421 protein-coding genes, 6 tRNA genes, 3 pseudogenes and 1 riboswitch (2 of these 431 running past the window's edge) are annotated in these 454,030 nt (G+C 71.6%); of the genes and pseudogenes, 180 read left to right on the top strand and 250 right to left on the bottom strand.

What is annotated here, in order from left to right:
- From ACTFTM_RS03665 to ACTFTM_RS03620, 10 genes are all read right to left on the bottom strand, one after another.
- A protein-coding gene (locus tag ACTFTM_RS03665) for a glycoside hydrolase family 65 protein (RefSeq protein ID WP_449564451.1) crosses the window boundary here: on the bottom strand, nucleotides 1-498 show its beginning. Its footprint begins 1,878 nt before the window's first position; 498 of the gene's 2,376 nt are visible here — the first part of the coding sequence; the start codon lies at nucleotides 496-498; its stop codon lies beyond the left edge, outside the window.
- Entirely contained in the window at nucleotides 495-1,280 is a 786-nt protein-coding gene (locus ACTFTM_RS03660; RefSeq protein ID WP_449564450.1) for an HAD family hydrolase, read from the bottom strand. Before ACTFTM_RS03660 ends, ACTFTM_RS03665 begins: the two co-directional genes overlap by 4 nt.
- A 61-nt stretch (nucleotides 1,281-1,341) precedes the next feature.
- A complete protein-coding gene (locus tag ACTFTM_RS03655) occupies nucleotides 1,342-1,806 on the bottom strand; it encodes a DUF4442 domain-containing protein (protein WP_449564449.1) in 465 nt (154 codons plus the stop codon).
- A gap of 111 nt (nucleotides 1,807-1,917) precedes the next feature.
- Complete coding sequence (locus ACTFTM_RS03650; RefSeq protein WP_449564448.1) at nucleotides 1,918-2,964, bottom strand: hypothetical protein; 1,047 nt, start codon at nucleotides 2,962-2,964, stop codon at nucleotides 1,918-1,920.
- 92 nt (nucleotides 2,965-3,056) lie between these two features.
- A complete protein-coding gene (locus tag ACTFTM_RS03645; RefSeq protein ID WP_449564447.1) occupies nucleotides 3,057-4,358 on the bottom strand; it encodes an ABC transporter ATP-binding protein in 1,302 nt (433 codons plus the stop codon).
- A gap of 131 nt (nucleotides 4,359-4,489) precedes the next feature.
- Nucleotides 4,490-6,700: a bifunctional glycosyltransferase/CDP-glycerol:glycerophosphate glycerophosphotransferase gene (locus ACTFTM_RS03640; RefSeq protein WP_449564446.1), complete on the bottom strand. Its 2,211-nt coding sequence runs from the start codon at nucleotides 6,698-6,700 to the stop codon at nucleotides 4,490-4,492.
- A 15-nt stretch (nucleotides 6,701-6,715) separates the two neighbouring features.
- Entirely contained in the window at nucleotides 6,716-8,755 is a 2,040-nt protein-coding gene (locus ACTFTM_RS03635) for a DUF5941 domain-containing protein (protein WP_449564445.1), read from the bottom strand.
- Entirely contained in the window at nucleotides 8,752-9,498 is a 747-nt protein-coding gene (locus ACTFTM_RS03630) for an ABC transporter ATP-binding protein (protein WP_449564444.1), read from the bottom strand. Before ACTFTM_RS03630 ends, ACTFTM_RS03635 begins: the two co-directional genes overlap by 4 nt.
- A 1-nt stretch (nucleotide 9,499) precedes the next feature.
- Complete coding sequence (locus tag ACTFTM_RS03625; protein WP_449564443.1) at nucleotides 9,500-10,327, bottom strand: ABC transporter permease; 828 nt, start codon at nucleotides 10,325-10,327, stop codon at nucleotides 9,500-9,502.
- A 72-nt stretch (nucleotides 10,328-10,399) separates the two neighbouring features.
- On the bottom strand, nucleotides 10,400-11,770 hold the full coding sequence (locus tag ACTFTM_RS03620) for an L-serine ammonia-lyase (RefSeq protein ID WP_449564442.1): 1,371 nt from the start codon (nucleotides 11,768-11,770) through the stop codon (nucleotides 10,400-10,402).
- Nucleotides 11,771-12,415: 645 nt separating this feature from the next.
- Between ACTFTM_RS03620 and ACTFTM_RS03615 the strand changes: the two genes are divergently transcribed.
- Nucleotides 12,416-12,625: a PspC domain-containing protein gene (locus tag ACTFTM_RS03615; protein ID WP_355049178.1), complete on the top strand. Its 210-nt coding sequence runs from the start codon at nucleotides 12,416-12,418 to the stop codon at nucleotides 12,623-12,625.
- 393 nt (nucleotides 12,626-13,018) lie between these two features.
- Here the strand turns inward: ACTFTM_RS03615 and ACTFTM_RS03610 are convergent, their stop codons facing one another.
- The 7 genes from ACTFTM_RS03610 to pdxH all read right to left on the bottom strand — a co-directional run bounded on the left by ACTFTM_RS03610 (nucleotide 13,019) and on the right by pdxH (nucleotide 19,111).
- Nucleotides 13,019-13,819, bottom strand: coding sequence for a DUF4230 domain-containing protein (locus ACTFTM_RS03610; protein WP_449564441.1), 801 nt, complete (start codon nucleotides 13,817-13,819; stop codon nucleotides 13,019-13,021).
- Between the two features lie 99 nt (nucleotides 13,820-13,918).
- Entirely contained in the window at nucleotides 13,919-15,079 is a 1,161-nt protein-coding gene (locus ACTFTM_RS03605) for an acyl-CoA dehydrogenase family protein (protein ID WP_449564440.1), read from the bottom strand.
- Nucleotides 15,080-15,143: 64 nt separating this feature from the next.
- Nucleotides 15,144-15,449 (bottom strand): type II toxin-antitoxin system VapB family antitoxin, encoded by a 306-nt coding sequence (locus ACTFTM_RS03600; protein WP_007454850.1) that lies wholly within the window; start codon nucleotides 15,447-15,449, stop codon nucleotides 15,144-15,146.
- Nucleotides 15,450-15,636: 187 nt separating this feature from the next.
- Nucleotides 15,637-16,239, bottom strand: a complete 603-nt coding sequence (locus tag ACTFTM_RS03595; protein ID WP_449564439.1) for a nitroreductase family protein — start codon at nucleotides 16,237-16,239, stop codon at nucleotides 15,637-15,639.
- Nucleotides 16,239-17,168, bottom strand: a complete 930-nt coding sequence (locus ACTFTM_RS03590) for an aldose 1-epimerase family protein (RefSeq protein ID WP_449564438.1) — start codon at nucleotides 17,166-17,168, stop codon at nucleotides 16,239-16,241. Before ACTFTM_RS03590 ends, ACTFTM_RS03595 begins: the two co-directional genes overlap by 1 nt.
- An 18-nt stretch (nucleotides 17,169-17,186) precedes the next feature.
- Nucleotides 17,187-18,485, bottom strand: coding sequence for an MFS transporter (locus tag ACTFTM_RS03585; protein ID WP_449564437.1), 1,299 nt, complete (start codon nucleotides 18,483-18,485; stop codon nucleotides 17,187-17,189).
- Entirely contained in the window at nucleotides 18,482-19,111 is a 630-nt protein-coding gene (pdxH, locus tag ACTFTM_RS03580; RefSeq protein WP_449566530.1) for a pyridoxamine 5'-phosphate oxidase, read from the bottom strand. Before pdxH ends, ACTFTM_RS03585 begins: the two co-directional genes overlap by 4 nt.
- 280 nt (nucleotides 19,112-19,391) lie before the next feature.
- Here pdxH and ACTFTM_RS03575 point away from each other — a divergent pair, with 280 nt between their 5' ends.
- The 3 genes from ACTFTM_RS03575 (at nucleotide 19,392) to sepH (ending at nucleotide 23,122) form a co-directional block, all read left to right on the top strand.
- Nucleotides 19,392-20,498 (top strand): citrate synthase 2, encoded by a 1,107-nt coding sequence (locus ACTFTM_RS03575; protein WP_145786027.1) that lies wholly within the window; start codon nucleotides 19,392-19,394, stop codon nucleotides 20,496-20,498.
- 228 nt (nucleotides 20,499-20,726) lie between these two features.
- The gene (gene serC, locus ACTFTM_RS03570; protein ID WP_449564436.1) at nucleotides 20,727-21,854 is read left to right on the top strand and encodes a phosphoserine transaminase; all 1,128 of its coding nucleotides are present in this window, start codon (nucleotides 20,727-20,729) and stop codon (nucleotides 21,852-21,854) included.
- Between the two features lie 185 nt (nucleotides 21,855-22,039).
- The gene (gene sepH, locus ACTFTM_RS03565) at nucleotides 22,040-23,122 is read left to right on the top strand and encodes a septation protein SepH (protein WP_449564435.1); all 1,083 of its coding nucleotides are present in this window, start codon (nucleotides 22,040-22,042) and stop codon (nucleotides 23,120-23,122) included.
- 95 nt (nucleotides 23,123-23,217) lie between these two features.
- On the opposite strand, the gene thpR is transcribed toward sepH, so the two are convergent.
- From thpR to ACTFTM_RS03540, 5 genes are all read right to left on the bottom strand, one after another.
- The gene (gene thpR, locus ACTFTM_RS03560; protein WP_449564434.1) at nucleotides 23,218-23,799 is read right to left on the bottom strand and encodes an RNA 2',3'-cyclic phosphodiesterase; all 582 of its coding nucleotides are present in this window, start codon (nucleotides 23,797-23,799) and stop codon (nucleotides 23,218-23,220) included.
- A gap of 13 nt (nucleotides 23,800-23,812) precedes the next feature.
- Nucleotides 23,813-24,322 (bottom strand): hypothetical protein, encoded by a 510-nt coding sequence (locus ACTFTM_RS03555; RefSeq protein WP_449564433.1) that lies wholly within the window; start codon nucleotides 24,320-24,322, stop codon nucleotides 23,813-23,815.
- 122 nt (nucleotides 24,323-24,444) lie between these two features.
- Complete coding sequence (locus tag ACTFTM_RS03550) at nucleotides 24,445-25,728, bottom strand: MFS transporter (RefSeq protein ID WP_449564432.1); 1,284 nt, start codon at nucleotides 25,726-25,728, stop codon at nucleotides 24,445-24,447.
- 73 nt (nucleotides 25,729-25,801) lie between these two features.
- A complete protein-coding gene (locus tag ACTFTM_RS03545) occupies nucleotides 25,802-26,251 on the bottom strand; it encodes a MarR family winged helix-turn-helix transcriptional regulator (RefSeq protein ID WP_396800347.1) in 450 nt (149 codons plus the stop codon).
- A gap of 117 nt (nucleotides 26,252-26,368) precedes the next feature.
- The gene (locus tag ACTFTM_RS03540) at nucleotides 26,369-27,847 is read right to left on the bottom strand and encodes an NCS2 family permease (RefSeq protein ID WP_449564431.1); all 1,479 of its coding nucleotides are present in this window, start codon (nucleotides 27,845-27,847) and stop codon (nucleotides 26,369-26,371) included.
- Nucleotides 27,848-27,935: 88 nt separating this feature from the next.
- On the opposite strand from ACTFTM_RS03540, the gene ACTFTM_RS03535 reads away from it, so the two are divergent.
- On the top strand, nucleotides 27,936-28,181 hold the full coding sequence (locus tag ACTFTM_RS03535) for a DUF2530 domain-containing protein (protein ID WP_433536734.1): 246 nt from the start codon (nucleotides 27,936-27,938) through the stop codon (nucleotides 28,179-28,181).
- A gap of 30 nt (nucleotides 28,182-28,211) precedes the next feature.
- Here the strand turns inward: ACTFTM_RS03535 and ACTFTM_RS03530 are convergent, their stop codons facing one another.
- Complete coding sequence (locus tag ACTFTM_RS03530) at nucleotides 28,212-29,051, bottom strand: DUF3027 domain-containing protein (RefSeq protein WP_449564430.1); 840 nt, start codon at nucleotides 29,049-29,051, stop codon at nucleotides 28,212-28,214.
- 89 nt (nucleotides 29,052-29,140) lie between these two features.
- Here ACTFTM_RS03530 and ACTFTM_RS03525 point away from each other — a divergent pair, with 89 nt between their 5' ends.
- Together ACTFTM_RS03525 and ACTFTM_RS03520 are read left to right on the top strand one after the other, a co-directional pair.
- Nucleotides 29,141-30,754, top strand: coding sequence for an MFS transporter (locus ACTFTM_RS03525; protein ID WP_449564429.1), 1,614 nt, complete (start codon nucleotides 29,141-29,143; stop codon nucleotides 30,752-30,754).
- Complete coding sequence (locus ACTFTM_RS03520; protein ID WP_449564428.1) at nucleotides 30,751-31,401, top strand: futalosine hydrolase; 651 nt, start codon at nucleotides 30,751-30,753, stop codon at nucleotides 31,399-31,401. The genes ACTFTM_RS03525 and ACTFTM_RS03520 overlap by 4 nt, the downstream gene beginning before the upstream one ends.
- A gap of 69 nt (nucleotides 31,402-31,470) precedes the next feature.
- On the opposite strand, the gene ACTFTM_RS03515 is transcribed toward ACTFTM_RS03520, so the two are convergent.
- Nucleotides 31,471-32,352: a helix-turn-helix domain-containing protein gene (locus tag ACTFTM_RS03515; protein WP_449564427.1), complete on the bottom strand. Its 882-nt coding sequence runs from the start codon at nucleotides 32,350-32,352 to the stop codon at nucleotides 31,471-31,473.
- Nucleotides 32,353-32,815: 463 nt separating this feature from the next.
- Here ACTFTM_RS03515 and ACTFTM_RS03510 point away from each other — a divergent pair, with 463 nt between their 5' ends.
- Nucleotides 32,816-33,664 carry a 1,4-dihydroxy-6-naphthoate synthase gene (locus tag ACTFTM_RS03510; protein WP_449564426.1) on the top strand — a complete coding sequence of 283 codons (849 nt, stop codon included), beginning with the start codon at nucleotides 32,816-32,818 and terminating at the stop codon, nucleotides 33,662-33,664.
- Here the strand turns inward: ACTFTM_RS03510 and ACTFTM_RS03505 are convergent.
- Nucleotides 33,625-34,011, bottom strand: a complete 387-nt coding sequence (locus ACTFTM_RS03505) for a cold-shock protein (RefSeq protein WP_088986676.1) — start codon at nucleotides 34,009-34,011, stop codon at nucleotides 33,625-33,627. The genes ACTFTM_RS03510 and ACTFTM_RS03505 overlap by 40 nt on opposite strands.
- Nucleotides 34,012-34,038: 27 nt before the next feature.
- Nucleotides 34,039-34,662 carry an HAD family hydrolase gene (locus ACTFTM_RS03500; RefSeq protein WP_449564425.1) on the bottom strand — a complete coding sequence of 208 codons (624 nt, stop codon included), beginning with the start codon at nucleotides 34,660-34,662 and terminating at the stop codon, nucleotides 34,039-34,041.
- Between the two features lie 84 nt (nucleotides 34,663-34,746).
- On the opposite strand from ACTFTM_RS03500, the gene ACTFTM_RS03495 reads away from it, so the two are divergent.
- Complete coding sequence (locus ACTFTM_RS03495) at nucleotides 34,747-37,230, top strand: helicase-associated domain-containing protein (RefSeq protein ID WP_449564424.1); 2,484 nt, start codon at nucleotides 34,747-34,749, stop codon at nucleotides 37,228-37,230.
- A 26-nt stretch (nucleotides 37,231-37,256) separates the two neighbouring features.
- On the opposite strand, the gene ACTFTM_RS03490 is transcribed toward ACTFTM_RS03495, so the two are convergent.
- Nucleotides 37,257-37,493 (bottom strand): hypothetical protein, encoded by a 237-nt coding sequence (locus tag ACTFTM_RS03490; protein ID WP_449564423.1) that lies wholly within the window; start codon nucleotides 37,491-37,493, stop codon nucleotides 37,257-37,259.
- Between the two features lie 97 nt (nucleotides 37,494-37,590).
- Complete coding sequence (locus ACTFTM_RS03485) at nucleotides 37,591-38,460, bottom strand: L,D-transpeptidase family protein (protein WP_449564422.1); 870 nt, start codon at nucleotides 38,458-38,460, stop codon at nucleotides 37,591-37,593.
- Between the two features lie 169 nt (nucleotides 38,461-38,629).
- Here ACTFTM_RS03485 and ACTFTM_RS03480 point away from each other — a divergent pair, with 169 nt between their 5' ends.
- Nucleotides 38,630-40,309, top strand: coding sequence for a DNA repair helicase XPB (locus ACTFTM_RS03480; protein ID WP_449564421.1), 1,680 nt, complete (start codon nucleotides 38,630-38,632; stop codon nucleotides 40,307-40,309).
- Nucleotides 40,310-40,357: 48 nt separating this feature from the next.
- On the opposite strand, the gene ACTFTM_RS03475 is transcribed toward ACTFTM_RS03480, so the two are convergent.
- Complete coding sequence (locus ACTFTM_RS03475) at nucleotides 40,358-43,264, bottom strand: hypothetical protein (RefSeq protein WP_449564420.1); 2,907 nt, start codon at nucleotides 43,262-43,264, stop codon at nucleotides 40,358-40,360.
- Nucleotides 43,265-43,509: 245 nt separating this feature from the next.
- Entirely contained in the window at nucleotides 43,510-44,082 is a 573-nt protein-coding gene (locus tag ACTFTM_RS03470; protein ID WP_449564419.1) for a TetR/AcrR family transcriptional regulator, read from the bottom strand.
- A gap of 87 nt (nucleotides 44,083-44,169) precedes the next feature.
- On the opposite strand from ACTFTM_RS03470, the gene ACTFTM_RS03465 reads away from it, so the two are divergent.
- Nucleotides 44,170-44,538 carry a DUF4267 domain-containing protein gene (locus ACTFTM_RS03465; RefSeq protein WP_449564418.1) on the top strand — a complete coding sequence of 123 codons (369 nt, stop codon included), beginning with the start codon at nucleotides 44,170-44,172 and terminating at the stop codon, nucleotides 44,536-44,538.
- A gap of 117 nt (nucleotides 44,539-44,655) precedes the next feature.
- Here the strand turns inward: ACTFTM_RS03465 and ACTFTM_RS03460 are convergent, their stop codons facing one another.
- The 7 genes from ACTFTM_RS03460 to ACTFTM_RS03430 all read right to left on the bottom strand — a co-directional run bounded on the left by ACTFTM_RS03460 (nucleotide 44,656) and on the right by ACTFTM_RS03430 (nucleotide 57,617).
- Nucleotides 44,656-45,351, bottom strand: a complete 696-nt coding sequence (locus ACTFTM_RS03460) for a hypothetical protein (protein WP_449564417.1) — start codon at nucleotides 45,349-45,351, stop codon at nucleotides 44,656-44,658.
- 310 nt (nucleotides 45,352-45,661) lie between these two features.
- Complete coding sequence (locus ACTFTM_RS03455) at nucleotides 45,662-46,354, bottom strand: Imm52 family immunity protein (protein ID WP_449564416.1); 693 nt, start codon at nucleotides 46,352-46,354, stop codon at nucleotides 45,662-45,664.
- Nucleotides 46,355-46,369: 15 nt separating this feature from the next.
- On the bottom strand, nucleotides 46,370-50,710 hold the full coding sequence (locus tag ACTFTM_RS03450; RefSeq protein ID WP_449564415.1) for a polymorphic toxin-type HINT domain-containing protein: 4,341 nt from the start codon (nucleotides 50,708-50,710) through the stop codon (nucleotides 46,370-46,372).
- Nucleotides 50,711-51,117: 407 nt separating this feature from the next.
- Entirely contained in the window at nucleotides 51,118-56,103 is a 4,986-nt protein-coding gene (locus ACTFTM_RS03445; protein ID WP_449564414.1) for a carbohydrate-binding protein, read from the bottom strand.
- A 93-nt stretch (nucleotides 56,104-56,196) separates the two neighbouring features.
- Nucleotides 56,197-56,910: a hypothetical protein gene (locus tag ACTFTM_RS03440; RefSeq protein WP_449564413.1), complete on the bottom strand. Its 714-nt coding sequence runs from the start codon at nucleotides 56,908-56,910 to the stop codon at nucleotides 56,197-56,199.
- Nucleotides 56,911-57,057: 147 nt separating this feature from the next.
- Entirely contained in the window at nucleotides 57,058-57,402 is a 345-nt protein-coding gene (locus ACTFTM_RS03435) for a type II toxin-antitoxin system HicB family antitoxin (RefSeq protein ID WP_449564412.1), read from the bottom strand.
- The gene (locus ACTFTM_RS03430; protein WP_449564411.1) at nucleotides 57,402-57,617 is read right to left on the bottom strand and encodes a toxin HicA; all 216 of its coding nucleotides are present in this window, start codon (nucleotides 57,615-57,617) and stop codon (nucleotides 57,402-57,404) included. The genes ACTFTM_RS03435 and ACTFTM_RS03430 overlap by 1 nt, the downstream gene beginning before the upstream one ends.
- Before the next feature lie 97 nt (nucleotides 57,618-57,714).
- Here ACTFTM_RS03430 and ACTFTM_RS03425 point away from each other — a divergent pair.
- Nucleotides 57,715-57,908 (top strand): annotated as a pseudogene (locus tag ACTFTM_RS03425) (DNA repair helicase XPB); the annotation flags it as partial.
- A 513-nt stretch (nucleotides 57,909-58,421) separates the two neighbouring features.
- On the opposite strand, the gene ACTFTM_RS03420 reads toward ACTFTM_RS03425, so the two are convergent.
- Both ACTFTM_RS03420 and ACTFTM_RS03415 read right to left on the bottom strand, forming a co-directional pair.
- Entirely contained in the window at nucleotides 58,422-59,615 is a 1,194-nt protein-coding gene (locus ACTFTM_RS03420; protein WP_449564410.1) for a hypothetical protein, read from the bottom strand.
- A 255-nt stretch (nucleotides 59,616-59,870) separates the two neighbouring features.
- The gene (locus ACTFTM_RS03415) at nucleotides 59,871-60,098 is read right to left on the bottom strand and encodes a winged helix-turn-helix domain-containing protein (RefSeq protein WP_449564409.1); all 228 of its coding nucleotides are present in this window, start codon (nucleotides 60,096-60,098) and stop codon (nucleotides 59,871-59,873) included.
- 446 nt (nucleotides 60,099-60,544) lie between these two features.
- Between ACTFTM_RS03415 and ACTFTM_RS03410 the strand changes: the two genes are divergently transcribed.
- Nucleotides 60,545-60,820 carry a hypothetical protein gene (locus tag ACTFTM_RS03410; protein ID WP_449564408.1) on the top strand — a complete coding sequence of 92 codons (276 nt, stop codon included), beginning with the start codon at nucleotides 60,545-60,547 and terminating at the stop codon, nucleotides 60,818-60,820.
- An 80-nt stretch (nucleotides 60,821-60,900) separates the two neighbouring features.
- Here the strand turns inward: ACTFTM_RS03410 and ACTFTM_RS03405 are convergent, their stop codons facing one another.
- Complete coding sequence (locus ACTFTM_RS03405; RefSeq protein ID WP_449564407.1) at nucleotides 60,901-61,854, bottom strand: zinc metalloprotease; 954 nt, start codon at nucleotides 61,852-61,854, stop codon at nucleotides 60,901-60,903.
- Between the two features lie 218 nt (nucleotides 61,855-62,072).
- Here ACTFTM_RS03405 and ACTFTM_RS03400 point away from each other — a divergent pair, with 218 nt between their 5' ends.
- Nucleotides 62,073-62,735, top strand: a complete 663-nt coding sequence (locus ACTFTM_RS03400) for a tetratricopeptide repeat protein (protein ID WP_449564406.1) — start codon at nucleotides 62,073-62,075, stop codon at nucleotides 62,733-62,735.
- A gap of 5 nt (nucleotides 62,736-62,740) precedes the next feature.
- On the opposite strand, the gene ACTFTM_RS03395 is transcribed toward ACTFTM_RS03400, so the two are convergent.
- The gene (locus ACTFTM_RS03395; RefSeq protein ID WP_449564405.1) at nucleotides 62,741-63,493 is read right to left on the bottom strand and encodes a TIGR03089 family protein; all 753 of its coding nucleotides are present in this window, start codon (nucleotides 63,491-63,493) and stop codon (nucleotides 62,741-62,743) included.
- 145 nt (nucleotides 63,494-63,638) lie between these two features.
- Here ACTFTM_RS03395 and ACTFTM_RS03390 point away from each other — a divergent pair, with 145 nt between their 5' ends.
- Entirely contained in the window at nucleotides 63,639-64,823 is a 1,185-nt protein-coding gene (locus tag ACTFTM_RS03390; RefSeq protein ID WP_449564404.1) for a hypothetical protein, read from the top strand.
- On the opposite strand, the gene ACTFTM_RS03385 is transcribed toward ACTFTM_RS03390, so the two are convergent.
- From ACTFTM_RS03385 to ACTFTM_RS03375, 3 genes are all read right to left on the bottom strand, one after another.
- Nucleotides 64,807-65,691 carry a hypothetical protein gene (locus ACTFTM_RS03385; protein ID WP_449564403.1) on the bottom strand — a complete coding sequence of 295 codons (885 nt, stop codon included), beginning with the start codon at nucleotides 65,689-65,691 and terminating at the stop codon, nucleotides 64,807-64,809. The genes ACTFTM_RS03390 and ACTFTM_RS03385 overlap by 17 nt on opposite strands.
- A gap of 5 nt (nucleotides 65,692-65,696) precedes the next feature.
- Nucleotides 65,697-66,215, bottom strand: a complete 519-nt coding sequence (locus ACTFTM_RS03380) for a SigE family RNA polymerase sigma factor (RefSeq protein WP_449564402.1) — start codon at nucleotides 66,213-66,215, stop codon at nucleotides 65,697-65,699.
- Nucleotides 66,216-66,276: 61 nt separating this feature from the next.
- Entirely contained in the window at nucleotides 66,277-66,648 is a 372-nt protein-coding gene (locus ACTFTM_RS03375) for a MerR family transcriptional regulator (protein ID WP_449564401.1), read from the bottom strand.
- A 58-nt stretch (nucleotides 66,649-66,706) separates the two neighbouring features.
- Here ACTFTM_RS03375 and ACTFTM_RS03370 point away from each other — a divergent pair, with 58 nt between their 5' ends.
- Nucleotides 66,707-67,621 (top strand): NAD(P)-dependent oxidoreductase, encoded by a 915-nt coding sequence (locus ACTFTM_RS03370; RefSeq protein WP_449564400.1) that lies wholly within the window; start codon nucleotides 66,707-66,709, stop codon nucleotides 67,619-67,621.
- A 124-nt stretch (nucleotides 67,622-67,745) separates the two neighbouring features.
- On the opposite strand, the gene ligD (ACTFTM_RS03365) is transcribed toward ACTFTM_RS03370, so the two are convergent.
- The gene (ligD, locus tag ACTFTM_RS03365; RefSeq protein WP_449564399.1) at nucleotides 67,746-68,663 is read right to left on the bottom strand and encodes a non-homologous end-joining DNA ligase; all 918 of its coding nucleotides are present in this window, start codon (nucleotides 68,661-68,663) and stop codon (nucleotides 67,746-67,748) included.
- On the bottom strand, nucleotides 68,653-69,594 hold the full coding sequence (gene ligD, locus ACTFTM_RS03360) for a non-homologous end-joining DNA ligase (RefSeq protein ID WP_449564398.1): 942 nt from the start codon (nucleotides 69,592-69,594) through the stop codon (nucleotides 68,653-68,655). The genes ligD (ACTFTM_RS03365) and ligD (ACTFTM_RS03360) overlap by 11 nt, the downstream gene beginning before the upstream one ends.
- A gap of 85 nt (nucleotides 69,595-69,679) precedes the next feature.
- Here ligD (ACTFTM_RS03360) and ku point away from each other — a divergent pair, with 85 nt between their 5' ends.
- The 6 genes from ku (at nucleotide 69,680) to ACTFTM_RS03330 (ending at nucleotide 75,012) form a co-directional block, all read left to right on the top strand.
- The gene (gene ku / locus ACTFTM_RS03355) at nucleotides 69,680-70,702 is read left to right on the top strand and encodes a non-homologous end joining protein Ku (protein WP_449564397.1); all 1,023 of its coding nucleotides are present in this window, start codon (nucleotides 69,680-69,682) and stop codon (nucleotides 70,700-70,702) included.
- Nucleotides 70,703-70,773: 71 nt separating this feature from the next.
- Nucleotides 70,774-71,412 carry a DUF4241 domain-containing protein gene (locus tag ACTFTM_RS03350; RefSeq protein ID WP_449564396.1) on the top strand — a complete coding sequence of 213 codons (639 nt, stop codon included), beginning with the start codon at nucleotides 70,774-70,776 and terminating at the stop codon, nucleotides 71,410-71,412.
- A gap of 101 nt (nucleotides 71,413-71,513) precedes the next feature.
- Entirely contained in the window at nucleotides 71,514-72,227 is a 714-nt protein-coding gene (locus ACTFTM_RS03345) for an FKBP-type peptidyl-prolyl cis-trans isomerase (RefSeq protein WP_449566529.1), read from the top strand.
- Between the two features lie 190 nt (nucleotides 72,228-72,417).
- Nucleotides 72,418-73,242, top strand: a complete 825-nt coding sequence (locus ACTFTM_RS03340; RefSeq protein WP_449566528.1) for an SCO6745 family protein — start codon at nucleotides 72,418-72,420, stop codon at nucleotides 73,240-73,242.
- A gap of 32 nt (nucleotides 73,243-73,274) precedes the next feature.
- The gene (locus ACTFTM_RS03335) at nucleotides 73,275-73,928 is read left to right on the top strand and encodes an HAD family hydrolase (protein WP_449564395.1); all 654 of its coding nucleotides are present in this window, start codon (nucleotides 73,275-73,277) and stop codon (nucleotides 73,926-73,928) included.
- A 73-nt stretch (nucleotides 73,929-74,001) separates the two neighbouring features.
- Entirely contained in the window at nucleotides 74,002-75,012 is a 1,011-nt protein-coding gene (locus tag ACTFTM_RS03330; RefSeq protein ID WP_449564394.1) for an NADPH:quinone reductase, read from the top strand.
- 186 nt (nucleotides 75,013-75,198) lie between these two features.
- On the opposite strand, the gene ACTFTM_RS03325 is transcribed toward ACTFTM_RS03330, so the two are convergent.
- Nucleotides 75,199-76,833 (bottom strand): fatty acid--CoA ligase, encoded by a 1,635-nt coding sequence (locus ACTFTM_RS03325; protein WP_449566527.1) that lies wholly within the window; start codon nucleotides 76,831-76,833, stop codon nucleotides 75,199-75,201.
- A 71-nt stretch (nucleotides 76,834-76,904) separates the two neighbouring features.
- On the opposite strand from ACTFTM_RS03325, the gene ACTFTM_RS03320 reads away from it, so the two are divergent.
- The gene (locus ACTFTM_RS03320) at nucleotides 76,905-77,396 is read left to right on the top strand and encodes an NUDIX domain-containing protein (RefSeq protein ID WP_449564393.1); all 492 of its coding nucleotides are present in this window, start codon (nucleotides 76,905-76,907) and stop codon (nucleotides 77,394-77,396) included.
- Nucleotides 77,397-77,561: 165 nt separating this feature from the next.
- On the opposite strand, the gene ACTFTM_RS03315 is transcribed toward ACTFTM_RS03320, so the two are convergent.
- Entirely contained in the window at nucleotides 77,562-79,238 is a 1,677-nt protein-coding gene (locus ACTFTM_RS03315) for an MDR family MFS transporter (RefSeq protein WP_449564392.1), read from the bottom strand.
- Between the two features lie 131 nt (nucleotides 79,239-79,369).
- Entirely contained in the window at nucleotides 79,370-79,912 is a 543-nt protein-coding gene (locus ACTFTM_RS03310) for a type 1 glutamine amidotransferase domain-containing protein (RefSeq protein WP_449564391.1), read from the bottom strand.
- A gap of 125 nt (nucleotides 79,913-80,037) precedes the next feature.
- On the opposite strand from ACTFTM_RS03310, the gene rfaE2 reads away from it, so the two are divergent.
- Entirely contained in the window at nucleotides 80,038-81,831 is a 1,794-nt protein-coding gene (rfaE2, locus tag ACTFTM_RS03305) for a D-glycero-beta-D-manno-heptose 1-phosphate adenylyltransferase (RefSeq protein ID WP_449564390.1), read from the top strand.
- On the top strand, nucleotides 81,828-82,703 hold the full coding sequence (locus ACTFTM_RS03300; protein WP_449564389.1) for a glycosyltransferase: 876 nt from the start codon (nucleotides 81,828-81,830) through the stop codon (nucleotides 82,701-82,703). Before rfaE2 ends, ACTFTM_RS03300 begins: the two co-directional genes overlap by 4 nt.
- Here ACTFTM_RS03300 and ACTFTM_RS03295 read toward each other — a convergent pair.
- From ACTFTM_RS03295 to ACTFTM_RS03285, 3 genes are read right to left on the bottom strand one after another with little or no spacing between them, the layout of a single operon-like run.
- Complete coding sequence (locus ACTFTM_RS03295) at nucleotides 82,693-83,799, bottom strand: glycosyltransferase family 9 protein (RefSeq protein WP_449564388.1); 1,107 nt, start codon at nucleotides 83,797-83,799, stop codon at nucleotides 82,693-82,695. The genes ACTFTM_RS03300 and ACTFTM_RS03295 overlap by 11 nt on opposite strands.
- Before the next feature lie 8 nt (nucleotides 83,800-83,807).
- A complete protein-coding gene (locus tag ACTFTM_RS03290) occupies nucleotides 83,808-84,356 on the bottom strand; it encodes an Hsp20/alpha crystallin family protein (protein ID WP_449564387.1) in 549 nt (182 codons plus the stop codon).
- Nucleotides 84,353-84,853 carry a DUF2231 domain-containing protein gene (locus ACTFTM_RS03285; RefSeq protein WP_449564386.1) on the bottom strand — a complete coding sequence of 167 codons (501 nt, stop codon included), beginning with the start codon at nucleotides 84,851-84,853 and terminating at the stop codon, nucleotides 84,353-84,355. Before ACTFTM_RS03285 ends, ACTFTM_RS03290 begins: the two co-directional genes overlap by 4 nt.
- A gap of 165 nt (nucleotides 84,854-85,018) precedes the next feature.
- Here ACTFTM_RS03285 and ACTFTM_RS03280 point away from each other — a divergent pair, with 165 nt between their 5' ends.
- Nucleotides 85,019-85,636, top strand: a complete 618-nt coding sequence (locus ACTFTM_RS03280; RefSeq protein WP_449564385.1) for a pyridoxamine 5'-phosphate oxidase family protein — start codon at nucleotides 85,019-85,021, stop codon at nucleotides 85,634-85,636.
- 25 nt (nucleotides 85,637-85,661) lie between these two features.
- Here the strand turns inward: ACTFTM_RS03280 and ACTFTM_RS03275 are convergent, their stop codons facing one another.
- Complete coding sequence (locus ACTFTM_RS03275; RefSeq protein WP_449564384.1) at nucleotides 85,662-86,426, bottom strand: SGNH/GDSL hydrolase family protein; 765 nt, start codon at nucleotides 86,424-86,426, stop codon at nucleotides 85,662-85,664.
- Between the two features lie 278 nt (nucleotides 86,427-86,704).
- On the opposite strand from ACTFTM_RS03275, the gene ACTFTM_RS03270 reads away from it, so the two are divergent.
- The 8 genes from ACTFTM_RS03270 (at nucleotide 86,705) to ACTFTM_RS03235 (ending at nucleotide 96,214) form a co-directional block, all read left to right on the top strand.
- On the top strand, nucleotides 86,705-87,349 hold the full coding sequence (locus ACTFTM_RS03270; RefSeq protein WP_449564383.1) for a class I SAM-dependent methyltransferase: 645 nt from the start codon (nucleotides 86,705-86,707) through the stop codon (nucleotides 87,347-87,349).
- A 92-nt stretch (nucleotides 87,350-87,441) separates the two neighbouring features.
- On the top strand, nucleotides 87,442-88,299 hold the full coding sequence (locus tag ACTFTM_RS03265) for a patatin-like phospholipase family protein (RefSeq protein WP_449564382.1): 858 nt from the start codon (nucleotides 87,442-87,444) through the stop codon (nucleotides 88,297-88,299).
- A gap of 96 nt (nucleotides 88,300-88,395) precedes the next feature.
- Complete coding sequence (locus ACTFTM_RS03260; RefSeq protein ID WP_449564381.1) at nucleotides 88,396-88,650, top strand: hypothetical protein; 255 nt, start codon at nucleotides 88,396-88,398, stop codon at nucleotides 88,648-88,650.
- The gene (gene eccD / locus ACTFTM_RS03255; RefSeq protein ID WP_449564380.1) at nucleotides 88,647-89,975 is read left to right on the top strand and encodes a type VII secretion integral membrane protein EccD; all 1,329 of its coding nucleotides are present in this window, start codon (nucleotides 88,647-88,649) and stop codon (nucleotides 89,973-89,975) included. The genes ACTFTM_RS03260 and eccD overlap by 4 nt, the downstream gene beginning before the upstream one ends.
- A 13-nt stretch (nucleotides 89,976-89,988) precedes the next feature.
- Nucleotides 89,989-90,927, top strand: a complete 939-nt coding sequence (locus ACTFTM_RS03250; RefSeq protein ID WP_449564379.1) for a MinD/ParA family ATP-binding protein — start codon at nucleotides 89,989-89,991, stop codon at nucleotides 90,925-90,927.
- Between the two features lie 12 nt (nucleotides 90,928-90,939).
- A complete protein-coding gene (gene eccCa / locus ACTFTM_RS03245; protein ID WP_449564378.1) occupies nucleotides 90,940-94,896 on the top strand; it encodes a type VII secretion protein EccCa in 3,957 nt (1,318 codons plus the stop codon).
- Entirely contained in the window at nucleotides 94,896-95,255 is a 360-nt protein-coding gene (locus tag ACTFTM_RS03240) for a hypothetical protein (RefSeq protein ID WP_449564377.1), read from the top strand. The genes eccCa and ACTFTM_RS03240 overlap by 1 nt, the downstream gene beginning before the upstream one ends.
- Complete coding sequence (locus tag ACTFTM_RS03235) at nucleotides 95,252-96,214, top strand: DUF6177 family protein (protein ID WP_449564376.1); 963 nt, start codon at nucleotides 95,252-95,254, stop codon at nucleotides 96,212-96,214. Before ACTFTM_RS03240 ends, ACTFTM_RS03235 begins: the two co-directional genes overlap by 4 nt.
- Before the next feature lie 5 nt (nucleotides 96,215-96,219).
- On the opposite strand, the gene ACTFTM_RS03230 is transcribed toward ACTFTM_RS03235, so the two are convergent.
- The 12 genes from ACTFTM_RS03230 to ACTFTM_RS03175 all read right to left on the bottom strand — a co-directional run bounded on the left by ACTFTM_RS03230 (nucleotide 96,220) and on the right by ACTFTM_RS03175 (nucleotide 104,721).
- Nucleotides 96,220-96,801, bottom strand: coding sequence for a dihydrofolate reductase family protein (locus tag ACTFTM_RS03230; RefSeq protein ID WP_449564375.1), 582 nt, complete (start codon nucleotides 96,799-96,801; stop codon nucleotides 96,220-96,222).
- A gap of 64 nt (nucleotides 96,802-96,865) precedes the next feature.
- Nucleotides 96,866-97,705 carry a helix-turn-helix domain-containing protein gene (locus ACTFTM_RS03225; protein WP_449564374.1) on the bottom strand — a complete coding sequence of 280 codons (840 nt, stop codon included), beginning with the start codon at nucleotides 97,703-97,705 and terminating at the stop codon, nucleotides 96,866-96,868.
- Nucleotides 97,706-97,740: 35 nt separating this feature from the next.
- A complete protein-coding gene (locus ACTFTM_RS03220) occupies nucleotides 97,741-98,067 on the bottom strand; it encodes a hypothetical protein (protein ID WP_449564373.1) in 327 nt (108 codons plus the stop codon).
- A gap of 48 nt (nucleotides 98,068-98,115) precedes the next feature.
- The gene (locus tag ACTFTM_RS03215; protein ID WP_449564372.1) at nucleotides 98,116-98,412 is read right to left on the bottom strand and encodes a hypothetical protein; all 297 of its coding nucleotides are present in this window, start codon (nucleotides 98,410-98,412) and stop codon (nucleotides 98,116-98,118) included.
- A gap of 92 nt (nucleotides 98,413-98,504) precedes the next feature.
- Nucleotides 98,505-99,200 (bottom strand): hypothetical protein, encoded by a 696-nt coding sequence (locus ACTFTM_RS03210; RefSeq protein WP_449564371.1) that lies wholly within the window; start codon nucleotides 99,198-99,200, stop codon nucleotides 98,505-98,507.
- 266 nt (nucleotides 99,201-99,466) lie between these two features.
- Complete coding sequence (locus tag ACTFTM_RS03205) at nucleotides 99,467-100,159, bottom strand: hypothetical protein (RefSeq protein WP_449564370.1); 693 nt, start codon at nucleotides 100,157-100,159, stop codon at nucleotides 99,467-99,469.
- 182 nt (nucleotides 100,160-100,341) lie between these two features.
- Entirely contained in the window at nucleotides 100,342-100,638 is a 297-nt protein-coding gene (locus ACTFTM_RS03200; protein WP_449564369.1) for a hypothetical protein, read from the bottom strand.
- Nucleotides 100,639-100,680: 42 nt separating this feature from the next.
- Nucleotides 100,681-102,672 carry a hypothetical protein gene (locus tag ACTFTM_RS03195; protein ID WP_449564368.1) on the bottom strand — a complete coding sequence of 664 codons (1,992 nt, stop codon included), beginning with the start codon at nucleotides 102,670-102,672 and terminating at the stop codon, nucleotides 100,681-100,683.
- Nucleotides 102,669-103,028, bottom strand: a complete 360-nt coding sequence (locus ACTFTM_RS03190) for a DUF6507 family protein (RefSeq protein ID WP_449564367.1) — start codon at nucleotides 103,026-103,028, stop codon at nucleotides 102,669-102,671. Before ACTFTM_RS03190 ends, ACTFTM_RS03195 begins: the two co-directional genes overlap by 4 nt.
- A gap of 38 nt (nucleotides 103,029-103,066) precedes the next feature.
- Complete coding sequence (locus ACTFTM_RS03185) at nucleotides 103,067-103,369, bottom strand: pore-forming ESAT-6 family protein (protein ID WP_449564366.1); 303 nt, start codon at nucleotides 103,367-103,369, stop codon at nucleotides 103,067-103,069.
- Nucleotides 103,370-103,386: 17 nt separating this feature from the next.
- The gene (locus tag ACTFTM_RS03180) at nucleotides 103,387-103,722 is read right to left on the bottom strand and encodes a hypothetical protein (protein ID WP_449564365.1); all 336 of its coding nucleotides are present in this window, start codon (nucleotides 103,720-103,722) and stop codon (nucleotides 103,387-103,389) included.
- Nucleotides 103,723-104,379: 657 nt separating this feature from the next.
- Nucleotides 104,380-104,721 carry a hypothetical protein gene (locus tag ACTFTM_RS03175; RefSeq protein WP_449564364.1) on the bottom strand — a complete coding sequence of 114 codons (342 nt, stop codon included), beginning with the start codon at nucleotides 104,719-104,721 and terminating at the stop codon, nucleotides 104,380-104,382.
- Between the two features lie 764 nt (nucleotides 104,722-105,485).
- On the opposite strand from ACTFTM_RS03175, the gene ACTFTM_RS03170 reads away from it, so the two are divergent.
- Nucleotides 105,486-105,926: a hypothetical protein gene (locus ACTFTM_RS03170; RefSeq protein WP_449564363.1), complete on the top strand. Its 441-nt coding sequence runs from the start codon at nucleotides 105,486-105,488 to the stop codon at nucleotides 105,924-105,926.
- A 146-nt stretch (nucleotides 105,927-106,072) separates the two neighbouring features.
- Here the strand turns inward: ACTFTM_RS03170 and ACTFTM_RS03165 are convergent.
- Nucleotides 106,073-106,149 (bottom strand) — tRNA-Thr (locus ACTFTM_RS03165).
- 145 nt (nucleotides 106,150-106,294) lie between these two features.
- Between ACTFTM_RS03165 and ACTFTM_RS03160 the strand changes: the two genes are divergently transcribed.
- Nucleotides 106,295-108,031 carry a metallophosphoesterase family protein gene (locus ACTFTM_RS03160; protein WP_449564362.1) on the top strand — a complete coding sequence of 579 codons (1,737 nt, stop codon included), beginning with the start codon at nucleotides 106,295-106,297 and terminating at the stop codon, nucleotides 108,029-108,031.
- A 105-nt stretch (nucleotides 108,032-108,136) separates the two neighbouring features.
- Here the strand turns inward: ACTFTM_RS03160 and ACTFTM_RS03155 are convergent, their stop codons facing one another.
- The 6 genes from ACTFTM_RS03155 to tmk form a co-directional block, all read right to left on the bottom strand.
- Complete coding sequence (locus ACTFTM_RS03155) at nucleotides 108,137-108,976, bottom strand: PSP1 domain-containing protein (protein ID WP_422737898.1); 840 nt, start codon at nucleotides 108,974-108,976, stop codon at nucleotides 108,137-108,139.
- Between the two features lie 420 nt (nucleotides 108,977-109,396).
- Nucleotides 109,397-110,077 carry a hypothetical protein gene (locus tag ACTFTM_RS03150; RefSeq protein ID WP_449564361.1) on the bottom strand — a complete coding sequence of 227 codons (681 nt, stop codon included), beginning with the start codon at nucleotides 110,075-110,077 and terminating at the stop codon, nucleotides 109,397-109,399.
- On the bottom strand, nucleotides 110,077-110,382 hold the full coding sequence (locus ACTFTM_RS03145; RefSeq protein WP_449564360.1) for a hypothetical protein: 306 nt from the start codon (nucleotides 110,380-110,382) through the stop codon (nucleotides 110,077-110,079). Before ACTFTM_RS03145 ends, ACTFTM_RS03150 begins: the two co-directional genes overlap by 1 nt.
- A 1-nt stretch (nucleotide 110,383) precedes the next feature.
- Nucleotides 110,384-110,713 (bottom strand): YbaB/EbfC family nucleoid-associated protein, encoded by a 330-nt coding sequence (locus tag ACTFTM_RS03140; RefSeq protein ID WP_355049259.1) that lies wholly within the window; start codon nucleotides 110,711-110,713, stop codon nucleotides 110,384-110,386.
- Between the two features lie 122 nt (nucleotides 110,714-110,835).
- Entirely contained in the window at nucleotides 110,836-112,092 is a 1,257-nt protein-coding gene (locus ACTFTM_RS03135) for a DNA polymerase III subunit delta' (RefSeq protein ID WP_449564359.1), read from the bottom strand.
- Nucleotides 112,092-114,182 carry a dTMP kinase gene (tmk, locus tag ACTFTM_RS03130; protein ID WP_449566526.1) on the bottom strand — a complete coding sequence of 697 codons (2,091 nt, stop codon included), beginning with the start codon at nucleotides 114,180-114,182 and terminating at the stop codon, nucleotides 112,092-112,094. The genes ACTFTM_RS03135 and tmk overlap by 1 nt, the downstream gene beginning before the upstream one ends.
- A gap of 323 nt (nucleotides 114,183-114,505) precedes the next feature.
- Between tmk and ACTFTM_RS03125 the strand changes: the two genes are divergently transcribed.
- A complete protein-coding gene (locus ACTFTM_RS03125; RefSeq protein WP_449566525.1) occupies nucleotides 114,506-115,705 on the top strand; it encodes an amino acid deaminase/aldolase in 1,200 nt (399 codons plus the stop codon).
- A gap of 30 nt (nucleotides 115,706-115,735) precedes the next feature.
- Here the strand turns inward: ACTFTM_RS03125 and ACTFTM_RS03120 are convergent, their stop codons facing one another.
- A complete protein-coding gene (locus ACTFTM_RS03120) occupies nucleotides 115,736-116,326 on the bottom strand; it encodes a TetR family transcriptional regulator (RefSeq protein ID WP_449566524.1) in 591 nt (196 codons plus the stop codon).
- Between the two features lie 226 nt (nucleotides 116,327-116,552).
- Here ACTFTM_RS03120 and ACTFTM_RS03115 point away from each other — a divergent pair, with 226 nt between their 5' ends.
- The gene (locus ACTFTM_RS03115; protein ID WP_449564358.1) at nucleotides 116,553-117,869 is read left to right on the top strand and encodes a D-arabinono-1,4-lactone oxidase; all 1,317 of its coding nucleotides are present in this window, start codon (nucleotides 116,553-116,555) and stop codon (nucleotides 117,867-117,869) included.
- Between the two features lie 19 nt (nucleotides 117,870-117,888).
- Here the strand turns inward: ACTFTM_RS03115 and ACTFTM_RS03110 are convergent, their stop codons facing one another.
- The 8 genes from ACTFTM_RS03110 to ACTFTM_RS03075 form a co-directional block, all read right to left on the bottom strand.
- Nucleotides 117,889-118,191 carry an antibiotic biosynthesis monooxygenase family protein gene (locus ACTFTM_RS03110; RefSeq protein ID WP_449564357.1) on the bottom strand — a complete coding sequence of 101 codons (303 nt, stop codon included), beginning with the start codon at nucleotides 118,189-118,191 and terminating at the stop codon, nucleotides 117,889-117,891.
- Nucleotides 118,192-118,337: 146 nt separating this feature from the next.
- Nucleotides 118,338-119,552: a CapA family protein gene (locus ACTFTM_RS03105; RefSeq protein WP_449564356.1), complete on the bottom strand. Its 1,215-nt coding sequence runs from the start codon at nucleotides 119,550-119,552 to the stop codon at nucleotides 118,338-118,340.
- Nucleotides 119,553-119,630: 78 nt separating this feature from the next.
- On the bottom strand, nucleotides 119,631-122,486 hold the full coding sequence (gene topA / locus ACTFTM_RS03100; protein ID WP_449564355.1) for a type I DNA topoisomerase: 2,856 nt from the start codon (nucleotides 122,484-122,486) through the stop codon (nucleotides 119,631-119,633).
- Between the two features lie 448 nt (nucleotides 122,487-122,934).
- Complete coding sequence (locus tag ACTFTM_RS03095) at nucleotides 122,935-123,672, bottom strand: hypothetical protein (RefSeq protein WP_449564354.1); 738 nt, start codon at nucleotides 123,670-123,672, stop codon at nucleotides 122,935-122,937.
- The gene (locus ACTFTM_RS03090; protein ID WP_449564353.1) at nucleotides 123,663-124,205 is read right to left on the bottom strand and encodes a hypothetical protein; all 543 of its coding nucleotides are present in this window, start codon (nucleotides 124,203-124,205) and stop codon (nucleotides 123,663-123,665) included. Before ACTFTM_RS03090 ends, ACTFTM_RS03095 begins: the two co-directional genes overlap by 10 nt.
- A 101-nt stretch (nucleotides 124,206-124,306) precedes the next feature.
- Nucleotides 124,307-126,655: a sodium-translocating pyrophosphatase gene (locus tag ACTFTM_RS03085; RefSeq protein WP_449564352.1), complete on the bottom strand. Its 2,349-nt coding sequence runs from the start codon at nucleotides 126,653-126,655 to the stop codon at nucleotides 124,307-124,309.
- A gap of 322 nt (nucleotides 126,656-126,977) precedes the next feature.
- Entirely contained in the window at nucleotides 126,978-127,412 is a 435-nt protein-coding gene (locus tag ACTFTM_RS03080; protein WP_234584146.1) for an ATP-binding protein, read from the bottom strand.
- Nucleotides 127,412-127,768: an STAS domain-containing protein gene (locus ACTFTM_RS03075; protein WP_449564351.1), complete on the bottom strand. Its 357-nt coding sequence runs from the start codon at nucleotides 127,766-127,768 to the stop codon at nucleotides 127,412-127,414. Before ACTFTM_RS03075 ends, ACTFTM_RS03080 begins: the two co-directional genes overlap by 1 nt.
- Nucleotides 127,769-127,900: 132 nt before the next feature.
- Here ACTFTM_RS03075 and ACTFTM_RS03070 point away from each other — a divergent pair, with 132 nt between their 5' ends.
- The 3 genes from ACTFTM_RS03070 to ACTFTM_RS03060 all read left to right on the top strand — a co-directional run bounded on the left by ACTFTM_RS03070 (nucleotide 127,901) and on the right by ACTFTM_RS03060 (nucleotide 131,282).
- Nucleotides 127,901-130,243, top strand: coding sequence for a DEAD/DEAH box helicase (locus ACTFTM_RS03070; RefSeq protein ID WP_449564350.1), 2,343 nt, complete (start codon nucleotides 127,901-127,903; stop codon nucleotides 130,241-130,243).
- Between the two features lie 99 nt (nucleotides 130,244-130,342).
- Nucleotides 130,343-130,546: a hypothetical protein gene (locus ACTFTM_RS03065; protein ID WP_449564349.1), complete on the top strand. Its 204-nt coding sequence runs from the start codon at nucleotides 130,343-130,345 to the stop codon at nucleotides 130,544-130,546.
- 157 nt (nucleotides 130,547-130,703) lie between these two features.
- A complete protein-coding gene (locus ACTFTM_RS03060; RefSeq protein ID WP_449564348.1) occupies nucleotides 130,704-131,282 on the top strand; it encodes a hypothetical protein in 579 nt (192 codons plus the stop codon).
- Nucleotides 131,283-131,546: 264 nt separating this feature from the next.
- Here ACTFTM_RS03060 and ACTFTM_RS03055 read toward each other — a convergent pair whose 3' ends face one another.
- From ACTFTM_RS03055 to ACTFTM_RS03020, 8 genes are all read right to left on the bottom strand, one after another.
- Complete coding sequence (locus ACTFTM_RS03055) at nucleotides 131,547-132,008, bottom strand: Rv3654c family TadE-like protein (protein ID WP_449564347.1); 462 nt, start codon at nucleotides 132,006-132,008, stop codon at nucleotides 131,547-131,549.
- A complete protein-coding gene (locus ACTFTM_RS03050; RefSeq protein ID WP_449566523.1) occupies nucleotides 132,008-132,358 on the bottom strand; it encodes a TadE family type IV pilus minor pilin in 351 nt (116 codons plus the stop codon). Before ACTFTM_RS03050 ends, ACTFTM_RS03055 begins: the two co-directional genes overlap by 1 nt.
- A 77-nt stretch (nucleotides 132,359-132,435) precedes the next feature.
- The gene (locus ACTFTM_RS03045) at nucleotides 132,436-132,603 is read right to left on the bottom strand and encodes a DUF4244 domain-containing protein (protein WP_109818247.1); all 168 of its coding nucleotides are present in this window, start codon (nucleotides 132,601-132,603) and stop codon (nucleotides 132,436-132,438) included.
- Between the two features lie 22 nt (nucleotides 132,604-132,625).
- Complete coding sequence (locus ACTFTM_RS03040; protein ID WP_449564346.1) at nucleotides 132,626-133,264, bottom strand: type II secretion system F family protein; 639 nt, start codon at nucleotides 133,262-133,264, stop codon at nucleotides 132,626-132,628.
- Nucleotides 133,264-134,580, bottom strand: a complete 1,317-nt coding sequence (locus ACTFTM_RS03035; RefSeq protein WP_449564345.1) for a hypothetical protein — start codon at nucleotides 134,578-134,580, stop codon at nucleotides 133,264-133,266. The genes ACTFTM_RS03040 and ACTFTM_RS03035 overlap by 1 nt, the downstream gene beginning before the upstream one ends.
- A complete protein-coding gene (locus ACTFTM_RS03030) occupies nucleotides 134,577-135,788 on the bottom strand; it encodes a TadA family conjugal transfer-associated ATPase (RefSeq protein ID WP_449564344.1) in 1,212 nt (403 codons plus the stop codon). Before ACTFTM_RS03030 ends, ACTFTM_RS03035 begins: the two co-directional genes overlap by 4 nt.
- A complete protein-coding gene (gene ssd, locus ACTFTM_RS03025) occupies nucleotides 135,785-136,885 on the bottom strand; it encodes a septum site-determining protein Ssd (protein ID WP_449564343.1) in 1,101 nt (366 codons plus the stop codon). Before ssd ends, ACTFTM_RS03030 begins: the two co-directional genes overlap by 4 nt.
- Before the next feature lie 222 nt (nucleotides 136,886-137,107).
- On the bottom strand, nucleotides 137,108-137,554 hold the full coding sequence (locus ACTFTM_RS03020; protein ID WP_449564342.1) for a hypothetical protein: 447 nt from the start codon (nucleotides 137,552-137,554) through the stop codon (nucleotides 137,108-137,110).
- A gap of 516 nt (nucleotides 137,555-138,070) precedes the next feature.
- On the opposite strand from ACTFTM_RS03020, the gene ACTFTM_RS03015 reads away from it, so the two are divergent.
- The 4 genes from ACTFTM_RS03015 to ACTFTM_RS03000 all read left to right on the top strand — a co-directional run bounded on the left by ACTFTM_RS03015 (nucleotide 138,071) and on the right by ACTFTM_RS03000 (nucleotide 141,892).
- Nucleotides 138,071-138,874, top strand: a complete 804-nt coding sequence (locus ACTFTM_RS03015; protein ID WP_357123615.1) for an HAD family hydrolase — start codon at nucleotides 138,071-138,073, stop codon at nucleotides 138,872-138,874.
- A 230-nt stretch (nucleotides 138,875-139,104) separates the two neighbouring features.
- On the top strand, nucleotides 139,105-140,004 hold the full coding sequence (locus ACTFTM_RS03010) for a hypothetical protein (RefSeq protein WP_449564341.1): 900 nt from the start codon (nucleotides 139,105-139,107) through the stop codon (nucleotides 140,002-140,004).
- Complete coding sequence (locus tag ACTFTM_RS03005; RefSeq protein ID WP_449564340.1) at nucleotides 140,001-141,365, top strand: methyltransferase; 1,365 nt, start codon at nucleotides 140,001-140,003, stop codon at nucleotides 141,363-141,365. Before ACTFTM_RS03010 ends, ACTFTM_RS03005 begins: the two co-directional genes overlap by 4 nt.
- Nucleotides 141,260-141,892 (top strand): TetR/AcrR family transcriptional regulator, encoded by a 633-nt coding sequence (locus ACTFTM_RS03000; RefSeq protein WP_449564339.1) that lies wholly within the window; start codon nucleotides 141,260-141,262, stop codon nucleotides 141,890-141,892. The genes ACTFTM_RS03005 and ACTFTM_RS03000 overlap by 106 nt, the downstream gene beginning before the upstream one ends.
- Before the next feature lie 8 nt (nucleotides 141,893-141,900).
- Here the strand turns inward: ACTFTM_RS03000 and ACTFTM_RS02995 are convergent, their stop codons facing one another.
- Nucleotides 141,901-142,647 (bottom strand): oxidoreductase, encoded by a 747-nt coding sequence (locus ACTFTM_RS02995; protein WP_449564338.1) that lies wholly within the window; start codon nucleotides 142,645-142,647, stop codon nucleotides 141,901-141,903.
- A gap of 236 nt (nucleotides 142,648-142,883) precedes the next feature.
- On the opposite strand from ACTFTM_RS02995, the gene acs reads away from it, so the two are divergent.
- From acs to ACTFTM_RS02970, 5 genes are all read left to right on the top strand, one after another.
- Nucleotides 142,884-144,848: an acetate--CoA ligase gene (gene acs / locus ACTFTM_RS02990; protein WP_449564337.1), complete on the top strand. Its 1,965-nt coding sequence runs from the start codon at nucleotides 142,884-142,886 to the stop codon at nucleotides 144,846-144,848.
- A 242-nt stretch (nucleotides 144,849-145,090) separates the two neighbouring features.
- Entirely contained in the window at nucleotides 145,091-147,883 is a 2,793-nt protein-coding gene (locus tag ACTFTM_RS02985) for an immune inhibitor A domain-containing protein (RefSeq protein ID WP_449564336.1), read from the top strand.
- 333 nt (nucleotides 147,884-148,216) lie between these two features.
- Nucleotides 148,217-150,652 (top strand): immune inhibitor A domain-containing protein, encoded by a 2,436-nt coding sequence (locus ACTFTM_RS02980; RefSeq protein ID WP_449566522.1) that lies wholly within the window; start codon nucleotides 148,217-148,219, stop codon nucleotides 150,650-150,652.
- Nucleotides 150,653-150,758: 106 nt separating this feature from the next.
- Nucleotides 150,759-151,256, top strand: coding sequence for a hypothetical protein (locus tag ACTFTM_RS02975; protein WP_449564335.1), 498 nt, complete (start codon nucleotides 150,759-150,761; stop codon nucleotides 151,254-151,256).
- 64 nt (nucleotides 151,257-151,320) lie between these two features.
- Nucleotides 151,321-152,253, top strand: a complete 933-nt coding sequence (locus ACTFTM_RS02970) for an alpha/beta fold hydrolase (protein WP_449564334.1) — start codon at nucleotides 151,321-151,323, stop codon at nucleotides 152,251-152,253.
- A gap of 4 nt (nucleotides 152,254-152,257) precedes the next feature.
- Here ACTFTM_RS02970 and ACTFTM_RS02965 read toward each other — a convergent pair whose 3' ends face one another.
- Nucleotides 152,258-152,623 (bottom strand): hypothetical protein, encoded by a 366-nt coding sequence (locus ACTFTM_RS02965; protein ID WP_074316084.1) that lies wholly within the window; start codon nucleotides 152,621-152,623, stop codon nucleotides 152,258-152,260.
- Nucleotides 152,620-155,415: an SseB family protein gene (locus ACTFTM_RS02960; protein WP_449564333.1), complete on the bottom strand. Its 2,796-nt coding sequence runs from the start codon at nucleotides 155,413-155,415 to the stop codon at nucleotides 152,620-152,622. The genes ACTFTM_RS02965 and ACTFTM_RS02960 overlap by 4 nt, the downstream gene beginning before the upstream one ends.
- Nucleotides 155,416-155,567: 152 nt before the next feature.
- Between ACTFTM_RS02960 and mycP the strand changes: the two genes are divergently transcribed.
- Nucleotides 155,568-156,785: a type VII secretion-associated serine protease mycosin gene (mycP, locus tag ACTFTM_RS02955; protein ID WP_449564332.1), complete on the top strand. Its 1,218-nt coding sequence runs from the start codon at nucleotides 155,568-155,570 to the stop codon at nucleotides 156,783-156,785.
- 85 nt (nucleotides 156,786-156,870) lie between these two features.
- Here the strand turns inward: mycP and ACTFTM_RS02950 are convergent, their stop codons facing one another.
- On the bottom strand, nucleotides 156,871-157,164 hold the full coding sequence (locus ACTFTM_RS02950; RefSeq protein ID WP_396800471.1) for a WXG100 family type VII secretion target: 294 nt from the start codon (nucleotides 157,162-157,164) through the stop codon (nucleotides 156,871-156,873).
- A gap of 20 nt (nucleotides 157,165-157,184) precedes the next feature.
- Nucleotides 157,185-157,505, bottom strand: coding sequence for a WXG100 family type VII secretion target (locus tag ACTFTM_RS02945; RefSeq protein WP_449564331.1), 321 nt, complete (start codon nucleotides 157,503-157,505; stop codon nucleotides 157,185-157,187).
- Nucleotides 157,506-157,794: 289 nt separating this feature from the next.
- On the opposite strand from ACTFTM_RS02945, the gene eccE reads away from it, so the two are divergent.
- The 4 genes from eccE to rarD all read left to right on the top strand — a co-directional run bounded on the left by eccE (nucleotide 157,795) and on the right by rarD (nucleotide 161,761).
- Entirely contained in the window at nucleotides 157,795-159,753 is a 1,959-nt protein-coding gene (gene eccE, locus ACTFTM_RS02940; RefSeq protein ID WP_449564330.1) for a type VII secretion protein EccE, read from the top strand.
- An 83-nt stretch (nucleotides 159,754-159,836) separates the two neighbouring features.
- A complete protein-coding gene (locus ACTFTM_RS02935; RefSeq protein ID WP_422737863.1) occupies nucleotides 159,837-160,223 on the top strand; it encodes a phage holin family protein in 387 nt (128 codons plus the stop codon).
- Nucleotides 160,224-160,334: 111 nt separating this feature from the next.
- Entirely contained in the window at nucleotides 160,335-160,811 is a 477-nt protein-coding gene (locus ACTFTM_RS02930) for a GNAT family N-acetyltransferase (RefSeq protein WP_449564329.1), read from the top strand.
- Between the two features lie 17 nt (nucleotides 160,812-160,828).
- Nucleotides 160,829-161,761 (top strand): EamA family transporter RarD, encoded by a 933-nt coding sequence (rarD, locus tag ACTFTM_RS02925; RefSeq protein ID WP_449564328.1) that lies wholly within the window; start codon nucleotides 160,829-160,831, stop codon nucleotides 161,759-161,761.
- Nucleotides 161,762-161,835: 74 nt separating this feature from the next.
- Here rarD and ACTFTM_RS02920 read toward each other — a convergent pair whose 3' ends face one another.
- Both ACTFTM_RS02920 and ACTFTM_RS02915 read right to left on the bottom strand, forming a co-directional pair.
- Nucleotides 161,836-162,558 (bottom strand): anti-sigma factor family protein, encoded by a 723-nt coding sequence (locus tag ACTFTM_RS02920; protein ID WP_449564327.1) that lies wholly within the window; start codon nucleotides 162,556-162,558, stop codon nucleotides 161,836-161,838.
- Nucleotides 162,555-163,070, bottom strand: a complete 516-nt coding sequence (locus ACTFTM_RS02915; protein WP_449566521.1) for a sigma-70 family RNA polymerase sigma factor — start codon at nucleotides 163,068-163,070, stop codon at nucleotides 162,555-162,557. Before ACTFTM_RS02915 ends, ACTFTM_RS02920 begins: the two co-directional genes overlap by 4 nt.
- A gap of 215 nt (nucleotides 163,071-163,285) precedes the next feature.
- Here ACTFTM_RS02915 and ACTFTM_RS02910 point away from each other — a divergent pair, with 215 nt between their 5' ends.
- Complete coding sequence (locus ACTFTM_RS02910; RefSeq protein WP_449564326.1) at nucleotides 163,286-165,412, top strand: PhoX family protein; 2,127 nt, start codon at nucleotides 163,286-163,288, stop codon at nucleotides 165,410-165,412.
- A gap of 84 nt (nucleotides 165,413-165,496) precedes the next feature.
- Here ACTFTM_RS02910 and ACTFTM_RS02905 read toward each other — a convergent pair whose 3' ends face one another.
- On the bottom strand, nucleotides 165,497-166,279 hold the full coding sequence (locus tag ACTFTM_RS02905) for an IclR family transcriptional regulator (protein ID WP_422737858.1): 783 nt from the start codon (nucleotides 166,277-166,279) through the stop codon (nucleotides 165,497-165,499).
- 154 nt (nucleotides 166,280-166,433) lie between these two features.
- On the opposite strand from ACTFTM_RS02905, the gene ACTFTM_RS02900 reads away from it, so the two are divergent.
- Nucleotides 166,434-167,609: an MFS transporter gene (locus ACTFTM_RS02900; protein ID WP_449564325.1), complete on the top strand. Its 1,176-nt coding sequence runs from the start codon at nucleotides 166,434-166,436 to the stop codon at nucleotides 167,607-167,609.
- Between the two features lie 118 nt (nucleotides 167,610-167,727).
- Here the strand turns inward: ACTFTM_RS02900 and ACTFTM_RS02895 are convergent, their stop codons facing one another.
- The 25 genes from ACTFTM_RS02895 to paaA all read right to left on the bottom strand — a co-directional run bounded on the left by ACTFTM_RS02895 (nucleotide 167,728) and on the right by paaA (nucleotide 194,723).
- Entirely contained in the window at nucleotides 167,728-168,813 is a 1,086-nt protein-coding gene (locus ACTFTM_RS02895; RefSeq protein ID WP_449564324.1) for a polyprenyl synthetase family protein, read from the bottom strand.
- Nucleotides 168,814-168,903: 90 nt separating this feature from the next.
- Nucleotides 168,904-170,457, bottom strand: a complete 1,554-nt coding sequence (gene nuoN, locus ACTFTM_RS02890) for an NADH-quinone oxidoreductase subunit NuoN (protein ID WP_449564323.1) — start codon at nucleotides 170,455-170,457, stop codon at nucleotides 168,904-168,906.
- Between the two features lie 52 nt (nucleotides 170,458-170,509).
- Entirely contained in the window at nucleotides 170,510-172,045 is a 1,536-nt protein-coding gene (locus tag ACTFTM_RS02885) for an NADH-quinone oxidoreductase subunit M (RefSeq protein WP_449564322.1), read from the bottom strand.
- 64 nt (nucleotides 172,046-172,109) lie between these two features.
- Nucleotides 172,110-174,035 carry an NADH-quinone oxidoreductase subunit L gene (gene nuoL, locus ACTFTM_RS02880; RefSeq protein WP_449564321.1) on the bottom strand — a complete coding sequence of 642 codons (1,926 nt, stop codon included), beginning with the start codon at nucleotides 174,033-174,035 and terminating at the stop codon, nucleotides 172,110-172,112.
- Between the two features lie 12 nt (nucleotides 174,036-174,047).
- Complete coding sequence (gene nuoK / locus ACTFTM_RS02875; RefSeq protein ID WP_449564320.1) at nucleotides 174,048-174,365, bottom strand: NADH-quinone oxidoreductase subunit NuoK; 318 nt, start codon at nucleotides 174,363-174,365, stop codon at nucleotides 174,048-174,050.
- Nucleotides 174,365-175,135, bottom strand: a complete 771-nt coding sequence (locus ACTFTM_RS02870) for an NADH-quinone oxidoreductase subunit J (protein WP_449564319.1) — start codon at nucleotides 175,133-175,135, stop codon at nucleotides 174,365-174,367. Before ACTFTM_RS02870 ends, nuoK begins: the two co-directional genes overlap by 1 nt.
- A complete protein-coding gene (nuoI, locus tag ACTFTM_RS02865; RefSeq protein ID WP_449564318.1) occupies nucleotides 175,132-175,773 on the bottom strand; it encodes an NADH-quinone oxidoreductase subunit NuoI in 642 nt (213 codons plus the stop codon). Before nuoI ends, ACTFTM_RS02870 begins: the two co-directional genes overlap by 4 nt.
- Nucleotide 175,774: 1 nt before the next feature.
- Entirely contained in the window at nucleotides 175,775-177,127 is a 1,353-nt protein-coding gene (gene nuoH / locus ACTFTM_RS02860) for an NADH-quinone oxidoreductase subunit NuoH (protein WP_449564317.1), read from the bottom strand.
- Nucleotides 177,124-179,655: an NADH-quinone oxidoreductase subunit G gene (locus tag ACTFTM_RS02855; RefSeq protein WP_449564316.1), complete on the bottom strand. Its 2,532-nt coding sequence runs from the start codon at nucleotides 179,653-179,655 to the stop codon at nucleotides 177,124-177,126. Before ACTFTM_RS02855 ends, nuoH begins: the two co-directional genes overlap by 4 nt.
- A complete protein-coding gene (gene nuoF, locus ACTFTM_RS02850) occupies nucleotides 179,655-180,971 on the bottom strand; it encodes an NADH-quinone oxidoreductase subunit NuoF (RefSeq protein ID WP_449564315.1) in 1,317 nt (438 codons plus the stop codon). Before nuoF ends, ACTFTM_RS02855 begins: the two co-directional genes overlap by 1 nt.
- Nucleotides 180,968-182,176 carry an NADH-quinone oxidoreductase subunit NuoE gene (gene nuoE / locus ACTFTM_RS02845; protein ID WP_449564314.1) on the bottom strand — a complete coding sequence of 403 codons (1,209 nt, stop codon included), beginning with the start codon at nucleotides 182,174-182,176 and terminating at the stop codon, nucleotides 180,968-180,970. The genes nuoF and nuoE overlap by 4 nt, the downstream gene beginning before the upstream one ends.
- Before the next feature lie 52 nt (nucleotides 182,177-182,228).
- On the bottom strand, nucleotides 182,229-183,554 hold the full coding sequence (locus tag ACTFTM_RS02840; RefSeq protein WP_421474112.1) for an NADH-quinone oxidoreductase subunit D: 1,326 nt from the start codon (nucleotides 183,552-183,554) through the stop codon (nucleotides 182,229-182,231).
- Entirely contained in the window at nucleotides 183,551-184,288 is a 738-nt protein-coding gene (locus ACTFTM_RS02835) for an NADH-quinone oxidoreductase subunit C (RefSeq protein ID WP_449564313.1), read from the bottom strand. Before ACTFTM_RS02835 ends, ACTFTM_RS02840 begins: the two co-directional genes overlap by 4 nt.
- Nucleotides 184,285-184,962 carry a NuoB/complex I 20 kDa subunit family protein gene (locus ACTFTM_RS02830; RefSeq protein ID WP_007454590.1) on the bottom strand — a complete coding sequence of 226 codons (678 nt, stop codon included), beginning with the start codon at nucleotides 184,960-184,962 and terminating at the stop codon, nucleotides 184,285-184,287. Before ACTFTM_RS02830 ends, ACTFTM_RS02835 begins: the two co-directional genes overlap by 4 nt.
- A gap of 14 nt (nucleotides 184,963-184,976) precedes the next feature.
- Nucleotides 184,977-185,342 (bottom strand): NADH-quinone oxidoreductase subunit A, encoded by a 366-nt coding sequence (locus ACTFTM_RS02825; RefSeq protein WP_007454588.1) that lies wholly within the window; start codon nucleotides 185,340-185,342, stop codon nucleotides 184,977-184,979.
- A 135-nt stretch (nucleotides 185,343-185,477) separates the two neighbouring features.
- Entirely contained in the window at nucleotides 185,478-186,755 is a 1,278-nt protein-coding gene (locus ACTFTM_RS02820; RefSeq protein WP_449564312.1) for a geranylgeranyl reductase family protein, read from the bottom strand.
- Between the two features lie 139 nt (nucleotides 186,756-186,894).
- Entirely contained in the window at nucleotides 186,895-187,119 is a 225-nt protein-coding gene (locus tag ACTFTM_RS02815; RefSeq protein WP_449564311.1) for a hypothetical protein, read from the bottom strand.
- An 89-nt stretch (nucleotides 187,120-187,208) separates the two neighbouring features.
- Nucleotides 187,209-187,919, bottom strand: coding sequence for a demethylmenaquinone methyltransferase (locus ACTFTM_RS02810; RefSeq protein WP_449564310.1), 711 nt, complete (start codon nucleotides 187,917-187,919; stop codon nucleotides 187,209-187,211).
- A 122-nt stretch (nucleotides 187,920-188,041) separates the two neighbouring features.
- The gene (locus tag ACTFTM_RS02805; RefSeq protein WP_449564309.1) at nucleotides 188,042-189,304 is read right to left on the bottom strand and encodes a cell wall anchor protein; all 1,263 of its coding nucleotides are present in this window, start codon (nucleotides 189,302-189,304) and stop codon (nucleotides 188,042-188,044) included.
- A gap of 360 nt (nucleotides 189,305-189,664) precedes the next feature.
- Complete coding sequence (gene mqnC / locus ACTFTM_RS02800; protein WP_449564308.1) at nucleotides 189,665-190,855, bottom strand: cyclic dehypoxanthinyl futalosine synthase; 1,191 nt, start codon at nucleotides 190,853-190,855, stop codon at nucleotides 189,665-189,667.
- Between the two features lie 93 nt (nucleotides 190,856-190,948).
- Nucleotides 190,949-192,058: a 1,2-phenylacetyl-CoA epoxidase subunit PaaE gene (gene paaE, locus ACTFTM_RS02795; RefSeq protein ID WP_449564307.1), complete on the bottom strand. Its 1,110-nt coding sequence runs from the start codon at nucleotides 192,056-192,058 to the stop codon at nucleotides 190,949-190,951.
- A complete protein-coding gene (paaD, locus tag ACTFTM_RS02790) occupies nucleotides 192,055-192,561 on the bottom strand; it encodes a 1,2-phenylacetyl-CoA epoxidase subunit PaaD (protein ID WP_449564306.1) in 507 nt (168 codons plus the stop codon). Before paaD ends, paaE begins: the two co-directional genes overlap by 4 nt.
- Nucleotides 192,558-193,283: a 1,2-phenylacetyl-CoA epoxidase subunit PaaC gene (paaC, locus tag ACTFTM_RS02785; RefSeq protein ID WP_449564305.1), complete on the bottom strand. Its 726-nt coding sequence runs from the start codon at nucleotides 193,281-193,283 to the stop codon at nucleotides 192,558-192,560. The genes paaD and paaC overlap by 4 nt, the downstream gene beginning before the upstream one ends.
- 76 nt (nucleotides 193,284-193,359) lie before the next feature.
- Nucleotides 193,360-193,647 (bottom strand): 1,2-phenylacetyl-CoA epoxidase subunit PaaB, encoded by a 288-nt coding sequence (gene paaB / locus ACTFTM_RS02780; protein ID WP_266248073.1) that lies wholly within the window; start codon nucleotides 193,645-193,647, stop codon nucleotides 193,360-193,362.
- The gene (gene paaA, locus ACTFTM_RS02775; protein ID WP_449564304.1) at nucleotides 193,644-194,723 is read right to left on the bottom strand and encodes a 1,2-phenylacetyl-CoA epoxidase subunit PaaA; all 1,080 of its coding nucleotides are present in this window, start codon (nucleotides 194,721-194,723) and stop codon (nucleotides 193,644-193,646) included. Before paaA ends, paaB begins: the two co-directional genes overlap by 4 nt.
- A gap of 371 nt (nucleotides 194,724-195,094) precedes the next feature.
- On the opposite strand from paaA, the gene ACTFTM_RS02770 reads away from it, so the two are divergent.
- Both ACTFTM_RS02770 and ACTFTM_RS02765 read left to right on the top strand, forming a co-directional pair.
- Nucleotides 195,095-196,090, top strand: a complete 996-nt coding sequence (locus ACTFTM_RS02770) for a hypothetical protein (RefSeq protein ID WP_449564303.1) — start codon at nucleotides 195,095-195,097, stop codon at nucleotides 196,088-196,090.
- The gene (locus ACTFTM_RS02765; protein ID WP_449564302.1) at nucleotides 196,090-197,046 is read left to right on the top strand and encodes a hypothetical protein; all 957 of its coding nucleotides are present in this window, start codon (nucleotides 196,090-196,092) and stop codon (nucleotides 197,044-197,046) included. The genes ACTFTM_RS02770 and ACTFTM_RS02765 overlap by 1 nt, the downstream gene beginning before the upstream one ends.
- A gap of 277 nt (nucleotides 197,047-197,323) precedes the next feature.
- On the opposite strand, the gene ACTFTM_RS02760 is transcribed toward ACTFTM_RS02765, so the two are convergent.
- On the bottom strand, nucleotides 197,324-198,175 hold the full coding sequence (locus tag ACTFTM_RS02760; RefSeq protein WP_449564301.1) for a menaquinone biosynthetic enzyme MqnA/MqnD family protein: 852 nt from the start codon (nucleotides 198,173-198,175) through the stop codon (nucleotides 197,324-197,326).
- A gap of 185 nt (nucleotides 198,176-198,360) precedes the next feature.
- Here ACTFTM_RS02760 and ACTFTM_RS02755 point away from each other — a divergent pair, with 185 nt between their 5' ends.
- The 7 genes from ACTFTM_RS02755 (at nucleotide 198,361) to ACTFTM_RS02725 (ending at nucleotide 206,153) form a co-directional block, all read left to right on the top strand.
- The gene (locus ACTFTM_RS02755; RefSeq protein WP_449564300.1) at nucleotides 198,361-199,611 is read left to right on the top strand and encodes a DUF222 domain-containing protein; all 1,251 of its coding nucleotides are present in this window, start codon (nucleotides 198,361-198,363) and stop codon (nucleotides 199,609-199,611) included.
- Nucleotides 199,612-200,140: 529 nt separating this feature from the next.
- Complete coding sequence (locus ACTFTM_RS02750) at nucleotides 200,141-202,480, top strand: HelD family protein (RefSeq protein WP_449566520.1); 2,340 nt, start codon at nucleotides 200,141-200,143, stop codon at nucleotides 202,478-202,480.
- A 183-nt stretch (nucleotides 202,481-202,663) separates the two neighbouring features.
- Entirely contained in the window at nucleotides 202,664-203,305 is a 642-nt protein-coding gene (locus ACTFTM_RS02745; protein WP_449564299.1) for a transporter, read from the top strand.
- Entirely contained in the window at nucleotides 203,302-203,628 is a 327-nt protein-coding gene (locus tag ACTFTM_RS02740; protein WP_449564298.1) for a transcriptional regulator, read from the top strand. The genes ACTFTM_RS02745 and ACTFTM_RS02740 overlap by 4 nt, the downstream gene beginning before the upstream one ends.
- A complete protein-coding gene (locus ACTFTM_RS02735; RefSeq protein WP_449564297.1) occupies nucleotides 203,625-204,545 on the top strand; it encodes an ABC transporter ATP-binding protein in 921 nt (306 codons plus the stop codon). The genes ACTFTM_RS02740 and ACTFTM_RS02735 overlap by 4 nt, the downstream gene beginning before the upstream one ends.
- Nucleotides 204,546-204,556: 11 nt before the next feature.
- A complete protein-coding gene (locus tag ACTFTM_RS02730) occupies nucleotides 204,557-205,294 on the top strand; it encodes an ABC transporter permease (RefSeq protein ID WP_449564296.1) in 738 nt (245 codons plus the stop codon).
- 94 nt (nucleotides 205,295-205,388) lie between these two features.
- The gene (locus ACTFTM_RS02725; RefSeq protein ID WP_449564295.1) at nucleotides 205,389-206,153 is read left to right on the top strand and encodes a VOC family protein; all 765 of its coding nucleotides are present in this window, start codon (nucleotides 205,389-205,391) and stop codon (nucleotides 206,151-206,153) included.
- A 25-nt stretch (nucleotides 206,154-206,178) separates the two neighbouring features.
- Here the strand turns inward: ACTFTM_RS02725 and ACTFTM_RS02720 are convergent, their stop codons facing one another.
- The 4 genes from ACTFTM_RS02720 to ACTFTM_RS02705 form a co-directional block, all read right to left on the bottom strand.
- The gene (locus tag ACTFTM_RS02720; RefSeq protein ID WP_449564294.1) at nucleotides 206,179-206,967 is read right to left on the bottom strand and encodes an ABC transporter ATP-binding protein; all 789 of its coding nucleotides are present in this window, start codon (nucleotides 206,965-206,967) and stop codon (nucleotides 206,179-206,181) included.
- A complete protein-coding gene (locus ACTFTM_RS02715; RefSeq protein WP_449564293.1) occupies nucleotides 206,964-208,061 on the bottom strand; it encodes a FecCD family ABC transporter permease in 1,098 nt (365 codons plus the stop codon). Before ACTFTM_RS02715 ends, ACTFTM_RS02720 begins: the two co-directional genes overlap by 4 nt.
- Nucleotides 208,062-208,092: 31 nt before the next feature.
- Nucleotides 208,093-209,022, bottom strand: coding sequence for an ABC transporter substrate-binding protein (locus ACTFTM_RS02710; protein ID WP_449564292.1), 930 nt, complete (start codon nucleotides 209,020-209,022; stop codon nucleotides 208,093-208,095).
- Nucleotides 209,023-209,107: 85 nt separating this feature from the next.
- Nucleotides 209,108-209,248: riboswitch (cobalamin riboswitch) on the bottom strand.
- Between the two features lie 37 nt (nucleotides 209,249-209,285).
- A complete protein-coding gene (locus ACTFTM_RS02705; RefSeq protein ID WP_449564291.1) occupies nucleotides 209,286-211,163 on the bottom strand; it encodes a M14 family zinc carboxypeptidase in 1,878 nt (625 codons plus the stop codon).
- Between the two features lie 213 nt (nucleotides 211,164-211,376).
- Here ACTFTM_RS02705 and ACTFTM_RS02700 point away from each other — a divergent pair, with 213 nt between their 5' ends.
- On the top strand, nucleotides 211,377-212,714 hold the full coding sequence (locus ACTFTM_RS02700) for a C39 family peptidase (protein ID WP_449564290.1): 1,338 nt from the start codon (nucleotides 211,377-211,379) through the stop codon (nucleotides 212,712-212,714).
- Between the two features lie 102 nt (nucleotides 212,715-212,816).
- Here ACTFTM_RS02700 and ACTFTM_RS02695 read toward each other — a convergent pair whose 3' ends face one another.
- The 4 genes from ACTFTM_RS02695 to mqnE all read right to left on the bottom strand — a co-directional run bounded on the left by ACTFTM_RS02695 (nucleotide 212,817) and on the right by mqnE (nucleotide 215,326).
- Nucleotides 212,817-213,296, bottom strand: coding sequence for a hypothetical protein (locus ACTFTM_RS02695; protein WP_449564289.1), 480 nt, complete (start codon nucleotides 213,294-213,296; stop codon nucleotides 212,817-212,819).
- Between the two features lie 78 nt (nucleotides 213,297-213,374).
- A complete protein-coding gene (locus ACTFTM_RS02690; RefSeq protein WP_449564288.1) occupies nucleotides 213,375-213,656 on the bottom strand; it encodes a DUF4229 domain-containing protein in 282 nt (93 codons plus the stop codon).
- Between the two features lie 39 nt (nucleotides 213,657-213,695).
- Nucleotides 213,696-214,133, bottom strand: a complete 438-nt coding sequence (locus ACTFTM_RS02685; RefSeq protein ID WP_449564287.1) for a hypothetical protein — start codon at nucleotides 214,131-214,133, stop codon at nucleotides 213,696-213,698.
- A 23-nt stretch (nucleotides 214,134-214,156) separates the two neighbouring features.
- Nucleotides 214,157-215,326, bottom strand: a complete 1,170-nt coding sequence (gene mqnE, locus ACTFTM_RS02680; RefSeq protein WP_449564286.1) for an aminofutalosine synthase MqnE — start codon at nucleotides 215,324-215,326, stop codon at nucleotides 214,157-214,159.
- Between the two features lie 237 nt (nucleotides 215,327-215,563).
- Here mqnE and ACTFTM_RS02675 point away from each other — a divergent pair, with 237 nt between their 5' ends.
- The 4 genes from ACTFTM_RS02675 (at nucleotide 215,564) to ACTFTM_RS02660 (ending at nucleotide 221,800) form a co-directional block, all read left to right on the top strand.
- Nucleotides 215,564-217,120 carry a C40 family peptidase gene (locus ACTFTM_RS02675; protein WP_449564285.1) on the top strand — a complete coding sequence of 519 codons (1,557 nt, stop codon included), beginning with the start codon at nucleotides 215,564-215,566 and terminating at the stop codon, nucleotides 217,118-217,120.
- 112 nt (nucleotides 217,121-217,232) lie between these two features.
- Nucleotides 217,233-218,837: a hypothetical protein gene (locus tag ACTFTM_RS02670; RefSeq protein WP_449564284.1), complete on the top strand. Its 1,605-nt coding sequence runs from the start codon at nucleotides 217,233-217,235 to the stop codon at nucleotides 218,835-218,837.
- Between the two features lie 293 nt (nucleotides 218,838-219,130).
- The gene (locus ACTFTM_RS02665; protein ID WP_449566519.1) at nucleotides 219,131-221,071 is read left to right on the top strand and encodes a DEAD/DEAH box helicase; all 1,941 of its coding nucleotides are present in this window, start codon (nucleotides 219,131-219,133) and stop codon (nucleotides 221,069-221,071) included.
- A gap of 108 nt (nucleotides 221,072-221,179) precedes the next feature.
- Nucleotides 221,180-221,800, top strand: coding sequence for a putative glycolipid-binding domain-containing protein (locus ACTFTM_RS02660; RefSeq protein WP_449566518.1), 621 nt, complete (start codon nucleotides 221,180-221,182; stop codon nucleotides 221,798-221,800).
- A gap of 25 nt (nucleotides 221,801-221,825) precedes the next feature.
- Here ACTFTM_RS02660 and cds1 read toward each other — a convergent pair whose 3' ends face one another.
- From cds1 to ACTFTM_RS02645, 3 genes are read right to left on the bottom strand one after another with little or no spacing between them, the layout of a single operon-like run.
- Entirely contained in the window at nucleotides 221,826-222,917 is a 1,092-nt protein-coding gene (gene cds1, locus ACTFTM_RS02655; protein WP_449564283.1) for an L-cysteine desulfhydrase Cds1, read from the bottom strand.
- A gap of 48 nt (nucleotides 222,918-222,965) precedes the next feature.
- Nucleotides 222,966-223,790, bottom strand: a complete 825-nt coding sequence (locus ACTFTM_RS02650; RefSeq protein WP_449564282.1) for an SDR family NAD(P)-dependent oxidoreductase — start codon at nucleotides 223,788-223,790, stop codon at nucleotides 222,966-222,968.
- A 54-nt stretch (nucleotides 223,791-223,844) separates the two neighbouring features.
- Nucleotides 223,845-224,303: an Lrp/AsnC family transcriptional regulator gene (locus ACTFTM_RS02645; RefSeq protein WP_435204368.1), complete on the bottom strand. Its 459-nt coding sequence runs from the start codon at nucleotides 224,301-224,303 to the stop codon at nucleotides 223,845-223,847.
- A gap of 269 nt (nucleotides 224,304-224,572) precedes the next feature.
- On the opposite strand from ACTFTM_RS02645, the gene ACTFTM_RS02640 reads away from it, so the two are divergent.
- Nucleotides 224,573-224,839, top strand: coding sequence for a BldC family transcriptional regulator (locus ACTFTM_RS02640; RefSeq protein WP_007454516.1), 267 nt, complete (start codon nucleotides 224,573-224,575; stop codon nucleotides 224,837-224,839).
- Nucleotides 224,840-224,913: 74 nt separating this feature from the next.
- Here the strand turns inward: ACTFTM_RS02640 and ACTFTM_RS02635 are convergent, their stop codons facing one another.
- Nucleotides 224,914-225,543, bottom strand: coding sequence for a UbiX family flavin prenyltransferase (locus tag ACTFTM_RS02635; protein ID WP_449564281.1), 630 nt, complete (start codon nucleotides 225,541-225,543; stop codon nucleotides 224,914-224,916).
- 158 nt (nucleotides 225,544-225,701) lie between these two features.
- Between ACTFTM_RS02635 and ACTFTM_RS02630 the strand changes: the two genes are divergently transcribed.
- Nucleotides 225,702-226,670, top strand: coding sequence for a terpene synthase family protein (locus tag ACTFTM_RS02630; protein ID WP_449564280.1), 969 nt, complete (start codon nucleotides 225,702-225,704; stop codon nucleotides 226,668-226,670).
- A 3-nt stretch (nucleotides 226,671-226,673) separates the two neighbouring features.
- On the opposite strand, the gene mqnP is transcribed toward ACTFTM_RS02630, so the two are convergent.
- Together mqnP and ACTFTM_RS02620 are read right to left on the bottom strand one after the other, a co-directional pair.
- On the bottom strand, nucleotides 226,674-227,585 hold the full coding sequence (mqnP, locus tag ACTFTM_RS02625) for a menaquinone biosynthesis prenyltransferase MqnP (protein WP_449564279.1): 912 nt from the start codon (nucleotides 227,583-227,585) through the stop codon (nucleotides 226,674-226,676).
- A complete protein-coding gene (locus ACTFTM_RS02620) occupies nucleotides 227,585-229,042 on the bottom strand; it encodes a menaquinone biosynthesis decarboxylase (protein WP_449564278.1) in 1,458 nt (485 codons plus the stop codon). The genes mqnP and ACTFTM_RS02620 overlap by 1 nt, the downstream gene beginning before the upstream one ends.
- A 283-nt stretch (nucleotides 229,043-229,325) precedes the next feature.
- Between ACTFTM_RS02620 and ACTFTM_RS02615 the strand changes: the two genes are divergently transcribed.
- Nucleotides 229,326-230,144 carry an alpha/beta fold hydrolase gene (locus ACTFTM_RS02615; protein WP_449564277.1) on the top strand — a complete coding sequence of 273 codons (819 nt, stop codon included), beginning with the start codon at nucleotides 229,326-229,328 and terminating at the stop codon, nucleotides 230,142-230,144.
- A gap of 15 nt (nucleotides 230,145-230,159) precedes the next feature.
- On the opposite strand, the gene ACTFTM_RS02610 is transcribed toward ACTFTM_RS02615, so the two are convergent.
- The 3 genes from ACTFTM_RS02610 to ACTFTM_RS02600 all read right to left on the bottom strand — a co-directional run bounded on the left by ACTFTM_RS02610 (nucleotide 230,160) and on the right by ACTFTM_RS02600 (nucleotide 231,813).
- Nucleotides 230,160-230,348 (bottom strand): DUF397 domain-containing protein, encoded by a 189-nt coding sequence (locus ACTFTM_RS02610; RefSeq protein WP_449564276.1) that lies wholly within the window; start codon nucleotides 230,346-230,348, stop codon nucleotides 230,160-230,162.
- Nucleotides 230,339-231,118: a helix-turn-helix domain-containing protein gene (locus tag ACTFTM_RS02605; protein ID WP_449566517.1), complete on the bottom strand. Its 780-nt coding sequence runs from the start codon at nucleotides 231,116-231,118 to the stop codon at nucleotides 230,339-230,341. Before ACTFTM_RS02605 ends, ACTFTM_RS02610 begins: the two co-directional genes overlap by 10 nt.
- A 140-nt stretch (nucleotides 231,119-231,258) precedes the next feature.
- Complete coding sequence (locus tag ACTFTM_RS02600) at nucleotides 231,259-231,813, bottom strand: carboxymuconolactone decarboxylase family protein (protein ID WP_449564275.1); 555 nt, start codon at nucleotides 231,811-231,813, stop codon at nucleotides 231,259-231,261.
- A 59-nt stretch (nucleotides 231,814-231,872) separates the two neighbouring features.
- Here ACTFTM_RS02600 and ACTFTM_RS02595 point away from each other — a divergent pair, with 59 nt between their 5' ends.
- Complete coding sequence (locus tag ACTFTM_RS02595) at nucleotides 231,873-232,349, top strand: MarR family winged helix-turn-helix transcriptional regulator (RefSeq protein ID WP_449564274.1); 477 nt, start codon at nucleotides 231,873-231,875, stop codon at nucleotides 232,347-232,349.
- A gap of 176 nt (nucleotides 232,350-232,525) precedes the next feature.
- On the top strand, nucleotides 232,526-232,714 hold the full coding sequence (locus ACTFTM_RS02590) for a hypothetical protein (RefSeq protein WP_449564273.1): 189 nt from the start codon (nucleotides 232,526-232,528) through the stop codon (nucleotides 232,712-232,714).
- Between the two features lie 55 nt (nucleotides 232,715-232,769).
- Here the strand turns inward: ACTFTM_RS02590 and ACTFTM_RS02585 are convergent, their stop codons facing one another.
- The 7 genes from ACTFTM_RS02585 to hemL all read right to left on the bottom strand — a co-directional run bounded on the left by ACTFTM_RS02585 (nucleotide 232,770) and on the right by hemL (nucleotide 240,318).
- Nucleotides 232,770-234,251: an AAA family ATPase gene (locus ACTFTM_RS02585; protein ID WP_449564272.1), complete on the bottom strand. Its 1,482-nt coding sequence runs from the start codon at nucleotides 234,249-234,251 to the stop codon at nucleotides 232,770-232,772.
- 68 nt (nucleotides 234,252-234,319) lie between these two features.
- Complete coding sequence (gene ccsB / locus ACTFTM_RS02580; protein ID WP_449564271.1) at nucleotides 234,320-235,312, bottom strand: c-type cytochrome biogenesis protein CcsB; 993 nt, start codon at nucleotides 235,310-235,312, stop codon at nucleotides 234,320-234,322.
- Complete coding sequence (gene resB / locus ACTFTM_RS02575) at nucleotides 235,312-236,937, bottom strand: cytochrome c biogenesis protein ResB (RefSeq protein WP_449564270.1); 1,626 nt, start codon at nucleotides 236,935-236,937, stop codon at nucleotides 235,312-235,314. The genes ccsB and resB overlap by 1 nt, the downstream gene beginning before the upstream one ends.
- Nucleotides 236,934-237,758, bottom strand: coding sequence for a cytochrome c biogenesis CcdA family protein (locus tag ACTFTM_RS02570; protein ID WP_449564269.1), 825 nt, complete (start codon nucleotides 237,756-237,758; stop codon nucleotides 236,934-236,936). The genes resB and ACTFTM_RS02570 overlap by 4 nt, the downstream gene beginning before the upstream one ends.
- Nucleotides 237,758-238,327, bottom strand: a complete 570-nt coding sequence (locus ACTFTM_RS02565; RefSeq protein WP_449564268.1) for a TlpA family protein disulfide reductase — start codon at nucleotides 238,325-238,327, stop codon at nucleotides 237,758-237,760. Before ACTFTM_RS02565 ends, ACTFTM_RS02570 begins: the two co-directional genes overlap by 1 nt.
- Nucleotides 238,327-238,974: a histidine phosphatase family protein gene (locus ACTFTM_RS02560; RefSeq protein WP_449564267.1), complete on the bottom strand. Its 648-nt coding sequence runs from the start codon at nucleotides 238,972-238,974 to the stop codon at nucleotides 238,327-238,329. The genes ACTFTM_RS02565 and ACTFTM_RS02560 overlap by 1 nt, the downstream gene beginning before the upstream one ends.
- Nucleotides 238,975-238,980: 6 nt before the next feature.
- Entirely contained in the window at nucleotides 238,981-240,318 is a 1,338-nt protein-coding gene (gene hemL, locus ACTFTM_RS02555; protein ID WP_449564266.1) for a glutamate-1-semialdehyde 2,1-aminomutase, read from the bottom strand.
- A gap of 188 nt (nucleotides 240,319-240,506) precedes the next feature.
- Between hemL and ACTFTM_RS02550 the strand changes: the two genes are divergently transcribed.
- Nucleotides 240,507-240,842, top strand: a complete 336-nt coding sequence (locus ACTFTM_RS02550) for an STAS domain-containing protein (protein ID WP_449564265.1) — start codon at nucleotides 240,507-240,509, stop codon at nucleotides 240,840-240,842.
- Nucleotides 240,843-240,976: 134 nt separating this feature from the next.
- Here the strand turns inward: ACTFTM_RS02550 and ACTFTM_RS02545 are convergent, their stop codons facing one another.
- Together ACTFTM_RS02545 and ACTFTM_RS02540 are read right to left on the bottom strand one after the other, a co-directional pair.
- Nucleotides 240,977-242,590 carry an ABC transporter permease gene (locus tag ACTFTM_RS02545; protein WP_449564264.1) on the bottom strand — a complete coding sequence of 538 codons (1,614 nt, stop codon included), beginning with the start codon at nucleotides 242,588-242,590 and terminating at the stop codon, nucleotides 240,977-240,979.
- On the bottom strand, nucleotides 242,587-243,483 hold the full coding sequence (locus ACTFTM_RS02540; RefSeq protein WP_449564263.1) for an ABC transporter ATP-binding protein: 897 nt from the start codon (nucleotides 243,481-243,483) through the stop codon (nucleotides 242,587-242,589). The genes ACTFTM_RS02545 and ACTFTM_RS02540 overlap by 4 nt, the downstream gene beginning before the upstream one ends.
- A gap of 93 nt (nucleotides 243,484-243,576) precedes the next feature.
- On the opposite strand from ACTFTM_RS02540, the gene ACTFTM_RS02535 reads away from it, so the two are divergent.
- The gene (locus ACTFTM_RS02535) at nucleotides 243,577-244,089 is read left to right on the top strand and encodes a GbsR/MarR family transcriptional regulator (protein WP_449564262.1); all 513 of its coding nucleotides are present in this window, start codon (nucleotides 243,577-243,579) and stop codon (nucleotides 244,087-244,089) included.
- On the opposite strand, the gene ACTFTM_RS02530 is transcribed toward ACTFTM_RS02535, so the two are convergent.
- Together ACTFTM_RS02530 and ACTFTM_RS02525 are read right to left on the bottom strand one after the other, a co-directional pair.
- Nucleotides 244,081-244,635 carry a response regulator gene (locus ACTFTM_RS02530; protein ID WP_449564261.1) on the bottom strand — a complete coding sequence of 185 codons (555 nt, stop codon included), beginning with the start codon at nucleotides 244,633-244,635 and terminating at the stop codon, nucleotides 244,081-244,083. The two genes, ACTFTM_RS02535 and ACTFTM_RS02530, sit on opposite strands and share 9 nt — an antisense overlap.
- A complete protein-coding gene (locus ACTFTM_RS02525; RefSeq protein ID WP_449564260.1) occupies nucleotides 244,632-248,999 on the bottom strand; it encodes a HAMP domain-containing protein in 4,368 nt (1,455 codons plus the stop codon). The genes ACTFTM_RS02530 and ACTFTM_RS02525 overlap by 4 nt, the downstream gene beginning before the upstream one ends.
- A 253-nt stretch (nucleotides 249,000-249,252) precedes the next feature.
- Between ACTFTM_RS02525 and ACTFTM_RS02520 the strand changes: the two genes are divergently transcribed.
- Nucleotides 249,253-251,322, top strand: coding sequence for a SpoIIE family protein phosphatase (locus ACTFTM_RS02520; protein ID WP_449564259.1), 2,070 nt, complete (start codon nucleotides 249,253-249,255; stop codon nucleotides 251,320-251,322).
- 106 nt (nucleotides 251,323-251,428) lie between these two features.
- Here the strand turns inward: ACTFTM_RS02520 and ACTFTM_RS02515 are convergent, their stop codons facing one another.
- The gene (locus ACTFTM_RS02515) at nucleotides 251,429-252,787 is read right to left on the bottom strand and encodes an FAD-binding oxidoreductase (protein WP_449564258.1); all 1,359 of its coding nucleotides are present in this window, start codon (nucleotides 252,785-252,787) and stop codon (nucleotides 251,429-251,431) included.
- 96 nt (nucleotides 252,788-252,883) lie between these two features.
- Here ACTFTM_RS02515 and ACTFTM_RS02510 point away from each other — a divergent pair, with 96 nt between their 5' ends.
- Complete coding sequence (locus tag ACTFTM_RS02510) at nucleotides 252,884-254,980, top strand: S9 family peptidase (protein WP_449564257.1); 2,097 nt, start codon at nucleotides 252,884-252,886, stop codon at nucleotides 254,978-254,980.
- A 50-nt stretch (nucleotides 254,981-255,030) separates the two neighbouring features.
- Here the strand turns inward: ACTFTM_RS02510 and ACTFTM_RS02505 are convergent, their stop codons facing one another.
- The 9 genes from ACTFTM_RS02505 to ACTFTM_RS02465 all read right to left on the bottom strand — a co-directional run bounded on the left by ACTFTM_RS02505 (nucleotide 255,031) and on the right by ACTFTM_RS02465 (nucleotide 263,555).
- Nucleotides 255,031-256,557 (bottom strand): FtsX-like permease family protein, encoded by a 1,527-nt coding sequence (locus ACTFTM_RS02505; protein WP_449564256.1) that lies wholly within the window; start codon nucleotides 256,555-256,557, stop codon nucleotides 255,031-255,033.
- Entirely contained in the window at nucleotides 256,554-257,255 is a 702-nt protein-coding gene (locus ACTFTM_RS02500) for an ABC transporter ATP-binding protein (RefSeq protein WP_449564255.1), read from the bottom strand. Before ACTFTM_RS02500 ends, ACTFTM_RS02505 begins: the two co-directional genes overlap by 4 nt.
- Nucleotides 257,252-257,788 carry a PadR family transcriptional regulator gene (locus tag ACTFTM_RS02495; RefSeq protein ID WP_449564254.1) on the bottom strand — a complete coding sequence of 179 codons (537 nt, stop codon included), beginning with the start codon at nucleotides 257,786-257,788 and terminating at the stop codon, nucleotides 257,252-257,254. The genes ACTFTM_RS02500 and ACTFTM_RS02495 overlap by 4 nt, the downstream gene beginning before the upstream one ends.
- Nucleotides 257,789-257,966: 178 nt before the next feature.
- Nucleotides 257,967-259,505, bottom strand: a complete 1,539-nt coding sequence (locus tag ACTFTM_RS02490; protein ID WP_449564253.1) for a SpoIIE family protein phosphatase — start codon at nucleotides 259,503-259,505, stop codon at nucleotides 257,967-257,969.
- 2 nt (nucleotides 259,506-259,507) lie between these two features.
- Nucleotides 259,508-260,869, bottom strand: a complete 1,362-nt coding sequence (locus ACTFTM_RS02485) for a sensor histidine kinase (RefSeq protein ID WP_449564252.1) — start codon at nucleotides 260,867-260,869, stop codon at nucleotides 259,508-259,510.
- On the bottom strand, nucleotides 260,859-261,872 hold the full coding sequence (locus ACTFTM_RS02480; RefSeq protein WP_449564251.1) for a SpoIIE family protein phosphatase: 1,014 nt from the start codon (nucleotides 261,870-261,872) through the stop codon (nucleotides 260,859-260,861). Before ACTFTM_RS02480 ends, ACTFTM_RS02485 begins: the two co-directional genes overlap by 11 nt.
- Complete coding sequence (locus ACTFTM_RS02475) at nucleotides 261,869-262,288, bottom strand: anti-sigma regulatory factor (protein ID WP_449564250.1); 420 nt, start codon at nucleotides 262,286-262,288, stop codon at nucleotides 261,869-261,871. Before ACTFTM_RS02475 ends, ACTFTM_RS02480 begins: the two co-directional genes overlap by 4 nt.
- The gene (locus tag ACTFTM_RS02470) at nucleotides 262,285-262,695 is read right to left on the bottom strand and encodes an STAS domain-containing protein (RefSeq protein WP_449564249.1); all 411 of its coding nucleotides are present in this window, start codon (nucleotides 262,693-262,695) and stop codon (nucleotides 262,285-262,287) included. Before ACTFTM_RS02470 ends, ACTFTM_RS02475 begins: the two co-directional genes overlap by 4 nt.
- On the bottom strand, nucleotides 262,695-263,555 hold the full coding sequence (locus tag ACTFTM_RS02465) for an STAS domain-containing protein (RefSeq protein WP_449564248.1): 861 nt from the start codon (nucleotides 263,553-263,555) through the stop codon (nucleotides 262,695-262,697). Before ACTFTM_RS02465 ends, ACTFTM_RS02470 begins: the two co-directional genes overlap by 1 nt.
- A gap of 166 nt (nucleotides 263,556-263,721) precedes the next feature.
- On the opposite strand from ACTFTM_RS02465, the gene ACTFTM_RS02460 reads away from it, so the two are divergent.
- Nucleotides 263,722-264,078, top strand: a complete 357-nt coding sequence (locus ACTFTM_RS02460) for an STAS domain-containing protein (protein ID WP_007454464.1) — start codon at nucleotides 263,722-263,724, stop codon at nucleotides 264,076-264,078.
- Nucleotides 264,079-264,091: 13 nt separating this feature from the next.
- On the opposite strand, the gene ACTFTM_RS02455 is transcribed toward ACTFTM_RS02460, so the two are convergent.
- Complete coding sequence (locus ACTFTM_RS02455) at nucleotides 264,092-265,357, bottom strand: MFS transporter (RefSeq protein WP_449564247.1); 1,266 nt, start codon at nucleotides 265,355-265,357, stop codon at nucleotides 264,092-264,094.
- Nucleotides 265,358-265,407: 50 nt separating this feature from the next.
- Here ACTFTM_RS02455 and ACTFTM_RS02450 point away from each other — a divergent pair, with 50 nt between their 5' ends.
- The 4 genes from ACTFTM_RS02450 to ACTFTM_RS02435 all read left to right on the top strand — a co-directional run bounded on the left by ACTFTM_RS02450 (nucleotide 265,408) and on the right by ACTFTM_RS02435 (nucleotide 267,505).
- Nucleotides 265,408-266,103 (top strand): FadR/GntR family transcriptional regulator, encoded by a 696-nt coding sequence (locus ACTFTM_RS02450; protein WP_449564246.1) that lies wholly within the window; start codon nucleotides 265,408-265,410, stop codon nucleotides 266,101-266,103.
- A gap of 39 nt (nucleotides 266,104-266,142) precedes the next feature.
- Complete coding sequence (gene mscL / locus ACTFTM_RS02445) at nucleotides 266,143-266,616, top strand: large conductance mechanosensitive channel protein MscL (protein ID WP_422737782.1); 474 nt, start codon at nucleotides 266,143-266,145, stop codon at nucleotides 266,614-266,616.
- A gap of 81 nt (nucleotides 266,617-266,697) precedes the next feature.
- Complete coding sequence (locus ACTFTM_RS02440; RefSeq protein ID WP_355048337.1) at nucleotides 266,698-266,949, top strand: hypothetical protein; 252 nt, start codon at nucleotides 266,698-266,700, stop codon at nucleotides 266,947-266,949.
- A 187-nt stretch (nucleotides 266,950-267,136) separates the two neighbouring features.
- Complete coding sequence (locus ACTFTM_RS02435; protein ID WP_421474041.1) at nucleotides 267,137-267,505, top strand: hypothetical protein; 369 nt, start codon at nucleotides 267,137-267,139, stop codon at nucleotides 267,503-267,505.
- Between the two features lie 85 nt (nucleotides 267,506-267,590).
- Here ACTFTM_RS02435 and ACTFTM_RS02430 read toward each other — a convergent pair whose 3' ends face one another.
- Nucleotides 267,591-268,805 carry a benzoate/H(+) symporter BenE family transporter gene (locus ACTFTM_RS02430; protein WP_449564245.1) on the bottom strand — a complete coding sequence of 405 codons (1,215 nt, stop codon included), beginning with the start codon at nucleotides 268,803-268,805 and terminating at the stop codon, nucleotides 267,591-267,593.
- Between the two features lie 57 nt (nucleotides 268,806-268,862).
- Here ACTFTM_RS02430 and ACTFTM_RS02425 point away from each other — a divergent pair, with 57 nt between their 5' ends.
- Complete coding sequence (locus ACTFTM_RS02425; protein WP_449564244.1) at nucleotides 268,863-269,423, top strand: helix-turn-helix domain-containing protein; 561 nt, start codon at nucleotides 268,863-268,865, stop codon at nucleotides 269,421-269,423.
- A gap of 7 nt (nucleotides 269,424-269,430) precedes the next feature.
- Here the strand turns inward: ACTFTM_RS02425 and ACTFTM_RS02420 are convergent, their stop codons facing one another.
- The gene (locus ACTFTM_RS02420) at nucleotides 269,431-270,453 is read right to left on the bottom strand and encodes a LuxR C-terminal-related transcriptional regulator (protein ID WP_449564243.1); all 1,023 of its coding nucleotides are present in this window, start codon (nucleotides 270,451-270,453) and stop codon (nucleotides 269,431-269,433) included.
- Nucleotides 270,454-270,515: 62 nt separating this feature from the next.
- On the opposite strand from ACTFTM_RS02420, the gene ACTFTM_RS02415 reads away from it, so the two are divergent.
- The 7 genes from ACTFTM_RS02415 (at nucleotide 270,516) to ACTFTM_RS02385 (ending at nucleotide 276,515) form a co-directional block, all read left to right on the top strand.
- Nucleotides 270,516-271,235 carry a PP2C family protein-serine/threonine phosphatase gene (locus ACTFTM_RS02415; protein WP_433536549.1) on the top strand — a complete coding sequence of 240 codons (720 nt, stop codon included), beginning with the start codon at nucleotides 270,516-270,518 and terminating at the stop codon, nucleotides 271,233-271,235.
- Between the two features lie 103 nt (nucleotides 271,236-271,338).
- The gene (locus tag ACTFTM_RS02410; RefSeq protein WP_449564242.1) at nucleotides 271,339-271,677 is read left to right on the top strand and encodes a PadR family transcriptional regulator; all 339 of its coding nucleotides are present in this window, start codon (nucleotides 271,339-271,341) and stop codon (nucleotides 271,675-271,677) included.
- Complete coding sequence (locus ACTFTM_RS02405) at nucleotides 271,674-272,519, top strand: ATP-binding cassette domain-containing protein (protein ID WP_449564241.1); 846 nt, start codon at nucleotides 271,674-271,676, stop codon at nucleotides 272,517-272,519. Before ACTFTM_RS02410 ends, ACTFTM_RS02405 begins: the two co-directional genes overlap by 4 nt.
- A complete protein-coding gene (locus ACTFTM_RS02400) occupies nucleotides 272,516-273,208 on the top strand; it encodes an ABC transporter permease (protein ID WP_449564240.1) in 693 nt (230 codons plus the stop codon). The genes ACTFTM_RS02405 and ACTFTM_RS02400 overlap by 4 nt, the downstream gene beginning before the upstream one ends.
- Before the next feature lie 54 nt (nucleotides 273,209-273,262).
- Nucleotides 273,263-274,453 (top strand): GNAT family N-acetyltransferase, encoded by a 1,191-nt coding sequence (locus ACTFTM_RS02395; protein WP_449564239.1) that lies wholly within the window; start codon nucleotides 273,263-273,265, stop codon nucleotides 274,451-274,453.
- 42 nt (nucleotides 274,454-274,495) lie between these two features.
- Nucleotides 274,496-275,245 (top strand): ZIP family metal transporter, encoded by a 750-nt coding sequence (locus tag ACTFTM_RS02390; RefSeq protein WP_449564238.1) that lies wholly within the window; start codon nucleotides 274,496-274,498, stop codon nucleotides 275,243-275,245.
- Between the two features lie 109 nt (nucleotides 275,246-275,354).
- Nucleotides 275,355-276,515, top strand: coding sequence for a hypothetical protein (locus tag ACTFTM_RS02385; protein WP_449566516.1), 1,161 nt, complete (start codon nucleotides 275,355-275,357; stop codon nucleotides 276,513-276,515).
- Nucleotides 276,516-276,571: 56 nt separating this feature from the next.
- Here ACTFTM_RS02385 and ACTFTM_RS02380 read toward each other — a convergent pair whose 3' ends face one another.
- Nucleotides 276,572-277,654 carry an NAD-dependent epimerase/dehydratase family protein gene (locus tag ACTFTM_RS02380; RefSeq protein ID WP_449564237.1) on the bottom strand — a complete coding sequence of 361 codons (1,083 nt, stop codon included), beginning with the start codon at nucleotides 277,652-277,654 and terminating at the stop codon, nucleotides 276,572-276,574.
- A gap of 128 nt (nucleotides 277,655-277,782) precedes the next feature.
- Nucleotides 277,783-278,085: a hypothetical protein gene (locus ACTFTM_RS02375; RefSeq protein WP_449564236.1), complete on the bottom strand. Its 303-nt coding sequence runs from the start codon at nucleotides 278,083-278,085 to the stop codon at nucleotides 277,783-277,785.
- Between the two features lie 254 nt (nucleotides 278,086-278,339).
- Between ACTFTM_RS02375 and ACTFTM_RS02370 the strand changes: the two genes are divergently transcribed.
- The 3 genes from ACTFTM_RS02370 (at nucleotide 278,340) to ACTFTM_RS02360 (ending at nucleotide 279,037) form a co-directional block, all read left to right on the top strand.
- Nucleotides 278,340-278,411, top strand: a tRNA-Lys gene (locus ACTFTM_RS02370).
- 96 nt (nucleotides 278,412-278,507) lie between these two features.
- Entirely contained in the window at nucleotides 278,508-278,783 is a 276-nt protein-coding gene (locus tag ACTFTM_RS02365) for a type II toxin-antitoxin system Phd/YefM family antitoxin (RefSeq protein WP_449564235.1), read from the top strand.
- Nucleotides 278,780-279,037 (top strand): Txe/YoeB family addiction module toxin, encoded by a 258-nt coding sequence (locus ACTFTM_RS02360; protein ID WP_449564234.1) that lies wholly within the window; start codon nucleotides 278,780-278,782, stop codon nucleotides 279,035-279,037. The genes ACTFTM_RS02365 and ACTFTM_RS02360 overlap by 4 nt, the downstream gene beginning before the upstream one ends.
- Before the next feature lie 299 nt (nucleotides 279,038-279,336).
- Here ACTFTM_RS02360 and ACTFTM_RS02355 read toward each other — a convergent pair whose 3' ends face one another.
- From ACTFTM_RS02355 to ACTFTM_RS02335, 5 genes are read right to left on the bottom strand one after another with little or no spacing between them, the layout of a single operon-like run.
- Complete coding sequence (locus tag ACTFTM_RS02355; RefSeq protein WP_449564233.1) at nucleotides 279,337-279,909, bottom strand: hypothetical protein; 573 nt, start codon at nucleotides 279,907-279,909, stop codon at nucleotides 279,337-279,339.
- Nucleotides 279,906-281,228 carry a hypothetical protein gene (locus ACTFTM_RS02350; RefSeq protein ID WP_449564232.1) on the bottom strand — a complete coding sequence of 441 codons (1,323 nt, stop codon included), beginning with the start codon at nucleotides 281,226-281,228 and terminating at the stop codon, nucleotides 279,906-279,908. Before ACTFTM_RS02350 ends, ACTFTM_RS02355 begins: the two co-directional genes overlap by 4 nt.
- Entirely contained in the window at nucleotides 281,225-282,022 is a 798-nt protein-coding gene (locus ACTFTM_RS02345; protein ID WP_449564231.1) for an ATP-binding cassette domain-containing protein, read from the bottom strand. Before ACTFTM_RS02345 ends, ACTFTM_RS02350 begins: the two co-directional genes overlap by 4 nt.
- Before the next feature lie 11 nt (nucleotides 282,023-282,033).
- Nucleotides 282,034-282,840: a zf-HC2 domain-containing protein gene (locus tag ACTFTM_RS02340; protein ID WP_449564230.1), complete on the bottom strand. Its 807-nt coding sequence runs from the start codon at nucleotides 282,838-282,840 to the stop codon at nucleotides 282,034-282,036.
- Complete coding sequence (locus ACTFTM_RS02335; RefSeq protein WP_449564229.1) at nucleotides 282,837-283,388, bottom strand: RNA polymerase sigma factor; 552 nt, start codon at nucleotides 283,386-283,388, stop codon at nucleotides 282,837-282,839. Before ACTFTM_RS02335 ends, ACTFTM_RS02340 begins: the two co-directional genes overlap by 4 nt.
- A 375-nt stretch (nucleotides 283,389-283,763) precedes the next feature.
- Between ACTFTM_RS02335 and ACTFTM_RS02330 the strand changes: the two genes are divergently transcribed.
- The 3 genes from ACTFTM_RS02330 to ACTFTM_RS02320 all read left to right on the top strand — a co-directional run bounded on the left by ACTFTM_RS02330 (nucleotide 283,764) and on the right by ACTFTM_RS02320 (nucleotide 288,424).
- On the top strand, nucleotides 283,764-284,534 hold the full coding sequence (locus ACTFTM_RS02330; protein WP_449564228.1) for an IclR family transcriptional regulator: 771 nt from the start codon (nucleotides 283,764-283,766) through the stop codon (nucleotides 284,532-284,534).
- 441 nt (nucleotides 284,535-284,975) lie between these two features.
- The gene (locus ACTFTM_RS02325) at nucleotides 284,976-286,406 is read left to right on the top strand and encodes an extracellular solute-binding protein (RefSeq protein ID WP_449564227.1); all 1,431 of its coding nucleotides are present in this window, start codon (nucleotides 284,976-284,978) and stop codon (nucleotides 286,404-286,406) included.
- A gap of 101 nt (nucleotides 286,407-286,507) precedes the next feature.
- A complete protein-coding gene (locus ACTFTM_RS02320) occupies nucleotides 286,508-288,424 on the top strand; it encodes an ABC transporter permease (protein WP_449564226.1) in 1,917 nt (638 codons plus the stop codon).
- Between the two features lie 65 nt (nucleotides 288,425-288,489).
- Here the strand turns inward: ACTFTM_RS02320 and ACTFTM_RS02315 are convergent, their stop codons facing one another.
- The 3 genes from ACTFTM_RS02315 to ACTFTM_RS02305 all read right to left on the bottom strand — a co-directional run bounded on the left by ACTFTM_RS02315 (nucleotide 288,490) and on the right by ACTFTM_RS02305 (nucleotide 291,916).
- The gene (locus tag ACTFTM_RS02315) at nucleotides 288,490-289,683 is read right to left on the bottom strand and encodes an epoxide hydrolase family protein (RefSeq protein WP_449564225.1); all 1,194 of its coding nucleotides are present in this window, start codon (nucleotides 289,681-289,683) and stop codon (nucleotides 288,490-288,492) included.
- 41 nt (nucleotides 289,684-289,724) lie between these two features.
- Entirely contained in the window at nucleotides 289,725-290,618 is an 894-nt protein-coding gene (locus tag ACTFTM_RS02310; RefSeq protein ID WP_449564224.1) for a CDP-diacylglycerol diphosphatase, read from the bottom strand.
- Nucleotides 290,619-290,755: 137 nt separating this feature from the next.
- Nucleotides 290,756-291,916 (bottom strand): low temperature requirement protein A, encoded by a 1,161-nt coding sequence (locus ACTFTM_RS02305; RefSeq protein ID WP_449564223.1) that lies wholly within the window; start codon nucleotides 291,914-291,916, stop codon nucleotides 290,756-290,758.
- A 128-nt stretch (nucleotides 291,917-292,044) separates the two neighbouring features.
- On the opposite strand from ACTFTM_RS02305, the gene ACTFTM_RS02300 reads away from it, so the two are divergent.
- The gene (locus tag ACTFTM_RS02300) at nucleotides 292,045-292,515 is read left to right on the top strand and encodes a hypothetical protein (RefSeq protein ID WP_449564222.1); all 471 of its coding nucleotides are present in this window, start codon (nucleotides 292,045-292,047) and stop codon (nucleotides 292,513-292,515) included.
- Nucleotides 292,516-292,526: 11 nt separating this feature from the next.
- Here the strand turns inward: ACTFTM_RS02300 and ACTFTM_RS02295 are convergent, their stop codons facing one another.
- Complete coding sequence (locus tag ACTFTM_RS02295) at nucleotides 292,527-294,926, bottom strand: glycoside hydrolase family 65 protein (RefSeq protein WP_449564221.1); 2,400 nt, start codon at nucleotides 294,924-294,926, stop codon at nucleotides 292,527-292,529.
- Nucleotides 294,927-295,063: 137 nt separating this feature from the next.
- Here ACTFTM_RS02295 and ACTFTM_RS02290 point away from each other — a divergent pair, with 137 nt between their 5' ends.
- Nucleotides 295,064-295,690 carry a phosphatase PAP2 family protein gene (locus ACTFTM_RS02290; RefSeq protein ID WP_449564220.1) on the top strand — a complete coding sequence of 209 codons (627 nt, stop codon included), beginning with the start codon at nucleotides 295,064-295,066 and terminating at the stop codon, nucleotides 295,688-295,690.
- Nucleotides 295,691-295,708: 18 nt separating this feature from the next.
- On the opposite strand, the gene ACTFTM_RS02285 is transcribed toward ACTFTM_RS02290, so the two are convergent.
- Complete coding sequence (locus tag ACTFTM_RS02285) at nucleotides 295,709-296,458, bottom strand: prepilin peptidase (protein WP_449566515.1); 750 nt, start codon at nucleotides 296,456-296,458, stop codon at nucleotides 295,709-295,711.
- A gap of 689 nt (nucleotides 296,459-297,147) precedes the next feature.
- Here ACTFTM_RS02285 and ACTFTM_RS02280 point away from each other — a divergent pair.
- The 12 genes from ACTFTM_RS02280 to ACTFTM_RS02225 are packed head-to-tail and all read left to right on the top strand — an operon-like array spanning nucleotide 297,148 to nucleotide 306,342.
- The gene (locus ACTFTM_RS02280; protein WP_449566514.1) at nucleotides 297,148-297,657 is read left to right on the top strand and encodes a hypothetical protein; all 510 of its coding nucleotides are present in this window, start codon (nucleotides 297,148-297,150) and stop codon (nucleotides 297,655-297,657) included.
- A 32-nt stretch (nucleotides 297,658-297,689) separates the two neighbouring features.
- Nucleotides 297,690-298,565: a hypothetical protein gene (locus ACTFTM_RS02275; protein ID WP_449566513.1), complete on the top strand. Its 876-nt coding sequence runs from the start codon at nucleotides 297,690-297,692 to the stop codon at nucleotides 298,563-298,565.
- Nucleotides 298,566-298,611: 46 nt separating this feature from the next.
- Nucleotides 298,612-299,271, top strand: coding sequence for an SAF domain-containing protein (locus ACTFTM_RS02270; protein WP_449564219.1), 660 nt, complete (start codon nucleotides 298,612-298,614; stop codon nucleotides 299,269-299,271).
- A gap of 2 nt (nucleotides 299,272-299,273) precedes the next feature.
- Nucleotides 299,274-300,074 carry a ParA family protein gene (locus ACTFTM_RS02265; protein WP_449564218.1) on the top strand — a complete coding sequence of 267 codons (801 nt, stop codon included), beginning with the start codon at nucleotides 299,274-299,276 and terminating at the stop codon, nucleotides 300,072-300,074.
- Complete coding sequence (locus ACTFTM_RS02260; protein WP_449564217.1) at nucleotides 300,064-301,605, top strand: ATPase, T2SS/T4P/T4SS family; 1,542 nt, start codon at nucleotides 300,064-300,066, stop codon at nucleotides 301,603-301,605. The genes ACTFTM_RS02265 and ACTFTM_RS02260 overlap by 11 nt, the downstream gene beginning before the upstream one ends.
- 4 nt (nucleotides 301,606-301,609) lie before the next feature.
- Complete coding sequence (locus ACTFTM_RS02255) at nucleotides 301,610-302,512, top strand: type II secretion system F family protein (RefSeq protein WP_449564216.1); 903 nt, start codon at nucleotides 301,610-301,612, stop codon at nucleotides 302,510-302,512.
- A 37-nt stretch (nucleotides 302,513-302,549) separates the two neighbouring features.
- Entirely contained in the window at nucleotides 302,550-303,419 is an 870-nt protein-coding gene (locus ACTFTM_RS02250; protein ID WP_449566512.1) for a type II secretion system F family protein, read from the top strand.
- A 26-nt stretch (nucleotides 303,420-303,445) separates the two neighbouring features.
- Complete coding sequence (locus tag ACTFTM_RS02245) at nucleotides 303,446-303,649, top strand: hypothetical protein (RefSeq protein ID WP_449564215.1); 204 nt, start codon at nucleotides 303,446-303,448, stop codon at nucleotides 303,647-303,649.
- 5 nt (nucleotides 303,650-303,654) lie between these two features.
- Nucleotides 303,655-304,101 (top strand): TadE family protein, encoded by a 447-nt coding sequence (locus ACTFTM_RS02240; protein WP_449564214.1) that lies wholly within the window; start codon nucleotides 303,655-303,657, stop codon nucleotides 304,099-304,101.
- Nucleotides 304,098-304,565 carry a TadE/TadG family type IV pilus assembly protein gene (locus tag ACTFTM_RS02235; RefSeq protein ID WP_449564213.1) on the top strand — a complete coding sequence of 156 codons (468 nt, stop codon included), beginning with the start codon at nucleotides 304,098-304,100 and terminating at the stop codon, nucleotides 304,563-304,565. Before ACTFTM_RS02240 ends, ACTFTM_RS02235 begins: the two co-directional genes overlap by 4 nt.
- Nucleotides 304,562-305,002, top strand: a complete 441-nt coding sequence (locus ACTFTM_RS02230) for a pilus assembly protein TadG-related protein (protein WP_449564212.1) — start codon at nucleotides 304,562-304,564, stop codon at nucleotides 305,000-305,002. Before ACTFTM_RS02235 ends, ACTFTM_RS02230 begins: the two co-directional genes overlap by 4 nt.
- Nucleotides 305,003-305,016: 14 nt before the next feature.
- Nucleotides 305,017-306,342 (top strand): LysM peptidoglycan-binding domain-containing protein, encoded by a 1,326-nt coding sequence (locus tag ACTFTM_RS02225; RefSeq protein ID WP_449564211.1) that lies wholly within the window; start codon nucleotides 305,017-305,019, stop codon nucleotides 306,340-306,342.
- A 332-nt stretch (nucleotides 306,343-306,674) separates the two neighbouring features.
- Here the strand turns inward: ACTFTM_RS02225 and ACTFTM_RS02220 are convergent, their stop codons facing one another.
- Nucleotides 306,675-307,529 carry a Rieske 2Fe-2S domain-containing protein gene (locus ACTFTM_RS02220; protein ID WP_449564210.1) on the bottom strand — a complete coding sequence of 285 codons (855 nt, stop codon included), beginning with the start codon at nucleotides 307,527-307,529 and terminating at the stop codon, nucleotides 306,675-306,677.
- Between the two features lie 184 nt (nucleotides 307,530-307,713).
- Between ACTFTM_RS02220 and ACTFTM_RS02215 the strand changes: the two genes are divergently transcribed.
- A complete protein-coding gene (locus ACTFTM_RS02215; RefSeq protein ID WP_449564209.1) occupies nucleotides 307,714-308,514 on the top strand; it encodes a crotonase/enoyl-CoA hydratase family protein in 801 nt (266 codons plus the stop codon).
- A gap of 1 nt (nucleotide 308,515) precedes the next feature.
- Here the strand turns inward: ACTFTM_RS02215 and ACTFTM_RS02210 are convergent, their stop codons facing one another.
- The 9 genes and pseudogenes from ACTFTM_RS02210 to ACTFTM_RS02170 all read right to left on the bottom strand — a co-directional run.
- Nucleotides 308,516-312,220, bottom strand: coding sequence for a discoidin domain-containing protein (locus ACTFTM_RS02210; protein ID WP_449564208.1), 3,705 nt, complete (start codon nucleotides 312,218-312,220; stop codon nucleotides 308,516-308,518).
- A 188-nt stretch (nucleotides 312,221-312,408) separates the two neighbouring features.
- Nucleotides 312,409-315,300 carry a discoidin domain-containing protein gene (locus ACTFTM_RS02205; RefSeq protein WP_449564207.1) on the bottom strand — a complete coding sequence of 964 codons (2,892 nt, stop codon included), beginning with the start codon at nucleotides 315,298-315,300 and terminating at the stop codon, nucleotides 312,409-312,411.
- A gap of 141 nt (nucleotides 315,301-315,441) precedes the next feature.
- On the bottom strand, nucleotides 315,442-317,103 hold the full coding sequence (locus tag ACTFTM_RS02200; RefSeq protein WP_449564206.1) for a glycoside hydrolase family 13 protein: 1,662 nt from the start codon (nucleotides 317,101-317,103) through the stop codon (nucleotides 315,442-315,444).
- A gap of 98 nt (nucleotides 317,104-317,201) precedes the next feature.
- Nucleotides 317,202-318,089 carry a carbohydrate ABC transporter permease gene (locus tag ACTFTM_RS02195; RefSeq protein WP_449564205.1) on the bottom strand — a complete coding sequence of 296 codons (888 nt, stop codon included), beginning with the start codon at nucleotides 318,087-318,089 and terminating at the stop codon, nucleotides 317,202-317,204.
- 11 nt (nucleotides 318,090-318,100) lie between these two features.
- A complete protein-coding gene (locus tag ACTFTM_RS02190) occupies nucleotides 318,101-319,057 on the bottom strand; it encodes a carbohydrate ABC transporter permease (protein WP_449564204.1) in 957 nt (318 codons plus the stop codon).
- 82 nt (nucleotides 319,058-319,139) lie between these two features.
- Nucleotides 319,140-320,519 (bottom strand): ABC transporter substrate-binding protein, encoded by a 1,380-nt coding sequence (locus ACTFTM_RS02185; RefSeq protein WP_449564203.1) that lies wholly within the window; start codon nucleotides 320,517-320,519, stop codon nucleotides 319,140-319,142.
- Nucleotides 320,520-320,809: 290 nt separating this feature from the next.
- Nucleotides 320,810-321,814 (bottom strand): LacI family DNA-binding transcriptional regulator, encoded by a 1,005-nt coding sequence (locus ACTFTM_RS02180; protein WP_449564202.1) that lies wholly within the window; start codon nucleotides 321,812-321,814, stop codon nucleotides 320,810-320,812.
- Between the two features lie 114 nt (nucleotides 321,815-321,928).
- A pseudogene (locus tag ACTFTM_RS02175) lies at nucleotides 321,929-322,306 on the bottom strand (NAD(P)/FAD-dependent oxidoreductase); the annotation flags it as partial.
- A gap of 113 nt (nucleotides 322,307-322,419) precedes the next feature.
- Nucleotides 322,420-323,440: pseudogene (locus ACTFTM_RS02170) on the bottom strand (dihydrolipoyl dehydrogenase family protein); the annotation flags it as partial.
- Between the two features lie 54 nt (nucleotides 323,441-323,494).
- On the opposite strand from ACTFTM_RS02170, the gene ACTFTM_RS02165 reads away from it, so the two are divergent.
- On the top strand, nucleotides 323,495-324,571 hold the full coding sequence (locus ACTFTM_RS02165; RefSeq protein WP_449564201.1) for a serine hydrolase domain-containing protein: 1,077 nt from the start codon (nucleotides 323,495-323,497) through the stop codon (nucleotides 324,569-324,571).
- Here ACTFTM_RS02165 and ACTFTM_RS02160 read toward each other — a convergent pair whose 3' ends face one another.
- Both ACTFTM_RS02160 and ACTFTM_RS02155 read right to left on the bottom strand, forming a co-directional pair.
- Complete coding sequence (locus tag ACTFTM_RS02160) at nucleotides 324,572-325,897, bottom strand: cryptochrome/photolyase family protein (protein ID WP_449564200.1); 1,326 nt, start codon at nucleotides 325,895-325,897, stop codon at nucleotides 324,572-324,574.
- Nucleotides 325,894-326,817, bottom strand: a complete 924-nt coding sequence (locus ACTFTM_RS02155; RefSeq protein ID WP_449564199.1) for a phytoene/squalene synthase family protein — start codon at nucleotides 326,815-326,817, stop codon at nucleotides 325,894-325,896. The genes ACTFTM_RS02160 and ACTFTM_RS02155 overlap by 4 nt, the downstream gene beginning before the upstream one ends.
- Before the next feature lie 64 nt (nucleotides 326,818-326,881).
- On the opposite strand from ACTFTM_RS02155, the gene ACTFTM_RS02150 reads away from it, so the two are divergent.
- The 8 genes from ACTFTM_RS02150 to ACTFTM_RS02115 all read left to right on the top strand — a co-directional run bounded on the left by ACTFTM_RS02150 (nucleotide 326,882) and on the right by ACTFTM_RS02115 (nucleotide 332,460).
- Nucleotides 326,882-328,024, top strand: coding sequence for a polyprenyl synthetase family protein (locus ACTFTM_RS02150; protein WP_449564198.1), 1,143 nt, complete (start codon nucleotides 326,882-326,884; stop codon nucleotides 328,022-328,024).
- A 28-nt stretch (nucleotides 328,025-328,052) separates the two neighbouring features.
- Entirely contained in the window at nucleotides 328,053-329,534 is a 1,482-nt protein-coding gene (gene crtI / locus ACTFTM_RS02145) for a phytoene desaturase family protein (RefSeq protein ID WP_449564197.1), read from the top strand.
- Entirely contained in the window at nucleotides 329,531-330,151 is a 621-nt protein-coding gene (gene idi, locus ACTFTM_RS02140; RefSeq protein WP_449564196.1) for an isopentenyl-diphosphate Delta-isomerase, read from the top strand. Before crtI ends, idi begins: the two co-directional genes overlap by 4 nt.
- Nucleotides 330,141-331,085, top strand: a complete 945-nt coding sequence (locus ACTFTM_RS02135; protein WP_449564195.1) for a MerR family transcriptional regulator — start codon at nucleotides 330,141-330,143, stop codon at nucleotides 331,083-331,085. The genes idi and ACTFTM_RS02135 overlap by 11 nt, the downstream gene beginning before the upstream one ends.
- Before the next feature lie 75 nt (nucleotides 331,086-331,160).
- Nucleotides 331,161-331,955: a polysaccharide deacetylase family protein gene (locus ACTFTM_RS02130; RefSeq protein WP_449564194.1), complete on the top strand. Its 795-nt coding sequence runs from the start codon at nucleotides 331,161-331,163 to the stop codon at nucleotides 331,953-331,955.
- A 154-nt stretch (nucleotides 331,956-332,109) separates the two neighbouring features.
- Nucleotides 332,110-332,182, top strand: a tRNA-Glu gene (locus tag ACTFTM_RS02125).
- A 31-nt stretch (nucleotides 332,183-332,213) separates the two neighbouring features.
- Nucleotides 332,214-332,287, top strand: a tRNA-Asp gene (locus ACTFTM_RS02120).
- A gap of 99 nt (nucleotides 332,288-332,386) precedes the next feature.
- Nucleotides 332,387-332,460: transfer RNA gene (locus ACTFTM_RS02115), tRNA-Phe, on the top strand.
- Nucleotides 332,461-332,643: 183 nt separating this feature from the next.
- On the opposite strand, the gene ACTFTM_RS02110 is transcribed toward ACTFTM_RS02115, so the two are convergent.
- Nucleotides 332,644-333,759 carry a hypothetical protein gene (locus ACTFTM_RS02110; protein ID WP_449564193.1) on the bottom strand — a complete coding sequence of 372 codons (1,116 nt, stop codon included), beginning with the start codon at nucleotides 333,757-333,759 and terminating at the stop codon, nucleotides 332,644-332,646.
- A 165-nt stretch (nucleotides 333,760-333,924) separates the two neighbouring features.
- On the opposite strand from ACTFTM_RS02110, the gene ACTFTM_RS02105 reads away from it, so the two are divergent.
- Entirely contained in the window at nucleotides 333,925-334,446 is a 522-nt protein-coding gene (locus ACTFTM_RS02105; protein WP_449564192.1) for an SRPBCC family protein, read from the top strand.
- Nucleotides 334,447-334,452: 6 nt separating this feature from the next.
- On the opposite strand, the gene ACTFTM_RS02100 is transcribed toward ACTFTM_RS02105, so the two are convergent.
- On the bottom strand, nucleotides 334,453-335,157 hold the full coding sequence (locus ACTFTM_RS02100; protein WP_449564191.1) for a DUF2786 domain-containing protein: 705 nt from the start codon (nucleotides 335,155-335,157) through the stop codon (nucleotides 334,453-334,455).
- A 128-nt stretch (nucleotides 335,158-335,285) separates the two neighbouring features.
- On the opposite strand from ACTFTM_RS02100, the gene ACTFTM_RS02095 reads away from it, so the two are divergent.
- Entirely contained in the window at nucleotides 335,286-335,735 is a 450-nt protein-coding gene (locus ACTFTM_RS02095; RefSeq protein WP_449564190.1) for a hypothetical protein, read from the top strand.
- A 41-nt stretch (nucleotides 335,736-335,776) separates the two neighbouring features.
- Here ACTFTM_RS02095 and ACTFTM_RS02090 read toward each other — a convergent pair whose 3' ends face one another.
- Nucleotides 335,777-336,166, bottom strand: coding sequence for a hypothetical protein (locus ACTFTM_RS02090; RefSeq protein WP_449564189.1), 390 nt, complete (start codon nucleotides 336,164-336,166; stop codon nucleotides 335,777-335,779).
- A 155-nt stretch (nucleotides 336,167-336,321) separates the two neighbouring features.
- Here ACTFTM_RS02090 and ACTFTM_RS02085 point away from each other — a divergent pair, with 155 nt between their 5' ends.
- Nucleotides 336,322-337,665 carry an ABC transporter substrate-binding protein gene (locus ACTFTM_RS02085; protein ID WP_449564188.1) on the top strand — a complete coding sequence of 448 codons (1,344 nt, stop codon included), beginning with the start codon at nucleotides 336,322-336,324 and terminating at the stop codon, nucleotides 337,663-337,665.
- A gap of 67 nt (nucleotides 337,666-337,732) precedes the next feature.
- Here the strand turns inward: ACTFTM_RS02085 and ACTFTM_RS02080 are convergent, their stop codons facing one another.
- Both ACTFTM_RS02080 and ACTFTM_RS02075 read right to left on the bottom strand, forming a co-directional pair.
- Nucleotides 337,733-338,476, bottom strand: a complete 744-nt coding sequence (locus ACTFTM_RS02080; protein WP_449564187.1) for an enoyl-CoA hydratase/isomerase family protein — start codon at nucleotides 338,474-338,476, stop codon at nucleotides 337,733-337,735.
- A complete protein-coding gene (locus ACTFTM_RS02075; RefSeq protein ID WP_449564186.1) occupies nucleotides 338,473-339,330 on the bottom strand; it encodes a 3-hydroxyacyl-CoA dehydrogenase family protein in 858 nt (285 codons plus the stop codon). The genes ACTFTM_RS02080 and ACTFTM_RS02075 overlap by 4 nt, the downstream gene beginning before the upstream one ends.
- Before the next feature lie 177 nt (nucleotides 339,331-339,507).
- On the opposite strand from ACTFTM_RS02075, the gene ACTFTM_RS02070 reads away from it, so the two are divergent.
- Nucleotides 339,508-339,798: a hypothetical protein gene (locus ACTFTM_RS02070; protein WP_433536473.1), complete on the top strand. Its 291-nt coding sequence runs from the start codon at nucleotides 339,508-339,510 to the stop codon at nucleotides 339,796-339,798.
- Nucleotides 339,799-339,843: 45 nt separating this feature from the next.
- Here the strand turns inward: ACTFTM_RS02070 and ACTFTM_RS02065 are convergent, their stop codons facing one another.
- Nucleotides 339,844-340,623: a class I SAM-dependent methyltransferase gene (locus tag ACTFTM_RS02065; protein WP_449564185.1), complete on the bottom strand. Its 780-nt coding sequence runs from the start codon at nucleotides 340,621-340,623 to the stop codon at nucleotides 339,844-339,846.
- A 53-nt stretch (nucleotides 340,624-340,676) separates the two neighbouring features.
- On the opposite strand from ACTFTM_RS02065, the gene ACTFTM_RS02060 reads away from it, so the two are divergent.
- On the top strand, nucleotides 340,677-341,072 hold the full coding sequence (locus tag ACTFTM_RS02060; protein WP_449564184.1) for a PPOX class F420-dependent oxidoreductase: 396 nt from the start codon (nucleotides 340,677-340,679) through the stop codon (nucleotides 341,070-341,072).
- 91 nt (nucleotides 341,073-341,163) lie between these two features.
- On the opposite strand, the gene ACTFTM_RS02055 is transcribed toward ACTFTM_RS02060, so the two are convergent.
- The gene (locus ACTFTM_RS02055; RefSeq protein WP_007073996.1) at nucleotides 341,164-341,373 is read right to left on the bottom strand and encodes a BldC family transcriptional regulator; all 210 of its coding nucleotides are present in this window, start codon (nucleotides 341,371-341,373) and stop codon (nucleotides 341,164-341,166) included.
- A 251-nt stretch (nucleotides 341,374-341,624) separates the two neighbouring features.
- The gene (locus ACTFTM_RS02050; protein ID WP_449564183.1) at nucleotides 341,625-342,464 is read right to left on the bottom strand and encodes a hypothetical protein; all 840 of its coding nucleotides are present in this window, start codon (nucleotides 342,462-342,464) and stop codon (nucleotides 341,625-341,627) included.
- A gap of 193 nt (nucleotides 342,465-342,657) precedes the next feature.
- On the opposite strand from ACTFTM_RS02050, the gene ACTFTM_RS02045 reads away from it, so the two are divergent.
- Nucleotides 342,658-343,740: a Glu/Leu/Phe/Val family dehydrogenase gene (locus ACTFTM_RS02045; protein ID WP_449564182.1), complete on the top strand. Its 1,083-nt coding sequence runs from the start codon at nucleotides 342,658-342,660 to the stop codon at nucleotides 343,738-343,740.
- A gap of 303 nt (nucleotides 343,741-344,043) precedes the next feature.
- Nucleotides 344,044-344,259 carry a DUF3073 domain-containing protein gene (locus tag ACTFTM_RS02040; RefSeq protein WP_007454329.1) on the top strand — a complete coding sequence of 72 codons (216 nt, stop codon included), beginning with the start codon at nucleotides 344,044-344,046 and terminating at the stop codon, nucleotides 344,257-344,259.
- A 142-nt stretch (nucleotides 344,260-344,401) separates the two neighbouring features.
- Here the strand turns inward: ACTFTM_RS02040 and amcA are convergent, their stop codons facing one another.
- The 5 genes from amcA to ACTFTM_RS02015 form a co-directional block, all read right to left on the bottom strand.
- Nucleotides 344,402-344,638 carry a multiple cyclophane-containing RiPP AmcA gene (amcA, locus tag ACTFTM_RS02035; protein ID WP_449564181.1) on the bottom strand — a complete coding sequence of 79 codons (237 nt, stop codon included), beginning with the start codon at nucleotides 344,636-344,638 and terminating at the stop codon, nucleotides 344,402-344,404.
- Nucleotides 344,607-345,710, bottom strand: a complete 1,104-nt coding sequence (gene amcB / locus ACTFTM_RS02030; RefSeq protein WP_449566511.1) for a cyclophane-forming radical SAM peptide maturase AmcB — start codon at nucleotides 345,708-345,710, stop codon at nucleotides 344,607-344,609. Before amcB ends, amcA begins: the two co-directional genes overlap by 32 nt.
- A gap of 126 nt (nucleotides 345,711-345,836) precedes the next feature.
- The gene (gene purM, locus ACTFTM_RS02025; RefSeq protein ID WP_449564180.1) at nucleotides 345,837-346,991 is read right to left on the bottom strand and encodes a phosphoribosylformylglycinamidine cyclo-ligase; all 1,155 of its coding nucleotides are present in this window, start codon (nucleotides 346,989-346,991) and stop codon (nucleotides 345,837-345,839) included.
- Nucleotides 346,992-347,053: 62 nt separating this feature from the next.
- Nucleotides 347,054-348,592: an amidophosphoribosyltransferase gene (gene purF / locus ACTFTM_RS02020; RefSeq protein ID WP_433536467.1), complete on the bottom strand. Its 1,539-nt coding sequence runs from the start codon at nucleotides 348,590-348,592 to the stop codon at nucleotides 347,054-347,056.
- Nucleotides 348,593-348,759: 167 nt separating this feature from the next.
- Entirely contained in the window at nucleotides 348,760-349,113 is a 354-nt protein-coding gene (locus ACTFTM_RS02015; RefSeq protein WP_449564179.1) for a sterol carrier family protein, read from the bottom strand.
- Between the two features lie 160 nt (nucleotides 349,114-349,273).
- On the opposite strand from ACTFTM_RS02015, the gene ACTFTM_RS02010 reads away from it, so the two are divergent.
- On the top strand, nucleotides 349,274-351,292 hold the full coding sequence (locus ACTFTM_RS02010) for a hypothetical protein (protein ID WP_449564178.1): 2,019 nt from the start codon (nucleotides 349,274-349,276) through the stop codon (nucleotides 351,290-351,292).
- Nucleotides 351,293-351,480: 188 nt separating this feature from the next.
- On the opposite strand, the gene ACTFTM_RS02005 is transcribed toward ACTFTM_RS02010, so the two are convergent.
- From ACTFTM_RS02005 to purS, 4 genes are read right to left on the bottom strand one after another with little or no spacing between them, the layout of a single operon-like run.
- Nucleotides 351,481-352,236 (bottom strand): 2-phosphosulfolactate phosphatase, encoded by a 756-nt coding sequence (locus tag ACTFTM_RS02005; protein WP_449566510.1) that lies wholly within the window; start codon nucleotides 352,234-352,236, stop codon nucleotides 351,481-351,483.
- A gap of 4 nt (nucleotides 352,237-352,240) precedes the next feature.
- On the bottom strand, nucleotides 352,241-354,937 hold the full coding sequence (gene purL, locus ACTFTM_RS02000) for a phosphoribosylformylglycinamidine synthase subunit PurL (RefSeq protein ID WP_449564177.1): 2,697 nt from the start codon (nucleotides 354,935-354,937) through the stop codon (nucleotides 352,241-352,243).
- Between the two features lie 55 nt (nucleotides 354,938-354,992).
- Nucleotides 354,993-355,676 carry a phosphoribosylformylglycinamidine synthase subunit PurQ gene (gene purQ, locus ACTFTM_RS01995; protein ID WP_449564176.1) on the bottom strand — a complete coding sequence of 228 codons (684 nt, stop codon included), beginning with the start codon at nucleotides 355,674-355,676 and terminating at the stop codon, nucleotides 354,993-354,995.
- Nucleotides 355,673-355,936, bottom strand: a complete 264-nt coding sequence (gene purS / locus ACTFTM_RS01990) for a phosphoribosylformylglycinamidine synthase subunit PurS (RefSeq protein ID WP_007454310.1) — start codon at nucleotides 355,934-355,936, stop codon at nucleotides 355,673-355,675. Before purS ends, purQ begins: the two co-directional genes overlap by 4 nt.
- Before the next feature lie 355 nt (nucleotides 355,937-356,291).
- Between purS and ACTFTM_RS01985 the strand changes: the two genes are divergently transcribed.
- Nucleotides 356,292-356,975 carry a S1 family peptidase gene (locus ACTFTM_RS01985; protein WP_449564175.1) on the top strand — a complete coding sequence of 228 codons (684 nt, stop codon included), beginning with the start codon at nucleotides 356,292-356,294 and terminating at the stop codon, nucleotides 356,973-356,975.
- A gap of 23 nt (nucleotides 356,976-356,998) precedes the next feature.
- Entirely contained in the window at nucleotides 356,999-357,562 is a 564-nt protein-coding gene (locus tag ACTFTM_RS01980) for a YbjQ family protein (RefSeq protein ID WP_449564174.1), read from the top strand.
- Nucleotides 357,563-357,690: 128 nt separating this feature from the next.
- Here the strand turns inward: ACTFTM_RS01980 and purB are convergent, their stop codons facing one another.
- The 4 genes from purB to ACTFTM_RS01960 all read right to left on the bottom strand — a co-directional run bounded on the left by purB (nucleotide 357,691) and on the right by ACTFTM_RS01960 (nucleotide 364,342).
- Nucleotides 357,691-359,115 (bottom strand): adenylosuccinate lyase, encoded by a 1,425-nt coding sequence (gene purB / locus ACTFTM_RS01975; protein ID WP_355048416.1) that lies wholly within the window; start codon nucleotides 359,113-359,115, stop codon nucleotides 357,691-357,693.
- 60 nt (nucleotides 359,116-359,175) lie between these two features.
- Nucleotides 359,176-361,500, bottom strand: a complete 2,325-nt coding sequence (locus ACTFTM_RS01970) for a hypothetical protein (protein ID WP_449564173.1) — start codon at nucleotides 361,498-361,500, stop codon at nucleotides 359,176-359,178.
- Nucleotides 361,501-361,564: 64 nt separating this feature from the next.
- On the bottom strand, nucleotides 361,565-362,578 hold the full coding sequence (locus ACTFTM_RS01965) for a glycosyltransferase family 2 protein (RefSeq protein ID WP_449564172.1): 1,014 nt from the start codon (nucleotides 362,576-362,578) through the stop codon (nucleotides 361,565-361,567).
- 471 nt (nucleotides 362,579-363,049) lie between these two features.
- Nucleotides 363,050-364,342 (bottom strand): acetyl-CoA C-acetyltransferase, encoded by a 1,293-nt coding sequence (locus ACTFTM_RS01960; RefSeq protein ID WP_449564171.1) that lies wholly within the window; start codon nucleotides 364,340-364,342, stop codon nucleotides 363,050-363,052.
- Between the two features lie 54 nt (nucleotides 364,343-364,396).
- Here ACTFTM_RS01960 and ACTFTM_RS01955 point away from each other — a divergent pair, with 54 nt between their 5' ends.
- The 6 genes from ACTFTM_RS01955 (at nucleotide 364,397) to ACTFTM_RS01930 (ending at nucleotide 370,861) form a co-directional block, all read left to right on the top strand.
- Nucleotides 364,397-365,779, top strand: a complete 1,383-nt coding sequence (locus ACTFTM_RS01955) for a 3-oxoacyl-ACP reductase (RefSeq protein WP_449564170.1) — start codon at nucleotides 364,397-364,399, stop codon at nucleotides 365,777-365,779.
- Nucleotides 365,779-366,822: a MaoC/PaaZ C-terminal domain-containing protein gene (locus ACTFTM_RS01950; protein WP_449564169.1), complete on the top strand. Its 1,044-nt coding sequence runs from the start codon at nucleotides 365,779-365,781 to the stop codon at nucleotides 366,820-366,822. The genes ACTFTM_RS01955 and ACTFTM_RS01950 overlap by 1 nt, the downstream gene beginning before the upstream one ends.
- Before the next feature lie 92 nt (nucleotides 366,823-366,914).
- Entirely contained in the window at nucleotides 366,915-367,670 is a 756-nt protein-coding gene (locus ACTFTM_RS01945; protein WP_449564168.1) for an NUDIX hydrolase, read from the top strand.
- Complete coding sequence (locus tag ACTFTM_RS01940; RefSeq protein WP_449564167.1) at nucleotides 367,667-368,632, top strand: serine/threonine protein kinase; 966 nt, start codon at nucleotides 367,667-367,669, stop codon at nucleotides 368,630-368,632. The genes ACTFTM_RS01945 and ACTFTM_RS01940 overlap by 4 nt, the downstream gene beginning before the upstream one ends.
- Nucleotides 368,633-368,642: 10 nt before the next feature.
- Nucleotides 368,643-369,602, top strand: a complete 960-nt coding sequence (locus ACTFTM_RS01935; RefSeq protein WP_449564166.1) for a hypothetical protein — start codon at nucleotides 368,643-368,645, stop codon at nucleotides 369,600-369,602.
- Nucleotides 369,599-370,861 carry an adenylosuccinate synthetase gene (locus ACTFTM_RS01930; protein ID WP_449564165.1) on the top strand — a complete coding sequence of 421 codons (1,263 nt, stop codon included), beginning with the start codon at nucleotides 369,599-369,601 and terminating at the stop codon, nucleotides 370,859-370,861. The genes ACTFTM_RS01935 and ACTFTM_RS01930 overlap by 4 nt, the downstream gene beginning before the upstream one ends.
- Nucleotides 370,862-370,872: 11 nt before the next feature.
- Here ACTFTM_RS01930 and ACTFTM_RS01925 read toward each other — a convergent pair whose 3' ends face one another.
- Nucleotides 370,873-371,367 (bottom strand): Lrp/AsnC family transcriptional regulator, encoded by a 495-nt coding sequence (locus ACTFTM_RS01925; protein ID WP_449564164.1) that lies wholly within the window; start codon nucleotides 371,365-371,367, stop codon nucleotides 370,873-370,875.
- Between the two features lie 110 nt (nucleotides 371,368-371,477).
- Between ACTFTM_RS01925 and ACTFTM_RS01920 the strand changes: the two genes are divergently transcribed.
- Entirely contained in the window at nucleotides 371,478-372,407 is a 930-nt protein-coding gene (locus tag ACTFTM_RS01920; protein WP_449564163.1) for an SMP-30/gluconolactonase/LRE family protein, read from the top strand.
- Between the two features lie 246 nt (nucleotides 372,408-372,653).
- Nucleotides 372,654-373,274 (top strand): DedA family protein, encoded by a 621-nt coding sequence (locus tag ACTFTM_RS01915; RefSeq protein ID WP_449564162.1) that lies wholly within the window; start codon nucleotides 372,654-372,656, stop codon nucleotides 373,272-373,274.
- A 23-nt stretch (nucleotides 373,275-373,297) separates the two neighbouring features.
- Here ACTFTM_RS01915 and ACTFTM_RS01910 read toward each other — a convergent pair whose 3' ends face one another.
- Nucleotides 373,298-373,939, bottom strand: a complete 642-nt coding sequence (locus tag ACTFTM_RS01910) for a response regulator (RefSeq protein WP_449564161.1) — start codon at nucleotides 373,937-373,939, stop codon at nucleotides 373,298-373,300.
- Entirely contained in the window at nucleotides 373,936-375,087 is a 1,152-nt protein-coding gene (locus ACTFTM_RS01905) for a sensor histidine kinase (protein ID WP_449564160.1), read from the bottom strand. Before ACTFTM_RS01905 ends, ACTFTM_RS01910 begins: the two co-directional genes overlap by 4 nt.
- A gap of 170 nt (nucleotides 375,088-375,257) precedes the next feature.
- Between ACTFTM_RS01905 and ACTFTM_RS01900 the strand changes: the two genes are divergently transcribed.
- A complete protein-coding gene (locus tag ACTFTM_RS01900) occupies nucleotides 375,258-375,884 on the top strand; it encodes a DedA family protein (protein ID WP_449564159.1) in 627 nt (208 codons plus the stop codon).
- A gap of 11 nt (nucleotides 375,885-375,895) precedes the next feature.
- Here ACTFTM_RS01900 and ACTFTM_RS01895 read toward each other — a convergent pair whose 3' ends face one another.
- The gene (locus tag ACTFTM_RS01895; protein ID WP_449564158.1) at nucleotides 375,896-376,534 is read right to left on the bottom strand and encodes a TetR/AcrR family transcriptional regulator; all 639 of its coding nucleotides are present in this window, start codon (nucleotides 376,532-376,534) and stop codon (nucleotides 375,896-375,898) included.
- Between the two features lie 68 nt (nucleotides 376,535-376,602).
- Between ACTFTM_RS01895 and ACTFTM_RS01890 the strand changes: the two genes are divergently transcribed.
- The 3 genes from ACTFTM_RS01890 (at nucleotide 376,603) to ACTFTM_RS01880 (ending at nucleotide 380,083) form a co-directional block, all read left to right on the top strand.
- On the top strand, nucleotides 376,603-377,055 hold the full coding sequence (locus ACTFTM_RS01890) for an SCP2 sterol-binding domain-containing protein (RefSeq protein ID WP_449564157.1): 453 nt from the start codon (nucleotides 376,603-376,605) through the stop codon (nucleotides 377,053-377,055).
- Nucleotide 377,056: 1 nt separating this feature from the next.
- Nucleotides 377,057-378,271 carry an acyl-CoA dehydrogenase family protein gene (locus ACTFTM_RS01885; protein ID WP_449564156.1) on the top strand — a complete coding sequence of 405 codons (1,215 nt, stop codon included), beginning with the start codon at nucleotides 377,057-377,059 and terminating at the stop codon, nucleotides 378,269-378,271.
- 249 nt (nucleotides 378,272-378,520) lie between these two features.
- Complete coding sequence (locus ACTFTM_RS01880; RefSeq protein WP_449564155.1) at nucleotides 378,521-380,083, top strand: AMP-binding protein; 1,563 nt, start codon at nucleotides 378,521-378,523, stop codon at nucleotides 380,081-380,083.
- A 5-nt stretch (nucleotides 380,084-380,088) separates the two neighbouring features.
- Here the strand turns inward: ACTFTM_RS01880 and ACTFTM_RS01875 are convergent, their stop codons facing one another.
- Nucleotides 380,089-380,730, bottom strand: coding sequence for a response regulator (locus tag ACTFTM_RS01875; RefSeq protein WP_449564154.1), 642 nt, complete (start codon nucleotides 380,728-380,730; stop codon nucleotides 380,089-380,091).
- Nucleotides 380,727-381,872 (bottom strand): sensor histidine kinase, encoded by a 1,146-nt coding sequence (locus tag ACTFTM_RS01870; protein WP_449564153.1) that lies wholly within the window; start codon nucleotides 381,870-381,872, stop codon nucleotides 380,727-380,729. Before ACTFTM_RS01870 ends, ACTFTM_RS01875 begins: the two co-directional genes overlap by 4 nt.
- 145 nt (nucleotides 381,873-382,017) lie before the next feature.
- Here ACTFTM_RS01870 and ACTFTM_RS01865 point away from each other — a divergent pair, with 145 nt between their 5' ends.
- Nucleotides 382,018-383,085 (top strand): DUF418 domain-containing protein, encoded by a 1,068-nt coding sequence (locus ACTFTM_RS01865; protein ID WP_449564152.1) that lies wholly within the window; start codon nucleotides 382,018-382,020, stop codon nucleotides 383,083-383,085.
- A gap of 207 nt (nucleotides 383,086-383,292) precedes the next feature.
- Here the strand turns inward: ACTFTM_RS01865 and purD are convergent, their stop codons facing one another.
- The 3 genes from purD to ACTFTM_RS01850 all read right to left on the bottom strand — a co-directional run bounded on the left by purD (nucleotide 383,293) and on the right by ACTFTM_RS01850 (nucleotide 387,095).
- Nucleotides 383,293-384,543 (bottom strand): phosphoribosylamine--glycine ligase, encoded by a 1,251-nt coding sequence (gene purD, locus ACTFTM_RS01860; RefSeq protein WP_449564151.1) that lies wholly within the window; start codon nucleotides 384,541-384,543, stop codon nucleotides 383,293-383,295.
- A 133-nt stretch (nucleotides 384,544-384,676) separates the two neighbouring features.
- Nucleotides 384,677-385,606, bottom strand: coding sequence for a type IV toxin-antitoxin system AbiEi family antitoxin domain-containing protein (locus ACTFTM_RS01855; protein ID WP_449564150.1), 930 nt, complete (start codon nucleotides 385,604-385,606; stop codon nucleotides 384,677-384,679).
- Between the two features lie 199 nt (nucleotides 385,607-385,805).
- Nucleotides 385,806-387,095, bottom strand: coding sequence for an adenylosuccinate synthase (locus tag ACTFTM_RS01850; protein ID WP_449564149.1), 1,290 nt, complete (start codon nucleotides 387,093-387,095; stop codon nucleotides 385,806-385,808).
- A 124-nt stretch (nucleotides 387,096-387,219) separates the two neighbouring features.
- Between ACTFTM_RS01850 and ACTFTM_RS01845 the strand changes: the two genes are divergently transcribed.
- Nucleotides 387,220-388,245, top strand: coding sequence for a diacylglycerol kinase family protein (locus ACTFTM_RS01845; RefSeq protein ID WP_449564148.1), 1,026 nt, complete (start codon nucleotides 387,220-387,222; stop codon nucleotides 388,243-388,245).
- 71 nt (nucleotides 388,246-388,316) lie between these two features.
- Entirely contained in the window at nucleotides 388,317-390,584 is a 2,268-nt protein-coding gene (locus tag ACTFTM_RS01840) for a chromosome partitioning protein (protein ID WP_449564147.1), read from the top strand.
- Between the two features lie 45 nt (nucleotides 390,585-390,629).
- Here ACTFTM_RS01840 and ACTFTM_RS01835 read toward each other — a convergent pair whose 3' ends face one another.
- Complete coding sequence (locus ACTFTM_RS01835) at nucleotides 390,630-391,058, bottom strand: DUF3151 domain-containing protein (RefSeq protein ID WP_449564146.1); 429 nt, start codon at nucleotides 391,056-391,058, stop codon at nucleotides 390,630-390,632.
- A 248-nt stretch (nucleotides 391,059-391,306) separates the two neighbouring features.
- Here ACTFTM_RS01835 and ACTFTM_RS01830 point away from each other — a divergent pair, with 248 nt between their 5' ends.
- The gene (locus ACTFTM_RS01830) at nucleotides 391,307-392,500 is read left to right on the top strand and encodes an LOG family protein (protein WP_449564145.1); all 1,194 of its coding nucleotides are present in this window, start codon (nucleotides 391,307-391,309) and stop codon (nucleotides 392,498-392,500) included.
- 51 nt (nucleotides 392,501-392,551) lie between these two features.
- On the opposite strand, the gene fbaA is transcribed toward ACTFTM_RS01830, so the two are convergent.
- Together fbaA and ACTFTM_RS01820 are read right to left on the bottom strand one after the other, a co-directional pair.
- A complete protein-coding gene (gene fbaA / locus ACTFTM_RS01825; protein ID WP_124771129.1) occupies nucleotides 392,552-393,577 on the bottom strand; it encodes a class II fructose-bisphosphate aldolase in 1,026 nt (341 codons plus the stop codon).
- Between the two features lie 136 nt (nucleotides 393,578-393,713).
- Nucleotides 393,714-394,097 (bottom strand): phage holin family protein, encoded by a 384-nt coding sequence (locus ACTFTM_RS01820; RefSeq protein WP_449564144.1) that lies wholly within the window; start codon nucleotides 394,095-394,097, stop codon nucleotides 393,714-393,716.
- Between the two features lie 122 nt (nucleotides 394,098-394,219).
- On the opposite strand from ACTFTM_RS01820, the gene ACTFTM_RS01815 reads away from it, so the two are divergent.
- Both ACTFTM_RS01815 and ACTFTM_RS01810 read left to right on the top strand, forming a co-directional pair.
- Complete coding sequence (locus ACTFTM_RS01815; protein WP_449564143.1) at nucleotides 394,220-394,432, top strand: hypothetical protein; 213 nt, start codon at nucleotides 394,220-394,222, stop codon at nucleotides 394,430-394,432.
- A 143-nt stretch (nucleotides 394,433-394,575) separates the two neighbouring features.
- Nucleotides 394,576-396,132, top strand: a complete 1,557-nt coding sequence (locus tag ACTFTM_RS01810) for an LPXTG cell wall anchor domain-containing protein (RefSeq protein WP_449564142.1) — start codon at nucleotides 394,576-394,578, stop codon at nucleotides 396,130-396,132.
- Nucleotides 396,133-396,204: 72 nt separating this feature from the next.
- Here the strand turns inward: ACTFTM_RS01810 and ACTFTM_RS01805 are convergent, their stop codons facing one another.
- A complete protein-coding gene (locus ACTFTM_RS01805; protein WP_449564141.1) occupies nucleotides 396,205-397,269 on the bottom strand; it encodes an LCP family protein in 1,065 nt (354 codons plus the stop codon).
- On the bottom strand, nucleotides 397,266-397,751 hold the full coding sequence (locus ACTFTM_RS01800; protein ID WP_422737672.1) for a SigE family RNA polymerase sigma factor: 486 nt from the start codon (nucleotides 397,749-397,751) through the stop codon (nucleotides 397,266-397,268). Before ACTFTM_RS01800 ends, ACTFTM_RS01805 begins: the two co-directional genes overlap by 4 nt.
- A gap of 181 nt (nucleotides 397,752-397,932) precedes the next feature.
- On the opposite strand from ACTFTM_RS01800, the gene ACTFTM_RS01795 reads away from it, so the two are divergent.
- The 3 genes from ACTFTM_RS01795 (at nucleotide 397,933) to ACTFTM_RS01785 (ending at nucleotide 402,101) form a co-directional block, all read left to right on the top strand.
- Nucleotides 397,933-399,498: an LPXTG cell wall anchor domain-containing protein gene (locus ACTFTM_RS01795; RefSeq protein ID WP_449564140.1), complete on the top strand. Its 1,566-nt coding sequence runs from the start codon at nucleotides 397,933-397,935 to the stop codon at nucleotides 399,496-399,498.
- Nucleotides 399,499-399,591: 93 nt separating this feature from the next.
- Nucleotides 399,592-401,145, top strand: coding sequence for an LPXTG cell wall anchor domain-containing protein (locus ACTFTM_RS01790; protein WP_449564139.1), 1,554 nt, complete (start codon nucleotides 399,592-399,594; stop codon nucleotides 401,143-401,145).
- Between the two features lie 140 nt (nucleotides 401,146-401,285).
- Nucleotides 401,286-402,101, top strand: coding sequence for a DedA family protein (locus tag ACTFTM_RS01785; RefSeq protein WP_449564138.1), 816 nt, complete (start codon nucleotides 401,286-401,288; stop codon nucleotides 402,099-402,101).
- A gap of 171 nt (nucleotides 402,102-402,272) precedes the next feature.
- Here ACTFTM_RS01785 and ACTFTM_RS01780 read toward each other — a convergent pair whose 3' ends face one another.
- The 9 genes from ACTFTM_RS01780 to ACTFTM_RS01740 form a co-directional block, all read right to left on the bottom strand.
- Nucleotides 402,273-402,650, bottom strand: coding sequence for an ArsR/SmtB family transcription factor (locus ACTFTM_RS01780; protein ID WP_007454255.1), 378 nt, complete (start codon nucleotides 402,648-402,650; stop codon nucleotides 402,273-402,275).
- A 57-nt stretch (nucleotides 402,651-402,707) separates the two neighbouring features.
- Entirely contained in the window at nucleotides 402,708-403,247 is a 540-nt protein-coding gene (pyrE, locus tag ACTFTM_RS01775; protein ID WP_449564137.1) for an orotate phosphoribosyltransferase, read from the bottom strand.
- A 168-nt stretch (nucleotides 403,248-403,415) separates the two neighbouring features.
- Complete coding sequence (locus tag ACTFTM_RS01770) at nucleotides 403,416-404,225, bottom strand: SDR family NAD(P)-dependent oxidoreductase (RefSeq protein WP_449564136.1); 810 nt, start codon at nucleotides 404,223-404,225, stop codon at nucleotides 403,416-403,418.
- Between the two features lie 9 nt (nucleotides 404,226-404,234).
- A complete protein-coding gene (locus ACTFTM_RS01765) occupies nucleotides 404,235-404,891 on the bottom strand; it encodes a hypothetical protein (RefSeq protein WP_449564135.1) in 657 nt (218 codons plus the stop codon).
- Between the two features lie 72 nt (nucleotides 404,892-404,963).
- On the bottom strand, nucleotides 404,964-405,830 hold the full coding sequence (locus ACTFTM_RS01760; protein ID WP_449564134.1) for a hypothetical protein: 867 nt from the start codon (nucleotides 405,828-405,830) through the stop codon (nucleotides 404,964-404,966).
- A gap of 90 nt (nucleotides 405,831-405,920) precedes the next feature.
- Complete coding sequence (locus ACTFTM_RS01755; RefSeq protein ID WP_449564133.1) at nucleotides 405,921-406,499, bottom strand: DUF4178 domain-containing protein; 579 nt, start codon at nucleotides 406,497-406,499, stop codon at nucleotides 405,921-405,923.
- A 137-nt stretch (nucleotides 406,500-406,636) separates the two neighbouring features.
- Nucleotides 406,637-407,014 (bottom strand): hypothetical protein, encoded by a 378-nt coding sequence (locus ACTFTM_RS01750; RefSeq protein ID WP_449564132.1) that lies wholly within the window; start codon nucleotides 407,012-407,014, stop codon nucleotides 406,637-406,639.
- A gap of 102 nt (nucleotides 407,015-407,116) precedes the next feature.
- The gene (gene clpB / locus ACTFTM_RS01745; RefSeq protein ID WP_449564131.1) at nucleotides 407,117-409,714 is read right to left on the bottom strand and encodes an ATP-dependent chaperone ClpB; all 2,598 of its coding nucleotides are present in this window, start codon (nucleotides 409,712-409,714) and stop codon (nucleotides 407,117-407,119) included.
- 85 nt (nucleotides 409,715-409,799) lie between these two features.
- Nucleotides 409,800-410,444 carry a TetR/AcrR family transcriptional regulator gene (locus ACTFTM_RS01740; RefSeq protein WP_449564130.1) on the bottom strand — a complete coding sequence of 215 codons (645 nt, stop codon included), beginning with the start codon at nucleotides 410,442-410,444 and terminating at the stop codon, nucleotides 409,800-409,802.
- Between the two features lie 85 nt (nucleotides 410,445-410,529).
- Between ACTFTM_RS01740 and ACTFTM_RS01735 the strand changes: the two genes are divergently transcribed.
- The 4 genes from ACTFTM_RS01735 (at nucleotide 410,530) to ACTFTM_RS01720 (ending at nucleotide 414,153) form a co-directional block, all read left to right on the top strand.
- The gene (locus tag ACTFTM_RS01735; RefSeq protein WP_449564129.1) at nucleotides 410,530-411,666 is read left to right on the top strand and encodes an epoxide hydrolase family protein; all 1,137 of its coding nucleotides are present in this window, start codon (nucleotides 410,530-410,532) and stop codon (nucleotides 411,664-411,666) included.
- 134 nt (nucleotides 411,667-411,800) lie between these two features.
- Nucleotides 411,801-412,301, top strand: a complete 501-nt coding sequence (locus tag ACTFTM_RS01730) for a cation:proton antiporter regulatory subunit (protein ID WP_355048462.1) — start codon at nucleotides 411,801-411,803, stop codon at nucleotides 412,299-412,301.
- Nucleotides 412,302-412,306: 5 nt separating this feature from the next.
- Nucleotides 412,307-413,512, top strand: a complete 1,206-nt coding sequence (locus ACTFTM_RS01725; protein WP_449564128.1) for a cation:proton antiporter — start codon at nucleotides 412,307-412,309, stop codon at nucleotides 413,510-413,512.
- Nucleotides 413,513-413,721: 209 nt separating this feature from the next.
- Nucleotides 413,722-414,153, top strand: a complete 432-nt coding sequence (locus tag ACTFTM_RS01720; protein WP_355048464.1) for a hypothetical protein — start codon at nucleotides 413,722-413,724, stop codon at nucleotides 414,151-414,153.
- 605 nt (nucleotides 414,154-414,758) lie between these two features.
- Here ACTFTM_RS01720 and ACTFTM_RS01715 read toward each other — a convergent pair.
- From ACTFTM_RS01715 to dnaK, 5 genes are all read right to left on the bottom strand, one after another.
- The gene (locus ACTFTM_RS01715; RefSeq protein ID WP_449564127.1) at nucleotides 414,759-414,950 is read right to left on the bottom strand and encodes a hypothetical protein; all 192 of its coding nucleotides are present in this window, start codon (nucleotides 414,948-414,950) and stop codon (nucleotides 414,759-414,761) included.
- Nucleotides 414,951-415,079: 129 nt separating this feature from the next.
- Nucleotides 415,080-415,520 carry a heat shock protein transcriptional repressor HspR gene (locus ACTFTM_RS01710; protein ID WP_007454237.1) on the bottom strand — a complete coding sequence of 147 codons (441 nt, stop codon included), beginning with the start codon at nucleotides 415,518-415,520 and terminating at the stop codon, nucleotides 415,080-415,082.
- 30 nt (nucleotides 415,521-415,550) lie between these two features.
- On the bottom strand, nucleotides 415,551-416,738 hold the full coding sequence (dnaJ, locus tag ACTFTM_RS01705) for a molecular chaperone DnaJ (RefSeq protein ID WP_449564126.1): 1,188 nt from the start codon (nucleotides 416,736-416,738) through the stop codon (nucleotides 415,551-415,553).
- A gap of 85 nt (nucleotides 416,739-416,823) precedes the next feature.
- Complete coding sequence (gene grpE / locus ACTFTM_RS01700; protein WP_449564125.1) at nucleotides 416,824-417,582, bottom strand: nucleotide exchange factor GrpE; 759 nt, start codon at nucleotides 417,580-417,582, stop codon at nucleotides 416,824-416,826.
- A 47-nt stretch (nucleotides 417,583-417,629) separates the two neighbouring features.
- Entirely contained in the window at nucleotides 417,630-419,498 is a 1,869-nt protein-coding gene (dnaK, locus tag ACTFTM_RS01695) for a molecular chaperone DnaK (RefSeq protein WP_449564124.1), read from the bottom strand.
- A 220-nt stretch (nucleotides 419,499-419,718) separates the two neighbouring features.
- Here dnaK and ACTFTM_RS01690 point away from each other — a divergent pair, with 220 nt between their 5' ends.
- From ACTFTM_RS01690 to ACTFTM_RS01680, 3 genes are read left to right on the top strand one after another with little or no spacing between them, the layout of a single operon-like run.
- Complete coding sequence (locus ACTFTM_RS01690; RefSeq protein ID WP_449564123.1) at nucleotides 419,719-421,557, top strand: ABC transporter; 1,839 nt, start codon at nucleotides 419,719-419,721, stop codon at nucleotides 421,555-421,557.
- Entirely contained in the window at nucleotides 421,554-423,239 is a 1,686-nt protein-coding gene (locus ACTFTM_RS01685) for a GTPase (RefSeq protein ID WP_449564122.1), read from the top strand. The genes ACTFTM_RS01690 and ACTFTM_RS01685 overlap by 4 nt, the downstream gene beginning before the upstream one ends.
- Nucleotides 423,240-423,277: 38 nt before the next feature.
- Nucleotides 423,278-424,501, top strand: coding sequence for a hypothetical protein (locus tag ACTFTM_RS01680; RefSeq protein ID WP_449564121.1), 1,224 nt, complete (start codon nucleotides 423,278-423,280; stop codon nucleotides 424,499-424,501).
- A 130-nt stretch (nucleotides 424,502-424,631) separates the two neighbouring features.
- Here the strand turns inward: ACTFTM_RS01680 and ACTFTM_RS01675 are convergent, their stop codons facing one another.
- Entirely contained in the window at nucleotides 424,632-425,255 is a 624-nt protein-coding gene (locus ACTFTM_RS01675; protein ID WP_449564120.1) for a phosphoesterase PA-phosphatase, read from the bottom strand.
- Nucleotides 425,256-425,609: 354 nt separating this feature from the next.
- On the opposite strand from ACTFTM_RS01675, the gene ACTFTM_RS01670 reads away from it, so the two are divergent.
- From ACTFTM_RS01670 to ACTFTM_RS01635, 8 genes are all read left to right on the top strand, one after another.
- Nucleotides 425,610-426,170, top strand: a complete 561-nt coding sequence (locus ACTFTM_RS01670; protein ID WP_449564119.1) for a hypothetical protein — start codon at nucleotides 425,610-425,612, stop codon at nucleotides 426,168-426,170.
- 18 nt (nucleotides 426,171-426,188) lie between these two features.
- Entirely contained in the window at nucleotides 426,189-426,395 is a 207-nt protein-coding gene (locus tag ACTFTM_RS01665) for a hypothetical protein (RefSeq protein ID WP_449564118.1), read from the top strand.
- A gap of 599 nt (nucleotides 426,396-426,994) precedes the next feature.
- Complete coding sequence (gene pdhA / locus ACTFTM_RS01660) at nucleotides 426,995-428,170, top strand: pyruvate dehydrogenase (acetyl-transferring) E1 component subunit alpha (protein ID WP_449564117.1); 1,176 nt, start codon at nucleotides 426,995-426,997, stop codon at nucleotides 428,168-428,170.
- Nucleotides 428,170-429,159 (top strand): alpha-ketoacid dehydrogenase subunit beta, encoded by a 990-nt coding sequence (locus ACTFTM_RS01655; protein ID WP_449564116.1) that lies wholly within the window; start codon nucleotides 428,170-428,172, stop codon nucleotides 429,157-429,159. Before pdhA ends, ACTFTM_RS01655 begins: the two co-directional genes overlap by 1 nt.
- A 5-nt stretch (nucleotides 429,160-429,164) precedes the next feature.
- The gene (locus ACTFTM_RS01650) at nucleotides 429,165-430,679 is read left to right on the top strand and encodes a dihydrolipoamide acetyltransferase family protein (RefSeq protein WP_449566509.1); all 1,515 of its coding nucleotides are present in this window, start codon (nucleotides 429,165-429,167) and stop codon (nucleotides 430,677-430,679) included.
- Between the two features lie 219 nt (nucleotides 430,680-430,898).
- On the top strand, nucleotides 430,899-431,039 hold the full coding sequence (locus ACTFTM_RS01645; protein WP_357129538.1) for a hypothetical protein: 141 nt from the start codon (nucleotides 430,899-430,901) through the stop codon (nucleotides 431,037-431,039).
- Between the two features lie 365 nt (nucleotides 431,040-431,404).
- Nucleotides 431,405-433,987, top strand: coding sequence for an LppU/SCO3897 family protein (locus tag ACTFTM_RS01640; protein WP_449564115.1), 2,583 nt, complete (start codon nucleotides 431,405-431,407; stop codon nucleotides 433,985-433,987).
- A gap of 196 nt (nucleotides 433,988-434,183) precedes the next feature.
- Nucleotides 434,184-436,022, top strand: coding sequence for an NHL domain-containing thioredoxin family protein (locus ACTFTM_RS01635; protein WP_449564114.1), 1,839 nt, complete (start codon nucleotides 434,184-434,186; stop codon nucleotides 436,020-436,022).
- Nucleotides 436,023-436,066: 44 nt separating this feature from the next.
- Here the strand turns inward: ACTFTM_RS01635 and ACTFTM_RS01630 are convergent, their stop codons facing one another.
- Genes ACTFTM_RS01630 through ACTFTM_RS01620 form a run of 3 tightly spaced genes read right to left on the bottom strand, consistent with a single transcriptional unit; the run spans nucleotide 436,067 to nucleotide 438,364 of the window.
- On the bottom strand, nucleotides 436,067-436,816 hold the full coding sequence (locus ACTFTM_RS01630; protein WP_425730136.1) for a LamB/YcsF family protein: 750 nt from the start codon (nucleotides 436,814-436,816) through the stop codon (nucleotides 436,067-436,069).
- Entirely contained in the window at nucleotides 436,800-437,663 is an 864-nt protein-coding gene (locus tag ACTFTM_RS01625) for a 5-oxoprolinase subunit C family protein (protein ID WP_449564113.1), read from the bottom strand. Before ACTFTM_RS01625 ends, ACTFTM_RS01630 begins: the two co-directional genes overlap by 17 nt.
- Nucleotides 437,660-438,364 (bottom strand): 5-oxoprolinase subunit B family protein, encoded by a 705-nt coding sequence (locus ACTFTM_RS01620; RefSeq protein ID WP_449564112.1) that lies wholly within the window; start codon nucleotides 438,362-438,364, stop codon nucleotides 437,660-437,662. Before ACTFTM_RS01620 ends, ACTFTM_RS01625 begins: the two co-directional genes overlap by 4 nt.
- 172 nt (nucleotides 438,365-438,536) lie before the next feature.
- Here ACTFTM_RS01620 and trhA point away from each other — a divergent pair, with 172 nt between their 5' ends.
- Nucleotides 438,537-439,214, top strand: coding sequence for a PAQR family membrane homeostasis protein TrhA (gene trhA, locus ACTFTM_RS01615; protein ID WP_449564111.1), 678 nt, complete (start codon nucleotides 438,537-438,539; stop codon nucleotides 439,212-439,214).
- Nucleotides 439,215-439,283: 69 nt separating this feature from the next.
- On the opposite strand, the gene ACTFTM_RS01610 is transcribed toward trhA, so the two are convergent.
- Nucleotides 439,284-439,571, bottom strand: coding sequence for a DUF6458 family protein (locus ACTFTM_RS01610; RefSeq protein WP_449564110.1), 288 nt, complete (start codon nucleotides 439,569-439,571; stop codon nucleotides 439,284-439,286).
- A gap of 114 nt (nucleotides 439,572-439,685) precedes the next feature.
- On the opposite strand from ACTFTM_RS01610, the gene ACTFTM_RS01605 reads away from it, so the two are divergent.
- Nucleotides 439,686-440,225, top strand: coding sequence for a SixA phosphatase family protein (locus ACTFTM_RS01605; RefSeq protein WP_449564109.1), 540 nt, complete (start codon nucleotides 439,686-439,688; stop codon nucleotides 440,223-440,225).
- A 46-nt stretch (nucleotides 440,226-440,271) separates the two neighbouring features.
- Here the strand turns inward: ACTFTM_RS01605 and ACTFTM_RS01600 are convergent, their stop codons facing one another.
- The 4 genes from ACTFTM_RS01600 to ACTFTM_RS01585 all read right to left on the bottom strand — a co-directional run bounded on the left by ACTFTM_RS01600 (nucleotide 440,272) and on the right by ACTFTM_RS01585 (nucleotide 444,622).
- Nucleotides 440,272-440,541, bottom strand: a complete 270-nt coding sequence (locus ACTFTM_RS01600; protein ID WP_007454197.1) for a DUF6458 family protein — start codon at nucleotides 440,539-440,541, stop codon at nucleotides 440,272-440,274.
- 229 nt (nucleotides 440,542-440,770) lie between these two features.
- Nucleotides 440,771-442,627, bottom strand: a complete 1,857-nt coding sequence (locus tag ACTFTM_RS01595) for an acyl-CoA dehydrogenase (RefSeq protein WP_449564108.1) — start codon at nucleotides 442,625-442,627, stop codon at nucleotides 440,771-440,773.
- A 127-nt stretch (nucleotides 442,628-442,754) separates the two neighbouring features.
- Nucleotides 442,755-443,882, bottom strand: coding sequence for a PP2C family protein-serine/threonine phosphatase (locus ACTFTM_RS01590; RefSeq protein WP_449564107.1), 1,128 nt, complete (start codon nucleotides 443,880-443,882; stop codon nucleotides 442,755-442,757).
- A gap of 101 nt (nucleotides 443,883-443,983) precedes the next feature.
- Entirely contained in the window at nucleotides 443,984-444,622 is a 639-nt protein-coding gene (locus ACTFTM_RS01585; RefSeq protein ID WP_449564106.1) for a septal ring lytic transglycosylase RlpA family protein, read from the bottom strand.
- A 187-nt stretch (nucleotides 444,623-444,809) separates the two neighbouring features.
- Between ACTFTM_RS01585 and ACTFTM_RS01580 the strand changes: the two genes are divergently transcribed.
- From ACTFTM_RS01580 to ACTFTM_RS01570, 3 genes are read left to right on the top strand one after another with little or no spacing between them, the layout of a single operon-like run.
- Entirely contained in the window at nucleotides 444,810-445,361 is a 552-nt protein-coding gene (locus ACTFTM_RS01580; protein WP_449564105.1) for a phosphoribosyltransferase family protein, read from the top strand.
- 33 nt (nucleotides 445,362-445,394) lie between these two features.
- The gene (locus tag ACTFTM_RS01575; protein ID WP_449564104.1) at nucleotides 445,395-446,462 is read left to right on the top strand and encodes a questin oxidase family protein; all 1,068 of its coding nucleotides are present in this window, start codon (nucleotides 445,395-445,397) and stop codon (nucleotides 446,460-446,462) included.
- Between the two features lie 59 nt (nucleotides 446,463-446,521).
- Nucleotides 446,522-446,953: an ASCH domain-containing protein gene (locus tag ACTFTM_RS01570; RefSeq protein ID WP_449564103.1), complete on the top strand. Its 432-nt coding sequence runs from the start codon at nucleotides 446,522-446,524 to the stop codon at nucleotides 446,951-446,953.
- Nucleotides 446,954-446,960: 7 nt separating this feature from the next.
- On the opposite strand, the gene ACTFTM_RS01565 is transcribed toward ACTFTM_RS01570, so the two are convergent.
- Nucleotides 446,961-447,842, bottom strand: coding sequence for an LLM class flavin-dependent oxidoreductase (locus tag ACTFTM_RS01565; protein ID WP_449564102.1), 882 nt, complete (start codon nucleotides 447,840-447,842; stop codon nucleotides 446,961-446,963).
- Nucleotides 447,843-447,971: 129 nt separating this feature from the next.
- Here ACTFTM_RS01565 and ACTFTM_RS01560 point away from each other — a divergent pair, with 129 nt between their 5' ends.
- Both ACTFTM_RS01560 and ACTFTM_RS01555 read left to right on the top strand, forming a co-directional pair.
- Nucleotides 447,972-448,676, top strand: coding sequence for a dihydrofolate reductase family protein (locus ACTFTM_RS01560; protein ID WP_449564101.1), 705 nt, complete (start codon nucleotides 447,972-447,974; stop codon nucleotides 448,674-448,676).
- Between the two features lie 17 nt (nucleotides 448,677-448,693).
- Nucleotides 448,694-449,338, top strand: a complete 645-nt coding sequence (locus tag ACTFTM_RS01555; RefSeq protein ID WP_449564100.1) for a dihydrofolate reductase family protein — start codon at nucleotides 448,694-448,696, stop codon at nucleotides 449,336-449,338.
- A gap of 199 nt (nucleotides 449,339-449,537) precedes the next feature.
- On the opposite strand, the gene ACTFTM_RS01550 is transcribed toward ACTFTM_RS01555, so the two are convergent.
- The gene (locus ACTFTM_RS01550; RefSeq protein ID WP_449564099.1) at nucleotides 449,538-449,684 is read right to left on the bottom strand and encodes a hypothetical protein; all 147 of its coding nucleotides are present in this window, start codon (nucleotides 449,682-449,684) and stop codon (nucleotides 449,538-449,540) included.
- A 312-nt stretch (nucleotides 449,685-449,996) separates the two neighbouring features.
- Here ACTFTM_RS01550 and ACTFTM_RS01545 point away from each other — a divergent pair, with 312 nt between their 5' ends.
- The 3 genes from ACTFTM_RS01545 (at nucleotide 449,997) to ACTFTM_RS01535 (ending at nucleotide 452,486) form a co-directional block, all read left to right on the top strand.
- Nucleotides 449,997-450,515, top strand: a complete 519-nt coding sequence (locus tag ACTFTM_RS01545) for a 2'-5' RNA ligase family protein (protein ID WP_449564098.1) — start codon at nucleotides 449,997-449,999, stop codon at nucleotides 450,513-450,515.
- 81 nt (nucleotides 450,516-450,596) lie between these two features.
- The gene (locus ACTFTM_RS01540; RefSeq protein ID WP_449564097.1) at nucleotides 450,597-451,637 is read left to right on the top strand and encodes a hypothetical protein; all 1,041 of its coding nucleotides are present in this window, start codon (nucleotides 450,597-450,599) and stop codon (nucleotides 451,635-451,637) included.
- Between the two features lie 69 nt (nucleotides 451,638-451,706).
- The gene (locus ACTFTM_RS01535; protein ID WP_449564096.1) at nucleotides 451,707-452,486 is read left to right on the top strand and encodes a cellulose binding domain-containing protein; all 780 of its coding nucleotides are present in this window, start codon (nucleotides 451,707-451,709) and stop codon (nucleotides 452,484-452,486) included.
- 124 nt (nucleotides 452,487-452,610) lie between these two features.
- Here the strand turns inward: ACTFTM_RS01535 and ACTFTM_RS01530 are convergent.
- Nucleotides 452,611-452,684 (bottom strand) — tRNA-Gly (locus ACTFTM_RS01530).
- A gap of 192 nt (nucleotides 452,685-452,876) precedes the next feature.
- Between ACTFTM_RS01530 and ACTFTM_RS01525 the strand changes: the two genes are divergently transcribed.
- Entirely contained in the window at nucleotides 452,877-453,863 is a 987-nt protein-coding gene (locus tag ACTFTM_RS01525; RefSeq protein WP_449564095.1) for a zinc metalloprotease, read from the top strand.
- A 71-nt stretch (nucleotides 453,864-453,934) separates the two neighbouring features.
- On the opposite strand, the gene ACTFTM_RS01520 is transcribed toward ACTFTM_RS01525, so the two are convergent.
- Nucleotides 453,935-454,030 carry the end of a pyridoxamine 5'-phosphate oxidase family protein gene (locus ACTFTM_RS01520; protein ID WP_449564094.1) on the bottom strand. Its footprint extends 453 nt past the window's final position, so 96 of the gene's 549 nt are visible here — the last part of the coding sequence; its start codon lies off the right edge, out of view; the stop codon is at nucleotides 453,935-453,937.

The following is a 454,030-nucleotide window of genomic DNA, read 5'->3' as shown; positions in this document are numbered from 1 at the left end:
CAACCGCAGCGGGCCGTCGACGGCCTCCACCTCGTAGCTGATCGCGGCGACCGACCGCTGGGTGAACGACACCAGCCGGGTGCTGCGGACCTTGACCTCGCGGCCGGCCGGGGAGCGCCAGTGCAGCTCCCGGTGCAGGGTGCCGGCCCGCATGTCGAGGATCCGCTCGTGGGACAGCAGCTCGCCGTAGCGCACGTCGAGCGGTTCGTCGTCGACGAGCAGCCGAATCAGCTTGCCGTTGGTGACGTTGACGATGGTCTGCCCCGACTCGGGGAAGCCGTAGCCGGCCTCCGCGTACGGCAGCGGGCGTAGCTCGTAGAACGAGTTGAGGTAGGTGCCGGGCAGACCGTGCGGCTCGCCCTCGTCGAGGTTGCCGCGCAGGCCGACGTGCCCGTTGGAGAGCGCGAAGACCGATTCCGACTGGGCCAGCACGTCCATGTCCAGGCGGGTCTCCCGGATGTGCCACGGCTCGACGGGATAGGCCCGTTCCCGGATCAACTGCGACCCCGATCGTCGGTGGGGTGGGGTGCCGGCGCGTCGCCGGCGTCGAGCAGGTCCGCGAGGTCCTTCACCACGATGTCCGCGCCGTGGGCCAGCAGCTCGTCCGCCTGCCCCACCCGGTCGACACCGATCACGTACCCGAAGCCGCCGGCCCTTCCGGCGGCCACCCCGGAGAGCGCGTCCTCGAAGACGGCGGCCTGCGCCGGGTCGACGCCCAGGACCCTGGCGCCGGCCAGGAAGGTGTCGGGGTGGGGCTTGCCTTGCAGCTTCTGCTCCCGGGCCACGAGCCCGTCGACCCGCGCCTCCAGCAGGTCCGCCAGCCCCGCCGCTGCGACCACCTCGCGCCCGTTGGCGCTCGCGGTGACCACCGCCCGACGCAGTCCGGCGGCGGTCGCCGCACGCAGGTACCGCACCGAGCCCGGGTACACCTCGACGCCGGAGGTACGCAGACGGTCCAGCAGGAGGACGTTCTTGCGGTTGCCGATGCCGTTGACCGTGTCGGCGTCCGGCGGATCGTCCGGGCCGCCCTCGGGGAGCACGATGCCCCGGGACGCGAGGAACGATCGGACGCCGTCGGCACGGGGTCGGCCGTCGACGTAGCGGTTGTAGTCGGGGCCGGGATCGAACGGTTGGAAGGGTGTCCCGGTTGCCGTGGCGCGCTTGTGCAGGAACTCGTCGAACGTCTCGGTCCAGGCGGCGTTGTGCACCCGGGCGGTCTGCGTCAGCACACCGTCCAGATCGAAGAGACAGGCGGTCACATGAGCAGGTAGGCCCAGCACGGTACGAATCTAACCACCCGGCCGGGTGCGCAAACCCGTTTTAGGCCGCCGCCGGGCCGGCTCAGTTCGGCCGCAGGGTCCAGATCACCGTCATGGCCGAGGTGGGCGTGCCGTCCTCCGTGGCGATCTCCACCTCGATGGGGAATTCGGGCCGCTCACCAGACTCCAGCTCCGCGACCACCTCCGGCGCCGGACGTCCCAGCCGCGCGGTCGCCAGCACCGCCCCCAGGGCCAGCTTGCGGTAGGCGATGTCGGCTCGGACGGCGAGTGGCACGGCCCGGTCGAGCAACTGCCCGAACGCGGCGAACACGACCGCACCGGAGGCCGTCTCGCCGAGCGTGAACATCGCCCCGGCGTGCGGGCCGCCGACGTGGTTGTGGGTGGCCGGCGAGTCGGGAAGCCGGACGACGGCCCGCACCCCGCCGTCCGCCTCGGGCGCCACCTCGACGAATTCGATGCCGAGCGTGCGGGCGAACGGCACCGCTTGCAGGATGCCGGCCGCCACCTGGCGGGAGTCGATGGTCATGACCCGACGCTACTTCTCGGTAACCAGGCCGGCAACCAGGGTTTTCCCCGACTAGGGCGTGTGTCGAAGCCCCTGGCCGGCCTGCGGCGGGCAGGGGCTTCGACACACGCCCTAAAGGTTGGCGATCGTGCGCAGGATCTCCGCGTAGAAGTTGCCGTCGATGCTGCGGAAGAGAGAGAAATCCTGACCCGGGTCGCCGAAGAACGGGCGCAGCGTCCACGCCAACTGGGTGCCGACGAAGCCGAAGAGCAGGATCCAGATGTAGAGCAGCGTCATGCTCGCCGGGCGCTGGGTGGGCTCGCCGCGCCGGACGGGCGGGGTCGCCCACGGACGCTGCACCGGGTAACCCGGCGGCAGCATGCCGGGCGGCAACGCGACGCCGGGCTGCTGCCCACCCCACTGCGCCGGAACCGCCGCCGGGGCCGGCGCGGTGGTCGTGGTGGCCGGTGCGCTCGCGCCGTCGGGCGCGGCACCGTTCGCCGCCGACGCGACAGCCGCGCCGGCCGGAACCGCGACCGGCTCGGCGGCGGCCGCCGTCGCAGGAGCCGCCGTGCCGCCGACGGGCACGGCGACCGGGGCGTTGACCTGGGCCGGAGCCTGGACCGCCGCCGGGGCGGCGACCTGGGCCGGGGTGTTGGCCGAGGCCGTCGCCGGGGCCAGCAGGCCGTGGTCGTTCAGGACCTGCATGCCGCCGGTCAGGAAACGCAGCCCGACCAGCGCCGACAGGGTCAGGATCGCGACGTTGAGCAGCTTGAAGAAGCCGTAGTCGGGCGCGGTGATCAGGAAGAAGAGACTGATCGGCGCGAACGCCACCGCGAGCATCGAGGTCACGGTGATCGCCACCATCACCAGCGCCAACGACTGACGTACCGAGAGCCGGGCACCGAACACCAGGTTGAACAGGTAGAGCGTGGGCAGGCAGATGGCCAGCGTCACCAGGAACAGCAGTGGCAGCTTCAGCGCCGACGTCAACGCCATCAGCGGGCTGTGGAACGCGCCGAGCACCGCCCCGTAACAGGCCAGGGCGATGGCGGAGCTGGCCAGCATCCGCCCGGTCAGGGCGTTGAGGTCGCCCTCGGCCACGATCTGCTGCCAGATGCCCTGGCGGTCCCGCAGGATGCGCTCGATGACGAGCGGACTGGGACGGTCACCCGACACGGGCGCACCCCTCTCGATCAGGCACGAAATGGACTAGGTGGGCAGACGGTAGGGCACCGGACGGATGACCGCCACCCCGCTCCGGCGTGGCGTCACCGCCACCCCACGTCGATACGTGCGCCGCGCTCGTCGAAGAAGTGCAGCGCGTCCATCCGCACCGAGACGGCGAGCGGGTGTCCGGCCGTGACGGCCGGGTACGGCGCGAGTCGGACCGCCAGCTCGGCCGGGCGGCGGTGGTGCCGACCCGGGTCGGGCAGGACGCTCGTCGTCCGCGCACTGCCGCTCGGCGCCTCCTCGGGCTCCACCGGCTTGCCGGTGAGCCGCTGCATCACCGCGCCGAACCGGCGCAGGCCCCGCTGGCCCACCGGCGGCGGGTCGAGGGGCGCGCCCATCTCGTCCACCATGATCGCGGTCGCCCCGATGTCGAGGAACGCCAGCGACTCGTGCCCGTGGTGCTCCAGGTAACGGATCCGGCCGCGCAGCACGTCACCGGGGCTGTCCGGGGCGACCGGGGTGAGTGCCTCGGCCCGCATCCCGACCACGATCCGCTCGCCGTGGTAGTGCGCCACGGCCCGGCTGCGGATGTCGTTCCAGGGCAGGTAGAGCGACTGTTCGCCGAGGTTGAGCGCGATGTACCGGTCGAGGTGGACGTAGACCGACGCCTCCAGCAGGTTCATCCGGGGGCTGCCCAGGAAAGCGGCCACGTAGAGCGTCGCCGGTCGGCCGTACACCTGGGTGGGTGTGCCCACGTCCTGGAGCACGCCGCGGCGCATGATGGCCACCCGGTCCGCCATGGTCAGCGCCTCGGCCTGGTCGTGGGTCACGTAGACCGTCGTGACGCCCAGCTCGCGGGTCAGCCCGGAGATCTCCGCCCGCAGCTCGGCGCGCAGCCCGCTGTCCAGGTTCGACAGCGGCTCGTCCATCAGGAACAGCCCGGGCCGCCGGACGATCGCGCGGCCCATGGCGACCCGCTGGCGCTGGCCGCCGGAGAGCTGGCCGGGCTTGCGGCCGAGCACGTCGCTGATGCCGAGCGCGCTCGCCACGTCGGTGACCCGCTCGCCCCGTGGTTCCGGTTCGACCCCGGCCAGCCGCAGCGGAAAGGCGATGTTGTCGCCGACGGTCATGTGCGGGTAGAGCGCGAAGTCCTGGAAGACCATGGCGATCTTGCGATCGCGTGGCGGCAGGTCGTTCGCGAGCTCCCCGTCGAGCAGCACCGCCCCCTGCGTCGGGTCCTCCAGGCCGGCGATCATGCGCAGCACTGTGGACTTGCCGCAGCCCGACGGGCCCAGCAACACCATGAACTCGCCGTCGTTCACATCGAGATTTATGCTGTCGACGGCGAGTGTGCCGTCCTTGAAAACCTTTGTCACATCTTTCAGTGCGACGGTGCTCACCGTCAGTCCCCCACGTCTCTCGGCCGAACTCCTGATGACTGTGACCAGGATCATTCGTCCCGCACATCGGGTAAACGTCTCATGTTCGGCTTATGACGCCACCATTACACGGCGTACGGACGACCGAGCAGTCAGCAGCCCTCCGGCTGGTCAGCCATCTCGCCGAGGAACACCCGGCGCACCACCCGCTCGGCCGCCCGCCCGTCGTCCAGCCCGCAGAAACGACTACGGAAGCGCTCGCGGGCCTTGCCAGCCGCGTCCGAGCGGACCGCGTCGGTGCGGAACAGATCGAGCAGGTCGGCGAACGTGGCGGCGACCGCACCCGGTGGCTCCGCCGTGACGTCGAAGTAGACACCCCGGGCCAGGCGGTACGCCTCCCAGTCCGGTGTGTAGAGCACGATGGGCCGGTCCAGAACCGCGTAGTCGAACATCGCGGAGGAGTAGTCCGTGACCAGCACGTCGGCGACCAGGTAGAGGTCCTCCACCCGCTGATAGCCGCTGACGTCGCGTACCCGGTGGAACTCCGACGGACGGCCGGGCCGGCGTTCCCGGTCGTGGAAGTAGTGGCTGCGCATCAGCAGCCGCCCCGAGTCGCCCAGCGCGTCGACGAACTGGTCCGGGTCGAACGGCGGCCGGTAACCGGGCAGGTGTTCGCGGTGCGTCGGGGCGTACAGCACCACCTGCTCGTCCGGGGCGAGGCCGAACTCGGCCCGCAGCCGGCGCACCTCCTCGGGACCGGCGGTGACCAGCCGGTCGTTGCGCGGGTAACCCACCTCCAGCGTGGTGTACGTGGCCGGGTAGGCCCGGTCCCACATCTGGGTGGAGAAGCTGTTGGCGCTGACGCTGTAGTCCCAGCGGTCCACCCGACGCAACAGGCCGGCGAAGTCCATCCGGCCCGCGCCGATCGGGAAGCGCTGCTGGTCCAGTCCCATCACCTTGACCGGTGTGCCGTGATGGGTCTGCACGTGCACCTGCTCCGGCCGCTTACGGACGAAGTCCGGGTAGTTCACGTTGTTGACCAGCCACCGGGCCCGGGCCAGCACCCGGTAGTAGGCCGGCGTGCCGGCGACCACGTACTCCACCCCGTCCGGTACGGCGTCCACCCGGTCGCGGCGCACGATCCACACCCCGCGCACCTCGGGCGCCAGCCGGCGGGCGGCCTCGTAGATCGCCGCCGGGTTGCAGGAGTACCCCCGGAACCAGTACGCGGCGTACACCGCGAGCGTCGGGTCCACGGGCCGGCGCAGCTCCGCCCGGTAGTACTCGCGCAGCAGGCCGTCGCGGGTCAGCCGGGCGCCGCGCCGGGCCACCGGACCGACCCGACGCCGGGCGGTACGCGCCTGCCGCCGGGCCGTGTCGCGGGCCCGGCTGGCGGCCCGCAGTGCGCTGAACGTCCGCCACCGGCCACTCGCGACCAGCCGGTGCTTCACCCCCTCGACGCCCTCCGGCACGGGGTACCCCCCGACCGGCAGCCACCGCGCGTAGTCCGCGGTGATCTGCGCGAAGAACGCCGGCCGCAGCTCGGGGGCGATGCGTTGACCATTGCCCAGCACGGTGAGGTAGTGCCAGATCATCCGTTCGAAGACCGCCGGCCGCAGCGCGTCCACAGCCGGTGACCAGGCGTCCAGCAGGTGGAAGACCCGGTGCCACTGGGCGAAGACCTCGAAGTGCCGGTCCCCCCGGGTCTTGGTGATCGCGCCGGCACGGCGCTGCCGGTAGTTCACGCACACCCGATCAAGTACGCCGATCCGGTGCGCCGCCATCAGCACCGGGTAGCTGAACGAGACGTCCTCGTACCAACCGGCCGCGAAGCGCAGGCCCAGGTTGACCAGGAACTCCCGGCGGACCAGCCGGTTCCAGGCGGTGTGCAGCAGCCGCATGGCCTCCGGCCGCTCCCTGAGCGCGAACGTCTGCGGACCGGGCGACTCCGGGAACACCTCGGCCATCGCGCTGCGGGTGGCGGTGTTGTTCCAGTGTGTCCGTACGTGGTCCACCAGCAGCACGTCCGGCCGGGTCGCCCGCAGGCGCTCGGCCACCTCCGACAGGCAGTCCGGCGCCAGCCAGTCGTCCCCGTCGACGAACCACACGTACTCGCCGACGGCCCGGTCCAGCCCGATGTTGCGGGCTGGACCGAGACCGACGTTCTCCGACAGCCGCACGGCCCGGACCCGCTGGTCACGCGCCGCGTACTCGTCGATGATCTCGCCGCTGGCGTCGGGTGAGCAGTCGTCGACCGCGATCAGTTCGAGGTCGGTCTCCGGCTGGCCCAGGATCGAGTCCAGGCACTCGCGCAGATAACCCTGCACCCGGAAGGCCGGCACCACGAAGCTGATCAGGGTCACCGGCCGTCCCTTTCGTCAGCGCGGCGCGACACCTCCCGCGCCCACCGGCGCGGCCGACGCCCGCGCGCGGGTCGGCCGGACGAACCAGGCCAGGACGACGCTCACCACGAAAACCACGAGAAGGTACGCACCGAGTGTAGCCATGCCGATACTCACGACGCCGGCAATCGCCAGGAGGGCGAGCAGCACCGATCGTCCGTCCCAGCCCAGCGTGGCGGCGTGCAGCGGGGGTGCCGCCTGCCGCTTCTCCAGCCGGGCGGTCAGGTCGTAGTGGTGCACGGTGAGCACGAAGACGTACCCGAAGATCAGCCATCCCGGCGCGCCACCGACCACACCGACCGCGATCGCGAACAGGTACTCGGCGGCCCGCAACGCGGCCGGCACCAGCCAGTCCAGTGGGCCGTTGTGCGCGGCCCCGGCGCCCAGGCCGCCGGCCAGCAGCACCAGCAACGCCACCGGCACCGCCCAGCGCAGCCCGTCCGGCGCGTCGGTCAGCAGGGCGGCGACCAGCAGCGCCGCCGGACCGAGCGCGGCGATCACCGCCAGGGTCAGCGGCCCCATCGGGCGGACCACCGGCAGCCGACGGGCCAACGGACCGTCGTCGCGGTGCAGGGTGGCGTCGACCGTGTCCAGCACCGGCACCCACATCCAGCGAGCCCGCAGCGTCCGCAGGGCGCCGGTGTACGCGAACGCCAGCCCGCCCCACACCAGCACCGCGATCAGGCTGACCAGCGGGTTGAACAGCGCCACCGTCAGCGCGATCAGCGCCCACCGCTCCCCGATCGGGAAGACGACGGTCCGCTTCAGCCAGTACGACACCGAGCCGGTGTCCGCCTGCACCCGGGTGGACGCGGCGTTGAGCCGGTCACCGATCCCGCCGCTGGCACCCGTCGTCGTACGCGGTCGGCGGGCCGCCTCGTCGTGCAGCACCCCGTACCAGGTGTCGGTCATGTGCCGGACGGTCTGCAACGTCATCGCGGCGATGGCGAGGGCCCAGCCATTGCCGAGCCCGGCGTGGCTCACCCCGAAGCCCAACCCGGCGTAGACCAGGTACTCCTTGGCCCGGTCGGCCATCGTGTCCAGCCAGCCACCCCAGGCGCTGAAGTGCCGGGTGTAGCGGGCCAGCTGGCCGTCCACGCAGTCCAACACGAAGCCGAGGTAGAGCAGCACAGCGCCGCTGACCAGCGCGAGTCGCCCGCCGACCCCGAACAGCACCGCGGCGGCCAGCGCGAAGAGCACCGAGATCACCGTCACCCCGGTCGGGGTGAGCCGCAGCCGGGCCGCCAACCGCACCACGTACGGAGACCAGGTGCTGACGAAGTACGTCGAGAAGAAGTCGTCCCTCTCCTTCACCGACAGCCGCAGCTCGGCCCGGTCCTCGTCGACGGCCGTCACCGCCGCCTCCGCGGCGACCAGGGCAGCGGCGTCCGCGACCCGGTGCGCCACGAGCAGACGTACCCGCTGGGCGAAGATCAGGGTGCCGAGGGCCGCGAGACCCGCGACGAGCCGGTCCACGGCGGACCCGGGGTGGTCGTGGCCGGTGTCTCCGGCCGCCGGCAGCGGCGCGACGTCGCCGGCCGGGCCCACCGGGGCGGTGACGGGACGCGCGCCGACGGCGGCGGCCCGGGCGGCGGCGGCGAGGGTCGGCAGGTCGTCCACGCCGACCCGGAGCGCGCCGCCGAACACGCCGGTGGCGTCGCCGTCGAGAGCGTCCAGCGGGCCGGCGTCGACGACCTGGCCGCGCTCCTCACGCACGGCCGTCCGTCCGGGCACCGGCGGGTCGCCCAGCACCAGCGCCACGGTCGGTCCCACCGGGCTGGTGGCGAGGTGCCGCAGCACGGCGGTGTGCGCCACCAGGTCGGTGCCGGTGACCAGCAGCGGACCGTCGGCGGTGTCCGCCAGCGTGGCCAGTTCGTCCAGGGTGGCGGCGAAGCGCACCTCCGCCGCCCCGGCCCGGCGTAGCTGGTCGGCGAGCCGATCGGCCAGCGGCTCGCCGCTGGAGGTGGTGAGGCCCGCCGCGGATGTTCCGGCGGCGAGCACGATCGCGTGCGTCACCGCGGGACCGCGGCGTGGTACGCGTCGAGCGCCTCGGCGATGGTGCCGTCGAGCGTCAACCGGCCCGCGTCGAGGTACAACCCCCGACGACAGAACCGGGTCAGGTCCTTTTCGTTGTGTGACACCAGCACGAGCGTGCGCCCCTCCCCGAGCAGACGATCAATCGTCGCGTAACACTTCTTGCGGAACTCCGCGTCCCCGACCGCGGTCACCTCGTCCATCAGCAGGATCGGGTGCGGCAGGTGCGAGATGATCGCGAAGCCCAGCCGCACCTTCATTCCCGACGAGTAGTGCCGCACCGACGTGTCGATGGCCCGTTCCACCTGCTCGCCGGCGAACTCGACGATCTCGTCGAAGTGCCGCTTCAGGTAGCTCGTCGACAGCCCGTGCAGCCCACCGACCAGGTGCAGGTTCTCCCGGCCGGTCAGGTCGTTGGAGAAACCGGCGGACAACTCCAGCAGCGGCGCCACCGCGCCGCGCACCCGGATCTCGCCCTCGTCCGGGATGAGCACCCCGGCGATCAGCCGCAGCAGCGTGCTCTTGCCGGTGCCGTTACGGCCGATCACCCCGACCGTCTCACCCGGCTCGACGGCGAACGACACGTCGCGCAGCGGCCAGAACTGGCCGGGCAGGGCGCCGCGCCCACCCCGGTGGATGAACAGCTCCCGCAGCCGTAGCTGGCGGCGACGGTTGCGGACGAACCGGATGCCCAGACCGTCCGCCTCGATGATCGGCGCGGCCACGTCACAGCTCCTTGAGCACGGCGGGCTCCAACCGGCGGAACGACCACCAGCCGGCGGCCAGCACCAGCAGGCTGCCGACGATCGTCGTGGCGAGCAGCCGGGCGTCCGGGAACTCGTCCGGGTACCAGATCGCGTGGTGCAGCTGGAAGATCCCGACCAGCGGGTTCAGCTCGTACACCACCTTCAGCCAGTGCGGCAGGCCGGACTCCCGGACCAGGCTGAGCGGATAGATGATCGGCGTGGCGTAGAAAAGCACCCGGATGATCAGCCGCATCAGCCGTTCCACGTCGCGCATCAGCACGTTCCACGCCGACAGCAGCAGGGCGAGCCCGATCAACAGGACGGCCTGCACGGCCACCGCCAGCGGCAGGGCGAGCAGCGACCAGCCGAGGTGGATCCGTCCGTGCGCCGCGTAGATCACCGCGATGGCGACCAGGATCGGCAGGCCGGCCGCGTACTCGGCGAACCGCCCGCTGACCCGTCCGATCGGGAAGACCTGTCGGGGCACGTTCATCGTGGTGATCAGCCGGGACTGACCGGTCAACGCGTTCGTCGCCTCGCTCAACGCCGAGCTGGTCCACATCCAGGCGAAGATGCCGGTGATCAGGAACAGCGGGTACGACCCGGCCGCCTCGCCGAGGTGCCGGCCGGTGTCGCGGGAGTAGAGCACGCCGAAGACGAACCAGTAGATCGCGCCCATGCCGAGCGGCTCGATCAGCGACCAGAAGTAGCCCAGCACCGACTGCTGGTACTTGACCGCCAGGTCCCGTCTCACCAGGATGCGCAGCGAGTTGCGGTGCGACCACAGGGCCGCGACGCCAGAGGTCACCGCCGCCTCCCGCCTCCTGCAAACGGACGCCAGGTTAGCAGTCGGTGAACGAATGCCCTGAATCGACCGGCTTCAGCACTCGATCACGTTGACGGCCAGACCGCCACGCGCCGTCTCCTTGTACTTGACCTTCATGTCGGCGCCCGTCTCCCGCATGGTCTTGATGACCTTGTCCAGCGAGACCGCGTGCACACCGTCGCCGCGCAGCGCCAGCCGGGCGGCCGTGATCGCCTTGATGCTAGCCACGGCGTTGCGCTCGATGCAGGGGATCTGCACCAGGCCACCCACCGGGTCACAGGTCAGCCCGAGGTTGTGCTCCATCCCGATCTCCGCCGCGTTCTCCACCTGCTCGGGGGTGCCGCCGAGCGCCTCGGCCAGCCCCGCCGCCGCCATCGAACACGCCGAACCGACCTCACCCTGGCAGCCGACCTCGGCCCCGGAGATCGACGCGTTCTCCTTGAACAGCACCCCGATCGCTCCGGCCGCCAGCAGGAACCGCACCACCCCGTCCTCGTCGGCGCCCTCGACGAACCGGCTGTAGTAGTGCAGCACCGCCGGGATGATTCCCGCCGCGCCGTTCGTCGGCGCGGTCACCACCCGACCCCCGGCCGCGTTCTCCTCGTTCACCGCCAGCGCGAACAGCGTCACCCAGTCCATCGCGTGCAGCGGGTCGGCCGTCCCGGCGTCCGCCTCCAGGCCGCGCCGCAGCTCCGCCGCGCGCCGCCGGACCTTCAAACCCCCCGGGAGTACGCCGTCCCGCTCGCAACCACGCTGCACGCACTCCCGCATCACCCGCCAGATCTCCAGCAGGCCCGCCCGGATCTCCGCCTCGCTGCGCCACGACCGCTCGTTGGCCAGCATCACCTCGCTGATCGACAGCCCGGTGGAGGTGGTGACGTCGAGAAGCTGCGCACCGGTCAGGAACGGGTACCGCACCCGCGTCGTGTCCGGCTTGATCTTGTCCGCGCCCGCCGCCGCCTCATCCACCACGAAACCGCCACCGACGGAGTAATAGGTGCGAGCCCTGATCTGCTCGCCGGCCGCGTCGAAGGCCGCGAAAGTCATCCCGTTCGGGTGGTACGGCAGCGACCGGCGGCGGTGCAGCGTCAGATCCCGATCCGGGTCGAAGTCGATCTCGTGCGCGTCGAGCAGGCTGATCCGCCGCTCGGCACGGATGCGCTCGACGCGAGGACCCACGGTGTCCGTGTCGACCGTCTCCGGGGACTCGCCAGCCAGCCCCAGTAGCACCGCCGGCCCGCTGCCGTGCCCGTGCCCGGTGGCGCCCAACGACCCGAACAGCTCCGCCTGCACCCGCGCGGTGTCGGCGAGCAGTCCGTCGGCCTTGAGCCCGGCCACGAACGTCCTAGCGGCCCGCATCGGCCCCACGGTGTGCGAGCTGGACGGCCCGATGCCGACGCTGAAGAGGTCGAAAACACTGATCATGGCTGCGCTTCCTCGGCGTTCCCCCGTCGTACGGGTTCCGCCCGGTCGTGGCCACCGGTCGGCGGCCCCGCTCGTGGCCGCCCGGTCGGGTGGCCGCCGGTCACCCGGGGTGTGGGTGCCCGACCTGTCAGCCTACCTGCCCTGCTCACCCCTTACCCGAGCACCACAGCCCGGCCACCGGACCGCCGGCCGCCTCTCCTGTGTGCGGGCCGCCCGCATGATCGCGTCCGCGCGCGTGAGCGCCCGGCCCGCATGATCGCGCCCGCCCACATGATCGCGCTCGAACCTTGTTGTAGTGGCCTTGGACGCGGCCGGAAGCCACTACATCCAGGATCGAGCACGACCTTGGCGCGGGGCGCGGGGCGCTTGGCGCGGGGCGCGGGGGGCGGGGGGCGGGGCGCGGGCGGGGGGCGCTTGGCGCGGAGTGTGGGTGTGGAGCGCGGGCGGGGCGGGGCGGGGGGCGCTTGGCGCGGAGTGTGAGTGTGGAGCGCGGGCGGGGCGCGGGGGCGTCGAGCGAGGACCGCACGGGTAAGTACCTACGGGTCCACGGGTCGCCGATCCTCCTCGGGACCGAGGGCGGGGCGGCCGCCCCTTTCTACCGTGGATTGCAGACGCGGCGCACCGCCGCAGAGTGGGAGTACGACGATGAGTCGCAAACTGGTTCGGCCCCGCCAGGGGCGCATGCTCGCCGGTGTCTGCGCCGGTCTCGGTCAGCGGTTCGGCATGTCCGCCGGGATGGTCCGGCTGCTGTTCCTGCTGTCGCTGCTGCTGCCCGGCACGCAGGTGGTCGTCTACCTGATCCTCTGGATCCTCATGCCCAACGAGGACCGCTACCTGGCCTCGACCGGCCACTGACCCACCACCTGACCCGGCGTTGGCCAGCCGTAGTCAGTCACAACTTCGGGGATCCTGCTGCTTCCCGACCGTCGGAGGCAGCAGGATCCCCGAACTTGCGCAGATCTTGCCAGCACATCGCTCGCCCGGCCCTTGATCCACTCCACATCGCCGATGTGGCGCTTTCTGGGGGCGGTGATACCCCGAGATCGGCGATGTGGAGTGGACCATCCCGTTCGACGGCGCGGCAGACCGGGCAGCGGAGGCGGGCGAGGCAGCGACGGCCCGGCAGACCGGGCAGCGAGGGCGGACGGGCGACGGCCCGGCGGACGGGGCAGCGCCCGCCTCGATCGTCGTCGGGGCGGGCGCTGCGTACGACCGAAGCGCCGGGGCGCTGCGACCGAAGCGCCGAGGTCAGGGGGCCGTGTACGTGACCGTCACCTGCTGGTAGCCCAGCGAGCGCAGCAGCCCCTCCAGCATCTTGCGGGTGTTGGCCTCGGCGCGGGCGGAGAGCCCGCTGTCCCGGGCGGCGGCGGTGATCCGCTCCTCGGCCAGCTGGTAGATCTGCTGCTGCCGGTTGGGGTCGTTGCCGACCAGGTCACCGAGCCTGTTGAGCAGGCCGCGCTGCTCGGCGAAGACGTAGCTCTTCTCCATGTCGAGGTTGGTCTCCCCGAGCTGCGGGGCGGGCAACTTGATCTCGACGGACTTGCCGTCGGCGGACTGCACGATGGCGCCCTCACCGATCTTGGTGAAGTCGACGTATGCCTCGACGCTGCCGGCCCCGACGAACAGCGTGCGCTCGTTGAGCAGGAAGTCCGGGACGTTGCGCCGATCGTTCTGGGTGTCGACCACGACCTGGAAGTTGCCTTCGGCCGCCACGTAGCGGCTCAGATCCTGGATCGACTTCAGCAGCGGCGGCTGACTGCGGTCGGTCTGCTCCTTGGCGAACGGGTTACGGAAATCCGGCAGGAAGCCGGTCGCCTGCACGCCGAGCAGCACCACCACGGCCAGCGCGGCGGCGCCGAGCAGCAGGAGCAGCCCGCGGGCCGCACCCCCGCCCCCACCCCCGCCGGTGCCGGGACCATCGGTGCCGGGACCATCGGTGCCGCCCGGAGTCGGGTCGGGTGTCGCGGCCGAGCGCTCCCTGAGGTCGTCGCCGGTCGGGTAACCGGGGAACTCCCTCGTGGGCTCGTTGATGTCAGCGTCGCGAGCCATCACACTCACCGTCCTCGTCAGACACGTCGTCTGTCAATGACGGTACGGCCCCCGTACGACAGCCGCGCGGCGAGCGGCCGGAATGCGTAAACGGGCAGGTCAGGCGAAGGCGGAGAGCCCGGTGAGCCGCTGGCCGACGATCAGCTGGTGGATCTCCGAGGTGCCCTCGTACGTCAGGACGCTCTCCAGGTTGTTCGCGTGCCGCAGTACCGGGTACTCGCCGGAGACGCCGTTGGCGCCGAGGATGGTGCGGCACTGCCGGGCGATGGCCAGGGCCTCCCGCACGTTGTTCAGCTTGCCCACGCTCACCTGGTCGGGGCGGAGCCGGCCGGCGTCGGCGAGCCGGCCGAGGTGCAGCGCGAGCAGTTGCGCCTTGACCAGCTCGACGGCCATGTCGGCGAGCTTGGCCTGGGTGATCTGGAAGCCGGCGATCGGCCGACCGAACTGGGTGCGCGTGGTGGCGTACGCCAGGGTGGTTTCCAGGCAGTCGCGCGCCACGCCGACGGCGCCCCAGACGATGCCGTGCCGGGCCTCGGTCAGGCAGCTCAGCGGGGCCTTGAGCCCGACGGCCTCGGGCAGTTGGGCGTCGGCCGGAAGCCGGACGTCGTCGAGCACGATCTCACCGGTCAGCGACGCGCGCAGCGACATCTTGCGGCGAATCTCGCGCGCCGTGACGCCGGGCGTGTCCATGGGTACGGCGAAACCGCGCACCCCGTCGTCGGTACGCGCCCAGATCACGGCCACGTCGGCGATCGGAGCGTTGGTGATCCACATCTTGCCGCCGGTGAGCACCCAGTCGTCGCCGTCGCGGCGGGCGCGGGTGGCCATGGACGCCGGGTCGGAGCCGTGGTCGGACTCGGTGAGGCCGAAGCAGCCGATCGCCTCGCCGGTGGCCATCCGGGGCAGCCAGCGCTGCTTCTGCTCCTCGCTGCCGTAGCGCCAGATGGCGTACATCGCCAGCGAGCCCTGCACCGAGACCAGCGAGCGGACACCGGAGTCGCCGGCCTCCAACTCCTGGCAGGCCAGCCCGTAGGCGACGGCGGACGCGCCCGCGCAGCCGTACCCGCTCAGGTGCATGCCGAGCAGGCCGAGCTTGCCGAACTCCCGGGCCAGCTCGCGGGCCGGCACGCGGCCCTCCTCGTACCAGTCGGCGACGTGCGGGCGGACCCGGTCGTCGACGAGCCGGCGGACGACATCGCGGATCTGCCGCTCCTCCTCGGTGAGCGACGGATCCAGGTCGAGCAGATCGAGGGCAGTCATGCCGTCACCTTAGTGAAGCCTCAGCCTGCGCCGCTCACTCGATGACCCCCGCTCATGCGGCCGCTCACTCGATCGGCTCGGAGAGCACCAGCACCCGGGCGTGGATCTGGTTGCGCTGTTGCAGCGCGGCGCGCAGCGCGCGGTGCAGCCCGTCCTCCAGGTAGAGGCCCCCGTTCCACTGCACGACGTGCGGGAAGAGGTCGCCGTAGAAGGTCGAATCCTCGGCGAGGAGCTTGTCGAGCGCCAACTCGCGCTTGGTGGTGATCAACTGATCCAGGCGCAGCGGACGGGGCGGAATCTCCGCCCACTGCTTGAGCGTCAGATTGTGCTCCGGGTAGGGACGCCCGTCCCGGACCGCTCTGAAGATCACGACGGCACGCTCCCCTCCCCGTGACCGGGCCGACCGGCGGCGCCGAGCCGGGCCGCGGCGGGCACCGCGCGGCGCGGCACCGATGACCGTGCCAGCCTAGCGGCCCGACGCACGCGGCGTTCTGCTCCCTGATGCCAGTTTCGCTATCGCTCGTCCGATCCTCAACCCGACGAACGGGACGTCGCGCTCAGCTCCACCGGCCGCGCCGCACCACTTCGTCCACTCCACGGCGGCCACGACGCAACGATGGTGACCGATGGTCCGGTGCTCGGTAACCGATTGTGACGGCACCGATGGGCTGGTACTCCTCCGGCACACCGAAGCTTTCCCGGTACGCGGCCAACCGCTGGGGCGGGATGCCGAAGAAACACGCCCCCAACCCCTCGTCCACGGCGGTGAGCAGCATGAGCAGCGCGGCGAAGCCTGTGTCGACGTACCAGTAGGGCACCGGCCAGCGGTCTCCCGACCGGTCGGTCCAGCCCTTGTCGGGCTCCGCGTACCGCGTCAGGTAGGCCGACTCGTTGGCGTGCGGCACCACGATGAGCGGCGCGCGGCGCATCCCCGCCAGCCAGCGCTCCCGTCCTCCACCGTCCGGCGTGGTGGCCGCCCAGAACCGCTCCCGGTCGGCCGGCTCCTCCAACACCAGGAAACCCCAGCCCTGGGCGAAGCCGGCCGACGGGGCGCGTACGGCGTGGTCGAGCAGCCGGTCCACCACGTCGGGCGGGACCTGACGGTCCGGGTCGTAGTTGCGGACCATCCGGCGACGGCGGACGACCTCGGCGAACTCCATCAGGCCCCGGGACGGATGCCCCAGGCACCCCGCCAGGTCGTGCCGGGCTTGAGCGCGAGCACGTCCCTGCCCGACCGGAACGCGTCCGGCGGGCAGGTCATCGGCTCGATCGCCACCGACCGGCGGTGCCGCTCGCCGGTGAGCGCGTCACCGGTGAAGACCTGCCACCAGCCGAACTCGGCGTCCGCCCAGATGGTCACCCCGGACGAGGAGTCCGGCGCCGCCAGGCTCACCGAGGAGCCGCCGTCGGCGTCGCGGATGACCTCGCCGAAGCACAGGTCCAGCTCGGCGTCGCCGATCCGACGCGGGCTGGTCCAGTCGTACTCGGTGCCGGCCACCGGCGTCGCGCCGACCGGGAGCAGCCGGCCGTCCACCATGATCCGGGTACGCGTCGGCAGCCGCATGACCAGGTCGTCCACGGCGACACCCGGCAGCTGCAGGTACGGGTGCACGGAGAAGCCGAACGGGGCCACCTCGGCGCCGACGTTCGTCACCTCGTGCTCGGCCCGCAGACCGTCCGCGCTGACGCTCCACCGGCTGACCAGCCGCAGCGGCCACTCGTAGCCAGGCTGCGGCGGCAGGTCGTAGCCGAGGGTCACCGCGTCCGTGGACTGCTCCAACAGCCGCCACGGCACCCAGTTGACCAGCCCGTGGATGGCGACGTGCCGCTCCGGCTCGGTCAGCGCGAGCTGGTGCGTGCGGTCGCCGTACGCGTAGCGCCCGTCCCGGATCCGGTTCGGCCAGGGGGCGAGCACCTGTCCGGCGCAGCCGGGGCAGACCTCGTCGACGCCGTACCCGTCGAGCAGGTCGACGCCGTCGTGCCGGTACGTCCGCAGCCCGCCGCCCACCTCGACGATGACGGCCTCGTGGCCCGCGGCGGCGATGGTCCACTGCGCGCCGGAGAAGGGGCGCTGGTCGGGGCTTTCCATGCCGGCGACCCTAACCGGTCACGGCCGGTCGCCGCTCGACGCCGTCGTGGCGCGGTAGCGCAGCAGCGCCGGGAAGGCGACCGCGAGCACCACCACGAGCACGGCCGAGGCGAGTCCGCCGGCGACCCAGGCGACCCCGCCGCCGAACCCGGCCGCCATGGTGCCGGCCCGCAGGTCGCCGAGGCGTGGCCCACCGGCCACCACCACCGTGTTGACGCCCTGGAGTCGTCCACGCATCCGGTCGGGCGCGTACACCAGCAGCATGGACTGGCGCAGGACGGCGCTGACCAGGTCGGCGGCGCCGGCCACGGCGAGCAGCAGGACCATCAGCCAGAGCTGCTGGGCCAACCCGGCGGCGGCGATCGCGAGGCCCCAGCCGACCACCGCGACGACCAGGCCGACGCCCTGCCGCCGCAGCCGACCGATCCAGCCGGAGGTCAGCCCGCCGATCATCGAGCCGATCGCGATGGCGCTGTAGAGCAGGCCGACCGTGCCGCCCCCGCCGAACCGCTCGTTGGCGATCTCCGGGAACAGGGCCCTCGGCATGGCCAGGATCATCGCGATCAGGTCCACGCCGAACGAGAGCAGCAGGACGGGCGTGGTGGCCAGGTACCGGAAGCCGTCGATGACGCTGGCCAGGCCGGCACGGCGGACCTGACCGTCGGCGGTCGGTTCGGGCGGCAGCGCCGGCAGGCGCAGCGCCGCCCAGAGCATCGCGGTGAACAGCACCGCGTCCAGCCCGTACGCGATCGGCAGCACCACCCGCGTGTCCGACGAGGCGGCGAGGATGAGGCCGGCGGCGAGCGGTCCGGCGACCGACGCGGCGGTGAAGGTCGTGTAGTTGAGGGTGCTGGCGGCGGGGACGAGGTCGTCCGGAACCAGCCGGGGCAGCATGGCGCTGCGGGCCGGCGAGGTGATCGCGAACGCCACCGACTGCACGGCCATCAACACCAGCAGCAGCACCGGGCTGCCCACGTCCAGCAGCGCCTGGACCAGCAGTCCGAGGGTGGATGCCCAGAGCAACAATGAGCCGCCGAGCAGCACGGCACGGCGGTCGCGGGCGTCGGCGACCGCGCCACCCCAGAGCCCGAAGATCAGCAGGGGTACGAACGCGGCCACACCCAGCAGACCGACCCAGAACGAGTCCCGGGTGAGGGCGTACATCTCGACCGGGACCGCGACGGCGGTGAACTGGAAGCCGAACATCGCCACGGTGTTGCCGAGCCACAACCGCCGGTACGCCGGTACGCGCAGCGGGCGGACGTCGATCGCCCAGCGGCGCGCTCCGCGCTGCCGGGCCTCCTGCACACCGGTCACGGCGCCAGCCGCTCGACGATCCAGTCGCCCTCGTCGACGCGACGAAAGCGCAGGCGGTCGTGCAGCCGACCGGACCGGCCCTGCCAGAACTCCACCGAGTCCGGCCGGACGCGCAGGCCGCCCCAGTGCGGTGGAGGCGGGATGGTGCTCGCGTCGGCGTACCGCTCGGCCACCTCCCGGTAGCTCTCCTCCAACGTCGCCCGGTCCGGCACCACCGACGACTGCGGGCTGGCCCACGCGCCCACCTGCGAGCCGCGCGGCCGGCTGGCGAAGTACGACTCGGTCACCGCCGGATCGACCGGGGCGATCGACCCGGAGACCACCACCTGCCGCTGCATCGGAAACCACGGAAAGACCAGGCTGGCGTACGGGTTGCCGGCCGCCTCGACACCCTTGCGGGACAGGTGGTTGGTGAAGAAGACGAAGCCGTCCGGGTCGTACCCCTTGAGCAGCACCGTCCGCCCACTCGGCCGGCCGGTGGCGTCGGCCGTGCCCACCACCATGGCGTTGGGCTCGGGTAGCCCGTGGGCCACCGCGTCGGCGAACCACCTGTCGAACTGGGTGTGCCAGTCGGCGGCCAGGTCGGCCTCGGTCAGGCCCAGGTCCGCGGCGTACTCGTTACGCATCGCGGCCGGGCCAGGTGTGTTGCCCGTCACTTTTCTACTCCTCTTCGGCGCTCCGGCCGGCGCTCTTCCACGCTGGCCAGCCCGCTTCGCCCAGTCTCACCGACCGACGCGGAGAATGCGCGCCCTCAGATGTCGCGTGCAGCACAGTCGCACTGGGTCGCGTATTCCGTTACACAGCAGGCAAGATGTTCCGAACACATCCCTGAGGGTCGCCTAAGGCGCTCGGCCGACCGGGCCGGATCAGCTGATCGGGCGTACCGACCAGATCCAGGAGAGCGACATGGCCGACTTCAAACCCGGTCTGGAGGGCGTCGTCGCCTTCGAGACTGAGATCGCCGAACCCGACCGCGAGGGTGGCGCGCTGCGCTATCGCGGGGTCGACATCGAGGATCTTATCGGCCAGGTCTCGTTCGGCAACGTCTGGGCGCTGCTCGTCGACGGCCGGTTCGGGCCGGGCCTGCCGCCGGCGGAGCCGTTCCCGGTGCCGGTGCACTCCGGCGACATCCGGGTCGACGTGCAGTCGGCGGTCGCCATGCTGGCCCCCTACTGGGGTCTCAACCAGCTACTGGACATCTCCGACGAGCAGGCCCGCGAGGACCTGGCCCGGGTGTCGGTGACCGCGCTGTCCTTCGTCGCCCAGTCCGCCCGCGGTCTCGGCCTGCCGGCGGTGCCGCAGAAGGAGATCGACAAGGCGCAGACCATCGTCGAGCGGTTCATGAAGCGCTGGCGCGGCGAGCCGGACCCGCGGCACGTCAAGGCCGTCGACGCGTACTTCATCTCGGCCGCCGAGCACGGCCTGAACGCCTCGACCTTCACCGCGCGCATCGTCGCCTCCACCGGCGCGGACGCGGCGGCCTGCATCTCGTCGGGCATCGGCGCCCTCTCCGGCCCGCTGCACGGTGGCGCGCCCTCGCGCGTGCTCAGCATGCTGGAGGCGGTGGAGCGCAGCGGCGACGCCGAGGGGTACGTCAAGGGTGTCCTCGACCGCGGTGAGCGGCTGATGGGCTTCGGTCACCGCGTCTACCGTGCCGAGGACCCGCGCGCCCGCGTGCTCCGGCGCACCGCCAAGGAGCTGGGCGCGCCGCGCTTCGAGATCGCCGAGGCCCTGGAGAAGGCGGCCCTCGCGGAGCTTCAGGCCCGCCGTCCGGACCGGGTGCTCGCCACGAACGTCGAGTTCTGGTCGGCCGTGGTGCTGGACTTCGCCGAGGTGCCGGCGCACATGTTCACGTCGATGTTCACCTGCGCGCGGATGGGCGGCTGGAGCGCGCACATCCTGGAGCAGAAGCGCCTTCAGCGGCTGGTCCGGCCGTCCGCCCGCTACGTGGGGCCGGAAACCCGCAAGCCGTCCGACGTCGAGGGCTGGGGCGCCATCCCGCACGGCGTCTGAGCTGCTCATCGGGGCCCCGGTCCGACGTACGACGTCGGGCCGGGGCCCCTGTGCGTGGTGGCCCGCCGGGGGACGGCGGTGTGGCGGCCCGCCCGGGCAGGGCGGTGTGGCGAAGGACTCAGACCGCCCGTCGGGACCCCGGCCGTCGCCGCCAGCCCCGGGTGCGAGGATGAGGGCCGGCAGTGTCGCCGGGCCCGCCCTCGCCCTTGCGGAAGGATCTTCAGAACCGTGGCTGACGCACCGATCATCCGGATTCCCGACGAGATCAAGCCCGCCGACGGCCGTTTCGGCTGCGGCCCGTCCAAGGTCCGTCCGGCGGCCGTGTCCGCGCTCGCCGAGGTGGCGACCAGCTACCTGGGTACGTCGCACCGGCAGAAGACGGTCCGCGACCAGGTGGCCCGGCTGCGCTCCGGCATCGCCGAGTTCTTCTCGCTGCCCGAGGGCTACGAGGTCGTGATCGGCAACGGCGGCACCACCGCGTTCTGGGAGGTCGCCACCTTCGGCCTGGTCCGTGACCGGGCCCAGTTCGCCAGCTTCGGCGAGTTCGGCGCCAAGTTCGCCAAGTCGATCAAGGACGCCCCGTTCCTGGGCGAGCCGACGGTCCGCAAGGCCGACGCGGGCAGCGCCCCGAGCCTGGTCGCCGAGGCCGGCGTGGACGTGTACGCGACCCCGCAGAACGAGACCTCGACCGGCGTGGCCGTGCCGATCAGCCGGGTGGCCGGCGCGGACGAGGGTTCGCTGCTCCTGGTCGACGCCACCTCCGGCGCGGGTGGCCTCGAGGTCAACGTCGGCGAGACCGACGTCTACTACTTCGCGCCGCAGAAGTGCTTCGGCTCCGACGGCGGCCTCTGGCTGGCCCTGATGTCGCCGGCCGCGCTGGACCGGGCCGCCGAGATCAAGGCGTCCGGCCGTTACATCCCGGCCTTCCTGGACCTGGTGACCGCGATCGACAACTCGCGGCTGGAGCAGACGTACAACACGCCGGCGCTGGCCACCATCTTCCTGGCCGCCGAGCAGACCGACTGGATGAACGCGCAGGGCGGCCTTGCGTGGGCGGCGAAGCGCACGGCGGAGAGCGCCGCCACGGTGTACGGCTGGGCCGAGCGGTCCACGGTGGCCACCCCGTTCGTCACCGACCCGGCGCTGCGGTCCAACGTGGTCGCCACCATCGACTTCGCCGACGGGGTGGACGCCACCGCGATCGCCAAGGCGCTGCGCGCGAACGGCATCGTCGACACCGAGCCGTACCGAAAGCTCGGCCGCAACCAGCTGCGGGTGGCGCTGTTCCCGGCCGTCGAGCCGGCCGACGTCGAGGCGCTGACCGCGTCCATTGACTACGTGGTCGAGCGCCTCTGAAGTTCGTCACGGTGGGTGTCCGTCGAAGCCTCGATGGACACCCACCGTGATCGTTGCCGCAGCTCAGTCACGACATGCGGGGTGTCGCTTCCCCCACCCTGAGACAGATGCGCGTACGGTGGTCCGAGACGCCTGGGTGGCCGACTCGTGGCGTGCGGCCAGCGAAGCGGGACGGAGGCAACGTTATGCGCCCAGTACGCTTCGTCGCCCTCTCCGAGGACGGCCATGCTCTGGTTCTCGCCGACGAGGTCGGGCGGCTGCTCGCCCTCCCTATCGACGAGCGGATCGCCGGCGCGCTGCACGCGGAGCCCGGCGCACCGCCGCTCGCGGTGGCGCCGACCGCCGCCGATCCCGTCCCGTCCCTGTCTCCTCGGGACATCCAGGCCCGCATCCGTTCCGGTGAGTCGGCCGAGGACGTCGCCCGGATCGCCGGCGTGCCGGTCGACCGGGTCCTGCGCTACGCCGGGCCGGTGTTGCAGGAGCGGGCCATGCTCGCCCAGCACGCCCGCCGCACCCGGCTCAAGGGCGCGGAGAAGCCCACCCCGCTGGCCGAGGTGGTCAACGGTCGACTGAGCCAGCACGGCATCGACACCGAGAAGATTTCCTGGGACGCGTACCGGCGCGACGACGGCACCTGGCGGATCATCGCCACCTGGCCGTCGGGCAAGGCCACCGCCCAGGCCATCTGGGATCTCGACAAGACCCGGCAGGCGGTCACCCCGCACGACGACATGGCGCAGTACCTGTGCGCCGAGCGGCCCACGCCCATCCTCGGCCAGGAGCCGGCGCCGGAGCGGAGCGGCCACGGCCTGCCCGGTCCGTCGCGTGGTGAGCCGAGCCGTGGCGGGCACGGGCTGCCGGCGGCGTCCGAGCACCCGCGCCCGGGCCGCGACCCGATCCGGGCCGGCCGGGATGCTCTGCTCGCCTCGCTGGACCGTCCACTCGGGGCCTCGTCGGGTCGCGGGCTCGAACCGCGTACCCCTGCTGCTCTTGCCGGGCCGGACGCGCCCCGGCAGCGGCCGGTCGGCGGCGGCGCTGCGGCGCTGCTCGGCGGTGGGCAGGGGTCGGCCTTCGACGACGACTCGGACGCGCCCAAGGAGGTCCCGGCCGTGCCGTCGCTGGCGGTGCTGCGGCCCCGGCGGACGGGTACGGCCGCGGCGGCAGCCGGTGGCGAGACCGCCGAGGCCGGCGGCAAGCCGCGCAAGCGCCTGCCGAGCTGGGACGACGTGCTCTTCGGTAGCGGTCCGGCCGCCCGCGAGTCCTCCTGACGCAGGCACTGCTTGATCGACTCGGGTTCTCGGAAACCGCGCTGTCGGCGCGTGTCGGACACCCCCGCATTCCGGAACCCGAGTCGATCGACGGGTCAGAGCGGCCAGGCGGCGAGCCGCTCGTGACGCGGGCGTCCCGACCCGAGGTGGCTACGCATCAGCAGCAGCTCGGTCGCCGGCCACTCCGGTCCCTGATACTCGTCAAGCACAACCCGGTCGGCCTCGACATCAGCCTCGTCCACGCGGTCACCGGGCCGGGCCACGGTCAGGTGCGGCCGGAAGGGCTTGTCGTCGTACGGCAAACCGGCCACGCGCAGGCGCTCTCGCACGAGCCGGGTCAGGCCGTGCAGCGCCGCGACATCGCCCTGGGCGTCCACCCAGAGCACCGTGCGTCGACCGTCGCCGAACATGCCACCGCCGCCGAGACGCAGCCGGGGCGGGCCGTCGAGGCCGTCGCCGAACGAGTCGGCGGCGAGCCCGAGCGCACTCTCCACGTCGACCAGCCGCGCGGCCTCGACGTCACCGAGGAACGCCAGGGTGAGGTGCAGATCCGCCGGATCGACGAGCCGTACCCGGGCACCGGCGGCGGCCGCCGCGGCGAGCCGCAGCCGCGCGATCTGCGCGCCGAGGTGGCCGACCGCCTCGACGGGCGGACAGACCGCCACGAAGAGCCGCACGTCGACGAGCCGTTCAGCGGTGCCGTTGCCGGTGTCCGGCTCGGGCAGCCGGCAGGGCCAGGCCGGCGGCGTGCAGCACGCCCTCGACGCGTACCCGCTCGATCTCCTGGTCGACGCCGGTCAGCTCGGCCAGGTGCTCGGTGATGCCGAGGGCACGGCAGGCCAGCCGGAGCCGGTCGTCGTACGCCTGGACCACCGCGCCGTGCCAGACCATCGGCCGGCCGATGCCGCCGAGTCGCTGACCGCCGAGGCGGCGCAGGTCGGCGGCGAGCTGTTCCAGGGGACGACGGTCGGCGCGGTCGAACTCGCTGAGGTCGATGTCGCGGGTCAGCGCGTCGGCTTCGACGGCCCGGTCGAGGCGGGCGATCGTACGTCGCTCCCGCCGACGCTCACGCCACTCGGCCCAGCCGCAGACCACCCGGTCGAGAATCTCGTCGTAGCAGAAGAGCAGGGCGAACACCGCCGGGATGCTGGCCACGGCGAGGAACGCCAGGGCTAGCATCAGCGCGCGTCCGACTCCCACATATCGACGCTAAGCCCCGTCGTGCCGCCTCGCCAGCGATTTGGCCGCATCCGCGCTATCCGTCGATCGGGACTCGCCCTCGGGCCCCCGAGCCGGGTCGGCGGGGGCCCCGAGCGTACGGGTCAGCAGTCGGTGGAGGTGACGTAGAAGCGGGGCATGGGCAGCACGCGGAAGCGCAGTCGCGCACCGGAGCGGCGCAGTTGCCAGGTGAGCGCGATCAACGCGGTGGCCAGCGAGATCAGCCCGCCCATCCAGATGCTCGCGCCGGCGCCGAAGCGCTCGGCCACCCAGCCGATCAGCGGCGCGCCGACCGGGTTGGTACCCAGGAACACCAGCACCCACAGGGCCATCACCCGTCCCCGGAACGCGGCGTCCACGCCGAGCTGGACACGCTGGTTCGCGGCCTGGGCGAAGAAGACCATGAAGAAGCCCGTGGGCACCAGCAGCGCCACGACCAGCCAGTACGTCGACGCGAAGCCGACCAGAGTGCCGAAGCTGGCACAGCCGATCGCGGCGCCGAGCACCAGCCACACCGACGGGCGGCTCCGCCGGCCGGTACCGCTGAGCGCGCCGCCCAACGCGCCGACGGCGAGAGCGGTGCTGAACAGGCCGAAGGAGGCGGCACCGGTGTTGAACACCGTCTTGGCCAGCGCGGCCAGGGTGAGCTGGAAGTTGAACAGCGACATGCCGATCACCGACATCACCGCCATCGGCAGCAGCAGGTCCGGCCGCCGCCACACGTACCGCAGCCCGTCGACGACCTTGGCGGACGCCCGCTCGTCGCGGGGTGGGAGCGCGTCGCGCTGTAGGTCGGCGGTCCGCATCCGTACGACGTTGACCAGCGGCGCGATGGAGCTGACGGCGGTGAACAGGAAGACCGGCCCCACGTCGAAGGCGGCGATCGCCAGACCGGCGACTGCCGGACCGACGATCCGGGCGGAGTTGAACACGGCGGCGTTCAGCGACAGCGCGTTGGGCAGCAGCGGGGTGCCGACCAGCTCGGAGACGAACGCCTGGCGGACCGGCGTCTCCACGGCGTTGGCCGTGCCGAGCAGCGCGGCGAAGGCGAAGACGTGCCAGAGCTGTACCAGGTCGGTGAGGACCAGCAGCGACATGACGAGCGCCAGCACGCTCCAGAAGGCGTTGGCGGCGAACAGCAGGAACCGCTTGTCGTACCGGTCGGCGAGGCGGCCGGAGAAGAGGGTGAGCAGCAGCACCGGCGTGAACTGACAGGCGGTGACCACGCCGAGCGCGGTGGCCGAGTTGTCGGAGAGCTCGAGGACGAGCCAGTCCTGGGCGATGAACATCATCCAGACGCCGATCAGTTTGATCAGTTGCCCGGATGCGAAAAGGCGGTAGTTGCGGACCTGTAGGGACTGGAACATCGTGCTCAGCTTCGCCTGCACTCTCGGTGCGCCTCCTCAAGGACGTACGCGTCATCGACAGGTGACGGCACGGCCCGGTGGCGCGGGCGCGGGCTCAGGCGCGAGCGAGCTGCTGGAGAATCTCGGCGGCCCTGTGCAGGGTCTCCCGTTGGTCCTCGTCGAGCGCGGCCAGCCGGTGGGCCAGCCATTCGTCGCGGGCCCGCTCGAACTGGTCGAGCACGGCCTGCCCTCCTTCGGTCGCCGCGAGGATGACCTGTCGGCCGTCGGTCGGGTGGGGGGTCCGCCGCACGAGGCCACGGTCCTCCAACTTCGCGACGATCTTGGTCATCGTCGGTGGCTGCACCCGTTCGATCTCGGCCAGTTCCCGGGGTGTCATCCCGCCCGCCAGCCGCAGGCTGGTGAGCGCGGAGACCTGGGTGACCGTGAGGTCGCCGACCGGCCGGGCCCGTCGGACCCGCCGGTTGAGTCGGGTGATCGCATCTCGCAACTGGGGAGCCAGCTGCGCCGGTGGCACGCGTTCCGCCGTCACCGTCCGCTCCGTCACGTTAGTTAGCTTAACTAATGAGCCTGGCTAACGACATCCGTTATGACCAGGCTCACGAGGATGTTTGTGCTGTTCCGGGCGGGGAATCACCCTCGACCCCCGCCCGGACGACGCCTGTCAGAGCACCAGCGACTCGATGGGCCCGCGCAGGAAGTACAGCACGAAGAGGGCGGCCACCCCGTACAGCAGCGGGTGGATCTCCCGGGCCTTACCGCGGGCCAGCTTGACCACCACGAAGGTGATCAGACCGGCGCCGATCCCATTCGAGATCGAGTAGGTGAACGGCATCAGCACGATGGTGAGGAACGCGGGGATGGCGATCTCGTAGTCCGACCAGTCGATCGTCCGTACCGCGGTCATCATCAGGAAACCGACCACCACCAGCGCCGTCGATGCCGCCTCGAACGGCACGATCACCACCAGCGGCGCCAGGAACATCGCCAGCAGGAAGAGGGCGCCGGTGACCAGGTTGGCCACGCCGGTCCGGGCACCCTCCGCGACACCGGCAGCACTCTCGATGTACGACGTGTTGCTCGACGTGCTGGCCGCACCGCCGGCCGCCGCCGCGATCGAGTCGACGAGCAGGATCTCCTTGGCCTTCGGCGGGGTGCCCTTCTCGTCGAGCAGGCCACCCTCCTGGCCGACCGCCACCATCGTGCCCATCGTGTCGAAGAAGTCCGTGATGAGCAGCGTGAAGATGAACATCAGGACGACGACCCAGCCGGCCCGGCCCCACGAGTCGAGCACGTTGAACTTGCCGAGCAGCGACAGGTCCGGCACGTCGACGACCGTCTTGGGCAGCTCCGGCACGTTCAGTGCCCAGCCCTTCGGGTTGGGCTTGCCGTCGACGAACGACGGGCCGATGTTGCCGATCGCCTCCACGATCACCGCCAGCACGGTGGACGCGAGGATGCCGATCAGGATCGCGCCCCGCACCCGACGGACCACCAGTACCAGCGTGAGCAGCAGGCCCACCACGAAGACCAGCAGCGGCCAGCTCACCAGCTTGCCGCCGACGCCCAGGCCGACCGGGACGGTGGTGTTGGCGGCGTCCGGGAGCCGCCGGACGAAGCCGGCGTCCACCAGGCCGATAATGGTCAGGAAGAGGCCGATGCCGACGCCGATCGCCGTCTTCATCTGCGTGGGCACCGACCGGAACACCGCGGTACGCAGTCCGGTCAGCACCAGCACCGCGATGATCACACCTTCGATCACCACGAGGCCCATCGCGTCGGCCCAGGTCATCTCGGGAGCGATCTCGTACGCCACCAGGGCGTTGACGCCCAGACCGGCGGCGAGCGCCAACGGGAACCGGCCCACGACGCCCATCAGGATGGTCATCAGGCCGGCGACCAGCGCGGTCGCGGCGGCCAGTGCCGGAATCGGGAGCGTCTTGTTGTCACCGTCGACGGCGCCGCCGAGGATCAGCGGGTTGAGCACGACGATGTACGCCATCGTGAAGAAGGTCGCCAGGCCACCTCGTACCTCACGGCTCACCGTCGAGCCACGGGCGGAGATCTCGAAGAACCGGTCGAAGCCGTTACGCGGTTGGGCGGGATTGGGAGGTGTGTCGTTCCCGGGCGGCGCTACTGCCATGAGGACCTCACAGGTGATCTTCCGGTTGTCGCGCGCATCGTCCCAGATCGCTGGCGGGCAGGGGAAGTGGATCGCGTACGCTGGCCCAATGCCGAACGACCAGCCACCGCGCCCCGCGCCGCTGGACCCGCCGATGGTGCCGTTCGCCGTCGCCGGTCTGATCGCGTGGGCGGTCGTCGGACTGGTGCTGCTGGTGTTCTTCCGGGGCTGGCTCACCGAGCACCACCACGAGAACTGGCTCTGGACCTGCCTGGCCGGCTTCCTGTGGGGCTTCCCCGGCCTCGCCGTCATGCTGCGTCACGACGCCAACCGACGTCGTCGCCGGGCGAGCTGAGCACACCGGCGCGCCGCCGGTACGAACCCCTCAGGGGTGCCCGTACGGCTCCGCCGGCTCCCCCGCCTCGACCGAACCCGGCGCACGGCTGACCGACATGGCCTCCACCGCGCTGTCGTCGTACACCGTCGGAAGGTCCTCGACCGCGGTCTCGGCGGCCTCGATCAGCGTCTCGGAGTGCGCGCCGCAGCCATGGTCGGCGCTGACCACCCGGCCGTCATCGGGTGCGTAGAAGTTGCCGCACGCGCCGAACGCCTGCCGCATCGCCCCGGCCAACGGGAGGTAGAAGCCGCAGGTGCCGCAGCGGGCGGCGGCCGGGGCGGCGGTGGAGATGGCCGCGTCCGGGCCGTGGTCACCGTCGTACCAGCGCTGCGCCGCGTCGGCCCGACCCTCCCGGGAGAGCACCCGGGCCCGACCGAGACCCAACTCCCAGGCCGTCTCCTCGACCGCCGGATCGTCGGAGAGCAGGTAGCCGGGGGCCAGCCGCTCGTCTTCCGGAGCGGTCGGCAGCAGGTCACCCGGGCCGAGGTCGCCGGGCTTGAGCCGCTCCTGCCAGGGCAGCCAGCCGGGCGCGAGCAGCGCGTCCGGGCCGGGCAGCAGCACCGTCTCGCAGATGGTCACCGTACGGCTGCGCGGGACGCGGGTGACGGTGACCGCCCACCGCCATCCGCGGTAGCCGGCGAGGCGGCACTCGAAGTAGTGGGTGACCAGCCGTTCACCCTCGGCCACGACCTGGAGGTGGTCGCCGACGTCGTCGGCGTCCACCTCGGTGATGCCAGCGCGGGCCACCTCGACGGCGGCGGCGCAGACCTGGTCGAGACGGGCGGCACGGGTGGAGGCGGGCCTGGTCACCTCACCATTGTTCCCCATGCTCCCCGCAGGGGTGACAGGGACTCCCGGGGAACCTTTCGCCGCGACTGATGCGGCACACCTGCGTCGGATGGGCGAGGATGGTGCACATGCCGCCGTACTCCCACTCCGGGCGATCCCTCCTCGGGCGGACCGTCGGCACCGGCATTCGGGCCATCCGTCTGCTCCTGCGTGGTTCGGTGGGCAGCGGCCGCTGGGTGACCCGCCGGGCCGGTCATGCCCGGGCGCGGGGCGCGGGCGGTGAGGTCGGCATGGTCCGGCTGTTCGATCTGCACGCCGTCTCCTGTGCCGGCGACACTCTGATCGCCATCGGCCTGGCCGGGACGATCTTCTTCAACGTGCCTCTGGGTGAGGCCCGCAGCAAGGTCGCGCTGTACCTGCTGGTGACGATGGTCCCGTTCGCGATGCTCGCACCCGTGGTGGGGCCGCTGCTGGACCACTTCCGGCACGGTCGGCGGTACGCGCTGGCCGCCACCATGCTCGGCCGGGCGTTCCTGGCCTGGCTGATCTCCGACTACATCCACGGCTTCGGGCTCTATCCGGCCGCGTTCGGTGTGCTCGCGCTGTCGCGCGCCTACGGCGTGGCCCGCTCGGCGGCGGTACCCCGGCTGTTGCCGGAGGGGCTGGGGCTCTCCCAGGTGGGTGCCCGGGCCAGCGTGTACGGCACGGTGGCGGGAGCGTTGGTGGCCCCGATCGGGTTGGCCGCCTTCTGGTTCGGGCCGCAGTGGCCGCTGCGCGTCGCGTCGGTGATCTTCCTGATCGGCATGGTGATCTCGCTGCGGCTGCCTCCGAAGGCGGACTCGGAGCCACCCGAGCGCGTCCCCCGCGCGCTGCGCGCCCTGGGCCGCCGCCAGGACCGACCGCTGGGCCGGGGCCGACCTGCCGGACGGCTGGTGATCGCCACCCTGATCGGCGCCGCGACCCTGCGTGCCGTGTACGGCTTCCTGCTGCTCTTCCTCGCCTTCGCCATCAAGAAGGGCGACCTGACCACCGGGGTGTTCGGGCGGGACCTGGGCGCCGAGTGGGCGCTGGGGTTGGTCGGCGGCGCCCTGGCCGTCGGCAGCTTCCTGGCGACCGCCGTCGGCACCCGCTTGCGCATCCATCGGCCGACCGCCATCCAGTCCAGCAGCATGATCATCGTGGCGGGGGTGGCGGTGCTCGCCGTCATCCAGTTCTCGCTGCTGATGGTGGCCCTGCTCTGCCTGGTCACCGCGCTGGTCAGCGGAGTGGCCAAACTCGCCGTGGACGCCTCGATCCAGGAGCGCATCCCGGAGCGGCTGCGGGCCAGCTCCTTCGCGCACTCCGAAACGGTGCTCATGCTCGCCTTCGTCGCCGGCGGCGGACTCGGGCTGGTGCCGTTCGCCGGCCGGACCGGCATCGCGGTCGCCGCCGGGGTCGGCATCGTGGCCGCCGTACGCGGTGTGCTGGTCGCTGCCCGTCTGCGCAACGAGAAGCTGGTCGGCCGACCGCTGGGTGACGACGAGCTGACCGAGGACGAGCCGACGGTGGAGCCCGAGAACGTCGAGCGGGAAAACATCGCGCCCACCTCGCCGGCGCCCCCTCAGGCCACATCGCAGCGGCACGACGAGGCGGGACTCGCGCCACCGGGCTACCACATCTACCGACCCTCGTCGTCGGTCGGCGGCCCGGGTGGGGGCGCGGACGATGAAACCCGCCGCGAGTCCCCCGGCTCGCTCTCGTGACCGGTCTGCTGGTGGTGACCGCGGTTCCGGCCGAGGCGGACGCGGTCCGCGCCGGACTGACCGCCGAGGCCGTCACGATCGCCCCGGTCGGGGTGGGCCCGGCCGTCGCGGGGGCCGCCACCGCACGTCTGCTGGCTCTGGCCGAGGCGGCCGGTCGCCCGTACCGTGGGGTGGTCAGCGCCGGCGTGGCCGGCGGCTTCACCGGACGCGCGGCCGTCGGCGACACCGTGCTCGGCACCGCGAGCATCGCCGCCGACCTGGGTGCCGACTCACCGGACGGCTTCATCGGCATCGAGGAGTTGGGCATGCCGCCCGCGCTGCTCGGCGGAGGCAGCGTCGTCCCGGCGGACCCCACCTTGCTGGCCTCGCTGCGGGCCGCCCTGCCCGCCGCCACGATCGGCCCGGTGCTCACGGTCAGCACCGTCACCGGCACCGCGGCCGGCACCGACGAACTGCGCCGGCGGCACCCGGAGGCGGTGGCCGAGGCCATGGAGGGGTACGGGGTGGCCGTCGCCGCCGCACAGGCCGCAGTGCCCTTCGTGGAGCTGCGCACCATCTCCAACCCCATCGGTCCGCGCGACCGTGACGCGTGGCGACTGCGCGAAGCGCTCACCGCCCTGACGAAGGCGGCTACGGCGCTGCGCTGACCCCCCGGCGCTGCGCTGACCCGGCGCTGCGCTTGCCCGCGCTGCGACGCTGCGCCTTCTCGTGCGACGTCAGCCGGCGGATCTTCGCTGGGGACTCAGACGGAGTGCGAACGGCCGGCGGGCCTCGACCTCGAAACCGCACGCGAGCAGCAGATCAATGCCAAAGCCCTCCGCCACCGCGACAGCGTCGTCGATCCCCACGGCCCGCATATCGTTGACCAGCGCCATCACCAGGCGACGCCCGAGCCCCAACCGCCGATGTCGTGCCTCGACGAGGACACCGTCGAGCACCACCTCCCGCTTCGGCATGCCGGGGTACCGCTGTCCGTACTCGAGATGCGGGCTCCGCTCGTGAGCGCGCAGCTCACCGACCAGCGCGCCATCGGGAAGCTCTGCCACGTACCGCCAGCAGGTGGCTGGCACATCGCCGCCGACGACCCGGCGTAGCCGGACCGTCCGTTGAACCTCCGCGCCCCACCGACGGTTGTCGCGGTAACGCCGGTTCAGCTCGTAGGCGGCCGGTGGCAGTGGTAGTGGATACCGTTTCGGCGGCAACCGGTACCACTCCGCCCACCAGGCGCCGGGCCAGTCCCGGGGCTCGTACACCGGCCACACGTCCAGATGTGCCGGGTACCGACGTCCCGCCTCGTCCCGCATGTCGTCGTGTGGCACCGACGCCGGTTCGCTGACATCCCCCGCCGGTGTGCCCAGGACCACCTGTCCACCCGCCGCCTTGACGAGACGCTCCACCGTCCGGAATCGGGGGTCGGTCGCCCTCCCGGACTCGATCCGCGCGAGCGTCGGCTGGGGTACTCCCGATCTCGCGGCGAGCTGCCGCTGACTGAGATCGGCCTGACGGCGCAGGGCTCGTAGGGCACGACCCAGATTCGTCGCTCCGCAGGCTTCGTCGGCGTCGGCGTCGGCTTCGGCGGGGTCACTCGCATCGGTCACAGGCCGATGGTCCCGAGTGCGCGGCGAGCTATCAACAGCCGGCCGGCGGCTGTGGACAACCCTGTGGAAAACCCTCCCGCGCGGTGGACGACGACCTCTGCACGGGCCCTTTGGAGCTGAATCGTCTGCGACATCAACACACACCCACCCCAGGTGTGGTTGCGAGATCCACTCAGGCGATTCGTTCACGACATCAGCTCCAAAGGATGCCCGAAGTAGGTGCCCGGTCGACCGGCCTGCCCCTCCGCCCACCGAAGCGGGCGTCGCCCCCGGACGACGGTTCGCCCAGCCAACAGCCGCCCAGCCAACGACTGCCCAGCCGACCACCGCCCCGCCGACCACCGCCCCACCGCCCCACCGCCCCACCGACCACCGTCCTGACGGTGACCGCCCGGGACGTCGCGGATCACAGTGCGAGGGTGGGCACAGGTCCCGGGGTGGACGCGGGGCTAACGTGAGGGGCGTGGCGCTCTCCCTGGCTATTTCGCCCTGCCCCAACGACACGTTCGTGTTCGACGCCCTGGTGCACGGGCGGGTGCCCGGCGCGCCGCCGGTCGAGGTGACGTACGCCGACGTGGACGTCACCAACACGGCGGCTGAGCGGGGCGCCTTCGACCTGGTGAAGGTGAGCTACGCGGCGCTGCCCTGGCTGCTCGACGACTACCACCTGCTGCCCTGCGGCGGCGCGCTCGGTCGCGGGTGCGGGCCGCTGGTGCTCACCCGGGGCGACCACGACGGCGACCCGGACCGCGCCGACCTGACCGGCGCCACGGTGGCGGTGCCGGGCGACCGGACAACGGCGTACCTGCTTTTCCGGCTCTGGTCGGCCGGACGGCCGCCGGCCCGGATCGAGGTGGTGCCGTTCCACGAGATCATGCCGGGCGTCGCAGCCGGCCGCTACGACGCGGGCCTGGTCATCCACGAGGCCCGGTTCACCTATTACCGGCACGGCCTGACCGCACTCGTCGACCTCGGCGAGTGGTGGGAGGCCGACACCGGCCTGCCCATTCCCCTCGGCGCGATCCTGGCCCGTCGCGGAGCGGTCGACCCGGAGGCCGCCGCCGGCTGGATCCGCGAGTCGGTCCGGCAGGCCTGGGCGGATCCGACCGTCAGCCGTGAGTACGTCCTCGCGCACGCCCAGGAGATGGAACTCGACGTGGTGGACCGGCACATCGGCCTCTACGTCAACGAGTTCACGGCCGACCTGGGCGAGGCCGGCTTCGCCGCGGTGACGGCGCTCCTCGACCGCGCCGCCACCGCCGGGCTGGTCCCTCAGACCTCCAGCTCGCGCGCGACCGCGTGGACCAGCTGAGCGATCTTCTGCGCGGTCTTCTTGTCCGGGTACCGGCCCCGGCGCAGGTCCGGCTGAACCTTCGCCTCCAGCACCTTGATCATGTCTTCGACGAGGCCGTGCAACTCCTCGGCCGGCCGGCGCCGCAGCTCCGCCATCGACGGCGGCGCGTCCAGCAGTTTCACGCCCATGGCCTGCGCGCCGCGACGACTGTCCACCACGCTGAAGTCGACCCGCTGACCACCCTTGAGGTCGGTGACGCCCGCCGGCAACGCGCCCTTGGGCAGGAACACGTCACCGCCCTCGTCGCTGGTGACGAAGCCGTATCCCTTGGCCGTGTCGTACCACTTCACTCGACCCGTAGGCACCTGAAAACCCCTGCTTCACTTGAGCCGCTACTGCTCCAAGGCTAGCTGGATCATGCCGTCCAGCGCCGCTGGGAATCCGGTGAGATCGTCCAGCACGACGCTCGCGCCCGCGTTGCGCAGCTCATCCGGGGAGCACGGGCCGGTCACCACGGCGATTCCGGGTACCCCGGCGACCCCCGCCGCCACCATGTCCGCGACATGATCGCCCACGTAGTGGGTCGCGCCGTACTCCCGCAGGGCGGTCGCCTTCTGCTCGGCGAAGAGGTCACCGGCCAGCTCGTCCACCACCAGGCCGAGATGGTCCAGGTGCAGCCGGGCCAGGCGGGCGATCTTCGAGGTGACGACCAGCACCCTTCCACCCCGGGCGCGGATCGCGTCGATGGCCTCCCGCGCGCCGGGCATCGGGACCGTCGGAGTGATCGCGTACGCCGGGTACAGCTCGCGGTAGAGCAGGACGGCCGATTCGACCTGCTCCGGCGGGAACCAGTGCGCGATCTCGGTGCGCAGCGGCGGGCCGAGGCGGGACACCGCCAGGTCGGCGTCCACCGGAACGCCCGTCCTCGCGGTCAGCGCCCGGTAGGCCGCGGCGATGCCGGGACGGGAGTCGACCAGGGTCATGTCGAGATCGAACCCGACGGTCAGTGCGGACATGCCCAGAAACGTACCCGGCGACCGTGGACCGGCCGTACGTCCGAGGGGCGCGACCGGCCCACCCCGGGCTAGCGTGGAAAGACGATGACCACCTCACTCGCCGACCACCTGCGGTCGCTGCCCGACGAGTCACTGGCCGCACTCCTGCAACTGCGGCCCGACCTCGTCGTGCCCGTGCCGGCCGACATCTCCGCTCTTGCCATCCGCGCCCAGTCCCGGGTGTCGGTGGCCCGCGCCCTGGACGGGCTGGACCAGTTCACCCTGCTCATCCTGGACGCCGGCCGCCTCACCCGGCACCCGGACGAGGGCACGACCGCCACCGACGCGATTCTCGCCATGGCGACCGCCGGGCCGCACCCGCCGGCGCCGACCGCCGTCCGGGCCGCCGTGGGCCGGCTGAGAGCGCTGTTCCTGCTGTACGGCCCCGAGCACGCCATGCACGTGGCAGCCGCCGTCGACGAGGTCTCCCCGTACCCCGCTGGACTTGGTCGACCCGCGGCGGACCTGGACGTTCGCGCGGCGGCTCTCTGCGCGGACCCGGCGAAGCTGCGCCGGACGCTGCTCGCCGCGCCCCCGTCGGCCCGGGCGATCCTGGACCGGCTGGCGGCCGGGCCGCCGGTCGGCAGCGTGCCCCCGGGCGCGTTGCAGGCGCCGGCGATCGGCGCGCAGGACGCCGCCCTCGCCGACCCGACGAACGGTGGCGCGCCCACCGGCTCACCGGTGCGCTGGCTGGTCGACAACCGGCTGCTGGTGACCGTGTCAGCCGGCTCGGCGACGGCCGGCGGCACCGTCGAGCTGCCCCGCGAGGTCGGCCTCCTGCTGCGGCGCGACAGCGGTCCGCTCGGGCCGTTGCAGACCGGTCCGCCGTCGGTGGCTGCCGCTCCCCGCGAGCCCAAGGCGGTCGACTCGGCCGGCGCGGGGCAGACGATGGAGGTGGTCCGGCACACCGAGGGACTGCTGGAACAGCTTGCCGCCGAGCCCGCCCCGGTGCTGCGCTCGGGTGGCATCGGTGTCCGCGACCTGCGCCGACTGGCACGTACCGGCGGCCTGGACGAGCCGACCACCGCGCTGCTGCTGGAGGTGGCGTACGCGGCGGGGCTCGCCGGTGAGATGGAGCTGCCCGGTTCGGCCACCGGTCGGTACGGGGCGGACCAGCAGGTGCTGCCGACCGGCGGGTACGAGGTGTGGCGGGCCGGATCGCTGGCCCAGCGGTGGGAGCACCTGGCCCGCGCCTGGATGACCATGACCCGGCAGGTCGGGTTGGTCGGGCGGCGTGACGACCGGGACCGGCCGATCACCGCGCTCTCCGCGGAGGCCGAGCGGGCCGGCGCGCCGGCCACCCGCCGGGCGGTGCTCGCGGTGCTCGCCGACCTGGAGCCGGCGACCGCGCCCACCCCGGAGGAGTTGCAGGCCCTGCTGGACTGGCGGACGCCACGGCGCAGCCGGGGTCGGGAGGCCGCCCACCGGGAGGTGCTGGCCGAGGCGGCGCAGCTCGGCATGACCGGGCTGGGGGCGCTCACCTCGTACGGGCGGTTGTTGTTGGGTGAGCTGACGTCGGCCGACGACTCCGACGGCGACCCGCTGGGCCTGCACGCGGACACCGAGAGTGGCGATCCATCCGGTGCGGCGCGGGCGTTGGACGCGCTGCTGCCCGCCCCGGTCGATTACTTCCTGGTGCAGGCCGACCTGACCGTGGTGGTGCCCGGGCCGCCCGAACCGGCGCTCGTCGCCGAGTTGGAGGCGACGACCGAACTCGAGTCGGCCGGCGGGGCGAGTGTGCACCGGGTCACCACGGCGAGCGTCCGGCGGGCGTTGGACGCCGGTTACACGGCCGACGACCTGCACGAGTTGTTCCGTCGACGGTCGCGTACCCCCGTGCCGCAGGGACTCAGCTACCTGGTGGACGACGTGGCTCGTAAGCACGGCGGGCTGCGGGCCGGGTCGGCCGGGGCGTACCTGCGCAGCGACGACGAGGCGCTGCTCACCGAGGTGCTGGCCGACCGGCGGCTGGAGTCGTTGACGCTGCGCCGGCTGGCGCCGACGGTGTTGACCACCCCGTACCAGGTCAACCGGATGCTCGTCACGCTGCGCGAAGCCGGGTACGCGCCGGTGCAGGAGGACGGCACGGGCAGCACGATGCTGACCCGGCCGCGGGTCCGGCGCGCTCCGGCGCGGGTGGCGGTGACCACCAGGACGCTGGACCCGCTGGCCACCCCGAAGCTGCCGATGCCCCGGCTGCTCGGGGTGGTGGAGCACATCCGGCGGGGTGAGGCGGCAGCGCGGGCGGCCCGTCGCGCCCCGGCGGTGGTCCGAGGTGGGGCTGCGGGGCTGGGCGGTGGCCCGGTGCCCGCGCACACGCACAGCGAGGCGCTGGCAGTGCTCCAACAGGCGGTACGGGACCGGGCGCTGGTCTGGGTCGGGTACGTGGACGCCCACGGGGCGACCGCGTCGCGGCTGGTGAAGCCGGTTTCGATCGGGGCCGGCTACCTGCGCGCCGAGGACGAGCGGACGGAGATGCTGCACACCTTCGCACTGCACCGGATCACGGCGGCGGTGCTGGCGGACTGAGGCAGCTCCGTTCCTCCCGCGGTCGGTCAGCGGCGGCTGCGCCGTACGGTGCCGACCACCGAGACGAGCAGCAGGAGGGCGAAGCCGGCCCCGGCCGCCTCGCCGACCGAGTCGACGAAGCCCTGGCGGAGCACCAACCACCCGAAGAGGAACCACCCGAAGAGCAGCGCCGCCGCGAAGGCGTACGCGAACACGGTCGCGCGGGACACCTCGTCGGGCGGCGCCTGCTCGTACTGCGCGGCCACTTCACGGTCGACCGTCATACCCAGCCTCCCCGCCCGGTCCGGCCCTGGACTCCCAGCGTGACACTCCTACGACAGGTGTGACAGGGGATAAAACCCGGAAATGGGGGCGTGTCGCTCAGGTGCCGGGGCGGCGACCGACCAGTACGACCCGGGTGCCGACCTTCCCCAGCTCCCACATCCGGACGGCGTCGGTGTGCAGGAGGTTGACGCAGCCGTGCGAGCCGATCGACTTGTCGTGCAGGTAGGTGGTGGTCTCGTGGAAGCCCATGCCCTGGGTGAAGTGCTGCCAGTAGGGCAGCCACACCTCGTACGGGTCGGACCACTCCTTCGGGTTGCGGTAGTTGACCGTGTAGGTGCCGGAGGGGGTGCGGTAGCCGGACATTCCGGTACGGGTCACGGTCGGCGCCATGACCACCTTGCCGCCCCGCATCGCCCAGACGGTCTGCCGGGTCAGGTCCACGCAGAACGTGGTGCCGGTGCCGGCCTCGCAGCGGGCCGTGTCGGTGGTGGCGAGGCGCCGGGCCACGTCGAGGGTGGTCGGTCCGGCGCGTCCCTCGACGGGGCGAATGCCGTACCTCTTCTGGAACTTCTTGATGGCGGCGCAGTCGGCGGCGGACTGCCGCCCGTCGACCGTGACGGCCCCGAACCCGCCGAGGCGGGCGAGGTACGTCTCCACGGCGCGCTGGTGCTGGCCCTGCGGGCAGCCGGCGACGGTGGTCGGGGTCGACGTGGGCTTCGGCTTCGGCGTGGTCTTCTTCGGCGGTGGTGCCACCGAGCGTGGGGCGGGCGACGCCGGTGCGGGCCGGCCGTGCTCGGCCGGCCCGGACGTGCCGCTCGCCCCCGATGCCTGCTCCGCCGCCGCGACCGGGGCGGCTCCCCCGCCACCACTCCCGCCGGACTGCGGATCGAACGTGCACGCGCCGGTGCCGACCAGCACGACCACCACCAGGGCAAACAGCCGGGAAGTGCGCCGGACACGCCGCATGGCACCTCCCCTGGACAGTCGTCCCTTTCCTAGACGTTCGTAAGTGCCGTCCTGGTTGCATCCGGTGAGCATCTTTCTTTCGACGTTCTCCGCCGTGCAACACTGGATGGTCGGCCTGCGGCGGGTGAAGGAGCCGCGGCCCGACGCCAACCGAGGAGAGGACGCTGGCGTGAGTGGTGGACCCCTGATCGTGCAGTCGGACAAGACGCTGCTGCTGGAGATCGACCACCCCGACGCGCAGGCCTGCCGGATGGCGATCGCGCCCTTCGCCGAGTTGGAACGGTCCCCGGAGCACGTGCACACGTACCGGCTGACCCCGCTCGGGCTGTGGAACGCCCGCGCGGCGGGTCACGACGCCGAGGGCGTGGTCGATTCGCTGCTCAAGTACTCGCGCTACCCGGTGCCGCACGCGCTGCTGGTGGACGTGGCCGAGACGATGGACCGGTACGGCCGGCTCCAGCTCGCCAACGACCCGGCGCACGGCCTGGTGCTGCGGGCGCTCGACCGCCTGGTGCTGATCGAGGTGGCCAAGAGCAAGAAGCTCGCCGGCATGCTCGGCGACAAGATCGACGACGACACGATCCGGGTGCACCCGTCCGAGCGCGGCCGGCTCAAGCAGGCGCTGCTCAAGCTGGGCTGGCCGGCGGAGGACCTGGCCGGCTACGTCGACGGCGAGGCGCACCCGATCGAGCTGGCCGAGGCCGGCAAGGACGGACGCAAGCCGTGGACGCTGCGGTCGTACCAGCGGGAGGCCGTCGAGGCGTTCTGGGCCGGCGGGTCGGGCGTTGTCGTGCTGCCCTGCGGCGCGGGCAAGACCCTGGTCGGCGCGGCGGCGATGGCCGAGGCGAAGGCGACGACGCTGATCCTGGTCACCAACACCGTCGCCGGCCGGCAGTGGAAGCGCGAGCTGATCGCCCGCACGTCGCTGACCGAGGAGGAGATCGGCGAGTACTCGGGCGAGCGCAAGGAGATCCGCCCGGTCACCATCGCCACGTACCAGGTGCTCACCTCCCGAAAGGGCGGCGCGTTCACTCACCTGGACCTGTTCGGCGCCCGCGACTGGGGCCTGGTCGTCTACGACGAGGTGCACCTGCTGCCCGCGCCGATCTTCCGCTTCACGGCGGACCTCCAGGCCCGCCGCCGGCTGGGCCTGACGGCCACTCTGGTACGCGAGGACGGCCGCGAGGGCGACGTGTTCAGCCTGATCGGGCCGAAGCGGTACGACGCCCCGTGGAAGGACATCGAGTCGCAGGGCTGGATCGCCCCGGCGGAGTGTGTCGAGGTGCGGGTGACGCTCACCGACGCGGAGCGGATGTCGTACGCGACGGCGGAGGCCGAGGAGCGCTACCGGATGGCGGCGACCGCGCGCACCAAGCTGCCCGTGGTCAAGGCCCTGGTCGACCGGCATCCCAACGACCAGGTGCTGGTGATCGGCGCGTACATCGACCAGTTGCACCAGATCGGCGAGTACCTGGACGCCCCGATCGTGCAGGGCTCCACCACGAACAAGGAGCGCGAGCGGCTGTTCGACGCGTTCCGCACCGGTGAGCTACGGACGCTGGTGATCTCCAAGGTCGGGAACTTCTCCATCGACCTGCCCGAGGCGGCGGTGGCGATCCAGGTGTCGGGCACGTTCGGCTCGCGCCAGGAGGAGGCCCAGCGGCTGGGTCGGGTGCTGCGTCCGAAGGCCGACGGCCGGCAGGCGCACTTCTACACCGTGGTCTCCCGGGACACGATCGACACCGAGTACGCGGCGCACCGGCAGCGCTTCCTCGCCGAGCAGGGGTACGCGTACACGATCGTGGACGCGGACGACGTGCTCGGCCCGTCCCTGCCGTCCTTCGACTGAGCGCGGTGGGTCGCCCCGCCCGGGGCGACCCACCGCGTCAGGGCCGGATCAGGAGAAGTCGACCAGGAAGTAGTAGTTGGTCGGGTCGGACCACACCCCGTCGGCCGTACGCCCGCGCACCCTCATGGTCTGCGAACTGGTCGAGGTGGGCGTGTAGGTGACGGTGGCGACCCCGGCGGCGTTCGCCGCCACCGTCGCCGGCTCCCCGTTGTCGACCGTGTACTCGAACTCCACCACGCCCGGGCTGCCCTGGGTGAAGGTGAAGTCGCCCGGCTCGCCGACGCCACCGGACCACTGGCTCTCCGGGTAGGTGGTCGACGACACCCGCGGTGCGGTGCCGACCAGGAACGGGTAGTCCGTCTGCGGCGTGTATTCGCCCGCCTCGGTGCGACCCCGCACCGAGAAGACGTTCGCGCCGTTGCGGTCCATCGTCACCAGGATGTCGGTGACCAGCGACTCGGGCGTCTTCGGCACGCTCTGCCAGGCGCCGCCGTTGAGCTGGTACTCGAAGGTCGTCACCTCGTCGATCTCGGTGTAGACACCGAACCTGCCGACCGCGCCGATACCGCCACGCGGGGTGTACTCGTCGTACGCGCTGCTCACGTTCACCCGCGGATCGCGTACCCGGAAGTAGTACCGCCGTTCGGCGCTGGCCGTGCCGTCCGCTGCCCGGCTGGTGACCGTCAGCAGGGTGTAGCCGGCGTGCACGGGCGCGATCTCGATGGTCGCCCTGCCGTCCGGTCCGGCGGCCACCACCTGCTCCTCGCCGCTGTACTCCAGCACGTAGCGGTACTCCACCACGTCCGAGCGGCCCGGATTGAAGGTGAAGCGACCTGGCTGGCCGGGCTGGCCGCCGTCGCCGTTCTCCGGGTATTCGCTGGACGTCACCACGGGGGCGTCACTGACGTCGAACGTGTAGGTCCGCGGCGGCGAGAACGATCCGTCGAGGAAGCGCGTGCGTACGGTCAGCGTGTTGCTGCCGGAGTGCTCGGGGGTGATCGTCGCCCGCCCCCAGCTGTACTCCGGGTCGACGGTCTGCTCGGGGCCGTCGTTGAGCCGGTAGACGTAGGCGTCCACGTCCGGCATCGCGGTGTCGAAGTTGAACTCGCCGGGGATGCCCACGCCGCCCCACGCGCCGTACTCGTAGTAGGTGCTGGAGGAGACGATCGGCTTGGTGTCGATGACGTTGAACTGGTACTGCTCGGCGTCCGAGACGGTGCCGTCGGCGCTGATGCTGCGCACGTTCAGCGTGTACCAGTTCGGCTCGGTGGGCGTCCAACGCAGCACCGCGGTGCCGTCCGCCGCCGCGTCGACGCGCTGGAACTCGTCGTAGAGGAACGCGTACTCGTACGCCACCACCCCGGTCCGGCCGGGACGGAAGGTGAAGCTACCCGGGCGGTCCACCACACCGTCGTGGTCCGGGAAGGCGAAGTCGGCCGACTCCACGACCGGGGTGTCACGGACCTGCACGTTCTCGGTGTATGCGCCGACCATCTCGGTGCCGACGTAGCTGCGCACCTGGACCCGGACGAGACCGGTCTGGGTGAACACCACCGGGACGACAGTGGTGCCGTCGGCGTCGGCCGGCACCCGGACCTCCGCCCCGTCGCCGACGCGGTAACCGAACTCGGTGACCCCCTCGACGTTGGTCGAGATCGCCAGTTCGCTCGGCAGACCGACACCGCCCATGGTCACCCGCACACCGGGTGCCGTGGACTTGACGAAGAAGTCGTACTCGACCACTTCGGAGGAGTTGGAGGCGCTGTCCACGCTGCGCACGCTCAGGTACTCGACGAACGAGGTGGGCGTGTATTCGAGGGTGACGTCCGCGCCCGGCTTCGGGGCGGCGATGTAGTTGTACGTCTCGCCGAAACGCCCCCAGTAGTAGCCCACCACGTCGGGTGACCCGTTCGCCTTGAAGGTGAACGTGCCCGGCACGCCCGAGCCGCCGTGCGGCACACCGTCGTCCGGGTAGGTGACGGAACTGACCAGGGGCTTGGCCGGCCGCTCGCCGTCCACCTTCACGAAGCACGGCTTCGCCCAGGAGGAGTAGTCGTGACCGTCGTAGGCGCGTGCGGTCCACTGGACAACGGTGCCGTGCGGGTACTGCCCCATGTCCCAGGTGGCCTTGGAGAGGGCGCCCGAGTAGCTCGATCCGGACAGCTCGGAGCGCTGGTCCTCATGGCCGACCGGCCAGGCGGCGAACTGTCCCTGGTAGTCATAGTCGTAGGGGTCCGCCTCCTCGCCCCGGACCATGAGGGTGTAGTTGCGCGCCCCCACGGGCTGCGGTTTGGCCTTCGTGCCGCAGGCCCACGACGGGAACTCGAGTCCGATCTGCGTCACCGTCGGCGCGTGGTTGGTCTCGGTGCGGACCGCTGGGAACGGCCGGAGCTTACGGCCGTGGGAGAGGTCGCCCTCGTAACCGTGCGGCACCCGGATCTCGACGGTGAGGGTCGCCGCGCCCTGCTTCGCCAACTTCTGTAGGGCGGGCGCGATGTCCCAGGCCAGGTAACCGGGGCAGGTCGATTCGCCGCCGGCCTGGACGGTGCCGAGCAGTTCGCGTCGACGCGGCGCCGAATCCCAGCTCGTGGTGGCCGTGATCGCATCGGTGCGCCACAGCTCGACCGGCTGCGCCGAGGCGCAGTCGGCCGCCGACCTCTCGGCGATGACCAGATCCGCCTTGTGGACGACGGTGCCGCTGAAGCGTGAGATGTCGAAGCTGAAGTAGGAACGGGACTTGTGCTTCTTGCCGTCCCCATCGGTCCACGCGCCGATCGGCGCGTCCCCGGACTGGTCGACGAACGACTTCTTCGGCAGTTGGGAATCCGTGTAGGCCCAACTGGACTTGCTGACGTCCCACTGCTGGTAAGCCTGAGCAGGTGCGGCGGTCACGCTGACCAGACCCGCACCGAGCACTATGCCGAGTGACCCGGCCAGCAATCTTCGTGCGCGCACGACGATGCCCCTCCCCCGTAGACGATGGCGTACATCGCCATCGAGGGGCCAGAGCATATCGGGGTACAGCGAACTTTCAGCTAGTCGATTCGGGTGGTCTGCGACCCGTCATCCAGCCGACGATCGCCGTTGCGACGCAACGATTTCGGCGCTCATCCGGCACGCGTCGACCACATCGGGCCGTGTGGACGACGGCGTGGTCGGGCTCGGCCGGTTGCGGGTGGCGAGCGACGACTTCCGCCGGATCACTGGGAGAAGCGGGCCACCAGCACCGCGAGCCGCCGGTCGTGGTCGGCGCGGCGGAGCCGGCCGCTACGCATCAGCGTGACCAGTCCGTGCAGCCCGCTCCAGAATGTCTCGGTGACCGCCTCCAGGTCGTCGTCACCGGCCGCGGGGCGCACCGCCTCGGCCAGTTCGGCGAAGCCCCGGGCCAGGTCGGTCGGGACGCCCTGGGTGGCGAACGGCAGGTCGACGGCGAGGGTGAACATCGCGTCGTAGAGGGCGGGTCGCCGCTCGGCGAAGGTGGTGTACGCCGCCGCGACGTCGGCGACGGCCTGCCGGGCGTCGGCCGCCGAGGCACGGGCCGAGGCCAGCGCGGTGGCCAGTTCGGCGAAGCCTTCGACGGCGACCGCCGCCATGATCGCGTCCTTGCCCTTGAAGTGGCTGTAGAGGACGGGCTGGCTGTATTCGATCTCGGCGGCGAGCCGCCGGGTGGTCACCGCGTCCCAGCCCTCCGCCAGGGCTAACTCCCGGGCCGCGGCGACGATGGCGCGTTCCCGTTCTGCCCGTTCACGCTCCCGGCGTGCTTGCGTCGACATGACGTCATCCTAGCATCGCTAGGGATTCTGCCGATGCTCTGCTAGCGTCGCTCATATACCTAGCGTCGCTAGCAATTGGAGCGGATCATGTTGTCACCCCTGGCCTACGGGCTCGCCGTCGTCCTCAGCCTCTTCGTCGCCTTCATCGGATTGCGATTCCTGCTGGTGCCGCAGGCCGCAGCCGCCGGATACGGCGTACCGGCCCGGCCGGGCGACACCGCCTACCTGACGGTCAAAGGGCTGAAGGACCTCACCTTCGGGCTGATCGGCCTCGCGCTGATCGCCTTCACGACGGCCGACGCGGTCGCGTGGTTCATGCTGGTCGTCGCGCTCGTCCCGCTGGGCGACACGCTCATCGTCCTGCGCAACGGCGGCACGAAGGCCGTAGCGTTCGGCATCCACTTCGCCACCGCCATGGTCGTCCTCCTTTCCGCCGCCCTCCTGTTCGCCCTGTAGCGCCCCACGACCGGCTTCCTGTGGTGATCAAGAGGTTTGCGTCAGATTTCGTCCGATCGATGACGCGAACCTCTTGATCACCAAGCCGATCGGGGGCCGGGGCTGGGCAGGGTGGGGTCAGGGCGTGGGGGGTGGGCAGCGGTCGGGGAGGGTGACCTCGCCGGGACGGTGGTCGAAGGTGTCCAGGGTGAACCACTCGTCCAGCTCGGGGTCGAAGAGGTTCTGCAGCCCGAACTGCAACACCTGCACCCATCGGCTCGGGTCGCGCTGGTCGACGTAGATGTCGCCGAGGGCGAGCGGGAACCGGAAGAACTCCCCCGGCACGGTCGAGCCCCCGACCACCCCCACCCGCCAGTGGTCCACGTGCCGGTCCTTCGCACCCTGGAGAATCTCCGGGCCGACGTATCGCGACGTCTTCAGCTTGTCGTTGAAAATCTGCCGGTTGAAGAACCCCGGCACCTTGCTGCACGCACGCGGCGGGAACAGCGGGATGTTCGGCCACTTGTAGGTGAGCGTGTAGAGCGTGTTCTCGTAGATCAGGTTCGTGAACCAGATCGGGTACTCCGGGCCGCCGGCGATCATCTGGCTGTTGCCGTCCCGGCCCTGCCAGCTGAACGGCACGTCGATGCCGAGGTCGCGCACGACGTACCGGCCGGTGCCGCGGAAGTCGGCGGGGAGCAGCGGCGGGCGCGGCTCGCGCGGCACGGGGGCCACGTCGCCGTCCGCGCGGGCCGCGCGGGGCAGCGGCGCGGCGGCCGGACCGGGCGCGACCACGCCAAGGGCGAACAGCCCGCCGGCCACCGCCGCAACCACAACCCGAGGTGTACGCCCCAACGCCATCGGCCCTCCGCCAGTGTCGACAGTGGCCGACGCCCGGCCGCGCCTGCCTCCGGCGAAGCGTAGGAGCAGGGCGAACGTGAGAACGGGCGGAACCGATGGCCTCCACCGGACGGGTGACGCACCCAGGCGCCCTGATCGACTCGGCTTCCCGGAAGTCGCGGTATCCCGGACCCGTTGATGCCCCGGTCTGCCAGAAGCCGAGTCAATCAACGCATAAGACGCCGGCCCGGGACCAGAATCAGTCCCGGGCCGGCGCTCAGGTCACTCGACGGAACTGGGCCGGTTAGCCTGCAACAGAGATGAAATCAGTAACAGCCGCAAGCTGCGCATCCGACACATGCAGAGGATCAGCTCCGGCCGTCAAGACGGCTCCATTCGAGAACCGTTCGACAGAGACCTCCGAATTTTCGACGGCCGACGTGCTGGCAACCCCTGAAATGTACGTCATCCAGCCACCAACCGGGCGCCCTGGGGTGCCGGCCTGAGTTGCTCGCATCGAATAGCTTGCAAACGTCGCCCAACGAGGGTTCCACGATTCGACTACTGCCCAGAAAACAGCACGGGCAACCGCCGGATCGTACAGCTCGGCCGAAGCGTCCGAGGGCGCAGGCAACTCCAACGTGAAGTAATTCATGATGGACGTCATCGCTGGACTTGCCCCGCACGTGGTGCTAAATGAAATCGGCACGGCGTTCTTGTTCCAGAGCGCAACATTGAAGCCGAGTTCATCAATGACGTCGCCGCCAACATCCGTCCGATTGCGACCGCCGATCAGCAGTTCCTTCAGAGCCTCACCGTTCGTCGCCACGGGCTTGCCGGAGGCGGCGGACTTGCTCTTGCCCTTACGAAACCAGGTAGCCAGGGCAGGGTGCACTGCACCAATCTGGCCCAAGCAACTAGCCAGCCGATCGGCGCACTCAGCGGCCGACTCGGTGCGCGGCCCCCAGTAGGCACCTACATAGAACAAGTCCGCCATGCCTCGAAGCTTTCTCTAGGGCGTGTGCACGAGGTTGATTCCGGAAATTCCCCGGTCAGCAAATAGGTTCCGCATAGCCGTAACGGCGTCAGCCTCAGCGACGAGCCACGTGATCGGCGTCCCCCCGGCAGCCTTGAGTTGGCGTTGCGCCTGACCCACGAGCCCATCGGCGCCATCGTACCAGGAGACGAATCGGCCATCCTTGGCGAACTTGGCGTATCCAAGCCCCTTGGCGTCAAGGAGAACTCCGTCCCGGAAGCCGTCAAACTTCACACCATTGACTTCGTAACCAAATCCGAACGGCACCCCGGTGACCCTTACCTGGTAGGCAGCGGCACTGGCCGACATACTCTCAGCGACAACCCCCCACGTTCCCGGGCCACCCTTCCCGGCCCAGCACGACGTGTTGTGCACGAGTACCGGGACGGTACCCGCGAGTACGTAGTAAGTCTCGTTGTCACTTACCGAAAGGTTGTACATATACCGGGGCAGGCTGAACCGCTCTACCTCTTCGACGCGGACAGCAGCACCGGAGGGCGTAGCCAACACGTCACCGGGTGAAAGGAGAGCAGCTTCGGTCCACCTGTGGGAGGTGGATACCCAGAACGGATGACCATCGGTCGTGTGAATCGTCTCGGACCGTCCGCCAACTCCCGAAACCAGCAGATCGGTCATAGCGACATCGAGGTTGCGATGGGTCGCGGTGACCGTGTCCGGAGCAACGCCACCGACCGCTGGGTCGGTCGAGAGGACATGGTCGCCCCTTGCGACGTCGACGATCGGTTTGTCGGAGCCGTCCGCCATGAGCACACGGGTCTCGGGGGTGAAGCTGTTGACGCACCCCTTCAGCTGAAGGATCATCCGCTCGATGGCGCTCTGGGACGCCCTCGCCGCAATTGCCTCACGCTCGAGGAATCCCGCGAATCGGACGGACTCAAGCCCGACCGCCGCCCCGCCGACGGCGGAGACGACGCCACCGGCACGTATGCCGTAGAGCGTCAAGAACACCGACGTGTCAAGCGCGCCGATGAGCGAGGGCGCGACGGCCGGCATCGTGGCGTCCAGGGCGACCTGGCAGACCGCAGCGCAGGAGATGGTGAGCTCCGGCAGCGCGGCCAGGCCGACGGCGGTCAGGATCCCGAGGCCGCTGGCCACGACTACCCAGTTCAGGTGGTACTTGTCCGCGATGTGCTGGATGCCCTCACCGAGCAGTTCCAACCCGGGCGTGTATCCGAGTGCCTTGACCTCCCAGCCGTCACCCGGCCCATTCGCGACGCAGGACGTGTAGCCCGCGCTGGTGTTCGGCTGGTAGTCGAACCGCACCTGCGGGTGCAGCTTCTCGCAGGTCGGGCCGTTCTTCCACTCCCGATAGAGCATTTTCGCGAAGTCGTCGACCGGGTTGGTGATGAGGTAGGAACACAGTCGATAGCCCGCCCGACTGTTCTCGAAGTCGGCCGCGCACTGCTCGTCCCGCTGCCGGACCGTTTCCTCGTACTCGCCCTTGGCCTTGTCGACGTACGTCCTGATCGCGGCATTCGCCGCGGCGATGGCGGCGTCGCGGTCCTTGCCCGCCTGGATGGCCGACGCCATGGCTTCAGCGGCGTAACGGTACGCCCGGGCAGCACTGGAAACCGCCTGCTGCTCCGAGAGCGTCGCCTGCGCAGCCGAGACCGCTGCGCTCTCCGCGGACGCGTTGGCGCTGGCCGCCGCCTGCTTGGCGGTCACCGCCGCCGCAGCGGCGCGGGCCGCGGAGGCCGCCGCGCTGTCCGCGGAAGCCTTCGCCTGCTGCGCGTACCCGCTCGCCAGATTCGCCGAGTTCGCCGCCTGTTGCGCGTACCCCGCCGCCTGCTGCGCATCGTGCCGCGCGGTGGCCGCGACGGCCTGCGCCTCCTGGGCATCCTGAAGGGCAGTGGTGGCGACGCGGAACGCCTGCTCCACCAGGGCGCTGACAACAGCGTCGTGCTTGGCCGAATCCTGGTCGGCCTGGGCTGCGGAGAACCGCCCAGTGGCCAGGAACTCGTGCGCGGCCGCCCTGGGGGCGTCCAGGGCGACCTGGGCGGCCGCCTTCAGCTCGGGCCCACTCGCCGGGTCGCTGAGGATCCGGTTGATGGCGATCCGGTCATCGACGACGAGGGCCTCGTACTGCCCACGGTCGATGATCTGACGGAGCTGAGCGCCGTCGTTGGAGTCGAGCGCCGCCTGGGCACGCTGGACTACGGTGCCGTGTCCCGCCGTGCGTGCCGCCGCCATGATCTGGTTGACCTTGATGCGGTCGTCGGTGAGTCGGCCCGGATAATCCTTGCTGTTCAGGAAGCGCGCCACATCGGCATCGGTGCCGGCCAACGCGGCCGTGGCCGCCTGGCGCAGCCCGGCAGTGTCGCCGTTGACGGCGATCGTCCCCGCCGTGATCCGGTCGTCCTGCCCGGCGGCCACCGCCAGGTCGGTCCGGACGAAGTTCATCGCCATGTCGTCGTCGCCGCTCAGGGCCTGCTTGGCCGCCTCACGGCTCCATGTTCCGCTCGACGCCAGCAGTGTCAGAGCAACCTTGCGAGCGTCCAGGACGGCGGTCGCGGCAGGGGTGGCAGGGTTGACGGCTTCGGCGATGAGTCGGTTCGTCTCCGCGCCGCGTTGTGCCGCCTGGTCCATGTCACGTCGGGCCTGCTCCTGCTGCTGAGCCTCGGCGGCGGTCGCGTCGATCGCCGCCTCGTCGGCCTGCTCGAAGGCGATCTGGATCCGGTCGGCGTCGGCGGTCCGCGCCTCGTCGTACACGGTCTTGGCCTGGTTGGCGGCGTCCGACGCGGCCAGGGCGGCCGCACTCGCGGCGTTGGCGTGCGCCGTGGCCTGCGCCGCCGCAACCGCGGCATCGCCGGCGTGGTCGGCCGCGTCGTTCGCGGCCCTGGCCGCCGCGCGAGCATTGTCGGCTGCCCGGCGGGCAGCATCACGGGACGCGTCGGCGGCGGTAGCGGCGGCGGCGGCGAACCTCACCGCGCTCTGCGCCGCCCGGGTGGCCCGGTCCGCGGCAGCCCGGGCCTTGGCTGCCGCAGCGCGCGCCTCGCTGGCATCCGCCCCCGCCTGGACGGCGTAGTCGCCACTCTCCAACGCGGCCGCCGCGGCCGCGTTCGCCGCCGTGCCGGCGTTCGCCGCCGCCTGCGCGGCAGTTCCCGCCTTGCGGGCGGCGGTGCCTGCCTGCTCGGCGGCGACAGCGGAGTCGGCGGCCTTGTCGGCGATGGCGTTCGCCGCCTCGGCCGCCCTACGCGCGTCCGCCGCCTTTGTCGCATCGGTCGCAGCGTTGGAGGCGGCTCGATAGGCGGCCGAAGCCGCCTTTCCGGCCATGGCAGCGGCCCAGGCGGCGCGGGCTGCGGCGTTGGATGCCTGCCGCGCCGCGTGCGCGGCGTCCTGGGCCGCCGAGACGGCAGTCCTGGCTGCGCGGGCCGCATTGCCGGCGGCAATGGCCGCCTGCTTCGCCGCCGCAGCGGCAGCGTTCGCGTCGTTCTTCGCGGCGGCCGTGGCCTGCGCCGCCGCCTGCGCCGACGCGCGTGCCTCCTCGGCCGCCCTGGCCGCCCGCTCGCCCGCTTCCTGCGCCGCGTCCGTCTCCCGCGCGGCCTGCTGGCCGGCGGCAGTGGCCGCGTTGACCAGATCACTGATCGTTGCCGTTTCCTCGTCCCGAGCTGTGGCCACGGCCCACTCGGAGTCGATGAACTGCGTCAGCGCGGTGGGGGTACCCAGGTCCAGAGCCCGCTGGGCCGCCGCCTTCACCTCCGGACCACCGGCCGCCATCAGCTGGTTGACCCGGAGCCGCTGATCCGTTTGCCAGGGAGTCCGCCAACCGGAGTCCAGGAACGTCCGGTAGGCGTCCTCCGTGCCCGCGTCCAGCGCCTTCTGGGCGGCAGCGCGCAACTGGGTGCCGCCGGTCGACATGATCTGGTTGACCCGGACCCGCTGGTCGATCTCCCACGGTTGGCGCCAGCCGGATTCCAGGAATGCACCCAGCGCGGCCGAGTCGGTCGAGTCGAGTGCCACCTGGGCGGCCGCGCGGACGGCTGGCCCGCCGGCCGCCATCATCTGGTTGACGCTGATCCGGTCGTCGACCCGTGCCCGTTGTGGCCACACCGTCTCAAGAAATGCGCAGACCTGGGAAGCGGACCCGAGCAGCGCCTTCTCGGCCTCCGGTCTGACGGCGGTACCGCTGTGTTCGAAGGCGAGGAGCACCTGGGCCCGGTCACAGGCCGGCTCGGCCGCAGCGGCCGGCCGCACCGGCAGGGGTGGCGCGCCGATGCTCGCCGCCACCAGGGCCACCACGGTCAGCGACCAGAGGGCTAACCGCCCGCTCGTCACGCGCGCTGTCTGGAGTCTCATCGCCTATGCCCCCGTTGCACAGTTCGGCCGGCCCCGAAATGTCGACCACGCCGGTTGTCACGTTGAGACGCACAGGTGTGCGCCCCGGTCAGCGCCGGACCGTCAACTGGGGCGGTCCGGACCGCAGCCACAGCCACGTTCGGCCAACTTAAGCAGAGTGATCGAATCCGTGCTGCCCCCGCCGACGCCGACGTTCCCGATCGGACGGAAGCGCCACGACGCAGACCACGCAGCCTGGGACGACGAAGCCCGGTTGCAGAGACGCTGTCGACCACCCGAACCCTCATGCCGAGGAGGGTTACGTCACCGACCGGGAACGCAACCCTCCTGGTCGAACGAGTCGGTCCGGACGAACAAGCCGGCCCGGGACCAGCATCGGTCCCGGGCCGGCGTTAACGCGGGGCTGACTACTTGATGAGCCTCCAGGGGCCGTTGGGGTCGCCCGGCTCCTGGCCGCGCGTCCACCACTTCGCCTCGTAGACGTGGCCCTTGAAGGACACCCGGTCGCCGGCGGTGTACACCTTGGTCAGCGTCCAGGCGGCCGGGCTGTTGTCCGGCGGGGTCGGAGCGATCTCCTCCCAGGAGCCGTTGCGGTCACCCGGCTTCTGGTTGCGGGTGTACCACTGGGCGCGCCACTTCCTGCCGTCGTACATGGCGACGTCGCCCGAGTTGAAGATCCGCGACGCGGTCCAGATCGCCGTACCGTCCTCGGTCATGGCGATTTCCTGCCACGCGCCGTTGGCGTCGGCGCCCGGCTTCTGGTTCTTCGTGTACCAGGAGGCCCGGAACACCCGGCCCTGGTAGGTCACCCGGTCGCCGTCGTTGTAGACCGTCGACGAACTCCATTCGGCGGGCAGGTTCACCGTCAGGGTTGCGCTGGCCTCGGCAGGGGTGAGGTGGTCGTCACCCGCGTACGACGCGGTCAGCGTGTGCTGTCCTCCGGCCAGGCCCACCGGCAGGGTGAAGGTCGCCGAGCCGTTGGTCAGCGTGGCCGAGCCGCGCACGGTCGTACCCTCGCGCAACTCCACCGCGCCGGTGACCGGCGTGCTGCCGGCCGCGACCGTGACGGTCACCGTCGCCGCCGCACCCCAGGCGGTCGGGGTGGTGGTGACGGTCATCGTCGGGACCCGCTTGGCGGTCGTGAACACCGCCGGCTGGGCCACCGCCTCGCCGCCGTCGGCGCTCTTCGCCGACACGATCCAGCCGTACGAGGTGCCCGGCAGGAGCTTGTCCCACGTCGTCGTGGCCACGTCGTTCGAGGTCACCTCGTCGGTGCCGATCGCGCCGGCCGGCACGTACGCGGCGAGCGAGTCAGTGCTGAACGACGTCTTGCGGGTGCTGAGGTCGACCGGCAGGGTCAGGTTGTCCTCCGCGCCGTTGTAGCGCGGCTTGGGCTGGCTGCCGTCCTGGCGGATGTCGTACTCGGTCGCGCCGAAATTCTTCAGGAACGGCGAGTACGTGTCGATGTGCATCTCGGCCCGGTCCACGTCGAACTGGAGCAGCCGCAGGAAGCTCGCCCCGAACTGCAACCGGTCGGTGGCCTTGTGGTCCGGCGTGCCGTCCCCGTTGACGTCGATGGTGCCGTCGGCGGCGACCTGGTTGGGCCACAGCTCGGCGGCGGCGACCGTGTAGAACTGGTAGTCGGCCAGCAGCTCGACGACGTCGTGGCTGACCGTCACGCCGATCTTCGACTTCAGGTTGGTCCCGACGCCGTGCTCGTGACCGGCGAGGACCAGGAAGACGTTCGGGTTGGTCTCGACGACCTGCTTGAACAGCGGCGAGCCGTCCGGAGCGGAGAAGTCCGCGCCGCGACCGTCGGGGTTGGCCGACGGCTTCAGGTAGTCGTGGGAGAGCAGGATCCCGTTGCGGTCCTTGTACCGCTTGAAGATCGAGTCGGCCCACTTGGCCTCGGCCGGCGTGACGCCGTACGACAGGCCGACCGCAACGAAGTCCAGGCCACCGGCGGAGAACAGCAGGTAGTTGTTCTGGTTGTCCTTGCCCGGAGTGAGGGAGCCGTCGGCGTTCGTCTTCTCGTCCCAGGCGTGGTACTCGGTGCCCTTCGGCCAGGCCTTCGCCGTTCCGTAGTACCGGTCGGCGCTGAAGGTGCGGCTGAACCGGGAGGTGGGGCCGGTCTCGGCACCCAGTTGGTCGTCGTGGTTGCCCGCGATGACCTGGTTGACGACACCGTTGTCGTCGAGGATCTTCTGGAAGCCCGAGGCGGTGGCGAGTTCCTTCTCCACCTGCTCGTGCAGGCCCGGCCGCTTCAGCGAACCGTCCGGGTTCTTCGCCAGCGGGTCGTAGTAGTCGTTCTCGATGACGTCACCGGTGTGCGCCGCGTACGCGATCTTGCGGCTGTCCGCGTTGTCGGCGATCCACTGCATCTGGTCGCGGTACGCGGCCGACCAGATCGCCTGCTCCTCGGCCGTCTCGACGTCGGTGGGCTCGGCGTTGCCGTCGAAGTCGTCGTACGTGCCGCCGGCCGCGCCCTCGGTGATGTACTGGGTGTCGGTGAAGTGCGCCAACGAGAAGTCGTACGACGCGGGGTCCTCGAAGCGGTCCTTGTCGTTCTGCGCCGTCGAGTCGCGCGGCGACAGGTCGTCGGCGAACGGGTCCTCGCCGGTGACCAGCACGTGCACCACACCGCCGTCGCGGTAGCCGCCCTCGACCGGCGCGGTCAGGACGGTGTCCTGCCCGGCCTTCCCACGGGAGCTGGTCAGCACGACCCACTTCCCGGTGGCCGGGTTCCACGCCCGCAGCGCCACGATCCGCGCCGGGTCGATGCTGCCCGACCAGCGCAGCGTCGGCTCCTGCTTGCTGGCGCCCAGCGGCAGGTCGTACCGCTGGAAGACCACCCCGCGGCCAGACGGGCTGTCGACGGTCGAGCCGTCGAGCGGACGCAGCGAGGCCACGTCCACGCCGCGGTCGTGCTGGACGTCGAGCGTGGTCGGCACGTCGGCCGCCTCGCCCTGGTAACCCTTGGTCGGCAGGACGACGTCGGCCTTGGTGAAGCTCGCGGTCAGACCGACGCCCTCGGTGCCGGGAATCCGGGCGGACAACTCGGCCGAGAGCGGGTCGGTGTTCCTGACCGTGGCGTTCAGCTCGGTCGGGACGTCCGGGATGCTCGCGCTACTGAACCGCACCTCGCGGGTGGCGGTGTTGCCGAGCGCGTCGGTCGCCGTCATCGCGATGACGTGTTCGCCGGCCGGCAGGCCGTGCCCGATCTGGTCGCCCTGCTTGACGGCCGCGCCGTCGAGCGTGAGGGTCGGCGTGCCGACCACGCCGCTGGCGTCCTTGACCGTGAGGTCGAGCGCCACGGTCGATGTCAGCCGCTGGCCGGCCGCCGGAACGCTGCTGGCGATCTCCGGGGCGGTGTTGTCGGTGGTGAACCGCCGCGTGGAGGTCTTGTCGCCGACGACCGCCTTGATGGTGTGGGCGCCGTCCGCGATCGTCGTGGTGTCCACGTCGGCGCGCTTGCCCAGCGCCGGCAGCGCCGAGCCGTCCTGGGCGGTGACGTCGAACAGGACCATCGTGGTGAGGACGCCGTTGAAGCTGCTGCCGCACGTGCCGTCACCGACGTACGTGGTCACGGGCGAGCCGGCCGGGTAGGTGGCCGAGCCGATGGTGACCGTCGTCTGCGCGACCGAGCGGGTCAACCGGGTGGCCTTCGCGCCGCTGGGCAGCAGCTCGAAGTCCCGCAGGGTGAAGTCGTCGTAGTTGTCGCAGCCGCCCGGCTTGGCGCTGCCGTGGTCGCTGCCCGCGACGAACTCCAGGGCGTTGACGCCCGGCACCAGCCACTCGTTCGGGAAGGTGAGGTCGGCGACCTCCTTCTCCCACATCCCGATCTCCAGCGGGATGCCGTTGACCAGCACCTTGTTGTCGTACCCGTTGTCGCTGCCGTTGCCGCCGACGAACGCCTTCAGGTGGGCGTCGCCGGCGGCGGCGAGGGTGTCGACGGTGCGTGTCGTCGGCGCGTCCGCGATGGCGAAGTGGAACTCGGCGTCCTTGTTCGCGCCGCAGGTGCCGTCGCCCAGCGCCAGGGACGCGGCGGTCGTCTCCGCCTTCGTCACGGTCGTGCCGCTGGTGGTGACGAGGTACGTGGTGCCGGGCGTCACCATGCCCGCGGTGCTCAGGGTGAGGGTGGTGGCCTCCCGGGTGAGCTTGAAGTCGTCGTGGTTGGCGCAGGTGGCGCCGTTGACCGTGCCGTTGTAGTCACCGGTGCGCACCTGTACGACGTTGTCGCCGAGGTGCAGGAACCGGTTCGGGAACGCCAGCTTCACGGCTTCCGCGCCGAGCGCGCCGTAGTCACCGCCGAGGTCGACCCGGTGGCCGTTGACCAGCGCGTAGTTCTGGTAACGCGCCTCGATCGAGTTGCCGGCCTCGACCGCGAGGCCGAGGGTGGCGGTGCCGGCGCCCAGCATCTCCGCGTTCTCCGCCGGCTTGTCGTCGATCGCGAGCGACTCGACGCGGTCCTTGCCGGCGGACGCCAGCGCGGCGATGACCGGCTGGATTCCGCGTACGCGGGCACCGTCACCGGGGGTGACCACCGCCGCGCCGGCCGGGGCGTTGTTGACGTCGACCGTCACGCTCGTCTTCGCGCCCGACAGGGCCGTCGCGCTGACCGTGTGCGTACCGTTGGTGAGCTTCGTGGTGTCGAGATCGGCACGCAGGCCGGACGTACTGCCGGGCGTGCCGGAGATGACAAAGGTCAGGTCCTGGTTGAGCAGCTTCGCCGAGCTGCCGCAGGTGCCGTCGCCGAAGTTGTAGCTGAACAGGTTCTGCTCGCCGTCGGCGACCACGCCGAGCAGGCTGAGGCTGATGCTGCTCAGCGCGTAGTCGTCGTAGTTGGGGCAGCGGCCACCCTCGCCGTTCGGCAGCTCCTGGTAGCCGACGGCGGTCTTGGTGGTGGTGTCGACCCAGTTCGCTCCGGCGTGCACCGAGACGGTGTTCGGGCCGGGCTTCAGCCAGTCGCCCGGGAAGTCGAGGGTGGCGACCCGCCCGCCCGGCACGTCCGGGAAGTAGATCCGGTCGGCCTCGGCCGTGTGACCGTTGACGGTGAGGTAGTTGCGGTAGCGGGCCTCGGTGCCGTTGCCACCCATCTCGAACGCGAAGTGGGCGGTGCCGGCGGTCTTGTCGGCGTCGATCTTGTCGCCGTCGACCGCGAGCGTGGTCACGGAGTCGTTCTCGGTGACCGGCTCGACGACGACGGGGAGCGTGCCCTCGACGTTCTGCCCGGCGCTCAGGTTGATCAGCGGCGTGGTGGCGCTGACCGGCACGGCCTCCGCTCCGGCCAGCGCCGGATGCAGGGTCGTCGCCGGTCCGGCGATGAGGACGAGCGCCATCGCGGACAACAGTCCGCGTGTTCGCTTCCGGCGCGCACGTTTGTCGTGCGTCATGGCGGGGTCTCTCCTTCGTTGGGTGCGAGGAACCGCCGATGCCGTGATGCCGACTGCGGCGGGCATAGGGGGCCGCCCTGGTGGCGGCCGGTCTCAGGACGACGGTCGGACGCGGGTGATCCGTCGGCGACGTACCTGGCGTCGCAGCAGCGACCCGACGGCCGCGACGAGCAGCAGGGGGCCGACGGCCATCGCAACCCGCCGGAGGGTGTTTTGGCCGTGGCCCGTCCCGCTGTCGGCAGCCGCTTGCGGTGGCGCGTCGCCGAGCAGCCAGTCGTGGGAGTACTCGTCAGTGCCGTACACCTGGCGTTTGCCCTCGGGCCCGGTCGCGACCGTGCGGTACGCGGGGTCGAGGTCGGTCAGCATCCGGATGTCGATACGGGCGACGCCGAGCGGGCCTGGGCAGGTGTAGTCGACGTCCACACCGGAGTCGCTCGTCTTTCCGACGACGCCGGCGCACGGCTGACCGGCGTTGGTGACGGTCATCTGCTTGAGCAGGTAGTCCGCAAACGGCTTAGATCCAGCGAGGATCGTCGCGTCCTTGTCCCGGGTGTCGACGGCACCGTCGAGCAGGACGCGGTCCTGCGGCAACAGGCCGAGGTGGACGCCGAGGAGGGTCAGCTCGTCGACGCCGCCTGGCTTCCACCTCAGGTGCACCACGTCGGGGCGGGTCGCGTCCGCCGCGATGGTCACGGTCTGCGGATAGCCGTACGGGTGGGCGTCGGCGGGTACCGCCGTGGCGAGCAGGGTGAGGGTGAACGCCGCCGAGATCACGACACGGCGGGGCCACCGAGCGGTTGCGGGCATGCCAGCGCTCCGGTCTACAGGTGCTGTGGCACGCCGGTGGGCGCGGCCGTTCAGTGACCCTGCCGGCCGTCGGCGAACTCGCCAGGCGAGCTTGATGAGAAACGGGCGCAGCGAGGATGAACAGTTAGTTGATCATCTGCGCTCTGCTCAGGCGGCGCTGAGCTTTCGTAGGACGTACTGGTTGAGGCTCATGCCGTCCTCGGCGGCGTGGATGGCCAGCTCGCGGTGCAGGCTCTCGCCGACGCGCAGGTTGAACTTGCCCGAGTAGCTGCGCTCGGCGAACGGCTGCGGCACCGCCTCGCCCTGCTCCCCCATGTCAACGATGACTTCACGCAGTAGGTCCTGGAGCCCCTGAAGAGCCTCGATCTGGGAAGGCGCCAGCCAGGAGAGGGACGGGAACTCCGCGCAGGTGGCGACGAACTCGCGATCCTGGACCGACCACGTAACGCGGTAGGTGTAGTGGGACACCTCAGGATGGGGATCGGTCTGCATCACATGGCCTCCTTCTTGTCGATCGCCTTGAGCACCTGCCGTACCTGGTACGCCTTGGCCTTCCCGTGGTCGTTCTGGATGTTGACGCGTGGGTCGCCCGGCCAGGGCATCTTGAACACCGCGTGGGAGGTGCCGGCCTGCCGCGGCTTCCCGAAGTAGTGTTCACACACCCCGTAGAGATCGTTGTAGGCGATGTTCTGCTGGTTCTTCCGCATCGCTTCAACGAGCTTGTCTATGGACGGCACAGGGTGATGGTACTACTGGCAGTACCACCGTCACAACGCTTCGCTCGATAAGGCTGAGGGCCACTCTGGTACTCGGGGCGACGTGTTCAGCCTGATCAGGCCGAAGCGGTACGACGCCCGTGGAAGGACATCGAGTCGCAGGGCTGGATCGCCCCGGCCGAGTGTGTCGAGGTGCGGATGACGCTCACCGACGCGGAGCGCATGTCGTACGCGACGGCGAAGGCCGAGGAGCGTTACCGGATGGCGGCGACCGCCCGCAGCCCGACACTTCCGCCCTTGGCTGCCTCTCGCACCGGGCCGCATCGCCGCCGAAACCTTTCCTCCGCGCTCCCCGGCGCGGACCTGCCGCCGCGACGCGGCGATGACCGGCCGTCGGCGACGTACCTGGCGTCGCAGCAACGACCCTACGGTCGCGACGAGCAACAGCGACGACGTTCGTCACGAGCCGCCGGATGACGCTCTGGCCGTGGCCCGTCCAGCCGGCAGCAGCGGGCGGTGGATCGCTCGCCGCAGGCACATCGCCGAGCACCCAGTCGCGGGACTACTCGTCAGGGGCGCATTTGATCAACTGCGCTCTCCTCAGGCGGCGCCGAGCTTCCGTAGGACGTACTGGTTGAGGCTCATGCCGTCCTCGGCAGCGCCGCCTAGACGTAGACGTTGAGACCGATCTCCGAAGACTGGTAGCGCGAGAGTCAAGCCAGAAGCCGTAGTCGCCAGTGACACGAATGAGCGAAGCCGACAATTTTCGCCTCTGCCGGGCACTGCGTCTCCGCCTTAATGATCGGCAAGCACCACTCGCTCTAGCTGCGTCCACTCTGGGCGGGGGGCTGTGATTGGGCGGACGACCGTGAGGAGCCGTCCGTCAAGACAGACATCGAAAAGTCCTTCGGCTCGCGCAAGCCTCTCTCTCATGTCTACGCGTCTTCCGGCTGGCGAAGCAAGCACTCCGAGCAGGACCTCGTGCCGTGCGTCGCCTAGTTGATCAGCAGATGCCCAGGTTCCCCTGACCGGGATGCCGGCCAGTGTCGCATCGGGTCCAGGCTCCGGGGCAGAGCTAAATAGGTTGTCTATCACTCTCGCCGCCTGTTCCTGGGAAGCATGTTCGAGCACGTCCAGTGGTAGCGGCGGGCCGGAGGCTTCGACTCCCGAGATCACCTCCCTTACGTACCTACCGTCTGGATCGTCTGGCGTTGACCGACGCGGGCTCGGAGGCTGCCGCTGCCACCTCGGCAGATCTTCCTCAAGGGGAAAACGCCACTCGGGTGCATCGACCAACTCCTCTACATCGGCACCGAAAGCTGACTCGCTCAGATCGGTGCCCCAGCGAGGATTGGCAGGAAGAAAGATGTCGACAGCCACTCCATTGGGGCCGATGTAAAGCCAGCTCATGAAGTAGGAATGATCGTTGTGGACGGCCGACCATTTAGCTAGCTCTCGGAGCCGATCCTTCTGCGTGCTTAGCGGCATCTTTGGAAGAATGTTTTTCGCGCCGCGATAGCGAGCCCGCGCCTCGCCGGCGACTGGACCTTGGGGTAGATGAAACAGCAGGTCGGGGCGCACACCCGTGGCACCATACTGCCAAAGCATCTGACGGGGCAGAGCATCGAAATTGTGCAGGTCGTGAGCACCATGCTCCCATGCGAAAATCGCCTCGCTCGCAGCGGTCAGCACTCCGAGCCCCGAGCACTCACTGACGAAGCTACGTATGTGGCGTGAACTCGCAGCAAACGCAAGCTGGTCCAGTTGTAGCGCGTTGCCAGGGGGAGCGCCAAGATAACTGAGCAGCAAGCGGACCTCGAGCTGCCTCGTTCGGTAGTCGAGCACCTTGCGTAAATCACAGGCTAGCGCGTTGATGTGAAGAAGACGCGCAAGACTCACCGCCAGATCGCCTTGTCCAACCACCGTGGCCACTACCTGGACATTACGCTCCAAACGGAACTGCCACACTCTGGCGCGTACCGTGCTCATGTGTGCCCTCCTCTCGTGACGTGGTTGGGCTCAAGCTAAGGCGGATTCCACTCTGTCGTTCTGCGGCGACCAACCGGGCTTCCCACCTTTCGCGCCAGCAGCAGAGGCATCGGCCGTGACGGGCGCAAGCGACAGTGGCAGCGGCCGGCCCCCTCGCGGCAGCGCGTGCGGGCCACCAAGGACCGCCTTGACACATGTACAGCAATTCTGAGATACGTCGCCAGGGCATCTCGTCGAGCGAGAATCACGGGCTGTTCAGCCCCGAGCGGACTCAGCAACGAAGACGCCCCGACCCGGACGACCTACCAACACGCCCCGCTCCCGCAGGACCGCCACCGCCCGGTGGATCGTCGACACCGACACGTCGTAGTGGTCGGACAGTTGTTGAGTAGACGGAATCTTCGACCCGGGCTGGAACTCGCCCACCTCGATCCGCCTCAACAGATCGTTGATCAACTCGTCCATCGTCGGCGGAATCGGCACGTGAAGGCCCCTTGCAGTCGGTTGGCCCTTCCAGTATCGAGCAACAGGTGAAAGAGCGGCAATAACTGACGCAGGAGAAGCAGGTGAGCAACGGCAGCTAGATTCGACAGATAAGAGAGCGTTGACAGAGGTGACAGGTATCGGTAGCGTCACTGTCGGTGATGCGGTGCTGCTGCGGTCGGTTGGCGCCTCTCGTACCGGTCTCGCATCGCCGCCGAGACCCCACCCTCCGCGCTCCCCCGGCGCGGCCCTGCTGCCGTACCGCCAATCGAGGCTGCGGTCGCAGGGTGGGGCGGTCTCCGCCGCTCGCAACCGGCGGAGGCCGCCCCCTCCACTTCGACGCGACCCGACGAAGGGCGGACCCCCATGCACGATCTGATCGGCCGGCTAATGAGCCGACGCGAGGAGAGCCCACCAGCCAGCCAGAACAAGCCCTACCGTCACCGATGACCGAGCGCTGGGTGATCCACCTGCCGGTCACCGCACCCGACCTGCTGCGGGCCCGGATTCTCGCCCGGACCGGCGCCCGCGTGCTGGCCCGGCTCACCGCCCGCGTCGAACCGGGCGGGGTGACCGTGTCGGCAGAGGACCAGCAGTGCGTACGCCATTGGGTTTTCTGCGATCAGCGACTACCCGGCGGCGGCCGGTGCGCCCTGCCTCCCGACCACACCGCGCCCTGCTCGCGACGCGCGCCCCGGCGCTACGCACCCTCCCGGAGATGATCAAGAGGTTTGCGTCACCGATCGGCATTCCGGTGACGCAAACCTCTTGATCAACGCGCTCAAGCTGCCAGGGGCCTGCGTCAGCCGGCGCCGCCTGCGCGGAACGCCACCCAGGCGTCGCTCATCCGGTCGGCCTGGCCGGCGGTGAACATGTCCATGCAGGAGTCCTGCGTGTAGTCCATGAAGTTGTGGATCGGGTCCAGCCCCGGTGCGGTGCAGGAGTCCGCGCCGACCGGGCAGTCGAACTGCGGGGCCGCCTCGCGCGGGGTGTCCGCGACGAAGTCGCCGGACGCGGAGCAGCCGTGCGCGAAGGTGTGCTCCAGCATCAGCCAGTGCCCGACCTCGTGGGTCAGCGTGTCACCGAGGGCGTACTTGCCGGCCGTGCCGCCGGGCATCGACTCGTCGAGCATCACCACGCCGTCGATGTAGTCGCGGCCGTTGTTGTAGCCCTTCGGGAAGTACGCCCAGCCGAGCAGCCCGCCGCCGATGTTGGCCGCGTACACGTTGAGGGTGCGGGAGTCGCCGGTGTAGAGCGCCTTCTTCATGTCGCGCTCGTTCTTGCCCGGCTCGACCGTGTACCAGGCGCTGTTCACCGTCCACGTCGTGTCGACGAGCGAGAACCGGAACGGCGTGTCGGAGGCGTCCGCAGCCGTGCGGCCCGCGTACGAGTCGTTCAGGACCGTCATCTGTGCCGCGATGAGGGTGTTCCACCGGGTCGTCTCGGCGGCGGTCAGTGGGTGGTTGGAGACCATGTGGAAGACCGTCGGCACGGTGACGCTGCCGTTGGGCAGGCGCGGCGCATCCTTGATCACGCCGTAGGCGTTGGCCTCGTTCTTCGAGTACAGCGCCGGCTCCTGGGCCGTCGCGCCCGCGGTGACCCGGGCGGCGCTCTGCTCGCCGGCGCACGCCGTGACGCCCGGCGAGGCGGTCACGGGGGCGGCGGTGGCCAGCGCCCCGGACGCGCCGCCGGACGCCAGGAACGTGGCGGCCGTGGCGCTGAGGACCGCCAGCCGGAAGGGGGATCTGCTCTGCATCGGTGCACCTTTCAGTGAGGGAGCGGTGCGATGTCGACGATGCCGTCGCTTCGGTATGAGAACACGCCGACGGCATCGGCAAAAGACCCTCTGAGCAGGGCAGATGCCGATGTGACGGAACCGGATCGGGCGGCGCTGATTGGGGTCGCCGCGCGCGCTTGTGGACCATTAGGCTGCTGATCCGGCACGCGGAGGCGATGCCAGGACGGGGGCGGCGAATGAACGCCGAAGATCGCATCGAACGGGCCCGGAAACTCTACGAACACGCCGTGTACAGCGGCGAGGTCCGCGTACTAGCCGACGCCGAACGGGACCTGGACGCGGTGGAGGCCGACACCGCGTTGGCTCGTGGGCGGATCCTGCACGCGCGGTATCTCGACGAACGCGCCCGGGGCGACACGTCGCCCGTCGAGGACCCGGCGGAACTGCCGTTGTTCGAGCGCGCGAGCGAGTTGTACCAGGCCCTCGCCGACACGCGCGGCCAGGCCGAGGCGCTGTTCTGGATCGGCTGCCTGCATCAGATCATCCGGCGCGACAACGAGACCGCGGTTCCGCATCTGGAGAGGTCCCGCCACCTGGCGGCGCAGGTCGGCGACAGGTCGACCGAGGCCGAGGCACTGCGTCACCTGGGCATCGCGGCGCACGTGGCCGGGCGACTGGATGAGGCGCGCGAGCGGCTGGAGGAGTCGTCACGGCTGCGCCGAGAGGTCGGGGCGCTGCGGGGCGTGGCCGCCAACATGGTCGGACTGGCCTACGTCGCCGCCGCCCAGGACCGCCACGCGGACGCGCTCGCGACCCTCGACGAGGCGTACGCCATCGCGCAGGCGCACGGCGCTCACGCCATCGCGCGGCAGATCGAAGAGGCGAGAACGCAGATCTAGGCAGGTCAGAGGACCCGGGTGACCTGCTCGGCGGCGACGATCGCGTCCCGCCGGGCCGGGTCGAGGTTGGCGCTGATGACCACTGACGCGCCCGCCGACAGCGGCGCGAGCAACCACTTCAGGGGCTGCTCGTGCTCGGCCGCGTCGACCAGCAGTCGGTCGCCGGCCCGCAGGTCGAGCATCCCGGCGACCTCCCGGGCGAGCGCGCCCCACTGCCCGTAGGTCGTGCCGTCCGCGCTCGCCGCATCCGACGGGTGGATGGCGGTGTGGTCGGGCGTGACGTCCGGGTGGCGAAGCACCTCGGCAGACCAGTCCAACCAGCCCAGCGGCACGTCCGCGAGCCGGCCCGGCCCGGTGCCGACCAGGTACCGGTGCGGCGCGTCCGGCACGTCCTCCAACCAGTCGTCCTGCCGTTCCGGCGTTACGAAAACCGCGTCGAACGGCCGGTCGCCGCCGGGCTCCAGCACCGGCAGGCCCGCCGTGGCGCGCGGCCGGAACGACACCGCCAGGCCGCACGCCCACGCGCCCAACAACACCGCGGCGGTACGCCAGTGCGGCGGCAGTAGCACCGCTACGCGGCTGCCGGGGCCGAGCCCGCAGCCGTCCCGCAGCAGGCTCGCGCTGCGCGCGGACCAGGCGCCGACCTGCTGGGCGGTGAGGTCGACGCGTTCACCGGTCGCCTCGTCGCGGTAGCTGAGCAGCGGGCTGTCGATGGCGGTGGGCGGGACCGGCAGGTCGGTCGTGGAGTGTGGCTGCATCCGCGTGCTCCCGGTGGTGACGACGTCCGCACCACCCTACGCAACGACTTTGGTCGCCGTCGTCATCGGCCGATGGCCGTGGCGGTTGGCCGGATGGCTCGCGCACGGTGACGGGCGACGCCCGCCGAGCAGCCGAGGAGCATCCGTGCCGCCCGAACCCGACCCCACCGACCGTCTCGCCGCGCCGCAGGCCCTTGAGGCCGCCAAGACCGACGGCCTGGTCGCGCCGCAAGACGCCCCCGACCCCGTCGATCGTTCCGCTGGGTCGCAGGCCACCCCGGGCCGCGCCGACCGTCTCCCGCTGCGCCGGCGGCTCGTGCCGGTGGTGGCGTTGCTGCTGCTCGCGCCCTGGGCGGCCGAGTGCTCGTGGGGCGGTTTCGCCATCGACGACTTCCTCCCAGTGATCATCGCTCTGGGCCCGATGTACGGCGGGGCGGCGATCCTGATCCGGGAGACCGCCCGACGCCTCGGCGCGGGATGGCCGACGATCGTGCTGCTCGCCGCCGCGTTCGGCGTCCTCCAGGCCGGTCTGGTGGACCAGTCGCTGTTCAACCCCGGCTACCTCGACGACACCCAGTACGCCGACACCCGCGCCGCCGCCGAGGCGTCACTCGTGCCGGGGCTCGGGTTCAGCCTCCGCCAGGCGTACGACTACGTGGGCAACCACATCCTGCTGACGATCTGCGCGCCGATCGTGTTCGTCGAGTCGTTCCTCGGCGCGCAGCGGCGGCATCGACCGTGGCTCGGGCGCCACGGACTGGCGGTGGCCGGGGTGCTCTACCTGCTCGGCAGCCTGCTGGTCTTCACCTCGCCCGAGGGTCGCAAGAACTTCCTGGCCAGCCCGCTGCAACTGGGCTTCGCCACGGCGGTCGTTCTCGCCCTCGTCGCGGCAGCCCTGCTGCCCCGCTGGGGTCGCCCCCGCCCACGTCGCGCCCGGTGGGTGCCGCACCCGCTCTGGGTCGGCCTGCTGGTCGTCGTCGCCCACCTCTTCACCGACCCGACGCCCGGCTGGCCCGGGGTGGCCGTCGCGCTGGCGCTCACCGCCGCGCTGGGAGCAGTCGTCGTCTACTGGTCGGCGGGCTCCGGCTGGGGACAGCGGCACGTGCTCGCGGCCGCCTCGGCGAACGTGGTCAGCGCCGCCGCGTTCGCGTACCTGGTGCCGCCGTACTCCCCGGCGAGCCCGGCGGCGGCCCTGGCCGGCGACGTCGCGGTGAGTGTCGTGACCCTGGCCCTGGTCGGCGGCGCGTGGTGGCGGCTGCGCCCTGCCACGTCCGGCCCGGCGTCCACAAGCGTGGACGCCGGGCCACCCGCTGTTACCTCGAGACCATGACGACGTCGGTCGGGCGTTCGACCGTCACCTCGACGCCGTAGTCGTACAGCGCGAGCGTCGAGGTGACCGTCCCCCGGTCCAGCCGGCCCTTCGCCGTCGACTCCCAGGTGACCGCGAGCGCCACCGTCGCGATCCGACCGTCGCGGTCCAGCGTGACGTCACCGGTCGTGCTGGTCGACCCGTCCCGGTCCGCCGTCGCGTACGTGAAGCGCAGTGTGCCGTCCGGGTTCTCGGTGACCATCGCGTTCGCGCTCCTCAGGGCAGCGAACAAAGCGGCCGGGTCGGGTTGGGCGGCGCCCAGCACGGCGTTCCCGTCGCCCTGCAACGAGAGGCGGTCGTACCTACCGGGGTACTGCCCGTAGCGGCCATACGTCTCGCCCGGGCCCTTGTCGGTCGGCAACTCGCCCTGCGGCCGTTCCGCGCCCTCGTACCGGGTGCCGTCGATCAGCAACTCGGTCTGAATCGAGTCGTCGTGCGGCACCCGGACGTAACCCGTGGCGGTCCTCGGGTCGAACGCGCCCTCGTACGTCAGCCCGCCCGGGCCCGAATTGGTGAGACGCATCCGGTAGCTGATGTTCTCGCTGGCGGTGGCCGCCGAGACCAGGCGCAGCGCCGGCGGGACCGGGCCCGGACGTGCGGCCTGGGCGGTGACGCCGGGACGCTCGGGTGGGGCGTTCGTCGTCACCGTGACCGCGGTGCCGACGCCCAACGCCAGCAGCGCACAGGTCGTACCGGCCAGGGCGGTCGCCCGGCGGCGGCGACCCCGCCGACCGCGCTCGATCAGCGCCGGCACGTCCGGGGCGGAATCCGGTTCGCCGTCCACGAGGTCGTGTAGTCCACGTACCAGACGGTCGTCGATGTCGTTCATGACTGTCACCTGCTCACCGAGTCGAAGGATCTGTTCAGGAGGTGTCGCAACGCGCCCAACGCCCGAGCGTTCTGGCTCTTGACGGTGCCCAGCGAGCAACCCAGCACCTGGGCGACCTCGCGCTCGCTCAGGTCCTCGTAGTGGCGCAGCACCACGACCGCGCGTTGCTTCGCCGGCAGCGCGAGCAGCGCCCGGCGCAGTACGTCGGCGTCGGGGTCGCTGCCGCCGCCCGGGACGGCCCGGTCGGGGACGTCCGCGACGAGGCTCTCGCGCCGGCGTCGCCGCCAGATCGAGGTGTGGTTGTTGACCAGCGCCCGGCGCAGGTAGGCGTGCGGGTCGTCGAGCCGGGACAGCCGCCGCCACCGCTCGTAAACCCGGACCAGGCTGTCCTGGAGCAACTCCTCGGCCCGCCACCGGTCGCCGCAGAGCAGCATGGCCAGCCGGATATGTCGCTCCCACGCCACCTCGACGAACGCGACGTAGGACCGGTCCGTCGCGGACAGAGGTTCCTGTTGGTCGGTCACGCCCCTACCACGCAGCGGACCCGTGGAAGGTTGTCACGGGCGCGTGGACGATTTCGGACCGTCAGTGGGTGGGCCGCCGGGTTGCCGGGCCGGCCTGGATGAGCCGGTCCAGGACAGCACGGGCGGCAGCGAGCCGATCCATGGACGCCGTGATGCGGGCGCGTTCCACCGCCAGCGCGTCGAGCAGTTCGGGGCAGGTGGGGGCCAGCACGGTCACGTCGTCGGGGATGCAGGGAAGGATCTCGGCGATCGCCGCGGTGTTCAGGCCGGCGGACAACAACAGTTGGATGTGCCGCACCGTGCCCACGGCCTGCGGGTCGTAGTGACGGTAGCCGCTGGCGAGACGGGCCGGTCGCAGCAGGCCCTGCTCCTCGTAGTAGCGCAGAGCGCGTGGGGTGGTGCCCGCTTCCCGCGCCAGTTCGCCGATCCGCACATCGACAGCAGATCAGGGCTTGACCTTGACGTCAACGTGAAGGTTTAGCGTCGGCGCTGTGACACATCCCAACCTGGACAGACAGTCTGCCACCGTCGCCGTGCTGGGGCTCGGCCCGATGGGCCGGGCGCTGGCGGCCGCGTCGCTCGCCGCCGGCCACCCCACCGTGCTCTGGAACCGCTCACCCGACAAGGCGACCGCGCTGGTGGCCCAGGGGGCGGTGCTCGCTCCGACGGTGGCCGACGCGGCGCAACGGGCATCGGTCGTCATCGCCTGCGTCATGAACTACCGAGCGGTACGCGCCATCCTGTCGGGGCTCGACCGCCCGCTGAGCGGACCGTTCGTCAACCTCAGCAGCGGGCACGCAGCCGAGGCACGGGAGATGGCGAGCTGGGCGGCGCAGCGGGGCGTCAGCTACCTCGACGGTGCGATCCTGACGCCCGCGCCGACCATCGGGACAGCGGCCGCGACAATCCTCTACAGCGGTCCCCGGGCCCTCTTCGACGAGAGCCTTCCCCGGTTGGAGAGCTTCGGTGGCACCAACGCCTACCTCGGGGCGGACGTCGGCACGGCGGCGGCGTACGAGATGGCGTTGCTCGACCTGTTCACCATGTCCGTCGGCGGGCTCGCGCACGCCTTCGCCCTGGCCATCACCGAAGGCATCGCCCCGACCGCGTTCGCCCGCTTCGCCCGAGGAATCGGTGGCCTGTTGCCGGACATGGCCGACCGGTTCGCCGAGCAACTCACGTCCGGGACCTTCGCCGCCGACATCTCCACCATCGCGTCGGCCGGCTCGGCGGTCGCCCACGTCCGGGACGCCGCGGCCGCACGCGGTGTCGACCCCGCGCCGCTACAGGCCGTGCAATCGATCATCGAACGGGCCGTCGCGGCGGGCCACGGAGGCGACAGCTACGCCAGGCTGGCCCAGTCGCTCGTACCGGTCGATGCGGCACAGGCGGCGGGCTCGCGCTGATGAGCGATATACCTCAGAGGTATGAATATGACTCTGAGGTATATCGCTCACGGGCGCATCCGCACCAGGGAAGGTGACCCACGGTCACCTTCGACCTCCGACTGCGCCACGGCAGCAGCCCGGGTCAGCCCTTGGCCGGCAGCTCCGGGCCGCCGTCGAGCAGCGGTTCGAGCAGGTCGCCGTACTCCTCGACCCGGTCCAGGACCTCGGCGGCGGTGAACTGGCGCACGGCCGGTCTCCGGCCTCGTGCGCCGGCCTCGACCTCGTCCCAGGTCAGCGGCGTCGACACCGACGGCGTCCGCTGGGCGCGCAGCGAGTACGGCGCGACGGTGGTCTTCGCCGCGTTGTTCTGACTCCAGTCGATGAAGACCTTCCCCGGGCGCAGGTTCTTCGCCATCTTCGAGACGATCAGCTTCGGGTGCGCCTTCTCCAACTCCTGCGCGATCCGACGCGCGTAGGCGGAGACGTCGTCGGCGGACTGGGTGCCGGCGATCGGGCAGCAGAGCTGCATGCCCTTCTTGCCGGACGTCTTCGGGTACGAGTCGATGCCGTCGTCGGCGAGCCGGTCTCGCATCAGCACCGCCACCGGGCAGCACTCGGCGAGCCCGGCCGGCGGTCCCGGGTCCAGGTCGACAACCATCATGTCCGGGTGCTCGTCGACCTTCCACTGCGGCGTGTGCAGTTCCAGCGCGGCGAGGTTGGCCAGCCACACCAGGGTGGGCAGGTCGTCGGCCACCACGTAGTCGATGGTCTCGCGGCCCTTCGTCGACCCGGGCGCGGGCAGCGTCTCGACGCGTACCCAGTCCGGGGTCGCGGCCGGTTTGTTCTTCTCGAAGAAGGACTTGTCGTCCACCCCGTTCGGGAAGCGGATGCGGGTGACCGGCCGGTCGGCCAGGTGCGGCAGCAGCACCGGCGAGATCCGCGTGTAGTAGTCGATCACCTCGCCCTTGGTGAAGCCGACGGCTGGATACAGGACCTTGTCCAGGTTGGACAGCTCCAGCGCGCGGCCCTCGACGTCCACCCGCAGCTTCTCAGCCGGCATCGTCGACCTCCTCCGGCGGCTTGTCCGGGCGCAACCGCAGCACCCGGGGGAAGCGCAGCCGACCGTCGGGGGTGCGCTGGCCGTACTTCACTTCCACCACCACCCGGGGTTCTACCCAGATGGCCCCCCGGGCATCCTCGCGCGGCACACCCGCCGCGAACGGGGACGCGCCGGAACGCAGCGGCTCCAGCTCGGCGAGGAGCTGTCGTTCGATGGCCGCGCCGATCCCGCCACCGACCCGACCCCGGTAGATCAGCCGACCGTCCGGGCCGGGCACCCCCACCAGCAGCCCGCCGATGCGACGCGCGCCCGGCCGCCAGCCCCCGATGACGAAGTCGCCGGTCACCTCCAGCTTGACCTTCACCCAGTCCGGGGAGCGCACCCCGGGGCGGTAGACGGCCCCCATCCGCTTGGCCATCACGCCCTCCAGGCCGTGCTCCCCGGCGGCCTCGTACGTCGCCGGGCCGTCGGCGAACACCGGTGGCACCGCCCACCGCGCGCCGCCGAGCGCGAGTGCGTCCAGGGCGTCCCGGCGCCGCTCGTACGACCAGCCGGTCAGGTCGTCGCCGTCGAGGCGCAGCAGGTCGAAGATCATGTACGTCACCGGCATGACCGCCGCCAGCCGGGCTGCCTTGGTGCGGTCCCGGACGTGCATCCGCTCGGCCAACGCCGTGAACGACGGCTGCCCACCCTCGCCCAGGAGCACCACCTCGCCGTCGAGCAGCGCGTCGCCGACCTGCTCGGACAGGGTGGCAAGTTCGGGGTACGCGGCGCTGATCTCCACGCCGGAGCGGGCATAGAGGTGTTGCGCACCGCCGGAGATGTCGGCGAGCGCCCGGACCCCGTCCCACTTGAACTCGTACGCCCAGCCGTCACCCGCCGGGAGCGGCCCGGTCATCGCGAGCATCGGCTTGAGCGGCGCGCCGGGCACGACCCGACTGTAGTAGCACGCCGAACACCTCGCGTGGAGTTCCTGCGGATGCGAGCATGGTCGATACCGGGGAAGGGAGCGCAGGATGCGTGCCATCTGGAAGGGAGCCGTGTCGTTCGGGCTCGTCTCGATCGGGGTGAAGCTCTACTCGGCGACCGAGGAGAAGGACATCCGGTTCCACCAGGTGCACCGCGAGGACGGCGGCCGCATCCGCTACAAGCGCACCTGCTCGGTCTGCGGCGAGGAGGTCACCTACGACGACATCGCCAAGGGCTACGACATCGGCGGCGGCGAAATGGTGATCCTCACCGACGAGGACTTCGCCGACCTGCCGCTGACCAGCTCCCGGGCGATCGACGTGCTGGAGTTCGTACCCGCCGAGCAGGTCGACCCGATCCTCTACAACAAGGCGTACTACCTGGAGCCGGAGGGCACGGCGACCAAGCCGTACGTGCTGCTGCGGGACGCGCTCCTCGACTCGGAGCGGGTGGCCATCGTCAAGGTCGCGCTGCGCCAGCGGGAGCAGTTGGCGACCCTGCGGGTCCGCGAGGGTGTCCTGCTGCTCAACACCATGCTCTGGCCGGACGAGATCCGTACCCCCGACTTCGGCTTCCTCGACGAGGACCTGAAGGTACGCCCGCCGGAGCTGGCGATGGCCAGCTCCCTGATCGACTCGATGACCGGCGAGTTCGAGCCGGACGTCTTCACCGACGACTACCGGGCCGCGTTGCAGGAGGTCATCGACGCCAAGGTGGAGGGTCGGGAGGTCGTGCAGCCGGAGGAGGTCGAGGAGGCGCCGGCCGCGGCGGTGGACCTGATGGCCGCGCTGAAGGCATCGGTGGACCGGGCCCGGGCGGCGCGCGGCGAACAGCCTGCCCGAGGTGGCGGCGGCGAGCCCACGCCCATCTCGTCGGCCCGCTCGGCGCAGAAGGCGGCCGAGAAGAAGGCCACCAAGGCGCCGGCGAAGAAGACCGCGACGAAGAAGACCGCCGAGAAGAAGGCGGCCGAGCCGGCGAAGAAGACCGCCGCCAAGAAGACCGCCGCGAAGAAGACCGAGCCGGCGAAGAAGACCACCGCGCGCAAGACCGCACCCCGCAAGAGCGCCTGAGGTACGCGGCACCGCCGGTGTCCGCTGGACCGGGTACGCTCCGCCGGCCGTCGGCCACCGGAGGAGCCCCCATGCCGTACACCCCTGACCTGGACCGGTTGTTGACGCCCGGGGCGCGCTTCACCGACGAACACGGCGCGTACGTCGTCGAGGCCCACCCGCTGGGGGACGTCGTGCTGCCGACCGGACGGGTGGTCGGGTGCGATCCGCTGGTCGTACCGGAGGCCGAGCCGTACACGGTGACCGTCGCGCCGGGGCGGTATCAGGCCCGCGCCTGGGTGGCCGTGGTGGTGCGGGAGGACGCCGAGGTGGACCGGCGGGTGGCCGCGCTGGAACTGGTGATCTGCGCCGAGCCGACGACCCGCTGGGAGCAGGCCGTCGTGGGCGACCAGGACGTCGCCGCGCTCGGCGACGGCGACTACTTCGGGTACGGCGTGGACGCCGGCGCCGGCACGCTGGCCGACCCGACCGCGCTCGCTGCGATGGAGAGCTGGGACGAGGAGCGGATCGAGGACGTCTTCATCCCCGCCGAGCTGCCCTCGTCGCCGGTTCCAGGGCTGATCGCGGCCGTCCTGGACGAGCCCACCGGCGCGAACATCGTCACCGTCTGCACGGGTTGGGGGGACGGCTGCTACGGCACCTGGATCGGGCGGACCGCCGACGGGAGGGTCACCTCGTTCGTGACCGACTTCATGGTGGTCCCGGAGTAACGTCCCGCGAACGACGTTTCCGGGCGATCCGAGACGTGCGGGGCGGGCACAGCGGGCCGCTGGGCGAGTACCGTGTGCGTCGGCTTTCCCCCCGGCACCGGGTGCCGGCCACACCTTCGCAGCAGGGAGTCGACGACGTGAGCGAGCGCACGCAGGAGAACCGGTCGGAGGGCCAGAGCCCGGCGACGAAGGCGGGGCGGCGGCTCGCCGCCCAGTTGGCGGCGCAGAAGGCGGCCGAGGCGAAGCGCCGCCGCCAGGCATGGGCCGGCGGGCTCGCCGGTGTCGCCGTGATGGCGCTGCTGATCGGCGGTTTCGTCTGGATCGACAGCAACCGGGACGACAAGCCCAGCACCGCCTCCGGCGCCAGCCCGTCCGCCTCCGCCCCGGCGCCGGACGCCCCCACCGCGCCGCCCGCGCCGCAGCTTCCCCCGGGCGCCGACCCGGCGTTGGGCAGCAAGCCGACGGTTAAGGCGGGCACGGGCGAGCTGAAGAAGCTCACGGTCACCCCGATGATCAAGGGCACCGGCCCGGCGGTCAAGAAGGGGCAGAACATCACCACCAACTACGTGGGCGTCTTCTACAAGGACGGCAAGGAGTTCGACTCGTCCTGGAACGCCGGCCAGCCGGCCACCTTCCCGATCGGCGTGGGCCAGGTCATCCCGGGCTGGGACCAGGGCCTGGTCGGCGTGACCGTGGGCAGCCGGGTGCAGCTCGACATCCCGGGCGAACTGGCGTACGGCAACGACGAGGCGAACGCCGGCGGCCGTCCGACCGGTCCGCTGCGCTTCGTGGTGGACGTGCTCGCCGCCCAGTGACCCGTCCGGATCGCCCCGGTTGTCGCCCTGGCGCGATGGCCTTGTTCACATGGGGCTTCCTGCCCGTCACCCTCCGGCAGTAGGTTCGGCGTCACCCCGGCCGGCCCGCCGTCCGGGGTGACCATGCGGACGCGGGACGGCGGAGGTGCACGTGACGGCGCTGGACGAGCTCGGACGTACCACCCGGGTGATGTGGACGTACTTCGAGCCGCTGCACGCGGTCACCTACTTCCACCCTCGGGCCCGTGCGGCGTACGAGGCGGTCGGGCTGCGCGGTTACTGGCGGGGCTACTTCGCCGGTCGGGCCGCGCCGCTGGGCGCCGCCGAGGCCCCTCCGGTCGTCGCCGCCTTCTTCAGCTTCGCGCCGCCGATGGTGAGCCGGGCCCTGCCGGCGGTGTGGCGGCTGGCCAACCCGCAGGAGGCGCTGCGCGCCCGGCTGACCGGCGCGGTGCAGGCACTGGCCGAGCTGACCTACGAGCTGCCCGAGGGGCACCTGGCCGAGGCCGCCGACCTGTTGGAGCGGGCCGCCTCGGCGGCGCAGACCGCCGGTCGGGTGCTCGGCGCGGCCAACGCGGCGCTGCCGGTCGGTGAGTACCCCCTCGCCCGGCTCTGGCAGGCCGCCACCACGCTGCGCGAGCTGCGCGGCGACGGACACATCGCCGCGCTGGTGGCTGCCGGCCTGGATCCGGTGGAGGTGCTGGCCTGGCGCGTCGCGGTGGACATGTCGGCCCAGAGCCTGCTCGGCCGGGGCTGGTCCGAGGAGCAGTGGCGGGCCGCCCGCGAGCGGCTGACGCGGCGCGGCTGGCTGGCCGGGGACGGCACCCCCACCGACGTCGGCCACGCCGCGTTCCAGGCGATCGAGGACGCCACCGACCGGGCCGCCGAGCATCCCTGGCAGGCGCTCGGCCCGGGCGACACCGACCGCCTTCGTGAGCTGCTGGAGCCGATGGCCCGGTCCTGCCACACGGTGATCCCGCCCGACAGCCCGATCGGGCTGCCCGCGCTGCCCGCCTGACCGTGGGTCCCTCCGTCGGGCAGGATGGGCCCGTGGTGGATGCGGTGGTCTTCGACCTGGACGGCGTGATCGTGGATTCCGAACCGGTGTGGGAGGAGGTCCGGCGGGCGTACGTGGCGGCACACGGTGGCACCTGGCAGCCCGACACCCAGCGCCGGTTGATGGGCATGAGCACCGGCGAGTGGGCCCACTACCTCAGCGGCGAGCTGGGTGTGCGGCGCACCGCCGCGCAGGTCGCCGACGAGGTGGTCCGGGAGATGACGCAGCGCTACCGGGAACACGTGCCGTTGATCGACGGCGCGGACGACGTGGTGCGCCGGTTGGCCGCGCGGTGGCCGCTCGGGTTGGCCAGCTCGTCGCCGACCCGGCTGATCGCCGCGGCGCTGGAGGCCACCGGCCTGACCGACGCGTTCGGCGCGACCCTGTCCACCGAGGAGACCGAGCGGGGCAAGCCGGCGCCGGACGTGTACCTGAGCGTCGCGCAGCGCCTGGGCGTCGACCCGGTCCGCTGCGCGGCCGTGGAGGATTCGTCGAACGGCGTACGGTCGGCCGCGGCGGCGGGGATGCGGGTGGTGGCGGTGCCGCACGCGTCGTACCCCCTCGATGCGGACGCCGCCGGGCTCGCGGCCGTGACGGTCGGGTCGATCGGTGAGTTGACCCCGGAGCTGGTGGACGGTTTGGCATGACGGGATCGGTGCGGGGTACCGCAGCAGACGGCACGCCGGGCGCGTGACGCGCCGGCCAGCGAGGGGATCACTGATGAAGGCCATCGTGTACGAGCGCACCGGCGACCCGTCGGTGCTGGAGCTGGTGGACCGGCCGGTCCCCGAGCCGGGCCCGGGCGAGGTGCTGGTCCGGATGGCGGTCTCCGGGGTGAACCCGACGGACTGGAAGTCGCGGCGGGCCTTCCCGCCGGACGGCTGGCAGATCCCGGGGCAGGACGGGGCGGGCGTCGTCGAGGCGGTCGGCGAGGGGGTCGACCGGGAGCTGATCGGCGAGCGGGTCTGGATCTGGGAGGCGGCCTGGCAGCGGCCGTGGGGCACCAGCGCGGAGTACACGCTGGTGCCGGCGCGTCAGGCGGTGCCGCTGGGCGACGCGTCGTTCGAGCTGGGGGCGAGCCTCGGCATTCCGTTCCTCACCGCGCACCGCTGCCTGACGGCCGGCGAGTTCATGCCGGACGCGCTGCGCGCCGGCGCGCTGGCCGACCACACCGTGCTGGTGCAGGGTGGCGCGGGCGCGGTGGGCAACGCGGCCATCCAGCTCGCCCGCTGGGCCGACGCCACGGTGATCGCCACGGTGAGCAGTGCGGAGAAGGCGCAGCTCGCGGCGTCGGCCGGCGCCTCCTACGTGGTCAACTATCGCGAGCAGGACGTGGTCGAGGAGGTCGGCAAGATCGCTCCCGACGGGGTCCACACGATCGTGGAGGTCGCCCCGGCGCAGAACGCGGCGATGGACGCGCAGATGATCCGCAACGGCGGCGCGGTCTGCGTGTACGCCGACAACGGCGGGACCGAGGTGACGCTCCCGATCCGACCGCTGTACGTGGTCAACGCCCGCTGGCAGTTCGTGCTGGTCTACACGGAGCCGAAGGCGGCCAAGGCGCAGGGAGTCGTCGACGTGGCGGCGGCGGCCAACCAGGGCGGCCTCCGGGTGGGCGCGGACGCCGGTCTGCCGCTGCACCGCTACCCGCTCGCCGACACCGCCGCGGCGCACCAGGCGGTCGAGGATTCGGCGGTCGGCAAGGTGCTGATCACCACCAGCGACGCCTGAAAAGGTCGTCGAGCACCCGATTTCCCCGTCACCGGGACAGAGGCGAACAATTTTCGCAACAATGACGGTGCGGGGTCACCCGCGTGGAGCGGGCGGCCCCGGCGCGGTGCGAACGCCGGGGCCGCCCTCTGGGGAGGAATGTCAGGAGTACTCCTCTGCCCATAGGCGACGGTGCACGGTCAAACGTTACGGTGCTGTCAGCTCCCGGACAGTCAGCTCGCCTTCGGCGTACCGCGAACGGACGACCTTCTTGTCGAACTTGCCCACGCTGGTCTTCGGCACCGTGTCGATGAACGCCCACCGCTCGGGCAACTGCCAGCGGGCCACCGAGCCGGCCAGGAAGTCCCGCAGCTCCTCGGCGGTCGCCGAGGCGCCCTCGCGGACCACCACGGTCGCCAGGGGCCGCTCGTCCCACCGCTCGTCCGGGACGCCCACCACGCACGCCTCCAACACTGCCGGGTGGGCCATCAGCGCGTTCTCCAGCTCGACCGAGGAGATCCACTCACCGCCGGACTTGATCACGTCCTTCGCGCGGTCGGTCAGCGTGATGTACCCGTCGGCGGACAGCGTGCCGACGTCACCCGTACGCAGCCACCCGTCGCGGAACTTCTCCTCCTCCGGGGCGTCGTCACCGACGTACCGGGCGGTCACCCACGGCCCCCGGACCTCCAGCTCGCCCACGGCCGTGCCGTCGGCGGGCAGCGGCTCGCCCGACGGGCCGACGATCCGCGCCTGCACCCCCGCCGGCACGCGGCCCTGCGTGTAGCGGTAGCGCCACGCCTCGTCGCCGGACACCCCGGCGGGCGGCCGCGAGACCGACCCCAACGGCGACATCTCGGTCATCCCCCAGGCGTGGATGACGTCGATCCCGTGCCGCTCGTCGAACGCGTGCATCAGCGCGGGCGGGCAGGCCGAACCACCGACGATCACCTCGGTGAGCGAGGAGGTGTCCACGTCGTGGCCGTCCAGGTAGGCCAACAGGTCGGTCCAGATGGTCGGCACCGCGCCGGCCAGGGTGGGCCGCTCGGCGGCGATCATCTCGGCGATCGGCGCGGCCTGGAGAAAACGGTCCGGCATGATCAGCGACGCGCCGGAGAGGAACGCCGCATACGGCAGGCCCCACGACATGGCGTGGAACATCGGCACGATGGCCAACTCCCGGTCGGTCGGCCCCAGACCGAAGCCCTCCGGCATGCAGACCTGCAACGAGTGCAGGTAGATGGACCGGTGCGAGTAGGCGACACCCTTCGGGTTGCCGGTCGTGCCGGACGTGTAGCAGAGGGCCGCGGCGTCGCGCTCGTTAACCTCCGGCCACTCGTACACGTCCGGACGGTCGGCGAGCAGCGCGTCCCAGTGGTGCACGGTGATCCGGTCGCCGGCCGCCGCGGTGATGGGGGTCGGATCGCCACCGCCGACCACCACCACGTGCCGCACCGTGTCCAGCTCGCCGATCACCCGGGCCAGCAGCGGGATGAGCGTGGTGTCGACAAGCACCACCCGGTCCTGGGCGTGGTTGGCGATGTAGACGACCTGGTCGGGAAACAGCCGGATGTTGAGCGTGTGCAGCACCGCGCCCATGCTGGGCACCGCGAAGTAGGCCACCAGATGCTCGTTGTTGTTCCACATGAAGGTGGCGGCACGCTCGTCGCCGGTCACCCCGCACTCGTCGCGCAGCGCGTGGGCCAGCCGGGCCGCCGCGCGACCCACCTCGGCGTACGTCATCCGGCGGGGCTCGGCGCCCGTCCAGGTGACCACCTCGGCGGTGCCGTGCACCCCTGCGCCGTGCTCGAGGATCCGGGAGACCTGCAGGGGAGCGTCCATCATCGTGCTACGCATGGGTAACAAGCTAGTGTCGGCGGTCACACGTTGGGAACCCCCGTAAATTGTCGCGGGTGAGCATCTCTTGGGCCGACTCGTACGTGGGGCAGTTGCGCGCGCTCGCCGGGGACCGGACGCTGATGTTCGTCGGCGCCCGTGCCGTCGTCAGCGACAACGCGGGGCGCATCCTGCTGATCCAACGCTCCGACAACGGCCAGTGGGCCATGCCCGCCGGGGCCATGGAGCTGGGCGAATCCATCGCCGACTGCGCGGTACGCGAGGTCCGCGAGGAGACCGGGCTGCGGGCGCTGCGGGTCTGCGCGTTCGCCCTCTACACCGGTCCGGACCGGACCAGCACCAACATGTACGGGCACACGTACCAGGTCTTCACCACGGCGTTCAAGGTGGAGGAGTGGGACGGTCAACTGGAACGGGTCACCGACGAGACCACCGACGCGGGCTTCTTCGCCCGTGACCGCTTCCCCGCCCCACTCTCCGCCTCGGTCATGGAGACCCTGGCCGACCTGGACGTCTTCGAGCAGACGAACCGGCTGATCCTCAAGTAGCGCGGGATCGCGGCGGCTGCGCCACGGGTCTGCGCGGCTCGGAGCGCGGCGGGTCGCGGATGCGCCAATGGGCGTGATGCCTGTGAGTCATCTAGATGACTCACAGGCATCACGCTCATTCGGGAGTTGCCCGCCGACGCGGAGAGAGTCCGGGCGACCGCGCGGTCAGATCATCGTCTGGGACTTGGCCTCCATGTCGGCGGCGGCCTCTTCCTTGGACTCACGCGTCAGCGGCTTGCCGCCCGGTGCCGGAGCCTCACCGCCGAGCGGATCGGCCCCACCCTTCGCGCCCTGCGGGCCGGTGCCCCGGAGCTCCTTGTTCGGCATCGCCAGGGTCACCAGCACCGCCAGGACGGCCACCAGCCCGGCGGTCAGGAAGACCATGTCCAACGCGTCGACGAAGGCGTTCTGGATCGCCGTCCGCACCGGCCCGGGCAACGCCATGATCGTCGCCGGGTCGTTGATCGAGATGTTCGTGCCACCGCTCGCCGCGACCGCCGACCGCTGCTCCGGCGGAAGCTGGGCGATCGCGCCCGGCAACCGGTCGGACAGGCCCCCGGCGAGCCGCGAGGAGAGCACCGCGCCGAGGATGGCCACCCCGAAGGAACCGCCAAGCGACCGGAAGAAGGTCGCCGACGAGGTGCCCGCGCCCAGGTCGCGTACGGAGACGGCGTTCTGCACCGCGAGGACAAGCGACTGCATGCACAGGCCCAGGCCGACGCCGATCACGACCATGAAGGCGAACGCGAGCCAGAGCGAGGTGCCCACCTTGAGCTGGGTGAACAGCAACATGCCGACCAGCAGAGTCGCCGACCCGGCGACCGGGAACCACTTGTAGCGGCCGATCCGACTCATCGCGCGGCCGGTGATGATGGAGGTGACGATGATGCCCGTCATCATCGGCAGCATCAGCAGACCGCTGCGGGTCGGCGAGGCGCCCTTGACGATCTGCAGGTACAGCGGGATGAAGATGATCGACCCGAACATCACCAGACCGAGGACGAAGCCAGCCGAGTTGGCCAGGGCGAACGTGGCGCTGCGGAACAACCGCAGGGGCAGGATCGGCTCGGCGACACGCGCCTCCTGGAGCACGAACAACACGGCGAGCACGGCACCGGCGACGAAGAGACCGATGATCACGCCGGAGCCCCACGCGTACTCGTTGCCACCCCAGCTCAGCGCGAGCAGCAGGCTGCTCACCCCGGCCACCAGCAGGCCGGCGCCGAGCCAGTCGATCGCGTGGTTCCGCCGCTCGAACGGGATCAGCCGCATCACGTGGTAGCAGACCACGATGGCCAGGATCGCCAGCGGCACGTTGATGTAGAAGATCCACCGCCAGTCGGTCTCGGCGAAGTAACCGCCGACCAGCGGCCCGGCCACCGACGCGATGCCGAACACCGCACCGAAGAGGCCCTGGTAACGGCCCCTCTCGCGGGGTGAGACCACGTCCGAGATGATCGTGAACGCCAGCGTCAACAGACCACCGGCGCCGAGCCCCTGGATACCGCGCGTGATGATCAACTGGGTCATGTCCTGTGACAACCCGGCCAGCAGCGACCCGAGCAGGAACGTGCCGATCGAGAAGAGGAAGACCGGGCGACGCCCGTACAGGTCGGCCATCTTGCCGTACAGCGGCGTCGACGCGGTCGAAGCGAGCAGGTACGCCGTGACCACCCACGAATAGTGGTTGATCCCGCCCAGTTCACCGACGATCGTCGGCAGGGCGGTACCGACGATGGTCTGGTCGAGGGCGGCCAGCAGCATGCCGGTCATCAGGCCCAGCATGAGGAGTCTGATCTGCTGGCGGTTCAACACCGGGGTAGCGGAGGCGTCGGCAGTCATGTGCCCTTCTATCCGCCACACCCCAGAACATGCACGAACCCGCCCACCTATGTCGCGGTGATCAAGAGGTTCGCGTCACGACACGCCGGTCAGATGACGCGAACCTCTTGAACACCGCGGAAAAGACGGGGTCAGGAGGTGGCGAAGGACTTGGTGATCTGGGCGCAGAAGGCCGGGAGGTCGTCCGGGTTTCTACTGCTAACGAGGTTGCCGTCCGTTACGCACTCCTCGTTGACCCAGGTCGCGCCGGCGTTGGTCAGGTCGGTGCGCAGGCTGGGCCACGAGGTGATCCGCCGGCCGCGGACCACGTCCGCCTCGATCAGCGTCCACGGGCCGTGGCAGATCACCCCGACCGGCTTGCCGGCCTCGAAGAACGCCTTCACGAACCGCACCGCGTCCGGGTCCGACCGCAGGAAGTCCGGGTTCGCCACCCCTCCGGGCAGCACCAGCGCGTCGTAGCCGGTGGCGTCCGCCTTGTCCGCGGTGACGTCCACGTCGTACGCCTTGGACTGGTCGAGGTGGTTGAAGGACTGGATGGAACCGGGCTTGAGCGAGACCAGCTCGGCCGTCGCGCCCGCATTCTCGACCGCCTCGCGCGGCTGGACGTACTCGACCTCCTCGACGCCGTCGGCGGCCAGGAAGGCGATCCTCTTACCCTGCAATGTCGCTGCCATCTCGGTACATCTCCTCTCCGGGGTACCTCAATGTCCTTCCCGAGCCCTACCGCCCGAAACACCCCACGGAGGGCGTCGCCGCGGGCCCAGGTTTGGCCGGGGGGCCGCTGGGGACCCGGGGAGGCATGGCAGGAGCAGCAGCGGAACAGCGCAGGCTCGCCACCGTCGTGGAGAGCTGGCTCGGGCGTCCGGTCCTGATCGTCGGTGACGCCATGCTGGACGAGTGGCGGTTCGCCGAGTCCGACCGGCTCTGCCGGGAGGCGCCCGCCCCGGTCCTGACCCTGCGTCGGCGGATCTCCGCCGCCGGTGGGGCCGCGAACACCGCCGTCAACGTCGCCACCCTCGGCGGTCGTGCCGTGCTGGTGGCCCCGGTCGGGGCCGACGTCGCGGGCGACGAACTGCACGACTGTCTGGACCGGGCCGGCGTCTGGGACCGTACCGTCAACCAGCCCGGCCGACCCACACCCGTGAAGCGTCGGATGCTGGCCGGCAACCAGATCCTGCTCCGGGAGGACTCGGGCGACCCGGACGACGCGCTCGACCCGGACGGCGTGACCCGGCTGCTCACGGCGTTGGGCTGCGCCACCGAGGAACTGCGCGCCGCCGCCGACGGCGAGGCGCCGACCCTGGTGGTCTGCGACTACGGCCTGGGGGCGCTGCCCGCGCCGGTCCGCGCGTGGCTGGTCGAGAACCGCGAACGGTACGCCACGGTCGCGCTGGACGCCCACGACCTCGCCGACTGGCGGGGGCTCGCGCCGACCGTGGTCACCCCGAGCTTCGCCGAGGCGACCCGGCTGCTGGCCCGCGCCGGTGGCGCGACCCGTACGACGGCCGGCACCGACCTGCACCTGGAACATCCCGACGTCGATCCGGCCGACGGGCCGTCCGAGCTGAGCGTCGGGGCCGCCCCGGGCGGCGCCCGCGCCGACGACCGTCCCGGCCCGGTCGGCGAGCCCACGCCCGGCGAGGGTCGGGTGGCCCTCACCGGCGACGGCCTCAGCGTCACCGGCACGGGCGTCACCGTGAACACCGAGGCCGGAGCGGGCGTGGACCGCGCCGTGCTGGCCGAGTCGCGCCTGGCGGAGTTGCACGCCCACACCGGTGCGGACGTGGTCGCGGTGACCCTGGACACCGACGGCGCGGTGGTCGGCGGGGCGGACGGCGAGCGGCGGCGCAGCCACAGCACCCCGGTCCCGGCGAGCCACGCCGTAGGAGCGGGAGACGCCTACCTGGCCGCCATGACCCTGGCCCTGGCCGCCGCCGCGCCACTGCCCACCGCCGCGCAGCTCGCCCAGCTCGCGGCCACCATCACGGTCTCCGACACCGGCACGTGCGTGTGTTTGCGCGACGACCTGCTCGCCGCGCTCGACATGCCGCCGGAGGCCACCGGGCATCCGGCCGTGGTCGGCACCGACGAGTTGGACGCGATCGTCGCCGAACACCGCGAGGCGGGCCGGTCGGTGGTGTTCACCAACGGCTGCTTCGACGTGCTGCACCCCGGGCACGTGCGCTACCTGGAGCAGGCCCGCGCCCTGGGCGACCTGCTCATCGTGGCCGTCAACTCGGACGGCAGCGTACGCCGGCTCAAGGGCCCGGACCGGCCGGTCAACCCGGTCGAGGACCGTGGCGCCCTGCTGGCCGCGCTGTCCTGCGTGGACCACGTGGTGGTCTTCGAGGAGGACTCGCCCGCCGCGCTGATCGAGGCGGTCCGGCCGGACGTGTACGTCAAGGGCGGGGACTACCCGCCCGAGCTGGTGCCGGAAGCGCCGCTGGTGCGGCGGCTCGGCGGTCAGGTGCGGACGCTCGGGTACGTGCCGGACCGCTCCACCTCCGCGATCATCGAGCGGATCAGGTCGCACGGTCAGGACCCGTCGTCCGTCTCCGATCCGTCGTTGAGCACCCGTACCCGGTCGTCGTGAACCGGCCCCTCGCTCTCGGCGCCCCGGCGGAGTTCCGCGTCGACCGGCTGGTCGACGTGCTGATCCCGACCCGTAACCGGCCCACCGAACTGGCGGTCACCCTGGCCGGGCTCGCCGCGCAGGAGGGGGTGCCCGGCTTCGGCGTGGTGGTCAGCGACCAGTCCGACTCGGAGCCGGCGTACGCCCACCCGGCAGCGGCCACCATGGTCCGCGCGCTGCGGCACGCCGGCCACCCGGTCCTGCTGACCCGTCGGCTGCCGCGCCGGGGGCTGGCCGAGCACCGCGCGTACCTGCTCGCCGCGTCGGCGGCCCGGTACGTGCTCAACCTCGACGACGACGTCTGGCTGGAGCCCGGGGCGCTGCGCCGGCTGGTCACCGCGATCGAGGAGCTGGGCTGCGGGTTCGTGGGCAACGGCGTGCACGGCCTGTCGTACGTCGACGACGTACGCCCGGACACGCACCGGCACTACGAGGAGTGGGCGGGACCACCCGCGCCGGAACGGATCCGCCCGGGAACCGTCGAGTGGGACCGCGCCCGGATCCACTCGGCGGCCAACCTGCTGCACGTCACCGCCACCGTGGGGCCGCCGCCGGGCGCGTGGCGGGCGTACAAGGTGTCCTGGATCGGCGGGTGTGTGCTGTACGACCGGGCCAAGCTCCTCGACTGCGGCGGGTTCGACTTCTGGCGTCGGGTGCAGGAGCGACACCAGGGTGAGGACGTGGCCGCCCAACTCGCGGTGCTGGCCCGCCACGGCGGGGCGGGCATCCTGCCCAGCGGCGCCTACCACCTGGAGACGCCCACCACGGTCACCGAGCGGGACGTGGAGGCGTGGGAGGTCGTCCTCGCCGACGAGGGCGCCTCTACGGGTTGAGCAGTTCGCGGGCCGCTTCGCGCACCTCGGCCACCGGCACGTCGGTGACGAACGAGTCGCGGTGCGGGCACTCGCCGTCGCCCGGTCGGTGCGGATAAATGCCGGGCGTGCAGTCCACCCCGCAGACCGGGCAGTGCACCATCCAGGAGGCGATCGGGCGGTGCCGGCCGCGCAGCGGGGTCGCCGTGTTGATCAGGTTGCCGACCCAGAAGATGCCCACCGTCGGCGTACCCACCGCGGCGGCCAGGTGCAGCGGACCGGTGTCGTTCGAGACGACGAGCGCGCAACCGGCGTAGCAGCCAGCCAGCCCGCCGAGGCTGAGCGTGCCGACCTGCGGCCGGACCGGCGCCCGGGACGCCGCGACCACCCGGTCCACCACCTCCCGCTCCGACGGCGTACCGGTCACCAGCACCTCGTAGCCGTCGTCGTGCAGGGCGTCCGCCACCTCGGCGAACCGCTCGGCCGGCCAGCGCCGCCGGGTGTCGCTGGCACCGGGATGCAACGCCACCCGAGGTCGGTCGGACGGACCGAGCACCCGCTCCGCTTCGCTCCGGTCCGCGTCGGTGACCGCCAGCGACGGCACGATCGTGGTGGCGGGAGCGCCCACCAGCGCCACCGTCTCCAGATAGCGGATCACCTCGTGCTGGTAGTACACGTAGCGGACCCACCGGTCCAGCGGCGGCGCGTCCTCGGCGCGCAGACCGACGGTCACCCGGGCGCCCAGGCGACTGACGAACGGGTTGGAGTTGGCGCCGCCACCGTGTACCTGCACCGCCAGGTCGAAGCCCTCGTCCCGGGCCGCCGCCACGAAGTCGTCAACCGTCGACGCCGACTCGTCCGCCTCCGGCTCGCGGATGCCCGGACCCGGCGGCACCACCAGCACCCGGTCCACCGGGCCGGGCCGGTCGCGCCAGAGCTTCGCGTGCCACGGCGCGCCGAGCAACACGATCTCCGCCGAGGGGTACGCGGCACGCAGCGCCTCCAACGCCGGTAGGACGAAGATGAAGTCGCCGAGGGCGTTGGCGCGCAGGACCGCGATCCGCCGCACGTCTTCGACTCGCCCGGCCGTCGGGCCGAGCAGGGACGGGGTGACCACCTGGCCCGCTACGGCCGGTCGATCTCGCCGGCGGCGTCCGGGTGGTGCAGCTCCCGGTCCGCGGCGGGGTCGGCCGGTACCGGCGTACCCCCGGACAGGCCGCCGGAGCGCGGCCCGGTGCGGCCGACGGTGATGGTGCGCGGCGCGGGCCGCGCCGCCCGGGGAAGGTGGACCCGCAGCAGCCCGTGGTCCATCACCGCGTCGATGCCCTCCGGGTCGACCCGTGACGGCAGGTCGACGCGATACTCGAAACCCCGTGTCTCGAAGCCACCGGGGATGCCCTGGTCGGCGTTGACCTCGGCCTCGGAGCGGGCCCGCACGCACAACTCGCGGTCGTCCAGCTCGACGGCGACCTCCTCCGGCGCGACGCCGGGCAGCCGCACGACGACCTGCCAGCCGTCCGCGGTCTCGGTCAGCTCGACGTCCGACGCCCCGGCCCGGCCGCCGACCAGCCGGCTCAGCTCGGCGCGCAGCGACTGCAACTCGCCCATCGGGTCCCAGCCCTGCTGCCGGCTACGCCATCCGCGGCCGAAACCACCGGACTGCTGCTCGCTCATCGCGCGTCTCCGATCCGCTGGGTCGTGGGTCGCAGTGAGCTGGGCGCGTTCAGATCGGCGTCGCGGTCGACGCCCACGCCGAGCCGGTCGACAAGCTCGCCACCGAGCCAGGCGCTGATGCCGAGGATCGCCACCGCGACCACCTCGATGGCGATCAGGGCGCCACCGGCGGCCCGCGAGTCCGCGTTCAGCCGGACCACCCACACGGCGGCGAAGAGCAGGACCACCGCGACGTTCGCGCCCGCGTGCAGCAGACCCACCCGCTTCGCACGGGTGCCGGTCGGGATGGCGAGCAGGTCGAACGAGCCGGCCGCCGCGGCCAGCAGGCCGCCGATCAGGCCGACGGTGATGTTCCAGTACGCGACCTCACCGAGGAAGTCGGGGCCGCCGACCGTGTCGATGATGTCGAAGAGCACCGCGGTGACCAGCAACGCGACCGGAAACATGACCAGCATCGGGTGGACCGGGTGACCCAGCACCTTGAGTCGGCTCTCCATCTCCCGGCCTCCACTGGTCGGCGTTCCTGCGGACGGTACGTGCGGCGGGCGTGTCGGGTGAGGCCGTACCCCCGGCGACCAGGGGCAAACCTCGATGGCCACGCGGGCCTAGGCTGGCGGTGGTGGCGCACCCGCCACCCTGGTCAACGGCTCAGGGGGGATCACGTGACGGTGGAGATCACCACGCACGAGGAACTACGCGAGCTGCTCGGGACACCGCACCCCCGGGCCGCCAACAAGGATCGCCCCCGCCTGCACGAGCGGGACCGGCAGTGGCTCGCCGCCGCGCCGTTCTGCCTGGTGGCGACCGCCGGCGCGGACGGCACCTGCGACGTCTCGCCCAAGGGCGACCCGGCCGGGTTCGCGCTGGTGCTCGACGACACGACCATCGCGTTGCCGGAACGGCCGGGCAACAAGCGCGCCGACGGCTACCAGAACATCCTGGACAACCCGCACGTCGGACTGCTCTTCCTGATCCCGGGCCGCACCGACACGCTCCGCATCAATGGGCGGGCGCGCCTCGTCCGCGACGCGCCCTGGTTCGACGACATGGTGGTCAAGGGGCACCGACCGGTACTGGCCGTGGTCGTGGAGATCGAGCAGATTTTCTACCACTGCGCGAAGGCGTTCCTGCGGTCCGCGCTGTGGCAGCCGGAGACCTGGCAGCCGGACGTCCTGCCGTCCCGCGCCCGCCTGATCAAGGAGGTCGAGGCGCCCGCCGAGAGCCTGGAGGACCTGGAGCGGCACTACGGCCCGGAGTACGCCACGAAGATCTACGTCTGAATCGGCTCCGCCGAACGGACACGCCTCACGAGTTGAGGTTCATCGTGGCGCAGGGGGTCCAGTCACCGACCGGAGAATTCGGCCGACGGCCCACCAACCCGCACGGCAGTGGCGCGAGCGGTACGCCCAGCCGTGGGGCGATGGTGTTGTACGCCAGCCGGCCCATCACGTCGTAACCACCCGGCGTGGGGTGCACCCCACACTGGTCCAGATAGCCCTCGGGAATGGACTGGTAGTCGATCCAGGTTGGGACGCGGTCACGGAACTCGTCGATGACCTGGATGCTTCGGTAGATCGCGTCGTTGACGACGGCTTCGCTCGCGGGGAGCCAGGCCGGGCTCGGGCCCGGTGGGGTCGTGCAGCCGGTCGTGCCGTGGCCGGCGCTGTACTGCACCCAGGCCGGGTACATGACGACGTCCGGGTCCATGTCCAGTGCGATGTCGAAGAGTGTCCGGTAGGTGCGCTCGAAAGCGGTGATCTGCGCCTCGGTGGCGGTCGACAGATTGTTGTTGGTCCCGCAGTTCACCAGGATCAGGTCGGGCTGGTGCGTGCTGACGAGGTCCGCCATCCGTGACGTCCAGTAGCCGCAGCTCGTACCCCCCACCGCTGCGACGGCGAAGGTGTGCGGGACACAGTTCTCGTTGAGCAGTCGCCCCAGCTCCGCGCGGTAGGCAGCGCTCACCGAGCCGGTCATCGTCGCGCCCTCGGTGATCGAGTCGCCAACGGTGAGAATCTTCATCGTCGGTCGCGCTGGCGTGGGGCAGGCGACCGCTGCGGCGTGAGCGGTCACGGGCGCTCCCCCGGGCGCGGACAGAACGGCCGCCACGAGAGCGAGTGCGACGGCGCCCAACAGCACCGGGCGGCGGCTCATCGACGCTCGCCCGACGCCGAACCCGCAGCGCGTCGCTCGCCGACCGCGGGGCGAGCGGGCAGGTCGGGGATTCGGCGAAGAGCAGGTTTGGCACTGCGACTGTCGTTCATGGCGCTGACCGTACGCTCAGCAACCTCCGGCGTTGGTGGAGCCCCCGGGAACCGGTCACGGTCACCGTCGGCCGATAACCTTCCCTGGTGGACGGAGACGAATGGCTGGCTGACACACGCATCTCGTACGACACGGTGGCGGTCAGCTACGCGGATCTCGTCCGCGACTTTCTGGCGAGCGCACCCTACGAGCGGGCGGTGTTGGCGCTGTTCGCCGAACTCGTTCGCGCCGGTGGTGGCGGTCCGGTCGCGGACGTGGGCTGCGGAACGGGTCGCATCACCGCTCATCTGCGCGAACTGGGTCTTGATGTGTTCGGCGTCGACCTGTCTCCCGGAATGCTGGCGGTGGCCCGCCGCGATCATCCCGGTCTGCGGTTCGAGGTCGGCTCCATGACCGACCTCGACCTGGCCGACGGTTCGGTGGCCGGCCTGATCGCCTGGTACTCGCTCATCCACATCCCGGACCGGCAGCTCGGTCAGGTCCTCGCGCACTTTCACCGGGTGGTACGACCGGGCGGCCCGCTGCTGGTCGGCTTCCACGTGGGTGACGAGACGACCCTCAAGACCGAGGGGTACGGCGGCCACCCGATGCGGGTGCACGTGCACCGCCGCCGGCCGGCGCGGATGTCGGCCTGGCTCCGCGACAGCGGCTTCGCGGTCGAGGCCGAGATGACGCTCACTTCACCGGAGAGCAAGCTGGGCGGAATCGTCTTCGGCCGCCGGGAGCCCTGAGCCGTCGCAGCCGTTGTCAGCCCTTCGCGGCTCCTGCTACCGTCAAACTGCGAACGTCGTTAGCAGTAATGCGTCGGGAGGATGGAGGAGCGATGGCGGACGACCAGCGCCCGGTCTGGGTGCTCGGTGGCGGCGGAGTCGCCGGCATCGCCTGGGAGGTCGGAGTCCTCGCCGGTCTCGCCGACGAGGGGTTGACCGTGGCCCCGGACGCGGTGCTCATCGGCACGAGCGCCGGTGCCGTGGTGGGCGCGCAGATCGCCAGCGGCACACCCCTTCCCGAGCTGTACGAGCGCCAGCGGCAGGGCGTGCCCCACGAAACCGCGCCCGCGCTGGGCCTGCTCGCCCTCCTGCGGCTCGCCCGCGCGCAGATGTTCGCCCGCAGCCCCGAACAGGCCGCCCGGCGCCTCGGCCGACTCGCCCTCGCGGCACGCATCGACGAGCCCTCGCGGCAGCGCCGGATCGCCGAGGCCCGCCTACCGGACCACGACTGGAAGGACGCCGACCTCCGCATCGCCGCCGTGGACGTCGAGTCCGGCGCCCTGCGCCTCTTCACCCGGCACGACGGCGTGCCCCTCGTGGACGCCGTAGCCGCGAGCTGCGCGATGCCGCAGTCCGCCGCTCCGGTGACGATCGACGGCCGCCGGTACATGGACGGTGGCATGCGATCCAGCCTCAACCTGGACCTCGCACCCGGTGACGGCCCGGTGATCGCCCTCGCGCCCAGCACCGCCGCCATCGGGCCGTGGGCCCGGATCGAGAAGCAGCGGGCCACTCTGGACGCGGGTCGCCGGGTCGAGCTGCTGTTGCGCGACACGGCGTCCAAGCGCGCGCAGGGGACAGCCGTGATGGATCCGTCCATCGTGCCGGCGCTCGTGGCCGCCGGGCGGGACCAGGGTCGGCACGAAGCGCCACGGGTGGCCGCCGCGCTCGGCGCGACCAGCCACCCGTAGGGTCGATCGCCATCGACGCGTCGCCGCGGCGGTCTCTCGCGGCAACGCGTGATCGCTTGTCTCGATCACATTAGCGCCGGTGGATAGACTCGAGCCGTGGCCCGGGAATTCGACACTCAGCTCATCGAGTCGGTCGCGGTTCGCCGCGCCCGCATGCGTGAGCTGCTGCTCTGGGGCCGGCAGCGTCGCGTCCGCGCCACCGGTGACGGGTTCCGGTGGCTACGCCTGGGCCTGGTACTCGCGGCGGTGGCGTGCGCCGTCTGTGTGGGCTGGTCCTTCCTGCAGAACGTCGTCGCCGAGCAGCAGCGGGCACGTAATCCGGCACCGGTTGCGCCGACGGGCCCGCGATGACCGGCCCGCAGGCCCTCGCGTCCGCCGGTCACCTCAGTCGGGTGACCCTGGCCGGACCACACCGCCGCATCGACCTCGTGTTGCCCGCCGACGAGCCACTCGGCCTGCTGCTGCCCGAGGTCGTCGCTCTCGTGGGCCACCCGCCGACGGACGATTCGCGGGGCTACCAGATCAGCACCCTCGACGGCACGGTGCTCGATCCCGGCGGCAGCCTGCGGCAGGCCGCCGTTCCCGACGGCGCCCTGCTACGGGTCGACCCGATCTCGGAGGCACCGCCGGCGGCGATCGTCCACGACGTCTCCGACGAGGTCGGCGACGATCTCACGCGCCGACGCGGCCGGTGGGGCGACGTCCCGCGGACGTGGACCGCCACCACCGCCTGCCTGGTGGCCGCCGCCACGGCGGCGCTGCTCTCCGGCCCACGACTCGGTCCCGCCGTGGTCAGCGTCGTCGGCGGCGTGATCGCCCTGTCCGGCCTCCTCGTCGCGATCGCGGGCAGACGGGCCGTCGGGGTAGCGGTGCTGCTCAGCGGCGCCGCGATGGTGACGACCGCCGTTCCCGCCTGGACCGACACCCGCGCCGGACACCTGGCGCTGTGGGCCCTGGTGATCGGCTGCACCGTCCTGGCTTTGGGCGCGGCGACGGGCAACGGTCGCGCCGGCATCCTCGGCGGCGGGACGACACTCGTCCTAGTCGCGGGCTGGAGCATTCCGCTGCTGTTCGGCGTCCCCGACGAGCGGACCGCGGCGGTGCTGGCGATCGCGTCGGTCGGCGTACTGGGACTGCTACCCCGGTTCGCGATGATCACGTCGGGCCTCACCCGTCTCGACGACCGACGCAGCAACGACGAGCCGGTGAGCCGCGTATCCGTACAGGCCGCCGTCGACTCCGCGCACCGGGGACTGGCGGTCGCGGCGATCGCGGCGGCGACCTCGGCGGCACTCGCCGGGCTCGTCCTCGCGGCGAGGCCAGGTCCGTGGCGACTGGTGCTCGCAGCCCTGGTGGCCGCCGCCCTGCTGCTGCGGATGCGCGCCTTCCCGCTGGCGGCCGAGGTGGTGGCGCTGGTGGCCGGCACGCTGACCGTCGTGGGAGGACTGTTGCTGTGCTGGATACGCCAGCGACCCGACACGTGGTGGGCAACCGCCGTGGCGGCCCTCGGTGTCTGCGCGGTGGCCCTGGCGATCCTGGCGTACCGGCCGCCGCCACACATCCTGGCGCGGGGCCGGCAGATCGCCGACCGCGTCGAGGCCCTGACCGTGATGGCGCTGGTGCCCGTCGCCGTAGGGGTGTTCGGGCTCTACTCACGACTACTCGACACCTTCTGACGGAGGCGGTGGCATGAGCGCTCCACCGGTGCCGCGCACCGCGCCGCCGGCCGGTCCCCCGGTGGCGGAGCCGGACGACGTGCCGATCGCGCGCCGACCCCCCTCCGGCGACTCCCCGCTACGGCGTACCTGGCGCAGCGCCAGCCGGATGTTCGCCAGCGGCCGGCAGACCCGGGAACTCGCCGACCTCGCCGCCGAGGTGCAGGCGCCCGTACACACCGGTCGACGCATCGCGGTGGCCTCCGTGCAGGGTGGCGCCGGGAAGTCCGTCGTCTCCGCGCTGCTGGCGTCGGTGTTCGCGGCCCGTCGCGCCGATCCGGTGCTCGCCGCGGACGCCGACCCGTACGAAGGCTCACTGACCTGGCGGCTCGGCGTGCCGAGCGACCCGTCGCTGCACCGACTGGCGCCCGGCCTGCTCGCGGCACGAGGTGGCGACCTCCGCGAACTCGGACCACTCCTTCCCCGCACCGGCACGGGCCTCTGGGTGCTGCCGGGCGGCACCACCAACCCGAACCTGTGCACCGCGGTCACCCGCGCGCTGTCGCGCCTCTTCGCCGTCACCGTCACCGACTGCCCACCCGGCCTGGAGGCCCGCACTCCGGCCGGGGTGATGGCCGACGCGCACGCCGTGGTGCTCGTCGCGGCAGCCACACCCGACGGTGTCCGGGGCACCTACCAGGCGCTGCGCCGGATCGTCGACGACGGGTACGGGGCCTGGCTGGAGCGGGTGGTCGTCGTGCTGAGCGCGGGCACCCCGCACGGCCGCTCGACGCTGAACCAGAGCGCGGCACGTGAGCTGATCGGGCAGACCGGCGTACCGGTGGTGGCGCTGCCCTACGACCGTCACCTGGCCGCCGGTGCGCTCATCACGCCGTCGCGGATCGGCGAGGCGACGCTCGTGGAGGTGACCCGCGCCGCCGCGTTGGCCCTGGCCCGCGCCCGGCAGACGTGACCGGAGGACCTCATGTCGACGCGTATGGTGCACCGCCCCGCCCGGATGGCCCGCCCGATGGCCGCGATGGACCCACTCGTGCTGGACCCGCCACCGCAACTGCCCGACGGCAGATCCGCGATGGGGCTTCAGGCGCTGCTGCCGATGGCCGGCGCCGGGGTGGCCATGAGCATGATGATGTTTCTGCGCGGCTCCGGATTCGCGGCCCTCGGCGCGGTGGTCATGGTGGCGGCGTTGGGCGCCGCCGGGGCGATGTACCTCACCCAGCTGGGCAAGGCCGGCCGACAGCGCCGCGCGCAGCGCGAGCGTTACCAGGACTATCTGGAGGAACTGCGCGACCAGCTGCGCGAGACCGAGCAACGCCTGCGCGAGGAGGCGAACCTCCTCGACCCGCCGGTGAACCGGCTGCTCGACGTGATCCGCAGCCCCGCCCGGCTGTGGGAGCGCCGACGCGCCGACTTCGACTTCCTGCACGTACGACTGGGTGTGGGCGCGCTGCCCGTACGGCCCATCGAGCTACGCGAACAGAGCACGCCCACCAATCCGCTCGATCCGTTCATGCGTCACGAGGCGCGCTCCCTGATCCGCCGCTTCGCCCTGACACCGGGGCTGCCGCTGCGGGCGAACCTCGACTGCGCCGGGGACGTCAGCGTGATCGCGCCGAACCACGCGGAGGCGGTCGCCGTCGCCAGGGCGATCCTCGTGCAGGTCGCGACGTTCCACGCGCCGGACGACGTGGCGCTGGCGATCATCACCACCCAGGAGCGGGCCCGGGACTGGCGGTGGGCACGGTGGCTGCCACACCTGCTCGACCGGACCTCGATCGGACCATCGGGCCCGACCCCGCTGCTGGTCACCACGGCACAGGCGCTCGTCGAACTGCTCCGCGACGACCTTGAGGAGCGGGCCACCGGCGCGCTCAAGTCGTTGCGCCACGGTGTCGGGCGCTCCGAGGCGAAGGCCCGCAAGCGTCTGCTGGTCATCGACGACGCGCACGGCGAACTGGCCCGCGTACTGGCCAGCCCCGACCCGACGGTCGGTCTGGCCAGTCTCGGCGTCACCGTGGTGCACCTGCTCGCCGACCGGCTGCACGAGCCCGGCGACGTCTCCCGCCGGATCACCATCGACGGCGACTCGGTCACCCTGGAAGATCTCACCGCGTCCCCGCTGATGACCGTACGGGGCACCCTCGACGAGGCGCCGGGCCCGCTCGTGGAGGGCCTGGCCCGCAGCGTCGCGCCCCTGCGGCTGTCCGCCGACTCCTACGACGACGGCACCGGCACCCCACCGGCCGACTTCCGGGAGCTGTTGGGTCTGTCCGACCCCACCGACCTGGATCTGGCCAGCCTCTGGCGGTCGCGCGGGGAGCGGGACTTCCTGCGGGTCCCGATCGGGGTCGACCCCGTGGGCCGTCCGGTGCTGCTCGACCTGAAGGAGCCCGCGCAGCTCGGCATGGGGCCGCATGGGCTGTGCGTCGGAGCGACCGGTTCGGGCAAGAGCGAACTGCTGCGCACGCTCGTGCTCGCCCTGGCGGCGAGTCACCCGCCCGAGCGGATGGCGATGGTCCTGGTGGACTACAAGGGCGGGGCCACCTTCGCGCCGTTCGGTGAGTTGCCGCACCTGGCCGGACTGATCACCAACCTGGCCGCCGACGCGGCGCTGGTGGAGCGGATGTACACGAGCCTGGACGGCGAGGTGCAGCGCCGTCAGCAGGTACTCGCCGACGCCGGCAAGCTCACCGACATCACCGAGTACCACCTGCTCCGCGCCCAGGGTGAGCACGCCCACCTGCCCCCACTGCCCCACCTCCTCGTGCTCATCGACGAGTTCGGTGAGCTGCTCGCCGCCAAGGCGGAGTTCATCGACCTGTTCCTGCGGATCGGTCGGATCGGCCGGTCCATCGGCGTGCACCTGCTGCTGTCCAGCCAGCGCGTCGAGCAGGGCAAGATGCGCGGGCTGGAGAACTACCTCGCCTACCGGATCGCCCTGCGTACGCTCACCGAGATCGAGTCGCGCACCGTCCTCGACAAGGTCGACGCGTTCCATCTGCCGCCGCTGCCCGGGAACGGCTACCTGAAGGTCGACGTGTCGATCTACCAGCAGTTCAAGGCCGCCTACGTGTCCGGCCCGCTCGACGACGGCGCGGATGCCGAACTCGCCCCGATCGTCGGGCCTTTGGCGAAGCCGATGCCGGTGTTCGGCACCGCGCGCACCGACGCCGACCCGAGCGTGCCCGACGAGCCGACGGCGACCCGCCGCACCACCGGACCGACCCTGCTGTCCACGGTGGTCGGGCAGCTCGCGGCGGGCGGCCAGCGCGTCCCGGCGATCTGGCTGCCACCCCTGCCGTCCCTGCTCACCCTCGACGAGGTGGGCGGCGGGGTGGAAACCACGCCGGATGGCGTACGTCTGGGCATCGGCCCGCTCCCCGGCGGTGGTCTGCCCGTTCCGCTGGGTCGACTCGACGACCCGGCCCGCCAGTGGCAGGGCCCCTGGGTGTTGAACCTCGCCGCGAGCGGCGGCAACCTGCTCGTCCTGGGCGGGCCCGGCAGCGGCAAGACGACGGCGCTGCGTACCCTCGCGCTCGGCCTCGCCACCAGCTACCGTCCCACCGACGTCGGGATCTACGGCATCGACCTGCTGGGAAACGGCCTGTCAGGGCTCGCGGAGCTGCCCCACGTCGGCGGCGTCGCCGGCCGCGAGGACCGTGAGCGCGTCCGCCGTGTCGTCGACGAGGTCCACGCGATGCTCACCGGGCGGCAACGCATCTTCAGCCGGCACCAGTTCGACACGGTCGACGACCTGCGCAACGCCGACGAAGACGTGCGTACCGAGGTCGGCTGCGTCGACGTGGTGTTGCTGATCGACGGGTACGGGCAGCTCAACGCCGAGTTCGAAGGTCTCGAAGCCAAGGTGCACGGCCTGCTCGCCAGGGGCGGTCGCTACGGCATCCACGTCATCGGCACGGCCCGGCGATGGAACGAGGTCCGCGCCGCCCAGCAGGTCGCCTTCGCCAACCGCGTCGAGCTGCGACTCACCGAGCCCGCCGAGTCGAGCATCGACGGCAGGCAGGCCCGAGCCGTACCACCGGACCAGCCCGGCCGGGCGCTGACCAGCGAGAAGCTGTTCGCGCAGGTGGCGCTACCGCGCCTGGACGGGGTCACCGACCCCGCGGTCGCCGGTCTGGTCGCGGCGGCCCGCTCGGTACGGGCGGCCTGGACGGGTCCGCTGCCGCCGCCGGTGCGGGTCCTGCCCGCCGTGCTTCCCGTGGCCGACCTGGCCGGCACCCCCTCCGGTCACGGGGTGGTTCCCTTCGGCCGCTACGAGCACGACTTCTCCCCCGCAGTCCTCGACCTCTTCGGCCGCGACCAGCACCTCCTCGTGCTCGGGGACCCCCGGACGGGGAAGACGAACCTGCTGCGGCTGGTCGCCGAGGAGCTGATGAGCCAGTACGACTCCGAGGAACTGGTCTTCGCCGTGTTCGACCCGCGCCGCGCTCTCGCCGACGTGGTACCCGACGCCTACTGCGGTGGGTACGCCACGAATCCTGCCCTCGCCCAGCAACTGTCCAGGGCCGTCACCGACGAGCTGACGAAACGGCAGTCGCCCGACGCGGCACGTACCCGGATCGTGCTCCTCATCGACGACTACGACATCCTGGCCGCGTCGGCCACACAGCCGCTCGGCGCACTGGTGCCGCACGTGGCGGCCGGCCGCGACACCGGGCTGCACGTCGTAATGGCCCGCCGGGTGGCCGGTGCCTCACGCGGCCTGTTCGAGCCGTTCCCGCTGGCCGTGCGGGAGGCCGGCTGCCTCAGCCTGCTCATGTCCGGCGACCGGACGGAGGGCCAACTGTTCTCGGGCGTGCGGCCCATGGTCCTGCCGACCGGCCGCGCGCAACTGATCCGCCCCGGCGACGGTCCCCGCATGGTGCAGACCGCGTTCAGCGGTGAGACGAAGGAGCACTGATGACGTTCGACACGGTGGCGTTGTGCCGCGCCGAGCCCGACGCGGCCGCGATGCTCGGCGCCCTCCTCGCGGCCGGCTCCGAGCTGAAGATGGACACCGTCGAGGCGGCCGGGCTGGTGCAGCTGTTCGACCCCGTCGACGGGCGGCTACTGCTGAGCGTCGAGGCCGCGCGCCTGGTCCGCGTACCCGGCGAGGCGCAGCGGCTGCTGGGCCTGGCACCCGCCGACGACGTACCCGAGCCGGTGTGGTGGGTGGAGAGCCGGACGCCGGACGCGGACCCGCGGGCCGCGGACGTGGCCCGTCGCTTCACCGCCGCGCTGGTCGAGATCACGGGAGGGCTGACATGGGAGAGCCGATGAACGGCACGACCGACACGATCACCGACCGGGCGGTCGTCCTGCACCAGGACCGCGCGGTGGTCGGCCTGGCGCCGTGGCTCGCGCAGGCCGCCGTCGACGCGGTACGCGACGGTCTGCTGCTCCAGGTCGTCACGCCGGCCGACGGCGTCATCACGTACCCGTTCGAGACGATGCTCGCCCAGGCGCGGGGACAGTGGATCGTGCGGACCGGAGCGGAGTACCGCGACGGGCTCACCGGGTTGCCGCTGCGCTGGGACGGTCACCGCTTCGCCAGCTTCGACGGCGCGCGGACCGCTGGCTCCCTGCCCACCGACACGCCGTGGACGGGCGGCCTGGAGATACAGATCGTTACCGTGCATCCCGCCACCGAGGCTCTGCGACTGGGCGCCAGCACCGAAGCCGCCGTACGCGCCCTCACCGGCGCGGAGCCGACCGGATGGGGCGTCGCGGAGCCGGTCACCGAGCCGTGGTCACGCCACGAACTCACCGCGTTCTGTCGAACGCGTGCGCCGGCGCCCACCAGCCTGACCATCGTCGGCGGCGAACGCGGATCGGCGACGCTCGGGGTCCTGACGGTCGAACGCGTGGACGTCGGCGTCCGCGAGCAGCTCCGGCTGGCCGGCCCGCCCCTGTCGGTCGTCGACGCGGCGACGCTCGAAGGGCTCGCCGAGAAGCTGGCCGGTACCGCCCGCAGCATGATCGTGACCGTTCATCCGGGCCGCTCCGGCGGGCTGCGGTCGAGCACGCCGAGCATGCCGGCGCTGCCGTGGGGCATCCTCGTCGGCCACCACGAGAACCCCGTCGAGTCCGAGCACGAGGTGGTCGTCGGTCGCCCCTTCGGGCGGGGCGCCCGACGCGCGTGGTGGTATCGACTGGACGGCGGTCCGGGTGCTCCGTACGAGACACTCGGCGCGGTACTGCGTCGCTACGGGCTGGACCTGGGTACGGGAGCCTCCTAGACCGGTCAGCGGCGCACCCGGTAGCGCAGGTGCAGCACCCGGTTGCCCTGGATAACGACGTCGGGATCCTCCAACAGGTGCTGCGCGTTCACCGACCCGAAGTAGCGCTTCCCGGAGCCGAGCACGACGGGTACGACGTCCATGCGCACCTCGTCGACCAGACCCGCGGCAAGCACCTGGCCACCGACGTCGCCAGCGGCGACCTCGACCACGCGGTCACCCGCAAGCTCCTGCGCCCTGGCCACGGCCGCCTGGACGCCGTCCACGAAGTCAAACGGCGATGCCGGATCCCAGCCCTCGGGCGCCGGCCGGTGCGTCACGACGACCACGTGGTCGATCCCGCTCGGAGGCTTGCCGTCCCAGCCGTCCGTCATGTCGAAGACGTGGCGGCCGACGACCGTCACCCCGATCTGGTCCCAGTACGGCCGGATGTAGTCGTACGACGTCTGCGAGACCCTCACCATGCCGCTGTCGTCCAGCGGGACGTCACCGCTGGACAACCAGTCGAAGAGCGGTCCGGGCTGGTCGTTGTCGTCCGCGACGAAGCCGTCCACCGACACCGAGCTGTACATGACCACCGTGCCCACGGGCTCTCCTCTGCTCTGGGATGCCTCAAATTAGCGTGTCGTGAGCTGGTGCTCTTGTAAGAAATCAATCGACCGGGAGCGGCCAGCCGTCCAGCACGTGACCGGGATGCTCACGCAGGAACCGTCGCCGGACCTCGACGTACCGGGTCGGTGTGAGCCCGGTGAACGCCCGGAACTCGTGGCCGAAATGTGCCTGGTCGAAGTAGCCTGCGCCGCTGGCGAGCAAGGCCCAGTCGACCGGTTCGGCGGGGTCGATCGACAGCACGGTGGCGGCGAAGCGGTAGCTGCGGGCCAGCCGCTTCGGCGTGACGCCGACGAGATCCTTGAACCGTTGCGCCAGGTGCGTGCTGCTCACGCCGGCCGAGGCCCGCAGGTCGTCGATGGCCACTGCCCCGCTGGTCGCAGCGATGACGCTGCTCGCATGGCGAACCAGCCCCAGACCGGTGGTCTCGCACAGCCGTCGCACGAGTTCCTCCTCGAGCAGCGTCAGCATCTGGTGCGGTCCGTCCGCCGAAGACAGCCGGTCACGCAGTTCGGCAGTGGCGGGCCGGCCCCACACCTGCTCCAACGTCACCGGCCGGTCACACAGCTCGACTGCGGGCATCGGCAGGAACGGTGCCAGCCCCCAGGGCTTGACGTGCACACCGACAGACCGCGTCCACACTGGGTAGCCGAACTCCACGGCGCGGGTGGGAGTGGTGACGACGCAGCCGTCGACGTACTCGGCCGTCTCGATCTCGACGCCGGCACGGATGCGAAAGGGTGCCCCGAGGTTGACGATGAGCAGCGCCGCCGGCATCGGCGGCAGCATCAGTCGGGCGTACGGCGACGAACCCTCCAGGTAGTAGAGGTCGTCGATCAGTGCGTCCAGCGGCGGTCGCGGCACCCTGGACACGTACTCCACGTCGACAGTATCGCCGACGCCCGCTGCAAGTCGGTTCAGTCGATCGATTCGAGAATCTCCTGAAGGCCCCTGACCAGGTACAGGGGGCGAAAGCCCAGCCTGTGCAACTTCGCGAACATCTCTCTCGCGGCCGGCTCGTCCACCTCACCTCGCTGGAAATCCCGGACCGTCAACGCGTACGGCATGTCCTCGAAAGGGATCCCCGCGTCGTCCTCCAGGTCGTGACCCGCTTTGAAGTCGAGCGCGAGATCCTCCGTCCTGCCCAGGTAATCGGCGTAGGGCTTGTCCGACGTTTCGAGGGAAACAGCCACCCGCTCACGGTCCTCGGTGGACCCGAAATAGATCTCCACGTAGTTCGGCATCAGTGCGTCATCCGCCAATCCGGTCTGCTTCGCTAGGCAGTGCCGGCCCTAGACACCTCCGCGCACGTAGTCCTCGATCGTGATGTCGCCGTATTCGTCCCCGCCGACCTCGCGGTAGCCCGCGATCTCCTCGAAGTCCTCGTCGTCGCTGAACCTGACGACCAGCTCGGAGCCGGCGGTGTCGGCGAGGAACTTCCAGAGCGCCTTCGTGAGCTGCGGATCTGCGGAGGTCAAGTGGTTGCCGATGGAGAATCCGATGACCGTCCCATTCTGCTCTCTCAGCCGCTTACCAAGGCCGATCATCAACTGGCGCGACGGACACACCAGATAGCTCGAAACACTCACGATCCTCCTCGCTGCGGTGAAGCTGGGACGATCATTTATCGATGCAGCACCCCGTCGAGCGCAAGCTGCCGCTTCGGCCCGAACGCCCCTTGCTAGATCGGCTCGTGTTGGCGGTCGATGAACGAGCTCACGCTCTCCGCCTCGGCACGGGTCTTCTCGTGGAGGCCCGGATCGTTGACCAAGCGGTCGAAGTAGCCCTTCTCGTCCGGGCCGCTCAGTTCGAGAATCGCCGGGATGGTGATGATCGTCAGGCGCCACTGCAGGCGAGGCGTGGCCTCCTTGAGCAGGTCGACCAGCCGGGCTCGTTCCGCATCGTCCAAGTGATCGGGCCCCACCCGGCGGAGCCAGCGGATCAGACTCTCCGCCGCCCCCTGCAGGATGAAGAAGACCCACGATCGACCGATGCTGTCGATCACCTCGTCGGGTGGCGTCGTCCACGTGACGCCGAAGACGTCCTCCGGGTCAAGGTAGGCCTCGGCCCACTCGCGAACCCGCTCGGGCGTGACGTCGGCGAGGGTCGGCATCGACTGCTTGAGCCGTGCGTACAGGATGAACCAGTAGTCGTCGAAAAACGCCTTCGGAAGTCCCCAGTCGGTCTCGTCGCCGTAACGGTCCCGGACGTCCACCAGGTACGCGAGGCACGTCTCCAACGCCCGTAGGGCTTCGACCGGCTGTGGTGGGCTGGGCGGCAGCTCGCGCGTCACCTTTCCACGCTCGACGGGATCCGCCAGCCGCCACGGAACTGGCACTGTGGCCAGCATTTCGGGGGCAACCCAGGGCGCGGTCACTAATCAACTCCGTAGGGCACCAAAACCTGTCTCGCTCAACTATCCCCGACGAAGCTTTCGATTTGGGCCCCATCCCCAGCCCAACGATGGCGGCTGAGCATTTTGCCCTGGTCGTCGAACTCAAGGCGGGCGGCGAGGTTGCCGTTACGATGCCACTCCTGGTGGACGCCGACAGCCGTGCCATATCGGGCGCTGCCCTCGGTCCTGCGTTCGCCGCTCGGGTAGAACTCGGTGGAGAGGCCGTCCTCCAGACAGCAACGATGGATCTAGGTTCGTGCGCGCTTACTGTCGATGAGCCACCGCTTACTTGCCGCCTCGGCACGCGTCTTCTCGTGCAGATCCGGATCATTCGCCAACTGGTCGAAATAGTCACGCTCATCCGACCCGCCGAGACTCAGAATCGCCGGAATGGTGTGGATCGTGTGACGCCACGGCAGGCGCCGCGTGGCCGCCTTGAAAAGGTCGAGCGCCCTGGCGCGCTCCACGACATCCAAATGATCCCGTGCGACCCACCCGAACCAACGGAGCAGATCCACGGTCAGACCATTGATGATGAAAGTCGCCCACATCTGCCCGACCGCCTCGATGAGCTCGTCCGGGGGCTCGGTCCACGTGGCCTCGAGGATCTCCGCCACGTCGCCCTCCTGCAGCCAGTCACGCACGTTCGTACGCGTCACGTCAGCAAGGGTCGGCAGCCGCCGCTTGATCCTCGCCTGCAGCAGGAACCAGTCGTCGTTCAAGAACGCCTCAGGCAGCCCCCAGGTCGGGTCCTCACCATAACGAGCGGCCGAGTTCACCTGGAAAGCCAGACACGCTTCCAGCGCCGTGAGCGCCAGCGCCCGCTGCTCAGGATCGGGCGGCAGATCCCTGATCGTGAGGTCACCTGGACCTGGATCCGCCACCTGCCACGAGGGAGGCAGGCTGGCCATCAGTTCGGGCGGTACCAAAGAATCGCTCACAGATGTCAGCTCCGCAGGGCCTGAGGAAGTCACGCAATGCCAACTGAGGGTGACAGGCCAAGGAAGGGTCCTCGTCTCTGTCAGACGCGAGGGCAACTGGCGGAGACGGAGGAAAAGACCAACTCGGGGGTCACCCGGTACCGCCCAGGGATCCAGTTGTGTTGGGCGACGCGTTGCCGACCCTACGCTTCTCCGCTCAGATAGTCCTCGAACGTCACATCGTCGTACTCATCCCCACCGATCTCGCGGTAACCCGCGATCTCCTCGAACTCCGGGTCATCACTGAACTTGACGACCAGTTGGGCACCGGCGGTCTCGGCGAGGAACTTCCAGATGACCTGCGTTAGCTGCGGGTCCTCCGAGGTCAGATGGCTACCGATGGAGAACCCGGTGACCGCGCCACTCTCGTCTCTGAGCCGCTTACCGAGCCCGATTATCACCTTGCGGGACGGACACACCAGATAGCTCGAGATGCTCACGTCATTCCTCTCCGTGTGGCGCGCGAGACGGTCGTCGGTCGGCTACGACCGGGGCGGCAGTTTGGTGCCCAAATTGTACTCACCCAGCACGTTGCCAGCGGGGTCCCGGAAAATGACTTCGACGTCGGCGTACTCGGCCAGGCGTTCCGGCGTACGGCTGCCCTGGAACTTGCGGATCCACGTCTCCACATCGGTGCCCGGCCGGACCTGCACCCAGACCTCACCCGAACCGTCGAGTTGTTGCAGAGCCGCGTGCTTGACCTCCTTGTTGAAGGAGTTGTACCCCCCGGCGATCGACTTGTTCTCGCGGCCGAGCACCGTATTGCCGTCCGCATCCACGAACTGAACGTCCCCACCCTGGACACCCTCGCCAGCGACGCGCGGGGTGGTACCCGGCGGACCTCCGCGCAGCACCGCCTCCGCGTTCTCACGGGACATGGGGAAGTCCTTGTTCGAGTCCCCGATCACGTCGTCGACGAGACGCTGCTGCGTCGCCGGGTCGAGCGAGTCAAACACGTCCTGCCCGGCACCGTCGCGCGGCGGGTCATTGCCCGGCGGATCGTTCCCCGGCGGGTCATTGCCCGGCGGGTCATTGCCCGGCGGATCGTTCCCCGGCGGGTCATTGCCCGGCGGATCGTTCCCCGGCGGGTCATTGCCCGGCGGATGCTGACCGGGGGGATCGGTGCCTGGAGGATTGTCGCCTGGCAGATCCCCATCGCCCGGGCGGTGCGTACCCGAGGGATTTCCGCCGGACTCATTGCCGCCGTGTGGACCACCCGGGCCGTTGCCACCGTCCATGTGCATCGCGTCGCCACCGCGGACGTTGGGCATCTCGACGTCGAAGCCACGCCCGATCGGAACATCGCCGGCGATCGCCGGAACCAACCCGAGCTGCGGAATCTTGATGTCGAACTTCTTGGCGAAGTTGATCGCGACCTCACCGACGGTGGGTAGCTTGTCGAGCCAGTTTCCGGTACGGACCAGCGCGGCGCTGATCCGAGCGGCGGTGGCGCTGCCTCGGATGGTGTTGACCGCCGCGCCCGCACCGCGCAGCCCGGAACCGGCACCCTTGGTGCCGATGACCGCCGAGACGATGTTGAAGGTGGCCATTCCGGCCGCCTTCGACTTGTCCTCGCCCCAGGTGTCGTACGCGATGATGCTCTTGCCCGCGTTGAGCAGGAGATTTCCCGCCTCGCGCTGCTCCATGAACGGCATGCCGACCGTCTGGTCGATCACGATCGTCACCGGGTTGACGTAGATCGAGACCGCCCACACGAACTTGCCGAGCCCCAGCCACGACTGGCCGGCGGTACCCCAACTCCACTCGCCCGTGGTGGGGTCCCGGCCGATCAGGCCGCCCAGGTCTTCGAGCATGGTGACGAAGCTTTCGCCGATGCCGACGAAGTACGCCCCCACGTCACCGAGGAAGCCACGGTCGTGCTCCTCGTTGCTGCCCCAGGGCAGGGCGCCGTCCTCGCCGGCGGCGGCGTTGAGCGTGTCGGCGGTGAAGCCGTACTCGCCGTCCTCGGCCTGGCCGTCGGCGTTGTCGGCCCGATACTGGCGGCCGCCGTACAGTGCGTTGATGGTGTTGGCGCACTTGCGCTGCGCCTCGAAGAACGCGGCCACCTGCGTGTTCACGGCGGTGATCAGGCCGTTGTGCTTGTCGACCTTGCCCTGATCCTCGCGCCAGTCCTCGTCGTCCTTGACCGAGCCGACGAACTCCTCCGCCTGGCTCTTCAGCGCGGCGAGTTGAGCCTTGATCTCCCTGACCTCGGTGGCATACGTGGCCAGCGCAGCCCCGACGGCCTGGATGTCCTCGCCCACCGAGGCTGACACCGTACGCACCGGGCCGGTGGCGGCGAAGAGCTGCGTCGCCTCCGGCGCCTCGTACACCGCTGCCAGTCCCTGCCAGGTGCTGTCGACCGCCTGGCCGGTGTTGGCGAAGTCGACGCCGGCCGTCTTGACCGTCTGGGCGTGGGTGGCCAGCGCGTCCATGTTGCCGGGGATCTGCGGGATCTCCCCCGGGTTAATCATCGGGGCACCGCCCCACGACCCGGCCCCGGCATCGTGGCCGACGGGTCGGGTGCCGCCGCCGCGCTACGCTGCGCGTTCGCCGCCATTTCCAGGTCACCTTCGACGTAGGCGTTCGTCGCCTGCGCCGCTGCCTGCATGCACGCCCCCGTGCGAGTGAACACGAACTCGAGATCCGTCCGAATCGACTCGACGAAGCCCTGAAGCGCCTGGCCCACGATCTCCGAACTGGACTCGGCGGCAGAACCCTCCAGCCCCGAGTTCAAGCTCGTCATCTGCCCCTCGAAAGGCATGGCCGCGGCATGTGTACGAGTCAGGACGTCGCGCACTCCACCGGGGGAGATATCCCACGCGCTCACGCTCGTGCTCCCTCGTCAACAACTCGTCGGATAGCGACTCAGCCGATCGACTGCACCGCAGAGCGGGCCCGGGACAGCGTGGTGTTCGCCGTCTCGTCGTTCTTCGTCATGGTGGTCTTGACCAGGTCGATGATCGTGCGGACCTCGCCCGCTGCCCGGTTCCACCGTTCCTCGACGGTCCGGTACTCCTCGGACACACCGTCGGCCTGGAAGTCGGCCATCGCCGCCGCGACGTCGGAGCTGCGCTGCGAGATCACCGCCTCGAGTCGGGCGATGATGCCGGCGAGGTCACCCTGCACCTGCTGCGACGTGCCGGTGTCGAAACTACGTCGGTCTGTCATGACTGTCACTCCCCGTGTCAGCGGCTGCTGGAGAACCTGGCGGCGTCGAAGTTCGCGGAGCCCTCGGACGACCTGGCGTTGTCCGACATCTCGGTGTCACCCTGACCGAACGCGGAGTCCATCCCACCCTGACCACCCAGAATCGCGCCCAGGGAGGAGTTCAGTTCGGCGGTGATCGAATCGGCATTGGCCTTGAACGAATCGAACGCCACCCGCCCCGCGCCGTTGAAGTTCCCCTGCAACGGCTCGGCTGCGGCGATCAACTGCTTGATCAGAGAGCCGAGATCATCGGATGACCCCTGTGTCTGCTTGGTCAGACTGCCGAGCGTCTGTGCCCCCATGTCGAACTTCATGCCACCACTCCCGCTCCTCGACCGAACGTCCGCCATCAATGCTACGAGATCGACGCCACATCATCCTCAGTAGATTTCACGCGATATGGCGGAGGCCGAGGGGTGCGGCGGCACGGTGGTGCAAATTCGCTGTGCCGGCCGCCGTGGCGGCGTGGGTGTGTTGACCGCGTCTGGCGCGTTCACCCCCGGGCACCTACCGAGGGCCCGCTACCAGCGGTGGCCCTGCCCGTGATCACCGCAGCGCTCTGCGGGAAGCGACGCCGGCCAACAATCAAGCGGTGGGGCTGCGGGCACCCTGAGGTGGTCGACGTACCGACGAACGACAGGGCTGAGGTCCAGCAGATCTCGCTTGTGCGGGACCAGCTCGAACCAGGCGACGTTCTCTGTCCAGTAGCGGTAGACGAAGTGCTCGGAACTCGGACGTCCGTCCGGAAGCTTGCCGGGGCCATCCTCAGCGGCTCGTCGTCGTCCCCAGGCTCCCAGCTCGAACGCCGGCCGCAACGGCTGCACCACCTGTTCACCGTTACATGGAGCTGCCAGCACCGGCAGCCCTTGGTCGTATCCGAAGCCCGGAACGCGCATGCATGAGGGGTCGTCGCTGCTTGGCTCGCGGGTCAAGGGCTGGTGCACCTGCGTGTCGACAGCGGCATCGTGCAGCTAAAGCAACGATTCCCCACCATGACCAAGCCTGCCCGCCGACAAATGCGAGACCGCTTCATAAGATGGCACCGGAGCGCCGTACTCCTTCAGATGATTCCCCGCCTGAATCAGCAGTTCAACCACTGGCACGCCCACGTCCGGGGTCAATCCTTCCTTCCGGACGACGTTCAGATATTCCCGCACTTCTGCCAACCCTTGGGCATCGGTATGCACGGACGGAAGAGCCATGCGAAGGATCATTGCCATGCGACCAAGGCCATCGCTGGCCACCCATGTCAAGAATTTCCTGATTTCGTTGACATGCTCATTCTTCTGACTCTCGGGAAGTTGGTGGGCCATGAGACACCTCCTGCATTTCTGCTGGGCGAAATCGGGGCAGGCTCAACGGAGATGCCAAGGATCACCTCAGCCGTCCGACAAGGCTACCCCAGAATCACCGCCTTCCATGTCCCATGGAGGCAGGGTCAGGTCACTTGAGTTCGGCGCCATCTCCGCGCCCAAACCAGGGCAATTGCCCAGGGTTAGCTGCGAACCGGTGCGCCGTGGCCTGACCCGCCGGAACACTGCGGGCCGTGGAAGACCTGACAGGAACGTCTGCGTCGGTGGATCGCCGACGCGACGTGAGAGCGGACCGTCGCTGCCACGCCGGTTGGGTGGGGGCAAGAGAGCAGGTGCCGACAACGCGGTGGCTCTACCGAACCTGTTCCTCCATAAGAACGCGCAATTCGTTTATCCAGACCATCCAGACCAGCGGAACAAGGTTTGGCCGTTCCTGCCGGCAGCGAGGATCGCGAGCGGCTGACGTCATCCTCGTCGCGAGATGGACGTCTATGCTCTGCCACCGCGACTCAGCTACCCATTGCGTGCTGGAGTAACCGGGGGCGCGCGATGGTGGGCAGCTATCGGAGGTCGGCACGCTCAAAGGACCCCGCACTATCCGAGCGCCTCTCACTGGTCGGACAGCACGGAGAGGCCCCGCACCGCAAAAAGCGTCGCGTTTGCAAGTCCGAACCATCGGGCAGCAAGTGGCAGTGGCCACCGTTGATGAGTCGCACCTGGTTGAGTTCCGTTGCTCCCCCCGCCGACGCCTTGTCGGACTGGTCGTGGCCCTGCTGGTCATCGCCGCGGTCGTCGCCGCCACCACCATGCTCGGCGACCAGCGGCCATGGTGGGGATTGCTGCTGTTCTACGGCCCCATCGCCATCGCCTCCGGGGCTGTGGCCCGCCGGAACCGCAGGCGCCAACCCCGCCTGCCCCTACGGCTAACTGATATGGCGCTGGAGGTGACCGTCCCTGACGGCAGCACACTGGCAATCGACCTGTCCAACATCGCCCGCGCGAGGGTTCATGGATGGTTGGAACCGCGCCTGACGGTGGAGCCGGTAGACCCCCAACGCACCCGGCCGCCGCTGAAAGCCAATCAGTGGTGGGGACCCGGGCGAACCAAGCCGTACGACTTGATCGTTCCGATCGACTGGATGAGCCCCGGCCGCGACGCCCTGCGTCGCGAGCTGGCCCAGCGGTTGCCTGCCCGGACCCAGTGACGATCCACGCTTCGCCTTGCCGACCCTCCGGCACGGCGGGAGGGGACGCTGTGGTCCGGTGAGTAGGTTGGCTGCTCGACCTAGCGGCGAGAGGCAAAAGGCCCAGGTCATGATCGGCGATCAAGCCGGTGACCTGGGCCTTTCTATGGAGCCGCCTGACGGAATCGAACCGTCGACCTACGCATTACGAGTGCGTCGCTCTAGCCGACTGAGCTAAGGCGGCAACGATCAGCAAGTGTACGGCACCCCACGACCCAGGGCCGAGCGGGATACCCCTCGACGGTCCCACCGCCGCCAAACGGACAAGCGCCGCCATCCGGCAAATTACCGGACAGCGCTGCACGGAGAGCGGTACTACGCTGCGGCGGGTGACTGACGAACGCGACGATCACCAGGCACCGGCGGACGAGCAACCCGACGGAGAGCCGGCTCCTCGCCGCCCACGCTCCATCGACCCGCTGGAACTGGGCTTCACCCCGCGCAAACCGGTGCCGTGGCTGGCGCCGTTCCTGTTGATCAGCACCGGCATCCGGACGTTGCTGGCCATCCTCTTCGGCGCGTACCTCGACAAACGCGAACTGCAGAACGCCTTCGGCGACGGCATCTTCCGCCAGGCCGGGCCGGACGGCGGGCTCTGGCTCGACTACGTGGCCGACCTCGGCGACGGCTTCCACGCCACCTACTCCGTCGCGTACCTGCTGGCGCAGCCGGAGCTGACCGTGGACGGGCACCGCCTGCCCCGCGCGCAGACCCTGGTGATGGGTGGCGACCAGGTCTACCCGTCGGCGGCCTACGCGGAGTACGAGAACCGCTGCAAGGGCCCCTATCAAGCCGCGTTGCCGGCGACACCGCCCGAGGGTCCCACGCTGTTCGCGGTGCCGGGCAACCATGACTGGTACGACGGACTGACCGCTTTCCTGCGCCTGTTCGTACGCTCCCGGGACCGCAACTTCGCCGGCTGGCGTACCGGGCAGTCGCGGTCGTACTTCGCGGTGGAGTTGCCGGCCGGCTGGTGGCTGCTGGGCGTGGACGATCAGTCCGGCTCGTACCTGGACGACCCGCAGTTGGCCTACTTCGACGAGGTGGCCCGGCGACTCACCCCCGAGTCGAAGGTGATCATCGCGACGCCGTCGCCGACGTGGGTCAAGGCCGCCGACGACCCGACGGCGTACGACTCGATCGACTACTTCGTGCGTACGATCATCGACCCGACCGGGGCTCGGGTGCGGCTGCTGCTGTCCGGGGACCTGCACCACTACGCCCGCTACGCCGGCACCGACCGGCAGTTGATCACCTGTGGCGGCGGTGGGGCGTACCTGTACCCCACGCACAAGCTGCCCGAGCGCATCGAGGTGCCACCACGCGACACGCTGGCCCGCCGGGCCAGCCGCACCCAGCCGTACGACCTGGTGGCCCGCTACCCGGACGTGGCCCGCTCGCGCCGGTACGGCTGGGGGATCTTCGGTCGACTGCCGTTCCGCAACCCGGGCTTCGCCACCCTGCTCGGCACCCTGCACACCCTGCTGATGCTGGCCATGGCGGGTGCGACGGCGAACTGGGCCGACAGCAGCGATCAGCGGCTGTTCAGCGTACCGCTGGTGTTGATGGTGCTCGTGACGGTGATCGCGGCGATCCTCTTCGCCAAGCCGCCGAGCGCAAGCGGCAAGCGGCACGCGCGGCACTGGCTCCTCGGCGTCGGCCACGGTGTGGCCCATGTGGCCCTCGCCGCCGGCGGGGCCTGGGTCTGGTTGGCGCTGCCGTTCTACTACTGGCCGTGGCCGCTGCCGGCGGTCGCCGCAGTGGTGGTGTACGGCCCGGTCATCGGACTGGTGGCCAGCCAACTGGTCGCGGCGTACCTGCTGGTGGCTGGCGCCTTCGGGGTGAACGTCAACGAACTGTTCGCCGGTCAGGGCATCGAGGATTCGAAGTCGTTCCTGCGGCTGCGCATCGACCCGGACGGCACGCTGACCGTGTACGCGATCGGCGTCGACCGGGTGTCCCGCGACTGGCAGGTCAACTCCGACCAGACCCCCACCGCAAGCTGGCTGACGCCCAAAACCCCCCTGAACCCCCACCTGACGGAACCCCCGGTGGTCCTCACCTGACGGATCATTAGTTGATCAAGAGGTTCGCGTCATTTAAGGCCCGGATTTTGACGCGAACCTCTTGATCAACAAGGGCTCGACGGGGGCCGACCCGGGGGCGGGGGGTTAGGGGGTGTAGTGCTGGTCGTGTGCTTGGCGGGGGGCGCACACGGAGGCGCGGGAGCAGGAGCAGCGGGAGCCGTCGGCGTCGAGACGTACGGTCACCGCGTCACGGGGGACGCTGTGGCCGACCACCCGACCACTGCCCTCGGGCGTCGTCACCCGACTGCCGACGGCGGGCGCGGTCTCCTGGAAGCGCTGGTACAGCGGGTGTTCGTACTTGAGGCAGCACATCAGCCGACCGCATGCGCCCGAGATGCGCAGCGGGTTCAATGGCAGGTCCTGGTCCTTGGCCATCCGGATGGTCACCGGCTCGAAGTCGGTGAGGAACGTCGCGCAGCACAGGTCACGACCACACGAGCCGATGCCGCCCTGGACCCGGGCCGAGTCGCGCGCCGAGAGCTGGCGCAGCTCGACCCGGCAGTGCAGGGTGGCGCCCAGGTCACGGACCAACGACCGGAAGTCCACCCGGTGCGGGGCGGTGAAGTAGACCGTGCTGCGCTCGCCGCCGCCGTCGGCGGAGCCGAGCACATGGTCGACGGCCACCACCTTCATCGGCAGGCCGTGCGCGCGGATGAGCCGCTTGGCCGCCACCTTCGCCTCGGCCTTACGACGGCGTAACGCCTCGTCACGGCGCAGGTCGTCGTCGCCGGCCAGCCCCACCAGCCGGGGGAAGCCGTCGGTCTCCTCGCTCACCCACTGGGCGGCCCAGACGCACTCGGCAACCTCGGGCCCGTCGTCGGTCGGCACGAGCACCCGGTCGCCCACCTGCGGCCGCAGGTCACCCGGGTCGAGGTAGTAGAGGCGCCCGTACCGGTTGAAGCTGACCGCGCAGAGCATGCCCATCCCCCCACCCTACGACGGATCACGGCGAAGAACGCTGTGGGCGATACCTCGATAGCCATTCATGACCGTCGACTCGACCGATTGCCGGGCCACCCGTCGTGCCGATGATCCTCGCCCGGACGGTTGAATCCGCGCCCGGGAAGGGGACAAACGCTGCCGGGCAGCGTTGAGTGGAGGCAGACCTGCGGGGGGTGCAGGGGGAAGACCACGGCGTCGCCGTGGGTGCCGAATCTGCTCTGGCGCCTGCGAGCGACGCCGTGGCCTGTCCACGAGCAACGCCACGACCGGGGCCCCATGCGACGCCGTGGCCGAGGCACGCGAACCAACACCACCACCCGCGCCCCGAGCAGTCCGCGAACCAACGCCACCACCGGCCCGGGCGACGCGCGATCCAGCGCCACGACCGGCCGCCGGATACGGCTACCAGCCGACCCGGGTGTGCTGGTCGTAGCGGGGGCGGCCCGGGGTCGGCGACCGCCAGGTGGACTCGGCCAGGCTCGGCGCCCACTGGCGCAGCAGCGTCTCGGCACCGTCGTACGCGACGCAGAGCACCGCCAGCACCCGCGCGGCGATCTCGGCCGCGTCGGCGACGCCCGGCCCGACCGGCGTCAGGCGGTTCGGTGGGCCGGAGGCGGTGGCGGCGACCACGGCCACCGCCTCGGTCGAACGCAGCACGTCGGCCAGCGTGCGGGCGAGGGCGAGACGGCTGCCGTCCACCCAGTCGGCGAGCGCGTCCGCGTACCCGGCGGTGGACTCCATCCGCCCGACCAGGCTCTCCGGGCCTTCGTCCAGGTGGCGCAGCAGCGCGGCACGTTCCTGCCCGTACGCCGAGGCGGCCGGCCCGGACCAGAGCACCGGGTCGGTGAGCGCGGCGCCGACATCGTCGTACCCCCGGACCAGCCGGCGCACGGCGTGCCCGGCGCTGGCGAGCGGCGCCGGGTGCAGGTCGAGGAAGCCCCGGACGGCGTCGCCCGGCAGCACCTGCATCCGGCGGAGCAGGGGCCACACCCGGTGCCCTTCGGGAACACCGGCCGCGAGCAACGCGTCCACCCGACGCAGCAGGTCGAGGCCGGGTTCGGCGAGCCGGTCCAGTGGGTCCATCACGGTTCTCCGGTGATCCGGCGGCGGGCCGCGCGGTCGACCTCGGCGTACCGGTCGGCGGCCTCGCGGACCGCCGCGGCGGCGGCGGCGAGGCGGCCGGCGGCGGCTCGCGCCTCGCGGGCGCGGTCGTCGGTGGCGGCGGCCCACTGCCGGTGCAGGGCGCGACCGATCTCGCCGGGGCGGCCCGGGGCGTCCGCGCCGAACGCGGCCTGGGGCGGATCGTTGGCGGTGACGGTGTGGGACAGGGTGGTGAGCGTGGCGCTCGCCTCGTCCAGCCGGGCGGAGAGCGCGCGCAGCGTGTCCATGTCAGGCCCCCGCGAGCGGTCGGTAGGCGGCGAACGTCTCGTTGTGCAGCTTCTCCCGGGCCCACTCGGCCGCGTCCGCCGCCGCGGTGACCGCGGCCTGCACCGAGCCGGCCACGTCGCGCGGGCTGCGGGCGTGCAGTGGCCCCAGGAACCGGACGTCGGTGATGCGCCCGGCGGCGGTGACCACCACCTCGACCAACCCGTCCGGCGAACGGACGGTGACCTCGACCGTCGACACGGCCTGGTCGAACTCGGCCTGCAACGACTCGATGCGGCGGTAGCGCCGCACCGCCTCCTCGATCCAGGCCTCGTCGATCTCCCCCCGCGGCATCGGCGACTCCTCCCGGACGGGTCCTCACTGAGCGTGCCGCCACCGTCACCACGGCACACCGGACCGTACCGCACAGCAATCGCACGTGTCGATGGCTGTGGACAACCGGCGGGAGCTGCGGGTCAGCCCTTCCAGAGGGCGAGCATCATCGCCTCCACGGCGATGCGCGGCTTGACGTTCGTGTCGATCGCCGCCCGGCAGGCGAGCACGGCCTCCAGCCGGCGCAGCGACCCCTCGGCGTCCCACTTCTGGGCCCCGGCGCCGGCGAGCGCGGCGGTGTCGGTGTGCACCGGGTCGACCGGTGCGCGCAGCGCCATGGTGAGCGCGTCACGGTAGAAACCGGCCAGGTCGACGAGCGCCCGGTCCAGCGCGTCGCGCTGGGCGCGGGTGGCCCGTGACTTCTGCCGCTTCTCCAGCTCCTTGAGCTGACCGGCGGCACCCCGGATCGCGCCGGCCGCGCCCCGGCCGGTGCCGCCCGCGCCGAGCGCCGTCTCCAGCGCCGACCGTTCGGCCGCGTCGGCCTCGGCCACCGACGCCTCGGCCTCCGCCTCCGCCGCCTCGATCAGCGCGGACGCCGCGTCGAACGCCGCGCCCACGCCGGTCAGCCGGCGCGGCACGGCGAGCACCGCCTCACGCCGCTTGCGGGCCTCCGGGTCGCGGGCCAGCCGGCGGGCCCGACCCACGTGCCCCTGCGCGGCCGCCGCCGCCCACTGCGCCACGTCGGGCGCGATGCCGTCCCGACGGACCAGCACCTCGGCCACCGCGGTGGCCGGCGGCTGCCGCAGGGGTACGACCCGACAGCGCGACCGGATGGTCACCGAGATGTCGTCCGGGTGGGTGGACGGGGCGCAGAGCAGGAAGACCGTCCGCGGTGGCGGCTCCTCGATGGCCTTGAGCAGCGCGTTGCCGGCCGCCTCGGTGAGCCGGTCGGCGTCCTCGATGACCACCACCTGCCAGCGCCCGCCGGACGGGGTGCTGGCCGCGCGGAGCACCAGCGCGCGCATCTCGCCGACCCCGATGGAGAGCCCCTCCGGCACCACCATCCGGACGTCGGCGTTGGTCCCGCCCATCGTGGTGTGGCAGCCGGGGCACTCGCCGCAACCCGTGCCGTACGCACACTGCAGGGCCGCGGCGAAGGCGCGCGCGGCGACCGAGCGGCCGGACCCGGGCGGCCCGGTGAAGATCCAGGCGTGGGTCATGCCGGTGGCCGGGTCGGGGGCGCCGGCGGCGGGCGCAGGAGCGGCCTCGTCGGCGGCGAGGAGCGCGGGTGCCCGGTCGGCCGCGCCGGCGCGCAGCACGGCGGCCGCCGCGGCGGCGGCCCGGCGCAGTTCGGTCACCGCCTCGTCCTGACCGACCAGGTCGGCGAAGACGTCCGGCATCAGGTCTTGTGCTCCATCGTCACCAGCTCCGCATCGGATAACTCGGGCTGCACCGAGGTGTCCGGACCCTGCGCCGGTCGGGGGTGCACGATGCCGCCGGGCTTGCCGAGCATCTCCTCGACGCGCCGGACCACCAGCTGGGTGATCTCGTCGGCCGGCCGGGACGCGTCGAGCACCAGGTAGCGCTTCGGGTCGGCGGCGGCGAGGTCGAGGAAGGCGTAGCGGACGCGCTCGTGGAAGGCGATCGACTCGGCTTCGAGCCGGTCGGCCGCACCGCTGCGCGTGGCGACCCGGGACAGGCCGGTACGCGGCTCGACGTCGAGCAGCACCACGAGGTCGGGCTTGAGGCCGCCGGTGGCCCAGGAGGAGAGCCAGGAGACCTCGTCGACCGGGAGCGTGCGCCCGGCGCCCTGGTACGCGAGCGACGAGTCGACGTACCGGTCGCTGATCACCACGTCGCCGCGGACCAGCGCGGGCCGGACCACGGAGGCCACGTGGTGCGCCCGGTCGGCGGCGTAGAGCAGAGCCTCGGCGCGGGGCGACGGCGCTTCGTCGCCGGAGGTGTCCAGCACCAGCGACCGGATCCGCCGCCCGACGGTCGTCGCCCCGGGCTCACGGGTGACCAGCACGTCGCGTCCGTCGGTACGCAGCCGCTCGGCGAGCGCGGCGAGTTGGGTGGACTTGCCGGCGCCCTCGCCGCCCTCGAACACCACGAACAGCCCGGCGGAGACGAACGGCTCCGCCGGCGTCAGCGGACGGCCACGGATCGAGCCCCAGAGGTCGGCGAGGACCGGGACGCCCTTCTTGTCGTCCATCTGGCCGAAGGCGCTGATGCCGGCGAAGATGCCGGCGGCCCCGGCCGCGAGCAGCAGCAGTCGGGTGGAGGACACGGAGATGCCGAGGTCGGCGATCTCCAGCTTGCGCGAGCCACCGACGCCGACCAGGACGCTGCTCAGCCCGATGGCCAGGATCAGCACCAGTCGGGTGCCGATCTGCACCACCGCGAACACCCGGCCGCGCACCTCGTCGGCCACCTCTCCGCCCAGCAGCGTGGTGCCGGCCAGGAAGGCCATGCCGGCGCCGGCGCCGACCAGCACCGCGCCGACGATCGCCATGGACAGGTGGATGGCGAAGGCGAGGGTCATCACGGCGGCGCTGGCCAGCACGATGCTCATGCCGAACCAGCGACGCCGGGACATGTCCTTGACGATCATCGGACCGAGCCCGATGCCGAGGGCCAGACCGGCGAACATGGCACCGAAGAGCAGCGAGAACGCGGCGTCGCCGGCGCCCAGTGAGTTGGCGAAGAACTTGGCCGTGCCGACCACGATGCCGCCGCCGGCGAACGCACCGAAGATGCCGAGCACCAGGCCACGGACGAGCGGGGTCTGGCCGATGAATTTCCAGCCCTCGGAGAACTGCCGGAACATGCTCTGCTCGGAACGCCCGGCCTCGCCGCGTTGCGCCTCGCTGATCTCCTTGATCCCGAACGCCACCACCAACGCGGTGGCGAGCCGGGAGAAGGCGTTGAACCAGAGGGCGAGTTGAGCCGGCTCGGCCCAGGAGGGTAGGTCGCCGCCCACCGCGCCTCTGACACCACGGTCGAGCACGGCGAGGCCGATGGCGGCGGCGATCGGGGTGAGGCCGTACGTGGTGATCAACGTGAGCTGGTTGGCCGCCTCCAGGCGGGCCCGTGGGATCAGGTTGGGGACCGCGGCCTCCTTGGCCGGGATCCAGAGCAGGGTGAGCGACTCGATCAGGAAGGTGGCGATCAGCGCCCAGCCGACCACCAGGCCGCCGGCGGCGCCGCTGAGGGCGTAGAGCGGGATGGAGGCGAAGAGCACGAAGCGCAGCAGGTCGCAGATGACCATCGTCCAGCGCCTGTCGAACCGGTCGGCGAAGACGCCGGCCACCGGGCCGAGCACCAGCGCGGGCAGCAGCCGGATCGCGGTGACCCCGCCGAACGCGGCGCCCTGGGCGGTGCTGCCCTGCACCTGCGAGGCGGCGAAGAGGGCGGTGGCGAGCAGGCCGAGCCAGTCGCCGAAGGAGGCCGCGCCGAGCACGATCCAGAGCCGGCGGAAGGGCCTGATGCGCAGTACCGAGCGAATCGCGGCGTAGCCGGACGCGTCGACCTGACCACCGCTGGACTGGTTGGCGGCGCTGCCCGACTGGTCACCCGCGCGCGACACGCCGGGCGACTCGCCGCTGTTCTGGCTTTCGATGGCCGTACCTCCACGTGCCGGCCCATCGCTGGGCACCCCCGGTGGAACACTCTAGACCCGGTGGGGGCCGCCCCACCGGCGACATTCTCCTGCTCGCTGAGCCTAGGCCGCCGACGGCGTCGACCGCAGCCCGGGACGTATGCGAGGGTATTTCGCATTCATCGTCGGACAGTTAGCGTGCACACGTGGCCATGGAAAGCGACAAACTGCGCGAGCGCCTGGACCGGGCGACCGCCCATCTCGACCCCCCGTACGCCGTGGTGGATCTCACCGCCTTCGACGCCAACGCGGCGGCCCTGGCCGACCGCGCCGCCGGCAAGCCGATCCGGCTCGCCAGCAAGTCGGTACGCAGCCGGGACCTGATCGACCGGGCGCTGCGCCGAGCCGGCTGGCACGGCGTCATGGCGTTCACCCTGCCCGAGGCGATCTGGCTGGTCCGGGCCGGCCTGAGCGACGACGTGCTGGTCGCCTACCCGACCGCCGACCGGGCGGCGCTCGCCGAACTGGCCGCCGACCCGACACTCGCCGCCGCGATCACCCTGATGATCGACGGCACCGGCCAGCTCGACTTCGTCGACGCCGTCCGCGCCCCGGGGCAACGCGCCGAGCTACGACTCTGCCTGGACCTGGACGCCTCCTGGCGACCGCTGCGGGGGGTGCACGTCGGCGTCCGCCGCTCACCGGTACACAGCGCCCGGGCGGCCGGCGCACTCGCCGCCACCGTCGCCGGCCGCGCCGGCTTCCGGCTGGTCGGGCTCATGTCGTACGAGGCGCAGATCGCCGGCCTGGGCGACGCGCCGCCGGGGCGGGCGCTGCTGGCCAGCGCGATCAGGCTGGCCCAGCGGGGCTCCTACCGCGAGTTGCTGGCCCGCCGTGGCGCCGCGGTGGCCGCGGTACGGGAGCACGCCGACCTGGAGTTCGTCAACGGCGGCGGCACCGGCAGTGTGGCCGCGACCAGCGCCGATCCCGCGGTCACCGAGGTCACCGCGGGATCGGGCCTGTACGGGCCGACGCTGTTCGACGCCTACCGCGCCTGGCGGCCCACCCCGGCGGCGTTCTTCGCCTGCGCTGTGGTCCGCCGGCCGACGCCGGAGTTGGCGACCGTGCTCGGCGGCGGTTGGATCGCCTCCGGCCAGGCCGCGGACAGCCGGCTGCCCCGACCGTGGCTGCCGGCCGGCCTGAAGCTCGTCGGCACCGAGGGCGCCGGCGAGGTGCAGACCCCTCTGTCCGGCGCGGCGGCGGCCACCCTGCGGGTCGGCGACCGGGTGTGGTTCCGGCACGCCAAGGCAGGCGAGCTGTGCGAACGGGTCAACGAGCTGCACCTCGTCGAGGGGGACGCGGTCGTGGCGACCGTGCCCACCTACCGGGGCGAGGGCCACGCGTTCCTCTAGGGCCTGGCCCTAGCGGCTCGCACCGCCAGGTCAGGCGGACCGGGCGGCCTCGGCGTGCTGCTCGCTCTCGCACCCGTCGACCTGGCGGTGCAGGTACTCCCGGATCAGCGCCTTCGCCTCGAGCAGGACCCGCTCGTCGCCGTCGGACTTCCGCCGGAACGCGAGCTTGATCAACGCGTCGGCCGCCTCCACGGCGATCTCCAGGACGAAGCGCAGCTTCGGCACGTCGGTCAGCCCGAAGCGCTCGGTGAGCACCCGCGCCAACTGGTCGGCGATGACGCCGTTGTTGTCACGCTGCTCGTCGAGCAGGTGCAGGTCGACCACGTCGCCGAAGTGCAGGGTACGGAAACCGGGGACGGTGCGGTGCATCGTGATGTACTCGTCGATGCCCGCGTCGACGCCGTCCCACCAGTGCGTCATCTCGTCGGACGCGAAGCGCTCGTCGAGCCGCTGCAGGTAGGACTCCATCGTGCGCAGGGTCAACGCCTGCACGATCGCCCGCTTGTCCGGGAAGAACTGGTAGACCGACCCGATCGCCACCTCGGCGCGCTCCGCGAGCAGGGTCGTGGTCAGCCCCTCGTACCCCACCTCGTCGACGAGTTCGGCGCAGGCGTCCAACATGCGCTGTACCCGCGCGACACTTCGACCCTGCACCGGTACGCGGCGCAGCGGCCCGGTCGTGGCGGCTGGTGTGGACACTCGGCGCCACCCCCCTTCGACGGATGAACATATCTCCACGTCACGAGTCCGTGACTACCGGTACAACGAGCGGACCGCAATTGCGGTATTTACCAGGGACAACGTTCCTGATATGAAGTCAGTTCATATTCATGAACGAGGAGCGCGCATGGTCGGCACCGCACCGCTCACCGCCGCATGGTCCAACTGGGCCGGCAACCAGCGTGGCAGCGCCACCGCCATCCTGCGGCCCGGCTCGCCGGACGAGGTAGCGGAAGCCGTCCGGGACGCCGCCGCCGCCGGAGGCCGCATCCGCGTCGCGGGCAGCGGCCACTCGTTCACCGCCGTCGCCCTCGCCGACGACCGGCGGATGGAGTTGTCCGAGCTGGAGACCGGCGTGAGCGTGGACGTCGCGCGCCGACTGGTCACCGTACCGGCGGGAATGCCCCTGCACACGCTCAACGGACTGCTCGCCCGGCACGGCCTCGCGCTGCCCAACCTGGGCGACATCGACGCGCAGACCATCGCCGGCGCCATCTCCACCGGCACCCACGGCACCGGCGCTGGCTACGGCTGCCTCTCCACCTTCGTCGAAGCCCTCACCCTGGTCACCGGAACGGGCGAGGTGCTGCGCTGCTCCGCGGACGAGCACCCCGACGTCTTCGCCGCCGCCCGGGTCTCGCTCGGCGCGCTCGGCGTCCTGGTCGAGGTGACCCTGCGCTGCGTGGACGCCTTCGTCCTGCACGCCCACGAACGCCCCGCCGCCCTCGACGACGTGCTGGACGACCTGCCCGCGCTCATCGGACGGCACGACCACGTCGAGTTCTACTGGTTCCCCTACACGTCCCGGGTCCAGGTCAAGGCCAACGACCGGGTGCCCGCCAACGACCGGCCACTGTCCCGTTGGCGGGGCTGGCTGGACGACGACTTCCTGTCCAACAGGGTCTTCGCCGGCGCCTGCCGCCTCGGTCGGGCCGTGCCCGCCCTGGCACCCGGCATCAGCGCCGTCTCCGCCCGCGCGCTCACCGAACGGCGGTATACCGGACGCTCCGACCGGGTGTTCTGCACCCCGCGCCGGGTCCGCTTCGTCGAAATGGAGTACGGCCTTCCCCGCGCGGCGCTGCCCGAGGCGCTCACCGCGCTGCGGCGCATCGTGGACGGACTCCCGTTCAAGATTCTCTTCCCGGTCGAGGTGCGCTTCACCGCCGCCGACGACATCTGGCTGTCCCACGGCTACGGCCGGGACAACGCGTACATCGCCGTACACCAGTACGTCGGCATGCCGTACGAGCCGTACTTCCAGGCTTTCGAGAAGGTCGCCGCCGCACTCGGTGGTCGCCCGCACTGGGGCAAGCTGCACTACCGGGACGCGGCGTCCCTCGCCGAGGCGTACCCCCGCTTCTCCGACTTCCAGGCGGTCCGCGACCGCCTGGACCCCCACCGCGTCTTCGCCAGCCCGCACCTGACCCACATCCTCGGCGCCTGACGGGACCGGCGTCCGCCCCTCAGACGTCGCCCACCGAATCGGTCGTGGTGCCCTCCTCGGAGCTGATCACCTCGTCGATCAGGGCGAAGAACGCCTGGATGCCGGGCCGGTTCCCGCCCCGACGCCGGGACTCGGCGAAGTCTTCGGGCGAGGCCCAGAAGACGATGTCCAGCCACTCCCCGGCATCGAGTCGGATCAGCCGTGCGCCGAGGAAGCCGGCACGGTCGGCCTGGAAGTCGCCAAGCATCGCGGGCCGGGCGGCCAGCAGGGCATCGGCGCGCTCCGGGGCCACACGAAAGCGGGTGATCTCAACGGTGGTCATCGTCCTCAATCCGTTCGGGTACGGGAATTCGGGTCCTGGACACCCAGCATCAGCCTGAGCCGGGTGAGCAGGACGTCGCGGTGGTGCAGAGCACCCCTGTTCGAGCCCGGGGGCGGTAGCTGCGACCGCGTCCTCGGCGGTGGCGCTCAACCGCCCGATGCCACCACCTGATCCGGGCCGGCGCCCAGTGCCCGGACGTAGCCGAGCACCCGCTGGTACGCCGCCCGATAGCCGCCCCGCAGACCTGGTGGGGTGCCCGGGTCGGCAAGCGCTGCGGTCAGGTCGACCAGCCGGAGGGCCGGCGCCAGATCGGTCCAGGTTGGCAGCGCCTCCATCCGGGTCACCGTCCAGCGCCCCGGAGCCGTCTCGGTGAAGGTCGCCCGGACCATCACACCCTCGCGGTTGTCGTCGATCGGCTCCTCGTGCCGGGCCAGTTCGTTGCCCATACCGAAGACCACCCACTTGTCGCCGAAGCGCTGGAACGGCTGCACCGCGTGGGCGTGATGGCCCAGGATGAGGTCCACGTCGGGCGAGGAGATCAACTGCTGGGCCCAGGCCCGCTGGTCGGCGTCCGGCAGGTGCTGATACTCCGTACCCCAGTGCAGGCTGAGCACGACGATGTCGGCACCGGCGGCCCGCGCCCTGTGAGCGGCGGCGAGGATCTCAGGCGGATCGATCAGGTTGGCCAGCCACGGCTTGCCCCGGGGGCGACTCAGCCCGTTGAAGTTCAGGCTGTACGCCAGGTGCGCGACGCGAACGTCGCCGACCTGGTAGATCCGGGGCCGGGCCGCTTCGGCGGCGCTGCGGGCACTGCCGGTGTGCCCCAGCCCGGCGGCGTCGAGTGCGCGGATTGTCCGGACCACCCCGTCGGCGCCCTGGTCGAGAGTGTGGTTGGACGCGGTTGAGCAGCCGTCGAACCCGGTGGCGCGCAGCCCGTCGAGAACCTGCGGGGGCGCGTTGAACGACGGATAGCCGGCGAACGGGCCGGCGGGATCGGCCAGTGGTGTCTCGAGGTGGCACAGCGCCAGGTCGGCGTCTCGGACCGCCGGGGCGACCCCGGCGAACATCGGGGCGAAGTCCATGCTTCCGGCGCGGGCACCGTCCCGGCGCGCCTGGTCGGTCACCGCTGGATGGATCAGAACGTCGCCCGCGGCGACGAGTCGTACGGTCCGCCGGTCGGCGGGCGTCCGGGTCGGCCCTGCGGCGACGGCCTGCGGTGACGCGTGCGACGCGATGGCGCCGGCTGGCGAGGGGTTGTCCGCGTCCGTCGTCCGGATGCCGATCGCGGCCACGGCGAGCAGCAGCGCGCCCGCCACAGCACCGACGAGAACGCGGGGGCGCGGGACAGGGACTGCGAACATTCCCTCACGTTAGGCAGTCCACGCCAGAACCCCGCCACTAAATCAGACATTTACCCCATTTGGGGCAACGGCTGGCTGTCACTCCTCGGCAGGACCGGTGGTGGCCTTCTTCGGAGCCGCCTTCTTCGCCGGGGCCGCCTTCCTGGCCGCCGTCGCCTTGGCAGTGGTGGTCTTCTTCGCGGCGGTGGACTTCGCCGCCGCAGCCGTCTTCTTCGTCGCCGTGGCCTTCTTGGCCGCCGTCGCCTTCTTCGCCGGGGCCTTCTTCGCCGCCGCCTTCTTGCGCGGCGCCGGGCCCTTGGCCCGCTTGTCGGCCAGCATCTCGGACGCTTCCTCGATGCTCAGCGCCTCCGGGGTCTGCCCGCGCCGCAGGGACGCGTTGACCTCTCCGTCGGTGACGTACGGACCAAAACGCCCATCCTTGATCACCAGCGGCTTCTCGGTCAGCGGGTCGACGCCCATCTCGCGCAGGGGCGGCGCGGCGGCCCGGCGACCCCGGGTCTTCGGAGCGGCAAGCAGGGCCAGCGCCTCGTCCAGGGTGACCGTGAACATCTGCTCTTCGGATTCGAGCGAACGGAACTCCTCGCCCCGCTTCACGTACGGCCCGTAGCGACCGTTGTTGGCGAACACCTCGACACCGTCGGGCGCGGTGCCCACCAGCCGGGGCAGGCTGAGCAGCCGCAGCGCCTCGTCGAGAGAGAGCGACTCCGGCGTCTGCGAGCGCAGCAGGGACGACTTGCGCTCGCCGCTGGAGACGTACGGGCCGAAGCGGCCGGACTTGAGCACGATCGGCTCGCCGGTGGCCGGGTCGTCGCCGAGCTTGCGCTCGCCGCTGCCGCCGAGGAACAGCTCGTGCACCTTCTCCGGGGTCAGCTCGTCCGGGGCAAGACCCTCGGGGATCGGCGCCCGGTCACCCTGAGGGCCGGCCTCCTCGCCCTCGGCCGGAGCGGCCGGCGTCTCGCCGGGGACCGCCCGCTGCAGGTACGGCCCGTACCGCCCGACCCGCACCACGACCTCGCGGCCGTCCTCGTCGGTGAAGAGCGGGATCGAGTTGACGCTGCGCGCGTCGATCTCGCTGAGGTTCTCGGTGACGAGCTTCTTCAGCCCACCGGAGCGGGCGATGTCCTGGTCACCGGCGCCGTTGGCGCTGCCGAAGTAGAACGCGGTGAGGAAGTCGACCGCGGCGTGGTCACCGCCGGCGATCTCGTCCAGCTCGTTCTCCATGCTGGCGGTGAAGTCGTAGTCGATGAGGCGGGGGTAGTGCCGCTCCATCAGGCCGATCACCGCGAAGGCCAGGAACGTGGGGATCATCGCCTGGCCGCGCTTGGTGACGTACCCCCGGTCCTGGATCGTCTGCATGATCGACGCGTAGGTGGACGGGCGGCCGATGCCCAGCTCCTCCAGGGCCTTGACCAGCGACGCCTCGGTGTAGCGAGACGGCGGCTGGGTGTGGTGCCCCTGCGCGGCCAGCTCGTCGGCAGTCAGCGGCTGGTCCTTGACCAGGGTGGGCAGCCGGCGCTCGGCGTCCTCGGCCTCGGCGTTCTCGTCGTCGCTGGACTCGACGTACGCGCGCAGGAAGCCCGGGTCGGTGATGGTCTTGCCGGTCGCGCCGAAGTCGGCCTCCTCCTGCGAGGTGGAGACCGCGCGGATGCGCACCGAGACGCTGGAGCCGACGGCGTCGGTCATCTGCGAGGCGATGGTGCGCCGCCAGATCAGCTCGTAGAGCTTGAACTCCTCGGCGGACAGCTCCTTGGCCACCTCGCCCGGGGTACGGAAGTTGTCCCCCGCCGGGCGGATCGCCTCGTGCGCCTCCTGCGCGTTCTTGACCTTGCCGGTGTAGCGGCGGGGCTCCGGCGGGACGCTGCGCTCGCCGTACAGCTCGACGATCTGCCGGCGGGCCGCCGAGATGGCGGTCTCCGACAGGTTCACCGAGTCGGTACGCATATAGGTGATGTAGCCGTTCTCGTACAGCCGCTGCGCGGTGCGCATCGTCTGCTGCGACGACAGGCGCAGCTTGCGGGCCGCCTCCTGTTGGAGGGTCGAGGTGATGAACGGCGCGTACGGACGACGGCGGTACGGCTTCTCCTCGACCCGGGTGACCGTGAACGGTCGCCCGTCGAGCCGGGCCGCCAGACCTCGGGCACCGCCCTCGTCGAGGTGGACGACGCCCGCGCCGGCCCGGACCTTGCCGGTGGTGGGCTCGAAGTCCTTACCGGTGGCGATCCGGTCGCCGTTGAGCGCGATCAGGGTGGCGTTGAAGGTGCGCGGTCCCTCGCCGGCGTTCGCCACGGCGAGGGTGGCCAGGATGTCCCAGTACTCGGCGGTGCGGAAGGCCATCCGCTGCCGCTCCCGCTCGACCACGATCCGGGTCGCCACGGACTGCACCCGGCCCGCCGAGAGCTTCGGCATGACCTTCTTCCACAGCACCGGGGAGACCTCGTAGCCGTAGAGACGGTCGAGGATGCGCCGGGCCTCCTGGGCGTCGACCAGGTCGCGGTCGATCTCGCGGGGGTTGGCGACGGCGGCCTGGATCGCCGGCTTGGTGATCTCGTGGAAGACCATCCGCTTGACCGGAACCTTGGGCTTGAGGGTTTCGACCAGGTGCCAGGCGATGGCCTCACCCTCGCGGTCCTCATCCGTCGCCAGGAAGATCTCGTCGACCTCCTTGGCCAGCTTCACCAGCTTGGTGATCTGCTGCCTGCGGTCGGCGGACACGACGTAGAGGGCGTGGAAGCCGTTGTCCACGTCCACGCCGAGGCGGGCCCAGGACTCGCCCTTGTACTTGGCCGGCACGTCGGCGGCGTTGCGCGGCAGGTCGCGGACGTGACCGAAGCTGGCCTCCACGACGTACCCCGGGCCGAGGTAGCCCGAGATCGTCTTGGCCTTCGCCGGTGACTCGACGATGACCAGACGGGTGGTTCCAGCGTTGCTCGGCACGTCTCTCCCCGACCTCACTCCTGCTCGTGGCCTGCTGGCGCCTACGACAGCGACCGCTCTCGACCCCGCCGTGGCACCGGCGGTCCGGATGTCCAACGTAACGCGCCGTCCGCGTTTCGGGTTTCGCGGGCGGCAATCCGCTGCGGCGCGGCGGTCGGCTCCCGCCCGCCGTGCTCGACACTGCCGGACGGCGCCACCGTACACCGTGGGTAGGGCTCGAAGCGGGTCACTGTGACGATCGCGGACCCCCAACCAGCCCGTCCAAGCCCAGCTGTCCAACACCTGACACCCCGCCCGACGCCACCCCCACGCCGCCCCCGCTCGCGTCGATCATGGGCTTGTGGTGGGCGTTTAGGCCCCGAAGGAGAAGTACGTCCACCACCACAACTCCATGATCGACGCCAATGAGCGCCGGGGCGGCGGCGGGGCGGGGGTCAGGGGCGGGGGGTCAGGGCCAGGCGTCGGGGGGTGCCGCCGGCGGTGGCGCGCCGACCAGTTCGGCCAGGCGGGCCAGGCGGCGGCGGCCGGTGATCCGGTACGCCGGTCCGCCCTCGTCGGGGCCGAGCAGCGTGCCGGCCAGACCGGCGGCGGCGAGAGCCGCGCCGACAACGTCCCAGGACGGCTGGTCACCCGCGCCGAGGCGCAACAGGAAGCCGCCCGGCGGCTCCGGGCTGCCGGCGGCGGCGAGCCACAGCCGCAGCCGCCGGCCGGTCAGGTGCAAGGCCGCCGGAGGACGCTTCGCCGAACCGTCCAGCCAGGCGACCGCGAGCGGTTTCAACAACCGGGTGTACGACGTCCGCACGGTGTGTCGCTGGTCCTCGGTCGGCTCCCAGCTCGCGGCCAGCCCGCGCAGGGCCAGCTCGGCGACGAGCACGTGCACGCGCCAGGCGGCGTCCACCCGTACCGCGAGACGGGCGGTGCCACCCATCCGGACGACCTCGCCGGGCCCGGCGAGCAGCCCGGCCAGGTCGGCGACCGCCGGTTCGGCGGCGTCCGCGCCGAAGAAGACGAGTTGCCGTCCCGCCTCGTCGGCGGCCCGGGGTGACCCGGGAAGGGCCGACTCGGACCGGTCGGGGCCGCCGCGCCGCCGGCTCGGACCCGCCGGCGGCGGGTCGGGCTCGGGTACGGGGAACAGCGCCGGCAGCGACTGCGCGGCCGGCGTGTCACCGATCCCGTTCAGCGACACTCGGGCACCTCGTCGAAGGCCTGTTTCAGCTCCTCGGAGTTGAGCTTGCTGGTGTCCAGCGCGCTGGCGTCGTACTCCTTGTTCAAGGTGTCCACGGCGGCCCGCACGCCGCCGTAGAAGGCGGACGGCTCGCCGGTGCCCAACCCCTCAATGGTGTCCCGGGCCCGGCCGTAGGCGTCCCGCATCTTCTCCAGCGACCCCCGGAAACCGGCGGAGATGGCCTCCCCGTTGTCGATCTCCGGGACGCCGGCCTGCTCGACCTTGCGGCGCGCGGTCTCGCTGGCCTGTTCCGCGCCACCGAAGAGCCGCACCAGGTTCTCCTTGGCCTGCGCCGGAGTGGTCTGCGCCGTCATCTGCTGATCCGTGCTGCTGGTCAACTTGCTGATCTCGGAGCGCCACGGGGTCAGCGCGCCGCAGACCGAGGCCGCCCAGGCACGTGGGCTGGGCCCGCCACCGCAGCCGGCGAGGACGACGACGAGCGTGGCCAGGACCACCGTGAGCTTTCCGGCGGCAGACGCCCGGCACGTACGCATGCGTTGCAGCGTACGACGTTCGGCCAGGTGTGGCACCGGTCCGGATGGCCGGGGTCCCCGCCCGACGGGTGCGTCGGACGGGGACCCCGGTGCCGCCGATGTCAGGCGTTGACGGTCTCCGGACGGTGGTCGGCGCTGCCCGCGCCGGTGTCGGAGTCGTCCATGGCGATGCCCTTGCGCTTGCTGAAGACCACCGACGCCACGATGATCAGCGTGGCGACCAGCGCGATGCCCACCCGCAGGCCGACGTTGCGGTCGTCGCCGACGCTGTACGCCACCACGGCGGGCGCGATCAGCAGCGAGACCAGGTTCATCACCTTGATCAGCGGGTTGATGGCCGGGCCGGCGGTGTCCTTGAACGGGTCACCCACGGTGTCGCCGATGACCGTCGCGGAGTGCGCCTCGGAGCCCTTGCCGCCGTACGCGCCGTCCTCGACAAGCTTCTTGGCGTTGTCCCAGGCGCCACCGGAGTTGGCCAGGAACACCGCCATCAGCGTGCCCGCGCCGATCGCACCGGCCAGGTACGCCGCCAGCGCGCCCGGCCCGAGGCCGAAGCCGACCGCGATCGGCGCCAGGATGGCGAGCAGACCGGGGGTCATCAGCTCGCGCTGCGCGTCCCGGGTGCAGATGTCGACGACCTTGCCGTACTCCGGGCGCTGGGTGCGATCCATGATGCCGGGCAGCTCACGGAACTGCCGGCGAACCTCCATGACGACCGCGCCCGCCGAGCGGGACACCGCGTTGATGGCCAGCCCGGAGAAGAGGAAGACGACCGCCGCACCGATGATCAACCCGACCAGGTTGCGCGGGTTGGCCACGTTCAGCGAGTTGAGGATCTCGGTCCCGACGTCGCCCACCCCGGCGTCCGCGTACGCGGTCCGCAGGGTGTCCGTGTACGAGCCGAACAGCGCGGTCGCGGCGAGGACCGCCGTGGCGATCGCGATGCCCTTGGTGATCGCCTTGGTGGTGTTGCCGACCGCGTCCAGCTCGGTGAGCGTCCGCGCGCCGTGCTCGTCGATGTCGCCGGACATCTCCGCGACACCCTGGGCGTTGTCGGAGATCGGCCCGAAGGTGTCCATGGCGACGATGACGCCGACGGTGGTGAGCAGGCCGGTGCCGGCCAACGCCACCGCGAACAGCGAGAGCGTGATGGAGCTGCCGCCGAGCAGGAACGCCCCGAAGACACCGGCGCCGATCAGCAGCGCCGAGTAGACCGCCGACTCCAGGCCGACGCTGATACCGGCGAGGATGACGGTGGCGGCACCGGTCTGCGAGCTCTTGCCGATGTCCTGCACGGGCCGCTTGTTGGTCTCGGTGAAGTAGCCGGTCAGCGCCTGGATCGCGGCGGCCAGCACGATGCCGATCACCACCGCGCCGATGGCCACCAGGCGCGGGTTGCGGTCGACGTCGCTGAGGCCACCCTCCAGGTCGGCGAAGGTTGCCGGCAGGTACGCGTACGCGGCGATCGCCACCAGCACCGCGGAGATCACGGCGGAGATGTAGAAGGCCCGGTTGATCGCGGTGAGACCGTTGCGGTCGGAGGCGCGCAACCGGGTGATGAAGACGCCGACGATGGCGACCAGCACACCGATCGTGGAGATGATCAGCGGGAAGACCAGACCGTCCTCGCCGAAGGCGGCCCGCCCCAGGATCAGCGCGGCCACCAACGTCACCGCGTACGACTCGAACAGGTCGGCGGCCATGCCGGCGCAGTCGCCCACGTTGTCGCCCACGTTGTCGGCGATGGTGGCGGCGTTGCGCGGGTCGTCCTCGGGGATGCCCTGCTCGACCTTGCCGACCAGGTCGGCGCCGACGTCGGCGGCCTTGGTGAAGATGCCACCGCCGACCCGCATGAACATCGCCAGCAGTGCGGCGCCGAAGCCGAAGCCCTCCAGCACCGTCGGCGCGTCACCCCGGTAGACCAGGACGACGAGCGCGGCGCCGAAGAGGCCGAGGCCGACGGTGAGGAAGCCGACCACACCGCCGGTCCGGAAGGCGATCTTCATGGCCGCCTCGCGGCCACCCTGTCGCTCCCGGGCGGCGGCGGCCACGCGCAGGTTCGCGCGGGTCGCCAGCCACATTCCGGCCCCACCGATGGACGCGCTGAACACGGCGCCCACCACGAAGAAGAGCGAGCGGCCGAGCTTCACGGCCATCTCGCTGCCGTCGGTGTCGTGCACCGGCAGCAGGAAGAGCAGCACCACGGCGACGACGACGAAGATCGCCAAGGTGCGGAACTGGCGGAGCAGGTAGGCCGAGGCGCCCTCCTGGACCGCCCCCGAGATCTCCTGCATGTTGGTGGTGCCCTTGCCGGCTGCCAGCACGGCCTTCGTCAAAGCGGCGGCGAAGACGAGCGCCACCAGCGCGATGACCGCGGCGATGACGACGTACGTGACATTGCTTCCGGTAAGGGAAAGCCCGCCGCCATCGGCGGCCAAGGTCTCGGACATCTGTGTCCTCCTGTTACCGAACACTCGCGTCGACGGGTGGAGACGCACCGGTCGACGCCTGGATGCGGACTCGCAAGCGCGCGCCAACCCACCCCAGCGGACCAGCGATGACCACCCATACCCGCTGGCTGCGGGTTGGATCACTTGCTGACAACCCGGGTACTGTAGCCCTCCACAGTGTTCGAGGTCACACGGAGGGGGCACCGTGTCTCGATGATCTTCGTCGCTGTGTTATGAAACGAAATCTGATATAGGGCCCGATCCATGACGACAAGGCCGCATCCCCGGTGGGGACACGGCCTTGTGAGCAGTCGTTTCGAAATCAGCGCCCGACGGGCCACACCATCCGCACCTCGGTGCCGATGCCCTCGTCGACCGGGCGCACCTGCAGGTCCTCGACGAAGCCCGCGAGCAGGGCGAACCCGACACCCGTGGTCAGCGCCTCGTCGGTCAGCGACTCGTTCGCCAGCTCGTCCGGCGGCAGCGCCGCCAGCCCGATACCGGCCTCGATCGGCGCCCGGTCCACGACCCGCACCGCGTACGTGCCGCCGTCGGACATCTCCACCAGCACCGGATCGGCCAGGCCGTACTGACGGTGCAGGGCGACCGCCCGGGTGCACGCCTCGCCGATGGCCAGGCGCACCTCGTCCAGCAGGTCCTCGCGGACACCGGCCCGCCGGGCGACGGCCACGCCGACCAGACGGGCGGTACGCACGTGCACCGGGGCCGGAGAGAAGGAGAGCCGGACCGTCGCCATCACGCGTTGGCGCCGCTCGGGCCCGCGCCGACCGCCGCCTCGACCGTGGCGTGCAGCGGGAACACCTGGTCCAGCGCCGTGATCCGGAAGATCTTGAGCAGCGGCTCCTTGTCACAGACCAGGGCGAACGAGCCGCCGGCCGTACGCAGCCGCTTGTGCGCGCCCACCAGCACGCCCAGACCGGTGGAGTCGAGGAAGTCCACCCGCCCCAGGTCCACGATCACGTGCCGGGCGCCGCCGTCGATCAGCTCGAGGAGACGTTCGCGGAGCCGGGGCGCGGTGTAGACGTCCACCTCACCGCCGACCTCGAGCACCGTGTGCTCGCCCACGGTGCGCGTCGCCAGCGACAGCTCCATCGGTCCTCCTCGCCAGAGCCGTAAACTCTCCTGGGCATCTAACCACTACCGCCGGGACACCCTGCGGTCACCGGCGGCGGCTTTCCCCTTACCCCCGGGCCCGGCTTTTCATCTCCGAACACCAGTGCGAGAGTGCAGGACGTGACTTCCTCCCCGCCGGTCGACCTGCTGCGCCGGCTGCGCGCCCGGGGCGCGGGCGATCCGGTCACCCACGTCGAGCGGGTGCCCGCCCGCGTCGGGGTGCCGGCACCGTGGCCGACATGGGCGCCGCCGGAGCTACCGGCGGCGTTCGCCCGCCGCGGCGTGGTCGCGCCCTGGCAGCACCAGGCCGAGGCCGCCACCCTGGCGTACGAGGGCGGCCACGTGATCGTCGCCACCGGCACCGCATCCGGCAAGTCGCTGGCGTACCAGCTCCCGGCGCTGGCCACGCTGCTCGCCGATCCCCGGGCCACCGTGCTCTACCTGGCGCCGACCAAGGCCCTCGCCGCCGACCAGCTGCGGGCCGTCGCCGGCCTGGAGCTGGAGGGGGTACGCCCCGCCTGCTACGACGGGGACACACCGCGCGCGGAACGGGAGTGGATCCGCCGACACTCCCGCTTCGTGCTGACCAACCCGGACATGCTGCACCACGGCATCCTTCCCGGCCACGCCCAGTGGTCCGGGTTCCTGCGCCGACTGGCGTACGTGGTGATCGACGAGTGCCACACCTATCGGGGTGTGTTCGGCTCGCACGTCGCGCACGTGCTGCGCCGGTTGCGCCGGCAGTGTGCGCGCTTCGGGGCCAGCCCGGTGTTCGTCCTCGCCTCGGCCACGTCCGGCGACCCGGCGACCGCCGCCGCGCGACTCACCGGCCTGCCGGTGACCGCTGTCACCGAGGACACCTCCCCGCGCGGCGGGGTGACCTTCGCGCTCTGGGAACCGCCGCTGCTGCCACCCGACTCGGGCTCCTCCTCTCCGGTCCCCCCGCAGGCGACAGGCGACCACGACGACCTCCGTCAGGTCCGCCGCTCGGCGCTGCGGGAGACGGCGGACCTGCTCGCCGACACGGTCGCCGAGGGGGTACGCACACTCGCGTTCGTCCGCTCCCGCAAGGGCGCCGAGGTGGTGGCCGCCAACGCGCGCCGGGCGCTCGACGACGCCGTGCCCGGGCTCGGCGACCGGGTGGCCGCCTACCGGGGCGGCTACCTGCGCGAGGAGCGGCGCGAGCTGGAACGGGCGCTGCTGCACGGCGACCTGCTCGGCCTGGCCTCCACAAACGCGCTGGAGCTGGGCGTGGACCTGGTGGGGCTGGACGCGGTGTTGATCTGCGGCTACCCGGGCACGCGGGCGTCGCTGTGGCAGCAGGCGGGCCGCGCCGGGCGTTCCGGCCAGGAGGCTCTCGCGGTGCTGGTGGCCCGGGACGACCCGCTCGACACCTACCTCGTACACCACCCGGAGGCGATCTTCGGCGCGCCGGTGGAGGCGACGGTGCTCGACCCGGCCAACCCGTACGTGCTGGCCCCACAGTTGGCCTGCGCGGCCGCCGAGGCGCCGCTGACCCCGGCCGACCTGGCGCTCTTCGGCGACGGGGCGAAGGAAGCCGTGGACGAGTTGGTGACGGCCGGCGCGCTGCGGCAGCGGCCCACCGGCTGGTACTGGCGGCACCGCGAGCGCCCCGAGGTGGACCTGCGCGGCGAGGGCGGCGCGCCGGTCTGCGTGGTGGAGTCGACCACCGGCCGGCTACTCGGCACGGTCGACGGTGGCTCGTCCCATTTCCTGCTGCACCCCGGCGCGGTCTACCTGCACCAGGGCGTCTCGTACGTGGTCGACGAACTGGACCTCGCCGACGGCTGCGCGCTCGTACACGTCGAGGAGCCGGACTGGTCCACCCACGCCCGGGACGTCACGGACCTGTCCGTGGTGTCGGTGCGCTCCTACGTCGACGCCGGGCCGGTCGGGATGTTCCTCGGCGAGGTGGACGTCACCAGCCAGGTGGTGTCGTACCAGCGACGCAGGATCGCCACCGGCGAGGTGATCGACACCCGGCCGCTGGACCTGCCCGCCCGGGAGCTGCGCACGGTGGCGGTGTGGTTCACGCTGTCCGAGCGGTCGCTGACGTCCGCCGGGGTGCAGCCGGCCGACGTGCCGGGCGGACTGCACGCCGCCGAGCACGCCGCGATCGGCCTGCTCCCGCTGATGGCGACGTGCGACCGGTGGGACATCGGTGGTCTCTCCACCGCCCTGCACCCGGACACCGAGGCGCCGACGGTCTTCGTCTACGACGGGCACCCGGGCGGCGCGGGCTTCGCGGAGCGCGCCTACGGGACGGCGTCGGCGTGGCTGCGGGCCACCCGCGACGCGATCGCGGAGTGCGGCTGCGAGACCGGCTGCCCGTCCTGCGTGCAGTCACCGAAGTGCGGCAACGGCAACAACCCGCTCTCGAAGCCGGACGCGATCCGGGTACTCGACGTGGTGCTGCGGAATCTGCCCTCCTGAGTCACCTTGCATGAATACCGGTCGCACTGGGCACAATGGTGTGGGAGCGCTTCCATCGATGTTTGTGTTGTAGTTCGCCCCCGTGCCCGAGGAGAAGTTGTGGCCGACACGATCGCTGAGACCGTCGACCTGCTCTACACCATCGACCAGGATCACCTCACCCTCGACCAGCAGATCGCGCTCGGAAGCGCGCTGGCCGCTCTCGCTCAGGCCGAACGGCTGGAGCAGATCAACGAGAGGCTGCGCGGCATCCACCAGGTGCTCAACACCTGGTCGTTGCGGTCGACCGTGGACGGTCGCTGAGTCTGCGCGTGACCGGTCCGGCCGGGCGGACCGGTCAGGCTGGACCGGCAGGGTGATCTGGTTGGGGTGGTCGACAGGGTGGGGCGGTCGCGGCACGGGCCGACGGCGGTTGCCGTGCTGTGCGAGACTCCGGCGCGACACCCTCTGAGGAGACCAGATGCAGCTCGACAACTTGCAGACCCTGACGCAGTTCCACATCCGCCAGCGGCTGCGGATGATGGTCAACCAGTACGAGGTCCGGGCGGTCGCCCCGGACGGCAGCGAGGGCGAACTCCTCGCGTTCGCGCAGCAGAAGCGGCTCGCTTTCAAGGAGCAGGTGACGATCTACACCGACGACTCCAAGCAGCAGCCCCTGCTCGGCTTCAAGGCCCGCCAGCGCATCGACCTCGGTGCCACGTACGACGTCACCGACGCGGCCGGCAACCCGATCGGCCTGTTCCGCAAGGACTTCGCCCAGTCCCTGCTCCGCTCCACCTGGCACGTCGAGCAGGCCGGCCTGCCGCAGGTGACGGGTCAGGAGCGCAGCTTGCCGGTGGCGCTGCTGCGCCGGTTCGTCGACTCGCTGTCCTGGCTGCCGTACCACTTCGACTTCCTCGCCGGCGGTCAGCCCGTCTTCTCGGTGGTCAAGAAGTGGGGCCTGCGCGACAAGTACGTCGTCGAGGTGCAGAACCCGCAGATCGACCGCCGCCTCGTCATCGCCATGGCCGTCGCCCTCGACGCGCTCCAGGCTCGCTGACGCACCCGACCGGTACCCACCGCTCGTTCCTCGGCCGCTGGACCGGGGCAGGGTTCACCACCCCGCCCCGGCCGGTCGGCTACGGCCCGGTTGCGGCCCGGTTGCGGCCGTTCGAAGCGGTGGCGCCCCCGGGAGCGGCAACGCCCAGATGAGGATGGCGTCCCCTCCCCACGGTCGGTGTGGTCCGTCCCTTTGGAGCTGATGTCGTCAACGCATCACCGTGACCGGCTCGACTCCACGGCGCTCGCCAGTTGGCCGAGCCGCTCACGCGCGCACCGGCCCGGCGCGGGCCGTCGACGCCGCGACCCGGGTCAGACCCGGAATCGGCGTGAACGCCACCTCGACGGTCACCAGCACGTCCAGGCCGTCGACGACGCAGTCGACCATCCTGCCGGCGTTGCGCTGGGCGATGTCCGCAGCGGACGCGCACGCCGCCGCAGCACCGTCGAGCGCGCGGGTGGCACCGGCGAGCGCGCCGAGATCAGCGGCCACCGCCGCCCGTTGGGCCGCCATCCCGGTCGCGGCGACGGCGGCCCCGAATGTCCCCACCAACACGAACACCAGCCCCAGCGCGAGTAGCAGGACAGTCGCGCCACCCCGCTCCACGTTCGCCCGGCCGTCAAGGTCCCGCTGGATGTCCGGTCCGCCGGTACGGAACTGACGGTGGCCCTGCCCGACGCCATTGCTGCCGCCGTTACCGCGCGCCCGTACCTTCGGCCAGCGCATCACCGGCTCACCTCTCGAACGCCGGGTTCCACGGCCGCGACGGCGGTGGCCACCACGGTGATCCGTGGTAGCCGGCCGCCGAGCGCACGGACGGGTGCTCGGACTGTCGCCCGCACCCGCTCACCGTCGATCGACACCGACACCTCTGTCCCCGGTGGCGCGGCCTGTTCCCCGTCCGCTTTGCTGGCATCCCGGGCGGTGGCGAGTGCGGCTTCGCGGGCGGTGTGCAGGCAGCTCGCCTGCGTGCTGACGGCGTTCACCGCAGTCAGGCCGGCGAGCAGAAGCAGGAGAAGCGCCGGCAGGCCGGCCGCCAGCTCGGCGGTGAAGGATCCCCGATCGCCGCCGACGATGGGGGCCCACCGGCCGCCGTCGGACGCGCGCCCCGGAGCGTCCCTGTTCCGCGTACGGTCGACCTGCCGGCGCCCGATCACTTGAGTGCCCGGTCGATGACCGCGGTCAGGGCGGACTGGACGTTGCCGGACGTCAGGACCTTCAACAGGATCCCGGCGAAGGCCACCGCGGCGAGTGTGCCGACGGCGTACTCGGCGGTGTTCATCCCGTCGTCACCGTGCAGCCGGGCGATGAGTTTGCGCATGGATCTTCCCTTCCTCGATGGGTCAGAGCACGTCGCCGAGAACGGCGACGATCACCGGCACCAGGCCGGCGAGAATGAACGCGGGCAGGAAACAGAGCCCCAGGGGCAGCACGATGAGGACGCCCGCCCGACGGGCCGACGCCTCGGCTGCGGTGGCCCGGTCGGCCCGCAGGTCGTCGGCGAGACGGGTCAGCGCACCGGCCAACGCCGCGCCGCTGTTGGCGGAGCGGAACGCCGCTGCGGCCATCCGCTCCGCCCCTGGCACACCGTCCAACGCCGACCACGCCTCCGCTGGGCCGCCGCCGAGGAGCAGCGTGCGGCCGACCCGGGCGAGTCGAGTGGCCAGCGGGCCGTCGAGGGCCTCGGCCACCGCCAGGACCGAGCGATCCACCGGCGCACCGGCCCGCATCGCCGCCGCCAGGAGATCGGCGGCGAGCGGCAGGTCGGCGGCCTCCCGAAGGCGCTGGTCGCGTACGGCGGGAGGCTCGATCCGCCGCAGTGACACGTCCAGCAGGACGGCGACCGGAACCGCGCCCAGCAACCCGGACCAGCCCCCGACAACCACCGCCACGGCGAGCCCGGCCAGACCAGCCGCGAGCCGGATCGCATCCGGACGGCGGCGTTTGCCGGTAGCCCGGCCGATGAGCAGCGCCGGGGGCATCAGGCGCCCCTCCCCGGCCCAGCGCCCAGCCGCTCAGCCCAGAACAAACCGACGATCTGCAGGCCGACGGCGAGAACCGCGCACACCCCACCGACCGTGTCGTGCAGGAGTACCGCCAGGGGATCGACCCCGATCCCGTAGCCGAGCCCGATCCCACCGATCGGCAGTGCCGCCAGCAACCAGGCCGTGGCGCGCGCGCCAGCCGCCTGTGCCGCTGCTGCGGCCAGCCCACGGTCGGTCGCACGCGCGTCCGCCTCGATCCGTTCGATCAACTCCGCCAGCGGCGCGCCGGTCCGATCCGCCAGCCGCACGGCGGCCGCGGTCAGCTCGCGAAGCCGGTCGACGCCGGCCACCGGGACTCCCGTGACGGAGGCGATCTCGAGGATCGGCGGCACGGGCAGACCCGCCCGCAGGTCCGCCGCCAGACCACAGAGCAGGTCCAGGGCGTGCCGTCGAACCAGCTCAGCCTGCCGGTTCGCCCTCCACCGCAAGAAAGCACGGGTGGCGAGCGTGCCGTAACCGGCCATCGCCACCCCGGCCACCGGCCCGGCGGACAGGACACCGACACCTGCTCCCGCCAGACCCACCAGGAGCAGCACACGACGCGGTGACCGTCGGGTGCGCACCGAGAGGGTCGCGAGCTGCCCACCGCCGCCTTCCGGGCCCACCGGCTCCGCGCGCAGCCCGCCGCCCGCGTGGCCGGCCGGGTCCGCAAGGAGCCCACCGCCCGCGTGGCCGGCCGGGTCCGCGAGCTGCCCGCCGCCCGCGTGGCCGGCCGAGTCCGCGCCTTCCAGGGCCGCCGGCTCCGCGCGCAGCCCGCCGCCCGCGTGGCCGGCCGAGTCCGCGAGCTGCCCGCCTTTCGCCTGGTGCGGGGAGTCGACGGCCTTGAGGGTCCCGGCCTCCGGCCCGGTGCTGGCGGCCGGGCGGCGCGAGTCCCGGCGGGCCGGCGGACGTGCCGGGCCGGACGGTCGGGTGGGCCCCATCGGTCCGCCGGTCGCTCTCGAGCGGCCCGGGCTGTCGTTCCGGTCCCGGGTGGACCAGGCGATCGCCGCCCGCCCGCTGCTGGGCGTCGCCTGCGCGAGCGCGCCCGGTGGGGCCGGAACCGGCACGTCGCCGAGTTCGTCGATCGGTCGGTCCTCCCCGCGAGCGAGTTCCCTGATCCACTCGACCAGGGCGTCGTCCGGGTCGACACCGATGGCACGTCGGGTCGGCGCCAGCACCCGACGCCGGCGGTCCCTGACGCTCTTCGTCCGCAGGACCACCAGGATCGCGATGGACAGCAGCAGCACCCCGACCAGCGCAATCGTGGCGTTCATGCCGGACCTGCCGATCCGGGCCACGGCTCGCTGAGGATCGGCGGGACCGCGACGCCCCGGTCCCGCAACAGCGCGCCGAAGGTACGGGCGGCCAGGCCGAGCCCTCGTCCACGTACCCAGGCGGGCACCACGGTGGCCAGGCGCTCCGGCCCTTCGGGAAGCAACAGACAGATCGATTCGAGGACGCGGCCCCGATCGCCACGCCGTACCTGAAGCAGAACCTGCAGCGCGGCGACCACCTGGGCGTGCAGCGCGGCGCGGGGCAGCCCGCCGAGCATGCCGAGCGCCTCCAGCCGGGCCGGCACGTCGGACGGGGTGTTGGCGTGCAGCGTGCCGGCACCGCCGTCATGGCCCGTGTTCAACGCGGCCAGGAGGTCGACCACCTCGGCGCCCCGGCACTCCCCGACGACCAGGCGGTCCGGGCGCATCCGCAGGGCCTGCCGGACCAGGTCTCCGAGGCTGACCACGCCCGTCCCCTCGACGTTTGCGGTACGAGCCTGGAGCCCGACCACGTGCGGATGCCCCGGTTGCAGCTCCGCCGCGTCCTCCACCAGGACGATCCGTTCGGTGGCCGGCACCAACCCGAGCAGGGTGTTGAGCAGTGTGGTCTTGCCCGAGCCCGTACCGCCGGTGACCAGGTACGCCAGCCGTGCCGCGACGACGGCGGCGAGCAGTGGTGCCACCGGTCGCGGCACCGTCCCCTGGCTCACCAGCTCGTCGAGGGTGTACGGGCGGTGCCGGAACGTCCGCAGGGACAGGTAGGGGCCCTCGGTGGCCACCGGAGGCAGTACGGCGTGCAGGCGGGTGCCGTCGGGCAGGCGGGCATCCGCGTACGGGGAGCCGTCGTCGAGCCGCCGACCCGCGCTGGCGATGAGTCGCTGCGCCAACCGGCGGACGTCGTCGACGGAGCCCACCGGGGTTGCCACCTGGTGCAGCCCAGCGCCCCGGTCCACCCAGACGCGTACGCCGTTGACCAGGACGTCGGTCACCTCTGGATCGGCCAACAGCGGGGCGAGCGGTCCGGCGCCGACGAGGTCGTCGTGCACCCGGTCGGCGATCCGCAGGACGGCGTTGTCACCCAGGACCGCGGCGGTGGGTTCGGCGCGTACGGCGGACACGATCGCCGCCGGGGTGACCGGGTCGGTGGCGGCGACGATCCGCTGCCGTACCCGGGCCGCGAAGGAGGCATCCTCCGGCCGGGCGCTCATGCCGCACCGCTCGTGGCGCCGGTGAGGTCCGCGACGATCCGCTGGCACAGGGCGGCGAGCGGGCCCTTGCCGGCCGCCGCCGGGGCCTCGCCGCGTTCGAGTCCACGGCAGAGCCCGGGCTCGGGGCGCAGCGTGCCCGCCAGCGGAAGTCCCAGCGCCCGTGCCACCTCGGTGGCGCGCAGTCGGCCCGGGGCGGGCCCGCGCACCACCACCGAGAGCGCGTCGCAGTGTGGTGCGGCCACCGCCACCACGCGGGCGGCGGCCGCGGTGGCACGCAACTCGGCCGGCACGACGACGAACGCCTGATCGGCGGCCTGCAACGCGACCACGGCAGCGTCGTCGAGCTGCCGGGGCAGGTCGATCACCACGAAGTCCCGGCCCCGGTGGGCGGCATCGACGGTTGCCGCCATTGCCGCGGCGGGCAGTGCCAGCATCTCGCCGCGGTCCCAGGAGAGCACCACCAGGTCACCCCGACTGGGCAGGGCCTGGACCAGCGCGGGGGCGTCCACCCGTCCGTCCGCGCCGGTCAGCGACGGCCAGCGCAGCCCCTCCAACTGCTCCCAGCCGAGGACGAGATCGAGGCCACCGCCGAGCGGATCGGCGTCGATGAGCAGGGTGCGCAGTCGGGCGCGCGCGGCGGTCACGGCGAGACCGCCGGCGAGCACGCTCGCCCCGGCACCACCTCGGCCACCGAAGAGCGCGACGACCCGCGCGTTCGGGCCGGCTGGCTGGTCGGGGCCGTGCTCGGCCAGCCGGTCCACGAGCCACGGCTCGGCGGCGGGCAGCGCGGCGACGTGTTCGGCGCCGATCAGCTCGGCGATCTGCCAGCCGGGGTCGATCTGGCCGGCCCTGCCGACGAGCACCAACCGGGGCCGTTTCGCCAGTCGGGCCCGCAGGCACGCCTGCGCCTGGTCGACGCCGAGCAGCACCAGCGGCGCGGAGGCCCAGCGGGTGCGTGCCGCGGCCGGGTCGGCGGCGAGTTCCACCTCGGTCCCGCCGGCCGCGGCAAGTCGGAGCAGGTCGTCGAGCAGGTCGCCGTCCCCCGTGACGACCAGTGGGAGCCGTCGGATCGGCGGGACGGAGGTACGGGGTGCCATCGCGGCCTCCAGCGGTCGGGATCGGATGCACCGCCGACCCTGCTCGCGAGGAAGCCCGCACGCCGCTCTCGACCCCGTCGCCTGTGGACAACTTCGGGGCCTGTGGACAACGCCCACCGAGACGGTTGATCTGCTACGCGCACTGGCGTTTGTGCAGCTAACGGCGCTGCCGCAAAAACACCGAAGGGCCGCTCCCGAGGGAGCGGCCCCAGAAATCGCCGGTCAGCCGACGCGGTCCGTCCAGGCGGTGTCGATGATCATCTGGTACGCGTTGAGCCGTATCGGCGTGAGCGTCAGCATCTCGTGGGCGAGCAGGCCGCCGGTGTTCGCGTCGAAGATCAGGAGGGACTGGGCGTCGTGTTCCCGGTCGTCGTAGGTGACCGCGACACCGGCCCGACCGGCGCGATCGGTCACCTGCCCCCGCCAGCGCAGGCCGGGCAGGTCGGCGAGGACCCACAGGATCTCCGCTCGAACGGCACGCGGTATGACGTACAGCCCGTAGAGCATGCCGACCGCCTTGCTCGCCGCCCCCGGCCCGTACTCAACCTTGAGCAGTTCCCGCAGTCGCGCCGGATCGGCCGGCGGCGGCGTCAGCTCCATCGGCGGCAGAGGGATCAGCGACTCGGACGAATCGGCCGGGCTCCCCTCCCCGCCCCGCCCGTCGATCATGAAGTCGTGGTGGGCGGAAAAGCACCCTTAAATCCCCAAACCCGGCACCACAACTCCATGATCGACAAGATCGGACGGTGGTTGACCGCGATCTTCCACTTCCTGTGGCGACATAAAGGGGCATCCCACGCATACCGACGACAGGAAGTGCGAGATCGGCGAGGCGAGGCGGGGCGGGAGCGCTCCACGCAAAGGGACGACCCCCGTCGGGGGGAGACGGGGGTCGTCAACGGTTCGGCTCCGGGGGGGTCGAGCCGAACCACTCAGCGGTCACGGGGGGTGCAACCGCCGAGGGTCTGTCTGTTTCGGGGATGTGAAAGCACGTCGTGCGGACAAGTCTGCCTGAGCGGACCCGTCACGTCGAGTGGTGTTCACTCCACTCAGCGCGAAAATCTCCTCGCTGAATGTGAGCACGGTCACGCTGAGCGGTGGTGGGGGCGCCCGTCCGCAGGTCCAAGGGGTGGCCTGACCCCGGGCACCCGCCGACGATAGACCATCCGGCTAGACTTTCGCGCCGTGGGCCGAAGTGCCGCTTTCTTCGATCTGGACAAGACCGTCATCGCCAAGTCGAGCGCCCTGGCGTTCGGTCGGCCGTTCTACCGGGACGGGCTGATCACTCGGCGTGACGTGGTCAAGTCGGCGTACGCGCAGCTGATGTTCCGGCTGGGCGGCACCGACGAGCAGACCATGGCCCGAACACGGGACTACCTGGCCGCCCTCTGCAAGGGCTGGCAGGTGGAACAGGTCCGCCAGATCGTCGCGGAAACACTCCACGAGCTGATCAACCCCTATGTGTACGCCGAAGCCGCCGCCCTGATCGAGGAGCACCAGGCGGCCGGGCGGGACGTGGTGCTGGTGTCGGCGTCCGGCGAGGAGATGGTCCGCCCGATCGGCGAGCTGCTCGGGGTGACCGACGTGATCGCCACCCGGATGACGGTGCGGGACGGCCGTTACAGCGGCGAGGTCGAGTTCTACGCGGCCGGCCCGAGCAAGGTCGAGGCGGTCACCGAGTTGGCCGCCGCCCGGGACTACGACCTGGCCGACTCGTACGCCTACTCCGACTCGTACAGCGACCGTCCGCTGCTGGAGTGCGTGGGGCACCCGAGCGTGGTCAACCCGGATCGGCAGCTACGCAAGCTGGCCTCGGAGAACGCCTGGCCGGTGCTGGAGTTCCGGCATCCGATTCCGCTGGGTCGCCGGTGGCGGGAACGGCCGGCCGTTCCGGTGGCGGCGGCCGCCCTGGGGGTCGGTGTGGGCGTGGCCATCGGCATCGCCTGGTACGGCCGGCACCGCCGCACCCGCGCTGCCGCCACGGCCTGACCAAGGCCCGTCCGGGTCGCGCACGACCTCCGACAGTCAGCCACGACGCCACCCTTGGTGGGCGTGGGCTCTTTCGGCGCTCATTCCTGAACCCGCCACGGTCGCCAGCAGCATCGTCGACAGTCGTCTATCCGACACATTCCATTGCCCCCGGTCCCACGCCGTATTGAGCGAACGCTCAAAAGAACGTACCCTGCGCTTGAGCGACCGCTCAAGATGGGGAGACTGGCATGAACGACGACGACACTGAACCGACACCGCACAGAACGAGGGCGCACTGGATCCTGGCCGGGTTGATCACCCTCTTCGGGGTGGTCGTCTTCGTCATGGTGGTGCGGCAGGGCCGGACCGACAGCGCGGTGCTCTTCGTGGCGCTCCCGGTGCTACTGGCCGCCGCCCTCGCGCTCGCACCCCGCCGGACGGCTCACGGCAGGGTTTTCGCAATCACCACGATGGCCCTCCTGATGGCGTCGGTGGCACTGCACGAGGGCGCGATCTGCGTTCTGCTGGCCGCCCCGCTGGTCTACGGGGTGGCGCACGGCACCACCGCGCTGATCCGCGCCCTGCGGGAAGCGAACCGCCCGTACGCCCTCGTGGCCGTACCCCTGCTGCTCCTGCCCGGCCTGGAGGGCAGCGGCATCGCTCCCCGGGTGGCTCCGGAGCAGACGGTCGAGGTGACCCGCGTCGTCGGGCTCCCGGCGGAACAGGTGGCCGAACGCCTCACCGCCGGCCCCCGCCCGACCGACGTCCGGTCGGTGCCCCTGCGGCTCCTGGGTGTGCCCACGCCCGGCCAGGTCACCGGCGACGGGCTCGACGTCGGCGACCGGTGGATGTTCGGCTATCACGGCAGCGCGCACGGCCCGGGGGGCCACCTGCTCGCCACGGTGGAGAGCGCCGCGCCGGGCCAGGTGGGCTTCGACTTCGTCGAGGACAGCTCCATCACCGCGCGCTGGTTCACCTGGCGGCACGCGGCCCTGAGCTGGCGGGCGCTCGACCCCGGGCACACCGAGATCCGGATCCGTGTCGACTACACACGGGGCCTGGACCCGTCCTGGTACTTCGGCCCGATCCAGCAGGCGCTGCTCGGCGCCGGAATGGGGCACCTTCTCGACATGCTGGCGCTCGAATGACCGCCGCCCGCTGGCTGAGCCTCGCCGTGCCGCTCACCGCCGTGCTGGCCGTCGGCGCTCGGGAGCGGGACCGGTCCGTCCGGGGCGCGGGACTGCTCGCGTTCCTGGCCGCCGGGATCGGCATCGCCGCGCTGCACGAGGTCGCCCGCCTCAACAACTGGTACGCCTTCGCTCCGGTCGACGGCGCGTACCGGGGAATGCCGGTGGACCTCTGGATCGGCTGGGCGGCCCTCTGGGGCCCGTTGCCGGTGCTGTTGCGCCGGACGCTGCCGCTGCCGGTCGCGCTGGGTCTGCTCCTCTGGATCGACGCGGTGGCGATGCCGGCGCTGCACCCGCTGGTCAGCCTCGGTCCGCACTGGCTCGCCGGAGAGGTCGTCGGCCTGCTCGGGGTGGCGCTGCCCGCTCAACTGCTCGGTCGCTTCTGCGCCGACCGCCGGCATCTGGGAGCACGGGCCCTCCTCCAGGTGGGAGTCTTCGCGGCCCTGCTGCTCTGGTTCGTCCCCACCCTGGCGTTCGAGGTCGGCGACGGGTCCTGGTCCGGGCTGATCGCGCTGGACCGCACCAGAATCCTGATCGTCGCGCAGGTGGCCCTGCTCATGGCCGTGCCGGCGCTGGCCGCCGTCGCGGAGTTCGCCGCCCGGGGTGGTGGCACGCCGTACCCGTGGGATCCGCCGCGCCGCCTGGTGACCACCGGCCCGTACGCGTACCTGGCCAACCCGATGCAGCTTGCCGCCGTGGCGCTGCTGCTGTTCACCGCGGCGGTCACCGGGAGCGTCGCCCTGGCACTGGCGGCGGTGTCGGCGACGGCGTTCGGCGCGTCGGTGGCCGGACCACACGAGCAACACGACCTGCGCACGCGCTACGGCGACTCCTGGCGGTCCTACCGGCGGCAGGTACGCGACTGGTGGCCCCGCTGGCGGCCGTACCCCTCGGAGCCGCCGGCCGTCCTCTGGCTGGACGACGATTGCGGACCCTGCGCGGCCACCTGGCGGATGGTGGCCCGGCGGCACCCGGTCGGCTTGCGGATCCGGGCGGCCCGGGAGCACGAGCGTGTGCTGTGGCGGGCGGAGTACGTGGGCGGCGACGGCCACACGGAACGGGGGGTGGCCGCCATCGCCCGCTCGTTCGAACACATCCATCTCGGCTGGGCTCTGGTCGGCTGGACGTTACGGCTGCCCGGGGCCACCTGGCTGGCTCAGCTGGTCACCGATGCGATGATCGCACCGCCGCACCCCGCCCGTCCGAGAGGAGAGCCATGTCCGACACCAAGCAGCGTCTCCTCGACGGCGCCATCGCCGCCATCCGGGAGCACGGCATCGCCGGCGTCTCGGCCCGTACCATCGCCGCCGCCGCCGGCGTGAACCAGGCTCTGGTCTTCTACCACTTCGGCACGGTGGACGACCTGCTCGCGGCGGCCTGCCGGGCCAGCACGGCCGAGCGGGTGAAGCACTGGTCGGCACGGCTGGCCTCGACCGGTTCGCTGCGCGAACTGCTCGCGGTCGGACGGGCGCTGCACGAGGAGGAACGCCAACTCGGCAACGTCAACTTCCTGGCACAGATGTTGGCGGGCGCACAGGCGGACCAGCGCATGGCCGCCCCGACCGCCGCAGCGCTCCAGCTCTGGGTGGACGAGATCGAGCAGGTCCTGCGGAGGCTGCTCGCCGGATCACCGTTCGCCGAGGTCGCCGACGTGCCCGGCCTGGCCCGTGCGGTCTCGGCCGCGTTCATCGGGCTGGAACTCTACGACGGGGTGGACCCGGCGGGCGCGGACCGGGCGATGGCCGCGCTCGACCAGCTCGCGCTCCTCATGGAGATCGTCGACGATCTCGGGCCCATCGCCCGCCGCGCGCTACAGGCCAAAGTCAACCGGGCGACGCGGCGGGACTGAACCACCGCTCACGCGGCGGCGAGAATGTCGTCGCCGATCGCGGTGAGCTGGTCGGCGCCCACCTCGACGGCTGCCATGTAGTGGCGCAGCCAGGAGCGCAGCCCGTCCGGGGTGCCGGTGGCGAAGGCGCCGGCCGCGCCGACGTACTCGGGCTCGCGTTCGGCGTGACCGACGTCCACGGCGAGCAGGCCGCGCGGGTCGAGGCCGCTGGACAGCAGCACCAGCCGGGCGGCGCCGCGCGCCACCACGCCGGACGGTCCGGCGAACGGGCGCAGGTTGAGCAGTTCTCCGTGTACGACGGCGGCCAGGACCAGCGGGGAGACCTTCGTCCCGCCGGCCACCAGACCGGCCAGCCCGTCGAGGCGTGCGGCGACCACCGGATCGGCGACCGGACGACCCAGCTCGGCCTCCGGCACGATGTCCCGGGCGGCGAGGACGTGCAGCCGGGCGAGAGCCTGCCGGGGCGCCTTCGGCCAGAGTTCGCTCAGGCCGGGCAGTGCCCCGGCGACCCGTAGCGCCCCCTGGAGCACCGGCTCGGTGACGGTGCCGGCCCGTACCTCCTCGCGCTCGTGGACGGCGCCTTCGAGCGCGGCGCTGGCCACCGCCGACCGCAGGCTGACCTCGGCCGCGACCTGCCCCCCGTTGCGGCGCAACGCGCGGTGCCCGAGCGCCTGGTCGAAGCGTTCGCGGGCCCGGTCGACGGCGGGGGCGATGTCGGCGAGCGCGAGCAGCGGGGCGAGCGGGTCGGTGGTCACCCCGCCACGCTAGCGATCCGATCGGTCCGGGCGGCCCACACCCGCCGGCAACGCGACCCGGACCACCCGGTCCACCCTGAGGCGGCACGGGGCACGAGAGAGGCCGGACGGGCCGTCGGGCGCGTGGCGGGGGCCGCTCGGCGCGATGAGGTGGGCAGCGGTCGCCGGCCGGGAGACCCGCGACTACCCTCGTGCCCATCGAGACGCAGGTCACCCAGAGGACGAGGAGTCACGGCATGAGCGAGGCATTGGCCAATCTGCTGAACGAGACGCGCCAGTTCCCCCCGCCGGCCGAACTCGCCGCGCACGCCAACGTCACCGTCGACGCGTACGCCGAGGCGCAGGCCGACCGGCTCGCCTTCTGGGCCAAGCAGGCCGACCGGCTGGCCTGGTCGAAGAAGTGGGACGAGGTGCTCGACTGGTCGAACCCGCCGTTCGCGAAGTGGTTCGTCGGTGGGCAGCTCAACGTGGCGTACAACTGTCTGGACCGGCACGTCGAGGCGGGCCGCGGCGACAAGGTGGCGATCCACTGGGAGGGCGAGCCGGGTGACACGCGGACCCTCACGTACGCCGACCTGCACGAGCTGACCTGCCGGGCGGCGAACGCGCTCACCGACCTGGGCGTGACCGCCGGCGACCGCGTGGCGATCTACCTGCCGATGATCCCGGAGGCGGCGGTGGCCATGCTGGCCTGCGCCCGCATCGGCGCGGCGCACAGCGTGGTGTTCGGCGGGTTCTCGGCCGACTCGTTGAGCAACCGCATCCAGGATGCGAGCGCCAAGGTGGTCATCACCGCCGACGGCGGTTACCGGCGGGGCAAGCCGTCGGCGTTGAAGCCGACCGTGGACGAGGCGGTGGCGAGCTGCCCGTCGGTGGAGCACGTGCTGGTCGTCCGCCGTACCGGCGAGGACGTGGCGTGGTCGGAGAAGGACCACTGGTGGCACGAGACGGTCGAGACGGCGTCCGCCGAGCACACGGCGCAGCCGTTCGACGCCGAGCACCCGCTGTTCATCCTCTACACCAGCGGCACCACGGCGCGGCCCAAGGGCATCCTGCACACCACCGGCGGCTACCTCACGCAGGCGTCGTACACGACGCACGCGGTCTTCGACCTGAAGCCGGAGACGGACGTCTACTGGTGCACCGCCGACATCGGCTGGGTCACCGGCCACTCCTACATCGTGTACGGCCCGCTCTCCAACGGCGCGACCCAGGTCATGTACGAGGGCACCCCGGACACGCCGCACAAGGGCCGGTTCTGGGAAATCGTCGACCGGTACAAGGTCAGCATCCTCTACACGGCGCCCACGCTGATCCGCACGATGATGAAGTGGGGCGAGGACATCCCGGCGGGCTTCGACCTGTCGTCGCTGCGGCTGCTGGGCAGCGTCGGCGAGCCGATCAACCCCGAGGCGTGGATGTGGTACAGGCAGCACGTCGGCCGGGGTGAGCTGCCCATCGTGGACACCTGGTGGCAGACGGAGACGGGCGCCATCATGATCTCGCCACTGCCCGGCGTGACGGCGACGAAGCCGGGTTCGGCGATGACCCCCCTGCCGGGCATCGTCGCCGACGTGGTGGACGACCAGGGCCAGTCGGTGCCCAACGGTGGCGGCGGCTACCTGGTGCTGCGCGAACCGTGGCCGTCGATGCTGCGCACGATCTGGGGCGACGACAACCGGTTCATCGAGACGTACTGGAGCCGGTTCGAGGGGATGTACTTCGCCGGCGACGGGGCGAAGAAGGACGACGACGGGCACATCTGGCTGCTCGGCCGGGTGGACGACGTGATGCTGGTGTCCGGGCACAACATCTCGACGACCGAGGTCGAGTCGGCGCTGGTGTCGCACCCGTCGGTGGCCGAGGCGGCCGTGGTCGGCGCGACGGACCCGACCACCGGCCAGGCGATCGTGGCGTTCGCCATCCCGCGCGGCAGCACGGACATCGCCGGTGCGGCGGGTGAGCAGCTCATCGCCGACCTGCGCAACCACGTCGCGAAGACGCTGGGGCCGATCGCCAAGCCGCGGCAGATCATGCTGGTGCCGGAGCTGCCGAAGACCCGCTCCGGCAAGATCATGCGCCGGCTGCTGCGGGACGTGGCCGAGAACCGTTCGCTCGGGGACGTCACCACCCTGCAGGACTCCTCGGTGATGGAGCTGATCTCCTCCGGCATGAGCGGGACGAAGTCCGACGAGGACTGACGACAGGCGTACCCCGACGGTGGGTGATGGTCCGCGCGGACCATCACCCACCGTCATCTTTTGTGGACTTGCCACCGTCCCGCATGACCATGCCGGACGGTTGGACGGATAACGCCTGCATCACGTTCCTGTTGTTCGGCTGGATTCTCATTTAGTTTCACGAAGGTCGGTTGGCCTCGACGCGACGCTGCGTGCCTGGAGTCTGCCGGCTTCCCTCGCCCATGCCCGAGAAACGGAGCGGCATGAACAGAAACTCCCATCCGGGGTCGCGCCGACGACTACTCGTCGCGCTGCCCGTCATCGCCCTCGCGGCCACGTCACTGACCGTGAGTGGCAGTGCGGCGGCACAGCCGTCCACCACCCCCCGGGCGGTGATCGGGGCTGACGAGTACTACATCAACTACGCCGAGCCCGAGGTGCAGCCGGACACCACCGGCCGCGAGGTCAAGGGCAAGAACGGCGTCTACACGCCGGCCGTCGACGACGCCCGCGCGTTCGACCAGAAGCACGCGCGGGGCAACCCGGTGACCGCGCGCCAGCTCGCGCAGATCGAGGCCAAGTCGATCAAGACGGGCAAGAGCCCGCGGCAGATCAAGCAGTCGCCCACCACGCAGACGGCGAAGCTGCTGACGCTGCTGGTGGAGTTCAACGACAAGGCGAACGACGACTTCACCAACGTGATGGTCCCGAAGACGGTGTTCGAGGACCGGACCTGCGTCCCCGGCACCGTGCAGAACGGGCCGAAGCACAACAAGATCCCGGACCCGTCGCGCCTCGCGCACGAGGACAACAACTCGATGTGGGTGCCGGACTTCTCGCCGTCGCACTACAACAAGATGCTGTACAGCAAGAAGGGCATTACCGAGCGGGTCCGCAAGGACCTCAAGGGCCCGGACGGCAAGAAGGGCATCGACATCTCCGGTCGCACGATGCACAACATGTACCTGGAGATGTCCAAGAACGCGTACACGGTCGACGGGCAGGCCAGCCCGTGGATCACCGTGCCGCACTCGGAGGGCTGGTACGCGGCCAACCGCTGCACCCAGGACGAGAACGGCAACTGGGTTCCCGGCCGGGAGCAGTCGATGAACGGCCACCCGGACAACCCGGCCGGCGCGGGCCGGCTGGCGACCGACGCCATCGCGGCGCTGGCCGCCAAGGACCCGACCTTCCCGTGGGCCGACTACGACAAGGAAGACCAGGCCGACCGCGACGGTGACGGCAACCTCTTCGAGCCGGACGGCGTGATCGACCACCTGGTGCTGGTGCACGCGGGTAAGGGCAAGTCGAGTGGCGGCGGCGACCAGGGCGTGTACGCCGTGTGGGCGCACTCCTCCTCGGTTCCGGGTGGTTACACCATTCCGGGCACCAGCCTGAAGGTGTCGAACTACATCGTGCAGCCCGAGGACGCCGGCGTCGGCGTCTTCGCCCACGAGTTCGGTCACGACCTCGGTCTGCCGGACCTCTACGACACCTCCGGCAACGCCGACTCCGACGTGGACTTCTGGGACCTGATGGCCTCCGGTTCACACTCCGGTGAGATCTTCCAGGCGCTGCCGACGCACATGGGCATCTGGGACAAGTGGGTGCTCGGCTGGGCCGACCCGCTGACCATCCGCCCCGGCTCCAACCCGCGTGAGGTCAAGCTCGGGCAGACCTCGCGTACGCCGATCGACGCCGAGGACGGCATCAAGGTCGACCTGCCGGACAAGGTGACCGTCCTGGCCACCCCGCACAGCGGCACCAAGATGTGGCACAGCAACAACGACCAGAGCTGGGCCGATGTCAAGCTGAGCCGTTCGGTCGACGTGCCCAACGCCGCGGACGCCAAGTTCTGGATGTGGAACAACTACATCATCGAGGAGGACTGGGACTTCGGCTTCCTCGAGCTGTCGACCGACGGTGGAACCACCTGGTCCGAGCAGAAGGTGTACGCCGAGGACGGCACGGTCGTCACGACGCCGGACAACTACGGCGACCCGAACGGCCGGATGAACGACTTCGGTGGCAAGAAGTACGGCCTGACCGGCAGCACCGAGGGTTGGCGTCACGACTACGTCGACCTGTCGGCGTACGCGGGTAAGACCGTCCAGGTGCGACTGCGCCTGGCCACCGATGAGGCGTTCGAGGAGCGCAACTGGTTCGTCGACGACTTCTCGGTGACCGGCGGCGGCGCCACCACGTGGAGCGACGACGTCGAGGGCGGCGCGAACGGCTGGGAGACCAGCGGCGGCACCTTCGTCGACACCACCGGCGCGGGCTGGAAGGTCTCCGGCGGCACCGAGGTGCACGCGCAGTACTACCTGGCCGAGTGGCGCAACTTCGACGGCTTCGACAAGGGCCTGAAGTACGCCTACGACACCATCTACTCGCACGAGGCGTGGAAGGTCGACCGGATCTCCTACAACGCCCCGGGCATGCTGGTGTGGTACCGGGACAGCGCGCTGGGCGACGTCAACCACGTCACCGGGCAGATGACCTCCCTGCCGAGCTACGGCGCCAAGGGTGGGCTGCTCATCGTCGACTCGCACTACCAGCCGTACCGGCGTACCGGCACGGCGGCCGAGAAGGACCCGTCGGTGACGGACAACCTGCCGAGCCGTCCGCAGTCGTCGAACGCGGCCTTCTCGCTCCAGAAGACGTACCCCTTCACGGAGTGCCTGGAGGCGGCGGGCGAGCCGTACAGCGCGTACTGCACGAAGTTCAAGGCGCAGGCTCCGGTGAAGGGCTTCACCGACGCCAAGGGCTGGTACCCGGGCATCGAGATCCGCGACGGTGCCGCGTACGCCCGGGACAACGACGCCTCCGTGGTCGTTCCGTCGCGTGGCAACGCGCCGTACACCACCCGGGTGACCAACCCGGACGGTAGCCCGGCGCCGGACTTCTACGGCGTGACCCTGGGCGGCGGCGCGATCGTGCTCGGCACGGGTAACCCGGCCGACGCGGGCGTGGAGAACGGCGTCTCGTTGACGATCCGTAAGGCCGCGAAGGACAACTCGTCCGCCACGATCTACGTCACCCCGGCGAAGAAGTGACGGTTTAACGGGTTCGGCAACTGATGGTGGGGCCGGTGGCGGGAACGCCACCGGCCCCACTGTCGTATCGCCTGATCTTATTGATCGAAACGTATCGCTGCGGACGTTGCCGGCCAGCCCGCCCCTCCTCGAGCGCAGATGAAGCGCGGGGGTGTGACGGTGAAAAGCGTTCCCAACAAAATCTTGCAACAAATCGACGCGCGCATCTTCCCACCCGTCCCAGCAGTGTCTATGTTCACCATTGGTCCCACTAGTGGGATCGATCTATCACCGGCCCGTACCCCCGTTGGGTCGGTTCCCTCACACCGGAGGTACCACGTGCGCAAAGTCGCAGTGGGTCTGCTCGGGCTTTCACTGACGGCGACGGGGCTGGCGTTCGGACCGTCCGCCAGTGCCGCGCCGCAGCCGAAATTGCCGACGGCCGCTCCGTCGGTCGCCGAGCCCGCCCTTGCCGACCACGACCTGCCGAACCCGCTGGAGGACAAGCGGCGAGCGCTGCGCCAGGAGGGCCTCAGCAAGGTCCTCACCGGCAAGGCCAAGGCACAGAAGGTCAACGGCAGCACGGTCGTCAAGGTCGGCAAGACCCAGGCCGACGGGGCCACCGCCCGCACCACCGGGGCGGGCACGGCCCAGACCGAGGACCAGTACGTCGAACTCTCCCGCGAGCGGACCGACAAGATCTTCGTGATCCTTGCCGAGTTCGGCAACGAGCGGCACCCGGACTACCCGGACAAGAACATCGACCCCGACACCGCGGGGCCGACCAAGTTCGACGGGCCGCTGCACAACCAGATCCCGGCGCCCAACCGGGCGGTGGACAACTCCACCGTCTGGCAGCCGGACTACAACGCCGACCACTACCGGCAGCTCTACTTCGGCACCAACCCCGGTGACGAGTCGCTGAAGCAGTACTACGAGGCCCAGTCCTCGGGTCGCTACAGCGTCGAGGGCGAGGTCACCGACTGGGTCAAGGTCAAGTACAACGAGGCCCGGTACGGCCGCTCGGACGACCCGATCGCCGACGACGACACCGCCAACCCGGCCAACGACCCGGCGGTCTGCGACAGCAACGTCTGCGACAACACCTGGGACCTGGTCCGCGACGCGGCCAACCAGTGGGTCGCCGACCAGAAGGCCGCCGGCCGTACCGACGAGGAAATCGCCGCCGACGTCAAGTCGATGGACGAGTACGACCGGTACGACTACGACGGTGACGGCAACTTCAACGAGCCGGACGGCTACATCGACCACTTCCAGATCGTCCACTCCGGCGGCGACCAGGCCGACGGCGACCCGATCCAGGGTGAGGACGCCATCTGGAGCCACCGCTGGTACGCGTACGCCTCGGACCAGGGCAACACCGGCCCGGAGGACTTCCCGGCCGGCGGCACCCAGATCGGCAACACCGGCGTCTGGATCGGCGACTACACCATCCAGCCGGAGAACGGTGGCCGGAGCGTCTTCTACCACGAGTACGGCCACGACCTCGGTCTGCCGGACGACTACAACGTCATCAACGGTGGCGACAACAACAACGAGCACTGGACCCTGATGGCCCAGAGCCGGCTCGGCGCCAAGAACGACGGCGGCATCGGCGAGCGCGGCGGCGACCTCGGCGCGTGGAACAAGCTCCAGCTCGGCTGGCTCGACTACGACACGCTCGGGCCGAACGAGAAGCGCGATGTGGTTCTCGGCCCGCAGGAGTACAACTCGCCGGAGGCGCAGGCCGCGGTGGTTAACCTGCCGCCGCGGGAGTACAGCTTCTCGAACGGTGCGCCGTTCGAGGGCAGCAAGCAGTTCTTCACGGGCAACGAGGACAACATCAACAGCACGATGACCCGGACGCTGGACCTCACCGGGAAATCGTCGGCCGCCCTGACCATGAAGGGCCGCTACAACATCGAGGCCGGCTTCGACTACCTGTTCTTCGAGGTGTCGGCCGACGGCGGCAAGACCTGGGCGACCCTGCCCGGCACCGTCAACGGCAACCCGCTGAAGGAGATCTCCCCCGGGCGTTTCGCCCTGGACGGCTCCAGCGGCGGCAAGTGGGTCGACGTCAACATCCCGATGAACTCGGCGGCGGGCAAGGTCGTGCAGTTCCGGCTGCGCTACCAGACCGACGGCGGCGTCTCCCGAGGTGGCTTCTACGGTGACGCGATCACCGTGACCGCCGACGGTCAGACCGTGTTCACCGACGGCGGCGAGAACGGCGCCAACGGCTGGACCTTCACCGGGTTGTTCGAGATCGCCTCGGCCACCTACACCAAGAAGTTCGCGAACTACTACATTGCCGGCACCCGGTCGTACACCTCGTACGACAAGTACCTCAAGACCGGCCCGTACTACTTCGGCTACCAGAACACCCGCCCGGACCTGGTCGACCACTACGCGTACCAGGAGGGTCTGCTGATCTCCTACTGGAACCTGCGGTGGGCGGACAACGACACGTTCGAGCACCCGGGTGAGGGTCGGAACCTGTACATCGACGCGCACCCGCGGCCGCTGTACAACCTGACCGGCGCCCCCTGGCGGGCCCGCGTCCAGGTCTACGACGCGCCGTTCAGCCTGAAGAAGGCCGACTCGTTCACGCTGCACATCAACAGCCAGGCCCAGTACGTCCGGGGCCAGGCCGCGCAGCCGCTGTTCGACGACACCCAGCAGTACTGGTACCCGGAGCTGCCGAACCACGGCGTCAAGCTCCCGGCTACCGGCCGGAAGATCCAGGTTCTGTCGCAGGACGGCATCAACACCACCGTCCGCTTCTTCTGATCCTCGGATCACGCGACACCGCACCACGCCGATGCCCGGGCAGGTCACCTGCCCGGGCATCGCCCGTTTCCGGGAACCTCGACCGGAGGCCGCACGTCCGACAACCGTGCGACCGCGAACCCGCACCACCCTGACCGGCCTCGGTCTGGCCACCCTGCTGGCGCTGACCGGCTGCGCCGGAACACCGAACGAGGGGGGCACCGTGTCCGCCGAGCAGATCCCGTCCGGCACTCCGGCGACCGGCGCGCAAGCGTCCTCCGCCGCACCGAAACCACCCACCGAACCGACGCCGTCGTCCCCCGCCGGCCGCCCGTCGCGCTCACGCGTCCCGCTTCCCACCCTGCGCCCGCCGACCGGCCCGCCGCGCAAGCCGACCGACGCCCGCCGGGCCAACGCCCTGGCCGGACGGATCAACCGGGGCGGCGACGGCCCCTGCTACGGCCTCGTCACCGACGACGGCCGGCAGTACGCGCTGCACGGCACCGGCAAGGGCACCTTCGCCGTCGGCACGACCGTCCGGGTGACCATCGGCCCCGCCGACCCGGCCGTCGACTGCGGCCCGGGCATCCCGGCCACCATCGTCGACATCCGGCCGGTCGGCTGACCGCCGGGGCCGGACACGGGCCGGCGAGACGGTCCCCTCCCGACAGGGTCCTAGGCTGTCAACCATGACCGACCAGCGCGGCGAAGCCGTCGACGAGTCCTGCGTCCTCACCGAGGGGCCGTGGACGCACCGTTTCGTCGGCGCCAACGGCAGCCGCTTCCACGTGGTCGAGGCCGGCACCGGGCCCATGGTGCTCTTCCTGCACGGCTTCCCCGAGCACTGGTGGGCCTGGCACCAGATGCTCCCCGCGGTCGCCGACGCCGGCTTCCGCGCGGTCGCCGTGGACCTGCGCGGCTACGGCGCGAGCGACAAACCACCCCGGGGGTACGACGGCTACACCCTCGCCGCCGACATCGCCGGCCTCATCCGGGCCCTCGGTGAACGCTCGGCGACACTCGTCGGCAGCGGCGTCGGCGGCATGGTCGCCTGGACGGTGGCGTCGTTCCACCCGACCCTGGTCCGCCGGCTGGTGGTCCTGGGCGCACCCCACCCGCTACGGCTGCGCGCCGCCATCTTCGCCGACCCACGCGGGCAGTTCGCCGCATCCACTCCGGCGTTGAAGTTCCAGCTCCCCCGCTACGAGCACGTGCTCACCAGGGACGGCGCGGCGGGCGTCGAAGAGATCCTGCGCCGCTGGGCCGGCCCACGCTGGGTCGCCAGCGCGGACTTCGAGGCGTACGCCGAACGATGTCGGGAGGCGATGCGCATCCCGCAGGCCGCCTTCTGCGCGCTGGAAGGCTACCGCTGGGCCTTCCGTTCCGTGCTGCGGCTGCACGGCTACCGATTCGTGCGCCTCATGCAGAAGCCACTGGTCACTCCGACTCTGCAACTGCACGGGGCGGCCGACGTCGCCGCCCTGCCACGGACCGCCCTCGGGTCGGGCCGGTACGTCGTCGCGCCGTACGAGTGGCGTCTGCTGGACGGGGTGGGGCACTTCCCGCACCTGGAAGCCCCCGAGCTGGTACTCGGCGAGATCCTGCGGTGGGCGAAGTCGTGACCCGTCAGACCCGCTGCTCACGGAGGTCGCTGACCTCGGCGGCCGGCGCCCAACCCTGGTAGACGCCGAAGTCGAACACCTCCAACCGCATCGCCTCGGCCACCGGCCAACGACCGCCCGTGTACTCGACACGCAGCCAGGCGTCGTGCTCGCCGAGCACGATGAACGGCTGCCCCTGCCACGTGCAGGTGGTCCGCACGTACGCCAGATCCTCGATCTCGCTCGCCGGCAGCACCCGCACGTAACGGCCCGCGCGGACCTCCTCGAAGCCCTCGCCCGGCTCGGGCTGGTAGAGGCGGATGTCGTCGCCGTCCGGGCTGGCCTGGTACTCCCGGCCCTGCCACCGGGCCACGTAACCGTCGCGCATCACTCCTCCGGAACCCGTCGCCAGGTGACCGCGTCCGTGTCGAGGACCGCGACCACCCGTTCGGTGCCGTCGTCGCCGATCCGCCAGAGCTGTGCACCGTGCGGGAGGCGGGCGCTGTCCACCTTGAACTCCGCCACCACGTCACTGCTCTCGCCCGGGGCGAAGCCGTTGCCCCGGAACGGCGGACGCTCGATGACCCAGCCCTCCATCGCACGCATCGCCGCCTCGTTCTGCCCACCGTACGGAATCCGGTAGAGGCTGGGCCGGTGCGCCGGCCACCGCAGCACGTAGATCTCCTCGGCGTCCCGCACGAACGGCGAACCGGGGTAGTTCAGGCCCAATGCGTCGTGCAGCTCGGCCGGCGTGGTCAGGTGGGCCAGCTCACCGGCCCGGTGCACGAAACCCGAGACCCGGTCGTACCCCCGTTCCAGGTAGTACGCGAGTTGGCTGGGCGCGATCGCCTTCTGCATGACGGTCGGGCGGGCCGGGTCGACCGCCGCCGGGGCGTACCGGGGACGGGCGGTGGGCTCCGCCTCGGCCGCCGGCTCCACCGGGTCGACCTCCAGATCGTCGCCGAGGCCCACCTCGGCCGCCCAGTTGGCCAACGCGACGATCTGGTCACCGGGCAACTTCGCGCCAACCGGGGTACCCGGGTTGACCGCGAACGACCAGTCCTCGTCGGGCCAGCGCCGGATCAGTTGGGCGAACTTCACCCGGACGGTGTCGACAGCGCCGTCGACGTGGTCGGCGAGGCGCTCCGGGGACGTGTAGACCACCACGTACGTCTCGCCGTCGAGGCGGGCGGTGCGCCAGACGAAGCCCGGGTCGCCGGGACGGCTGCCCCGCTTCGAGTCCGCCGCCGCCGGCAGCAGCACCCGGGCCAGCAGCAGAGTGGACAGGAACGTGTCCGTGCTCCCGGCCCCGGCAGCGCCGAGCAGGTCCTCCTCGACGGTGTTCGCCGGCTGGAACTGCGGCGACACCGGCTCGTCGACCGTCGGACGGTCGGCGGCATCCGCGATCTCCGCCTCCGCCTCGGCGGCGGGACGCGCCGGCTCGGATTCGTGACCTGCCGGGAATCGGAACGACCGGCCGGTGTCGCCGTCGGCACCGGAGTCAGCGTCGCCGGCCGGACGGGGGCCGCCCAGACCGACGTCGGTGGCCGGGCCGGGAACGCCCGGACCAGCCTCGGCGGCCGGGGCGACGACTGGTGGATCCAGCAGACCCGCTCCACTGCCCCAGACGGCCGAAGCAGCGGCAGGGTCGGGCGCGGACGGGCTGAACGGTGGCGGGGCGGTGGTGGTCGGGCCGGGTCGCCGCGTGGTGTCGAAGAAGGGGCCGACCTCGCCCGGGTCGAGGAGATCCCGGGACTCGATGATGGTGCCCTCGATGACGATGGGCGTGAACCCGCGGCGGGGGGCGGGCGGGCCGGAGACCGGTTCCGCGACCGTCGGCGGCAGTTCCTCCACCGGCTCGAAGCGCCGCCGTTCCGCGGGACGGTCACGCGGGATCGCCTGGGTCTCGTCCGCCGGGGATGTCGAGCCGGCGGTGTGGGTCGGCGGCGGCGCGCCGTTGACCGGACCGGGCGCCCGGAACGCGTGGGTGGGCTCCTCGGCCAACGGATCGGGCCGTCGCGGCGGCAGCGGCTGCGTGGCCTCGTCGTCGATCAGCGGCGCTCGTACCAGCCGGGCTGTGCCCGGGTCGGCGGGCGGCCACGACCCGCGGCCGGCGTCCGGCGTGGGCATCGCGAAAGCCTGGGTCGTGCTGTCGCCGCCCGGCGCGTCGGCGGGGCGGCGGCGCGGGAAGGGCTGGCTACCACGCCCGAACCGCGAGGGCGGTACGGCCCGGTCGCCCGTCCGACCGTCGACCGGAGGCGGTCCCGACTGCCGACCGGACGTCGGTTCGAAGAAGGAACGCCGACCGTCCTGGTTGGTGCCGTCACCGGCGGCCGAACCGCCGCCCGCACCGCCCGGCCGGATCGCGGACGGCCGACCGGCGCGTGGAATCGGCTGGTCGACGGGGGTGGTGTTGGTGCGGTCGGCACCGAGCGGCACGTACCGCGACGGGGCCGTACGGCTCGTCGCCGGCCCGACGCCGGCGCCCGGCCGGACGGGACGGGGCGGTTCGGTCGGCTGCCGTGGCCCGGCGGCGGGCACATCCTCCACGCCGGAGCGGCGCGGCAGGTCACCCAGACCGGGCGAGCGGGTGGAAACGCCCGAGGCGGGAGGCGGACTCACGGGGGGCGTCGCACCCCTCGGTTCAGGTCGTCCGGACGATGCCGGCTCGGAGACCGGCGGCGCAGGCGGTACGGACCCGGCGGTGGGTGGGGCATCCCGACCGGTCGTACCCGACCGGAACCGGGAAAGGGTCTCGGCCCGCTCAAGTCGGGCCCGGGCGCCCATGGCGCGGCCCGGCAGCCGGACATCACCTCGGGATAGCTGCGACACGAACCAGGACGGCAGGTACCCCTCGACGGGCAGCCCGGGGTTGACCGCGAGCCACCACTCGTGGTTGGGCCAGCCGAGAGCGAGATCGGTGAACGGGACACGGCGGTGGGTGCCCGCGTGCTCGCCGAGGCAGGCCCGTAACGCCGCGGCGGAGGTGAAGGCCAGCACGTGCGTCCGGCCACCCGTCGTCCACGTGCCCCAGCCGGCCGCCTGACCGGACGACGCCGGAGTGGAGACGGGCAACAGCAGATCGGTGCGGGACAGGAGGCGGAAGTACAGCTCCTGGTCGTTGGCGCGCAGCGCCTCCCGCATCGCCACCTCGGCCTCCGTGGCCGGCTCCCATTCGGTCACGGCCACCTCTCCTCCCGAGAACAGGCCACAGGTATCGCGTACAACCTACAAGGTGGCATCAAGATCACAATGGCTGGCCGGCGGCGGTCCGCCCCGGCGACGGCGAGGCGATAACATCCCGTTCCGGAGCCGACACGATACGGAGGCTGTCGATGTCCCGGTCGATTGCGCGCCCGGTCCTGGCCGGTCTGGCGGTCGCGCTGCTGACCGGCGCGACAGCTCCGGCCGTCGCCGCCGGCCCGCTCCGGAAGGCCCCGGCCTGCGCGACCCCACTGACGCCCGTTCGACCGGTCGAGGCCACACCCTGGCCCCAGCAGCGGTACGACCCCGCACGGCTCGCGCCGCTGACCACCGGCGCGGGGGTGACGGTCGCGGTGGTCGACTCCGGCGTCGACCGGGTACACCCCCAGTTGGTGGGGCGGGTGCTGGCCGGCACCGACCTGCTCGAACCGGGCGGGGACGGCGGCCGGGACTGCGCCGGACACGGCACCGGTGTGGCGAGCATCATCGCGGCGGCGCCACGGCCTGACGTCGCCTTCCACGGCCTGGCGCCGGCCGCCCGGATCCTGCCGGTACGCGTGAGTGAGCAGCAGGTGGTGCAGGGCCGCGAGTCGGGACGCACGGTCAGCGCCGGCGAGTTCGCCCGCGCCATCCGCTGGGCCGTCGACCACGACGCCGACGTGGTGAACCTCTCCGTGGTGCTGTACGCCGACGACCCGCAGGTCAGTTCCGCCGTCCGGTACGCCGTCGAGCGCGACGTGGTGCTGGTGGCCGCCGTGGGCAACCTGCACGACAGCGGTGACCCGCGCCCGTTCCCGGCCGCGTACGACGGGGTGCTCGGGGTGGGCGCGATCGGGGCGGACGGGACGCGGGCGGCGTTCTCCCAGACCGGCTCGTACGTCGATCTGGTCGCCCCGGGCAGCGAGGTGCTGGTCGCCGCGCCGGCGCAGGGCCATCAACGGGTGGAGGGCACCAGTTACGCCGCGCCGTTCGTGGCCGCCACCGCGGCGCTGCTGCGCGCGTACCGCCCCGAGCTGACAGCCGCCGAGGTGGTGGAGCGGATCGTCGCCACGGCCGATCCGGCGCCGGGCCCGGGACACGGCGGCGGGTACGGGGCCGGCGTGTTGAACCCCTACCGGGCAGTCACCGAGACCGGTGGCCGGCAAGGTGGTCCCCGATCGGCCGCCGCGCTCGCCGACGACCGGACCGATCGGGCGGCGCTGGCCCGCCAGTCGCGTCGAGCGACCGCCCGGGACCGGGCTCTGGTAGCCGGCGCGGTGATCGGCGTGACGGCGGTCGCCGTGGTGGTGCTGGCCCTCGTGCTGCCCCGTGGCGCGCGCCGACGATGGCGACCGGCCGAGCCGGCCTGACCCGACCGGGTCGCCGCCGTGGCCCTCGCCCGAGGGCGACCGGGGCACCGACGCGGTCATGGTCAGCGCTCCCGGCCCACCGACGTCACTGGAACAGCCCGGTGTTCTTCTTCTCGGTGTCGAGGTAGTCGGCAGCGGAGTCGTCCACCGCCAACTTGATGGCTCGCAGCATCGCCTGCAGATCCTGCGAGGCGGAGCGCCACCGCGCCTGGCGCTGCTCGTACGCCTGGCGGGCATCACCGGACCAGGCCGACACCAACGGCGCAGCGTCACGTTCGAGCTGGCCGAGCTGCGAGTCGAGCGTGTTCAGCGCCCGCTGAATGTCCGCGCCGGCCTGTTGCAGCGCGGCGAAGTTGACGACCAGCACACCGTTGTCCATCGGAACACCCTCCCGGCAGGTCAGAGCGGCAGCTGGATGCCGCCGCGGTTGGTGCCGGCCACCCGGCTGGCCGCCTCGTCGTCCGAGACGTCGTACTGGTGGCCGGCGGTGCGGATGGCACCGGCGGTCTCCCGCAGCGCGCGGTGCAACGCCGCCTGATCCTCTGCCCACTGTCGCTTGACCTGCTCGAACGACCGCCCGCCGGCGCCGCGCCAGGCCTGCTGCAACACCTCCAACTCGGCCAGCAGGCCGGTCAGCATGGACTGCAACGACTGGTCCACCTGCTCGAACTTCGTGGCGGTCTGCTTCATCACCGCCGCTTCTGCCTGGGTCTGGGACACCCGGACGTCACCTCGTCTCCTCGGTCGTGCCTGGCTGTCAATGCGCCCGCGGTGGGAGCGCACCGCTCGCGTGACCCGCTCGCCAAGCTCGGTCGCACACGGGTCAGCGATGAACTTCGTGGCTGACGGTAGCGGCCCGGTAGCGGTTCTGCTACCCCCGGGCTCTCCCCTGTGGACAACCACGGCAGCCATCGGTCGCCTACGATGTGCGGCAGCCCGGTCGCGGCGCGTGACGGGCATCCGGAGGCGGTCGGCCGCCGGGCACGTCCAGACTGGTCGAGGAGGCGTGATGCCGCCGATCACCACTTCAGGCGCGCAGCCGGCGAGCCACGCCGGGTGGGGCCCGAGCGCCGCCTCCCCGACGACCGGGCCGGATGGCTCCGCCGCCTCGCCGGTCGACACCGCACCGGACATCGGATCGACCACGGCCGGCGGCAGCGCGTCGAACACTCTCGGCGACGTGTCCGGGAACGGCGTACCCCGTCGACGAGCCACCGCGCGGTGGGCCGCGATCGGTCGGCTCGGCGCGGGCATGCGCGTGGGCCAACTGGTCACCGGGCAGGTCGCCGCCGCGGTCGTGATCGCCGCCCTCGGCCGGGGGGCTCCGGTCGTGATCGCCGCGCTGCTGGTGGCGGCACTTCTCGTGGCGGCCGTCTGCGTCCGGTTCCGGGGCCGGTGGCTCTTCGAGTGGCTGGGGGCCGCCGCCGGGCACGTGGCCCGGCGGCGCGGGTTGGACGAGCGGGCGGGTCCGGCCGAACTGCTCGACCTGGTCGCTCCCGGCGCCGTGGTCGGCTCGACCGAGCTGTCCAGTGGGCAGGCGGCGATCCTGGAGGACACCGGCGGCATGGTGGTGCTGCTGGAACTCGGAGACCCTGGCGACCTCCTCGGCGACGCGCCCCGGGCGATCCCCGCGCCGTCCACGCTGCTGCCGACGCCGGGCCCGGACGTGCCACCGGTACGGATCCAACTGCTCCTCAGCGGTACACCGGCCCCCGTTCCGACCGCGGGTGGCACGGTCGGAACCTCGTACCGCCAGCTCACCGACGGACGCCTCGTCGGGCGGGAGCGGGCGGTGCTGGCGGTCCGGGTGCTGCGGGCGGACGGCTGGCCACCGGAGGCGCTGCGCCGGGCGCTCGCCGGCACGACCCGCCGGATCATCCGTCGGCTCGGGCCACTGACCGCCCGGCCGCTCGGCGTGCCCGCAGCACTGCGTGTCCTGGGCGAACTGGCCCATCACGACGGCGAGCCGGTGCTCCCGACCTGGCCGTCGCTGCGCACCGGCGCCTTGGTCCAGGCCACGTTCCGGCTGGTCCGCTGGCCGCAGGCGGGTGGGGCGGCCGCACGGCGGCTGGTGCCCCGGCTGCTGACGCTGCCGGCGACCGCGACGACGGTGTCGCTCTGCGTGGGACCGGCCGCTGGTGTGGACGCCGCGGTGACCGAGCTGACGGTACGCCTCGCCGCCACGTCGACGGCCGAACTGACCGTGGCCGTCGACGCGCTGGGCCGCCTCGTCGACGGCACGGGCGGGGAACTGCGGCGACTCGACGGCGCACACCTGGACGGCCTGGCCGCCACGCTGCCGCTGGCGCTCATCTCGGCCGGACGTTCCGAGGCGGCGCTGGACGACTGGGAGCTGCCCTTGGGCGAGGCCGGGATGATGGTCGGCACCAACCGGCACGGTGGCGCGCTCACCGTACGGCTGTTCCGGCCGGAGGGCACGCGGGTGCTGTTGGTGGGCGGGGTACCGGCCGCTCAGCTCGTCGCGTTGCGGGCGATGGCCCTGGGAGCGCTGGTGGTGGTGCAGACCGCGCGACCGCGCGTCTGGGAACCGTTCGTACGGGGGGTGGGCGCCCCAGGCGGCACGATTCCGCTGATCCCGCCGGGTCGGCCCGTCGCCGATTCGGCCGGCAACGCGCTACGACCGTTGCTGCTGGTCGTCGATACCGGACCGGCGCCGGCCGACACCGAACCCGGCCCGGCATGGCGTGCGACCCTCGTGGTGCGTGACGAACTGACACCGGCCGACGTGGACACGTTGAGCCGCGCCGACCTGGCCGTGCTGCAACGACTGCGCCCAGCGGAGGCGGTACTGGCCGGGTCGGCGCTCGGCCTGGGCGACTCGGCCGGCTGGCTCACCCGCATGCGCGACGACATGGTGGCGGTGGTGAACCGCCGCGCGCTGCGGTGGGCGCTGCTCGCCCCGACTCCGATCGAGGCCCAGCTGATCGGCCGGCCGGCACGGGCCTGAGCCGGCCCCGCGCGAGGCGGGCCGACCCTTGATGGTCAACTGCCGGGTTACGCCCGTGGATGGTCCGTGGCACGATCCCCGCCATGGGTTTTCTGAAAGGGTTGCTGATTCGGCTGGCCACCACGGCACTGGCCTTCTGGTTGGCCACGCTGCTCATTCCAGGCATCGACCTGGAGTCGACCTCCGCCGTTCAGACGGTCACCACACTCATCCTGGTGGCGGCGATCTTCGGTGTCGTCAACGCGGTGCTCCAGCCGGTCATCAAGACCGTCGGCTGTGGCTTCTACCTGCTCACGCTCGGCCTCATCGCACTGGTGGTGAACGGGCTGCTGTTCCTGCTCACCAGTTGGATCGCCGACCAGGCCGGGCTGCCGTTCTCGGTGGACGGGTTCTGGCCGGCCGCCGTCCTCGGCGCCCTGTTCGTGAGCATCGTGACCTGGATCCTCGGGGCCGTCCTCGACCGGGACTGACCGACCACCGCCGTCCCGCCCCGCCCGGCCCCGTCGGGCGGGGCGGGGCGGTGACCAGAGTTCGGGAATTGGCCGGCTGGCGGCCCCCTCGGCTCGGTTAGCGTCGCCGACGTGTTCTCCCTGACCCGGCCCGACGGCCACCTGCTCAGCACCGATCCCACCCGACTCGACCTGGAGCGCGTGCACCACTGGTTGTCCACCGACGCGTACTGGGCGCTGGGGCGCGACCGGGAGAGCGTCGTGCGGGCGTTCGCGGGGTCGCTGCCGTTCGGCATCTACCGGACCGACGACGACAGCCAGGTCGCGGTGGCCCGCGTGGTCACCGACCGCGCCACCTTCGCCTGGCTCTGCGACGTGTACGTCGACCGGGCCGCGCGAGGGCTCGGCCTGGGCACATGGCTGGTGGGCGCGGTCCGCGACCACCTGGACGAGCTGGGCGTACGCCGGATCCTGCTGATCACCAACGACGCGCACGAGGTGTACGCGCGGGTGGGCTTCACCCCGTTGGCCGTTCCCGAGCGGTGGATGAACCTCGACCGGCGACCGCCGGTGACTCCTGTCACCGGAAAGGAACAAAACGGAGGTTAGCCCCTTACGGTGGAGGCGTGACGCCACTCCGCCTGGGATACCTCTACGGCATCGGCGCGTACCTGCTCTGGGGTTTCTTTCCGCTGTACTTCAAGCTGCTGCGGCCCACCGGCCCGCTGGAGATCCTGGCCCACCGGATCGTCTGGTCCGTGCTCTTCGTGGCCCTGCTGCTCGGTGCGCTGCGCAACATCGGCTTCCTGCGGACGCTGCTGCGCCGACGCGCGGCGCTCGCCGGGATCGTCGCCGCAGCGACGCTCATCGCCGTGAACTGGGGCACCTACATCTACGGCGTCAGCTCCGACCGGGTGGTGGAGACCGCGCTCGGCTACTTCATCAACCCCCTGGTGGTGGTGCTGCTCGGGGTGACGGTGCTGCGGGAGCGGCTACGGGCCGCGCAGTGGGTGGCGCTGGGCATCGGCGGGTCCGCCGTCGCGGTGCTCGCCGTCGACTACGGCCGGCTGCCCTGGCTGGCGCTGACCCTGGCGTTCAGCTTCGCCGGCTACGGCCTGATCAAGAAGCAGCTCGGGCTGCCCGCCACCGAAGGGCTCTTCGTCGAGTCTGCGGTGCTGGCGCTGCCCGCGCTGGGTTACCTGGCCTGGCTGTCCCGCCACGACGGACTGACCTTCGGGCACGTCTCGGCCGGGCACACCGCGCTGCTGGTGCTGGCCGGCGCGGCCACCGCGATTCCGCTACTGCTCTTCGCCGGGGCCGCCAACCGGCTGCCGCTGACCGGCCTCGGCATGATCCAGTACCTGGCGCCGGTCCTCCAGCTCGCCTGCGGTGTGCTGATCTTCCACGAGCCGATGCCGCCGGCCCGCGTCGCCGGCTTCGCGCTGGTCTGGCTCGCCCTGGTGGTCTTCACCGCCGACGCCATCCGCCAGGCCCGCCGCGCCCGCAGCACCCGCCCCATCGTGGTCGATCATGGAGTTGTGGTGCCCGCCGAACACTAGTTCGGGTGTTTTGTCACCCACCACAACTCCATGATCGACGGGGTGGGGGTGGGGCGGGGTGGGGTGGGGGTGGGTTACGGGACTGCGTAGGTGAGCAGGGGGGTGCCGTCGGCTCGTTGGAGTTCCACGCTGACCAGCTCCGCGTCGGTGAAGCGGGTCATGCCGGTGAACACCAGGTCGTCGCCCGGCGCGGCGAGCCACGAACCGATCTGTTCGCTGGCGCCGCTGGGCCCCTTCGCCACCAGACGGAACGGGTACGCCTTGCCGTAGCTCGTCCGCGCGTCGTACCCGCAGTGCATGGTGATCTCGGTGCCCCACTTGCTGCCGGTCAGGCCGATGTCGGCGTGCACCGGACCGGCGACCGCCACCGGCCGCATGGCGACCATCGACACCTGCGGGGTGGGGCGGGGGGTGCCCTGCGCCACCGGAGGGCCCGACGGGCTGACCGGTCGGGGCAGGAGCGTGGCCGTCCCGGCACCGACCACCAGGGCGAGCGCGGCGGCGGCCAGCGCCGTCAGGGCGTACCGACGACGGGTCCTGGCGCGCTCGCGGCGCCGGCGCGCCCGGGCCTCCTCGAGCAGCGCGGGCGCCCGGGGCGCGGTCGGCGGTGGCAGGAACTGTTCCAGGCCCGCCGGGTCGAGGCGGCCGAGCAGTCCCGGTAGGACGGCGATCTCGGCGACGGCGTCCCGACAGGAGGCGCAGCCGCCCAGGTGTCGCTCGTAGGCCGCCCGCTCGGCGGGGGCCAGGGCGCCCAGCACGTACGCGCCGTCGTCGTGCGCGAACTCGCACCGAGTCATCCCGTCACCCCCATCTCGGCCAGGACCAACCGTAGTGAGCGCAGCGCGTAGTGGGTGCGCGACTTGACGGTGCCCGGCGGCACCCCCAGCCGCGACGCCGCCTCCGCCACCGACCGCCCCTGGTAGAAGCACTCCACCAGGACTTCACGGTGGGTGGGGCTGAGCCGGTTCAACGCCTCGGCGACGGTCCACGCCTCCACGGCGCGCTCGGCCTCGTCGACGACCTCCGGCGGCTCGGGAATCTCGTCGGTGAACACCTCGCCGACCCGGGTGGAGCGTCGACGCCAGGCGTCGATGGCCAGGTTGCGGGCGGTCGTGAACAGCCAGGCCCGCACGGAGCCCCGTTGCGGGTCGAGGGACTCGGGGTGCCGCCAGGCCCGCAGCAGCGTCTCCTGCACCAGGTCCTCGGCCCGCTGTCGGTCGCCGTTGACGAGCCGCAGGGCGTGCGCGTACAGCGCCTCCGCGTGCTCGTCGTGCAGCGCCCGCAGCAGTTGGGCGTCATGGTCGCTGATGGCGGTCTCCTCACTTCCGGCGCGTGTCCGGCGGTGCGTCCGCCCGGGAATACGTGCGGTCACGCCGAACGGTTCAGCCCGAGGTCACACCGCTGGCGGCCGGGCAGCTGTTCACGCCTGGTTCACATCGCGGCCGACGACCGCTCACCGCGTCCTCCTAGCGTCCGGCTGGTACGCCGCCTGTCATGCCACCCACTTACCTGGAGGCCCCTGAAATGAGCGACCGTCCCCGGCTGCTCCCGCTGCTCAGCGGCAAGCGCCACGGCACCCGCGATGCCATGACCTGCCTGTACCGCTGCGGCAACGCCTGTGACCACCCCGTCCCGAACACGTCCGACAACGCGTACTTCGGTGACGTGGTCGACGCGGAGGTCTCCCGGCGCGGCGTGGTCCGGGCCGGCGCGGTCGGTGCCCTGGTGCTCGGTTTCGGTGGCGCGGCGGCCGGCGCGCTGGCCGGCGCGGCCCCCGCCGTCGCGGCCCCCGCCCTCCCGGAGGTGCCGGAGAACTTCGGCTTCGGCCGTCCCACCACCGGTGTCGGTAGCGGCGCGCTGACCTTCAAGCCGATCCCGCCGAACAAGCTGGACACCCTGGTCGTGCCGAACGGCTACGACCATGCCGTGGTGATCAAGTGGGGTGACCCGGTGCTGCCGGGTGCGCCGGCGTTCGACCTGCACCAGCAGAGCGCCGCAGCGCAGTCGAAGCAGTTCGGTTACAACAACGACTTCGTGGGCGTGCTGCCGCTGGACAAGCAGGGCAAGCGGGCGCTGCTCGTGGTCAACCACGAGTACACCAACGAGGACCTGATGTTCCCGGGCTTCCCCGGCCTGGACGGGCTCTCCGTGGAGCAGTTGCGCACCGCCATGGCCGCGCACGGCATGTCCGTGGTGGAGCTGGAGCGGGTCGGTGGCACCGGGCAGTGGAAGCCCGTGAGCAACGGCCGCCGGCCGTACAACCGGCGGGTCACCGCGCTGAGCACCAAGTTCGACCTGACCGGTCCCGCCGCCGGCTCGGCGTGGCTGAAGACCGCGGCCGACCCCAAGGGTCGTACGGTCGTCGGCACGCTGAACAACTGCTCCGGTGGCGTCACCCCGTGGGGGACTGTGCTCTCCGGCGAGGAGAACTTCAACCAGTACTTCGTGGGCGCGGACGCCGCCCCGGCCGACCTGAAGCCGAAACTCGACCGGTACGGCATCAGCACCGCCAGCCGCTACCCCAGCGGCAGCCGCAAGTGGGAACGCGCCGACGAGCGCTTCGACCTGGCCCGGCACCCCAACGAGGCGCACCGGTTCGGGTGGGTCGTCGAGATCGACCCGTTCGACCCGGAGAGCCGCCCGCGCAAGCACACCGCGATGGGCCGCTTCAAGCACGAGGGCGCCAACGTCATCGTCGCCAAGGACGGCCACGTGGTCGCGTACATGGGCGACGACGAGCGGTTCGACTACCTGTACAAGTTCGTGTCGGACAAGAAGTTCCTCAAGGGCAACTCCTGGGCCGCCCGCAAGCACAACCTCACCCTGCTGGAGTCCGGCACGCTCTACGTGGCGAAGCTCGACCAGACCAGCGCCGCAGAGATCGACGGCTCCGGCACGCTCCCCACCGACGGCGCGTTCAACGGCCGGGGACGCTGGATCAAGCTGGTCAGCGGCAACAGGTCGTTCGTCGACGGCATGACCGCCGCGGACGTGCTCACCTTCACCCGGCTCGCCGGCGACAAGGTCGGCGCGACCAAGATGGACCGTCCCGAGGACGTCGAGCCGAGCCTGCTCACCGGCAAGGTGTACGTGGCGTTGACCAACAACACCGACCGCGGCAAGGCCGGCAAGGCGGCGGCCGACGAGGCCAACCCGCGCAACGCCAACAAGCACGGGCAGATCCTGGAACTGGTCGAGGACCGCAACGACAACACCTCGGAGACCTTCGCGTGGTCGCTGCCGATCGTCTGCGGCGACCCGACCGACCCGTCGACCTTCTTCTCCGGGTACGACAAGACCAAGGTCTCCCCGATCTCCTGCCCGGACAACGTCGCCTTCGACGCCACCGGCAACCTGTGGATCTCCACTGACGGCAACGCGCTGGGCAGCAACGACGGCCTCTTCGCCACCGCCGTGGAGGGTCCGGAGAAGGGCCACCTCAAGCAGTTCCTGACCGTGCCGATCGGCGCGGAGACCTGCGGCCCGTTCATCACCGGTGACAACCGCTCGGTGTTCGTCGCGGTGCAGCACCCGGGCGAGATCACCGGCGCGTCGGTGGAGAACCCGGCCTCCAACTGGCCCGACGGCGACTACGCCAAGCCGGGCGTCGTGGTCACCTGGCGCCTCGACGGCGGCCCGGTGGGCAGCTGACGTTTCCCTGGCGGTTCGGCGCCGGACCGCCCCCGGAGGCCCTCTCCCAGCCCGGGAGAGGGCCTCTGGCGCGTCTCTCCGCGGTCAGTGGTCGGCGGCGATGCCGTCGGCGACCGTACGGGCCACGGTGAGCAGCTTCGCGCGTACGACGCGCGCGGAGGTCATCATCTCGCTCGCGGGCAGGGCGCAGGCGAGCACGACCCGACGTTCCATGTCCTTGTCGGGAGCGACGAGCACCGCCGCGCAGGCCACCCCCTGGCGGAACTGTCCCAACTCCAACTGCATCCCCCGGCGGTCACCGGCTGCCAGGTCGGCCTCGAACGCCTCGCTGGTCGTCAGCGTGGCACCGGTGAAGGGGCGCATGCCGTACTCGCGGAGATAGCGGAAGCGCTGCTCGGTGGTCAGGGTGGCGAGCAGGGACTTGCCGAGAGCGGTCGCGTGGGCCCCCTCGTCGAAGCCCGGGACGAGATCTTCGAGGTAGGGCGACCGGTGCCCCTCGGCCACCGCCGTGATGGCCACCTGGCCGCCGACGAAACGGCCCAGGAAGTGGCTGTAGCCGGTGTCGACGGCGGCACGTCGCAACGTCTCGCCGACCACCGGCGGCCCACGGAACGCCGTCACCAACTCGCGGTAACGGTCGGCCACCTCGAGGCCCACGATGTACGTGCCGTCCTCGCGACGGATCACGTAACCCTCGTACGCGAGGGTGCGAACGAGGTGGTAGGTGGTGGCCACGGTCAGCTCACACCGTCGGGCGATCTGCTTGACGGTCAGGCCCTTGGGGGCGCGACCGACCGACTCGAGCACCCGCAGTGCTCGGGACACGCTGCGGATCAGGTCCGAAGGTTCTGCCAAGGGGTCGCGCACAACCACCTCCGCCGCCGGGGACTTACACCATATGAAAAACAGGCCGCGTGCGAAATGCCTGTTCGGATCGAGGATGCCAGATCACCATCCACTCCTCGTACACCAGCGGTCACCAGGAGTTGCCTGAGCGTGACTCGCGTAGGTTTGCCACACGATGACCGACACCGCCCTCACCCCCGCCCGCGTTCGTACCCGCCCCATCCGGGCCAGCGCCGGTGCCGTGGTCACCACCGTGGCCTGCGTACTGCCCGTCTTCCTCCTCGGCGGCCTCGCCGTCCAGATGGGTACGGACCTCCGCTTCTCCCCCGCCGGGCTGGGTCTGGCCGTCTCCGTCTACTTCGGCGTGAGCGCGCTGGCCTCGGTGCCCTCCGGACGCCTCGTCGAGCGGTACGGGCCGGCGCTGGTGGCCCGCTGCGGCATCCTGCTCGCCGCCGGGTCGATGCTGGCGGTGGCGGCGCTCGCCCGCTCGTACGAGGTGCTGCTCGCCCTGCTGGCGCTCAGTGCCGCCGCGAACGCCCTCGGCCAACTGGCCAGCAACGCGGCGCTCGCCGAGCACGTCCCGCCGAGCAGGCAGGGGCTGTCGTTCGGCGTCAAGCAGGCGGCGATCCCGGTCTCGACCCTGCTGGCCGGCGCGGCGGTGCCCACCATCGCGCTGACCGCCGGCTGGCGCTGGGCGTTCGTGGTCGCGGCCGTCGCGGCGCTGACGACGCTGCCGGCCGTACCCCGGCAGGTGTCCGGTCGTGCCCGTCGGGCCGACGCGGCGCGCGGTGGCCGGGCCACGACGGCCCTAGTGGTGGTCGGCGCGGCGGCGACGTTGGCGGCGGGCGCGGCCAACGCGCTCGGCACCTTCCTGGTCGACTCGGCCGCCGCCCGGGGCCTCTCGCCGGCTCTCGCCGGCCTCACCCTGACTCTCGGCAGCGCGGTCTGTGTCGTGGCCCGGGTGGGTGCCGGCGGACTGGCCGACCGACGCGCCAACGGCCACGTCGCGCTCATCGCCGCGATGCTGGTGATCGGCGCGGTCGGGCTGGGCCTGCTCGCGGTGACCGGCCCGGTGCCGCTGGTGGCGGGGGTGGTGCTCGGGTTCGGTCTGGGCTGGGCGTGGCCCGGCCTCATGAACTTCGCAGTGGTCCGGCTGCACCCGCAGGCTCCGGCCGCCGCCACCTCGATCACGCAGACCGGGGTGTACGCGGGAGGCTGCCTCGGCCCACTGAGCCTCGGTCCACTCGCCGCCCACCTGGGCTACCCGGCGATGTGGGTCACGGCCTCGGTGGCGATGCTCCTGGCCGCCGCCCTCATGCTGACCGGCAGCCGCCTCCTGACAACCCCCTGACCCCGGCCCGGCCCCGCCCGCCCGGCCCCGCCCGGTGATCATGAAGTTATCGCTCAATCACACGGCGTGTCGAGGCGATAACTTCATGATCAACGCGGACCGACGGGCGTTGGGACGGTCAGCTGGTGCGGTCGGCGATGTAGTCGCAGAGCGACTCCAGGGCCTGGCGGGACGGGCTTGCCGGGAGCGGAGCCAGGCAGGCGCGGGCGTCCTCGGCGTAGCTGCGCACGGTCTCCCTGGCACGCTTGAGCGCCGGGCTCTCCCGCAGCAGCCCCAGGGCCTCGGCGTGCAGGGCGTCGTCGGTCAGCGGACCGGTCGCCAGGATCTCCCGCAGCCGCACCGAGGAGGCGTCGGAGTCGTCCGCCGCACGGGCGTAGAGCACCGGCAGCGTCGGGACGCCCTCGCGCAGGTCCGTACCGGGCGTCTTGCCCGACTGCACCGACTCGGACGCGATGTCGAGCAGGTCGTCGGAGAGCTGGAAGGCGACGCCGATCGTCTCGCCGTAACCGGCGAGGGCCTCGACGTGCTCCACCGGAGCGCCGGCGAACATACCGCCGAACCGGGCCGACGTGGCGATCAGGGAGCCGGTCTTCTCGGCGATCACGTTCAGGTAGTGGGCGACCGGGTCGTCATCGGCACGCGGCCCCACGGTCTCGGCGATCTGACCGTGCACCAACCTCGCGAACGTCCGCGCCTGCAACCGGACAGCCTCCGGGCCCAGGTCCGCCGCGATGTCCGCGGCGCGGGCGAAGAGGTAGTCGCCGACCAGGATGGCGACCGAGTTGGTCCACCGCGAGTTGGCGCTCGGCGCGCCCCGACGCACGGCCGCCTCGTCCATCACGTCGTCGTGGTACAGGGTGGCCAGGTGCGTGAGCTCCATCACCACGGCCGCCGGTACCACCCGCGCGCTCGTGGGATCGCCGAACTGGGCGCCGAGCGCCACCAGCAGCGGCCGGAACCGCTTGCCACCGGCGTCGAGAAGGTGCCGGGCCGCCTCGGAGACGAACGGGTCGGCGCTCGCCACACTGGCGCTCAGCTCGACCTCGACCGCTTCCAGCAAACCCAGCACGGATGCCTCGACGCGGGGATCGGCAAGATGAAGGCCGAGCGCGCCGAACTGACTCATGCTCGCCCGACCCCGGCGACCGCCGGAACCGGTGGCACCTGAACGCTCGCCAGCCGGAATCACCACACCATCAACCATGCCACACCCGTTCTACCTGCTCCGGCTCGGGGATACGCACCGGGGGCCGGCACGCTGTCGCGCGCCGGCCCCCGGTGGTCGAGCCACGTCTCACCGCACGAATTCGGCGGCTCCGGTAGCCAGGTCGAGCAGCGGGGCCGGGGCGACGCCCAGCGCCAGGGTGGCCACCACGCCGATCATCAGCGCGGCGGAGGTGAGCCCACCCGGCACGGTGACCGTCGGCGTGGACTCACCCGGCTCGGACAGCCACATCATCACCACGACCCGCAGGTACGGGAAGGCCAGCACCATGCTGGTCAGTACACCCGCGATGACGAGCCAGGCCTGACCCTCGTCCAACGCCGGGCCGAAGACCGCGAACTTGCTGGTGAAGCCGCTGGTCAACGGGATACCGGCGAACGCCAGCAGGATGAACGTGAACAGCCCGGCGAAGAACGGCGACCGACGGCCCAGACCCGCCCAGCGGGACAGGTGCGTGGCCTCACCGTCGGCGTCGCGTACCAGGGTCACCACCGCGAACGCGGCCAGCACCGAGAAGCCGTACGCGACGAGGTAGAACATCGTGCCGGACAACCCGTCCCGGCTCGGCGCCAGGACGCCCACCAGCAGGTAACCGGCGTTGGCGATCGACGAGTACGCCAGGAGTCGCTTGATGTCGGTCTGGGTGACCGCGAGCACCGCGCCGACCAGCATGGTCAGCACCGCCACCGCCCCGAGGACCGGGGTGAAGTCCCAGCCCCCGCCCTCGAACGCGACGTGGAAGACCCGCAGCAGCGCGCCGAAGGCGGCGACCTTGGTGCAGGCGGCCATGAAGCCGGTGACCGGGGTCGGCGCGCCCTGGTAGACGTCCGGCGTCCACACGTGGAACGGCGCCGCCGCGGCCTTGAAGAGCAGACCGATGGCGAGCAGCGCCATGCCGGCGAAGAGCAGGACCGGGCTGGCCGGCGACTCGCTCACCGCCGCGTTGACGGTCGCGAAGTCGACACCGGCGGAACGGCCCGGAACACCGGCGGTGAAGCCGTAGATCAGGGCCACACCGAACAGGAAGAACGCCGAGGCGTACGCGCCGAGCAGGAAGTACTTCATCGCCGCTTCCTGGCTCAGCAGCCGCCGGCGGCGGGCCAGCGCGCAGAGCAGGTACAGCGGGAGGGAGAAGACCTCCAGCGCGATGAACATGGTCAGCAGGTCGTTCGCCGCCACGAAGATCAGCATGCCGCCGATGGCGAACGTGATGAGCGGGTACACCTCGGTGAGGCCGTTGCGGCCCTCGGCCTGCTTCCGGTCGTCGGCCGACTCCGCCTTCACGGCGGCCTGGGCGACGAACGCGCCGCCCCGCTCGACGGAGCGGTCGCCGATCAGGAGCAGCGCCATGGCCGCCAGCACCAGGATCGCGCCCTGGAGGAACAGCGTCGGCCCGTCCACCGCGATGGCCTGACCGGCCGTGATGAGCCGGTCGTCGGCGTTGAGGACCACCATGGTCAGCGCGGCGAGCACGGCCAGCAGGGCCAGCGTCAACTGCACCAGGTGCCGCGCGCGCCGGGGCACGAACGCCTCGACCAGCACACCGAGCAACGCGGTGCTCAGCATGATCATGATCGGGGCGAGCGCCGCGTAGTCGAGCGACGGCAGTTTCAACTCGGTCACTGTGCCGACCTTTCGTTCACGACTGCGGGGCTCGCAAGCTCACTCCTCGCGCTCACCGGCGCGCCTCCTGGACGGTGCCGCCTACGGACGGCGCGGGGTCGCTCTTGCCGATGTCGTCCATGGTCGCCTGGACGGCCGGGTTGATCACGTCGGTGACCGGCTTGGGGTAGAAGCCGAGCAGCACGATCAGCGCGATCAGCGGGGCGACCACGACCTTCTCACGCAGGTTGAGGTCCCGGCGCATGCCGTCGACCTCGGTCAGCGCCGGGTTGAGGGTGCCCTGCGTGGTGCGCTGCACCATCCACAGCACGTACGCCGCCGCCAGGATGATGCCGAGCGTGGCGATGACCGCCACCGGCTTGTTCACCGTGAACGTGCCGATCAGCACCAGGAACTCGGAGATGAACGGCGCGGTTCCCGGCAGCGCGAGCGAGGCCAGACCGGCGAAGAACAGCACACCGGCGAGGACGGGGATCAGCTTGCCGGCGCCACCGAAGTCACTGATCAGCGCCGAGCCACGCCGGGTGACCAGCATGCCCACCACGAGGAAGAGCAGGCCGGTGGCCAGGCCGTGGTTGAGCATGTAGAGCACCGCGCCCGTGCCGGCCTGGGTGGTGAACGCGAAGATGCCCACCCCGATGAACCCGAAGTGCGCGATCGAGGTGTACGACACCAGCCGCTTGAGGTCGTTCTGACCGACCGCCAGCAGTGCCGCGTAGATGATGCCGATCACGCCCAACGCCAGCGCCCAGGGCGCGAACCACTTCGACGCCTCGGGGAACAGCGGCAGGCAGTAGCGCAGGATGCCGAACGTGCCGACCTTGTCCAGCACACCGACCAGCAGCGCGGCGGCGCCCGCCGGGGCGGCGCCACCGGCGTCCGGCAGCCAGGTGTGGAACGGGAAGAACGGTGCCTTGATGGCGAACGCGAGGAAGAAGCCGAGGAACAGCCACCGCTCGGTGCCGGTGCTGATGTCGACCTGCGACAGCGCCTGCCAGTCGAACGTCTTGCCACCGACCACCCAGAGGCCGATCACCGCGGCCAGCATGAACAGGCCGCCGACCAGCGAGTAGAGGAAGAACTTCACGGCCGCGTACTGCCGCTGGTGGCCGCCGTAGCTGCCGATGAGGAAGTACATCGGCACGAGCATGACCTCGAAGAACACGTAGAACAGGAAGACGTCGGCGGCGGCGAAGACGCCGATCATCGTGCTCTCGAGGATCAGCAGCAGCGCGAAGTAGACCGGGATGGACCGCTTCGACGACTCGGCGTCGTGCCAGGACGCCAGGATCACCAACGGCACCAGCACCGCGATCAGCATCAGCATCACCAGGGCGATGCCGTCGGCGGCGAAGGTGAAGCTGACGCCCCAGTTCGGGATCCAGGTGTACGACTCCCGGAACTGGAACCGGTCACCGCCGGCGTTGAAGCTGACCCACATCACCACCGAGAGCACCAGCACCAGCAGCGACCAGGCGAACGCCACCTGCTTGGCCAGCTCCGGCCGGTGGCGCGGCAGGAAGGCCACCACGAGAGCGCCCACCAGTGGCGCCACGGTGAGCACCGAGAGGAACGGGAAGTTGGACATTATGCGGCCTTACCTCCGTCGTGGATGCGTGGTCCGCCGGCGGGGGCGGGCGTATTCAGGTCGGTCACGCCAACCACCCCGCCTGCACCGCGAGGAACGCCGCCATCACCAGCAGCGCGCCGGCCAGGATCGAGGTGGCGTACGAGCGGACGAAGCCGGTCTGCATCCGCCGGAGCCGACCCGAACCACCGCCGACGGCGGCGGCGAGCCCGTTGACCAGACCGTCGATGCCCCGGTTGTCGAGGAAGACCAGCGCCCGGGTGAGGAAGATGCCCGGCTTCTCGAAGACCGCCTCGTTGACCGCGTCGGTGTAGAGGTTGCGTCGGGCGGCGGTGACCAGGATGCCGGCCGGCTGCGGCGCGGTGGCCGTACCGGCCCGGAACAGGAACCAGGCCAGGCCGGCGCCGAGCACGGTGACCAGCAGCGACAGCGTGGTGATCACGAGGTGCGAGAGGACCGGCTCGTGCTCCGCGTGCTCACCGCCCAGCCCGGCGGTGGTCGTCAGCCAGTCCGGCACCGAGGTGGAGAGCAGGAATCCGGCCCCGACCGAGCCGATCGCCAGCAGGATCAGCGGGATGGTCATCAGCTTCGGCGACTCGTGCGGGTGCTCGATGTCGTCGGTCCACCGCTTCGGACCGTGGAAGGTGAGCACGAACAGCCGCGTCATGTAGAAGGCGGTCAGCCCGGCGCCGAGCAGCGCGGCACCGCCGTACAGCCAGGCGGTCCAGTCCTCCCGCTCGAAGGCGGCCACGATGATCGGCTCCTTGGAGAAGAAGCCGGAGAACGGGAACATGCCGATGATGGCCAGCCAGCCCATCATGAACGTCAACCAGGTGACCTTCATGTACGACGACAGCCCACCGAAGCGGCGGATGTCCACCTGGTCCTTCATGCCGTGCATGACCGAGCCGGCGCCCAGGAACATGTTGGCCTTGAAGAAGCCGTGCGCCAGCAGGTGCACGATGGCCAGCGCGTACGCCCCGCCGCCGAGGCCGACGCCGAGGAACATGTAGCCGATCTGGCTCACCGTCGACCAGGCGAGGACCCGCTTGATGTCGTCCTTGGCCGCGCCGATGACGCAGCCCATCAGCAGGGTGAGCGCGCCGACGCTGACCACCACGAGCTGGAGCGTCGAGTTCGCGGAGAAGATGGGGTTGGACCGGGCGATCAGGTAGACGCCGGCGGTGACCATGGTGGCGGCGTGGATGAGCGCCGACACCGGGGTGGGGCCCTCCATCGCGTCCGGCAGCCACGCCTGCAACGGGAACTGGCCGGACTTGCCGGCCGCGCCGAGCAGCAGCAGCAGGCCGAGGACCAGCACCGTGGTGCCGGTCAGCGAGCCGACGCCGTTGAATACCTCGTCGTACTGGGTGGTGCCGAGGGTCGCGAACATGATGAAGATGCCGATGGCGAGGCCGGTGTCACCGACCCGGTTCATCAGGAACGCCTTCTTGCCGGCCGTGGCGGCGCTCGGCCGCCCGTACCAGAAGGAGATCAGCAGGTACGACGCCAGACCGACGCCCTCCCAGCCGAAGTAGAGCATCACGTAGTTGTTGCCGAGCACCAGCAGCAGCATGGCCGCGACGAACAGGTTGAAGTACGCGAAGAACCGGCGGCGACCCGCGTCGTGCGCCATGTACTCGACGGCGTACAGGTGGATCAGGAAGCCGACGCCGGTGATCAGGAGCACGAAGACGGCGGCCAGTGGATCGAACAGCAGGCCGAAGTCGACCCGCAGGTCACCCACGGCGATGAAGTCCCAGAGGCTCAGCTCGACCGACTTGTTCTCCAGGCCCCGGAGCTGGAAGAAGGACGCCAGCCCGAGCACGAACGCGGCGCCGATGGCCGCGACACCCAACCAGTGCCCCCAGCGGTCGGCCCGCCGGCCGAGCAGCAGCAGGATGGCCGCGCTGACCAGCGGGATCGCCACCAGCAGCCAGACGCCCCCGAGCAGCCCCGTGGCCTGGGCGTATTCCACAGTCTCTTCCACCGGTGGACCCCTTTAGTACTTCAGCAGGTTGGCGTCGTCGACACTCGCCGAGCGTCGCGTCCGGAAGATGGCCATGATGATCGCGAGGCCGACCACGACCTCGGCCGCCGCCACCACCATCACGAAGAACGCCATGATCTGGCCGTTGAGGTCACCGTTGATCCGGCTGAAGGTGACCAGCGTCAGGTTGGCCGCGTTGAGCATCAGCTCCACGCACATGAACAGCACGATCGCGTTGCGCCGGATCAGCACCCCGGCGGCGCCGATGGTGAACAGCACCGCGGCGAGGACGAGGTAGTAGTTCGGCTCGACCGAGAAGAACGATCCCATTACTTGTCCGTCCCCTTCAGCGAGGTCTCCTGCGCGGTCAGCTCCCGCACCGGCAGGATGTCCGGCGTGCTCCGCTCGGTGAGCCGGCCGTCCGGCAGTCGCGCCGGGGTGGCCACCGAGGAGGAGGTCGCGAAGACGCCGGGGCCCGGCTTGGGGCCCGGGTAGTTGCCCGGCGCGAAGCGGGCTCGCATGGTCGCCGGCTGGTCCATCTTGTCCTGCTTGCGCCGCTCGATGTGCGCGAGCACCATGGCGCCGACCGCCGCGGTGATCAGCAGCGCCGAGGTCAACTCGAACGCGAAGACGTACTTGGTGAAGAGCAGCCGGGCGATGCCCTGCACGTTGCCCTCGGCGTTGACCTGTTCGAGGCCGACCGTGGTGGTCCTGTCGAGCGCCCGGTAGACGCCGGTGCCGACCAGCGCGGCGAAGCCCACACCGAGCACGATCGCGGCGACCCGCTGACCGCGCAGCGTCTCGATCAGCGAGTCGGACGAGTCCCGGCCGACGAGCATCAGCACGAACAGGAACAGCATCATGATCGCGCCGGTGTAGACGATGATCTGCACCATGCCGATGAACGGACCGGACTGGAGCACGTAGAACACGCCCAGGCAGAGCATGGTCAGCACCAGCCACAGCGCCGAGTGCACGGCGTTGCGCGCGGCCACCATCCCGATCCCGCCGAGCAGCGCGAGCGGGGCGAGGATCCAGAAGGTGACCGCCTCGCCGTTGGAGACCGAGTTCGCCGCGGCGAGCACCGTAGACGTGGTCATGCGTTTTCTCCCTTGCCGGCCGCCGCGCGCTGGGCGGCCTGCTCGGCGCCCGGGAACGTCACGCCGGGGTGCTCCTCGACCTGGTAGCGGCCGGGGCCCATCGGCGACGTCTCGGCACCGGCGGACGTGCCCGGGTTGTCGAGCGCGCCGACGTAGTAGTCCTTCTCGCTGTCACCCAGCCGCATCGGGTGCGGCGGCTGCTCCATGCCCTCAAGCAGCGGGGCGAGCAACTGCTCCTTGGTGAAGATCAGGTCCTGCCGGTTGTCCCGGGCCAGCTCGTACTCGTTGCTCATGGTGAGCGAGCGGGTCGGGCAGGCCTCGATGCACAGCCCGCAGAAGATGCACCGCGCGTAGTTGATCTGGTAGGTGCTGGCGTACCGCTCACCCGGCGAGAAGCGCTGCTCGTCGGTGTTGTCGCCGCCCTCGACGAAGATCGCGTCCGCCGGGCAGGCCCAGGCGCACAGCTCGCAGCCGATGCACTTCTCCAGGCCGTCCGGGTGCCGGTTGAGGATGTGCCGCCCGTGGTAGCGCGGCGCCGACACCGGCGGCTTGAACGGGTAGTCGGTCGTGACGACCTTCCTGAACATGTGCGAGAAGGTGACACCGAAGCCCTTGAACGTTCCGGTGATCGCGCCCACGTCACACCTCCCTGGAGTCCGAGCCGGCGACGATGTTGGCCGGCTCCCGCTCGGCGACCACGCGCGTGATACGCGGGCTCGGTGGTACCTGTAGATCCATCGGCGGCAGCGGGAAGCTCCCGTACGGCCGGCTGTCGACCTGCTCCTGCGTCGTCGGCTTCGGCTGCGGCTTGCGGCTCGGCCAGAAGAGCGTGGCGATCAGCGCGATGCCGGCCGGGATGCCGACCGCGATCGCCTTGCCCTTCCAGTCCCAACCCTCGATGGACCGCAGGCCCGACAGGACCAGGATCCAGACCAGGTTGATCGGCAGCAGAACCTTCCAGCCGAAGCGCATGAACTGGTCGTAGCGCAGCCGGGGCAGCGTGCCGCGCAGCCACACGAAGACGAAGACCAGCGCGATCACCTTGCCGAAGAACCAGAGCATCGGCCACCAACCGGAGTTGGCGCCCTCCCACAGCGTGATCGGCCACGGTGCCCGCCAGCCGCCGAGGAACAGCGTGGTGGTGACCGCGGACATGGTCACCATCGCGACGTACTCGCTGAGCATGAAGAGCGCGAACTTCAGCGAGCTGTACTCGGTCATGAAGCCGGCGACCAGCTCGGACTCGGCCTCGGGCAGGTCGAACGGCGCCCGGTTGGTCTCGCCGACGGTGGCGATGAAGAAGATGACGAAGCTGGGCAGCAGCAGGATCGCGTACCAGCCCGGAGCCGGGATCTCGGTGCCGAAGATGGTCAGCCGGGTGGCGTCCCCCTGTGCGGCGACGATCCCGCTGGTGCTCATCGTGCCGGCGGTCATGAAGACCGCCACGATGCTCAGACCCATCGCGACCTCGTACGAGATCATCTGGGCGCTCGACCGGAGACCACCGAGCAGCGGGTACGTCGAGCCGGAGGCCCAGCCGCCCAGCACGATGCCGTAGACGCCCATCGACGAGCAGGCCAGCAGCAGGAGCACGGCCACCGGCACGTCGGTGACCTGCAACGGCGTGTGGTGGCCGAAGATGCTCACCATCGGACCGAACGGCACCACCGACAGCGCGGTGACCGCGCAGATCACCGAGATCGTCGGTGCGAAGAAGTAGACGACCTTGTCGGCCGCCTTCGGGAGGATGTCCTCCTTGAAGGCCATCTTCAGGCCGTCGGCGAGGGTCTGCAGCAGGCCGAGCGGGCCGACCTGGTTGGGGCCGGGCCGCACCTGCATGTAACCGACCACGCGGCGTTCGAACCAGACGCCGAGCAGGGTGGCCAGCAGACCGAACGCGAAGGCGAAGACAATCTTGCCGAGAACCAGCCACCACGGATCCCGACCGAAGTCGGCAAGCGTCGGGTCCTGAGCCAGGACGATTGAGTTCACTGGTTACCCCCAGTGTTGAGGAGCGGACCCGGCAGACCGGCCTCGTCGGCCGCCACCCGCCCGGCCGGAACGGCCACGCCCGGTGCGGGGACGGAGATCCGGACGACCGTGCCGGACGCCGCCCCGAGGCTGCGTCGCACGGTCGAACCGGGTGAGTTCGTCGGCAGCCAGACCACGCCGTCCGGCATCTCGGTGATCTCCGCCGGCAGGGTCAGCGCGCCCCGGTCGGTGCCGACCGTGACGGCGTCACCGTCGGCGACACCGAGCGCCTCGGCGGTGCCCTTGCCCAGCCGGACCACCGGCGGACGCGCGGTGCCGGCGAGGTTCTCGTCGCCCTCGGTCAGGGTGCCGTTGTCGACGAGCTGGTGCCAGGTGGCCAGCACGGCCTCCCCGGCGCCCGGGTGCGGGACCGTGCCCGGCGACACCGACGGCGCGGAGGGCCGGGTCGTCCGCGTGGCCGGCAGCGAGCCCAGCTCGCGGCGGACACTCGGGACGTCTGCGGTGCCGAGGCGGACGTCGAGGAGCGCGGCCAGGGCGTCGAGCACCCGCCCGTCGGTCATCGCGGCCGTGTTCAGCACCGCCTCGAACGGACGCAGCCGGCCCTCCCAGTCGAGGAAGCTGCCGGCCTTCTCGACCACCGGCGCGACCGGCAGCACCACGTCGGCCCGCCGGGTCACCGCGCTGGCACGCAGTTCCAGGCTGACCAGGAACGGCACGGCGTCCAGCGCGGCCTCGGCCAGTCGCGGGTCGGCCAGGTCGGCCGGGTCGACGCCGCCGACCACCAGCGCGCCGAGCTGTCCGTTGGCCGCCGCCGCCAGGATGCCGTCGGTGTCCCGACCGGCCTGGCTGGGGATCACCCCGGCCGGGATGTCCCACGCCTCGCCCAGCTCGGCCCGTGCGGCCGGCTCGTTGACCAGCCGACCACCGGGGAGCAGGTTGGGCAGGCAGCCCGCGTCGACCGCGCCGCGGTCACCCGCGCGCCGCGGCACCCAGGCCAACTTCGCGCCGGTACGCCGGGCCACGTCCGCCGCCGCGGAGAGCCCGCCCGGCACGGTGGCCAGCCGCTCGCCGACGATGAGGATCGCGCCGGGCGCGCTGAGCGCCTCGGTGACCGTGGCGTGCTCGGCGAGCACGCTCGCCTCCTCGCCCGGCACGACCCGGGCCAGCTTGGCGCCGAGCTTCTCCAGGCCGCGCGTGGCGAACGGGGCCAGCGCGTACACCGTCAGGGTCTTCTTGAGGTACGCCTTGCGCAGCCGCAGGAAGAGGATCGGGCACTCCTCCTCCGGCTCGAGGCCCACCAGCACCACGGCCGGCGCGTTCTCCACGTCGGTGTAGGTGACGTCGGTGACCCCGGCGACCGAGCTGGCCAGGAAGTCGGCCTCCTCGCGGGAGACCGGTCGGGCCCGGAAGTCGATGTCGTTGGTGTTCAGCGCGACCCGGGCGAACTTCGCGTACGCGTAGGCGTCCTCGACGGTCAGCCGACCGCCGGTGAGCACCGCAGTGCCCTGGCCGCCCTCGCGGGCCGCGTGCAGTCCCTCGGCGGCCCGGGTCAGCGCCTCACTCCAGGACGCCTCGCGCAGCTCACCGGTGCGCTCGTCGCGGACCAGCGGGTTGGTCAGGCGGTCGGCGGCGCGGGTGTACTGGAAGCCCCACCGACCCTTGTCGCAGTTCCACTCCTCGTTCACGGCGGGCTCGTCACCGGCGAGCCGGCGCAGCACCTTGCCGCGCCGCCAGTCGGTGCGCTGCCCGCAGCCGGCCGAGCAGTGCTCGCAGACGCTCGGGCTGGACACCAGGTCGAACGGGCGGGCCCGGAACCGGTACTGCGCGCCGGTCAGCGCCCCCACCGGGCAGATCTGCACGGTGTTGCCGGAGAAGTAGGAGTTGAACGGCACATCGCCGGCGCCGGTGCCGTCAGCGCTGCCGGCGTCGACCTCAGCCCCATACGCGTCGTCCCGGTAGATGTTGATTTCCTCGGCGGACGACCGGCCCATCAGGTCGATGAACTTGTCGCCGGCGATCTCCTCGGAGAAGCGGGTGCAGCGCTGGCAGAGCACGCAGCGCTCGCGGTCCAGCAGCACCTGGCTGCTGATCGCCATCGGCTTCTCGTACTCGCGCTTGTGCTCGTGGAAGCGCGAGTCGGTCCGGCCGGTGGACATCGCCTGGTTCTGGAGCGGGCACTCACCGCCCTTGTCGCACATCGGGCAGTCCAGCGGGTGGTTGAGGAGCAGCAGCTCCATCACCCCCTCCTGCGCCTTCTGCGCGACCGGAGAGGTGAGCTGGGTCCGGACGACCATGCCGTCGGCGACGGTCTGGGTGCAGGAGGCGACCGGCTTGCGCTGGCCCTCCACCTCGACCAGGCACTGCCGGCACGCGCCGGCCGGGGCCAGCAGCGGGTGGTCGCAGAACCGGGGGATCTCGGTCCCCATCTGTTCGGCGACCCGGATCAGTAGCGCCCCCTTCGGGGCGGTGACCTCGACGCCGTCGATGGTGAGGGTGACGGTCTCGGTCTGCTTGGCTACGTCGGTCATCAGTGCGCCCCTACCAGGGTCTTCTCCGACAGCATGGGAGCTTTACGACCCTCGATGTAGTCGAGGTAGTCCTGCTTGAAGTACTTCAGGGACGAGGTCACCGAGCTGGTCGCGCCGTCGCCCAGACCGCAGAACGAGCGGCCGAGGATGTTGTCGCAGGTGTCCAGCAGGGTGTCCAGGTCCTCGTGGGTGCCTTGACCTGCGAGGATCCGCCGGTAGACCCGGACCATCCAGTAGTTGCCCTCCCGGCACGGGGTGCACTTGCCGCACGACTCGTGGTGGTAGAACTCCAGCCACCGGTACGTCGCGTAGACCGGGCAGTCCTGGTCGGAGAAGATCTGCGTGGCCGTGGTGCCCAGGATCGAGCCGGCCGCCGCCACACCCTCGAAGTCCAGCGGCACGTCCAGGTGCTCGGCCGCGAGCAGCGGGGTCGACGACCCACCCGGGGTCCAGAACCGCAGGTTGTGACCGGGCTGCATGCCGCCGGCCAGTTCCAGCAGCTCCCGCAGCGTGACGCCCATCGAGCACTCGTACTGGCCCGGGTTGGCGACCCGCCCGGAGAGCGAGTAGATCATCGGCCCGGAGGACTTCTCGGTGCCCATCGTCTTCCACCAGTCGGCCCCACCGAGCACGATCGGCGGGACGCTGGCGATGGTGCCGACGTTGTTCACCACCGTCGGGCTGGCGTACAGGCCGTGGGTGGCCGGGAACGGCGGGCGCAGCCGGGGCTGCCCCCGGAACCCCTCCAGCGAGTCGAGCAGCGCCGTCTCCTCGCCGCAGATGTACGCCCCGGCGCCGGAGTGCACCACCAGCTCCAGGTCGAAGCCGCTGCGCAGGATGTTGCGGCCCAGGTAGCCCTTGTCGTACGCCTCCTGGACGGCGTTGCGCAGCCGCCGGGCGGCATGCACGGCCTCACCCCGGATGTAGATGTAGGCGCGGCTGGCCCGGATCGCGTACGACGCGATGATGACGCCCTCGACCAGCGCGTGCGGGTCGTGGGTCATCAGCGGCAGGTCCTTGCAGGTGCCCGGCTCGCCCTCGTCGGCGTTGACCACCAGGTAGTGCGGCTTGCCGTCGCCCTGCGGGATGAAGCCCCACTTGAGACCGGTGGGGAAGCCGGCGCCGCCACGGCCGCGCAGCCCGGAGTCCTTGATCAGTTGGATCAGGTCGTCCGGGTGGGCCTTGAGGGCCTTGCGCAGCGCGGCGTAGCCGTCGAGCTGCTCGTAGGTGCCGATCCGCCAGGCGTCCGGGGACAACCAGCGCTTGGTCAGCACCGGCGTCAGCTTGGCCAGCGTCTCCGGGCGGGGAGTGGTCACTTGTGGGCCCCCGTTTCGCTCGCGGCGGCGGGGTCCGTGCCATCCGCGTCCGCCGACGCTTCGGTGAGGTTGCGCTCCTGCGCGCCGGTGGAGTCACCGGCGGGCTTGCCGTCGCCGGCCGGGGCGTTGGCCGCCGCGCCGGCGGCCTGGGCCGCCTGCGCGTCGCGCGAGGCCGGCGGCGACGTCTGGGCCGGCGCCTTCGTGCCGGGCGCGTCCGGCACCGCCGCCTGGGCGTCGGGCTGCCGGGTCTCGGCGGTACGCACCTGCGGCGACTTGTCGTCCGGCGCCTTCACGTCCGGTGCGGTGCTGCCGGTGGCCGCCTCCGGTGCGACCCGCTCGGCGTTGCCGGGCGTACCCGTGGGGGTGGCCGCGCCATCGCCGCTGGTGACTTCAGTGGCGGGGGCCGCGGTCGGGGTGGCCGCGCCGTCGCCGCCCTTGACCGGCGCGGTCGTGGCCTCGACGGGCGCCGGCTTGGCGGCTTCCGCCTTCGCCTTCGCCTCGGCGGCTGCCTTGTCGGCCTCGGCCTTGCTGCGGATCGGGGTGTTCGGGTCGAAGCCCGGCACCGAGACGCCGTGCTCCTGCGCCAACCGCAGACCCCGCAGGGTCGGCTCGCCCGGTCCGCCGTCGGCGACCGCGCCGTCGCGCTCGTCGGCGAAACCGGCGAGCTGCACGGCCATCTCCTTCAGCGTGCACAGCCGCGCGCCACGCGTCGGCATCGGCCGGCCGCCCGCGCGCAGCTCGTCGACCACCCCGACGGCGGTGGACGGGTCCACGCCGTCGAAGAAGTCGTAGTTGACGGTCATCACCGGGCCGTAGTCACAGGCGGCCAGGCACTCGGCGTGCTCCAGCGTGATCGTGCCGTCGGCGGTCGTCTCGTCGTGCCCGACACCCAGGTGCTCGGAGAGCGTGTCGTAGACCTCCTGGCCGCCCAGCACGTTGCACATCGTGTTGGTGCAGACGCTGACCAGGAAGTCGCCGGTGGGCTTGCGCTTGTACATGGTGTAGAAGGTGGCGACCGCGCCGACCTGGGCCTTGTTCAGCCCGAGCACCTCGGCGCAGAACGTCACGCCGGCCGGAGAGACGTACCCCTCCTCGGCCTGGACCAGGTGCAGCAGCGGCAGCAGGGCCGAGCGGGACCGGTCCGCCGGGTAGCGGGCGATGATCTCGCGGGCCCGCTCGCGGGTCTGCTCAGTGAAAACGCTCATCAGCGTCGCCTTCCGTTCGCGACTGCGGGGCTCGCAAGCTCACTCCTCGCGCTCACCTGTCACACCCACCCATCACGGGATCCAGCGAGGCGCCGCCGGCGATCACGTCGGCGATCAGGCCACCCTCGGCCATCGCCGGGAGGGCCTGGAGGTTGACGAAGCTCGGCTCCCGGTAGTGCACCCGGTACGGCCGGGTGCCACCGTCGGAGACGGCGTGCACGCCCAGCTCGCCGCGCGGCGACTCGATGCCGACGTACACCTGGCCCGGCGGGACCCGGAAGCCCTCGGTGACCAGCTTGAAGTGGTGGATCAGCGACTCCATCGACTGACCCATGATCTTCGCGACGTGCTCCAGCGAGTTGCCCATGCCGTCGACGCCGATGGCGAGCTGCGCGGGCCACGCGATCTTGCGGTCGGCGACCATCACCGGGCCCGGCCGCAGTCGGTCCAACGCCTGCTCGACCAGCTTCATCGACTCACGGATCTCGGCGAGCCGGACCTGGTAGCGGCCCCAGACGTCGCCGTCCGGGTGGGTCGGCACGTCGAACTCGTACGTCTCGTAGCCGCAGTACGGCATGGTCTTGCGCAGGTCCCAGGCGAGCCCGGCCGACCGCAGCACCGGACCCGTGACGCCCAGCGCCACGCAGCCGGTCACGTCCAGCACCGCCACGCCCTTGGTCCGCTCGGTCCAGATGGGCTGGCCGGAGAGCAGGTCCTCGTACTCCTTGAGCTTCTTCGGCATCATCTTCAGGAACTCGCGGATCTTGCGGATCGCGTCGTCCGGCACGTCCTGCGCCACACCGCCCGGCCGGACGTACGCGTGGTTCATCCGCAGGCCGGTGATGGTCTCGAAGATGTCGAGGATGTACTCCCGCTCGCGGAAGCCGTACAGCATGATCGAGATGGCACCCAGCTCCATGCCGGTGGTGGCCAGCCAGACCAGGTGCGACGAGATCCGGTTGAGCTCCATCATCAGCACGCGGATGGTGGTGGCGCGCTCGGTGACGTCGTCGGTGATGCCGAGCAGCTTCTCCACCGCGAGGGCGTACGCCGTCTCGTTGAAGATCGGGGAGAGGTAGTCCATCCGCGTCACGAACGTCGAACCCTGGACCCAGTTGCGGTACTCGAGGTTCTTCTCGATGCCCGTGTGCAGGTAGCCGACGACCGAGCGGGCCTCGCGGACCGTCTCGCCCTCCAGTTCGAGGATCAGTCGCAGCACGCCGTGGGTTGACGGGTGCTGCGGACCCATGTTGACCACGATGCGCTCGTCGTTGATCGGGTCGGTGCCCGACACGACCGTGTCCCAGTCTCCACCCGTGACGGTGAAGACCCGGCCCTCGGTGGTCTCGCGTTCGGTCGCGTAGTTCGACGTGGTCACTGGTAGGACCTCCTACGGTCCGGCGGTGGAATTTCCGCGCCCTTGTACTCGACGGGCACGCCACCGAGCGGGTAGTCCTTGCGCTGCGGGTGGCCCTCCCAGTCGTCCGGCATGAGGATCCGGGTGAGGTTGGGGTGGCCGTCGAAGACGATGCCGAACATGTCGTACGCCTCCCGCTCCTGCCAGTCGGCCGTCGGGTAGACGGCGGTGACGCTGGGCAGGTGCGGAGAGTCGGACGGGACCGCGGCCTCCAGCCGGAGCCGGCGGCGGTAGGTCATCGAGGTGAGCTGGTAGACGACGTGCAGCCGGCGCTCGTCCGCGCCGAGGTAGTCCACCCCGGACACCGAGGAGCACAGCTCGAACCGCAGCGCGAGGTCGTCGCGCAGCACCTGGCAGACCTCGGCGATCCGCTCGGGGCGGATGTGCAGCGTCAACTCGCCCCGGTCGACGACCACCTTCTCGATGGCGTCGCCGAAGGCCGGGTAAGCCTCCTCCAGCGCGTCGCGGACCTCGTCGAAGTACCCGCCGTACGGCCGGGCGGCCTCCTCGATCGGCTGGCGCGGACGGACCAGGCCGCCGTAGCCGGACACGTCGCCCGTGCCCTGGTTGCCGAACATCCCGCGACCCGCCGGGCTGGCGGGCGGGTACTCGGCCGGGGCGGTCGCGCTGGCGCCGGGCGGCGTCACCGGCACCGGCACCCCGCCGTCGTTGGTCTTGTCCGTGGGAGACGTCATTTCGGGCCTGCCTGCGGGTGGAGATGATTCTGGGCGTTCATCCAGTTCTCGATCCGCAACTGCTCCTCGCGCCCCTCGCGGACCGCCTGGGTCCACTCGGCACGCCGGGCCTTGTCGTTGCGGTAGGAGGACGGCATCGAGCCGTACGGCACGACCGGGACGTCGCCGCGCTCCTGGCGGGCCGCCAGCATCTTGCGGCCGTTCGGGCCCAGCGGCTCGTACATGATCTTCTCGCGGAGCTTGAGGATCGCGTCGATGAGCATCTCCGGCCGGGGCGGGCAGCCGGGCAGGTACATGTCGACGGGTACGACGTGGTCGACGCCCTGCACGATGGCGTAGTTGTTGAACATGCCGCCGCTGCTGGCGCACACGCCCATCGAGAGCACCCAGCGGGGCTCGGCCATCTGGTCGTAGATCTGGCGCAGCACCGGCGCCATCTTCTGGCTGACCCGGCCCGCGACGATCATGAGGTCGGCCTGCCGGGGCGAGGCCCGGAAGACCTCCATGCCCCAGCGGCCCATGTCGTAGTGCGGACCACCGGCGGCCATCATCTCGATGGCGCAGCAGGCCAGGCCGAAGGTGGCGCCCCACACGGACGACTTCCGGGACCAGTTGACCAGCTTCTCCACCGAGGTGAGCAGGACGCCGGCGGGGAGCTTCTCCTCGATGCCCATCTGACGTTCCTTCCTCAGTCCCAGTCCAGGCCGCCGCGCCGCCACACGTAGGCGTACGCAACGAAGACCGCGACGATGAACAGGACCATCTCCACGAAGCCGAAGATCGGCAGAGCGTCGAACGAGACCGCCCAGGGGTAGAGGAAGATGATCTCGATGTCGAAGACGATGAAGAGCATCGCCGTCAGGTAGAACTTGATCGGGAACCGCCCACCGCCGACCGGCTGTGGGCTGGGCTCGATGCCGCACTCGTACGCCTCGAGTTTGGCCTTGTTGTAACGACGGGGACCGGCGAAGCGGGCGGCGCCGACGGAGAACAGCGAGAACGCCGCGGCGAGGGCGAACAGCCCGATGATCGGTGCGTAAGGCGAGAGCGACATCGTTTTCTCCTGCTCGTCCTTCCCTGCCGTCAGTGCTTGACGAAAATCACACTATTCACGTCCCTCGCGGTGGCTGCCGGCGGGGGTCGATCTTTGTCGGCGTCGAGGCTGTGACCAGCACCGATGCCGTCCTGTCTAGACCGCTGGCGCGGCCTTCGTCAGCGCATTGATGACCCGGTCCATCGCGTCCCCGCCTCGGGGGTCGGTCAGGTTGGCCAGCAACTTGAGGACGAATCGCATCAGCGTCGGGTGGGGCATGCCGTGCTTGGTGGCGATCCGCATGATCTCCGGACGGCCGATCAGTTTCACGAAGATGCCGCCGAGGCGGTAGTAGCCACCGAGGCGGGCCTTCAGCTCGTTCGGGTACGCCATCAGCGCCCGCTCCCGCTCCGGCCCGGCCGGACGCGCGAGCGCCTGCACCGCCACCTCGGCGGCCAGTTCGCCGGATTCCATGGCGTACGCGATGCCCTCGCCGTTGAACGGGTTGACCATGCCGCCGGAGTCGCCGACCAGCAGGACGCCACGGGTGTAGTGCGGCACCCGGTTGAAGCCCATCGGCAGGGCGGCGCCGAGGATCGGGCCGTCCGCGTTGGCCTCGTCGGTCATGCCCCACTCGGCGGGGGTGTTGGCCAGCCAGTCGGTGAGCAGCCGGCGGTAGTTGGTCTTGCCGAACGCGGACGACGAGTTGAGCACGCCGAGACCGACGTTGACCCGTCCGTCGCCCAGCCCGAAGATCCAGCCGTACCCGGGCAGCAGGTTGTCGCCGCTGTCCTTGCTGCGCAGCTCCAGCCACGACTCGAGGTAGTCGTCGTCGTGCTTGGCCGGCGAGTGGTAGTAGCGGCGGACGGCCACGCCGATCGGCCGGTCCTCCCGCTTGGTCAGTCCGAGCGCGAGCGGGAACCGGCCGGAGACGCCGTCGGCGGCCACGACCAGCGGAGCGTGGAAGGTGGCGGGCTCCTTGCCGGGACCCACCTCGGCCTGCACGCCGGTCACCCGGCCGTCGTCGTCGAGCACCGGACCCAGCACGTTCACCTGGGTACGCAGCTTCGCGCCGGCCGCCACCGCCCGCTGGGCGAGCAGGTCGTCGAAGTCCAGCCGGGTACGGACCAGCCCGTAGTTCGGGAAGCTCGCCAGCTCCGGCCAGTCCAGTTCCAGGCGTACGCCGCCGCCGATCACCCGCAGGCCCTTGTTGTGCAGCCAGCCGGCCTCGGGCGAGGTGTCCACGCCCATCCGGATGAGCTGACGCACCGCACGCGGGGTCAGTCCGTCACCGCAGACCTTCTCCCGGGGGAACTCGGTCTTCTCCAACACCAGGACCCGTACGCCGTGCCGGGCCAGGTGGTACGCAGTTGCCGATCCACCGGGACCGGCGCCAACGACGATGACATCGGCGTCGTGTTCCACCGCGGTCATTCGCGCCTCCTCCCGCACGCTCGTGAAATGCTTCACAAGCCAGACGGGACGAGTGTATGACCGGCGTCATACCTGCGCAGGATCAGGGGTACCTAACTCGCCGATGTGACAGCCGTCGACCGTCCACAGCAGCCGACTGTCAGGCCGGGCTGGGCGCGTCCAGCCCGGCGTCGACCCGGATCGCCTCCGGCAGATGCTCCCGCAGCGCGCCGCCCGCCGCCCGGTCGAGCGCGGCCAACACCTCGGCGACCACCTGTCGGACGTCCGCCGGATCCGCGCCGGCCAGCGCGCGCAACTGCGCGATGAGTTCGGCCGCGTCGTCGTCGGTGGCGGCCACCGGGCTCGCCGGGTTTGCTCCGGTCATGCCGACGAGCGTACGGGGCAAAGTGGACTAAAGTCGGATTTTCCTGAAACGCGCGACCTGCTCGCGTACCGTGCGCGGACTCCCGGTCGCTACTCGCGGACGGCCCGGTGCAGCGCGACCACGCCGCCGGTCAGGTTGCGCCACGCCACCCGACCCCAACCCGCCGCGGCCACCCGCCCGGCCAGCGCCGCCTGGTCCGGCCAGGCCCGCACCGACTCGGCCAGATAGACGTACGCGTCAGGGTTGCTCGACACCGCGCGGGCCACCACCGGCAACGACCGCATCAGGTACGACAGGTAGACCGTCCGGAAGACCGGATTGACCGGGGTGCTGAACTCGCACACCACCAGCCGGCCACCCGGACGGGTGACCCGGGCCAACTCGCGCAGCGCCGCGTCGGTGTCGTTGACGTTCCGCAGGGCGAAGGAGATGGTCACCGCGTCGAAGCTCGCGTCGGCGAACGGCAGCCGCAACGCGTCGCCGGCCAGCAACGGCACCTCGGGACGGACCCGCTTGCCGACCTGGAGCATGCCCAACGACAGGTCCGCACCCACCGCGTACGCCCCGGACTGGGCCAGTTCGCGGGTCGACACACCGGTGCCCGCTCCCACGTCCAGCACCCGCTCACCCGGCCGTAGACCGAGGGCCGCGCGGGTGGCCCGCCGCCAGGAGCGGTCCTGCCCGAAGGCGAGCACGGTGTTGGTCAGGTCGTAACGCTCGGCCACGCCGTCGAACATCGCGGCAACCTCGTGCGGTTGCTTGTCGAGACTGGCGCGCTGGCCCTGCGGGGAACGGCTCACCCCGTCCACTCTGCCAGCCCCGCGCGAGCCCTCGGCCGCTGGGTCCGCGTACCCCGGGCGACGTCGTCGGTACGCGAAAGGGCGGGGTGGTCGCCCACCCCGCCCTCTCGTCGTGCCGTGTGTCAGTCGGTCGACGTCTCGTCGCCGGGGGCGACCACGACCACCTTGCGGCGGCGCGAGAGCACCAGCAGCGCCCCGCCGGCGAGCAGGATCAGCGCGCCGATGCCGCCGATCAGGCCGACCTGCACACCGGTCACCGGAAGCCCACCGCCGCCGGAGCCACCGCCGCCGGTGGTCGGCGTCGTGGACGTACCCGGCGTCGTCGTGCCGCCCGGCGTCGGAGTCGCCGTCGGCGTGGCGGTCGGCGTCGGCGTGACGGTCGGGCTCGGCGTGGGCTGCGCGCTGAGGTCGACGAACACGTCGAACTGCGCGGTGTTGTCCACCTCGTCGGTCTCGGTGAACGCCCGGCGCTGCGTGCCGGAAGCGTCCTGCGGCTCCTCCTCGGGGCTGCCCTGGGCGGCGTCGAGACCGGCGGCCCAGACGAACCCGGGCCGGAGCACCGACTCGGTGACGTCCTCGCCGACCTTCACCCGCACGTCTGCCGTGTAGAACTGCCCGGGCTTCAGCACCACGCCGCTGTCCTCGCAGTAGGCGTTGGCGAACCCGTCCAGCGGCTGCTCGACGCAGCCCTCCGGCAGCTCGGCGAAGGTGACGCCCGCCGGCAGCGTGATCCCGTACGCCACGCCGGTCGCCTTCTTGCTGCCGTCGTTGTAGACCGCCCAGTCCAGCGGCGCCGTGTCGCCCCGCTTGACCGGCTTGAGGCCGGACTCGCCCGCCTCGTCGCCGTCCACCGTCACGTCGGCGTAGACGTCCTGCACCCAGGTGGTCAGGTCGTAGCCCGGCTTGGCGACGGTGATGTCGTGCCGGACCTTGTTGTCGCGCGGGTTCGGGTCGGCGGTGGCCGAGCTGATGCTGACCACCAGCGTGCCGGCGTCGCCGCGACGGCCGGTCGAGAAGATCGGAATGCCGAAGTCCTCCGTGGTGCCGCCGGCCAGGTCGCCGAGCAGGCAGGTGAAGGTCGTGCCGGTGACGTCACACCCGTCCGGGACGAGCACGCCGACCTTGCGGTCCTTCAGGCCCTTCGTCTCCACGGTGACCCGGACGTCCTTGACGTCGACCGTGCTCCGGGTGTTGTCGACCTGAAACTTGAACGGCTTCGCCTTGGCCGCCTTGACACCCTGGGCCAGCTCGTAGCTGAGCGGCACCAGGGCCAGGTCGGCCTGGTCGGCGGCCTGCGCCGGGGCGGCGACGGTGGCCACGCCACCGGCCGCGAGCAGGGCCACGACGCCGGCACGAACCAGGGCCGAGCGGTGGAACGCTGTCATCAGTCCCCCGGGGGTAGGGAAGCAGGGAATGGTTGCGGAACGAGCGGACGTTATCCGAGGTCGATCTCCCGCGCCAGCGTGCCGGCCGGTTTTCAACCGTCCGGCCTGGACCCGGAACACGGATCGGGCGGGATGGTCACCCATCCCGCCCGTACCGCCGTGCGTTATGTGAACGACCCTCATGGGCCGATGGAGGACACGCCTCAGACGGACGGCCGGACGCTATCCGTCGGCGATCATCTCCACCAGACCCGCGCCGGGGCTATGCGCCGTCGAGCCCACCGGGAGGACCCGTACCGCCGAGCGGGCGCAGCGGAAGCAGGATCCCCGCTCAGCCGAACGGCCGGACCGCGACCGACCTCAGTTGACCTCCACCAGCGGCAGCGACCGGCCCGCGCCGCCGCCGGGCAGCGCGATCGAGGAGAAGTGCGAGACCACCCGCTCGTCGGTCGGGTCGTCGGCCGGCGTGTGGTGCACCGCGAGCCGGTTGTAGAGGGTGTCGCGCTGGGCGGGGATCCGGTCGGCGGAGCGGATCATGCCGATCAGCTCGTGCAGGTTGGAACGGTGCCGGGCGCCGGCGGAGGAGATGACGTTCTCCTCCAGCATGATCGAGCCGAGGTCGTCCACCCCCATGTGCAGGGCGAGCTGCCCGACGTCCTTGCCGGTGGTCAGCCAGGACGCCTGCAGGTGCGGCACGGTCTCGAAGAACAGCCGGGCCACCGCGACCAGCCGCAGGTATTCCAAGGTGGTCGCCTGCGTACGGCCCTTGAGGTGGTTGTTCTCCGGCTGGTACGTCCACGGGATGAACGACCGGAACCCGCCCGTACGGTCCTGCACGTCGCGGATCATCCGCAGGTGCTCGATCCGCTCGGCGTGCGTCTCGCCGGTGCCCATCATCATGGTCGCGGTCGACTCGACACCCTGCCGGTGTGCCAGCTCCATGACCTCCAGCCAGCGTTCACCCGACTCCTTGAGGGGGGCGATGGCCTTGCGCGGGCGCTCGGGCAGCATCTCCGCACCGGCGCCGGCGATCGAATCGAGGCCGGCGGCCTTGATGCGGGCGATGGCCTCGTCCAGGCTGACGCCGGAGACCTTGGCCATGTGCAGGATCTCGCTCGGCCCGATCGAGTGGATGGCCAGTTGCGGATACGCCTGCTTGACCGAGGAGAACAGATCCTCGTAGTACTCGACGCCGTAGTCCGGGTGGTGCCCGCCCTGGAGCATCACCTGGGTCGCGCCCAGCTCGACCGCCTCGCCGCAGCGACGCAGGATCTCCTCCGTCGGGTGCGTCCAACCCTCGGCGTGCTTGGGCGCGCGGTAGAACGCGCAGAACTTGCACGCCGTCACACAGACGTTCGTGTAGTTGATGTTGCGATCGATCAGGTACGTGACGACGTTGTCCGGATAGCGCCGCCGGCGCACCGCGTCCGCCGCCTCGCCCAGCGCGTGGAAGGGCGCCTCGGTGTAGAGCAGCAGGGCCTCCTCGGGCGTGATCCGCCCGCCGTCCGCGCCACGCTGCAGGATGTCGTCGATCTCCCGGCTCACCGTCACAACCCCGAGCCTACGTCGGCCGCTCGACGTCCGACGCGCCCCCGGGTCGCCGGTGACGAGCGCCCCAGTACGACGCGCCGCCCGTTCCGGCCGTCAGGCGTCGTAGTCGACCGTGAGCCTGTCCGTGGTCGGGCTGGACTGGCAGGTCAGGACGTAGCCGGCGGCCACCTCGTCCGGCTCCAGGGCGTAGTTGCGGGCCATCGTGACCGCCCCGTCGACGACCTTCGCCTTGCACGTCGAGCAGACGCCGCCCTTGCAGGCGTACGGCAGTTCGCCGCGCACCTTCAGCGCCGCGTCCAGCACCCGCTCCTCGCGGCCCATCGTGAAGCTGGACGAGCGGCCGTCGAGGACGATGGTGACGTCCGTTCCGACGCCCGGCTGCTCGATCGGGCGGGCCACCGGCTCGGGCGGCGCGTCCACGTGGAACAGCTCGGTGTGCACGGCCGACTCCGACAGACCGCGGGCGGCCAGCACCCCCCGGGCGTCGACCACCATGCCGTACGGACCGCAGAGGAACCACTCCTCGATCAGCTCGCCCGGGACGATGGTGCCGAGCAGGCGTTCCAGCCGTTCGGCGTCGATCCGTCCGGACAGCAACGGCGACTCGCCCTGCTCGCGGGACAGCACGTGCACCAGGTGCAGCCGGGACGGGAAGCGGTCCTTCAGGTCGGCCAACTCCTCGGCGAACATCACGGTGTTCGCCGTGCGGTTGCCGTACACCAGGGTGAAGGTGCTGGCCGGCTCGACGGCCAGGGCCGTCGCGACGAGCGCGAGCACCGGGGTGATGCCGGAGCCGGCGACGACCGCGCCGTAGTGGCGGACCCGCTCCGGCGCGAACGCCGTGGTGAAGGTGCCCAGCGGGGGCAGCACCTCGACCGTGTCGCCGCCGCGCAGCGCGCCGCACGCGAAGGCCGAGAAGGCGCCGCCGGGAACCTCCCGCACCCCGATCCGCAGCCGGCCGCGCCGGGCCAGGTCGTCGGGGGTGGAGCAGATGGAGTACGAGCGGCGCACGTCCTCGCCGTCGTCGGTCACGCGCCGCACCGTCAGGTGCTGGCCCGCGCGGAACGCGAAGGTCTCCCGCAACTCCTCGGGTACGGCGAAGGTGACCGCCACCGAGTCGTCGGTGAGCCGGTCGACGGCCGCGACCGGCAGCGGGTGGAAGGCCGGCCGGCGACGGACCGGCCGGGTGATGGTGACTGTCACAGCGCCTTCAGGTGGTCGAAGGGTTCGGAGCAGGAGCGGCAGCGCCACAACGCCTTGCACGCGGTCGAGCCGAACCGGCTGACCTGTTCGGTCTCCGGCGAGCCGCAGCGTGGGCAGCGGACGGCGAGGGTCAGGGCCACCACGCCCGGGGAGGACGCCGGGGCGGGCGGGGCGATCCCCGCGGAGACGAGCTTGGCCCGCCCGGCGTCGGAGATCCAGTCGGTGCTCCACGGTGGGCTGTAGATCGTCCGCACGTCGACGTCGGGGTGACCGGCGGCCGCCAGGGCACGGCGCACGTCGGCCCGGATCACGTCCATGGCGGGACACCCGGTGTACGTCGGGGTGATGGTGACGACGATCCGACCGGTGACCGGATCCTCCTCGACCGCGCGCAGAATCCCCAGCTCGTCGATCGTGATCACCCGGATCTCCGGGTCCACCACGCTCGCCGCCGCCGCCCAGACGTCGGTCCCGGTCCGCTGTGCGATGCCGCCCGCGCTCACCACTGCGCCCCCGGATGGGTGCGGTGCAGCACCTGCATCTCGGCCAGCAGGTAGGACAGGTGCTCGGTGTGCACGCCGGCCCGCCCGCCAGTCGGCGCCCAGCCGCGCTCGGGGCGGGTGAGCGTCGCCTCGGCCAGCACCGGACCGACGACCTCGTCGAACGCCGGCCGCAGACCCTCCGGGTCGACCGGCGCCGCCGGGTCCGCCCCGAAAAGCTCATGGGTGTACGGCCAGACGTGGTCCACGGCCTCCTGCATCCGGCGGTGCGACTCCTCGGTGCCGTCACCGAGCCGCTTCACCCACAGCGCGCCGTGGTCCAGGTGGTACGCGGACTCCTTGCGCGCCTTCGCGCCGATCGCGGCCAACCGCTCGTCCGCGCAACCGGCGAGCGCGGTGTAAAGCGGCACCTGGTACGCCGCCAGGAAGAACAGCTTCGCCATGGTCACCGCGAAGTCGCCGTTGGGCAGCTCGACCAGGAGCACGTTGCGGAACTCGCGGTCGTCGCGCAGGTACGCGAGAGCGTCCTCGTCCCGACCAGCCGCCTCCAGCTCACCCGCGTAGGACAGCAGCAGACGGGCAGCGCCGAGCTGGTCGAGGGCGATGTTGGCGAGCGCGATGTCCTCTTCCATCTCGGGCGCGCGGGTGGCCCACTCGGCCAGCCGCTGCGCGGCGACCAGGGCGTCGTCACCGAGGCCGAGAGTGAACGAGAAGGGCCCGTTCACGCCACCACCTCGCTCCGCTCGGCGGAGGCGCGAAGCGCCCCGTTGCTGGGCTGGCTGGTTCGCTCGCTGCGCTCGCTCACAGGTGTGCCACCCCGTCCGGCACCTCGTAGAACGTGGGGTGGCGGTAGACCTTGTCGGCGGCCGGGTCGAAGAAGGCGTCCTTCTCGTCCGGGCTGGACGCGGTGATCGCGCCCGCCGGCACCACCCAGATCGACACACCCTCCTGGCGGCGGGTGTAGAGGTCACGGGCGTTGCGCAGGGCCAGCTCGGCGTCCGGGGCGTGCAGGCTGCCGACGTGGGTGTGCGACAGGCCCCGCCGCGCCCGGACGAAGACCTCCCACAGGGGCGAGTGTTCGTTGCTCACGCGGCCACCTTCTCCCTCGTCCCGGCCCGCTTCGCGGCGTACGCCGCGGCGGCCTCGCGTACCCATGCGCCGTCGGCGTGGGCGGCCCGGCGGTGCGCCATCCGCTCGCGGTTGCACGGCCCGTCACCGGAGATCACCCGCATCAGCTCGTCGTAGTCCGGCTGGCTGTAGTCGTACGCCTGCCGCTCCTCGTTCCAGCGCAGGTCGTCGTCGGGAATGCGGAGCCCGAGGACCTCGGCCTGCCCGACGCACATGTCGACGAAACGTTGGCGCAGGTCGTCGTTCGAGAAGCGCTTGATCTTCCAGGCCATCGACTTGGCGGAGTGGGTCGAGTCGCCGTCCGGCGGCCCGAACATGGCCAGCGAGGGATACCACCAGCGGTCGACCGCGTCCTGGGCCATCGCCTTCTGGGCAGGGGTGCCGTGGGCGAGGGTGTGCAGGATCTCGTACCCCTGGCGCTGGTGGAACGACTCTTCCTTGCAGACCCGGATCATCGCCCGGGCGTACGGCCCGTAGGAGCACCGGCACAGCGGCACCTGGTTGACGATTGCCGCGCCGTCCACCAGCCAGCCGATCGCGCCCACGTCGGCCCAGGTCAGCGTGGGGTAGTTGAAGATCGAGCTGTACTTCTGCCTGCCGTCGAGCAGCAACTGGACCAGCTCGTCGCGGCTGACGCCGAGGGTCTCGGCGGCGGCGTAGAGGTAGAGGCCGTGGCCCGCCTCGTCCTGCACCTTGGCCAGGAGGATCGCCTTGCGCTTGAGCGAGGGCGCCCGACTGATCCAGTTGCCCTCGGGCTGCATGCCGATGATCTCGGAGTGGGCGTGCTGGGCGATCTGCCGGATCAGCGTCCGGCGGTACGCGTCGGGCATCCAGTCGCGCGGCTCGATCTTCTGCTCGGCGTCGACCACCTCGGCGAAGTAGGCCGCCAGATCCTCGTCCGGCGCCGGACCACCGCGACGTTCACGAGCGGCGGCGGCGCGCAGCTCCGCCTCGGCCGCCTCGACCTCGCCGAGCAGGCCCGCGCCGGGCGCGTCGTCCGGTGCGTCGCCGGGAGCGGAGAAGTCGTTGCCATACATGAGGACAAGTGTTACAGCTTGCGCCCCAATGCACTAGGGGGTGTAACAGGAAACCCGAGTGACGTTGTGTCACCGATGGGAAGATCACCACCACCCAAAGTGAGATCGACGTTTATGACGTGGCTCACGAGAAGAGGGTTGAACTTCGCATAAGCCGCATAACGATGGGATTTTCTCCCGATTTCGCACGTTGCCTGGTGTCGGCCTCTGGCGATCCGCCCGTCCGGACGTAGACTTCTGCCGGTCACACGATCGGCTGCCCCCACGCCGGCTCCATCCAGGCCACCTCCCCCGGCCACGGCGCACGCACCGGTCGCCCCGGACAACGAAGCCGGTCCCCCCGGCCCTGACATCTGGAGCTCACCCAACTCATGCGATCTCGCGTGACCATGGTGCTCGCCGTCGTGGCGGTGATCCTCGGTGGCGTCCTGCTGGTCCCCACCGCGTACGCCCGACTGTCCAGCGACGCCGGCGAAGGCGGCGGTGGTGGCGGCGCCGCCACCAGCAGCGTCGCCGCGCCCGCGCCGGCCCCGCCACCACCACCCACGCTGGCCGCGGGCCGCGTGTCGGTGGCGTTCAAGGGCGAATTCTTCTCGTGGGCGCTGCTCGACCGGAAGACCGGCAAGATCGCCGGATCGTCGAACATGAGCGCGACCAGCTCCACCGAATCGATGATCAAGGCGTGGATCGTCTCCGACTACCTGCGCCAGCTCAAGGACCGGGAGCCGCCGCCCGCGCTGAAGCAGGCAGCCAGCCTCGCCATCATCGACAGCAACGACGGCGCGGCCAACAAGGTCCACGCCGCGGCGGGCGGGTCGTACAAACCGTCGAAGAGCAGCATCCCCGACCCCGTGATCCAGCGAGCGATCAAGATCTGCGGCCTGACCGACACCAAGCGCGGCAACGTCGAGCCCTACACCGGCTACTGGAGCTACACCCGGATGTCCCCGCGCGACGCTGTCCGGCTCGGCGACTGCATCGCCGACGGTAAGGCCGCCGGCCCGAAATGGACAAAGTGGGTGCTGGACCAGATGAGCAAGGTCCGTGGCACCACCGCGAAGAAGGACCAGCGGGCCACCTCCGGTGGCGGCCGATGGGGGATCATCGACGGCCTACCCAAGTCGATCACCGCACAGGGCCCGGTCAGCATCAAGAACGGTTGGACGCCGATCAACGGCGACGGAAACTGGCACGTCAACTGCCTGGCGGTCAACGGCAAGTGGAGTCTCGCGGTGATGCTGCGCTACCCGATCAGGCAAGGGCTGGACTACGGGGCGCAGGTCTGCGCCAGCGTCGCCACTCAACTGGTCACCCCGCAGCCCGGCGCCGCGCTCAAGGTGCCGCAGCAGCCGGTCGGGAAGCTCTGATGGCCGGGAACCGGCGGGCCGACCGACGCGGTGGAGGCGAGACCTCGCCGCTGCGCCTGATCGCCGTCGCGGTCATCCTCATCGGGCTGGTGCTGGTCTCACTGCGCCTGCTGCCCGGGTCGCCGTTCGAGTCGACCGCGGCCGCCAAGTGGGGTGACTCCGAGGCGACGACCAGCGGCCGGTCCACCGACGAGGCCACCGACCGCAGCGCCCGCCAGCCGGCCCCGCCGAGCCCCAGCCCTTCGCTGAAGCCGCTGCCGTTCCAGGCCAGGAACCTCGACCTCGACATCGAGGGCTGGTACTCCTGGAGCGTCCTCGACCGCCGCACCGGCCAGATCATCGGTTCGAAGAACATGGGCGAGACCAGCACCACCGCCTCGTTGATCAAGTCCTGGATCGTCGCGGACTACCTGCGCCGCGCCGCCGAGGCCGGCCAGACACCGAGCGACGCGAAGCTCGCCGACGCCACCCGCATCATCCGGGACAGCGACAACACGCGGGCCGAGCAGTTCTACAACTCGGTCGGCCGGGACGCCTCGATCCGGCGGTTGCTCTCCATGTGCAAGCTGACCGACAGCAGCGTCGCCCCGGACAAGGGTTGGTCCCGTACCGCGCTCTCCCCCCGCGACACCGCACGACTGGGCAACTGCATCGCCACCGGCACCGCCGCCGGACCAAAGTGGACCAAGTGGCTGCTCAACGAGATGAAGCTGGTCCGGGGCGCCGGGGACTTCGGTATCCGCAAGGCGTTCCCGGCCGCGCAGCAGAAGCAGATCGCCATCAAGAACGGTTGGATCGACCGGACCGCCGAGCAGGAGATGCACATCAACTGCCTGGCCATCGGCGACACCTGGACGATGGGTGTGATGGTCCGCTACCCGATCAACATGGGCTACGAGTACGGCATGAAGAACTGCCAGAAGATCACCGAGGCGCTGCTGCGCCCCGGCACCTGACGCGCTGTCCTACTGCGCCGGAGCGCCACTCTGTCCGATCAGAGCGGCGCTCCGTCCGTTTCACGGCGCGGTGGCGTCCTGTCGGGGACAGCGGCTTCACGGCGCGGCGGCGTCCTGTCGGGGACAGCGGCTTCACGGCGCGGCGGCGTCCTGTCGGGGACAGCGGCTTCACGGCGCGGCGGCGTCCTGTCGGGGACAGCGGCTTCACGGCGCGGCGGCGTCCTGTCGGGGACAGCGGCTTCACGGCGCGGCGGCGTCTGTCGGGCGCGCCGGCTGGTCAGCCGGCGAAGAACTCCGGGCCGCCGTCCGGTAGCGGCGGGACCTCGCCGAGCGCGGCGATCCGCCGGGCGAACTCCCGCAGCCCGGCTACCTGCCGCTCACCCAGCGAGAAGTCCAGGGCCCGGAAGTACGTGGCCAGTGTCGCGGCGTCGAACGCCTCCCAGCGTGCCGCCGCCTCGGCGACCTGGTCCAACTCGGAGAGGCAGAGGTCCCGCGAGCGCAGGAACGCCTCGTGCACCTCCTTGGCGAGGCCCGGGTGCGCGGCTGCGAAGTCGCGGCGGACCGCCCAGACGGCGAAAACCATCGGCAGCCCGCTCCAATCCCGCCACGCCTGCCCGAGGTCGGTCACGGTGAGACCCCGCAACGGCGCCTCGTAGTACGCCCGCAGCGCCACGTCCCCGATCAGGACCCCGGCGTCGGCTTCCAACAGCATCTGGGTCAGATCCGGAGGGCAACGGAAGTACTCGGGCCGGACGCCGTACCGCTCGGTGAGCAGCAACTGCGCCAACATCACCCCGGTCCGCGACGTCGAGCCGAGCGCCACGCGGGCGCCGTCCAGCTCGCCGAGAGGCCGGGTGGAGACCATGTTGACCGAGAGCACCGGCCCGTCGCTGCCGACCGCCAGGTCGGACAGGAGGAGCAGTTCGTCGGTGTGCTTCAGGTACTCCATCAGCGTGATCGGACCGATGTCGAGGTCGCCGGCCACCAGCGCCGCGCTCAGCCGATCCGGGGAGTCCTTGTGCAGGTCCACGTCGAGCAGGCTGCCCGAGCGCATCAGGCCCCAGTAGATCGGCAGGCAGTTCAGGAACTGGATGTGCCCGACCCGCGGGCGTGCGACGCGCTCAACCATGACCCGACCGTATCCCCGGCCTCGGGATCCAGCCCGGCGGGCCGGCCCGGAGTGGCCAACCCCGCACCCGACCCACCCGGCTGCGCGCGCGTCGTCACTTACCGCCGAGCCGCGGTCCCGAAGCGGTGTCGCTGAGCGGGTCCATCCCGCCGGAAAATGTCGTACACCTGTTCTAAAATTGATCCATGTTGAGGGCGCTGGCGCAGGCGGGTGGCGGCGTCGACGACTGCGCCGATGTCGCGCCGTGGGCCCTCTGCGACGACGAACTGCTCGCGGCGTTGGACGCGTCGCATGCCCTGGCGCAACGCCTGGCAACCATCCAGCTCGCTCTCGTGCGCGAGCTCGACGGCCGTGGTCTCGCGGTCGCCCAGGGCGCCTCGTCGACCGCCGTCTGGTTACGGGACCGGCTCCGGCTGTCCGGGCGGTCGGCCCGCCAGTTGGTCCAGCTCGCCGCCACCATCGACGCGGCACCGCCGACGGTCCGTGCTGCCCTGCGCGACGGCAGCCTCACCGTCGAGCAGGGCCGGGTGGTGGCGGAGACGATCGCAACCCTGCCCGCCGAGGCCGGCCCGGAGGTGGCGGAGAAGGCCAGCGAGTTGCTGGTCGCCTGGGCCGACCGCTTCGATCCGACCATCCTGCGTCGCCTCGGTGAGCGTGTCCTCGCGCACGTCGCGCCCGACCTGGCCGACCAGGCCGAGTTGGCCGCCCTCGACCGGGCCGCCGAGCGAGCCGAGGCCCGCCGGCACGTCACCCTCTCCGAGCCGAAGGACGGGCAGGTACGCCTCACCGGCAACCTCGACACCGAGACCGCGAGCCTGCTGCGCGAGGCCATCGATCCGCTCTGCGCCCCAACCGGCGAGCACGACGATCGCAGTCCCGGCCAGCGCAGAGCCGACGCGCTGGGTGAGATCTGCCGGCTGGCACTGCGCACCGGCCACCTGCCCGACAACGGCGGAGACCGCCCTCAACTGGTCGTCACCATGTCACTCGACGCGCTTGTCAACGAGGTCGGCGCGGGCACCCTGGAGACCGGGGCACGTCTCACGCCGGGCGCGGTCCGCCGCCTCGCCTGCGACGCTGCCGTGCTGCCGGCAGTTTTGAACGGCAACAGCCAGATCCTGGACGTCGGGCGTCAACGCCGGCTCTTCACCGGTCCGCTGCGGCGCGCGCTGGTGCTCCGCGACGGCGGCTGCGCCTTTCCCGGCTGCGACCGGCCACCCCGTTGGTGCGACGGCCACCATGTGCGCCACTGGGCCAACGGCGGCACGACGACACTGGGTAACGCGGTCCTGCTCTGCGGGCATCATCACCGAGTCCTGCACCAGGGCGACTGGATCGTCCGCATCGCGCCGGACGGCCAGCCCGAATTCCTCCCGCCCGCCTGGCTGGATGCGGCGCGCACCCCACGGCGCAACCTCTATCACCGGCGCTGCTGAGCACAAGGCCTCATCTCGCCCACGCCACACCTCACGCCGAAGCGACGCAACCCTGCGCCGCAGGGCCGCTCAGCGCCCACAGCAGCTACCGCACCCAAGATCGCTGCTCCGCGCCCCCACGCGCTACCGACGCCGGGGCTCCGCCCGGCGTTCCCCGCATGAGCAGCCAGGTACACGGCGGCACAGCGGCGGGGCAGCCGCATGGCTCAGGTGTCACCGCCAGCCGCGCGGCTGACCCACTCGTGCGCCAGGACGCGCCGACTCGTCCGGGTGATTGCTTCGGTAATTCGGTGGAAACGGCGGGCGGGAAGGCATAGGGTTGCAGCCCGCTTGACGGCCGAGGTGAGCTGCACCGGAACGGACGTCGTCGCGCCGGGAGGTCGGCCATCCGCCCCCGGAAACGCGAGCGAGCAGCAGATGTGAACGATGGGACGTCAGCATGCCCGCACCTGACCTCGACACGGGTCTCGACACGGATCTCGCGGCCGAACGAGCCCACCTGGCCACCTCGCGCACGGCCCTGCGCCGGATGCGGGAGCGGGCCGAAGCGCTCTTCTCCACCGGTGACCAGGTCGCCGGCGACTCCTACGCGGCGGAGACACTCGGCCGCACCCTCGCCCGCCGGGTCGCCGAACTGGCCGACGACCCCACCACCCCGCTGTTCTTCGGCCGCCTCGAATTCGGCGGACAAGCACCAGACGAGGACACCGCGAACGGCCTGACGCTGGCCACCAGCAGCCCGACCAACAGCAACCCGGGCAGCCGCACCGGCAACGTCGGCAGCCCAGGCAGCAGCAGCGCCGGAAGCAGCAGCAGCGCCGGAAGCAGCAGCGGCAGCAGCGCCAGCAGCGCCAGCAGCGCCAGCAGTGCCAGCAGCAGCAACGTCGACAGCGCCGGAAGCGGCAGCAGCGGCAGCGGCAGCAGCGCCAGCGGCAGCAGCGCCAGCGGCAGCAGCAGCGCCGGAAGCAGCAGCGGCAGCAGCGCCAGCAGCAGCGGCAGCGACAGCGCCGGAAGCAGCGGCAGCGACAGCGCCGGAAGCAGCAGCGGCAGCGAGCACGCTGGTCGGCGGTACCACGTGGGGCGTCGGCACGTCACCGACGAGTTTGGTGAGCCGCTGGTGCTGGACTGGCGGGCGCCTGTCTCCCGCTCGTTCTACCGGGCCAGCGCCCGTGACCCGCAGGGTGTCGCGGTGCGGCGGCGGTTCGGGTTCAGCAGCGGAGTGTTGACCAGCTTCGAGGACGAGCGGCTGGACCGGGGCGAGGAGCTGGGTACGGCCAGCCGGATCCTCACGGCCGAGATCGAGCGACCACGCGTGGGCCCGATGCGCGACATCGTCGCCACGATCCAGCCGGAGCAGGACGAGCTGGTCCGGGCCGACCTGGCCGACTCGATCTGTGTGCAGGGGGCGCCGGGCACGGGGAAGACGGCCGTGGGCCTGCACCGGGCCGCGTACCTGCTCTACCTGCACCGGGAGCGGTTGCGGCGGTCGGGCGTGCTGATCGTGGGGCCGAACCGGGCGTTCCTGTCGTACATCGCGGCGGTGCTGCCTGCCCTCGGCGAGGTCGAGGTGGAGCAGGCCACCGTGGAGGAGCTGATCTCGCGGGTACCGGTGCGGGCGGTGGAGACGCCGGCCGCCGCCGCGCTCAAGCACGACGCGCGGATGGCGACCGTGCTGCGCAGGGCGGTGCAGGCCCAGATTGGTACGCCGACCGACTCGATCACCGTCTCGGACGGCTCGTTCCGGTGGCGGATCGGGCTGGAACCGCTGCACCGGATCGTCGAGGAGACCCGACGGGAGGGGCTGCCGTACGGCACCGGCCGGGAGCGGGTCCGGGCGCGGGTGGTGAGCCTGCTGCAACGGCAGGCCGAGGCACGGCGGGCCGAGTCGCCCAGCGACGCGTGGCTGCGCCGGATGGGCCGGTGTCGGCCGGTGGTGGACTTCCTGGACGCGGTCTGGCCGGCCCTCACTCCGGAAGGGCTGGTGCACGGCCTGTTCGCCGATCCGGCCCGTCTCGCCGCCGCCGCGGACGGGCTGCTCAACGACGCCGAACAGGAGCTGCTGGTCTGGGCGAAGCCGGCGCGTACCCCGAAGGCCACCCGCTGGACCGCCGCGGACGCCGTGCTCGTCGACGAGGCGGCCGGGCTGTTGGAGCGGCCCTCCGGGTTCGGGCACGTCGTGGTGGACGAGGCGCAGGACCTGTCCCCGATGCAGTGTCGGGCCATCGCCCGCCGCAGTGAGCACGGCTCGGTCACGCTGCTCGGTGACCTCGCGCAGGGCACCGCGCCGTGGGCGGCGACCGACTGGCGGGAGTCCCTGAGACACCTGGGCAAGCCGGACGCCGCAGTGGTCCCGCTGACGGTCGGCTTCCGGGTGCCCGCCGCGGTGGTCGCCTTCGCCAACCTGCTGTTGCCGGCGCTCGCGGTGGACGTACCCCCGGCGGAGTCGCTACGTCACGACGGCGGCCTGGACGTGCGTACCGTGACCGACCTGACCGCCGCCACGGTGGCCGAGGTGCGCGCGGCGCTCGCACACGACGGATCGGTCGGCGTGATCGCCGCCGACGACGCGGTCGACGGGCTGCGCGCGGCGCTGGCCGCCGCTGGCGTCGCCAGCGCGACCGCCGACGACGTCACGGCCGCCCAGCGGGTCACCGTGGTGCCCGCGACGCTGGTCAAGGGCCTCGAGTACGACCATGTGGTGGTGGTCGAGCCGGCTGCGATCGTCGCGGCCGAGCCGCGCGGGCTGCACCGGTTGTACGTGGTGCTCACCCGCGCGGTGTCCCGGTTGTCGGTGCTGCACAGCGAGCCGTTGCCCGCGCCGCTGCCGACCGCGCCGCAGGCCACACCGCTGGCGCCGGTGCCGCTGTAGGCCGTCTCTCGCAGCAGCCCCGACGTCGGGCGCGTCCTGGTGCACGGCCGACGCCTGTCGCACGCGCCTGGGCGTCGGGCACGTCCTGAGGCACGGTCGACGGGCCAGCGCGCGGCATCGCTGTCGGCAACCAGGCAGTTCGCGGGGCACACCGGCTCGACTTTGCGCCGTAAAGTAGTTTGCATGGCCCCCGAAGACGACGACCTGCCGCCCTCCGACGCCGCCACCGCGCTCCGGCTGATCGACGACCAGCGGGCGGCCACCGTTCGCCGCCTACAGCCCGACGCGCGGCTTGTCTACTGGCCGTGGGGCGTGGCCTGGTTGATCGGTTTCGGGCTGTTCTTCCTGCGCTTCCCCCCGGGCGGTCGGGTGCTGGTCGCCCTGCCGGACTGGCTGCCCCTGGCTGTGCTGTTCGCCCTGCTGATCACCGCTGGGGCGATCCAGGCGGTGGCGAGCGCGCGGGCGTACGGGCAGGTGACCGGTGTCTCGGCGGTGCGCGGCCGCTGGTACGGGTGCGCCTGGGCGCTGGGCCAGGTGAGCGTGTACGCGGCGGTCGGCCGGGTGTCCGGGCACCTGCCGGACGACCTGGCGGGTCTGCTCTGGGCGGCCTCGGCGGTGGGGCTCACCGGCGCGCTGCACATGGCCGGCGGCGCGGTCTGGCTGGACCGGGACCTGTTCCGTCTCGGCGTCTGGATCAGCGTCATCAACGTGATCGGCGCGATCGCAGGGCCGGGTTGGCACGCGCTGGTCGTCTCGGTGGCCGGCGGCGGCGGGATGCTGGTCGCCGGGACGATCGCCCGACTGCGCCAGCGAGGACGTTCATGACCGATCTCGACCCGGTCATCCACGCCCAGGCACGGCTGCGGGTGGTCGCCGCGCTCTCCGCGCTCGGCGACGGCGACCGGATCACCTTTCCCCGGCTCCAGGAACTGCTGGCGATGACCGCCGGCAACCTCTCCGTCCACCTCCGCAAGCTGGAGGACGCCGGGTACGTCGACATCAGCAAGACCCACCGTGGGCGTACGCCGGCCACCCTGATCCGGCTCAGCCGGCGCGGTCGGCTGGCGTTCGAGGAGTACACCGAAGCGATCCGCACCCTGCTCGATCCCTCCCCTCTGGACTCCACAGCGTCGAAGGAGCAGTCATGACCCTCGCCCGCGCCGACCAGGTCAGCCGCCGATACGGCGACGTCCTCGCCCTCGACCGCGTCGACCTGGAGGTCCGGCCCGGCGAACTGGTCGGCCTGCTCGGCCCGAACGGCGCCGGCAAGAGCACCCTGATGAACCTGCTGGTCGGCCTGCGCAGACCCACCTCCGGGCGGGTCGAGTTGAACGGGCGCGACCCGCGCGACCCGGAGGCCCGGCGACAGATCGGCGTCACGCCGCAGGAGACCGGCCTCCCGGGCACGCTGCGCGTCGGCGAGGTCGTCGACTTCGTCTCCGCCCACTACCCCGACCCGGTGCCTCGCGGCGAACTGCTCGACCGTTTCGGCCTGGGCGACCTCACCCGGCGGCAGACCGGCGGACTGTCCGGCGGCCAGCGTCGCCGGCTGGCCGTGGCGCTTGCCTTCGTCGGCCGGCCCCGACTCGTCCTGCTCGACGAGCCGACCACCGGCCTGGACGTCACCGCCCGGCACACCCTCTGGGACGCGATCCGCGCCTTCCACGACGACGGCGGGACGGTGCTGTTGAGCAGCCACTACCTGGAGGAGGTGGAGGCGCTGGCCCGCCGGGTGGTGGTGATCGGGCAGGGCCGCGTGCTCGCCGACGACACGGTGGACGCCGTACGCGGCATCGTCGGCGTACGGCGGGTCAGCCTGGTCGCCGACGAGCTGCCCGACCTGCCCGGCGTCGTCCGCACCGAACGGGTCGAGGGACGCCTGCACCTGCTCACCACCGACGCCGACGAGCTGGTCCGCGCGTTGGTCCGCGCCGAGGCCACCTTCACCGACCTGGAGGTGCGGCCCACCTCGCTGGAGGAGGCGTTCCTCGCCATCACCGGCGGGGCGGACACGCCGGCACCGGCCCAGCCCGCCGCCACCAGCGGCCAACCCACCGCCGTCTGAGGAGGCGCACCGTGCAGCTCGCCCTGGTCCACGCCCGCTACCAGCTCCTGGAGATCATCCGGATCCCGGTGGCCGTCTTCGGCAGCGCCTTCTTCCCCGCCGCCGCCATGATCTTCTTCGTGGTGCCGTTCACCGGTGACGATTCGGTCGGTGCCACCTTCGCCACCGCCTCGATGATCACCTTCTCGGTGATGAGCGCCAACATCTTCCAGTACGGCGTCGGCGTCGCCGAGGACCGCGACCAGCCCTGGAACCCGTACACCCGGACCCTGCCGGCCGGACCCGCGCCCCGGTTCGCGGGCCGGGTGCTGGCCGGCCTCGCGCTGACGTACCTGTCGCTGATCCCGGTCGTCGTGATCGGCGCGACGCTCACCCCGGCCCGGGTCACCGCCACGGCGTTCCTGCTGACCGCCGTCATCGTGGCCGTCATCTCGGTGCCGTTCACGCTGATGGGCCTGGCCATCGGGTACTCGCTGCCCAGCAAGGCGGCGATCGTGGTGGCGCAGGTCGTGTTCCTGCCGCTCGCGTTCGGCGGCGGGCTGCTCTCCGCGCCGGGTGACGCGCCCGGGTTCATCGAGACGATCGCGCCGTTCCTGCCCACCCGGGGCGCGGCCGAACTGATGTGGTGGGCGGTCGGCGGCTACCGGGTCGAACCGCTGTCGCTGGTCATGCTCGGGGTCTGGGTGGTGCTGCTCGCCGCGCTCGCCGCCTGGGCGTACCGGCGGGACGAGGGTCGCCGGTTCAGCTGACGATTCGTCGGTTTCCGCCCCGTGCCCCAGCGGGACGGTGCCAGGATTCCCGCAGGGGGCCCGCCCGTGGCCGCCGGCCGAGAGGGGTCTTGACGTGAGCACCGTCCCGCCGGGTACGCCGTGCTGGGCCGATCTGGCCACCCCGGACCTGACCGACGCGCGGCGCTTCTACCCCGAACTGTTCGGCTGGACCGGACGGGTGACGCCGGAGCCCGAGGCGGGCGGCTACACCGTCTTCCTGCTCGACGGCCGCCCGGTGGCCGGCGTCGGGCCGCCGGCCATCGAGGACCAGGTGCCGATCTGGTCCACGTACATCGCCACCGACGACGCGGCACTGGCCGCCGGCCGGGTCGAACGGGCCGGCGGGCAGGTCGTCGTACCGCCGTTCGAGGTCTTCGACCGGGGCTGGATGGCCGTGTTCTCCGACCCGGCGGGCGCCACGTTCAGCGTGTGGCAGCCGCTGGCGATGCCCGGCGCCGAGGTGTTCAACGTGCCCGGCGCGATGAGCTGGAACGAGCTGGTCACGCCCGACCCGGAGGGCGCGAAGGTCTTCTACGAGCTGGTGTTCGGCTGGCAGCCGGACGAACAACCGGTCGGCGGCATGACGTACACGGGGTGGCGGCTCGGGGCGCGGATCGTCGCCGGGATGATGCCACCGCTGGGCGACGGCTACCCGGCCGACCTGCCCGCGTACTGGACGGTGTACTTCGCGGTGGCCGACGCGGACGCCGCTGCCGCCCGCGCCGCCGAGCTGGGCGGGACGATCCTGGTGCCACCCCGCGACATCCCGAGCGGTCGGTTCGCCGCCCTCCGCGACCCCCAGGGCGCCCTCTTCTCGGTCATCGACCTGGGCCCATGACCACGAAGGCCCCGCCGCGCCCGGCTCACCGGCCAGGGCGGACGGGGACCACCAGGGGGCCGTTGGTGCCGGGGAGCACCCGGACGCTCGCCCGGTAGTGCGTGGCGAGGAGGTGTTCGGTCAACACCTCGTGCGGAGTCCCGGTCGCCACCACCCGACCCTCGGCGAGCATGACCATCCGGTCGGCGTACTCGCCCGCGAGGGAGAGGTCGTGCATGGTGGCGAGCACCGTGAGGCCATGGGCCCGGCGCAACTGGTCGACCAGTTCCAGGACCTCCTGCTGGTGGCCGATGTCCAGCGCGCTGGTCGGCTCGTCGAGCAGCAGCAGCGTCGCGCCCTGGGCGAGCGCCCGGGCCAGGAAGACCCGCTGTCGCTCTCCCCCGGACAGGGTGGCCAGCTCGCGGCGGTGGAAGCCGGTGAGGTCCAGGCGGTCCAGCACGTCGTGGACGGCGGCCACGTCGGCGGCCGACTCGCGGCCGAGCGGCGGGATGTACGGGGTGCGACCGAGCAGCACGTAGTCCAGGACCGACATGCCGGGCGGTACCGCCGGGGACTGCGTCACCGTCGCCACCACGCGGGCACGTTCGCGGCGGTGCAGGGCGCCGCTCGGCGTACCGAAGAGGGAGATGGCGTCCGGCGCGGGCAGCAGGCCGCCGACGGCGCGCAACAGGGTCGACTTGCCGGCGCCGTTCGGGCCGATCACGGTGACCCACTCGCCGACGGCGACGGTGAGGTCGACGCCGGTGAGGATCGGCGTGCGGTCCAGGCTGACGTGCAGCGCGCGGACCTCGACGGCCGGCGCCCCGGGAGTCACGTGAGCACCCGGCGGGCGGTCCGCAGCACGAGGACGAAGAACGGGCCGCCGAGCAGGGCGGTGACCACGCCGATGGGCACCTCGGCCGGGGCGGCGGCGGTACGGGCGACCACGTCGGTCAGCGCCAGGAACGCGGCGCCGAACAGCAGCGACAGCGGCAGGATCACCCGGTAGCTCGATCCGGCGAGCAGCCGGACGGTGTGCGGCACGATGATGCCGACGAAGCCGATCAGGCCGGTCGCGGAGACCGCAGCGGCGGTGCCCAGGGACGCGGCGGCGATCAGCAGGTAGCGGGAGCGTTGCGGGTGCAGGCCGAGGCTGGTCGCCTCGTCGTCGCCGAGTGCGAGGACGTCCAGCTCGCGGCGGTGCAGCAGCACCACGACCGTGGTCACCGCGGCGTACGGCAGCACCAGCAGCACGTCGTGCCAACCGGCGGTGGCCAGCCGGCCGAGCAGCCAGGAGTAGACCGGCTGGATGCTGTCGGAGTGCCGTTGCAGCAGGTACGTCTGCCCGGCGGAGAGGAACGTGGAGACCGCGACCCCGGCCAGGATCAGCATCGCCGGTGACCGGCCCCGTCCGCCGGCCGCCCCGAGCAGATAGGTCATCGTCACGGCGAGCAGCGACCCGACGAACGCGGCCAGCGGGATGGTCAACGGCAGCCCGGAGATCGCGCCCTGCCGACCGACGCCGCCGAGGGCGATCACCGCGGTGACCGCGAGTCCCGCGCCGGCGGCCACCCCGAGCAGGAACGGGTCGGCCAGCGGGTTGCGGAAGACGCCCTGGTAGCAGCCACCGGCGAGGGCCAGCAGACCGCCGACGAGCAGGCCCAGCACGACCCGGGGCAGCCGCAGTTCGGTGACGATGGCGATTTCCCGCTCGGTCAGTCCGCTGTCGAGGTGCACGCCGGGGATCAGGTTGAGCAGTTCGGCGGCGACGCTGCCCGGGGGCAGGCTGACCGGCCCGAGCGACACCCCGGCGACGAGCGCGACGAGCACCGCGAGGACACCGACGACCAGCCAGCGCGTACGCAGCCCGGCGGGCCGGGACGCGCGAGGCGTACCGGCCGGCCGGGTGGCGGGTGTTCCAGCGGTCATCTGCGACGTTCCGGTCACCGACGGATCACGGTCACGCGGGCACCTTGGCGACCGCGTCGATGATCGTCCGGAGCAGGTCGACGATTCGCGGGCCCCAGCGGGAGGCGATGTCGTCGTCCAACGTGACGACCTGGTTGTTCTTCACGGCGGTGAGGCCGGCCCAGCCGCTGCGGGCCTTGACCGAGTCGGCGTTCTGCTGGCAGCACTTGGAGTCGGCCAGGAAGACGAAGTCCGGGTCGGCCTTGACGATGACCTCCTGGGACAGCTGCGGGTAGCCGCCGTTCTTGCCGTCGGCGTCGGCCGGGTCGGCGATGTTGGTCAGGCCGACGAGGCTGTAGATCGAGCCGATGAATGTCTTGCTGGTCGCGCTGTACAGCTCCGGGCCCAGCTCGTGGTAGTAGGTGAGCTTCTCGGCGCGCTGCGGGAGGTCCTTGACCAGCTTGGCGATGTCGTCCTTCATCCGCTTGGCGACGTCGGCGGCCTGGTCCGCGTGCCCGGTCAGGGTGCCCAGGTCGGTGATCTGCCGGTACGAGTCGTCGAGCGTGGTCGCCGCCGGGGTCAGGTACACCGGGATCTTCAGCTTGCCGAGCTGGTCGACGATCTTGTTGGTGTCGTTGGAGAGCACCACCAGGTCCGGGTTCTTACCGGCGATCGCCTCGGCGTTCGGCTGGAAGCCGGACAGGTCGGTCTTGGGGGCCTCGGCGGGGTAGTTGGACTGGTCGTCGACGGCGCTGACCTGCGAGCCGGCGCCGATCGCGAAGAGCATCTCGGTGGCGCTGGGTGACAGCGAGACGATCTTCTCGGGACGCTTGTCGAGGGTGAGCGGGCCGACCGTCACCGGGTAGCTGGCGGCGGCGGTGCCGGCGGCCGGCTTGTCGTCGGTCTTCTCGGCGCAGGCGCCGAGGGCGAGCGCGGCGACCGCGAGGGTCGCGGCGAAGAGCCGAGGGGTACGTCTGAACATGGGGGCCTCCTGTCGGCCGAGGAGTGTGGTGCTTCGCCGACAGGACTTCGGTACGCCCGCCCACGAGGCGCCCTTCCTCGAGAGCGCGTGTCGCGACCCCTCCGCAGGCGACCTGGCTCGTCCCCACCGTCGGGCGGGGCATCACAGTTGCGGGACAGCGCCGGTTTCACACCGGCTTCGCTGCGGAGTGGTCGCTAAGACCGTAGCGCAGGCTCAGCGGCAGGTGGTGGGGCCCCGCAGGGGCGGTACGGGGCCCCACCCGCTCAGGAGGCGGTGATGGTGATGTTGTCCACAGCCGCCTCTACCAGGCTCGCGCCGGAGGCGTCCGCCGCCTCGATGAGGATGCGGACGGACTGCCCGGCGTACGGGCTGAGGTTGAGGTTCGCCACCGCCCAGCTCCCGTCACGGTTGCTGGCCGCGCCGGCCTGGGTGAGCAGCGCCGTGGTGCCGCCGCTGTGCACCACGCTCACCCGCAGGTAGTCGGCCGACGAGGCGTTCGAGCCGTGCGCCAGGTACCAGGCCAGTGAGAGGGTCAGCGTGCCGGACGACGGCAGGGTCACCGCCGGGGACCGGGCGCTGGTCACGCCGCCGTCGACGTCGTAGTCACCGGCAGCCGACCCGGCGAGCCGGCCGGTGACCAGGTCGTTCGAGCCGGCGTACGGGGTGAGCTGCTTCGCCCCGGAGGAGTTGGTCGCCTGGGCGGCGCCCCGCTCGAACGCCCCGAGCGTCGCGGTGTCTGTGCCGGACGGGTTGATCGTCCAACCCGTGGCGGTCTCGAAGGTGTCCGACCAGACCGTGGTGCCGCCGCCACCTCCGCAGTACTGCGACTGCTTGCCGATGGCGCGGTACGGGCAGTCCGCGTACTCGCTGAGCATCAGCACGGCCTCCCGGTTGCGGGTGGTCTGCGCGGGGATCACCTCGTCGGGCGGGTAGAAGCCGCCACCGGAGGAGGAGCCCGGGTACATCTCAAAGGTGTACGCCCAGATGCCGTGGGTGGCCCACATCCAGTCGATGCTGGTGCCGTCGGCGATGTAGAGGTCGCTGGACTGCTCCGGGGTGTAGCTGTTGGTGGCCGCCATCTGCTGACCGATGGTGGCGAAGGTGTTGTACTGGTCCGCGCTCATTCCGGACGGGTTGTTCGCGGTGGTGTAGCCGAAGGGCCAGAGCACCAGCTGCGAGTACGTGTGGAAGTCGATGTTCGCCTTGATCTGCTGGACGCCACCGACGACGCGGCTGTTCACGAAGTTGCGCAGCGCCTGCGTCTCCGGCGCGGAGAACGCCGAAGGCCCGCGGTACGTCTCCGACGAGGTGGTGCCGGACGAGCCACCGCAGCAGCCCCACTGGTAGGACCAGTTGCGGTTCAGGTCGGTGCCGACGTTGGACGAGCCGCTGTTCGGCTGGCGGTTCTTGCGCCAGGACCGGTACGACCCGGTGGCGATGTCGTACTCGCTGCCGTCCGGGTTCACCGTCGGCACGATCCAGATCTCCCGGCTGTTGACGATGTTGGTGATCCGGGAGTCGCTGCCGTAGCTGTCGGTGAAGAGGTTGAGCAGGTAGATCGCCATCTCGACGGTCAGGTGCTCGCGGGCGTGCTGCTGGGCGTTGAACAGGATCTCCGGCTCGTTCTCGTCGGTGCCGACGTTGTCGGAGATCTTCACGGCCATCAGGTCGCGGCCCTCGTACGACGTACCAATGCTGATCTTGCGGGCGATGGCCGGATGGTCGGCGACGGCCTGGTTCACGACGGCGGTCAGTTCCGCGTAGTCGTGGTAGTTGGAGTCGGCGGGCGGGAAGGCCAGCGTGCCCACTTCGCCCGCGCCGCGCTCGGCGCTCGGTGGCGGTGCCAGCGGTTCCAGCCGGAAGCCCAGCTTGCCGATCGCGGCGGCCTCCGCGGCGGTGGCCGAGACGTGCAGGACGCCGTGCTCGGAGTAGTCGATGGCGGCCCCGGTGCGGGCAACGGCGTTGCGGTCGGCGAAGGTCCGGGGCCCGAGCACCCGGTAGCCGGCGGCGGCCGACTCGGCGGCGTGGTCAGGCGCCGGCTCGGCGGCGACCGGTCCGGCGGCGACAGTGACGATTCCCAGCCCGGTGACGACGGCGAGCACCAGGACGCGGCGGAGAGAGTGAGGTGGGCGGAGGGCCATGGACTACCTCCTCGAAGGGCGGAAGATCCCGCTCGGTGATGCACACTTCACCACCAGTCACATGGTCATATCAATATCGATTGCCGCGAATTCCATCCCAGGTTGACCATCGCTGCGGCAATGATTTTCTTCCGCTGAACATCTGGCGAAACTTCCTTCCAAGCGGAAAACTGACCAGCGACGATGCCCCCACTCGACACCCGCGGAGCACCCATGGCCCCCTCCCGCCTGCACGCGGCCGCCCTCGCCGGCGTCAGCGCGTTAACCCTGCTCGCCGCCGCGGCCCCCGCCGCAGCGGCCCGGCCGCCCGCACCCGCCCACGACGAGCAGATCACCTTCCAGGACTGGTCCGGGCCCGCCGACTGGCACCGTGGCGACCAGGCCGGCACCCGCGTCGTGCCCGGCCCGCACGCGGGCGTCACGCTGGGCCGCCCCACCGGCACCACCGAGTACGCCGACCCGCACACCGGCGCCACGCGCACCTGGGAGTACGGCACCTGGACCTCGCCCGTGACCCGGATCGGGTTCGACGCCACCGAACTGATCGCCTCCTGGAACGCGGAGACCCCCGCCGGCACCTGGATCCAGGTGGAGATGCAGGGCGGCTACACCAACGGCGACCAGACCCCCTGGTACGTCCTGGGCCGCTGGGCCTCCGGCGACACCGATATCAGGCGGACCAGCGTGGACGGACAGGGTGACCCCTGGTCGAGCATCTGGACCGACACCTTCAGCATCGACGACGCCGACGCCGGGGTGCTGCTGCGGTCGTACCAGTTGCGGCTGACCCTCTACCGGGCCCCCGGCCAGACCGCGGCACCCGTGGTGCGGATGCTCGGCGCGATGAGCTCCACCGTGCCGGACCGGTTCACCGTGCCGCCCAGCGCCGGGCACATCGCCTGGGGCGTCGAGCTGCCGGTGCCGCGCTACTCGCAGAACGTCCACAAGGGGCACTACCCCGAGTACGACGGCGGCGGCGAAGCCTGGTGCTCGCCCACCTCCACCGAGATGGTCGTCGAGTACTGGGGGCGCAAGCCGTCGGCGGCGGACACCTCCTGGGTGGACCCGACCTACCCCGACCCGACCGTCAACCACGCCGCCCGGATGACCTTCGACTACGCGTACGACGGCGCGGGCAACTGGCCGTTCAACACCGCGTACGCGGCCAGCTTCCCCGGCCTGGAGGGGCGGGTCACCCGACTGCACTCGCTGGACGAGCTGGAACGCTTCATCGCCGCCGGCATCCCCGTGGTGACCAGTCAGTCCTTCCTGTCCAGCGAACTGGACGGGGCGAACTACGGCACCTCGGGGCACCTCTTCGTGGTGGTCGGCTTCACCGCCGACGGCGACGTGATCGTCAACGACCCGGCCTCGTCCAGCAACGACGTCGTCCGCAACGTTTACAAGCGAACCCAGTTCGAGCAGATCTGGCTGCGTACCAAGCGCACCAACGCCAGCGGCGGAGTGTCCGGCGGCTCCGGCGGCATCGCCTACCTGATCAAGCCCGAGTCGAAGCCCTGGCCCAAGGTCCCCGGCTCCACCAACTGGTAGGCCGGCCGACCCGACCAGGCGCTGTTGATCATGAAGTTATTGCCCGACCGCGCGGCGTGTCGAGGCAATAACTTCATGATCGACGGGCGTTGTCTCGGGGGTCTAGCGGTCGATCGAGTTGGCGAACGTTTCGTTCTCGGTCTTCTGGGCGCGGTGGCGGCGGATCGTGTGGGTGAGGAAGAGCACCCAGGCGACCGCGGCCACCAGCCCGGCGAGGGTGAGCGCGGTGACGAGCAGCCACGTGGAGCCGCCGGCCGCGGCGAAGACGCCCTTGCGCGCGCCCGTGTCCAGTGCGGGGGCCGTCTCGCCCGTCGACAGGGTGTCCGGGGCGTCGTAGAGGATCACGTCCGCCCGCTTGGCGCCGCCGTCGGCCACGAAGTCGCCGTGCCAGGTGCAGCTTCGACGGGAGCACTCCTGCGAGACGGCCGTGAAGGTGCCCGTCGTGCCGCCGCCACCCTTGGCCTGCCAGGCCGGTCCGAGGTCACCAACGCCCAGCAGCAGACCGATGCCGGCGATGACGGGCAGGCCGATCCAGACGAAGACCTTGGCCCGCCAGTCGTTGATCTTGTTGAAGATTTCCACGGCGGCAGACACTAACGGCAAGCAGCCGCTACCGCCGCCCCGCTTCGTCGGACCCCGGGCGGCACCCGCCCGCAGCCCCTACGGCTGCCGCCGCTCACCCTCGTCGGACGACTGCTCGTCCTCGCCCGCCAGGGCGGAGCGGAGGCGCTCCTTCTCCGCCTTGCGACGTTCCGTGGCCTCGGCCATCTCGTGGGCCATCTCGTCGCGCCAGCCGCGCAGCAGGAAGAAGGACAGCGCGGCGGAGAACGCCAGCGCCAGGATCAGCTTCAGGAAGACGTCCACGTCGACCAGCCAGAGGGCCGCCAGTACGGCGACGAACAGCCCGATGCGTCCCAGCGTGTACTTGAGCGCCGCGCTCACCTCATGCACTCCGTTCTCCGCGCCCGGTGGGCGGGTCATTCAGCCGGTCCGGCGGGCCAGCCAACGGACGCCGGGGAACCAGATCATCGCGTACGCCACGGTGAACGCCGCCGCCGCCAACGCGCCGGACAGCAACGGCGGCAACCCCGCGCCCAGTCCGGCGACCAGCAGCCCCACGAACACCGCGACCGCCGCCGCGACGAGCGCCGCCACCACCCGGGCCGCCCCGAACCCCCAGGCCCGGAAGTCGTCCCAGAACAGCCAGGCCGGCAGGATCACCGCCAGCCACCCGTTGGTGTGCCCGAAGTCGGCGGCGCCGAACGAGGCGAACGCCCACTCGAACAGCACGAGCGCCAACACGCCGATGACCAGGCCGGCCAGGCACACCCCGAGCAGGTCGCCCAGGGTACGCACGCGTCCCTCGGCGTCCCGTCGGGGAAAGCCACCCTGCTGCTCGGCGCTGCGCTGCTCGGTCATCGACTGCGAGGGTACGTGGTGTCTCAGGCCCAGACCTGCTGCGGCTCGGCGCGGCGCTCGGCCAGCGACGGCGCCCTGTCGTACTCGCGGACCACGTTGTAACGGGTGTCCCGCTCGACCGGCTGGAAGCCGGCGTCCCAGATCAGGTTCAGCAGGTCCTCGCGGTGCATGGTGTTCGGGGTGCCGTACGAGTCGGCGTCGTGGGTGATCTTGTATTCGACCACCGAGCCGTCCAGGTCGTCCACGCCGAAGTTCAGCGAGAGCTGGGCCACCGAGAGGCCGTGCATCACCCAGAAGTTCTTGACGTGCGGCACATTGTCGAAGAGCAGCCGGGACACCGCGAACGTCTTCAGCGACTCCGCCGGCGAGGCCATCGTGGTCCGCGCCTGGATCCGGTTACGGACCTTGCCGTCCGCCGAGTCGACGAAGTCGTGCTGGTAGCGCAGCGGGATGAAGACCGCGAAACCGCCGGTCTGGTCCTGCAACTCCCGCAGACGCAGCACGTGGTCGACGCGGTGCCGGGGCTCCTCGATGTGGCCGTACAGCATGGTCGCCGGGGTCTTCATGCCCTTGGAGTGCGCCAGGGCGTGGATGCGCGACCAGTCCTCCCAGTGGCACTCGTGGTCGACGATGTGCTGCCGGACCTCCCAGTCGAAGATCTCCGCGCCACCGCCGGTCAGCGACTCCAGGCCGGCGTCCATCAGCTCGTCGAGGATCTCGTCGGCGCTCAGGCCGCTGATCTTCTCGAACCACTGCACCTCGGTCGCGGTGAAGCACTTGAGCTTGACGTTCGGCAGCGCGGCCTTCAGCTCGCGCAGCACCTTCGGGTAGTAGCGCCACGGCAGCGTGGGGTGCAGGCCGTTGACGATGTGCAGCTCGGTGAGCTGCTCACCCTCCATCTCCTTGGCCTTGCGGACCGCCTCGTCGATGCGCATCGTGTACGCGTCCTTCTCGCCCGGCTTGCGCTGGAACGAGCAGTACGCGCAGGACGCCGAGCAGACGTTCGTCAGGTTGAGGTGCCGGTTGACGTTGAACATCACCCGTTCACCGTTCAACTCGGTGCGCCGGTGGTGCGCCAGCCGCCCCAACCAGGTCAGGTCGTCGCTCTCGTAGAGGGCGATGCCGTCCTCCCGGGTCAGCCGCTCACCGGCGTACACCTTCGCTTCGAGCTCACGCTTGAGTCCGGCGTCCATGGCACGTCCCTTCCACCTGCGGTCTTTCCCGAGGGTACGTCGACGTCCGGGTGGGCCGGGCGGCACGGTCGACCACAGCGATTCACTTCACCGGACTCTCAGCCTCCCGTAACCTGCCGACGCATCGACATCGCTGCCGCTGTGCGGTAAGACAAGATGGGGCGGAACTCACACACTGGTACCGTCCCGACGGCCACGCCCACCGAGCGCGGCGACGAGCACCGGACGGGGAGCGGAATGGTCGACAGCGAGCGCGGGCGACGGCAGCGACGACGGAGCCCGGTGATCTCGCCGGTGCTGCGGCCGAAGCTCTGGGCCGCCCTGCTCGGCGCGATCGCCGCCGCCGTGCTGGCCACCCCCGCGTACGCCGAGCCCGCCGTGCCCTCGACGGTGCCGGACAGCGGCGCGCGTCCGCCGGCCATCGGCGCCCCGCAGGTGCCCGGCAGCCCGCCCGTAGCCGGCGTCCCGGCCCCACCGGTGGTCAACGTCGGCAACGGCCCGCTGGCCGCCCAGATCGCGGCCGCCGAGAGCCAGGTCGGGCTGCTCGGCGACCAACTGCTGCTGACGAGACAGAAACGCGCCGACGCACAGGCGCAGCTCGTCGCGGCCGGCAAGGTGCTGGCGACCACGCAGGACGCTCTCCTCCGCGCCCAGCAGGCAGCCGACGCCGCCGCCTCGGACGCGGTCAAGGCGGCCGCTGCCCTGCCGCCGGGTGACTTCGTCGACGACATCCAGGGGCTGAGCCGGCTCCAGCGCATCAACCGTGGCGAAAAGGTCGAGGGCGCCACCACCGCCGTGACCGGCGAGTTGGCCCGGGCCCGCGCCAACGAGCAGGCCGCCTACCAGGCACACACCGCCGCCAAGGCCGCCGTCGACGCCGCCGAGGCGGAGTTCGCCACCGGCGAGAAGGCGCTGCGCACCGCAGAGACCAGCCTGCTGAAGCTCCGCAAGGACAACGCCGCGCAACTGATCCTGCTCGAACGTCAGCAGGAGGCCGCCGACCAGCAGTTCGGATCGGGGTACGTCGCCGGCCAGAGCAGCAGCGGGATGTCCGCGCACCCGCGGGCACTGGCCGCCGTCCGGTACGCGCTCGCCCAGCTCGGTGACCCGTACAAGTGGTCCGAGGAGGGGCCGGACCAGTTCGACTGTTCCGGTCTGATGTGGGCCGCGTACCGGTCACCGGGCGCCGACTACTTCGACCTGCCCCGGGTCTCCCGCGACCAGTACGCCGCCACCCGGTCCCGCACCGTGCAGCCCACCGAGGCGCTCCCCGGCGACCTGCTGTTCTTCGCCTCCGGCAGCAGCTGGACCACGATTCACCACGTCGCCATGTACATCGGCAATGGCAAGATGGTGCAGGCGCCCACAACCGGTGACGTGGTCAAGATCTCGACGGTCGGCTGGAACCGCCTCTACGCCGTCACCCGGGTGATCGGCGCGGTGCCGACCCCGAACGTGCCGCCTCCGCCCGTGCAGCCGCCCACCACGACCAAGCCGACGCCGCCCGCGAAGCCGACGCCCACCCCCAAACCGACGTCCACCGGCAAGCCGCCCACCAAGCCGACGCCCACGCCGACCGGATCGGGGACGCCGACGCCCACCGGCTCCCCGACCGGTACGCCGAAGCCGACCGGCGACCCCACGCCGACCTCGACGGGCAGCCCGACCAACACGCCGACGACGCTGCCGCCGCCCCCGACCACGGCAGCGGCCAGCTCGTCGGCCTCCGCCACCAGCACGCCGTCCACCAGTCGGAGCGGGACGACCAGCGACAGCCCGAGCGCGGCACGCTGATCCGCCACCGGGGCTCCGGCTGTCCGCCTGGGACGATCTGTGGCACGGTGACAACCAGGCACACCCGGTCCGATGTCACGGGCCGGGTGCGAGCGTGGCGCGGAGGGCGGAGATGGCCGAGCAGAAAGATCCGGCGGGGAGTGTCGACGTCGACCGAGCCGACCCGGAGGGGCTGACGACCTCGGATCCGGCGACCGACGCCGACACCGGCTCGGCGGCCGGTGCTCCCAGCACCACGCACACCGGCACAGTCCCGGACACCGCGCCCACCGAGGCCGCCGCACCGGACGACTCTCCCGCCGCCCACAACGACGACCCCGCGCCGGTCGACGACGCCGTGCGGGACGACGACGCCGTGCGGGACGGCACCGCAGGCGACCCCGTCGACGACGCCGCCACGCACGGCCACGGGGCGGACGCCGAGCCGTCGGAGGACGCCGCCGCTGATCCGAACGCCGCCCCGGTGCGGGCGCGGGCCAGCGTCCTGACGGCCCACGCACGCCTCGGCGACCTGCCGGCGAGCACTCCGGCCACCGCGACCACCTATCGGGCGACCGGTTCGGCCAGTACCTTGCCCGCACAGCGGGACGGCTCCACCGCCCCGGCGTCGGCCGACAGCTCCACCGCCCCGGCGCGCGCCCGCGCCTCGGCGTCGGTGACCGCCAGCCCCACCGCGCCGACCAGCGCCACGGGCCCGACGCCGGCGCGGGCCAGCGCCACGGTTCCCGGCAGCAGCCGGGCCACGGCCGACGGCGAGGCCACGCCGGAGTCCCGGGCGGGCACGTCGGCCGTCTACCGGTCGGGGCCGGTGAATCGCGAACCGCCCGAGCCGGCGCAACCTCCGGAGCCGGCCCAGCCGCCCGCGCCGCCGACCCCGGAACCCGCACCGCCGGGCCCCGGCGAGCCGGAGCCCGCGCCGAGCCCGGGGCCGTACCCGCCCGGTCCGACGCCGAGGCCGGGACCATTCCCCACGCCGTCACCGGACCCGGTGCCGCCGGTTCCGGGACCACCCGTGCCACCACCCTCGCCGCTGCCGCCGGTCCCCGGCCCCCCGACGCCACCCGTTCCCGGACCACCGATGCCGCCGCCCGGCCCGCCGGTGCCCGCGCCACCGCCGCCGCCCGGCCCGATGCCGGCGCCGCCGTTCCCGCCGCCCCCGGCGACGACCGGAATGCCGGGCGCACAGGCCACCGCGTCAATCTCCGCGCCACCGGCCGCCTCGTCCGGATGGACCGCCGCGCCGCCCGCACCGGCCAGCGCCTGGGCCGGGACGCCCGCGTCCGCCCCACCGGTGGTTCCCGCGCCCGCCCTGCCGAGCTGGCCCCCGTCCACCACCACTCCCCTGACCGGCGGTACGGACCGCGGGACGACCACCCCGCACGGCGGTCCGGAGCGGCGAAACACGGCGGCCGGTGGTCGTAGCGTGGCCCGTGACGGTGGTGCCGGCCAGGCGGGCACCGTCTACGCCAGCGGTGACGGGCCGGGTTTCGCCACGATTGCCCTGCCGGCCAACCCGGCGGTGGAGAACTCCGGCTCGCTGACCGGACACATCCTCGCCCAGGGCTGGGCGGACACCCCGGCCGAGCGGTCCCGCAACACCCGTGTGGTGATCGTCCTGATCGCCGCGTTGGGACTCCTGATCGGGATCAGCGTGCTGGTCGTCCTGCTCGCCAACAACGCCCTGGACGGCCTGGTGGGCAGCGTGCTCGACGGCTGATCCACGCCACGGACGCGATGGTGAGTCCGCCCACTACGGTCGGTCAACCGGCTGGCGGCTCGGCAGAACCGCCGTACACTGGTCGGGATCACTGACCTGGCGCGCCCAATGCGCGCCCATGGGCGGTCTTGCGGGCGATCCGGCGGCACAGCCGCGGCAGGCCATCGCGAAGATGCGCCCCGCTCGAAAGGCATTTGTTGACCACCTCTGCTGACCACAGCACCGTTCCGTCCGTTTTCGAGTCCGCCCCGGCGACGATCGACGCCTCCGAGGCGATCGACGTTCCCGAGGCGATCCACGCCCCCGAGGCGTCCGAGGCCGTTCCGGCCGAGACCGTCGAGTCGATCGACTTCGCCGCTCTGGGCCTGCCCGAGCCGCTGGTTCGCGCTCTGGCCCGACAGGGCATCACCGCCCCCTTCCCGATCCAGCGGGCCACCGTCCCCGACGCCCTCGCCGGCCGGGACGTGCTCGGTCGTGGGCAGACCGGGTCGGGTAAGACCCTCGCCTTCGGCCTCCCGCTGCTGGCCAGGGTCGCCGCCGGGCGTCCGGCGCGTCCCCTGCGGCCGCGCGCCCTGGTCCTGGTACCGACCCGCGAGCTGGCCATGCAGGTCAACGACGCGCTCCTGCCGCTGGGCAAGGCGCTCAACGTGTTCCTGAAGACCGCCGTCGGCGGTGTCCCGTACGACCGCCAGATCGACGCGCTCCGGCGCGGTGTGGAGATCATCGTGGCGACCCCGGGACGGCTCGGCGACCTCATCGAGCGGGGTGTCTGCCAGCTCGACGACGTCGAGGTGACGGTGCTCGACGAGGCCGACCAGATGGCCGACATGGGCTTCCTCCCCGAGGTGACCGAACTGCTGGCGAAGACGCCGGCCGGCGGTCAGCGCCTGCTCTTCTCCGCCACTCTGGACGGTGACGTCGACGCGCTGGTCAAGCGCTTCATGAACGACCCGGTGACCCACTCCACCGCGCCGTCCACCGCCTCGGTGTCCACCATGGACCACCACATGCTGCTGATCCCGCCGCACGACAAGTTCCCGGTGGCCGCCTCGATCGCGGCTCGGGACGGGCGGACCATGGTCTTCGCGCGTACCCAGATGGGCGTCGACCGGCTGGTCGAGCAGTTGGCCGCGGTCGGCGTACGGGCCGGTGGGCTGCACGGCGGCAAGACCCAGCGGATGCGGACCAAGACCCTGGCCGAGTTCCGCGAGGGTCGGATGAACGTCCTGGTCGCCACCGACGTGGCGGCCCGGGGTATCCACGTTGACGGCGTCACGCTGGTGCTGCACGTCGACCCGCCGAAGGACCCGAAGGACTACCTGCACCGTGCCGGTCGTACCGCCCGGGCGGGTGAATCCGGAGCGGTCGCCACGCTGGTGCTGCCCAAGCAGCGCCGTACCACCCTCGCGATGCTGGAGAAGGCCGGCGTCGCGCCGGCCGAGACCCGCGTCCGGGTCGGCGACCCGGTGCTGGCCGAGCTGATCGGCGCCCGCGAGCCCAGCGGCGTTCCGGTTCGCGTCGAGGCGGAGCCGCGCGGCTTCGGTGACCGCTCCGGCGGTGGGCGACGGTTCGACGACCGTTCGGGCGGCCCGCGCCGGTTCGGCGACCGGCCGTCCGGCGACCGCCGCTACGGCGACCGCCCGCAGGGCGAACGCCGCTACAGCGACCGGCCGCAGGGCGAACGCCGCTTCGGCGACCGGCCGCAGGGCGACCGGCAGTACGGCGACCGCCCCCAGGGCGAGCGCCGCTACGCCGACCGGGACAGCCGGGGTTACGGCGACCGCCCGCAGACCGACCGGGGTGACCGACCGGCCGGTGAGCGGCGCTACAGCGACCGTCCGCAGGGCGACCGGCAGTACGGTGACCGTCCCCAGGGCGAACGCCGCTACAGCGACCGGCCGACCGGCGAGCGCCGCTACAGCGACCGTCCGCAGGGCGACCGGCAGTACGGCGACCGTCCCCAGGGCGAACGCCGCTACAGCGACCGGCCGACCGGCGAGCGCCGCTACACCGACCGTCCGCAGGGCGACCGGCAGTACGGCGACCGTCCCCAGGGCGAACGCCGCTACAGCGACCGGCCGCAGGCCGACCGGGGTGACCGGCCGGCGGGCGAGCGGCGCTTCGCGGACCGCGACAGCCGGGGCGGATACCGCTCCGAGGGCCGTGGTCGGGACGACCGGCCGCGTGACGATCGGCGGGGCTTCGGCGGGCGGCCTGCGGCGCGTACCCACTGATCTTTCTGATCCACCGGAACGCCGTCGCGGAGCTTGTGCTCCGCGGCGGCGTTACCGCATGCGCTGCCGACGGCGTCCGGGTCGCGTAACGTCCGGCTCATGGCGACCATGACCAAGTCGATCTTCTGGTCCCGGACGGACACCGCCGGCAGCGAACACGTTCTGCTCGACGACGGCGACGCGTTGTCGGCGCGCGGCACGCTGCTCGCAGTCGACCCGATCCCGTTCACCGCCCGCTACCGGTTGACGACCGCGCCCGACGGGAGCACGGCCCGGGTGGAGGTCGAGGCCGAGGGGTCGGGTTGGCTGCGGCGCGTCACCCTGGAGCGGGGCACGTCCCGCTGGCGGGTGACCACCGCCGAGCAGGGCGACCTGGACGCCGCGCTGGTCGGGGCCGGACACCCTCGGGCCGGCCTGCCGGGCACCGACGACCCGGACCGCCTCGCCGACGCGCTCGACGTCGACCTGAGTGGCTCGCCGCTGTTCAACACCCTCCCGGTGCGCCGGCTCGGACTGACCGGCGGACCGGCCGACATGCCGCGCCGGATCACCGTCGCGTGGGTGCTGCTGCCGGGGCTGGAGGTGGTGCCGACCGAGCAGATCTACACCGGCCGCGGTCCGGGCCGGGTACGGTTCGCCAGCGGCACCTTCACGGCCGACATCGACCTGGACGCCGACGGGTACGTGGTCCGCTATCCCGGCCTGGCCGAACGGATCGACCCCCGCTGAGCACGCACCAGGCCGGCGACACAGCTCAGGCGGGCCATACCCCGTCGGCAAGGAAGCGCTCGACGGTCGCGGCGTGGGGCGTCAGGTCGAGACCCTGGGCGGCGACCCAGTCGTCGGAGTAGTACGTGTCGGCGTACCGGTCGCCGGCGTCGCAGATCAGGCTGACCACCGAACCGGTCCGCCCCTCGGCCAGCATGCCGGCGATGAGACCGAACGCGCCCCACAGGTTGGTGCCGGTGGAGCCGCCCACCCGGCGACCAAGAACCGCCGAGCCGGCGCGCATCGCGGCCAGCGAGGACGCGTCCGGCACCTGGACCATCCGGTCCACGACCGAGGGCAGGAAGGACGCCTCGACGGTGGGGCGGCCGATCCCTTCGATGCGGGATCCCCTGCCGGTGCGTACGGACCAGTCGGCGGCCTCCCAGGCGGGGTAGAAGGCGGAGTTCTCCGGGTCCACGACGCAGAGCTTGGTGGCCAGGCGGCGGTAGCGCGCGTACCGGCCGATGGTGGCACTGGTGCCGCCGGTACCCGCCCCGACCACGATCCAGGCCGGGATGGGGTGCCGTTCCAGTTCCAACTGCGCGTAGATCGACTCCGCGATGTTGTTGTTGCCTCGCCAGTCGGTGGCCCGCTCGGCGTACGTGAACTGGTCCATGAAGTGGCCGCCGGAGTCCTCGGCCAGCCAGCGGGCCTCGACCACGACGCCTGCCGGGTCGTCCACCAGGTGGCACCGGCCGCCCTGGAACTCGATCTGCGCGATCTTCTCGGGGGAGGTGGAGGCGGGCATCACGGCGATGAACGGCAGGCCGAGCATGCGCGCGAAGTACGCCTCGGAGACCGCCGTGGAGCCCGAGGACGCCTCGACGATCGTGGTGTGCGGCCCGATCCAACCGTTGCAGAGGCCGTAGAGGAACAGCGAGCGGGCCAGCCGGTGCTTCAGCGAGCCGGTCGGGTGGGACGACTCGTCCTTGAGGTAGAGGTCGATCCCCCACGCGCGGGGCAGCGGGAACGGCAGCAGGTGGGTGTCGGCCGAGCGGTTCGCGTCCGCCTCGACGGCGGCGATCGCCTCGGTCACCCAGCTTCGGCTGGTCTCGTCGCACCGGTCGAGATGAGTCACGCCCGGAAACCTAGCAAGCAGGTCAGCGGTGCTCAGCCAGGGCCTGTTTCACGAGGGCGGCCGAACTCGGCGGGACTGCCGGCGCTGACCGGCGCGGCCGACGGCCGTGAGGAACGGGATGAGTGTGCCGGTCAGCCGGGGCAGGGCGTCCAGCAGCCGGACCTGGGCGCCCCGCCAGCGGGGCAGGCTGACCACCGGGCGGGGCCTGCGGGCCAGCCGGGCGACGCGGGCGGCCACCTGCTGCGGGGTCAGCATCGACCCGGTGAACGAGGCCAGCGCGCCCGGGTCGTCCAGCCGGTCGTGCAGCATCGGCGTCCAGATGCCGTCCGGGCAGAGGCAGGAGACGTGCACCCGTCGGAGGCCGGCCATCCGCAGGTCGGACAGGGTGCCGAGACTGAAGGCGAGCAGCGCGTGCTTGCTGGCCGCGTACATCGTCTCGCCGGGCGCGGCGACGAGGCCGGCCAGCGAGACGACGTTCAGGACGTGGCCGTGGCCCTGGCGGCGCATCACCGCGAGCGCGGCGAGTGTGCCGTTGATGGCGCCGAGCGTGTTGACGTCGAACACCCGGCGGCGGGTCGGCCCGTCGTGCTCCCACGACGGACCGGTCACCAGGATGCCGGCGTTGTTGACCCAGAGGCCGAGGCCGCCGCGGCTCGCCGCGATCTCGGCGATCGCGGCGCAGGCGGCCTCGTCGCGGACGTCCAGGGCGGCCGACCAGCCACCGGACGGCACGGCCGCCGCCGCTGCCGCGTCCGGGTCGAGGTCCGTGAGCAGCACCGACCAGCCGTCGGCGTGCAGCGCGGCGGCGACGGCCCGGCCCAGGCCGCCGCCGGCCCCGGTCACCACGGCCGCGCCGCGTGCCGGCAGGGTCATCGGCGCACGCTACCGCCGCGCGAGGGGCGACACCAGGGGTACGGGGTACGCCGGTCAGGTGGACTGCGGGCCGACCGGCTGGGGGCGGTTCTCCCACTTCGTGGAGAGGGCGATGGCGGTGCGGGTGGAGGCGACCCCCGGGGTCCGGTTCAGTCGCACGATGAGTTGCTCCAGTTCGGCGATCGTGCCGACGCGGGCCTTGAGCAGGAACGACTCGACGCCCGCCATGAAGTAGCAGGACTCGATCTCGGGCAGCACCCGCAGCGACTCCAGCATGTCGTCGGAGTCCGCGCCGGAGTCCTCGACGATGCCGATGAGCGCGGTGACGCCCAGCCCGATCGCCTCGGGCGCCACGTCCGCGCGGTAGCCCAGCACCACGCCGCTGCTCTCCAGCTTGCCGACGCGTTCGTGCACGGCCGGGGCGGATAGGCCCACCTGCCGGGCCAGCTCGGCGTACGAGAGGCGCGCGTTGCCCCGCAGCAGGTCGACGAGGCTCAGGTCGATGGCGTCCACGGAGAGTGACCTTAACGGGTTGGGCGTAACGCGAGCCCTTCGGCATCCGTTGGTCAGAACAGTGAGTAACTGTTCACGAACTGACGGTCTAGGTAGGGGTTGCACCAGTACCATTTACTAACTTCCCAGTCAGTGCATTTTTCGCGTTTGGCGGACAGGCCAGGTCCCTGGTGCTGTAATTGCCATACGTCCCTCATGACGGCTCTGGGCTCGCACCAGCCGGGGGCAGTGTGTTCAGCCAGGGGCTTCGTCGACGCGAGGAGGGGGCTGTGGACACTGGAGATCGCCTGCTGACACCGGGTGAGGTCGCCGCGCTGTTTCGGGTAGACCCGAAGACTGTGACGAGATGGGCGGCGGCCGGCCGGATAGGAAGCATCCGGACTCCAGGCGGGCATCGCCGGTTTCGGGAATCCGAGGTGCGGGCCCTGCTTGAGGGGGAGGGCATGCTGGACGAGGTGGACGAGGTCGGAAAGCCACGCAACGTGGGTCCGGCCGCCTCCACCGGGCCGGGTCCGGCCAACGCCGGCATGTACTGAACTGGTGCGGACAACGTCAGGCGGACCGGGCGGCAGTCCGGTCCGCGCACCACTGGAACAGCCCCGTTGACCGTTCAGGTCCGGGCCGCGCCGAGCTGGCCGGACCACCGGCGGAACAGGGTGTGTGGCACGCCGAGCGCGTCCAGCACCTTGCCGGCCACGAAGTCGACGAGTTGCTGCGCGCTGGCCGCCGCGCCCGCGCCGTAGAAGCCGGGGCTGGCCGGCAGGACCACCGCTCCGGCGTCGTGCAACGCGATCAGGTGCTCCAGGTGGCTGCGGGTCACCGGGGTTTCCCGGGGCACCACGACGACCGGCCGACGCTCCTTCAGGTTGACCTCGGCGGCACGTTGCAGCAGGTCCTTGGAGAGCCCGATGGCGATGCCGGCGCAGGCCGCGGTGCTGGCGGGTACCACGGCCATTCCGCGTACCCGGTAGGAGCCGCTGCTGGGTCCGGCGGCCAGGTCGCCGGCCGGCCAGTGGCGTACGTCCGCGGTTGTCAGATCCCGACCCAGCCAGGCCGCGAGGTCTTCGGCCCAGTGCGCGTCGCGGAACGCCCGTCCGGTCTCGTCGAGCAGCGTGAGCCGTGCCGCCCGGGACACGATGAGATCCACCGGCTCGCCCGCGTCGAGCAGCCCGCCGACGACGGCTGCCGCGTACGGCGTACCGGAGGCTCCGGAGACGCCGACCACCCATGGTTCCCGCATGGTCCCAGCCTGCCTGGTCGGTGCCGGGCGCCGCTGGGCACCCCACGATCCGCGGCCGCAGCCGTCCGAGTTGTCCGGCCGGGTAGGTGCTTGTTCCGCAGACCTGCAATGCTGCCGGTGGCGATTCGCACCGGGAGCAGTTCGCGCGGGAGGCATCGGTGACGACCGGCGAGACCCTCTGGGCGCTGCGCGACGAATGTCCGATTCCGCCTCGGCTCTCGCCGCACGCCGACCGGGTCCAGCAGTGGATCGTCGGCATTCTGCCCGAACTGGGCATGCCGCTCGACGACGCCGCGCTGCACCGGCTGGCCCGGGGTGGCTTCGCCCGGTACGCGGGCCGGCTCTACCCGGATGCCAGCGAGGCCGACCTGCGGGTGCTGACGGCCCTCTTCACCTGGTTCTTCCTCGTCGACGACGCCTGCGACGGCCCGCACCGGCTGGATCCGGCGCAGATCCGGGCGCTGCGCGACGGGACGTTGACACTGCTGCACGACGGTCCCCGGCTCCGCCACGGTGGGTTGACCGGGCCGCTGCGGCGGCTGTTGGTGCTGGCCTGGCGTGAGCCGCGCAGGCGGATGCCGTCCCGGTGGCGGCTGCGCTTCGCCGACGCGGTGGCCCGGCACCTCGACGGCACCTGCCGGGAGGCGGCCAACAAGGAGGCCGCCTTCCGGCCCGGCGTCGACGAGTACGTCGAGTTGCGGCGGTCCACCTCGGCGGCCGAGGTGTCGTATCCGCTGGTGGAGTTCGTCACCGGTCGGCCGCTGCCCGATCCCGTCTACCATCACCCGCTGCTGCGGCAGATCGCCCGCACCGGCAACGACCTGCTCTCCTGGTACAACGACCTGGCCTCGCTGGAGAAGGACCGGTCCACGTCGGGCGGGCACAACCTGGTCCTGGCGACACAGGCCGAGTGGGGCGTGTCGTCGGAGGAGGCGGCGCGGCAGGTGGCCGAGCGCTGGCGCGAGGCGATGCGACGGTTCGTGGCGCTCCGCGCCGCCGTACCGTCGTTCGGGCCGGCGTTGGACGAGGCTGTCACCGACCATGTCGACGGGGTCGCGTACGCCGTGCGCGGCACCATCGACTGGACCCTGGAGAGCGCCCGCTACCCGACGGGCGCGGCCGGTTAGGCCCTACGCGCGCAGGTCGAGGCGGATCACCAGGTCGAGCAGGGCGAAGACGAACAGCGCGATGCCGACGAACCCGTTGGCGGTGAAGAACGCCCGGTTGACCTTGCTGAGGTCGGTCGGGCTGACCACCAGGTGCTGGTAGGCGAACGCGACAGCGGTCAGCGCCAGGCCGACCCACCACAGCCAGCCGAAGCCGATCAGCGCGCCGAACCACACGAACAGCCCGAAGGTCACCACGTGCGCGATGGTCGAGGCGTGCAGAGCGAAGCGGCGACCGTACCGGGCGGGCACGCTGTGCACGCCGATCTCCCGGTCGATCTCGGAGTCCTGACAGGCGTAGATCAGGTCGAAGCCGCCGATCCACAGGCCGACGGCCGCGCCGAGCACCCAGGCCGGCCCGGAGCCGTCCAGGGTGCCGGTGACCGCGAGCCAGGCGCCGACCGGGCCGACCGCCTGGGCGATCGCGAGGATGGCGTGCGGCCAGTTGGTGAACCGCTTGCCGTACGGGTAGACGACCAGCGGCACGACGGCGAGCGGCGCGAGCAGCAGGCAGAGCGGGTTGAGCAGCGCGGCGGCGGCGAGGAACACCACGAGCGCGACGGCCGCGCCGGTCCAGGCCGTCCGCACGCTCACCGCCCCGGTGACCAGTTCCCGCCCGGCGGTACGCGGGTTCCGCGCGTCGATCCGCCGGTCGAGGATGCGGTTGGCGGCCATGGCGAACGTCCGCGCCCCGACCATCGCCACGGTGATCAACAGCAGGTCGACCCAGCGGACCCGCCCTCCGTCGACCCGCATGGCGCTCAACGCCGAGAGGAAGGCGAACGGCAGGGCGAAGACGGAGTGCTCGATGGTGACGAGCTTGAGGAAGGACTTGACCCGGCCCGGCTTCTCCACCGGTGCGTCGAGGACGGCCATCAGATCCCGTACTCCTTCCAGCGCTTGTCGACCAGGGCGGTGACCTCGGGGGCCATGGTCATCTCCTCCGGCCAGCCGCGGGTGTAGCCCTCGGCCGGGAGTTTGCGGGTCGCGTCCACGCCCACCTTGCCGCCCCAGAACTGCTGGTACGACGAGTGGTCGAGGTGGTCCACCGGCCCCTCGGTGAGCAGCAGGTCCCGCGCGTAGTCGACGTTGCCGAACGCGCGGAAGGCGACCTCGTTGTAGTCGTGCACGTCGCAGTCCTCGTCGACGATCACGATCAGCTTGGTGAGCGACATGAGGTGTGCGCCCCAGATCGCGTTCATCACCTTCTGCGCGTGCTTCGGGTAGCGCTTGCGGATCGACACGATCGCGCAGTTGTGGAAGACCCCGGCGGCCGGCAGGTCGTAGTCGACGATGTCCGGGATCAGCAGCTTGAGCAGCGGCTGGAAGATCCGCTCGGTGGCCTTGCCGAGGCCGTGGTCCTCCTGCGGCGGCTTGGAGGTGACGATCGAGTGGTAGACCGGGTTGCGCTGCATGGTCATGGCCTCGATGTGCAGCACCGGGAACGGCTCGACCGGCGTGTAGAAGCCGGTGTGGTCGCCGAACGGACCCTCGGGCAACCGCTCGCCGGGCTCCAGGTAGCCCTCCAGCACGATCTGCGCGTGTGCCGGCACCTGCAACGGCACGGTGAGGCAGTCGACCATCTCCACCCGCTCGCCGCGCAGGAACCCTGCGAACAGGTACTCGTCGATGTCGCTGGGCAGCGGCGCGCTGGCCGCGTACGAGACGACGGGGTCGCAGCCGATCGCGACCGCGACCGGCAGGCGCTGCCCGAGCCGCTCGGCGACCGCGTGGTGGGCGGTGGAGTCCTTGTGGATCTGCCAGTGCATGCCGAGGGTGTTGCGGCCGTGCTGCTGAAGCCGGTAGAGGCCCAGGTTGCGCTTGCCCGTCTCCGGGTGCTTGGTGTGGGTCAGCCCGTAGTTGTGGAAGATCCCGCCGTCGCCGGGCCACACCTGCAACCCCGGCAGCCGGTCCAGGTCGACGTCGTCGCCCCGGTAGACGATCTCCTGACAGGGCGCGGTCTTGACCTTGCGCGGCGGCACCGACTTGAGCTGCATGACCTTGCCCAGGCCCTCGCGGATGCCGGACCAGCCGACCGGCAGCTCCGGCTTGATCAACGCGCCGATCCGCGCGCCGACCTCGTCCAACGAGTCGACGCCGAGGGCCATCGCCATCCGCTTCTCGGTGCCGAACAGGTTGATCGCCACCGGCATCTCGCCCCGGGTGGGGTGCTCGAACAGCAGCGCCGGGCCGCCGGCGCGCACCGTGCGGGTGACCACCTCGCTGATCTCCAGGGTCGGGTCGACGGGGACGTCGACCCGGCGCAGCTCCCCCGCGCGCTCCAGCGCCGCGAGGAAGTCCTTGAGATCGTTGTACGGGAAGCCACGAGCCATGTCGCCCAGTCTCCCGCACCGGGTGCGACGCGGCCCACGCCGGGTGCTGTGAGACCCGCGACGACCCGCCGCCACCTCTAGATCAACTCAGATTCCTTGAACTCGCGGTGTCCCCGGCCGTCGGACACCGCGACTTCACGGAACCCGAGTGGATCACCCGCACCCCGGGCATGGCGGGCCGTTCAGCGGGTAGCCCGGCGGGCGGGACGGCGGACGGGGGCGGCGAATGGGTGGCGAGCGGGTTCCGGCGGGGTTCACCGAGCAACGGGCACGGGTCGGTCGGATGACCGTGAACTACGTCCGTGGTGGCGACGGCCCACCGCTGGTGCTGCTGCACGGGTACCCGCAGTCCTGGTACATGTGGCGGCACCTGCTGCCCGAGCTGGGGCGATCGTTCGAAGTGGTCGCGCCCGACCTGCGCGGCTTCGGGGACAGCGACGCTCCGGCCGACGGGTACGACAAGAAGACCGTCGCCGCCGACCTGCACGGCCTGCTCGACCAGCTCGGCCTGGCCGGTGACCTGCGAGTGGTCGGGCACGACCTGGGGACGATGGTGGCGTACGCGTACGCGGCTGCCCATCCCGACCGGGTGAGCCGGCTGGCGCTCACCGAGGCGCCGATCCCCGACGAGAGCATCTACACGTTTCCCGCGCTCACCGCGGCCGGGCCGGCGGTGTGGAACTTCGGCTTCTTCACGCTCGACAACGGGCTGCCTGAGGAGCTGGTCCGTGGGCGGGAGTCGCTCTGGGTGGATCGGTTCACCGACGCCCTGATGGTGCGCAAGGGCAGCATCGCCGCCCCGGACATCGAGGAGTTCGCCAGTCACCTGCGCGACCCGGCGCACCTGCGGGCGAGCTTCGCCCACTTCCGGGCGTTCGGCCGGGACATCGCCGACAACGCGACGTACGGGACCACGAAGCTCACCATGCCGGTGCTGGCCGTCGGCGCGTCGGCCAGCCTCGGCGGCCAGGTCGCCGAGCAGGTACGCCGGTACGCCGACACCGTTCGCGGCGAGGTGATCGACGACTGCGGGCACTGGCTGTACGAGGAACGCCCGGACGAGATGCTCGCCCTGCTGCGCGATTTTCTCGGGGCGGCCTGAGCAGGAGCCCCGGGGTCAGTGGGTGCGGGCCAGGTCGACGAAGGAGCGCCACGCGGCCGGGCTGAAGGTCAGCACGCCGCCGTGGCGGTCCTTGGAATCGCGGACGTGCACCCGGCCGGGCAGGTTGTCGGCGACCTCGACGCAGGCGCCGCTGTTGTTGCCACTGCGGGTGGACTTGCGCCACTGAGCTCCGGTCAGATCCATGGCTTCACGATCTCCTCGAGCAGGTCGATGGACTGCTGCCGGGGCAGCGCGTCGCTGCGCAGACTCTCCCACCTTCCGAGCAGGGTCGCCACCTCGTTGTTCTCGTCGACGGCCGTGCCGCCGGTCTGGTTGTCGAGGAAGCCGAGCCAACTGCCGTCGGCGGTGCGACCGAGGATGAACGGCCCGAACATGCCGGCGTGCAACCCGACCGCCTGCGGCAGCACGTGCACCCGGATGTGGGGGCGGCGGGCGCACGCCACCAGGTGCTGGAGCTGGCCGGCCAGCACGCCGGCGCAGCCCTCGGCGAAGCGTCGCAGGGCGGCCTCGTCGATCACGGCGGTGAGCTGCGGCGGGTGCTCCCGGTCGAGGATCGTCTGCCGTTCCAGCCGGGCGGCCACCAGCTCCTCCACCCGCTCGGCGGTGAGCCCCAGGTCGAGCCGGAACACCGCGCGGGCGTAGTCGGCGGTCTGCAACAGCCCGGGGACCATCGTCGCTTCGAAGCAGCGCAACTGGGTGGCGACCCGCTCGACCTCCAACCAGGGGCGGAACCACACCGGCTCGGCGTGCCGGCGACCCAGCTCGCGGAGCGACACCAGCAGGCCGCCGGTGTCGAGCACCTCGTCGGCCCGCGTCAGGTAGGCCAGGTTGGGCACCGTCTGGCCCACCTCGACCGAGGACACCATGGACGGCGAGTAGTGCGCCCGTTTGCCGTACTCCTCCTGGCTGAGCCCGGCCGCGAGCCGTGACCGCCGGAGCTGGTCCCTGATCATTTCCGCTGTGGACAGTGTCGTGGTCACCGCGCCTCACCTTCCGCTGCCGGGAGGGCCACCTCGACCCTCCTGGCGCAAGGTAGCGAAACCGCGACCCTGAGTCAGCCCCCTGCCGGCATGTTGCGGTAACGGGGGTTCGGTCAGGCGGCGGGCGTCCAGGCATGAGCGGCCAGCGGCGGGTCGAGCGGCGCGCGGGTGAGCCGGTTGGCGAAGGTCGACATGGTGTACGCCCCGACGCCGAACACCACGTCCAGCGCCTGCCGGGGCTGGTAGCCGGCGGCCAGGAAGGCCTCCAGCTCCTCGCCGGGCACCGCGCCATGGTGCTTGAGCACGGCAAGCGTGAACTGGCGCAGCACCTCCAGCCGGTGCTCGGGCAACTCCGTGCCGGCGCGCAGCGCGGTGATCAGCGCGGCACTCGCGCCGACCTCAGTGATCTTGCCGGTGTGCAGGGCCACGCAGAAGTGGCATTCGTGGGAGGTGGAGACGGTCAGGATGACCACCTCCCGCTCCACGGGCGCGAGGCTGGTCTGTTCGAAGCCCGCGCTGGCAGCCAGGAAGCCGCTGAGGAGCTGTGGCGATTCAGCCATCAGCGCCACCGCGCTGGGGAGCCAACCGAACCGGCCCTGCACGCCCTCGACGCTGCGGCGGGCGGCGGCGGGCGCGGTCTCGGCGGTGTGGGCGGTGAAGACGGACATGGGTGCCTGCCCTAAGATAGTCAACGTGGTTGACGAAATAGTAAACGTGGTTGTCGAACATGACAACCCCTGAACCGCCCCGGCCCGGCTTCCAGCTCCCGCTGTTGCTGTTGGCCGGCTTCCGAACCCTGATCGACGACCTGCACGCCGAGTTGGCCCGCGAGGGGCATCCCGACCTCCGGCCGCTGCACGGGTTCGTGCTCCAGGCCGTGGGCGTCGACGGCACCACCGCCAGCGAGCTGGGGCAGCGACTGGGCATCTCCAAGCAGGCCGCCGGCAAGACCGTCGACCGGCTGGTCGCCGTCGGCTACCTCGAACGGGTCGACGATCCCGCCGACGCCCGCCGTCGGCTGGTCCGGATGACACCGCGCGGTTTCGACGGGCTACGTCGCTCGGCCGAGATCTTCGATCGGCTACGGGAACAGTGGGCCACGACGCTGGGCGAGGAGCGCGTGGCCGCCATCGAGGACGACCTGCGCACGATGGCCGCCACCAACTGGTTCCGCCTCGACATGCCGGGCTGGTTTGGCGGCTGACCCTGATCCACAACAGATCGTCGGCATGGTGCCGCGCCGGGCGAACGATGCCGCCAGATCGCCGACCTGGAGTGGATCGAGACCGCTGGGACGACGCCGGCGCGCGTGCGTCAAGCCCTGCGGACACATCTCACCAGCGCTGGCGCGCCGGACCGGCGCACGGGCAGGCTGGTGACATGTCGGACGCGTACGTCGTCGGCGACCCGGACGGGTTGTCACCCCTGCTGGTCGCGGTGCGCGACGCCATCGCCCGCGAGCTGCACGCGCAGGTGGCGCTGCGCGGTGAGCGCATCGAGCTGGCCGACGTGCCTGAGGTCGCCTACCAGGTCGCCCTACGGGTCGACGAGACCCTGCGACACCGCTGATCGCGAGCCCGCCCCGCGCCGAACTGCCGGGTGGGAGGTGGACGTGATCCGGATGTCATTCCCCCTGATAGAGGCGCGCCGGGTCGACCAGGACGACATCCTGATCGCCGCCAGCTCGCCGCTGGAGGTCGTCCGTGAAGCCCGACCCGCTTACGAGCACGAGCCGGACGCGTCGCGCGTCCAGGCCCGGGCGTGTGGCGAGGAGATCGCGCGCCCTCGTGAGCCGCTCCAGGTCGGCCATCCCCAATGTCCTACCCCACTTGACCTCGCCAATCGCGAGGAGCGGCCGAGGGCTGTCGCCCATCGGTGGCTCACCGAACGCGACCAGATCGAGTTCCACGCTGGTACGGCTGGCGGGGTCGGTAAGGACGGCGGCACTGGCCTCCGCGACGATGCCGCCGAGCGTCTCCGGTGCGGCAAAGCGCAGCGCCCACTGGCGGACGATCTCCTCGAACGCCGGCCCCAGCACCGCTGCCGCGTACCGTCGCTGGGACCGACGCCAGACGTCCGCCCCGCGTCGCTGCTCCAACGCCGTCCATGCGGGTCGCATGACCGCCTGGTAGAAGGTGATGAGGGGTTCGGCGATGAGGTACCGGCTCCGGCCACTGCGCAAGGGGTCTGGTTCCCTCGTAAGGAGACCGGCGTCCTCCAACACGGTGAGTGGGTGCTGTAGATCGGTGGCCTTACGGCCGATGTAGCCCGCGATTCCACCTCGGGTGCCGTTGCCGTCGGCGACCGCCGCGAGCACCGAGTGGTACAGAGCGGTGTCGCGAAGGTCCGGATCCTCGGCCAGCAGGTAACGAGCCTCGCGGAACAGCGGACGCGCCGGGTTCAGCACGGCACGCACGACCCAGTCGTCGAAATCGGTCGGCCCGTCGGGGGCGTCGTCCTGGACGTACTCGCGCCGGTAGGCGGGTGTGCCTCCGACGATCGCGAACACCCGGGCCGCGAGCAACGGATCGTCGATCCCCCAGAAGGTCGCCGCCGCTCGGTAGTCAAGCGGCGCGACGGGCAACTCCAGCCCGGCCCGTCCGCGGAGTGGGGCCGAACCTGCCAGGAGCCCTCCCATGAACGAGAGCGCCGAACCGCACAGCAACAGGCGAGTTTGAGAGCCGGTGCGCTCGATCCGGCCCGGGGTGAGCGCATGCTGGATGACCGATGGGAGGTCACGACTGGCGCGCGCCAGGTACGGGAACTCGTCAATCACCACCGTGAGCGGGCGGTCCCGGCCCAGCGCGAGCAACGCGTCGACCGCGCTCGGCCAGTCGGCAAGGTGCAGTGGGGCGGGGGCTGCGGTATGCCGGCCGAGCTCTTCCCCCAGGCGACGGAGCGACTCCGCAGACGTCGCCTCGGTCGCGCCGAAGTAGAAGCCCTGGGTGCTGCGGGCCAACTCGTACAAGAGCAGAGTCTTGCCCTGCCGGCGGCGGCCGCTGACCACGCCCAGCGTCGCGCCTTGTCGATCGTCCGTGGCGAACCGGACCAGCTCCGCCCACTCGACGTCTCGGTCGAAGATCTCCGCTGGTTTGGCGAACTCCACGATCACATCTCCACAGAATGTAGAACTACACTTCTAAGAAGTGTAGTTCTACATTTGCCAACTGCAGTTCAGTTCAGCCCGCCGTACGAGTGCAGGCCGGTGAAGAAGATGTTCACGCCGAACAGGTTCATCAGCATGGTGAGGAAGCCGAGCACGGCGATCCAGGTGGCCACGTTCCGCTTCACGCTGGGCGTGGCACGCGCGTGCAGGTAGCCGGCGTAGACCACCCAGGAGATGAACGCCCAGGTCTCCTTCGGGTCCCAGCCCCACGGCCGGCCCCAGGCCGCCTCGGCCCAGATCGCGCCGGCGATCACCGCGAACGTGAAGATCGGGAAGGCGAAGGCGTGCAGCGCGAAGGTCAGCCGCTCCAGGCTGGCCGCGGCGGGCAGCCGCTTCGCCAGGGTGTACGGGAAGCTGCGCTTGCCCTCCTCGTACCCGTTGCGCATCAGGAAGCCGACGGCCGGCACCGCGCCGAGCAGGAAGATGCCGGACGCGAAGACGATCGTCGAGACGTGGATGACGAACCAGTACGAGTTGAGGGCCGGGACCAGCGGCACGATCGGCACGTACAGGACCAGCTCGGCGGTGGCCACCAGCAGCACCATGACCAGCGTGAGGAACAGCCCGAGCTTGCGCAGCGACGGCCGCTTCCAGAGCACCACCAGCCAGGCCGCGACCCCGATGAACGTCACCGTGAGCACGAACTCGTACATGTTGCCCCACGGCATGCGGTCGGCCGCGAGACCACGGGTGACCAGCGCCGCGAGGTGCAGCACGGCGGCGAGCGCGGTGGCGCCCACCGCGACCAGCCCGGCGAGACGCGCCCGGTTGGCCGAGCCGTCGACGGGCTGCGGAACCGGCGCGGGCGGCTCGGCGGTCACGCCGCCGGCACCGCCGACCCCGGCGCCCACCAGCTCGCGAGCGACCAGCTCGCGACCGGGCGACGCCACGGCGGCCCGGGTACGCCCGTTGCTCAGCGCGTACTCCACGGCGTGGCTGATCATCGCGATCAGGTACGTCAGGATCGCGAAGGTCACCAGATTGTCGGAGAGCGCGGACATCACTCGGTCCCTTCTCGCACACCGGCCCGCTCGGTCGCCCGTTCGTCACCGTTCACGGCGGCGACCAACTGGGCGAACTCGTCGGCGAACCCTGGATAGTCGGTGCGCGGCAACCCACCGGCCTCCATCAAGCTACTACCGTCCGTCGGAGATCCATTAGCGGGGTCGGCCGGCAGCACCCGGAACCACACCCGGCGACGCCGCCCGAACAGCGAGCCCATCAGCCCGACCAGCAGCACACCGCAGCTCACCAGCAGCGGCGTCGAGCCGGGATCGTGCCGGACGGAGAGGGTCACGTACCGCTCGGTGCCCAGGAACTCGACGGTGGTGCCGTCGTCGAGCGTCCATTTCTCGCCCTTGCGGAGCAGCTTGCTGCCGACCTCCTTGACCTTGCCGGCGCGTACCTGTCGCTGGTCGAGCTGGTAGACCGAGCCGGGGATACCGGCGTCCATGCCGAGGTTGCCCCGGTAGGCGACCAGGTTCAGCGCCGGGTTGCGCTCGGTGGGGTACTCGGAGCGGACGAACGGGGCCTGCTGCGGCGCGGTGGGCAGGTAGATGCCGGTGAACGCCATCTGCTCGCCCGGTACCCGCTTGCCGGTGGCCGGATCGACGTTCGCGTCCGGGAAGGCGGCCAGCCCCTCGCTGGTCAGGCCCATGTCACCGGTGGTCAGGAACGGTTCGTCACTGACCTGACTGTTGCCGTACCGGTCGGTGTAGCGGATCACCGGGGCGTACCCGTGCCCGAGCAGGTAGACGCTCGCGTCGGCGAGGCGCAGCGGCGAGTTGACCGAGAAGTCCGCGCTGCGGGTCGGCTCGTCGGGCCCGTCCACGGTGACGCGGGCGTTGAAGAACTCCGGCTGACCGGACGGCAGGAACCGGGCCTGGAAGTCGTCCAGCCGCAGGCAGAAGCGGGGCAGGTCGGCGGTGTTCACGCGGGGGCCGAGCTTCGCCTCGGCGTACTGCTGACGGGTGTTGCAGAACGCGTTGTCCGGGCCCGCCACCAGCAGACGGTTGCCACTCCACCCGTACCACGAGCCGAGCGCGACGCCGATCAGCACCGCGATGAGCGAGGTGTGGAACAGCAGGTTGCCGGTCTCCTTGAGGTACCCCTTCTCGGCGGAGACCTCGTTCCCGCGTACCTCGACCCGCCAGCGGCGCTTGCGTAGCACCTGGGCGACGGCGTCCACGCCGCCGGCCGGGGCGGGCAGCGTGGTGTGCTGAGGGAGCCGGGTCATGCGCTTCGGCGCGACCGGTGGCCGGGACCGCAACGCCCGGACGTGGTCGCGCAGCCGGGGGGTGATGCAGCCGATCAGCGACGTGAACAGCAGCAGGTAGATGGCGGAGAACCAGACCGAACCGAAGACCGCGAACGCGCCGATCCGGTCGAGCCGGGGCGCCCAGTCCGGGTGGTCGACGAAGTACTGGTTGACCTTCTCCGGGCTGATCCCGCGCTGCGGCAGCACCGACCCGGGGATCGCGGCGATCGCCAGCAGGAAGAGCAGGATCAGGGCCGTACGCATGCTGGTGAGCTGCCGCCACGAGTTGCGCAGCAGGGCCAGCAGCCGGCTGGGCCGGCGGCGCGGCGCCGGGGCCTCGGCCTCCGGGCGCTCGTCGACGACCGTCATATGCTCACCTCGCCCACCCCGACGGTGGTCTGCAACCAGATCACGAAGCTCTGCCATCCGCCGGTGACCAGCGCCAGGCCGATCAGGATGAGCAGGGCGCCGCCGACCCGGGTGACCCAGCGGCTGTTGCGCCGGATGGCGCGGAAGACCCCGAGCAGGCGCTGGAAGCCCAGCCCGAAGACGACGAACGGTATCCCCAACCCGAGGCAGTACGCCACGGCGAGCACCACGGCCCGGTCGCTCTGCCCGCTGGCGGTGGCCATGCCCATCACCGCGCCGAGCGTCGGCCCGGTGCACGGCACCCAGCTCAGCGCGAAGACCGCCCCGAAGACCGGGGCGCCGAGCAGGCCGGCCGACGGCAGCCGGGAGATCCGGAACTCGCGTTGCAGCGCCGGGATCATCCCCAGGTAGCCCAGGCCGAGCACGATGATCAACGCGCCGACGACGATCTCCAACTGCCGCTCGTAGTCGAAGAAGACCCGACCGATGCCGGCGAACAGGATCGCGGTGGCCACGAAGACCACGGTGAACCCGGCGATGAACAGCAGCGTCCCGGCGAGCACCCGGCCCTTGACCGCCGCCACCGCGGGCGTCGTCCGCTCCCGGACCGCGACGCCGCCACCGCCGTCGGGGGTCGGGGCCGCCACCGGCCGTCGCCCTTCGAGGTCCGCGCCCGCCAACCCGGTGACGTACGACAGGTAGCCCGGAACGAGTGGAAGGACGCACGGGGACAGGAAGCTGACCAGACCGGCGAGCGCCGCCGCGCCGATGGCGAGTACCAGCGGCCCGCTCTGGGCCAGCTGCCTGAACGTCTCGCCCATCAGTTCGACGCCGGCTTCTCGGCCGCGATCTCGTCCACGACCGGCCGCAGCTCGTCCTGGGTCACCGCACGGCGGATCACCGAGGCGACCCGTCCCTCCCGGTCGAGCACCACCGTCGCGGGGACGGTGTTCGGCGGGATGTCGAGGTCGAGCGCCAGTCGGCTGGCCGGGTCGAACAGGCTCGGATAGGTGACCCGCCCCTGCTCGAACGCCTTGGCCTTGTCCCGCGAATCCTGCACGTTGATGCCGAGGAAGGTCACCCCGGAGCCCTTGGTGGCCTGGTGGACGGCTTCCAGGTCGTCCGCCTCGGCCCGGCAGGGCGCACACCAGGAGCCCCAGAAGTTGACCACCACGACCTGCCCCCGGGCCTGGGTGACGTCGTAGTTGCCGCCGAGGAGCAGTTCACCGGCGAGCTTCGGCGGAGCCGAGCGTTGGTCCGGCGCGCATTCGATGATGCCGTCGGAGGTGGTCGAGCAGGTCTTCTCCTGCCCCTTCGCCGACGTACAGCCGGCCAGCGCCACCGTGGCGACGGCAGCGAGCAGACCGGCGGTCCACCTCCGGGCGGTCATCAGGCCCCCTTGGCCGTCCGGGCTGTCGCGGAGAGAGCGACGAGGTGCGCGGCCGGCTCGCTGTAGCCGATGCCCTCCACCTTCGCGCCGTCGAAGTGGAACGACGTGAGGCTCGCCAGCCCGCACTGGCGCTTGCGCGGGTCGTGCCAGAGCCGCTTGCGCTCGACGTAGCGGCGCAGCGTCCAGATCGGGAGCTGGTGCGACACCAGCACGGCCTCGCGCCCCTCGGCGGCGACCCGGGCGGCGTGCACGGCCGCGAACATCCGCTCGGCGATCACCCGGTACGCCTCACCCCAGGACGGCGTCACCGGGTCGCGCAGCACCCACCAGTTGCGCGGGTCGCGGAACGACCCGTCGCCCGGGGAGACCTTCTTGCCCTCGAACCAGTTGGCGCTCTCGATCAGCCGCTCGTCCACCCCCACCGGCAGCCCGAACTGGGCGGCGATGGGCTCGGCGGTCTGCTGGGCGCGCTCCAGCGGGCTGGCCACCACGTGCACGATCTCCCGCTCGGCGAGACCCTGCGCGGCGGCCTTGGCCATCTGCACGCCCAGCTCGGAGAGGCGGAAACCGGGCAGCCGCCCGTACAGGATCTGGTCGGGGTTGTGCACCTCGCCGTGCCGGAGCACGTGGACCACCGTCTTCGCCACCGTTTACTACCCCCCGTGACCAGCGGCTGCCGCCGCGTTCGCCGCCGTCGGCAGCGCGGCGGCGATGTGCTCCAGAGCGGCGTCGTCGATCGCCGCCGACACGAACCACGACTCGAACGCGCTCGGCGGCAGGTAGACGCCGGAGGCGAGCATCGAGTGGAAGAACGCCTTGAACGCCGGCACCTGCTGGGTGCGCGCGCTGTCGTAGTCGACCACGTCGGCGTCCGTGAAGAAGATGGAGAACATGCTGCCCGCGTACGACAGGCGGTGCGGAACCCCGGCGGCGGCCAGCGCGTCGGACGCCAGCTTGCCCACGACGGCGGCCGTGTCGTCGAGCTTGCGGTAGAGCGCGTCGTCGGCGAGCCGCAGGGTCGCCAGACCGGCGGCGCACGCCAGCGGGTTACCGGAGAGAGTCCCGGCCTGGTAGACGGGGCCGGCCGGCGCGAGACGCGCCATGATGTCCGCGCGCCCGCCGAACGCCGCGGCGGGCAGGCCACCACCCATGACCTTGCCGTACGTCCACAGGTCCGCGTCGGAGGCGTCGAGGCCGTGCCACCCGGCGCGGGAGACCCGGAACCCGGTCATCACCTCGTCCACGACGAGCAGGGCACCGTGCGCGTGCGCGATCCGGGCGAGCTGCTGGTTGAAGCCGTCGCGGGGGGCCACCACGCCCATGTTGCCGGCGGCGGCCTCGGTGATCACGGCGGCGATGTGCGAGCCCTCGGCGGCGAACGCCTCCTCGACGGCCCGGATGTCGTTGTACGGCAGCACGATCGTCTCGCTGGCCGCCGCGCCCGTGACGCCGGGCGAGTCGGGCAGGCCGAGGGTCGCCACACCGGAGCCGGCGGAGGCGAGCAGCGCGTCGACGTGACCGTGGTAGCAGCCGGCGAACTTGACGACCTTCGAGCGGCCGGTGAAGCCACGGGCCAGCCGGATCGCCGACATGGTCGCCTCGGTGCCGGAGTTGACCAGGCGGACCTGCTCCACCGGCGTCCGGTCGACGATCTCGGCGGCCAACTCCACCTCGCCCGGCGTGGGCGTGCCGAAGCTGGTGCCCCGGGCGGCGGCGGCCTGCACGGCGTCCACCACCTGCGGGTGGGCGTGCCCGAGGATCAGCGGACCCCACGAGCACACCAGGTCGACGTAGCGGCGACCGTCGGCGTCGTACAGCCACGGGCCCTCACCACGGACCATGAAGCGCGGGGTGCCGCCAACCGCCTGGAAGGCGCGCACAGGGGAGTTGACCCCGCCGGGCACGATGGCGCGGGCGCGGTCGAACAGGGCCTCGGAGGCCGGCGCGTCGGCCGGGTAGCGGCCAGATCCGGCGGAAACGATGTCGGTCACGATGCCGCCATTGTGTCAGCGCCGGACCGTCAACCAGCAGCCACCCCGGGCGAGGGTTACCGGGCTCACCCGGTCCCGGCGCTCGTCACGGGCTGGTGGGGCGGCGCGGGCACCCGGCGGGCGCGCGTGCGGCGAGCGGCTCGTCGCCTCGACAGGCCGGGTCGGCTGGATCGCGCTAGGCTGACCGGGTGGATCGTGCCGAACTGTCCATCACGCTACACCGGACGGGCGACGAAGCTGTGCTTCGCCTGGCCGGTGAGATCGACATGCTCACGGCAGCCCAGCTCAGCACCGTGGTCAACGAGGTGCTGAGCGACCCGCCCCCGCGGATCGTGCTCGACCTCGGCGGCGTCACCTTCTGCGACTCGCAGGGCCTGGGCACGCTCGTGGTGCTCAGCCGCAAGGCCAGCCACGCGCAGAGCCTGCTGATGCTGACCCACGTGGGTGACTTCCTGATCCGCGTCCTGGACATCACCGGCCTACGCAGCGCCCTGATGATCCGCAACGACCAACCCACCGGCTGACCCCTCCCCCTCACCCCGCCCCTGGCCGCCGGCCGCCCGGCGTTGATCATGAAGTTAGCGGCAGATCATGTCCCATTTGCCGGCAATAACTTCATGATCAACGTGCCTCGGCAGCCGTGCGTAGGCCGCGCGCTTCAGGGGGTGGGGATGTCTCGGGTGTGGAAGGTTTTGAGGGCCAGGGCCAGGAGGGCTGCCGCTGCTGCCGTCAGGGCCAGGAGGGGCGTTGCTGTCCAGTTGTCGTTCAGGACCTGGGGTGTGTGGGTGAACGGGCTGATGTCCAGCACCCACTGGCTCAGCTCCAGCAGCGCGCCGATCTGACCCAGCAGCAGGCAGCCGGCGAGCACCGCCCAGGCCGCCCACGAGAACCGGGGCAACCACCCCACCAGCAGCGCCGCCAGCCCGGCGAGGACCCACGCCGCCGGCACCTGGACCAGCCCCACGCCGAGCATCCGGGGCACCTCGCCGCCGACGTCTCCCACGCTCAGGCCGTACGACAGTCCCGTCGCCGCCCCCGTCACGGCCAGCACCACCACCGGGCCGAGCAGCGCGAAGACCAGGTGCGCCGACAGCCAGCGGGACCTGCTCACCGCCGTGGCGAGCAGCGGCTCGGCCCGCCCGGCGGTCTCCTCCGCCCGCGCCCGCAGCGCGGCCTGGATGCCGTACCCGGCGGCGGCCAGCGCAGTCAGGCTCAATGTGCTGCCGAGGTACGCCTCGGCCAACGTCGACGACCCACCCAGCCGGGCCAGCAGCTCGGCGACCTGCTCGTTGCCCTGCACCGCGTCGCCGGCCGCGTCCGCCGCGCCGCCCAGCACCAGACCGAGCAGCCCGAAGCCGACGGTCCAGCCGAACAACTGGCCGCGGTGCAGCCGCCAGGCCAGGCCGAACGGACCGGCCAGCGCGTCGCCCGCGGCGGCCGGGCCGAGCCGGGGCGGCAGCACGCCCGCGCCGACGTCACGGCGAACCGAGACGGGGTACGCGACGAGCGCCACCGCCACACTGAACAGCACCGGCAGCAGCAGCACCCACCAGCGCTCATCCGCGAAGGCCCGTCCCCGGGGCGACCAGCCGAGCGGGGAGACCCAGCTCAACCATTCGGCGCTCCCGCCGGTCCCGCCGGACCCTCCGGCGTCGCCACCGAGCCGCAGCGCGAACGCCACACCGAGCACGCCCAGGCCGATGCCGCGCGCCCCGCCGGCGCTCTGGGTGAGCTGCGCGGCCAGGCCGCCGACCGTGGCGAACGCGATGCCGGTCAGGGCCACGCCGACGCCGAACAGGAGCGATCCGGCACCCGGCAGACCCGCGGCGACCAGACCGCCGGCGATGAGCAGGCCGAGCAGCAGGTTCGCGGCATACGTGACCAGCAGCGCCGCGGTCAGCCCGGCGTACCGGCCGAGGACCGACGCGCCGAGCAACTCCCGCCGCCCGGCCTCCTCCTCGGTGCGGGTGTGCCGCACCACCGTCAGCACGCTCGCCAGGGCGGCGACCGTCGCGAACATGCCCGCCCGCTGAACGGTGAGCGCTCCGGTGCTGTCGCCGTACACCGGGCCGAGCAGCGCGACGATCGACGGGTTGCTCGCCGTGCTGGCGAGGTAGGCGGCGCGCTCGGCGGCGGTCGGATACAGGCCGGCGTACGCGCCGGCGTAGCTGGCCGGCAGCACGGCCAGCGGAAGGATCCAGATCGGCAGCACGATCCGGTCCCGCCGCAGGATCAGGCGCACCAGGTGCCGGGTGCCGGTGAACGCGCTCACGACCGCACCTGCTCAGCCTGGTAGTGCCGCAGGAACAACTCCTCCAATGTCGGCGGTTGGCTGACCAGGCTGCGTACGCCGATCTCGGTGAGCCGACGTAGCGCGACGTCCAGCGCGGCGTCCTCCACGTCGAAGCGCACCCGCTGCCCGTCGACCCGCAGGTCGTGTACGCCGGTGAGCTGACCCAGCCCGTCCACCGGACCGGTCAGCTCGGCCTCGATGGAGGTGCGTCGCAGGTGCCGCAGCTCGCTGAGGGTGCCGGTCTCCACGTCCCGCCCGTTGCGGATGATCGTCACCCGGTCGCAGAGCGCCTCCACCTCGGCCAGGATGTGACTGGAGAGCAGCACGGTACGACCGTCGGCCTTCGCCCGGCGTACCCAGCGCTGGAAGACCTCCTCCATCAGGGGGTCCAGGCCGGAGGTCGGCTCGTCCAGGATGAGGAGTTCGGCGTCCGACGCGAGGGCGGCCACCAGGCCGACCTTCTGCCGGTTGCCCTTGGAGTACGTCCGGCCCTTCTTGCGGGGATCCAGCTCGAAGGAGTCGAGCAGTTCGGCTCGGCGGGCCGGATCGAGGCCGCCGCGCATCCGGCCGAGCAGGTCGATGACCTCGCCGCCGGAGAGGTTGGGCCAGAGCGTCACGTCGCCCGGCACGTACGCCAGTCGGCGGTGCAGGGCGACCCCGTCGCGCCACGGATCGCCGCCGAGCAGGCGGACGACCCCCGCGTCCGTCCGCAGCAGGCCCAGCAGCGCCCTGATGGCCGTCGACTTGCCGGCGCCGTTCGGGCCGAGGAAGCCGTGCACCTCGCCCGCCCGGACGGTCAGGTCCAGACCGTCGAGCGCCCGGACGCGGCCGAAGGTCTTGACCAGGCCGGACACTTCAATCGGAGTTTCCATATATCGGAAGCTACACTCGTTTCACAAAGTTGTGAAGACAGTGTGAGCCGGGCACCATCGGTGCCCACGACACGCCCAGGAGGGGGACCAGAAATGGCAGACGCCGACGGCCATGACCCGGTGCACCTCTTCGTGGAACGGATGGCCCTCACGTTCGCCGAGGTCGGTTTCCCGCGCATGGCCGCCCGGGTGCTGTTCACCGTGATGAGCGCGGACGACCCGCTGACGGCCGCCGAGATCGGCGAACGGCTCGGAGTCAGCGCGGCGGCGGTCAGCGGCGCGGTCCGCTACCTCACCCAGTTCGGCATGCTGATCCGCGAGCCGGTGCCCCGCTCCCGCCGCGACCGTTACCGGATGCCGGAGAACCCCTGGTACGAGGGGACCATCACGAAGACCGCGATCTACAAGACGTTCATCGACGTGGCCGAAGGCGGCATCGGGGCCCTCGGCTCGGACACGCCGGCCGGCGAACGGGTGGCCGAGATGCGCGACTTCTTCATCTTCGTCCAGGAAGAGATCGACTCACTGGGCGAACGCTGGCGCGTCCGCCGGGCGCAGACCGGTCACCTGCGCCCCGGCGACAACGCGGCCACCCCGTCAGGCTGAACTGCCCCAACGGGCCTGCTCCAACAACTCCGTCGCGCGGTCCCGCGCCTCGGAGTCGTCGGAACGAAGGAGGGCGGTGGCCTCGTCCACCGCGTCGGTCAGCCGCCGCCACTGCGCGTCGCGCTCCCGCACCAGGTCCGACTGGGCGGCCAACTGCCGGGTCTTCACCCACAGCTCGACGAAGACCGACACCTTGGCCCGCAACACCCACGGGTCGAACGGCTTGGTCAGGTAGTCAACGGCACCCACCTGGTAGCCCCGCAAAGCGAGCTGGGCGTCCCGGTCGGCGGCGGTGAGGAAGATGATCGGCACGTGCCGGGTGCGTTCCCGGCGCTTGATGTGGCTGGCCGTCTCGAAGCCGTCCATGTCCGGCATCTGCGCGTCCAACAGGATCACCGCGAAGTCGTCCACCAGCAACTGCTTGAGTGCCGCCTCGCCGCTCTCCACGGCCACCGACTGAACCGGCAGGCCCTGGAGGATCGCCTCCAGGGCCATCAGGTTCTCCCGGCGGTCGTCGACGAGCAGCGCCTTGGCCATCTGGGTCACGAAGTCTCCTCGGTGCGGCTGCCGCTGATCCAGGACGACATCAGCTCGATCAGGTCGTCGAGGTCGACCGGCTTGGTGATGTAGTCGCTTCCCCCGGCCGCGAGCGCCGACTCACGGTCGCCCGGCATCGCCTTCGCGGTCAGGAAGACGACGGGAAGGTCGGCGAACCGGTGGTTACGCCGGATCTGCCGGGTCGTCTCGTACCCGTCCTGGTCGGGCATCATGGCGTCCATCAGCACGATGTCCACCTCCGGATGCTCGGCCAGCAGGCGGACGCCGTCCGCCCCGTTGTCCGAGTACAGCACGGTCATGCCGTGCAGCTCCAACGCGCTGGTCAGAGCGAAGACGTTGCGCACGTCGTCGTCCACGATCAGTACGGTGGCGCCGTCCAACTGCCGGGTGGCCGGCGCCTCCGGCCGCTCCGGCAACAACTCCAGCGGCGGCATGAGCAGCGACGACGGCAGGCCGGCGCGCTGCGGAGACGGTGACTGCGGCGCGACGACCGCGTCCGGGGCGAGAACCTGCGGCACGAACAACGTGAACGTCGAGCCCTGACCGGGCGCCGACGAGACCGTGATCGTGCCACCGATCAGACGCGCCAGGTCCCGACTGATCGACAGACCCAGGCCGGTGCCGCCGTAGCGGCGGCTGGTCGTGCCGTCCGCCTGCTGGAACGCCTCGAAGATGATCGACAGCTTGTCGTCGGAGATGCCGATCCCGGTGTCGATCACCGTGAAGGCGATCACCTGCTGGGCGTTCGTCAGCGCCGGCACGTCGAACACCGCGTTCGGCGCGGCCGGGGCGATCCGCAACGTCACCGCGCCGTTGTCGGTGAACTTCACCGCGTTGGACAGCAGGTTGCGCAGGATCTGCTGCAACCGCTGCGCGTCGGTCACCAGCGCCGGCGGCAGATCCTTGCTGACGCGTACCTGGAAGTCGAGATTCTTCTCCTCGGCCTGCGGCGCGAACGCCTGCTCGACGAAGCCGCGCAGCTCGGTGAAGCGGATCTCGGTGGGCTCGACGTCCATCCGGCCCGCCTCGATCTTGGACAGGTCGAGGATGTCGTCGATCAGGCGCAGCAGGTCGGAGCCGGAGCCGTGGATGGTCCGGGCGAACTCGATCTGCTTCGGGCTGAGGTTCTGCTCCGAGTTCTCGGCGAGCAGGCGGGCCAGCAGCAGCAACGAGTTCAGCGGCGTACGCAGCTCGTGGCTCATGTTGGCCAGGAACTCCGACTTGTACGCCGACGCCCGGGTGAGCTGCTGCGCCTTCTCCTCCAGGCCGAGGCGGGCCAGCTCGATCTCCCGGTTCTTGGTCTCGATGTTGCCCTTCTGCTCGGAGAGCAGGGTGGCCTTCTCCTCCAGCTCGGCGTTGGTGCGCTGCAACTCCGCCGACTGCTCCTGCATCTCGTGCGCCAGCCGCTGCGACTGGGCCAGCAGCTCCTCCGTACGCCGGTTGGCCTGGATGGTGTTGACCGCGATGCCGATGGTGAGCACCAGCCGCTCCAGGAACGACAGGTGCAGCTCGGAGAAGGCGGACACGCTGGCGAACTCGATCACCCCGAGCAGTTCGCCCTCGAACAGCACGGGGAGCACCACCAGGTCGGTCGGTGGTGTCTCGGCCAGCCCGGAACGCAGCGTGAGGCGGCTGTTCGGTGGGGCGCTGACCCGGATCGTCCGGCGCGAGAGGGCGGTCTGCCCGACCAGTCCCTCACCCGGCCCGAAGGTCACGTCGTGCCCCCGCGCCACGTAGCCGTACGACGACGTCAACCGCAGCCGCATGCTGCCGTCGGTGTCGTCGGCGAGGAAGAACGCGCCGAGCTGCGCGTCGACCAGCGGCGTCACCTCGGTCATGATCATGCGGCAGACCTCGCCGAGGTCGCGCTGACCCTGCAACAGGCCACCGATGCGGGCCAGGTTGGAGTCCAGCCAACCCTGCTCGGCGTTCTTCTTCGTCGTCTCCCGGAGGGTGACGATCATCTGGTTGATGTTGTCCTTCAGCTCGGCGACCTCGCCCTGCGCCTTGACGGCGATCCGCTGGGTCAGGTCGCCCCGGGTCACCGAGGTGGACACCTGGGCGATGGCCCGCAACTGGGTGGTCAACGTCGAGGCGAGCTGGTTGACGTTCTCGGTCAGGTCCCGCCAGGTGCCGGAGACGCCCTTGACCTGCGCCTGACCACCGAGCTTGCCCTCGATGCCGACCTCGCGGGCCACCCGGGTCACCTCGTCGGCGAACGACGAGAGCTGGTCGACCATCGTGTTGACGGTGGACTTCAGCTCCAGGATCTCGCCCTGGGCGTCCACCGTGATCTTCTGGCTCAGGTCGCCCTTCGCCACCGCCGTGGTCACCGAGGCGATGTTGCGGACCTGGCTGGTCAGGTTCGAGGCCATCGAGTTCACGTTGTCGGTCAGGTCCCGCCACGTACCGCTGACGCCCTTGACCTGCGCCTGGCCGCCGAGCTTGCCCTCGGTACCCACCTCACGGGCCACCCGGGTCACCTCGTCGGCGAACGACGAGAGCTGGTCCACCATCGTGTTGACGGTCGACTTCAGCTCCAGGATCTCGCCCCGCGCATCCACCGTGATCTTCTGCGACAGGTCACCCTTCGCCACCGCCGTCGAGACCTGGGCGATGTTGCGGACCTGGGCGGTCAGGTTTGACGCCATCGAGTTCACGTTGTCGGTCAGGTCGCGCCAGGTGCCCGCGACCCCGCGCACCTGGGCCTGGCCGCCGAGCTTGCCCTCGGTACCCACCTCACGGGCCACCCGGGTCACCTCGTCGGCGAACGACGAGAGCTGGTCCACCATCGTGTTGACGGTCGACTTCAGCTCCAGGATCTCGCCCCGCGCGTCCACCGTGATCTTCTGCGACAGGTCACCCTTCGCCACCGCCGTCGTCACCGAGGCGATGTTGCGGACCTGGCTGGTCAGGTTCGACGCCATCGAGTTCACGTTGTCGGTCAGGTCGCGCCAGGTGCCGGAGACGCCCTTGACCTGCGCCTGACCGCCCAGGTTGCCCTCGGTGCCCACCTCACGGGCCACCCGCGTGACCTCGTCGGCGAACGACGAGAGCTGGTCCACCATCGTGTTGACGGTGTTCTTCAGCTCCAGGATCTCGCCCTGCGCGTCGACGGTGATCTTCTGGCTCAGGTCGCCCTTCGCCACGGCGGTGGAGACCTGGGAGATGTTGCGGACCTGGCTGGTCAGGTTGCCGGCCAACTGGTTGACGTTCTCGGTCAGGTCCCGCCAGGTGCCCGAGACGCCGCGTACCTGCGCCTGACCACCCAGCTTGCCCTCGATGCCCACCTCACGCGCCACCCGCGTGACCTCGTCCGCGAACGACGACAACTGGTCCACCATCGTGTTGACGGTGTCCTTCAGCTCCAGGATCTCGCCCTGCGCCGCCACGGTGATCTTCTGCGACAGGTCACCCCGCGCCACCGCCGTCGAGACCTGCGCGATGTTCCGCACCTGGGCGGTCAGGTTCGACGCCATCGAGTTGACGCTGTCGGTCAGGTCCTTCCACGTGCCCGCCACGTTCGGCACCTCGGCCTGCCCGCCCAACTTGCCCTCGGTGCCCACCTCACGGGCCACCCGGGTCACCTGCTCGGCGAAGAGCCGCAGCGTGTCCGTGAGGTAGTTCATCGTGGCGGCCAGCTCGGCCACCTCACCGCGCGCGCTGACCGTGATCTTCTGCGACAGGTCGCCCTTGGCCACCGCCGTCGCCACCTGCGAGATCGACCGCACCTGGCCGGTCAGGTTCGACGCCATCGTGTTCACCGAGTCGGTGAGGTCCTTCCACGTGCCGGCGACACCCCGCACGTCGGCCTGGCCGCCCAGCTTGCCCTCGGTGCCCACCTCACGGGCCACCCGGGTCACCTCGTTCGAGAACGAGGACAACTGGTCGACCATCGTGTTCACGGTGCGCCCGATGCGCAGGTACTCACCGCGCAGCGGTCGGCCGTCGATCTCCAACGCCATGTGCTGGGACAGGTCGCCGTCGGCGACCGCCACGATGACCCGCGCGATCTCGGTCGTCGGCCGGCCCAGGTCGTCGATCAGCGAGTTGATGGCACGCTGCCCCTCCGCCCACGAGCCGTCCAGCCCCTCGTCGTCCAGCCGCTCGGTGAGCCGGCCGTCCCGGCCGACGATCCGGCTGATCCGCCGCAGGTCCAGGTACTGCCGCTCCTGGAGCGAGACCACCTCGTTGAAGGCGTCCGCCACCTCACCCACCTTGCCGGCGCGGCGGGGCAACCGGACCTTCAGGTCACCGCGACGCACCCGTCGCAGCGCCTCGGTCAGCTCATCGAGCAGCGCATCCTGGTCGGGGGCGGACGGATCCGCGTACGACTGTTTCGCCGTGGTCATGATGCCTCGCTCACCTGGGGGGGGTCCGTGCCCGTACAGACACACCGGCACCCCATATTGTGCCCGCGTCGGCCGTGGTGCCAGGGTGCGCGACCCGCCGATCAACCCGGGCGGCCCCCGCGATCCTCGCGGCGGTACCCAACCCGACACAGACATCGCGCAGTGGCGCTCGTCACGTCGGGGAGGCCGCGGCGCACCCCGCCGATCACGGATCGGCTTGGCACCTGACCGGGGAACGGTAGAGGATACGGGGGTGTCAGCCGAGGCGGGGCCCGCGACGGCGGGGGCCCGGAACGGGGCCGTCCGGCGTGTCCGTCTGCCCGCCGACCGCCGTACGCCCGCCGCCGCCCGCGCGGTCGTCCGCTCCGTCCTCACCGAGGCGCACCTCGACGACCTGGTCAACGAGGCGCTGCTGCTCACCACCGAGCTGACCACCAACGCCGTGGAGCACGCCGGCACCGAACTGGACATCGAGGTCGTGGCGGACGGTGTCGGGCTCTCCGTGACCGTCTCCGACTTCGCGCCCAGCTCGGGCAACGACGAGCTGACCGTCGGCGTCCGCAACGACACGACCGAGATCGACGAGGTCTCCGAGCGAGGTCGCGGACTGCTGCTCGTCGACCACTTCGCCAGCCGCTGGGGCACCACGTACCTGCCGACCGGCAAGGGCGTCTGGTTCCGCCTGGACCGGCCGGGCACCGAGCCGGCCGCCGGCGCCAGCGCCGGCGGCGCGTCGATGACCGGCGGCCCCGGGGCCGCCGAGGGTTCGGCCCCGAGCGCGGGCGCGATGAGCGAACTCATGCAGACCGCCCCCGACATGTACGCGGACGACCCGCTGCCCGACTTCGCCGCCAGCTTGCTCAGCCGGGTGGCCGAGATGGTGGGCGCGGCCGGTGGGGCGGTCCGCCTGGACCGGGGCGACGGGCAGGGCCGACAGCTGTTGGCCCGCTTCGGCCGGCAGCCCCGCCCCGACAGCGAGCTGCTGCGGGTGCCGCTGACCGTGCACCGGCCGTACGCCGGGGAGTTGGAGCTGGACGCCGCGCCGTCGGCGTACGCCCGCCCGTTGGCGGTGCTCACCGCCGAGCGACTGTCGCTGCACCTGGAGAACGACCGGCTGCGCCGGGCGGACGTCCGCCGGCAGGCGTGGCTGACGTTCCTCGCCGAGGCGAGCGAGCTGCTGGCCCAGTCGCTGGACGTCGAGCTGACCATGGCGCTGATCCCACAGTTGGTGGTGCCCCGCCTCGGCCAGTGGTGCGCCGTGCACACCACCGACGAGTGGGGCCGGCTGCGGCTGGCCGCGACCAGCCACGCCGACGAGTCGGTGCTGCCACAGCTGCACCGGGTCCTGGCGGAGACCGGCCCGGATTCCATCCAGGCCCGGCTGCGGGAGGCGTCCCGCAGCGCGGCGCAGATCCCGCTCGGCGGCCCGATGGAGGGCTTCGCGGTCCCGCTGATCGCCCGCGGCCAGCGGCTCGGCACCCTCGCGGTGGGCCGGCACCAGCGCCACCGGCACGACCCGGACGAGGTGGCCGTCCTGGAGGACGTGGCCCGGCGCGCCGCCCTGGCGATCGAGAACGCCCGGATCCACGCCGAGCGTCGACGGGTCGCGCAGACCCTCCAGCAGTCCCTGCTGCCGCCCGTGCTGCCGGTGGTGGACGGCATCGGTTTCGCCGCCGAGTACGTGCCCACCGGCGACGACGCCGAGGTGGGTGGCGACTTCTACGACGTGGTCCCGCTGCCCGACGGGCGCTGGCTCGTGGTGATCGGCGACGTGTCGGGCAAGGGCGTCCAGGCGGCGGCGGTCACCGGGCTCGTACGGGACGTGATCCGGGTGCTGGTCGGTGACGGCAAGCCGTTGCCGGAGGCGCTGGCCCGGCTCAACGAGACGCTCGTCGAGCGGGGCGGCGGCCGGTACTGCACGTTGGCGCTGGCCGCCGTCGGGCCTGGCGACGGCGACCATCTCGACGTGTCCCTGCACCTGGCCGGGCACGACCGGCCGGTGCTGCTGGCCGGCGCGGGCGGCGCCCGGTTCGTCGGTGTCGGTGGCACGGCGCTGGGCCTGCTCGACAGCATCACCTCGCCGACGACGGAGATCACGCTCGCCCCGGGCGACTCGCTGATCTTCTACACCGACGGTGTCACCGAGCGGCGGCGCGGCCGGGAGCTGTTCGGCACCGACCGGCTGCGGGACGCGGCCGCGCCGCTGGCCGGCTACTCCGCCGACGTGGTCGCCGCGCGCCTGCGCGCCGCCGCCATCAACTTCTCGGTCGAGCCACCCCGGGACGACATCGCCGTCCTGGTGCTCCGCAACGACGTGGTCTGAACAGCGCCGGCTCACAGGACCCGCGCAGCGTCACCGGGCCCGCGCAGCCTCACCGGCCCGCACAGCATCACGGGCCGGTGCCAGCGTCACGGGCGGTTCGGCGGCCTCACAGGCCGCCGGGGAGGCGGCCGGGGGCCAGGCGGCGATCCGGGTCGAGATGTTCCTTGGCCGCCTCCAACCGGGCCAGGCCGGCCAGCTCGCCCCACAGGTCGACGGCCTGCCGGACCGCGGCCGGGGCGGAGACGACCAGGCAACGCCCCTGCCGGGCCAGCAGCACCCCACGGACGGCGGCCAGGATGGACGCCACCCGATCGGGCGCCACCGCGCCGGGCAGGGCCGCGTGCACCACGCCCAGACCGGCCGAGCCGCGCACCGGCACGGGCGCGCCGGCCGCGTCGCGCAGCGCGTACACGGCGGCGTGCAGATCGCTGATCGGCACCTCCAGGCGTAGTGCCGTGTCGCCGGGCGCGAACGGGTAGCGACGCCACCACGGTGGTGCCGAGTGGGTCACGGTCGCCTCGCCGTGGAGCAGGCCGACCAGCCGCTCGGCGCGTTCGTTGATCTCGGCCGGGCCGCCTTCGAGCAACACCACGAGGCTGCCCGCCCGGGACGGGGCGCCGGACCGGCCGGACATCGACGGGTGGCGCTCCCGGGCGGTGGCAGCCGGGTGGCCCGGCGGGTACGCGGTGCGCGGCCGGGGCAGGCCACCGGGCAGGTCCAGTTCGATGGCCGCCGGTTCCAGTCGGGCGGCGAGGATCGACCGGATCAGCTCGTGGACCTCCAGCGGGGTCCACACCGGCCGGGACACCCAGAGCCGGCTGGCCGGCACCGGCTGCACCCGCAGGCTCGCCGAGACCAGCACGCCGAGCGCGCCCTGTGAACCGCAGAGCAGCCGGGCCAGGTCGAGCCCCGGCGCGCCGCCGCCGGCGCTGACCAGCTCACCGTCGGCGGCCAGGTAACGGACGCCGACGAGTTGGTCGCACGGGCTGCCGTGGCGGTGCCGCAGTGGGCCGGCCTCTCCGGCGGCGAGCACCCCACCGAGAGTCGCGCCCGGCGAGGGGGCGTCCATCGCGAGCCGCTGCCCGGTGCGCTCCAGAGTGGCCTGTACCGCGCGCAGTGGAGTGCCCGCGCCCACCTCGACCATCGGAGCGCCCACCGGCTCGTGACCGATCCCGGCCAGCCGACCCGTGTCGAGCAGGATGTCGACCTGCGTGGGGGTGGCGCCCCAGTCGATCTTCGTGCCGGCGCCCCGGGCGACCACCGTCAGATCGTGGGCGGCGGCCAGCCGCAGCACCTCGGCCGCGGCGTGTGGACCGCCGGGCACCGCCACCCAGCGGGCCGGACGCCCGGCGACCTCGTCGGCCGGACCGGCGAGTCGGGCGAACGGCGGACCGCAGATCGCCGTCAATCGTCGGGTGATCTCGAGGGCTCCGGACCGGCCGAGGTAACTCGCTGCTGCCGCCATGCCGGCTATCGTACATGTGTTCTAAAGGCGAGGTGGTGATGTTCGGGATGCCACTGGTCCGGCACGTAGGGTGAGCCGGCCGGTAACGTGGCCGCCGTGACCACCGAGACTGCCCCGCCCGCGGCGAAGCGGGTGCCCACCGAGCGCACCCACCACGGCGACACCGTCGTCGACGAGTACGCCTGGCTCGCCGCCAAGGACGACCCGGAGACGATCGCCTACCTGACCGCCGAGAACGCGTACACCGAGGAGCGCACCGCGCACCTGGCCGCCCTGCGCGCGGACCTGTTCGAGGAGACCCGCCAGCGCACCCGCGAGACCGACCTGTCAGTACCCACCCGCAAGGGCGGGTACTGGTACTACACGCGGACGATCGAGGGCCAGCAGTACGGGGTGCACTGCCGGCGCGCGGTCCGCGACGGCGAGTCCGACCCGCCGGTCAGCGCGGACGGCGCTCCGCTCGACGGCGAGGAGGTGCTGCTCGACGGCAACCTGCTGGCCGAGGGGCACGACTTTTTCTCGCTGGGCGCGTTCGACGTCAGCCCGGACGGGCGTTGGCTGGCGTACTCGACGGACTTCTCCGGCGACGAGCGCTTCACCCTGCGCGTCAAGGACCTGAGCACCGGGGAGTTGCTGCCCGACGAGGTGCCGGACACGTTCTACGGCACCGCCTGGTCGGCCGACGCGTCGGTGCTGTTCTACGTGACGGTCGACGACGCCTGGCGGCCGAACCGGGTCTGGCGGCACACCATCGGCTCCGCCGCCTCCGACGACGTGGTGGTGCACCAGGAGGACGACGAGCGGTTCTGGGTGGGCGTCGAGCTGACCCGGTCCGAGAAGTTCGTCCTCGTCGACATCCACAGCAAAATCACCAGCGAGGTGCTGGTGATCCCCGCCGGCAACCCCACCGGCGCGCCGGCCGTGATCGCGCCGCGCCGGCAGGGCGTCGAGTACGCGGTGGAGCACCACGGTCACCGTTTCCTGATCCTGCACAACGACGGCGCGGAGGACTTCGCGCTGGCGTTCACCTCGGCGGACGCCCCCGGCGACTGGGTGCCGCTGATCGAGCACACCCCGGGCACCCGCCTGGAGGCGGTGGACGCGTTCGCGAACCACCTCGTGGTGTCCCTGCGCACCGACGGGCTCACCGGCCTGCGGGTGCTGCCGGTCGGCAGCGACGACGGGTACGACATCGACTTCCCCGAGCCGCTCTACAGCGTGGGTCTGGACGCCAACCCGGAGTACCGCACCGGGCAGGTCCGCCTGCGCTACTCGTCGCTGGTCACGCCCGACTCGGTGTACGACTACGACCTGGTCACCCGGCAGATGGTGCTGCGCAAGCAGAAGCCGGTGCTGCCCGGCCCGGACGGTCGGCCGTACGACCCGGCCGAGTACGAGCAGCACCGCGACTGGGCGCTCGCCGACGACGGCACCCGAGTGCCGATCTCGCTGGTCTGCCGGGTCGGCACGCCCCGGGACGGCTCGGCCCCCTGCGAGCTGTACGGCTACGGCTCGTACGAGGCCAGCATGGACCCGTGGTTCTCGGTGGCCCGACTGTCCCTGCTGGACCGGGGCGTGGTCTTCGCCGTGGCGCACACCCGGGGCGGCGGCGAGCTGGGCCGACGCTGGTACGACCAGGGCAAGATGCTGGCCAAGAGGAACACGTTCACCGACTTCGTGGCCTGCGCCCGGCACCTGGTCAAGGCCGGCTGGACGGCCAGCGACCGGCTGGTGGCCCGGGGCGCGTCGGCCGGCGGCCTGCTGATGGGCGCGGTCGCCAACCTCGCTCCGGAGGCGTTCACGGGGATCGTGGCGCAGGTGCCGTTCGTGGACGCGCTCACCTCGATCCTCGACCCGTCGCTGCCGCTGACCGTCACGGAGTGGGAGGAGTGGGGCAACCCCCTCGAGGACCCCGAGGTGTACGCGTACATGAAGTCGTACACGCCGTACGAGAACGTCGCGGCGGTGGACTACCCGGCGATCCTCGCGGTGACCAGCCTCAACGACACGCGGGTGCTCTACTCCGAGCCGGCGAAGTGGATCGCGCGGCTGCGGGCGACCGCACCGCAGGGCGACTACCTGCTCAAGACCGAGATGGGCGCTGGGCACGGCGGCCCGAGCGGTCGTTACGACGCCTGGCGCGAGGAGGCGTTCATCAACGCCTGGATCCTGGACCGCCTGGGCCGCGCCTAGGCCCTAGCCGGTCCGACACGGCCGTGGCGGCGCACCGCCGCCACGGCCGGTCAGGCCGTCCGCAACTCGTCCACCGCCGTGCTCACCCGCAGGAACAGCAGGCCGACACCGACCGTCACCAGCACCGCCGCCAGGGCGCCGGCGCCGAGCCAGGCCAGGTGCTCCAGGGGTACGGCGACAGTCCGCTCCTGCGCAGCGGTCTGCACGAGGTGGGTGTACTGGTCACGGGTGGCCGGGTCGTCGCAGAGTTCCGCCGTGGCGTCACAGACCAGCGTCGACGATGCGCTCGTGGTGGTGCTGGGGAAGAGTCCCCGGCCGAGCAGCGCTCCGACGGTGAGCGCCAGCAGGATCGCCGGCACCGCGGGGGCGAGCGCCTGCCAGGCCACCGATCCGCTGAGCGTGGCGCGGGGCACGCCGGTGGCGACCAGCGCGGCGTAGGCGCGTCGGCGGGCGACGATTCCCTCGACCAGCGCGACGATCAGACCGCCCGCCGCGATCAGCACCGCGACGGCCACCGCGGCGTCGACCAGGTCCATGGTCGACAGGTAGAACGGGTTGGCACCGCCGTCGTCCACCCCGGCGAGGCGATTCTGCTCCCGTTCCAGCGCGTCCTGCGCGACGAAGTAGGCGCGCTGGGCCGCCGCTCCGGCACCGAAGATCACGGCGGCCAGCAGGGCGGCGAACGTCCGGCTGCCCGCCCACGGGTCGGCCATGAGCCGGCCCGCCGCGAGCAGCGCCGACGCGCCCCGGGCGTGCCGGCGCAGCAGACGCCCGCAGGTGTACGAGATCCAGCCGGCGCCGACCACCACCCCGATCATCGCGGTGAGTCCGCTCACCAGGAACAACAGCGGCACCAGCCAGCCCAGCAGCACGGCGTTGCCCTCGACCCGGTAGAGCAACGGGCGGACGGCGATGAAGGAACCCAGACCCAGACCGATCAACAGCCCGGCCCACGGACGTGGACCCCGCTCGCGGGCGGCCTTGCGACTGACCCCGAGCGGGCTCGTCGTGACGGTACGCAGCATCAGGGCGGTGGCCAGCGCCGCGATCACCGGCAGACCCAGCACCACCGCGACGAGCGCGCCGACCGGGGGCAGCACATCGGTGGGCAGCGCCAATCGGCCCTGGTCGTCCGGCCGGTGCAGGAGATCGCGGCCGACCAGGTAGACGCCCAGCCCGGCGAGGGTGCCGAGCAGGCTGGCCAGGCCGGTCTCCAGGATCGCCAGCCGGGTGACCTGACCGGGGGTCGCGCCGGCCAGCCGGAGCGCGGCGAGTCGCCGGTCCCGGGCCGGCGCGCCGAGCCGGGCGCACTGGCCGGCCAGCGCCAGTACCGGGACGGTCAGCATCAGCAGCGCGAACGCGGTCCCGCCGCGTAGTCCCGGCTCACGCAGCAGCGCGTTGCGGTACTGCTCGGACTGCGCCCAGGCGTCGCCGGCCGGTTTCTCGATCGCGAGGACGGTGAGCGCCGCCAGCCCCGCCAGCGTCGCCAGCAGCGCGCTGAGCGCGGTCAGCACGACGCGTGCCGTGTCGGTCCGGTTGCCGGCCAGCGCGAGCCGCACCAGCGTCGCCGGCCTCACCGTGCGCCGCCCGCCAACGGCACGTGCAGCCCCAGGCCGGTGTGGTCCACCAGGCCGTCGCGCAGCACGATCTCCCGATCGGCGTACGCGGCGATCCGCGGCTCGTGGGTGACCAGCACGACGGAGGTCCGTTGCTCACGTGCGAGCCGGACCAGCTGGGTGAGCACCTGCTCGCCGGTGAGCGTGTCGAGCGCGCCGGTCGGCTCGTCGGCGAAGAGCACCCGCGGCTCGGTGACCAACGCCCGCGCCGTCGCGCAGCGCTGCTGCTGACCTCCGGACATCTCACCGGGCCGCAGGTCGGCCAGGTCGGCCACCCCGAACCGTTCCAGCCAGGTGAGGGCCGCCGTCTGTGCCTCTCGCCGCCCCGTGCCGGCGAGGAGCAGGGGCAGGGCCACGTTCTCGGCCGCGGTCAGTTCGGCGACCAGTTGACCGAACTGGAACAGCACACCGAACTCGGTACGCCGCAGCCGGGACCGGGCGGCCTCCGACCAGGTGTCGATCCGGTGGCCGCGCCAGGTGACCTCACCCGCGTCGGGCCGGAGGATCCCGGCCAGGCAGTGCAGCAGGGTCGACTTGCCGCAGCCGCTCGGCCCGGTGACGGCGACGATCTCGCCCTCGGCCACGTCGAGCGTCACACCGCGCAGGGCGGGCGTCGGGCCGTACGCCCGAACCACGCCGCGGGCCTGGAGTTGCGTCACGCGTGCACCTCCCGGTGCCAGTCGGCGACCCGGCCCAGCGTGGTGTGCAGCCACCGCAGGTCGGCGTCGAGATGGGCGATCGCGAAGTCGGCCGCGACCACGTCGTTGAGGGTGGCGGCCGGGTCGGTCTTGACCGCCGTCAGTTCCCGCAGCCGCGCGGTGTGCGCGGCCCGCTGGGCGACCAGGTACGAGCGTGCCCGGTCGACGTCGGCGACCAGCAGCGCCACGACGACCTTGGCGAAGAGCGTGCTGGCCACGTACGGCATCGGTGATTCCACTTCGGACAGCCACCGGTCCAGGGTGGAGCGCCCCTCGTCGGTCAGCGCGTACGCCGTGCGGTCCGGCCCGGATGCGCGGTCCTGGCCGGCGGTGGCCACCAGCCCGTCCCGTTCGAGGCGACCGAGGGTCGCGTAGACCTGCCCGAAGGCCAACGGTCGGGCCCGGGGCAGCCGCTGGTCATGCGCACGCTTGAGCTCGTACCCGTGCCGGCTCCCCCCGGCCAGCAACCCCAGCAGAACATGCGGCGTGGACACCCACCCCACTATTCACCCAGCGAATACCCCAGTCAACATCCCCCACCCCACCCACCACCCACCCCGCACCCTCGTGATCAAGAGGTTCGCGTCATCGACAGGCCGGAATTTGACGCCAACCTCTTGATCACCGGGGCAGAGAGGGGGCGGAGAGCCCCGGGGGTGGAGGGGGCGGCCGTTAGCGGCGGCGGAGGACTACTACGGCTACGTCGTCCTGGATCTTGTCGGGGGCCAGTTCGACAAGTAGGCGGGCGCAGAAGTCGTCCAGGTTCTCGTCCACTGTGGCCGACACCGCGGCGAGGGCGGCCAACCCCTCGTCGATGGTGGCGTCCCGGCGCTCGATCAGGCCGTCGGTGTAGAACACCAGCGTGGCACCGGCCGGCAGCACGAACTCCAGGTCTGCCGGACGGGGCGCGCGGACGCCGAGCAGAGGCGCCGAGTGCTGCACGAACTCGATCTTGCCGTCGCGGTGCAGCAGCGGCGGCAGGTGACCGGCGCTGGCCAGCCGGACCCGGCCGCTCGGCGGGTGCAGCAGCAGGACGCACAGTGTGGCCAGCTCATCCGGCAGCAGGGTACGCATCAGCTCGTTGACCCGGTGCAGGATCTCGCCGGGTTGGTGCCCCTCGACGGCGTACGCCCGCACCGCGTGCCGCAGCTCGGCCATCACGGTGGCCGCGTGCAGCGAGTGGCCGGCGACGTCCCCGATCGCCAGCAGGAGGTGCCCGTCGAGCATCACCAGCTCGTAGAAGTCGCCGCCCACCTCGGTCTGCGCGCTGGCCGGCTCGTAGCGCACCGCGAGGTCCAGTCCGGCGACCGTGGGCAGGCTGCGCGGGAGCAGGCTGCGCTGGAGGGTGACGGCGATCCGGTGCTCCTCGTCGAAGGAGCGCTGGGCCTCGACGGCCGCCGCCACGGCCTGGGCGAGCTGCACGAGCACCGGCGTCCGGGCGGTCTGGGTGGCGGTGGGTACGACCACGTAGAGCGGCGCGCGGTCCTCCCGCAGCTTGGCCGCGGCCACGGTAACCGTGTCGTTCGCCGGCCAGGTGAGCAGGCCCCAGTTCTGCGGGGGCTCGACCCGCACGGTGGCGCCGGTGGGCACTCCGGTGTCGTCGACGACCCACGGCACGATGGCGGCGTCCGCGCCGGGACCGGCGCAGACACCGGCGATGCAGTCACCGTCGAACGTCTCGGCGATCACGGCGGCCGGGCTCTTGAAGATCTGTGCGGCACCCGCCGCGGCGACCTCCAGCAGCCGCGCGAAGGTCGACGCGGCGTGCACCGCGACGGTGGTGTCGGCGAGGCCCAGCAGCCGCTCGGCGAGCAGTTCGGCGCGCTGCCGGGCCTGGTAGTAGCGCAGGACCGCCCGGGAGGTGGCGATCAGCTCCTCCGGCTCGATCGGCTCGGCCAGGTACGCGTCCGCCCCCCGGGTGAGCCCCTGGGCGCGGTCGGCGACGTCCACGGCGTGCGCGGAGACGTGGATCACCGGCATCGCCGGGTGCGCCGCCTTGATCCGCTCGCACACCTCGTAGCCGCTCAGGTCGGGCAGCCGGACGTCCAGCACCACCAGGTCGATCCGGTCCGTCCCGACCCGGGCCAGCGCCTCGGCGCCGCTCTCCGCTTCGAGGACGGTGTACCCGGCCCGGCTGAGCCAACTGACCAGCAGGTAACGCTTGGTACGACTGTCATCGACCACCAGGACGGTCGTCGGCGCGGCGTCCACCGTCACGCTCCGCCTGTGGGCAGGGAGACGGTGAAGGTACTACCCCGGCCGGGCTCGCTGGCCAGCTCCAGTGTGCCGCCGAGCAGGGTCACCAGCCGCCGGGCGTACGGGAGGCCGAGGCCGGTGCCGCCGACCCGGGTCGCGCCGGGCACCTGGTAGAACTCCTCGAAGATCCGATCGTGCAGCTCGGGGGCGATACCCGGGCCGGTGTCGCTGACCTCGAAGTTCCACCGGTCGTCGCGGCGTCGGGCGCGCAGCCGTACCTCGCCGCGCTCGGTGAACTTCAAAGCGTTGTGCAGCAGGTTGCGCAGCACCTGGCCGAGCAGCACCTCGTCCGTGCGCAGCACGGCCGGCGCGGTCGGCTCCTCCACCGTCAGCTCCACCCCGGGCCGGGTGGCCAGCGCCCGCATGGTGCCGCGCAGTTGACCGAAGACCGGGCGCAGGTCGACGTCGGCCCAGTCCGGCTCGATCCGGCCGGATTCGGCCTTGGCGAGGTCCAGCAGTTCGTTGACCAACCCGAGCAGGTCCTCCGCCGAGGAGCGGATGAGGCCGACCTGGCGGACCTGTTCGGTGGTGAGGGGGTCGGACGAGGAGTCCGCGAGCAGGCGTCCCAGCCCGATGATCGCGGTCACCGGGGCGCGCAGCTCGTGGCTCACGTTGGCCAGGAACCGGCTCTTCGACTCGCTCGCGGCGCGCAGTTGGGCCGACTTCTCGTCCAGCTCGGCGTAGAGGGCGACGACTCCCCGGTTGGTCGCTTCCAGCTCCTCGGTGAGCTGGTTGTAGAGCGCCAGCACGCCGCGGTTGGTCTCGGCCAGTTCCTCGTTCAGCACGGCCAGCTCGTCACGCTGGCTGCGCACCTCGTCGAGGGCCGCGATGAGCTGGCCGTTCTGCACGGTCAGTTCGTCCAGCGCACTGCCCGGCGCGGTGCGGCCGAGTTCGGAACGGAACTCGGCCAGCCGCTCCGGAGTCGGCGTCGGCGCGTTCGCCGGGACTCTGCGGGACATCCTTACGACCGTAACCCCCTCGGAGGTCGTGACGCTCAGGGTGTCGACCAGGCGGGACACCGCACCGGACTGCGGCTCGTACCGGCCGTCGGGCAGCGGCCCCACCGGCGCCAGGTCGGCGCGGAGGTGGAAGCGGCCGTCGGCGCGCCCGTCGACGTGGAACGTGACGTCCGCGCCGCCGGTGATCCGCAGCAGGTCCCGGGCGACCTCGCTGAGCGCCGTGGCGATTCGTACCTGGTCCTGGTGTTCGAGGCCCACCACGCCGGCCACCTCGCGGCCACGCTGGCGGATGACGAAGATGTCCTGTTCGACGCGAAGCGCCATCTGTAACAGCGGCACCGAGGCCGGATCAACGCTCATGCCCGGACCTCGCGACCAGGACGCAGGCGTCGTCGCGCCGCGTTCCGGCGTCGCGCAGCAGGGTGGCCGCCAGCACCAGCGGAGAGCGTTCGACGATGCCCGGATAGTCGGTCAACCGCCAGCGGTCGACGACGCCGTCGCTGTGCATGACGAGCCGGGCGTCCGGTCCGAACGGGTAGTCGTAGCCGCGTACCGTCGGCCGTTGGTGCCCGGCGATGCCGGGCAGCGACACGAGCCCGCGACGCTGGCCGTCACCGTCGACGATCACGCCGGAGATGTTGCCCAGGCCGGCGTAGTGCAGGACGCCGGCGGCCAGTTCGGCGACCGCGAGCGCCGCGCCACGGGTGTGCGACATGCTCCGGTGCAGGTGGCTCACCACCGCCGCCGGCGAGCCGGCCGGAGCGTTCCGGAAGGCGGCGACGGCGGCCTCGGTGGCGGCGGCGGCCAGGGGGCCGTGCCCGAGACCGTCGCTGACGAGCACCTGGTGCCGACCGTCGACGAGCCGGACGGCGTACCCGTCACCGCTGACCGTCTCGCCGGGGATCGGCCGGGTGAGACCGCCGGCCCAGGACGGTGTCGCCGGTTCGGCCGGCCAGACCTGGACGGCGAAGACGGTCCCCCTGCCGGGCAGGGAGTACCCGTCGAACCAGCTCGCCTGCCGGACGATGGCGCCGAGGCCGATGCCGAGCGTGCCGGTGGTGGAGTGCCCGTCCCGGGAGGAGACGGTGAGGTCGGCCATGCCCGGCCCGGAGTCGATGGCGACCATCTCCACGCCGGCCTGCCCGGCGCGGCGGACCGGCCGCAGCAGCAGGACGCCGTCGTCGGCGTGCTTGACGAGGTTGCTGGTCAGTTCGGCGGCGACGATGGCCAGGTCCGCGATGCGGGCCGCACCCATCTCCAGCTGCTCGCCGAGGCGTTCGGCCGCACGTCGTACGGCGCTTGCCGCGCTGCTGGCCTCCACACGGAACCAGATGCCACTGTCGGTGACCGGATCCCCGTTCACCGGGCCCACTTGGTGACCGTGATCCGGGTGCCGGTCTCCGCCGATGTCTCGATCTCGAACTCGTCGACCAGACGGCGGGACCCGCTGAGGCCGAGGCCGAGGCCGCCGCCGGTGGTGTACCCGTCGGTCAGGGCCAGGTCGAGGTCGGCGATGCCGGGGCCGGAGTCGGCGAAGACGATCTGGAGGCCCTTGCGGCGGCCGTTGTCCACGGTCGTCACCTCGACGGTGCCGCCGCCGCCGTACACCAGGGTGTTACGGGCCAGCTCGCTCGCGGCCGTGACCACCTTGGTCTGGTCGACCAGTGACAGCTTGACGGCGACCGCCACCGACCGGACCAGTTGCCGGACGCGGACCACGTCCTCGTCGCTGCGGACCGACTGCGCCTGCGGATGGCCCAGTTCGATGCCCGTTGTCACGGCGTGGCCGTCTCGGCGTCCGGTTCGTCGTCGAGCTGGTAGTCGAGCTCGTCGGCGTTGGCCGCCGCGATCAGCTCCATGCCGCGCTCGACGTTCAGCGCGGTACGGATGCCGTTCAGCGACAGCCCCAGTTCGACAAGTGTGATGGCGACGGCGGGCCGCATGCCGACCACCACCGTCTCCGCGTCGAGGACCTTGGAGATCGACGCGATGGTGGAGAGCATCCGGCCGACGAACGAGTCGACGATGTCGAGCGCGGTGATGTCGATGATGACGCCGTGGCAGCCGGTGGCCACGATCCGCTCGGCGAGATCATCCTGGAGCTGGACCGCCGTCTGGTCGGACATGTCGAGCTGGATGGAGACGAGCAGGATGTCACCGATCTTGAGGATCGGTACGCGTTCCATCAGGCGTCCCTGCGTGACTGGCGGCGGGCGGCGTCGATCCCGGTGAGCCGCAGCACGTGGCGCAGCGCGTCGGCGAGGCTGGCCTTGGTGGCGATGTCGCCGAACTCGATGCCGAGCGCCACGATGGTCTGCGCGATCTGCGGGCGGATGCCGGAGATGATGCAGTCGGCACCCATCAGCCGGGCGGCCACCACGGTCTTCAGGATGTGCTGGGCGACCTGGGTGTCCACGGCCGGGACGCCGGTGATGTCGATGATCGCGTACGGGGAGCCGGTGTCGACCAGGGTCTGCAGCAGCCGCTCCATGACCACTTGGGCCCGGGCGGAGTCCAGGGTGCCGACCAGCGGGACGGCGACCACGCCCTCCCAGAGCTTGACCACCGGGGTGGAGAGTTCGAGCAGCTGCTCGGCCTGGTCGGCGATCAGGCTCTCGCGGGTGCGCACGAAGCTCTCGAAGGTGAACAGGCCCAGCTCGTCGACCAGCTTGGAGTAGGCGACGAAGTCGTGCAGCGCGTTGGCGGCGCCGGACTCCTGGAGCAGCTCGGCCAGCACGTCCTTGAGCGCGAAGACGCTGATCGACGTCTCGGTGGCGGAGAAGCCCTGGCGGGCCCTGCCCCGGGACAGCTCGGAGAGCGCGGCGCGCAGCTCGGCGGCGCTCTCGGCGGAGAGGTCGAGGCTGCCCTGCTCGGCGACGTCGACGACGGCCCGCTGCAGGTCCTCGACCTGCCGGCGCAGCTCGGCGTGGCTCAACCGGCCCCGGAGCGACCCGGCGACGATGTCGGTCCACCGCTGCGTGACCTGCTCGGCCTGCCCGCCCAGCAGCGCGGCCAGCCGACCACTTTCCTCGGCGTTCAACGCCATCGCGAAAACCCCCCTCGACCTGGACCGGCCGGACTCTATCACCGGGGTCTGCACAACTACTTGCTCCGTAGCAATGGAATGACGATGGCCACCGGATGGCGGCTCCCGTTCTGCGTGCGACCCCGGTCGTGGGATACCGTTCCCCCGATAACAGGAGGTCTGGCGAATGTCCCTGACGGTGCACACGGAACAACGCGGCGACGTGGTCGTCGTGTCGGTCGCGGGCGAGCTGGACATGGCAACCGCACCGCAGTTGCAGGACCAGATCACCGACCTGCTCGACAAGGGCCGCAACCGGCTGGTGTTCGACCTGGCGGACGTCTCGTTCTGCGACTCGACCGGTCTGTCGGTGTTCGTTCGCGCCAAGAACAGCTGTGACGAGGCCGGCGGTGTGGTGCGGTTGGCCGCTCCGCAGCGCGGCGTGCTGCGCATCCTCGAGGTGAGCGGGCTCGTCGAGGTGCTGCACACCTATCCGACGGTGGACGAGGCCGTCGCCGGCGAACCGACCCCGGCGTCCTCCTGACCGCTGTTTCGACCTACTCGTCCTCGACGTAGCGGGGACGGGCGATTGCCATGCCCGCCGCCGTCTGCACGGCGAGCGCGGCGAGCAGGAATCCGATCGGCGCCGTCCAGCCGCCGGTGATCTCGTAGAGGATGCCGACCGACAGCGGGCCGAGGGCGGCGATCACGTACCCGGTGCTCTGCGCGAAGGCCGAGAGCGCGACGGTCCCCTCGGCGGTGCGCGCGCGCAGGCCGATCGTGGTGAGGATCAGCGGGAACGCGCCCTGGCCGAGCGCCAGCAGGGTCACCCAGAGCAGCGCGGCGCCGTGCGGTGCCAGCGCCAACCCCAGGTAGGCGAGCGCCGACGCGCCGGTCAGGCCGAGGATCAGCGGGCGCAGGGTGGCGAGCCGGCCGGCGAGGGTGGGCATCAGCAGCGCGATCGGCACGCCGAGCGCGGTCACCCCGGCGAGCAGCAGCCCGGCCGACTCGGGCCGGTAGCCGGCGTCGCGGAACAGTTGGGCGAGCCAACCCATGATCGCGTACCCGCTGAGCGACTGCGCCCCGAAGTAGATCGCCATGGCCCAACCCAGCCGGGTCCGCGCCGGCCGGACCCGGGCGGCGACGGCCGCCGTCGGGGTCGCGCGCCGCGCGCCCCTGCGGGTCCGCAGCGCCAGCGGCACCCACGGGAGTACGGCCACCGCGGCCAGCCCGGCCCAGACTCCGAGCCCGGCCCGCCACGACCCGAACGCGTGGGCGATCGGCACGGCGGTGCCGGCGGCCACCGTCGTGCCCAGGGTCAACGCCATGGTGTACGCCCCGGTCACGAGGCCGGTCCGGTGGCCGAAGTGCTGCTTGACGAGCATGGGCAGCAGGATGTTGGCGACCGCGATGCCGGCCAGCGCCAGCGCGCTGGTGAGCACGAAGATCCAGGCGGAGTCGGTGGCGGCCCGGAGCACCTGGCCGGTGGCCAGGGCGATCATGCCGACCACCAGCACCCGGGCCGGGGCCACCCGGCGGACGAGCCACGGGGTGAGCGCGCCGAGGCCGGCGAACGCGATGGTCGGCAGGGTGGTGACCAGCCCGGCCATGGTGCCGGAGAGCCCCAGCCCGTCGCGGATCTCGTCCAGCAGTGCGCCGAGGCTGGTGACCGCCATGCGCAGGTTCAGCGCGACCAGCAGCATCCCGACCAGCACCAGCGCGCCACCGGTGGCCGGGCGCGTACGCCGGACGCCGGGTTCGCGCGCCGGTTGGGTGTCGACGGGTGCGGGCAGGGCCGGAGCGGCGGCGGCTGGCGGGGTCATGACCTCTAACCTACAATCATGGGATGAATTTCAGGCCGGTGATGTAACCAGTGCCACCGTCGGTCGATTCCCCCGCCGCGCAGCCAGCCGTGCCTCCCCGGGGGCACCGCGTCCGGCAGACCATCGAGCAGCTCCGGGCCCGGATCCTCGGCGGCGAGTGGCCGGTGGGCGGGCGCATCCCCACCGAGCCACAGTTGGTCGCCGCCCTGGGCGTCGGGCGCAACACGGTCCGCGAGGCCGTCCGCGCCCTCGTGCACGCCGGGGTGCTGGAGTGCCGGCAGGGCTCCGGCACCTACGTGGTGTCCACCGACGAACTGGCCCCTGTCGTGGCCCGTCGACTGGGCGACGACCGGATGACCGAGGTCATCGAGGTACGCCGCGCCTTCGAGGTGGAGGCGGCCCGGCTCGCCGCGCTGAGGCGTACACCGCAGGACCTGGCGGCGCTCGACGGCGCGCTCGCCGACCGCGAGGCGGCCTGGCGCGGCGGCCGGGTCGACGCGTTCGTCGAGGCCGACGCGGCGCTGCACGTCGCGGTGGTCGCCGCCGCGCACAACACGATGCTCGCCGAGCTGTACGCCTCCGTCGGCGCCGCGCTGCGCAGCACCGTCGCCCAGGCGATGGGTGACGCCCTCACCCCCGAGCGCTACGTCGACCACACCCGGCTGGTCGAGGCGATCCGGGCCGGCGACGCGGGCCGGGCGGCGATCGAGGCCGGCGCTTTTCTGGAGCCGGCCGACGGGGCATAGGTTGTCCGCGACGGAAAACCGGACACCTCGGGAGTACGGATGCTCAAGGGCTTCAAAGACTTCATCATGCGCGGCAACGTCGTCGATCTGGCGGTCGGTGTCGTCATCGGCGCCGCGTTCACGGGCGTGGTCACCCAACTCACCAAGTCGTTCCTCGACCCGCTGATCCGGGTCTTCGTGCTGCTCATCACCGGCAGTGACAAGGGCCTGGCCGGCACGGCCCCGAAGTTCCGCGGCATCGCGTTCGACTGGATCGCCTTCGTCAACGCGGTGATCACGTTCCTGCTCACCGCGGCGGCGCTGTACTTCCTGGTCGTCTACCCGATGAACCGGCTGGCCGAGCGGCGCAAGCGGGGCGAGGAGCCGCCGCCGGCCGCCCCGAGCGAGGAGGTCAAGCTGCTCACCGAGATCCGGGACGCCCTGGTCTCCGCCGGTCACACCACCCCGGGACAGCAGCGCGGGGCGCTGGACGACGTGCTGGGCCGCCGCACCGAGCCGCCGGCGCCGCGCTGACCGGAACGGATGCACATCGGCCCCTGCGGGAATCCCGCAGGGGCCGCATCTTCTCGTACGTGTGTTCGATAGAGTCCGGCCATGGAGCAGCGGAAGCACTGGTGGAACGGGAAATGGGGGCGGCTGGCCCGGCGGGACGTCTTCCTCCGGGTGGACGCCGATCGGTGGCACGTCGAGCAGCGGGCCGGCGGCGCCGAGGGCATTTCGCGGTTCTACGAGTACGGCAGCGCGGACGAGGCCGAGGAGACGGTCCGGGCGCTGCTCGACGGCACGGACACCTGGCGGGAGCTGTCCCCACGCCCACCGGGCGGCTGGACCCTCCCGAACGGCTGAACGACGGACGGACGGTGGCGCTGGACGGCCGCCACTGTTGCGCGCGGGTCGGGGGCGATGTCGCTTCTGGCGGTGATGACTCAGCGGCATATTTATGCCCGAGAGTCATCAGGCGCTCCGGAGCGGTCGCCTCCGGGCCGTCCGGCGATGGCGTTTAGTGACGCGCCACCCCGGGAACCGCTGAGAGATGGACCAGCAGGACGAGCAGCAGGCGACCATCTCGCGGATCACCACCGGGATGCCGGTGATCGACGTCGCCGGCACCGAGATCGGCACCGTGGACCTCGTCCAGCGGGGTGACCCGAACGCGGTGACCGTGCAGACACCGACCGCCGACCCGGGCAGCAGCCTGGACGAGCTGATCGAGGCGACGGCGGTCGAGGAGCCGGACGTGCCGGCCGACCTGGCGGCGCGTCTGCTGCACACCGGCTACCTGAAGGTCTCCACCGAGTCGGCCGACGGCGCCGTGTACGTCCCGGCCGACCGGATCGGCTCGGTGGCCGACGGCCGGGTCCTCCTCGCCGTGGGCATGACCGACCTCCCCCGCGAGGAGTGACCCCGTCGCCCTGATCGACTCGGGTTCCCGCAAACCGGGGCGTCGCCGCGGCTCGGACACCCCGCCTTCAATGAACCCGAGTGGATCAAGCCGGGAGCCGTGAGCTCTCCGGGGCGGGCGGGACGGGCGCGGTCGGGACGGGCGCGGTCGGGCGGCGGCGGAAGAGCAGCAGCATCAGGCAGCCGGCGACCAGCCCCCAGAACGCGCCTCCCACGCCGATCAGCGTCACCCCGGACGCGGTCACCACGAAGGTGACCACGGCGGCCTCCCGGGCCTGGGGATCGGTCACCGCCGCGGCGAGCGCGGTGGCGAGCGCGCCCAGCAGAGCCAGCCCGGCGACGGCCTCGATGAGGATCGGCGGCGCGACCGCGACCAGGGCGGTGGCGACGCCCGCGCCCAGGCCGAGCAGGGCGAGCCCGACGCCGGCGGTGACCGAGGCGACCCACCGACGCTCCGGGTCGGGATGCGCGTCGGGACCCGCCGCCAGCGCGGCGGTGATCGCCGCGAGGTTCACGGCGTGTCCGCCGGCGGGGGCGGCCAGCAGGCTGGCGAGCCCGGTGGCGCGGAGCGCGGCGCCGAACGGCGGGCGGTAGCCGTAGCCGACCAGCACCGCCATGCCGGGTACGTTCTGCGCCGCCATCGTGACCAGGAACAGCGGCAGGGCCAACCCGATCAGCGCGGACGCGTTCCAGGCCGGCACGGTCAGGGTGACCGACGGGATCAGCGCGGTGCCGCTCAGCCCGGCCGGCGGCGCGGTCAGCGCGAGCGCCACCACCGCCACCAGCAGCGCGCCGGGTACAGCCCAGCGACGGGCGAACCGGTGCAGCAGCAGCCAGCCGGCCACCACCGGACCGGCCACCAGGGGCAGTTCGACGAGCGCCCGGACCGGCGCGGTGCACAGCGGCAGCAGCACCCCGGCGAGCATTGCGCCGGCCACCGGCTTGGGGATCGCGGCGACCGCGCGGCTCAGCGGCGGGAAGAGACCGGCCGCGACGATCAGCGCCCCGGAGACGAGGAAGGCGCCCACCGCGACCGGCCAGCCTCCGGGCGGTGGCCCGGTCGCCACCAGCAACGCCGCGCCCGGCGTCGACCAGGCGACGCTCATCGGGATGCGGTGCCGCCAGCCCAGCCAGGCGGCGGCGAGCCCGCACGTCACGCAGAGGGCGAGCAGGCCCGAGGCTGCCTGCGCGTCCGACGCGCCGACCGCCCGGAGCCCGGCCAGGACGACGGTGAACGAACTGGCGAAGCCGACCAGCGCGGTCACCACGCCGGCCAGCGCCGGTTGCGCGCGTCCGCCCATGTCGCCACCTCCCGAGTGTTCCGTTTACGGAACGGCAGTGTGTAGGACCATAGTCGGATGCCGCAGCCACCACCAGCGGGCCGTCCGGGCCTCGACGTGGACCCCGCCGTCGTCGGCCGACGCGTACGCGCGCTGCGCGAGGAGCGGGGGCTCTCCCTGTCCACACTGGCCCGGCTCGCCGGCATCGGGAAGGCGACCCTCTCCGGCCTGGAGAACGGCACCCGCAACCCGACCCTGGAGACGCTCTGGGCGGTCACGGCGCAGCTCGGCGTGCCGTTCACCGCCCTGCTGGCCGGCCCGACCCCCGGGCCCGTCGTGCACGGCGCCGCCGTCACCGCCGCCCTGCTGGAGGTGTTCACCGACACCGACGCGACCTACGAGCTGTACCGGATGCGCGTCGCGCCGGGCGTCGTGCAGAACTCCCCCGCCCACCAGCCGGGCGTCACCGAACACATCACCGTGTTCGCCGGGGTGCTGCGGGCCGGACCGGCCGACGCGCCACTGACCGCCCCGGCCGGCGGTCACCTCCGGTGGGTCTCCGACGTGCCGCACACGTACGCGGCGGTGGGCGACGAGGAGGTCGCCGCGAGCCTGCTGCTGCGCTACCCCCGTCGCTGACCCCGACTCAGTCCACCGGGGCGGGGACCGGCATCCGCCGGCGTACCGCCCAGAGCGCCACCTCGGTCCGCGACGCCGAGCCCGTCTTGCGCAGCAGGTTCGACACGTGCACGGTCACCGTGCGCACCGAGATGCCGAGCGCCTTGGCGACCTGCTTGTTCGACATACCGCTGACCAGGCAGCCCAGCACCTCGACCTCCCGGGCGGTCAACTCCGCGTCGACCGCCTCCACCGGACCGAGGGGCGTACGCGGCCCGGGCGGCCGCCGCAGCAACGCGTCCGGCCCTTCACCGGCGTACGCGGCCAGCAACTCGGTGAGGGCGTACGCGTTGCCGCCGGTCTGTCGCCAGACCGAGGTGACGAGCCGGTCCGACAGTGGAGCACCCTCGTACACCTGGGTCAGCACCTCGGCGACCTCGGCCGGGCGCAGCGGGCCCAGGTGTTGGCGCACGACGCCGCGTACCCCGCAGAGGCGGGCCAACGCGCGGCGGGTCAGGTCCGGGGCCACCGCGTCGGCGGCCGGCCGGCTGGCGACGATCAGCAGCGCCGGCAGCTCGGCCACGGTGGCCAGCTCACCGACCAGGTTGACGCTGGCCGGGTCGAGTGCGTGCAGGTCGTCCACGACCAGCACCGCCGGGCCGGCGCCGACCAGCAACTGGACGGTACGGACGGCGAGGCGCAGCAGGGTGCCCGGCGCGTAGCGCTCGCGGGGCGCGGTGGGCTGCTGGGCGAGCCACGCCAGCGCGTCGGGCGGCAGGGCGAGCGAGCCGGTGTCACGGCCGGTGAGCACCGCCGCCAACCAGTCGTACGGGGCCGGACCGTGCACCCGGGCAGCCCCCGAGAGCACCACGGACGGACGCGGCATGAGGGCCTCCACCGCGGCGGCGACCAGCAGACTCTTGCCCACGCCGGCCGCGCCGGTGAGCACCGCGACGGTCGGCGCGCGACGCTCGGCGGCTGCCACGGAGGACCACGCCCGGTCGAGCTCGGCGAGCTCGCCGGCGCGTCCGACCATGGACACCGGCATCATTTCTCAACCCTACGCAGTAGTGCGTAGAGACGAAGGCGGGGTGTTCTTGGCAAGCTGACACCATGACGCTCATCCTCCGCTCGGCCATCCTCAACGACATCGGCCTGGTCCGCACCAACAACGAGGACTCGGCCCTCGCCGGCGACCGCCTGATCGCCGTCGCCGACGGCATGGGTGGCCTGCCCGCGGGTGAGGTGGCGAGCGAGATCGTGATCCGGATCCTGGACGAGCTGACACCACCCACCGAGCCGGACGCGGCCGCGGACGCCCTGCGCGCCGTGGTCAGCACCGCCAACCAACGCATCCACGCGGCGATCACCGTGGACCCGGCGCGCGAGGGGATGGGCACCACGCTCACCGCCGCGCTGCTGGCCGGCGAGACGTTGGTGCTGGCCCAGGTCGGTGACTCCCGCTGCTACCTGCTGCGCGACGGGGAGCTGACCCAGCTCACCCGGGACGACACGTTCGTGCAGGCGCTCGTCGACCAGGGCACCCTCTCCCCGGACCAGGCCCGACACCACCCGCAGCGTTCGCTGGTGACCCGGGCCGTGCAGGGCGCGGACACCCCGCCGGCCGTCGGCGTGCTCACCGTCGTGCCCGGCGACCGGCTGCTGCTGTGCAGCGACGGGCTCTCCGACTACGTCGAGGACGACGCCATCGCGGCGGCGCTGGGCATGTACTCCGACCGCCAGCAGTGCGGCGAGCAGTTGGTGAAGCTGGCCCACCACGCCGGCGCTCCGGACAATGTGACGGTCGTCGTCTCGGACGTCACCACCCGCTGACCGTTCCGACCCGCTCGACGGTCCCACGGGGGCCACCCGACCGGGTCCGGTCGCCGCAACTAGGTGGTTGTGCCATCTAGGTTGCGGCGCTAGTGTCCCGGCTGTGGATTCCGACCGGCGCGGGCAGTGGCTGCGGGGGGTGCTCGACATCTGCGTCCTGGCCCTGTTGGCCGAACGCGAGTCCTACGGCTACCAACTCGCCCAGGCGCTCGACGCGGCGGGCGTCGGACCGATCCAGGGCGGCACGCTCTATCCGGTCCTGCTGCGCCTGCAGAAGACCGGTCTGGTGACGGCCCAGTGGCGGGAGGGCACCGCCGGACCGGCCCGCAAGTACTACCGGCTCACCGAGGCCGGGCAGGTGGCGCTGCGCGAGGGCGGCAGCGCCTGGCTCACCTTCGTGCGGCCGGTGAACGACATCGTCACGAAGGGGGTTGCCGGGTGAACGTCGACGACTGGCTCCGGACATTCGCCGCCGAGCTGCACCAACGCCGGGTCGCGGCGGACGCCGCCCGGCACGTGGTCGCCGAGGCCGCCACACACCTGCGCGACTCCGGCGGCGACCCCTGGGTCGTCTTCGGCCCGCCCCAGCAGTACGCGGGCGTGATCGTGGAGAGCATCGGCACCGCGCCCGGGCCACGCCCCGGACCGGTCCGGCTGCACGCGGCGGGCATCACCAAGCGGTACGGCCGGCAGACGGTGCTGCGGGACGTCTCGTTGACCGTCCGGGCCGGACAGATCGCGGCGGTGGTCGGCGCGAACGGCTGCGGCAAGAGCACCTTCCTACGGATCTGTGCCGGGTTGATGTCGCCGGACGCCGGCGAGGTGACCGTCGGCGGGCGGCTCGGCTTCTGCCCGCAGTCCGGTGGCACCTCCGACTTCCTGCTCGCCGACGAGCACTTCGTGCTGGTCGGCGCCGGCCAGGGCATCGCCCGTGGACCGGCCCGCCGCGCCGGCCGTGCGGCGGCCCGACAACTCGGGTGGGAGGCGGGCGGCGCCGTGCAGGCCCGGCACCTCTCCGGCGGCACGCGGCAGAAGCTCAACCTGACCATCTCCACCCTCAGCGAGCCGGACGTCCTGCTGCTCGACGAGCCGTACCAGGGTTTCGACCAGGGCACCTACGTCAACTTCTGGGATCAGCTCAGCCGGTTGCGTGACGAGGGCGCGGCGATCGTCGTGGTGACCCACCTGCTCAACCAACTCGACCGGGTGGACACCGTGCTCGACCTGACCCCGGCACACCAGTCCGGGCGGGTCGCGCCCGGTGTTCGAGGAGGCCGCCCGTGAACAGGCTCGTCACCGTCGCCGAGATGACGCTGCGGGAACTGCTGCGGCGTCGGGGCGTACTCCTGCTGCTGTTGTTGATGCCGTTGACCTTCTACGTGATCCGGCGGGACGCGTACCTCGGGCAGTCCGTCCGGTCGCTGCTGCTCGGGGTCTGCTGGGCGGTGAGCACCGCCGCGCTCTTCGCGACCACCGCGGCGCGGGAGCTGGAGCCGAGGCTCCAACTGGCCGGCTACCGTCCGCACCACCTCTACCTGGGTCGGATGCTCGGCCTGTGGGCGGTGGGGCTCGTCATCTCCGTACCCTTCTTCCTCCTGCCGATGCTCGACGGCGCGGACCTGCGCTACGGCGGCCTGGTCGCGGCGCTGCTGTGCTGCGTCGCGGTGGCGGCGCCGTTCGGGATGCTGATCGGCACGCTGCTGCCCCGTGAAATGGAGGGGACGCTGCTGCTGCTCACGGTGGTGACCGTGCAGATGCTCATCGACCCGGCCGAGTCGGGGGCGCGGTTGACGCCGTTCTGGTCGAGCCGGGAGATCGCCACCTGGGCGGTGGACCACACCGACGACGGTTACCTGACCCGGGGTGTGCTGCACGGCCTCACCGTGACCGCCCTGCTCGTCGTGGGCGTGGCCACCGTGGCCGGTGTGCGGCTGCGCCGCCGACGGCACCTGCGCCACCTGTCCGTCGGCTGAGTGGATCCGGTCAATCCGGTTGCTCCGCTCATCTCGACGGGTTGAGATGAGCGGATGACCATCCGCCGGGTGACCGCCGACGACCGTCTCACCACCAGCTTCCCGCTGGCCGCGTACGCCTTCGAGTCGTCACCGCTGGGCGCCGCGCGGGTCGAGCAGTTCCGTGACTACCTGCCCTACAGCGAGGGCAACACGACGCTCACCGTCGAGGAGGACGGCGTCACGCTGGCCACCGCCTCGGCCATCCCGATGCGGCAGAACCTGCGCGGGGTGGTCCTGCCGATGGCCGGCGTCGCCAGTGTGGCCACCCATCCGCTGGCCCGCCGGCAGGGGCACGTACGGACGCTGCTGCACCAACTGCTCGACGAGATGCGCGACGAGGGGCACACGGTCAGCGCGCTCTACCCGTTCCGGCCCAGCTTCTACGCCCGGTTCGGCTACGTGGGGCTGCCCAAGCCGCGCACGCTCACCTTCACCCCGGCCGACCTCGGGCCGCTGCTGCGTGCCGAACTGCCCGGCGAGGTCGGCTGGGAGCGGATCGGGGCGGGCTACCCGGCGTGGCGCGCGTTCACCGAGCGCTGCCTGCGGGACCGGCACGGCTTCTCGCTCTTCCCGGACTACCGGGCGGTCGGGCTGCGTGACCGCGACGAGCACTGGCTGCTCACCGCCCGGGTGGACGGCGAGGTCACGGGCGCGGTCACCTACCGGATCGACGAGTACGGCGGCATGCTGCACGGCAACGAACTGCTCGCCGCCGACCCGCTCGCCCGGATGCTGCTGTTGCAGTTCCTCGCCCGGCACGTCGACCAGGTCGGACGGGCCAGCGTCCAGGTGCCGCCGGACGAACTGCCCGAGCTGTGGCTCACCGACCTGGACGTGCACGTCGAGGTACGGGCCGGCCGCCCCGGGGCGTCCGCGCCGATGGCCCGGCTCCTGTCGCTGGACGCGTTGCGGGGGCTGCCCACCGGGCCGGGTCGCGTCCGCGTCGAGCTGACCGGGGACCGGTGGCTGACCGGGACGCACCTGCTGGACGGCACGAGCGGCGCCCTGGACGTCGCCGACGACGGCAACGGTCCGGCGCCGACCGCGACCCTCACCGCGGCGGGGCTCTCCGCCCTGGCGTACGGGGTGCTGGACCCGTCGGAGCTGCCGTTGCGAGGGCTGGGCGAGGTGCCGGTCGACGCCGCCGCCGAGCTGCGCGGCATCTTCCCGCGCGCGGTGCCGTACCTCTTCGCCGACTTCTGAGCGCGGTTTGCCGCCCCCACCATCCGGGGTACGGTCCCGGGAATGCCGGAGTGGTTACAGGCGGGCGGATGGGGACTGCTGGCCGGGTCGGCGCTGCTGATCGGGGCGGCGGTCGGCTGGTTCGCACGGGTGCCCCAGCGACTCATCGCATCGGTCATGGCGTTCGGCGCGGGCGTCCTGCTCTCCGCCGTCTCGTACGAGCTGATCGAGGTCGCGCACGACCAGGGCGGCATGCTGCCCACCGTGATCGGTGCGGCCGGCGGCGCGTGCGCGTACACCCTCGCCAACGTGGGCCTCGCCCGGCGCGGCGCGCGCAACCGCAAGCGCTCGGGCCGTCAGCAGCCCTCCGAGGGTGAGCACCCCGGCTCCGGGTCGGCCATCGCCGTCGGGGCGCTGCTGGACGGCGTACCCGAATCGGTCGTTATCGGCGCGAGCCTGCTGGCCGGCGGCGCGGTCAGCCTGGTCACGGTCGTGGCGGTGTTCCTCAGCAACATCCCGGAGGGGCTGTCCAGCGCGGCCGGCATGCGCCAGGCCGGCCGGACCCGCCGGTACGTGTTCCTGCTGTGGACCGGTATCGCGCTGATCAGCGGGCTGGCCGCGCTGCTCGGCAACACGCTGCTGGGTGGCGCGCCACCGGAGGCGCTGGCCGCCATCACCGCGCTGGCCGCCGGGGCGATCCTGGCCATGATCACCGACACGATGGTTCCGGAGGCGTTCGAGGATGCCCACCTGCTCGTCGGTCTCATCACGGTCGCCGGTTTCCTGACCGCGTTCGCCCTCTCCCACGCCTGAGCGGGCCCGCGCGGGCCGTTGCCCGTCGGTTCGTTACTTAGCAGCGGATTAAACCGGCACGGCTGATTCGCCGGCGCGCCGTCGCGGCTCCTAGAGTCACGGGGTGCGCATGACGTCGCTTGCCGCCCTGCTCGTCCTCGGTGTCGCCACCGCGACCCTGCCCGCGTGCGCGTCCGACAAGCCGACGCCGAAAGCCACGCCGTCCGCCTCGCCGCAGGCTTCGGCGACCGGCGGCCAGGACGTCGTGCCGGCGGGACGCGACGGCCTCGGCGGTCCCGGGGCCAGCGCCAGCCCGAAGCCCGTCGCGAAGGTCGCCGCGGCCGGCAACCCGAACGGCCACGCGAGCGTGCCCACCGAGGCCCGGGCCCTGGACACCTCGAAGCCGACCCGGACCGTCGGCACCGGCACCCCGGCGAGCTGCACCTCAGCGGCCGTGGTGAAGGCCGTCGCCGCCGGTGGCGTCATCACGTTCGACTGTGGACCGGCCCCGGTGACGATCAAGATGGCCGCGACCGCGAAGGTCCGCAACGCCAACGGGCCGAAGGTCGTGCTGGACGGCGGCGGCAAGGTCACGCTCAGCGGCCAGGGGCAGCGCCGCATCCTCTACATGAACACCTGTGACGAGGCCCAGGGCTGGACCACCTCGCACTGCCAGAACCAGGACCACCCGCAGCTCACCGTGCAGAACCTGACGTTCGCCGACGGCAACTCCACCGGCGACAAGGCCGAGGGTGGCGGCGGCGGCGCGATCTTCGTACGCGGCGGGCGGCTCAAGATCGTCAACTCGCGCTTCCTCCGCAACCGCTGCGACCGTACCGGCCCGGACCTGGGCGGCGCGGCCGTGCGGGTGCTGAGCCAGTACGAGAACAAGCCGGTGTACGTCGTCAGCAGCACCTTCGACGGCGGCTCCTGCTCGAACGGAGGGGCGCTGAGCAGCATCGGCGTGTCGTGGACGGTGCTGAACAGCCTGCTGCGGAACAACGAGGCGATCGGCAACGGCGCCAACCCGGCCAAGTCGGGCACGCCCGGCGGCGGCAGCGGCGGCGCGATCTACTGCGACGGCAACGAGTTCGCCGTCCGCATCGCCGGCACCATCATCGAGAACAACAGGGCCAACGAGGGCGGCGGCGCGATCTTCTTCGTGAGCAACAACCGCACCGGCACGATGAAAATCGAGAACTCGACCCTGCGCCGCAACCCCAGCGGCAAGTTCGAGACCCCTGGCCACCCCGGCATCTTCTTCCTCGGCGCAAACCTTTCGGCGCGGTGATCAAGAGGTCGGCGTCAGGTTTCGTCCGTCTGGTGACGCGAACCTCTTGATCGCCCTCAGTAGGGGTTGCCCTGGCCCGGCGGACGGCCCGCCAGGAGGCCACTCGGACGGCCGGGCTGCTGCGCTGCGGCGGACAGGGGCGGACTGGCGGTGTGTTCACCACCGGCCATGCCGGCGAACAGCTCCTTCAGCGCGGTCAACGCGTCGATCCTGGGTGTCCAGCCCAACTCGGTCTCCGCCCGCTCGCTCGACATCAGCGGCGCGTTCAGGCCCAGCTCGACCCAGCCCGCGTCGACCGGTTGCAGCCGCGCCCGCCACGTCAGCGCCGCCGCCACCCGCAGCACCGGCGCCGCGACCGGCACGGTCCACCCGTGGAAGTGCCGGGCCACCAGCTCCGGAGTCAGCACCGGGTCCGCGGCGACATTGAAGGCGCCGCGCGCATCACCCAGAACCGCCCTGGCGTACGCGTCAGCCACATCGTCGGCATGCACCGCCTGCATCCGCAGCCGCCGGTTCGTGGGTACGAGAGGAATCCGACCGAAGCGCAGCAGCCGTACCGGGGCGAACGGGCCGAGAAAGTACCGGGTGATCTCCACACCCGCGTCCCTCTGGAAGATCAAACCGGGTCGCAGCCGTACCACCCGCAGTGCCGGATGCTCCCGCTCCAACCCGTCCAACAGCGCCTCGACCTCGGCCTTGTGCTCGCTGTACGACGATCCGGACACTCCGGTGGCCGGCCACCGCTCACTGATCGGGTGGTCCTTCGGACCGGGCGCGTACGTGCCGACCGACGACGCGTACACCAGCGCCGGCACCCCGGCCCGCACCACCGCGTCGAACACCGCCCGGCTGCCGTCGACGTTGGTCCGGCGCAGGATCCGCTGATCATGGCTGGGCTGGATCTGCCAGGCCAGGTGCACCACGGCGTCCGCGCCGGCGAAGATCTCGGCCAACTGGGCAGGAGCAGTCGGCGCGCCGATGTCGCAGGAGTGCCACTCCACCTGGTCGTACGGCGTACCGGCATCCGGGCCGGGCAACCGCCGGGCCACCCCGGCCAGCTCCACACCGCGCTCCCGGCGCAGCCGTCGCAGCACCGCCGTACCGACGTTGCCGCTCGCCCCCACCACCACGATCCGCATGCCCGACCCCGTACCCGTCCAGCAGGCCCTCAACCGCCATCTGCCCCGGCTGCTTGATCGACTCGGTTTCCCGAGAACCGGGGCATCCCGGCCACCCTGATACCCCGACTTCCGAGAAGCCGAGTCGATCAAGGGCGAGGTGAGTTCCGAACCCAGCCGTGCTTCTCCTTGCCGCGTCGGCCGGCCGTGGCCGCCAGGCAGCGCGGGCAGATCCAACCCACCGCGTCCGCCTCGGTCAGCACGTCGGTGCCCGAGTAGTCGAAGCGCACGTGCGGGAACCGACGCAGCCGGGTGCGGCTCAGGGCCAGGCCGCAGACCGTCTGGTTCTGGCCGGGCAGCCAGGCGTGCACCTCCCCGCCGGGTTGGCGTACACCGTCCGGCCCGATCTCCTCCCCGGACGCCGCCACGGCCGGACCGCCGCTCACCCTCATGACGGTTTCCATTCCCCGGCCGCCCCCGGCCATGCACGCCCGCCCGCAGCGTGATCCACTCCACCGCTCGCCGACTTGATCCACCGCAACGCTCGCGGCTTGATCCACTCCACATCGCCGACCTGGGGCCATCCCCCTGCCCCGGACACCGCCAGGTCGCCGATCTGGTGTCGATCAGGTGCGCCGGCGAGGCATCGACGGCCGGCCGGAAGCCGAGAGCCGGCATCGCTGACTGTCAGGTAACCTGAGCGCGCGGGCCGCTAGCTCAATGGCAGAGCTGTGGACTTTTAATCCATAGGTTCAGGGTTCGAGTCCCTGGCGGCCCACTCCTACGCACGTGAACCAGCCCTTCGCGGCCCTCGCCCTGCCTACCGCCAGACTCACCTGAGGTACAGTTTTCTGTACCTGCTATGGAGGTGGTCATGCGGACCGTGAACTTCACCCAGCTACGGCAGAATCTGGCTGCCGAACTCGACAGCGTCATCAACGACGCGGAGGAAGTGGTGGTGACTCGATCCGGCCATGAGCCTGTGGTGATCGTGCCGCTTGCGGAGTACGAGTCAATGAAGGAGACCGAGTACCTGCTACGCAACCCCAGCAACGCCGCTGTCCTGCGCCGGTCGATGGCGGAGCTTGAGAAGGGTGACGCGGCCGAGCGGGATCTGGTCGACCCGGCCACCGTGCGGGATGTCGCATGAGGCTGGTCTTCACCGCGACGGCGTGGAGCCAGTACCTCAGCCACACGGACCGCAAGCTGGTCAAGCGCATCAACGACCTGATCGCGGACGTGATGCGTAACGAATATGAGGGCATCGGCAAGCCGGAACCCCTGCGGGGCGAGCTGGCCGGCTTCTGGTCCCGCCGGATCGATCGTGAACACCGACTGGTGTACCGGATCACGAAGGACGACGTCGAGATCATCGCCTGCCGATATCAGTACGGAGACCGGTAACGGACTGGACTGGAACCGGCAGCGCGCTTGAGCCATGCCGTCCGCTCGTTCGGCAGCCGCCGGCGTTGGCCGTCCAAGCTTCCTCATCGCACAGCCACCGACGCCTCAGTGCCGCCGCGTAACGGCCCCCACGACAGGGTGTGCGGGCGGTAGCAAGGGCGCAGTTCGCAGCGGCCGCGCGGCGTGCACCCGCACCGCCAGGTTTGACCAGAGCTGGAGGCGATCATCCAAAGGTCGCGACCCGGGAACCGCTGCCGGCGCGGTGACAGCCCGCGCCCACGCAGGGCCACGGTCCGCCGTCACTCGCGTCGGGCTGCTCCGCGCATCCCGTACGCCACAAGGCCTGTCACCGCCAGGACGGCCGCGACCACGGCCGCCGACCGGCTGGTGTGGGGTTGGCCCGCCCAGGTGGCGAGCGCGCCCCACGTGCTCGGCTGGGGGAACATGGCGGCGGCGATCGCCCAACCCACGGGAAGGAACCAGGCGCGCGCCGCGCCCGCGACCGTCGCGCAGAGCGCGGTCAGGCCGAGCAGGCCGGCGGTGTCGCGGACCAGCAGCGCGGCGGGGCCGAAACGGGCGCCGGTGGGCTGGGTGGCGAGCAGCACGACGAGTACGAGCGCCAGCGCGGCCAGCAGGTGCAGGGCTCGCCGCCACGGCCAGTGCAGTGCGGCCGTGCGTTCCAGGTCCTCATCGGGGGCGGCCAGTGTGGTCGACAGGGCTGCCACCATCAGGGTGACCGTCAGTACGACGAGCAGGAGGATGACGTCGCGCTCGGTGGACAGCATCAGCCACAGCGCCCAGATCAGGGCGGCGGCGCCGACGGACGCGGCAAGTGCCAGGGGTACGCGTCGCGCGCGTAGGTGCAGGATCACCGTGACAGCAGTCCGGTGGGGTCCTGGCAGGCCAGGATCGCGTCGCGTACCGCCGTCACGCGGGTGATCGCCTCTGGCGCGGGCAGCTTCTGAAGCCCTCGCCACAGGGCGACCGCCTCGGCGTTGAGCTGCGGATCCTCCTCGATCATTTCGGGGATGACGCCGACGTCGGACACCGGCTCGCGGCCGAGCAGGTGGTAGGCGGCGGCCCGTTCGACCGCGGCGTTGCGCTCGCAGTCCGGGCCGCCGTATCCGGTGCCCAGGCCGAACACCATCTCGGGGACCACGGCGGCGGGATGGGCCAGGCGGCCGTGGTCGTCGATCCGGACGTCGATCGTGACGGTGTCGGCGTCGCGCCCGGGCTCGTCCCCGATGAGGTAGGCCCGCGTGTCCTCGTGCGCCTGCGTGGGGGCGTTCGGCATCTTGGCGAGGGCGGCCAGGCCCTGGCGGGCGAGCGGGGTCAGCGCATCCAGCACGTTCGCGTTGACCCGGGTGACGCAGACCTTCGGGGCGTCGTCGGTGCAGACCAGTTCGCGGGCCACGGGGTCGATCGGCGCGACGAGGGCTGCCTCGTCGCGGGGGACGAGCGCCGCCGCGACGCCGAAGCCGAGCAGCACCGGCAGGACAGCGGCCGTCGAGGCCCGGGGACCTTGCGCGACCAGCAGGAGTACGCCGGTCAGCGCGAGCCCGCCCATGAAGATGGCGAGCACGGCGGTGACCCGCGGGTCGATGGTCTGGAACGGATAGAAAGGGGTGCTGCCGTACGCGGGCGACAGGATCGCGCCCATCCAGTCCGGCCGCATGATCGCGGTGAAGAAGACCAGCAGCACACCTGCCACGGCGAGCACGGGTGCGGTCACCAGAGCGGGTAGCAGCCGCCCGATGCCCAGGCCGAGCCAGGCCGCCGCGACCAGGGAGAACGCGCCGACCAGCGCGATGGCGACGACGTCCGGTGGGAAGTACGCGGCCGTGGACGCGATCCGCATGCCACCCGCGCCGACCACCAGCAGGAACGCGAGCCCCAGCGCGGCTCCCATGGCGACGAGGACCGGAAGCATCCGGCGGGCGCGGGACCGGGGTGTGGTGGCGAACAGTTCCCCGACCTTGGCCCGGTGCTCGCGGCGGCCCTGCCACGCCCCTGCGGCGAGGGCTATCGGCCAGAGCAGCAGCATGTACTCCTTGACGGTGAGCGTGAGGGACATCCATCCCTCCGACCAGCGGCCCGGGGCGAGGTAGAGGGCGGCGACGCCGACCGCCAACGCGAGCAGTGCGGCACCGGCCGCGGCGGAGCGCCGGAGTTCGATCCGCAGGACGCTCATCGGTTGGCCTCCTCGTGCCGACGGAGCAGCGCCGAGTAGCCGCGTTCGGCGGGGCTGTCTCCCGGGTGGCGCTCGTCGCCCTCGGCGGCCAGACCGGCGGGCGTGCCCTGCCACACCAACCGCCCCTCGTTGATCAGCACCACCTCGGTGCAGGCGGCGACGACGTCCTCGACGAGGTGGGTGGAGACCAGCACGCAGGCGTCCGTACCCAGGTCACGCAGCAGCTCGCGCAGGTCGAGACGCTGTTCGGGGTCGAGACCGACGGTCGGCTCGTCGAGCAGCAGCACCCGCGGGTCGTTGACGATGGCCTGGGCGACGCCGGCCCGGCGCAGCATTCCGCCGGAGAGTGTCCGGAGTCGGGCGTCGGCCTTGGCGCTGAGGCCGACGCGGTCGATCGCGCGCTGTGTGGCCGCCGGGATGTCGGGCTTCGGCATCTCCTTCAGCCAGGCCATGTACGACACGAACTCCCGCACGGTGAACCGCGGGTAGTAGCCGAAGTGCTGCGGCAGGTAGCCCAGCGAACGCCGGGCCTGGCGCAGGTCGGCGCGGCCGTCAACCGAACTGCCGAGCAGCGTGAGCCGACCTCCGGACGGCTTGAGCACGGTCGCGAGCGCACGCATCAACGTCGTCTTGCCCGCCCCGTTGCGCCCCAGCAGGCCGTGGACGCCGGCGTCCAGGCTCAGGTCGAGCCCGTCGACGGCCAGGTGTCGGCCGGCCCGCACCTTCAGCGCCTCGGCGTGGATGGCCCAGGGGTGGATGGTGGTGGCCGTTTCGGCCAGGCTCACCGCTCGCATGATGGTTCCCTTCAGAACGAGGTGAGGCGCCGGAAGCTGTTGGCGCGCAGGAGGGTCAGGGCGGCCAGCACGACGGTGACGACGGTCCACCCGCCGATGGCCGTGGGTTGCAGGAGCACCGGCAACTCGGCGGTGGCGAGGCTGGGCGCGACCACGGCGGCGGCCCAGGCGATCATCAGCCCGACCGCGGCACGGCGGACGCCGACGAGCGAGCCGAGCAGCAGCGTGGCGGCGGTGAAGGCCAGGCACGGCAGCAGCATCAGCGCGGGGTTCACCCGGCTGGCCCCGTAGGCGGCGAGCACGGCGAGTACCGGGATGACGAGGACGAGCACTGCCGTCGTACGACGCAGGAGCATCGCCAAACCGGCCGAGGGGGTGCCGACGACCAGTTCCCAGGCCGGGTCGCCGCGTCTGCTCCAGGCCGCCGCCACCCCGGGCAGCGGCGCGAGGGGCGCGAGCAGCAGTACGATCGACGGCAGTTCGGACAGGAAGTACGTGAGCAGGGCCGCGGTGCCGAGCACGCCGGCGGTCATGGCCACCCAGGGCAGCAGCGCCGCCACGAACCAGCGCTGTCGCAGCGGCGTACGGAAGAAGACCCTGGACCGTGGGGTGGGGCCGGCGGCGATCGCGCGGTCGACGACTGCCGCGACCTCGACGACCAGGGCGCGCGACTCGGCCGTGGTGCTGCCGGCGAGGCGTGCGCGGCAGTCGGCGCAGTTCTCCAGGTGCACCTCGATCGACCAGACGGTCGCCTCGTCGAGGCCGGCATCGCCGTCGGCGTAGCGGTCGATGTTGTGAAGGGTGGGATGCGTGGTCATGACAGTGCCTCCCGCAGGACGATCCGGGCGCGGCGGATCCGGGATTTGACGGTGTTCTCGGGTACGCCCAGCAGCACGGACGTCTCGCGGACGGTGAAGCCGTCCAGGACGGTGGCGCGCAGCACCGCGCGGACCTCGGGCGGCAGGACGGCGAGGGCCTGTTCGAGTTCCTGCCCGACCCGACCGGCGAGCGCCTCGTCCTCGGCGGCGGGCACGACCGTCTCGACCGGATGCACCTGCGGCACCCGTGCCTGCCGCGAGCGACGCCGGAACGCGTCCACCAGACGGTGCGCGGCGATGGTCCACAGCCAGCCGACGGCGCTGCCGCTGACCTGGTCGCCGGCGAAGCTGCCCGCCGCCCGCCACACCGTCAGGTACGTCTCCTGGAGGACGTCGGCGACCACGTCCGGGTCCGCGCACCGGCGTCGCAGGCGCACCTCCAACCAGGGCGCGGTACGCCGGTACAGCTCGTCGAAGGCCCGCCGGTCACCGCGGGCCACCCGGCGGACGAGTTCCTGCTCGTCTGCCGCGTCCAGGCTTCGTCTCACGACAGGTAAGACGACCGCATCTTGGAGATCGGGTTCCAGGTGACTGTGACCGTCGTCACTCCCCCCGCTGGCTTGCGCGGCCGCCAATGCCTCGAACGCCTGGTCGTCGTCAGCCGATCCGGCGCCGCCCTCCCGAGCGAGGCCGTGGATCTCGTCTGGGGTCCGGACGACATTGTCCGTGCCTGGTCGGTCTGATGCGGCCTCATCATGCCTCCGGTGCCGCGCCGGCGCCCCCGGATCGGCGACTGGTCGGCCAGGGAAGTTGCCAACGGCGCTCGGAGCCTGGCGCGGACGGCTCACGTGGCTATCCTCTTCAGGTGCTGGTCCGTGTGGAGATCGTTGACACGGGTCCGGCATTTCGAAGGGACTAGCGACATGCCCCGTGTGGTACCGGCAGTTATCCGCGCACTCGACGTCCTCGAACTGTTCCTGGACTGTCCCCAACTGTCGGCCCGCCAGGTGATGGAGCGGCTCGACCTGCCGCGCACGACCGTCCACGAGCTGCTCGTGACGCTCGAGGCTCGCTCGTACCTGATCTCCGTGCCGGGTCAACCGGTGCAGTACCGCCTCGGGATGCCGCTGTTCCAGCTGGGCGCGGCATTCGCGGGTCGGCTTGATCTGGTACGCGAGGCGCAGGGTGTCGCGCGGGACGTGGCCTCCGCCTGCGACGAGGCGGTTCATGTGGCGGTGTTGGACGGCGCCGATGTCGTCTACCTCGTCAAGTTCGACAGCATCCACCCGGTTCGGATGGTGTCCGGGGTCGGATTGCGCCTGCCCGCGCACTGCACGGCGGTCGGCAAGGTGCTGCTGTCGGCCCTCGACCCGGAGGACCTGGACGCGGTCCTGTTGAAGGATCCCCTGCCAGGCATGACGCCGGACAGCATCACCGACCCGGACCTCCTGCGGGAGCATCTCGACCAGGTCCGGGCGGAGGGCGTCGCGGTCGACGTCGGCGAGTCGGACAGCGCGATGCGCTGTGTCGCGGCGGCGATCCGGGACCATTCCGGCACCGTCATCGCCGCCATGAGCCTGTCCGCGCCAATCATCCGCTGGACGCCGCAGGTGCAGGTGGAGTGGACCGGGCTGGTGCGCGAGGGCGCGGCCACGCTGTCGGCGCGGATGGGCTACCGGGCCCAGTCCCGGTAGCAAACCTCCCGCTTTCGGTTCGAAACAGCATCGAAACATTGACATCGCTTGCCGGGCTGCTCTAGCGTCGCACCACTCGATGCGGTATATCGAACCTAGTTCGAAATCTCGAACGGCGGTGGTCTCGTGACACGACCGAACCGGAACGTCAGCGCCAGTGTCTCGGCCCTGCCGCCGATCGCCTCGACCACGTCGCATCGTCCGAATTGCGGCACCCGACAGATCTCGGGTGGCTCGGACGGAGCGTGCCCGAGCGGACGCTCCGTGGCGGCCGGCGGGCCCGCTCGCCGCCACGGCGACCGACGAACGAACTGATCTCGACGGGCGACCCGCCGTGGTCGCCGCCACAGAAGCCCAACTGGAAACACGACGATCGCGGCGTTCGCCGGGTACGCCTTCGGCGTGCGGCCGTGCGCGGCGAGATGAAGGAGGCGGGTGTCCATGGAGGACAAATCGGGTTGGTCTCGGCGCGGCGTGCTGGGAATGGGGGTGGGGGTGCTCGGCGCGGCGGGTCTGGCCGCGTGTGGAGGCACCTCCGAATCGCCGACGAAGGTGCAGCCGGAGGTTCCGCAGGAGCTGATCGACGCCGCCGCGTCGATGAAGGGCTCCTCGATGGGGATGTTGTCGCAGAAGCTGTATTCGACGGCGGCGAACGACGCCCTCGACAGCTCGATCAAGAAGTTCGCCGAGAGCACCGGCACGAAGATCGAGAACAGCCTGGTCCAGGCCGACGCGGGTGACGTGGTCGCCAAGATCGATGCCGAGGTCAAGGGCGGGGTGGCACGTGACCTCGCGTTCATGACCGACTCCCGGTTCGTCGCCCAGTTCCAGGCGCTCGGCGACCTGGAGGACGTGACCGACGTCGTTCAGGCGCTGACCGCCAAGTACGGCGAGCCGTGCGCGGAGGCCAAGAACTACTGCGTCTTCGACGGCAAGTGGTTCGCGATCCCCTACCACTTCATCGGTATCGGGTCGTTCCTGCGCAAGGACTGGATGCAGGACAAGGGCATCACGCCCAAGGACATCTACAGCTGGGAGGAGCTGCGGGACGTCTGCCTGGAGATCTCCGATCCCGGCAAGCGCCGGTTCGGCTGGGGCATGACGATCAACCGGTCCGGCGACGCCAACGGCATGATCGAGGCGCTGATCAACGCGTACGGCGGGTCGATCGCCTCCAACGACGGCAGGAAGGTCACGTTCGAGTCACCGGAGACGGTGCAGGCGGTGACCTTCCTCGGCGACATCTACACCAATTCCAAGTACAAGCCGATGCTGCCGCCGGGGATCGCGAGCTGGACCGACACCAGCAACAACGAGAACTGGCTCGCCGGCATCCTCGGCTACACCCGCAACCAGTTCAGCGTCTACGCGGACTCACGCACCAAGAAGAACCCGGTGCACGCCAACACCCACGTGTTCTCCGACTGCATCGGACCGGCCACCAACAACCCGCTGCTGCTCGGCCAGTCGCAGGGCTTCGTCGTCTTCAAGGGCGCCAAGAACCCCGCGCTCGCCAAGCTCCTGGCGCAGTACCTGGTCAGCGCGCCCGCGCTGCTCGGGGTGGCGAAGGAGGCCCCCGGTCTGGTGATGCCCGCCTGGGAGAAGGTCTGGGACGCGGACCCGTTCTTCACCAGCGGCGACCCGGCGTTCCCCATGCTCCGCAAGATCACCCAGTTGCAGCTGCCGCTGAACACGAAGAACGGCCTGACCTTCCCGCAGAAGGCCAGCGCCGGCCAGCAGGCCGTCGGCTCGGCCTACGTCCTCACCGACATGATGCAGCAGGTCGTGCAGGGCACCGCGCCCGCACAGGCGGTGAAGGCGGCCCACACGAAGATGGTGCAGATCTTCAACCAGCAGGGGCTGCCGCAGTGAGGACGCTCCGTCCCGCGCGGGTCCCGGCGGCGAGGGTGTCCTCGCCGCCGGGATCCGGCTCCCTCACGGCGACCCAGCGCCGGCTGGGTCGTGACTGGCGTATGGCGGCGCTGTTCCTGACGCCGATGGCCGTGCTGGTCGGCGGCCTCGTACTCGTACCGATCGCGAGGTCGATCGTCACCAGCACCACCGAACGGCACGGGCAGGAGTCCGTGTTCGTCGGCCTGGACAACTACCTCCACCTCGTCGGCGACGACCAGTTCCACACGGGCGTGGTGAACTCGTTCGTCTTCACCGCGTACGCCGAGGTCTTCAAGGTCGTGCTCGGGCTGGCCGCGGCCCTGCTGCTGCACCACCGACGCCGCGGGCGGGCGGTGCTGGCGGGGTTGCTCCTGGTGCCGTGGGTGGTGCCGACGGTGGTGACGGCCTTCAGCTGGCGCTCGCTGCTCGACCCCATCTTCGGCAGCGTCAACACGCTGCTGACCGCCAGCGGGATCGGGCCACTGCTGGTCGACCTGCACCTGGTCGACAGTTGGCCGGCCGGCTGGCTGTCCGACCCGTCGCTGGCGATGCCGTCGGTGATCATGGTGAACGTGTGGAAGGGGGTGCCCTTCTTCACCGTGTGCTTCCTCGCCGGGTTGAAGGCCATCCCGGCCGACCTGTACGAGGCGGCGACCATCGACGGGGCCTCGGCGTGGCAGCGGTTCGCCAACGTGACGCTGCCCGGCCTGCGCCACGTGATCACCGTGACGGTGACCCTGTCGTCGATCTGGACGTTCAACAACTTCGACCTCGTCTGGCTGCTGACCCAGGGTGGTCCGGGCGATGTGACCGCCCCGTACGTGCTCGTCGCGTACTCGAAGGCGATCCTGCAGTTGCAGTACGGCGCCGGCGCGGCCGTCACGCTCGTCATGCTGCCGGTCATCGGCGGGCTGGTGTTCTTCCTGGTCCGGCTGTTGCGCCAGGACTCGGGAGCGAAACTGCCCCGGGCCCGACGCACGGCGCTGCGGCTCGGTACGCGGGCGCGCAAGGCCCTGCCGTGGGTGATCACCGCGGTGGTCACCGGCCTGCTGGTCTGGGCGTCGCCGGAGATCTTCTGGAAGGCGGCGGTCGTCCTCGGGGTGATCCTGCTGATCGCGGCGGCGGTCGGTCGGGTGGTGTCGGCCCTCCAGTCGCGCGGCGGTCGCCGGTCCTCGTCGGCGGTGTCGAGCCTGGGCTCCTGGGTCGCGCTCGCCGGGCTGCTCTTCTTCGTGCTCGGTCCGCTGTACTGGATCGGCGTCACGGCCTTCAAGTCCGAAGGCCAGGTCGTCATGCGCACGGACGACCTGTGGCCGACGCCGTGGACCACGGAGCAGTTCAGCGCGCTCTTCGCCAACCAGCCGTTCGGTCGCTGGTACCTCAACACCCTGCTGGTGTCCGCGGCGTCCACTGCGGTGGCGCTGGTCTGCGCCGCCCTCGCGGGTTACGCGCTGGCCCGGCTGCGGTTCCGTGGCGCGCAGGGGTTCACCGTCACCGTGCTGCTCACCTACGTGATGCCGGGCGCCCTGCTGTTCATCCCGCTCTACCAGATGCTCATCGGCGTGCGGCTCACCGACTCGTTGTGGTCGCTGGTGGTGACGTACCCGACGTTCACGCTTCCGTTCGCCACCTGGCTGCTGGTCGGTTACTTCTCCTCGATACCCGTGGAGTTGGAGGAGGCGGCGCTCGTCGACGGCTGCACCCGCCTACAGGCGTTCGGCCGGGTGGTGTTGCCGCTGGCCAAGCCCGGACTGCTGGCGGTCGCGCTCTTCACCCTGACCAACGCCTGGAACGAGTTCCTCTTCGCCTTCGTGTTCATCACGAAGGACGAGTACAAGACGCTGCCGGTGGGGATGCAGTCGATGATCGCGGGAGACGTCGTACCGCAGGGACAGCTCGCCGCGGCCTCGCTGCTCGTCAGCATCCCCGTGGTGATCATGTACGCGCTCGGGCAGCGCTTCCTGACCGAAGGGCTCACCGCCGGGGCGGTGAAGGGCTGACGACCCCCCACCACCGTACGGTCCGGACCGGTCCGTACGGGGTGGTGGGCCGCACCGCTCGCGGGTCACGGGTTCCGCATCGGCCGGAACGTCGCCCGCATCTCGTCGGCGAACAGATCGGGTTCCTCCCAGGCGGCGAAGTGACCGCCCCGCTCGGCCTCGTTGAAGTACGAGAGGTTGGGATAGACCGCCTCGGCCCAACTGCGGGGAGCGGCCCAGAGCTCTTCGGGGAACGTCGTGAAGCCCACCGGGACCCGCACCGGCGGAGGGGTCTTCCCGGCGGCCGCGGCGGCGGTCCGGAACCGTCCGAATTCCCAGTACCACCGTGCGGACGAGGCCCCGGTGCCCGTCAGCCAGTAGAGCGTGATGTTGTCGAGAATGCTCTCCCGCGTGAGGTTGCCGGCGGGCTGACCGTCGACGATCGCGCGGGACATCTTGTAGTAGCTGTCCGTGTCGTGGTCGAGCATCCAGGCCGCCAACCCGACGGGTGAATCCAGCAGGGAGTAGCCGATCGTCTGTGGGCGGGTGGTCTGCTCCAGGAAGTAGCCGAAGCCGTCCGTCGTGAACAGGTTGAGGGCGTCGTGCGCGGCCCGTTCCTGTTCGGACGTCGCCGGCAGTTGGTCCTTGATCCCGATCGCCCCGGAGAGCAGATTGACATGGATGCCGAGCAGCCCGTCGGGCCCCTGGCGGCCCATCGCGTCGGTGACGGCGGCACCCACGTCACCGCCCTGGGCGACGTAACGGTCGTAGCCGAGGCGGGACATGAGCGCCGCCCACGCGCTGGCCATGCGGTTGGAGTCCCAGCCGGGCTCGGTCGGCTGGCCTGAGAATCCGTAGCCGGGCAGTGACGGCAGGACCAGGTGGAAGGCGTCATCGGGGGTGCCGCCGTGCGCGGTCGGGTCGGTCAGTGGGCCGACGACTCCGAGCAGTTCGACGATCGAGCCCGGCCAACCGTGCGTCACGATCAGTGGCAGGGCGTTCTCGTGCGACGACCGAACGTGGATGAAGTGGATCTCGACGCCGTCGATCGTGGTCGTGAACTGGGGCAGCGCGTTCAGCTTCGCCTGGAACACCCGCCAGTCGTGCTCGGTCCGCCAGAAGTCGGCCAACGCTTGGACCGTCGCCAGTTGCACGCCCTGTGAGCGATCGTCGACCAACTCTCGGCTGGGCCAGCGGGTAGCCGCGATCCGGCGGTGGAGATCGGCTATCGCCTCCTCCGGCACGTCGAGCCGGAAGGGCCGGATGTCGTCGTCGGGCACGGTCCTGTACCTCCTGAGTTGGGCTGCCCGGGCAGCGGGTGTCAGTTGTAGGCGAGCAGCAGGTCGACCGTGCCGGTGCCGCCCGGTTGACCCGGTGGGGTCTGGAGGGCGGGTTCGCTGTTGACGACGTAGAACCCGCCGTTGCCGACCAGGCGCGGGGTGACCGCCAGGGCCTGGTTTCGCATCTGGGCCCCGGTGGGTCCTACGACGCTGTCGCGCAGCAGGGTGAACAGGTTGGTGTTCAGGTTCGAGACGTGCAGCACCCGGTACGAGCGGGGGGCGGGCATGCCCGTACTCGTCAGGCCCCAGATCGGGACGATCTGGTTCCGCCAGTTCGCCGGGTTGTTGGTGATCACGTTGTCGTAGTTGTTGAGCTGCGTCTGGATGCCGCTGTGGATGCCCGCCAGGTGGATGTGCAGTTGATCCTGCTGGCGGGCGTCGGCCGAGTTGATCCCGAGGCCGACGTTCGGGTACACGACGTGCGAGGGTTGCCCCGGCTGGGCGTTGATCCAGGCGTCCAGCCAGTAGTTCGGCGCGGCGGCGGTCGCGATGAACGGGCACTCGATGCCGCTGGTCCGGCAGGTCGGCACGAGCAGGAAGTTGTGGTTGTTCTGCGGCCTGCCGTTGAGCACCACGTAGTCGGTCGTCGTGGTCAGGCAGTTGGTCGGCGGTGTGGTCCTCGTACCCAGGCAGACCTGCACGCGGTCCCAGAGGTCGTACCGGCCGCCGGTCTGGCTGGGGAAGCCGCACAGGGTCGACGGTGTCGGGCAGTTCGCGCCGCCCGGGGCGGGTGGTGTCGGTTGGGGTGGCGGTCCGCCGCCGTCGGCCATCCCGCTGTCCGCGCCGGCCAGCGCCAGCAGACCGCCGGCGCCGACCACTCCGGACAACTTGACGAACTGGCGTCGGTGGATCGCGTCGTTCCGCTTGCTGCGCACTGTCACCCTCCGGCACGGCCATCGGCAGCCCTCGGCCGGTCCGGGGAGTCGGACGTGAAGGCTGGAACGGGCTCACATTAGGACGAAACACCCTCGCGTCGACGAGTCGTCGGATGGGAGTCCCCTGATCGTGTCCCTCAGTCCGGGCGGGACCGCCGATAGGACATGATCCCGGCGCGGTCCAGGACGACGACCACGAGCACCACCACCGTGGCCACCGCGCTGAGCGCCAGCAGCGGCGGGCGCAGGACCGTCGCCACACCACCCAGCACGAAGAGGGCGGCCACCCGGGGCCAGGAGATCCGCCGGTGGACCGCCAGGGAGAGCACGATCCGCCCGACGAGGAACAGCGTGGGCCCACCGATAATGACCAGTGCGGACGTCGTGTCGCTGGTCTTCGTGGGATGCGCGATGCTCAGCTCGGCTCCGAGAGCGGTGGTCACCAATCCCGCGATCATCACCAGGTGCAGGTCGCCCGTCACAACGCCGAGCCGCGACGGATCGGCGCGGTCGAGGGCCGGACCCAGACGCTGGCCGGCGGGGGTCACGTAGAGCAGACCCATCAGTACGGCGGTGGTGAAGACCAGCAGGAAGGCGACGGTCTCGGCGAGGTCGAGCCGGGTGCCCGCGTACGACAGGCCGGCGACCAGGACGAGTTCACCGAGCGCGATGATCATGATCTGCTGGTAGCGCTCAGCGAGGTGCCCGCCCGCGAGATGCAACTCCTCGCGCCGGGCATGCCCCAGCCCCAGCATGGGCCAACCGAGCCGTGGACCGGTCAGGTCCACCGCGAGCGCGAGCACCCAGAGCGCCACCCGCCAGTGCGGCAGCAGCACGCCCGCCACCCACAGTACGGAGGTGAGGCCGTACCAGCAGAAGACCCGTAATGCCCGGCGCTGACGCGGATGACCACGCAACATCGTGACCGTCACGACGCCCCGGACGAGATGGACCGCGACGTACGCGCCGGCGAAGAGCCCGGCCCGCCCGTGCAGCCCCTGCGGGATCGCCACACTGGCCAGCAGGCTGCCCAGCGTCGAGACGATCAGCACCGCCCGGATGGCCGGGGTCTCGGGGTCGTACCAGTCGGCGGTCCAGGCGGTGGCCACCCAGATCCACCAGACGCCGGCCAGCAGCAGGGCGGTGCGCAGGGCCCCGCCCGGCGTGAGGTCGTGCAGCAGGTGCTCGGCTGTCTGGCTCAGGGCGAACACGAACGCCAGGTCGAAGAAGAGTTCCAGGAACGAGGCGCTCAGCGACGCGTCGCTTCCCCGCAGCAGCCGCTCGGGCCTGCTCGCCATCTCTCCGTCGTACCACCGGCGAAGGCGCGCAGGAGGCGAAACGGGCCGCCCCTCGTGTCGTTGATCTGGCTGCACCCCTGCTCAGCGCCGACCACGGTGGGGGCACCCAGTCACGAGGAGGGACGCCGATGACCAGTCAACGGCAGACCGTACGGGTCGAGAAAGATCTGTTCCGCGCCGTGTACGACTCGCCCGCCTCGCTACCCGGCCGGCACCGCTGGACCACGCCGGAGTCGGACGTCCGGCGTCTGGAGAAGCTGCTCGGCATGCCGACGCGCACCATCGGCGCCCCGCTCTGGGTCAGCGGCGACGAGCCGGACTGCCCGAAGTGCGGCCGGCGGATCACCTGGTACGACATCGTCTCCTCGGCCGTCACCGGGCTGCACGACAAAGGCATGATCGCCGAGGTCATCCTCGGCGACCAGAAGTACGTCAACACCGAGGTCCCGGACGCCATCGCGGGGGTGCGCTGCGCCGACTGCCACACCGCCATCGAGGGCCTGCGCAGCTTCAAGTGCCACAACTGGGCGTACGCCTTCGAGGCGCTGGAGGCCGTCCGGGAGCGGATGAACGGCGGCCTGGGGTCGGCGCAGCTCTAAGCGTGCGCCGGTCAGTCGGCCGAGCGGCGGGCGGGGCGGCGACCCGGCGGCGACGGCGGCTCCGGTCCGGGGTCGGGCACCGGCGGCATCGGCCGGGTGACCGGCTCGCCGCCGGTGACCCGCAAGCGCTCGCCGTGGTGCCACAGCTCGACCTCGGCGTCCCCGGCGGCGTCGGGCAGCTCGTAGCGGGCCTCGGCGGAGGTCAGTGTGACCCGCAGCCGGTGCCCCCGCCACCGCAGGCAGAAGGCCAACCGGTCGATCCGCCGGGGCAGCCGGGGATCGAAGGAGAGCACACCCCGATCGTCGCGCAGCCCACCGAAGCCCTGCACCAGCGCCAGCCACGCCCCGGCCAGCGACGCCAGGTGCAGCCCGTCGGCGGTCTTGTCACCCAGATCCGCGAGGTCCTGCGACACCGATTCGGCGAACAGGTCGTACGCCAGATCGAGGTGCCCGACCTCGGCGGCCAGCACGGCCTGCGGCGCGGCGGACAGCGAGGAGTCGCGGACCGTGCGGGCCTCGTAGTAGGCGAGGTTGCGGGCCTTCTCGTCGGCGGTGAACTCCCCCGGGCACAACTGCATGGCCAGCACCAGGTCGGCCTGCTTGACCACCTGCTTGCGGTACAGCTCCAGATAGGGAAAGTGCAGCAGCAGCGGGTAGTCGTCCTCGCCGGTGTTCGCGAAGTCCCACTCGGGCTGCGAGGTGAACCCGGCGGACTGCTGGTGCACCCCACGCACACGGTCGTACGGCACGACCACCGCGTCAGCGGCGGCCCGCCAGCCGGCGACCTCTGCCGCGTCCACGCCGAGCCGGCCGGCCGCGTCGGGGTGGCGCTCGGCGGCGTCGGCGGCGCCCCGCAGGTTGCGGCGGGCCATCAGGTTCGTGAAGACGTTGTCGTCGACAAGCGCGGCGTACTCGTCCGGGCCGGTCACGCCGTACAGGTGGAACGCGCCGGAGTCCGACCAGTGTCCGAAGCCGTGCCAGAGGCGCGCGGTCTCCACCAGCAGCTCCAGGCCCTTGTCGGCGAGGAACCGTTGGTCGTCGGTGGCCGCCACGTACCGCAGCACCGCGTCGGCGATGTCGGCGTTGACGTGCAGGGCGGCCGTGCCGGCCGGCCAGTAGCCGGAGCACTCCCGGCCACCGATGGTCCGCCACGGAAACGTCGCGCCCGCCAACCGCAGCTCGGCGGCCCGCTCGCGGGCCTCCGGAAGGTGGGCGTGCCGCCAGGCCAGCGCCGAGCGGGCCACCGCCGGCGCGAGGTAGGTGAGCACCGGCAGCACGTACGTCTCGGTGTCCCAGAGCACGTGCCCGTCGTAGCCGTTGCCGGTCAAGCCCTTGGCCGAGATCGTCCGGTCGCCGTCCGGACGACCGGCCTGGATCAGGTGGAACATCGCGAACCGGACCGCCTGTTGGAGGGCCCGGTCGCCGTCGAGCCGCACGTCGGCGACCTGCCAGGCCGCGTCCAGGCTGGCGCGCTGGTCGGCCAGCAGCGCCTCGAAGCCGTCGGCGCGGGCGGCGTCCGCCTCGGCGGCGACGAGGTCGGCCAACTCGTCGGCGGGCACCCCGTCGACCGTCGAGCACTCGTGGGCGGCGAACTTCGTCAGGCGCAGCCGCTCCCCCGGGTGCAGCCGGCCGGCCACGGTGAGCCGTACCCGGTCGGGGGTGCCGTCGCTGGTCGTGGTCACCGTGGCCGGCGCGTCCACCAGGTGGCGGACCGCCACGGCGACGCGTTGGCCGCTGCGCTCGGTGCGGTGCACCAGCACCCCGTCGAGACCGGTCGCGCGGTGCGTCTCGGCGATCAGCGGGTCGGTGAGCACCGACGCCGCGCGAGGATCGTCGGAGCGTTCCGGTACCCGTTCGTTGGCCAGCAGATCGGAGCAGACCCGCAGGTCGGCGGGGCCGTCCAGCGGCTCGACCTCGTAGTGGACGGCGGCGAGCGGCCGGCGCGGCAGGGACACGAGGCGGGTGCTGCGGACCAGCACCCGACGCCCGCCCGGTGAGATCCACTCCGTCTTCCGCCGCAGTACGCCCGCCCGCAGGTCGAGCACCCGCTCGTGACCGCGCACCGTGCCGGTCCGGATGTCCAGCGGCTCGTCGTCGACCCAGAGCCGGACCAGAGCGGCGTTCGGCGCGCTGACCACGGTGTCACTGGCCGGCGGGAACGCGTAGCCCTCCTCGGGGTAGCTCAGCTCCCGCCGCTCGTGGAAACCGTTGACGTAGCTGCCCGGCATCCCGCACGGCGCTCCCTCGTCGAGAACACCACGCCACCCGACCCACCCGTTGCCCAACGCGAAGATCGACTCGGTCTCGCCCAGCCGGTCCAGATCGGCCGCCGTACGCCGGACCTGCCAGGTCTCGTCCGCCGCCGTCGCTGCGGTGGGTGGCGGCTGGTCGGTGGCCGAACCGGTGTGCACGAGACCTCCCGGGGTGTCGACGACTTCCCACCAGCCAAGCAGGAACGCCTGGAGGAAAGCTGAACGAAGGTGCCCACCTTCGCGTTTCCAAGATGTCTCCAAGTTGAACGCGGTATGAACGTCTGGTGAGGTGATTCATGGCCGACAACGGCAGCACGGATGTCCCAGAGATCAGCGTTGAGTGGTACCGCGACGTCGTCGACGCCGCCGCCGGCACCCCGCACCCGGTGCAGTGGTTCGTCGGGCAAGCCACCGAGGGGGTGATCCTGCTGCTCGGCGCGCTGCTGGTGACGGCCGCGCTGCGCCGCCTGTCCGGCGGCCCGCACAACCGGGCACTCGCCCTCGTCGCGCCGCTGCCGACTCTCCTGGCGTACGCGAGCAGCGAGTTGCTCAAGACGGTGGTGGACGAGGACCGACCGTGCCGGACGGTGGGGCGGGCGATCATCGCCGGCGCCTGTCCACCGCCGGGTGACTACTCCTTCCCGAGCAACCACGCGACTCTCGCCGGCGCGCTGGCCGTCACCACCCTCCTGCTCTCCCGGCGGCTCGGGCTGATCGCGTTGCCGCTGGCCGCGCTGGCCGCGTTCTCCCGGGTCTTCGTGGGCGTGCACTACCCGCACGACGTGGCCGCCGGCCTGCTGCTCGGCGCCCTGGCCGCGCTCGTCGCGACCCCGCTGCTGGCCCGACCGACCGCCGAGGCGCTGCGTCGCCGCACCGACGCCCGCCGACCGGTGCCCGACCTGGCCGGTCGACCGCGCCCGTAACCCCTCGGGAACGGGCGGTCAGGTGGCCAGGAGGGCCCCCGCCGTGCCGAGCAGCAGGAACGGACCGAACGGCAGGTGGCTGGTCCAGCGGACCCGTCGGGCGACCAGCAGCGCCAGGCTCACCAGCGCGGACAGCCCGAACGTCAGCAGCAGCCCGAACACGAGCACGGGCCAGCCGTACCAGCCGAGCAGCGCGCCCGCACTGAGCGCCAGCTTGGCGTCGCCCAGCCCGAAGCCCCGGCGACCCAGCAGCAGCGTGCTGGCGGCGAAGAACAGCGCCAGCCCCGTACCGGCGGCGACGGCCCGCACCCAGGGACCGACGCCGGCGTCGACGAGCGCCGCCGCGCCGAGCAGCAGCCATGTCCCGGCAGCCGCGGGCAGGGTGAGACGGTCAGGTAGCCGGTGCACGGCCAGGTCGACGACGACCGCCGGCAGCGTCCAGCCCAGCCACCAGGCCAGGGCCGGCAGCGCTGGAAGCGGCGGACCGACGAGCACGAGCAGCGCCACGGCGGCCAGCGCGGCCACCTCGATCGTGCCGGGCGGCGGCCCGGTCCGGGCGCGGCACCGACCGCACCGGCCCGCCGGACCGAGCGCGGGCCACGGCCTGGCCAGGCTGATCGCGGCCCCGCAGGCGGCGCAGCCGGTCCGACGGGAAGTGCCCGCGGGTACGGCGTGACGCACGACGGCCAGCCGCAGCGGCGGAGTGACGAGCAGGGATGCCAGCACGGTGGCGAGCCGGTGGCGCGCAGCACCCGCGACCGGCTCCACCTCGGTGGCGGCAGGGCGGGCGGCGGTGGACGGTTGGCCGGTCGGTTCGGCGGTCAGCGCCACGTCGACCCCACCGATCGTCGGGCAGCCGTCGCAAAAGGTGAACACGGATCGTGACTGAACGTTCGCTCGGGTGTAGCGGATGGCGCGGAAAGCGACGTCCTCCACCGACGACTTCCATCCCGGAGCGGGCCACACGTCATGCGGTCCCCGGTGAACCGAGGCACGGGCCGGATGCCGGGATGTGAGCGCGATGGCCCACTCTCGCAAGGGGCACAGGAGCTGCGACGGACCGACCCGCGCCGGTGGGGCCGGGTTGTCGGCGACCCCTCGACCGGTCGGCGTCCGGAACGCGGCACGCACACCTGCCACCACCACCCATCATCACGCAGAGTGTTCACTTGAATTGCCTCTGTTGCATCGGCGATCGTGAGCTTATGCTCGCCCCTTGAGTGTGACGCAAGCCTCACATCGACGACCGGACAACACGGGACCTGCATTTGTAGAAGATCCGCAACGGTGAATGCAGAAGCGCAATGAACCGCTCCGGAAGCGATCATCCGGGCGCGCTTCCGCATGCCCGACGCCGGCGCTTCGCCGCCACGTCGGGCCATCACGAGGAGGGTTCGGCGGTGCGCGGACGGCAGCTCGGGCGAGCGGCAACCAGCCTGCTGGCGATCGTGGCGGCGATGACGGTCACCGCCTGCGGCAGCGGGCAGGAGGCGGTCGAACGACCGACCCAGGGGCGGGGCGACGGGGCGCGGACGGATTCGGACGCCGACCAGAAGGCGGCCGAAAAGGCGGCGCTCGAGGCGTACTCCGGATATCTCACGGCCTCACGCGCGGCGAGTCGACGCGGCGATCCGCACGCGCCGGAACTGTCCAGATTTCTCGCTGATCCACTGTTGACCCGGGTGAAATTGACGATTCGCGACGCTAAGGAGCACGGCGCGATGCGTACCGGGACATTGAAATCCGACCCGACCGTGATCGCCGTCGACCTCGACTCGGACCCGGCCACCGTGGAGATCCAGGACTGCCTGGACGCGACCGGCTACCGGCTCGTCTACACCAAGGACCAACGGGTGGTGCCGGGCAGCGGCGGCGGCAGACACCTGGCCACCGCCACCGCGACCCGCTATCCGGACGGCCGTTGGCTGATCAGCTCCGGCACCGCGCACCAGGACCAGCCGTGCTGACCCGCCGCCTCCTCGCCGGGGTCGGTGTGGCGATGCTGCTGGTGGTCGGCACGACCCTGCCGGCCGCCGCCCGCCGGGCCGACCCCGGTGTGGAGTGCCCGCCCGGCCAGCCGGACTGCAACGTCTGGGACGACGAGCCCGGCCACCCGGGCGACCCCGGCGGCGGCGGGGACAACGGCGGCGGGAACTCCGGCGGCGGTGGGGGTGGCGGCGTCTGCCAGTGGAACGGGCGGACCATTCCCTGCTACGACGACCTGCTGGGCTGGTTCAACAACGGCGACGGCTGCTACTACAAGCTCGCCGAGCCGCAGCCGACGGCGTCCGAGGGCCAGCAGTGGTACGTCCAGACCTGCAACGGCGGCGACCTCGGCGCGCAGCGGACCCTCCCACTCGACGACCCTCCGGCCGGCTTCGGCGCTCCGCCGGACCCGGAGGAGCTGGCCCGCCGGGCCCTCGCCTCGATCAAGCTGCTGCCGGCGCGGCTCAAGGTGGCCCCCCGCAAGGACATCGGCCCCGGCCTGGTCGGCCTGCCGGTCTGGATGTGGGCCACCCCGAGCGCCAACTACTTCGGCCCGCTGACCGCCTCCGCGTCCGACCGTGGACTGACCGTCTCGATCGAGGCGAAGGTCGACCGGATCGTCTGGAGCATGGGCAACGGCGACACGGTCACCTGCACCAAACCCGGCACCCCGTACGACCCGAAGGGCGAACGGGCCGGCAGCACCTCGCCGGACTGCGGCTACGACGACGGCTACCCGGAAGCCGGCACGTACCGGGTGGGCGCCACCACGTACTGGACGGTCCGCTGGTGGACCGACAACGGCACCGAGGGCGACCCGATCGCGCAGACCCGGACCAGCGGCACCGTGCCGGTCCAGATCAGGGAGCTCCAGGTGGTGACCAGGTGAGTGAGCCGGTTCTGCGAGCCCCACGAGCACGAATGGAGATCGAACGGTGAGTCTGGCGACGCGTAACGCGACCGGCCCGGTGGACGCGCCGGTCACCCCGCCCAAGGTGGTCCGGCAGCGCCGCGTCCGCCCAGGTCTGCTGGGTCTCGCCGTACTCCTGATCGCCCTCGGTGGGCTGGGGGCCGCGTTCGCGGTCACCTCGGTCCGGGCCACCGGCAGCTATCTCGCGGTGGCCCGGCCGGTGCAGGTGGGTCGGGAGGTCACCGCCGCCGACCTGATCACTGTGCAGGTCGCCGGCGGCCAGGGCCTGCACCCCGTGCCGGCGGGCCGGCTGGACGAGGTGGTCGGCAAGCGCGCCGCCGTGGCGCTGGTGCCGGGCACCCTGCTCACCCTCGGGCAGGTCACCGACGACCCGCTGCTCGGTCCGGGCCAGCAGCAGATCGCCCTCGGCCTGAAGACCGCCCAGGTGCCGGCCCGTGAGCTGCACCCCGGTGACAAGGTGCTGCTGGTCAGCACCCCGGACGACGACGCCACCGGGACGGCCGCCACGACGGGCACCCGGTTCACGGCCACCGTCATCGACATGGTCAGCCCGACGGACAACGAGAAGGTGCTGTACCTGGCGCTCCTCGTCCGGGACGTACCCGCCGTGGTGGCGCTTGCCGCCGAGGAGCGGGTCGCCGTCGTGCTGATCGAGGCGGCCTGACCATGGCGATCATCGCGCTGGTGTCCGCGAAGGGTTCGCCCGGCGTGACCACCTCGGCGCTGGCCTGCGCCCTGACGTGGCACCGTCGGCTGGTCCTCGCCGAGTGCGACCCGGCCGGCGGGTCGATCCTCGCCGGCTATCTGGGTGGCCAGTTGGACGGGCCGCGCGGCATCGGGGAACTGGCCGTCGGCGAGCTGCGCGACGGCAACCTGGAGACCTCGTTCTGGTCCCAGTTGGTCGACCTGGACGCGCCGCGCCGGGAACGCCTGCTGCTGCCCGGCTTGGTCGACCCGGCACAGTCCGGCAGTGTCACCCCACTCTGGCAGCGCTTCGCCGACTACTTCAACGCCCTGGACCGGGGCACGCCCGGCTACGACGTGCTCGTCGACTGCGGCCGACTGCACGTGAACGGTCCACCGTGGCCACTGCTGCGGGCCGCCTCGGTGGTGCTGCTGGTGACCCGGGCCCACCTGCCCGACCTGTCCGGAACGCGGGCGGTGGTCACCGCGATCGAGCGGGACTTCGCCGAGCACCGGGTACCGCCGGGCACCCTGCGGCTCCTGCTGGTCGGCGACGGGCACGGGCGTGCCGAGATCAGCCGCGGGCTGAAGCTGCCGGTGATCGCACGGCTGCCGCACGACCCTCGTACCGCAGGGGTGCTCGCCCTCGGTGGGACCGTGCGGGCGCAACGGCCGCTGCTGCGCGCGGCGACCGCGCTGGAGGTGCCGGTCGGAGCGTTGCTGGAACGCCGACGGGCACGGCTGGCCTGGCCCGTCCAGCAGGGGGTGCCGGATGCGGTTTGAGCCCGTCTCGGCCGACCCGCGTCAGCAGCCGCCGGGCGCGACGTCCACCGCGCCGCCGCTGGCCCCGGCGAACGGCCGCCACCACCACGGCACGCCGATGCCGCAGCCGGCGCCCTCGGCCACGCCGCCGCCGGAGGCGGCACCCCGATCCCGGATGGACTTCCCGGTGGTCCGGGAGCTGCGCCGGGAACTCACCGAACGCCTCACCCTGTGGCAGCGCGGCCGGGAGTTCACCGTCGACGAGGAGGACACCGAGCGGGCGCGGTTGGCCGTCCAGGTGGTCGCCGAGTACGCCGACGCGGTCCGCCGGGCCGGCACGCCGATGGCCGCCGGCGAGGAGCGCCTGCTGCTCGACCAGGTGACCGCCGAGCTGGTCGGACTCGGCCGGCTCCAGACCCTGCTGGTCGACGACACCATCGAGGAGGTGCACATCCTCGGCTGCGACCAGGTGCGCATCACCCGGCACGGCGGCGGGGTGGACTGGGGCGAGCCGATCGCCGACAGCGACGCCGAACTGGTGGAGATCCTCCAGGCGGCGGCGCGGCGGTCCGGAGCGACCGAGCGGTCCCTGTCCACGGTGAAACCCACCCTCGACCTGCAACTCCCCGACGGCAGCCGGTTGGCGGCGGTGTTCCTGGTCAGCCACCGCCCGTACGCGGTGATCCGCAAGCACAACACCCTGGACGTGAGCCTCGACGACGTGGCCGGTGGCCGGGGCGACCTGGACGAGATGGTCGACCCGCTGCTGCGCGACTTCCTGCGGGCGGCGATGCGCGCCGGGTTGAACATCATGGTCGCCGGGCTGGCCGGTGCCGGAAAGACCACCATCATCCGGGCCCTGATGAACGAGATCCCGCCCGACGAGCCGTACGTGCTGTTGGAGGAGAGCCGGGAATTGCTGCCGGCGCGCCGCCGTGAACGGCACCGGGCGGTGATGAGCTTCGAGGCGCGGGAGGGGCACGGCGAGCGCGGTTTCGACGGCCGTCCGGCGGGCGAGGTGACGATCGCCGACCTGATCCCGCTGTCGCTGCGGATGGGCGTCCTGCGGATCATCGTGGGTGAGGTGCGGTCCCGCGAGATCGTGCCGATGCTCCAGGCGATGACCACGAGCCGGGGGTCGATGTGCACGATCCACGCCCGCACCGCTGCCGGCGTGGGCGAACGGATCGTCGAGCTGGCGTTGGCGCACGGTCGTGAGATGACCGTCGACCAGGCGCGCCGGATGGCCGGCAACGCGCTCGACCTGATCGTCTACGTCACCGTCGAGGACGAGAGCGCGATCGGCGGGCGTAAGCACCGGTTCGTGTCGCACGTGGAGGAGGTGATCGGGGCCGGCGAGGCCGGACGGATCACCACCACCACCGTCTTCGGTCCCGGTCCGGACGGCCGTGCCGTCCCCCGCCACCTGCCGGAGCGGGTCCGCGACCAGTTGCTCCGCGTGGGGTACGACTCCCGGCTGCTGACCCGGTGGATCGAGGCCGGTACGGGCGCCTGGCGACGGCCCCGACAGACCCGACTGGCCCGGCGGTGACGTGATGGGGAACAGCCTGGAGTTGATCGCGGTGGTCTCCGGGGCCGCCTGCGTGGCGGGGCTCCTGCTCGCGGTGGTCGCGCTGGTGGGCACCCGTCGTCCCCCGGGTCCCGCCCCGGGAGCGGGGCCCGGCCTCAGTCGCCTCTGGCGCGGCTCCGGTGCCACGCCCGCCGAGCGGCGGGCCTACCAGGCGCTCCTGCTCGCCGCGGTGGTCGCCGGGGCGTTGGCGTTCCTGCTGACCGGGCTGCCGGTGGTGGGTCTGCTGGTGGCGGTGGCGGTACCGGGCACGCCGTGGTTGTTCGCGGTCGGCAAGGCAGAGCAGCGGGCGATCGCCCGGATCGAGGCCGTCGGCGAGTGGACCCGCCGGCTCAAGGACGTCTCGGGTACGGGCCAGGGCCTCCAACAGTCGATCATCAGCACGCTCGGCAGCGTGCCACCCGGCATCGAGGACGAGGTACGGCTGCTCGCCGCCCGGTTGCAGGCCGGCTGGCTGGCCCGCTCCGCGCTGCTGGCGTTCGCCGACGAGATCGGCGACCCGGTGTGCGACCAGGTGGTGGCGGCGCTGATCCTGCACCTCAGCGACCGGGGTGAACGGCTGGGCGACGTGCTCGGGTCCATCGCCGGCGCGGCGGCCGCCGAGGTGGCCACCCGGCGGGAGATCGAGGCCAAGCGCACCCAGCCCCGGTTCGCGGTCCGCTTCCTGACCGGGATGACCCTGGCGACGCTGGCGTACGGGCTGGTCAACTCCGAGTACATCAAGCCGTACGGCACCCCGGCGGGTCAGATCGTGATGGCCGCGCTCGGCGTCGCCTTCATCGGCCTGCTGGCCTGGGTCCGCTCGATGAGCCAGCCGCAGCGACCGGCCCGGTTCCTGCCGGCGCCCGACCCGCAGGAGGTCGTCGCGTGAGCACGAACGCCAGCGTGTCCGCAGGGGGTCCATGGTGATCGTCAACTGGCTCCTCGGCGTCGCCGTGTCCGGCGGAGCGGCGATCGGGTTGGGTGTCTTCCTGGTGATCCGCGAGCTGGTACCGGCCACTCCCGCGCTCGGTCCGGCGCTGCGCCGCCTGCATCAGCCGCCGGGTACCGGCCGGGTGGCCGCTCCGGCGTCCCGCCGGCTCGACTGGCTGACCGGGCTGTCCCGCTGGCTGCGACCGCCGTACCGGCAGCTCGCCCTGATCGGTCAGACCCCCGAGCAGTACGCGCTGTCGGTGCTGCTGTCCGCGCTGATCGGCCTGGCCACGCCGACCCTGCTCGTGATGGCGCTGTTCGTGCTGGGCGTCTCGCTGCCGGTGGCCGTACCGGTGCTCGGCAGCCTCGGCATGGCGTTCGTCGCCGGTCTGCTGGCGCACCGGACGGTCCTGACCAAGGCGGACGCCGCCCGCGACGAGTTCCGCCAGGCCGTGTGCACGTACCTGGATCTGGTGGCGTTGCAGCTCTCCGCCGCGCACGGTCCGGTGCAGTCGTTGGAGCGGGCTGCGGCTGTCTGCGACGGCTGGGTGTTCGACCGCCTCCAGGAGGCGCTGCGGATCGCCCAGATGCAGATGCACGCCCCCTGGGACGAGCTGCGCAATCTCGCCGACAAGATCGGTATCCCGGAGTTGGGCGACGTCGGCGCGATCATGCGCTCCTCCGGCAGCGAGGGCGCGCAGGTGCACGAGACCCTGCGCAGCCGGGCCGACTCGTTGCGCGACCAGATCCGCACCGACAACCTGGCCCGCGCCGAGGGTGTGACCAGCAAGCTCGACATTCCGGGCGCGCTGCTCGTGTTCGTGCTGCTCGGCTTCGTCGTCTACCCGTTCATCGCCCGAATCTGAAATCGATCCCCGCAAAGGAGCACGCCATGCCCATCCTCACCTACCTGCACGTCGTGGTGGCGACGCGCCTAGCCGAGCTGCGCCGAGACGGCGAGCGCGGCGACAGCCCGGTTCCGACCGCCGTGATCATCATGGGTCTCGTCTTCGTGGCGACCGTCGTGACGGGCCTGGCCCTCGCCAAGGCCAAGGGCTGGATGGACGCCATCGAGGCCCCCGCGAACCCGAAGTAGCCGGCATGCGCCGAGCCATGTTCACCGGATGGCGTCGGGCGGTTTCCGCTGCCCGGCGTCGTCTCGTGGCCGGTGACCGGGAGCGGGGCGCGAACCCGGTGGAGCTGGCCGTGGTGATGCCGCTGATCCTGGTGCTCCTATTCGCGTCGCTCCAGGTGGCGGCCGTATTCCTGGCTCGCTCCACGGCGTTGAACGCCGCCCAGAGCGGGGTCAACGCCCAGCGGCGGTACAACGCGGCCGACGGCGCCGGGGTAGCCAGCGCCACCCGGTTCCTGTCCGGCGCCGGCAGCTGGCTGCTGGGCTGGGACAAGGCCGGCGGTCCGAGCTGTGTGACCAGCGAGGTCGACGTGACCTGCACGGTGACCGGCCGATCCCTCTCGGTCGTACCGGGCGTGAGCTTCGCGGTGCGGCAGACCGCCCACGGACCGGTGGAACGGGTGACGGCGCCGTGAGCCGGCCCGCCGAGCGCGGCTCGGTCTCCATCGAGGTGGCGGTGCTCGCGCCCGCGTTCATCGCGTTGATGGTGCTGGCGGGCGTTGCCGGTCGCAGCGCGGTGGCGGCGGAGGCCATCGACGCCGCCGCGCACGACGCCGCCCGCGCCGCCTCGATCTCCCGCAACCCGACCGACGCCAAGGAACAGGCCCGCATGGCAGCCCAGCAGCAGTTGGACTGGCACGGGCTGAGTTGCGGCGGCGCTCCGATCCTGACGTTCGGCGGCAGGGTCGGCAACAACGACACCGGATTCGACAACGCCTACAGCAGCGCGCTCGGCCAGAACGCGACGGTCACCGTCACGGTCGAGTGTCGGGTGTCGTTCCGCGATATACGACTCGACGCCCTCCCCGGCATGCCCAGCGAGAACAGCATCGAGGCCAGCTACACCTCCCCACTGGACCGCTACCGGAGCCGACGATGAACCTCCGTGCGCTCTCCGGCGACCACGGCCGGGTCAGCATCTTCCTGGCCGTGGCGATGGTCGGCGTCCTGGCCATCGTGGGGCTCTCGTTCGACGGCGCGGGCCAGCTCCGCACGCTGCAACGCGCCGACAACCTGGCCGCGGAGGCGGCCCGCGCGGGTGGGCAGGCCATCGACCGGGCCACCGCGATCGAGGGCGGACCGACGCGGATCGACCAGACGCAGGCGCGCGTCGCGGTCGCCGACTACCTCGCCGCCGTCGGCTCTACCACCAGCCACACCGTGAGCTTCCCCCGGATCGCCGGGGAGACCGTCGTCCGGGTACGCCTCACGATCACCTACCGCCGCTCGATGCTCGGCCTGTTCGGCCTGGCCGACCAGGTCACCATCACCGGCGAGGCGACCGCACGGGCCATCACCACAGCCCCGGCACCATAGGAAGGAAGGCAGCCATGTCCGCATCGGGTCGGTCCGTCGTACGGCGGACGGGACGCGTCCTCACCGGCCTCGGCGCGCTCGTCGTGCTCTGTGCCCTGGTGGCGGGCGCGCCGGTCGCGCTGCTCGCCTTCGCCGGCAACCCCCTGCCCGACCATCTGCCCACCCTCGCCGAGGTGGGCGCCACCCTGACCAGCCGGGACGACGGGCAGCTCTTCCTGCGGGCCCTGGCGCTGGCCGGTTGGTTCGGCTGGGCCACGTTCACCTTCTCCGTCCTCGTCGAGTTGGGCGCGCAGACCCTGCGCCGGCCGGCCCCGAAGCTGCCCGGGATGAGCCGCCAGCAGAAGGCCGCCGCCGCGCTGGTCGGTTCGGTCGCCCTGATCCTCGCGGCCAGCCCGGCCGCCGCGAGCGCCGCCGCGGTCTACGCCGGCCCGGCGTACGCCCAGCCGAGCGCGTCGGCCACCACCGCACGGCTCACGGAGAGCGCGCCGCTGGGCCTCGCCGCCAGCGGGCCCCGCGAGGCCCCGGGGAGTGGGCCGCTCGGACGTGTCGCGCCCGCCGGGCCGAGCGCCGGCGAGCAGGCTGCGCCGGTGTACCGCGTCGCCCGGGGCGACTACCTCGGCGAGGTGGCCGAGCGGTACCTCGACGAGTTCGACGACTACCGGCAGCTCGCCAAGCTCAACCGATTGGACGACCCGGACCGGATTCGTCCCGGGCAACTGCTCCGGCTACCGGCCGAGGCCACCGACCAGGGCGCACGCCAGCACGCGACCGGCAAGCTCGTCGGTCGGCCCGCCGCGCCCAAACCGCCCGCGCCGCGACCGACGCCCGAGCGGCCGGCACCGGAGCGCGCCGAGCAGGTACCACCACCCGGCGGTACGGAGTCGACAGGTCAGGCCCCCACGATGACCGTCGGCGCGGCCCGGGCCGGCACCACCGACCGGGTGAACCGACCCCTCGCCGTCTCCGCCGTGCTGGCCGTGGCGAGCATCGTCGGCGCCCAGATCGGTGCGGTTCTCGGTCTTCGTCGTCGGCCGGCCACCGCCGGCGCCGCACCCCGGCTGAGCGCGGCCGCCCGCACCCCGCGCCGCCGGTCGACCGGGGGCGGCGGCAGCTCCACCACCGAGAGCCGCGCCGCTCGGAGCGGCAGCCCCGCTCGGAGCGGGAACGCGGGCCGAGCTGGCAGTGGCGCCGCCTGGGCCGCCCGTCGTGCGGCGGCGGCCACCGAGACGCCCGCCCCGCCGACCGGCGCGCCGTTGACTCTGCCCGGTAACAGTGCCGGAGCTGTCGGCGAGTGGGACACCGACGACGGCGTCCAGGGCGGTCGGCACCGGCGCGGCTGAGCCGGCACCCGCACGCCTAGGTCGCGGCCCAGGCGTCGAGTTCCGCGCGCCGACGATGCCCGGGGAGCTGGGGCCCGCGCATGGCCGGCACCCGAGCGCGCGATGGCCCGCGCAGGACCCGACCCTTGAGCGCGCCGCAGCCCATGGGCGGCCGACGCCCGGAGTCGAGGCCGGCACACGGACCCCACGCCCGGGAGCGGACACCCCAGAGAGGCTGATGCCACACAGTCATCTTGATGACTCTGTGGCATCAGCACGTCGAGGGTGACCGGTCGCGCCGCCAGCAGTTCCGGGGCGATCCCGGATCTCCAGCGCCCCGGGCCCAGACGCTGTCAGGGGAGACGGGTCTGGAGCACACCGTCCTGGATGCGGGTGGGCAGGATCTGCTGGTCGTTGCCGGAGGGCCCCTGCACGACCTCGCCGCCGTTGAGGCGGAACGCACTGCCGTGCCACGGGCAGACCACGCACGCGTGGCCGTCGATCTCCTGCACCTCGCCCTCGCCAAGCGGCCCGCTCTGGTGCGGGCACCGCTCCAACATCACCGTGACCTCGTCGCCGTGGCGGTAGAGGATCACCGAGATGTCGTCGTCCACCTCTCGGGTGATCAGCGTGCGCTGCGGCAGGGTGGCCATGTCCGCCAGCGAGTGCCACCCGTCGCTCATCCGGTGCAGCTCGGACACGCTCTGGTTGACCTGGGCGCCCTGCTTGTACGCCAGATGCCCGCCGATGTACGCGCCGAGGCTGACGGCGGAGAGGCCGAGGAATCCGAGCGCCTTGCCGACGCCGCTGCGCCCGGAGAGCCGCGCCGCCAGCGAGCCGGCGTACAGGCCGACACCGACGGTGTTCGCGGCGGCGTGCACGAGGCCGACCCGGCGCTGGTCCCGGGAGAGCGCGGCCCAGTCGTTCAGCCCGGCGACCGCTGCCGGCACGGCGCTGACCGTCCCGAGGCCGACCAGCACGGTCGCCGGTCGACGCTGCCCGGGCATCAGGTCCAGCACCGCGGCACTGATCCAGGCCCCGACCGGCACCTGCACCATGGCCGGGTGCAGCGGGTGCCCCAACGTCACGCCGTGCAGCAGGTCCCGCAGTCGCCGCGGTCGCAGCGTCCCCAGGACGACCTTCTGCAACCGGTCACCCGCGCGGTCCAGCCGGGAGTCCTGCTCAACTTTCGTCAATAGCGCCCTCACAGCTACCGACTTCCCGTCCTTCCCCCTCCCAAACCGGTCGCCGACGACAAACCTGCCACGCCCCTCTCCCGCCGATCTTGCAGTTTCTGCTACGACAAAATTCCCCCTAGGGCGCAAATCGACAACCCAAAGTGCAAGATCGACGAGGATTGTGGGGGCGCGGGGCAGGCGGCATGCTGGCGGGATGGGTGTGCGGGTGGAGCGTCGCGGGGTTGTTGCCACGGTGATTCTGGATCGGCCGGAGGCTCGGAACGCCGTCGACGGGGCTACCGCCCGGGCGTTGGCGGATGCCTTCCGCGCCTTCGAGGCTGATCCGGACGCGGCGGTCGCCGTGCTGTGGGGTGCGGGCGGCACGTTCTGCGCCGGGGCCGACCTCAAGGCCGTCGGCACGCCGAGAGGTAACCGGGTGGAGCCGGAGGGAGACGGCCCGATGGGCCCCACCCGCATGGTGCTGAGCAAACCGGTGATCGCGGCCATCTCGGGGTACGCGGTGGCGGGCGGCCTGGAGCTGGCGCTCTGGTGTGACCTGCGGGTCGCCGAATCCGATGCCACGCTCGGAGTGTTCTGCCGCCGCTGGGGAGTGCCCCTGATCGACGGCGGCACGGTCCGGCTGCCCCGGCTGATCGGGGAGAGCCGGGCGATGGACCTGATCCTCACCGGGCGGGCGGTGCCGGCCGACGAGGCGTACGCCATGGGGTTGGTCAACCGGGTGGTGCCGCCGGGCCGGGCGCGGGCGGCGGCGGAGGAACTGGCGGCCGCCATCGCCCGGCATCCGCAGACCTGCCTGCGCAACGACCGGGCGGCTCTGCTGGCCGGCGCCGGACGGCCGGAGGCGGAGGCGCTGGCGACCGAGTTGGCGTACGGGATGGATTCGCTGGCCACCGACGCGATGGCCGGCGCGGCCCGGTTCACCGCGGGTGAGGGCCGGCACGGCACGACGCCGCCGGGAGGGTGGGACCTCCCGACGGCGTCGGCTACCGGGTGAATCAGTTGCGGTTGATGGTGAAGGTCGTCGTGGGGTTCTGGATGTCCACGGCGTTGTTGCTCAGACGCAGGTTGGTGAAGGTGACCGACCCGACGGCGGGACCCTGCCCGGATTCCGGCATGGGGTTGGCCCAGATGCCGAAGCCGGACTTGGCGTCGTAGGCGTCACCGCTCTTGCGGGCGCCGCTGATGGAGATGTTGGTGAAGACCGTGTCGGTGATCGGGTTCTGCGGCTGCCCACCGACGTAGTTGGTCTGGAACATGATGCCGCTGTAGGTCGGGTCGACGATGTCCACGTCGCTGACGCGGATGCCCTGGAACACCTTCGAGGCGGAGAACACCCAGATCGCCGGGAAGGTCTGCCCGCCCCAGAAGTGCCCACCGGCCCGGACGATCGAGATGTTCTCGAAGCGGGTCGGCGGGCTCGCGCCGAAGCCGTTCATCGGGTACCCGAAGTCGAGCGAGCTGATGGTGATGCCGGAGTAGACGAGCGTGTCCGCGATGTAGATGTTGCGGAACGTGTTGCCGTAGCCGCCGTAGACGGCCACACCCGCGGCCCGCCAGGTCAGCGTCGACGTCAGGTTCTCGTAGACGTTGTCCTTCATGTCGGCGCCGCCCGCGTCGATCGCCGAGAACAGCGCGAAGCTGTCGTCGCCGGTGGCCCGGGCGTCGTTGTTGCTGACCAGGTTGTTGGTGCTGCCGTTGGTCATGTTGACGCCGTCGGCGAACAGGTTGCGGATCCGCGAGTTCTTGATCGTCATGTAGTCGGTGTTGGCGCCCCAGTAGAGGCACACCTGGTGCTCGGCCCAGATGTTGTCGATCACGATGTTCGACACGTTGGCGAAGTCGAACACCTTGCCCGGACCGTCGATGCGCGAGGTGTAGTTGCCGAAGTACGCGAAGTTCTTGAACGACGAGCCGGCCGCCGAGTTCTCGGCCCGGAAGCCGATGTCGGTGTTCTCCTGGCCGGACGGCGCGTTGAACCGGGTGTACCACGGGCCGGCACCGGTCACCTGGACCGCCTTGCCGTACACCTGGAACTTCGACGAGGTGGAGTAGTTGCCGGCGGGCAGATACACACCGATCAGGTTGCCGGTGGTGTCCATCCGGACCCGGTCCAGGGCGTTCTGCACGTCCTGGTGGGTGAAGCCGGCCGGCGTCGCGTAGCGGGCCGAGTCCGGGTTCGCGATCGGCGAGACCTGCTCGGTGTTGATGAAGTCGATCGCGTAGTTGGTGGTGTTGGCCGCATCCTTCTGGAGGCGGATCTTGCTGCCGGCCGGCACGGTCGAGTTGAGCATGACGTTGGCTTCGTCGTAGATGTGCCGCGGTCCACCCGCGCTCGGTGAGTTCCCCGGGCTGGTCTCGTTGCCGTACAGCCAGGCGTAGCGGGACGTCAGGTCGATGGCCTTGTGGAACGTGCCGTTGACGTAGACGTTCAGCGTCGAGTTGATGCCCCCGCCGCCCGACGCGTCCGGGATGGAGAAGCGGGTGACCAGCGTGTTGGTGCTGGCCCGGGTGGTGAACTCGACGTACGCGCCGGTCGAGTTCAGGGTCACCGCACGCCGGCCGGACGCCTCACCGGCCAGGTCGCCGACGGTCCGGTTCGGGCCCACGACGGCCGCGCCGCCGCCGACCACGCCGTCCTCGGCCTCGTACATGTCGTACGGCATGTTGGCGCCGCGCCCGACGAAGAGCGGCCGGTCACTGGTGTTGTTGGTCTGCTTGACCGGCAGTTCGTTGGCGTCCGCGGCGAGCACGACCCGGACGGTGTACTTGCCGTTCGCGGCCGTCCAGGTGCCCAGGTTGACCGGGCCGACGGTGGCCCCGGCGTTGATCACACCGGAGTACGAGCCGGTCAGGGTACTGACCACGGTGCCGGACTCGTTGAGGACGGTGAGCGTGATGCCGTGGGACCCGGACGCGGACGCCACACTGCCGGCGTTGCGGATCGACACGGAGAACGTGACGGTGTTGCCGGCCGACGGGTTGCCCGGCGACCAGGCGACGGAGGAGGCGACCAGGTCACTTGTGGCGACCGGGCTCACCACCAGCGGGCTGGGGTTGGAGTAGCTGTTGTTGGTGTCGTCGGTCTCGACGACGGTGTTCGACTCGTCGACCTTCGCGCTGAGCGGGTAGCTACCCGCGTCACGGGTGCCGATGCTGGCGCTGACCGTGGTCGACGCGCCGGCCGCGAGGCCACCGACCGACGCGGTGCCGACCCGGGTGGAGCCCAGATAGAGGTTGACGTTGGTCGCGGCGGAGGCCGCCGAGCCGGCGTTCCGCACGGTCGCGGAGAGCGTGATGGTGCTGGTCTCCACGGGCGCGGACGGGCTGAACGACATGCCGGTGACGGTGAGGTCCGGGTTCGGCGCGGGGGTGCCGAAGACCTGGAACTCGGCCACCTGACCGGCCGGCGCGCCGGTGTTCGAGGCGATCGAGAGCCGCACGTCGGCCGCGGACGCGGAGACCGGGATGGTCACCGTGTTGCCGCTGCCCGGGTTGAACGTGTAGTTCGTCGCGCCGACCAGCGTGGTGAAGCTCGACGAGTTCTGGTCCCGGCCGAGCACGGTGATGTTCTGGGTACGGGTGCCCCAGGCCGAGTCCGGGTTGAGCTTCAGCACGACCTGGCTGAGGCTGGCGTTCGCGCCGAGCTGCACGGTCAGCGTGCTCGGGTTGCCGTTGCCCTCCCAGTAGGTGGCCACGTTGTTGTCGTTGGCGTTGGTGGCCACGAACGTGTGCACGAACCCGGAGGCGGTGATCGGCTTACCGACCGCCAGGTTGCTCCCGCTCGGCGGGTTGCCGGTGCCGGTGCGAGTAACCGTGTTGCTGTTCGACGACTGGTTGCCGGCCGCGTCCTTGGCCCGCACGTAGTAGGAGACCGTGGCGCTGTCGGCCTGGCTGTCGGTGTACGTCAGCGTCGAGCCGCCGACGCTGCCCCGCAGCGTGCCGTTGGCGTAGACGTCGTACCCGGTCACGCCGACGTTGTCGCTCGACGCCGACCAGGTGAGCCGGATCTGGCCGCTGGCCGGCTGGGTGTAGGCCAGGTTGCCGGGGGCGCTGGGGGCCTGGGTGTCGGTGCTGCCGCTGGAGCCGTACACCTCCACCTCGGAGAACTGCGCGGCCGGCCAGCCGGTGTTGCCGGTGACCTGCACCCGTACGTAGCGGGTGCTGGCGGCGGTGAAGCTGACGGTCGCGGTGTTGCCGCTGCTCGGGTTGAAGGTGTAGTCGGCGGACGACTTCAGGGTGCTGAAGGACGAGCCGTTGGTCGAGCCGAGAACGGAGAGCGTCTGCGTACGCGTCTGCCAGTCCGACGACGGCGGCAGCTTCAGCACCACCCGGTCCACGCCGACGGTGGCGCCCAGGTCGGCCTGGATCCACTGCGGGAACGCGTTGTTGGCGCTCTCCCAGTAGGTCGAGGCGTTGCCGTCGTTCGCGTTGCTCGCCACGTAGTTCTGGTTGTAGCTGCTGGCGCTCATGGTGGCGGAGAGCCCGGCGAGCAGGGCCGCGCGGGCGGAGCCCGCCGGCGCGGGCGCGGGCTTCGCCGCCGGTGCCGCGGTCGCGGGGGTGACAGCGGGAACGGCGGCGAGGAGCAGTCCGGCGAGCGCGCCGGCGAGCAGCCGTCGGCGGGCCGGCGCTCGGCCGGTCGGGTGGGCGGAACCGGGCGAGCCGGTTCGCGGGGTGCCTCGGGTGGGGCCGTTTCTGGACATCGGTCGCTACACCTCTTTCGGGGGTGGTGTGGGGTGCGTTGCCCGGTGACGGGTGCAGGGGTACGCCCGTCGTGCCGCGACAGGTGGGGGACGGTGCGGTGGGACGGGGTGCGGGTGGGTCGGTGCCGCGCTGCACCGGATCCGCCGGCTCCGACGGCCCCCGCCCTGGCCGGGCGGGGGCCGTCGGTCTAGCTGGAGTAGACCTCGAACTCGCTGAGCTGACCGGCGGGCCAGCCCGTGTTTCCGGTGACGGTCAGGCGCAGGTAGCGCTGGCTGGTCGCCGTGAAGGTAACGGTGACCGTGTTGCCGCTGGACGGGTTGAAGGTGTAGCCGGCGGATGACTTGAGGGTGTTGAACGACGAGCCGTCGGTGGAGCCGAGCACCGCCAGCGTCTGCGTACGCGTCTGCCAGGCCGACGACGGCGGCAGCTTCAACACGACCCGGGACACCGTTCGGGTCGCGCCCAGGTCGACGGTCAGTGACTGCGGGAAGGCGTTGTTGGCGCTCTCCCAGTAGGTGTTGGCGTTGCCGTCCACCGCGTTGGGCGCGGCGTACACGTCGGAGTGGCTGGTCTCGGTGATCGACCGTCCGGCCGCCAGGTTGCCGCTGGGGGCAGGCGTGGTCGGGGGCGGGGTGGTCGTCGGAGGCGTGGTGGTGGGCGGTGCCGTGGTCTGCGTGCCGCCGTACACCTCGACCTCGCTGAGCTGGGCGGCCGGCCAGCCGGTGTTGCCGGTGACGGTGACCCGGATGTAGCGACGGCTACCGGAGGGCAGCCCGATCGAGACGGTGTTGCCCGAGCCGGGGGCGAAGACCTGACCGGCGGACGACGCCAGCGTGCCGTACGACGAGCCGTCGGTGGAGCCGAGCACCGACAGCGTCTGGGTGCGCTGCTCCCAGCCGGCGGGCAGCTTGAGCACCACCCGGTCGACCGAGCGGACCGCGCCCAGGTCGATGGTGACCGACTGCGGGAAGGCGTTGTTGGCGCTCTCCCAGTAGGTGGCCGCGTTGCCGTCCACCACGTTGCCCGCCGTGTAGTTCTGGTTGGTGCTGGTCGCGGTCGCCGAGCGGTTCAGCGCCAGGTTCCCACCGGTGGGCGGCGGAGTCGTCGGCGGTGCGGTCGTCGGAGGCGCGGTGGTCGGAGGCGCGGTGGTCGGGCCGGTGGTCGGCGGCGTGCTGGGCCCACCACCCCACTGCGGCTCGGGCCACGGACCGCAGTACGGCGTCGAGGTGTACCAGCCCGAGTTGCCGGAGCCCTGGGTGATCTGGAAGCCGCCACCCACGCAGTTGTGCATCGGGTTGCTCTGCGCGATGTTGGTGGCCCGCACGTTGGTGAACGACACCTGGCTGGGCGCCTGCACCTGGAGCGCGTACGTGCCGGCGCCGTCGATGCGGACGTTGTTGAGGTTGATGCCGCTGGTCTGGCCCTCGATCCAGTGCAGCGCCGCGTACGAGCTGTCCAGGATGTCGGTGTCGGTGATGTTGATGGTGGCCTGCTGGAACGCCTCGTTGAGGGCGGAGAACCAGATCGCCCCGACGCCGAAGTTCCAGTTGTAGTCCGAGTTGCCGTTGCGGATCAACGTGTTCCGGGCGAGCGTCCAGGTGCCCCGGACGGCGGTGTCGCCCTGCACGCCGGGGTAGCGGTTGGCGACGTGGATGCCGCCGCCGTTGGTCAGCGAGTCGGCCGTCACGTTGTCGGTGATCTTGATGTCCCGACCGCCGTAGCTGACCAGGTGGTTCGCCAGCAGCGTCACGCCGATGGTGTTGTGCGTGAACGAGTTGTTGACGTTCGGCACGCTCTGCGCCCACATGGCGAGGGCGTCGTCACCGGTGTTGCGGACGAACGTGTTGGTCACCGTCGAGTTCGTGACGCCGGTGTGGAAGTTCACCCCGTCCGCGGTCTGGTCGAGAATCCGGCTGTTGCGGATCGTGAAGTTGTCCATCGGCCCGTCCATCCACGCGCCGACCTTGGTGTTCTCCAACCAGAGGTTGTCGACCACCGAGTTGGTCATCGCCCCGCCCAGCGCGTTGACCTGGTCGTCGTCCACCCGCTCGCGGATGTCGCCGATGATGGCGAAGTCCCGCAGGGTGACGTTGCGGCTCGGCCCGTTCGCCTCGTGCGACCGGATCTCACCGGTGTAGCCGCCGCCGGGGACGTACTTGCCGTAGATGCCGGCGGCGCGCTTGCGGTCGGTGGGGTGCCGGCCGCCCAGCACCGAGTACCAGGGCCCCGCGCCGCGCAGGGTCACCCCGTCGACCACCACGTGGTCCCAGAGGGTGAACGTGCCGGTCGGGATCCAGACCGCCCGGCCCTGGGCCTTGCCGGCGTCGACCGCCGCCTGGAACTTGGCGGTCGAGTCGGTCGCGCCGGTCGGGTCGGCGCCGAAGTCGGTGACCACGTCGATGACACCGGAGGGCTTGGCGATCGGCGCGACCACCTCGAAGTCGGCCAGGTCGATCGTGAAGGTGGGTGACTGGGCGGTCGAGGAGACCTGCAACCGGATCTTCGTGCCGGCCGGCTGGGTGCTGCCGAACAACGCCCGGGTCTCGTCGTAGAAGTGGTGCGGGTTTGTGTCGCCCGGGTTGTTGTTGAACGGGTACCCGCCGTAGTACCAGCCGTACTTCGACGTCACCGGTACCGACTTCAGCAGGTTGCCGTTGGCCCGCAGGTCGATGGTGGCGTCCCGGCCCGTGCCGGCCGGGTTGTCCGGCAGGCTGTACCGGAAGGTGACCGCGTTGGCCGGAGCGGTGAGCGTGAACTCGACGTACTCACCGACCGCGTCGAGGGTGACCGCCTCCCGGCCGGACGCCTCCGACGGAAGCGTGCCGTAGCGCCGGTCCGGGCCGATCTTCGTGCCGTTGTGCGCGGCCTTCTCCGCCTCCTGCTCGAGAAAGGGGACGGTGGCGCCCCGGCCGGAGATGTCGAAGGGGGACAACCCGGCCGCCGAGGCCGGGGTCGCACTGCCGGTGACCGCGAGGGCGGTCAGGGTGGTGGCCGCGAGCAGGGTGGCGGCGATGGCGGCCAACCCTGCCCGGGCCGGGTGTCGAAGATGGTGCGGAGTGCCGGTGGTGTGGTTGGCCATGAGCTGCGCTCTCCCTTTCGTCAGGCAGGCCAGGTCCCCCGTGTCGGTGCGGTGTGGCGGTCCCTCGTCCTCCTCTCGTGGCGCGCGGGTGGTGTGGTGCCGGCGGTCGGGACGGGACCGCCGGCACCACGTCGGGTCGGATCAGGTCAGGGCGGCGACGTCCGCGCGCGGTCCGTCCACCTTCTCGGGGGTACGCAGCCAGACGGCGGTGTCCGACGGCAGCAGTCCGTCGTCGAGTGGGCCACTGGCCAGCAGCACCTCCCCGTCGGCGGGCATCGGCACCGCCGCGTCGGTGAGGTTGACCAGGCAGCGGAAGCCTCCGCCGCGGCTGAAGGCCAGCACGCCGTCCGGGGCGGGCAGCCAGGTCAGCTCGCCGTCGCCGAGCGCCGCCTCGCCCCGCCGGACGCGGATGGCCTCCCGGTACAGCTCCAGCATCGAGGCCGCGTCGCCGGTCTGGGCCAGCGCCGTCCGGTCCTTCCAGTCGGCCGGTTGAGGCAGCCAGGGTGCCGCCGAGCCCTCCGGGCTGAACCCGAACGGCGGCTCGTCACCGGCCCAGGGCAACGGGACCCGGCAACCGTCCCGACCGGGGTCGACGCGGCCGGAACGTTCCCACATCGGGTCCTGCCGCAGCGCGTACGGGATGTCCTCGACCTCCCAGAGCCCCAGCTCCTCGCCCTGGTAGACGTAGACGGCGCCGGGCAGCGACAGCGACAGCAGCGCGGCGGCCCGCGCCCGACGGGTGCCCAGCTCCAGGTCGGTGGGGATTCCCTCGCGCTTGGCGGCGAAGCTGAACGTGGTGTCCGCCCGGCCGTAGCGGGTGACATGCCGGGTCACATCGTGGTTGGAGAGCACCCAGGTGGCCGGCGCGCCGACCGGCGCGTGGGCGCTGAGCGTGCCGTCGATGCTCTCCCGCAGCGCCGACGCGTCCCAGGCGCAGCCGAGGAAGTCGAAGTTGAACGCGGCGTGCAGCTCGTCGGGGCGCAGGTAGTTGGCGAACCGCTGCCGGTCCGGCAGCCACACCTCGCCAATCAGCGCGCGGTCGTCGTACGAATCGGCGACCCGCCGCCAGCCCCGGTAGATGTCGTGCACGCCGTCCAGGTCGTGGAACGGGTGCGGCCGGTCCGGCTCGACCTCCGGCAGCGTCCCGTCCTTCACCAGCAGGCCCGCGGAGTCGATCCGGATGCCGTCGACGCCCCGGTCGAACCAGAACCGCAGGATGTCCTCGAACTCGGCCCGTACCCGGGGGTGGTCCCAGTTGAAGTCCGGCTGCTGCGGGGCGAAGAGATGCAGGTACCAGTCACCGGGCGTGCCGTCCGGGTTGGTGGTGCGGGTCCAGGTCTCGCCACCGAACTCGCCGACCCAGTCGGTGGGTCGCTCGTCACCGTTCGGGCCCCGGCCGGGACGGAACCAGAACAGGTCCCGCTCGGGCGCACCCGGACCGCCGGCCAGCGCGGCCCGGAACCACGGGTGCGCGTCGGAGCAGTGGTTGGGCACCACGTCGACGATCGTCCGGATGCCCAGGTCGTGCGCCTCCGCGATGAGCGCCTCGACCTCGGCGAGCGTGCCGAAGACCGGATCGATGTCGCGGTAGTCGGACACGTCGTACCCGGCGTCGGCCATCGGCGACGGATACCAGGGACTGAACCAGATCGCGTCGATGCCAAGCGCGGACAGGTGGTTCAGGCGGGAGCGGATACCTGCGATGTCACCGATGCCGTCGCCGTTGCCGTCGGCGAAGCTGCGTGGGTACACCTGGTAGATAACGGCTCCTCGCCACCACGGACTGCTGTCTGCTGTGGACACGAGCACCTGCTTTCTGCGTCAGTACGTCGCCGGGTACGCCGGTGGCGATTGTGTGTCGGACGAACGGCCGTTGTTCGCTCCGCTGTCTTCGGTGGTGGCTATCCCTTGATGCTGCCGGCGGTCAGGCCAGACATGATGTTCCGCTGGAAGATCAAAAAGACGATAACGGTCGGGATGGCGGCGATGACCGATGCGGCGATCACGACGTTCATCGGCGTTCCACCCGCGAAGGAGTAGATGCCGACACTGACCGTCCGGGTCTCCGGCGAGGGCATGACCAGCTTCGGCCAGAGGAAGTCCTTCCAGACCGCCGTCATGGCCAGGATCGCGACGACGCCGAGGATCGGGCGGGACATCGGCAGGATGATCGACCAGAGCGTCCGCAACGGTGTCGCCCCGTCCACCAGAGCCGCTGCCATCAACTCCTCGGGAATCGAGTCGAAGAACCGCTTCAGCAGAAAGATGTTGAACGCGTTCGCCACCAGCGGCAGCCAGATGGCGAACGGTGAGTCGAGCAGATTGATGTGCAGGATCGGCAGGTCGATCACCGTGACGTACTGGGGGACGATGAGCACCATCGCCGGGATCATCAGCGTGGCGAGCATCAGCCCGAGGATCACGTTGCCGAAGACCGGTCGCAGTTTCGACAACGAGTACGCGGCGGCGGCGTCGAACACGAGCTGGAACAGCACCGCGCCGATCGCGTAGTAGAACGTGTTGAACAGCAGCTTGGCGAGTTCCAGGTTGTTCCAGGCGTCGATGTAGTTCTGCGGCTGCGGGTCCTTCGGAAACAGCGTGGGTGGGGTCTGGGCGATCTCCTGGCCGGACTTGAGCGCGCCGGTGACCATCCAGTAGAGCGGCCCGAGGAAGACGAGCGTGAACGCCGTCACGACGACGACCAGCAGCGTCCAGTAGATGATCCGCCCGCGTCCCCGGCTGACCTGGGCGTGGGAGACGAGGGTCCGGGTTCCGGAATCCTGTGCCATTGCGCGCCGTCCTAGTCCTGTGTCGCAGTCAGCCGCACGTACACGGCGGAGAAGCCGGCCAGCACCACGAGCATGAGCACGCCCAGCGCGGCAGCGCCGTTGAGGTCGTTCTGGAAGAACCCGTGCTGGTAGATGAGGTACGCCACGGTGGTCGCGGAATCCTCCGCGCCCGCGCCGTTGGCGAGGATCAGTGGCTCGATGAAGAGCTGCATCGTGGCGACGATCTGGATCATCGCCAGGAGCGCGAGGATGAGCCGGGTCTGCGGGATCGTCACGTGACGGATCCGCTTGAAGATCCCGGCGCCGTCGAGTTCGGCGGCCTCGTACAGCTCGCCGGGGATGTTCTGCAACGACGCCAGGTAGATCAGGACCGCGCCACCCATGTTCATCCAGGTGGAGGCGATCACCATGGCCGGCATCGTCATCTCCGGCGACTGCATCCACTGCGACGTGGGCAGGTGCAGCGCCTTGAGGATCGCGTTGAACAGCCCCGCCTCGCTGGGGTCGTACGCGTAGAACTTGAAGAGGTACAGGGCCGAGGCCGGCGGGAGCATCACCGGCAGGTAGACCAGGATCCGCAGGTACCCCTTGGCGTGCCGGAACTCGTTGAGCAGGATCGCCACGAAGAACGGCACCGCGTACCCGAGCACGAGCGCGAGCAGCGTGAAGTAGAAGGTGTTCTTCCACGCGGGCCAGAAGCTGGGGTCGGCGAGGAGCCGGGAGTAGTTGTCCCAGCCCACCCAGGTCGTCTCGCCGCGCCTGGTGCGCTGGAAGCTCATGACGACGCCACGGACCATCGGGTACCAGGAGAAGACCACGAAGCAGAGCACGGCGCCGATCAGGAAGGCGTGCCCGGTGAGGTTGTCCCGTACCTTGCGGCCGAGGCTCGTACGCGTCGGCCCTGCCGCGTACGACGGCATCGGGCTGCCCGGTTTGCCGGGGGCCTGGGGTGCGGCGGTGATCGCCACGGCGCTCTCCTGCGAAGGTCGGTGAGGCGGACGGTGTGGCACGGGGTGTGGGGGCCGGTGGGCCGACCCCCACACCCGCGGATCAGCTCTGCGCGGCGAGGAGCTGGTTGACCTTGCCCTCGGCCGTCTTGAGCAGCGCGTCGATGTTCGCGTTCGGGTTCGTCAGCACTCCGGACATCACGGCGTCGAGCACCGCGTAGATCGCCTGAGCGTTGCGCGGCTCACCCTTGATCGGCACCGGGGTCGCCTCGAAGAGGGCGAAGTTGGTGGTGTCGACGTTCGCATTGGCCTTGCGCAGTTCGAGTTCCTGCTTCTGCACCTCGCTGCCGTTGGCGAACAGCAGCGGCTGGGGCAGACCCACCGGGTAGTTCTGCGGCTTGGCGCGCACGTAGTCGAACTGCCCCTTGCCCGGGGTCAGCTTCTGGTACGCGATCCACTTCAGACCGGCCTTGACCTGCTCGGGAGAGAGGCCCTTCTTGAAGAAGTAGCCCTCGCCACCACCGAGCGTGCCCTTCGCCGGACCGTCCTGGCCGGGCAGCGGGCTCATCGCCCAGTCCTGGAACTTGCCCTGGAACTGGCTGACGATCGCCTGGGTGGCATCAGGTGCGCCGATGAACATGCCGACCTTGTTGGCGCCGGCGTTCGTCAGCAGATCGCCCCACTGGAGAAGCTGGCGGGAGCCCATGCTGTTGTCGCCGTACCGCATGTCCTTGAGGTTCTGCAGGACCTGCTTGCCCATCGCGTTGTTGAAGTCGGCCTTTTTGCCGTCGGCCGTGAGCACCTGGCCGCCCTGCGAGTAGAGCAGTGAGGTGAAGTGCCAGCCGCCGGTGTTGCCGGCGCTGTACTCCGAGTAGCCGGCGATGCCGTTGCCGAGCGCGGAGATCTTCTTGGCGGCGGCCCGGACCTCGCCCCACGTCTTCGGCGGGTTGTTGACGTCCAGCCCGGCCTGCTGGAACAGGACCTTGTTGTAGACCAGGCCCATCGAGTAGTTCTTCACCGGTACGGCGTAGAGCTTGCCGCCGTCGCTGAAGACCTCCTTGAGCGCCGGGTCGACGCTGTCCCAGGTGGAGATCGTGTCCTTGTTGACGTATTCGGAGATGTCCATCGCCTGACCGGAGTCGAGCACCTGCTGGAGATCGGTCATGTAGCCGTAGAACACGTCCGTCACGGTGCCGCCGGCCAGGCGGGCGGTGAAGTCCGGCGGGTTGTTGCACTGCTCGCCGACGCTCACGCTCTTGACGATGATGTCGGGGTTCTGCTTCTGGAACTCGACGACGTCGTCGTTCCAGTTCTTCAACAGCTCTTTCTGGGCACCGACCGGCTGGCAGTCGACGGTGATGGTGACCTTGCCGCCGGCGGTCGCGTCCTTGTCGTCACTCTTCGTGGAGCAAGCGGTGAGGCTGAACCCCAGGCCGGCCACGAGCGCCAGGGTCGCAGCCCTTCGGTATTGCGGTACGGACATCTGTCCATCCCTTCGGGAACGGGTGTCTCCGTGAGGTGCGCTGATGCGGTGATACGACCTGACGCCCTGTAGCTGCGCCGGAGCCAGGTGTGAGTGGAGTCACTGTAACGAGCACGACTCATTTCAGCAAGGTGTCGACGATGTTTTGAAAGGACTCGACATTGCGGCGACAGAGGGCGACAGGATGCGGGATTGCGCCCGTTATCGGGCTACTTGCGCACCAAAAAGGCCGCCGACCGCGAGAGCGGTCGACGGCCTTCGGGAAGGTAGGTCAGTAGGGCGGAGCGGGGTCAGCGACCGGGCGCGGGCGCGGTGGAGCCACGCACCACCAATTCCGGCTCGAACAGCAACTCGTCCTGGAGGACGCCGACACCCTCGATCTGGGTCACCAACAGGTCCACCGCGGCCTGCCCCATCGTCTCGATCGGCTGCCGGACGGTGGTCAACGGCGGATCGGTGCAGGTCATGAACGCGGAGTCGTCGAAGCCCACCACCGAGATGTCCGTCGGCACCGCGCGGCCCAGGCGCCGGGCAGCCCGGATCGTGCCCAGAGCCAGGACATCGCTGGCGCAGATGATGCCGGTCACGCCGCGCTCGACAAGTTTCGTCGCGGCCACCCGCGCGCCCTCCATCGAGAAGCTGGACCGCTCCACGCACTCCTGTTCGGCGGCTCCCCAGTCCGCGGCCTGGACCATCGCGTCCAGCTTGCGGCGGGACGGCACGTGCCCCTCCGGACCGAGCACCATGCCGATGCGCTCGTGGCCGAGTGAGCGCAGATGCCCGTACGCCTGCTCCACCGCCACCGCGTCGTCGGTCGAGACCCGGGGGAAGCCCAACTCGTCCACACCGGCGTTGACCAGCACCACCGGAAGGCCCCGGTCGGTCAGCCGCCGGTAGTGGTCGTGCCGGGCGTCGGCGAGCGCGTACGAGCCGCCGGCGAAGATCACGCCGGACACCTGGTGGTCGAGGAGCATCTCGACGTAGTCCATTTCAGACACGCCGCCGATGGTGCGGGCGCAGAGCGCCGGCGTGTAGCCGCGCTGGGCGAGCGTCCCGGTGACCACCTCGGCGAGCGCCGGGAAGATCGGGTTCTGCAACTCGGGCAGCACGAGCCCGACCAGCCGGGCACGCTCACCGCGCAGCTTGGTCGGCCGCTCGTAGCCGAGCACGTCGAGCGCGGTCAGCACCGCGGTCCGCGTCGCCTCGGAGACACCGTCCCGACCGTTGAGCACCCGGCTGACGGTGGCCTCGCTGACGCCCGCCTTCTTGGCAACTTCAGTCAACCGCTTGGTCACGGCCGCAATCGTACGTCAAGGAAATGAAAGAAATGAACCGCGAGACGGTCGGATTTTGCTGTGCAACTGTCGCAGCTTGCCACGATTCATCCGGGCCGACTTCGGCCGTCGTCGTCAGGACAGGTCGCGCAACGCGTCCTCGATCGCGCGGTGGAAGGTCGGGTACGCGTAGATCATGTGCCGCAGTTGGCTCAGTGGCACGGCCGCGTGCACCGCCACCACGAGCGCCGACAGCACCTCGCCACCGGCCGGACCGACCGACGTCGCGCCGATCAGCACGCCCTGGTCGGCGTCCGCGACGAGCTTGATGAAGCCCTCGTCACCGACGCGGTGGATCCAACCCCTCGTCGAACTGCTCAGCTTGGTGAACCCGACCTGCACGTTGATGCCGCGGTCGCGGGCCTGCTGCTCGGTCAGCCCGACGGCGCCGACCTCGGGATCGGTGAAGGTCACCCGGGGCAGCGCCCGATAGTCGGCGCGCGGGACGGTGCCGGCCGATCCGCTCGACCCGCTGGCGGCCAGCGAACTGGAGGAGCCCATCGCGCCGCCGACGACGCTGGCGGTCCCACTCGCGTCCGGGCCGGCCGTCGCCTGCCGATAGTGGGCGAGCACGTCGGACACCACGATGGCCGCCTGGTACATGGCGATGTGGGTGAACGCCCCCTCGCCGGTCAGATCACCCACCCCCCAGATGCCGTCGGTGACGTGCATCCGGTCGTCCACCGGCAGGTAACGCTGCTTGGCGTCGACGCCGACGGTGTCCAGCCCCAACTCCTCCAGGTGCGCCCGACGCCCGGTGACGACGAGCAGTCGCTCCGCGGTGAACTCCGCCCCGCCACCGCCGTGCAGCGTGAAACGGTCACCGTCGTGTCCGACCCGTTCGGCGCGTACCCCGGTGTGGATCTCGACGCCGTCGGCGCGCAGCGCGGCGGCGGCCACGTCGGAGGCCTCCGGCTCCTCCACGGCCAGCACCCGGTCCAACGCCTCCACCACGGTGACGCGGACGCCGAAGCGGGCGAAGACCTGGGCCAGTTCCAGCCCGATCGCGCCGCCTCCAAGCACCAGCAGCGACTCCGGCAGCTCCTCGACCTCGATGGCCTGGTGGTTGGTCCAGTACGGCGTACCGGCCAGGCCGTCGATCGGCGGCACCGAGGGCCGGGTACCGGTGCCCAGGACGATGCCGTGCCGGGCCTGGAAGACCTGGTCGCCGACGCGGACCCGCCCCGGACCGTCGAGCCGGCCACTGCCCCGGACGAACCGGCCACCCTTGCCGGTGAACCGGTCGACCGCGACCTTGTCGTCCCAGGTGTCGGTGGCCTCCTCGCGGATCCGCTTCGCCACCGGCGCCCAGTCCGGCTGGACCTGCGCCGTACCCGCGAGCCCGTCGACCCGACGCGCCTCGGCCAGCGCGTTCGCCGCCCTGATCATCATCTTGCTCGGGATGCAGCCCCAGTAGGGGCACTCGCCGCCGACCAGGTCCCGTTCGATGCCGACGACGCTCAGGCCGGCATCGGCGAGTCGCTCGGCCACCTCCTCGCCGCCAACCCCGAGCCCCACCACGACAACATCAACCAGCTCCGGCTCTGCCACCCCGACAGCATCCCCCAGCAGCCGCGCCCCGGCCATCGGGGTCCGGAAAAGTCGGCCGGTTCACCGCGCCGGAGCGCCTACGGTGATCGGATGCACCCACGCTTCGGCCCCGTCCGGGACTGCTTCCACGACCTGCTGGCCTCCGGCCGGGAGACCGGTGCGAGCCTCACCATCTGGTACGACGGCCGGCCCGTGGTCGACCTGGTCGGCGGTTTCCGCACCGGCGACGGACCGTCCAGCCAACCGTGGCGGCCGGACACCCTGGTCAACGTCTACTCGGTCGGCAAGCCGGTGGCCGCGCTGTGCCTCCTGCTCCTCGTGGACCGGGGGCGCGTCGACCTCGACTCGCCCGTCGCGGAGTACTGGCCGGAGTTCCGTGCGCCGGCCACCGTACGACACGCCCTGTCGCACACGTCCGGGCTGCCGGCGTTCCCGGTGCCCCGGCCGGCCACGGCGATCGCGGACTGGGATCTGCTCGCCGGCGACCTGGCCGCCGCCGAGCCCGAATGGCCGCCGGGGTCGCTGGCCGGCGAGCACGCCTGGACGTACGGCCATCTGGTCGGCGAGCTGGTCCGCCGGGTGGACGGCCGGAGCGTGGGTCGATTCCTGGCCGACGAGATAGCCGGCCCGTGGCAGCTCGACCTCGGGTTCGGGCTGGCCGAGGCGGACCAACGGCGCTGCGCGGACCTGCGCTACGGCGACCCGGAGTGGCCGATCCGCAAGCTGGGAGACCCGGAGACGCTGCGGGCGAGAGCGCTGGGCAACCCGGCCGGCGGGCTGGACGTCGCCGTCGTGAACAGCCCGCTGTGGCGGGCCGCCGAGATGCCGGCGGTCAACCTGCACGCCACCTCCGTCGGCCTGGGCCGGCTCTACGCGGGTCTGCTGGCCGGCTGCCTCCTGGACGGCGTACGACTGTTCAGCCCCGCCCTCCTCGACGAGGCGACCCGGGTCCAGTACGACGGCCCGGACGTGGTGCTGGACCGCCGGGCCCGGTGGACGCTGGGCATGCAGTGGGAGCCGGACGGCAGTTGGGGCATGGGCGGAATCGGCGGCAGCAGCGCGTGGGCCGACCCGGAACGCGGCTACACGCTCGCGTACGTCACCGCACACCTCGCCGAGCACGACCGGGTCGACGAGCTGGCCGAGGTGCTGCACTCCTGCCTCTGATCAGCGCAGCCACACCGGGTCGGTGCCGGGCACGGTGAGCGGCGGCGGATAGTCCAGCGTGCGGCGAATCTCGTCCGGCAGCTTCCACGGCTGGTGGATGGCCTTGCCCGACACCTGCGCCAACTCCGGCACCCAGCGGCGCACGTAGTCGCCGGCCGGGTCGTACCGCTCGGCCTGCCGGACCGGGTTGAACCCCCGGTACGGCTTGGTGTCGTTGCCGGTGCCGGCGACCCACTGCCAGTTGCCCGAGTTGTTGGCCACGTCGCCGTCGAGGAGCCAACGGAAGAAGACCTGCACGCCGGCCCGCCAGTCCTGCCCCAGGTGCTTGGTCAGGTAGCCGGCGGTGATCAGCCGGGCCCGGTTGTGCTGCCAACCCTGTGCCCGCATCTGCCGCATCCCGGCGTCCACGATCGGCATGCCCGTCCGGCCCTCGGCCCAGACCGCGAGGGCGTCGTCGTCGTAGCGCCACTCTTCGGTGGCGCCCTTGCGGTAGGCGGCCGTCGAGATGTCCGGGAACGCGGCGGTGACCTGGTAGTAGAAGTCGCGCCAGCAGATCTGCCGCACGAACGGACCGGACCGGTCACCGGCACGGTTCGCCACCGACAGCGGCGACACGCAACCGAAACGCAGGTACGGGCTGAGGCGGGAGGTGTCGTCGCCGGCCATGTCGTCGTGCTGGTCGTCGTACCGGCCCAGCTCGGGCAGCCAGTCGGTGAGCCGCTGCCGGGCGACGCGTTCGCCGCCGACCGCCGCCTCCGGCGACTCCCCCGCCGGCGGCGCCGGCAACCGGCCCACGCTCACCCCGTCGGGCAGCACGACCCGGCGGGGCGCGGCCAGTTCCTCGCGCCACCGCGCGGCCGTCCACGCCCGGTGGTACGGGCTGAACACCCGGTAGTGGTCGCCTCCTCCGCCGGGCCGCAGGGCGCCCGGCTCGACGACCGTCAGACCCGGGAAGAGCCGCAGGTGCAGCCGGTGCCGCTCGCACTCGGCGCGCAGTCGAAGCTCCCGGCGGCGGGCGTAGTGGCTGACGTCGGCGGAGAGCGCGACGGCGGTGGCGCCGACCTTGCCGGCCAGCCGGACCGTCTCGGCCACCGGGTCGCCGCGCCGCACCACGAGGTCGCCGCCGCGCTCGCGCAGCGCGTCACGCAGGTCGGCGAGCGCCTGGTGCAGGAACCGGGTGCGGTTGGCCGACAGCCCGGTCAGGGTCGGGTCGAGCACGTACAACGGCACCACCCGGTCGAACGCCGCGCAGGTGGTGGCCAGCGCCGGGTGGTCGTGCACCCGCAGGTCGCGGGTGAAGAGCACGACCGCGGTGCCCCCGGTCACCGGGCCGCCGGCTGGACCGTCGGGCCCGGGATGGCGACCGGGGTACCCGTCGACGTCAGCAGAGCGCGCGCGGCCACCGCCATCCGTCGCCGCTGCGGCACCAGGGCGCGACGGGCGAAGACGTCGTAGTCCTGCGCGGCCACCTCGTCGAGGATGCCGCCGTAGAGCGCGTACGCCGTGCGCATGCACGCCTGCGAGGCGGGAGCGAGCATGGTGATGCCCGGCGCTGCGGCGGCGTAGTGCGCCTGGGCCCGGGTCACCTCGTACTCGATCAACTCGCGCGTGCGGGGCGTGCCCTGCCCCCGGTCGCGGGCCTCGATCAGCTCCTCGCGGGTGACGCCGAACTTCGCCAGGTCCTCGTCGGGGAGGTAGGTGCGGCCCCGGTCGAGGTCCTCGGCGACGTCCCGGATGAAGTTGGTGAGCTGGAACGCGAAGCCGAGCTGCCGGGCCGGCTCGCGGGCCGCCGCCGGGTCGGAGCTGCCCAGGATCGGCAGCATCATGGTGCCGATGACCGCCGCCGAACCCTCCATGTAGTCGAGCAAATGGTCGTACGTCGGGTACGAGGTGACCGTCAGGTCCATCGCCATGCTCTTGAGAAACGACGCGAAGTCGTCCCGGTCGAGATCGAAGATGGCGATCGTGTGCAGCACGGCCGGCAGCAGCGGGTCGTCAACCGACGCGCCGTGCAGTCCGGCCACGAACCTGCTGGCCCAGTCGTCGAGCAGGGCCGCACGCTCGGCCGGCGGCAGGTCCTCGGTGCTGTCGACGATCTCGTCGGCGTACCGGGTGAATCCGTAGAGCGCGTGCACATGTCGCCGTTTCCACGCCGGAAGCAGCCGGGTGGCGAGATAGTAGGTGCGGCCATGGCGTTTGTGCAGCTCACGGCACCGGTCATAGGCAGCGGTGAGATCCGTTTCCACCGGCCCTCCTCAAATATCGACGCACCAATCGACGCAACTCGTACCCTAGGGTACGCTCGCCCACATGGCCAACGACGCAGTTGCGGGCAACGCGATACGTGTGGCACCAGCGGAGCCAGGCGAGCGGGACGACCCGGTCCGCGCTGTCCTGGCCGCTTACACCCAGGACCTGATCACAGCGGTCGACGAGACCCTGTCCACCTTCCTCACCGCCGAGGTCGACGCCCTCACCGAGATCGACGCAGCCATGGGCGGATTCGCGTCCACCGCACGCGCGGCCGTGCTGTCCGGGGGGAAGCGGATCCGGTCCACGTTCGGCTACTGGGGCTGGCGCGGGGCCGTCGGCGGCGACGAACCGCTGCCCGCGGTCCTACCCGCGCTGGCCGCCCTCGAACTGCTGCACACCTTCGCGCTGGTCCACGACGACGTGATGGACGCCTCCACCACCCGTCGCGGCCGGCCGACCGCACACGTCGCGCTCGCCGCCCAGCACGTCGCCGCCGGCCACCGGGGCGACCCCGACCGGTTCGGCGAAGCCGCCGCCGTGCTCATCGGTGACCTCTGCATGGTCTGGGCCGACAAGCTGCTCGCGCGCGCCACCATCACGCCGGCCCGGCTGTTCGAGGTCCGCCGTTGCTACGACCAGATGCGGGTCGAGACGGTCGCCGGGCAGTACCTGGACGTGCTCGGCGAGAACGACCCGGACAGCTGGTCGGTCGACCGGGCGCTGCGCGTGGCGCGCTACAAGACCGCCAGCTACACCGTGCAGCGACCGCTGCTCTTCGGCGCCAGCCTGGCCGGGGTGACGGCCGACGCCGCGCTGGTCACCGCGTACACCCGCTACGGCCTGGCCGTCGGGGAGGCGTTCCAGCTCCGGGACGACCTGCTCGGCGTCTTCGGCGATCCGGCGTCGACCGGCAAGCCGGCCGGTGACGACCTGCGCGTCGGCAAGCCCACCACGCTGCTCATGCTGGCCCGCCAACTGGCGACGCCGGGCCAGCTCCGGGCGCTGGAGCAGACCGACGGCGAACCCGTGGAACGGCTCGCCGAGGTGGTCGCCGAGACCGGCGCGGTGGCCCGGGTGGAGCGGATGATCGCCGAGCGGGTGGGCGACGCCCTGGCCGCGCTCGACAGCGCACCCGTGGACCGGACGGCGCGTACCGCGCTGACCGGGCTGGCCACCGCTGCCACCAGTCGGCGGGCCTGATGACCGAGTATCTCGAGGAGGTGGTCACGTGCGGACGGTGACAGGACGGACGGACCGGGTGGTGGTCGTGGGCGCCGGGCTGGGCGGGCTCGCCTGCGCGCTGCACCTCGCCGGCAGCGGCCGGCAGGTGACGGTGCTGGAGCGCGAGTCGTTCCCGGGCGGGCGGGCCGGGCGGCTCGCGGTCGACGGCTACGAGTTCGACACCGGCCCGACCGTGCTCACCATGCCCGACCTCATCGCCGAGGCGCTCGGGGCCGTCGGCGAGGAACTGCGCGACTGGCTCGACCTGACTCCGCTGGACCCGGCGTACCGGGCGTACTACCCGGACGGGTCGACCCTCGACGTACGCACCGACACCACCCGGATGGCGGCCGAGATCTCCCGGGTCTGCGGTCCCCGTGAGGCCGACGGCTACCTGCGCTTCGTCGACTACGCGCGCGAGCTGTGGCGGCTGGAGCGGGCCGACTTCATCGAGCGCAACCTGGACATGCCGACCGACCTGCTCACCGGCAACCTGCTCAAGCTGCTCACCGGCGGGGCCTTCCGCCGCCTCCAGACCAAGATCAACCAGTTCTTCCGGGACCCGCGTACCCAGCGGATCTTCTCCTTCCAGGCGATGTACGCCGGGCTCGCCCCGCACGACGCGCTGGCCATCTACGCGGTCATCGCGTACCTCGACTCGGTTGCCGGGGTCTACTTCCCCCGCGGCGGCATCCACGCGGTCTCCCGGGCGATGGCCGGCGCGGCCGAGAAGCACGGCGTGCAGATCCGGTACGACACCACGGTGACCCGGGTGGAGACCGCGAACGGCCGGGCCACCGGCGTGCTGACCGCCGACGGCGAGCTGGTGCCGGCGGACGTGGTGGTGCTCAACCCGGACCTACCGGTCGCCTACCGTGACCTGCTCCCCGCCGCGCCCGCCCGACGCCTCACCTACTCGCCGTCCTGCGTCGTCCTGCACGTCGGCTCGCGGCAGGGCTATGCGAAGATCGCCCACCACAACATCCACTTCGGACGCGCGTGGAAGGGCACCTTCGATGAGGTCATCCGCAGGGGCGAGCTGATGACCGATCCGTCGCTGCTGGTCACCAACCCCAGCCGTACCGACCCGTCGGTGGCCCCGCCCGATCGGCACACCTACTACGTGCTCGCGCCCGTGCCGAACCTCGACCGGGCGCCCTTCGAGTGGCGCGGCGACCTGACCCAGCGCTACGGCGACCAGCTCATCTCGACGCTCGAGGAGCGTGGCTACGTCGGGTTCGGCGCCGGGGTGGAGGTGTTGCAGGCGATCACCCCCGCCGAGTGGGCCGAGCAGGGCATGGCCGCCGGCACGCCGTTCGCCGCCGCGCACACCCTCTTCCAGACCGGACCGTTCCGCCCGTCGAACCTGCACCGCCACCTGTCGAATGTCGTCTTCGTCGGCTCCGGCACCCAACCCGGCGTGGGTGTGCCGATGGTGTTGATCTCTGGCAAGCTGGCCGCCGGCCGGATCACGGGAGAGGGACGATGAGCAGCCGCGAGGACCATCTCGTCGAGCTGGTCGACGACGCCGGGCGAGCCCACGGCGACACGACCGTCGCCGCCGCCCACCAACCGCCGGGGCAACTGCACCGGGCGTTCTCGGTGATGCTCGTCGACCCCGACGGCCAGGTGCTGCTGCAACGACGCGCCGCGGTCAAGACCCGGTTCCCGCTGCGGTGGGCGAACTCCTGCTGCGGCCACCCGAAGCCGGGCGAGTCGCTCACCGAGGCGGCCAACCGACGACTGCGCGAGGAGCTGGGCACCGGTCCGGTCGAGCTGACCGAGGTGGGCGTCTACGTCTACTACGCCGAGGACCCCAGCACCGGCCGGGTCGAGTTCGAGTACGACCACGTGCTGCGCGGCGACTTCCTGCCCGCCGCGCCACTGCGGCCCGACCCGGACGAGGTGGCCGAGCTGCGCTGGGCCGACCCGGCCGCCCTGGAGACCGACCTCGACCAGGACCCCCGGTCGTACGCGCCCTGGCTGGGCGGGGTGGTGAACCGGCTGCTGCGCCCCTCGGGGTCCCCGTCGGACGCCCCCGGCGCCACCATGACCCCGCCCGGATCGCCGGCGGACGACGCGGCGGAGCGGTCGGGTGGCCGATGAGGCGTTGAGCGCGGGCGCCGTCGCGCGCCGGCTGGGGGTCGCGGTCACCACGCTGCGCACCTGGCACCAGCGGTACGGGCTCGGGCCCAGCGAGCACGTGCCCGGCCACCACCGCCGGTACACACCGGCCGACCTGGCCCGCCTCGAAACCATGCGGCGGTTGACCGCCGAGGGCGTCAGCCCCGCCGAGGCGGCTCGATGGGCGCGCCAGGCGCCGGACCGCACGCCCCTGGACGCGGCCGCCCGGGGCCGGATCCGACCGGCGAACCGCGACGGGGGCGGCGCCATCGGGGTGGGCCGTGCCGGCCCGGCGGCCCGGGGCCTGGCCCGCGCCGCCATGCGCCTGGACGCAGCGGCGATCAACGAGACGATCGCGCACACGATCGCCGCCAGCGGGATCGTCGCCACCTGGGAGACCCTGCTGCGGCCCGTGCTCGCCGGCATCGGTGAACGGCACGTCGCCACCTCCGGTCTCATCGAGGTGGAACACCTGGTCTCCCGGTGCGTGTCGGAGGCGTTCGCCGCGGCCAGCCGGGCCAACGCGCCCGCCGGCCCCGCCCGGATCCTGCTCTCCTGCGCCGACGAGGAGCAGCACACCCTCCCCCTGGAAGCACTTGCCGCCGCGCTCGCCGAGGCCGGGGTGGGCTACCGGATGCTGGGCGCCCGCGTGCCGGTGGCCGCCCTCGTCGAGGCGGTCAACCGGACCGGACCGGCCGCCGTGGTGCTCTGGTCACACACCCGGGCCACCGCCGACCCGGCTCAGCTCAGCGCGCTGCTCGCCGCCCCCCGTCGCCCGCTGCTCATCCTCGCCGCCGGCCCGGGCTGGCGGGCCGACGGGCTACCCGCCGGAGTGGTCCGGCCGGTCGACCTGGCCGAGGCGGTCTCACTGGCGGTGGCGGTCCGCGACTCGCTGGACCAGTCGCGAGAGGCCTGACCGACCTGTCGGCTCCCCGATCGCTTCCACTACCGTCGAGAGGTCCGCCCACCCCGACCCTCCGGGAGCGAACAGATGCAAGCCCGCGCCGCCCTGGCGTCCGTCCTCGCCGTGGTGCTGGTCTTGTCCGGTTGCGCTCAGCCAGACACTGCCATCCACGTCGCCGGGCCGCCGCAGCCCGTCGAGTCGACCGTCGGACCCACACCGAAACCCACCCCCTCGCCGAGCGTCACCCACGCCAAGCCCACGAAGCCGCCGCTGCGACCGCTGCCGGCGAAGCTCCCGACCGGGCTGCGGCGCAACACCGGCGTACGCCCCGTGGCGTTGACCTTCGACGACGGTCCCAGCCCGGCCTGGACACCGAAGGTGCTCGACCAACTGAAGGCGGCCCACGTCACCGCCACCTTCTGCGTGGTGGGCCTCGAGGCCAAGCGGCACCCGGAGCTGATCCGGCGGATCGTCCGGGAGGGCCACCAACTGTGCAACCACAGTTGGCGCCACGACCTGGACCTCGCCCGCCGGCCGGTGGCCGACATCAAGGCCGACCTGTCCCGCACCAACAAGGCCATCCAGACGGCCGCCCCGGGCACGCCGGTGCGCTTCTACCGCCAACCTGGTGGTCGGTGGACACCCGAGGTTCTGACCGTGGCCAAGGAACTCGGCATGCTCCCGCTGCACTGGGCCGTCGACCCGCAGGACTGGGACAAGCCGACCGCCGCCACGATCGCCAAGCGGGTCCACAACGCGGCACGTCCCGGTTCCATCGTCCTGCTGCACGACGGGGGCGGAAACCGGGCCGCGACGCTCGCCGCCTGCCCCCACCTGATCGCCGACCTGAAGCACCGCTACGGCATCACCCGGCTCAAGTAGATGAGCCCTGACCTGCGGTTTCACGGCCCGCGACGACCTCGGCCATACCGGTTTTGTCGACCGGCCAGGCATCACGTATGCTTTCCAAGCCTCCGGCGGGGCCGGATGGGAGCAAGTCCGCTTGAAGTTGCGAATGTGCAATGATGGCGGGGCCGCCCTCATCGTCTAGCGGCCCAGGACGCCGCCCTTTCAAGGCGGTAGCACGGGTTCGAATCCCGTTGGGGGCACGACCGGCGCAAGCCGGAGCAACACAAGCTAGGTCCTGTGGAGCAGTTGGAGTGCTCGCCGCCCTGTCAAGGCGGAGGTCGCGGGTTCAAGTCCCGTCAGGACCGCAGCGCTGACGCCGCGCATCGCGCGGCGTTCTGCGTATCGGAGCGTGTGATCCTGTCAGCAGTTCGATCTGCTGGCGGGTAGCATGAGCCGAGCAATACGGCCAGGTAGCTCAGTTGGTACGAGCGTCCGACTGAAAATCGGAAGGTCGGCGGTTCGACCCCGCCCCTGGCCACATAGCCTTTCGCCGGGCTACAGAGGTCCCCACCAGCGAATACGCAGGTGGGGATCTTGCTTCGTACGCCCTGTCCGCGTTGATCGACTCGCTTTCGGCGAAGTCGGGGTATCGCAGCGACCGGGATACCGCGATATCGCCGAAGCCGAGTCGATCAACCGAGTCGGGCGCGCTGGGCGGTGGTCACTGGTCCCGGTGGCCCTGGTGGCGGTGCTGGGCGATCCCACCCTGGATCGCCTCCCACACGCTGCGCCCGGCCTGCCGGATGCTCTCGCTCGCCTGCTCGGCGAGCTGCGCCGCGCTCTGCGCCGCCGCCTGCGCCCCGCCGGCGACACCACCGCCAACCTGCCCGCCACCTCCGCCGTGCTGGCCGGCACCCGGCGGGCCACCGCCGTGCTGGCCGCCGCCCTGCGCTCCACCACCAGTCGGCCCGCCACCGGAGGGCCCACCACCGGCTTGGCCACCACCGTGCTGGCCGCCGCCCTGCGCCCCACCACCAGTCGGCCCGCCACCGGAGGGCCCACCACCGGCCAGCCCACCACCGGCTTGGCCACCACCGGCTTGGCCACCACCGGCTTGGCCGCCCTGAGCCCGATCACCCTGGCCGCCCTCGCCGCGCCCCGCCGGGCCGCCACCAGCCCGACCGGCCCCAGCCGGACCACCGCCTTGGTCGCCCCCAGCCGGACCACCGCCGGACGGACCACCGCCGGGCTGCCCCCTGCCACCTTGGCCACCGGTAGGAGCGCCGAGCGGGCCCGGAGCGGGGGTCGGAACGGGCGGACCGGCCGACGGACTCACCGGGCGGGCCGGTCGTACCCGCGTCTGGTCGCCGGCCCCGCCTGGCACACCCGCCTGCCGGGCCAGTTCGTCGCGGACGTTGCCGTGCTGCGCGCGGGCGGTGATCTCGGCGGCGCCGGCCGCCAACTGCTCGCTACTGCGGTTCACGTCGTCGAGCGCGCCGCTGCCCGCCCGGGAGAGGGATTCGATGACCTGCGGGTTGTTGTCGATGGTGTCGAGCGCGCGGCCCAGGAGTGTCACCAACTGCTCCAGCCGTACCCGTAGCTGCGCCTCGGCGTGCACCCCGTCGATGTCCAGTTCGACGCCGTGCAGGTGGACCCGTACGCCGGCGTCGAGTTGGAGCAGGTTGGCCAGCCGGGCACGGAGCGAGATGTCGGCGTCCAGCCCGTCCACGACCAGCCGGATCGAGTCGACCGAGACCTTCGGGATGTCCAGGAGGACGTCCGGGTCTCCGGTGTCGACGTCCCGGTCCGGCCTTCGCTGCTGCGCGTTCTCGCTCATGCTCTCCGCTCCGCCCGTACGGGACCCGGTCGTCCGGGGCCGTCCGGCGCGGTTACCCGCTTTCCGGCGGGGCATCCCGTGCGTAACGGCTCGGCAACCCACTGTCTGGAACAGGGCACCATACGAAGCTGCACACCCGGGCATCAGCCGGTATGGTCCGGGCCTATGGGACAGGGGATGGCTGATCCGGCCGACATTCGGCAGGACCTTGAGCGGTTCTCCTTACGGTGCAGCCTCCTCGTCCCCGGTTCCGCCGAGCGGGCGTTCGCCGTGTTCACGGACGAGCTGACCGAGTGGTGGGTCACCGAGTACACCTGGTCCGGGCCGGAAGCTCTGGCCGAGCTGGGTATGGAGCCGCGGGCCGGCGGCATGCTCTACGAGATCGGCCCGTACGGCTTCCGCGCCGACTGGGGCCGGGTGCTCACGTGGGATCCGCCTCGACGGCTGGTCTTCGCCTGGCAGCTCGGGCCGGACCGGGTACCGGTGCCGGACCCGGCGAAGGCGAGTGAGGTCGAGGTGCTGTTCCTGGCCGACGGGCCCGAACGGACCCGGGTCGAGCTGGAGCACCGGCACTTCGACCGGCACGGCGAGGCGGCCGAGGGCTATCGCAAGGCCCTCACGGCGGGCTGGCACGAGTTGCTGACCCGCTATCTCGCCACGGTGTCGCGCGGCCAGCACACCGCCTGAGCGGCGTCACCGGTCGAGCTGTCGACCCACCCGGCCGGTGTCCAGGTTGCGGCCGCCCAGGTGCGCGCGGCTGCCCGCCTCGGCGCCGGAGCCGAAGCCCGTGCCGCCGAGCCGACGGGCCGGGGCGGTACGCAGTCGCGGGTACTCCTCGGTGAGCCGCCGCTGCACCTGGTCGGAACGGTCGGCCAGCACCAACGCCATCGACGTGGCGCCCGACTCGCTGGCCGCCGCCGACTCGGCCGCCCAGAGCCGACCCCCGATGACCTCTGCGAAGCCGGCGAGCCAGGACCGCCGGAAGGCGGCCGGATGGTCGTCCGCCGGCACCGCCGTGGCCGCCAGCCCGTGTGCGGCCTGTACGAGCAGTGAGGTGAATAGCAGGTCCACGCGTTCGAGGTCGCTGGCGAAGCCGAACAGGTGGGCGACGAACCCGTTGCCCTGCTTGCGCCGGACGCAGCGGCAGCGCAGCGGTTCGGCGACCGCCGCGAGCAGGCCGACCTTGTCCCGCGCGTACGGGGCGACGATGTCGAGCACGCGGTCGCCGACCGGGTCGGTGGTCGGGTCGCGGACCGCCAGCAGCGCCCTGTCGACGCCGTAGCGGGCGATCAGCTCGGTCGCCTTGGCGGTGAACGCCGCCGACTCGGCGGGCGTGCAGGCCGGGTCCTCGGCCTGGGCGAGCAGCTTGCGCACCTTGCTGAGCATGGCCTCGGACATGCCCCAGAGCTATCACACCCGACCGACGATCCGGGATCACGCCGCTATTGATCGATCAGTATCATCGTCACGGTCAGCTCGTCCGTCCAATACGGACAGTCAGTTAACTGTTTCCGGAGGCCGCCTGCATGTCATCCCCGACCGCTCGCCTGCTCGCCGTCGCCACCGTCGCCGCGCTGCTCGCCACCGGCGCACCCGCCAGCGCCGCCACCGTCAGCCCGGGCGCCGACTCCACCGACTTCACCTCGGGGCCGAACCTCTTCGCCCCGCTCGCCACGTGCTACGGCGGCGCGGTCCGCTCGTTCTTCCAGACCGGCGGGTACGGCGGCCAGGCCGGGCCGTACCGCACGACAAGCCGGTGCCGCGACATCAACGTCCGCAACACCAGCGCGTACGCCACCGAAGCCTGCGTGATCTTCATCGACAAGACCGGCAACTGCAACTACTGGACCTACCTGCCGGCCAATTCCGGCTGGACCACCGTCGCCACGAACGTCCGGGACGGGGTCAACTTCCGGGTCCGCTTCGAGAACCTGCGCTACGAGTACGAGCCGCTGGTCGCGTACCACGCCTTCTGAACGGGCCCGCGCGGACGCGGCACCCGAAGCGGGTGCCGCGTTCAGCCGGCGCGGCTGCGCAGGGTGGCGATCGTCGAACCGGCGAGTGTGAGCAGGCAGTCGGAGAGCAGCCCGTCGGCCGCCGCCGCACCGAACAGCGCCTCTCCGGTCGGTACGTCCCGGTTGGCGTAGGCGCTCACGAAGCGGGCCACCCAGCGGGTGTCGTAGTCCGCCTGCTCGATGTCCGGGAAGTCCAGCGCGCATCCGCTGCCCGGCGGCGCGTCGCCGACCATCGTCGCGGCCAGGCACCAGGCCACCCCGTACGCCCCGGACAGGCCGGCCCGGTCGACGACGGCGTCGAACGCACCCGTCACGGCGTCCCCGTCCCCGGCCAGCGCCGAATGGAGCACGGCGGTCGCGTCGTCGAACGTCTGCTGTGGTAGGTCCGTCACCCAGCGCACAGTAGGACGGGGGGTCAAGCCACCGTGTTTCCGTCACTCTGCGTACTCAACGCGAGCGACCTGCGCATTACGCCACCTCCACGGTCCCGCGGCCGGCCTCGGCACGCTAATGTGCGCAGCGGACCTTCGCCGGAGGAAGGACGACCATGCTCGTATCACGCCGCTCGCGGGTAGCCACACTGGCTGCCTGCGCGACGATCCTGCTCGCCACAAGCGCTTGCGGGGATGACAAGGCCACCGAGGGAAGCGCCCAACAGGTGCGCCTCTACGGCACGGACGGCAACATGCTCAACTCCTATCCAGCGGAGTTGAAGGAGCGCGCCGACCTCGTCGATGGAATGAAGGGGACCACGCCACTCACTCCGCTGCCCGACGACTTCAAGAGCCGGCTACGGTCCGTGAATCCGGCACTGACGGACTACCTCTACTCCGCCGAGACGTACGACGCCGTCGTGATCGGCGTGCTCGCCGCCCAGATGGCCGGCAGCACCGACCCGGCCGCCATCGCCAAGCAGATCGTCGGCGTGACCAACAACGGTCAGCGCTGCGAGGACCCGGCCAGTTGCCTCACGCTGGCCCGCGCCGGGCAGGACATCGAATACCGCAGCGTCTCGCTGACCCGCGCCGGCTTCACCGACAAGGGTGAGCCGGCCACCGCGAGCTACGCCACGCTGACCTTCGACGGCCAGCAGCTCAACGACGGCAAGACCGAGTTCGTCGGCGCGGGCGCCGAGTCGGCGGCGAGCACCAAGACCCCGCCGAAGGGCAAGAAGCCACGGGCCGGTGACGCCGACGACCAGAAGCCGCTGATCGTGGGTGGCCTGCTGCCGAAGACCGGCGACCTGGCGATCGCGTACCCGCCGATGGCGGCCGGCGCGGCACTGGCCATCAAGGAGATCAACGCCGCCGGCGGCGCGTTGGGCAAGCCGGTGACGTGGAAGGACGGCGACGACGGCACCAGCCCCGCGGTGGCCAAGGCGACCGTCGCCAAGCACGTGGCGGACGGGGTCAGCATCATCATCGGCGCGGGCGCCTCGGGCATCTCCCGGGAGGTGCTGCCGGACGTGGTCAAGGCCGGGAAGATCCTCTTTTCCCCGTCGAACACCGACGCCAGCCTGACCGACGTCGAGGACAAGGGTCTCTACTTCCGTACCGCCCCGCCGGACAGCCTCCAGGGCCGGGCGCTGGCCGACGTGGTCCTGCGCGACGGGTCGCAGAAGATCGTCATCGTCGCCCGTAAGGACTCCTACGGCGAGGGTCTGCAGGCCACCGTCCGTGACGAGCTGGAGAAGGCCGGCATCCCCGGTGACCGACTCAAGCTGCTCACGTACGACCCGCCGGCCGACGCCAAGGCTCCGCCGGTGGACTTCTCCGGCGGCGCGAAGGAGATCAAGGCGTTCGGCGCGGACGCCGTCCTGATCATCGGTTTCAGTGAGTCGGCCCAGGTGATCCGGGCACTCGCCGACAGCGGGGTGCAGATCCGGCACTGAGCACCACCCACGGACGACGACGGCCGCACCGGCTCGACAGTCGGTGCGGCCGTTTCCGTTGGCCGCGTCAGCGGGTCCGGCGGCGTTCCAGGAACTCGGTCATGCGGCGGTGCTTCTCCTCGTCCTCGAAGAGCACCGCCTGACTCACCAGGTCGAGCTGTGGGTGCGCGGCGGCGGGCGCGTCGACGGCCAGTTTGGTGAGCCGCAACGCCAGGGGTGCGGCCTGGGCCATCTCGTCCAACAGCCCGTGCGCCGTCGCCAGCAGCTCCCCGGGCTCGTCCACCACCCGGTTGACCAGACCGATCCGCAGGGCCTCCGCCGCGTCCACCCGACGTCCGGTGAACAGCAGCTCCTTCGCCCGGCCTTCGCCGACGAGGGCGGGCAGTCGGTGGGTCGCGCCCGCGCCGGCCAGAATGCCCAACCGCACCTCCGGCTGGCCGAACACCGCCCGGGCCGTGCACACCCGAAGATCGCAGGCGTACGCCAGTTCCGCGCCGCCGCCCAGCGCCGGCCCGTCCACGGCGGCCACGCTCGGCATGGGCAGTGCCCTGATCCGCGCGAAGGCCGCCGAGTTGATCGCGGCCAGAGCGTCCGTGCGACCCCGCTCGCGGAGCTGACCGATGTCGGCGCCACCGGCGAAGATGCCCTCCGCGCCGCCGGTCAACAGCAGCAGCCGGGGACGGGCCTCCAACTCGGCGCAGACCTCGTGCAGCTCGGCGATCAGGTCGGCGTCGATGGCGTTGCGCTTCTCCGGCCGGGCCAGCGTCACCACGAGCCGGTCCGGCCGCTCCTCGATCCGCAGGCCACTCATTGCTTGACGCCACCTTCCCAGCGGTAGAAGCCGTGCCCGGACTTCTTGCCCAGCCGTCCGGCGGCAACCATCTCCACCAGCAGTTCCGGTGGCGCGAAGCGGTCCCCGTACGCGGCCTGGAGGGTACGGGCGATGTCGAGGCGCACGTCCAGGCCGACGAGGTCGGTGAGTTCCAGCGGCCCGATGGGATGCCGGTAGCCGAGCACCATCGCCTTGTCGATGTCGGCCGGGCTGGCCACCTGGTCGGCGACCATCCGGATCGCCTCCAGCCCGAGGGTGACCCCGAGGCGGGAGGTCGCGAAGCCCGGCATGTCGCGTACGACGACGGGGTCCTTGCCCAACCGGCCGGCGAGCGCGACGGCCGCGGTGGTGGTCTCCCCGGCGGTGGCCGGGCCGACCACGATCTCCAGCAGCGTCATCGCCCAGACCGGGTTGAAGAAGTGCAGGCCGAGGAAGCGCTCGGGGGCGTCCAGAGCCGCGGCCAACTCGCCGATGGCGATGCTGGACGTGTTGCTGCCGAGCAGGGCCGGGTCCAGGGCGCCGGCGTCACGCAGCACCGACCGCTTCAGGTCCAGCCGCTCGGGCACCGCTTCCACGATCACCTGCGGGGCCGGGGCGACCTCGGCGAGGCTCGGCCGCAGGATCACCCGTTCCCGGTGCGCGGCGGCCTCGTCGGCGCTCAACTTGCCGCGCTGTACCGCGCGCTCCCACAGGTCGGCGAGCCGGGTCAGAGCGGTCGCGCCCCGCTGGGCGTCCACCTCGACCAGCTCGACGGCGTGGCCGGCGCCGGCCGCCACGTACGCGATGCCGAGCCCCATCGTGCCCGCACCGACGACCACGAAACGATCGTTCATCACGCCTCCCTGTCCGTCCCGGTGGCGCGCGGGGTCTCCGCCACGCCGGCCCGGGTGCTCGGCCCGCTGCGCTCGCTCATGGTGCGACCCTAGACAGCCCGGGCCCCCGCCCATGCGTGGGGGAGCGCGGGATCGGGTACGTACGGCCCGTCAACTCAAGGGAAGGACCGCATCGAGATGAGCCAGGCACCGGAGAGCGTCACGACCGACTCCGAGACCGTGGAGACCCGGGGCGATGATCGGGTCGACCTGCTGCGCGCCGACACCAACAACGACGGCAAGACCGACGTGTGGGTGGTGGACACCGACGGCGACGGCAAGGCCGACCTGTTCCAGTTCGACACCGATGGGGACGGCAAGGTGGACATCACCATGGTCGACCTCGACGAGGACGGCACCCCCGACGAGGTCGTCGACGGCGATGGCGGCCTCCCGCCCGAGCCGCTGCCCCCGACCGTTCAGGTCTGAGCCGTACGACGGCTCCTGCGCCCCACGTGACGCAGGAGCCGTCGCTCAGCCGGCGAGGCGCAGGGTGGCCAGGTAGTACGGGGCGTCGCGGTCGTCCACATCGGTCAACCGCCAGCCGCTGCCGTGCACGAGCTCGGCGAACTCGTCGGGCGAGCAGACCAGGTAGTCGAACCATTCGGTGCCCAGTTCCCGGTAGCGCAGCCGGAGGCGGAGCTGGCCACCGAGCCGTCCCCGGCGCCGGTTGCGCTCGTGGTAGCCGGTGTGCACGGGGTCGCGGGTGCCGTACGGGTTGGTGCCGTGCGCGATGATCTGCGCCCCGGGTCGGGCGAGCGCGGCGAGCGCGGCGAGGAACACCGGGGCCCGCTCGCGCCCCTCGAACAGCCCGAGGTTGTTGCCGAGCAGCAGGAACGTGTCGTAGCGCCGGCCGTCGGCCACGTGCGTGTCCACCGTCCCGTGCACCAGCCGCCGTACGCCCCGACGCCGGCTCACGTCGAGCGCCCCCGCCGACGTGTCGAGACCGGTGACGGGTACGCCGCGCTCCTGGAGCAGCAGCGCGATCCGACCGGCCCCGGTACCGACGTCCAACGTCTCGCCCCGGGCCCGGTCGACGGCCCGGTGGTCGTACGGCTGCCAGTCGGCTGGCCCGTCGAGGTAGTGGGCGGCCGGAGCGCCGTTGATCAGACCGTCGTCCCGTTCGATGATCTCGATGACCGGTCGGGGCAGCCGACCGCCGATCATCGGCCGGGGGCCGACCCCGGTCGCCACGGCGAGCGCGTCCCGCAGCAGTTCGCCGACCACGTCACCGATTAGCGGTTCCCCCGTCACGCCGTTCACGCTATCTGGCCGCTCAGTGGCCCGCAGCGGCCTATCCTGGCGGCGTGACCACGCTGGACCGGCTGTCGGCCGAGAAGTACATCCTGCTCACGACCTTCCGCAAGGACGGCCGGGCAGTGCCGACCCCGGTCTGGGCGGTCCGCGACGGGGACGCGTTGGCGGTGTGGACCCGGGCCGACTCGGGGAAGGTCAAGCGGATCCGGAACAACGGCGAGGTGACCGTGGCGCCGTGCGACGTGCGGGGTCGGCCGCACGGCGCGGAGGTGCCCGCCCACGCGACGCTCTACGGCGGCCGCGACACTCCTCGGGTCCGCGACCTGCTCAAGCACAAGTACCGCGTGATCGGTCGGTTGAGCCTGCTGGGCAGCCGGTTGCGTCGCGGTGAGGGCGGCACGGTGGGCATCAGGTTGACGTTGACCGGCCCCGACGACGCGGACTGACGCGCCGCCGGTGGAGGCGGGCACGCCGTGCGGACATGAAAAAGGGCGGCGGACCGAAATCCACCGCCCTTTCCCGGAAACCTCTATCGGGTCAGTCGCCCTGCCGCTGCTGCGGGATCTGGCCCTGTAGCAGCGCCCTGACCTCCGACTCGCGGTATCGACGGTGGCCACCCAGGGTGCGGATGGCGCTGAGCTTGCCGGCCTTCGCCCACCGGGTCACCGTCTTCGGGTCGACACGGAACATCGACGCCACCTCGGCCGGTGTGAGCAGCGGCTCTGGTTCGTGCGTTCGCGATGCCATCGGTCACTCCTCCACATGTATAGACATCGGCCGGGGTCCCGCCGGCCGACGCGTCTCCCATGGTCCGGCTAGTCCCCGATGTCCGACATGGGCCGAACGGATGAAGGTCCCTAGACGGACGGATGAACCATGCCCGATTTTTACGACTTTTACACGGCAGAAAGTACCTTATTCGGACTCATGATCACGGTTCGTGATGCGTCAACTACGAGACACCCTCGCCTTGGGAGCGCTCCTAGGGGCGATTTGCCTCAGTTGCACCGTTCTAGCAGCTGCACAGCACGCCAGCGGGCCACCAACTTGTCGTACGCGGCCGACGCCTCGTCCGCCTCCCCGCGCGACAGGCCCGCGAGGCCGCCGGCGACCAGCTCCGGCGAGTCGTCCGCGGCAAGAGTCTCGTCGGAGAGCAGGTCGACAAGGCCGCCGTAGTCCAGCTCCACCACCGAGCGGGGGTGGAACTCCTCCAGCCAGCGGGCGGCCTCCTGGACCGCCTCGGTGATCGGGGCCTCGCCCACCGACTTGCGCAGCACCGACAACGCCCGGGACGAACGCCGACGAGCCTTGGAGATCTCGGTCCGGTAGCGCAGCGCCCGCCGGCCCGGCTGGGTGACGTGGTCCCGCTCCGTCGGGTCGAAGAGCACGAACCACCGCAGGGGTACGCCCCAGGTGGCGATCTGCTCGTGCACCCGGGGCACCCCGTGCTCCAGGACCCGCGCGCCGCTGCGCCAGTCGTCGACGACCGCCCGGGCCTGCCCGGCGAGCACCGGCGGCACGAAGGCGTCGGCAAGCACCGGAGGCACCCCGTCCCGGGCGTTGAGCGCCGCCTCAGCGACCCGGATGCGCAGGTTCCAGGGGCAGACCAGCAGGCTCTCGTCCGTCTCCAGGACGTACGCCTCCTCGGGCAGGTCGGGTAGGCGGGTCCAGCCCGCGCCCAGCGCCTCGATCACCGCCGTCCGCTGGCGGCCGGGCCCCTCGACCGGGGCGACCGCCCGCCCCTCCGAGACGTAGCGACGCCAGTAACTCTGCCGGTCCCGGTCGAAGGCGGTCAGCGGCTCGTACACGCGCAGGTAAGAAGCGAAGAGCGACGGCACCGCGCGATCCTCCCACGAACCGCACCCCCGCGCGGCCAGCGGTCGGGCCGCGCGCGCCGCACCGTGGGACGGCGGCGGCGCGTCAGGCGCTCGTACGGCCGCCGATACTAGGCTCGATCACACCGGCAGCATCCCCGCCGGGGTCCACCAGGTCCGCGTCCCACAAGGAACGCACACCACGTAGGAGCCAGTCATGGGCGTATTCGCGAGCACCGACGATCCGGTATCGACCGGTCACGAGCAGGTCGTCTTCTGCCAGGACAAGCAGAGCGGTCTCAAGGCGATCATCGGGATCTACTCCACCGCGCTGGGGCCCGCGCTCGGCGGCACCCGCTTCTACCCGTACGCCAACGAGGACGACGCCCTCGCCGACGTGCTCGACCTGTCCCGTGGGATGGCGTACAAGAACGCGCTCGCCGGGCTGGACCTGGGCGGTGGCAAGGCCGTCATCTGGGGCGACCCGGAGCAGATCAAGAGCGAGGCGCTGCTGCGCGCGTACGGCCGCTTCGTGGAGTCGTTGGCGGGCCGCTACTACACCGCCTGCGACGTCGGCACCTACGTGCCCGACATGGACATCATCGCCCGCGAGACCCGCTACGTGACCGGCCGCAGCGTGGAGCACGGCGGTGCCGGCGACTCGTCGATCCTCACCGCCTGGGGGGTGTTCCAGGGGATGCGGGCCGCTGCCGAGCACGTCTGGGGCACGCCGAGCCTGCGGGGCCGCCGCGTCGGCGTGGCGGGCCTGGGCAAGGTCGGCAAGTACCTGACCGGTCACCTGCTGGACGACGGCGCCGAGGTCGTCGCCACGGACGTCAACCCGAAGGCCCTGGCCTGGGTACGCGCCAACCACCCGCAGGTCACCCTGGTCGACGACGCGAGCGCCCTGGTCGCGGCGGACATCGACGTGTACGCCCCCTGCGCGCTGGGCGGCGCGCTGAACGACGACACCGTTCCGGCGCTGCGGGCCAAGGTGGTGACCGGCGCGGCGAACAACCAGCTCGCGCACCCGGGGATCGAGAAGCTGCTGGCCGACCGGGGCATCCTCTACACGCCCGACTACGTGGTCAACGCCGGCGGCGTGATCCAGGTGGCCGACGAGATCGAGGGCTTCAACTTCGACCGGGCGAAGCTGCGGGCCACCCGGATCTACGACACCACGCGGGAGATCCTGCGCCTGGCGGACGCCGAGGGTGTTCCGCCCGCGGTCGCTGCGGACCGGCTGGCCGAGCGGCGGATGGCCGAGGTCGGTCGGCTGCGCACGATCCACCTGCGCTGACCCACCCCGGAGGCGGATCGACCGGGATCCGCCTCCGGGCCTCCGCTTCCCGCCCCGACTCGGTAAGCTGAGCCCCGGGTCACGTTTGGCGTGTTTTGCCCGGTGTCACGGGTGCTCTCCGTTCCGCTCCTTACCAGGTACACTGGGTGACGGCCGGATCGCCGCGACGCGCAGAGCCGGCTGACGGTAACCCGAGGTGCCGAACGATGGCATCCCCATGTACCGTAAGAGCCACGAGAGATGCCTGACGTCATCGGGGCCCGCCTTCGGGCTGCCCCGCATTCTGTGCGAGGGGGTCGAGCCATGGGGCGCGGCCGTGCTAAGGCCAAGCAGACGAAGGTGGCCCGGGAGTTGAAGTACCACTCCCCGAACACCGACCTCACCGCCTTGCAGCGCGAACTGGCGGGTGCTGGTAAGTCTGAGCACCACTTCGACGACGACTCAAAAGAGTTCGTCGACGACGATGATGAGAATCATGCGGACGACGACCCGGATCCCTGGGTCCGTCCGACCCGCTGACCTCTCGACGTAGCTGAGCACGCGGTAACCCCCGCGTGCTCACGCATGTGTCCTTCGGGAGCGAGATCGGTGCCGATCATCAGGGGCCTGCCCTGGCCGGGGATCACTCCGACCGACCGACAGGCCCCTGATCACGGCCGCCCTAGCGCGGCCGGTTGTTCCAGTTGTAGAAGGTCGGGATGTTCTCGAAGTGGTTCCAGGCGCAGACCGCGCTGGCGCCATCTCCGCCCGGCACCTCTGCCCGCAGCCGCCGCGCGTCCGCGGCCTCCTGCAACAGCGCGACGAGCCCGGGGGCGGCCTCCCGCACGCGTTCGGTGACATCGTCCGGGGCAACGTCCGCTTCGCGCTCAGGCCGCCGGTGACTGGTGGTCTCGGGCATGCTCCAACACTCCCTCCAATAGGCGGATCTTGCTGTTGCGGCAGTGCTCGGTCTCCGTACCGTCAAAACGCCCCAGTTCGAAGAATCGGTTGGCGGCGTGGCCGCCACCACAGAAGCCGAAGTACGGGCAGGACGCCCGACACGCTTCCACCCCCGTGAGGAACTCGCCGACCCACGGAGTCGAGCCGGCGCCGGCCAGGATCCGGGCCAGCGGGGTGGTCAGCACGTTCCCACTGCTGAAGTCGCCGTAGTGCGGGTCGGTGAAGCCCGCCAGTTCCGGGGAGAGCACCGTCACCGAGCCGTCGTGCCCGATGGTCGGTATCGGGTCCAGCCGGCGGGGCAGCACACCGTCCGCCGTGCCGTCGAGGACGGCCGCCGCGTACCGCAGCGACCACTCGACCTCGCGCAGGTGGATCCGGGGCGCCCGCCGCCAGGCCGTCACCAGCTCGGCCCAGAACGTGGTCACCGCCGCCGGGTCGTGGCTGTTGTCGCGCGTGTTGACCCCTTCGGTCTCCTCGATGTTGATGCCCAGCACATCGCAGCCCAGGTTGAGGAAGTAGTCGTACAGCTCCGCGGCGAGGCCCGGCACCGGCCGCGACACCACGGCCAGCGCCGAGAAGGGCAGGTCGTGCCGGCGCAGCGCGGCGACACCGCGCAGGATCCGGTCGTACGCCGGCTGACCGCCACGGTTGACCCGGTCACCGTTGCGCTCGCGCGGCCCGTCCACGCTCACGCTCACGCGCATCTCGTGGCGGGCGAAGAACTCGCACCACTCGTCGTCGATCAACGTGGCGTTCGTCTGCACGTGGTGTTCGACCTCGGGCCCGAAGGGCGCGATCAGGGCAGCCAGATGTTCCCGGCCGGCCGCCAGTGGCTCTCCACCGTGCCACACGACCGAGAAGCGTCCGGAGGCCGCCCACGGGTTGACCGCCGCCGCCACCGCCTCGGCGACCGGCACCGACATGCGCCGATCCACGGCCCGGAACGGCAGGTAGCAGTACGCGCAGTCGAGATTGCAGAGGGTGGTGGGCTGCATGACGACGTACGACGGGACCGCGGCCAGGCCGCGCATCCCGCTGAACGTCGGTTCTCCAGCAGCCATCACCCTCCTCCGCCCAGCCCGAGCCTTTCAGGCTAGGCGGCGCTGGCCACTCGGGTGAAGCCCTGATCAGGTACCCGTACGGTCACCGGAGCGTGATCACCCGCGGGTGTGCTGGCCCACCATCTGCACGTTGCCGGTGCCCTCGATGATCTCGCCCGCCTGCCAGGCCTCGACCCCACGGCCGGTCAGGGTGGCCAGGGCGCGGTCGGCGTCCTCGGCCGAGACGATCGCGAACATGCCGACGCCCATGTTGAACGTCGACTCCATGTCCTGGTCGTCGATCCGGCCCTTCGACTGGATCAGGTCGAAGATCGGCTGCGGCTTCCAGGTGGACCGGTTGACCACCGCGTCCACGTGCTCGGGGAGCACCCGTACCAGGTTGCCGGGGATGCCGCCGCCGGTGATGTGCGACAGCGCCCGCACCTCGGCCTCCTCGATCAGCTTGAGGCAGTCCTTGGCGTAGATCTTGGTGGGGGTCAGCAGCTCCTCGCCGAGGGTCCGCTGCCGGCCGAAGTCGTCGATCACGATGTCCAGCCGCATCCGGGCGGCACCGAGCAGCACGTGCCGGACGAGGGAGTAGCCGTTCGAGTGCAGGCCGGAGGAGCGCATGGCGATGACGACGTCACCCACCTCGACGCGCTCCGGGCTGAGGATGTCGGCCTCCTCGACCACACCGACGCCGGTCGCGGAGATGTCGTACTCATCCGGGCGGAGCACACCGGGGTGCTCGGCGGTCTCCCCGCCCAGCAGGGCGCAGCCCGCGTACCGGCAGCCGTCGGCGATGCCCGCGCCGATCTCGGCCACCTTGTCCGGGACGACCTCGCCGGTGGCGATGTAGTCGAGCAGGAACAGCGGCTCGGCGCCGCAGGCCACCAGGTCGTCGACGACCATCGCGACCAGGTCGATGCCGACCGTGTCGTGGATGTCCATCTGCTGGGCGATGACCAGTTTGGTGCCCACACCGTCGGTCGAGGACGCCAGGATCGGGTTCTTGTACTTCTTCGTGTCCAGCCGGAACAGGCCGGCGAAGCCGCCGAGGTCGCCCAGCACCTCGGGGCGCCGGGTCTCGCGCACCTTCGACTTCAGCAGCTCGACCGCGCGGTCGCCCGCGTCGATGGAGACCCCGGCGTCGGCGTACGAGACGGAGCGCTTGCCCCGCTGGCGGCCGGCACCGCCCGTCCACGGCTGGTGGTCGCTGCCAGCGCCGTTCGGGCTGCTTCCTGCGCCGTTGCGCTCGGACACGTGCGTCACGGTTCTCCCCTTTTGTGGTTCTCGGTGCCGCGCCGGCGGTGGCCGGGCCGCGCCGGTTGGTGCTACGGGCGGTTGGCGGTCACGCCACCCGGGGTGGCGACGAGCGAGCCGAAGCTCTCCGGAGCCTCCGACGTCGCGGTGGCGACCCGGCGGCCCATCCCTTCGAGGACGTGCTTACCGATCAGGTTGCCGGCCGGCAGCTCGATCGGGTACTCCCCATCGAAACACGCCCGACACAACCGGGTCTTCGGCTGCTCGGTCGCGGCGATCAGGCCGGGAAGCGAGACGTAACCCAGCGTGTCGGCGCCGATGGAGCGCCGGATGCCGTCGTTGTCCAACCCGTTGGCCAGCAGCTCCGCCCGGGTGGCGAAGTCGATGCCGTAGAAGCACGGCCAGCTGACCGGCGGGGAGGAGATCCGGACGTGCACCTCGAGCGCCCCCGCCTCGCGCAACATCCGGACGATGGCCCGCTGCGTGTTGCCGCGCACGATCGAGTCGTCCACGACCACCAGCCGCTTGCCACGCACGTTCTGTCGCAGGGGGTTGAGCTTGAGTCGGATGCCGAGCTGACGCAGGGTCTGCGACGGCTGGATGAAGGTACGGCCCACGTACGGGTTCTTCATGAGGCCCGCGCCGTAGGTGATGCCGGACGCCTCCGCGTAACCGATCGCGGCCGGGGTGCCGGACTCGGGCACCGGGATGACCAGGTCGGCCTCGACCGGGTGCTCCTTGGCCAACTGCCGGCCGATCTGCACCCGCGCCGCGTGCACGTTGCGCCCGGCGATGGTCGCGTCGGGGCGGGCGATGTAGACGTACTCGAAGAGGCAGCCCTTCGGCTCGGGCGCGGCGAAGCGGGTCGACCGCAGCCCCTCCTCGTCGATCGCGATCAGCTCGCCGGGCTCGATCTCGCGGACCACGCTCGCGCCGACGATGTCCAGCGCGGCGGTCTCGCTCGCGACGACCCAGCCACGCTCCAGCCGGCCGAGCACCAGCGGGCGTACGCCGTGCGCGTCGCGGGCCGCGTACAGCGTCGACTCGTCCATGAACACGAAGCTGAACGCCCCGCGTAGCTGCGGCAGCACCTCGAGCGCGGCGGCCTCGACCGACAGGTCGGGGCGGCTGGCCAGCAGCATCGTCACCAGCGAGGTGTCGTTGGTCGAGCCGTCCGCGACAAGGCCGCGCTCGGCGACCTCCTTCTCCAGCTCGGCGGTGTTGACCAGGTTGCCGTTGTGGGCCAGCGCGATGGTCGTGCCGGAATCGGTCGACCGGATGGTCGGCTGGGCGTTCTCCCAGTTGGACGCGCCGGTCGTGGAGTACCGGGCGTGCCCGATCGCCAGGTGGCCGCGCAGGCTGGCCAGCGTGGGCTCGTCGAAGACCTGGGCCACCAGGCCGAGATCCTTGTAGACCACCACGCCCGAGCCGTCGCTGACCGCGATGCCCGCCGCCTCCTGGCCGCGGTGCTGCAGGGCGTAGAGGCCGAAGTAGGTCAGATTCGCGACCTCTTCGCCGGGGGCCCACACACCGAAGACGCCGCAGGCGTCCTGGGGGCCAGGTCGTTGGGGGTCAAGGTCGTGGCTCAGCCGGCCGTCGCCTCGGGGCACTACCGCTCCCTCATGCTGGTCTGGACCGGCCTGGCGGGATCACGGGGCGGATCCACACTTCTCGGCCGGGACCACTGTCGTCGCCTGACAGTGTACGCGAGTCAACGTCAATACAGATAGTCACGATTTCCCTGCTCTGAGTGACGATCACCCGGACATCGGCGCAGCTAGAGGGGCAGATAGGCCGAGATGTCCGCCCGAATGCCGCTCACCTGAACACGACCATCGGTGACCGCGTCGGCCCACCCGAGTCGGCCCGTGGCGAGTTCCAGCCAGGTCTGCGGCGACATCTCGATCACGTTCGGCGGGTTTCCCCTGGTGTGTCGAGGACCGGGGACGCACTGGATCGCACCGTATGGTGGGACGCGCACCTCCACCGATCGGCCGGGGGCGCGCTCCGCGAGGACGGCCAACAAGGACCGGACCGCCTCCCGGAGTACCGGCCGTTCGGGCGTACGCCCCTCGTCGAGCGCCGACAGAGCTGCCACGACGGCGGTGGACTTACTGTGCGGAGAGGACACGACGGGACGATACGACCCACAGGTGGAGCACCTGACGCTGGCCCTGGGTCGCGCCGATCCAGTGAGACAAGGCATAGTGGCCGACGGCGTATTCGTACCGTGATGATCCCCGGCCCGGCGCCCCGCCGGTCGAGGGACGTCAGCCCGGAAGGCGGTGGACGTGTCAACACACCGACGTGCCTGGAAGCAGCGGGCCGGTGTGGTCGTAGCGCTGGTTGCCGGCGCTCTGCTCGCCGTCCCCGCCACACCGGCAATGGCCGCGGAGGTCGACGTCTCCCCCGGCTCCGTCACCGTGAACGCCGGCAGCGACGCAACGATCACCGTGCGCATCACCGGCGGCGACAACGACGAATCGGCGAAGGTCAGTCTCTCCGGGCTGCCGTCCGGCGTCACCTGCGCCAGCGGCTGTGGCGATGTCAAACTCTCCGGCGGCGGCCTGGGCGGCCCGAAGGGGTCGGTGCTGGTCCGGATCGCGGCCAACGACAACGCCGGCGACGCGACCACAAACATCACGGTGGCGGTCGAGGCCGCTTCGGGCCCGGACACCGCCAACGTCTCGCTGACCGTCAAGGGGAAGGCCGCACCGCCGCCTCCGCCGCAGAACCAGACGGTGAAGTCGGTCTCCGGCAAGGTGGTCGTGAAGGCGAACGGCGACGCTGTGCCGAACGCGATCGTGATCCTGCAAGACACGGGCGGCCACCGCTACGACACGATCAGCGACGGCAGCGGAAACTTCCGCTTCTCCGGCAGCACCCAGAACCCGATCACACCCGGTCGGATCGACGTAGGCGCGTCGGCGAACAACATCAACGCGATCAAGAGCTTCAACGCCAGCGCCGGGCAGTCGATCACCGGCCAGCGGATCAGCCTGGAGATCAAGGTCGAGGTGACGCCGAGCGCCACCCCGTCGCCCACCGCCGACGCCACCCCCACCGAGGAGGCGACCGAGGAGGGTGCCGAGGAGCAGCCCTCCGAGGAGGCCAGCCCGGGTGCCCCGACGAACGCCAGCAAGGAGGACGACGGCGGCGGCTTCGGCTCGTACCTGATCATTCTGCTGGGCGGCCTGCTCGTCGCGGCCGGCGTCGGCACGATCGTCCTGCTGTGGATGAAGCGCCGCGAGAGCGGCGACGACGATGACGAGCCAGTGGCAGCCGGCGCGACCGGTGCCGGCGGCGCGGTGCCGGCGGCCCGTGGCGCCTTCCACGGAGCCGACGACCAGACGCGGGTGGTCAACCGCGCCGGTGGCGGCCCCGACCCGACCATGGTCGGCGGCGCGGCGCTGAGCGAGGCGCCGACCATGATGCACCGCCCGGTCGTCGACGACGTCCCGCCGGACCCGTACGGCGCGCCAGCGCAGCCCTACGGCGCGGCGGACCAGCAGGGCTGGGGCGGGACCGGCTACGACGACCAGCCCGGCCAGGGCGGCTACGGCGGCTACGGCAACGCACCCGCCTCGGGTGGCGGCTACGGCACGGCGGCGACGCCCGACGGCGGCTACGGCGGTGGCGCGGACGGCTACGGCGCCGCACCCGGCTACGGCGGCGCTGCCGCCCCGGATGGTGGCTACGGTGGCGCGCCCTCCTCGGGTGGCGGCTACGGCAGCCGTGACTACACCGCGCCGGCCGGCGCGGGCGGCTACCCGCCGGCTCCCGCCGGTGGGGCGGCCGGCGGCTACGGCGAGCGCTTCGACGAGCCGACCGGCCGGTACACCGGCGACAGCACCCAGTACCCGGCACCGGCCGACCCCTACGCCACCGGCGTCTACCAGCCGGAGCAGGGCCAGGGCTACGGCGGCCAGCCCGACCCGACCACCCCGTACAGCGGCGGTCGTGGGGCGGAGCCGACGGGTGGCTACGGCCAGCAGACCAGCGCGTACGACCAGGGCGGCTACGGCCAGGCCGGTGGCGGGTACGACCAGGGCGGCTACGGCCAGGAGCCCCCGCAGCAACGCGGCGGCTACGACGACCGGGGCTACGACCAGGGCGGCTACGGCCAGAGCGGTGGCGGGTACGACCAGGGCGGCTACGGCCAGGAGCCCCCGCAGCAACGCGGCGGCTACGACGACCGGGGCTACGACCAGGGCGGCTACGGCCAGCAGGAGCAGGGTGGCCGGGCCCGCCCGGACGGTCCCCCGCCCACCGAGCGCGGCGGTCGCCGCCTCGACTGGCTGGACGACTGACCCACCCCGACACGCACCACGAACGGCCGCCCGGTTCTCCGGGCGGCCGTTCCGCTGTCACCTCACCCTGGCCCAACCTCGTCGATCATGAAGTTAGCGACGCGACACGCCGAGCGGGCGGGCAGTAACTTCATGATCAACGGGGTGCGGCGTTGCCGCCGAGCGTGGGCGGCCGGGCGGGGGCCGAGTCAGGCGGCGGAGAAGACGCCCTGGCGGAGGACCGGTACGACGTCGGACACGTCGACCTGGACGGCGACGTCGACGTCGGCCTCGAAACCGCTCTCGGTCAACTCCCGGCCGGACACGCTGCCGCGCACCGCGGCGGGTACGTCCGGAGTGCTGGCCAGCGCGGCGAGGGCCATGGCCGCCTCCACGGAGAGACCGCCCGGCACGCCGGACAGAGCGTCCAGCACGCTCGCCGCGCCGAGTTGGTCTTCGACACACGGGCGCAGCGACCCGTCCGGCCAGCGCTCTCCCGAGGCGATGACACCGATCGGGGCGTCCGTCGTGCCGTACCCCTGGTGGCGCAGCCAACGCCCGACGGCGCGCGCGTTACGCAGGCACGCCGCGACCACCGGAAGGCCGGTGGCGCTCGCGGCGGCGCTGATGGCCGAGCCGTTCGGCGAGGGCAGCACAAGGTCCGCGACGATCGGCGCGGCGCTCAGTGCGGCGGGTGAGAGTGACCAGGGGTGGTCCGCCGTCACCCGGCGGCGTCCTACCGCCGCCACCGCGCCGACCCGCAGCGCGTACTCGGCGGCCTGCTCACCCCACGGGAAGGGGTGCACCCGCATGCCCCGGGCGACCGCCACCTCCACGGCGGTGGTGAACGAGAGCACGTCCACCACCACCAGCGCCGCGCAGACACGGCCGAGTTCGGCCGCCCCGGTCAGGCCCCAGTCGAACCTGGCGCCTGACCCGGGCTGGCCGTAGACGGCCGCCGCCAACGCCTCAGCGCTCGTCAGGCGACGACTCGGTGGCACCGGACTCAGACTCGGACGGCTGCTCGGACCCGATCGGGTCGACAGCTCCGGTCTGCGGGGACGGGCCGGCCGAGGCGATCGGCTCGGAGAGCACCTCCGACGGGTCCACCGGATCGGCCGGGTCGCCCGGCAGCGGCACGGCCTCGACCGCGCCCGCCACGCCGGCGGCCGGGGCGGACACCTCGACGACGGCCGGCTCGGTCTCCTCGCCGACAGCCGAAGGCGCTACGGCGGTGCCGCCGAAGAGGCGCGGAAGCGTCTCGGTGTGCGCGGCCCGCAGCTCGTCCAGGCCGATCCGGAACTGCCCGTGCACCTCGAGCGCCCCGCCGGACGGGTCGGTGACACCGATCAGCTCGAACGGCACACCCCGCTCGGCGCAGAGCGCCGCGAACGCCTTGTCGTGGCCACGCGGCACCGACACCAGCGCCCGCGTGGCGGACTCGCTGAACAGGTAGACGAAGGGCATCGAGCCCTCGGCGAACTGCTCCGGCACGGCGATCCGGGCACCGACGCCACGCCGCAGGCAGGACTCGACCAGGCTCTGGGCGAGACCACCGTCGGACAGGTCGTGCGCCGAGCTGAGGTGGCCCACCCGGGCGGCCTCGGCCAGGAGGTCGGCCAGGGCCTTCTCGCGGAGAAGGTCGACCTGCGGCGGAATGCCGCCCAGGTGCTCGTGCGTCACCCAGGCCCACTCCGAGCCGGACAGCTCGACGTTCGTCTCACCGAGCAGGTAGAGCTGGTCGTGGTCGCCGCCGGGGCGCGGGACGAAGCCCATCGGCACCCGGTCGGCCACGTTGTCCAGCACGCCCAGCACACCGACCACCGGGGTCGGGTGGATGGCCGCCGCGCCGGTCTGGTTGTAGAAGCTGACGTTGCCGCCCGTCACCGGAATGCCCAGCTCCAGGCAGCCGTCCGCGAGGCCGCGCACGGCCTCGGCGAACTGCCACATCACGCCCGGGTCCTCCGGCGAGCCGAAGTTGAGGCAGTTGGTGACGGCGATCGGCTTCGCGCCGGTCACGGCCACGTTCCGGTACGCCTCGGCGAGGGCAAGCTTGGTGCCGTGGTACGGGTCGAGCCGGGCGTACCGGCCGTTGCCGTCGACCGACAGCGCCACGCCGAGCCCGGTCTGCTCGTCGATGCGGATCACGCCGCCGTCCTCCGGCTGGGCGAGCACGGTGTTGCCCAGCACGTAGCGGTCGTACTGCTCGGTGACCCAGGTCTTGTCGGCCAGGTTCGGCGACGCGATCATGCGCAGCAGGGTCTCCCGCAGCGCGTCCGGGTCGGCCGGGCGGGGCAGCGTCTCGGCCCGGTCGGCCTGGAGCAGGATGAGGTCCGCCGGCTCACGCATCGGCCGGGCGTAGACCGGGCCGTCGTCGACCAGCGAGCCCGGCGGCACGTCCACGACGAGGTGGTCCCGCCAGGTGATCAGCAGGCGACCCGGGCGGCCGTCCGGCTCCGGTGCGGTGACCTCGCCGATCGCGGTGGCGAGCACGCCCCACTTCTCGCAGGTCTTGAGCACCGCTTCGAGCTTGTCCGGCTCGACGACCAGCAGCATCCGCTCCTGGGACTCGCTCGCCAGGATCTCGTGCGGGTCCATCGAGGGCTCGCGCAGCGGAACCCGCTCCAGCCAGACCCGCATGCCGGTGCCGGCCGCGGCGGCGGTCTCGGTGAGCGCGCAGGTCAGCCCGGCGCCGCCCAGGTCCTGGATGCCGACGACGAGCTGGCCGTCGTACAGCTCCAGGCACGCCTCGATCAGCAGCTTCTCGGTGAACGGGTCACCGACCTGCACGGCGGGGCGACGGGCCTCGCTGCCCTCGTCGAAGGTGGCGCTGGCCAGCACCGACACGCCGCCGATGCCGTCCCGGCCGGTCTTGGCGCCCATCAGCACCACGACGTTGCCGGGGCCGGCGGCGGCCTTGTTCTGGAGGCGGTCGACCGGCAGCACGCCCAGGCACAGCGCGTTGAGCAGCGGGTTGCCCTGGTACGACGGGTCGAAGACCAGCTCGCCGCCGATGTTGGGCAGGCCGAGGCAGTTGCCGTAGCCACCGACGCCGGCGACCACGCCGGTGAGCACCCGGGCGGTGTCCGGGTGGTCCGCCGCACCGAAGCGCAGCGGGTCCATGACCGCGACCGGGCGGGCGCCCATGGCCAGGATGTCCCGGACGATGCCGCCGACGCCGGTAGCCGCGCCCTGGTACGGCTCGACGAAGCTCGGGTGGTTGTGCGACTCGACCTTGAAGGTCACCGCCAGCTTGTCGGAGACCTGCACGACACCGGCGTTCTCGCCGATGCCGGCGAGCAGGCGGTCGCTCTGCGGGGCCTTCTCACCGAACTGACGCAGGTGCACCTTGCTCGACTTGTAGGAGCAGTGCTCGCTCCACATGATCGAGTACATGGCCAGCTCGGACTGGGTGGGTCGACGGCCGAGGATCTGCCGGATCCGGTCGTACTCGTCGTCGCGCAGGCCCAGCTCGGTGTACGGCTGCAGCTCGCCCGGGGTGCCACCGGCACGCGGCACGGTGTCCACGCCGTCGGTCCAGTCGGCCGTCGCCGGCTGCGCGGGAGCGGCCGCCGGAGCGGTGGGCCGCGCCGGCGGCTCGGTCGACTGCGCCGGGGCGGAGTACGCCTCCGGAGTGTCCCGTACCGGGTCCGGATGGGTGGTCATGACCTCTCCTCGCTGCGCTCGTGCCCGCCAGGCCGGCGGTTGAGCTGACCGATGCTCACGCTGGGGTCCCCACCAGGTGCTTGAGGACCGAGGTGAAGAAGCCGAGACCGTCCAGCGAGGGGCCGGTGAGCGCCTCCACCGCGTGCTCCGGGTGCGGCATGATGCCGACCACGTTGCCGGCGGGGTTGGTGATCGCGGCGATGTCGCGCTGCGACCCGTTCGGGTTACCGCCGACGTAGCGGGCGACGACGCGGCCCTCGGCTTCGAGCTGGTCCAGCGTCGCGGTGTCGGCGACGTAGCAGCCCTCGCCGTTCTTGACCGGGATCAGCACCTCCTGGCCGGCCTGGAACGCGTTGGTCCACGCGGTGCCGACCGACTCGATGCGCAGGACCTGGTCCCGGTTGCGGAAGTGCAGGTGCTGGTTGCGGGTGAGCGCGCCCGGCAGCAGGTGCGCCTCGCAGAGGATCTGGAAGCCGTTGCAGATGCCGAGAACCGGCAGGCCGCCCTGGGCGGCGTCCACGATCGTCTCCATCACCGGGGCGAACCGGGCGATGGCTCCGCAGCGCAGGTAGTCGCCGTAGGAGAAGCCGCCGGGCAAGACGACTGCATCCACCCCGTGCAGGTTCTCATCGCCGTGCCAGAGCCGGACCGGCTCGGCGCCGGCGATCCGGACGGCGCGGGCCGCGTCCCCGTCGTCGAGCGAGCCGGGGAACGTGACCACACCGACCCGCGCGGTCACGAGCGGGCGTCCGCGGTCTCGTCGGTCTCGACCAGGCGGACGGTGAAGTCCTCGATGACCGGGTTGGCGAGCAGTTTGTCGGCGATCTCCCGGGCACGGTCCAGGTCCGGTTCACCGGTGAAGTCGATCTCGATCCGCCTGCCGATCCGGACTGAGGCGACGTCGCTGACGCCGAGCCGGGGCAGCGCGTTTGCGACGGCCTGGCCCTGCGGATCGAGGATCTCGGGCTTGAGCATGACGTCGACGACGACGCGAGGCACTGGGCACTCCTGACTGTGTACGCAGTTGGGTGCCGACCCACAACGGGCGAGCGCAGCCAGCCTACCTGGCAGATTCCGCCGCGGACGCACCGGCCGGGCGCAGTCCAGGCAGTGATCCACATAACGGGCGGCAAGGGGGCGCGGCAACCCGGGACAGGCCGCCCCACCAGGGGATATACAGCGCGCAGGGTAGCCGAATCGTTACATTGGACGATCTCGATCGGCTTCTTGAAAACGATGCCCGCCGGCCCTAGAGTGCATCGACATAGCTCGATGCAAGCGATGGCGGGGACCTCCCGCCGTCGCCACCCGGGCACCCCGGCGACCCCGGGCCCACCCTTCAAGGAGTCCCCCGATGCGCGTCCGTCCCCTGCTCGCCCTGATCAGCACCGCGCTGGTCGGCGCCCTCGCCTTCGCGTCCGGCGCGTCCGCCGCCCCGGCCGGCCCCCAACCCATCATCGGCGGCGGCACCGTGTCGTCCGCCCCCTGGGCCGCCGCCGTGCTGAGCAACGGCTCGTTCACCTGCTCGGGCAGCGTGATCGCCGCGCAGTGGGTGCTCACCGCCCGCCACTGCATCAGCGGCACGATGTCCGTCCGGGTCGGCAGCGTCTACCGCGCCTCGGGCGGGGTCACCCGCACCGTCAGCGCCACCTACACCCGTAACGACCTCGCCCTCATGCGCCTCTCCAGCACGGTCAGCACCTCGACGGTGTCCCTGGCGAGCAGCAACCCACCCGTCGGCTCGACCAACTCGATCTACGGGTGGGGCATGACCTGCTACAGCGGCTGCTCCGCGTCCAGCCAGCTCAAGACCGCCACCGTCCAGGTGACCAGCACCAACGTCACCGACGCGTACGGCGGGCAGGCCATCCGCAGCACCCGCATCAACGGCAACGCCTGGCGGGGCGACTCGGGCGGCCCGCAGTTCTACAACGGCCAGCAGGTCGGCGTCGCCTCCACCGCCGACGGGTACAACATCCAGAACTACGGCAGTGTCGCGTACAACCGGGCCTGGATCACCTCGGTGGCCGGTGTCTGACGGTTAGCGCCCCCGCGGCGCGGATGGTCGGCCCCGCGCCGACCGTCCGCGCCGCGCCGTTTTGCAGCATCCGATCAGGTGAACACGGCACACGATCGGGTCGCGTCACTCCTGACAGCATCGGAAACGTGCTGGTCGTGACGACAGAGCAACTGCCCGGCTACGAGATCCGCCAGATTCTCGGTGAGGTGGTGTCATCGATGGCCAGGACGCGCAACCCGTACCGCGAGGGGGTCAAGAACCTGCGCGGTGGCGCGTACGACCCGATGGCGCCGGACAACCTGACCCGGTGGCGTACCGACTCGGTGACCCGCCTCGGCGAGGAGGCCCTACGGCTCGGCGCGAACGCCGTGATCGGCATGCGCTTCGACAGCCGGGACTGCGGCGAGATGTGGATGGAGATCTGCGCGTACGGCACGGCGGTCATCGCCGTACCGACAATGCCCGAGACCATGCCGGCCGACCAGCCGGCGGTGGCGGCAGAGACCGCGACCGACCCGGCCTTCGCCGAGTCCCTGGGCGGCATCGCCGAACCGGCGAGCGCCCCGACCCTGCGAACAGCCGCAGAAACCCCCACCGGCGACTAGGCCGCCCGGCCCCACCCGGTTGCCCGGCCCCACCCGCCCGCCCCACCCGGTTGATCATGAAGTTATTGCCTCGCTCACCGGCGTGTCGTGCCGATAACTTCATGATCAACGGAGGACACGGCGGGGACTCAGAGGATGGGGGGTGGGGTGTAGGTGGCTGCGTCGGGGTGGGTTTCGACCACCTTGGTGATCCTGCGGGTCACCGACTCCACCTGGGACTTCGCCGCTCCCACGAAGGCGGTGCGGTCCGCTACCAGGGTGTCGATGTCGGCGCGGGACAGGCCGAGCCGGCCGTCGGCGGCCAGCCGGTCGAAGAGGTCGTTCTCCGGGGCGCCCTTCTCGCGCATGGCCAGCGCCACCGCGACCGCGTGCTCCTTGATCACCTCGTGGGCGACCTCCCGGCCGACGCCACGCCGGACGGCCGCCACCAGGATCTTGGTGGTCGCCAGGAAGGGCAGGAAGCGCTCCAACTCCCGGTTGATCACCGCCGGGTACGCGCCGAACTCGTCGAGCACCGTCAGGAAGGTCTGGAACAGCCCGTCGGCGGCGAAGAACGCGTCCGGCAGGGCCACCCGGCGGACCACCGAGCAGGACACGTCCCCCTCGTTCCACTGGTCGCCGGCCAGCTCGCCGACCATCGACAGGTAACCCCGGATGATCACCGCGAAGCCGTTCACCCGCTCGGACGAACGGGTGTTCATCTTGTGCGGCATCGCGCTGGAACCGACCTGGCCCGGCTTGAAGCCCTCGGTGACCAGCTCCTGGCCGACCATCAGGCGGATCGTGGTGGCCAGCGACGACGGCGCGGCGGCGGTCTGCGCCAACGCGGCCAGCACGTCGAAGTCCAGCGAACGCGGGTAGACCTGCCCGACGCTGTCCAGCACCCGCGAGAAGCCCAGGTGCTCGGCGACCCGTCGCTCCAGCTCGGCCACCTTGTCGGCGTCACCGTCGAAGAGGTCGAGCTGGTCGGCGGCCGTGCCCACCGGGCCCTTGATACCGCGCAGCGGGTAGCGGGCGATCAGCTCCTCCAGCCGGTCGTACGCGATGAGCAGCTCCTCCGCCGCCGACGCGAAGCGCTTGCCCAGCGTGGTGGCCTGCGCCGCCACGTTGTGCGAGCGGCCGGTCATGACCAGCTCGGAGTGCTCGTACGCGAGCCACGCCAGCCGGGCCAGGGTCGCCACCACCCGGTCCCGGATCAGCTCCAGCGAGGCACGCACCTGAAGCTGCTCGACGTTCTCGGTGAGGTCCCGCGAGGTCATCCCCTTGTGCACGTGCTCGTGGCCGGCGAGCGCGCTGAACTCCTCGATGCGGGCCTTCACGTCGTGCCGGGTGACCCGCTCCCGCTCGGCGATCGACGCCAGGTCGACCTGGTCGAGCACCCGCTCGTACGCCTCGACCACACCGTCCGGGACCGCCACGCCGAGGTCACGCTGTGCGCGGAGCACGGCGAGCCACAGCCGCCGTTCCATCCGGACCTTCTCCTCGGGCGACCAGAGGGCGACCAACTCGGGCGAGGCGTACCGGTTGGCGAGCACGTTCGGGATCGTCGTCACGTACCTCATTGTCCCGCACCCGCTGACCGGCGCCTGGACCGGGCCGAACCCCCGAGGCGGTCAGGAGCGGGTGAGCTCGTAGACGGTCACCGAGCCGGCGACCAGCCGAACCTGGGCCAGCCGGGCCAACTCCGGCGACACCGCACCGGCCCGGCTGTCGGCGAAGAGCCAACGGACCCCGTGCTCCGTCCGGAGCCGATCCAGGTCGGCCAGAGTCGGCGCACTGAACACCCCGTCGTTGAGCGCGAGCAACTCCTGGTCGGGAAAGTTCTGCCGGGCGTACCCCAGGTTGTCGACGCCGTGCGCGGCCACCACCGCGTCGGTGTAGCCCCAGCTCTCCACCACCGTGCGGTGCCCGCCCAGGCCGGTCACCCAGAACGCGCGGGCATCACAGTGCGGGGTGGTCTGCACCGGACGGCAGTGCACGTTCGTGGCGACCACGTCGTCGTCGGCGGCGTTGTCGTCAAGCCACAGGGCCGCACGCATCTCGGCGGCGGTCAGCGCGTACGGCTGCGGTCCGGTGGCCGGCGGCCCCGGCTCGGTCAGCACCGAGCGAACCGTCCCGCCCAGCACGACGGCGACACTGGCACCGAGCAGCGCCGCGGTGACCCCGGCCCGGGCGATCGTCACCGTTCGCCGACGACCTGCTCCCGAAGCTGCCGGCGCCGAAACGCGACGCCGCCACAGGGCCGCCACTGCGACGGCGAGCGCGGCGGCAACCGCCACGAACAGCACGAACCGTGCGGCCGAGAGACCCAGGACCCGCAGCCACCCCTCGATCGTCGAGGTGGCGGGGGTGCCGGGCCGGCTGATCGCCGGCACGGCGAAACCCACCACCGTGCCGGCGGTGGCGAGCCCCGTCAACGCGCCGGCCACGGCGGGCACCACCAACACCGGCCAGGGCGCCCGAGCCGCAGCGAGAGACCAGGTGGTCAGCACGACGCCGATCGGGATGACGCCCATCCAGAAGTAGATCTGACTGATCGACGGGTGCTGGAACACCCAGGTGGTGGCGGCCCCGGCGAGGACCGTGCCGGCGAGCAGCCAGACAGCCGGATCGGCCCGGTGACCATGCTCGCGGAGCAGGCCCATGCCCACCCACCGTGGGGACTGACCCAGCACCCACCAGCCGACCACAGCGAACGCCAGCAGCCACCCGAGGACACCACCGTCGTTGATGCCCGGTGGCAGCGGTGCGCTCGGCCAGATCCCGTCACCCGGCCCCAGCGTCTCGGCGTACGGGGCGACGAAGTGCAGCAACGCCAACGCCTGCACGCGCAGGGTGGAGGCCCCGCCGCCGGCGAACAGCCGGAAACCGAGCGCCATCGCCGCCACCAGGCAGGCCAACGCCACCAGGGCGGGTCGGGGAATCTCCCGCTTGCGCCACCAGAACACCACGGCGGTGAGACCCAGGCCGGCGATCAGCGGCGGCAACGCGCTGGACTTCGCCCCCGCGCAGACCAGCCCGAGCGCCGGGACCAGCGGCCAGGCCCGGCCGAGGGAACGCCCCCGGGCCGCGTCGACAACGAGCCCGGCCAGCAGCAACAACGGCACCAACACGTACGTCTGGGAGGGGCTGGCGTAGGAGAGCGGCATCTCGCCGGACGCACCCACGGGCGAGCCGAGCGTGACCGCCGCACCGGTGAAAGCGGCGAGGGCGGCCACCGGGCCGGTCCAGACCGCTCCACTCAGGTCGCGGGCGAGCCCGGCCGCGAGAATCACCGCCACGCCGACCACCGGTACCAGCCAGAGCCGCAGCAGCACCGTCGCCGGCGCGATGCCAGTGATCATGCTGCCGCTGGCGATGTGGGCGTCGGAGAGGTAGTGGTAGCGCAACGCCTCCCCCGCGACGTGCGGCAACTCGAACGGCATCGCCCGCGTCAACTCCTGCACCAGACCCAGGTGGTAGAGCACGTCCTGGTAGTAGCCGCCGAACACCGGAGGCAGCGGGACCATCCGCCACTGGACGTACCCCCAGGCCAGCACCACCAGCAGCGCCGCGCCCATGCCGTAGTGCCAGCCGAGCGGCAGCGGACGGCGCTCGCCGACCCGCCAGTGCCGGCGCAGCCCGGGCACGGCGGCGAACGCGACGAGTACGGGTAGCGCCCACCACCGCAGCAGGGTCTGTTGACCCGTCGCCGCCGCCAACGCCCAGGCGACGATCTCCAACAGCAGGCCGGTGGCCGCGCCGAAGCCGAGGTCCTCGGGGAGGTTGCCGCGACCGCCGCGCAGCGCGCGGTGCACCAGGGTCCCGGGAAGCACCAGCGCGAACGCCCAGTACGCGGAGAACGCCGCGAGGTCCGGCACCGGCACGCCGCCGCGTGACCACACCACGAGCAGTGCGCCGATCACGAGCACCCACGGGAGCGTGCTGAGAATCGGCACGAGAGCATTCCGGCGCGAGGCCGAGGCTGGGGCCGGAATGTCGACCCGCTCGGCCAGCAGGGCGTCAGCCACGGAGGCGGACAACGTCGTCACCGACACGACCACGTGCACCTGCCTCCGCGCCCGAAACCCCGTCCCGGGAGTCGAACCCGATGTGGAAGGCGGGCCGGTTCTGCACTGTCGCGTAGATCCGGCCGACGTACTCGCCCAGCAGGCCGAGACAGACCAACTGCACCCCACTGAGCAGCAGCACCGCGACGAACATCGAGGTCCAGCCGGGGATGGTGGCACCGGAGACGTGCACGGCCACGCCGAAGACGATCAGGGCCAGGCAGAGCAGGAAGCTCGACATCCCCATCCAGGTGGCCAGGCGCAGGGGCGCGGCCGAGAAGTTCGCCGTGCTCTCCCAGGCCAGCGCGACCATCCGGCGCAGCGGATACTTCGTCTCCCCGGCGGCACGGGCCTCGCGGTCGTAGCGCACCTCGGCGCTGGGGAAGCCGAGCGACGGCACCAGCAGCCGGTAGACCGGTGCGCGTTCCGGCAGCCTCCGCAGCACCTCGACGACGTCCCGGCTGAGCAGCCGGAAGTCACCGGCCTGGGCGGGCAGGTCGGCCCCCACGATCCGCCGCATCACCCAGTAGTAGGCGCGGGCGGTGTTGCGCTTGAAGATGGTGTCGGTGCTGCGGTCCGCCCGGACGCCGTAGACAACGTCCACCCCGTCCGTCCGGGCCACCCGCAGCATCTCGGCGATGGCCTCGGGCGGGTCCTGTAGGTCGGCGTCGAGACTCACGACCCACCGGCCGACGGCCCGGTGCAGACCCGCCGTCAACGCCGCCTGGTGACCGCTGTTGCGCCGCAGCCGCAGCACCCGCAACTGCGGCCAGCCCCGGCCGTGGTCGAAGAGCACCGACACGGTGTCGTCGGCGCTGCCGTCGTCGACGGCGACCACCTCGTAGTCGACGCCGAGCGCGTCGAGCACCGGCCGCAGTCGGGCCACCAGGGCCGGGATGACAGCGGTCTCGTTGAACATCGGGATGACCACCGACAGGGTGGTCGTCCCGGGGACGACGGACTCCATCAAGATACGGCCCCGTTCCGCCCGCAGGAGTGATCAGCGCCGCGTCGAGGACGCGGCAGCGATCACCGTTGCGTGGTAAACCCGCCGCCATCGGACGGCCTGCTGAACAGTCCGTTAACGCCTGCTGGCGGTCACCCCGGTAAGGGACGATCGAGCGTTCAACGCTCCAAAATGGCGGGCCACGCCCCCGCCGCTCGCCCCCGCCCGCGCCCGCGCGTCGATCATGGAGTTGTGCTGCCTCACAAAAGGTGCACTCCGGAACCATCTACCCACCACGACTCCATGATCGACCCGGGCTGCGGCTGGACCCCCGCGATCTTGCACTTACTGTCGCGGCATACGGGGGCATTCCTCTTATTTTCGGCAACAGGAAGTGCAAGATCGGCGCGGATGGGTCTGACCGAGCACGGACGGGGCGCACGTCTTAATGCCTCTTGACGAGAGACATTGGGACATCGCGTTGGGGCAGGTTCAGCGCTCCAGGATGGCCGTCACGCCCTGGCCGCCGGCCGCGCAGATGGAGATCAGCCCACGTCCGCTGCCCTTGGTGGCCAGCAGCTTCGCCAGCGTGGCGACGATCCGTCCGCCGGTGGCGGCGAACGGGTGTCCGGCGGCCAGGGACGAGCCGTTGACGTTGAGCCGGTCGGTGTCGATCGCGCCCAGCGGGGTGTCCAGGCCGAGCCGGTCCTTGCAGAACTCCGGCGACTCCCAGGCGGCGAGGGTCGCCAGCACCTGCGAGGCGAAGGCCTCGTGGATCTCGTAGTAGTCGAAGTCCTGCAACGTGAGCCCGGCGCGTGCCAGCATCCGGGGCACCGCGTACGCGGGGGCCATCAGCAGGCCCTCGTCGCCGTGCACGAAGTCGACGGCCGCCGCCTCCGACCAGCTGAACCACGCCAGCACCGGCAGGTTGTGCGCGGCGGCCCACTCCTCGCTGGCCAGCAGCACGGTGGACGCGCCGTCGGTGAGCGGCGAGGAGTTGCCGGCGGTCATGGTCGCCTGCTCGGCGTCCGGGCCGCGCGTGCCGAAGACCGGCTTGAGCGCGCCGAGCTTCTCCACGCTGGTGTCGGGGCGGAGGTTCTGGTCGCGGGTGAGCCCCAGGTACGGGGTCATCAGGTCGTCGAAGAAACCCCTGTCGTACGCGGCGGCCAACCGCTGGTGGGAGCGCAACGCCAACTCGTCCTGGGAGCGCCGGTCGATCTGCCAGCGCAGGGCGGTACGGGCGGCGTGGTCACCCATGGACAGGCCGGTGCGCGGTTCGGCGTTGCGGGGGATGTCCGGCTTGAACGGCTGGAGCGGGCGCAGCTTGGCGGCGATCTTCAGCCGCTGGCCGACCGTGCGGGCGGAGTTGAGTTTGAGCAGCGTACGTCGCATGTCCTCGTTGACGGCGAGGGGCGCGTCGGAGGTGGTGTCGACACCGCCCGCGATGCCCACGTCGAGCTGACCGAGGGCGATCTTGTTGGCGACGAGGATCGCCGCCTCCAGGCCGGTGCCGCAGGCCTGCTGGATGTCGTACGCCGGGGTGTGCGGGTCGAGCCGGGATCCGAGCACGACCTCGCGGGTGAGGTTGAAGTCGCGGGAGTGCTTGAGCACCGCACCGGCGACCACCTCGCCGACCCGCTGCCCGGCCAGCCCGTACCGGGCGATCAGACCGTCGAGCGCCGCGCCGAGCAGGTCGCCGTTGGACGCGTCGGCGTAGCGGGAGTTGGAACGGGCGAAGGGGATGCGGTTGCCGCCGATGACCGCGACCCTCCGGATGCTCTGCACGATCCGCCTCCTCGCAAGTGTTGCTCGAACCTTACTCGCCAGTAGGCTACGCCCATGACCGACAGGTACGCGAGCTTCGTCCAATCGGCCGCCGGCCGCTCGCTGGTGAAGCGTCTCGGGCTGCCCGATCCGCCGCGACTGCGCCGACACCAGCCCGGCGACCCGCTGCTGCCCGGGCCCGCGCTGCTCGGCGCGGCCGACGGCGGCCGGCTCACCGAGGCGGTCACCACGATCCTGACCGCCGCCGGGGTCGAGCTGCGCGACACACGCACGGTCGCCGCCGAGGACCGCTTCGGCGCCCTGGTGTACGACGCGACCGGCATCACCGACTCGACGCAGCTCCGCCAGCTCTACGACTTCTTCCACCCGCACGCCCGCACCCTGCTGCCCAGCGGTCGGGTGATCGTGCTCGGCACCCCGCCCGGCGAGTGCGCGACCCCGCGCGAGGCGACGGCCCAGCGCGCCCTGGAGGGGCTGGTCCGCAGCATCGGCAAGGAGTTCGGCCGGGGCACCACCGCCCAGCTCGTCTACGTGACCCGCAACGGCAGTATCGCGGCGGACGGCCCGGCCCTCTCACCTGGCACGACCACGAGCCTCGCATCGACTATCCGATTCATGCTCTCCGGCCGGTCCGCGTACGTCTCGGGGCAGGTCGTCCGGATCGGCACCGGCGCGGCGACCGCCCCGGCCGACTGGAACCGTCCGCTGGACGGGCAGGTCGTGCTGGTCACCGGGGCGGCCCGGGGCATCGGCGCGGCCCTGGCCCGGGTGCTCGCCCGCGACGGCGCCCAGGTGGTCGCGCTGGACGTGCCGGCGGCCGGCGACGCCCTCGCCGCGGTGGCGAACGACATCGGCGGTACGGCGGTCCAGCTCGACCTGACAGCCCCGGACGCGCCGACCCGGCTCGCCGACCACCTGGCCACCCGGCACGGACGCGTCGACGCGGTGGTGCACAACGCCGGCATCACCCGGGACAAGACGCTCGGTCGGATGGACGCCGACCGGTGGGACCAGGTCATCGACGTGAACCTGTCCAGTCCGGAGCGGATCAACGACGTGCTGCTGGAACGGAAGTTGATTCCGGCCGGCGGGCGGATCATCGGGGTGTCCTCGATCGCCGGGATCGCCGGCAACCGGGGGCAGACCAACTACGCCACCAGCAAGGCCGGCGTGATCGGGCTGGTCGACTCGCTGGCGCCGAGCCTGCGCGACCGGGGGATCAGCGTCAACGCGGTGGCGCCCGGCTTCATCGAGACCCGGATGACCGCCCGCATTCCGCTCGTCGTCCGCGAGGCGGGCCGGCGGATGAACAGCCTCGCCCAGGGCGGGCTGCCGGTCGACGTGGCCGAGACGATCGGCTGGCTGGCCTGGCCGGCGAGCGGCGCGATCAGCGGCAACGTGGTCCGGGTCTGCGGCCAGAGTCTGCTGGGGGCGTGATGGCCAGGAAGAGAGAGCCGGACGACCTGTCGGTCCACGAGCTGATCGAGGGCCCGACCGAGATCCTGTCGCGGGAGACGCTGGACGCGATCCGCCGGCCGGAAGCCGCCGACGCCGACGCTGACCGGACGCACGACCTGAGCGCGTCGGCGGCAGAGGTGACCGCCGACCTCGGCGCTCACGGGTCGGCCGGCACGGGTGACCGCGAGCGCGTCGAGCTGACCCGGATGCCGGCGTCCGGGCCGCTGTACCGGCGGGCCGTGCTCGGCGCGCTGCCGGGCCTGGGCCGAGGGCGGAAGAGCAACGACCTGCCGGCGGTCGAGTTCGCCGTGCACGGCGTGCAGGTCGACCGGGCCCACCTGGCCGACTACGACCGGGTGTGCGGGTTCCGGCTCACCGACCGGCTGCCCGCGACGTACCCGCACGTCCTGGGCTTTCCGCTGGCCCTGCGGCTGATGACCGCACCGGGCTTTCCCATCGCGCTGACCGGCGTGGTGCACGTCGGCAACCGGATCACCACGCACCGCCCGATCACCGCCGACGAGACCCTGGACTTCACGACGTACGCGGAAAATCTGCGCCCGCACGACCGGGGGCGGCAGGCGGACGTGGTGCTCGTCGGCTCGGTCGACGGGGAGGAGGTCTGGCGCGGCGTCTCGACGTACCTTGGTCGCGAGCGCACGCCCGGCGGGCGCGAGAGGGGCGAACGTCCGACCCCGCCCACTGCCACGGCCCGGTGGCGGGTCGAGCCCCGGGTGGGCACCGAGTACGCACGCGTCTCCGGGGACCACAACCCGATCCACACCTCCCGGCTCGGCGCGCGACTGTTCGGCTTCCGCCAACCGATCGCGCACGGCATGTGGAGCAAGGCGCGCTGCCTGGCCGCGCTCGAGACGCGGCTGCCGGACGCGTACACCGTCGAGGTGGCCTTCAAGCTGCCCGTGCCGCTGCCGAGCACGGTGAACTTCGCCCTCCTGCCGGACGGCGGGTTCGCCCTGCACGACTCGGGCGGCCGACCGCACCTGGTGGGTCTCGTGCGCTGACGCGTCCCTGCCGATCCGATCGAGGGGTTGGCAGGGGCGCACGTCTACGCTAAGTTGTTCTCACAGCGAGATGTTCTCAGATTGAGAGAGACATGGTTGACGAGCAGGACTTCCTGGCCGCGTACGACCCCCGCGACTATCCGGCGGTCGCCGTGACCGTCGACGTGGTGGCGTTGACCATTCGCGACGGCGAACTGCACCTGCTGCTCATCCGACGCGGCCAGGCGCCCTTCGCGGGGCACTGGGCGCTGCCCGGCGGCTTCGTCCACCCCGACGAGGACCTGACCGCCGGCGCCCGACGGGAGCTGGCCGAGGAGACCGGGCTCGGCGGTGCAGGGCTGCGGCGCGTACACCTGGAGCAGTTGGGCAGTTACGGCGCTCCCGACCGTGACCCGCGGATGCGCGTCGTCTCGATCGCCCACCTCGCGTTCGCTCCCGACCTGCCGGACGCCGCCGCCGGCTCGGACGCCGACGAGGCGAGCTGGCTGCCGGTCACGGCGCTGACCAGCCGGCAGCTCGCCTTCGACCACGGCCGCATCATCGACGACGCGCTGGAGCGGGCCCGGTCCAAGCTGGAGTACACCCCGCTGGCCACGCGGTTCCTCGCCGCCGAGTTCACGATCAGCGAACTGCGGGCCGTCTACGAGACGGTCTGGGGTCACCCCCTGCACGCCGGCAACTTCCACCGCAAGGTCCTCTCGGTGCCGGGCTTCGTGGAGAGCACGGGCGCGAGCACCGAACGCGGCGGCGCCCGGGGTGGCCCCCGCGCCCGGCTCTACCGGGCCGGCGACGCCCGGCTTCTGCACCCGGCGCTGCTGCGGCCGGCCCGCGAGGAGACCGTGCGATGAGGACCGCCGAGGCCATCGGCCTGGTCACGGCCGCCCGCACCGACGCCGACCTGTTCGGCGCCGACCAGCCGGCCCGCCGCTACCGCGAGCTGGTCGCGGCCCTGCACCCCGACCGGCTGCCGACAGACCCGGGGGTACGCGCCGAAGCCCTCGACGCGTTCGTCCACGTCACGACCCGGTGGCAGGCCCGGCGTACCACCGTCCTCGGCGACTACCGGCTCGGCCCGGTGGCCCACTCGGGCGACCTGGCCGACCTGTACGACGTCGGCGACGACCGACTGCTCAAACTCCCCCGGCGGCCCACCGACAACGACCTGATGGCCCGCGAGGCACACGCCCTGCGCACCATGGCCGAGCACGGCGACCCGCGCTACCTGCCGTACGTGCCCCGACTCGTCGACGAGTTCGGGCACCGCGACCCCGCGACCGGCGCGGAACGGCGGATAAACGTGCTCGCCACCGCTCCCGGCCTGCACGACCTCGACGCGGTGCGGCGCGCGTACCCCGACGGGTTGGACGCCCGGGACGCGGCCTGGATGTGGCGGCGACTGCTGGTGGCGCTCGGCCTGGCCCACCGCGCGGGCATCGTGCACGGCGCGGTCCTGCCGCGGCACGTGCTGATCGAGCCGGACGCCCACGGCGTGGTGCTCGTCGACTGGTGCTTCTCGACCCCGACCGGCCGCACGATCCCGGCGCTCGTGCCGGGCCACGAGGACTGGTACCCGCAGGAGGTCCCGCGCAGGCTGCCCTGCGGTCCGGGCACCGACATCGCGATGGCCAGCCGCTGCATGAGCTGGCTGATGGGACCACGCGCGCCCCGTGAGCTGGACGCCTTCGCGAAGGGCTGCCAGCAACGCGCCCTGAGCGCCCGGCCCGACGACGCCTGGGGCCTGCTGCGCGAACTCGACCAGGTGCTGGACCGGCTCTACGGGCCACGCACCTTCCGACCCTTCACCCTCTAGAGGAGCTGTCATGGGCAGTGGAACCTGGTCCACCGACGTGTACGACGCCGCCGACCGCTACCGGCGCTCCACCGGCCGCAGCGCGTTCTCCTACAGCGACAGCGGGGCACGGACCGTGCACCCCGCGCTCGACCCCCGCGACGCGACCCGGGAGAGCCGCGACTCCGCCGAGCACCCCCGCTCGACGCCCGTCGCGGTGCTCTTCGACGTGACCGGCTCGATGCGCGCGGTCCCGCGCGTCCTGCAGACCAAGCTGCCGCAGCTCCTCGGGCTGCTGCAACGGCAGGGCTACGCCAGCGACCCGCAGATCATGTTCGGCGCGATCGGCGACGCCACCTGCGACCGGGTGCCCCTACAGGTGGGCCAGTTCGAGTCGGACAACCGGATGGACGACGACCTCGGCCGCATCGTCCTCGAAGGCGGTGGCGGCGGGCAGATGAGCGAGTCGTACGAGCTGGCCCTGTACTTCATGGCCCGGCACACCGTCACCGACAACTGGGAGAAGCGCGGCCGACGCGGCTACCTGTTCGTCATCGGCGACGAGCTGGCGTACCAGCGGGTCAAGGCGCGGGAGGTGGCCGGCCTGATCGGTGACGACCTGCGCGAGGACGTGCCACTGCGCCAGGTCGTCGACGAGGTGACCCGCCGCTGGGACACCTACTACCTGCTCCCCGCCGGCAGCAGCTACGCCGGCAACTCGAAGGTGCTCGACTTCTGGCGCGACCTGCTCGGGCAGAACGCCGTCGTGCTCGACGACCTGGACGCGGTCTGCGAGACGATCGCCCTCACCATCGGTCTCGGTGAGCAGGCCATCGACCTGGACGAGGGACTGCGCCACCTGGACCGGGCCGGCTCGCGCGCCACCGGCACGGTGTCGAAGGCGCTGGCGCGGCTCGGCCGGGGCCGGCGGGCCGAGGTGTCGACGCTGCCGGCGTTCCGCGACACCGCGGGCGAGGTGACGCGGCTGTGAGGCACGTGGCGGTGGTCGACCTCGGGTACGGCGACGCGGGCAAGGGCACGGTCGTGGACTGGCTCTGCGCCACCCGGCCCGTGCGCACGGTGGTCCGCTTCAACGGGGGCGCGCAGGCGGCACACAACGTCGTGCTGCGCGACGGGCGGCACCACACGTTCGCCCAGTTCGGGGCCGGCACGTTCCACCCCGGCGTCGGGACGCACCTGTCCCGGCACGTGGTGGTGGACCCGCTGGCCCTGGCCGCCGAGGCCGACCACCTCGCCACGGTCGGGGTGCCCGACGCGCTGGACCGGCTGACCGTCGACTCCGAGGCGCTGCTCGCCACGCCGTACCACCGGGCCGCCAACCGGGCCCGGGAGATCGCCCGGGGCGCCGACCGGCACGGCTCCTGCGGGCTGGGGGTGGGCGAAGCCGTCGCGTACGGCCTCGCCCACCCCGACGACGCGCCCCGGGTGGGCGACTGCCGGCAGCCCGCGATGCTGCGCCGCCGGTTGACGGTTCTGCGGGACCGGCTGACCGCCGAGCTGGGCCCGCTGGACGCGCCGCCGGTCGACGACTGCCTGCCCGCGTTCACCGGGTTCGCCGGGCGGGTCGCCATCGTCGACGGGAGCTGGCTCGCCGGAGCGCTACGCTCCGGAACGTGCGTCTTCGAGGGCGCCCAGGGGGTGCTGCTCGACGAGTGGCACGGCTTCCACCCGTACACGACGTGGAGCACCACCACCTTCGCTAACGCCGACCGCCTGCTCGCCGAGGCGGGCCAGGCCGGCGAGGTGACCCGGATCGGCGTGTTGCGGACCGTCACCACCCGGCACGGTCCCGGCCCGCTGGTGACCGAGGACCCGGCGCTGCCCTTCGTCGACCGGCACAACCCGACGAACCCGTGGCAGGGCCGGTTCCGGTTCGGTCACTTCGACGCCGTCGCCCACCGGTACGCCCTCGCGGCGGCCGGCGGGGTCGACGGCCTGGCGCTGACCCACCTCGACCTCACGGGCCCCGACCTGCGGATCTGCCGCCGCTACGACACGATCGACCGGCTCACCCCGGGCCCGCCCGGCGACCTGGGCCGGCAGGCCGCGCTCACCGACCGCCTGCTGCGGTCCCACCCGGTGTACGACGACCCGCCGGCCGACTGGGCCGAGGCGGTGGGCGCGGAGTTGGCCACGCCGGTGGTGCTGACCTCGCACGGGCCCACCGCCGACGACAAGAACACGCACGGACGGCTGCTCGACCCACGGGCACTGGTGCACGCCGGCTGACTCCTACGGACCTAACGTAGTGGCGCGTCGGCATCCAGCGGGTGCGGTTCGCTGGGCTGGTCGAGCACGCTCACCGAACGCTCGAAGAACGTCTCCAGCACGACCATGGCCTGGGTGCCGGTGACGCCGTCGACGCCGAAGATGCGGCGCAGCGCCGCTTGCAGGTCTTCGGTCGTCGCGGTACGGATCTTCACCAGCAGTGATGCCGCGCCGGCGATGATGTGCGCCTCCTGGATCTCGGGAATAGCCGCAAGCGCGTCGCGGGTCGGAACGTCGCCCATCCAAGAGTCGGCACTGACCATCACGAACGCCGACACGCCACGGCCGACGAGCGTCGGGGAGACGTCGACGGTGGTCCGGCGGATCACGCCGCGTTCGCGCAGCTTTCGTACGCGCTCATGGACCGCGCCTGCGGACAGTCCCACCGCCTTGGCCAGTGCCGCGTAGGACTGGGTGGCGTCGCGCTGCAGGTGCGCCAGCAGCGCGCGGTCGATGTCATCTACCACCGAGGCGCCTCCGTTGAACAGAATTCGGTTGAGCGGCTCGTCTACCTTACCAGGTATGGTTCCTACATGTATTTGCCGAACGATACTCCGACCCAAGGGGAGGGACGGCGATGGCTGACACTGTTCCCACTGAGTTCCGCGTGCTGGATGAGCGGTTCCGTGGCTGCGACGGCGACTTTGTCGTCGAACTGCTGCACAGCGGCGCACGCAAGACTGAGGGGCCAGCGTATTTTCCGGCAGGCCGCTACCTGGTGTGGAGCGACATCCCCAACGACCGCATGCTGCGCTGGGATGAGACCACCGGAACTGTCGGCGTGTACCGCCACGGCTCGGGCTACGCCAACGGCAACACCGTGGACCGCCAGGGTCGGCTTGTCACGTGCGAGCAGGGCAATCGGCGGGTCACCCGAACCGAGCACGACGGCACGATCACCGTGCTGGTCGACGGTTTCCAGGGCAAGCGACTCAACAGCCCCAACGACGTGGTCGTCCGCGCCGACGGCACGATCTGGTTCACCGACCCGAGTTACGGCATCCACAACGACTACGAGGGCAACAGAGGCGACAACGAGTTCGACGGCGCCTGTTATGTGTTTCGCCTGGACCCCGCGACCGGCGACATGCGCGTCGTCGCGAATGACTTCAGCCGCCCCAACGGCCTGGCGTTCTCGGCCGACGAACAGCAGCTCTACATCGTGGACACACGACAGGACCCCAGTCACATCCGCGTCTTCGACGTCATCGCCGATGGCACCCTCAGCGGGGGGAAGATCTTCGCTGAATGCGACTTCGGCCGTTTCGACGGCATTCGTCTCGACGACGCCGGGCGGGTGTGGGCGGCGGCCTGGGACGGTGTGCACTGCTTCGATCCTGACGGAACCCTGATCGGCAAGCTGCTGCTACCCGAACCGGTCGCCAACCTCACCTTCGGTGGGCCGAAACGCAACCACCTGTTCATCACCGCCGGAACCTCGGTGTACTCGCTGCGAGTCACCTTCAACGGCGCCCACTACCCGCCGCCCAGCAGCGAGAAGCTATGAGCGACGCCATGCCCGCCCAGATCACCACGACGGCGGCGGTGCGACTTTCCTGGAAGGTCAGCCCGTGCGTCCCGCCCTCGCCCAAGCCATCCACCACCGTTACCGCACCACGGCCCACAAGCGTCGACTTCCAGCAGCCCCGGCGATCTCGTTTGACGCAACGAGCTGACACGGTGCTCGGCTGACCATTCGGCGCAATGTCGGCGAAGCGCCACCGACCGCCGCCGAGCCATCAAACATGGGGGCATGGACGCCCTGCTCGACCTCCTCCGTGGGACGGTCACGTCGCCGTGGGTCTACCTGGTGATCTTCGGGCTGACCGCTGTCGACGCGTTCTTCCCGGCGGTGCCCGGCGAGGCGGCCGTGATCACCGCCGGGGTGCTGTCCGCGAGCGGCGGCCACCCCAGCCTGACCCTGGTGATCGTCAGCGCGGGAGTCGGCGCGCTGGTCGGCGACCACATCTCGTACGCCATCGGGCGCGGCGGTGGCGCGAGCCGACTGGCCCGGCTCCCGGACGGCAGCCGCCGGCGGGCCAGCTCCGACTGGGCCCGACGTGCGGTGGACCGCCGGGGCGGGATGATCCTGACCACCAGCCGGTACGTGCCGGGCGGCCGGACGGCCGTCACCCTCACCATGGGGGCGGTGGGCTACTCCCGCCGCGCGTTCCTGCTGTACGACAGCATCGGAGCGTTCACCTGGGCGGTGTACTGCGGGCTGCTCGGGTACTTCGGCGGGCTGGCCTTCGAACGGGACCCGGTGAAGGGCGTGCTGGTCGGGGTGGGAGTCTCGCTGGTCATCACCTTCGGCTTGGAGGGGATCCGGTGGCTACGCCGCCGCGCGCACCGTCGCGCGGCGTCCCGCCGGTGATCGCCGCACGGCCCCGAGGTCCGTCACAGCAGGTCGGCGTCGTGCACCAGGATCGCCAACTGCACCCGATTGCCCACGTGCAGTTTCGCCAGCGCCCGGCTGACATGCGCCTTCACGGTGGCCTCGCTCATCGTCAGCCGCCTGGCGATCTCCGCGTTGCCGTGCCCGCGCGCCACCTCCCGCACGATCTCCAGCTCCCGTTCGGTGAGCGCGGCGAGCCGTCCGCGAGCCGCGTCCCGACGGGCCGGACCCCGCTCGGCGAACGAGCTGATCAGCCGCCGGGTCACCGTCGGGGCCAGCATCGCGTGCCCGGCGGCCACCGTACGGACGGCGGCGGCCAACTCGTGGGGTGGGGTGTCCTTGAGCAGGAAGCCGACCGCACCGGCACGCAGCGCCCGGTGCACGTACTCGTCGAGGTCGAAGGTGGTCAGCATGATCACCTTCGGGCCGGCGGCCGCCACCTCCGGCGCGATCGTCAGCCCGTCGACGCCCGGCATCCGCACGTCGAGCAGCACCACGTCGGGGCGCAACCGGTGGGCCTGCTCCAGCGCGCCGGCGCCGTTCGCCGCCTCGCCGACCACGGTGATGTCCTTCGCCGCCTCGAGGATCAGCCGCAACCCGGCGCGGACGAGCTGCTCGTCGTCGACGACCAGCACCCGGATCACGCCACACCCGCCAGCGGAAGCAGGGCCCGCACCAGGAAGCCGCCGTCGACGGTCGTCGCGTCCAGCCGGCCGCCGAGCAGCTCCACCCGCTCGCGCAGCCCGAGCAGGCCCTGTCCGGCACCGGGCAGCTCCGGCCCACCCGCGGACGGACCGTTGCGCACCACCACCTCCAGACCGTCGGGGAGGTAGCGCAGACGAACGACCGTTTCCGCGTCGGCCGCGTGCTTGCGCACGTTCGTCAACGCCTCGCGGACGACCCGGTACGCGGTACGCCCCAACGTCGCCGGCAGTGCGGTCGGCACGCCCTCGTCGTTCCGGGACACCCGCACACCCGCGGTACGGGACTCCTCGATCAGCTCGTCCAGCGCGTCGAGCCCTCGCTCCGGCAGCACGGCCACCTCGGCCTGTCGGAGCACACCCAGCACCTCACGCAGGTCGGTGAGCGCCTGCCGGCCGGTCATCCTGATGAGCGCCGCGGTCTCGATGGTTGCCGGGTTCGCGGCGGTCACCTCCAGGGCTCCGGCGTGCACGACCATGAGCGAGACCCGGTGCGCCACCACGTCGTGCATCTCCCGGGCGATCCGCGTCCGCTCCTCGGCGCGGACCCGGTCGGCGTGGGCCTCCCGCTCGCGCTCAAGCCGTTCGGCCCGGTCCCGCAGCGCGGCGAGAGTGTCCCGACGCGCACGTACCCAGAGGCCGAAGAGCAACGGAAGTCCGACCAGGCAGGCGGCGAGCAGAAGAACGTTGCCGGTGGTGGCGGTGGTGATCCGGCGTTCGCCGCCCACCTGCTGCCCGACCACGACCCCACCGCCGAGCACCACGGCGGCGCCGGCGAGGTAACCGGCGAGTTGGCGGCCCCGCAGCCGCACCCCGGCCTGGTACGAGGCGACCACTCCGGCCGCCGCGGCGGCGAGCACCAGCCAACCAACCGCCGCGACCAGGAACAACGGCCAGCGACGGGTCCGGACGACACCGGCGGCCCAGCCGGAGGCCACAGCGAGGACCAGCGGAACGACGCCCGGCAACGGCGAGCGGACCCCGAGGTCACCGGCCGCGCTGGCCCACACCGCTCCCGCGACCACGACCGCGAGCAGCAGCGAGGCGTACGGCCGGAGGGCCCGCCGGACGGTCACGGTGGTGGATGCCACCCAGCGAGCGTAGGGCTTCGTGCACGGGCGGACCCGCCGCGCGTCACAGGACCCGGGTGCGGTGGGGGAACACCCTGAGCCGTCGTCCGGGCCGGTAGCTACCTAAGTAGTGCCGCCCGCCTGACCGGTGGCCGATGGCGGGGGCCGCCGCGCGCACCAGCATCCGAACCATGGATCTGCTCGGCCTGTTGCACGACACGATGTCCTCGCCCTGGGTGTACCTGGCGCTCTTCGCGATCGCGGTGCTCGACGGCTTCTTTCCGGTGGTGCCGAGCGAGACGGCGGTGATAACGGCCGGGGTGTTCGCCGCCTCGGGAACGCCGTACCTGCCCGCCGTCATCCTGGTGGCCGCCGCCGGGGCGCTCGTCGGCGACCACGTCTCGTACGCCATCGGGCGGGGCGGCGGAGGGCGACTGATCGGCCGGCTACCGCCCGACAGCCGACGCCGGACCGCCATCGAGCGGGCACGTCGAGGAATCGCGACGCGCGGGGGCCTGATCCTCACCGTCGCCCGCTACGTGCCCGGCGGCCGGACGGCGGTCACCCTCACCATGGGTGCGGTGCGATTTCCCCGGCGGCGGTTCCTGGCGTTCGACGCGCTCGCCGCCGGCTCGTGGGGGCTGTACTCGGCGCTGGTCGGCTACGTCGGCGGCCTGGCGTTCGAGCAGGACCCCCTTCGCGGTCTCCTGCTCGGTCTGGGCCTCGCCCTGACGGTGACGGTGGTCGTCGAGGTGGCCCGCTGGGTCGGCAACCGTCGCCGATCCGCGCGGTCGACGCCCGCGACCCCGGTGCGGTGACGCCCGGGCAGTCAGTCGGCCGGTGGGCGCCAGACGACGCCGTGCAGGAGTTGGGCCGCGCCGAGCCAGGCCACGTTCATCATCCGGGTGGCTGTCTTCTCCGGGTCGACCTCCGGGTGGTCGGCGAGCCAGTCGGCCAGCGACTCGGTCGCGCCGACCAGCGCGTACGCGACGACCTCCAGGTCGGTGGGCGCGATCTCGCGGCCCTTGACGCGCAGCGCGTGGTCGAGCATCCCGGCGACCACCTCGACCAGCCGGGCGCGCATGGTGGCCAGTTCACCGGCGAACGGCTGCTCGCCGCGGGCCTGCCGGTAGAGCACCGCCCAGCCGTCGCGGTGTGCGCCGACGAAGCCGAAGAACGCCTTGAGCCCTCGCCACAGCCGTTCGTCGGCCGGCAGGTCGGGGGCGGCTGCGCCGGCGATGGCCTGCATCATCCGGGTGCCCTCCCGGTGCAGGCAGGCGACGAACAGCTCCTCCTTGGTGCCGAGGTACGCGTACACCATGGGTTTGGAGATGCCGGCGTCCTCGGCGATCTCGTCCATGCTGGCGGCGTGGAAGCCGCGCCGGGAGAAGACCTTCACGGCCGCGTCGAGCATCTGCTGCTCTCGTACGGCGCGCGGTAGGCGCTTGAAGGCGGGAGGCGTGGACACCTTGCGAGCATACCTACTCGTGCGTAGGGTTACGCGCGAGTAGCCAAATCTTCCGGAAGGCGCGTCTCATGACTGACTTCGATCCGGCCAACTTCGCCAACGTCGGGCCCAAGGAGTTCGCCCAGCTGGTCAAGTCCACCCCGGACGACAAGATCGCCCAGGTGATGGCCGGTGACATGCGCGGCAGGATCCTCGGTGAGGTGTTCGGCCGGATGCCGTCGCTGTTCCGCGCGGACCGGGCCGGCTCCACCAACGCGGTCATCCACTGGATCATCACCGGTCGCCCGGACGGCGGCAGCGACACCTACGAGGTGGTCGTCGCCGACGGCAAGTGCGAGGTGAACGAGACCCCGCAGCACGACCCGAAGCTCAGCCTCACCATGGGTCCGGTGGAGTTCCTGAAGATCGTCTCCGGCGGCGCTAACCCGGTCATGATGTTCATGACCGGCAAGCTGAAGGCAAAGGGCGACCTGGGCCTCGCCGCCAACATCGCCAACCTGTTCGACATCCCCAAGGCCTGACATGGCCGAGTTCTCGCTCGACCTGAACGAGGAACAGCGGGATCTACGCGACTGGGTGCACGGCTTCGCCGCCGAGGTCGTGCGCCCGGCCGCCGCCGAGTGGGACGAACGCGAGGACACCCCGTGGCCGGTGATCCAGGAGGCCGCCAAGGTCGGCCTCTACGGCTTCGAGTTCCTCGCCACCTGCTGGGCCGACCCGACCGGGCTGTCCCTGCCCATCGCCAGCGAGGAGCTCTTCTGGGGTGACGCGGGCATCGGCCTGAGCATCTTCGGCACCTCGCTCGCCGTCGCCGCCATCTACGGCGCCGGCACTCCCGACCAGATGGTCGAGTGGGTGCCGCAGTGCTTCGGCGACGTCGACTCACCGGCCGTCGCCGCGTTCTGTACCAGCGAACCCGAGGCCGGCTCCGACGTCGGCGCGATGCGCACCCGGGCCGTCTACGACGAGACCAGCGACGAGTGGGTGCTCACCGGCCAGAAGGCGTACGCCACCAACGGCGGCATCGCCGGGGTACACGTGGTCACCGCCTCGGTGGACCCCACACTCGGCTCACGCGGTCAGGCGGCGTTCGTCGTACCGCCGGGCACCCCCGGCCTCGCAGCGACCCGCAAGCTGCGCAAGCTCGGCCTCCGCGCGTCGCACACCGCCGACGTCTTCCTCGACGAGGTACGCGTGCCCGGCCGCTGCCTGCTCGGCGGCAAGGACGCCCTGGACGAGCGGCTGGCACGCGCCCGGTCCGGGCAACGGGCCTCCGGCCAGGCGGCCATGCGGACCTTCGAACTGTCCCGACCGACCGTGGGCGCGCAGGCGCTCGGCGTGGCCCGGGCCGCCTACGAGTACGCCCTCGACTACGCCAAGGACCGGGTCCAGTTCGGACGGCCCATCATCGAGAACCAGGCGGTCGCGTTCGCGCTGGCCGACATGCGAATGGAGATCGACGCGGCGCGACTGCTGGTCTGGCGGGCCTCCTGGATGGGCCGCAACAACCGCCCGTTCACCGCGGGCGAGGGCTCGATGTCCAAGCTCAAGGCCGGCGAGGTCGCGGTGGCCGTCACCGAGAAGGCGGTGCAACTGCTCGGCGGTGCCGGCTTCCTGCGCGACCATCCGGTCGAGCGGTGGTACCGCGACGCCAAGATTTACACCATTTTCGAGGGTACGTCCGAGATCCAGCGATTGGTCATCTCCCGAGCGATCTCCGGCATGCAGATCCGCTGACCCTCGGCTCCTCGCGCTCCGACCATCGTCGGGTCGGCGGCCGCTCCGGCCGACGGCCCGACCGGTCGGCGCGCGCGCAGGTCGGCGCCCTCCTGGTTCATCTCCGGCGACCCGCTCCTGCCTATCTGTGCCGACTACGTCACCCCGCGCCGACGTCGGCTGGGCCCGCCGCGGCACCGGGTGCATGATCAAGGAAGACGCCCCGACGAGATGGGGCTGTCCGCGTAGCGCCCCGAGGAGGTCTGCGGCATGGACCTGCCGTTCGTCGTCACCACGCTGACCCGTCGCGGTCTGCTCACCCCGGGCCGCCCGGTCCGGGTCGCCTCGCAGCTCAACGCGCTGCGTACCTGGGGATGGAGCCTCGCCGGCGAGCTACGCCAGGCAGCCGCCCGCGACCCCGGACGACCGGCGATCATCGACGAGGACGGCGTCGAGCTGACCTACCAGGCGCTCCTCGACCGGGCCGAACGAATGGCCCGGTCGATGCGGTCCGGACTCGGCGTACAGTCCGGCGACCGGATCGGTGTGCTCTGCCGCAACCACCACGGACTGATCGAGACGATCGTCGCGGCGACCCTGCTCGGCGTCGACGCGGTGCTGGTCAACACGGGCCTCTCCGCCGCCCAGCTGGCGACCGTCGCGGAGGAGCAGCGGCTACGGCTGTTGGTGCACGACGACGAGTTCGCCGAACGGGTCCTCGGCCTCCCCGCCGAGCTGCCCCGCCTGGACGAGCGCGCCCGCGAGGAACTGGTGGCCGGGGCGCTGCCGGGCGAGCTGCGCCCGCCGGAGCGCGACGGCCGCATCATCGTGCTGACCTCGGGCACCACCGGCGCTCCCAAGGGCGCCCGCCGTCCCACACCCAGCGGTTTCGGGCCGCTCGTGTCCATCATCGACCGCATCCCCCTGCACGCGAAGGACCGGGTGCTGATCGCCGCCCCGATCTTCCACACCTGGGGATTCGCCGCGCTCCAGGTGTGCTTCGCGCTGCGGGCCACCATCGTGCTGCACCGCCGCTTCGACCCGGCCGCCACGCTCGCCGCCCTGGTCGCCCACCGCTGCGACGCCCTCTTCGCCGTACCCGTGATGCTCCAGCGGCTGCTGGAAGTGCCCCCGCCGGACACGCGCCCATCGCTCAAGGTCGTCGCGGTCAGCGGATCGGCCCTGCCCGGCGGGCTCGCACCGAAGTTCATGGACGCGTACGGCGACGTCCTCTACAACCTGTACGGGTCCACCGAGGTCTCCTGGGCGTCGATCGCCAACCCGGCGGACCTGCGCCAGGCGCCCACCACGGCCGGCCGACCACCGCACGGCACCCGACTGGAACTACTCGACAACGCCGGCCAACCGGTGCCGCAGGGGCAGGTCGGACGCATCTTCGTCGGCAACGAGATGCTCTTCGAGGGCTACACCTCGGGTGCCACCCGGGAAACCCGCGACGGGTTGCTCGACACCGGCGACCTCGGCTGGCTCAACGCCGACGGGCTGCTCTTCGTCGACGGCCGAGCCGACGACATGATCGTCTCCGGTGGGGAGAACGTGTTCCCGTCCGAGGTGGAGGACCTGCTCGCCCAGCTACCGCAGGTACGCGAGGCCGCCGTCATCGGCGTACCCGACCCCGAGTACGGCCAGCGACTCGCCGCGTTCCTCGCCCTGCACCCCGGCGAGACGCTCGACCCCGAGGCGGTCCGCGAGTACGTCCGGCACTACCTGGCCCGCTTCTCCGTACCCCGGGACGTGGTCTACGTGAAGTACCTGCCCCGCAACGCCACCGGCAAGGTCCTCGCCCGGGAGCTGCGTCGCTACTACGGCTGAGCCGCTCACCGACGCGCGCCCAGACCCGCCTCCCGCGCCAGCAACGCCGCCTGGGTCCGGTTAGCGCAGTCGAGCTTGACCAGGAGTCGTGACACGTAACCCTTGACGGTGGCCTCGGACAGGTGCAGGCGGCTGGCGATCTGCTGGTTCGACCGACCGGCCCCCAGGCTCTCCAGCACCTCCACCTCGCGTTCGGTGAGCGACCGGATCAGGTCACGGGCGCGCTGGGTACGCCCGGTCTGGGCGACGAGCCGGTCGGCCGCCGCCGCGGAGAGCACCGTGTGCCCCGCAGCCGCCACCCGGACGAGGGCGAGCAGGTCCTCGGGCGGCGTGGACTTGAGCAGGAAGCCGGCCGCGCCGGCCCGCAGCGCCCCGGTGACGTACTCGTCCAGGTCGAACGTGGTGAGAGCCAGGACCCGGGGCGGCGCGGGCAAGGTCATGATCCGCTCGGTGGCTCTGATCCCGTCGACGCCGGGCATCCGCAGGTCCATCAGCACCACATCGGGCCGCAGACGAACCGCGGCCTCGACGGCGTCCGCCCCGTCGTACGCCTCGCCGACGACCTCCAGGTCCGGCGCGGAACCGAGGATGGTGCACAGGTGGGCGCAGACCATCCGCTCGTCGTCGACGACGAGTACCCGGATCACGACCGCACCGCCGTCGACACGCGCGCCGGCAGCGTCGCGTGGACGGCGAAGCCGCCCCGGGGCGTCGGCTCGGCCGTCAACGTCCCGCCGAGCACCTCGACGCGGTGCCGCAACCCGGCCAGGCCGGTGCCCCCACCGGCGGCAGCGAGGACCGCGTCGGGTGACCGGCACGCCGGGGTGTTCGACACCGTGGCCGACACGGTGTGCCTGCCGTACTCGACCGCAACGGTGGCGGCAGCGCCCGGAGCGTGCTTGTGCACGTTGGTCAACGACTCCTGGACCAGCCGGAACAACGTCCTGCGCACCGTCGGTGCGACTGCCTCCGGGTCGCCCACCTCGGTCAGCCGCACCGGCAGGCCCACCCCACGGGAATCGTCGACCAACCGACCCAGCTCGGGTGTGTCGTCCGGGATCGGATCGACCCGTGGGTGTCCGTCCTCGCCATGCAGCACCCCCACCAGGTCGCGTAGCTCCGTCAACGCCCGGCAACCGGTCGCCCGCAGTTCCTCGGCCGCCGCCCGGACCGTCGGATCGGAGGTGGTGACCCGCAAGGCGCCCGCCTGCAACACCATCAGGTTGATCCGGTGGGTGACCACGTCGTGCATCTCGGCGGCCAGCCGCACCCGCTCGTCGGCGCGGGCCTGGTCGGCCAGGAGCAACCGCTCCCGCTCGGCCCGCTCCGCCCGGTCGGTCAGCTCCAACAACAGGCTGCGCCGGGCCCGGACGTACATGCCCGCCAGCGCCGCGACGAGGATGACCGCCGGCGCGGTGAACGGATCGTCGATCGACCAGGCGCTCGCCCCCATCAGGAACGCCGCCGTCAGCAGGCCGATCACCGTCCACTGTCGCCACCGCCGACCCCGCCCGTACGCCGTGACCGCGTACGGAACGAGGACAGCGGCCCAGGCCGGCGCGAAGAGGCTGATCCCGGCGATGGCCAGCGCCGCGGTGTACGGGCGTTGCCGACGGACCAGCAGCATGGCTGCGGCGACCGCTTGCGCGGCCACGTACGCCCAGGTGGGTGCCGTGATCAGCTTGGTGTCGGCGGCCGGATCCGCCAGTTCCAGACCGCCGCCGGCCGCCGTCGCCAGGAGCGCCAGCAACACGTCCACGGCGACCCGGAGCATCCGGCGTCGGCCCATGGCAGCAGGGTAACCGGGCACCCGGAAAACGGCCCGCCGCGCGTGCGGAGACCCGACGAACCACGACCGGCGTACGACGAAAGGAGGTAGCGGTCACGACTTTCTCCGCTGACGACGCTCGGCCGCCACACGGTGGGATCGATCCATGACCGAATCGGTACGGACGACTGACCGGCCACCGGCACCGACCGACGTGTCCACCGTCGGGCCGCGTATCGGCGCGCTGGACGCGCTGCGCGGCTTCGCGCTCTGCGGCATCCTGATCATCAACATCTACCAGCAGGTCGTCTTCCGTGGCGAGGCGGCCGGCACCTCGTCGCAACTGCCAGAGGCGGTGCAACTGCTCTTCTACGAGCGGTTCTATCCGATCTTCTCGATCCTGTTCGGTGTCGGCTTCGGCATCTTCCTCCGACGCGCCGCGAACCGGACCAGCCGGCCCCGGGTGGTGCTGGCCCGCCGACTGGTCGTCCTCCTGCTGATCGGCGCCGCGCACTTCGTCGTCCACCCTGGCGAGGCGCTGACCGCGTACGCGTTGGCCGGTCTGCTCGTGCTGCTGCCACTGAGTTACCTCGGCGGGCGCACGGCCCTCGTCGTCGCGGTACTGCTGCTGCTCGTCGGCGCGCAACTCGTCGTCGGTTACGGGCCCATCCCGGGCCTGCTCGCCCTCGGCTACGCGCTGGCCGAACTGGGCGTGCCGGCCGCCCTTGAGCGTCGCGCCGGTCGGGTGGCGATCGCGTTCGTCGTCTGCACCGCGCTCGCGGTGACCTGGATCGTGCTGACCGTCCGCGAGGTGGACCTGCCGTTCGTCAACGTCCTCGGCGGACCGGGCGGCGGCGTGAGCCTGCTGCCTCCGCTCGCCGGCATCGCCACCGGCCTCGCGTACTGCTGCGGTCTGGTGCTGCTGCTACGGACGCCGATCGGACCAGCGCTGTCCGCGGTGCTGTCGCCCATGGGCCGGATGGCCCTGACGAACTACCTGAGCGCCACCGTGCTGTTCCTGCTCGCCGGACCGCCGCTGGGCATCGACAGCACCGACGACCTGCCCCGGATCGTGGGCCTCACCGTCGCCATCATCATCGTCCAGGCGGTGTGGAGTGTGCTCTGGCTCCGGTCGTTCCGGTACGGCCCGGTCGAGTGGGTGTGGCGGTGCCTGACCTGGTGGCGACGCGCGCCGATCCGACGTCGGGGCACGGACTCGCCGATACCGGCCTGACCCGCGCGGCGACGCGCGCCGATCCGGTGGCGGGGCACGGAGTTTGTGACTCGGCCTGACCCACGCCGGCAAGCGGCTTCAGCTCGTCGACCTCGCGCCGAAGGCGCTGGCCACGCCGATGCCGGAGCGCTGGCGGCTTCAGCTCGCCGACCTCGCGCCAACGGCGCCGGCCGCGCTGGGCCGGCCGATGCCGGAGCGCTGACAGCTTCAGCCGGGAATCGCGATCCGGCCGTCGATCGCGGCGGCGGCGATGTCGGTGCGGTGCTGCGAGCCGGCCAACTCCACCCCGTCCACCAGCGCGTACGCCGCCTCCCGGGCGGCCGCCAGGTCGCCACCGGTGGCCGTACCACAAAGGACCCGGCCGCCGGCGGACAGCAACGCGCCGTCGCTGGCCCGGCGGGCGGTGCCCGCGTGGATGATGCCCGGCCGGTCCGCTCCGGTGATCACGTCGCCGGTGCGCGGCGCGGCCGGATAGCCCTGCGCGGCGAGCACCACGGTGACGGCCGCGCCGTCCCGCCAGCGCAGCGGCGGATGCTCAGCCAGCGTGCCGGTCGCCGCGGCGTGCAACAACCCACCCAGCGGCGTCTCCAGCAGCGCGAGCACCACCTGGGTCTCCGGGTCACCGAAACGCGCGTTGAACTCGATCACCCGGGGGCCGGCGGCGGTCATCGCGAGCCCGACGTAGAGCAGGCCCGCGAACGGCGTGCCCCGGCGGCGCAGCTCGGCCAGCGTCGGGTGGACCACGTCCCGCATGACGTCGTCGACCAGGCCCGGCGGCGCCCAGGGCAGCGGCGCGTACGCTCCCATGCCACCCGTGTTCGGGCCCGTGTCGCCGTCCCCGATCCGCTTGAAGTCCTGCGCGGGCAGCAGCGGCACGGCGGCCTCGCCGTCGGTGACCACGAACAGGCTGACCTCCGGGCCGGCGAGGAACTCCTCGACCACGACCCGGCCACACTCGGCGGCGTGCGCCAGCGCGGCGGACCGGTCGTCGGTCACCACCACACCCTTGCCGGCCGCGAGACCGTCGTCCTTCACCACGTACGGCGCCCCGAACTCGTCGAGCGCACGCGCGGTGCTCTCCTCGTCCGTGCAGACGTACGCCCGGGCGGTCGGCACACCCGCGGCGGTCATCACGTCCTTGGCGAACGCCTTGGATCCCTCCAACTGCGCGGCCGCGCCGGACGGGCCGAACACGGCGATCCCCTTGGCACGTACGGCATCGGCGACACCGGCGACCAGCGGCGCCTCCGGCCCGATCACCACCAGGTCGGCCGCGGTCTCCACCGCCAACGCCGCGACGGCGGCCGGATCGGTGGCGGTAACCGCCCGCAACTCGGCAATCTCGGCTATCCCCGGATTACCAGGAGCGGCAATCAACGCGGAGACGCCCGAATCACGCACCAACCCGAGGGCAAGCGCATGCTCGCGCCCCCCACCACCCACCAAGAGAACCCGCACAACGCGCCATCCTACTGCCCCCCACCCCCACCCCCGGCCGCCGCCGGCCGCCCACGCACCGCCCCGCCCGAGTTGCCGTTGATCATGAAGTTGTCGCCCTCCGCTTCGGTGTGTCGGGGCAGTAACTTCATGATCAGCGATGTCGTGCGGCGGTCATCGCCTGCCGCACGGTCCACGGGATGTAGTCCGGGCGCAGTGTGTCCTGCCAGGTGAAACGGAGCACCGTCCAACCTGCGTTCACCAGTCGGTTTTGGCGGCGGCGGTCGGCGAACACGGCATCCGGCAAGCCGTGCGGGGCACGACCGTCGGCCTCGGCGATGATCCGGTAACCACGCCACCCGAGGTCGCCGATGCCCAGCAGGTATCCGTCGTGGTCGCGCACCTCCAGTTGCAGCGCATCCGGCGGCACTCTTCCGTCGACGCAACGGAGCCGGGCGCGGGTCTCGAGGGGTGACTGCGCCCGCCCATCCACCTCAGCAAGATATGCACGTGCCGCGATCGCACCTCGACGCCCACGGATCAGGCGCGGTAGAGAAAGCAGGTCTTCAGCTGCCACCAACCGACGGTTCAAGGCCGAATCCAGCACACTCACCGCCGAGAAGCGATCAACCCGCAGAGTCACGTCGGCAAGGGTCCTGAGAGCTCCGGTCGTGGTCAATCCGTCTATCCGGACGAACTGCTCGGACGGAATCACCAGTTGATGGACGACCACCTCCGGATGGACGACCCGCGCCGGCCTGGCAACCGGGCCAGGCACCGACAGATGAATCATCTCGGTAGCCGGTAGACCAGCCATCTCATGCAGCTCGGCCGCTGTTCCGAGCACTGCTGCCGCAGACGGACCAAAGGACTCCAGCGCCGCCCTGATGCGCGCCCGCCGGGGCACCTCGTCATACAGGTCGGCGTCCACCAGGTAGCTGCCACGCGCAACAACCCGCCAGTGACCGGCGCGGCAGAGCCGCCGCACCTCGTGGGCGGTAAAGCCGGCGGCGCGCGCCTGCCTGACCGTCACGATCCCGTCCCGCGCGTTTGCGACGCGCCGCACCGCAGCCAAGGCATCCACCCGGCCACCCTGTCGGACCAGGAGACCGCCCGAAACCCCCTGTGGACAACCACCCCGGCCCTGTGGATAACCCGATCCACCCTTGCGCATTGATCATGAAGTTATTGCCACGACACGCCGAGGTGACGGGCAATAAACTTCATGATCAACAGGGTGGGGACCCCGGATCCCGCGCGGGACCCCGGGGGACCCTGGGGGATTAGGGGAGGAGGGGGTGTTGGACTACGTTTTCGTCTCGGCCTGGGCCTACGCCGATGACGCTCACCCGGGTGTTGCAGAGCTCTTCGACCCTCGCGATGTAGCGGCGGGCGTTCTCCGGCAGGTCTTCGGGGGTGCGGGCCTTGGTGATGTCCTCCCACCACCCGTCCAGTTCCTCGTACACCGGCGTGGCGTGGTGGAAGTCCGTCTGGGTCATCGGCATGTCGTCGACCCGCTTGCCGTTGATCTCGTAGCCGACGCAGATCGGCACCTTCGGCAGCCCGGTGAGCACGTCCAGCTTGGTGATGACCAGGTCGGTGACGCCGTTGAGGCGGCAGGCGTAGCGGGCGACCACCGCGTCGAACCACCCGCACCGGCGCTCCCGGCCGGTCGTGGTGCCGTACTCCGCGCCGATCTTGCGCAGGTGCGCGCCGTTGGCGTCGAACAGTTCGGTCGGGAACGGCCCGGAGCCGACCCGCGTGGTGTACGCCTTGCTCACCGCGATCACCTGGTTGATCGCGGTCGGCGGGATGCCGGCGCCCACGCAGGCGCCACCGGCGGTCGGGTTGGACGAGGTCACGAAGGGGTACGTGCCGTGGTCCATGTCCAGCATGGTGGCCTGGGCGCCCTCCAACAGCACCGTGTCGCCACGGTCCAGGGCGTCCCAGAGCATGGCCCGGGTCTCGGCGATGTACGGCTTGAGCCGCTCCGCGTACTCCAGGTACTCCTCGACCGTGGCCTCGAGGTCGATCGCCTTGCGGTTGTAGACCTTGAACAGCATCTGGTTCTTCTCGCGCAGCGCGAGTTCCAGCTTCTTGCGCAGGATGCCCGGGTCGAGCAGGTCCTGGAGCCGGATGCCCATGCGGGCGACCTTGTCGCCGTACGCGGGGCCGATACCCCGACCGGTGGTGCCGATCCGGGACGAGCCGAGGTACCGCTCGACGACCCGGTCCAGCGCCCGGTGGTGCGGCATGATGAGGTGCGCGTCACCGGAGATCCGCAGCCGGGACACGTCCACGCCACGCTCGGCGAGACCGTCGATCTCGGCGAGGAGCACCTTGGGGTCGACGACCACGCCGTTGCCGATGACGATCATCGCGTTCGGCGAGAGCGCCCCGGAGGGCATCAGGTGGAGCGCGTACTTCTGGCCGTCCGGGGTGATCACCGTGTGCCCGGCGTTGTTGCCGCCGGAGTAGCGCACGACGTAGTCGACCCGCTCACCCAGCAGGTCGGTAACCTTGCCCTTGCCCTCGTCGCCCCACTGAGCGCCGATGAGCACGATCGCTGGCATCTTTTCCGCCTCCAGAAGGCTCGGGTGCCAGGTGGCGACCGGTTGGCGAGCCCGGGGTGTCAGGTTAACAAGTAGTGACGGCGCGACCGGCAGGGGTCGCGTCGAGAGGCAGGAGGCTCCTTCGGTGTACGACGTGGTGCTGCTCACCCTCTCGTCGGAGCGGGACGCTTCCGGCGGGTGCGGCAGCGGCGAGGCCTGCTGCGGCGGCGCGAAGGCGACAGGCGCGGACGGCGATGGCGCCGGGCCGACGCCGGGTGACGTCGACAGTTGTGCCTCCGATCGACCCCGGGTGCCGGTGCTGGCCTGCGCCGACGCGCTGACCGCCCGGGGCGCCCGGGTGCAGACGGTCACCGCCCACTCCGACGCGGAGATCGACGCCGTCCTCGCGCAGCTCGACGGCCCGGCCCGCCCGGACGGCCTCACCTGGCCCGACGCGGACGGAAAGACCCGGCTGGTCGTCGCCACGGCCAGCGACGGTCAGTTGCGCGCCGTGCTGCGCCGGCTGGTTCGGCGGTACGCGCCACCGCCGAGTCGTCGCCCGGCGGACCTACGCGACGACCGGACCCTGCCCGACCTGCCGCCGGTCGCCGTACTCCCTCTGGACCCGGCGCGCGGGGGCACCCAGCGGGATCTGGCCGCGCAGCTCGGCCTGCCCCGTGACCCGGCGTCCGTGGCGGCCGCGGTGCTGGACGGCACGCCACGCCGGCTGGACCTGCTGCGCAACGACGGCGGCTCGGTGACCCTGGACGGCGCGCTGCTCGGGGCCGCCGACGACGCGGGTCGACCGCTGCACTGGAGGGCCCGGGTGGAGGTCGACGACACCGTCCTCACCGACGGTGATGAACCGTTGCTGGCCTGCGCGATCGGCAACGCCGGCGGGTACGCGTCGCTCGACGACGTGACGTTGCTGGCCGCGCCGGACCCGGCGGACGGCCGGGTCGAGGTCGCGGTGGCCGTCCCGGTGGTCGTCCGGTCGGCGTTGGGTCGCAAGCGGGTACGCCTCGAAGTGCGGCGGGCTCGCGGACGGGCGGTGTCGGTGCTGCCCCGCGAGGGAAAGGTCCCCTACCTCGACGACGGCGTCGAGGGTGAACTGACCCGCAAGCGCTCGTGGTGGGTCGAGCCGGACGCCTGGGCGGTCTGGGTGGTCTGACCCCGGTTGCGCCGACCGGCCCTGGTCGGCCGGTGGGCCTATCCTCGCAGGAGGACTGGGGAGGAACCGTAATGGACAAGAACGCCGACCGGGCTCAGGTGCCCGGCCAGCAGCCGGTGCCGGAGCGGGACATCGAACCACTGTGGCCGCCGGATCCGGCCGAGCAGGGCGCAGAGGTGGTACCGCCGTGGGCGGCGGTCGCCGAGCAGCGGGGCGTCCCGAGGCAGTCCGCGCCTCCGGCCGTGACGCCGCCGGTCGCCGCACCGCCGATCACGGCACCGTCGGTCGGCCGTCCCGGGGTCCCCGGGCAGCCGGGCGCCGCGTCCCTGCCACCGCCGTCTCCGTCGGACTATCCGTCGCTGACCGGGGCGGTGCCGCCACCGACCGGCTGGGGCGCCAACGGGCCGGGCGGGCCGGGTGCGGGCTGGGCTCCGGCGCAACCGAGCTGGCCACCGGCCGTGTCACCAACGGCCGCGTCGCCCGCGTCGACGGCGTCGCCGACTCCTTCCGCGCCGCCCGTACCGCCGACACCACCCCTCCCACCAGCGGTAGAAGGGCTCGTCGGGCCCGGCAGTGCGCGCACCGACAGCACCACGCCGAACTCGGCGGCCACCGCCGTGTCGCCCGGCGGCGCGAACGGAGCAACCGGCGTCGGAGCGGCCGGCGTCTCACCGGAAGCAGGCGGCACCGCCCCCGGAGCAGCCGGCGGCCCGCCCGGGGCGGGGCCGGCGGACGAACCCGGCGTCGGCCCGGTACCCGGGCCGCCCGGCGGCGTCGACCTGGACCTGCCGTTCTCCCTGGACCGCCCGCCTGTCGTAGCCGCTGCCGCCGAGGGAGCGGCCACCGCAGGCCCCGGCGCGGCCGGACCGGTCGTACCGGGGCAACCCGCGGCAGGCGCGGCCACGGCGGATTCCGGCACGGCAGCCCCGACGGCAGCAGGGCCGACAGCGGAACCGGGGTCGCCGGGTGGCGGGGAGACCCCGCCTGCCGTCGGGGCGGCTCGGCCGGCGGCCGAGTCACCCTGGGCGTATCCACCGCAGCGACCGGCCAGCCCGCCCCCGTCGGCCCAGGAGCAGGGCAGCATCCCGCCACCGCCGGTTCCGCCACCGCCGACGCCCGCCGTCGACAACGGCGGTGCGGCGACGCAGTCGTACGCGGGGCAGGTCTACGGCGGCCAGGCGCCGATTCCTGGTCAGGCCGGCCCTGGACCGGTGGAACCGCCGCAGCAGGACGCCGTGCCGACCCCGCCGCCGGGGCCGTTCCCCCCGTCGCCGGGCTGGTACCCGCCTCCCTGGCAGCAGGGCGCGGCCGCGACGCCGCCCGGGCCGCCGCAGCAGTACCAGGAGACCGACCCGGTGGCGCGGGTGCCGGCCACGGGTTACCCGGACGCCACGTGGACGCCGGAGACCACCGCCGCGCCGACGGCGGAGGACTTCGCCCGCCGTCGGCAGGTACGGCCCGCCGACCCGGTGGCCACCATGGGCGTACGAGCGGTGGTCAACAAGATGGGCCTACTCCGGCTCTCGCCCGGGCGGCACGAGCAGGAGCTCAAGCGGGACATCGAGATGGTGCGCCGCAACTTCGGTGGGCTGCGGCAGGTGACCGTGGTCAACCCGAAGGGCGGCGCCGGTAAGACGGTGGCCATCCTGCTGCTCGCGATGACGTTCGGTCAGAAGCGTGGCGGCTACGTCCTGGCGTGGGACAACAACGAGACCCAGGGCACCCTCGGGATGCGCGCCCAGCAGGACTTCCACGCCCGCACGGTGCGGGACATGCTGCGTGACCTCGGGCAGTTCCAGGGCGCGCACGGGCGGGTCGGCGACCTGTCGCAGTACGTGCGTTCGCAGGGCGAGGGCATGTTCGACGTGCTCGCCTCGGACGAGTCGGCCACCGGTGGCGAGATGCTGACCGCTGCCGCGTTCGCCGAGATCCGCGAGGTGGTCAGCCGGTTCTATAAGTTGATCTTCGTGGACACCGGGAACAACGTCCGCGCACAGAACTGGCAGGCGTCCATGGACGCCACCGACCAGCTCGTGGTCACCATGTCCGCCCGTAACGACTCGGCGGAGACCGCCGCCCGGATGCTCGACCACCTGGAGCAGAGCGGCCGGCAGCGGCTGGTCCGGCAGGCGGTCACCGTGGTGTCGATGCCGCCGTCCCGCAAGGAGATCGACCTGCCGGCGATCCAGGAGCACTTCGCGGCCCGGACCCGGGCGGTGCTGCTGGCGCCGTACGAGCGGCTCATCGACAGCGGCGAGCCGATCCGGTACGGCGGCCTGTCCTCGGCGACCCGGGACGCCTGGCTGAAGATCGCCGCAGCGGTCGCCGAAGGGCTCTGAGCAGCCGACGGCCGGCCCGGTGCCGGGCCGGCCGTCGGAGCGGGATCAGTTGCTGGCGAGGGCGTCCGCCGCTTCCGGATCGCAGTCGCGCAGGAACTGGGCGCAGCGGGCCGCCTCGTCGGCCTCGCCGATCTCGTCGGCGGCCCGGGAGAGCACGTACAGGCAGCGCAGGAAGCCCTGGTTGGGCTCGTGGGACCACGGCACGGGCCCGTGGCCCTTCCAGCCGTTGCGGCGGAGCTGGTCCAGGCCACGGTGGTAGCCGGTGCGCGCGTACGCGTACCCCGTCACGACCGCGCCGGCCGCGAACGCCCGGGCCGCGAGCGCGCCCCACGCCGCGCTGAAGGTCGGGAAGCGGGCCGCGACCTCGGTGTACGCCTCGTCGGTGCCGGCCTCCTGGGCAGCGGCCAGGGCGGCGTCGGCCTCGTCGTTCGCGGGCAGGAGGGTGGCCGGTGGCTCCGGCAAAAGGTTCTGCATCGCCCCATTCAACCCGCTGGACAGGGCGACATGCGAGCGGGTCGGCGGACGCGTTCCGCTGAACGGGTGAGGAGTTCATCACGCCTGCGGCCTATGCCGCCGCCAGGTGTTTTCCACTACAACTAATGGTCCGGAGCCTCCCCAGGACCCGGTTACGCAGGAGCCCGGTGGCCACGACCTCCGGGCTCCTGTCGCGTCCCGGGCCGCCCGGGGTTTGGTCGACCCCGTCGAAGGGGCAGGATGGCTCGGTGCCGACCCCACCACCCACCGACGTCATCGAACCGCACCTGCACGCCGACGAGATCCAGAGCCGGGACGAGTTCGACCGGCAACTGGTCACCGGCCGCCTGACCGGGCTGACCGTGCAGGGACTACGCCTCGACCTCGCCCCGGTACCCGACCTGACCGGCGTCGAGGTCACCGGCACCCTCTTCGTCGGGTGCCGGTTCGCCTCCCGGGAGGTCGGCGCCGACCTGGTCCGGCGGGGCGCGAACGTGGTGCCGCCGTTCTCCGGGCTGCCGTACCCGACCCAGCCGGCGCACCTCTACACCCCGGACGACCTCGCCGCCGGGTTCGCCGAGGGCGGGTTCGCCGGGATGTACGACACCCGGGTCTACGAGCACTACCGGGCGCACGGCGGCGCGCTGCCGGACGTGAAGGAGGCGCTCGGTCAGCGGCTGCACGACCATGGCGTGGACAACGCGCTGGGCGACGCGACCCGGGCCTGGTTGACCGCACACGGGTCGCAGTCGGTGGTGGGCATCATGGGCGGGCACGCGGTGCGACGCGGCAGTCCCGCGTACCGGATGGCCGCCGTGCTGGGGTGGGAGCTGGCGCGGGCCGACCGGCTGGTGGTGACCGGTGGCGGCCCCGGGGTGATGGAGGCCGCGAACCTCGGCGCTTTCCTGGCGGACCGGCCGGCGGCGGACCTGACCGCGGCGATCGACCTGCTGGCCACCGCGCCCGACTTCACCGACCACCACCGGTACACGGCGGTGGCGTTGACGGTCCGGCAGCGGTACGCGGGCGTACCCCGCCAGCGCGGCGACGACCTGGCGTGGGCGCGGGCCGGTGGGCTGGCCATCCCGACCTGGCTGTACGGGCACGAGCCGGCGAACCTGTTCGCGGGACGGATCGCGAAGTACTTCTCGAACGCGATCCGGGAGGACACCATCCTGCGCCTCGCCCGGGGTGGCATCGTGTTCGCGCCCGGGCGGGCGGGCACGGTGCAGGAGGTGTTCCAGGCGGCCACCAAGACCTACTACGGCACCGACGGGGCCAGCGGCGCGTACATCTTCCTGGACCGCTCCTACTGGACGCGGGATCTGCCGGTGGAGGCGTTGCTGCGTCCGCTGCTGGCCGCCTCGCCGTTCGGTGACCTCTCGTCGACGATCCACCTCACCGACGACGTCCGCGAGGCCGTCCGCCTGCTGACGGCGTGAACGGCGACGGCCGGCCCCCGCGTGGGGAGCCGGCCGTCGACGGGACGTTCGTTACTTGGTCATCGTGGTGCCGGTGGAGCGCAGGTGCTCGCACGCCTCGACCACGCGGGCGGCCAGGCCGGCCTCGGCCGCCTTGCCCCAGGCACGCGGGTCGTACTGCTTCTTGTTGCCGACCTCGCCGTCGATCTTCAGCACGCCGTCGTAGTTGCGCAGCATGTGGTCGGCGACGGGCCGGGTGAAGGCGTACTGGGTGTCGGTGTCGATGTTCATCTTCACGACGCCGTAGTCGAGGGCCTCACGGATCTCGCTGAGCAGGGAGCCCGAGCCGCCGTGGAAGACCAGGCTCAGCGGCTTGTCCTTGCCGTACTTGGCGCCGACCGCCTCCTGGATCTGGTTGAGGATCTCGGGGCGGAGCTTGACGTTGCCCGGCTTGTAGACGCCGTGCACGTTGCCGAAGGTCAGCGCCGCCATGTAGCGGCCCTTCTCGCCGAGGCCGAGCGCCTCGACCATGGCCAGGCCGTCCTCGGTGGTGGTGTAGAGCTTGTCGTTGATGGCGTTCTCGACGCCGTCCTCCTCGCCGCCCACGACGCCGACCTCGATCTCAAGGACGATCTTGGCCTTGGCGGCCTCGTCGAGGAGCTGGGCGGCGATCTGCAGGTTCTCGGCGACCGGCACGGCCGAGCCGTCCCACATGTGCGACTGGTACAGCGGCTCCTCGCCGCGCTTGACGCGCTCCTGCGAGATGCCCATCAACGGACGGACGAACTTGTCCAGCTTGTCCTTCGGGCAGTGGTCGGTGTGCAGGGCGATGTTGACCGAGTACTTCTTGGCCACCTCGTGCGCGTACGCGGCGAACGCCACCGCGCCGGTGACCATGTCCTTGATCGAGGGACCGGACAGGTACTCGGCACCACCGGTGGAGACCTGGATGATGCCGTCGCTCTCCGCGTCGGCGAAGCCCTTGAGCGCCGCGTTCAGCGTCTGGGAGGAGGTCACGTTGATCGCGGGGTACGCGTACCGGCCAGCCTTGGCGCGGTCCAGCATCTCCGCGTAGGCCTCGGGGGAAGCGATGGGCATGTGATGCGCTCCTTACTTACCACTCTCGGCCGTGCTGGCCGCTGTTGTTCGTCTGTGCGCCGGACCGCGCTGTCCTCCGCCCGGCAGTATCCCGCAGGTGAGGTAGGCGGGACCAACCGGAGGGGGTGTCACCCGTTCACCGGGTGTCCAGACTGTCCGGCACGATGACGCTGATCAGCCAGGTGACCACGGTCATGACGATCGCCCCCCAGAACGCCGCCCAGAAGCCGTCCACCTGGAACGGCAGGTCGAGTCCGCGTGCGATCCGGTCGGTGAGCAGGAAGAGCAGCGCGTTGACCACCAGGGCGAACAGGCCGAGGGTCAGCAGGTAGAACACGCAGCCGACCACCCGGATGATCGGCTTGAGCACCGCGTTGATCACACCGAAGATGAGCGCCACGACGACCAGGGTGAGCACGGTGTTGCCACCCGAGCGGCCGTGCACGTCGACCCCGGGCACGATCAGCGTGGTCACCCACAACGCGACTGCGGTGATCGCCAGTCGGATGAGGAAGCCCACGGGACCATCCTGGCACCGGCTCCCGCCGTCCCGGGGTGATTCGGCCGACTCGGCTTGCCGGCGCGAAGCGGACGCAGCCCGTACGGTGGTGGGAGCCGTGCCCCGAGACCCCGGGAGGGACGATGGGTCAGCCCGACGAGGACTTCACCCCCGGCGACCACCTCGCCGCGGACGAACGCGATCCGGAGGCGGAGCCGGCCGACGCGGTCGAGCAGGCCACCTCGGTCGATGCCGCCGACGTCGACGTCGAGCCGCACCGCGGCATGGAGGTCGACGACTGGGACGCCATGGAGCAGGCCCGCGTGGTCACCGCGGACGAGGACGACTACCGCTGAACCCGGCGGAGCTGTCCTTACCCGTTGCGGCAGAGGTACCCGGCCGTTCGGATGGTTGGACGCGTATCGATAGAGCGGGGCGTGCGAGGCGCGTCGATTCTCCCTAGGTTGGACGAGCGCTGCCTACCCCTGGGAGGACCCTCGTGCTCAAGCACACGATCCGTTGGCTGGTCGGGCTGGGTGCCGTGGGCGCCCTGGTCGCCGTGTCCGCCACCCCCGCCGTCGCGGCTGCCACCATCGAGCCGTACTTCCAGGACGCCACGTTGGCCGTCGGTGCGGCGAAGACGTCCCAGCTGTTCCTGTACGCCGACGAGGCGACGACCCTCGACGACCTCTCCGTGCGGTACGACTACCGCTCACTCGCCAACAAGATCAGCATCACACCCGCCGACCAGCAGGAGTGCACGACTCCGGAGCCGGGCGTCCTCCTCTGTCCGGAGCAGTTCGGTGTCGCTCTCAGCGAGCTGCCGCCTCTCGGCAGCGGGATCTACCGCGGCGTCACCAAGCGGGTGAACATGACCGCCACTCAGGACGCGCAGGTCGGCGACTCCGGCGACGTCGTGGTCAGCTTCGAGGCGGCCGGTGGGCGGCGGGGCAGTTACACCTCGCAGGTCCGCATCGGCGAGGGCGTGGACCTGGCTGGCGGTCCGTTCACCACCTTCACCTCGAAGCCGGGTGGAAAGGTACCGGTGCCGCTGGCCGTGTCCAACGTCGGCGCGAAGACCGTCACCGGCTTCGTCGCGGTCTTCGACCTCCCGTACTCGATGCGGACCAGGGACCGCTTCAGCAACTGCCTCTACTCCGACGACCACCTCGTCTCCTGCCAGTTCGACGAGGAGATTCCGGTGGGCGGAGCAGTGTCCACGACGCTGAACCTCGAACTCGGGAAGGACACCTACGCGCCGACCAACCAGTCCGGCTATGCCCAGTTCATGACCATCGCCGACTTCGAGGACCTGACCCGCGTACGGGAAGCGGTCGGCGCACGAGCTGCCGTGCGGGGCAGCGGTCCGAAGCTGACCCTGGCCGAGGCGCCCAACCGGGCACGGCAGGCCGACCAGACCGACGTCGGCCCGGGCTTCGACTACACGGGTTGGATCATCAAGGTCACCGGCAGGAACGGCACCGACCTGGCGGCGATCGGCGCCACGCTCAAGGGCGGTGTCGGCACGGTCGTGACGGCAACGGTGGGCTTGCGCAACAACGGCCCGGCGACGCTCGACAACGTGAGCGAGGAGTGGGAGGCCGCCACCCACACGCTCGTCGAGCTGCCACCCGGCACCACGGCCGTCGAGGTTCCCCTCGGCTGTCAACCGCGAGCGGGCACCCGGACGTACCAGTGCGCCTCGGACATGCTGCTGGTCGCGGGCGTGACCTACACCGTGGACTTCCGGCTGCGTATCGACAAGGTGGTTCCCAACGCCAAGGGCACGGTGTGGGTCAACGCGCCGTGCGAGTGTCCCGCCGGCGGCAGCTTCACCGGCGACATCAAGCCGGCCAACGACCGGGCCACGATCCTGGTCAACCCGGGCCAGGGTGGCGGCAGCGGCGACGGTGACGGTGGCAGCGGTGGCGGTGGTTCGCTGCCCATCACCGGCACCCCGACGAGTCTGCTCGCCGGCCTCGGTGGCCTGCTGCTCGTTGCCGGCCTCGGCGGTTACCTGCTCGCCCGACGTCGCAGCACCCACTTCGTCGCCTGACCTGCCCCGCCTGACCGGCACCCCGCCGCCGTTCTCCCCCCGGGCCGTGGGGTGCCGTCGCAGTCCACGGAGTCACCGAGGGCCGTCGACCAATGTCGGGTGACGGGCGGCCCACTCCTCGAGGCGGTCCTCCCGCAGCGCCTTCAGGAGCTCCGGCACGAACGTCGGATCGGCCCGCAGGGAGCCGTCCCTCGCGGTCGGCGAGGCGACCGGCAGGCCCAGCCCGACCGGCTCGACCGACCGCAGCGTGGGAGCGATCCGCAGCAGGTCCAGGACGGCCCCCCGGTCGGGTGACGCCACGAGGTCCGGGCCGACGGCGGCGAACAGTCTGGCGAGGCGTACCGGATTGGTGAGTATGTCCTGGTCGGCGACCTGGCGGACGAGACCGGCGGCGAAGATCCGGGCGTTGTGGTCCCGGTCCTGGTTGCCTTCGGGCAACCCGTAGCGCTGCCGGAGCAGATCGACCGACGCGGCGCCGTCGAGGCGTTGGCAGCCCGCCGGGAAGACCCGCCGAGTGTGGACCGAACGCACCCGGTCACTCAGGCAGACCGGCACACCGCCCACGGCGTCGGTCAGCGTCCGCACGGCGCGGTACGTCAGCACCAGACCGGCGTCCACCCGGACCCCGGTCAGCTCGGCCACCGTGCGCCGGGTCAGCTCGTACCCCTTGGTCATGTCCGGCCGGACCGACCCGACGCCGGCCGGGAACGCGGAGTTCAGCTTGTCGGTGCCGTGGCCCGGGATCGACACCGCCAGGCCGCGGGGCAGCGACACCAGGTAGGGGCGGCTGCGGTCGGCCGGGATGTGCACCAACAGCACCGCGTCGGCCCGAGTCGCCGCCGGTCCCTCGCCGTCAAGGCCGAGCAGCAGGATGTTCAGCGCGCCGGACGGTACCGGCCGAGCGGACTCACCGAGCAGTTCGGCGGTCGGCGGCGGGCCCCCGCGCTCCGGAGTCAGCAGCGGCACCCCGATCCCCAGCACCCCGAGCAGAGCCAACGCGGCACCACCGGCCCGCCAGCGGCGACGCCGACGGCGACGGCGAACGGTCAGGCGATCGATCGCGGCGCGCAGCGGACCGGTCGGCGGGGTCAGCGGCTCGTGCCGGGCGAAGGCGGCACGCAGGTCATCCTCGATCATGACGGAACCTCCACGTACTCGGCCCGGAGCGTGGCGAGGGCCCGGGAGATGGACGAACGGACGGTCCCGACGGCACAGCCGAGGATGTCGGCGATCTCGGCGTCGGGCAGATCCTCGTAGTAGCGCAGGACGAGGGTGGCGCGCTGCCGGCGTGGCAGCCGGGACAGCCAGGTCCAGATCTGGTCCCGGTCCACGGCGGACTGGGCGTGGTCGGTGGATGCCGGCAGGGACTCGTCCGGTTCCCCGCGCAGCAGCACCCGACGCATCCACGAGCCGCGCTTCCAGTCGACGTACTGGTTGGTGAGCATGCGGCGCACGTACCGCTCGGGCGAGTCCGCGCGAGCGACCCGCCGCCAGTTCAGCTGGACCCGGACCATCGTCTCCTGCACCAGATCCTGGGCCTGGTGCGGATCACCGGTGAGCATCACCGCGTACCGCAGCAGCGGGGCAAGCCGCGTGTCCGCGAACTCCTCGTACGTCACTGCACCTCCCGGGGTCCTGCCTCAGATGACGGGAGCGGACCCGCTGAACATTGCGGTGACGGCGATCAACCTTTCGGTTCGTCCTGGCCGCCGAGCGGTGATCAGGGTCGGCGCTGAACCTTAGCGATTCCTTAAGATCCGCAGGCTGCACCTGAATCCCCCTACTGGAGGAATCCCCCTCATGCTCACCCACTCCACCCGGCGCTGGCTCGCCGGACTGGGCGTCGCAGGCGCGTTCGTCGCCGCCTCCGCCAGCCCGGCCGCCGCCGCCAAGGAAGCTCCGCTCGAACTGGGCGTGTATTTCAGCGACACCACCCTCGCCGCCGGCTCCGAAGGCAAGATCGACTATCCCCTGCTGTTCGCCTCCGAGCCGGTGGTCGTCGAGGGCCTCACGGTCACGTACGACTACACCGATCTCGACGGCGTTCTGCAGCTCAAGCGCGACAGCGACGGCTCGGACTGCGAGTCGCCGAAGGCTGGCGTTCTGGCCTGCACCGAGCACTTCGAGATCGGCCTGGACGAGTGGGGCTCGGGCGGCCTGTTCAGCGTGGCCATGACGCCGACCGCCAAGGCCGCGGACGGCGACAGCGGTGTCCTCAAGGTCACGGTCAGCGCCGACGGATTCGCCTCGGCCAGCCACTCCGCCAAGGTCCGGATCGGGGAGGGTGTCGACCTGGCCGCCCCGGCCGAGGAGTCCGAGGTTTCGGCCGCTCCCGGCGGCAAGTTCACTGCTCCGCTCACGTTGACCAACGCCGGTGAGACGGAGGCGAAGGGCGCGGTCGCGATCTTCGACCTGGACTACGCGATTCGTCCGGACAAGCAGTACAGCAACTGCACGTACCGGGATGGCTTCCTGCTGACCTGCGCTTTCTCCGAGGTGCTCGCGGGCGGCGAGACCCGCTCGGCGGCGGTGCCCTACGTGCTCGGCAAGGACACGTACGCGCCGGGTCACGACTACGGCTACTACAACTGGATGACCCCGGCGGAGTTCGAGGACTTCAGCGCGTACCTGCAGGCGGGGGGCTACCCGATGGGGCAGCCGGGTAAGGGTTCGGTGCTGACCCTCCCGGCCGGCCCGTCGAAGGCCGCGGCGCGCGGTTTCCAGGCCGACACCGACCCGACGAACAACTGGTCCGGCATGACCGTCACGGTCACCGGCAAGAACGGCGCGGATCTGGTCGCGATCGGCGACAAGCTCACCGGCAAGGCGGGCGACGTCGTCACCGCCAACCTCGGTGTGCGCAACGACGGTCCGGCCGCACTGGACTTCGGTCGCGGGGGATCGCCGGTCACGAAGATCGACATCGCGGTTCCGGTGGGTACCACCGCCGTCGAGGTGCCCGAGGTCTGCGCGCCGTTCGACGGCGAGCAGGTGGACTGGGAGAACCCCGGCAAGCCGGGCGCGAAGCAGTACCGGTGCTACCCGGACATCTTCATCGGCGTCGATGAGGAGCAGACGGTCGAGATCGACCTGCGGATCGACAAGGTGATCCCGAACGCCGAGGGCACCGTCACCATCAACGCCAAGTGCGAGTGCGAGGGCTTCACCGAGGACCTGAAGCCGGCGAACGACGTCGCCAAGATCCTGGTGAACGCCGCGGGTGGCCAGGGTGGCGGTGACGGTGGCTCGCTGCCGATCACCGGTCAGTCCACCGGCCTGCTCGCCGGCCTCGGCGCGCTGCTGCTCGCCGCGGGCGTCGGCGGCTACCTGGTGGCCAAGCGCCGCCGGACCCGCTTCGTCGCCTGATCCACCCCAAGCAACCTGATCCACCTCACGCACCGGTGCCCGCCGCCTCCATCGGCGGCGGGCACCGTCCTTTTACACGGAGGGAACTGGACCATGCTCACCCACTCCACCCGGCGCTGGCTCGCCGGACTGGGCGTCGCAGGCGCGTTCGTCGCCGCCTCTGCCGGCCCGGCCGCCGCCGCCGAGGCACCCTTCGAGGTCGCGACGCACGATCTACTCCTCGCGCCCGACCACATCGAGTACGGCTACTTCTTCGCCTCTCTCACCGACTCCGAGTCGGAGCCGAAGTTCGGGCGTACCTCCGTGGACGTCGACTTCTCCGCGGTCGCGGGCTTCGCCACGGTCGAGCCGGCGTGGGGCTGGGCCTGCGACGCGTCGGCGACCAAGCTGCACTGCGAGAGCGACATCGAGGACGGCCAGTCGCCGTGGTTCGACTACACGGTCACCGGCAAGAGCGACGCGAAGCCGGGGCAGAAGGGCTCGCTCGCGATCAGCATCACCTCCGGCGGCAAGACCGCCAAGGCGACCGCCGGCGTCACCATCGCCGAGGGCGTCGACCTGGTGAGCGACGCGACGGTCGAGACCAGCGGTGCTCCGGGTAAGACGGCTGGCCTTCCGGGTGTCGTACGCAACGCAGGCGAGACCACCGTCGACGGTGCCGTGCTCGTCGTGCAGGCCGAGTACCTCGCCGCGTACGGCGGGAACTACTCCAATTGCAAATCGGACGAGTGGGGCATGATCGCCTTCTGCGCCTTCGACACGAAGATCGAGCCGGGCAAGTCGTACAAGCTCTCCGAGGAACTGCCGATCAAGGTGTCCACGGACGCGCGCACCGGCGCCAAGTTCCCGGTGGCGCTGGACTGGTGGACCACTGACGACTGGGACCTGGCGTTCAAGGACTGGTTCCTGGACGAGGTCAAGCCCGGCACGGGCGGCAAGCTTCGCCTGGTCGAGCAGTCGATGCAGGCAGCGCGGGTGCCGCAGACCGATCTGGACCGGATGAACGACACCACCATCGGAACCGTGCGGGTCACCGGCAACAACCCGGCCGACCTGGCGACCAAGGGTGCTACCGCGAGCGGCATGAAGGGCGCCGTAGTCACCGTCGCGCCGAGCTACACCAACGTCGGGCCGGCTGTGCTCGAGTACATCGGCCAGGGCACGCCGGGCATCAGGCTCGAGGACCTGCCAGTACGGGTGACCATCCCGGACGGCACCACCGCAACGGAAGCTCCCTTCGACTGCGTGCCGTTCGCGCCGGGCAAGGAGTGGGACCCGTGGAACGCGGCCTGGGGTGAGCCGGGCGCCAAGGAGTACGCGTGCCAGGTTCTCGAAACCGCGCCGGACTACGAGACCACGCTTGAGTTCGCTCTCCGGATCGACAAGGTCGTTCCGAACGCCTCGGGTGCCGTCACGACCACGCTGGCCGGTGACCCGAACAAGAGCAACGACACCGCCAAGATCGTGATCAACCCGGCCGCCAGTGGCGGCGGCAACAGTGGCGGCGACGGTGGCGGTGACGGTGGCTCGCTGCCGATCACCGGTCAGTCCACCGGCCTGCTCGCCGGCCTCGGCGCGCTGCTGCTCGCCGCGGGCGTCGGCGGCTACCTGGTGGCCAAGCGCCGCCGGACCCGCTTCGTCGCCTGATCCGCCCCGAGCAACCTGATCCATCCCCGCAGTAACGGTGCCCCGTCGACCAGGCTGGTCGGCGGGGCACCGTCGTATCCGGCCACCGGGTGGTGAGGGCTGGTCCGGCGCGGCCCGGGCACCGGGCTTCGGTACCCTTTGTGGCCGTGGACACAGCTGAGAAGACCCGCGCTCTCACGGAGAGCGTCGCCCTGAACCCGCTCGATCCCAAGGACCTGTTGCAGACCTTCGGGCTGGTCGGCGTCTGGGTGATCCTCTTCGCCGAGACCGGCCTGCTGGTGGGATTCTTCTTCCCCGGCGATTCGCTGCTGTTCCTCGCCGGCGTGGCCGCCTCGCCGGTGGCGGACGCCATCTTCGGTGACGGCACCCGGCTCTCGCTGGCCGGCCTGCTGATCGGTGGACCGATCTGCGCGATCGCCGGCGCGCAGCTGGGTCACTGGCTCGGCGCGCGGTACGGCCGACGGATGTTCGAGCGGCCCAACTCGCGGCTCTTCAAGAAGGAGTACGTGGAGAAGGCCGAGTACTACTTCCAGAAGTTCGGCCCGGCCAAGGCCGTGGTGCTGGCGCGCTTCATCCCGATCGTGCGGACGTTCCTCAACCCGGTCGCCGGGGCGCTGGGCATGCCCGCTCGGCAGTTCCTGCTCTGGAACATCGTCGGCGGGGTGCTCTGGGTGGACGGCATCCTGCTGATCGGCTACCTGCTGGCCGACCGGATCTACAAGGCGATCGGCGACAAGATCGACCACTACATCCTGCCGGTGGTCGCGCTGATCATCCTGATCTCGGTGCTGCCGATCTTCTTCGAGTTCCTCCGCGACCGTCGGGCGCGCAAGCGTGGCGAGGCGGTCGCGGTCGTCGCGGCGGCCAGCGCCGCGGGCGCGGTCGACGCGGTGCGCGAGAAGTTCGACCACGACGAGCACCCGCACGACCGTCGCGGGCACGGACACGAGCGCTGACCCGAGGTACGACGACGGCCGGCCCCCTGGTGCGGGGGTCGGCCGTCGGCATGTCGGACCCGGCCTCCGGCGGTGCGGCCGGGGACGAGCAGGTATCAGCTACCGGTGGCGCCACCCCTGGTTCGCCACCGGACACCGCCCCGGGTACGGGACGGTGCGCAGCGCCTTACGTCAGCGGGCCTTCTTCGTGGCCCGCTTACGCGGCGGGGTCAGCAGGTCGGCGATCGTCGCGATCGCGCTCGGGACCAGCCGGTAGTACGCCCAGACACCGCGCTTCTCCCGCTCCAGCAAGCCGGCCTCGGTGAGGATACGCAGGTGGTGACTGACCGTCGGCTGGGAGAGGCCGAGCGGCGCGGTCAGGTCACAGACGCACGCCTCGCCCTCGGGGGCCGACTGGATCAGGCTGAGCAGCCGCAACCGGGCGGGATCCGCAAGGGCCTTGAGGACCCCCGCGAGACGCTCGGCATCGGCACGTTCGATCGGCTCACCGGCAAGCGGCGAGATCTGAGGCATAGTCATTTCGGCCAACGCAGTTCCCACGTATTCCATCCTTCCACCAGCAGCATCGATCCGCCTGCATATCAGCAGATACGAATCGGCAGACTTTTACGCCACAAGGCCGAGGTCAGCCAACGTATAGGCCGCCCGGTACGGCAATCCGGCGGCTCGCACCGCGTCGCCGGCGCCTCGATCAACAATAACTGCCACGCCCACGACTTCGGCTCCGGCCTCGCGAAGAGCCTCGACGGCGGTCAACACACTTCCGCCCGTTGTGGACGTGTCTTCCACGGCCAACACCCGGCGGCCGGCCACCTCCGGTCCCTCGATCCGTCGCTGAAGACCGTGTGCCTTGCCCGCCTTGCGCACCACGAAGGCGTCCAAGGCGCGGCCGGTTCCAGCGGCGGCGTGCAGCATCGAGAGCGCGACAGGGTCCGCGCCCAGGGTGAGGCCACCGATCGCTTCGTACTCCCAGTCGGCGGTGAGGTCGAGCAGCGCCCGACCGACCAACGGAGCGGCCTGGTGATGGAGCGTGACGCGCCGCAGATCGACGTACCAGTCTGCCTCGCGCCCCGACGAGAGCACGACCCGTCCGTGGACCACAGCCAGGTCGGTAATGAATTTGCGCAGGTCGTCGTGGTCCCCCATGGCGATAGAGGTTACTGCGCAACTCTGAACGCCGTGTGGACGGGCCTGGTGGATCGGAGCGGCGAGACACCGATGAGTGGCGATGTCCGACTACGCTCAGCAACCGACTCGATCGCGATGCGCCAACGACCGCCGGTGGCTTCTCCGGCGCGACAACGCGCCGACGGCTCAGCGCTCCTCGCGACCGATCCGGCCGCGGGTGTCGCGGGAGACCACCTCCAGGAGCCGGCGCGGCGCGTGTCGCAGACCGGCGACGGCCACCTTGTACTTCCACGCCGGAACGCTCACCAACTTGCCTTTGCGCAGGTCACGCAGGGCCTCGTCGACGACGTCCTCGGCACGTAGCCACATCCAGTCCGGCGTCTTGGACATGTTGATGCCGGCCCGATCGTGGAATTCGGTACGGGTGTAGCCGGGGCACAGAGCCATCACCCGGACGCCGAAAGGACGTGCCGACTGGCCCACGGACTCGCTGAAATTGGTGACCCACGCCTTGCTGGCCGAGTAGGTCGATCCGGGCATCACCGCGCCAAAACCAGCAACCGAAGAGACATTTATCACTGCCCCGTCGCGTCGTTCGGTCATCGGGCGAAGCGCCGCCAGGGTCAGTCTCATGACGGCGTGCACATTCAGGCGGAGCAGCCGGGCCTCGTCCTCCGCTGTGGAGCGCAGGAACGGCTTGTTCAGGCTGATGCCGGCGTTGTTGACCAGGAGGTGCACCGGACTGCCGGACGCCAGCCGCGCTTCGACGGTGGCACAGCCGTCATCGGTGGACAGATCCGCCGGCAGCGTCTGGACGTCGTGACCGTGGCGGGCGCCCAACTCGGTGGCCATCGCGGCCAGCCGTTCCGCGTCCCGGGCGATCAGCACCAGGTGCCAGCCGTCGGCCGCCAGGCGCCGGGCGAACGCCGCGCCGATGCCGGCGGTGGCACCGGTGATCAGGGCCCGTCGCTCGGTGGTCGTGGATTCGAGCGTCACGGGCGGTCCTCACCTGGGCGGGTACGGGGGCGTGGCCGGCGCCTGCGAGGGCTGGTGCGACGCGGGCGGAAAAGCGGACGGCACGATCGGCGCCGTCAGACGGTGTCGACCGAACCAGGCGTTCGCCGCCGGCAGGGCCAGCAGCGCGGCTACCACAAGGTAACCGAGGGCCTGCCCGACGGAAAGGCCGGCATTGAGGGGGATCCACCAGGACGGGTACGCGTCCGCGATCAGACCCAACAGCTCGGCGGTGGCCCGCTCGTCCGTCCCCAGCCGCAGCGGCGTGGCACGTTCGCCGACGAGCACCGCCACGCTGCAACAGGCCGAGAGCAGGCCGAGCCCGCTGACCACCCAGGTGGCCACGCGTACGCCCCGTCGACCCGTCAACAGTCCGAGGGCGAGTCCGGCGAGCACGAGCGCGGACAGGGCGGCGACCACCGCGGTCAGCGCCGCCGACGCGCGCAGCAGGGCCACCAGACCGTCGATCTGCTGCGGGCTGGCCGAGGTGTCCCGCGCCGCGGCGCGGAACGCGTCCACCGTCCGGCCGAGCACCGCCAGGTCGACGGCGGCGTACGCGAGCGCGCCGACCGCCATCAGCAGCAGCACGGCCGTGGCCACCAGGACCACGGCGGGCCGGCGGGGCGGTGCCGATTCGGGGTACGACACGACGGATCCCTCCGGTAGGCGTCGGGTTGCAACCTACTCGGAGGGATCGTCGGCGTCGTGCTTATCCGAGGGTCAACTCGTCGACGGCGGGGTCGTGCCGGGGCGGTCCGTCGGCGGCGTGTCGTCCGGACGGTCCGAGGTGGACGGGTTCGCCGGCGGGGTGGTCGGCTGCTCCGGCTGGGACGCCGGACCGGGAGTCGACGGGTAGGCCGGCTCCCCGCTCGACGGCTGAGGCGGGGTCGACGGGTAGCCGGGCTGACCGGACGCCTGCGGGTAGCCGGGCTGGCCGGGGGCCTGCGGGTAGCCCGGCTGGCCGGGGGCCTGCGGATAGCCGGGGTAGCTGGCGCCCGGAGTCGGCGGCTCCCACGCGGCGGCGGGCTTGCGGAAGAACTCGTTGGACTTCGGCAGCGCCAGCAGGATCAGTGCCGCCAGCAACGCGAGCAGGCTGACCACACCGAGCAGGAGGCTGACCGGGGTGATCCAGGAGGGCAGCGCCTCGTCGAGGCGGCGCTGGATCTCGTCGGGGCTCGGCACGTCGCCGCCGCTGTTTCCGCCGGCGTTGAAGCCGCCGCCCGCACCGCTGAGCAGGCTGCCGCCGGTGCAGCAGACCATGATGCCGCCGACGATCCAGGTGGTGATCCGGGCGCCGTTCTTGCCCTGGTTGTTGAACATGGCCAGCACGCCCAGCACGACCGCCAACAGGAGCAGGAGGATCGCGGCGCCGAGGCCGAATGCGAAGACGAAGTTCGCCACCTGGTCGGCGCCCTCGGTGGTGCTGCTCGCGTACGCGTCGCGGAGCACGTCCCGGGTCTTGCCGATGGTGGCAAGGGTGATGATGAGACTGATCACCTGGCACGCCAGGAACAGGTAGAGCAGGTAGCTCGAGATCGTCACAGTGGAGGGCCGTTGGCGGGCCGGCGTGCTCGGGGAGTCGACCACGATTCTCCTTTCCTAGATCGGGCCCACACCGTATCGGCAACCGGCCACTCCGGCATGCCGTGACGAAAGCGGCGCGCCCGGCGAGGTCGTTCAGCGCGCGTCGTCGGCCGGTCGGATCGCCAGGTCGGCCGGGTCGAGCAGGTCACCGCGCGCGACCTGCCAGCCCGCTTCGCCGTACGCCTCGAAGGAGAGCCGGGCACGCCCGCCCGAGTCGTAGTCGTGGTACCGCATCGTCCCCGCCGCCGGCAGGCCGGTCTCTCCGATGGCGGTGTAGCGCGCCTGCCCGGTCTCGGCCCAGGTGTACCGCTGCCCGCCGAGGTCGATCTCCGGAGCGCCGGGGGTGACCGTCGCACCGGGTTGGGCGGTCCAGAGCACCAGCTCCAGTTCGGGACCACCGTCACCCTCCACGGAGAGCCGGTGCGGCGTGCCGGAGGCGTCGTCGAGGAGGTGCTGCACCCAGGTCCAGTCGCCCTCGACCAGCCGGATGGTGCCGCTCACGACGTACTCCTGATGGCGGATCCGCACGCGATCACCCGGCGCCAGGTGGCGGGTCGGCGGGAGGCCGGTGGGCGTGTCCGCGGCCCGCCGCCGGGCGCGCACGACGACCACGAGCACGACCGTCATGAGTACGACAACGGCGCCCACCAGGGACGCCAGCGACCCGTCCACCCGACCACCTCCCCAGGTACGTCGGCGCAGACGGTAACAACCGGGCGCACCGATATGAGTCGCGTCGTGACCGAAAGCTCAACCAGCGCGGCGGGCCACCGGACCGGGCCCTCGGCGGTGGAGGTTTTCGGCGACCGTCAGGCCGCCGCGAGTCGCTGCGTGGCGTAGTCGCCGAGGGTGGAGCGGCCCATGACGCAGCCGACGAAGGTGGTGAACTCGGTGGAATCGTCGCGCAGCGACGTCCAGGTCGCCTGGGCGGCCGCCGGGTCGACTCGTTCCAGCAGCGTCGCCGCGTACGCCCGGCCGGCGGGCGAGCCCTCGGCCAGCAGGTGGTCGAGTTGCCGGCGTACCTCCTCGGGGTGCTCGTCGAGTGCGGCCTCGACGCGGCGGTACGCCTCGGTCACCGGCAGCACCTCACCGGCGAACCCCACACCGCCGAAGGCCAGCGTGTCGGCGGTCATCAACTCGTCCGTCGCGGCACGAAGCTCTCGTTCCCACCTACTCATCCCGAACATGCCCCACTCCTTTCCCCGCCGGCCCGTCTCCCACCCTGTTGATCAAGAGGTTTGCGTCATGGGAAGACGTCCCGATGACGCAAACCTCTTGATCGCCGGGGTTCAGGCGGGGGTGACCGTCAGGGCGGTGGGGGTGGCGTCGGGGTTGAGGTCGACCTTGACCGTGTTGCCGTCCCGGATGGTTCCGGAGAGCAGGGCCTTCGCCAACTGGTCGCCGATGGCGGTCTGGACCAGTCGGCGCAGCGGGCGGGCGCCGTAGATCGGGTCGTAGCCGTGCTCGGCCAGCCAGCCCCGCGCCGCCTCGGTGATCTCCAGACCCAGGCGCCGGTCGGCCAGACGACGTCGCATCCGGTCGAGCTGGATGTCCACGATGGAGCGCAGGTCGTCCCCACGCAGCGCCGCGAACACCACGATGTCGTCGAGCCGGTTGAGGAACTCGGGCTTGAAGTGCGACCGGACGACGGCCAGGACGCCCTCGCGACGCTGCTCCTCGGCCAGCGTCAGGTCGCTGATCACCGACGACCCGAGGTTGGAGGTGAGGATCAGGATCGCGTTGCGGAAGTCCACCGTGCGGCCCTGACCATCGGTGAGCCGACCGTCGTCCAGCACCTGGAGCAGCACGTCGAAGACGTCCGGGTGCGCCTTCTCCACCTCGTCGAGCAGGATCACCGAGTACGGCCGGCGGCGTACGGCCTCGGTGAGCTGGCCGCCCTCCTCGTAACCGACGTAGCCGGGCGGGGCACCGACCAGGCGGGCCACGGAGTGCTTCTCGCCGTACTCGCTCATGTCGATGCGGACCATCGCCCGCTCGTCGTCGAACAGGAACTCGGCGAGCGCCTTGGCCAGCTCCGTCTTGCCCACACCGGTCGGGCCGAGGAAGAGGAAGCTGCCCGTCGGGCGGTCCGGGTCGGCGACTCCGGCCCGGGCCCGGCGTACGGCGTCGGAGACCGCGCTGACTGCCTCGGCCTGGCCGACCACCCGGCTGCCGAGCGACTCCTCCATCCGCAGCAGCTTCGCCGTCTCACCCTCCAGCAGCCGGCCGGCGGGGATGCCCGTCCAGGAGGCGACGACCGCGGCGATGTCGTCCGAGCCGACCTCCTCCTTGAGCATCGCGCCGTCGGCCTGGAGCTGGGCCAGCTCCTCCTCGGCCTGCGTCAGCTCGACCTTCAGGGCGGGGATGCGGCCGTACCGCAGCTCGGCGGCGCGCTCCAACTCGCCGTCGCGCTCGGCCCGCTCGGCCTCGCCGCCCAGGCGCTCCAACTCCTCCTTGGCGGTGGAGAGCTTGGTGATGTGGCTCTTCTCGGTCTGCCAGCGCTCGGAGAGCACGGTGAGCTGCTCGCGCTTGTCGGCCAGCTCCTGGCGCAGCCGCTCCAGCCGCTCGGCGGAGGCGGCGTCGGGCTCCTTGGCCAGCGCCATCTCCTCGATCTCCAGCCGGCGTACGGCCCGCTCGATCTCGTCCACCTCGACCGGCCGCGAGTCGATCTCCATCCGGAGTCGGGACGCGGACTCGTCGACCAGGTCGATCGCCTTGTCCGGCAGGAACCGGTCGGTGATGTACCGGTCGGAGAGCGTGGCGGCGGCGACCAGCGCGGCGTCGGTGATCCGGACGCCGTGGTGCACCTCGTAGCGCTCCTTGAGGCCCCGCAGGATGCCGATGGTGTCCTCGATGGTCGGCTCGCCGACCAGCACCGGCTGGAAGCGGCGCTCCAACGCCGGGTCCTTCTCGATGTGCTCGCGGTACTCGTCCAGCGTGGTGGCGCCCACCATCCGCAGCTCGCCGCGGGCCAGCATCGGCTTGAGCATGTTGCCGGCGTCCATCGAGCCCTCGCCCTTGCCGGCGCCGACGACGGTGTGCAGCTCGTCGAGGAAGGTGATGACCTGGCCGTTGGAGTTCTTGATCTCCTCCAGGACGGACTTCAGCCGCTCCTCGAACTGGCCCCGGTACTGGGCGCCGGCGACCATCGCGCCGAGGTCCAGCGAGACCAGCTTCTTGTCGCGCAGCGACTCGGGCACGTCGCCGGCCACGATCCGCTGGGCGAGACCCTCCACGATGGCCGTCTTGCCGACGCCGGGCTCGCCGATCAGCACGGGGTTGTTCTTCGTACGCCGGGAGAGCACCTGGATGACCCGGCGGATCTCCGAGTCCCGGCCGATGACCGGGTCGATCTTGCCGTCGCGGGCGCTCGCGGTGAGGTCGACGCCGTACTTGCTGAGCGCCTGGTAGGTCTGCTCGGGATCGGCGGTGGTGACCCGCCGGTCTCCGCCCCGGACGGTCGGGAAGGCCGCGATCAGGGCTTCCTCGGTGGCACCGGCCGACTTGAGCGCCGCCGACACCGCGCCGCCCACGCGGGCCAGACCGGCCAGCAGGTGCTCGGTGGAGGTGTACTCGTCACCCAGCGGGCGGGCGATCTGCTCGGCGGCCCCGATGGCGTTGACGAACTCGCGGGCCAGGGTGGGCTCGGCGATGCTGGAGCCCCGCGCGGCCGGCAGGGCGTCGACCGCCCGCTCGGCGGCCCGGCGCAGCTCGGCGGGGTCGGCCCCGACGGCGCGCAGCAGACCGGCGGCGGTCGAGCCTTCGGTGTCGAGCAGGGACAGCAGCAGGTGCCAGGGCTCCACGGTCGCGTGGCCACGCTGGTTGGCCAGGGAGACGGCACCGGTGATGGTCTCGCGGCTCTTGGTGGTGAGTTTCTCGGTGTTCATGGGCTCCCCCGGATCGGCGTTGTCCACTGTTGTGGACGCAACCAGAGTTGAGCGTATTCCACTCAACCTTACCGTGTGACGCCCATCACTCCCGGCGTCGCCACCGCCAGTCGAACTCCCCGGCAGCCGGAGCCGGGCCGGGCAGCGCGTCCGCGTCCGGTGCCGTCGACAGACCACCCAGCAGCACCGCGAGCTGCCGGCGGCGCAGCTCACGGGTGCGCTCCGCGTCGGGTACGCGCACAGCCGCGCACCCCTCCAACACCAGCCCCAGATCCTGTACGACCACGTCGGAGCGCAGCCGCCCACTGGCGTGCGCCCGGTCGACCAGCGCCGAGGCCAGCTCGCCGGCGCGTACCGCGTCCCGGCCCATCTCCTCGGTCGGCGTGAACGTGCCGGCCAGGTGGACGGTGAGCGAGTGCACGTCGGCGTCGACCACCCGGGCCAGGAATCCCGCGAAGGCGGCCCAGTCGTCCGGCTCGGCGAGCGCCTCCTCGGCCACGGCGATGTAGCGGCGCAGCCCGTCATGGCAGAGCTGACGCAGCAGGGCCTCCTTGCCCGCGTACCGCCGGTAGAGCGCGCTGATCCCCACGCCGGCGCGGTCCGCGACGGCGGCGATCGGCGCCTTCGGGTCATCCAGGAAGACGGCGCGGGCGGCTTCGAGGATCACCTCGTCGTTGCGGGCGGCCTGGGCGCGGCGTCCCGCCAGGGGCTTCGGGGAGGTCGTCGGCATGACCCGAGACTAACACTGGAACGGACCATTCCGGTCTGCTACTGTGGTTGCAGAACAAAACATTCCGTTCCGAAGGAGTCCCGAGATGACCGGCACCGCGATCCGCCCGTTCCGCGTCGAGATCCCGCAGACCGCCCTCGACGACCTGGCCGCCCGCCTGGGCCGCACGATCTGGCCCGCCGAACTGCACGGCGTCGGCGACGCGTACGGGATGAGCAGCGACCGGGTCCGCGCGCTCGCCGACCGCTGGCGCGACGGGTTCGACTGGCGGACGGTCGAGGCCCGGCTCAACGCCCACCCGCAGTTCGTGACCGAGATCGACGGCGAGCAGATCCACTTCCTGCACGTCCGGTCGTCCCGGCCGGACGCCACCGCCCTGGTGCTCACCCACGGCTGGCCGGGCTCGGTGCTCGAATACCTGGACGTCATCGGCCCGCTCACCGAGCCCACCGACCCGGCCGCGCCGGCATTCCACGTGGTCATCCCGTCGCTGCCGGGCTTCGGGTTCTCCGGCCCCACCCGCAGCGCCGGCTGGAACCGGCACCGCACGGCCCGCGCCTGGGCCGAGCTGATGAACCGCCTGGGGTACGACAGCTACGGCGCGGCCGGCAACGACGCCGGCTCGATGATCTCGCCCGAGCTGGGCCGGATCGACCGCAAGCACGTGCTCGGGGTGCACGTCACCCAACTTTTCTCGTTCCCGTCCGGCGACCCGGCCGAGTTCGCCGGCCTCTCCGGGGCGGACGAGGCGGCGCTGGCGCACCTCCAGTGGTTCTACGAGAACAAGTTCTCCTTCAACCAGGTGCACAGCCAGCAGCCGCAGACCCTGGCGTACGCGCTGGCCGACTCGCCCGTCGGCCTGCTGGCCTGGAACGCGCAACTCTTCGACGAGAGCCTGGACGCCGACTTCGTCCTGGCCAACGTGGCCCTGTACTGGTTCACCGGCACCGCCGCCTCGGCGATCCGCTTCTACTGGGAGGACGCGCACGCCGACGAGCAGCCGACCGACCCGACCACGGCGCCCACCGCGGTGGCCATGTTCCCCGGCGACTTCCAGTCCATCCGGCGCTTCGCCGAGCGGGACCACGCGAACATCGTCCGCTGGACGGCCTACGGCACCGACGTCGAGGGGCGCGGTGACGTCGGCGGCCACTACGCCGCCCACCAGGCGACCGACGTCCTGGTCGACGACATTCGCGAGTTCTTCGCCAGCCTCCGCTGACTGGTGTTCCCGAAAGTCGGGGTGTCCTGGACCTCCGGACACCCCAACTTCCGTGATGTCGAGTCGATCAAGCCCGCAGCGCTGGGGCTTCGTCCAAGATCTGCGCTTCGTTAACTTGGCGGTAGCCTTGGCGGGTGCGAGTACGTGTCGAGCAGACCGCCTTACCCGGGATCGGGGTACGCCACGATCTGGTGACGGAGTCCGGACGCCGCCTGGGCGTCGTCTCCCACCGCAATGGCCGCCGTGATCTTGTCCTGTACGACCCCGACGATCCCGACGCCTGCCAGGCGGACATTCCGCTGACGGACGACGAGGCGGAGGCGCTCGCCGACATCCTCGGCGCGTCGCTGATGCTCGGTCAGCTCTCCGGGCTGCGCGAGCAGGCCGCTGGGCTGCTCACCGAGCAGATCGCCATCCCGGCGGGGTCGCGGTACGTCAACCGTCCGCTCGCGGACACCAAGGCGCGTACCCGCACCAGCGCCTCCATCGTGGCGGTGCTGCGCGACGGCGAGGTCATCGTCTCGCCGCTCCCCTCGTTCCGCTTCGCCGCCGGTGACGTGGTGGTCGTCGTCGGGACCCGCAGAGGTCTCGACGGTGTGTCCGCCATCCTCGCCGACAGTGACCCGGACGGCTGAGGCGGATGCACGATTTCACCAAGCTGCTCATCGAAGTCGGTGCGCTTCTCCTGCTGCTCGGGCTCCTGAGCCGGCTCAGTCGCCGCTTCGGCCTCTCTCCCATCCCCCTCTACCTGCTCGCCGGGCTCGCGTTCGGCCACGGCGGGCTGCTGCCGCTGGACGCCAGCGAGGAGTTCTTCGCGGTCGGCGCCGAGATCGGCGTGATCCTCCTGCTGGTAATGCTCGGCCTGGAGTACTCGGCCAACGAGCTCGTCGGCAACCTGCGCTCGGCAGCGCCCGCCGGCCTGATCGACGGGGTGCTCAACGCGCTGCCCGGCGCGGGGTTCGCCCTGCTGCTCGGCTGGGACTGGGTGGCCGCCCTCGTGCTCGGCGGCATCACCTGGGTCTCCTCGTCCGGGGTGATCGCCAAGGTTCTCGCCGACCTGGGCCGACTCGGTAACCGCGAGACCCCCGTGATCCTCTCGGTGCTCGTCATCGAGGACCTGGCGATGGCGCTCTACCTGCCGCTGGTCACCGCCGTACTGGCCGGGACCGGCCTGCTCGGCGGCGGGATCGCGCTCACCGTCGCGGTGGGCACGGTGCTGATCGTGCTGGTGGTCGCCATCCGGTACGGCCATCTGATCTCGTCCGCCCTGTCGGCGAAGGACCCGGAGGCGCTGCTGCTCGGCGTACTCGGCCTGACGTTGCTGATCGCGGGCATCGCGGAGTCACTCCAGGTGTCCGCGGCGGTCGGCGCGTTCCTGGTCGGCATCGCCCTCTCCGGCCCGGTGGCCCACCACGCCACCGAGCTGCTCTCGCCACTGCGGGACCTGTTCGCGGCGGTGTTCTTCGTGTTCTTCGGCCTGACCACCAGCCCGCAGGACATCCCGCCGGTGCTGCTGCCGGCGCTCGGCCTGGCTGTGGTCACCATGGGCACGAAGACGCTCACCGGCTACCTGGCGGCCCGCCGGGTCGGTATCGCCGAACCCGGACGTTGGCGGGCCGGTCTGGCGCTCGTACCCCGTGGTGAGTTCTCCATCGTCATCGCCGGCCTCGCGGTCGCGGCCGGCAGCGTCGAGCCGCGGTTGGCCGCGCTCGCCGCGACGTACGTCCTCATCACGGTGGTGACCGGACCGATCCTGGCCCGGCTGCCCGACTTCCCGTGGTTCAAGCGGTGGTTGCGCAATCGCGCCCTGGCCCAGCGGCGCGAACCGGTGCCCGTCCACGACTGATGTTCACCGCCGCTGTCCTGCCCGCCGAGGTGGGACAGCGGCGCTGGCCAGGACACCCGAACGGCCGTTCGGGCCGGGCCGGCCGACGGATGCGGAATTGCGCCCTGCGGGTACTACCGCAGTAACCGGCGGCGGGTTACCGTTTCGCCCCAGCAGCCAGGGTCCGCAGGCATCGTTGCCACCCGCGGGCGAGAGCGGAAGGTTGGCCGGTGAGCGTGCAGGAGTCGACGTTCCACGGCTTCGCGAACCCCGTCGATCCGAGCCCGGCGGAGTTACGAGCTTGGGCGTACCAGCCGGATTCGGTCCCGTTGGCGTCCATGCCACCCGACTGGGACCTTCTGGTCTCGGGTGACCGGCTGGTGTTGACGCTCTTCGAGCTGGCCATGGATCCGACGTGCCCGGCCCGGCGCTTCGCGCTGCACTGTCTCTACATCTACGCCGCCGACGGCATCCGGACGAACTTCCGGGCCCATCCCAAGCGCCGCTTCCGCAAGCTCGTGGAGCAGGCGGAGCGCGACGGCGACGAGCTGATGAGGATCTGGGCGCACAACGGTCGCGTACTGCTGGCCCGGCCGGATCTCTTCGTCTACCGGGACTGGTGCGAGGGCGGCCTGGTCCGCGAGAACCGCCGCCTCGGCTGAGAGCCCTTCCCACGGCTGTCCCGCGCCGCCGCCGCCCGGGAGCATGAGGGTATACGCAGCTCCTTTGGAGCTGATGCCGCAGACGAATCAGGCGGGTCCCAGCCGCAATCCAGATCCGACGGCCACCACCTGATGTCGTAGACGACTCAGCTCCAAAGGACGCGCGGGTAGGGACATCCCCTCCCACCCGTCGCCCCGGGCACCACAGACCGCAGCGGTTGGGCGGGCTGCGGAATCACCCGGACCCGGCCCGCACCGCGCAAGAAGGTCCAACGGGCATGGCGAACGAGCCGGGACCCCCACCGCCGCGTCACCGCGTCCCGGCCCGCACAGCATGGCGAACGAGCCGGGACCCCCACCGCCGCGTCACCGCGTCCCGGCCCGCACAGCATGGCGAACGAGCCGGGACCCCCACCGCCGCGTCACCGCGTCCCGGCCCGCACAGCATGGCGAACGAGCCGGGACCCCCACCGCCGCGTCACCGCGTCCCGGCCCGCACAGCATGGCGAACGAGCCGGGACCCCCACCGCCGCGTCACCGCGTCCCGGCCCGCACAGCATGGCGAACGAGCCGGGACCCCCCGTGGGTCCCGGCCCGCACGTCGGTCACCGGTTTCGGTCGTTCTTGCGGTCCGTTTCTGGGCGGGTCGGCTCGCCCTGTTCGGCGAAGCGACCTTCCTTGATCCGGTCGCGGAATGTTCCCTCGGTGACCTTGTCGAACTTCTCGCGGACGGTGTCGGCCAGACCTTCCAACCGCTCTTCCGTCTGCTGAGCGACTTTCTTCGCCGGCTCCGCCATCGCTCCCCCTCGCCATGCCGGTAGGCCCGAATTAAGACGTTTGGACCCCGTATCAGCAGATTAACGGAAGCGGCCCGGCCCGCGCCGGGAAATCGGAGCGCGGGCCGGGCCGAGAAGGCGGTACGTGGGTCAGCGATCGGTCGTACGGCGGGGACGCCACACCACCAACGCGGTGGACGTGCGGTTGGTCGGGACCAGATCCCGACCCGGGAACCGGGCCAGCGACTCCAGCTCGGCCACCCGGCGGTACGCGGCGTCCAACTCCGCCTCCAACCGGGCGACCCGCTGCTGCGCCTGCTCCAGCAGCCGCTCCAAGCCGATGATCCGCTTGACGCCGGCGAGGTTGATCCCGTCGTCCTGACTGAGCCGCTGCACCTCACGCAGCAGCACCACGTCCCGGACGCTGTAGCGACGACCGCCGCCGGCCGCCCGGCCGGGCTGCACCAGCCCCAGCCGGTCGTACTGGCGCAGGGTCTGCGGGTGCATCCCCGCCATCCGTGCCGCCACCGAGATCATGAGCACCTTGGCCTCGTAGGCAGGGTCACCCGAACCGAGGAACTCGCCCGACATCCCGCTCACCTCCGCGTCCATCCCACCGGACTATCCGACCCGACGCACACGCGCGTCGAGATGTTCCCGCGCCGCCGGCGGACTCTGCTCGGCGAACGCCTCCAGCGCGGCCCGCGCCTCGTCCGACAGCCGGGCCGGCACCACCACGTCCAAGGTGACCAGCAGATCGCCGGCCTGCCCGTCGCGGCGGACCACGCCCTTGCCCCGGGCCCGCAGCACACGCCCGCTGGGCGTGCCCGGCGGCACCCGCAGCGTCACCGCGCCGTCGAGCGTGGGCACCCGCAGGTCCGTGCCGAGCACGGCCTCCGCGAAGGTCACCGGCACGGTCAACGTCAGGTCGTCTCCGGTACGCCCGAACAACTCATCCGGTCGCACCTTCACGTGCACGAACAAGTCACCGGCCGGGCCACCGCGCTCGCCCGGCTCGCCGCGCCCGGCCAACCGGATGCGTTGGCCGTCGGCCACCCCCGCCGGGAAGCGCACGTTCATCGTGCGGGTCTTGGTGACCCCGCCGCTGCCGTGGCACTCCGGGCACTTCTCCTCCACCACGGTCCCGACGCCCTGGCAGTTGCCGCACGGCTCGGAGAAGCTGAACGACCCCTGGTTGCGGGTCGTGACCCCGGCCCCGTGGCAGACCGGGCAGGTACGCGGCTGGGTGCCGGGCTTGGCTCCGTTGCCGTGGCAGGTGTCACAGACCCCGGGGGCGCGCAACGTCAGCGGCAGGGTCACCCCGCGCACCGCGTCCCCGAAGTCCAGTGCCACCTCGGTCTCGACGTCCCGGCCCCGGGCCGGACCACGCGGCGCGGCCTGCCCACCTGCCTGCCCGCCCGAGAAGATCGAGCTGAACAGGTCCTGGAAGCCGGCCCCACCGCCGAAGCGGCGGTCGCCGCCACCGGCGCCACCGCCGAACAGGTCGGAGACGTCGAACGGCATCCCGCCCGGCTGACCGCCGGCCCGCGCGTTGCGCCGGAACGCGCCCGAACCGAACAGCGAACGCATCTCGTCGTACTCCCGGCGACGGCCGGTGTCCGACAGCACGTTGTACGCCTCGGAGACGGCCTTGAACCGCTCCTCGGCCTTCGGGTCGCCCGGATTGTGATCCGGGTGCGATTCCCGGGCCAGCTTGCGGTATGCCTTCTTGATGTCATCCGCGGAGGCGGCCTTGTCCACGCCGAGCACGGCGTAGAAGTCCTTCTCGAGCCAGTCCTTCGAACTCACCGGTCCACCCCCTTCCGACCGTCGTGGCCCGGCCGTCCCGCCCACCGCAGCGCGGGGGACGGGACGGCCCGGTCACCGTCTCGCACTATTCCGGATCCGCGACCGCGACCAGCGCGGGGCGCAGCAGCCGCTCACCGAGCTGGTAGCCGCGCCGCATGACCTGCACGCAGGTCGGCTCGCTGACCTCGGCCGAGGTCTGGTGCGCGACGGCCTCGTGCCGGGTCGGGTCGAACGGGTCGCCCTGCTCGCCGAAGGCGGTCAGGCCGAACTTGCCCAGCGCGCCGGTGAGCTGGTCCGCCACCGTTCCGAACGGTCCGACCAGGTCGCCGTGTTCCCGCGCCCGGTCCAGGTCGTCGAGGATCGGCAGCAGCGCGGCCAGCACCGAGCCGGTCGCCTGCTCCTGCACCAGGGCGCGGTCGCGGTCGACCCGCTTGCGGTAGTTGGCGTACTCCGCCGACACCCGCTGCAGATCCCTGGTCCGCTCGTCGAGCTCGGCCCGGAGCGCCTCCAGCTCGGCGCCGAGCGAGGTGCCCGTGCCGCCGCCGTCCACCGGCTGCGCCGGGGCGTCCACCACCGGCGGACCGGAGGGTTCCGGCCCATCGGTGGCGTTGACCTCGACCTCGATCTCGTCGACCACGACCTCGGCGTCCTCGACGAGGCCCTCGGCCGGTGCGCCGGTCTCCGCGTCGGCGGCGGTGCCCTCCGGCTCCGTCGCGTCACTGAGCTTGCGGTTGTTGCGGATGACGACCCGCTCCTCGGCGCCGGTGGTCGACTCCGTGGGCGCGGAGCCACCCGGCGTCGACCCGGTGTCGTCCGAGTCGGCGGCTCGTGGCTTCTGCGTCATGCGGCTACCTCATCCCTTCGCCGTGGATACGTGTCGGAGGCGGGCAGTCACTTCTTGCCGTCCTCGTCCACGATCTCCGCGTCGACCACGTCGTCGGGGCCGCCCGCCTGGGCGCCACCCGTGGCACCGGTCGCGCCGGTCGCACCCGGGCCGGCCTCGCCACCGGGCTGGCCCTGCTCGGCCTGCTGGGCGTAGAGCAGCGAGCCCGCCTGCTGGGAGACCTGCGCCAGCTTCTCGTGCGCCGACTTGATCTTCTCGATGTCCTGGCCGCCCAGGGCGCCCCGCAGCTCGCCGAGCGCCTCGTTGAGCTGGTCCCGGTTCTCGCTGGGCAGCTTGTCGCCGCTCTCGGCGAGGAACTTCTCGGTCTGCCATTGGAGCGCCTCGGCCACGTTGCGGGTCTCGGCGTCGTCGCGGCGACGCTTGTCCTCCTCCGCGTGCTCCTCGGCGTCCCGGCGCATGCGCTCGATGTCGTCCTTCGGCAGCGAGGAGCCGCCGGTGATCGTCATCTTCTGTTCCTTGCCGGTGCCCAGGTCCTTGGCGTGCACGTTGACGATGCCGTTGGCGTCGATGTCGAAGGCGACCTCGATCTGCGGCACGCCGCGCGGCGCCGGCGGGAGGCCGGTCAGCTCGAAGGTGCCGAGCTTCTTGTTGTAGGCCGCGATCTCCCGCTCGCCCTGGAACACCTGGATCAACACCGACGGCTGGTTGTCGTCGGCGGTGGTGAACACCTCGGAGCGCTTGGTCGGGATGGTGGTGTTGCGCTCGATGAGCTTGGTGAAGATGCCGCCCTTGGTCTCGATGCCCAGGCTCAGCGGGGTCACGTCGAGCAGCAGGACGTCCTTGACCTCACCCTTGAGCACACCGGCCTGCAGGGCGGCGCCGACGGCGACGACCTCGTCCGGGTTGACGCCCTTGTTGGGGTCGCGGCCGGTGAGCTGCTTGACCAGGTCGGTCACGGCGGGCATACGCGTCGAGCCACCGACGAGGATGACGTGCTCGACGTCGGAGATCTTGATCCCGGCGTCCTTCACGGCCTGCTCGAACGGGCCCTTGCAGCGGTCCAGCAGGTCCTGCGTCATCCGCTGGAACTCGGCGCGGCTGAGCGTCACGTCCAGGTGCAGCGGGCCGGCCGCGCCGGCGGTGATGTACGGCAGGTTGATGTTGGTGGTGGTGGCGGCGGACAGCTCGATCTTGGCCTTCTCGGCGGCCTCACGGAGGCGCTGGAGGGCCATCTTGTCCTGACCGAGGTCGATGCCGTGCTCACCGCGGAACGTCTTGACCAGGTGGTCGATGATGCGCTGGTCCCAGTCGTCGCCACCGAGGTGGTTGTCACCGCTGGTCGACTTGACCTCGATGACGCCCTCGGCCAGCTCCAGCAGCGACACGTCGAAGGTGCCGCCACCGAGGTCGAAGACCAGGACGGTCTGCTCCTTGGAGCCCTTGTCCAGCCCGTACGCCAGGGCGGCGGCGGTCGGCTCGTTGACGATCCGCAGCACGTTGAAGCCGGCGATCTCACCGGCCTCCTTGGTGGCCTGACGCTGGCTGTCGTTGAAGTAGGCCGGGACGGTGATCACCGCGTCGGTGATCTGCTCGCCCAGGTACGCCTCGGCGTCCCGCTTGAGCTTCATCAGGGTCCGGGCCGAGATCTCCTGCGGGGTGTACTTCTTGCCGTCGATGTCGACGGACCAGTTCGTGCCGACCTCACGCTTGACCGAACGGATCGTCCGGTCCGGGTTGGTCACCGCCTGGCGCTTCGCGACCTCACCGACGAGCACCTCGCCGTTACGGGCGAACGCGACGATCGACGGGGTCGTCCGCGAGCCCTCAGCGTTGGCGATGACGGTGGGCTCACCGCCCTCGAGAACGCTGACGCAGGAGTTCGTCGTGCCGAGGTCGATACCGACCGCACGTGCCATCTTCGCTTCCTCGCTTCGTAAGGTTGTGCAGGTGACGGGCACCGCCCGCGACTGCTCGGCGGGCGCCGCCCGCAGCGGTCCCCACCACAAGTTGAGTGAACTTGACTCAATAGTGCCACGCGTCGGCGAATCGTCAAGTCGAGTTGAGCCGACCCGACGCAACCCAGACGTTATTACCGTCCGGTTGTCTTCCCTTGCATCGGTCGGGCACGCTTTAGCGGTGACGACGCACGGCGATTCCGCCACCCGTTCCGGCGCGCCCGCCGTCGCCGCCCGCACCGTCCCTCCGGACGCCGCGGAGGAGCCGTCCGTCACCAGCGGGGACGACAGCCTCCCCGGCGCGCTGTCGGGCCTGAGGGCCGCGATCGGCGCGACCCGCTATCCGCTCGCCCTGCCCTCCGCCGGCTCTGCCCGACAGGCCGCGGGCGCCCTCACCGACCAGCTCGACGACTACCTGCTGCCCCGGCTGGCCCGGCTGGACGCCCCGCTGCTCGTGGTGGTCGGCGGCTCCACCGGCGCGGGCAAGTCGACCCTGGTCAACAGCCTGGTCAAGGCCCGCGTCAGCGCCGCCGGCGTCCTGCGACCCACCACCCGCTCCCCGGTGCTCGTGTGCAACCCGGCCGACGCGACCTGGTTCCGGCAGGGCGACCTGCTGCCGGGGCTGACGCGTACCACCGAGCCGAGCGACGACCCGCGCTCCCTGCACCTGGTGACCGCGCCGGCCCTACCCCCGGGCCTCGCGTTCCTCGACGCGCCGGACATCGACTCGGTGGTCGACGCCAACCGCGCGCTCGCGAGCCAACTGCTCGCCGCCGCCGACCTCTGGCTCTTCGTCACCACCGCCGCCCGGTACGCCGACGCGGTGCCGTGGGAGCTGCTCCGCAGTGCACGCGCCCGGGGCGCCGTGATCGCCATGGTGCTCGACCGCGTACCCGCCGAGGCCAGCGAAGAGATCGCCGCGCACCTGGCCGAGATGCTCGCCGCCCAGGACCTGGACCGGGCGCCGCTGTTCGTCCTGCCGGAAACCTGGGTCGACGGTCAGGGTCTGCTGCCCGAGGGGGTCACCGCGCCACTGGCCGAGTGGTTCGCCCGACTGGCCGCCGACGCCGACGCCCGCGCCGCAGTGGTCCGGCAGACGCTGGACGGCGCGCTGGCCGCCCTGCACCCCGCCGTCGAGGAACTGGCCGACGCGGCCGACGAGCAGGTCACCGCCGCCGACGCGCTGGACGAGAGGGTACGGGCGGCGTACCGCGCCGCCGAGCGGACCGTCGAGCAGGGCCTGCGGGACGGTCGACTGCTCCGCGGCGAGGTGCTGGCCCGCTGGCAGGAGTTCGTCGGCACCGGCGAGTTCTTCCGCACGCTGGAGGCCCGCATCGGGCGTCTCCGGGACCGGGTGGTGGCCGCCGTCACCGGGCGACCCGCGCCCTCCGCCGAACTGCGCAACGCCATCGAATCGCAGCTCGTCACCCTGCTGCGCGGCGTCGCGTCCGAGGCCGCCGAATCCGCGTACACCGGGTGGAAGGCACACCCGGCGGGCGCGGACCTGCTCGAGCCGGGGCTCGCCTACCCGAGCAACGACCTGCCCGAACGCGCCGAACGCATGGTCCGGGACTGGCAACGCGGCGTGCTGGAGCTGGTACGGGTCGAGGGCGGCGACAAACGGTTCGTGGCCCGCACCGCCGCGTACGCGGTGAACGCCACCGGGCTGGCCGTCATGATCGCCGTGTTCGCCTCAACCGCGTTCATCCCCACCGGGCTGGAGGTGGCCACCGGGGCCGGCACGACGGTCGCCGCGCAGGCCGTACTCCAGGCGATCTTCGGTGACCAGGCGGTGCGTACCCTCGCCGCCAAGGCCCGGGTCGACCTCCTGGCGCGGGTGCGGACGCTGCTGGACGCGGAGGCCGACCGCTTCCTCACCCGCACCGCCGACGCCCGGCCCGCCGAGGCGGCCGGCGAGGCGCTGCGCCAGGCTGCCGGAAGGGTCGAACTGGCCCGGCACCGCAGCGGCCTGGCCACCGACGACACCAGCCCGGCCGGCGACGAGGAGGGTTCGCGTTGAGCAACATCGCCGGCCGGGTACGCGAGGCCTTCCGCGGCGACCAGCGGATCGACCCCGACGCGCTGATCGCCCGCCTGGACGCCGTACGCCGGCTGCTGACCGCCGTCGACGGTCTGTTGCCCGACGCCGAACTGGTGCCCGCACACACCCTGGTCGAACGGGCCGGCACCCGACTCGCGTTGTCCCGCGACCACACCGTCGTCGCCCTCGCCGGCGCCACCGGGAGCGGCAAGTCCAGCCTGTTCAACGCGCTGGCCCAGCTCGAACTCTCGCCGGTCGGCGTCCGCCGACCCACCACCGGCGTGACGCACGCGTGCGTGTGGGGCCCGTTGGAGGACGCCAACCGGCTGCTCGACTGGATCGGCGTGCTGCCCCGGCACCGCTTCGTCCGCGAGAGCGCGCTCGACGGCGACGACGAGACGCCCCTGCACGGCCTGATCCTGCTCGACCTGCCCGACTTCGACTCGGTGCAGCGGTCCCACCGCCTCGAGGTGGACCGGCTGCTCGGCCTGGTCGACCAGGTCGTCTGGGTGGTTGACCCGCAGAAGTACGCCGACCGGGTCATCCACGACAGCTACCTGCGCGAGTTTCACCGGCACCGGGACGTCACCCTGGTCGTGCTCAACCAGGCCGACCGGCTGCCCGCGGCCGAGCTGCCGCGCGTCCTGGACGACCTGCGCCGCCTGCTCGACTCCGACGGGTTGACCGGCGTGCCACTGCTCGCCACCACCGCCATCGACCCGGCCGGGATGGTCGGGCTGCGCACCGCGCTCGAGCACACGGTCGCCGAGCGGCAGGCGGCCCTGCGTCGACTGGCCGGCGACGTCGACACCGTGGTCGCCGGGCTGGACGAGATGATCGGCTCGGCCCGACCGGTGGGCGGTCCGGACGATGCGACCGTCGCCGGGCTGAACCGTGCGCTGGCCGGCGCCGCCGGAGTGCCGGCGGTGAGCGAGGCGGTGGAGCGGGCGTACCGGCATCGGGCCGGCGCGGCCACCGGCTGGCCGGTGGTCCGGGGCTGGCGGAGGCTGCGGCCCGATCCCCTGCGCCGGTTGCACCTGCCCGGCCCGGCCGGCGCGGACGCCGACCCGGCCGAGAGCCTGGTGGCGGCGACCTCGGTGCCCGATCCGACGGCCGCCCAGCGGTCGGCCCTCGGTCTGGCGATCCGTGCGGTGGCCGACCGGGCCGGCGGCGACCTGCCCGCCGCCTGGCCGACGGCGGTGACCTCCGCGGCCCGGTCCCGCCTCGACGACCTGCCGGACGCGCTGGACCGCGCGATCGCCGGCACGGACCTCGGCCTGGACCGCCAGCCGGCGTGGTGGCGGGCCGTCGGTGGCGTGCAGTGGCTGGTCACCCTGGCCGCCGTGGCCGGCCTGGCCTGGTTGGCGCTCGGCTACGCGCTACGGGCGCTCGGCCTGCCCGCACTGGACAACCCCATGGTCGGGCAGGTGCCGCTGCCGACCGTCCTGCTGCTCGGCGGCCTGCTGGCCGGGCTACTGACGACCGCGCTGACCCGTCCGGTCGTGCGCTGGGCAGCCCAGCGGGCGCGGGCCCGCGCCCGGCAGCGGTTGACGGTCCGGGTCGCCGAGGTCGGCGAGGAGTACGTGCTCGCCCCGGTACGGACCGTGCTCGCCTCGTACGCGCAGGCGCGCGACGCGCTCCGCGAGGCTGCCCGCCGCTGACGCCTCTGCGTACGCCCCGACCGGCGTAGGGTCGAAGCATGGCCACGCCTCAGACCCCTTACGACGCGGTGCTGCACGCCGCACGCGACGTGACCAAGCTGGAGTCCGCCCTCGACGCCGAAATGCTCGGCAGCGCGCTGCTGGGCAGTGTCTACGCGATCGCGGAGACCGACCGCGACACCGCCGTGCGGGAGTTCGTCACCGGCTTCCTCGCCGCCACCGCCCGCCGCCGGATCGCATCGGCCACCACCATCCGCCAGGTCTTCGCCACGCTCGTCCCGAGCGCCGAGGGCGTCGAGCGGGTACGCCCCGGCGGCCAGGCGCCCACCTGGTCCGGCCAGCTCGGCCGGGTGCACCTCACCGGCAGTTGGGCGTACGGCGACGTGTACGGCGACCAGACCTCCTACCTCGCCACCTTCGCGTACGACGACGCGGCCGGCGGCCCGGAGCACGCGCTGGTGGCCCTCGTCGACCACAACATCGGGATCACCAAGGACATCTTCGTGGGAGGACCCGCCGAGCGGATCCTCGACCAGGTCCGGCAGATGTGCGCGGACGACGAACTGACCTGGTTCCGCACCGAGGACCCGGCCCGGCTGCGGGGCGAGGTGGCCCGTCACCTCTCCGTCACCGACGACCTGGGCGAGTTGCCCGGCGAGGGCTCGCTCGCCACCGACCGCGCGCTGGTGGGCGCCCGGCTCGCCGTGCTGCCCATGGCCGCCGTGCCGACCGGCCCGGCCGAGGTCGAACCGCTGTCCGCCGCCGAGCGTACCGACCTGGTCCGGCGGTTCCTGGCCTCACCGGAGGCAGCCCGGTTCGGGCTCGACACCGTCGACGGCCCCGAGCTGGCATCGCTGCACTTCTGCCTGAGCCTGCTGCTGGACCACTCGGCGTCCTTCCCGGACTCCGACCCGATGCGGTGGAGCCCGGCGGTGTCCGGCCTCTTCCTGCTCGACTGGGTGCACCGCCGCGCCGTGCTGGACATGGACGACGCGGCGATGCTGCCCCGGGTCCTGCGGGCATGGGCCCGGTACGCGTCACAGCAGCGCGGGCTCCCCGAAGCCGCCGCCGAGCGGACCGACGAGGCGATCGAGGAGATGGTGCCGGAGTTCGCCCGGCTCTACTCGACCGGCGAGCGGCGTAGCCCGGCCACGGCGGCCGTCGCGCAACTCATGGCCGACGGCGTGGACCCGGACGACCCGGCCGCGCTGGACGCCTGGATCGAGGCGAACCGGCACCGACTCGCCGACGACGGCGCCTGACGGCATCCGGGCGGGTGGCGCCGAGCCGCCCGCCCGGCTCGGGACCTGCTGGGTGCTTCCGGCAGGGAGGCGGTGGGTGCTTCCGGCAGGGAGGCGGTGGGTGCTTCCGGCAGGGAGGCGGTGGGTGCGCTCAGCGCAGGAGGCCGAAGACGACCGCGGCGATCAGCGCGCCGAGCACTCCGCCGGCGAGCACCTGCGCGACGGTGTGGTCCCGAAGGCGTACCCGGGACCAGCCGACCACACCCAACAACGGCGCGGCGACCAGGAACCCGTATCCGAAGGTCAGCGCCAGGATGACGAGGGTGCCGGCGGAGACGGCCGAGTGGATCGACATCTTCCACCAGTGGCTCACCGACACGGCGACCACCAGCCCGACCAGCCCCGCCACCGCCAGCGCCAGCAGGGGCCGTGGCGCGCCGAGGACGACAAGCAGGCCGAGTCCGGCAGTGACCGAGCCGAGGCCGACCAACAGGGGCACCCGCCGCTGCTCCCGACGGCCGATGTGGTGATCGGTGAGCCGCCCCCGACGGACCCCACCGACGATGTAGGCGAACGGGATGCCGGTGACGAAGACCGTCGCGAGCAGTCCCCACACCAGCCCTCGCGCGCTGCCCCGGCTGCTGTGCCAGCTCACCGTGACGATCAGCAGCGACACCAGCACGGCCGGGGCGGTCAGCTCGGTAACGAGTCGGGCAACCCGTAGCCCCGGACCGGGCCGGACGACGACCGGGCGGGGTTCCGCACCGCCGCCCACGCCACCCCCTCCGGTACGGCCCCACCCATAGGGACGCCGCCTGCCCGCCACCGTACCGCCGGGTCGCCGGTCCGCCCGCGGTGGTCAAGAAGTTCGCGTCACCCCGACCGTGATTCCCGACGCCAACCCCTTGATCACCGACGTCCCGTAGACGAGGCCTGCCCGGGGGCGCCCCACGTCGTCGGTGCGGCGGGCAGCCACGCCGATCTTGCGGTTTCTGTTGTCGTTATGGGCGCATCGGGCCTTATGTCCCGGCAGAAAGTGCAAGATCGCGGCGATCCCCGGGCGCGGCGGCGGCACTGGGCGCGAGCGTCGGTGACGGCTCGGTGGTGGGCTCGGGTGAGGCGGCGGAACGTGGCGGACGGGCGTGGGATGGGCGACGGGCGTGGGCTGGGCGACGGGCGGGGCGTGGGCGAGGAGCGGGGTGTGGGCGAGGAGCGGGGTGTGGGCGGCGGCGGCGTCGTGCTGGCAGGGGCGGAGAAGGTGCTGGTGGGGACGGCCGTCGCAGTGGGCGTGGCTGGATCGGTCGGGGTGGGCGTGGCTGGATCTGTCGTGGTCGGCGTGGCCGGATCTGTTGTGGCGGGTGTACCCGGATCGGTCGCGGTGGGTGTTGTCGGATCGGTCGGTGACGGGCTCGGGCTGGACGTCTCGGTCGGGTCCGGGTCCGGTGGCGGGGTTGGCGACGGCACCGGCGGCGGGCTGGGCGGTGGGCCGGCCGGCGGTGTGCTGCGGGTGGGCCGGGGCGCCGGCGGCGGCGCGGACACCACCCGGCGCGTGGGCACCCGCTCGTCGACGTTCGGGCCGTACCACGAGTCGTCGGGGACGCGCCGGGGCGCGCCGGGCAGCCAGTCGGTGGTCGCGGTCGGGCCGGCGCTGGGCGTGCCGGGGGACGGGAGCGCGGCGGGCGGCGGCTGACTGGTCACCGGCATCGGGATGACCACCGGTCCGACCGACGGGGTCGGGATGAACGGTGTGCTGGTGTCCGGCAACGCGGATGTGCCGGGGGTGGCCGAGCCCGCGCTGATCGCCGCGAGCACGGGCATCGACGCCGTGCCGGCCAGCAGCGCGACGGTGAGCAGGTATCCCCGGGAGGGACCACCCACGCCGGGCGCCCGGTGCGCTCCGATCACCCGGCGGTAGCCGCCCGGCGAGCGGTGGCGACCGAGCACGGGTGTGCCGGGCCCGTCACCTGACTCGTCCACCGCACACCCCTTGTCGTCGGCCCCTGCGGTCACTGTCGGAAGATCGCGCGGGATGAGGGCCGGTGGGTTAATCCCGGCTAATCACCCGATCGGCGCGATCCTGCGGGAATCAGCCTCGCCCAGTTACGGTCCGTCAGCCAACATCCACCGCGTGTCGACACGCGGCACTGCCCGAACGGTGACGAATCAGCACCGTAACGCCCGGTGGACGCGGGACAGCACGATGTCGACAAAGGGCGGCAAACCGTAGACGGTCGGAATGCGGGGCGGGCGTACTGTGGGCACGCTCACCTGCTCTGCGAATATGGAACACGACGGCAACGCAGCCGCGACCTCCGCGCACCCTCGCGGCAGACGCGGCCCGGCGCCGGCGCTCCCGATCCGGGTTCGGCCAGAACCCGGCTCACGCCGCGCGGCAACCCCCACCCGGGCTAGGCGCGGCCGCCAGGAACCGGTCCGGCAGCAGCCGGACAGGCGCACGAGTTGCGTGGCCGGGTGACCCCCCGGTGCCGACGCAGACACGACAGGGAGAGACCGATGGCAAAGGGCGACCCCGGGGGCACCACCCGCAGCAGGCGGGCAGCTCCCCGCTCCAGAAAGGGCGCGACCGGCAACCCCGAGCTGGTGCAGCTGCTCACCCCCGAAGGCGAGCGGATCGACAGCGCCACCGGACCGGACGGCACCGAATACCGCGTCGACTTCTCCGACGAGGAGTACCGCGGGCTCTACCGCGACCTGGTGCTGGTCCGCAAGCTGGACGCCGAGGCGACCGCGTTGCAGCGGCAGGGCGAGCTGGGCCTCTGGGCCAGCCTGCTCGGCCAGGAGGCCGCCCAGGTCGGCTCGGGGCGCGCGCTGCGTACGCAGGACATGGCCTTCCCGACCTACCGGGAGCACGGCGTCCTCTACTGCCGGGGCATCGACCCGATCATGCCGCTCGGCCTGTTCCGCGGCGTCGACCAGGGCGGCTGGGACCCGAACGAGTTCAAGTTCAACATGTACACGATCGTCATCGGCGCGCAGACCCTGCACGCGACCGGATACGCCATGGGCATCACCATGGACGGCAAGGTTGGCACCGACGACGGCGAGGCCGCGATCGCCTACTTCGGCGACGGGGCCACCAGCCAGGGCGACGTCAACGAGGCATTCGTCTGGGCCAGCGTGTTCAACGCGCCGCTGGTCTTCTTCTGCCAGAACAACCAGTACGCGATCTCCGAGCCGCTGGAGCGGCAAACCCGCGTCCCGCTCTACCAGCGGGCCGCCGGCTTCGGTTTCCCCGGCGTACGGGTTGACGGCAACGACGTGCTGGCGTCGTACGCGGTCACCCGCACGGCGCTGGACAACGCACGTCACGGGCAGGGACCGAGCCTCATCGAGGCGTACACCTACCGGATGGGCGCGCACACCACCTCCGACGATCCGACCCGCTACCGGATCGCCAGCGAGGTGGAGTCGTGGCAGGCAAAGGACCCGATCCTGCGGGTCAGGACCTTCCTGGAGAAGCAGCAGATCGCCGACGAGGCATTCTTCGCCGAGGTCGACGAGCAGGCCCGCCGCGAGGCCGTGCACCTGCGCGAGCGCGTGCTCACCATGCCCGACCCGGAGCCGGTGACGATGTTCGACCACGTCTACCCCAACGGCTCCCCGCTGCTCGACGAGCAGCGTGCGCAGTTCAACCGCTACATGGAGTCGTTCGAGGGGAGCGCCCACTGATGGCCACGGAGACGCTCACCATCGGCAAGGCCCTGAACACCGGTCTGCGCCGCGCCCTGGAGACCGATCCCAAGGTCGTCATCATGGGCGAGGACGTCGGCAAGCTCGGCGGCGTCTTCCGGATCACCGACGGGCTGCAGAAGGACTTCGGCGACCAGCGGGTGATCGACACCCCGCTCGCCGAGTCCGGCATCATCGGTACCGCCGTCGGCCTGGCCATCCGCGGCTACCGGCCGGTCTGCGAGATCCAGTTCGACGGCTTCGTCTACCCCGCGTACGACCAGATCGTGTCGCAGGTGGCGAAGATGCACTACCGCTCGGGCGGCAAGCTCAGCATCCCCATGGTCATCCGGATTCCGTTCGGTGGCGGCATCGGCGCGGTGGAGCACCACTCCGAGTCGCCGGAGGCGTACTTCGCGCACACCGCCGGCCTGAAGGTGGTGACCTGCGCCAACCCGCAGGACGCGTACGTGATGATCCAGCAGGCCATCGCCTCGGACGACCCGATCGTCTTCCTGGAACCCAAGCGCCGCTACTGGGAGAAGGGCCAGGTCGACCTGGACGCGCCGCTGTCCGACGCGTACCCCCTGCACTCCGCCCGCGTCGTGCGGCCCGGCACCGACGTGACCGTGCTGGCGTACGGCCCGATGGTGCGCACGTGCCTCGACGCGGCGACGGCCGCCGCCGAAGACGGCCGCGAGATGGAGGTCATCGACCTGCGGACGCTGTCCCCCCTGGACCTGGGCGTGGTGTACGAGTCGGTGCAGCGCACCGGTCGCGCGGTCGTGGTGCACGAGGCGCCGTCCAACATCGGCCTGGGCGCCGAGCTGGCCGCCCGGATCACCGAGCGGTGCTTCTACTCCCTGGAGTCGCCCGTGCTGCGGGTGACCGGCTTCGACACCCCCTACCCGGCCGCCCGGGTGGAGGAGGAGTACCTGCCCGACCTCGACCGGGTGCTCGACGCCGTCGACCGCACCTTCGGCTGGTGAGCGGGATGTCCCGGATCAAGGAGTTCAACCTCCCCGACCTGGGTGAGGGGTTGACCGAGGGCGAGATCCTGGCCTGGCTCGTCAAGGTGGGCGACACCATCGAGCTGAACCAGCCGATCGTCGAGGTCGAGACGGCCAAGGCGGCGGTGGAGATCCCGGCGAAGTGGGCCGGGCAGGTGCAGGCGATCTTCCACCCGGAAGGCACCACGGTCGAGGTCGGTACGCCGATCATCGCGATCGACACCGACCCGGGCGCGGGCCCGCTGGACGTCCCGTCCACCACGGCGGCGCCCAGCGGTGACCTGCCCACCCCGTCGGCGGCGTCGCTGGCGGCGGTGGAGGTGGCCCCGGCCGAGGGCATGGTCGAGCCCGGCCTCATCGGCGGAGCGGCCCCGGGCGGGCGCACAGCAGTCCTGGTCGGCTACGGCCCACGCACGACAGCGGCCAAACGCCGCCCCCGCAAGAGCACCACCCCCACCCCCACCCCCACCCCCGCTCCCACTCCCGCTCCCACTCCCGCCCGGGTCGATCATGGGGTTGTGGTGGGTGACAAAACCGCTGTCACCCCTACGATTCCGGCACCACAAATCCATGATCGACGCGATGGGGCTGGTGGTGGCCAGACCGGGCTGGTGCTGGCCAAGCCGCCGGTTCGGAAGCTTGCCAAGGATCTCGGGGTTGACCTGCGCACGGTGATCGGGTCGGGGCCGTTGGGGTCGATCACCCGGGAGGACGTACAGCAGGCGTCTCGCGGGCCCGTGGCGGTGGCCGAGCCGGTCGCGACCACCTCGACCGCGACGAGCGCCGCGAGCTTCGGCGCGGACCGTGAGCAGCGCATCCCGGTCAAGGGAGTCCGCAAGCTCACCGCCGAGAACATGTCCCGCTCGGCGTTCACCGCCCCGCACGTGACGGAGTTCCTGACCGTCGACGTGACCCGGGCGATGAGGGCGTTGGAGCGCCTGCGGGGCCGGCGCGAGTGGCGGGACGTACGGGTCTCGCCGTTGCTGCTGGTGGCGAAGGCCGTGCTGCTGGCCGTCAAGCGTCACCCCATGGTCAACTCGACCTGGGCGGGTGACGAGATCGTGGTCAAGGAGTACGTCAACCTCGGCATCGCGGCGGCGACCGAGCGTGGTCTGATCGTGCCCAACGTCAAGGACGCCGGTCGGCTCTCGCTGCGCGAGTTGGCGGACGCGCTGAACGACCTGGTGCAGACGGCGAAGTCCGGCCGCACCTCGCCCGCGGACATGTCCGGCGGCACCCTGACGATCACCAACGTCGGGGTGTTCGGTGTCGACACCGGAACGCCGATCCTGCCGCCGGGCGAGTCGGCGATCCTCGCCTTCGGGGCGGTGCGGGAGATGCCCTGGGTGCACAAGGGCAAGGTCAAGGTCCGCCAGGTGACCACCCTGGGTCTGAGCTTCGACCACCGGATCATCGACGGTGAGCTGGGCTCGAAGTTCCTTCGCGACATCGGCGACTTCCTCGCCGACCCCGAGGCGGCGCTGCTCGCCTGGACCTGACGGTTCGGAAAGGCCAGCCACGGCCGGTGTGCCACGGGTTAACGCCCGGCACACCGGCCGTGTCCGTCGGGCGACGAAACCTTCGGCGACAGACCCTGTTGACCTTTGATTGTTAGGTAGGTGTCTCAGCTCACCTAATAATCGATGGAAGTTGGCCGCCTTCTGCGGTTGAATAGACACATCAGGGGCTGACAACCGAATAGCCAGGGGGACCCAGCAATGAGCAGCATGATCGAGCGAATCCGCAACCACCGCGACGCCAACCGCCGCGCCCGTGCCATCGAGCACGCGCTGCGCTCGGCGAACTCGCCGGCCGTTCGCGAGGAGCTCCTCGTCATCGCCCAGCGTCACATGAGCTGACGCTCCACGACATTCCTCACCTCCTCCAGATCGATGGCCCACCCGGCTCACCGGGTGGGCCATCGGCGTTCCGCCCGCGCGTCACACCGGGACGCCCGCACGTGACACCGGGATTCCGCCCTGCCGCAGCGCCCGGTACGGTGGGCTTCGGTCGCCGCCCGCCGGCCCGGCCGACGCCGAGCCGATAGAAGCTGCTCGACACCACCCGGCGACGGGCGGTGACGACCGGTGCTCCTTTGGACGCCCCATGGGGCCACCGGATACGGTGCGGGGAGCCGGCACGGCGGTACGCCGGTGACGCCGGCAGCCATGCCGAGGAGACCGATCGGCACCGGCGGCCGACATGTGATGGAGGAGGCGCACCCATGACGTCCGAGGGCCCGCACCGTCCCGGCCAGGAGCCGGACGAGGTGTCACCGGGCGCCGGCGGACCGGCGCCGTACGGCGACCGCCCGGCGCAGCCGGACAACGGCAACAACGCCGCCGGCCCCGACCTGGGCTGGGCACCACCCCCGCCGCCCGCGCGACCGAACCCGTCGTGGGCGACCCAGGTTGAGCAGCAGCCGAACCCCGCGTGGGGTGCCGCCGCCGCGCCGCAGCCCGGCGACCCGGCACAGCCCGCCTGGGCCGCCGGAGGCCCTGCGGAGCCGACCCCGACCGCCCAGTGGACACCACCGCAGCAGGGCTGGACGCCGCCCGAGCAGGCGGCCCCCGCCTGGCCCGCCGCCCCCGCCGAACAGCAACCCGACTGGGCGCAGGCCCAGCCGGCCGCGCGAGGCGCCGCCCAGGTGCCCCCGGCCACCACCGCCTGGCCCGCCCAGGACGACCCGTCCCGCTCCGGCGGATGGGCGGGCGGGGCAGCCCCGGTCAGCCCGTCGGCCCCGGAGTGGCACGCCGAGCCGGCGCAGCCCGCCGGCCGCGCCGGCGTACCCGCGCAGCAGGACGACCCGTCGGGGTCGGGCGGCTGGCCCGTCGGAGCCGCCGCCGCACGCGAGGACCAGCCCGTGTGGACACCGGCCGAGCAGCCGCAGACCTGGGGCCAGCCGGCCGAGCAGGCGTCGCCCGGCTGGGCGCCCGTCGAAGCGGCCGGGGCGCGCGGCGCCGCCCAGGTCCCGGCCGGCACCTGGCCCCCGCAGGACGATGGCGCACAGCCCGCGGCCTGGGGTGGCGCGGAGAACCGTCCGCAGCAGCCGGACTGGGTGCTCCCGTCCCAGGACCAGCCCGTCGAGCGTCCGGAACCGACCGCATGGCCCCAGGCCGAGCAGGCCGGCCCCGCGTCCGCCCGGGCCAGCGTCAGCGTGCCCGGCAACGACGCGACGCCCGGCTGGGCCGCCGCCGGCCCGGACAACCCGGCGCAGGCCACTCCCGGCGTCGCCCAGGCCGAGCCGTGGTCGGCGGGCGAGGTGTGGGGCCGCGCCGAGGCGCAGGCATCCGCACAGGCCCGCGGCTGGGACGCCGACCGGGGCGACGAGCCGCCGGTCTACCAGCCCGCACCCGCACCCGGCATCTCACCCGCCAACGCCGTGCCGCTGCCCCCGCAGGAACAGCGCGTACCGGGCGCCAGTCTCGCCGCCGCCCCGCCGGCCGACTACGTGCCCTCGACGCCGTTCGCCGCGATCCCCGAGCAACCGGGGTACCCCGACCGGGACACCCCGGACGCCGCCGTGCAGCACGACGCCGAACCGGCTGGCTGGGCCCGGGGCGAGGAGGCAGCGGCGGGCGCCGCCGTCGTTCCCGCTCCGCGCACCTCCCCGGAATCCGGGACGGGCCGCGCGGTCGTACCGACGTCGGACGCCGAACCGGCCGCGGGCGCGGCGGGCCGCGCCTCCGCGAGCGCCTCGGTGCCGCTGGCCAGCCGGGTGATGCCCCCGACCGACCAGGCGATGCGGCCGGCCAGCGCGGCCACACCCCAACCCCGGGTGTACGGCCGCCCGGCCCGCGCCGAGGACAACGAACCGGAGCAGGCGAGTCCGGAGGCGTTCCAGGCCAACCCGAGCCCCGAGCAGTCGGGCGCGCCCGACTGGCAGCAGGATGCCGCCCGCCCCAGCACGCCCGACTGGCAGCAGGACGCCGCCCGGCCCAGCACGCCCGACTGGCAGCAGGCGCCGGAGCGTCCGGCCGCGCCGGAATGGCAGCAGCAGGACGCCGGCCGCCCCGCCCTGCCCGACTGGCAGCAGGCGCCGGAGCGGCAGAGCCCGCCGGACTGGCAGAACGGGCCGGAGCGGCAGGGCTTCCCCGGGTGGGGCGAGGAACCGCCGTCCGCGCCGAACGGTTTCGGTGAGACCCCCGCGGCCGCCGCCGCGCCTCCGGCGTTCCCGCCCGGTGTGCCGTCCTTCGTCGACGCGCCGGGCAACAACCGACCGATGAACGGGGTTCGGCCGCAGTCCGGCGGTGAGCGTCCGGACGACCACTTCGGGCCGGGTGCGCCCGCCACTGGCGCCGCCACCGTGCACGGCGCCGGGGGCTTCGGCGGGCCGCCCGTCGAGCAGCCGCCCGGCGCGCAGTTCCCGGCCTTCCCGCCGCCGCAGCCCGCCCCGTCCTGGGGCCAGGAGGCCAGCGAATCGGACCAGGGCCGGTTCGACGCGTTCAAACCGGACGCCGACGCGCCCAAGGCGGAGCCGCCGACGCCGAAGGTGCGCAACGGGCGGGTGCTGGCCGCGGTGCTGATCGCCGCCGTGCTCATCCTGGCGGTGCCGCTCGGCCTGCTGATGTTGCTCGGCAAGTTCGGTGGCGGGAACGACACGCCGGCCTTCGACCCGGCGGTCGGCACCTGCGTCAAGCAGGTCGGCCAGGGCGCCTCGGCCGTGGCCTGCACCGAGGCGGGCGCGTTCACGATCGTCTCCAAGGTGGATGCGAAGGACAAGTGCGCCGACCCGGCGCAGCCCCACGTGGTGCTGCCCGGCGAGGGCACCAACCGGGTGCTCTGCCTCAAGCCGGCCACCAAGTAGGACCGTCGACGGCGGGGTCACGGGCGACCGTGACCCCGCCGCTTCGCGTCCGCATGGTCCGCGCGTGATCCACTCCACTTCAATGAAGTGGGGGCGTCGGCCGCCGGGATACCGCCACGTCGGCGATGTGGCGTGGATCAACCCGGTCGCCCGGGTCATGGCGGCCCGGGCTGCCGGGCGTGGCAGGCTGGCAGGCATGGGAACGACAGCGCGCGTACGGGCACCTGAGCTTCGGGGCCGGCAGTGGCTCAACACCGGCGGCAAGGACCTGACCCTCCAGGATCTGCGTGGCAAGATCGTTCTTGCCGATTTTTGGACCTTCTGCTGCATCAACTGCCTCCACGTGCTGGACGAGCTTCGGCCGCTGGAGGAGAAGTACGGCGACGTGCTCGTCGTGATCGGTGTGCACTCGCCGAAGTTCGAGCACGAGAAGGACGCCGACGCGCTGGTCGCCGCCGTCGAGCGGTACGGGGTGCACCACCCCGTACTCGACGACCCCGAGCTGGACATGTGGCAGCAGTACGCGGCCCGCGCCTGGCCGACCCTGTCGGTGATCGACCCCGAGGGGTACGTGGTGGCCACCATGGCCGGCGAGGGTCACGCCGAAGGGCTGGCCCGGCTGATCGACGAGCTGATCGCCACCCACGAGGCCAAGGGCACCCTGCACCGGGGCGACGGGCCGTACGTCCCGCCGCCGGCGCCGGAGACGGCGCTGCGTTTCCCGGGCAAGGCGGTGCTGTTGCCGGACGGCAATCTGCTGGTCTCCGACTCGGCGCGGCACTCGCTGGTCGAGGTGGCCCCGGACGGCGAGACGCCGGTGCGCCGGATCGGCTCGGGCGAGCGGGGTCGGGCCGACGGGCCGGCCGGCTCGGCGACCTTCTCCGAGCCGCAGGGCCTGTGCCTGCTGCCCACGCACGTCGCCGAGGTGGCCGGTTACGACCTGGTGGTCGCGGACACCGTCAACCACCTCCTGCGTGGCGTACGGCTGGAGTCCGGCGAGGTGGTCACCGTCGCCGGCAGCGGGCGGCAGTGGCGTGCCTCGGTCGACGACCACGCGCACGACGCGCTCTCGGTGGACCTGTCCTCGCCGTGGGACCTGGCCTGGTACGACGACAAACTGATCATCGCCATGGCGGGTATCCATCAGCTCTGGTGGTTCGACCCGATCAAGCGGACCGCCGGCATGTACGCGGGCACCACCGTCGAGGCGCTGCGTGACGGGCCGCTGCCCGAGGCGTGGATGGCGCAGCCGTCGGGGTTGTCCGTCTCGGCCGACGGCGCCCGGCTCTGGGTGGCCGACAGCGAGACCAGCGCCATCCGGTACGTCGAGAACGGTGTGCTGGGCACCGCCGTCGGCCAGGGGCTGTTCGACTTCGGGCACGTGGACGGGCCGGCCGACTCGGCGTTGCTCCAACACCCGCTGGGCGTGTGCGCGCTGCCGGACGGTTCGGTGCTGATCGCGGACACCTACAACGGCGCGGTGCGCCGCTTCGACCCGGACAGCAACCAGGTCTCCACCGTGGCGGACGGGTTGGCGGAGCCGAGCGACCTGGTGCTCACCCCGTCCGGTGAGGTGCTGGTGGTGGAGTCCGCCGCACACCGGCTGACCCGGCTCGCGCCCGGCGCGCTGTCGGCGGCCGGCGCGAGCACGGTGGACGGCCCTCGGCACCGCACCGAGCGCAAGCCGACCGACGTGGCGGCCGGCGAGGTCACCCTGGACATCGTCTTCACCCCGGCCCCGGGTCAGAAGCTGGACGAGACGTACGGGCCGTCCACCCGTCTGGTCGTCTCGGCGTCCCCGCCGGAGCTGCTGCTCGACGGCGGTGGCACGGGCACCGAGCTGTCCCGCCGGCTGGTGCTCAACAGCGAGGTGACCGGCGGGGTTCTCCAGGTGACCGCGCAGGCGGCGACCTGCGACGCGGACGTCGAGCACGCGGCCTGCCATCTGACTCGGCAGGACTGGGGGGTCCCGGTACGGGTGGTCGACGGCGCCGCGACCCGGCTCCCCCTGGTGCTGCGCGGGCTCGACGCGTAGCGCGGCGGGTCGACGCGCAGCGCGGCCCCGGAGAGGGTCGAGGCTCAGGCGAACGGCGCCACCGTGACTCCGGCGTCGATGAGACTGGCGCGAACCAGTTCGGTGGCGGACACCGCGCCCGGGGTGTCGCCGTGGACGCAGATCGACTCGACCGGGCAGGGGATCACGGTGCCGTCCACCGCCACGACGGTCCGTTCGGTGGCCATCCGTACCGCCCGGGTGGCCACCTCCTCCGGGTCGCTGATCAGTGCGCCCGGTGTGCCGCGCGGCACCAGCGACCCGTTGGGCAGGTAGCCGCGGTCGGCGAAGGCTTCGGCGACCACCGGCAGGCCCGCGCCGACGGCGAGTTGGGCGAGCGTGGAGCCGGGCAGGCAGAGCACGGGCAGGTCGGGGTTGTGGTCGCTGACGGCGGCGACCACGGCCGCAGCCTGGGACTCGTCGGTGGCGGCGGCGTGGTACAGCGCGCCGTGCGGCTTGAGGTAGCGCACCCGGGTGCGGAAGATCCGGCAGAACGCGTCCAGTGCCCCCAACTGGTAGGTGATCTCGTCGCGCAGCTCGGCGAAGTCGTACGCGATCCGTCGCCGGCCGAAGCCGGCCAGGTCCCGGTAGCCGACCTGCGCGCCCACCGCGACCCCGTGCCGTACCGCGCCCTCGCAGACCCGGCGCATCGTGGACGGGTCACCGCCGTGGAAGCCGCAGGCCACGTTGGCGCTGGTCACCAGGGCCAGCAGCGCGTCGTCGTCGCCGAGCCGCCAGATGCCGAATCCTTCGCCCAGGTCAGCGTTGAGGTCCATGAAACCTGACGGTAGTACCTGGTCGGGCCTGCGCGAGCGGGGTCACGTCGGTGACCACCCCGATGACCGGGTAACCGCCGGTGGTCGGGTGGTCGGCGAGGAAGATCAGGGGTTGGCCGTCCGCCGGCACCTGCACCGCGCCGAGCGCCATGCCCTCGCTGGGCAGTTCGCCGGCCACCGCGCGGGGCAGCGGCGCGCCGGCGAGCCGCGCGCCGACCCGGTTGCTGACCGGGCTCACGGTGTACGCGCTGCCGAAAAGCCGGTCGAGAGCAGTCGGGGTGAACCAGTCGTCACGGGGGCCGAGGCGTACGTCCAGGTGCAGTTCCGGCGCGGGGGTCACACCGACGGTCACGTCCACCGGCGCGGGTTCGCCGGTCGGCACGCCGAGTGGCAGCCGGTCACCGTCGCGCAGCGGGGCCGGGCCGAGCCCTGCGAGGGTGTCGGTGGCGCGGCTGCCCAGCACCGTCGGCACGTCGACGCCCCCGGCTACGGCCAGCCAACTCCGTACGCCCTGGCGGGCCGGGCCGACGCGCAGCACCGTGCCGGCGGGCAGGCTGAGCGGACGTCCGGTGTCGCCCGCCCGGTCCCCGGCCCGGACGCTCACCTGGGCGCCGGTGATGGCCACGGTGGTGGCACGGGTCAGCCGCAGCGCGCAGCCGGTCAAAGTGATCTCCAGGCCGGCGGCCTCCTCGGCATTGCCGACGAGGCGGTTGGCCAGCCGTAGGGCGGCCGGGTCGAGAGCGCCGGACCGGGGCACGCCGAGGTGCGCCCAGCCGGGCCGGCCGAGGTCCTGCACGGTGGTGAGCGCCCCGGCGCGCAGCACCTCGATCTCGGCGCGGCCCGTCACGCGGCCACCATCCGCACGCGGGTGCCGGGGCCGAGCCGGGCGGGCGGGTCGCTGTCGACGTCGAAGAGGGTCAGGTCGGTCCGGCCGACCAGCAGCCACCCGCCGGGGGACGCGCTGGGATAGATCCCGGCGTACGGGCCGGCCAGGGCGACCGAGCCGGCCGGTACCCGTGGGCGTGGGGTGGGCAACCGGGGCAACGCCAGCTCAGCGGGGAGCCCGGTCAGGTAGGGAAAACCGGGGGCGAAGCCGCAGAAGGCGACCCGGAACGCGGTGCTGATGAGGCGACGCCGCACCGCCGGCACGTCCACTCCCCACCGCTCGGCGACGACCGACAGGTCCGGCCCGTCGAACGAAACCGGAACGACAACCTCCGCCCCTGCCCCGTGCGTCGATCTTGCAGTTCCTGCTGTTGATATGCCCCGATCGGGACGTTCTGTCGGGACAGAAAGTGCAAGATCGGCGGGGTGGGAGGGGGTGGGTGCCCACTGGGACAGCAGGGTGGCGGTTGCGGTGGGGTTCGGGAGTCCGTCGAGCAGGACGGTGGTGGCTGCTGGGACGATCTCCACCGCGGTCAGGTCGCCTCGTTCGCGGCGTCGCCACAACTCGGCCCGCCACGCCTCCACGAGTTCAGACGCGGGCAGGCCGGTGGAGGTGCCGCACTCGATCAAAAGGGCGTGCGCCCCAACGGGCCGAATCCGCATCGCCCCATCTTCACCGACGGGCGCCGCCTCTATCCCTCGCGATCTTGCTCTTTCTGTGGCGACAAAAGGAGCTGTCCACTCATTTCAACCACAGAGACCGCAAGATCGGCGCGTGCCACGCGTCACCGGTCGGACTACTTGAAAGTAACCTACGGTGCCGTAACCTGAGTTCGTGACCACCTCCGCCCCGCTTCGCCTGAAGCCGGTCGACATCGGTAAGCCCCGGATGCGCGGCTGGCTGCACACGTACGCCTTCTTCGTCGCCCTGGTCGCGGGCATCGTGCTCTGCTCGATCGCCGCCAGCCGCCCGGGGTGGGCGCCCCTCGTGAGCTGCGCCATCTACAGCCTGACGGTCTGCGGGCTGTTCGGCACCAGCGCCCTCTACCACCGTCGGGTGTGGTCGGAGCGCGGGTACCAGGTGATGCGCCGGCTCGACCACTGCATGATCTTCGTGTTCATCGCCGGCACGTACACCCCGCTCTGCACCATGCTGCTCTCGACCCGGCAGGCCACCGTCATGCTGGCCCTGGTCTGGGGTGGGGCTCTCGGCGGTGTGGCGCTGAAGCTCGTCTGGCCGCACGCGCCGCGCTGGGTCTCCGCGCCGCTCTACCTGGCGCTCGGCTGGGTCGCGGTCGCCATGCTGCCGGACATCCTGCACGGAGGCGGTGTCACGGCGCTGGTGCTGCTGATCGTCGGCGGCGCCATCTACAGCGTCGGCGCGGTGTTCTACGCCCTGCGCCGGCCCAACCCGTGGCCGACGGTCTTCGGCCACCACGAGTTCTTCCACGCCTGCACGCTGGTGGCCGCGCTGTGCCACCACGTGGCGATCTACTTCGCGCTGTTCGCCTGACCCGTCGGCCCTACAGCCGTGAGCCGGGGTCCCGCCACACTGCGGGACCCCGGCTCACGCGGTTGAGGTTCAGACCGGACGGCCCGGCCGACGCACCTCGCGGTACTCGCGCACGACCCGGTCGTCTTGGACCGGCACCACCCGGTCGACCACCACCGGGTCCTCGTGGACCGGCGCGGCGACCACGGTACGACGGCGGCTGTTCCAGAAGTAGAGGGTGACGAGCAGGCCGGCGACACCGGCGAGCATCAGCACCCAGCCGACCACGGCCAGGTTCAGCCACCCGAGGTCGGCCTCCACGGCGAATGCGAAGATCGCGCCCAGCGCGATCAGGAAGATGCTGCCACCAATGCCCATGTCTCGCTCCTCGGCTCTAACCTGGCGTACGACCCGCCGTGGGCCGTTGGTAGGGGGTGCGGCATCCCTGGACTTACCCCGGCAGGAAGATCGCCAATCGGGCAAGCTGGGGGCATGACCGACAGCCCCACCGAGGCACGCACACTGGTGCTGCTCCGGCACGCGAAGGCCGAGCCGGGCAGCGAGGGTACGGACGACGCCCAGCGCCCGCTCAGCGCCCGTGGGGAGGCCGACGCGGCCGCGGCCGGCGCCTGGCTGGCCCATCACGACCTGCTGCCCGACGTGGTGATCTGTTCGACCGCCCGACGTACCCGCCAGACCTGGCACGGGGTGGCGATGGGGATGGCAGGTACACCGCCGGAGGGCGGGCCGACCGGTCCCCGCCCGAGCGTGCGTTACGAGCCGGGCGCGTACGACGCCCACCCCGAGGAGTTGTTGGCGCTGGTCCGGACGGCCGACCCGGCGGCTCGGGTCGTGCTGTTGGTCGCCCACAATCCGGGCGTCTCGCTGCTGTCCGCGTTTCTCGACCCGGAGACGGCGGACGAGGAGGGACTACGGACCGCCGAGTTGGCGGTGCACCGCAGCGCGGCCACCTGGACCGAGTGGGGCCGGGGCGGAGCGCCGATCGCCCAGCGGTACACGGCACGCGGCTGAGCCACCCGCCGTCCGGCGGGTGGCTCAGGCGTACGCGTTCAGGGGGTCAGGACGGTGGCGCGGTCGGCGGCGGAGGGTCCGGCGGTGGCGGCATCATCGCCGTGGGATGGGACAGCCGGTTCTCCTCCACGATGAGGGTCCGGGCCCGCTTGCGCCGGTCCTGCCAGAACCAGAGCGTGGTCAACAGCACGGCAAGTCCGGCCAGGATGAACACCCAGCCGACCGCCCGCAGGTCGATCCACCAGACGTTGGCCCGGATCGCGAAGGTCATGATCGCGCCGAGCGCGATGAGAAAGATGCCGCTTCCTACACCCATGTGCGCTGCACTCCCCCGTGCGGTGGCTCTGGGCGTTCCCGTGGTCGAGGCGGGTTACCCGCCACGGCAGCGGCATACCCGACGGCGCCCGGTCAATACGCGCCGCGTGTCGTGCCCGTCGGGTGGTGCCAGCGGGAACGGCGACGGCCGGTGGGGCGCAGGCCCCACCGGCCGTCGAGAGGGTGCCGGGTGGTGCGACCCGGAACCGCTCAGGCGTGCCGTGACGCGGTCAGAAGGCCTCCTCCGGGAGGTCCATGACGTCGAGGTCGACGCCCTCGATGATGCGCCGGTCGGCGCCGATTCGCGGCAGCACCTCACGGGCGAAGAACCGGGCGGCGGCCACCTTGCCGGTGTAGAACGCCTTGTCGGTGGCGGAGACCTCGCCGCCGAGCGCCTTGAGCGCGACGTCGGCCTGCTTCTGCAGCAGCCAGCCGACGATCAGGTCACCGATGGCCAGCAGGAACCGCCGGCTGCTCAGGCCCACCTTGTAGAGCGCGCGGGGGTCGCCGGCCTGCGCCTCGCCCAGCCAGCCGGTCAGCACGCCGAGGATGTTCTGGATCTCGGCCAGCGCCTTGCCGAGCGCCTGCCGCTCCTCCTTGAGCTGGCCGTTGCCCACCTCGGTGGAGATGAACTCCTGGATCTCGCCGGACACCGCCAGCAGCGCCTTGCCGTTGTCCCGGACGATCTTGCGGAAGATCAGGTCCAGGCTCTGGATGGCGGTGGTGCCCTCGTACAGGGTGTCGATCTTGGCGTCCCGGACGTACTGCTCCAGCGGGTAGTCCTGAAGGAAGCCGGAACCGCCGAAGGTCTGCAGCGCCTCGTGGCCGAGCAGCTCGTACGCCCGCTCCGAACCGACGCCCTTGACCAGCGGCAGCAGCAGGTCGTTCACCCGCTTGGCCAGCTTGGTGGCCTTCTCGTCGCCGGCCGCCTCGGCGATGGCGACCTTGTCCTGCCAGCTCGCGGTGTAGCAGACGAGCGCACGGAGACCCTCGGCGTACGACTTCTGCAGCAGCAGCGAGCGCCGCACGTCCGGGTGGTGGGTGATGGTGACCCGAGGGGCGGTCTTGTCGGCCTGCTGGACCAGGTCGGCGCCCTGCACCCGGTTCTTCGCGTACTCCAGGGCGTTCAGGTAGCCGGTGGAGAGCGTGGCGATCGCCTTGGTACCGACCATCATCCGGGCGTACTCGATGATCATGAACATCTGCCGGATGCCGTCGTGCTTGTCGCCCAGCAGCCAGCCCTTGGCCGGTACGCCGTGCTCGCCGAAGGTCACCTCGCAGGTGTTGGAGACCTTCAGGCCCATCTTGTGCTCGACGTTCGTGGCGTAGACGCCGTTGCGCTCGCCCAGTTCGCCGGTGGTCTCGTCGAAGTGGAACTTGGGCACGACGAAGAGGGACAAGCCCTTGGTGCCGGGGCCACCGACGCCCTCGACGCCCACCGGTCGGGCCAGCACGTAGTGCACGATGTTGTCGCTCAGGTCGTGCTCGCCCGAGGTGATGAAGCGCTTCACACCCTCGATGTGCCAGCTACCGTCGGGCTGCTGGATCGCCCGGGTACGACCCGCGCCCACGTCCGAGCCGGCGTCCGGCTCGGTGAGCACCATCGTGGAGCCCCACTGCTTGTCGATGAAGAGCTTGGCCCAGCCCTTCTGCCGCTCGGTGCCCTCGACGTGCAGGACGTGCGCGAAGGAGGGGCCGGAGGCGTACATCCAGACCGGGGCGTTCGCGCCGAGCACCAACTCGGCGAGGGACCACCAGAGGGCGCGCGGGGCGTTGGTGCCCCCGAGGGCCGGCGGCAGGTCCAGCCGCCAGAACTCCGAGTCCATGAACGCCTGGTACGACTTCTTGAACGACTCCGGCAGCGGCGCGGTGTGCGTGGCCGGGTCGAAGACGGGTGGGTTGCGGTCGCTGTCCGTGTAGCTGGCTGCCAGGTCCTCGCGGGCCAGGCGGTCCACCTCGGCGAGGAAGCTCCGGGCCGTGTCGACGTCGAGGTCCGAGTACGGCTCCTGGCCGAACGCCCGGTCCGCCCCGAAGACCTCGAACAGGTTGAATTCGAGGTCCCGAAGGTTGCTCTTGTAGTGGGTCATGTTCACTGGCCCCGCTTCCGGACAGGTGTTACCGATCAGTAACCACGACTGTATTACTCACCGGTAGGCAGCGACAACCCGATCACACGAGTGACGGCGATTACACAATTTCCCGGCGCTCGCCGGCTCAGCTCTCGGCGGCGCCGACTTCCCAGCTCGGCACGGCCGACGTCACTCCCGTACGGGAACCGACGTACTCCATGAGGACCAGCGCGATGTCGTCGTCCAGGCGGCCGTGCACCCACTCGACGAGCGCGGTTTCGAGCGAGGCGAGCCCGTCGGCGACCGTGCCGTGCCCGAGCAGTCGCCACGCGCGGTCGGCGGTGGGGAAGAATTCGCCGTCCCGCCGGGCCTCGCCGAGACCGTCGGTGAACAGCAGCAGCCGGTCGCCCGGTTCCAGGCGTTCCACCCGGGGGCGGACCGCCGGCATGAACCCGAGCGGCGGCGCCGGCGCCGGGGGCTCCAGCGGGATCACCGCGCCCCGGCGCAGCAGCAGCGGCGACGGGTGGCCGCAGTTGACGATCGTGAGCGTACCGCCGCGCTCCTCGACCAGCGCGGCGGTCACGAAGTCCTCGTCGCCGACGTTGCGGGCCACCGCGCGGTCCAGGTCGGCGACGACGGCACGCAGGTCGGCCCGCTCGTAGGCCACGTGCCGGTACGAGCCCAGGACGATGCTGGCCAGGCGGACCGCGTCCAGCCCCTTGCCACGCACGTCACCGATGATCATGCGGACGCCGTACGGGGTGTCGATCGCCTCGTACAGGTCACCGCCGATCTCGGCCGTGGCGGTGGAGGAGATGTAGCGACCGGCCACCGAGAGCATGCCGATCTGCGGTCCGAGCGGACGCAGCACCGCCTGCTGGGCCACCGACGCGAGCTTGGTCAGCTCGGCGATCTGCTCCGCCTGCCGCTGTCGGACCCAGGCCACCGCCACGGCCAGCCCGCTGGCGAGCCCGACGGCGACCATGTTGACCGAGGTCACCAACATCATTCTCGGGTCGGTCATCGCGAAGGCGATTCCGATCACTGTCGCCGCGGCGCCCACGCCCAGGACCACCCGCCAGGCCGCCAGCGCGGCGGCCAGGATCGGTGCGGCGGCCAGGAGCGCGACGTAGTGGGCCCGACGGCCGTCGGCCAGTTCCAGCATCGAGACGATCGCGAGCAGGACGACGGCCGCGCCGAGGCCGGCGCGGGATCCGGGGCTCAGCGGGCTACGGCCCGACTGGAGGAGTCGCGTGGGTACGAGGGACAGCATGCCTGATCGACGTGAACCGGTGAATGAACCTGGCCCGTCGTCCGAGGATGTTCTGTCCGGCCGGCCCACGCCCGCAACCGTATCGGTGTTCTCCAATACGCTCAGCCGAGTACCTCGTAGCGAACCGTGAGCGCGCCGACGTCGACCGAGGCGATGGTCGCGAAGGCGGCACGGGACAGGTCGAGGCAGCGGCCCTCGATGAACGGGCCACGGTCGTTGATCCGCACGACGACGGACTTGCCGTTGCTCGGGTTGGTCACCCGGACCTTGGTGTTGAACGGCAGGGTCTTGTGCGCCGCGGTCAACTCGTTCGGGTTGAAGGACTCGCCGTTGGCGGTGAGCTGCCCGTCGGAGTAGAAGGACGCGCCACACGATCCGCTGTCGAGGACCTTCGCCGCCGCCGTGGTCTTCTTCGCCCTGGTGGGGCTCGGCTTCGGCGACGCGGTGCGGGCCTTGCCCCGGGAGGCGGCCTGCGGCGACCGACTGGCGGACGGAGTGGCCGTCACGCTCGGCGTCGCGGCGGCACTGGCGCTCGGGGAGGCGCTCGGGGAGCCGGGGGTGGGGCTGCCGGCAGTGGTGGGGGTGAAGTCGAGGGCCGCCTGCTCCGACCGGCCGGGGCCCGACGTGAGCTGGACGGCGCCGACCGTGCCACCGACGGCCAGGGCGACGCCGACCGCCGCGGTGGCCACGATGCCCGCCGGAGAGGAGAAGATGCGGGTACGGGAGTGCCTACCTGCCACCGGCCCGGTCCTTTCGTCGACTGAACAAACCGGGTCGGACCGTAACGAGAGAAGCACTTCCGAAGTCAACGTGATCATGGTGGTATGCCAGGATTTGCCCCGGTAGCTATAGCCGATCATCCGAGTCGGGGTGGGTCGAGCGGCCCAGGTGCGGACGCGCCGAGCGCCCGTGCCGCACGATGAACCGATGCCCACCGAACTGACCGGACGCCTGGCCGCCCTGTTCCGCTGGATCGACCCCGGCCCGGGTGCCAGCCACCTGGTCAGCGACATCTCCGGCTGGTGGCGCGACCCGACGGTCCTGGCCGAGCTGGGACCGGCCCTGGTAGCCCCGTACCGGGAGGCCCGACCGACCGTGGTGCTCGCCCCGGCGGTCACCGGCCTGCTGCTCGGACCGCTGGCCGCGACCGCCCTCGGGGTCGGCTTCGTGGCCGCCCACAAGCCCGGTGACGGCAGGTTGCCCGCCGGCCCACTCACCTGGGCGCAGAGCCCACCGGACTACCGGGGCCGACGGGTCGACCTGGCCGTACGGGACCGGCACCTCGGCCCCGACGACCGGGTGCTCGTGGTGGACGACTGGGTACGCACCGGGGCCCAGATCCGCGCCCTCTACGACATCTGCGCCACGCGCGGCGCGCAGGTGCTCGGCACGGCCGTGGTGGCCGTCGACTGCCCGCCGGAGACCGCCACCGCTCTGCGGATCACGGGTCTGATCACCGGCGGGGAACTGCCGGGTTGACTTGAAGTGCGCTTCACCTTCGACGATCGACGCATGAGCGACGGAATCCTCGACGAGGCGTACGAAAGGCTGCACCGCACCGGCCCCGAATACGAGGGCTGGCTCTCCAACCACGGCCCGATGGCCGTCGAGGCCCTGGCCCGGCACGGACACGAGCGACAGGTGCACCGCTGGCTGGACGACTACCTCACCCGACTGGACGAGCTGCCCCGCGGGCTGCGCCCGATCGACGACTGGCGGGCGGCGCTGGGCGACGCGAAGCGGGCCGGCGACTGGCTGGACTACTTCGACCGGCACCTGCGCGAGCAGCCGTGGCGGGACGTGCTCGGCACCTGGTGGCCGCGACTGCTGCCCGGCATCGCCGCAGGCGCCACCCACGGGGTGATCCGGGTCGGACACGCCGTACGCGCCCTGCACCTGCACGGGGCGAACCCACCGCGGCTCACCGAACTGGGCCAGGCTCTCGGGTACTGGGCGGCCCGTTGGCAGCCGGTGCCCGGCGCCGACCGACTGCTCGCCCCGGCCCCGTCGGGCCACCCCGACGTCGCCGAGAGCATCGACCAGGACGGCCCGGACGTGGTCGCCGCGCTGGCCGGGCTGCCCCGCATCGACGACCGGACCGGAGGCATCCGCGAGCGGTTGGGTCGGCTGGCGGGCGTACCCCGGTGGGAACCGGCGCTCGCGGCGCTGCGCCCCGCGCGGACGCCGGGCGAGGCGGAGCGCGGGCTCGGCACGCTCGTGTACCGCGCCGGCCTCGACTACCTGCGCTTCGGGCACGCCGAGCCGGTCATGCTGGTGCACGCCGTCACGGCGCCGACCGCCGTGCTGCGTACCCTGCCGGCACTCGACCGGGCGCTCTGGGCGCCGAGCCTCGCCGCGGCCTGGGCCGCGACGGCGGCCGTGACCTCGGTGTACGCCCCGAGCGACGCGGTCGCGCCGCCGTCGGTCGCCACCGGGACCCCGGCGGAGGTCTTCGCGCGGGCGGTCCGGCACGGCGACGCGCACGTGGTCAAGCTGGCCGATGCGGTCCTCGATGCCCACGCGGCCACCGGTGACCAGCGGTTGCTCGACGCCGCCGGCTACGCCGTGCAGTTGATCTGAGCCGCGCCGGGGGTGGATTACGGCGGCGCGTCCGATCGCACTGGCCTAGCCTCGGCAGGATGTGGCCTCGGATCGGTGACCTGCGCACGCTCGCCCTCGGCACGCCGGGCGAGCTGCGGACGACCCTGAACACGCTGGTACTCGCCGGGGTGAAGACCGCGACTGCCGGTCGGCTGGCCGAGTACGCGCAGGAGGGCGAGGAACTGGAGCGGATCGGCGAACGGCTGGCGCTCGTCGACGACGACGACGCGTTGGCCGGCGTCATCGAGATCACCGGCGTCGAGGTGGTCCGCTTCGGCGACGTGCCCTGGGATTTCGCCCGGGCCGAGGGCGAGGGCGACCGCTCGATCGAAGAGTGGCGGGCGGGACACGCGGCCTACTGGGCGCGGCTCGGCACACCCGTCGACGACGACACCCCGATCGTCTGCCTGCGCCTGCGGCTGGTCTCCGGCGGCGAGGGCGGCGTCGCCACCGGGGACCTGGGCACCTGAGCCGGCGCTAGCCGCGCAGCTCGGGCAGCAGTCGGGTCGCCACGTCGACCAGGACGGCCTCGTCGCCGGCGTACCAACTGCTCGCGCGCGGCCAGTGCGTCACCACGTCGGTGAAGCCCAGCTCCGCGGCCCGGCCGACCTGGTCGGCGAAGAACTGCGCGCTGGTCAGCGAGAACACCGGCGCGGAGTCCAGCAGGAGGTAACGGTCCAGCGTCGCCGGATCGCGGCCGGCCTCGGCCAGCGTCCGGTCCATCCGCGCCGACAGCGTCGACACGCTGGCCCACCAGCTCGCCAGGTCGTTGTCGTCGCCGGTGCCGGTGGTCACCCACCCCTGTCCGAAGCGGGCCACCAGCCGCATCGAGCGTGGCCCGTTGGCGGCCACCACGAACGGCACCCGGGGCTGCTGTACGCAACCGGGGTTGTTTCGGGCGTCCACTGCGGCGAACCAGTCACCCCGCCAGGTGGTGCCGTCCTGGCGCAGGATCAGATCCAGCAACTCGGTGAACTCGGCGAAGCGGTCGACCCGCTGGCGCGGCGGCAGCGTCTCGCCGCCCAGCACCGCCGAGTCGAAGCCGATGCCACCCGCACCGAGACCGAGCAGCAGTCGACCGCCCGACACGTCGTCCACGGTGGTGATCTGGCGGACGAACGCGGCCGGATGGCGGAAGTTCGGCGACGCCACGAGCGTGCCCAGTCGAATCCGGGACGTCACGGTGGCGGCGGCCGTCAGGGTGCTCATGGAGTCGAACCACGGTCCGTCGACCAGGTCGCGCCAGCCCAGGTGGTCGTACGTCCACGCGTGGTCGAAGCCCCACTCGTCGGCCTGCCGCCAGCGCTGCTGCGCCTGGCTCCAGCGCTGGTCCGGCAGGATCACGATGCCAATCCGCATGATCGCCAGCCTACCGGGGGCGGGATGTGGCTCAGGTCACAGCAGACCCGGGTAGGGGTGTCCTGATCGACTCCGACCTCACTGCGAGCAGGCACCCGAGGGGTGCCGCCCAAGTAGGAGAGAGACGACATGACGAAGGTGACCGCGCAACTGTCGGTGTCCCTGGACGGGTTCTACGCCGGCCCACAGTTCGACGGTGACGGCAATTGGATCGACTCGGCCGAGGCCGCCGGCTTCTTCCGGATCACCCGCTGGGCCACCGAGGCGGCAGCCTGGCGCGAGCGGCAGGGCTTCGCCGGTGGCGAGCGCGACGCCAACTCCGACGTGCTGGCCGAGACGTTCGAGGCGGCCGGCGCGTACGTCATGGGCCGGCGCATGGCCGACGGTGGCGAGGTGCCGTGGGGCGAGGAGCCGCCGTTCCGCGCACCGGTCTTCGTCGTCACACACCGGCCCCGCGAGACCCTGAGGCGCGGCGGTGGCACGAGCTTCACCTACGTCACCGACGGCGTGGCCAGCGCGGTCGAGCAGGCGCGCGCCGTGGCCGGTGGCAAGAACGTGGCCGTGGCCGGAGGCGGCAGCCTCGTGCGACAGGTACTCAAGGCCGGTCTGCTCGACGAGTTGGAGTTGCACGTCGTACCGGTCGTGCTCGGCACCGGCCTGCGGCTCCTCGACGCCGACCTCGACCTCGGCGACAAGGAGGCGATCGAGCTGACGCCCACCCGGGTCATCCACACGCCGCAGGTCACCCACATCCGGTACGTGGTGGACGGTCGCGCCGCGCTCGTGCTCGACGACCGGGGCCGCGGCGGCGGCCCGACCACTACCACCAACTGACATCACGGGGGATTTTCATGCCACAGCTACTGCGGGTGCAGTGCTTCAACGTCTCGCGCGACGGCTTCGGGACCGGGGAGGGGCAGAGCCTGGAACGACCCTTCGGTCACGCCGACCCCACCCCGCTGTTCTCCTGGCGTGCCGCCACCGCCAGCTTCATCTACCGCACCGAACCCGGCGGCAGCCGGGGCCTGGACGACTACCTGACCCGCGACGCCGAGAACAACATCGGCGCGGAGATCATGGGTCGCAACAAGTTCGGCCCCCAGCGTGGGCCGTGGGAGAACCACGAGTGGCAGGGATGGTGGGGAGACAACCCGCCGTTCCACACGCCGGTCTTCGTGCTCACCCACCACGTACGACCGTCGTTCACCCTCGCCGACACCACGTTCCACTTCCTGGACGCCACGCCCGCCGAGGCGCTGACCCGGGCGAAGGAGGCCGCCGGCGGTCGGGACGTACGCCTCGGCGGCGGGGTGGCGACCATCCGCGCGTTCCTCGACGCCGACCTGGTCGACACCCTGCACATCGCCGTGGCGCCCGTCGACCTGCACCGGGGCGAACGGCTGTGGGACAGCCACACCGACCTGCTCGACCGCTTCCACCTGGATACGGTGCCCAGCCCCAGCGGCGTCACCCACCTGCTGTTCTGGAGGCGGTAGTCGCGCCGGCGCAAACGCCCGCCCGTCCGGAGGCCCGCCCGTCCGTCCGCCCGTCCGTCCGTCCGCAGATCTTGGACAGTTTCCGTTAGCACGGAACGGAGACTGTCCAAGATCTGCAACCTACGGCACCGGTCGATCCCGGGGAGCCGATGACAGCCGCGTCGAGGGCCGGACGGGCCTGCGCGTCACTCGGCCGCACCTAGCGGCTCGCCAGGGTCACGAGCAGTGTCGTCGCGGCCGCCACCAGTCCGGCGAGGGCGGCCACCAAGCCGGTGACGTCACGGATCCATTCGCGCGCGCTCCGACCCCGATCGCCACCGTCCGGGCTCTCCTGCCTCTCCGCCACTATCGCCTCCCATCGCCCTGCATCAACAGGAACGCAGCATGCCGCTCTGCCGGCGAACCCGCGAACACCTGTGGAAGACCCGCCGACTATCCACAGACACGCAACGCACTACTCTGATCACTTAAGGTGCATTGAGCGATGGGGGTCGATGTCCCGATCTCGCGCGACCTCGGTTGGCCCCCTGCTGTCCTCGCCCGATGGCACGCGCTGGTGCTCCCTCGCCGGCCCGGCACCGATGGCGGAGCCCTATAGACGAGCACCGGCCATGATCGGGAAACTTCCCGGATGGAACCAACACAGACGGCGCTCATCGTGCCGATACCCGAGGCCGAGGAAGCGGTGGGCCGGTTTCGGGACTCTCTCGACCCGGCGGCCTCCTGGGGCGTGCCGGCGCACGTGACCGTCCTCTACCCGTTTCTACCGCCGCAGCAGATCAACGACCAGGCCCTGACCGTGCTGCGAAACACCATTGCCGGCATACCGCGGTTCGATGTCGCGCTGACACACATCGGCTGGTTCGGTGACACGGTCGTATGGCTTGCACCGCAACCGGACCGTCCGTTCGTGAACCTCACCACGGCGGTGTGGCAGCGGTTTCCCGAAACCGCGCCCTACGCGGGAGAGCACACCGACGTGGTGCCGCATCTGACCTTCGGCCAGGACGCCCCCCAACCCACACTGAGCCGGGCCGCGGAGACCGTCTCGGCGCAGCTGCCGATCCGCGCGGCCGTCGACATGGTTCGCCTCATCGCCGGAACGCCGGGCCTGAGCCCTTGGCGCACGGTCTGCGAGTTCCCGTTGGGGGCGGATCTCCTCGTGGGGCAGTCGTAAACCGACCAGCCTCCCGGAACGGGATGAACCACAGCGGCGTTGGTGCGCAAGGCGGGGTTCGAGGTCTTCCAACGGCCTGGAGTGACCACTGTCGACCCCGGCTACCGGCCCGCTGATGGCCCGTCGATGCCCACGAATCCGGTTGCCGGGGGACCGATGATGGTCGTGATGACGACACGACGAGCTGAACGCGATCAGGCGAGTCTTGAGCGGCGGCTGGAGGTATTGAGGCTGCCGGTTGTGCCGCTGGAACGTCATGGATTTCTGACGCCCGTAGACCGCGCGGATATGGAGAGCGAGCCCGAGGCGGTCGGCGTTGGGCCCGATGGCACGGCTCTCGCCGTCTGGTCCCACCGGACGGCCTCCCGGCGCAAGCAGGTGACCGGGCATCTCGGTGGCAACGGAGTCCGGATTGTCGGCGCCATCGATGTGGATACCGACCTTCGCGTGTCGTTCGTGCAGCCGCTGCCGGAGGGGCGGGTCCTGCTCGCGGCAGCTCGCGCCAGGTCCGGTGTGATCAACGGTGAGGTATGGACACGCGACGGCGATCTGGAGCACCGAGGCCACCTCGGTGACGCCATCGAGGAACTTCAGACGACGCCGTCCGGCAAGGTGTGGGCTGGATATTTCGATGAGGGAGCGTTGGGCGGAAGCGGGCCGGAGGGACACGGTCTAGCCCGGTTCAACCAGGACCTGACCGTCGACTGGCTCTACCCGCACGACGCGGGGCTTCCCTACATCTCTGACTGCTACACGCTCAACCTGCACGGCGAGACTGCCCACTTCTGCCCTTACACGGATTTCCATATCCAGTCGGCGTCGGGCGACAAGGTCACGGATTGGGGGGTGTCTCCCTATCGGTCTGGGCACAGCATGCTGGTCAGTGGCGCGGACCGAGCTCTTCTAGGAGGCTGGGGTCCCGAGTACGACGTCGTGACGCTGCTGCGCATCGGCCGAGACGGCGTGCGCCGCATCGGCGGGCAGTGCCGCCTCGTGCTGCCCGACGGTGTCGAAGCACAGCGTCTCCGCTACACCTGCCGGGGCGGCGACCTGCACGCCTTCACCCGTGGCACGTGGTACCGCACCAGCATCGACCAGCTACAGGCTGTTGCATCCGGTTAATTGACAGGCATTGATTGATGCGGTCAACTGGCGACGTCCGTATCCCCCGGCCCACCCAGGAGGACCCCGTTGCGTACGCTCCTGACCCTCGCCGCGGCCGTCTGCGCCGCCGGTGCGCTGGCCGTCCCCGCAGCGGCGGCGCAGGCCGACCCGGCCGACGCCTGCGCCGGTACCGTCCAGATCCAGTCGCTCACCTTCGACCCGCCGCGAGGGGTTCCGGGCCAGGCCGTCACCGCCACGGCCGTCGGGCAGAACTGCACCGCCCAACAGCAACAGGTCTCCACGGTGATCTACGCCCGGTTCGTCGGCTCCACCCCCGGCATCCCCACCGGCTGCCGGGCCCTCGACCCACTGCCTGGCCGGGCGGTCACCGTCGATCCGGGCGCGACCTTCATCTGGAGCATGGGTTACCTGGTGTCCTCCGGCTGTACGGCCACCGGCCTGGAGGTCACGGCCCGGTTAGAGGACGAAGCCACCGGCGCCCTGCTCACCCGGACCGCCACGGTGTCGATCGACCCGCCGCTGGCGGCGCCCTGCGCCGTGAGCTACCGCACCGGGAGCGAGTGGCCGGGAGGCTTCACCGCCCAAATCACGATCAAGAACACCGGCACCGTGCCGATCAACGGTTGGACGCTCAGCTTCACCTTCCCCGGTGACCAGCACATCGCCCAGTCCTGGTCCGCCGACGCCCAGCAGAGCGGTGCCACCGTCACGGCCCGGAACCTGAGCTACAACCCCCTGGTGGCGCCGGGCGCCTCGGTGGTCTTCGGCGTCCTGGGCACCTGGCAGGCCAGCGACGCGGCACCGATCGCGTTCACGCTCAACAACGTCGGCTGCGCCGCCGGGTAGCCCGCGCACCGGACTGCGGGGCGTCTGGGCGGCCAGGCGCCCGGGGGGCCACCACCCTGTCTCGGCCCTCTGGAACCACGGAAGCCCTGGCGGGACCATCGGTCCTGACCAGGGCTTGCGTGCGTGGAGCGGGTGACGGGAATCGAACCCGCACTGTCAGCTTGGGAAGCTGATGTTCTGCCATTGAACTACACCCGCGGGCGGCACCACTGTACCCGAGTCGCCGCACCGGTGCACCCAGCCACCCCGCCCCCACTCACACCCGGAAGAAGTTTCCAGACGGCAACATATGGTCGTTCTCAAATGCGTCGATGGGTTGTAACGTCTGCCACACGTTCTCAGCCCCGGCGTGACACACCCCCTGTCGCGCCGCCAGAAAGAGGTGGGCCCATGGGACCCCGTCCCAACCTGCTGACCCGGCGTGTCGCCGGTGTCGCGTCGACGACCCTCGCGCTACTGCTCAGCACCGCTGCGGTGGGTGTCGTTCCGGCCGCTTCGGCCTTCTCCGCGGCACCGGGCGGCGCCTGCGCGGAGCCGGCCGGCAGCCACGCCAACGCCCGGGCGAAGCCCGGTGCCGGCGCCATGCACGAGCCGAACGAGCTGACCGCCAAGCAGGTCCGTGAGCGGGACGCCGACCTCGCGGCGGCGTTGCGCGAGCGGGCCAACTACCGGGCCGGCGCCGGCGCGACGACGCTGGCAGCCACCGTCACCATCCCGGTGGTGGTGCACGTGATCCAGGAGAACAGCACCCGGGCCGGCGGCAACATCCCCGACTCGATGATCACCTCACAGATCAGCGTGCTCAACCAGGCCTACGCGGGCGGGACCGGCGGCGCGGCCACCGCGTTCGCCTTCCGGCTCGACAAGATCAACCGGGTGACGAACCCGTCCTGGTACCCCATTGTCGACGGCTCGTCCGCCGAGCGGTCGATGAAGTCGTCGCTGCGGGTGGGCGGCAAGAACACGCTCAACATCTACCTCGGCGAGTTGAGCGACGACCTGCTGGGCTGGGCCACCTTCCCGCAGCGGAACCTCAGCAGCATGGACGGCGTGGTCGTGCTGGGCGAGTCGCTCCCGGGCGGCACCGCCACCAACTACAACCAGGGCGACACCGGCACCCACGAGGTGGGCCACTGGCTGAACCTCTACCACACCTTCCAGGGCGGCTGTGGCGGCTCCGGCGACGGTGTCAGCGACACCCCGGCCGAGGCGTCCCCGGCGTACGAGTGCCCGACCGGACGGAACACCTGCTCGGCGACCGGCCTGGACCCGATCACCAACTTCATGGACTACACCTACGACTCGTGCATGTACCAGTTCACCGCGGGTCAGGCGAGCCGCATGCTGACCGCATGGAACGCGTACCGCGCGGCGTAGCTCTCCTCGCGTACACCAGGTGCCGGCTCCGTCGACGGAGCCGGCACCGGCGTTTTTCCCCAGGACCGTGGTCAGGCGGCCGTGCACTGGACGTCACGGCTGCGACGGGTCGGGCGCGTCTGCGGTACGGCCGCGGGCGCGGTCGCCGCGGGTGGGGTGTGCGGATC

The sequence above is a fragment of the Micromonospora sp. RB23 genome, from assembly GCF_053585025.1.
Note: the sequence above shows the minus strand (reverse complement) of the source record. Positions and strands in the feature narration are given on the sequence as shown.

Coding starts and splice junctions, on each gene's coding strand:
- ACTFTM_RS01840 (WP_449564147.1), top strand. CDS start 388,317: ATGGACAAGAACGCCGACCGGGCTCAGGTGCCCGGCCAGCAGCCGGTG.
- ACTFTM_RS02820 (WP_449564312.1), bottom strand. CDS start 186,755: ATGACCGCGGTGGAACACGACGCCGATGTCATCGTCGTTGGCGCCGGT.
- rfaE2 (WP_449564390.1), top strand. CDS start 80,038: ATGGCAGGAGCAGCAGCGGAACAGCGCAGGCTCGCCACCGTCGTGGAG.
- ACTFTM_RS02110 (WP_449564193.1), bottom strand. CDS start 333,759: ATGAGCGAGAACGCGCAGCAGCGAAGGCCGGACCGGGACGTCGACACC.
- ACTFTM_RS01710 (WP_007454237.1), bottom strand. CDS start 415,520: ATGTCGGGCGAGTTCCTCGGTTCGGGTGACCCTGCCTACGAGGCCAAG.
- ACTFTM_RS02985 (WP_449564336.1), top strand. CDS start 145,091: ATGAACAGAAACTCCCATCCGGGGTCGCGCCGACGACTACTCGTCGCG.
- ACTFTM_RS02565 (WP_449564268.1), bottom strand. CDS start 238,327: ATGACCGCCCGGAGGTGGACCGCCGGTCTGCTCGCTGCCGTCGCCACG.
- ACTFTM_RS03185 (WP_449564366.1), bottom strand. CDS start 103,369: ATGACAGACCGACGTAGTTTCGACACCGGCACGTCGCAGCAGGTGCAG.
- ACTFTM_RS03615 (WP_355049178.1), top strand. CDS start 12,416: ATGAGTCGCAAACTGGTTCGGCCCCGCCAGGGGCGCATGCTCGCCGGT.
- ACTFTM_RS01945 (WP_449564168.1), top strand. CDS start 366,915: ATGGTTGACGAGCAGGACTTCCTGGCCGCGTACGACCCCCGCGACTAT.
- ACTFTM_RS03085 (WP_449564352.1), bottom strand. CDS start 126,655: ATGTCCGAGACCTTGGCCGCCGATGGCGGCGGGCTTTCCCTTACCGGA.
- ACTFTM_RS02425 (WP_449564244.1), top strand. CDS start 268,863: ATGCCGCAGCCACCACCAGCGGGCCGTCCGGGCCTCGACGTGGACCCC.
- ACTFTM_RS01565 (WP_449564102.1), bottom strand. CDS start 447,842: ATGCGGATTGGCATCGTGATCCTGCCGGACCAGCGCTGGAGCCAGGCG.
- sepH (WP_449564435.1), top strand. CDS start 22,040: ATGCGCCCAGTACGCTTCGTCGCCCTCTCCGAGGACGGCCATGCTCTG.
- ACTFTM_RS01935 (WP_449564166.1), top strand. CDS start 368,643: ATGGGCAGTGGAACCTGGTCCACCGACGTGTACGACGCCGCCGACCGC.
- ACTFTM_RS02735 (WP_449564297.1), top strand. CDS start 203,625: ATGACCCTCGCCCGCGCCGACCAGGTCAGCCGCCGATACGGCGACGTC.
- ACTFTM_RS03175 (WP_449564364.1), bottom strand. CDS start 104,721: ATGGCCCACCAACTTCCCGAGAGTCAGAAGAATGAGCATGTCAACGAA.
- ACTFTM_RS03285 (WP_449564386.1), bottom strand. CDS start 84,853: ATGGAGAGCCGACTCAAGGTGCTGGGTCACCCGGTCCACCCGATGCTG.
- ACTFTM_RS02415 (WP_433536549.1), top strand. CDS start 270,516: ATGACGCTCATCCTCCGCTCGGCCATCCTCAACGACATCGGCCTGGTC.
- ACTFTM_RS03490 (WP_449564423.1), bottom strand. CDS start 37,493: ATGACGGTCGACCGTGAAGTGGCCGCGCAGTACGAGCAGGCGCCGCCC.
- ACTFTM_RS02600 (WP_449564275.1), bottom strand. CDS start 231,813: ATGTCCGTCTTCACCGCCCACACCGCCGAGACCGCGCCCGCCGCCGCC.
- ACTFTM_RS03420 (WP_449564410.1), bottom strand. CDS start 59,615: ATGAGCACGGTACGCGCCAGAGTGTGGCAGTTCCGTTTGGAGCGTAAT.
- ACTFTM_RS02570 (WP_449564269.1), bottom strand. CDS start 237,758: ATGGGCGAGACGTTCAGGCAGCTGGCCCAGAGCGGGCCGCTGGTACTC.
- ACTFTM_RS02205 (WP_449564207.1), bottom strand. CDS start 315,300: ATGGCCAACCACACCACCGGCACTCCGCACCATCTTCGACACCCGGCC.
- ACTFTM_RS02870 (WP_449564319.1), bottom strand. CDS start 175,135: ATGACCACGTCTACGGTGCTCGCCGCGGCGAACTCGGTCTCCAACGGC.
- ACTFTM_RS02595 (WP_449564274.1), top strand. CDS start 231,873: ATGACAACCCCTGAACCGCCCCGGCCCGGCTTCCAGCTCCCGCTGTTG.
- ACTFTM_RS03350 (WP_449564396.1), top strand. CDS start 70,774: ATGCCGTACACCCCTGACCTGGACCGGTTGTTGACGCCCGGGGCGCGC.
- ACTFTM_RS03325 (WP_449566527.1), bottom strand. CDS start 76,833: ATGGACGCTCCCCTGCAGGTCTCCCGGATCCTCGAGCACGGCGCAGGG.
- ACTFTM_RS02085 (WP_449564188.1), top strand. CDS start 336,322: ATGCTCGTATCACGCCGCTCGCGGGTAGCCACACTGGCTGCCTGCGCG.
- ACTFTM_RS02280 (WP_449566514.1), top strand. CDS start 297,148: ATGACGGTCACCGCCTGCGGCAGCGGGCAGGAGGCGGTCGAACGACCG.
- purL (WP_449564177.1), bottom strand. CDS start 354,937: ATGACCACCCATCCGGACCCGGTACGGGACACTCCGGAGGCGTACTCC.
- ACTFTM_RS01870 (WP_449564153.1), bottom strand. CDS start 381,872: ATGGGCCGACGCCGGATGCTCCGGGTCGCCGTGGACGTGTTGCTGGCG.
- ACTFTM_RS02230 (WP_449564212.1), top strand. CDS start 304,562: ATGAACCTCCGTGCGCTCTCCGGCGACCACGGCCGGGTCAGCATCTTC.
- ACTFTM_RS02325 (WP_449564227.1), top strand. CDS start 284,976: ATGGAGGACAAATCGGGTTGGTCTCGGCGCGGCGTGCTGGGAATGGGG.
- ACTFTM_RS02755 (WP_449564300.1), top strand. CDS start 198,361: ATGTTGAGGGCGCTGGCGCAGGCGGGTGGCGGCGTCGACGACTGCGCC.
- fbaA (WP_124771129.1), bottom strand. CDS start 393,577: ATGCCCATCGCTTCCCCCGAGGCCTACGCGGAGATGCTGGACCGCGCC.
- ACTFTM_RS02395 (WP_449564239.1), top strand. CDS start 273,263: ATGACCATCCGCCGGGTGACCGCCGACGACCGTCTCACCACCAGCTTC.
- ACTFTM_RS03135 (WP_449564359.1), bottom strand. CDS start 112,092: ATGCCGGACGTCTTCGCCGACCTGGTCGGTCAGGACGAGGCGGTGACC.
- nuoE (WP_449564314.1), bottom strand. CDS start 182,176: ATGAGCGTTTTCACTGAGCAGACCCGCGAGCGGGCCCGCGAGATCATC.
- ACTFTM_RS02895 (WP_449564324.1), bottom strand. CDS start 168,813: ATGGTTGATGGTGTGGTGATTCCGGCTGGCGAGCGTTCAGGTGCCACC.
- ACTFTM_RS02815 (WP_449564311.1), bottom strand. CDS start 187,119: ATGACCGGAGCAAACCCGGCGAGCCCGGTGGCCGCCACCGACGACGAC.
- ACTFTM_RS02340 (WP_449564230.1), bottom strand. CDS start 282,840: ATGACCACGCATCCCACCCTTCACAACATCGACCGCTACGCCGACGGC.
- ACTFTM_RS01965 (WP_449564172.1), bottom strand. CDS start 362,578: ATGGAGTCCGTCGTCCCCGGGACGACCACCCTGTCGGTGGTCATCCCG.
- ACTFTM_RS03195 (WP_449564368.1), bottom strand. CDS start 102,672: ATGATTAACCCGGGGGAGATCCCGCAGATCCCCGGCAACATGGACGCG.
- ACTFTM_RS02275 (WP_449566513.1), top strand. CDS start 297,690: ATGCTGCTGGTGGTCGGCACGACCCTGCCGGCCGCCGCCCGCCGGGCC.
- ACTFTM_RS02165 (WP_449564201.1), top strand. CDS start 323,495: ATGCACCCACGCTTCGGCCCCGTCCGGGACTGCTTCCACGACCTGCTG.
- ACTFTM_RS02360 (WP_449564234.1), top strand. CDS start 278,780: ATGAGGCTGGTCTTCACCGCGACGGCGTGGAGCCAGTACCTCAGCCAC.
- ACTFTM_RS03330 (WP_449564394.1), top strand. CDS start 74,002: ATGAAGGCCATCGTGTACGAGCGCACCGGCGACCCGTCGGTGCTGGAG.
- grpE (WP_449564125.1), bottom strand. CDS start 417,582: ATGACGCAGAAGCCACGAGCCGCCGACTCGGACGACACCGGGTCGACG.
- mscL (WP_422737782.1), top strand. CDS start 266,143: ATGCTCAAGGGCTTCAAAGACTTCATCATGCGCGGCAACGTCGTCGAT.
- ACTFTM_RS03180 (WP_449564365.1), bottom strand. CDS start 103,722: ATGAAGTTCGACATGGGGGCACAGACGCTCGGCAGTCTGACCAAGCAG.
- ACTFTM_RS03055 (WP_449564347.1), bottom strand. CDS start 132,008: ATGCGCTGGCCGAAGGTACGGGCGCGCGGTAACGGCGGCAGCAATGGC.
- ACTFTM_RS02245 (WP_449564215.1), top strand. CDS start 303,446: ATGCCCATCCTCACCTACCTGCACGTCGTGGTGGCGACGCGCCTAGCC.
- ACTFTM_RS02825 (WP_007454588.1), bottom strand. CDS start 185,342: ATGTCGCTCTCGCCTTACGCACCGATCATCGGGCTGTTCGCCCTCGCC.
- ssd (WP_449564343.1), bottom strand. CDS start 136,885: ATGGCACCCCGTACCTCCGTCCCGCCGATCCGACGGCTCCCACTGGTC.
- ACTFTM_RS02770 (WP_449564303.1), top strand. CDS start 195,095: ATGCGATCTCGCGTGACCATGGTGCTCGCCGTCGTGGCGGTGATCCTC.
- ACTFTM_RS02620 (WP_449564278.1), bottom strand. CDS start 229,042: ATGGCTCGTGGCTTCCCGTACAACGATCTCAAGGACTTCCTCGCGGCG.
- ACTFTM_RS02150 (WP_449564198.1), top strand. CDS start 326,882: ATGGCCAACGACGCAGTTGCGGGCAACGCGATACGTGTGGCACCAGCG.
- ACTFTM_RS03385 (WP_449564403.1), bottom strand. CDS start 65,691: ATGAACGACATCGACGACCGTCTGGTACGTGGACTACACGACCTCGTG.
- ACTFTM_RS03395 (WP_449564405.1), bottom strand. CDS start 63,493: ATGCAGCCACACTCCACGACCGACCTGCCGGTCCCGCCCACCGCCATC.
- ACTFTM_RS03125 (WP_449566525.1), top strand. CDS start 114,506: ATGGAAAGCGACAAACTGCGCGAGCGCCTGGACCGGGCGACCGCCCAT.
- ACTFTM_RS02345 (WP_449564231.1), bottom strand. CDS start 282,022: ATGCGAGCGGTGAGCCTGGCCGAAACGGCCACCACCATCCACCCCTGG.
- ligD (WP_449564399.1), bottom strand. CDS start 68,663: ATGCCGGCTGAGAAGCTGCGGGTGGACGTCGAGGGCCGCGCGCTGGAG.
- ACTFTM_RS03220 (WP_449564373.1), bottom strand. CDS start 98,067: ATGCCGAACTACGTGGAGATCTATTTCGGGTCCACCGAGGACCGTGAG.
- ACTFTM_RS01980 (WP_449564174.1), top strand. CDS start 356,999: ATGGTCGGCCCCGCGCCGACCGTCCGCGCCGCGCCGTTTTGCAGCATC.
- ACTFTM_RS02040 (WP_007454329.1), top strand. CDS start 344,044: ATGGGGCGCGGCCGTGCTAAGGCCAAGCAGACGAAGGTGGCCCGGGAG.
- ACTFTM_RS02440 (WP_355048337.1), top strand. CDS start 266,698: ATGGAGCAGCGGAAGCACTGGTGGAACGGGAAATGGGGGCGGCTGGCC.
- ACTFTM_RS01890 (WP_449564157.1), top strand. CDS start 376,603: ATGACTGACTTCGATCCGGCCAACTTCGCCAACGTCGGGCCCAAGGAG.
- eccE (WP_449564330.1), top strand. CDS start 157,795: ATGCCGCCGATCACCACTTCAGGCGCGCAGCCGGCGAGCCACGCCGGG.
- ACTFTM_RS03445 (WP_449564414.1), bottom strand. CDS start 56,103: ATGACGCACGACAAACGTGCGCGCCGGAAGCGAACACGCGGACTGTTG.
- ACTFTM_RS02750 (WP_449566520.1), top strand. CDS start 200,141: ATGCGGGAGCGGGCCGAAGCGCTCTTCTCCACCGGTGACCAGGTCGCC.
- ACTFTM_RS02195 (WP_449564205.1), bottom strand. CDS start 318,089: ATGGCACAGGATTCCGGAACCCGGACCCTCGTCTCCCACGCCCAGGTC.
- ACTFTM_RS02100 (WP_449564191.1), bottom strand. CDS start 335,157: ATGTCCGAGGCCATGCTCAGCAAGGTGCGCAAGCTGCTCGCCCAGGCC.
- ACTFTM_RS03405 (WP_449564407.1), bottom strand. CDS start 61,854: ATGCAGAGCAGATCCCCCTTCCGGCTGGCGGTCCTCAGCGCCACGGCC.
- ACTFTM_RS02830 (WP_007454590.1), bottom strand. CDS start 184,962: ATGGGCATCGAGGAGAAGCTCCCCGCCGGCGTCCTGCTCACCTCGGTG.
- pdxH (WP_449566530.1), bottom strand. CDS start 19,111: ATGCGTAACGAGTACGCCGCGGACCTGGGCCTGACCGAGGCCGACCTG.
- ACTFTM_RS03400 (WP_449564406.1), top strand. CDS start 62,073: ATGAACGCCGAAGATCGCATCGAACGGGCCCGGAAACTCTACGAACAC.
- ACTFTM_RS01650 (WP_449566509.1), top strand. CDS start 429,165: ATGTCCCGGATCAAGGAGTTCAACCTCCCCGACCTGGGTGAGGGGTTG.
- ACTFTM_RS03450 (WP_449564415.1), bottom strand. CDS start 50,710: ATGAGACTCCAGACAGCGCGCGTGACGAGCGGGCGGTTAGCCCTCTGG.
- ACTFTM_RS02130 (WP_449564194.1), top strand. CDS start 331,161: ATGCAAGCCCGCGCCGCCCTGGCGTCCGTCCTCGCCGTGGTGCTGGTC.
- ACTFTM_RS01790 (WP_449564139.1), top strand. CDS start 399,592: ATGCTCACCCACTCCACCCGGCGCTGGCTCGCCGGACTGGGCGTCGCA.
- amcA (WP_449564181.1), bottom strand. CDS start 344,638: ATGCCCGAGACCACCAGTCACCGGCGGCCTGAGCGCGAAGCGGACGTT.
- ACTFTM_RS01560 (WP_449564101.1), top strand. CDS start 447,972: ATGACGAAGGTGACCGCGCAACTGTCGGTGTCCCTGGACGGGTTCTAC.
- ACTFTM_RS03250 (WP_449564379.1), top strand. CDS start 89,989: ATGAGCGCTCCACCGGTGCCGCGCACCGCGCCGCCGGCCGGTCCCCCG.
- ACTFTM_RS03155 (WP_422737898.1), bottom strand. CDS start 108,976: ATGGGCATGCTCTGCGCGGTCAGCTTCAACCGGTACGGGCGCCTCTAC.
- ACTFTM_RS02660 (WP_449566518.1), top strand. CDS start 221,180: ATGACCAAGTCGATCTTCTGGTCCCGGACGGACACCGCCGGCAGCGAA.
- ACTFTM_RS02590 (WP_449564273.1), top strand. CDS start 232,526: ATGTCGGACGCGTACGTCGTCGGCGACCCGGACGGGTTGTCACCCCTG.
- ACTFTM_RS01620 (WP_449564112.1), bottom strand. CDS start 438,364: ATGCGGATTCGGCCCGTTGGGGCGCACGCCCTTTTGATCGAGTGCGGC.
- ACTFTM_RS02260 (WP_449564217.1), top strand. CDS start 300,064: ATGCGGTTTGAGCCCGTCTCGGCCGACCCGCGTCAGCAGCCGCCGGGC.
- ACTFTM_RS02380 (WP_449564237.1), bottom strand. CDS start 277,654: ATGCGGATCGTGGTGGTGGGGGCGAGCGGCAACGTCGGTACGGCGGTG.
- ACTFTM_RS02635 (WP_449564281.1), bottom strand. CDS start 225,543: ATGCGGGAACCATGGGTGGTCGGCGTCTCCGGAGCCTCCGGTACGCCG.
- clpB (WP_449564131.1), bottom strand. CDS start 409,714: ATGAACACCGAGAAACTCACCACCAAGAGCCGCGAGACCATCACCGGT.
- ACTFTM_RS03595 (WP_449564439.1), bottom strand. CDS start 16,239: ATGGAGTTCGCCGAGGTCGTCCGCCGTCGCCGGATGGTCCGCAACTAC.
- ACTFTM_RS01735 (WP_449564129.1), top strand. CDS start 410,530: ATGACCGGCACCGCGATCCGCCCGTTCCGCGTCGAGATCCCGCAGACC.
- ACTFTM_RS01835 (WP_449564146.1), bottom strand. CDS start 391,058: ATGCAGAACCTTTTGCCGGAGCCACCGGCCACCCTCCTGCCCGCGAAC.
- ACTFTM_RS02255 (WP_449564216.1), top strand. CDS start 301,610: ATGGGGAACAGCCTGGAGTTGATCGCGGTGGTCTCCGGGGCCGCCTGC.
- ACTFTM_RS03540 (WP_449564431.1), bottom strand. CDS start 27,847: ATGGCAGTAGCGCCGCCCGGGAACGACACACCTCCCAATCCCGCCCAA.
- ACTFTM_RS01920 (WP_449564163.1), top strand. CDS start 371,478: ATGGCTGACACTGTTCCCACTGAGTTCCGCGTGCTGGATGAGCGGTTC.
- ku (WP_449564397.1), top strand. CDS start 69,680: ATGCGTGCCATCTGGAAGGGAGCCGTGTCGTTCGGGCTCGTCTCGATC.
- ACTFTM_RS02700 (WP_449564290.1), top strand. CDS start 211,377: ATGGCCCCCTCCCGCCTGCACGCGGCCGCCCTCGCCGGCGTCAGCGCG.
- ACTFTM_RS02710 (WP_449564292.1), bottom strand. CDS start 209,022: ATGTTCAGACGTACCCCTCGGCTCTTCGCCGCGACCCTCGCGGTCGCC.
- ACTFTM_RS01570 (WP_449564103.1), top strand. CDS start 446,522: ATGTGGCCTCGGATCGGTGACCTGCGCACGCTCGCCCTCGGCACGCCG.
- ACTFTM_RS01655 (WP_449564116.1), top strand. CDS start 428,170: ATGGCCACGGAGACGCTCACCATCGGCAAGGCCCTGAACACCGGTCTG.
- ACTFTM_RS03290 (WP_449564387.1), bottom strand. CDS start 84,356: ATGAGCGAGCAGCAGTCCGGTGGTTTCGGCCGCGGATGGCGTAGCCGG.
- ACTFTM_RS02290 (WP_449564220.1), top strand. CDS start 295,064: ATGGCCGACAACGGCAGCACGGATGTCCCAGAGATCAGCGTTGAGTGG.
- ACTFTM_RS02605 (WP_449566517.1), bottom strand. CDS start 231,118: ATGATCAGGGACCAGCTCCGGCGGTCACGGCTCGCGGCCGGGCTCAGC.
- ACTFTM_RS03005 (WP_449564340.1), top strand. CDS start 140,001: ATGACCGCCGCCCGCTGGCTGAGCCTCGCCGTGCCGCTCACCGCCGTG.
- ACTFTM_RS02265 (WP_449564218.1), top strand. CDS start 299,274: ATGGCGATCATCGCGCTGGTGTCCGCGAAGGGTTCGCCCGGCGTGACC.
- ACTFTM_RS03075 (WP_449564351.1), bottom strand. CDS start 127,768: ATGGAGCTGTCGCTGGCGACGCGCACCGTGGGCGAGCACACGGTGCTC.
- ACTFTM_RS02705 (WP_449564291.1), bottom strand. CDS start 211,163: ATGGCCCTCCGCCCACCTCACTCTCTCCGCCGCGTCCTGGTGCTCGCC.
- nuoK (WP_449564320.1), bottom strand. CDS start 174,365: ATGGGATCGTTCTTCTCGGTCGAGCCGAACTACTACCTCGTCCTCGCC.
- ACTFTM_RS02670 (WP_449564284.1), top strand. CDS start 217,233: ATGGCCGAGCAGAAAGATCCGGCGGGGAGTGTCGACGTCGACCGAGCC.
- ACTFTM_RS02970 (WP_449564334.1), top strand. CDS start 151,321: ATGACCGACCAGCGCGGCGAAGCCGTCGACGAGTCCTGCGTCCTCACC.
- ACTFTM_RS02300 (WP_449564222.1), top strand. CDS start 292,045: ATGACCAGTCAACGGCAGACCGTACGGGTCGAGAAAGATCTGTTCCGC.
- ACTFTM_RS02610 (WP_449564276.1), bottom strand. CDS start 230,348: ATGGATCTGACCGGAGCTCAGTGGCGCAAGTCCACCCGCAGTGGCAAC.
- ACTFTM_RS03435 (WP_449564412.1), bottom strand. CDS start 57,402: ATGCAGACCGATCCCCATCCTGAGGTGTCCCACTACACCTACCGCGTT.
- ACTFTM_RS02540 (WP_449564263.1), bottom strand. CDS start 243,483: ATGGAAACTCCGATTGAAGTGTCCGGCCTGGTCAAGACCTTCGGCCGC.
- ccsB (WP_449564271.1), bottom strand. CDS start 235,312: ATGTCCGCGCTCTCCGACAATCTGGTGACCTTCGCGATCCTGACGTAC.
- ACTFTM_RS02685 (WP_449564287.1), bottom strand. CDS start 214,133: ATGACCGAGCAGCGCAGCGCCGAGCAGCAGGGTGGCTTTCCCCGACGG.
- ACTFTM_RS02525 (WP_449564260.1), bottom strand. CDS start 248,999: ATGACCACGGCGAAACAGTCGTACGCGGATCCGTCCGCCCCCGACCAG.
- ACTFTM_RS01780 (WP_007454255.1), bottom strand. CDS start 402,650: ATGGAATACGTGGGAACTGCGTTGGCCGAAATGACTATGCCTCAGATC.
- mqnE (WP_449564286.1), bottom strand. CDS start 215,326: ATGGACGCCGGACTCAAGCGTGAGCTCGAAGCGAAGGTGTACGCCGGT.
- ACTFTM_RS01600 (WP_007454197.1), bottom strand. CDS start 440,541: ATGGGTGTAGGAAGCGGCATCTTTCTCATCGCGCTCGGCGCGATCATG.
- ACTFTM_RS02075 (WP_449564186.1), bottom strand. CDS start 339,330: ATGAACGATCGTTTCGTGGTCGTCGGTGCGGGCACGATGGGGCTCGGC.
- ACTFTM_RS02470 (WP_449564249.1), bottom strand. CDS start 262,695: ATGGAACGCGTACCGATCCTCAAGATCGGTGACATCCTGCTCGTCTCC.
- ACTFTM_RS01725 (WP_449564128.1), top strand. CDS start 412,307: ATGCACGATTTCACCAAGCTGCTCATCGAAGTCGGTGCGCTTCTCCTG.
- ACTFTM_RS02365 (WP_449564235.1), top strand. CDS start 278,508: ATGCGGACCGTGAACTTCACCCAGCTACGGCAGAATCTGGCTGCCGAA.
- eccCa (WP_449564378.1), top strand. CDS start 90,940: ATGTCGACGCGTATGGTGCACCGCCCCGCCCGGATGGCCCGCCCGATG.
- ACTFTM_RS03010 (WP_449564341.1), top strand. CDS start 139,105: ATGAACGACGACGACACTGAACCGACACCGCACAGAACGAGGGCGCAC.
- ACTFTM_RS02745 (WP_449564299.1), top strand. CDS start 202,664: ATGGCCCCCGAAGACGACGACCTGCCGCCCTCCGACGCCGCCACCGCG.
- ACTFTM_RS02650 (WP_449564282.1), bottom strand. CDS start 223,790: ATGACCCTGCCGGCACGCGGCGCGGCCGTGGTGACCGGGGCCGGCGGC.
- ACTFTM_RS01645 (WP_357129538.1), top strand. CDS start 430,899: ATGAGCAGCATGATCGAGCGAATCCGCAACCACCGCGACGCCAACCGC.
- ACTFTM_RS02385 (WP_449566516.1), top strand. CDS start 275,355: ATGACGTCGCTTGCCGCCCTGCTCGTCCTCGGTGTCGCCACCGCGACC.
- ACTFTM_RS02105 (WP_449564192.1), top strand. CDS start 333,925: ATGGGACAGGGGATGGCTGATCCGGCCGACATTCGGCAGGACCTTGAG.
- ACTFTM_RS03455 (WP_449564416.1), bottom strand. CDS start 46,354: ATGGCGGACTTGTTCTATGTAGGTGCCTACTGGGGGCCGCGCACCGAG.
- ACTFTM_RS03310 (WP_449564391.1), bottom strand. CDS start 79,912: ATGGCAGCGACATTGCAGGGTAAGAGGATCGCCTTCCTGGCCGCCGAC.
- ACTFTM_RS02855 (WP_449564316.1), bottom strand. CDS start 179,655: ATGACCGACGTAGCCAAGCAGACCGAGACCGTCACCCTCACCATCGAC.
- ACTFTM_RS02210 (WP_449564208.1), bottom strand. CDS start 312,220: ATGTCCAGAAACGGCCCCACCCGAGGCACCCCGCGAACCGGCTCGCCC.
- ACTFTM_RS03500 (WP_449564425.1), bottom strand. CDS start 34,662: ATGTCCGCACTGACCGTCGGGTTCGATCTCGACATGACCCTGGTCGAC.
- ACTFTM_RS03090 (WP_449564353.1), bottom strand. CDS start 124,205: ATGCGTACGTGCCGGGCGTCTGCCGCCGGAAAGCTCACGGTGGTCCTG.
- ACTFTM_RS02070 (WP_433536473.1), top strand. CDS start 339,508: ATGAGCCAGGCACCGGAGAGCGTCACGACCGACTCCGAGACCGTGGAG.
- pdhA (WP_449564117.1), top strand. CDS start 426,995: ATGGCAAAGGGCGACCCCGGGGGCACCACCCGCAGCAGGCGGGCAGCT.
- ACTFTM_RS03020 (WP_449564342.1), bottom strand. CDS start 137,554: ATGATCGACGGGCGGGGCGGGGAGGGGAGCCCGGCCGATTCGTCCGAG.
- ACTFTM_RS02715 (WP_449564293.1), bottom strand. CDS start 208,061: ATGACCGCTGGAACACCCGCCACCCGGCCGGCCGGTACGCCTCGCGCG.
- ACTFTM_RS01680 (WP_449564121.1), top strand. CDS start 423,278: ATGGCCACGCCTCAGACCCCTTACGACGCGGTGCTGCACGCCGCACGC.
- ACTFTM_RS01575 (WP_449564104.1), top strand. CDS start 445,395: ATGAGCGACGGAATCCTCGACGAGGCGTACGAAAGGCTGCACCGCACC.
- ACTFTM_RS03145 (WP_449564360.1), bottom strand. CDS start 110,382: ATGGACACGCTGCGCGCGCTCTCCGCCCGGCTGGACGAGGCGAGCGCC.
- ACTFTM_RS02760 (WP_449564301.1), bottom strand. CDS start 198,175: ATGGTTGAGCGCGTCGCACGCCCGCGGGTCGGGCACATCCAGTTCCTG.
- ACTFTM_RS02215 (WP_449564209.1), top strand. CDS start 307,714: ATGGGTGTGCGGGTGGAGCGTCGCGGGGTTGTTGCCACGGTGATTCTG.
- ACTFTM_RS01850 (WP_449564149.1), bottom strand. CDS start 387,095: ATGCCAGCGATCGTGCTCATCGGCGCTCAGTGGGGCGACGAGGGCAAG.
- ACTFTM_RS02455 (WP_449564247.1), bottom strand. CDS start 265,357: ATGACCCCGCCAGCCGCCGCCGCTCCGGCCCTGCCCGCACCCGTCGAC.
- ACTFTM_RS02225 (WP_449564211.1), top strand. CDS start 305,017: ATGTCCGCATCGGGTCGGTCCGTCGTACGGCGGACGGGACGCGTCCTC.
- ACTFTM_RS01640 (WP_449564115.1), top strand. CDS start 431,405: ATGACGTCCGAGGGCCCGCACCGTCCCGGCCAGGAGCCGGACGAGGTG.
- ACTFTM_RS02305 (WP_449564223.1), bottom strand. CDS start 291,916: ATGGCGAGCAGGCCCGAGCGGCTGCTGCGGGGAAGCGACGCGTCGCTG.
- ACTFTM_RS01955 (WP_449564170.1), top strand. CDS start 364,397: ATGACCGACAGGTACGCGAGCTTCGTCCAATCGGCCGCCGGCCGCTCG.
- ACTFTM_RS03150 (WP_449564361.1), bottom strand. CDS start 110,077: ATGGACCCACTGGACCGGCTCGCCGAACCCGGCCTCGACCTGCTGCGT.
- ACTFTM_RS03430 (WP_449564411.1), bottom strand. CDS start 57,617: ATGCGGAAGAACCAGCAGAACATCGCCTACAACGATCTCTACGGGGTG.
- ACTFTM_RS03465 (WP_449564418.1), top strand. CDS start 44,170: ATGTTGTCACCCCTGGCCTACGGGCTCGCCGTCGTCCTCAGCCTCTTC.
- ACTFTM_RS01635 (WP_449564114.1), top strand. CDS start 434,184: ATGGGAACGACAGCGCGCGTACGGGCACCTGAGCTTCGGGGCCGGCAG.
- eccD (WP_449564380.1), top strand. CDS start 88,647: ATGACCGGCCCGCAGGCCCTCGCGTCCGCCGGTCACCTCAGTCGGGTG.
- ACTFTM_RS02420 (WP_449564243.1), bottom strand. CDS start 270,453: ATGATGCCGGTGTCCATGGTCGGACGCGCCGGCGAGCTCGCCGAGCTC.
- ACTFTM_RS02045 (WP_449564182.1), top strand. CDS start 342,658: ATGGGCGTATTCGCGAGCACCGACGATCCGGTATCGACCGGTCACGAG.
- ACTFTM_RS03485 (WP_449564422.1), bottom strand. CDS start 38,460: ATGCGGCGTGTCCGGCGCACTTCCCGGCTGTTTGCCCTGGTGGTGGTC.
- ACTFTM_RS02320 (WP_449564226.1), top strand. CDS start 286,508: ATGGCGGCGCTGTTCCTGACGCCGATGGCCGTGCTGGTCGGCGGCCTC.
- idi (WP_449564196.1), top strand. CDS start 329,531: ATGAGCAGCCGCGAGGACCATCTCGTCGAGCTGGTCGACGACGCCGGG.
- ACTFTM_RS02080 (WP_449564187.1), bottom strand. CDS start 338,476: ATGAGTGGCCTGCGGATCGAGGAGCGGCCGGACCGGCTCGTGGTGACG.
- ACTFTM_RS03030 (WP_449564344.1), bottom strand. CDS start 135,788: ATGAGCGCCCGGCCGGAGGATGCCTCCTTCGCGGCCCGGGTACGGCAG.
- ACTFTM_RS01595 (WP_449564108.1), bottom strand. CDS start 442,627: ATGACCCACTACAAGAGCAACCTTCGGGACCTCGAATTCAACCTGTTC.
- ACTFTM_RS03105 (WP_449564356.1), bottom strand. CDS start 119,552: ATGTTCGCAGTCCCTGTCCCGCGCCCCCGCGTTCTCGTCGGTGCTGTG.
- ACTFTM_RS03115 (WP_449564358.1), top strand. CDS start 116,553: ATGGTCGGCACCGCACCGCTCACCGCCGCATGGTCCAACTGGGCCGGC.
- ACTFTM_RS02465 (WP_449564248.1), bottom strand. CDS start 263,555: ATGGCGTTGAACGCCGAGGAAAGTGGTCGGCTGGCCGCGCTGCTGGGC.
- ACTFTM_RS02390 (WP_449564238.1), top strand. CDS start 274,496: ATGCCGGAGTGGTTACAGGCGGGCGGATGGGGACTGCTGGCCGGGTCG.
- ACTFTM_RS03610 (WP_449564441.1), bottom strand. CDS start 13,819: ATGGCTCGCGACGCTGACATCAACGAGCCCACGAGGGAGTTCCCCGGT.
- ACTFTM_RS02515 (WP_449564258.1), bottom strand. CDS start 252,787: ATGGCGGCAGCAGCGAGTTACCTCGGCCGGTCCGGAGCCCTCGAGATC.
- ACTFTM_RS03040 (WP_449564346.1), bottom strand. CDS start 133,264: ATGCCCCCGGCGCTGCTCATCGGCCGGGCTACCGGCAAACGCCGCCGT.
- ACTFTM_RS01590 (WP_449564107.1), bottom strand. CDS start 443,882: ATGCTGTCCCTCGTACCCACGCGACTCCTCCAGTCGGGCCGTAGCCCG.
- ACTFTM_RS03265 (WP_449564382.1), top strand. CDS start 87,442: ATGGCGGACGACCAGCGCCCGGTCTGGGTGCTCGGTGGCGGCGGAGTC.
- ACTFTM_RS03000 (WP_449564339.1), top strand. CDS start 141,260: ATGTCCGACACCAAGCAGCGTCTCCTCGACGGCGCCATCGCCGCCATC.
- ACTFTM_RS01940 (WP_449564167.1), top strand. CDS start 367,667: ATGAGGACCGCCGAGGCCATCGGCCTGGTCACGGCCGCCCGCACCGAC.
- paaA (WP_449564304.1), bottom strand. CDS start 194,723: ATGTATGGCAACGACTTCTCCGCTCCCGGCGACGCACCGGACGACGCG.
- ACTFTM_RS02485 (WP_449564252.1), bottom strand. CDS start 260,869: ATGAGCGTTGATCCGGCCTCGGTGCCGCTGTTACAGATGGCGCTTCGC.
- ACTFTM_RS03410 (WP_449564408.1), top strand. CDS start 60,545: ATGACCGAGCGCTGGGTGATCCACCTGCCGGTCACCGCACCCGACCTG.
- ACTFTM_RS03440 (WP_449564413.1), bottom strand. CDS start 56,910: ATGCCCGCAACCGCTCGGTGGCCCCGCCGTGTCGTGATCTCGGCGGCG.
- ACTFTM_RS03235 (WP_449564376.1), top strand. CDS start 95,252: ATGAACGGCACGACCGACACGATCACCGACCGGGCGGTCGTCCTGCAC.
- ACTFTM_RS01900 (WP_449564159.1), top strand. CDS start 375,258: ATGGATCTGCTCGGCCTGTTGCACGACACGATGTCCTCGCCCTGGGTG.
- ACTFTM_RS03340 (WP_449566528.1), top strand. CDS start 72,418: ATGTGGACGTACTTCGAGCCGCTGCACGCGGTCACCTACTTCCACCCT.
- ACTFTM_RS02375 (WP_449564236.1), bottom strand. CDS start 278,085: ATGAGGGTGAGCGGCGGTCCGGCCGTGGCGGCGTCCGGGGAGGAGATC.
- mqnP (WP_449564279.1), bottom strand. CDS start 227,585: ATGGCCGTCCTCGACGCACCGGTGGAGAAGCCGGGCCGGGTCAAGTCC.
- acs (WP_449564337.1), top strand. CDS start 142,884: ATGAGCGAGGCATTGGCCAATCTGCTGAACGAGACGCGCCAGTTCCCC.
- ACTFTM_RS01580 (WP_449564105.1), top strand. CDS start 444,810: ATGCCCACCGAACTGACCGGACGCCTGGCCGCCCTGTTCCGCTGGATC.
- ACTFTM_RS03590 (WP_449564438.1), bottom strand. CDS start 17,168: ATGGAAAGCCCCGACCAGCGCCCCTTCTCCGGCGCGCAGTGGACCATC.
- ACTFTM_RS02330 (WP_449564228.1), top strand. CDS start 283,764: ATGCCCCGTGTGGTACCGGCAGTTATCCGCGCACTCGACGTCCTCGAA.
- ACTFTM_RS01665 (WP_449564118.1), top strand. CDS start 426,189: ATGACCACCGGTCCGACCGACGGGGTCGGGATGAACGGTGTGCTGGTG.
- ACTFTM_RS03080 (WP_234584146.1), bottom strand. CDS start 127,412: ATGGCGACGGTCCGGCTCTCCTTCTCTCCGGCCCCGGTGCACGTGCGT.
- pyrE (WP_449564137.1), bottom strand. CDS start 403,247: ATGGGGGACCACGACGACCTGCGCAAATTCATTACCGACCTGGCTGTG.
- ACTFTM_RS01525 (WP_449564095.1), top strand. CDS start 452,877: ATGGGACCCCGTCCCAACCTGCTGACCCGGCGTGTCGCCGGTGTCGCG.
- ACTFTM_RS02935 (WP_422737863.1), top strand. CDS start 159,837: ATGGGTTTTCTGAAAGGGTTGCTGATTCGGCTGGCCACCACGGCACTG.
- ACTFTM_RS01630 (WP_425730136.1), bottom strand. CDS start 436,816: ATGGACCTCAACGCTGACCTGGGCGAAGGATTCGGCATCTGGCGGCTC.
- ACTFTM_RS02240 (WP_449564214.1), top strand. CDS start 303,655: ATGCGCCGAGCCATGTTCACCGGATGGCGTCGGGCGGTTTCCGCTGCC.
- ACTFTM_RS03525 (WP_449564429.1), top strand. CDS start 29,141: ATGCCGCCGTACTCCCACTCCGGGCGATCCCTCCTCGGGCGGACCGTC.
- ACTFTM_RS01880 (WP_449564155.1), top strand. CDS start 378,521: ATGGACCTGCCGTTCGTCGTCACCACGCTGACCCGTCGCGGTCTGCTC.
- ACTFTM_RS03575 (WP_145786027.1), top strand. CDS start 19,392: ATGGCCGACTTCAAACCCGGTCTGGAGGGCGTCGTCGCCTTCGAGACT.
- ACTFTM_RS01865 (WP_449564152.1), top strand. CDS start 382,018: ATGACCGAATCGGTACGGACGACTGACCGGCCACCGGCACCGACCGAC.
- dnaK (WP_449564124.1), bottom strand. CDS start 419,498: ATGGCACGTGCGGTCGGTATCGACCTCGGCACGACGAACTCCTGCGTC.
- mycP (WP_449564332.1), top strand. CDS start 155,568: ATGTCCCGGTCGATTGCGCGCCCGGTCCTGGCCGGTCTGGCGGTCGCG.
- amcB (WP_449566511.1), bottom strand. CDS start 345,710: ATGCGCGGCCTGGCCGCGGTCCCGTCGTACGTCGTCATGCAGCCCACC.
- ACTFTM_RS01740 (WP_449564130.1), bottom strand. CDS start 410,444: ATGCCGACGACCTCCCCGAAGCCCCTGGCGGGACGCCGCGCCCAGGCC.
- ACTFTM_RS02765 (WP_449564302.1), top strand. CDS start 196,090: ATGGCCGGGAACCGGCGGGCCGACCGACGCGGTGGAGGCGAGACCTCG.
- ACTFTM_RS03120 (WP_449566524.1), bottom strand. CDS start 116,326: ATGTTGGACGCCTGCGCCGAACTCGTCGACGAGGTGGGGTACGAGGGG.
- ACTFTM_RS01750 (WP_449564132.1), bottom strand. CDS start 407,014: ATGTTCGGGATGAGTAGGTGGGAACGAGAGCTTCGTGCCGCGACGGAC.
- ACTFTM_RS01795 (WP_449564140.1), top strand. CDS start 397,933: ATGCTCACCCACTCCACCCGGCGCTGGCTCGCCGGACTGGGCGTCGCA.
- ACTFTM_RS01915 (WP_449564162.1), top strand. CDS start 372,654: ATGGACGCCCTGCTCGACCTCCTCCGTGGGACGGTCACGTCGCCGTGG.
- ACTFTM_RS01610 (WP_449564110.1), bottom strand. CDS start 439,571: ATGGGCATTGGTGGCAGCATCTTCCTGATCGCGCTGGGCGCGATCTTC.
- ACTFTM_RS03110 (WP_449564357.1), bottom strand. CDS start 118,191: ATGACCACCGTTGAGATCACCCGCTTTCGTGTGGCCCCGGAGCGCGCC.
- ACTFTM_RS02615 (WP_449564277.1), top strand. CDS start 229,326: ATGACCGTGAACTACGTCCGTGGTGGCGACGGCCCACCGCTGGTGCTG.
- ACTFTM_RS01715 (WP_449564127.1), bottom strand. CDS start 414,950: ATGGCGGAGCCGGCGAAGAAAGTCGCTCAGCAGACGGAAGAGCGGTTG.
- ACTFTM_RS03060 (WP_449564348.1), top strand. CDS start 130,704: ATGCAGCTCGACAACTTGCAGACCCTGACGCAGTTCCACATCCGCCAG.
- ACTFTM_RS03315 (WP_449564392.1), bottom strand. CDS start 79,238: ATGACTGCCGACGCCTCCGCTACCCCGGTGTTGAACCGCCAGCAGATC.
- ACTFTM_RS02950 (WP_396800471.1), bottom strand. CDS start 157,164: ATGGACAACGGTGTGCTGGTCGTCAACTTCGCCGCGCTGCAACAGGCC.
- ACTFTM_RS01605 (WP_449564109.1), top strand. CDS start 439,686: ATGACCGACAGCCCCACCGAGGCACGCACACTGGTGCTGCTCCGGCAC.
- ACTFTM_RS02435 (WP_421474041.1), top strand. CDS start 267,137: ATGGACCAGCAGGACGAGCAGCAGGCGACCATCTCGCGGATCACCACC.
- ACTFTM_RS01950 (WP_449564169.1), top strand. CDS start 365,779: ATGGCCAGGAAGAGAGAGCCGGACGACCTGTCGGTCCACGAGCTGATC.
- ACTFTM_RS03605 (WP_449564440.1), bottom strand. CDS start 15,079: ATGACTGCCCTCGATCTGCTCGACCTGGATCCGTCGCTCACCGAGGAG.
- ACTFTM_RS02835 (WP_449564313.1), bottom strand. CDS start 184,288: ATGACGTCTCCCACGGACAAGACCAACGACGGCGGGGTGCCGGTGCCG.
- resB (WP_449564270.1), bottom strand. CDS start 236,937: ATGACGGTCGTCGACGAGCGCCCGGAGGCCGAGGCCCCGGCGCCGCGC.
- ACTFTM_RS02095 (WP_449564190.1), top strand. CDS start 335,286: ATGTCATCCCCGACCGCTCGCCTGCTCGCCGTCGCCACCGTCGCCGCG.
- ACTFTM_RS03620 (WP_449564442.1), bottom strand. CDS start 11,770: ATGATCAGTGTTTTCGACCTCTTCAGCGTCGGCATCGGGCCGTCCAGC.
- ACTFTM_RS02430 (WP_449564245.1), bottom strand. CDS start 268,805: ATGGGCGGACGCGCGCAACCGGCGCTGGCCGGCGTGGTGACCGCGCTG.
- ACTFTM_RS03495 (WP_449564424.1), top strand. CDS start 34,747: ATGACCACCTCACTCGCCGACCACCTGCGGTCGCTGCCCGACGAGTCA.
- ACTFTM_RS03530 (WP_449564430.1), bottom strand. CDS start 29,051: ATGGGGAACAATGGTGAGGTGACCAGGCCCGCCTCCACCCGTGCCGCC.
- ACTFTM_RS02920 (WP_449564327.1), bottom strand. CDS start 162,558: ATGACTCGGTGCGAGTTCGCGCACGACGACGGCGCGTACGTGCTGGGC.
- ACTFTM_RS01815 (WP_449564143.1), top strand. CDS start 394,220: ATGGGTCAGCCCGACGAGGACTTCACCCCCGGCGACCACCTCGCCGCG.
- ACTFTM_RS02675 (WP_449564285.1), top strand. CDS start 215,564: ATGGTCGACAGCGAGCGCGGGCGACGGCAGCGACGACGGAGCCCGGTG.
- ACTFTM_RS02910 (WP_449564326.1), top strand. CDS start 163,286: ATGAGCGACCGTCCCCGGCTGCTCCCGCTGCTCAGCGGCAAGCGCCAC.
- ACTFTM_RS02185 (WP_449564203.1), bottom strand. CDS start 320,519: ATGTCCGTACCGCAATACCGAAGGGCTGCGACCCTGGCGCTCGTGGCC.
- ACTFTM_RS03045 (WP_109818247.1), bottom strand. CDS start 132,603: ATGCGCAAACTCATCGCCCGGCTGCACGGTGACGACGGGATGAACACC.
- ACTFTM_RS03535 (WP_433536734.1), top strand. CDS start 27,936: ATGCCGAACGACCAGCCACCGCGCCCCGCGCCGCTGGACCCGCCGATG.
- ACTFTM_RS02055 (WP_007073996.1), bottom strand. CDS start 341,373: ATGGCATCGCGAACGCACGAACCAGAGCCGCTGCTCACACCGGCCGAG.
- ACTFTM_RS02900 (WP_449564325.1), top strand. CDS start 166,434: ATGACCGACACCGCCCTCACCCCCGCCCGCGTTCGTACCCGCCCCATC.
- ACTFTM_RS02350 (WP_449564232.1), bottom strand. CDS start 281,228: ATGAGCGTCCTGCGGATCGAACTCCGGCGCTCCGCCGCGGCCGGTGCC.
- ACTFTM_RS01985 (WP_449564175.1), top strand. CDS start 356,292: ATGCGCGTCCGTCCCCTGCTCGCCCTGATCAGCACCGCGCTGGTCGGC.
- ACTFTM_RS01885 (WP_449564156.1), top strand. CDS start 377,057: ATGGCCGAGTTCTCGCTCGACCTGAACGAGGAACAGCGGGATCTACGC.
- ACTFTM_RS01805 (WP_449564141.1), bottom strand. CDS start 397,269: ATGATCGAGGATGACCTGCGTGCCGCCTTCGCCCGGCACGAGCCGCTG.
- ACTFTM_RS02460 (WP_007454464.1), top strand. CDS start 263,722: ATGTCCCTGACGGTGCACACGGAACAACGCGGCGACGTGGTCGTCGTG.
- ACTFTM_RS01555 (WP_449564100.1), top strand. CDS start 448,694: ATGCCACAGCTACTGCGGGTGCAGTGCTTCAACGTCTCGCGCGACGGC.
- ACTFTM_RS02885 (WP_449564322.1), bottom strand. CDS start 172,045: ATGTCCAACTTCCCGTTCCTCTCGGTGCTCACCGTGGCGCCACTGGTG.
- ACTFTM_RS03035 (WP_449564345.1), bottom strand. CDS start 134,580: ATGAACGCCACGATTGCGCTGGTCGGGGTGCTGCTGCTGTCCATCGCG.
- ACTFTM_RS03655 (WP_449564449.1), bottom strand. CDS start 1,806: ATGACCATCGACTCCCGCCAGGTGGCGGCCGGCATCCTGCAAGCGGTG.
- ACTFTM_RS03240 (WP_449564377.1), top strand. CDS start 94,896: ATGACGTTCGACACGGTGGCGTTGTGCCGCGCCGAGCCCGACGCGGCC.
- ACTFTM_RS02535 (WP_449564262.1), top strand. CDS start 243,577: ATGGCAGACGCCGACGGCCATGACCCGGTGCACCTCTTCGTGGAACGG.
- ACTFTM_RS02740 (WP_449564298.1), top strand. CDS start 203,302: ATGACCGATCTCGACCCGGTCATCCACGCCCAGGCACGGCTGCGGGTG.
- ACTFTM_RS03470 (WP_449564419.1), bottom strand. CDS start 44,082: ATGTCGACGCAAGCACGCCGGGAGCGTGAACGGGCAGAACGGGAACGC.
- ACTFTM_RS02805 (WP_449564309.1), bottom strand. CDS start 189,304: ATGACAGCGTTCCACCGCTCGGCCCTGGTTCGTGCCGGCGTCGTGGCC.
- ACTFTM_RS03140 (WP_355049259.1), bottom strand. CDS start 110,713: ATGCCGCGGGGGGAGATCGACGAGGCCTGGATCGAGGAGGCGGTGCGG.